This window comes from Enterobacter sp. Cy-643 (assembly GCF_011752815.1).
Classification (GTDB): Bacteria; Pseudomonadota; Gammaproteobacteria; order Enterobacterales; family Enterobacteriaceae; genus Cedecea.
Map to the genome: position 1 here is coordinate 173,015 of NZ_VWWV01000003.1, position 452,768 is coordinate 625,782.

428 protein-coding genes, 8 tRNA genes, 1 rRNA gene, 1 other RNA gene, 6 pseudogenes, 1 riboswitch and 1 other annotated feature (1 of these 446 cut by a window edge) are annotated in these 452,768 nt (G+C 55.5%); of the genes and pseudogenes, 211 read left to right on the forward strand and 233 right to left on the reverse strand.

What is annotated here, in order from left to right:
• On the reverse strand, nt 1–1,204 hold the 5' portion of the coding sequence (gene dnaK, locus F3J29_RS13830) for a molecular chaperone DnaK (RefSeq protein ID WP_166866907.1). 719 nt of this gene lie to the left of the window's left edge; 1,204 of the gene's 1,923 nt are visible here — the first part of the coding sequence; its start codon is at nt 1,202–1,204; its stop codon lies beyond the left edge, outside the window.
• Nucleotides 1,205–1,501: 297 nt separating this feature from the next.
• On the opposite strand from dnaK, the gene satP reads away from it, so the two are divergent.
• Nucleotides 1,502–2,068, forward strand: coding sequence for an acetate uptake transporter (gene satP / locus F3J29_RS13835; protein WP_045781297.1), 567 nt, complete (start codon nt 1,502–1,504; stop codon nt 2,066–2,068).
• Nucleotides 2,069–2,119: 51 nt separating this feature from the next.
• Here satP and F3J29_RS13840 read toward each other — a convergent pair whose 3' ends face one another.
• The 3 genes from F3J29_RS13840 to tal form a co-directional block, all read right to left on the reverse strand.
• The gene (locus F3J29_RS13840; protein WP_166866910.1) at nt 2,120–3,430 is read right to left on the reverse strand and encodes an MFS transporter; all 1,311 of its coding nucleotides are present in this window, start codon (nt 3,428–3,430) and stop codon (nt 2,120–2,122) included.
• A 125-nt stretch (nt 3,431–3,555) separates the two neighbouring features.
• The gene (mog, locus tag F3J29_RS13845) at nt 3,556–4,143 is read right to left on the reverse strand and encodes a molybdopterin adenylyltransferase (protein ID WP_166866912.1); all 588 of its coding nucleotides are present in this window, start codon (nt 4,141–4,143) and stop codon (nt 3,556–3,558) included.
• A 109-nt stretch (nt 4,144–4,252) separates the two neighbouring features.
• Nucleotides 4,253–5,206, reverse strand: a complete 954-nt coding sequence (gene tal / locus F3J29_RS13850; protein ID WP_039290154.1) for a transaldolase — start codon at nt 5,204–5,206, stop codon at nt 4,253–4,255.
• A gap of 217 nt (nt 5,207–5,423) precedes the next feature.
• Here tal and F3J29_RS13855 point away from each other — a divergent pair, with 217 nt between their 5' ends.
• Both F3J29_RS13855 and yaaA read left to right on the forward strand, forming a co-directional pair.
• On the forward strand, nt 5,424–6,863 hold the full coding sequence (locus tag F3J29_RS13855; RefSeq protein ID WP_166866914.1) for an alanine/glycine:cation symporter family protein: 1,440 nt from the start codon (nt 5,424–5,426) through the stop codon (nt 6,861–6,863).
• A gap of 72 nt (nt 6,864–6,935) precedes the next feature.
• Nucleotides 6,936–7,709 carry a peroxide stress protein YaaA gene (yaaA, locus tag F3J29_RS13860; protein ID WP_166866916.1) on the forward strand — a complete coding sequence of 258 codons (774 nt, stop codon included), beginning with the start codon at nt 6,936–6,938 and terminating at the stop codon, nt 7,707–7,709.
• Nucleotides 7,710–7,755: 46 nt separating this feature from the next.
• On the opposite strand, the gene F3J29_RS13865 is transcribed toward yaaA, so the two are convergent.
• The 7 genes from F3J29_RS13865 to yjjY all read right to left on the reverse strand — a co-directional run bounded on the left by F3J29_RS13865 (nt 7,756) and on the right by yjjY (nt 14,488).
• The gene (locus F3J29_RS13865) at nt 7,756–8,016 is read right to left on the reverse strand and encodes a DUF2502 domain-containing protein (RefSeq protein ID WP_166866917.1); all 261 of its coding nucleotides are present in this window, start codon (nt 8,014–8,016) and stop codon (nt 7,756–7,758) included.
• A gap of 212 nt (nt 8,017–8,228) precedes the next feature.
• A complete protein-coding gene (gene thrC / locus F3J29_RS13870; RefSeq protein ID WP_008461670.1) occupies nt 8,229–9,515 on the reverse strand; it encodes a threonine synthase in 1,287 nt (428 codons plus the stop codon).
• Between the two features lie 3 nt (nt 9,516–9,518).
• Nucleotides 9,519–10,448, reverse strand: a complete 930-nt coding sequence (thrB, locus tag F3J29_RS13875; RefSeq protein ID WP_045781290.1) for a homoserine kinase — start codon at nt 10,446–10,448, stop codon at nt 9,519–9,521.
• Nucleotide 10,449: 1 nt separating this feature from the next.
• Nucleotides 10,450–12,912, reverse strand: coding sequence for a bifunctional aspartate kinase/homoserine dehydrogenase I (thrA, locus tag F3J29_RS13880; RefSeq protein ID WP_166866919.1), 2,463 nt, complete (start codon nt 12,910–12,912; stop codon nt 10,450–10,452).
• A 25-nt stretch (nt 12,913–12,937) separates the two neighbouring features.
• Nucleotides 12,938–13,055, reverse strand: a sequence feature (Thr leader region).
• Nucleotides 12,994–13,062 (reverse strand): thr operon leader peptide, encoded by a 69-nt coding sequence (thrL, locus tag F3J29_RS13885; RefSeq protein ID WP_071530522.1) that lies wholly within the window; start codon nt 13,060–13,062, stop codon nt 12,994–12,996. Its footprint overlaps the feature before it by 62 nt.
• A 196-nt stretch (nt 13,063–13,258) precedes the next feature.
• On the reverse strand, nt 13,259–13,945 hold the full coding sequence (locus F3J29_RS13890) for a tRNA/rRNA methyltransferase (RefSeq protein ID WP_166866920.1): 687 nt from the start codon (nt 13,943–13,945) through the stop codon (nt 13,259–13,261).
• 402 nt (nt 13,946–14,347) lie between these two features.
• The gene (gene yjjY / locus F3J29_RS13895) at nt 14,348–14,488 is read right to left on the reverse strand and encodes a YjjY family protein (protein WP_085938930.1); all 141 of its coding nucleotides are present in this window, start codon (nt 14,486–14,488) and stop codon (nt 14,348–14,350) included.
• A 96-nt stretch (nt 14,489–14,584) separates the two neighbouring features.
• On the opposite strand from yjjY, the gene arcA reads away from it, so the two are divergent.
• Nucleotides 14,585–15,301 (forward strand): two-component system response regulator ArcA, encoded by a 717-nt coding sequence (arcA, locus tag F3J29_RS13900; protein WP_008461663.1) that lies wholly within the window; start codon nt 14,585–14,587, stop codon nt 15,299–15,301.
• 57 nt (nt 15,302–15,358) lie between these two features.
• On the opposite strand, the gene F3J29_RS13905 is transcribed toward arcA, so the two are convergent.
• Genes F3J29_RS13905 through F3J29_RS13925 form a run of 5 tightly spaced genes read right to left on the reverse strand, consistent with a single transcriptional unit; the run spans nt 15,359 to nt 22,366 of the window.
• Nucleotides 15,359–17,380 (reverse strand): CocE/NonD family hydrolase, encoded by a 2,022-nt coding sequence (locus F3J29_RS13905; protein ID WP_166866923.1) that lies wholly within the window; start codon nt 17,378–17,380, stop codon nt 15,359–15,361.
• Nucleotides 17,377–18,999 (reverse strand): ABC transporter ATP-binding protein, encoded by a 1,623-nt coding sequence (locus F3J29_RS13910; protein ID WP_166866924.1) that lies wholly within the window; start codon nt 18,997–18,999, stop codon nt 17,377–17,379. Before F3J29_RS13910 ends, F3J29_RS13905 begins: the two co-directional genes overlap by 4 nt.
• Nucleotides 18,996–19,826 carry an ABC transporter permease gene (locus F3J29_RS13915; RefSeq protein ID WP_008460123.1) on the reverse strand — a complete coding sequence of 277 codons (831 nt, stop codon included), beginning with the start codon at nt 19,824–19,826 and terminating at the stop codon, nt 18,996–18,998. Before F3J29_RS13915 ends, F3J29_RS13910 begins: the two co-directional genes overlap by 4 nt.
• A gap of 3 nt (nt 19,827–19,829) precedes the next feature.
• Nucleotides 19,830–20,777 carry an ABC transporter permease gene (locus F3J29_RS13920; RefSeq protein ID WP_039290121.1) on the reverse strand — a complete coding sequence of 316 codons (948 nt, stop codon included), beginning with the start codon at nt 20,775–20,777 and terminating at the stop codon, nt 19,830–19,832.
• Nucleotides 20,777–22,366, reverse strand: a complete 1,590-nt coding sequence (locus F3J29_RS13925) for an ABC transporter substrate-binding protein (RefSeq protein ID WP_166866927.1) — start codon at nt 22,364–22,366, stop codon at nt 20,777–20,779. Before F3J29_RS13925 ends, F3J29_RS13920 begins: the two co-directional genes overlap by 1 nt.
• A 192-nt stretch (nt 22,367–22,558) precedes the next feature.
• Between F3J29_RS13925 and F3J29_RS13930 the strand changes: the two genes are divergently transcribed.
• Complete coding sequence (locus F3J29_RS13930) at nt 22,559–22,858, forward strand: CBU_0592 family membrane protein (RefSeq protein ID WP_166866929.1); 300 nt, start codon at nt 22,559–22,561, stop codon at nt 22,856–22,858.
• Nucleotides 22,859–22,987: 129 nt separating this feature from the next.
• On the opposite strand, the gene F3J29_RS13935 is transcribed toward F3J29_RS13930, so the two are convergent.
• Nucleotides 22,988–23,890, reverse strand: coding sequence for a LysR substrate-binding domain-containing protein (locus F3J29_RS13935; protein WP_166866931.1), 903 nt, complete (start codon nt 23,888–23,890; stop codon nt 22,988–22,990).
• Between the two features lie 141 nt (nt 23,891–24,031).
• Nucleotides 24,032–24,505 (reverse strand): protein CreA, encoded by a 474-nt coding sequence (gene creA / locus F3J29_RS13940; protein WP_166866932.1) that lies wholly within the window; start codon nt 24,503–24,505, stop codon nt 24,032–24,034.
• Between the two features lie 211 nt (nt 24,506–24,716).
• Between creA and robA the strand changes: the two genes are divergently transcribed.
• Nucleotides 24,717–25,586 (forward strand): MDR efflux pump AcrAB transcriptional activator RobA, encoded by an 870-nt coding sequence (robA, locus tag F3J29_RS13945; protein ID WP_008460114.1) that lies wholly within the window; start codon nt 24,717–24,719, stop codon nt 25,584–25,586.
• Here robA and gpmB read toward each other — a convergent pair.
• A complete protein-coding gene (gpmB, locus tag F3J29_RS13950) occupies nt 25,583–26,230 on the reverse strand; it encodes a 2,3-diphosphoglycerate-dependent phosphoglycerate mutase GpmB (RefSeq protein WP_039290109.1) in 648 nt (215 codons plus the stop codon). The genes robA and gpmB overlap by 4 nt on opposite strands.
• Nucleotides 26,231–26,282: 52 nt before the next feature.
• On the opposite strand from gpmB, the gene yjjX reads away from it, so the two are divergent.
• Complete coding sequence (yjjX, locus tag F3J29_RS13955) at nt 26,283–26,810, forward strand: inosine/xanthosine triphosphatase (protein WP_166866934.1); 528 nt, start codon at nt 26,283–26,285, stop codon at nt 26,808–26,810.
• Here yjjX and trpR read toward each other — a convergent pair.
• Both trpR and sltY read right to left on the reverse strand, forming a co-directional pair.
• Nucleotides 26,807–27,145 carry a trp operon repressor gene (gene trpR / locus F3J29_RS13960; RefSeq protein ID WP_166866937.1) on the reverse strand — a complete coding sequence of 113 codons (339 nt, stop codon included), beginning with the start codon at nt 27,143–27,145 and terminating at the stop codon, nt 26,807–26,809. The genes yjjX and trpR overlap by 4 nt on opposite strands.
• Nucleotides 27,146–27,200: 55 nt before the next feature.
• A complete protein-coding gene (gene sltY / locus F3J29_RS13965) occupies nt 27,201–29,135 on the reverse strand; it encodes a murein transglycosylase (protein ID WP_166866939.1) in 1,935 nt (644 codons plus the stop codon).
• A gap of 242 nt (nt 29,136–29,377) precedes the next feature.
• Between sltY and ettA the strand changes: the two genes are divergently transcribed.
• A complete protein-coding gene (gene ettA / locus F3J29_RS13970; protein WP_166866941.1) occupies nt 29,378–31,045 on the forward strand; it encodes an energy-dependent translational throttle protein EttA in 1,668 nt (555 codons plus the stop codon).
• Nucleotides 31,046–31,574: 529 nt separating this feature from the next.
• On the opposite strand, the gene nadR is transcribed toward ettA, so the two are convergent.
• Genes nadR through serB form a run of 3 tightly spaced genes read right to left on the reverse strand, consistent with a single transcriptional unit; the run spans nt 31,575 to nt 35,228 of the window.
• Nucleotides 31,575–32,807, reverse strand: coding sequence for a multifunctional transcriptional regulator/nicotinamide-nucleotide adenylyltransferase/ribosylnicotinamide kinase NadR (nadR, locus tag F3J29_RS13975; RefSeq protein WP_008460108.1), 1,233 nt, complete (start codon nt 32,805–32,807; stop codon nt 31,575–31,577).
• A 46-nt stretch (nt 32,808–32,853) separates the two neighbouring features.
• The gene (gene radA / locus F3J29_RS13980; RefSeq protein ID WP_008460107.1) at nt 32,854–34,236 is read right to left on the reverse strand and encodes a DNA repair protein RadA; all 1,383 of its coding nucleotides are present in this window, start codon (nt 34,234–34,236) and stop codon (nt 32,854–32,856) included.
• Nucleotides 34,237–34,250: 14 nt separating this feature from the next.
• Nucleotides 34,251–35,228, reverse strand: coding sequence for a phosphoserine phosphatase (serB, locus tag F3J29_RS13985; protein ID WP_166866942.1), 978 nt, complete (start codon nt 35,226–35,228; stop codon nt 34,251–34,253).
• Nucleotides 35,229–35,432: 204 nt separating this feature from the next.
• Between serB and F3J29_RS13990 the strand changes: the two genes are divergently transcribed.
• On the forward strand, nt 35,433–36,068 hold the full coding sequence (locus F3J29_RS13990) for a YtjB family periplasmic protein (protein ID WP_166866944.1): 636 nt from the start codon (nt 35,433–35,435) through the stop codon (nt 36,066–36,068).
• Between the two features lie 74 nt (nt 36,069–36,142).
• Nucleotides 36,143–37,159 carry a lipoate--protein ligase gene (gene lplA / locus F3J29_RS13995; protein WP_166866946.1) on the forward strand — a complete coding sequence of 339 codons (1,017 nt, stop codon included), beginning with the start codon at nt 36,143–36,145 and terminating at the stop codon, nt 37,157–37,159.
• Here the strand turns inward: lplA and yjjJ are convergent.
• From yjjJ to F3J29_RS14065, 14 genes are all read right to left on the reverse strand, one after another.
• Nucleotides 37,156–38,484: a type II toxin-antitoxin system HipA family toxin YjjJ gene (gene yjjJ / locus F3J29_RS14000; RefSeq protein WP_166866948.1), complete on the reverse strand. Its 1,329-nt coding sequence runs from the start codon at nt 38,482–38,484 to the stop codon at nt 37,156–37,158. The genes lplA and yjjJ overlap by 4 nt on opposite strands.
• 149 nt (nt 38,485–38,633) lie before the next feature.
• A complete protein-coding gene (deoD, locus tag F3J29_RS14005; protein ID WP_008460099.1) occupies nt 38,634–39,353 on the reverse strand; it encodes a purine-nucleoside phosphorylase in 720 nt (239 codons plus the stop codon).
• A gap of 59 nt (nt 39,354–39,412) precedes the next feature.
• Complete coding sequence (deoB, locus tag F3J29_RS14010; protein WP_166866950.1) at nt 39,413–40,636, reverse strand: phosphopentomutase; 1,224 nt, start codon at nt 40,634–40,636, stop codon at nt 39,413–39,415.
• A gap of 52 nt (nt 40,637–40,688) precedes the next feature.
• A complete protein-coding gene (gene deoA / locus F3J29_RS14015) occupies nt 40,689–42,011 on the reverse strand; it encodes a thymidine phosphorylase (RefSeq protein ID WP_166866952.1) in 1,323 nt (440 codons plus the stop codon).
• Between the two features lie 182 nt (nt 42,012–42,193).
• Nucleotides 42,194–42,973 carry a deoxyribose-phosphate aldolase gene (deoC, locus tag F3J29_RS14020; protein WP_166866954.1) on the reverse strand — a complete coding sequence of 260 codons (780 nt, stop codon included), beginning with the start codon at nt 42,971–42,973 and terminating at the stop codon, nt 42,194–42,196.
• Nucleotides 42,974–43,318: 345 nt separating this feature from the next.
• Nucleotides 43,319–44,596 (reverse strand): NupC/NupG family nucleoside CNT transporter, encoded by a 1,278-nt coding sequence (locus F3J29_RS14025; protein ID WP_166866957.1) that lies wholly within the window; start codon nt 44,594–44,596, stop codon nt 43,319–43,321.
• Nucleotides 44,597–44,767: 171 nt separating this feature from the next.
• Entirely contained in the window at nt 44,768–45,544 is a 777-nt protein-coding gene (locus F3J29_RS14030; protein ID WP_166866958.1) for a TatD family hydrolase, read from the reverse strand.
• A complete protein-coding gene (locus F3J29_RS14035) occupies nt 45,541–46,614 on the reverse strand; it encodes a patatin-like phospholipase family protein (protein WP_166866960.1) in 1,074 nt (357 codons plus the stop codon). The genes F3J29_RS14030 and F3J29_RS14035 overlap by 4 nt, the downstream gene beginning before the upstream one ends.
• Before the next feature lie 291 nt (nt 46,615–46,905).
• On the reverse strand, nt 46,906–47,067 hold the full coding sequence (locus F3J29_RS14040) for a DUF1328 domain-containing protein (RefSeq protein WP_007373037.1): 162 nt from the start codon (nt 47,065–47,067) through the stop codon (nt 46,906–46,908).
• A 133-nt stretch (nt 47,068–47,200) separates the two neighbouring features.
• Entirely contained in the window at nt 47,201–47,812 is a 612-nt protein-coding gene (gene osmY, locus F3J29_RS14045; protein ID WP_166866962.1) for a molecular chaperone OsmY, read from the reverse strand.
• 315 nt (nt 47,813–48,127) lie between these two features.
• Nucleotides 48,128–49,717 carry a peptide chain release factor 3 gene (gene prfC, locus F3J29_RS14050; RefSeq protein WP_166866964.1) on the reverse strand — a complete coding sequence of 530 codons (1,590 nt, stop codon included), beginning with the start codon at nt 49,715–49,717 and terminating at the stop codon, nt 48,128–48,130.
• 100 nt (nt 49,718–49,817) lie between these two features.
• The gene (gene yjjG / locus F3J29_RS14055; protein WP_166866966.1) at nt 49,818–50,495 is read right to left on the reverse strand and encodes a pyrimidine 5'-nucleotidase; all 678 of its coding nucleotides are present in this window, start codon (nt 50,493–50,495) and stop codon (nt 49,818–49,820) included.
• An 18-nt stretch (nt 50,496–50,513) separates the two neighbouring features.
• On the reverse strand, nt 50,514–50,957 hold the full coding sequence (gene rimI, locus F3J29_RS14060; RefSeq protein ID WP_166866968.1) for a ribosomal protein S18-alanine N-acetyltransferase: 444 nt from the start codon (nt 50,955–50,957) through the stop codon (nt 50,514–50,516).
• Nucleotides 50,926–51,345 carry a DNA polymerase III subunit psi gene (locus F3J29_RS14065; protein ID WP_166866970.1) on the reverse strand — a complete coding sequence of 140 codons (420 nt, stop codon included), beginning with the start codon at nt 51,343–51,345 and terminating at the stop codon, nt 50,926–50,928. The genes rimI and F3J29_RS14065 overlap by 32 nt, the downstream gene beginning before the upstream one ends.
• Before the next feature lie 107 nt (nt 51,346–51,452).
• On the opposite strand from F3J29_RS14065, the gene rsmC reads away from it, so the two are divergent.
• The 4 genes from rsmC (at nt 51,453) to F3J29_RS14085 (ending at nt 52,944) form a co-directional block, all read left to right on the forward strand.
• The gene (rsmC, locus tag F3J29_RS14070; protein WP_166866971.1) at nt 51,453–52,484 is read left to right on the forward strand and encodes a 16S rRNA (guanine(1207)-N(2))-methyltransferase RsmC; all 1,032 of its coding nucleotides are present in this window, start codon (nt 51,453–51,455) and stop codon (nt 52,482–52,484) included.
• Nucleotides 52,485–52,605: 121 nt separating this feature from the next.
• Nucleotides 52,606–52,692 (forward strand) — tRNA-Leu (locus F3J29_RS14075).
• 31 nt (nt 52,693–52,723) lie between these two features.
• Nucleotides 52,724–52,810: transfer RNA gene (locus F3J29_RS14080), tRNA-Leu, on the forward strand.
• 47 nt (nt 52,811–52,857) lie between these two features.
• Nucleotides 52,858–52,944: transfer RNA gene (locus F3J29_RS14085), tRNA-Leu, on the forward strand.
• Nucleotides 52,945–52,983: 39 nt separating this feature from the next.
• Here the strand turns inward: F3J29_RS14085 and F3J29_RS14090 are convergent.
• The gene (locus F3J29_RS14090) at nt 52,984–53,223 is read right to left on the reverse strand and encodes a DUF1435 domain-containing protein (RefSeq protein WP_166866973.1); all 240 of its coding nucleotides are present in this window, start codon (nt 53,221–53,223) and stop codon (nt 52,984–52,986) included.
• Nucleotides 53,224–53,488: 265 nt separating this feature from the next.
• Here F3J29_RS14090 and F3J29_RS14095 point away from each other — a divergent pair, with 265 nt between their 5' ends.
• A complete protein-coding gene (locus tag F3J29_RS14095) occupies nt 53,489–54,553 on the forward strand; it encodes a GGDEF domain-containing protein (protein WP_166866974.1) in 1,065 nt (354 codons plus the stop codon).
• A gap of 131 nt (nt 54,554–54,684) precedes the next feature.
• Nucleotides 54,685–55,476, forward strand: coding sequence for a siderophore-iron reductase FhuF (gene fhuF / locus F3J29_RS14100; protein ID WP_166866976.1), 792 nt, complete (start codon nt 54,685–54,687; stop codon nt 55,474–55,476).
• Between the two features lie 42 nt (nt 55,477–55,518).
• On the opposite strand, the gene F3J29_RS14105 is transcribed toward fhuF, so the two are convergent.
• Nucleotides 55,519–56,865 (reverse strand): PTS cellobiose transporter subunit IIC, encoded by a 1,347-nt coding sequence (locus F3J29_RS14105; RefSeq protein WP_008460071.1) that lies wholly within the window; start codon nt 56,863–56,865, stop codon nt 55,519–55,521.
• A gap of 13 nt (nt 56,866–56,878) precedes the next feature.
• Complete coding sequence (locus F3J29_RS14110; protein WP_039290026.1) at nt 56,879–57,184, reverse strand: PTS sugar transporter subunit IIB; 306 nt, start codon at nt 57,182–57,184, stop codon at nt 56,879–56,881.
• 209 nt (nt 57,185–57,393) lie between these two features.
• Here F3J29_RS14110 and F3J29_RS14115 point away from each other — a divergent pair, with 209 nt between their 5' ends.
• Nucleotides 57,394–57,852, forward strand: coding sequence for a YbaK/EbsC family protein (locus F3J29_RS14115; RefSeq protein WP_166866978.1), 459 nt, complete (start codon nt 57,394–57,396; stop codon nt 57,850–57,852).
• 37 nt (nt 57,853–57,889) lie between these two features.
• Here the strand turns inward: F3J29_RS14115 and F3J29_RS14120 are convergent, their stop codons facing one another.
• Entirely contained in the window at nt 57,890–58,690 is an 801-nt protein-coding gene (locus F3J29_RS14120) for an AraC family transcriptional regulator (RefSeq protein ID WP_205246785.1), read from the reverse strand.
• A gap of 119 nt (nt 58,691–58,809) precedes the next feature.
• Between F3J29_RS14120 and F3J29_RS14125 the strand changes: the two genes are divergently transcribed.
• The 6 genes from F3J29_RS14125 to F3J29_RS14150 all read left to right on the forward strand — a co-directional run bounded on the left by F3J29_RS14125 (nt 58,810) and on the right by F3J29_RS14150 (nt 62,754).
• The gene (locus F3J29_RS14125) at nt 58,810–59,724 is read left to right on the forward strand and encodes a DMT family transporter (protein ID WP_166866980.1); all 915 of its coding nucleotides are present in this window, start codon (nt 58,810–58,812) and stop codon (nt 59,722–59,724) included.
• 98 nt (nt 59,725–59,822) lie between these two features.
• Nucleotides 59,823–60,599 (forward strand): threonine/serine exporter family protein, encoded by a 777-nt coding sequence (locus F3J29_RS14130; protein WP_166866982.1) that lies wholly within the window; start codon nt 59,823–59,825, stop codon nt 60,597–60,599.
• Nucleotides 60,590–61,063 carry a threonine/serine exporter gene (locus tag F3J29_RS14135; protein ID WP_166866984.1) on the forward strand — a complete coding sequence of 158 codons (474 nt, stop codon included), beginning with the start codon at nt 60,590–60,592 and terminating at the stop codon, nt 61,061–61,063. The genes F3J29_RS14130 and F3J29_RS14135 overlap by 10 nt, the downstream gene beginning before the upstream one ends.
• Before the next feature lie 68 nt (nt 61,064–61,131).
• On the forward strand, nt 61,132–61,578 hold the full coding sequence (locus tag F3J29_RS14140) for a MarR family winged helix-turn-helix transcriptional regulator (RefSeq protein WP_166866986.1): 447 nt from the start codon (nt 61,132–61,134) through the stop codon (nt 61,576–61,578).
• A gap of 95 nt (nt 61,579–61,673) precedes the next feature.
• On the forward strand, nt 61,674–62,102 hold the full coding sequence (locus F3J29_RS14145; protein ID WP_166866988.1) for an organic hydroperoxide resistance protein: 429 nt from the start codon (nt 61,674–61,676) through the stop codon (nt 62,100–62,102).
• A 139-nt stretch (nt 62,103–62,241) separates the two neighbouring features.
• Nucleotides 62,242–62,754, forward strand: a complete 513-nt coding sequence (locus tag F3J29_RS14150) for a YjjA family protein (protein ID WP_166866990.1) — start codon at nt 62,242–62,244, stop codon at nt 62,752–62,754.
• 37 nt (nt 62,755–62,791) lie between these two features.
• Here the strand turns inward: F3J29_RS14150 and F3J29_RS14155 are convergent, their stop codons facing one another.
• Nucleotides 62,792–63,532, reverse strand: a complete 741-nt coding sequence (locus tag F3J29_RS14155) for a CDP-diacylglycerol diphosphatase (RefSeq protein WP_166866992.1) — start codon at nt 63,530–63,532, stop codon at nt 62,792–62,794.
• A 20-nt stretch (nt 63,533–63,552) separates the two neighbouring features.
• The gene (locus F3J29_RS14160; RefSeq protein ID WP_166866994.1) at nt 63,553–64,479 is read right to left on the reverse strand and encodes a LysR family transcriptional regulator; all 927 of its coding nucleotides are present in this window, start codon (nt 64,477–64,479) and stop codon (nt 63,553–63,555) included.
• Between the two features lie 134 nt (nt 64,480–64,613).
• Between F3J29_RS14160 and F3J29_RS14165 the strand changes: the two genes are divergently transcribed.
• Both F3J29_RS14165 and F3J29_RS14170 read left to right on the forward strand, forming a co-directional pair.
• Nucleotides 64,614–66,401: an adenine deaminase gene (locus tag F3J29_RS14165; protein WP_166866996.1), complete on the forward strand. Its 1,788-nt coding sequence runs from the start codon at nt 64,614–64,616 to the stop codon at nt 66,399–66,401.
• Between the two features lie 16 nt (nt 66,402–66,417).
• Nucleotides 66,418–67,761 carry an NCS2 family permease gene (locus F3J29_RS14170; protein ID WP_166866998.1) on the forward strand — a complete coding sequence of 448 codons (1,344 nt, stop codon included), beginning with the start codon at nt 66,418–66,420 and terminating at the stop codon, nt 67,759–67,761.
• A gap of 47 nt (nt 67,762–67,808) precedes the next feature.
• Here the strand turns inward: F3J29_RS14170 and hldE are convergent, their stop codons facing one another.
• From hldE to F3J29_RS14185, 3 genes are read right to left on the reverse strand one after another with little or no spacing between them, the layout of a single operon-like run.
• Complete coding sequence (hldE, locus tag F3J29_RS14175; RefSeq protein WP_166867000.1) at nt 67,809–69,236, reverse strand: bifunctional D-glycero-beta-D-manno-heptose-7-phosphate kinase/D-glycero-beta-D-manno-heptose 1-phosphate adenylyltransferase HldE; 1,428 nt, start codon at nt 69,234–69,236, stop codon at nt 67,809–67,811.
• A gap of 49 nt (nt 69,237–69,285) precedes the next feature.
• Nucleotides 69,286–72,144: a bifunctional [glutamate--ammonia ligase]-adenylyl-L-tyrosine phosphorylase/[glutamate--ammonia-ligase] adenylyltransferase gene (gene glnE, locus F3J29_RS14180; RefSeq protein ID WP_166867002.1), complete on the reverse strand. Its 2,859-nt coding sequence runs from the start codon at nt 72,142–72,144 to the stop codon at nt 69,286–69,288.
• Nucleotides 72,145–72,167: 23 nt separating this feature from the next.
• Nucleotides 72,168–73,466 carry a CYTH domain-containing protein gene (locus F3J29_RS14185; RefSeq protein WP_166867004.1) on the reverse strand — a complete coding sequence of 433 codons (1,299 nt, stop codon included), beginning with the start codon at nt 73,464–73,466 and terminating at the stop codon, nt 72,168–72,170.
• A gap of 235 nt (nt 73,467–73,701) precedes the next feature.
• On the opposite strand from F3J29_RS14185, the gene F3J29_RS14190 reads away from it, so the two are divergent.
• Both F3J29_RS14190 and F3J29_RS14195 read left to right on the forward strand, forming a co-directional pair.
• Complete coding sequence (locus F3J29_RS14190; RefSeq protein ID WP_008460042.1) at nt 73,702–74,322, forward strand: TIGR04211 family SH3 domain-containing protein; 621 nt, start codon at nt 73,702–73,704, stop codon at nt 74,320–74,322.
• Nucleotides 74,323–74,403: 81 nt separating this feature from the next.
• Nucleotides 74,404–75,645 carry a multifunctional CCA addition/repair protein gene (locus tag F3J29_RS14195; protein ID WP_166867006.1) on the forward strand — a complete coding sequence of 414 codons (1,242 nt, stop codon included), beginning with the start codon at nt 74,404–74,406 and terminating at the stop codon, nt 75,643–75,645.
• Nucleotides 75,646–75,657: 12 nt separating this feature from the next.
• On the opposite strand, the gene bacA is transcribed toward F3J29_RS14195, so the two are convergent.
• On the reverse strand, nt 75,658–76,479 hold the full coding sequence (bacA, locus tag F3J29_RS14200; protein ID WP_166867008.1) for an undecaprenyl-diphosphate phosphatase: 822 nt from the start codon (nt 76,477–76,479) through the stop codon (nt 75,658–75,660).
• Between the two features lie 115 nt (nt 76,480–76,594).
• Nucleotides 76,595–76,963 carry a bifunctional dihydroneopterin aldolase/7,8-dihydroneopterin epimerase gene (gene folB / locus F3J29_RS14205; protein WP_166867010.1) on the reverse strand — a complete coding sequence of 123 codons (369 nt, stop codon included), beginning with the start codon at nt 76,961–76,963 and terminating at the stop codon, nt 76,595–76,597.
• A 107-nt stretch (nt 76,964–77,070) separates the two neighbouring features.
• Between folB and plsY the strand changes: the two genes are divergently transcribed.
• Nucleotides 77,071–77,691, forward strand: coding sequence for a glycerol-3-phosphate 1-O-acyltransferase PlsY (plsY, locus tag F3J29_RS14210; RefSeq protein ID WP_166867012.1), 621 nt, complete (start codon nt 77,071–77,073; stop codon nt 77,689–77,691).
• A 78-nt stretch (nt 77,692–77,769) separates the two neighbouring features.
• Here the strand turns inward: plsY and F3J29_RS14215 are convergent, their stop codons facing one another.
• Both F3J29_RS14215 and trpC read right to left on the reverse strand, forming a co-directional pair.
• Complete coding sequence (locus F3J29_RS14215; RefSeq protein ID WP_166867014.1) at nt 77,770–78,000, reverse strand: hexameric tyrosine-coordinated heme protein; 231 nt, start codon at nt 77,998–78,000, stop codon at nt 77,770–77,772.
• Nucleotides 78,001–78,149: 149 nt separating this feature from the next.
• Nucleotides 78,150–78,944 carry an indole-3-glycerol phosphate synthase TrpC gene (gene trpC / locus F3J29_RS14220; RefSeq protein ID WP_166867015.1) on the reverse strand — a complete coding sequence of 265 codons (795 nt, stop codon included), beginning with the start codon at nt 78,942–78,944 and terminating at the stop codon, nt 78,150–78,152.
• 190 nt (nt 78,945–79,134) lie between these two features.
• Between trpC and F3J29_RS14225 the strand changes: the two genes are divergently transcribed.
• Nucleotides 79,135–79,581, forward strand: coding sequence for a cupin domain-containing protein (locus F3J29_RS14225; RefSeq protein ID WP_166867017.1), 447 nt, complete (start codon nt 79,135–79,137; stop codon nt 79,579–79,581).
• 44 nt (nt 79,582–79,625) lie between these two features.
• On the opposite strand, the gene tsaD is transcribed toward F3J29_RS14225, so the two are convergent.
• On the reverse strand, nt 79,626–80,639 hold the full coding sequence (gene tsaD, locus F3J29_RS14230; protein ID WP_166867019.1) for a tRNA (adenosine(37)-N6)-threonylcarbamoyltransferase complex transferase subunit TsaD: 1,014 nt from the start codon (nt 80,637–80,639) through the stop codon (nt 79,626–79,628).
• Nucleotides 80,640–81,014: 375 nt separating this feature from the next.
• Here tsaD and rpsU point away from each other — a divergent pair, with 375 nt between their 5' ends.
• The 3 genes from rpsU to rpoD all read left to right on the forward strand — a co-directional run bounded on the left by rpsU (nt 81,015) and on the right by rpoD (nt 85,124).
• Nucleotides 81,015–81,230 carry a 30S ribosomal protein S21 gene (gene rpsU / locus F3J29_RS14235; protein WP_001144069.1) on the forward strand — a complete coding sequence of 72 codons (216 nt, stop codon included), beginning with the start codon at nt 81,015–81,017 and terminating at the stop codon, nt 81,228–81,230.
• Between the two features lie 153 nt (nt 81,231–81,383).
• Nucleotides 81,384–83,129: a DNA primase gene (gene dnaG, locus F3J29_RS14240; RefSeq protein WP_166867021.1), complete on the forward strand. Its 1,746-nt coding sequence runs from the start codon at nt 81,384–81,386 to the stop codon at nt 83,127–83,129.
• Nucleotides 83,130–83,279: 150 nt separating this feature from the next.
• Nucleotides 83,280–85,124, forward strand: coding sequence for an RNA polymerase sigma factor RpoD (rpoD, locus tag F3J29_RS14245; RefSeq protein ID WP_166867023.1), 1,845 nt, complete (start codon nt 83,280–83,282; stop codon nt 85,122–85,124).
• A gap of 182 nt (nt 85,125–85,306) precedes the next feature.
• On the opposite strand, the pseudogene mug reads toward rpoD, so the two are convergent.
• Nucleotides 85,307–85,807, reverse strand: a pseudogene (gene mug, locus F3J29_RS14250) (G/U mismatch-specific DNA glycosylase); the annotation flags it as partial.
• A 126-nt stretch (nt 85,808–85,933) separates the two neighbouring features.
• On the opposite strand from mug, the gene F3J29_RS14255 reads away from it, so the two are divergent.
• Nucleotides 85,934–86,009, forward strand: a tRNA-Ile gene (locus F3J29_RS14255).
• Nucleotides 86,010–86,072: 63 nt separating this feature from the next.
• Here F3J29_RS14255 and F3J29_RS14260 read toward each other — a convergent pair.
• The 3 genes and pseudogenes from F3J29_RS14260 to F3J29_RS14270 form a co-directional block, all read right to left on the reverse strand.
• Nucleotides 86,073–86,395 (reverse strand): annotated as a pseudogene (locus F3J29_RS14260) (DUF1889 family protein).
• Between the two features lie 145 nt (nt 86,396–86,540).
• Nucleotides 86,541–88,232, reverse strand: a complete 1,692-nt coding sequence (locus tag F3J29_RS14265; RefSeq protein ID WP_166867027.1) for a methyl-accepting chemotaxis protein — start codon at nt 88,230–88,232, stop codon at nt 86,541–86,543.
• A 294-nt stretch (nt 88,233–88,526) separates the two neighbouring features.
• On the reverse strand, nt 88,527–88,976 hold the full coding sequence (locus F3J29_RS14270; protein WP_166867029.1) for a cupin domain-containing protein: 450 nt from the start codon (nt 88,974–88,976) through the stop codon (nt 88,527–88,529).
• A gap of 429 nt (nt 88,977–89,405) precedes the next feature.
• Here F3J29_RS14270 and F3J29_RS14275 point away from each other — a divergent pair, with 429 nt between their 5' ends.
• Nucleotides 89,406–90,224, forward strand: coding sequence for a creatininase family protein (locus F3J29_RS14275; protein ID WP_166867031.1), 819 nt, complete (start codon nt 89,406–89,408; stop codon nt 90,222–90,224).
• Between the two features lie 27 nt (nt 90,225–90,251).
• On the opposite strand, the gene F3J29_RS14280 is transcribed toward F3J29_RS14275, so the two are convergent.
• Complete coding sequence (locus F3J29_RS14280; RefSeq protein ID WP_166867033.1) at nt 90,252–91,151, reverse strand: LysR family transcriptional regulator; 900 nt, start codon at nt 91,149–91,151, stop codon at nt 90,252–90,254.
• A gap of 124 nt (nt 91,152–91,275) precedes the next feature.
• Here F3J29_RS14280 and F3J29_RS14285 point away from each other — a divergent pair, with 124 nt between their 5' ends.
• The 6 genes from F3J29_RS14285 to F3J29_RS14310 are packed head-to-tail and all read left to right on the forward strand — an operon-like array spanning nt 91,276 to nt 97,084.
• The gene (locus F3J29_RS14285) at nt 91,276–92,283 is read left to right on the forward strand and encodes a BMP family protein (RefSeq protein WP_286175390.1); all 1,008 of its coding nucleotides are present in this window, start codon (nt 91,276–91,278) and stop codon (nt 92,281–92,283) included.
• Between the two features lie 14 nt (nt 92,284–92,297).
• The gene (locus F3J29_RS14290; protein WP_166867035.1) at nt 92,298–93,854 is read left to right on the forward strand and encodes an ABC transporter ATP-binding protein; all 1,557 of its coding nucleotides are present in this window, start codon (nt 92,298–92,300) and stop codon (nt 93,852–93,854) included.
• The gene (locus tag F3J29_RS14295; RefSeq protein ID WP_166867037.1) at nt 93,838–94,953 is read left to right on the forward strand and encodes an ABC transporter permease; all 1,116 of its coding nucleotides are present in this window, start codon (nt 93,838–93,840) and stop codon (nt 94,951–94,953) included. Before F3J29_RS14290 ends, F3J29_RS14295 begins: the two co-directional genes overlap by 17 nt.
• Nucleotides 94,950–95,891 carry an ABC transporter permease gene (locus F3J29_RS14300; protein ID WP_166867039.1) on the forward strand — a complete coding sequence of 314 codons (942 nt, stop codon included), beginning with the start codon at nt 94,950–94,952 and terminating at the stop codon, nt 95,889–95,891. Before F3J29_RS14295 ends, F3J29_RS14300 begins: the two co-directional genes overlap by 4 nt.
• A 3-nt stretch (nt 95,892–95,894) precedes the next feature.
• The gene (locus F3J29_RS14305) at nt 95,895–96,326 is read left to right on the forward strand and encodes a cupin domain-containing protein (RefSeq protein ID WP_166867041.1); all 432 of its coding nucleotides are present in this window, start codon (nt 95,895–95,897) and stop codon (nt 96,324–96,326) included.
• Entirely contained in the window at nt 96,323–97,084 is a 762-nt protein-coding gene (locus F3J29_RS14310; protein ID WP_166867043.1) for a cysteine hydrolase family protein, read from the forward strand. Before F3J29_RS14305 ends, F3J29_RS14310 begins: the two co-directional genes overlap by 4 nt.
• Nucleotides 97,085–97,137: 53 nt before the next feature.
• Here F3J29_RS14310 and F3J29_RS14315 read toward each other — a convergent pair whose 3' ends face one another.
• From F3J29_RS14315 to F3J29_RS14325, 3 genes are all read right to left on the reverse strand, one after another.
• A complete protein-coding gene (locus tag F3J29_RS14315; protein ID WP_008460019.1) occupies nt 97,138–98,568 on the reverse strand; it encodes a 6-phospho-beta-glucosidase in 1,431 nt (476 codons plus the stop codon).
• A 10-nt stretch (nt 98,569–98,578) separates the two neighbouring features.
• Nucleotides 98,579–99,472 carry a beta-glucoside kinase BglK gene (gene bglK / locus F3J29_RS14320; protein WP_166867045.1) on the reverse strand — a complete coding sequence of 298 codons (894 nt, stop codon included), beginning with the start codon at nt 99,470–99,472 and terminating at the stop codon, nt 98,579–98,581.
• A gap of 358 nt (nt 99,473–99,830) precedes the next feature.
• The gene (locus F3J29_RS14325; protein WP_166867047.1) at nt 99,831–100,538 is read right to left on the reverse strand and encodes a GntR family transcriptional regulator; all 708 of its coding nucleotides are present in this window, start codon (nt 100,536–100,538) and stop codon (nt 99,831–99,833) included.
• 195 nt (nt 100,539–100,733) lie between these two features.
• Between F3J29_RS14325 and F3J29_RS14330 the strand changes: the two genes are divergently transcribed.
• The 3 genes from F3J29_RS14330 to F3J29_RS14340 all read left to right on the forward strand — a co-directional run bounded on the left by F3J29_RS14330 (nt 100,734) and on the right by F3J29_RS14340 (nt 104,266).
• On the forward strand, nt 100,734–101,048 hold the full coding sequence (locus F3J29_RS14330) for a PTS sugar transporter subunit IIB (RefSeq protein WP_166867529.1): 315 nt from the start codon (nt 100,734–100,736) through the stop codon (nt 101,046–101,048).
• Between the two features lie 132 nt (nt 101,049–101,180).
• Nucleotides 101,181–102,503 carry a PTS sugar transporter subunit IIC gene (locus F3J29_RS14335; protein ID WP_061277337.1) on the forward strand — a complete coding sequence of 441 codons (1,323 nt, stop codon included), beginning with the start codon at nt 101,181–101,183 and terminating at the stop codon, nt 102,501–102,503.
• Nucleotides 102,504–102,592: 89 nt separating this feature from the next.
• Nucleotides 102,593–104,266: a carbohydrate porin gene (locus F3J29_RS14340; RefSeq protein ID WP_166867049.1), complete on the forward strand. Its 1,674-nt coding sequence runs from the start codon at nt 102,593–102,595 to the stop codon at nt 104,264–104,266.
• A 57-nt stretch (nt 104,267–104,323) separates the two neighbouring features.
• Here the strand turns inward: F3J29_RS14340 and F3J29_RS14345 are convergent, their stop codons facing one another.
• The gene (locus F3J29_RS14345; RefSeq protein WP_166867051.1) at nt 104,324–104,908 is read right to left on the reverse strand and encodes a histidine phosphatase family protein; all 585 of its coding nucleotides are present in this window, start codon (nt 104,906–104,908) and stop codon (nt 104,324–104,326) included.
• Nucleotides 104,909–105,703: 795 nt separating this feature from the next.
• On the opposite strand from F3J29_RS14345, the pseudogene F3J29_RS22765 reads away from it, so the two are divergent.
• The 7 genes and pseudogenes from F3J29_RS22765 to F3J29_RS14375 all read left to right on the forward strand — a co-directional run.
• Nucleotides 105,704–105,805: pseudogene (locus F3J29_RS22765) on the forward strand (AbrB/MazE/SpoVT family DNA-binding domain-containing protein); the annotation flags it as partial.
• A 151-nt stretch (nt 105,806–105,956) separates the two neighbouring features.
• Nucleotides 105,957–107,009, forward strand: a complete 1,053-nt coding sequence (locus F3J29_RS14350; protein ID WP_166867053.1) for a hypothetical protein — start codon at nt 105,957–105,959, stop codon at nt 107,007–107,009.
• Nucleotides 107,010–107,576: 567 nt separating this feature from the next.
• Nucleotides 107,577–108,671, forward strand: a complete 1,095-nt coding sequence (locus F3J29_RS14355; protein ID WP_166867531.1) for an adenosylhomocysteinase — start codon at nt 107,577–107,579, stop codon at nt 108,669–108,671.
• A gap of 121 nt (nt 108,672–108,792) precedes the next feature.
• Nucleotides 108,793–109,383: a cytochrome b gene (locus F3J29_RS14360; RefSeq protein ID WP_205246786.1), complete on the forward strand. Its 591-nt coding sequence runs from the start codon at nt 108,793–108,795 to the stop codon at nt 109,381–109,383.
• A gap of 16 nt (nt 109,384–109,399) precedes the next feature.
• The gene (locus F3J29_RS14365; protein ID WP_166867055.1) at nt 109,400–109,936 is read left to right on the forward strand and encodes a tetratricopeptide repeat protein; all 537 of its coding nucleotides are present in this window, start codon (nt 109,400–109,402) and stop codon (nt 109,934–109,936) included.
• On the forward strand, nt 109,914–110,462 hold the full coding sequence (locus tag F3J29_RS14370) for a sigma-70 family RNA polymerase sigma factor (RefSeq protein WP_166867057.1): 549 nt from the start codon (nt 109,914–109,916) through the stop codon (nt 110,460–110,462). The genes F3J29_RS14365 and F3J29_RS14370 overlap by 23 nt, the downstream gene beginning before the upstream one ends.
• Nucleotides 110,459–111,256, forward strand: a complete 798-nt coding sequence (locus F3J29_RS14375) for an anti-sigma factor family protein (RefSeq protein WP_166867059.1) — start codon at nt 110,459–110,461, stop codon at nt 111,254–111,256. The genes F3J29_RS14370 and F3J29_RS14375 overlap by 4 nt, the downstream gene beginning before the upstream one ends.
• A 38-nt stretch (nt 111,257–111,294) precedes the next feature.
• Here F3J29_RS14375 and tssD read toward each other — a convergent pair.
• The 14 genes and pseudogenes from tssD to F3J29_RS14440 all read right to left on the reverse strand — a co-directional run bounded on the left by tssD (nt 111,295) and on the right by F3J29_RS14440 (nt 123,739).
• Nucleotides 111,295–111,679: pseudogene (gene tssD / locus F3J29_RS14380) on the reverse strand (type VI secretion system tube protein TssD).
• Nucleotides 111,680–111,928: 249 nt separating this feature from the next.
• A pseudogene (locus F3J29_RS22950) lies at nt 111,929–112,048 on the reverse strand (DUF2778 domain-containing protein); the annotation flags it as partial.
• Nucleotides 112,049–112,349: 301 nt separating this feature from the next.
• Nucleotides 112,350–113,132, reverse strand: a complete 783-nt coding sequence (gene uxuR, locus F3J29_RS14385; protein WP_166867061.1) for a Uxu operon transcriptional regulator — start codon at nt 113,130–113,132, stop codon at nt 112,350–112,352.
• Between the two features lie 74 nt (nt 113,133–113,206).
• Nucleotides 113,207–114,391: a mannonate dehydratase gene (gene uxuA / locus F3J29_RS14390; protein WP_166867063.1), complete on the reverse strand. Its 1,185-nt coding sequence runs from the start codon at nt 114,389–114,391 to the stop codon at nt 113,207–113,209.
• Nucleotides 114,392–114,647: 256 nt separating this feature from the next.
• Nucleotides 114,648–114,860 carry a transcription antiterminator/RNA stability regulator CspE gene (gene cspE / locus F3J29_RS14395; RefSeq protein ID WP_008459989.1) on the reverse strand — a complete coding sequence of 71 codons (213 nt, stop codon included), beginning with the start codon at nt 114,858–114,860 and terminating at the stop codon, nt 114,648–114,650.
• 363 nt (nt 114,861–115,223) lie between these two features.
• Entirely contained in the window at nt 115,224–116,255 is a 1,032-nt protein-coding gene (curA, locus tag F3J29_RS14400) for an NADPH-dependent curcumin/dihydrocurcumin reductase (protein ID WP_166867065.1), read from the reverse strand.
• An 86-nt stretch (nt 116,256–116,341) separates the two neighbouring features.
• The gene (gene citG, locus F3J29_RS14405) at nt 116,342–117,187 is read right to left on the reverse strand and encodes a triphosphoribosyl-dephospho-CoA synthase CitG (RefSeq protein WP_166867067.1); all 846 of its coding nucleotides are present in this window, start codon (nt 117,185–117,187) and stop codon (nt 116,342–116,344) included.
• The gene (citX, locus tag F3J29_RS14410; RefSeq protein ID WP_166867069.1) at nt 117,165–117,704 is read right to left on the reverse strand and encodes a citrate lyase holo-[acyl-carrier protein] synthase; all 540 of its coding nucleotides are present in this window, start codon (nt 117,702–117,704) and stop codon (nt 117,165–117,167) included. The genes citG and citX overlap by 23 nt, the downstream gene beginning before the upstream one ends.
• Nucleotides 117,701–119,233, reverse strand: coding sequence for a citrate lyase subunit alpha (gene citF, locus F3J29_RS14415; RefSeq protein WP_166867071.1), 1,533 nt, complete (start codon nt 119,231–119,233; stop codon nt 117,701–117,703). Before citF ends, citX begins: the two co-directional genes overlap by 4 nt.
• A gap of 10 nt (nt 119,234–119,243) precedes the next feature.
• Complete coding sequence (citE, locus tag F3J29_RS14420; protein ID WP_008460523.1) at nt 119,244–120,119, reverse strand: citrate (pro-3S)-lyase subunit beta; 876 nt, start codon at nt 120,117–120,119, stop codon at nt 119,244–119,246.
• A complete protein-coding gene (gene citD, locus F3J29_RS14425; RefSeq protein ID WP_166867073.1) occupies nt 120,116–120,409 on the reverse strand; it encodes a citrate lyase acyl carrier protein in 294 nt (97 codons plus the stop codon). The genes citE and citD overlap by 4 nt, the downstream gene beginning before the upstream one ends.
• A gap of 24 nt (nt 120,410–120,433) precedes the next feature.
• Nucleotides 120,434–121,477, reverse strand: a complete 1,044-nt coding sequence (citC, locus tag F3J29_RS14430; protein WP_166867075.1) for a [citrate (pro-3S)-lyase] ligase — start codon at nt 121,475–121,477, stop codon at nt 120,434–120,436.
• Nucleotides 121,478–121,481: 4 nt separating this feature from the next.
• A complete protein-coding gene (locus tag F3J29_RS14435) occupies nt 121,482–122,351 on the reverse strand; it encodes a fumarylacetoacetate hydrolase family protein (protein WP_085542423.1) in 870 nt (289 codons plus the stop codon).
• A gap of 23 nt (nt 122,352–122,374) precedes the next feature.
• Nucleotides 122,375–123,739: a 2-hydroxycarboxylate transporter family protein gene (locus tag F3J29_RS14440; protein WP_166867077.1), complete on the reverse strand. Its 1,365-nt coding sequence runs from the start codon at nt 123,737–123,739 to the stop codon at nt 122,375–122,377.
• Between the two features lie 305 nt (nt 123,740–124,044).
• On the opposite strand from F3J29_RS14440, the gene F3J29_RS14445 reads away from it, so the two are divergent.
• Nucleotides 124,045–125,661: an ATP-binding protein gene (locus F3J29_RS14445; RefSeq protein WP_166867078.1), complete on the forward strand. Its 1,617-nt coding sequence runs from the start codon at nt 124,045–124,047 to the stop codon at nt 125,659–125,661.
• Between the two features lie 11 nt (nt 125,662–125,672).
• Nucleotides 125,673–126,362, forward strand: a complete 690-nt coding sequence (locus F3J29_RS14450) for a response regulator (protein ID WP_166867080.1) — start codon at nt 125,673–125,675, stop codon at nt 126,360–126,362.
• A gap of 119 nt (nt 126,363–126,481) precedes the next feature.
• Here F3J29_RS14450 and F3J29_RS14455 read toward each other — a convergent pair whose 3' ends face one another.
• From F3J29_RS14455 to F3J29_RS14475, 5 genes are all read right to left on the reverse strand, one after another.
• Nucleotides 126,482–126,976, reverse strand: coding sequence for a hypothetical protein (locus F3J29_RS14455; protein WP_166867082.1), 495 nt, complete (start codon nt 126,974–126,976; stop codon nt 126,482–126,484).
• Between the two features lie 72 nt (nt 126,977–127,048).
• Entirely contained in the window at nt 127,049–127,387 is a 339-nt protein-coding gene (locus F3J29_RS14460; RefSeq protein WP_286175393.1) for a hypothetical protein, read from the reverse strand.
• Between the two features lie 170 nt (nt 127,388–127,557).
• A complete protein-coding gene (locus tag F3J29_RS14465) occupies nt 127,558–127,707 on the reverse strand; it encodes a hypothetical protein (RefSeq protein WP_166867083.1) in 150 nt (49 codons plus the stop codon).
• An 82-nt stretch (nt 127,708–127,789) separates the two neighbouring features.
• A complete protein-coding gene (locus tag F3J29_RS14470; RefSeq protein ID WP_166867085.1) occupies nt 127,790–129,721 on the reverse strand; it encodes a PatA/PatG family cyanobactin maturation protease in 1,932 nt (643 codons plus the stop codon).
• A 225-nt stretch (nt 129,722–129,946) separates the two neighbouring features.
• A complete protein-coding gene (locus F3J29_RS14475; protein WP_166867086.1) occupies nt 129,947–131,467 on the reverse strand; it encodes a methyl-accepting chemotaxis protein in 1,521 nt (506 codons plus the stop codon).
• A gap of 304 nt (nt 131,468–131,771) precedes the next feature.
• Between F3J29_RS14475 and proP the strand changes: the two genes are divergently transcribed.
• From proP to F3J29_RS14505, 6 genes are all read left to right on the forward strand, one after another.
• Entirely contained in the window at nt 131,772–133,277 is a 1,506-nt protein-coding gene (gene proP / locus F3J29_RS14480; protein WP_008460508.1) for a glycine betaine/L-proline transporter ProP, read from the forward strand.
• A gap of 834 nt (nt 133,278–134,111) precedes the next feature.
• Nucleotides 134,112–135,680 carry an ABC transporter substrate-binding protein gene (locus F3J29_RS14485; RefSeq protein WP_166867088.1) on the forward strand — a complete coding sequence of 523 codons (1,569 nt, stop codon included), beginning with the start codon at nt 134,112–134,114 and terminating at the stop codon, nt 135,678–135,680.
• An 85-nt stretch (nt 135,681–135,765) separates the two neighbouring features.
• On the forward strand, nt 135,766–136,809 hold the full coding sequence (locus tag F3J29_RS14490; RefSeq protein WP_166867090.1) for an ABC transporter permease: 1,044 nt from the start codon (nt 135,766–135,768) through the stop codon (nt 136,807–136,809).
• Nucleotides 136,809–137,642: an ABC transporter permease gene (locus tag F3J29_RS14495; protein ID WP_039299943.1), complete on the forward strand. Its 834-nt coding sequence runs from the start codon at nt 136,809–136,811 to the stop codon at nt 137,640–137,642. Before F3J29_RS14490 ends, F3J29_RS14495 begins: the two co-directional genes overlap by 1 nt.
• Nucleotides 137,635–138,468: an ABC transporter ATP-binding protein gene (locus tag F3J29_RS14500; protein WP_166867092.1), complete on the forward strand. Its 834-nt coding sequence runs from the start codon at nt 137,635–137,637 to the stop codon at nt 138,466–138,468. Before F3J29_RS14495 ends, F3J29_RS14500 begins: the two co-directional genes overlap by 8 nt.
• On the forward strand, nt 138,455–139,177 hold the full coding sequence (locus F3J29_RS14505) for an ABC transporter ATP-binding protein (RefSeq protein WP_166867094.1): 723 nt from the start codon (nt 138,455–138,457) through the stop codon (nt 139,175–139,177). Before F3J29_RS14500 ends, F3J29_RS14505 begins: the two co-directional genes overlap by 14 nt.
• 4 nt (nt 139,178–139,181) lie before the next feature.
• Here F3J29_RS14505 and F3J29_RS14510 read toward each other — a convergent pair whose 3' ends face one another.
• Nucleotides 139,182–140,081, reverse strand: a complete 900-nt coding sequence (locus F3J29_RS14510) for a diguanylate cyclase (protein WP_166867095.1) — start codon at nt 140,079–140,081, stop codon at nt 139,182–139,184.
• Nucleotides 140,082–140,553: 472 nt separating this feature from the next.
• Between F3J29_RS14510 and ygjG the strand changes: the two genes are divergently transcribed.
• Nucleotides 140,554–141,951, forward strand: a complete 1,398-nt coding sequence (gene ygjG / locus F3J29_RS14515; RefSeq protein WP_205246787.1) for a putrescine aminotransferase — start codon at nt 140,554–140,556, stop codon at nt 141,949–141,951.
• Between the two features lie 112 nt (nt 141,952–142,063).
• Here the strand turns inward: ygjG and lsrG are convergent, their stop codons facing one another.
• Both lsrG and lsrF read right to left on the reverse strand, forming a co-directional pair.
• On the reverse strand, nt 142,064–142,354 hold the full coding sequence (gene lsrG, locus F3J29_RS14520; protein WP_008460496.1) for a (4S)-4-hydroxy-5-phosphonooxypentane-2,3-dione isomerase: 291 nt from the start codon (nt 142,352–142,354) through the stop codon (nt 142,064–142,066).
• Nucleotides 142,351–143,241, reverse strand: a complete 891-nt coding sequence (lsrF, locus tag F3J29_RS14525; protein WP_166867097.1) for a 3-hydroxy-5-phosphonooxypentane-2,4-dione thiolase — start codon at nt 143,239–143,241, stop codon at nt 142,351–142,353. The genes lsrG and lsrF overlap by 4 nt, the downstream gene beginning before the upstream one ends.
• 169 nt (nt 143,242–143,410) lie before the next feature.
• Between lsrF and lsrK the strand changes: the two genes are divergently transcribed.
• From lsrK to F3J29_RS14555, 6 genes are all read left to right on the forward strand, one after another.
• Nucleotides 143,411–144,991: an autoinducer-2 kinase gene (gene lsrK, locus F3J29_RS14530; RefSeq protein ID WP_166867099.1), complete on the forward strand. Its 1,581-nt coding sequence runs from the start codon at nt 143,411–143,413 to the stop codon at nt 144,989–144,991.
• Between the two features lie 354 nt (nt 144,992–145,345).
• Nucleotides 145,346–146,329, forward strand: a complete 984-nt coding sequence (locus F3J29_RS14535) for an alpha/beta fold hydrolase (protein ID WP_008460493.1) — start codon at nt 145,346–145,348, stop codon at nt 146,327–146,329.
• A gap of 81 nt (nt 146,330–146,410) precedes the next feature.
• Nucleotides 146,411–147,151, forward strand: a complete 741-nt coding sequence (locus tag F3J29_RS14540; protein ID WP_008460492.1) for a response regulator — start codon at nt 146,411–146,413, stop codon at nt 147,149–147,151.
• The gene (locus F3J29_RS14545; RefSeq protein ID WP_166867101.1) at nt 147,148–148,449 is read left to right on the forward strand and encodes a sensor histidine kinase; all 1,302 of its coding nucleotides are present in this window, start codon (nt 147,148–147,150) and stop codon (nt 148,447–148,449) included. The genes F3J29_RS14540 and F3J29_RS14545 overlap by 4 nt, the downstream gene beginning before the upstream one ends.
• Nucleotides 148,450–148,577: 128 nt before the next feature.
• Nucleotides 148,578–149,768: a cytochrome c biogenesis protein DipZ gene (locus F3J29_RS14550; RefSeq protein WP_166867103.1), complete on the forward strand. Its 1,191-nt coding sequence runs from the start codon at nt 148,578–148,580 to the stop codon at nt 149,766–149,768.
• A 132-nt stretch (nt 149,769–149,900) separates the two neighbouring features.
• Nucleotides 149,901–151,919, forward strand: a complete 2,019-nt coding sequence (locus F3J29_RS14555; protein ID WP_166867105.1) for an NADPH-dependent 2,4-dienoyl-CoA reductase — start codon at nt 149,901–149,903, stop codon at nt 151,917–151,919.
• On the opposite strand, the gene rlmG is transcribed toward F3J29_RS14555, so the two are convergent.
• A complete protein-coding gene (gene rlmG / locus F3J29_RS14560; RefSeq protein ID WP_166867106.1) occupies nt 151,916–153,052 on the reverse strand; it encodes a 23S rRNA (guanine(1835)-N(2))-methyltransferase RlmG in 1,137 nt (378 codons plus the stop codon). The two genes, F3J29_RS14555 and rlmG, sit on opposite strands and share 4 nt — an antisense overlap.
• 84 nt (nt 153,053–153,136) lie before the next feature.
• Between rlmG and F3J29_RS14565 the strand changes: the two genes are divergently transcribed.
• From F3J29_RS14565 to sstT, 4 genes are all read left to right on the forward strand, one after another.
• Nucleotides 153,137–153,637: a M48 metallopeptidase family protein gene (locus F3J29_RS14565; RefSeq protein ID WP_166867108.1), complete on the forward strand. Its 501-nt coding sequence runs from the start codon at nt 153,137–153,139 to the stop codon at nt 153,635–153,637.
• Between the two features lie 48 nt (nt 153,638–153,685).
• Entirely contained in the window at nt 153,686–154,684 is a 999-nt protein-coding gene (locus tag F3J29_RS14570) for a Gfo/Idh/MocA family protein (RefSeq protein ID WP_166867110.1), read from the forward strand.
• A gap of 243 nt (nt 154,685–154,927) precedes the next feature.
• Nucleotides 154,928–155,896, forward strand: a complete 969-nt coding sequence (locus F3J29_RS14575) for a TerC family protein (RefSeq protein WP_166867112.1) — start codon at nt 154,928–154,930, stop codon at nt 155,894–155,896.
• 266 nt (nt 155,897–156,162) lie between these two features.
• Complete coding sequence (sstT, locus tag F3J29_RS14580) at nt 156,163–157,407, forward strand: serine/threonine transporter SstT (RefSeq protein WP_166867113.1); 1,245 nt, start codon at nt 156,163–156,165, stop codon at nt 157,405–157,407.
• Between the two features lie 119 nt (nt 157,408–157,526).
• On the opposite strand, the gene F3J29_RS14585 is transcribed toward sstT, so the two are convergent.
• Nucleotides 157,527–159,014, reverse strand: coding sequence for a UxaA family hydrolase (locus F3J29_RS14585; RefSeq protein WP_166867115.1), 1,488 nt, complete (start codon nt 159,012–159,014; stop codon nt 157,527–157,529).
• A 7-nt stretch (nt 159,015–159,021) separates the two neighbouring features.
• On the reverse strand, nt 159,022–160,434 hold the full coding sequence (gene uxaC, locus F3J29_RS14590; RefSeq protein ID WP_166867117.1) for a glucuronate isomerase: 1,413 nt from the start codon (nt 160,432–160,434) through the stop codon (nt 159,022–159,024).
• Between the two features lie 376 nt (nt 160,435–160,810).
• Here uxaC and F3J29_RS14595 point away from each other — a divergent pair, with 376 nt between their 5' ends.
• The 11 genes from F3J29_RS14595 (at nt 160,811) to F3J29_RS14645 (ending at nt 168,137) form a co-directional block, all read left to right on the forward strand.
• Entirely contained in the window at nt 160,811–162,112 is a 1,302-nt protein-coding gene (locus tag F3J29_RS14595) for an MFS transporter (RefSeq protein ID WP_166867119.1), read from the forward strand.
• Between the two features lie 110 nt (nt 162,113–162,222).
• Nucleotides 162,223–162,999, forward strand: coding sequence for a transcriptional regulator ExuR (gene exuR / locus F3J29_RS14600; protein WP_166867120.1), 777 nt, complete (start codon nt 162,223–162,225; stop codon nt 162,997–162,999).
• A 320-nt stretch (nt 163,000–163,319) separates the two neighbouring features.
• On the forward strand, nt 163,320–163,982 hold the full coding sequence (yqjA, locus tag F3J29_RS14605) for a DedA family general envelope maintenance protein YqjA (protein WP_166867122.1): 663 nt from the start codon (nt 163,320–163,322) through the stop codon (nt 163,980–163,982).
• Between the two features lie 9 nt (nt 163,983–163,991).
• Nucleotides 163,992–164,369 carry an EnvZ/OmpR regulon moderator MzrA gene (mzrA, locus tag F3J29_RS14610; RefSeq protein ID WP_166867124.1) on the forward strand — a complete coding sequence of 126 codons (378 nt, stop codon included), beginning with the start codon at nt 163,992–163,994 and terminating at the stop codon, nt 164,367–164,369.
• 174 nt (nt 164,370–164,543) lie between these two features.
• Nucleotides 164,544–164,912, forward strand: a complete 369-nt coding sequence (locus F3J29_RS14615; protein WP_166867126.1) for a DUF1090 domain-containing protein — start codon at nt 164,544–164,546, stop codon at nt 164,910–164,912.
• Between the two features lie 50 nt (nt 164,913–164,962).
• Nucleotides 164,963–165,268, forward strand: a complete 306-nt coding sequence (locus F3J29_RS14620) for an ElaB/YgaM/YqjD family protein (protein WP_166867128.1) — start codon at nt 164,963–164,965, stop codon at nt 165,266–165,268.
• Nucleotide 165,269: 1 nt separating this feature from the next.
• Nucleotides 165,270–165,668, forward strand: a complete 399-nt coding sequence (locus F3J29_RS14625) for a phage holin family protein (protein WP_085541454.1) — start codon at nt 165,270–165,272, stop codon at nt 165,666–165,668.
• On the forward strand, nt 165,665–165,955 hold the full coding sequence (locus F3J29_RS14630) for a YqjK-like family protein (RefSeq protein WP_166867130.1): 291 nt from the start codon (nt 165,665–165,667) through the stop codon (nt 165,953–165,955). The genes F3J29_RS14625 and F3J29_RS14630 overlap by 4 nt, the downstream gene beginning before the upstream one ends.
• A 247-nt stretch (nt 165,956–166,202) precedes the next feature.
• Nucleotides 166,203–166,595 carry a DoxX family protein gene (locus tag F3J29_RS14635; RefSeq protein ID WP_038476076.1) on the forward strand — a complete coding sequence of 131 codons (393 nt, stop codon included), beginning with the start codon at nt 166,203–166,205 and terminating at the stop codon, nt 166,593–166,595.
• 73 nt (nt 166,596–166,668) lie between these two features.
• Nucleotides 166,669–167,661 carry a glutathione S-transferase family protein gene (locus F3J29_RS14640; protein ID WP_166867132.1) on the forward strand — a complete coding sequence of 331 codons (993 nt, stop codon included), beginning with the start codon at nt 166,669–166,671 and terminating at the stop codon, nt 167,659–167,661.
• A 104-nt stretch (nt 167,662–167,765) separates the two neighbouring features.
• Nucleotides 167,766–168,137, forward strand: coding sequence for a DUF805 domain-containing protein (locus F3J29_RS14645; RefSeq protein ID WP_166867135.1), 372 nt, complete (start codon nt 167,766–167,768; stop codon nt 168,135–168,137).
• A gap of 51 nt (nt 168,138–168,188) precedes the next feature.
• On the opposite strand, the gene mpl is transcribed toward F3J29_RS14645, so the two are convergent.
• The gene (mpl, locus tag F3J29_RS14650) at nt 168,189–169,574 is read right to left on the reverse strand and encodes a UDP-N-acetylmuramate:L-alanyl-gamma-D-glutamyl-meso-diaminopimelate ligase (RefSeq protein ID WP_166867137.1); all 1,386 of its coding nucleotides are present in this window, start codon (nt 169,572–169,574) and stop codon (nt 168,189–168,191) included.
• 175 nt (nt 169,575–169,749) lie between these two features.
• On the opposite strand from mpl, the gene fbp reads away from it, so the two are divergent.
• Nucleotides 169,750–170,748, forward strand: a complete 999-nt coding sequence (fbp, locus tag F3J29_RS14655) for a class 1 fructose-bisphosphatase (protein ID WP_008460446.1) — start codon at nt 169,750–169,752, stop codon at nt 170,746–170,748.
• A gap of 47 nt (nt 170,749–170,795) precedes the next feature.
• On the opposite strand, the gene F3J29_RS14660 is transcribed toward fbp, so the two are convergent.
• Nucleotides 170,796–172,349 carry a methyl-accepting chemotaxis protein gene (locus F3J29_RS14660; protein ID WP_166867138.1) on the reverse strand — a complete coding sequence of 518 codons (1,554 nt, stop codon included), beginning with the start codon at nt 172,347–172,349 and terminating at the stop codon, nt 170,796–170,798.
• A 283-nt stretch (nt 172,350–172,632) separates the two neighbouring features.
• On the opposite strand from F3J29_RS14660, the gene ppa reads away from it, so the two are divergent.
• Nucleotides 172,633–173,163, forward strand: coding sequence for an inorganic diphosphatase (gene ppa / locus F3J29_RS14665; RefSeq protein ID WP_008460444.1), 531 nt, complete (start codon nt 172,633–172,635; stop codon nt 173,161–173,163).
• Between the two features lie 118 nt (nt 173,164–173,281).
• Here the strand turns inward: ppa and F3J29_RS14670 are convergent, their stop codons facing one another.
• From F3J29_RS14670 to tamA, 3 genes are read right to left on the reverse strand one after another with little or no spacing between them, the layout of a single operon-like run.
• Nucleotides 173,282–173,626, reverse strand: coding sequence for a gamma-glutamylcyclotransferase family protein (locus F3J29_RS14670; protein ID WP_008460443.1), 345 nt, complete (start codon nt 173,624–173,626; stop codon nt 173,282–173,284).
• A 2-nt stretch (nt 173,627–173,628) separates the two neighbouring features.
• Complete coding sequence (gene tamB / locus F3J29_RS14675) at nt 173,629–177,405, reverse strand: autotransporter assembly complex protein TamB (RefSeq protein ID WP_166867140.1); 3,777 nt, start codon at nt 177,403–177,405, stop codon at nt 173,629–173,631.
• A complete protein-coding gene (tamA, locus tag F3J29_RS14680) occupies nt 177,402–179,138 on the reverse strand; it encodes an autotransporter assembly complex protein TamA (protein ID WP_166867142.1) in 1,737 nt (578 codons plus the stop codon). The genes tamB and tamA overlap by 4 nt, the downstream gene beginning before the upstream one ends.
• A 214-nt stretch (nt 179,139–179,352) precedes the next feature.
• Here tamA and msrA point away from each other — a divergent pair, with 214 nt between their 5' ends.
• A complete protein-coding gene (gene msrA / locus F3J29_RS14685; protein WP_166867144.1) occupies nt 179,353–179,988 on the forward strand; it encodes a peptide-methionine (S)-S-oxide reductase MsrA in 636 nt (211 codons plus the stop codon).
• A 46-nt stretch (nt 179,989–180,034) separates the two neighbouring features.
• Here msrA and F3J29_RS14690 read toward each other — a convergent pair whose 3' ends face one another.
• Nucleotides 180,035–180,883, reverse strand: coding sequence for a leucine-rich repeat domain-containing protein (locus F3J29_RS14690; protein WP_205246788.1), 849 nt, complete (start codon nt 180,881–180,883; stop codon nt 180,035–180,037).
• A 57-nt stretch (nt 180,884–180,940) separates the two neighbouring features.
• Nucleotides 180,941–182,275: a hypothetical protein gene (locus tag F3J29_RS14695; protein WP_166867146.1), complete on the reverse strand. Its 1,335-nt coding sequence runs from the start codon at nt 182,273–182,275 to the stop codon at nt 180,941–180,943.
• A 317-nt stretch (nt 182,276–182,592) separates the two neighbouring features.
• Here F3J29_RS14695 and paeA point away from each other — a divergent pair, with 317 nt between their 5' ends.
• Entirely contained in the window at nt 182,593–183,930 is a 1,338-nt protein-coding gene (gene paeA, locus F3J29_RS14700) for a polyamine export protein PaeA (RefSeq protein ID WP_166867148.1), read from the forward strand.
• A 221-nt stretch (nt 183,931–184,151) separates the two neighbouring features.
• Here the strand turns inward: paeA and F3J29_RS14705 are convergent, their stop codons facing one another.
• A complete protein-coding gene (locus F3J29_RS14705) occupies nt 184,152–184,358 on the reverse strand; it encodes a DUF1107 domain-containing protein (RefSeq protein WP_008460430.1) in 207 nt (68 codons plus the stop codon).
• A 325-nt stretch (nt 184,359–184,683) separates the two neighbouring features.
• On the opposite strand from F3J29_RS14705, the gene F3J29_RS14710 reads away from it, so the two are divergent.
• Nucleotides 184,684–185,241: a YtfJ family protein gene (locus tag F3J29_RS14710; protein ID WP_166867149.1), complete on the forward strand. Its 558-nt coding sequence runs from the start codon at nt 184,684–184,686 to the stop codon at nt 185,239–185,241.
• Here the strand turns inward: F3J29_RS14710 and cysQ are convergent.
• The gene (gene cysQ / locus F3J29_RS14715) at nt 185,231–185,977 is read right to left on the reverse strand and encodes a 3'(2'),5'-bisphosphate nucleotidase CysQ (protein WP_166867151.1); all 747 of its coding nucleotides are present in this window, start codon (nt 185,975–185,977) and stop codon (nt 185,231–185,233) included. The two genes, F3J29_RS14710 and cysQ, sit on opposite strands and share 11 nt — an antisense overlap.
• Before the next feature lie 201 nt (nt 185,978–186,178).
• Here cysQ and F3J29_RS14720 point away from each other — a divergent pair, with 201 nt between their 5' ends.
• Complete coding sequence (locus F3J29_RS14720; protein WP_166867153.1) at nt 186,179–188,110, forward strand: bifunctional 2',3'-cyclic-nucleotide 2'-phosphodiesterase/3'-nucleotidase; 1,932 nt, start codon at nt 186,179–186,181, stop codon at nt 188,108–188,110.
• Nucleotides 188,111–188,115: 5 nt separating this feature from the next.
• Here the strand turns inward: F3J29_RS14720 and F3J29_RS14725 are convergent, their stop codons facing one another.
• A complete protein-coding gene (locus F3J29_RS14725; RefSeq protein ID WP_166867155.1) occupies nt 188,116–188,511 on the reverse strand; it encodes a winged helix-turn-helix transcriptional regulator in 396 nt (131 codons plus the stop codon).
• Between the two features lie 92 nt (nt 188,512–188,603).
• Here F3J29_RS14725 and F3J29_RS14730 point away from each other — a divergent pair, with 92 nt between their 5' ends.
• The 3 genes from F3J29_RS14730 to F3J29_RS14740 all read left to right on the forward strand — a co-directional run bounded on the left by F3J29_RS14730 (nt 188,604) and on the right by F3J29_RS14740 (nt 191,391).
• Entirely contained in the window at nt 188,604–189,452 is an 849-nt protein-coding gene (locus F3J29_RS14730; protein ID WP_166867157.1) for an SDR family oxidoreductase, read from the forward strand.
• Between the two features lie 78 nt (nt 189,453–189,530).
• Entirely contained in the window at nt 189,531–190,352 is an 822-nt protein-coding gene (locus F3J29_RS14735) for an AraC family transcriptional regulator (protein ID WP_166867159.1), read from the forward strand.
• Nucleotides 190,353–190,431: 79 nt separating this feature from the next.
• The gene (locus F3J29_RS14740; RefSeq protein WP_166867161.1) at nt 190,432–191,391 is read left to right on the forward strand and encodes a DMT family transporter; all 960 of its coding nucleotides are present in this window, start codon (nt 190,432–190,434) and stop codon (nt 191,389–191,391) included.
• A gap of 67 nt (nt 191,392–191,458) precedes the next feature.
• On the opposite strand, the gene F3J29_RS14745 is transcribed toward F3J29_RS14740, so the two are convergent.
• A complete protein-coding gene (locus F3J29_RS14745; RefSeq protein ID WP_166867163.1) occupies nt 191,459–193,114 on the reverse strand; it encodes a methyl-accepting chemotaxis protein in 1,656 nt (551 codons plus the stop codon).
• Between the two features lie 245 nt (nt 193,115–193,359).
• On the opposite strand from F3J29_RS14745, the gene ytfE reads away from it, so the two are divergent.
• Nucleotides 193,360–194,025 carry an iron-sulfur cluster repair protein YtfE gene (gene ytfE / locus F3J29_RS14750; RefSeq protein ID WP_166867165.1) on the forward strand — a complete coding sequence of 222 codons (666 nt, stop codon included), beginning with the start codon at nt 193,360–193,362 and terminating at the stop codon, nt 194,023–194,025.
• A gap of 69 nt (nt 194,026–194,094) precedes the next feature.
• Here the strand turns inward: ytfE and cycA are convergent, their stop codons facing one another.
• Both cycA and bamJ read right to left on the reverse strand, forming a co-directional pair.
• Entirely contained in the window at nt 194,095–195,507 is a 1,413-nt protein-coding gene (gene cycA / locus F3J29_RS14755) for a D-serine/D-alanine/glycine transporter (RefSeq protein WP_166867167.1), read from the reverse strand.
• A 278-nt stretch (nt 195,508–195,785) separates the two neighbouring features.
• A complete protein-coding gene (bamJ, locus tag F3J29_RS14760; protein ID WP_008460415.1) occupies nt 195,786–196,406 on the reverse strand; it encodes a BamJ family beta-barrel-assembly machinery protein in 621 nt (206 codons plus the stop codon).
• Nucleotides 196,407–196,677: 271 nt separating this feature from the next.
• On the opposite strand from bamJ, the gene F3J29_RS14765 reads away from it, so the two are divergent.
• Nucleotides 196,678–197,271, forward strand: a complete 594-nt coding sequence (locus tag F3J29_RS14765; protein WP_166867168.1) for an OapA family protein — start codon at nt 196,678–196,680, stop codon at nt 197,269–197,271.
• 68 nt (nt 197,272–197,339) lie between these two features.
• On the opposite strand, the gene rplI is transcribed toward F3J29_RS14765, so the two are convergent.
• The 4 genes from rplI to rpsF are packed head-to-tail and all read right to left on the reverse strand — an operon-like array spanning nt 197,340 to nt 198,781.
• Complete coding sequence (gene rplI, locus F3J29_RS14770) at nt 197,340–197,789, reverse strand: 50S ribosomal protein L9 (RefSeq protein ID WP_008460412.1); 450 nt, start codon at nt 197,787–197,789, stop codon at nt 197,340–197,342.
• A gap of 41 nt (nt 197,790–197,830) precedes the next feature.
• Nucleotides 197,831–198,058 (reverse strand): 30S ribosomal protein S18, encoded by a 228-nt coding sequence (gene rpsR / locus F3J29_RS14775; RefSeq protein ID WP_000135199.1) that lies wholly within the window; start codon nt 198,056–198,058, stop codon nt 197,831–197,833.
• 4 nt (nt 198,059–198,062) lie between these two features.
• A complete protein-coding gene (priB, locus tag F3J29_RS14780; RefSeq protein WP_008460409.1) occupies nt 198,063–198,377 on the reverse strand; it encodes a primosomal replication protein N in 315 nt (104 codons plus the stop codon).
• 8 nt (nt 198,378–198,385) lie between these two features.
• A complete protein-coding gene (gene rpsF / locus F3J29_RS14785) occupies nt 198,386–198,781 on the reverse strand; it encodes a 30S ribosomal protein S6 (RefSeq protein ID WP_008460407.1) in 396 nt (131 codons plus the stop codon).
• A gap of 347 nt (nt 198,782–199,128) precedes the next feature.
• Between rpsF and yjfY the strand changes: the two genes are divergently transcribed.
• A complete protein-coding gene (yjfY, locus tag F3J29_RS14790) occupies nt 199,129–199,404 on the forward strand; it encodes a DUF1471 family protein YjfY (protein WP_008460405.1) in 276 nt (91 codons plus the stop codon).
• A 140-nt stretch (nt 199,405–199,544) separates the two neighbouring features.
• On the opposite strand, the gene F3J29_RS14795 is transcribed toward yjfY, so the two are convergent.
• Genes F3J29_RS14795 through ulaA form a run of 6 tightly spaced genes read right to left on the reverse strand, consistent with a single transcriptional unit; the run spans nt 199,545 to nt 203,952 of the window.
• Entirely contained in the window at nt 199,545–200,231 is a 687-nt protein-coding gene (locus F3J29_RS14795; RefSeq protein WP_166867170.1) for an L-ribulose-5-phosphate 4-epimerase, read from the reverse strand.
• Nucleotides 200,231–201,085, reverse strand: coding sequence for an L-ribulose-5-phosphate 3-epimerase (locus F3J29_RS14800; RefSeq protein ID WP_166867172.1), 855 nt, complete (start codon nt 201,083–201,085; stop codon nt 200,231–200,233). Before F3J29_RS14800 ends, F3J29_RS14795 begins: the two co-directional genes overlap by 1 nt.
• A 9-nt stretch (nt 201,086–201,094) precedes the next feature.
• Entirely contained in the window at nt 201,095–201,745 is a 651-nt protein-coding gene (locus F3J29_RS14805) for a 3-keto-L-gulonate-6-phosphate decarboxylase UlaD (protein ID WP_166867174.1), read from the reverse strand.
• 12 nt (nt 201,746–201,757) lie between these two features.
• On the reverse strand, nt 201,758–202,225 hold the full coding sequence (gene ulaC / locus F3J29_RS14810) for a PTS ascorbate transporter subunit IIA (protein WP_166867176.1): 468 nt from the start codon (nt 202,223–202,225) through the stop codon (nt 201,758–201,760).
• Complete coding sequence (gene ulaB / locus F3J29_RS14815) at nt 202,225–202,539, reverse strand: PTS ascorbate transporter subunit IIB (RefSeq protein WP_166867178.1); 315 nt, start codon at nt 202,537–202,539, stop codon at nt 202,225–202,227. Before ulaB ends, ulaC begins: the two co-directional genes overlap by 1 nt.
• Nucleotides 202,540–202,551: 12 nt before the next feature.
• Complete coding sequence (ulaA, locus tag F3J29_RS14820) at nt 202,552–203,952, reverse strand: PTS ascorbate transporter subunit IIC (RefSeq protein WP_008460399.1); 1,401 nt, start codon at nt 203,950–203,952, stop codon at nt 202,552–202,554.
• A 358-nt stretch (nt 203,953–204,310) separates the two neighbouring features.
• On the opposite strand from ulaA, the gene ulaG reads away from it, so the two are divergent.
• A complete protein-coding gene (gene ulaG / locus F3J29_RS14825; RefSeq protein ID WP_166867180.1) occupies nt 204,311–205,375 on the forward strand; it encodes an L-ascorbate 6-phosphate lactonase in 1,065 nt (354 codons plus the stop codon).
• A 118-nt stretch (nt 205,376–205,493) separates the two neighbouring features.
• Entirely contained in the window at nt 205,494–206,249 is a 756-nt protein-coding gene (gene ulaR / locus F3J29_RS14830) for an HTH-type transcriptional regulator UlaR (protein ID WP_166867181.1), read from the forward strand.
• Between the two features lie 3 nt (nt 206,250–206,252).
• Here ulaR and yjfP read toward each other — a convergent pair whose 3' ends face one another.
• On the reverse strand, nt 206,253–206,981 hold the full coding sequence (gene yjfP / locus F3J29_RS14835) for an esterase (protein WP_166867183.1): 729 nt from the start codon (nt 206,979–206,981) through the stop codon (nt 206,253–206,255).
• A gap of 166 nt (nt 206,982–207,147) precedes the next feature.
• Here yjfP and bsmA point away from each other — a divergent pair, with 166 nt between their 5' ends.
• Together bsmA and yjfN are read left to right on the forward strand one after the other, a co-directional pair.
• Nucleotides 207,148–207,477, forward strand: a complete 330-nt coding sequence (bsmA, locus tag F3J29_RS14840) for a biofilm peroxide resistance protein BsmA (RefSeq protein WP_039299815.1) — start codon at nt 207,148–207,150, stop codon at nt 207,475–207,477.
• Nucleotides 207,478–207,634: 157 nt separating this feature from the next.
• Nucleotides 207,635–207,910, forward strand: coding sequence for a DUF1471 family protease activator YjfN (gene yjfN / locus F3J29_RS14845; protein WP_039289719.1), 276 nt, complete (start codon nt 207,635–207,637; stop codon nt 207,908–207,910).
• Between the two features lie 15 nt (nt 207,911–207,925).
• On the opposite strand, the gene F3J29_RS14850 is transcribed toward yjfN, so the two are convergent.
• From F3J29_RS14850 to nnr, 15 genes are all read right to left on the reverse strand, one after another.
• The gene (locus tag F3J29_RS14850) at nt 207,926–209,560 is read right to left on the reverse strand and encodes an isovaleryl-CoA dehydrogenase (RefSeq protein WP_166867185.1); all 1,635 of its coding nucleotides are present in this window, start codon (nt 209,558–209,560) and stop codon (nt 207,926–207,928) included.
• A gap of 108 nt (nt 209,561–209,668) precedes the next feature.
• Nucleotides 209,669–210,400: a 23S rRNA (guanosine(2251)-2'-O)-methyltransferase RlmB gene (rlmB, locus tag F3J29_RS14855; RefSeq protein WP_166867187.1), complete on the reverse strand. Its 732-nt coding sequence runs from the start codon at nt 210,398–210,400 to the stop codon at nt 209,669–209,671.
• 114 nt (nt 210,401–210,514) lie between these two features.
• The gene (gene rnr / locus F3J29_RS14860) at nt 210,515–212,962 is read right to left on the reverse strand and encodes a ribonuclease R (protein WP_166867188.1); all 2,448 of its coding nucleotides are present in this window, start codon (nt 212,960–212,962) and stop codon (nt 210,515–210,517) included.
• 38 nt (nt 212,963–213,000) lie between these two features.
• A complete protein-coding gene (gene nsrR, locus F3J29_RS14865) occupies nt 213,001–213,426 on the reverse strand; it encodes a nitric oxide-sensing transcriptional repressor NsrR (protein ID WP_166867190.1) in 426 nt (141 codons plus the stop codon).
• A gap of 177 nt (nt 213,427–213,603) precedes the next feature.
• Nucleotides 213,604–214,902, reverse strand: coding sequence for an adenylosuccinate synthase (locus F3J29_RS14870; protein WP_008453598.1), 1,299 nt, complete (start codon nt 214,900–214,902; stop codon nt 213,604–213,606).
• A 102-nt stretch (nt 214,903–215,004) separates the two neighbouring features.
• On the reverse strand, nt 215,005–215,202 hold the full coding sequence (locus F3J29_RS14875) for a DUF2065 domain-containing protein (RefSeq protein ID WP_008453600.1): 198 nt from the start codon (nt 215,200–215,202) through the stop codon (nt 215,005–215,007).
• A 62-nt stretch (nt 215,203–215,264) separates the two neighbouring features.
• Nucleotides 215,265–216,269: a protease modulator HflC gene (gene hflC / locus F3J29_RS14880; protein ID WP_008453602.1), complete on the reverse strand. Its 1,005-nt coding sequence runs from the start codon at nt 216,267–216,269 to the stop codon at nt 215,265–215,267.
• Nucleotides 216,270–216,271: 2 nt separating this feature from the next.
• Nucleotides 216,272–217,531: an FtsH protease activity modulator HflK gene (hflK, locus tag F3J29_RS14885; RefSeq protein WP_166867192.1), complete on the reverse strand. Its 1,260-nt coding sequence runs from the start codon at nt 217,529–217,531 to the stop codon at nt 216,272–216,274.
• Between the two features lie 210 nt (nt 217,532–217,741).
• The gene (gene hflX, locus F3J29_RS14890; RefSeq protein ID WP_166867194.1) at nt 217,742–219,022 is read right to left on the reverse strand and encodes a ribosome rescue GTPase HflX; all 1,281 of its coding nucleotides are present in this window, start codon (nt 219,020–219,022) and stop codon (nt 217,742–217,744) included.
• Nucleotides 219,023–219,097: 75 nt separating this feature from the next.
• Entirely contained in the window at nt 219,098–219,409 is a 312-nt protein-coding gene (hfq, locus tag F3J29_RS14895; RefSeq protein WP_008453608.1) for an RNA chaperone Hfq, read from the reverse strand.
• A gap of 101 nt (nt 219,410–219,510) precedes the next feature.
• The gene (miaA, locus tag F3J29_RS14900) at nt 219,511–220,455 is read right to left on the reverse strand and encodes a tRNA (adenosine(37)-N6)-dimethylallyltransferase MiaA (protein WP_166867196.1); all 945 of its coding nucleotides are present in this window, start codon (nt 220,453–220,455) and stop codon (nt 219,511–219,513) included.
• Nucleotides 220,448–222,319: a DNA mismatch repair endonuclease MutL gene (gene mutL, locus F3J29_RS14905; protein WP_166867198.1), complete on the reverse strand. Its 1,872-nt coding sequence runs from the start codon at nt 222,317–222,319 to the stop codon at nt 220,448–220,450. Before mutL ends, miaA begins: the two co-directional genes overlap by 8 nt.
• A 9-nt stretch (nt 222,320–222,328) precedes the next feature.
• Nucleotides 222,329–223,660 (reverse strand): N-acetylmuramoyl-L-alanine amidase AmiB, encoded by a 1,332-nt coding sequence (amiB, locus tag F3J29_RS14910; protein WP_166867200.1) that lies wholly within the window; start codon nt 223,658–223,660, stop codon nt 222,329–222,331.
• Nucleotides 223,661–223,673: 13 nt separating this feature from the next.
• A complete protein-coding gene (gene tsaE / locus F3J29_RS14915; RefSeq protein ID WP_008453617.1) occupies nt 223,674–224,135 on the reverse strand; it encodes a tRNA (adenosine(37)-N6)-threonylcarbamoyltransferase complex ATPase subunit type 1 TsaE in 462 nt (153 codons plus the stop codon).
• 4 nt (nt 224,136–224,139) lie between these two features.
• The gene (gene nnr, locus F3J29_RS14920) at nt 224,140–225,651 is read right to left on the reverse strand and encodes a bifunctional ADP-dependent NAD(P)H-hydrate dehydratase/NAD(P)H-hydrate epimerase (protein WP_166867202.1); all 1,512 of its coding nucleotides are present in this window, start codon (nt 225,649–225,651) and stop codon (nt 224,140–224,142) included.
• Here nnr and queG point away from each other — a divergent pair.
• Complete coding sequence (queG, locus tag F3J29_RS14925) at nt 225,650–226,789, forward strand: tRNA epoxyqueuosine(34) reductase QueG (RefSeq protein WP_166867204.1); 1,140 nt, start codon at nt 225,650–225,652, stop codon at nt 226,787–226,789. The genes nnr and queG overlap by 2 nt on opposite strands.
• A 272-nt stretch (nt 226,790–227,061) precedes the next feature.
• Here the strand turns inward: queG and F3J29_RS14930 are convergent.
• From F3J29_RS14930 to orn, 4 genes are all read right to left on the reverse strand, one after another.
• Nucleotides 227,062–227,137: transfer RNA gene (locus tag F3J29_RS14930), tRNA-Gly, on the reverse strand.
• Nucleotides 227,138–227,173: 36 nt separating this feature from the next.
• Nucleotides 227,174–227,249, reverse strand: a tRNA-Gly gene (locus F3J29_RS14935).
• Nucleotides 227,250–227,286: 37 nt separating this feature from the next.
• Nucleotides 227,287–227,362 (reverse strand) — tRNA-Gly (locus F3J29_RS14940).
• Between the two features lie 185 nt (nt 227,363–227,547).
• Nucleotides 227,548–228,093, reverse strand: a complete 546-nt coding sequence (gene orn / locus F3J29_RS14945; RefSeq protein ID WP_166867206.1) for an oligoribonuclease — start codon at nt 228,091–228,093, stop codon at nt 227,548–227,550.
• A 113-nt stretch (nt 228,094–228,206) separates the two neighbouring features.
• Here orn and rsgA point away from each other — a divergent pair, with 113 nt between their 5' ends.
• The 3 genes from rsgA to mscM all read left to right on the forward strand — a co-directional run bounded on the left by rsgA (nt 228,207) and on the right by mscM (nt 233,783).
• Nucleotides 228,207–229,262: a small ribosomal subunit biogenesis GTPase RsgA gene (gene rsgA, locus F3J29_RS14950; protein ID WP_008453624.1), complete on the forward strand. Its 1,056-nt coding sequence runs from the start codon at nt 228,207–228,209 to the stop codon at nt 229,260–229,262.
• Between the two features lie 77 nt (nt 229,263–229,339).
• Entirely contained in the window at nt 229,340–230,299 is a 960-nt protein-coding gene (gene asd, locus F3J29_RS14955) for an archaetidylserine decarboxylase (protein WP_166867208.1), read from the forward strand.
• A gap of 145 nt (nt 230,300–230,444) precedes the next feature.
• On the forward strand, nt 230,445–233,783 hold the full coding sequence (mscM, locus tag F3J29_RS14960; protein ID WP_166867210.1) for a miniconductance mechanosensitive channel MscM: 3,339 nt from the start codon (nt 230,445–230,447) through the stop codon (nt 233,781–233,783).
• A gap of 46 nt (nt 233,784–233,829) precedes the next feature.
• On the opposite strand, the gene F3J29_RS14965 is transcribed toward mscM, so the two are convergent.
• Nucleotides 233,830–234,720, reverse strand: a complete 891-nt coding sequence (locus tag F3J29_RS14965; protein ID WP_008453630.1) for a LysR family transcriptional regulator — start codon at nt 234,718–234,720, stop codon at nt 233,830–233,832.
• Between the two features lie 105 nt (nt 234,721–234,825).
• On the opposite strand from F3J29_RS14965, the gene F3J29_RS14970 reads away from it, so the two are divergent.
• From F3J29_RS14970 to F3J29_RS14995, 6 genes are all read left to right on the forward strand, one after another.
• Nucleotides 234,826–235,527 carry a pirin family protein gene (locus F3J29_RS14970; RefSeq protein WP_166867211.1) on the forward strand — a complete coding sequence of 234 codons (702 nt, stop codon included), beginning with the start codon at nt 234,826–234,828 and terminating at the stop codon, nt 235,525–235,527.
• Nucleotides 235,528–236,714: 1,187 nt separating this feature from the next.
• Entirely contained in the window at nt 236,715–239,381 is a 2,667-nt protein-coding gene (locus F3J29_RS22775) for a glycosyltransferase (RefSeq protein WP_166867213.1), read from the forward strand.
• Nucleotides 239,381–240,829: a radical SAM protein gene (locus F3J29_RS14980; protein WP_166867215.1), complete on the forward strand. Its 1,449-nt coding sequence runs from the start codon at nt 239,381–239,383 to the stop codon at nt 240,827–240,829. Before F3J29_RS22775 ends, F3J29_RS14980 begins: the two co-directional genes overlap by 1 nt.
• Before the next feature lie 3 nt (nt 240,830–240,832).
• Nucleotides 240,833–241,624 (forward strand): hypothetical protein, encoded by a 792-nt coding sequence (locus F3J29_RS14985; RefSeq protein WP_166867217.1) that lies wholly within the window; start codon nt 240,833–240,835, stop codon nt 241,622–241,624.
• Nucleotides 241,625–241,705: 81 nt separating this feature from the next.
• Nucleotides 241,706–242,869 (forward strand): MFS transporter, encoded by a 1,164-nt coding sequence (locus F3J29_RS14990; RefSeq protein WP_166867219.1) that lies wholly within the window; start codon nt 241,706–241,708, stop codon nt 242,867–242,869.
• 16 nt (nt 242,870–242,885) lie between these two features.
• Nucleotides 242,886–243,680 carry a hypothetical protein gene (locus F3J29_RS14995; RefSeq protein ID WP_166867221.1) on the forward strand — a complete coding sequence of 265 codons (795 nt, stop codon included), beginning with the start codon at nt 242,886–242,888 and terminating at the stop codon, nt 243,678–243,680.
• A gap of 41 nt (nt 243,681–243,721) precedes the next feature.
• On the opposite strand, the gene F3J29_RS15000 is transcribed toward F3J29_RS14995, so the two are convergent.
• Nucleotides 243,722–244,819 (reverse strand): AAA family ATPase, encoded by a 1,098-nt coding sequence (locus tag F3J29_RS15000; RefSeq protein ID WP_166867222.1) that lies wholly within the window; start codon nt 244,817–244,819, stop codon nt 243,722–243,724.
• Between the two features lie 280 nt (nt 244,820–245,099).
• On the opposite strand from F3J29_RS15000, the gene F3J29_RS15005 reads away from it, so the two are divergent.
• Nucleotides 245,100–246,026, forward strand: coding sequence for a bifunctional helix-turn-helix transcriptional regulator/GNAT family N-acetyltransferase (locus F3J29_RS15005; protein WP_166867224.1), 927 nt, complete (start codon nt 245,100–245,102; stop codon nt 246,024–246,026).
• Nucleotides 246,027–246,325: 299 nt separating this feature from the next.
• On the opposite strand, the gene rnpB is transcribed toward F3J29_RS15005, so the two are convergent.
• Nucleotides 246,326–246,702, reverse strand: an RNA gene (gene rnpB / locus F3J29_RS15010) — RNase P RNA component class A.
• A gap of 58 nt (nt 246,703–246,760) precedes the next feature.
• Nucleotides 246,761–247,570: a DeoR family transcriptional regulator gene (locus F3J29_RS15015; protein WP_166867226.1), complete on the reverse strand. Its 810-nt coding sequence runs from the start codon at nt 247,568–247,570 to the stop codon at nt 246,761–246,763.
• A gap of 251 nt (nt 247,571–247,821) precedes the next feature.
• Between F3J29_RS15015 and kbaZ the strand changes: the two genes are divergently transcribed.
• From kbaZ to F3J29_RS15055, 8 genes are all read left to right on the forward strand, one after another.
• The gene (gene kbaZ / locus F3J29_RS15020; RefSeq protein ID WP_166867228.1) at nt 247,822–249,114 is read left to right on the forward strand and encodes a tagatose-bisphosphate aldolase subunit KbaZ; all 1,293 of its coding nucleotides are present in this window, start codon (nt 247,822–247,824) and stop codon (nt 249,112–249,114) included.
• 24 nt (nt 249,115–249,138) lie between these two features.
• Nucleotides 249,139–249,612 carry a PTS N-acetylgalactosamine transporter subunit IIB gene (gene agaV / locus F3J29_RS15025; RefSeq protein WP_166867229.1) on the forward strand — a complete coding sequence of 158 codons (474 nt, stop codon included), beginning with the start codon at nt 249,139–249,141 and terminating at the stop codon, nt 249,610–249,612.
• Between the two features lie 10 nt (nt 249,613–249,622).
• Complete coding sequence (gene agaW / locus F3J29_RS15030; protein WP_166867231.1) at nt 249,623–250,405, forward strand: PTS N-acetylgalactosamine transporter subunit IIC; 783 nt, start codon at nt 249,623–249,625, stop codon at nt 250,403–250,405.
• On the forward strand, nt 250,395–251,264 hold the full coding sequence (gene agaE / locus F3J29_RS15035; protein ID WP_166867234.1) for a PTS N-acetylgalactosamine transporter subunit IID: 870 nt from the start codon (nt 250,395–250,397) through the stop codon (nt 251,262–251,264). The genes agaW and agaE overlap by 11 nt, the downstream gene beginning before the upstream one ends.
• A gap of 12 nt (nt 251,265–251,276) precedes the next feature.
• Nucleotides 251,277–251,711 carry a PTS galactosamine/N-acetylgalactosamine transporter subunit IIA gene (gene agaF, locus F3J29_RS15040; protein WP_166867236.1) on the forward strand — a complete coding sequence of 145 codons (435 nt, stop codon included), beginning with the start codon at nt 251,277–251,279 and terminating at the stop codon, nt 251,709–251,711.
• 347 nt (nt 251,712–252,058) lie between these two features.
• Complete coding sequence (locus tag F3J29_RS15045) at nt 252,059–253,216, forward strand: SIS domain-containing protein (RefSeq protein ID WP_166867237.1); 1,158 nt, start codon at nt 252,059–252,061, stop codon at nt 253,214–253,216.
• A gap of 10 nt (nt 253,217–253,226) precedes the next feature.
• Nucleotides 253,227–254,105: a tagatose-bisphosphate aldolase subunit KbaY gene (gene kbaY, locus F3J29_RS15050; RefSeq protein WP_166867239.1), complete on the forward strand. Its 879-nt coding sequence runs from the start codon at nt 253,227–253,229 to the stop codon at nt 254,103–254,105.
• A 22-nt stretch (nt 254,106–254,127) separates the two neighbouring features.
• Complete coding sequence (locus F3J29_RS15055; RefSeq protein WP_166867241.1) at nt 254,128–256,017, forward strand: alpha-galactosidase; 1,890 nt, start codon at nt 254,128–254,130, stop codon at nt 256,015–256,017.
• A gap of 258 nt (nt 256,018–256,275) precedes the next feature.
• Here F3J29_RS15055 and F3J29_RS15060 read toward each other — a convergent pair whose 3' ends face one another.
• Together F3J29_RS15060 and rsmI are read right to left on the reverse strand one after the other, a co-directional pair.
• Nucleotides 256,276–256,662 carry a hypothetical protein gene (locus tag F3J29_RS15060; RefSeq protein ID WP_166867243.1) on the reverse strand — a complete coding sequence of 129 codons (387 nt, stop codon included), beginning with the start codon at nt 256,660–256,662 and terminating at the stop codon, nt 256,276–256,278.
• A 142-nt stretch (nt 256,663–256,804) separates the two neighbouring features.
• Nucleotides 256,805–257,671, reverse strand: coding sequence for a 16S rRNA (cytidine(1402)-2'-O)-methyltransferase (gene rsmI / locus F3J29_RS15065; RefSeq protein WP_166867245.1), 867 nt, complete (start codon nt 257,669–257,671; stop codon nt 256,805–256,807).
• A 61-nt stretch (nt 257,672–257,732) separates the two neighbouring features.
• On the opposite strand from rsmI, the gene F3J29_RS15070 reads away from it, so the two are divergent.
• From F3J29_RS15070 to dolP, 4 genes are read left to right on the forward strand one after another with little or no spacing between them, the layout of a single operon-like run.
• Nucleotides 257,733–259,835: a penicillin-binding protein activator gene (locus F3J29_RS15070; RefSeq protein ID WP_166867247.1), complete on the forward strand. Its 2,103-nt coding sequence runs from the start codon at nt 257,733–257,735 to the stop codon at nt 259,833–259,835.
• Nucleotides 259,793–260,188: a YraN family protein gene (locus F3J29_RS15075; RefSeq protein ID WP_166867248.1), complete on the forward strand. Its 396-nt coding sequence runs from the start codon at nt 259,793–259,795 to the stop codon at nt 260,186–260,188. The genes F3J29_RS15070 and F3J29_RS15075 overlap by 43 nt, the downstream gene beginning before the upstream one ends.
• A gap of 21 nt (nt 260,189–260,209) precedes the next feature.
• A complete protein-coding gene (diaA, locus tag F3J29_RS15080) occupies nt 260,210–260,800 on the forward strand; it encodes a DnaA initiator-associating protein DiaA (RefSeq protein WP_008453676.1) in 591 nt (196 codons plus the stop codon).
• A 32-nt stretch (nt 260,801–260,832) separates the two neighbouring features.
• On the forward strand, nt 260,833–261,408 hold the full coding sequence (gene dolP, locus F3J29_RS15085) for a division/outer membrane stress-associated lipid-binding lipoprotein (RefSeq protein WP_008453679.1): 576 nt from the start codon (nt 260,833–260,835) through the stop codon (nt 261,406–261,408).
• A 144-nt stretch (nt 261,409–261,552) separates the two neighbouring features.
• On the opposite strand, the gene F3J29_RS15090 is transcribed toward dolP, so the two are convergent.
• The 10 genes from F3J29_RS15090 to F3J29_RS15135 all read right to left on the reverse strand — a co-directional run bounded on the left by F3J29_RS15090 (nt 261,553) and on the right by F3J29_RS15135 (nt 270,563).
• Nucleotides 261,553–263,463 (reverse strand): BglG family transcription antiterminator, encoded by a 1,911-nt coding sequence (locus F3J29_RS15090; RefSeq protein WP_166867250.1) that lies wholly within the window; start codon nt 263,461–263,463, stop codon nt 261,553–261,555.
• Nucleotides 263,464–263,508: 45 nt separating this feature from the next.
• Nucleotides 263,509–264,660, reverse strand: coding sequence for a lactonase family protein (locus F3J29_RS15095; protein ID WP_166867252.1), 1,152 nt, complete (start codon nt 264,658–264,660; stop codon nt 263,509–263,511).
• A 314-nt stretch (nt 264,661–264,974) separates the two neighbouring features.
• Nucleotides 264,975–265,715: a 2-dehydro-3-deoxy-phosphogluconate aldolase gene (dagF, locus tag F3J29_RS15100; protein ID WP_166867254.1), complete on the reverse strand. Its 741-nt coding sequence runs from the start codon at nt 265,713–265,715 to the stop codon at nt 264,975–264,977.
• The gene (locus F3J29_RS15105) at nt 265,712–266,830 is read right to left on the reverse strand and encodes a DgaE family pyridoxal phosphate-dependent ammonia lyase (RefSeq protein ID WP_166867255.1); all 1,119 of its coding nucleotides are present in this window, start codon (nt 266,828–266,830) and stop codon (nt 265,712–265,714) included. The genes dagF and F3J29_RS15105 overlap by 4 nt, the downstream gene beginning before the upstream one ends.
• Nucleotides 266,814–267,947: an amidohydrolase/deacetylase family metallohydrolase gene (locus F3J29_RS15110; RefSeq protein ID WP_166867257.1), complete on the reverse strand. Its 1,134-nt coding sequence runs from the start codon at nt 267,945–267,947 to the stop codon at nt 266,814–266,816. Before F3J29_RS15110 ends, F3J29_RS15105 begins: the two co-directional genes overlap by 17 nt.
• 55 nt (nt 267,948–268,002) lie before the next feature.
• On the reverse strand, nt 268,003–268,644 hold the full coding sequence (locus F3J29_RS15115; RefSeq protein ID WP_008453690.1) for a DUF4310 family protein: 642 nt from the start codon (nt 268,642–268,644) through the stop codon (nt 268,003–268,005).
• An 11-nt stretch (nt 268,645–268,655) separates the two neighbouring features.
• The gene (locus F3J29_RS15120) at nt 268,656–269,432 is read right to left on the reverse strand and encodes a DUF4311 domain-containing protein (RefSeq protein ID WP_085541496.1); all 777 of its coding nucleotides are present in this window, start codon (nt 269,430–269,432) and stop codon (nt 268,656–268,658) included.
• A 149-nt stretch (nt 269,433–269,581) separates the two neighbouring features.
• Nucleotides 269,582–269,878 carry a DUF4312 family protein gene (locus F3J29_RS15125; protein ID WP_039289594.1) on the reverse strand — a complete coding sequence of 99 codons (297 nt, stop codon included), beginning with the start codon at nt 269,876–269,878 and terminating at the stop codon, nt 269,582–269,584.
• A 2-nt stretch (nt 269,879–269,880) separates the two neighbouring features.
• Nucleotides 269,881–270,243, reverse strand: coding sequence for an SFCGS family glycine-rich protein (locus tag F3J29_RS15130; RefSeq protein WP_008453696.1), 363 nt, complete (start codon nt 270,241–270,243; stop codon nt 269,881–269,883).
• A 17-nt stretch (nt 270,244–270,260) separates the two neighbouring features.
• Nucleotides 270,261–270,563 (reverse strand): glycine dehydrogenase, encoded by a 303-nt coding sequence (locus F3J29_RS15135; RefSeq protein WP_166867259.1) that lies wholly within the window; start codon nt 270,561–270,563, stop codon nt 270,261–270,263.
• 402 nt (nt 270,564–270,965) lie between these two features.
• Between F3J29_RS15135 and F3J29_RS15140 the strand changes: the two genes are divergently transcribed.
• Nucleotides 270,966–271,904: a LysR family transcriptional regulator gene (locus F3J29_RS15140; RefSeq protein ID WP_166867261.1), complete on the forward strand. Its 939-nt coding sequence runs from the start codon at nt 270,966–270,968 to the stop codon at nt 271,902–271,904.
• Here the strand turns inward: F3J29_RS15140 and mdcH are convergent.
• The 8 genes from mdcH to mdcA all read right to left on the reverse strand — a co-directional run bounded on the left by mdcH (nt 271,888) and on the right by mdcA (nt 278,961).
• The gene (gene mdcH / locus F3J29_RS15145) at nt 271,888–272,796 is read right to left on the reverse strand and encodes a malonate decarboxylase subunit epsilon (RefSeq protein ID WP_166867263.1); all 909 of its coding nucleotides are present in this window, start codon (nt 272,794–272,796) and stop codon (nt 271,888–271,890) included. The two genes, F3J29_RS15140 and mdcH, sit on opposite strands and share 17 nt — an antisense overlap.
• On the reverse strand, nt 272,793–273,413 hold the full coding sequence (locus F3J29_RS15150) for a malonate decarboxylase holo-ACP synthase (RefSeq protein WP_166867265.1): 621 nt from the start codon (nt 273,411–273,413) through the stop codon (nt 272,793–272,795). Before F3J29_RS15150 ends, mdcH begins: the two co-directional genes overlap by 4 nt.
• 3 nt (nt 273,414–273,416) lie before the next feature.
• Complete coding sequence (locus tag F3J29_RS15155) at nt 273,417–274,376, reverse strand: AEC family transporter (RefSeq protein ID WP_166867267.1); 960 nt, start codon at nt 274,374–274,376, stop codon at nt 273,417–273,419.
• A 127-nt stretch (nt 274,377–274,503) separates the two neighbouring features.
• Entirely contained in the window at nt 274,504–275,304 is an 801-nt protein-coding gene (gene mdcE, locus F3J29_RS15160; RefSeq protein WP_166867269.1) for a biotin-independent malonate decarboxylase subunit gamma, read from the reverse strand.
• Nucleotides 275,301–276,134 carry a biotin-independent malonate decarboxylase subunit beta gene (locus tag F3J29_RS15165; RefSeq protein WP_166867270.1) on the reverse strand — a complete coding sequence of 278 codons (834 nt, stop codon included), beginning with the start codon at nt 276,132–276,134 and terminating at the stop codon, nt 275,301–275,303. The genes mdcE and F3J29_RS15165 overlap by 4 nt, the downstream gene beginning before the upstream one ends.
• Nucleotides 276,127–276,426: a malonate decarboxylase acyl carrier protein gene (mdcC, locus tag F3J29_RS15170; protein WP_166867272.1), complete on the reverse strand. Its 300-nt coding sequence runs from the start codon at nt 276,424–276,426 to the stop codon at nt 276,127–276,129. Before mdcC ends, F3J29_RS15165 begins: the two co-directional genes overlap by 8 nt.
• A gap of 10 nt (nt 276,427–276,436) precedes the next feature.
• Nucleotides 276,437–277,306 (reverse strand): triphosphoribosyl-dephospho-CoA synthase, encoded by an 870-nt coding sequence (locus tag F3J29_RS15175; RefSeq protein ID WP_166867274.1) that lies wholly within the window; start codon nt 277,304–277,306, stop codon nt 276,437–276,439.
• Complete coding sequence (gene mdcA / locus F3J29_RS15180) at nt 277,306–278,961, reverse strand: malonate decarboxylase subunit alpha (protein WP_166867276.1); 1,656 nt, start codon at nt 278,959–278,961, stop codon at nt 277,306–277,308. Before mdcA ends, F3J29_RS15175 begins: the two co-directional genes overlap by 1 nt.
• A 384-nt stretch (nt 278,962–279,345) precedes the next feature.
• Between mdcA and F3J29_RS15185 the strand changes: the two genes are divergently transcribed.
• A complete protein-coding gene (locus F3J29_RS15185; RefSeq protein WP_166867277.1) occupies nt 279,346–279,978 on the forward strand; it encodes a CatB-related O-acetyltransferase in 633 nt (210 codons plus the stop codon).
• Between the two features lie 37 nt (nt 279,979–280,015).
• Here the strand turns inward: F3J29_RS15185 and cybC are convergent, their stop codons facing one another.
• Both cybC and pmbA read right to left on the reverse strand, forming a co-directional pair.
• Complete coding sequence (gene cybC / locus F3J29_RS15190; RefSeq protein WP_166867279.1) at nt 280,016–280,402, reverse strand: cytochrome b562; 387 nt, start codon at nt 280,400–280,402, stop codon at nt 280,016–280,018.
• 58 nt (nt 280,403–280,460) lie between these two features.
• Nucleotides 280,461–281,813, reverse strand: coding sequence for a metalloprotease PmbA (pmbA, locus tag F3J29_RS15195; RefSeq protein WP_166867540.1), 1,353 nt, complete (start codon nt 281,811–281,813; stop codon nt 280,461–280,463).
• A gap of 99 nt (nt 281,814–281,912) precedes the next feature.
• Here pmbA and yjgA point away from each other — a divergent pair, with 99 nt between their 5' ends.
• Nucleotides 281,913–282,467, forward strand: a complete 555-nt coding sequence (gene yjgA / locus F3J29_RS15200) for a ribosome biogenesis factor YjgA (RefSeq protein ID WP_126357818.1) — start codon at nt 281,913–281,915, stop codon at nt 282,465–282,467.
• A gap of 57 nt (nt 282,468–282,524) precedes the next feature.
• Here yjgA and F3J29_RS15205 read toward each other — a convergent pair whose 3' ends face one another.
• Together F3J29_RS15205 and F3J29_RS15210 are read right to left on the reverse strand one after the other, a co-directional pair.
• Nucleotides 282,525–283,154 (reverse strand): LysE family translocator, encoded by a 630-nt coding sequence (locus F3J29_RS15205; RefSeq protein WP_166867281.1) that lies wholly within the window; start codon nt 283,152–283,154, stop codon nt 282,525–282,527.
• Nucleotides 283,155–283,228: 74 nt separating this feature from the next.
• The gene (locus F3J29_RS15210) at nt 283,229–283,759 is read right to left on the reverse strand and encodes a GNAT family N-acetyltransferase (protein ID WP_166867283.1); all 531 of its coding nucleotides are present in this window, start codon (nt 283,757–283,759) and stop codon (nt 283,229–283,231) included.
• Nucleotides 283,760–283,880: 121 nt separating this feature from the next.
• Between F3J29_RS15210 and F3J29_RS15215 the strand changes: the two genes are divergently transcribed.
• Complete coding sequence (locus F3J29_RS15215) at nt 283,881–284,981, forward strand: threonine aldolase family protein (protein ID WP_286175403.1); 1,101 nt, start codon at nt 283,881–283,883, stop codon at nt 284,979–284,981.
• A gap of 56 nt (nt 284,982–285,037) precedes the next feature.
• On the opposite strand, the gene epmA is transcribed toward F3J29_RS15215, so the two are convergent.
• The 3 genes from epmA to F3J29_RS15230 all read right to left on the reverse strand — a co-directional run bounded on the left by epmA (nt 285,038) and on the right by F3J29_RS15230 (nt 287,926).
• Nucleotides 285,038–286,015 (reverse strand): elongation factor P--(R)-beta-lysine ligase, encoded by a 978-nt coding sequence (gene epmA / locus F3J29_RS15220; RefSeq protein WP_166867285.1) that lies wholly within the window; start codon nt 286,013–286,015, stop codon nt 285,038–285,040.
• Nucleotides 286,016–286,119: 104 nt separating this feature from the next.
• The gene (locus F3J29_RS15225) at nt 286,120–287,166 is read right to left on the reverse strand and encodes a bifunctional transcriptional activator/DNA repair enzyme AdaA (protein ID WP_166867287.1); all 1,047 of its coding nucleotides are present in this window, start codon (nt 287,164–287,166) and stop codon (nt 286,120–286,122) included.
• Complete coding sequence (locus tag F3J29_RS15230; protein ID WP_166867289.1) at nt 287,153–287,926, reverse strand: isocitrate lyase/PEP mutase family protein; 774 nt, start codon at nt 287,924–287,926, stop codon at nt 287,153–287,155. The genes F3J29_RS15225 and F3J29_RS15230 overlap by 14 nt, the downstream gene beginning before the upstream one ends.
• Nucleotides 287,927–288,258: 332 nt before the next feature.
• Between F3J29_RS15230 and frdA the strand changes: the two genes are divergently transcribed.
• The 4 genes from frdA to frdD are packed head-to-tail and all read left to right on the forward strand — an operon-like array spanning nt 288,259 to nt 291,555.
• The gene (gene frdA, locus F3J29_RS15235; protein ID WP_166867291.1) at nt 288,259–290,052 is read left to right on the forward strand and encodes a fumarate reductase (quinol) flavoprotein subunit; all 1,794 of its coding nucleotides are present in this window, start codon (nt 288,259–288,261) and stop codon (nt 290,050–290,052) included.
• Nucleotides 290,045–290,779, forward strand: a complete 735-nt coding sequence (locus F3J29_RS15240; protein WP_166867292.1) for a succinate dehydrogenase/fumarate reductase iron-sulfur subunit — start codon at nt 290,045–290,047, stop codon at nt 290,777–290,779. The genes frdA and F3J29_RS15240 overlap by 8 nt, the downstream gene beginning before the upstream one ends.
• A 10-nt stretch (nt 290,780–290,789) precedes the next feature.
• On the forward strand, nt 290,790–291,185 hold the full coding sequence (gene frdC, locus F3J29_RS15245) for a fumarate reductase subunit FrdC (RefSeq protein ID WP_008453742.1): 396 nt from the start codon (nt 290,790–290,792) through the stop codon (nt 291,183–291,185).
• 10 nt (nt 291,186–291,195) lie between these two features.
• Nucleotides 291,196–291,555 carry a fumarate reductase subunit FrdD gene (gene frdD, locus F3J29_RS15250; protein WP_166867294.1) on the forward strand — a complete coding sequence of 120 codons (360 nt, stop codon included), beginning with the start codon at nt 291,196–291,198 and terminating at the stop codon, nt 291,553–291,555.
• A 42-nt stretch (nt 291,556–291,597) separates the two neighbouring features.
• Here frdD and rclR read toward each other — a convergent pair whose 3' ends face one another.
• Nucleotides 291,598–292,455, reverse strand: a complete 858-nt coding sequence (gene rclR, locus F3J29_RS15255) for a reactive chlorine-specific transcriptional regulator RclR (protein WP_166867296.1) — start codon at nt 292,453–292,455, stop codon at nt 291,598–291,600.
• A 124-nt stretch (nt 292,456–292,579) separates the two neighbouring features.
• Here rclR and rclA point away from each other — a divergent pair, with 124 nt between their 5' ends.
• On the forward strand, nt 292,580–293,905 hold the full coding sequence (gene rclA, locus F3J29_RS15260) for a reactive chlorine resistance oxidoreductase RclA (protein ID WP_166867298.1): 1,326 nt from the start codon (nt 292,580–292,582) through the stop codon (nt 293,903–293,905).
• Here rclA and ampR read toward each other — a convergent pair.
• The gene (ampR, locus tag F3J29_RS15265) at nt 293,898–294,791 is read right to left on the reverse strand and encodes a LysR family transcriptional regulator AmpR (RefSeq protein WP_166867300.1); all 894 of its coding nucleotides are present in this window, start codon (nt 294,789–294,791) and stop codon (nt 293,898–293,900) included. The genes rclA and ampR overlap by 8 nt on opposite strands.
• 128 nt (nt 294,792–294,919) lie before the next feature.
• On the opposite strand from ampR, the gene ampC reads away from it, so the two are divergent.
• A complete protein-coding gene (gene ampC / locus F3J29_RS15270) occupies nt 294,920–296,071 on the forward strand; it encodes a CMY2/MIR/ACT/EC family class C beta-lactamase (protein WP_166867543.1) in 1,152 nt (383 codons plus the stop codon).
• A gap of 108 nt (nt 296,072–296,179) precedes the next feature.
• Complete coding sequence (locus F3J29_RS15275) at nt 296,180–296,713, forward strand: lipocalin family protein (RefSeq protein ID WP_166867302.1); 534 nt, start codon at nt 296,180–296,182, stop codon at nt 296,711–296,713.
• Here F3J29_RS15275 and sugE read toward each other — a convergent pair.
• Nucleotides 296,710–297,027, reverse strand: coding sequence for a quaternary ammonium compound efflux SMR transporter SugE (sugE, locus tag F3J29_RS15280; protein WP_008453755.1), 318 nt, complete (start codon nt 297,025–297,027; stop codon nt 296,710–296,712). The two genes, F3J29_RS15275 and sugE, sit on opposite strands and share 4 nt — an antisense overlap.
• A 288-nt stretch (nt 297,028–297,315) precedes the next feature.
• On the opposite strand from sugE, the gene F3J29_RS15285 reads away from it, so the two are divergent.
• A complete protein-coding gene (locus F3J29_RS15285) occupies nt 297,316–297,924 on the forward strand; it encodes a LuxR C-terminal-related transcriptional regulator (RefSeq protein ID WP_166867304.1) in 609 nt (202 codons plus the stop codon).
• Between the two features lie 31 nt (nt 297,925–297,955).
• Here F3J29_RS15285 and ecnB read toward each other — a convergent pair whose 3' ends face one another.
• From ecnB to efp, 3 genes are all read right to left on the reverse strand, one after another.
• On the reverse strand, nt 297,956–298,102 hold the full coding sequence (ecnB, locus tag F3J29_RS15290) for a lipoprotein toxin entericidin B (protein ID WP_166867306.1): 147 nt from the start codon (nt 298,100–298,102) through the stop codon (nt 297,956–297,958).
• A gap of 104 nt (nt 298,103–298,206) precedes the next feature.
• Entirely contained in the window at nt 298,207–298,341 is a 135-nt protein-coding gene (locus F3J29_RS15295) for an entericidin A/B family lipoprotein (protein WP_039289517.1), read from the reverse strand.
• A gap of 64 nt (nt 298,342–298,405) precedes the next feature.
• Nucleotides 298,406–298,972, reverse strand: coding sequence for an elongation factor P (gene efp / locus F3J29_RS15300; protein WP_008453764.1), 567 nt, complete (start codon nt 298,970–298,972; stop codon nt 298,406–298,408).
• 41 nt (nt 298,973–299,013) lie between these two features.
• On the opposite strand from efp, the gene epmB reads away from it, so the two are divergent.
• The gene (gene epmB / locus F3J29_RS15305) at nt 299,014–300,042 is read left to right on the forward strand and encodes an EF-P beta-lysylation protein EpmB (RefSeq protein ID WP_166867307.1); all 1,029 of its coding nucleotides are present in this window, start codon (nt 299,014–299,016) and stop codon (nt 300,040–300,042) included.
• A gap of 203 nt (nt 300,043–300,245) precedes the next feature.
• Here the strand turns inward: epmB and F3J29_RS15310 are convergent, their stop codons facing one another.
• The 4 genes from F3J29_RS15310 to F3J29_RS15325 all read right to left on the reverse strand — a co-directional run bounded on the left by F3J29_RS15310 (nt 300,246) and on the right by F3J29_RS15325 (nt 303,320).
• Nucleotides 300,246–300,599, reverse strand: a complete 354-nt coding sequence (locus tag F3J29_RS15310; RefSeq protein WP_166867309.1) for a DUF4156 domain-containing protein — start codon at nt 300,597–300,599, stop codon at nt 300,246–300,248.
• Nucleotides 300,600–300,728: 129 nt separating this feature from the next.
• Nucleotides 300,729–302,375 carry a chaperonin GroEL gene (gene groL / locus F3J29_RS15315; RefSeq protein WP_166867311.1) on the reverse strand — a complete coding sequence of 549 codons (1,647 nt, stop codon included), beginning with the start codon at nt 302,373–302,375 and terminating at the stop codon, nt 300,729–300,731.
• 40 nt (nt 302,376–302,415) lie between these two features.
• The gene (locus tag F3J29_RS15320; RefSeq protein WP_008453772.1) at nt 302,416–302,709 is read right to left on the reverse strand and encodes a co-chaperone GroES; all 294 of its coding nucleotides are present in this window, start codon (nt 302,707–302,709) and stop codon (nt 302,416–302,418) included.
• A 134-nt stretch (nt 302,710–302,843) separates the two neighbouring features.
• Nucleotides 302,844–303,320 carry an FxsA family protein gene (locus F3J29_RS15325; protein ID WP_008453773.1) on the reverse strand — a complete coding sequence of 159 codons (477 nt, stop codon included), beginning with the start codon at nt 303,318–303,320 and terminating at the stop codon, nt 302,844–302,846.
• Nucleotides 303,321–303,664: 344 nt separating this feature from the next.
• Here F3J29_RS15325 and aspA point away from each other — a divergent pair, with 344 nt between their 5' ends.
• From aspA to F3J29_RS15355, 7 genes and pseudogenes are all read left to right on the forward strand, one after another.
• Complete coding sequence (gene aspA, locus F3J29_RS15330) at nt 303,665–305,101, forward strand: aspartate ammonia-lyase (RefSeq protein ID WP_166867313.1); 1,437 nt, start codon at nt 303,665–303,667, stop codon at nt 305,099–305,101.
• A 115-nt stretch (nt 305,102–305,216) separates the two neighbouring features.
• On the forward strand, nt 305,217–306,518 hold the full coding sequence (locus F3J29_RS15335) for an anaerobic C4-dicarboxylate transporter (protein ID WP_166867315.1): 1,302 nt from the start codon (nt 305,217–305,219) through the stop codon (nt 306,516–306,518).
• Between the two features lie 87 nt (nt 306,519–306,605).
• Complete coding sequence (gene cutA / locus F3J29_RS15340; protein WP_008453776.1) at nt 306,606–306,929, forward strand: divalent cation tolerance protein CutA; 324 nt, start codon at nt 306,606–306,608, stop codon at nt 306,927–306,929.
• A pseudogene (locus tag F3J29_RS22955) lies at nt 306,905–307,352 on the forward strand (protein-disulfide reductase DsbD domain-containing protein); the annotation flags it as partial. The gene cutA and the pseudogene F3J29_RS22955, both read left to right, overlap by 25 nt.
• Complete coding sequence (locus tag F3J29_RS15345; protein ID WP_502706565.1) at nt 307,325–308,713, forward strand: protein-disulfide reductase DsbD; 1,389 nt, start codon at nt 307,325–307,327, stop codon at nt 308,711–308,713. The pseudogene F3J29_RS22955 and the gene F3J29_RS15345, both read left to right, overlap by 28 nt.
• A 38-nt stretch (nt 308,714–308,751) precedes the next feature.
• Nucleotides 308,752–309,327 (forward strand): transcriptional regulator, encoded by a 576-nt coding sequence (locus tag F3J29_RS15350; RefSeq protein ID WP_008453778.1) that lies wholly within the window; start codon nt 308,752–308,754, stop codon nt 309,325–309,327.
• 114 nt (nt 309,328–309,441) lie between these two features.
• A tRNA-Phe gene (locus F3J29_RS15355) sits at nt 309,442–309,517 on the forward strand.
• Nucleotides 309,518–309,916: 399 nt separating this feature from the next.
• Here F3J29_RS15355 and ydgU read toward each other — a convergent pair.
• On the reverse strand, nt 309,917–310,000 hold the full coding sequence (gene ydgU, locus F3J29_RS22960; RefSeq protein ID WP_502706566.1) for a small membrane protein YdgU: 84 nt from the start codon (nt 309,998–310,000) through the stop codon (nt 309,917–309,919).
• Nucleotides 310,001–310,080: 80 nt separating this feature from the next.
• A complete protein-coding gene (gene asr, locus F3J29_RS15360) occupies nt 310,081–310,560 on the reverse strand; it encodes an acid resistance repetitive basic protein Asr (RefSeq protein WP_166867317.1) in 480 nt (159 codons plus the stop codon).
• 232 nt (nt 310,561–310,792) lie between these two features.
• On the opposite strand from asr, the gene F3J29_RS15365 reads away from it, so the two are divergent.
• From F3J29_RS15365 to gstA, 4 genes are all read left to right on the forward strand, one after another.
• A complete protein-coding gene (locus tag F3J29_RS15365) occupies nt 310,793–311,086 on the forward strand; it encodes a DUF1330 domain-containing protein (protein ID WP_166867320.1) in 294 nt (97 codons plus the stop codon).
• 120 nt (nt 311,087–311,206) lie between these two features.
• Complete coding sequence (locus F3J29_RS15370; protein ID WP_166867322.1) at nt 311,207–312,112, forward strand: LysR family transcriptional regulator; 906 nt, start codon at nt 311,207–311,209, stop codon at nt 312,110–312,112.
• Between the two features lie 126 nt (nt 312,113–312,238).
• Nucleotides 312,239–313,678: an NAD-dependent succinate-semialdehyde dehydrogenase gene (locus tag F3J29_RS15375; RefSeq protein ID WP_166867324.1), complete on the forward strand. Its 1,440-nt coding sequence runs from the start codon at nt 312,239–312,241 to the stop codon at nt 313,676–313,678.
• A 52-nt stretch (nt 313,679–313,730) separates the two neighbouring features.
• The gene (gstA, locus tag F3J29_RS15380) at nt 313,731–314,333 is read left to right on the forward strand and encodes a glutathione transferase GstA (RefSeq protein WP_166867326.1); all 603 of its coding nucleotides are present in this window, start codon (nt 313,731–313,733) and stop codon (nt 314,331–314,333) included.
• Here gstA and F3J29_RS15385 read toward each other — a convergent pair.
• Nucleotides 314,328–314,915, reverse strand: coding sequence for a TetR/AcrR family transcriptional regulator (locus F3J29_RS15385; RefSeq protein WP_166867328.1), 588 nt, complete (start codon nt 314,913–314,915; stop codon nt 314,328–314,330). The genes gstA and F3J29_RS15385 overlap by 6 nt on opposite strands.
• 142 nt (nt 314,916–315,057) lie before the next feature.
• On the opposite strand from F3J29_RS15385, the gene F3J29_RS15390 reads away from it, so the two are divergent.
• The 10 genes from F3J29_RS15390 to F3J29_RS15435 all read left to right on the forward strand — a co-directional run bounded on the left by F3J29_RS15390 (nt 315,058) and on the right by F3J29_RS15435 (nt 325,140).
• On the forward strand, nt 315,058–316,293 hold the full coding sequence (locus tag F3J29_RS15390) for an epoxide hydrolase family protein (protein ID WP_166867330.1): 1,236 nt from the start codon (nt 315,058–315,060) through the stop codon (nt 316,291–316,293).
• Between the two features lie 258 nt (nt 316,294–316,551).
• Nucleotides 316,552–317,892, forward strand: coding sequence for a heme anaerobic degradation radical SAM methyltransferase ChuW/HutW (gene hutW, locus F3J29_RS15395; protein ID WP_166867331.1), 1,341 nt, complete (start codon nt 316,552–316,554; stop codon nt 317,890–317,892).
• Nucleotides 317,889–318,386, forward strand: coding sequence for a heme utilization cystosolic carrier protein HutX (hutX, locus tag F3J29_RS15400; RefSeq protein WP_166867333.1), 498 nt, complete (start codon nt 317,889–317,891; stop codon nt 318,384–318,386). Before hutW ends, hutX begins: the two co-directional genes overlap by 4 nt.
• Nucleotides 318,383–319,006, forward strand: a complete 624-nt coding sequence (locus F3J29_RS15405; RefSeq protein ID WP_166867335.1) for an SDR family oxidoreductase — start codon at nt 318,383–318,385, stop codon at nt 319,004–319,006. The genes hutX and F3J29_RS15405 overlap by 4 nt, the downstream gene beginning before the upstream one ends.
• Nucleotides 319,007–319,120: 114 nt before the next feature.
• On the forward strand, nt 319,121–319,966 hold the full coding sequence (yghU, locus tag F3J29_RS15410) for a glutathione-dependent disulfide-bond oxidoreductase (protein ID WP_166867337.1): 846 nt from the start codon (nt 319,121–319,123) through the stop codon (nt 319,964–319,966).
• Nucleotides 319,967–320,823: 857 nt separating this feature from the next.
• Nucleotides 320,824–321,681 (forward strand): metal ABC transporter substrate-binding protein, encoded by an 858-nt coding sequence (locus F3J29_RS15415; RefSeq protein ID WP_286175416.1) that lies wholly within the window; start codon nt 320,824–320,826, stop codon nt 321,679–321,681.
• Nucleotides 321,678–322,496: a manganese/iron ABC transporter ATP-binding protein gene (locus F3J29_RS15420; protein WP_166867341.1), complete on the forward strand. Its 819-nt coding sequence runs from the start codon at nt 321,678–321,680 to the stop codon at nt 322,494–322,496. Before F3J29_RS15415 ends, F3J29_RS15420 begins: the two co-directional genes overlap by 4 nt.
• Complete coding sequence (gene sitC, locus F3J29_RS15425; protein ID WP_166867343.1) at nt 322,496–323,353, forward strand: iron/manganese ABC transporter permease subunit SitC; 858 nt, start codon at nt 322,496–322,498, stop codon at nt 323,351–323,353. The genes F3J29_RS15420 and sitC overlap by 1 nt, the downstream gene beginning before the upstream one ends.
• The gene (locus F3J29_RS15430; RefSeq protein ID WP_166867345.1) at nt 323,350–324,198 is read left to right on the forward strand and encodes a metal ABC transporter permease; all 849 of its coding nucleotides are present in this window, start codon (nt 323,350–323,352) and stop codon (nt 324,196–324,198) included. The genes sitC and F3J29_RS15430 overlap by 4 nt, the downstream gene beginning before the upstream one ends.
• A 78-nt stretch (nt 324,199–324,276) precedes the next feature.
• Complete coding sequence (locus F3J29_RS15435; protein WP_008453334.1) at nt 324,277–325,140, forward strand: MurR/RpiR family transcriptional regulator; 864 nt, start codon at nt 324,277–324,279, stop codon at nt 325,138–325,140.
• Here the strand turns inward: F3J29_RS15435 and F3J29_RS15440 are convergent.
• Together F3J29_RS15440 and F3J29_RS15445 are read right to left on the reverse strand one after the other, a co-directional pair.
• Nucleotides 325,137–325,529 (reverse strand): RidA family protein, encoded by a 393-nt coding sequence (locus F3J29_RS15440; RefSeq protein ID WP_166867347.1) that lies wholly within the window; start codon nt 325,527–325,529, stop codon nt 325,137–325,139. The two genes, F3J29_RS15435 and F3J29_RS15440, sit on opposite strands and share 4 nt — an antisense overlap.
• A 202-nt stretch (nt 325,530–325,731) precedes the next feature.
• Nucleotides 325,732–327,168 (reverse strand): N-acyl-D-amino-acid deacylase family protein, encoded by a 1,437-nt coding sequence (locus F3J29_RS15445; protein ID WP_166867545.1) that lies wholly within the window; start codon nt 327,166–327,168, stop codon nt 325,732–325,734.
• Nucleotides 327,169–327,370: 202 nt separating this feature from the next.
• Here F3J29_RS15445 and F3J29_RS15450 point away from each other — a divergent pair, with 202 nt between their 5' ends.
• Entirely contained in the window at nt 327,371–328,591 is a 1,221-nt protein-coding gene (locus F3J29_RS15450) for an amino acid deaminase (protein ID WP_166867349.1), read from the forward strand.
• Nucleotides 328,592–328,716: 125 nt separating this feature from the next.
• Here F3J29_RS15450 and F3J29_RS15455 read toward each other — a convergent pair whose 3' ends face one another.
• From F3J29_RS15455 to F3J29_RS15465, 3 genes are read right to left on the reverse strand one after another with little or no spacing between them, the layout of a single operon-like run.
• On the reverse strand, nt 328,717–330,045 hold the full coding sequence (locus tag F3J29_RS15455; protein WP_166867351.1) for a PTS sugar transporter subunit IIC: 1,329 nt from the start codon (nt 330,043–330,045) through the stop codon (nt 328,717–328,719).
• Nucleotides 330,029–331,435 (reverse strand): glycoside hydrolase family 1 protein, encoded by a 1,407-nt coding sequence (locus F3J29_RS15460; RefSeq protein WP_166867353.1) that lies wholly within the window; start codon nt 331,433–331,435, stop codon nt 330,029–330,031. The genes F3J29_RS15455 and F3J29_RS15460 overlap by 17 nt, the downstream gene beginning before the upstream one ends.
• Nucleotides 331,432–331,758 carry a PTS sugar transporter subunit IIB gene (locus F3J29_RS15465; RefSeq protein ID WP_166867355.1) on the reverse strand — a complete coding sequence of 109 codons (327 nt, stop codon included), beginning with the start codon at nt 331,756–331,758 and terminating at the stop codon, nt 331,432–331,434. The genes F3J29_RS15460 and F3J29_RS15465 overlap by 4 nt, the downstream gene beginning before the upstream one ends.
• Nucleotides 331,759–332,074: 316 nt before the next feature.
• Here F3J29_RS15465 and F3J29_RS15470 point away from each other — a divergent pair, with 316 nt between their 5' ends.
• Complete coding sequence (locus F3J29_RS15470; RefSeq protein ID WP_166867357.1) at nt 332,075–332,443, forward strand: hypothetical protein; 369 nt, start codon at nt 332,075–332,077, stop codon at nt 332,441–332,443.
• 15 nt (nt 332,444–332,458) lie between these two features.
• Here F3J29_RS15470 and F3J29_RS15475 read toward each other — a convergent pair whose 3' ends face one another.
• A complete protein-coding gene (locus F3J29_RS15475; RefSeq protein ID WP_166867359.1) occupies nt 332,459–333,202 on the reverse strand; it encodes an SDR family oxidoreductase in 744 nt (247 codons plus the stop codon).
• Between the two features lie 122 nt (nt 333,203–333,324).
• On the opposite strand from F3J29_RS15475, the gene F3J29_RS15480 reads away from it, so the two are divergent.
• A complete protein-coding gene (locus tag F3J29_RS15480) occupies nt 333,325–333,684 on the forward strand; it encodes a winged helix-turn-helix transcriptional regulator (RefSeq protein ID WP_166867361.1) in 360 nt (119 codons plus the stop codon).
• Between the two features lie 14 nt (nt 333,685–333,698).
• On the opposite strand, the gene F3J29_RS15485 is transcribed toward F3J29_RS15480, so the two are convergent.
• The 3 genes from F3J29_RS15485 to F3J29_RS15495 form a co-directional block, all read right to left on the reverse strand.
• Nucleotides 333,699–334,574, reverse strand: coding sequence for a diguanylate cyclase regulator RdcB family protein (locus F3J29_RS15485; protein ID WP_286175404.1), 876 nt, complete (start codon nt 334,572–334,574; stop codon nt 333,699–333,701).
• Nucleotides 334,574–336,937, reverse strand: coding sequence for a clamp-binding protein CrfC (crfC, locus tag F3J29_RS15490; protein WP_166867363.1), 2,364 nt, complete (start codon nt 336,935–336,937; stop codon nt 334,574–334,576). The genes F3J29_RS15485 and crfC overlap by 1 nt, the downstream gene beginning before the upstream one ends.
• A gap of 104 nt (nt 336,938–337,041) precedes the next feature.
• Nucleotides 337,042–337,710: a WYL domain-containing protein gene (locus F3J29_RS15495; protein WP_038476507.1), complete on the reverse strand. Its 669-nt coding sequence runs from the start codon at nt 337,708–337,710 to the stop codon at nt 337,042–337,044.
• A gap of 409 nt (nt 337,711–338,119) precedes the next feature.
• Between F3J29_RS15495 and F3J29_RS15500 the strand changes: the two genes are divergently transcribed.
• The 13 genes from F3J29_RS15500 (at nt 338,120) to phnP (ending at nt 347,632) form a co-directional block, all read left to right on the forward strand.
• A complete protein-coding gene (locus tag F3J29_RS15500; RefSeq protein ID WP_008455710.1) occupies nt 338,120–338,455 on the forward strand; it encodes a zinc ribbon domain-containing protein YjdM in 336 nt (111 codons plus the stop codon).
• Nucleotides 338,456–338,552: 97 nt separating this feature from the next.
• Complete coding sequence (gene yjdN, locus F3J29_RS15505; RefSeq protein ID WP_166867365.1) at nt 338,553–338,981, forward strand: VOC family metalloprotein YjdN; 429 nt, start codon at nt 338,553–338,555, stop codon at nt 338,979–338,981.
• A 608-nt stretch (nt 338,982–339,589) separates the two neighbouring features.
• A complete protein-coding gene (gene phnF / locus F3J29_RS15510) occupies nt 339,590–340,315 on the forward strand; it encodes a phosphonate metabolism transcriptional regulator PhnF (protein ID WP_166867367.1) in 726 nt (241 codons plus the stop codon).
• On the forward strand, nt 340,316–340,777 hold the full coding sequence (phnG, locus tag F3J29_RS15515; RefSeq protein WP_166867369.1) for a phosphonate C-P lyase system protein PhnG: 462 nt from the start codon (nt 340,316–340,318) through the stop codon (nt 340,775–340,777).
• Nucleotides 340,774–341,358, forward strand: a complete 585-nt coding sequence (phnH, locus tag F3J29_RS15520; RefSeq protein WP_166867370.1) for a phosphonate C-P lyase system protein PhnH — start codon at nt 340,774–340,776, stop codon at nt 341,356–341,358. The genes phnG and phnH overlap by 4 nt, the downstream gene beginning before the upstream one ends.
• On the forward strand, nt 341,358–342,422 hold the full coding sequence (locus F3J29_RS15525) for a carbon-phosphorus lyase complex subunit (RefSeq protein WP_166867371.1): 1,065 nt from the start codon (nt 341,358–341,360) through the stop codon (nt 342,420–342,422). Before phnH ends, F3J29_RS15525 begins: the two co-directional genes overlap by 1 nt.
• A complete protein-coding gene (locus F3J29_RS15530) occupies nt 342,415–343,260 on the forward strand; it encodes an alpha-D-ribose 1-methylphosphonate 5-phosphate C-P-lyase PhnJ (protein ID WP_166867373.1) in 846 nt (281 codons plus the stop codon). The genes F3J29_RS15525 and F3J29_RS15530 overlap by 8 nt, the downstream gene beginning before the upstream one ends.
• Entirely contained in the window at nt 343,257–344,015 is a 759-nt protein-coding gene (gene phnK, locus F3J29_RS15535) for a phosphonate C-P lyase system protein PhnK (protein WP_166867374.1), read from the forward strand. Before F3J29_RS15530 ends, phnK begins: the two co-directional genes overlap by 4 nt.
• Before the next feature lie 9 nt (nt 344,016–344,024).
• Nucleotides 344,025–344,729: a phosphonate C-P lyase system protein PhnL gene (phnL, locus tag F3J29_RS15540; RefSeq protein WP_166867376.1), complete on the forward strand. Its 705-nt coding sequence runs from the start codon at nt 344,025–344,027 to the stop codon at nt 344,727–344,729.
• Nucleotides 344,716–345,852 (forward strand): alpha-D-ribose 1-methylphosphonate 5-triphosphate diphosphatase, encoded by a 1,137-nt coding sequence (gene phnM / locus F3J29_RS15545; RefSeq protein ID WP_008455728.1) that lies wholly within the window; start codon nt 344,716–344,718, stop codon nt 345,850–345,852. Before phnL ends, phnM begins: the two co-directional genes overlap by 14 nt.
• Nucleotides 345,849–346,436 (forward strand): ribose 1,5-bisphosphokinase, encoded by a 588-nt coding sequence (phnN, locus tag F3J29_RS15550; RefSeq protein WP_286175417.1) that lies wholly within the window; start codon nt 345,849–345,851, stop codon nt 346,434–346,436. The genes phnM and phnN overlap by 4 nt, the downstream gene beginning before the upstream one ends.
• Entirely contained in the window at nt 346,429–346,896 is a 468-nt protein-coding gene (gene phnO, locus F3J29_RS15555; RefSeq protein WP_166867379.1) for an aminoalkylphosphonate N-acetyltransferase, read from the forward strand. Before phnN ends, phnO begins: the two co-directional genes overlap by 8 nt.
• Nucleotides 346,874–347,632: a phosphonate metabolism protein PhnP gene (gene phnP / locus F3J29_RS15560; protein WP_166867381.1), complete on the forward strand. Its 759-nt coding sequence runs from the start codon at nt 346,874–346,876 to the stop codon at nt 347,630–347,632. Before phnO ends, phnP begins: the two co-directional genes overlap by 23 nt.
• Here the strand turns inward: phnP and yjdP are convergent.
• Nucleotides 347,629–347,949, reverse strand: coding sequence for a DDRRRQL repeat protein YjdP (yjdP, locus tag F3J29_RS15565; protein ID WP_166867382.1), 321 nt, complete (start codon nt 347,947–347,949; stop codon nt 347,629–347,631). The genes phnP and yjdP overlap by 4 nt on opposite strands.
• A gap of 68 nt (nt 347,950–348,017) precedes the next feature.
• Nucleotides 348,018–348,467 carry a bifunctional allose-6-phosphate isomerase/ribose-5-phosphate isomerase RpiB gene (gene rpiB, locus F3J29_RS15570; RefSeq protein WP_166867384.1) on the reverse strand — a complete coding sequence of 150 codons (450 nt, stop codon included), beginning with the start codon at nt 348,465–348,467 and terminating at the stop codon, nt 348,018–348,020.
• A 354-nt stretch (nt 348,468–348,821) separates the two neighbouring features.
• Between rpiB and F3J29_RS15575 the strand changes: the two genes are divergently transcribed.
• The 6 genes from F3J29_RS15575 to alsK all read left to right on the forward strand — a co-directional run bounded on the left by F3J29_RS15575 (nt 348,822) and on the right by alsK (nt 355,201).
• The gene (locus F3J29_RS15575) at nt 348,822–349,712 is read left to right on the forward strand and encodes a MurR/RpiR family transcriptional regulator (RefSeq protein ID WP_166867385.1); all 891 of its coding nucleotides are present in this window, start codon (nt 348,822–348,824) and stop codon (nt 349,710–349,712) included.
• A 55-nt stretch (nt 349,713–349,767) separates the two neighbouring features.
• Nucleotides 349,768–350,703 (forward strand): D-allose transporter substrate-binding protein, encoded by a 936-nt coding sequence (gene alsB / locus F3J29_RS15580; RefSeq protein ID WP_166867387.1) that lies wholly within the window; start codon nt 349,768–349,770, stop codon nt 350,701–350,703.
• A 321-nt stretch (nt 350,704–351,024) separates the two neighbouring features.
• Nucleotides 351,025–352,557, forward strand: a complete 1,533-nt coding sequence (alsA, locus tag F3J29_RS15585; RefSeq protein WP_008455742.1) for a D-allose ABC transporter ATP-binding protein AlsA — start codon at nt 351,025–351,027, stop codon at nt 352,555–352,557.
• Nucleotides 352,536–353,516: a D-allose ABC transporter permease gene (alsC, locus tag F3J29_RS15590; RefSeq protein WP_038476559.1), complete on the forward strand. Its 981-nt coding sequence runs from the start codon at nt 352,536–352,538 to the stop codon at nt 353,514–353,516. Before alsA ends, alsC begins: the two co-directional genes overlap by 22 nt.
• A 61-nt stretch (nt 353,517–353,577) precedes the next feature.
• Nucleotides 353,578–354,273, forward strand: coding sequence for a D-allulose 6-phosphate 3-epimerase (gene alsE / locus F3J29_RS15595; RefSeq protein WP_008455746.1), 696 nt, complete (start codon nt 353,578–353,580; stop codon nt 354,271–354,273).
• Entirely contained in the window at nt 354,257–355,201 is a 945-nt protein-coding gene (gene alsK / locus F3J29_RS15600) for an allose kinase (protein ID WP_166867389.1), read from the forward strand. The genes alsE and alsK overlap by 17 nt, the downstream gene beginning before the upstream one ends.
• On the opposite strand, the gene F3J29_RS15605 is transcribed toward alsK, so the two are convergent.
• Entirely contained in the window at nt 355,134–357,716 is a 2,583-nt protein-coding gene (locus F3J29_RS15605) for an ATP-binding protein (RefSeq protein ID WP_166867391.1), read from the reverse strand. The two genes, alsK and F3J29_RS15605, sit on opposite strands and share 68 nt — an antisense overlap.
• A gap of 399 nt (nt 357,717–358,115) precedes the next feature.
• On the opposite strand from F3J29_RS15605, the gene F3J29_RS15610 reads away from it, so the two are divergent.
• The 4 genes from F3J29_RS15610 (at nt 358,116) to F3J29_RS15625 (ending at nt 362,463) form a co-directional block, all read left to right on the forward strand.
• Nucleotides 358,116–359,639: a sugar ABC transporter ATP-binding protein gene (locus tag F3J29_RS15610; protein WP_166867392.1), complete on the forward strand. Its 1,524-nt coding sequence runs from the start codon at nt 358,116–358,118 to the stop codon at nt 359,637–359,639.
• Nucleotides 359,632–360,624, forward strand: coding sequence for an ABC transporter permease subunit (locus F3J29_RS15615; RefSeq protein ID WP_008455753.1), 993 nt, complete (start codon nt 359,632–359,634; stop codon nt 360,622–360,624). Before F3J29_RS15610 ends, F3J29_RS15615 begins: the two co-directional genes overlap by 8 nt.
• 35 nt (nt 360,625–360,659) lie before the next feature.
• The gene (locus tag F3J29_RS15620) at nt 360,660–361,604 is read left to right on the forward strand and encodes an ABC transporter substrate-binding protein (protein ID WP_085541306.1); all 945 of its coding nucleotides are present in this window, start codon (nt 360,660–360,662) and stop codon (nt 361,602–361,604) included.
• 175 nt (nt 361,605–361,779) lie between these two features.
• Nucleotides 361,780–362,463 carry a D-lyxose/D-mannose isomerase gene (locus F3J29_RS15625; RefSeq protein ID WP_166867394.1) on the forward strand — a complete coding sequence of 228 codons (684 nt, stop codon included), beginning with the start codon at nt 361,780–361,782 and terminating at the stop codon, nt 362,461–362,463.
• Here the strand turns inward: F3J29_RS15625 and F3J29_RS15630 are convergent.
• On the reverse strand, nt 362,460–363,569 hold the full coding sequence (locus tag F3J29_RS15630; RefSeq protein WP_166867549.1) for an FAD-dependent oxidoreductase: 1,110 nt from the start codon (nt 363,567–363,569) through the stop codon (nt 362,460–362,462). The two genes, F3J29_RS15625 and F3J29_RS15630, sit on opposite strands and share 4 nt — an antisense overlap.
• A gap of 99 nt (nt 363,570–363,668) precedes the next feature.
• On the opposite strand from F3J29_RS15630, the gene F3J29_RS15635 reads away from it, so the two are divergent.
• Complete coding sequence (locus F3J29_RS15635; RefSeq protein ID WP_166867395.1) at nt 363,669–364,481, forward strand: AraC family transcriptional regulator; 813 nt, start codon at nt 363,669–363,671, stop codon at nt 364,479–364,481.
• A gap of 3 nt (nt 364,482–364,484) precedes the next feature.
• On the opposite strand, the gene F3J29_RS15640 is transcribed toward F3J29_RS15635, so the two are convergent.
• Entirely contained in the window at nt 364,485–365,219 is a 735-nt protein-coding gene (locus tag F3J29_RS15640) for a response regulator (protein WP_166867397.1), read from the reverse strand.
• A gap of 294 nt (nt 365,220–365,513) precedes the next feature.
• On the opposite strand from F3J29_RS15640, the gene fdhF reads away from it, so the two are divergent.
• The 3 genes from fdhF (at nt 365,514) to F3J29_RS15655 (ending at nt 368,431) form a co-directional block, all read left to right on the forward strand.
• Nucleotides 365,514–367,661 (forward strand): formate dehydrogenase subunit alpha, encoded by a 2,148-nt coding sequence (fdhF, locus tag F3J29_RS15645; protein WP_166867551.1) that lies wholly within the window; start codon nt 365,514–365,516, stop codon nt 367,659–367,661.
• A 150-nt stretch (nt 367,662–367,811) separates the two neighbouring features.
• Nucleotides 367,812–368,111, forward strand: a complete 300-nt coding sequence (locus F3J29_RS15650; protein ID WP_166867399.1) for an STM2901 family protein — start codon at nt 367,812–367,814, stop codon at nt 368,109–368,111.
• A complete protein-coding gene (locus F3J29_RS15655; RefSeq protein WP_166867400.1) occupies nt 368,105–368,431 on the forward strand; it encodes a DUF1493 family protein in 327 nt (108 codons plus the stop codon). The genes F3J29_RS15650 and F3J29_RS15655 overlap by 7 nt, the downstream gene beginning before the upstream one ends.
• 408 nt (nt 368,432–368,839) lie before the next feature.
• On the opposite strand, the gene gltP is transcribed toward F3J29_RS15655, so the two are convergent.
• Nucleotides 368,840–370,153, reverse strand: a complete 1,314-nt coding sequence (gltP, locus tag F3J29_RS15660) for a glutamate/aspartate:proton symporter GltP (RefSeq protein ID WP_166867402.1) — start codon at nt 370,151–370,153, stop codon at nt 368,840–368,842.
• A gap of 426 nt (nt 370,154–370,579) precedes the next feature.
• On the opposite strand from gltP, the gene acs reads away from it, so the two are divergent.
• The 3 genes from acs to actP all read left to right on the forward strand — a co-directional run bounded on the left by acs (nt 370,580) and on the right by actP (nt 374,623).
• Nucleotides 370,580–372,538 carry an acetate--CoA ligase gene (gene acs / locus F3J29_RS15665; RefSeq protein ID WP_166867404.1) on the forward strand — a complete coding sequence of 653 codons (1,959 nt, stop codon included), beginning with the start codon at nt 370,580–370,582 and terminating at the stop codon, nt 372,536–372,538.
• 124 nt (nt 372,539–372,662) lie between these two features.
• Entirely contained in the window at nt 372,663–372,977 is a 315-nt protein-coding gene (locus F3J29_RS15670) for a DUF485 domain-containing protein (RefSeq protein WP_039289387.1), read from the forward strand.
• Entirely contained in the window at nt 372,974–374,623 is a 1,650-nt protein-coding gene (gene actP / locus F3J29_RS15675) for a cation/acetate symporter ActP (RefSeq protein WP_166867406.1), read from the forward strand. Before F3J29_RS15670 ends, actP begins: the two co-directional genes overlap by 4 nt.
• A 39-nt stretch (nt 374,624–374,662) precedes the next feature.
• Here the strand turns inward: actP and F3J29_RS15680 are convergent, their stop codons facing one another.
• Both F3J29_RS15680 and F3J29_RS15685 read right to left on the reverse strand, forming a co-directional pair.
• Nucleotides 374,663–375,352 carry an LrgB family protein gene (locus tag F3J29_RS15680; protein ID WP_166867409.1) on the reverse strand — a complete coding sequence of 230 codons (690 nt, stop codon included), beginning with the start codon at nt 375,350–375,352 and terminating at the stop codon, nt 374,663–374,665.
• Entirely contained in the window at nt 375,345–375,770 is a 426-nt protein-coding gene (locus tag F3J29_RS15685; RefSeq protein WP_166867411.1) for a CidA/LrgA family protein, read from the reverse strand. The genes F3J29_RS15680 and F3J29_RS15685 overlap by 8 nt, the downstream gene beginning before the upstream one ends.
• A gap of 101 nt (nt 375,771–375,871) precedes the next feature.
• Between F3J29_RS15685 and F3J29_RS15690 the strand changes: the two genes are divergently transcribed.
• On the forward strand, nt 375,872–376,771 hold the full coding sequence (locus F3J29_RS15690; protein ID WP_166867413.1) for a LysR family transcriptional regulator: 900 nt from the start codon (nt 375,872–375,874) through the stop codon (nt 376,769–376,771).
• 5 nt (nt 376,772–376,776) lie between these two features.
• Here the strand turns inward: F3J29_RS15690 and F3J29_RS15695 are convergent, their stop codons facing one another.
• From F3J29_RS15695 to soxR, 4 genes are all read right to left on the reverse strand, one after another.
• Entirely contained in the window at nt 376,777–378,423 is a 1,647-nt protein-coding gene (locus F3J29_RS15695) for a Na+/H+ antiporter (protein ID WP_166867414.1), read from the reverse strand.
• 149 nt (nt 378,424–378,572) lie between these two features.
• Nucleotides 378,573–379,922, reverse strand: a complete 1,350-nt coding sequence (gene ghxP / locus F3J29_RS15700) for a guanine/hypoxanthine transporter GhxP (RefSeq protein ID WP_166867416.1) — start codon at nt 379,920–379,922, stop codon at nt 378,573–378,575.
• Between the two features lie 345 nt (nt 379,923–380,267).
• Nucleotides 380,268–380,936, reverse strand: coding sequence for a glutathione S-transferase family protein (locus F3J29_RS15705; RefSeq protein WP_166867418.1), 669 nt, complete (start codon nt 380,934–380,936; stop codon nt 380,268–380,270).
• Between the two features lie 478 nt (nt 380,937–381,414).
• On the reverse strand, nt 381,415–381,870 hold the full coding sequence (soxR, locus tag F3J29_RS15710; protein WP_008455786.1) for a redox-sensitive transcriptional activator SoxR: 456 nt from the start codon (nt 381,868–381,870) through the stop codon (nt 381,415–381,417).
• Between the two features lie 80 nt (nt 381,871–381,950).
• Here soxR and soxS point away from each other — a divergent pair, with 80 nt between their 5' ends.
• Both soxS and F3J29_RS15720 read left to right on the forward strand, forming a co-directional pair.
• Nucleotides 381,951–382,274 carry a superoxide response transcriptional regulator SoxS gene (gene soxS / locus F3J29_RS15715; RefSeq protein ID WP_008455787.1) on the forward strand — a complete coding sequence of 108 codons (324 nt, stop codon included), beginning with the start codon at nt 381,951–381,953 and terminating at the stop codon, nt 382,272–382,274.
• Nucleotides 382,275–382,294: 20 nt separating this feature from the next.
• Nucleotides 382,295–382,960, forward strand: coding sequence for an alpha/beta hydrolase (locus tag F3J29_RS15720; RefSeq protein ID WP_166867420.1), 666 nt, complete (start codon nt 382,295–382,297; stop codon nt 382,958–382,960).
• Here the strand turns inward: F3J29_RS15720 and pdeC are convergent.
• The gene (gene pdeC, locus F3J29_RS15725; protein ID WP_166867421.1) at nt 382,934–384,541 is read right to left on the reverse strand and encodes a cyclic di-3',5'-guanosine monophosphate phosphodiesterase PdeC; all 1,608 of its coding nucleotides are present in this window, start codon (nt 384,539–384,541) and stop codon (nt 382,934–382,936) included. The two genes, F3J29_RS15720 and pdeC, sit on opposite strands and share 27 nt — an antisense overlap.
• Before the next feature lie 439 nt (nt 384,542–384,980).
• Between pdeC and F3J29_RS15730 the strand changes: the two genes are divergently transcribed.
• Nucleotides 384,981–385,262 carry a YjcB family protein gene (locus F3J29_RS15730; protein ID WP_166867423.1) on the forward strand — a complete coding sequence of 94 codons (282 nt, stop codon included), beginning with the start codon at nt 384,981–384,983 and terminating at the stop codon, nt 385,260–385,262.
• 50 nt (nt 385,263–385,312) lie between these two features.
• Here F3J29_RS15730 and modA read toward each other — a convergent pair whose 3' ends face one another.
• From modA to F3J29_RS15750, 4 genes are all read right to left on the reverse strand, one after another.
• Nucleotides 385,313–386,017 (reverse strand): molybdate ABC transporter substrate-binding protein, encoded by a 705-nt coding sequence (gene modA / locus F3J29_RS15735; protein ID WP_166867425.1) that lies wholly within the window; start codon nt 386,015–386,017, stop codon nt 385,313–385,315.
• On the reverse strand, nt 386,017–387,069 hold the full coding sequence (locus tag F3J29_RS15740; RefSeq protein ID WP_166867427.1) for an ABC transporter substrate-binding protein: 1,053 nt from the start codon (nt 387,067–387,069) through the stop codon (nt 386,017–386,019). Before F3J29_RS15740 ends, modA begins: the two co-directional genes overlap by 1 nt.
• Nucleotides 387,070–387,149: 80 nt before the next feature.
• On the reverse strand, nt 387,150–387,536 hold the full coding sequence (locus F3J29_RS15745; RefSeq protein WP_166867429.1) for a tautomerase family protein: 387 nt from the start codon (nt 387,534–387,536) through the stop codon (nt 387,150–387,152).
• Nucleotides 387,537–387,869 (reverse strand): carboxymuconolactone decarboxylase family protein, encoded by a 333-nt coding sequence (locus tag F3J29_RS15750; RefSeq protein WP_166867431.1) that lies wholly within the window; start codon nt 387,867–387,869, stop codon nt 387,537–387,539.
• Nucleotides 387,870–387,972: 103 nt separating this feature from the next.
• Here F3J29_RS15750 and F3J29_RS15755 point away from each other — a divergent pair, with 103 nt between their 5' ends.
• The 3 genes from F3J29_RS15755 to F3J29_RS15765 all read left to right on the forward strand — a co-directional run bounded on the left by F3J29_RS15755 (nt 387,973) and on the right by F3J29_RS15765 (nt 392,120).
• Nucleotides 387,973–388,833: a LysR substrate-binding domain-containing protein gene (locus F3J29_RS15755; RefSeq protein WP_166867433.1), complete on the forward strand. Its 861-nt coding sequence runs from the start codon at nt 387,973–387,975 to the stop codon at nt 388,831–388,833.
• Nucleotides 388,834–389,247: 414 nt separating this feature from the next.
• A complete protein-coding gene (locus F3J29_RS15760) occupies nt 389,248–390,633 on the forward strand; it encodes a diaminobutyrate--2-oxoglutarate transaminase (protein WP_008455804.1) in 1,386 nt (461 codons plus the stop codon).
• 14 nt (nt 390,634–390,647) lie between these two features.
• Nucleotides 390,648–392,120: a pyridoxal phosphate-dependent decarboxylase family protein gene (locus F3J29_RS15765; protein ID WP_166867435.1), complete on the forward strand. Its 1,473-nt coding sequence runs from the start codon at nt 390,648–390,650 to the stop codon at nt 392,118–392,120.
• A 59-nt stretch (nt 392,121–392,179) separates the two neighbouring features.
• Here the strand turns inward: F3J29_RS15765 and F3J29_RS15770 are convergent, their stop codons facing one another.
• From F3J29_RS15770 to ssb1, 3 genes are all read right to left on the reverse strand, one after another.
• The gene (locus tag F3J29_RS15770; protein ID WP_166867437.1) at nt 392,180–393,175 is read right to left on the reverse strand and encodes an alpha/beta hydrolase; all 996 of its coding nucleotides are present in this window, start codon (nt 393,173–393,175) and stop codon (nt 392,180–392,182) included.
• Nucleotides 393,159–393,791: a hypothetical protein gene (locus tag F3J29_RS15775; protein ID WP_166867439.1), complete on the reverse strand. Its 633-nt coding sequence runs from the start codon at nt 393,789–393,791 to the stop codon at nt 393,159–393,161. The genes F3J29_RS15770 and F3J29_RS15775 overlap by 17 nt, the downstream gene beginning before the upstream one ends.
• Before the next feature lie 121 nt (nt 393,792–393,912).
• The gene (ssb1, locus tag F3J29_RS15780) at nt 393,913–394,443 is read right to left on the reverse strand and encodes a single-stranded DNA-binding protein SSB1 (protein ID WP_008455813.1); all 531 of its coding nucleotides are present in this window, start codon (nt 394,441–394,443) and stop codon (nt 393,913–393,915) included.
• Nucleotides 394,444–394,678: 235 nt separating this feature from the next.
• Between ssb1 and uvrA the strand changes: the two genes are divergently transcribed.
• Nucleotides 394,679–397,510: an excinuclease ABC subunit UvrA gene (gene uvrA / locus F3J29_RS15785; protein WP_166867441.1), complete on the forward strand. Its 2,832-nt coding sequence runs from the start codon at nt 394,679–394,681 to the stop codon at nt 397,508–397,510.
• Here uvrA and F3J29_RS15790 read toward each other — a convergent pair whose 3' ends face one another.
• The 5 genes from F3J29_RS15790 to dnaB form a co-directional block, all read right to left on the reverse strand.
• Nucleotides 397,511–397,864 carry an MmcQ/YjbR family DNA-binding protein gene (locus F3J29_RS15790; RefSeq protein WP_166867442.1) on the reverse strand — a complete coding sequence of 118 codons (354 nt, stop codon included), beginning with the start codon at nt 397,862–397,864 and terminating at the stop codon, nt 397,511–397,513.
• 138 nt (nt 397,865–398,002) lie between these two features.
• Entirely contained in the window at nt 398,003–398,716 is a 714-nt protein-coding gene (gene aphA, locus F3J29_RS15795) for an acid phosphatase AphA (RefSeq protein WP_039289349.1), read from the reverse strand.
• 205 nt (nt 398,717–398,921) lie between these two features.
• On the reverse strand, nt 398,922–400,115 hold the full coding sequence (locus F3J29_RS15800) for an amino acid aminotransferase (RefSeq protein ID WP_166867444.1): 1,194 nt from the start codon (nt 400,113–400,115) through the stop codon (nt 398,922–398,924).
• Between the two features lie 58 nt (nt 400,116–400,173).
• Nucleotides 400,174–401,253 (reverse strand): alanine racemase, encoded by a 1,080-nt coding sequence (gene alr, locus F3J29_RS15805; RefSeq protein ID WP_166867446.1) that lies wholly within the window; start codon nt 401,251–401,253, stop codon nt 400,174–400,176.
• A 165-nt stretch (nt 401,254–401,418) separates the two neighbouring features.
• On the reverse strand, nt 401,419–402,825 hold the full coding sequence (dnaB, locus tag F3J29_RS15810) for a replicative DNA helicase (RefSeq protein WP_166867447.1): 1,407 nt from the start codon (nt 402,823–402,825) through the stop codon (nt 401,419–401,421).
• 79 nt (nt 402,826–402,904) lie between these two features.
• Here dnaB and F3J29_RS15815 point away from each other — a divergent pair, with 79 nt between their 5' ends.
• Nucleotides 402,905–403,888 carry a quinone oxidoreductase gene (locus tag F3J29_RS15815; protein WP_166867449.1) on the forward strand — a complete coding sequence of 328 codons (984 nt, stop codon included), beginning with the start codon at nt 402,905–402,907 and terminating at the stop codon, nt 403,886–403,888.
• Nucleotides 403,889–404,096: 208 nt separating this feature from the next.
• Here the strand turns inward: F3J29_RS15815 and dusA are convergent, their stop codons facing one another.
• The 3 genes from dusA to F3J29_RS15830 form a co-directional block, all read right to left on the reverse strand.
• Nucleotides 404,097–405,101, reverse strand: coding sequence for a tRNA dihydrouridine(20/20a) synthase DusA (gene dusA, locus F3J29_RS15820; protein ID WP_166867451.1), 1,005 nt, complete (start codon nt 405,099–405,101; stop codon nt 404,097–404,099).
• Between the two features lie 85 nt (nt 405,102–405,186).
• A complete protein-coding gene (locus tag F3J29_RS15825) occupies nt 405,187–406,494 on the reverse strand; it encodes a conjugal transfer protein TraF (protein ID WP_166867453.1) in 1,308 nt (435 codons plus the stop codon).
• Between the two features lie 171 nt (nt 406,495–406,665).
• Complete coding sequence (locus F3J29_RS15830; protein ID WP_166867455.1) at nt 406,666–407,169, reverse strand: cupin domain-containing protein; 504 nt, start codon at nt 407,167–407,169, stop codon at nt 406,666–406,668.
• Nucleotides 407,170–407,264: 95 nt separating this feature from the next.
• Here F3J29_RS15830 and zur point away from each other — a divergent pair, with 95 nt between their 5' ends.
• Entirely contained in the window at nt 407,265–407,777 is a 513-nt protein-coding gene (gene zur, locus F3J29_RS15835; RefSeq protein WP_166867457.1) for a zinc uptake transcriptional repressor Zur, read from the forward strand.
• 71 nt (nt 407,778–407,848) lie between these two features.
• Here zur and F3J29_RS15840 read toward each other — a convergent pair whose 3' ends face one another.
• From F3J29_RS15840 to F3J29_RS15855, 4 genes are all read right to left on the reverse strand, one after another.
• The gene (locus tag F3J29_RS15840) at nt 407,849–408,058 is read right to left on the reverse strand and encodes a CsbD family protein (RefSeq protein ID WP_045780979.1); all 210 of its coding nucleotides are present in this window, start codon (nt 408,056–408,058) and stop codon (nt 407,849–407,851) included.
• Nucleotides 408,059–408,293: 235 nt separating this feature from the next.
• Nucleotides 408,294–409,628, reverse strand: coding sequence for an MATE family efflux transporter DinF (dinF, locus tag F3J29_RS15845; RefSeq protein ID WP_166867459.1), 1,335 nt, complete (start codon nt 409,626–409,628; stop codon nt 408,294–408,296).
• Between the two features lie 85 nt (nt 409,629–409,713).
• Nucleotides 409,714–410,322 (reverse strand): transcriptional repressor LexA, encoded by a 609-nt coding sequence (gene lexA, locus F3J29_RS15850; protein WP_166867461.1) that lies wholly within the window; start codon nt 410,320–410,322, stop codon nt 409,714–409,716.
• A gap of 109 nt (nt 410,323–410,431) precedes the next feature.
• Nucleotides 410,432–410,800 (reverse strand): diacylglycerol kinase, encoded by a 369-nt coding sequence (locus F3J29_RS15855; protein ID WP_008455840.1) that lies wholly within the window; start codon nt 410,798–410,800, stop codon nt 410,432–410,434.
• A gap of 131 nt (nt 410,801–410,931) precedes the next feature.
• Here F3J29_RS15855 and plsB point away from each other — a divergent pair, with 131 nt between their 5' ends.
• Nucleotides 410,932–413,361, forward strand: a complete 2,430-nt coding sequence (gene plsB / locus F3J29_RS15860) for a glycerol-3-phosphate 1-O-acyltransferase PlsB (protein ID WP_166867463.1) — start codon at nt 410,932–410,934, stop codon at nt 413,359–413,361.
• A 59-nt stretch (nt 413,362–413,420) separates the two neighbouring features.
• Here plsB and ubiA read toward each other — a convergent pair whose 3' ends face one another.
• From ubiA to malK, 5 genes are all read right to left on the reverse strand, one after another.
• Nucleotides 413,421–414,293 carry a 4-hydroxybenzoate octaprenyltransferase gene (gene ubiA / locus F3J29_RS15865; RefSeq protein WP_166867465.1) on the reverse strand — a complete coding sequence of 291 codons (873 nt, stop codon included), beginning with the start codon at nt 414,291–414,293 and terminating at the stop codon, nt 413,421–413,423.
• The gene (gene ubiC, locus F3J29_RS15870) at nt 414,293–414,802 is read right to left on the reverse strand and encodes a chorismate lyase (protein ID WP_166867467.1); all 510 of its coding nucleotides are present in this window, start codon (nt 414,800–414,802) and stop codon (nt 414,293–414,295) included. The genes ubiA and ubiC overlap by 1 nt, the downstream gene beginning before the upstream one ends.
• Before the next feature lie 190 nt (nt 414,803–414,992).
• Nucleotides 414,993–415,949 carry a maltose operon protein MalM gene (gene malM, locus F3J29_RS15875; RefSeq protein ID WP_166867469.1) on the reverse strand — a complete coding sequence of 319 codons (957 nt, stop codon included), beginning with the start codon at nt 415,947–415,949 and terminating at the stop codon, nt 414,993–414,995.
• Nucleotides 415,950–416,048: 99 nt separating this feature from the next.
• Nucleotides 416,049–417,371, reverse strand: coding sequence for a maltoporin (locus tag F3J29_RS15880; RefSeq protein ID WP_166867470.1), 1,323 nt, complete (start codon nt 417,369–417,371; stop codon nt 416,049–416,051).
• Nucleotides 417,372–417,413: 42 nt separating this feature from the next.
• On the reverse strand, nt 417,414–418,523 hold the full coding sequence (malK, locus tag F3J29_RS15885; RefSeq protein WP_166867472.1) for a maltose/maltodextrin ABC transporter ATP-binding protein MalK: 1,110 nt from the start codon (nt 418,521–418,523) through the stop codon (nt 417,414–417,416).
• 374 nt (nt 418,524–418,897) lie between these two features.
• On the opposite strand from malK, the gene malE reads away from it, so the two are divergent.
• From malE to malG, 3 genes are all read left to right on the forward strand, one after another.
• A complete protein-coding gene (malE, locus tag F3J29_RS15890; RefSeq protein ID WP_166867474.1) occupies nt 418,898–420,088 on the forward strand; it encodes a maltose/maltodextrin ABC transporter substrate-binding protein MalE in 1,191 nt (396 codons plus the stop codon).
• Between the two features lie 401 nt (nt 420,089–420,489).
• Nucleotides 420,490–422,034, forward strand: a complete 1,545-nt coding sequence (malF, locus tag F3J29_RS15895) for a maltose ABC transporter permease MalF (protein WP_166867476.1) — start codon at nt 420,490–420,492, stop codon at nt 422,032–422,034.
• A 10-nt stretch (nt 422,035–422,044) separates the two neighbouring features.
• Nucleotides 422,045–422,935 carry a maltose ABC transporter permease MalG gene (malG, locus tag F3J29_RS15900; RefSeq protein ID WP_166867478.1) on the forward strand — a complete coding sequence of 297 codons (891 nt, stop codon included), beginning with the start codon at nt 422,045–422,047 and terminating at the stop codon, nt 422,933–422,935.
• A gap of 102 nt (nt 422,936–423,037) precedes the next feature.
• Here malG and psiE read toward each other — a convergent pair whose 3' ends face one another.
• From psiE to pgi, 6 genes are all read right to left on the reverse strand, one after another.
• On the reverse strand, nt 423,038–423,445 hold the full coding sequence (gene psiE / locus F3J29_RS15905) for a phosphate-starvation-inducible protein PsiE (protein WP_008455857.1): 408 nt from the start codon (nt 423,443–423,445) through the stop codon (nt 423,038–423,040).
• An 85-nt stretch (nt 423,446–423,530) separates the two neighbouring features.
• Entirely contained in the window at nt 423,531–425,627 is a 2,097-nt protein-coding gene (locus F3J29_RS15910) for a YjbH domain-containing protein (RefSeq protein ID WP_166867480.1), read from the reverse strand.
• Entirely contained in the window at nt 425,627–426,364 is a 738-nt protein-coding gene (locus F3J29_RS15915) for a capsule biosynthesis GfcC D2 domain-containing protein (protein WP_166867482.1), read from the reverse strand. Before F3J29_RS15915 ends, F3J29_RS15910 begins: the two co-directional genes overlap by 1 nt.
• Nucleotides 426,361–426,999 carry a YjbF family lipoprotein gene (locus F3J29_RS15920; RefSeq protein ID WP_166867483.1) on the reverse strand — a complete coding sequence of 213 codons (639 nt, stop codon included), beginning with the start codon at nt 426,997–426,999 and terminating at the stop codon, nt 426,361–426,363. Before F3J29_RS15920 ends, F3J29_RS15915 begins: the two co-directional genes overlap by 4 nt.
• A 62-nt stretch (nt 427,000–427,061) precedes the next feature.
• Nucleotides 427,062–427,313 (reverse strand): exopolysaccharide production protein YjbE, encoded by a 252-nt coding sequence (gene yjbE, locus F3J29_RS15925; RefSeq protein ID WP_008455862.1) that lies wholly within the window; start codon nt 427,311–427,313, stop codon nt 427,062–427,064.
• A gap of 367 nt (nt 427,314–427,680) precedes the next feature.
• The gene (gene pgi, locus F3J29_RS15930) at nt 427,681–429,330 is read right to left on the reverse strand and encodes a glucose-6-phosphate isomerase (RefSeq protein WP_166867485.1); all 1,650 of its coding nucleotides are present in this window, start codon (nt 429,328–429,330) and stop codon (nt 427,681–427,683) included.
• Between the two features lie 239 nt (nt 429,331–429,569).
• A riboswitch (Lysine riboswitch) is annotated at nt 429,570–429,790 on the forward strand.
• A 103-nt stretch (nt 429,791–429,893) separates the two neighbouring features.
• Between pgi and lysC the strand changes: the two genes are divergently transcribed.
• From lysC to F3J29_RS15945, 3 genes are all read left to right on the forward strand, one after another.
• Nucleotides 429,894–431,243 (forward strand): lysine-sensitive aspartokinase 3, encoded by a 1,350-nt coding sequence (gene lysC, locus F3J29_RS15935; RefSeq protein ID WP_166867487.1) that lies wholly within the window; start codon nt 429,894–429,896, stop codon nt 431,241–431,243.
• A gap of 92 nt (nt 431,244–431,335) precedes the next feature.
• Complete coding sequence (gene panS, locus F3J29_RS15940) at nt 431,336–432,268, forward strand: ketopantoate/pantoate/pantothenate transporter PanS (RefSeq protein ID WP_166867489.1); 933 nt, start codon at nt 431,336–431,338, stop codon at nt 432,266–432,268.
• Between the two features lie 91 nt (nt 432,269–432,359).
• Nucleotides 432,360–432,632 carry a YjbD family protein gene (locus F3J29_RS15945; RefSeq protein WP_008455871.1) on the forward strand — a complete coding sequence of 91 codons (273 nt, stop codon included), beginning with the start codon at nt 432,360–432,362 and terminating at the stop codon, nt 432,630–432,632.
• Between the two features lies 1 nt (nt 432,633).
• Here F3J29_RS15945 and rluF read toward each other — a convergent pair whose 3' ends face one another.
• A complete protein-coding gene (gene rluF / locus F3J29_RS15950) occupies nt 432,634–433,515 on the reverse strand; it encodes a 23S rRNA pseudouridine(2604) synthase RluF (protein WP_166867490.1) in 882 nt (293 codons plus the stop codon).
• Nucleotides 433,516–433,864: 349 nt separating this feature from the next.
• Between rluF and F3J29_RS15955 the strand changes: the two genes are divergently transcribed.
• The 7 genes from F3J29_RS15955 to sorE all read left to right on the forward strand — a co-directional run bounded on the left by F3J29_RS15955 (nt 433,865) and on the right by sorE (nt 439,579).
• Complete coding sequence (locus F3J29_RS15955) at nt 433,865–434,812, forward strand: sugar-binding transcriptional regulator (RefSeq protein ID WP_353620558.1); 948 nt, start codon at nt 433,865–433,867, stop codon at nt 434,810–434,812.
• A 72-nt stretch (nt 434,813–434,884) separates the two neighbouring features.
• Nucleotides 434,885–435,688 carry an SDR family oxidoreductase gene (locus F3J29_RS15960; RefSeq protein WP_166867492.1) on the forward strand — a complete coding sequence of 268 codons (804 nt, stop codon included), beginning with the start codon at nt 434,885–434,887 and terminating at the stop codon, nt 435,686–435,688.
• Nucleotides 435,689–435,697: 9 nt separating this feature from the next.
• Complete coding sequence (locus tag F3J29_RS15965) at nt 435,698–436,105, forward strand: mannose/fructose/sorbose PTS transporter subunit IIA (RefSeq protein ID WP_166867493.1); 408 nt, start codon at nt 435,698–435,700, stop codon at nt 436,103–436,105.
• Nucleotides 436,105–436,599, forward strand: a complete 495-nt coding sequence (locus F3J29_RS15970; RefSeq protein ID WP_166867494.1) for a PTS sugar transporter subunit IIB — start codon at nt 436,105–436,107, stop codon at nt 436,597–436,599. Before F3J29_RS15965 ends, F3J29_RS15970 begins: the two co-directional genes overlap by 1 nt.
• 65 nt (nt 436,600–436,664) lie before the next feature.
• Nucleotides 436,665–437,462, forward strand: a complete 798-nt coding sequence (locus tag F3J29_RS15975; protein WP_166867495.1) for a PTS mannose/fructose/sorbose transporter subunit IIC — start codon at nt 436,665–436,667, stop codon at nt 437,460–437,462.
• Between the two features lie 11 nt (nt 437,463–437,473).
• Complete coding sequence (locus F3J29_RS15980) at nt 437,474–438,298, forward strand: PTS system mannose/fructose/sorbose family transporter subunit IID (protein ID WP_166867497.1); 825 nt, start codon at nt 437,474–437,476, stop codon at nt 438,296–438,298.
• Nucleotides 438,299–438,349: 51 nt separating this feature from the next.
• Entirely contained in the window at nt 438,350–439,579 is a 1,230-nt protein-coding gene (sorE, locus tag F3J29_RS15985; protein WP_166867499.1) for an L-sorbose 1-phosphate reductase, read from the forward strand.
• Nucleotides 439,580–439,707: 128 nt separating this feature from the next.
• On the opposite strand, the gene F3J29_RS15990 is transcribed toward sorE, so the two are convergent.
• Together F3J29_RS15990 and metH are read right to left on the reverse strand one after the other, a co-directional pair.
• Entirely contained in the window at nt 439,708–441,339 is a 1,632-nt protein-coding gene (locus F3J29_RS15990) for a Na/Pi cotransporter family protein (RefSeq protein WP_166867502.1), read from the reverse strand.
• A gap of 269 nt (nt 441,340–441,608) precedes the next feature.
• A complete protein-coding gene (metH, locus tag F3J29_RS15995) occupies nt 441,609–445,292 on the reverse strand; it encodes a methionine synthase (RefSeq protein WP_166867503.1) in 3,684 nt (1,227 codons plus the stop codon).
• A gap of 191 nt (nt 445,293–445,483) precedes the next feature.
• On the opposite strand from metH, the gene iclR reads away from it, so the two are divergent.
• Entirely contained in the window at nt 445,484–446,317 is an 834-nt protein-coding gene (gene iclR, locus F3J29_RS16000; protein WP_166867505.1) for a glyoxylate bypass operon transcriptional repressor IclR, read from the forward strand.
• Here iclR and aceK read toward each other — a convergent pair.
• From aceK to rrf, 5 genes are all read right to left on the reverse strand, one after another.
• On the reverse strand, nt 446,314–448,056 hold the full coding sequence (gene aceK / locus F3J29_RS16005) for a bifunctional isocitrate dehydrogenase kinase/phosphatase (RefSeq protein WP_166867507.1): 1,743 nt from the start codon (nt 448,054–448,056) through the stop codon (nt 446,314–446,316). The two genes, iclR and aceK, sit on opposite strands and share 4 nt — an antisense overlap.
• 57 nt (nt 448,057–448,113) lie before the next feature.
• Nucleotides 448,114–449,421, reverse strand: coding sequence for an isocitrate lyase (gene aceA, locus F3J29_RS16010; RefSeq protein WP_166867508.1), 1,308 nt, complete (start codon nt 449,419–449,421; stop codon nt 448,114–448,116).
• Nucleotides 449,422–449,451: 30 nt separating this feature from the next.
• On the reverse strand, nt 449,452–451,050 hold the full coding sequence (gene aceB / locus F3J29_RS16015; protein WP_166867510.1) for a malate synthase A: 1,599 nt from the start codon (nt 451,048–451,050) through the stop codon (nt 449,452–449,454).
• Nucleotides 451,051–451,295: 245 nt separating this feature from the next.
• On the reverse strand, nt 451,296–452,225 hold the full coding sequence (gene metA, locus F3J29_RS16020) for a homoserine O-acetyltransferase MetA (protein ID WP_166867512.1): 930 nt from the start codon (nt 452,223–452,225) through the stop codon (nt 451,296–451,298).
• Nucleotides 452,226–452,648: 423 nt separating this feature from the next.
• Nucleotides 452,649–452,764: ribosomal RNA gene (gene rrf / locus F3J29_RS16025) — 5S ribosomal RNA — on the reverse strand.
• Nucleotides 452,765–452,768 lie beyond the last annotated feature (4 nt).

Consider the following 452,768-nt stretch of genomic DNA (forward strand, 5'->3'; position numbering starts at 1 on the left):
CGATACCCAGAGACAGCGGGGTAACGTCCAGCAGCAGTACGTCTTTAACTTCACCCGTCAGAACACCACCCTGAACCGCTGCACCGATAGCAACAGCTTCATCCGGGTTAACGTCTTTACGCGGCTCTTTACCGAAGAACTCAGCAACTTTTTTCTGCACCATTGGCATACGGGTCTGACCGCCAACCAGGATAACGTCCTGGATATCGGATACGGACAGGCCAGCATCCTGCAGGGCAACTTTCAGCGGCTCGATAGAACGGTTGACCAGGTCTTCGACCAGGGATTCCAGTTTCGCACGAGTCACTTTGATGTTCATATGCTTTGGACCGGTCGCGTCTGCAGTGATGTACGGCAGGTTCACGTCAGTCTGCTGTGCAGAAGAAAGCTCGATTTTTGCTTTTTCTGCCGCTTCTTTCAGGCGCTGCATTGCCAGCGGATCGTTACGCAGGTCAATGCCCTGATCTTTCTTAAACTCGTCAACGAGGTAGTTGATCATGCGGCTGTCGAAGTCTTCACCACCCAGGTGGGTATCACCGTTGGTTGCCAGAACTTCGAAGGTTTTCTCGCCGTCAACTTCGTCGATTTCGATAATAGAGATATCGAAAGTACCACCACCAAGGTCGTAAACCGCGATAGTACGGTTGCCAACTTCTTTATCCAGGCCGTAAGCCAGAGCGGCAGCGGTTGGTTCGTTGATGATACGTTTCACTTCCAGACCCGCGATACGGCCGGCGTCTTTGGTTGCCTGACGCTGAGCATCGTTAAAGTATGCAGGTACGGTAATAACAGCTTCGGTTACCGGCTCACCCAGGTAATCTTCAGCGGTTTTCTTCATTTTCTTCAGCACTTCTGCAGAGATCTGCGGCGGTGCCATTTTCTGACCTTTTACGTCAATCCATGCGTCGCCGTTGTCTGCGCCGATGATTTTGTACGGCATGATGGCTTCATCACGCTGCACTTCTTCGTCCTGGAAGCGACGGCCAATCAGGCGTTTAATCGCAAACAGAGTGTTTTGCGGGTTAGTCACTGCCTGACGTTTAGCCGGCTGACCTACCAGGATTTCGCCGTCCTGCGTGTAAGCAATGATAGAAGGCGTGGTGCGGTCGCCCTCGGCGTTCTCCAGCACACGAGCAGTTGTACCATCCATAATCGCGACACAAGAGTTGGTTGTCCCCAGGTCGATACCAATAATTTTACCCATCTAAACGTCTCCACTAAAAATTCGTCATCATGTGGTTGTGAACCTGTTATGCGGGCAAAAGCGTCTGTTTCAACTGCCCGAAGCGTTTTTTTTCAGGTCCGCCAACTGCGGTTGCATACAAGATGGGGTCGCAACGCTTGCCATCAAGGGGCAGGTGAAAAAAAATTTTCTGCTTTCCCCCCGCTCAGATCATAGACGCCGACGTGCTGCCTGATTATTATGCCGCGCCCGCAACCGGACTCCCGGCTGCCGGGCATTAATTAACACTACATTTCAGATGAATTTTTCAGAGGAACTATGGGCAACACTAAGTTGGCTAATCCAGCTCCCCTGGGCTTAATGGGCTTCGGCATGACCACCATTTTGCTCAACCTGCATAACGCAGGTATTTTTGGTTTTGACGTTACTATCCTCGCGATGGGGATTTTCTACGGCGGTATCGCGCAAATCTTCGCGGGCCTGCTGGAGTTTAAAAAAGGGAACACTTTCGGTTTAACCGCCTTCACTTCTTACGGCTCTTTCTGGCTGACGCTGGTGGCGATTCTGCTGATGCCTAAAATGGGCCTCAGCGATGCGGCCAACGGCCACTTCCTTGGCGCGTACCTGGGTCTGTGGGGTGTCTTCACCCTGTTCATGTTCTTCGGCACCCTGAAAGCCCCCCGTATGCTGCAGTTCGTGTTTGCCAGCCTGACCGTGCTGTTTGCCCTGCTGGCAATTGGCCACCTGGCAGATAACGAAGGTATCGTGAAAGTCGCAGGCTGGATTGGCCTCGTGTGTGGCGCCAGCGCCATCTACCTGGCGATGGGTGAAGTGCTGAACGAGCAGTTTGGCCGCACCGTGCTGCCGATCGGCGAAAAGCACTAATCTTCCTTTAGCGGAAAGTAAAACGCGGAGCCCTGCTCCGCGTTTTTTTATTCAGGACTGTGTCAGCGCTCCTTCCTCTATCTCATCCTGATGATGAATATCCTTTCTTAGCCAAATTCCCATCACTAAACCCACGATGGCAAGCGACAGTACGTACCAGGCCGGCGCCATCGGCGACACGCCCATTAGCATGGTGACCGCAATCGGCGTCAGGCCGCCAAAAATGGCATAAGACAGATTGTAAGAAAACGAAATTCCGGTGAATCGCACCTGCGCCGGGAACGCCCGCACCATAACAAATGGCACCGCGCCAACCACGCCCACGCTCAGCCCGACCAGGCCATACAGCAAGAAGAGGTGCTCTGGATGTGTCCCACTCAGGTGATAAAACATCCAGCTGCAGATGGCGAGCAAAACGCTGCCGACGGTAAAGGTTTTCCCTGAGCCAAAGCGGTCAGCCGCCAGGCCTGCCAGCAGGCAGCCCACGCACAGCATAATCGTGGCAATACTGTTTGCCTGCAGCGTTAAGGCTGGAGCAATTCCATGCTGTTTTTGTAGCCAAATTGGTGACATCAAAATCACCACCACGATACAGGCGGAGAGCAGCCAGGTCAGCAGCATAGAAACAACCACCGCTTTTTTATGCCCAACTACCACCGACTTAAGCGGCAGCTCCTCGGCCAGCGCTTTGCGCTGCTGCATTTCGAGGAAGATCGGCGTTTCACGCAGCCAGCGGCGAAGGTACATCGCCACCAGGCCAAAAATCCCGCCCAGGAAGAAAGGAATGCGCCAGCCGCCGTCATGGATCGCCTGCTGGGTCATGGAAGTATTAATAATGGTTGCTACCACGGAACCCAACAAAATGCCGACGGTCAGCCCCATCGTCAAAATGCCGCAGGCAATACCAATCCGCTTATCCGGCACATGCTCTGAGACAAAAACCCAGGCGCCCGGCACTTCGCCACCGATGGCCGCCCCTTGCAGAATACGCATCAGCAGCAGTAACAGCGGAGCCGCAATGCCCAGCGACGCATACGTAGGCAACAAGCCAATAGCCAGCGTCGGTACCGCCATCAGCAGAATACTGAGGGTAAACATCTTTTTGCGGCCCACCAGATCGCCAAAATGCGCCATCACAACCCCGCCCAGCGGACGCACAAGATAACCCGCCGCGAAAATAGCGAATGTCTGCACCTGGCGCAGCCACTCCGGGATATCTGCCGGGAAAAAGAGCTCTCCCAACACCGCCGCAAAGAAGACGAAGATAATGAAGTCGTAGAATTCGAGGGCACCACCGAGGGCGGCGAGCGTCAGGGTTTTGTAATCCTGCCGGTTAAGAGGTCTGGCGTGCTGTTTTGACATAGAGGACCGCTTGTAAAGAGGAGTGTTAATTATTTTTTCCGTTTAGCTGTAAAGCCAGAGTTACTATAACGGTAAAATGTTCACACTCCATACCAATTCGATCTTATGTCACAAAAGTCGATTATTCAGGGTTTTGTTTCGCGACGAGCGCTTTTAGGCCGGAAAGCTGCTACCACATGGTCATGCGTTTCCACATAAGGCCCATCCAGCAACTGTATACAATACGGTACACTCGCAAAAATCCCCGGTACCACAACCTTACCGCTTTCATCTTTCACGCCTTCCAGCGTTTCCTGAATAGATTTTGGCTGCCCCGGAAGGTTGAGGATCAAGGCCTGTTTACGAATGACGCCCACCTGGCGAGAGAGGATCGCCGTCGGGACAAAATGCAGGCTAATCTGGCGCATCTGCTCGCCAAAGCCGGGCATTAAACGATCGGCAACGGCGAGCGTAGCGTCCGGCGTTACGTCGCGACGCGCTGGCCCGGTCCCACCGGTAGTCAGCACCAAATGGCAGGCCATTTCGTCCACCAGCTCGCAAAGCGCTTGTTCAATGATGGATTGTTCGTCAGGGATCAGGCGGGTTTCTATCTTAAAGGGCGTGGTCAGCGTCTGCTCGAGCCACGCTTGCAGCGCAGGGATGCCTTTATCCTGATAAACGCCGCTAGAAGCGCGGTCTGAAATGGACACGAGTCCAATGCGTAAGGTATTCATATCAATCCCGGAAATCAGCAAGTCTGAGTGGGATGATACACGGGGAAAGGCGTTGCAGACAGGGAAAGCGGTGAAAAGCGTGACCGGCAAAAGCCGGCCACGAGAATGATTACAGCAGGTCGCCGATCATTTTTTCCAGTTTTTCCTGGTCGATAGCAAACTTACGGATACCGTCCGCCAGTTTATCAACGGCCATTGGGTCCTGGTTGTGCTGCCACAGGAACTGGGACTCGGTGATGCGCTCAGGGCGCGCCTTAACTTCACCGGTGTAGCTCAGCTTACGCTCGATTGTGCCTTCGCTTTCTGCCAGCTCTTTCAGCAGAGCAGGTGCGATGGTCAGGCGATCGCAGCCAGCCAGTTCAATGATTTCACCGACGTTACGGAAGCTTGCGCCCATCACCACGGTTTCATACCCGTGCTGCTTGTAGTACTGGTAGATTTCGGTCACGGAAACCACGCCTGGATCTTCCTGCGGCGCGTACTCTTTCTTGTCGGTGTTAGCTTTGTACCAGTCAAGGATACGACCAACAAACGGAGAAATAAGGAATACGCCCGCTTCGGCACAGGCACGCGCCTGAGCGAAGGAGAACAGCAGGGTCAGGTTACAGTTGATGCCTTCTTTTTCCAGCTGCTCCGCAGCGCGGATGCCCTGCCAGGTAGAAGCCAGTTTAATCAGGATGCGATCGTTGCTGATGCCCGCGTCGTTGTACAGTTTGATCAGGTGCTTGGCTTTCGCGATGCTGGCTTCGGTGTCATAGGACAGGCGAGCATCCACTTCGGTAGAGATACGGCCAGGGATCAGCTTCAGAATTTCCAGGCCGATGTTGACAGCCAGCTTGTCGGAAGCGTCAACCACCTGCTGAGCGCGATCGTTGCTCTGGCTACGAGCCCAGGTAATCGCTTCGTCGATCAGTTTACGGTACTCAGGGATCTGCGCCGCGTTAAGGATCAGAGAAGGGTTGGTAGTAGCATCTTGCGGCTGGTACAGCTTCATCGCCGCGATATCTCCGGTGTCAGCAACCACGGTGGTCAGTTGACGCAAAGAAGTCAATTTATCCGTCATAATGAGTGTTTCTCTTCAGGTGTAGCTTGTTAGGGAGATGTAACCGGTCTGGCTTGATGATATCACGCCGCCCATCAGGTGCAACCGCGACAAGTGCTGTCCGTCCAGTGCGCGAGAATATGCTAAACTCGACCGCCATTTTATCTGTAACGTAATGGATTGCATGGCCCGGGCCCGTCAACCTCGCCGCCATCACGCATTAACAAGAGGGACGTTAATGACAGATTTTTTATTGTTTATCAATGAGGTGCTTTGGGGCTCGGTCCTACTTTGGCTGCTGATTGGCGCGGGCATCTGGTTCACCTTCCGCAGCGGCTTCGTCCAGTTCCGTTACTTTACCCGGCTGCGCCTTTTCCTGCGCAACAGCGACTCGCCGGATCCTTCCGGAATATCCTCATTCCAGGCGCTCTGTACCAGCCTTGCCGCGCGCGTAGGCAGCGGGAACCTTGCGGGCATTGCGCTGGCCATCTCAGCAGGTGGCCCCGGTTCGGTGTTCTGGATGTGGGTTGCCGCCGTGCTCAGCATGGCCACCGCCTTCGCAGAGTGCTCCCTCGCCCAACTCTATAAAACCCGCGACAAAGAAGGAAACTACCGCGGCGGCCCGGCCTGGTATATGGAGCGTGGGCTTGGCATGCGCTGGATGGGGGTGCTGTTTTCCGTCTTTTTGATCGTTGCCTTCGGCATGGTGTTCAACGCCGTACAGGCCAACTCCATCGCGATTGCCACTCACTACGCATTTGACGTGCCAAAAATCTGGGTGGGCCTTTTCCTGGTAGCCGTTACCGCGCTGGTCATCTGGCGAGGGATGAGGACCATCGCCCGACTCTCCCAATGGCTGGTGCCGCTGATGGCCTTACTTTGGGTATGCATGAGCCTGTATGTTGTCGGGCTGCATATTGAACGTTTCCCCGAAGTCATCAGGCTAATTTTCAGCCACGCCTTTGGCTGGCATGAAGCCGCTTCTGGGGCGCTGGGTTATACCGTCAGCCAGGCCATCACCAATGGTTTTCAGCGCGGGATGTTCTCTAACGAAGCGGGCATGGGCTCCACGCCGAATGCAGCCGCAGCCGCAGCCGCCTGGCCCCCACACCCGGCAACCCAGGGCGTGGTGCAAATGTTTGGGGTATTAATTGATACTGTGATCATTTGCACCGCAACCGCAGCCATTGTGCTGATGTCCGGCATGATAGACGGCATTGAAACGTCACGCAGCGGCATTATTCTGGTTCAGCAGGCGCTCAGCTCGGCCGTAGGCGGATGGGGCAGCGGTTTTATCGTGGTTATCGTTTTCCTGTTCGCCTTCACGTCTATCATGGCGAATTACACCTACGCCGAGAACAATTTGCTGTTCCTGAACCAAGACAGCCGGGCGCTGAAATTTTTACTGCGTTTTATGGTGCTCACCATGGTGCTGTTCGGGACGCAGGCCGCGCTGCCGCTGGTCTGGCAGCTGGCAGACGTGGCGATGGCTATTATGGCGATTACCAATATTACGGCAATTCTGCTGCTTTCTCCGGTGGTGAAAACGATAGCGGCAGATTATCTGCGCCAGCAAAAACTGGGGATCTCACCTATTTTCAATCCCAACCGTTTCCCGGAGATTAAAAACCAGCTTGCGCCGGGCGTTTGGGACAGAAACATAGAAAATAAACCTTAGCTGATTGCAGCCATAGGCCGCGACAGGCGGGAAATTTGCTAAAGTAACGGCCAAACTATGCAAGGAGTGGACATGCTAATTCTTATCTCACCTGCCAAGACGCTGGATTACCAAAGCGAGCTGCCGACGGACCGCTATACACAGCCGGAGCTGCTGGAATACTCACAGCAGTTAATTAGCGTTGCCCGCAAGCTTAGCGCCCCGCAAATTGCTTCCCTGATGAGCATCAGCGATAAGCTGGCTTCTCTGAACGAAACTCGTTTCCATGAGTGGCACCCGGCATTTACGCCACAAAACGCGCGTCCGGCTATTCTCGCCTTTAAAGGTGACGTTTATACCGGCCTGCAGGCCGAAGAGTTTAGTGAAGCAGACTTTGATTTCGCCCAGCAGCACCTGCGGATGCTTTCCGGGCTGTACGGTGTGCTGCGTCCGCTGGACTTAATGCAGCCTTACCGGCTGGAAATGGGCATCCGCCTGGAAAACCCGAAAGGCAAAGATCTGTATCACTTCTGGGGCGACACAATTACCGAGAAGCTGAACCAGGTGCTGGCCACCCAGGGCGACAATATCGTCGTCAACCTGGCGTCTGATGAATACTTTAAAGCGGTGAAGCCGAAGAAGCTGAATGCGGAGATCATCAAGCCCGTTTTTCTGGATGAAAAGAACGGCAAATTTAAAGTCATCAGCTTCTACGCGAAAAAAGCACGCGGACTGATGAGCCGCTACATCATTGAGAATCGCCTGACGAAACCAGAACAGCTGAAAGCGTTTAATACCGACGGCTATTTCTTTGATGAAGAAGCTTCACGGAAAAACGAGCTGGTGTTTAAGCGCCACGAGCAATAAAAAAACGCCAGCGTTAAGCTGGCGTTTTACTTTGAACTAGTGCTGGTTATCTATCCCAGCGATTATCATGATGGTCCCGTGGCGGGCCATCAAACCTTGCGTGGCGCTGCCAGCGGTGTTCACGCCACTCATAGTGCCTTGCCCACCAGTCATGATCTCGCCAGTAATGGCCGTCCCAGTAGCGCCCGTGGTTGTCCCGATCGCCGAAGTGCAGCGTCACGGCAGGCACCAGCGTGATTTCTCCCGCCTGTACCGCCAGCGGCATCACCACCAGCAGGGACAACGCCAGAAAAATAGATTTCAACATAGCTTGCTCCTTACTTCTTAAGCCGGCCCACCGGGCCCGTTAAGATGAGCTTATGTCGGAAATCACGCCCGCGTTATTCTCCGCAATCCTAATCTCTAAGCATCCGCATTTTATGGGAATTTCTCCTTTTTTCCTGCTAAATGCCTGCTTATTTTCTCCCTGATTCACGGGAAAAAAAGCCCCAGTTTGACAATCAAAATGGGGCTTCGGGATTACGCTTTAACCATCATGAATTTACGTAGTTCGGCAAAATCAGCCGGGAGGTTGTGGGACAACAGCGGCAGGTCGGCGCGGGAGGCCAGCTCCTCCGGCAGCGGCAGCGCTTCGCCCAGAATCTCTTCCACGCTCTCTTTAAACTTCGCCGGATGCGCGGTGCCCAGGAACAGCCCAAACTCGCCCGGCTGCAGCTGGTCGCGCAGAGCACGATAAGCAATCGCCGCATGCGGTTCGGAAACGTAGCCAATCGCCTTCAGCTCGCGCATCGTGTCTTTGGTGGTTTCATCGGTAACGGCGGCGTAGCCAAGATCGGTCAGACGCCAGATTTTGCGGCGGAAAAGCTCTTCCACGCGCGGCCAGTTGTTCGGCTGGCTAACATCCATTGCGTTGGACAGCGTGGCAACGGTCGCTTTAGGCGCCCACTGGCCTTCCGCGAGGAAGCGTGGAACGGTGTCGTTGGCATTCGTGGCGGCAATAAAGCGCTTAATCGGCAGGCCGAGGGATTTTGCCAGCAGGCCAGCCGTCAGATCGCCAAAGTTACCGCTCGGCACGGAGACCACAAGCTGATTACGGGCTTCCTGCGGCAGCTGGGCTACCGCTTCGAAGTAATAGCAGATCTGCGCCAGCAGGCGGCTGATGTTAATAGAGTTAGCCGAGTTTAACCCCAGCGCCACCTTCAGTTCTTCATCATCAAATGCCTGTTTGACCAGCGCCTGGCAGGCATCAAAATCACCGTCAATTGCCACGGTTTCGATATTCCCCCCGAGGGTACAGAACAGTTTTTCCTGCAGCGGGCTGATTTTTCCACGTGGATAAAGAATAACGACGCGTACATTCTTGAGGCCGTAGAACGCATGAGCCACCGCCGCACCGGTATCGCCGGATGTTGCAGTCAGAATGGTCACAGGCTTGTCGCCGCTGATGTGGGTCAGCATCTGCGCCATAAAGCGCCCGCCAAAATCTTTAAACGCCAGCGTCGGGCCGTGGAACAGTTCCAGGCAGCCCACGTCCGGCTCAACCATATTCACCGGTGCAGGAAACGCGAAGGCCGCACGCACGCGCTCTTCCAGAATCTCCTGCGGGATCTCATCCCCGATAAACGCGGACAAAATTTTGCTGCTGCGGCTGACAAAATCCATCTCCAGCATGGCGTCGATTTCAGTCAGTTCAAACTCAGGCAGGTCGTGCGGGAAGAACAGGCCCTGCTGTTTGCCCAGGCCCTGGGTAACCGCCTGTGCAAAGGAGACCTGCTCGTTGTGATCTTTAAGGTTGTACAGTTTCATGTCTTATCCCAAAACTCGTGCGCCAGCCGTATCCAGACGGCAAATATGTACAAAACCTTCCTGGTTCTGCAAATAATGTTGGCTGAGCCAGTCAGCCACGCGCTGCGCGGTATCGGTGTTATCGCACAGTGCAAATAAGGTCGGGCCAGAACCCGAAATCCCGCTCGCCAGGGCGCCGATATCCGCCACGGCTTTACGGGACTCATCAAACTTCGGCAGCAGTTTGGCGCGGTAAGGTTCAGCAATCACATCCTGCATCAGCTTCGCCGCGAGTGCAGGCTGGCGGGTATGACAGGCATGAATAAAACCGGCCAGATGTCGACCGTGGCTGATGCAGTCCTGACGGCGATACTGGGCGGGTAAAATCGCACGCGCTTCGGCGGTTGAAACCTTAATCCCCGGATAGGCCAGCACCCACAGCCACTCATCAAAGCCTGGCACCTGCTGGCTAATGATGCCGTTTTCTTCGATCATCAGCTGCATGCCGCCGAGGAAACATGGCGCGACGTTATCGTAGTGAATGCTGCCGGAAATACGCCCTTCCAGCTCGCCCATTAGCGCCAGCAGGCGCGTGTCGCTCAAAGGTTTGCCGCAAAATTCATTCATCGCCATCAGGCCAGCCACCACCGAACAGGCGCTGGACCCCAACCCGGAGCCGATGGGCATGTTTTTCTCGAGCGTCATCGCCACGGGAATCGTCTTGCCAATTTCCTGGCAGAAACGCTCCCAGCACTGATAAACAATGTTCTCACGCGGTTCATCCGGCAGCTTACTGGCGAACCGTCCAAGGTTGGTCAGGCTGAAGCTGTCTGCCGCTTCAACCGTGACGTAATCACCCAAATGTGAGCCATCAACCGGCGACACTGCCGCACCCAGCACATCAAAACCGACGCTCATATTGGCGCTGGAAGCCGGGGCATATACTTTAACCATCTTAAACTCCTAACTTCCATGACAGGGTGCGAAGCAGATCCGCGAACACGCCGGCGGCGGTAACGTCGTTACCCGCCCCGTAGCCACGCAGCACCAGCGGCAGCGGTTGATAATAGTGGCTGTAGAAGGCCAGGGCATTTTCGCCGTTCTTCACCTTATACAGCGGATCGTTGCCATCTACGGCGTCGATCTTCACTTTGCAGCTGCCGTCTTCTTCAATAATGCCGACGTAACGTAGCACTTTCCCATCGTCACGCGCCTTCCTCACACGAGCCGTAAACTCATCATCCAACTGAGGAAGGCGTGCCATAAAAGACTCGACGTCTCCGCTCGCATCAAAATTTTCCGGAAGTACGGATTCGATCTCGATATCCGAAAGTTCCAAATCGCTCCCGGTCTCACGCGCCAGGATCAACAGCTTACGCGCCACGTCCATACCGGAAAGATCGTCACGCGGATCCGGTTCGGTATAGCCCATTTCACGCGCAGTGCTGGTCGCCAGCGAGAAGCTCATGCCTTCATCCAGCTTCCCGAAGATGTAAGAAAGCGATCCGGAAAGAATGCCGGAGAAACGCTGCAGCTCATCGCCCGCATTCAGCAAGTTTTGCAGGTTTTCGATCACCGGCAAGCCCGCCCCCACGTTGGTATCGTAGAGGAACTTCCGGCGAGAACGCTCTGCGGCATTACGCAACTGGTGGTAATAATTCATGCTCGAGGTGTTGGCCTTTTTGTTTGGCGTCACCACGTGGAAGCCTTCGCTCAGGAAATCAGCGTACTGATCCGCCACGGCCTGGCTGGAAGTGCAGTCCACAATCACCGGGTTCAGCAGATGATACTCTTTCACCAGACGAATCAGGCGGCCAAGGTTGAACGGCTCTTTGGCCTGCTCCAGCGCCTGTTGCCAGTTCTCGAGATCCAGGCCATGCACGTTAGTCAGCAGGGCTTTAGAATTCGCCACGCCGCAAACGCGCAAATCAATATGCTTCTCCTTCAGCCACGCCTGTTGGCGTTTAACCTGCTCCAGCAGAGCCGCGCCCACGCCGCCAACGCCTACCAGGAACAACTCAATAACCTGGTCGGTGTTAAACAGCATCTGGTGAGTCACACGCACGCCGGTCACGGCATCGTCGTTATTGACCACAACGGAGATAGAGCGCTCTGAGGAGCCCTGCGCGATAGCGATAATGTTGATATTCGCGCGGGCCAGGGCGGCAAAGAACTTGGCGGAGATACCGCGCAGCGTTTTCATGCCGTCGCCCACAACGGAGATGACCGCCAGGCGCTCAGTCACCGCCAGCGGCTCCAGCAGCTCTTCTTTCAGTTCGAGATAGAACTCGTCTTCCATCGCCTTGCGGGCGCGGCCGCAATCAGCCTGCGGAACGCAGAAGCTGATGCTGTACTCGGAGGAGGATTGAGTGATCAGCACCACGGAAATGCCGGCACGGGACATGGCGGCAAACACGCGTGCGGCCATGCCGACCATGCCTTTCATACCCGGGCCTGAAACGCTAAACATCGCCATGTTATTCAGGTTAGTAATGCCTTTCACCGGCAGCCCTTCGTCATCGCTCTTGTCGCCAATGAGCGTACCTGGCGCCTGCGGGTTTCCGGTATTTTTAATCAGGCAAGGGATCTGGAACTGAGCTATCGGGGTGATGGTGCGAGGGTGAAGTACTTTGGCGCCGAAGTAGGAAAGCTCCATCGCTTCCTGGTAAGACATCGACTTCAGCAGTCGGGCATCAGGGACCTGGCGTGGGTCGCAGGTATAAACACCGTCGACGTCAGTCCAGATCTCACAACAGTCGGCTCGCAGACAGGCAGCCAGCACGGCGGCAGAATAGTCGGAACCGTTACGGCCCAGAACAACCAGCTCGCCTTTGTCGTTCCCGGCGGTAAACCCGGCCATCAGGATCATGTGATCGTCAGGAATGCGGCTGGCGGCGATACGGCGGGTTGACTCTGCGATATCCACGCTGGAATCCAGATAGTGCCCCACAGCCAGCAGCTTCTCGACGGGATCGATCACGGTAACCTGGTGGCCGCGGGCCTGCAGCACGCCCGACATAATCGCGATGGACAGCTTCTCGCCCCGGCAGATGATCGCCGCATTGATGCTGTCCGGGCACTGGCCCAGCAGGCTGATCCCGTGCAGAACATGTTTAAGCTGAGCAAACTCTTGATTCACCAACTCTTTCAGTTCAGCCAGCGGAAAGCCAGGCTGCGCTTCTGCCAGGCCATTCAGCAGTTCAGCAAAGATACGCTCTGCGTCGCTGATATTCGGCACAGCGTCCTGGCCCCCGATGGTTTTCTCAATCATCGCCACAAGGTGGTTAGTAATTTTTGCCGGAGCAGACAGCACGGTCGCCACCTGCCCCTGTTTGGCATTACTTTCCAGGATATCGGCAACGCGAAGGAAACGCTCCGCATTTGCCACCGAAGTACCGCCGAATTTCAACACTCGCATTGTTGTGACCCCTTGATTTTTTCCCGAAAAAAAAGCCCGCACTGTTTAGGTGCGGGCTTTTTTCATTTTTACCTGTATGCGTCAGCCCGCACCGTTACCTGTGGTAATGGTGGTTGTGATAATTGTGGTAATCAGGCTGAAGCGAAACATGGATGTTGTGTGCTCTAAATTTGTAATAGCTCTATTGGTTAAAGCAATCCCTTTACCAAGTCAATTTTTTTTAGTTCTGTCACAAAAAATTGACTTGCCCGGTCGAGCTGAAAAACCCACCAAAAATGGGCGTAAAAGCGCGTAAATAGCGCAATAAGTTAGATGAACGTCTCAAAAAGGGTCATTCAAAAACATTTCATTCTGACAATTTTTTTTCGATGTCATGCAGCAAACGGTGAAGCATTGCCGTGTCTCTCTGTTCCAGTAGCCCCAAACGCTGCTGGACCCAATCGACCATTTTTTGGTCGTCCGCGACCTCAAGACGATGCAAAAGCGCTTCCATTCGCAAACGCAGGGCATTCAATTGCTGTCCGTCACCCGTCACGCTTTCTACAGGCGGTTGCTGTATTAAAGCGGAAAGCTGGTAGCAATAAACCATCACAGCCTGCCCCAGGTTAAGCGATGGGTAATCCGCAACCATCGGCACGCCGGTTAGCACATCCGCCAGCGCCAGCTCTTCGTTGGTCAGTCCGGAATCTTCACGGCCAAAAATCAGCGCCGCACATCCTACCCACTGGCGTTTCTCTTCGAGCATTGGCACCAGCTGCTGCGGCGTCGCATAGTAATGAAACTTCGCCCGACTGCGGGCCGTTGTGGCGATGGAAAAATCCACGTCACTCAGGGCATCTGCGAGCGTGTCAAAGTGGCGAATCCCATCAAGGATATCGCCCGCGCCATGCGCCACCCAACGCGCGGCGGGCTGGAGATGCGCGTCACTGGCAACGATTCTCATCTCCGTAAACCCCATGGTCTTCATCGCCCGGGCAGCGGCCCCGACGTTCTCTGCTCTGGCCGGTGAAACCAGGATAATTGGCAAACGCATTGGAACTCTCTTCTAAAATTCGTTAAAACGTGCGAAGTGATGCACAAATTTGGATAATACGCATCGCAAATTTACTTTGTTGCAACATATATTGTAGCTATGACTTCTGATGGACCTATAACTTAAGCTTATGCTTTTACGTGATTATATACCATGAAAATGGGGGAAATACGGGTTATATCCACTTGTTTAGCATGGTTTATTTTCCCACAAGAGAAACACAGCTGCTGGCCAGATTCAGCGTACTTTATTTAACGCTTTACGATCTTGATTATTAAAAAGTTGTGACAAAAGCTAGCATTGAGCTACGATGATTTATTGAAACTGTTAACGTGCTACAATTGAAATTGATATATGTCAACGAAGCGTAGTTTTATCAGGTGTCTAAAGCGCGTCAGCCTGTTATGTTGCTGTTAAAATGGTTAGGATAACAGCCGTTTTTGACACCGTCGGGTCCAAAGGGAACGCACCCACGACCAAGCTAATGATGTTGTTGACGTTGATGGAAAGTGCATCAAGAACGCAATTACGTACTTTAGTCATGTTAAGCCCGGCATGTTAATTTATGGCATGTAACAGGCAGGTCAGGGACTTTTGTACTTCCTGTTTCGATTTAGTTGGCAATTTTAGGTAGCAAACATGCAGACCCCGCACATTCTTATCGTCGAAGACGAATTAGTAACACGCAACACGCTTAAAAGCATTTTTGAAGCGGAAGGCTATGATGTTTTTGAAGCGACCGATGGCGCAGAGATGCATCAAATCCTTGCCGATAATGACATTAACCTCGTCATTATGGACATCAACCTGCCGGGTAAAAACGGCCTGCTGCTGGCGCGTGAATTGCGCGAGCAGGCTAACGTGGCGCTGATGTTCCTGACGGGTCGTGACAACGAAGTGGACAAAATCCTCGGTCTTGAAATTGGCGCGGATGACTACATCACCAAACCTTTCAACCCGCGTGAGCTCACTATTCGCGCACGTAACCTGCTGTCCCGCACCATGAATTTAGGGGCCATCAGCGAAGAACGTCGTTCCGTTGAAAGCTACAAATTCAACGGCTGGGAGCTGGACATCAACAGCCGCTCTCTGGTTAGCCCGAACGGTGAACAGTATAAGCTGCCGCGCAGTGAATTCCGTGCGATGCTGCACTTCTGTGAAAACCCGGGCAAAATTCAGTCTCGTGCTGAGCTGTTGAAGAAAATGACCGGTCGCGAGCTGAAGCCGCATGACCGTACCGTCGATGTGACCATCCGCCGCATTCGTAAACATTTCGAATCCACGCCGGATACGCCAGAAATCATCGCCACCATCCACGGCGAAGGCTACCGTTTCTGCGGTGACCTGCAGGAATAAGCGCTTAGAAATAACGAAAAGGGCTGACACACGTCAGCCCTTTTTTATGCCTGTCTTTCAGCGGGAAATACGTTCATTCCAGTCCCGGGTAAAGACCACTTCCCCATTATGTTGAACCGTCATCTTTCCACTGACGATAAAATGCGTCAGGTCACTGCGCATCTCCAGCACAATATCTGTGTCCGTCCACCAGCCTTCCCGGCCAATTTTCATATTCTGAGTCAACAGATAATGCGCCGAGAGAGGATCGCTGTTTTGTACAGTCAACTGACGCCTAAGGCTATGATCGACGGTCGTATTGATATCATCAAACCGATACACGCCCTCACCAAAAACACCGCCCACGCCCTGAGTGATGCTCTGCCAGCTGTCTTTCACCACGTCATAGCGCAACTCGCGATCGACTCGCCCCGGAGAGAGGATCGTCAGCGGCGTATTGGCTGCCGTTTCAGGATAAGGGTTCGGACCCGCGATCGGCTTCACTTCCCGGCAAACCGGCAATTGCAGCTGGGCGCTAGCCAGGTCAACGCTAAGCGTCGCATTTTCAGCCATCGGCCAGATCATCGGCCAGAAGGTGGTCGCGAGAGAAACCCGTAGCCGGTGCCCGGCAGCAAAGCGCCAGGCGATGCCATCCAGTTGCACACTCACCTTGACCTTCTCGCCCGGCACCAGCGCGGCGTTCTGCTCCTGCCCCTGCAAATGACTGAGATTCACCCAGCCGTGACTGACGCGGGTAGACGCGCCATCGGGTGCAACGTCTGACAGTCTTACATACAGCATGGCCGCAGGCTTATCGCTGGAAAGCGTGACGTCAAACTGCGGGAAACCATAAATCGTAAGGCATTCGCTCAGCGGCAGGCTGTCGAAACTTTCTGCCAGCCCGTCGTCCATTCGCTGATCGCTCGGGCTTTCCCCCAGCACGCCAGCGCCCATCCACTCTCCGGCAAATAAGCCGTGATTCTGCACGCTATGGATGTCCTGCCGGTATTCATCAGCTAAAGGCGATACCGCCAGTCGGCCAGGCTGCAGATGCCAGCGCTGAGGGAAGGTTTCAGCGTCAGTATCGTTCTCAATGGCAATCCACTCCCCAAAGGCCTGCGGCCGCTGCGAATCAGGTCGCTGGCTGTCGTTGAGCCAGGCCTGAACGCGTGGGCCATCCAGTACGTCATTATCTATTTGCTTCAGCCAGCGGTCCCACCAGCTTACTGCCTCCTGCAGAAAACCGATGGCCGGGGTGGGTGAGCCATCCTGGGGATAAATATGCGCCCACGGGCCGAGGATCGCCTTACGCGGGACGTTAAGATTATCCATCAGGCGGAAAATCGCGTTGCTGTAGGAATCCGCCCAGCCGCCCACCGCCATCACCGGGCAGGTAATGGCCTGCCAGTCCTCTCCCACCGAGCCGTGCTTCCAGTAATCATCTTTCAGCGGATGTTCCATCCACAGCGCCGGGAAGAAAGGCATATTTTCAAGGCGATGCAGCCAGGCCTGATACCAGCCCTCCCCGACCAGCTCCGGATCCTGCGGGCGGCTTTGATAGGCCAGCATAATGCCGCCCCACCACAAATTGTCATTCAGCAGGCAGCCGCCTTTATAGTGGATATCATCGTTGTAACGATCGTCCGTCGAGCAGACCGTGATAATGGCTTTCAGCGCGGGAGGGCGGCGAGCCGCCAGCTGCAGGCAGTTAAACCCACCCCAGGATTTTCCCATCATGCCTACGGCGCCGTTGCACCAGGTCTGACGACTGATCCAGTCGATCACTTCCAGCGCATCTTCCTGCTCTTGAAGAAGATATTCATCGGCCATCAACCCGTCAGAATCACCGCTACCTCGCATGTCTACCCGCAGCACCGCATAGCCATTTCCGGCAAAATAGCCGTGCATCGGCTCATCCCGGGTACGCGTTCCGTCGCGCTTGCGGTAGGGAATGTATTCCAGAATAGCGGGCACCGGCTGCTGTGAAGCCGACAAAGGCAGCCACATACGCGCGGCCAGTCGGGTTCCGTCTTTCAAAACAATCCACAAATGTTCCGTCACGCTCACGCTGTGGGGGAATTGCGTAATAAGAGTTTTCATGAAGCTCCTGCCATTGCGTTTGACTGACGCTGACCCAGCACCTCATCCAGCCAGGAGGGGCGCATTTCCGGCACGGAAGTCAGCAGTTTTTCGGTGTAGCTGTGCATTGGCGCGCTGAAGACCTGCGCCGTCGGGCCCTGCGCGACAACGTTGCCCTGATACATCACGGCAACCTGCTGGGCAATGCGTTTCACCGTGCTCAGGTCATGGGTAATAAACAGATAAGACAGCCCCAGCTGTTCCTGCAGATTTCTCAGCAATTTCAGCACTTCTTCCGCCACCAGCGGGTCAAGCGCGGAAGTTGCTTCATCGCAGATAATCAGATCGGGCTTCGCGGCCAGCGCTCGCGCAATACACACGCGCTGCTTCTGGCCCCCGGAAAGCGAGCCAGGATAGCGATCAATCAGATAATCAGGCAGTTCAGTCAGTTTCAGGAGTTCCAGAACCCGCGCGCGAACCTGCTGTTTATCAAGGCCAAAATAGAACGCTACCGGGCGGCCAATCGCCTCCAACACGGTTTGCCTCGGGTTAAGCGCCACATCGGGCAACTGATAGATCATCTGAATACGGCGCAGCGTCTCTTTATCACGCTGCGGGTAACGGTTGGCCAGCGCCCTGCCAGCAAAGGTGACGCTGCCTTTCGTGTCAGTCAGCAGGCCGCAGAGTGCCCGGGCCAGCGTACTTTTCCCGCTCCCGGACTCGCCGATAACGGCCATCGTTTCCCCTTTGGCAATGCTAAGGGAGACGTTGTGGACGACAGCCTTTCCGTTATAACCCGTCGAGAGATTATTCAGCGCCAGAAGCTGCCCTTCGGGTTTACTTTCGGCATGCACCGGCGTTAAAGCGTGGGCGCGTTCGGACACCAGCCGCTGCGTGTAGCTTTCTGTTGGATTCTGCAGAATATCGGCGGTGCTGCCGCATTCCACTTCGCTCCCCTGACGCAGTACCATAATGCGGTCGGCAATCTGTGCGACCACCGCCAGATCGTGGGTGATATATAGCGCGGCGGTATTGAACTCTCTGACCAGTTTGCGCAGCATCACCAGCACTTCGATTTGCGTTGTCACATCCAGCGCGGTGGTCGGTTCATCCAGGACCAGAACATCCGGCCTGCAGGACATCGCCATCGCCGCCATCGCCCGCTGCAGCTGCCCGCCCGAGAGCTGATGTGGATAGCGCTGGCCGATAGTTTCAGGCTCCGGGAGATCAAGCGCTTTAAACAGCGTCACGGCCCAGGCCTCGGCTTCCTCCGCGCTCATCAGGCCATGGCGGAGCGGCCCTTCACAAACCTGCTTGCCGATGGTCAGCGCCGGGTTGAACGCGGCGGCGGCGCTCTGCGCCACATAGGCCACGCGCTTACCGCGAAACTCACGCTTCTCTTTGCTGGACAAGGCCACAATATTTTCTCCGGCCACCAGCACTTCACCGCCCGCAATACGACAGCCCGGTCGGGCATAGCCCAGGGCCGCAAGACCGATAGTTGATTTCCCCGCGCCGGACTCGCCAATCAAGCCAAGCACTTCACCGGGCATCAGGCTGAGAGAGACGCCTTTCACCAGCGGCAGCCCCTGCTCGGTTTCAATGCGTAAATCACGCATCTGTAAAATCGGTTGTGTCATCCCTCTTCTCCCAGCGAAAGGTTGTTACGCACCAGCAGCCAGTCGACCACCAGGTTGACGCCGATTGTCAGCAGGGCAATCGCCGCAGCGGGGTACAGCGGAGCAAACTGGCCAAAGTTGATGGCCTGCGCGTTGTCGCGCACCATGCTGCCCCAGTCCGCCCACGGCGGCTGAATGCCCAGCCCAAGGAAGCTAAGCCCGGCAATAAACAGGAAGGTAAAGCAGAAGCGCATGCCGAATTCCGCCAGCAGCGGCGGCATCGCGTTAGGCAGAAACTCTTTGCGAACGATCCACCACAGCCCCTCCCCACGCAGGCGCGCCGCCTCAACGTATTCAAGGCAAACTATCCCCTGCGCCACCAGACGAGCCAGACGGAAAACGCGAGTCGCGTCTAACAACGCAATGGTGCCGACCAGCACCGGAATAGAGGTCCCCAGCACGGACAGGACGATCAGCGCCAGGATCAGCACCGGGATCGACATCAGCGTATCCACAATGCGGGTCAGCACGACGTCCACCCAACGCCCGTAAATCGCGGCGGTAAAACCGGTAATAATGCCCACCACAAATGAAATAGCGGTGATCGCCAGCGCAATCGCAATGGTGGTTCGGGCACCAAACAGAATGCGCGACAGCATGTCACGCCCCAGACTGTCGGTACCGAACGGCATCGAACTGGACGGCAGCATCCAGATGTCACCCACCTGAGCCGTTTCGCTGTGCGGCGCCAGCCAGGGCGCAAAAAGCGCAGCAATCAAATTGACGGCAATGATGGTCAATCCCAATATTGCCGACAGCGGCACCGTGCGAATTTTGATATTTTTCATGGCCTACCTCGCATGCCGCAGTCGTGGATTACACCAGATGGCCAGCAAATCTGCCGCCGTATTCAGCAGGATATAAGTCCCGCCAAACAACAGCCCACAGGCCTGCACGACCGGCAAATCTCGTTTTGTCACCGCATCCACCATCAGTTGCCCGATGCCCGGATAGACAAAGACCACCTCAACCAGAATGACGCCCACCACCAGATACGCCAGGTTAAAAGCAATGACGTTGATGATTGGCGCGAGCGCGTTGGGCAAGGCGTGGCTCAGCACAATCCGCCAGCGGGAAAGCCCTTTTAGCAGCGCCGTTTCGATGTAGCTACTGGACATCACCGCGCCGACTGAGGCGCGCGTCATGCGCAGCATGTGCGCCAGCACCACCAGCACCAGCGTCAGCATCGGTAGCGTACAGGCATAGAGCCTGTCGAGAAGGCTGGCATCCGGGTCGACCAGTGCGAGGCTGGGGAACCAGGCCAGGCGAATGGCAAAGAAGATAACCAGCACATAACCGACAAAAAACTCCGGCACTGAAATACTCATCAACGTCAGCGTATTCGCCAGGCGATCAAACCAGGATCCGCGCCATACCGCTGAGGCAATCCCCAACACAACCGCCAGAGGGATCGCAATCAGCGCGGCATATACCGCGAGAAACAGCGTGTTCGCCAGGCGAGGCAGCAGCTCGGCCCCAATAGGCTGGTTATTGGCAAGCGAAGTGCCTAAGTCACCGTGCAATACGCCGGACAGCCAGTGCAGATAGCGATAAACCGCCGGCTGATCCAGACCCAGCTGCAGGCGCAGCGCGGCGATGGTTTCCGGCGTACCGTTTTGGCCCAGGATGGCGCTCGCCACGTCGCCGGGCAGCAGTTCGGTGCCGACGAAGATCAGCACCGAAACCAGCCACAGCGTCAGCACGCCAAGCAATAAGCGATGAAGGATCTGTTTTTTCATTACGACTCCAGCCAGACGCGTTCAGCCAGACGGCCACCCATAAAGTTGAAGAGCGGATGAGGTTTCACGCCGCCAACTTTTTTGCTGGTGGCATCCAGATAGTCGCCAAACAGTGGGATCATCGCGCCGCCGTCATCCCGGGCAATGCTTTGCAGCTCGCCATAGATCTCTGCCCGCTTTTGATCATCAAGCAGCGACCGGGCCTGGATCAGCAGGCTGTCGAACTGGTCGTTCTTCCAGTGGGTATCGTTCCATTTGGCGGTGGACTGCCAGGCGGTGGAGAACATCTGATCTGCGGTTGGGCGGCCGCCCCAGTAGCCCATGCTAAACGGCGCTTTCATCCAGACGTCATCCCAGTAGCTGTCCGCCGGCTGGCGTTTGATGCTGACCTGAATTCCCGCCGCAGCGGCTTCGCCCTGGAATAATGCGGCGGCATCCAGCGCCCCGGCAAAGGCAGCATCAGAGGACGACAGCTCGAGCGGCAGCGCGCTTAGTCCGGCTTTTTTCAGGAAGAACTTAGCCTTGTCAGGATCGTAGGCGCGCTGTTCCAGGCTTTTATTGAAGAAGCGATCGGTTTTTGGGATCGGATGATCGTTGCCCAGCGTGCCGTACCCGCGCAGCACGGTAGCCAGTAATTTTTCGCGATCGATGCCGTATTTAATCGCCGTCCGAACGTCATTATTGTTGAACGGCGCTACGCGGCAGTCCATCAGGAAGGTGAAATGCTGCCCGCCGGCCGCGCGCACAATGTTCAGCGCCGGGCTGCGCTTGAGGAAATCGACGGTTTTAAAGTCAACCCGGTTGATGGCGTGTACCTGCCCTGAGATGAGGGCATTGGTGCGCGCCGTTGCATCGTTGATGACCAGCACTTCAACAGCGTCCACAAACGCGCGATTTGGCTTCCAGTAATTAGGATTACGTTTGAAGTAGGAACGCACGCCCGGCTGGTACTGGTCAAAGACGAAGCCGCCGGTGCCAATCGGATGTTTCCAGTCGGTAAAGCCGTCCGGCACCACAACGAGATGGTAGTCGGCCAGCAGGAACGGCAAGTCGGCATTGCCGCTGTCCAGCGTCAGGGTAATTTCGTTCTCACCGCTCTTCTTCAGATCTTTGATGGCCGCCAGCTGCGTTTTAATCGCGCTGCGCGACTGGTCACCGCGATGGAGATTAATCGAGTAAAGAATGTCTTCCACGGTAAGCGCCTTGCCATTGTGGAAGGTCACGCCCTGGCGCACTTTAAAGGTCCACTCCTGCGCGCCCGGCTTCGCTTCCCAGCTTTCCAGCAGTTCCGGTGTGGCCTGGTTATTCTCATCAATTTCCACCAGGCCATTCATCAGCATGTACGCCTGGTTAAGCGGCACCCAGTCACTAAAGAGCGTGGGATCCAGAGAATCACTGGTATTGCCGCCCGACATGCCTAGCTTCAGTACGCCCCCTTTTTTAGGCGTCGCTTCGGCAGCAAAACCCGCCAGCGGCGACAGCGATAACGCACTGCCCATACCAATCAGCGCCGCCGTATTGATAAATGAACGGCGGCTCATGCTCACGCCTTGCAGGTATTTTTTTTCGTCTGAACGATCGTCTTTCATTTATTTTTCTCCGTTATTATTTGTTTGTCTGACCACCGGCCAGATGCCATAGCACATCTATTTATGATTTATATCAAAACAGCTAAACACTGAGGCATGAGTTTTTCGTATCAGACTATGAAAAAAATGCACGGCAGAGCCACGGCAAAAAAGATAATTTCCCGTTCACGGAGTCACATCAGGAAAGAAAAAGTGGAACTGCATACCCTTGTAGGTTTAATTGGCGTGTTTTGTTACCTGCTGGCATACGCCCTGGTTCAGATGCGAAGGCTATCAATAGATTCAAATGGTTATGCAGGACTCAACATCGCAGGCTGCGTGGGCGGGCTGTATTCCCTCAGCCATGATTTTAATTTGGCGTCGGTAATATCACAGTCGATGTGGCTGGTTTTCACGCTTATAGGTATGCATACTTCTTATCGCCGTCGCGGTGCGATGAAAAATAAAATGCCGCCTTTGGATTTAGAGACAATAAATAAACCAAAGGATTAAATGTGATTTATCACTTATTTCCCGCCACGTTATATAAGAAAACGTTATGGCTGATGAAATAAGCAAATAATTTATTGATGACCAAAATAATAAAATAATCTTCTTTTGTGATTTACATCTATTTTCTGCTTATTCCGCCAGGGGCTGTCGCTGTAGCCAGCTCATCACATGGCGAACAACCGGCTTCATGTAGCGATCCTGAGGGATAAGCAGGAAACATTTACTGGCGGCGGCCAGCTTTCCAGAGTGCGCCGCGACAAGCTCTCCCCGGTTAAGATAATCCTGCACCAGCCCCTCCCAGCCGAGTAATATCCCGTCGCCGCGGACCGCCGTCTCGACTAAAAACGGATAATTATTCGCTCGCCAGGTTTGCCGTGGCACAAAGCTCAAAATATTTTGCGAAGCAAACCAGTCACTCCACCCGGTCCACTCCCGCTGCGGATCGTCCTGAATCAGCAGCGTGTGCTGCAGCAGCGCTTCCGCCGGTGCGTCTGAACCAATGCGGGACAGAAAAGCCGGGGAACACATGGGGTAGCAGACTTCATCGAAGAGCGGCGTGGCGTGAAAGCCGACAGGCACGCTTCGCAGGTAAAAAATAGCCAGATCAAATTCCGATGAGCGCAATTCGGAGAAGTTGTCGGTAATTTTCATGCGAATCTGCAAATCTGGCAGCTCACGATGTAAGGCGGACAGCCGGGATGACAGCCACAGCGAACTCATGGCGCTGGTGCAAGCGATCGTGACCTGCGGCAGCCCGGTCCAGCCCATCACTTCCGCCGTGGCATGCGACAGCGCCGCAAGCTGCTGCCTGACCCGCTCGGCATAAGCTTCACCGCGTGGCGTAAGCAGCACTCGCCGCTGGGTTCGGGTAAAGAGCTTGCAGCCGAGCATCTCTTCCAGCTGCAGAATTTGCCGGCTGGTAGCGCTTTGCGTCAGGTTTAACTCCTCCGCCGCACGAGAAATGTTGCCATAGCGGGCCACGCATTCGAAGGCAATAAGGGTATTCAGGGGCGGTAGAGGCTCGATCTGCATCAAAGAAGCCTTAGAAGGCAACGGCACGGTCATAACACACTAATAAGGAAGGTAAGAACTGACAAGCCTGATGCATTAGAAATATATCAGGCTTCTCATGCGGCCATGCGTGGATGCATCCGCTCATCGCCAGTGCGCAGATTATTTACTCCACGGAATAATCGGCACCGCGCTGATGGCGTTCTTAGGAGAGCCTTCTACGACCCGATCAGAGTAGGCAAGGTACGCCAGGGCATTACGCTTCGCATCATAGAAACGCACCACTTGCAGCTTTTTAAACACCAGAGAAGTTCGCTTCTGGAACACCACATCGCCCTGTGCTTTACCCACTTTGATCTTGTCGCTGAGCTCAACCGGGCCAACCTGCTGGCAGGAAATTGCCGCATCAGACGTGTCTTCAGCTAATCCGAGACCGCCCTTAATCCCCCCGGTTTTTGCACGGCTGATATAACAGGTCACATTCTTCACATCGGGATCGTCAAACGCCTCGACGACAATCTTGTGGTCGGGGCCAAAGACTTTAAACACGGTGTCCACCGATCCGATCTGCTCCGCGCTCGCACCGTAGCTTACGGCCAGAAGCGCACTGCAAAGTGCTAAAGCTTTATATTTCATATTGTTACCATTGTATAAAAATTACCCTACGGGACTATTCAACAATTGGACAAAAAACCGTTGAATATCACATTATTAGCAAAACCTGCCTCCATAATCGGCAAATTTGGCACAACTTGTTAAATAAAAACGCTGAATGCATAAACTACAAAAATGCTATTATCCGCTACCTTAGTAAACAGGCATTCGCTTGTATGGATGAGGATATTTTATGGATCAGGCTGGGATCATTCGCGATCTTCTTAGCTGGCTGGAGGGCCACCTCGACCAGCCTCTCGCCCTTGATAATGTGGCGGCAAAAGCAGGTTATTCCAAGTGGCATTTACAACGGATGTTTAAAGAGGTTACCGGGCACGCTATTGGTGCCTATATTCGCGCCCGCCGACTCTCCAAATCCGCCGTTGCTCTGCGCCTGACTGCGCGCCCTATTCTCGATATTGCGCTTCAGTACCGCTTTGACTCGCAGCAGACGTTTACTCGTGCGTTTAAAAAGCAGTTTGCTCAAACGCCGGCACTCTACCGTCGTTCTCCTGACTGGAGCGCCTTCGGTATGCGCCCGCCGCTGCGTCTCGGCGAGTTTACGCCGCCGCAGGCCCACTTCATCACGATGCCGGAAACACATCTTGTTGGGGTGACGCAAAGCTACAGCTGCACGCTGGAGCAAATCTCCGACTTCCGTAATGAGATGCGCATCCAGTTCTGGACACAGTTCCTCGGCAACTCACCGACGATCCCGCGGGTGTTATACGGCCTGCATGAGCCTCGCCCAAGCTCGGAAAAAGACGACGAGCAGGAAGTCTTCTACACCACGGCGCTCACGCCTGAGCTGGCGAATGGTTTCCTGCCGGACTCGCATCCGGTAGTGCTGGAAGGGGGGGATTATGTTCAATTTAACTACGAAGGGCTGGGCACCGGGCTGCAGGACTTTATCCTGACGGTTTATGGCACCTGCATGCCATCACTCAACCTGACGCGCCGTAAAGGTCAGGACATCGAACGTTTCTACCCTCAGGATGAAACGCGGGATCAGGATGTGCCGATGCATATCCGCTGTGAATACCTGATCCCGGTTCGCCGTTAACGCTGGATTTCATCCAGAGCAGGGGCATCAAGGTGCGAGATGTCTCCTGCTGTTTCAACCACCCATCCAGACGCCAGCCACGGGCTGTGCTGATAATCCACGCGGGAAATCGAGCAGTTGCGCAGACGCAGGCGACGTTCAGCCCACGCCGGTAAGCCAAGAATCGTACTCACCAGCCCACCCAACGCCATACCGTGACTTACCAGCAGCGGTCGGCTTCCGGCCGGCAGCTCCCGGCAGGCATTCAGGGCTTCGTGCATGCGGTTACTCAGCTCCAGCATGCTTTCGCCTTCAGGAATACGCCCGTCCGGCGTGCCGTCAACTAAGCGCCGGCGCCAGCCCTCTTCCTCTTCGGTTAGCGAGTCCATTTTGCGGCGTTCAAGCACGCCCATATTGAGCTCACGCAGGCGAGCATCCAGGATAATCTCGCAGCCGCAGGCTTCGGCGATGATCTCTGCGGTGCGGCGAGTACGGCCTAAATCGCTGCTGATAATGTGGGTGATGCCAAGGGCTCTGGCTCGTTCGGCCACTTGCCAGGCCTGACGCTCTCCGTTTTCAGTCAGCGCGCTGTCTGACTGCCCCTGAATGCGGCGCTCAGCATTCCACTGCGTTTCGCCATGACGAACAAGGTATACCTGTAACATGCGTTTTTTCCGTTATACTCCGGTCACGAAATATCGAGAGTTCTGACTTATTATGAACCATGTCGTCGCTGCAACAACCAATCCCGCCAAAATTCAGGCGATTCTGCAGGCGTTTAACGAGATTTATGGCGAAGGATCCTGCCATATTGAGCCCGTGGTCGTCGATAGTGGCGTGCCGGAGCAGCCCTTTGGTAGTCAGGAAACGCGAACTGGCGCACGATGCAGAGTAGCAAATGCCCGGGAGATCAGACCAGATGCCGACTTTTGGGTCGCTATTGAGGCCGGTATCGACGAAGGGAGTACCTTCAGTTGGGTGGTGATCGAGAATCGGCAGCAGCGCGGCGAAGCCCGTTCGGCGACCCTGCCGCTGCCAGAAATCATTCTGCAAAAAGTCAGCGCAGGCAACGCTCTGGGACCGGTGATGTCCGACTATACGGGTATCAATGAGATTGGGCGTAAAGAGGGAGCCATTGGGGTGTTCACCGCCGGAAAGCTCACGCGTAGCAGCGTTTACCATCAGGCGGTGATTCTGGCGCTAAGTCCATTTCATAACGAGATTTACTGCCGGGAAAATATTTAGCGGTTTGAGCTGCCGCCCTGCAGCAGCTCTTTTTCCAGCCACGCCCGGAGATCGGCCGGCGCAGCTTTCAGGCTGTTAGAGCCGCGGGTAATGGTTGCAATCCCCGCGCCCAGTTCATTCTTCAGCTCACGCTGGCTAAGCTCACCGCGCAATAACTCTTCGATGATGCGTACTCGCGTGCCTAATGCCGTACGCTCATCCGGCGTCAGCAGCAGCGTCAGCAGGGGCATGTGAAGCTCCTGCCCAAAAGCTTGCTGCAACAGCCCCACAAAGCGGAGCCACTCTTTATTACTTTGCTCGGCCTGTTCCGCCGAATACTGAGAGAGCTGAGTCATGTCAGGCCACCATACTCTTAAACTAGTACGGCAGCATAACATACTCTCCGCGCAATCAGTAACGCCGCTGCCACTCGCTGTCAGACAGAATCTTGTCCGGCTGCCCCATGAAATGGCGGTAATAGGCATCGTAGGCCAGCACGTTTTTCACATAGCCACGCGTCTCTGAGAACGGAATACTTTCCACAAATGCGATGGCGTCAATCCGCCCCGCGCTGTTACCCAGCCAGGTTCGCACGCGCCCCGGCCCTGCGTTATAGGCGGCGGAAGCAAAGATACGGTTGTTCTCAAACTGCTGGAACACATACTGCAGGTAACTGGTGCCAATATTGATGTTGGTGTCAGGATCCAGAAGCTGCACCGGACTGCTGTAGCCAGGAATACTGAACATCTTCACCGTATGGGTGGCCGTGCCCGGCATGATCTGCATCAGGCCACTTGCCCCCACCGGAGAACGCACTTTCGGGTTCCAGGCACTTTCCTGGCGGGCAATCGCCATCGCATAGCTTTGCGGCACGGTTTTGCCGCTAACGTAGCGGGCAAAGGTGCCTTTATAAGCCAGCGGGAAGCGCTCTTCGAGGTTATCCCACAGCTTGCCGGCAATGGTTGCCTGCACGCTGAGATCCCACCAGTCCTGCTCAAAAGCATAGCGCGCCAGCCCGGCCTGCTCCTGCTTGCTTCGGCTGGTGACCAGGTTTGCCCATTCGCTCCGCGCGGTATTGTCCATATTCCAGTACATCAGCTCGCGGACGCGGGCCATTTCAGGCCCCTGCACCAGCGCAGGATTAACAGGTTCGGCTTTATCCACGCGCAGGGGGTATTCTTCCCCAAGCCGCTGGGCGGCAACCATTGGGTAGAAACCACGCTGCTGCATCAGGGCACGAAGAATACCTTTCGCATCGTCTTCACGCCCCCGCTCCAGCAGTAAATCAGCCTGCCAGTAGCGCCATTCGTCTTTCTCTTTGGCTTCCATCGGCAAACGTGCCAGCCAGGTATTCAGCCCAGTTCGGTCACCCGCGCCCAGCGCCATGCGTACACGTCGCTCAATCAGCGAGGTGGACTGGGAGCGCATAATGGCGTCATCCCGCCAGCGAGCTTGTTCATCCGTCACGTCACTGCCCATCAACCGCCAGGCCACAACGTCACGCAATTCCTGTACTTGCTCATCGGTCAGCTTCTGCGCCTGGGCCAGAGACGGGATCATCAGACGAGCATTTTCTACATCCTGGCGAGCAACGCTTGCGAAGGCGATAGCGGCCGCCTGACGAGTGAAATCCGTCGCCCCTACCGTATTGGCGAAGGTCAGCACAGTGCTGGGATTATTTTGCAGGCTGACCAGGGCGCTGGAGATGGTCTGATATTCCGCTGGCATCTGGTTCGCAAGCGCGTTCACCAGCGAGGTATTACCCTCTTTCATCGCCAGGCGGATTCGTTCAAGGTAAGCCAGCGGATCCTGCGTGCCGGAAGTTCGCCACGCCGAAAACAGCGCATCACAGCTCGACGGCTGGCTCTTTCCCGTCAGCCAAAGTTCCTTCGCACCGGCCCAGGCGGCATCCGCTTGCCCGGTATTCCATTTGGCAAAGTAGTAATTACATTTTGCTTCGTTAGTGGCAGGTGGCTCTGGGCTAAAGGCCAGCAAACCCTGCCAGTCCTGCCGCCTTGCCAGCTCGTTAACAAAGCGTGAGCTTAAGGTTCGCGCCGGAGGCAGGGTTGGGTTCGCCTGGATAAATTGGGCCACCGCCACGGTCGGCTCGTTCATCAGGTCGTCGGTGAGCTGACGGTATTCAAGATAAGGATAAAGTGGATAGGTTTGCAGCGTGGGCATGAGCTGCTGCACCACGTCCATTTGCTTGTTATCCCAGGCCTGTTTAATTTGCGCGTAGCGGTTGCGCTGCTCATCGAGAGAATCTGCACGTACCGCGCCGTTTAACATCACCAGGCTAACGCCCGCGGCAAGCAACTGCCATACGACTTGTTTGGCTTTTACCACACCTTCTCCTCATTATTTTCCTGACGGCATCATGCCTGCGCTGCAATAAGCGAATGCATTCATGCTAACCAGGGGAGACGCAATACGCCACGTCCGGAAGGGATATTTTGGTCATGAAACGTATAAAGGCGCCCTGCGCGGCAGAAGCACGATACCCCGCTGGGATTAGACCGTGAAAACCGCTACACTTCGCCTTTGTTATGTACCATCTTACATCACGATAAAAGAGGCAAAGTCGCACTGTGGCTCAATTCGTTTATACCATGCATCGTGTCGGCAAAGTTGTCCCGCCGAAACGACATATTCTGAAAAATATTTCGCTCAGCTTCTTCCCTGGCGCCAAAATCGGCGTCCTGGGTCTGAACGGTGCCGGTAAATCCACCCTGCTGCGCATCATGGCCGGCATCGATACCGATATCGAAGGCGAAGCCCGTCCACAGCCAGGCATCAAGATCGGCTACCTGCCGCAGGAACCTAAGCTGAACCCGGAACACACCGTACGTGAGTCCGTAGAAGAAGCGGTTTCCGAAGTGGTTAACGCGCTGAAAGGCCTGGACGAAGTCTACGCCAAATACGCCGAGCCGGACGCGGACTTCGATAAGCTGGCCGCGCAGCAAGGCAAGTATGAAGAAATCATCCAGGCGCACGACGGTCATAACCTGAACGTGCAGCTGGAGCGCGCCGCTGATGCCCTGCGCCTGCCGGACTGGGATGCAAAAATCGACAAGCTGTCCGGGGGTGAGCGTCGCCGCGTTGCGCTGTGCCGCCTGCTGCTGGAAAAACCAGACATGCTGCTGCTCGACGAACCAACCAACCACCTGGATGCAGAATCCGTGGCATGGCTGGAACGCTTCCTGCACGACTTCGAGGGCACCGTGGTGGCGATCACCCACGACCGTTACTTCCTCGACAACGTCGCCGGTTGGATCCTCGAGCTTGACCGTGGGGAAGGTATTCCATGGGAAGGTAACTACTCCTCCTGGCTGGAGCAGAAAGATCAACGCCTGGCGCAGGAAGCCTCAACGGAAGCGGCTCGCCGTAAATCTATTGAGAAAGAGCTGGAGTGGGTTCGTCAGGGCGCTAAAGGCCGTCAGTCTAAGGGTAAAGCCCGCCTGGCGCGCTTCGAAGAGCTGAACAACACCGAATACCAGAAACGTAACGAAACCAACGAACTGTTTATTCCACCTGGCGCACGCCTGGGGGATAAAGTGGTAGAAGTTAACAACCTGCGTAAATCTTACGGCGACCGCCTGCTGATTGACGATCTGAGCTTCTCCGTCCCGAAAGGTGCCATCGTCGGCATCATCGGTCCGAACGGCGCGGGTAAATCCACCCTGTTCCGCATGATGTCCGGTCAGGAACAGCCTGACAGCGGCTCTATCACCCTCGGTGAGACCGTGAAACTGGCCTCCGTTGACCAGTTCCGTGACGCCATGGATAACAGCAAAACCGTGTGGGAAGAAGTCTCCGGCGGCCAGGATATTATGCGTATCGGCAACACCGAGATGCCAAGCCGTGCCTACGTGGGCCGCTTTAACTTCAAAGGCGTCGATCAGGGCAAACGCGTGGGCGAGCTGTCCGGCGGTGAGCGCGGTCGTCTGCATCTGGCGAAGCTGCTGCAGGTTGGCGGTAACGTTCTGCTGCTCGATGAACCAACCAACGACCTGGATATCGAAACCCTGCGCGCGCTGGAAAACGCCCTGCTGGAGTTCCCGGGCTGCGCGATGGTTATCTCGCACGACCGCTGGTTCCTGGACCGTATCGCTACCCACATTCTGGATTACCAGGATGAAGGTAAAGTCGAATTCTTCGAAGGTAACTTCACCGAATACGAAGAGTACAAGAAGCGTACCCTCGGCTCAGATGCTCTGGAGCCAAAACGCATCAAGTACAAGCGCGTAACCAAGTAAATGCAAAAGGCACCTTCACGGTGCCTTTTTTATGGTGAGTTCACCCGTAGTACTTTTCCCCTCACCCCGGCCCTCTCCCCACAAGGGCGAGGGAGAAAACAAGTCACAGAGAACACGGTTTATTCCCTCTCCCTGTCAGGGCGATGGTAAAAAAACAGAGGCAACGTTGTGGCTGAGTGAAACACCGGACGAACAGCGAGGCTCGGTTCCGGCTTAAATCGCCTGCGTTTTCTCTCCGACTGGCCAGGGTCCGGACGTTGGGAACGGCCGGAGGCTGAGAGCGTCGGGAACGCATCTCAGCCGACCCAGGACTGGGAGATAAAACGGAGGTCTGCCGCTTTAGCGGTCGATTTATTTCGCCGGGAGTCCGGGGTCTCGGGGGAGTGACGGTGACTCCCCCGAGTCGTTCATCGATGCTGGTGCATCATATGAAACGGGTCTGGCAGTGAACGGAACGATAGCCGTTGCTTCATAACGTGGATTTGTGACCAGGCCCGGAATGAGAGCATTAAGCCCCATAGCCCATTCTTTACCGCTGCTCGCCCATCATTTCTTTCACCAGATCCACACAGCGCAGGAAGCGCGAGTCATAGTCTGACTCTTCGACGTGAATAAACTCGATGTTGTTCTCTTTGAGCATCTCCACCAGCAGGTTCTGGAACGATTTTCTGTCCACATCGCTGCCAAGACTACGTAGACCGTCGGCCACCCACGGCGTATTGTTTTCCAGCAGGATAACCAGATCAAAGCGGTACTCGTCGATCAGCGCCTGTACAAACGGGTGCTCGCGGCCTTCATACTTCTTGCAGAAGGCCTGAGTGGTCACAAAGTCGGTATCAATAAACGCCACTTTATTGGCGTACTTCACCGCAAAATCGACGTACTGCGCATGGCCGATGGCAATTTTGTCGTAGTCGGAATATTGCAGCGCCATTTCGTCACCGCCAAGGTGCGAGAAAACATAATCCCGCCCGTATTCCCAGGCGCTGGTGGTATTGAAGATGTTGGCGAGCTTGTTCACCATCCACGACTTCCCGCTCGACTCGCCGCCAAGTATCGCCACCGTGCGCACAAAGAACGGTTTAACCTCGGTAGGAATGTATTCCCAGTAGCGGAACGGGTTTTCACGGATTTGCGTGCCGCTGATGTTCATAAAGGTTCGCTTCGGATCGACCACCACCGTTTCGATCCCGAGGTGTTCGGTAAACTTCGCGGCGTCCCCTTCTTCCGAGGTGTAGATCCGGTCAGGGGAAATACCTTTGCTGTCCATAAACGCTTTGATCCCGCGGCTCCAGACGTCCCAGCCGTGGGGATAAGGTTCCATCCCCTCCTCGTTAAAGGAGTGAATGCGGATATTCTTCTGATATTTAAACGTTTGCAGCAGCCAGCGCAGGCGGTCACCGGTTGTTGGCTGCTGGGACATCGCGCTATCGTCAAACAGCGCGCGGTCGCGGGGCTCATCATAGCCCATGATGATATGCAGCTCGTCCACCTGGCTACAGGCACGCTGGATCAAGTAGATATGCCCGGTGTGCAACGGATAAAACTTACCGAACACCACGCCGACTTTCTTTTCGCGACGCGGGAATTCCAGCCCAAGGAAGCGGTGAAGAGCCTCCAGTTTTTGCGCGCTGGGGCTTTTGATTTTCGCGTTCAGTAACTGGCTCAGGTAGCCTTTAGTCATGCCGCTGGCGTCCGCCACCTGCTGTAAGGTACAGCCCTGTTGGCGAATAGCCGTTTTAATATAGTCGAATGACGACACGCGCTGCCTCCTGCCGGAGCGGGAACGGTTCCCGCAAGTTACTCAATTATAAGTCGTCGAATACAGAAAGCGCATCAGCAAGTTTTTTCACGCCGAAGACCTGCATCCCTTCAGGAATTTTTTTCGGTACGTTGGCCTGCGGCACAATCGCGCGCTTAAAGCCGTGTTTCGCCGCTTCGGAAATACGCTCCTGGCCGCTGGGTACCGGACGGATTTCACCCGCCAGCCCGACTTCACCAAATACCACCAAATCCTGCGGCAAGGCTCTGTCACGCAGGCTGGAAACCATCGCCAGCAGCAGCGCAAGGTCGGCGCTGGTTTCAGTAACTTTTACGCCGCCCACCACGTTTACGAACACATCCTGATCGGCCATTTGCAGGCCACCGTGCCGGTGCAGCACGGCCAGCAAAATCGCCAGCCGGTTTTGCTCCAGACCAACGGCCACGCGGCGAGGATTGGACATCATCGACTGATCCACCAGCGCCTGAATCTCAACCAGCAGCGGGCGTGTCCCTTCCCAAACCACCATCACCGAACTGCCCGGCGTCACTTCATCGCCCCGGCTAAGGAAAATGGCCGACGGGTTGCTGACCTCACGCAGTCCCTGCTCGGTCATCGCGAACACACCCAGCTCGTTCACCGCCCCAAAGCGGTTTTTATGGCTGCGCAGGGTACGGAAGCGGGAATCGGCGTCGCCATCTAGCATGACGGAACAGTCGATACAGTGTTCGAGGACTTTTGGCCCCGCAAGAGAACCGTCTTTCGTGACGTGCCCAACCATCACGATCGCCACGCCTTTCGTCTTCGCAAAACGCGTCAGGTAGGCTGCGGTTTCACGCACCTGGGCCACGCTGCCTGGCGAAGACTGCACGTCCGCCATGTGCATGACCTGGATCGAGTCGATCACCATCAGCTTCGGCTGCTCTTCTTCGGCGATCATACAGATCTGTTCGATGCTGGTTTCCGACAGCATATTGAGGTTTTGCGTCGGCAGGCCCAAACGGTGCGCGCGCATCGCCACCTGCTGAAGCGACTCTTCGCCGGTAACGTACAGGGTTTTCATCTGCTCGCTCAGCTTGCAAAGCGTTTGCAGCAGCAGCGTTGATTTCCCGGCGCCTGGGTTACCCCCAATCAGAATAGCGCTGCCCGGCACGACGCCGCCGCCCAGCACCCGGTCAAACTCTTTAAAACCGGTGGAGAAACGCGGCAGCTCTTCCAGGCTGATGTCCGAAAGCTTTTGTACCCGGCTGACGCCTGCGCTCCCGGCATAGCCGGAAAGGCGCTCATTGCGGGCAACCTGTGGAGAAGCGGCGATGCGCACTTCGGTAATGGTATTCCACGCGTGACAGGCGCTGCACTGCCCCTGCCAGCGCGGGTAATCCGCACCACACTCGTTACAAACAAATGCGCGTTTTGGAGCTTTCGCCACCTTTATACCTCTTGTTAACGTTCTTCCTGAATCAGGCTGCCGGAAAGGATGCAGAACACGCCCATCAAATCCGCATGACGGATGCTGACTTCACTCTTCTCAATCACCTTCGGCTTGGCGTGATAGGCAATCCCCAGCCCTGCGGCGTGGATCATCGGTAAATCATTGGCCCCGTCGCCAATCGCAACGGTTTGCGCGGCGGGGATTTCATATTTTTCGGCCAGGCGCTTCAAAGTGACCGCTTTGAACTTCGCGTCCACAATCTGCCCCAGCACTTCGCCGGTCAGCTTGCCGTCGCAAATTTCAAGTTCGTTGGCGACCACCGCCGTCAGGTTTAATGTATCGCGCAGGTATTCGGCGAAGAAGGTAAACCCGCCAGAGGCAATCGCCACTTTCCAACCCAGCGTATCGAGATTGTGTACCAGAGATTTTAGCCCCGGCATCAGCGGTAGCTCGTCGCGAACCTGGCGTAAAATATTCGCGTCCGCGCCCTTTAGGGTCGCCACACGCTGGCGAAGGCTGGCGGTAAAATCCAGCTCGCCGCGCATTGCGCGTTCGGTGACTTCGGCCACCATTTCACCCGTTCCCGCCAGTTTGGCGATCTCGTCGATACACTCGATCTGAATGGCGGTGGAGTCCATGTCCATGACCAGCAGGCCAGGCGTTTTCAAATGCGGGATTTTGCCCAGCGGCGCCACGTCCAGCCCGGCATCATGTGCAAGCTTGGTCGCGCGCGGCGTTAAAGAGCCGGCCAGGCGAATGACCTGATAATCTTCCACGCACCAGGCGGTCACAATCACCATCGCCGCCCCCAGCTTGCGCTGGTATTTGGTCAGGCACGGCTTATCCAGATTACGCCCGTACAGGAGCCAGCCACTGCGGCCGGCGCGGTAGTCCAGCGGCATCACTTCGTCGCCGCTCAGGGAAAGCGGCAACCCAGGCCAAAGTGAAACATCGTTAGGCAAATCGCACCAGGTCAAACTGTTTGGCATTGCGGCTCCAGAATCAAGTAAACATACCCTTTTGCAGTCGAATTGTGGGCTGATGGCAAGGAATTTCTCTCCTCGCGCTGGCGTAAAGCCCGAGCTTTTGCCCTTTGAGAGATGCAGGGTATCCGGGTAAAAACAACGCATGAGGCTACCTTGTCCGCCTTGCTTCTGGCAACATTAAAGTAAGCAATTTTCCAAAGGTGCATCATGGTTCGGGTAAAATTTAAATTTCGGCTCCACCGCGCAGTGATTGTGCTGTTCTGCCTCGCACTTTTGGTGGCACTAATGCAGGGCGCGTCCTGGTTCAGCCGGGGCAGCCAGCAAGCGCGAAACGTTCAGTTAGAGGAGCTGGCCCGCACCCTCTCCCGTCAGGTTGCGTTTAATCTGGTTCCCGTCATGAAAACTGAGAATCCGGATGAAAAACGCATCTCCACCGTGCTTAACCTTTTGACTAAGGATAGCCGTATTCTGGATGCCGCCGTGTACGACAGCGAAGGTGACCAAATTGCGCGTTCGGGGGAAAACATAGCGGTTCGCGATCGCCTGGCGCTGGACGGCCAAAAAGCCGGCAGCTACTTCAACCAGCAAATTGTCGAGCCTATCACCGATAAAAGCGGGCCTATCGGCTACCTGCGCATCACCCTGGACACCCACACGCTTGCCACCGAAGCTAAGCAAGTGGATAACACCACCAATATTTTGCGCCTGATGCTGCTGCTCGCCGTCGCGATCGGTATTGTGCTGACCCGCACTCTGCTGCACGGCAAGCGCACCCGCTGGCAACAATCACCGTTCCTGCTTACCGCCAATACGAAAGTAAAAGAGGAAGACGAGCCTAAGTAAAGCTCCCTCAGTAAATTCGCCGAGATGGCGTCATGCTAATATGACGCCATTCTTCTGGGAAAAGGATCTTTGTTATGTCTACTTTGCGTTTGCTTATCTCTGACTCTTACGACCCTTGGTTTAACCTGGCCGTTGAAGAGACTATTTTTCGGCAGATGCCCGCCACTCAGCGGGTTCTGTTTCTATGGCGTAATGCAGATACGGTGGTGATTGGCCGCGCCCAGAACCCGTGGAAAGAGTGCAATACCGGGCGCATGGAGCAAGATAACGTTCGGCTGGCAAGGCGCAGCAGCGGCGGTGGCGCGGTGTTCCACGACCTGGGCAACACCTGCTTCACTTTTATGGCCGGCAAACCCGAATACGACAAGAGTATTTCCACGGCTATCGTACTGAACGCCCTGGCGAGCCTTGGGCTGGAAGCCACCGCATCCGGGCGCAACGACCTTGAGGTCGAAACAGCTGAAGGTACTCGCAAGATTTCCGGCTCCGCCTACCGGGAAACCCTGGATCGTGGGTTTCATCACGGTACTTTGCTGCTGAATGCCGATCTGAGTCGCCTGGCAAACTACCTCAATCCCGATCCGAAAAAGCTCCAGGCCAAAGGCATTACCTCCGTAAGAAGTCGGGTCGCCAACCTCAGCGACATCAAGCCTGGCCTGACCCACGAGCAGATAGCCGACGCGATTACAGAAGCGTTTTTCGCTCACTACGGCGAGCGTGTGGAAGCCGAGCATATCTCCCCGGAAGCGCTCCCCGATCTGCCAGGGTTTGCCGACACCTTTGCCCGCCAAAGCAGCTGGGAGTGGAATTTTGGCCAGGCTCCGGCCTTTTCGCATCTGCTGGATAACCGCTTTAGCTGGGGTGGCGTTGAGCTACATTTTGACGTCGAGAAAGGCCATATCACCCGGGCGCAGGTCTTCACTGATAGCCTGAACCCCGCGCCGCTTGAAGCGTTGGCCAGCCGATTAAAAGGCTGCCTGTACCGCAGCATTTTGCTGCAGCAGGAGTGTGAAACGCTGATTTACAGCTTCCCGGAACAGGAAGCCGAACTCCGAGAACTTTCCGCCTGGATTGCTCAGGCCGTTCGTTAGGCCAGTCGCCGAAGCCGCTCGCTTAACTGCCCGACTTGCTCAGCCATTCCCGCCGCAATTTGCCGGAATGGCTCGCTCAGCATCGCGTTCAGGCTAAGCTCCTGCCAGTAGCGCTGCGCCCAGGGCTGCATCTCGAGCCACACTTCGCCGGGGACGTCGGCATCAATATTAATCTCAATGCAGCCTGTTCGCATATTGCCTGAACTGCCAGGAGCCCAGGCCATAGGCAGCATATCGTAGACCGGTGTGAGCTCAAGCGGACGGTCAGAGAGAAAGAAAGAGAGGTTCCCGGCATGCATATCGCTGTTACCAATCAGTCGGCCAAACGCCCAAATGCGCTGCACCTGCCGAAGCGTGGCGGCCTCAACCATCCCCTCTTCTTTTAGACGCGTCACGGCTTTAGGCCAGCTAAGCACGCCCGCCGCATATTCACTTTGCACGCTTTCAAGAGAGACAATACTGCGCCGCCCGAAAACGCCCACGCAGTCAAAGCGCTCAACGTCGAGAAAGACCTGCCCGCTAACCGTCGAAAGTAGATCACACCGGGCAGCAGCAATCCCTACATCATTTAGCAGCGTTAAAGCGCTGGCCTCAGCGGCCAGTAGATCCGCCCATCGACGCTGGTTATCGTTCTGCATAGCCGGAGTGAACTTCACAAGAGCATGTCGTGGCCCGCGAACTGTTGCACTGTAGCAGGCGAATTTAGGCTGCTCGCCTCCGGCAGATGAGCCGACAATTTCACCGTCTATCGCCCTGTGAGCAAGCTCAGCGTAAACCTTCAGGCGATCATTATGAGGAATGGCTTCGGGAACATCTTTCTCTGTCCACAGGCGATAACTCTCTTCGCCCACCAGCCAGCCGCCCAGATTTTCCTGCCGCTGCACAGAGAGGGCCAGGAGCACATCCTCTTCTCGCCACAGCCGAATATCTTCCGGCAAATCGCTGTCTTTAGCTAACTCACGCCCCCAGGCTCGCCCCAAAAATCCCTGCGGCCGGAGATCGGTCAGGTACCAGGGTAGCCCGTCAAACCAGCGGCTGTCGCCGTTGTGATGCACCACGAGGCAACTGCCTTTTGGCCACACGGGATAAAGCACACCAAACACCCATGCCTTACCGGTGTCGTCAATCTGCCAGAGCTGAAACTCGCGGTGCTGCCTTACCGGGTGTTTTAATCCGTACAGCGTCGCACGCGCTGAACCGAATTTGATAACGTCAGGCTCAAGCGCTACCCGACGAGAGAAAGTCGCCTGACTGATACCCAGCCGTTGGGCCAGCGTTCTGGCTGGAAGAGGCCCGGTAAGAAGAAGGTCGGTTAGTTCGCTCATGTGAATAGATTAATGAATAGATACTTGAATTGATTTATAGTCTTGAATGACAGGCAGGTAAAGGGAATTAACCCAAAATAAAAAATAAAATGAATAGATAAATGGCATAAAAAAGGCGCCCTAAGGCGCCCTTTAAACGAGAAAAAAACTTACTCTTTGTCGCCCAGCAGGACGGATTCCAGAGCAATTTTGATCATGTCGTTGAAGGTAGTCTGACGCTCAGCGGCGGTAGTTTGCTCGTGAGTACGGATGTGGTCAGACACCGTGCAGATGGTCAGCGCTTTTGCACCGAACTCAGCCGCTACGCCGTAGATCCCGGCCGCTTCCATTTCCACACCCAGAATGCCGTATTTTTCCATCACGTCGAACATGGACGGATCTGGCGTGTAGAACAGGTCTGCGGAGAAGATGTTGCCCACGCGAGCGTCAACGCCCAGCGCTTTTGCCGCATCAACCGCGTTGCGAACCATATCGAAGTCCGCGATAGCCGCGAAGTCGTGATCCTTGAAGCGCAGGCGGTTAACTTTAGAGTCAGTACACGCGCCCATACCGATAACCACGTCGCGCAGCTTAACGTCTGCACGAACCGCGCCGCAGGAACCCACGCGAATGATTTTCTTCACGCCGAAGTCGGTGATCAGCTCTTTAGCGTATATGGAGCAGGATGGGATACCCATGCCGTGGCCCATAACGGAGATCTTACGGCCTTTGTAAGTCCCGGTGAAACCAAGCATGCCGCGCACGTTGTTCACTTCGCGCACGTCTTCCAGGAAAGTTTCCGCGATGTGCTTGGCGCGCAGCGGGTCACCCGGCATCAGTACTACGTCAGCGAAATCGCCCATTTCTGCGTTAATGTGTGGCGTAGCCATTGTGTATTCCTTTATTTAAAAAGTTAGCAATCAGGCGGGCAACCGCCCGCCCAAAGGGATCACAGCATGTTTTTGCCGTAGTCCATGTCGGAAAGACCGAAGTACTTCGCTACCGTCTGGCCGATATCCGCGAAGGTTTCGCGGTGACCGAGAGAACCGGCTTTCACTTTCGGGCCGTAGATCAGCACCGGAATGTGTTCGCGAGTATGGTCTGTACCCTGCCAGGTCGGATCACAGCCGTGGTCCGCAGTGAGGATCAGAATGTCGTCCTCTTTCAGCAGCGCCATCAGCTCCGGCAGGCGGCGGTCGAACAGCTCAAGGCCGCCCGCGTAGCCAGCTACGTCGCGGCGATGACCCCAGGAGGAGTCAAAGTCCACGAAGTTGGTGAACACGATGGTGTCGTCGCCGGCTTCTTTCATCTCTTTGATGGTCGCGTCGAACAGCGCATCCAGACCGGTTGCCTTCACTTTTTTAGTGATACCGCAGTTGGCGTAGATATCCGCAATTTTACCCACGGAAACAACCTGGCCATGCTTCTCATCAACCAGCTTCTGCAGCACGGTGGCGGCAGGTGGCTCGACCGCTAAGTCGTGGCGGTTACCGGTACGCTGGAAGTTACCTGCTTTATCACCAATGAACGGGCGAGCGATAACGCGGCCAATGTTGTAGCCGCCTTCGGTCAGCTCTTCACGCGCGATTTCGCACAGCTCATAAAGCTTATCCAGACCGTAGGTTTCTTCGTGGCAGGCAATCTGGAACACAGAGTCAGCGGAGGTGTAGAAAATCGGTTTCCCGGTTTTCATGTGCTCTTCACCCAGCTCATCCAGGATCACGGTTCCGGAAGAGTGGCAGTTGCCGAGGTAGCCCGGCAGGTTGGCACGCTTGACCAGTTTGTCCAGCAGCTCCTGCGGGAAGCTGTTGTCGTGGTCGCTAAAATAGCCCCAGTCAAACAGAACCGGCACGCCGGCGATTTCCCAGTGGCCAGACGGAGTGTCTTTGCCGGAAGAAAGCTCGTGTGCCCAGCCGTAAGCGCCGATAACTTCTGCTTTGCCGTCCATGCCTGCGGCCACTTTACCGGTGGAGCCTTCATGAGCTTTTACCAGCCCAAGACGAGTCAGGTTAGGCAGGTTCAGGGGGCCTTTACGGCCTTTGTCAGCTTCGCCTTTGGCGCAAGCCTCCGCGATGTGACCGAGGGTATCAGAGCCGACATCTCCGAAGCGCTCTGCGTCTTCGGTAGCACCGATGCCGAACGAGTCCAGCACCATAATAAACGCACGTTTCATATTATTCTCCGTACCTTGTGCTCTATAAAATAGGGATCAGATCAGTATACCGTTATTCGGTGATTCGGCGATAGACCGTTGGTGTTTCCTGCGGTGCTTTTTCGTCAATGCTGATTGCCGCTTTCACCGCCTTCGCGGCTTCCTGCCAGCTGGCTTCGTCTTTCGCGTGGATCACCGCCAGCGGACGTTCGCCGTCGATAGCGTCCCCCAGACGCGCCATATCGGTAAAGCCGACGCTGTAATCAATGGGGTCGGAAGCCTGACGACGACCGCCGCCCATCGACACCACCGCCATACCCAGCGCGCGAGTATCCATTGCCGAGACAAACCCGGACGCGTCGGCATATACCGCTTTGCTCAGCATTGCCGTTGGCAGGTACTTCGCATAATTCTCAACAAAGTCGCTCGGGCCTTTCTGGGCGGCAACCATTCGGCCAAATACTTCCGCCGCTTTGCCGTTGTCCAGCACTGCCTGAAGCTTCGCGCGGGCTTCAATCTCGTCTTTGGCAAGCTTGCCGGAAATCAGCATTTCCACGCACAGCGCCATCGTCACATCAAACAGACGCGGGTTACGGTATTCACCCGTGAGGAACTGTACCGCTTCACGAACTTCCACGGCGTTACCCGCGCTGGAAGCCAGCACCTGGTTCATGTCCGTCAGCAGCGCGGTGGTCTTCACGCCTGCGCCGTTGGAAACGCCAACGATAGCCTCTGCCAGCTGGGCCGACAGCTCGTAAGTCGGCATAAATGCGCCGCTGCCTACTTTCACGTCCATCACCAGCGCATCCAGCCCTTCGGCCAGTTTTTTCGCCAGAATAGAAGCGGTGATCAGTGGGATGGAATCCACCGTCGCGGTAATGTCGCGGGTGGCATAAAAACGTTTGTCCGCCGGTGCCAGCGAGCTGGTCTGGCCGATGATGGCCACGCCGACGTCCTTAATAATGTCGCGGAAGCGGTTATCGTCCGGGAAGATATCGAAGCCCGGAATCGCCTCCAGCTTGTCCAGCGTCCCGCCGGTATGCCCCAGACCACGGCCTGAAATCATCGGCACATAGCCTCCGCAGGCCGCTACCATTGGGCCAAGCATCAGCGAAGTGACATCCCCGACGCCGCCGGTGGAATGTTTATCCACAATCGGGCCGTTGAGGTTAAGGCTTTTCCAGTCCAGCACGGTGCCGGAATCCCGCATCGCCATTGTCAGCGACACCCTTTCCGGCATTGTCATGTCGTGGAAGAAAATGGTCATCGCCAGAGCAGCAATTTGCCCTTCAGAGACGGTGTTGTCGCGAATACCGTTGATAAAGAAGCGAATCTCTTCGTCGCTCAGTACCAGGCCATCACGTTTTTTACGAATAATTTCTTGTGTGAGAAACACGGCAACCCCCTGGGAAATGCGGGTAAAGAGCGGCGGAAAACCCGCCGCAATTAAAGATTACTCTGGATAATTCGAGTCGCAGGCCGAAGGCAAAAGAGCTCATCCTCAGTCACTTACTGAAGTAAGTCACTGGGGTAAGGGAGTGCAGCTAACGCACCTGCGGCTTGAAGCATGACGAGTAATTAGTAGCTGCTGGCGCTTTTGCCGTCCCCATGGCCCAGCGCTTTCAGCAGGCTGGCTAACAGGCTGGATGCCCCGAAACGGTAATGGCGAGAGTCGGCCCAGTCGGCACCGAACAGGTCATCAGCGATAGCAAGGAACTGCGCGGCATCTTCAGCGGAGCGAACGCCACCGGCTGGTTTGAAGCCTACGGTTTTCTCCACGCCCATATCGCGGATCACTTCCATCATGATGCGAGCGCTTTCCGGCGTGGCGTTAACCGGCACTTTACCGGTCGAGGTTTTGATAAAGTCGGCACCGGCTTTAATCGCGATAGTAGACGCTTTGCGAATCAGCTCTTCGGTCTTCAACTCGCCGGTTTCGATGATCACTTTCAGCAGTACGTTAGCGCTGGCGCAGGCGTCTTTACACGCTTTCACCAGATCAAAGCCAACCTGCTCGTTACCGGCAATCAGCGCCCGGTATGGGAAGACCACGTCCACTTCGTCTGCACCGTAAGCGATAGCGGCGCGAGTTTCTGCCAGCGCGATGTCGATATCGTCATTACCGTGCGGGAAGTTGGTCACGGTCGCAATGCGGATGTCCGGGGTGCCCTGCTCTTTGAGGGTTTTACGGGCAACAGGGATAAAGCGCGGGTAGATACAAATCGCAGCGGTGTTGCCGACTGGGGTTTTCGCCTGATGGCACAGAGCGATGACTTTCTCGTTAGTGTCATCGTCGTTCAGGGTAGTCAGATCCATCAGTTTCAGCGCACGCAGGCTGCTTTGGGTTAAATCGGTCATAACGCTCTCCAACAAAAGGGAAATAAGTCTCCGGCCTGGAAACTCAACACGTTGGAGCGGACTTGGTTCCTTGAAGAAGAGTGGTCACCTGGGTCACCCTCACGTTGAGATCCTTCTCACCGCACATTGCCGGTTGCAATGTTAGAATTCTAACACTCACCACCGATGCAATTTTGTGTCTCGCCTCACAAAAGCCAAAGCATGAATTGCAAGCTTTCATAGAGTATATGTGATTAAAGGAACAAAATAACGCGCTAAATTGCGCCGGGATGCAAGAAAATGGCTGGCAGGGCGCCAGCCATCGGTTACCGCTTAATGTTATAATTATAACATTTCTATTGCAGTTTACAGCGCCAGGAAAAGCCCGGCGATGGTGGCGCTCATCAGGTTAGACAGCGTCCCCGCCGCCACGGCCTTCATGCCCAGCTGAGCCACATCGTGCCGGCGGTTTGGCGCCATGCTGCCCAGCCCGCCAATCAGAATGGCGATAGAGGAAAGGTTAGCAAATCCACACAGCGCGAAGGAGATAATTGCTTTGGTATGGCCGGACAGCACCTGCAGACCCGCCGCGGCCACTTCGGCATCATCCTTCAGGTAAGCGCCGAAGTTCAGATAAGCTACGAACTCGTTGATGATAAGCTTCTGGCCGATAAACGATCCTGCCACCATCGCCTCGCTCCACGGCACGCCAATCAGCCAGGCAACCGGAGAGAACACCCAGCCCAATATCAGCTCCAGCGAGAGCTGCGGATAGTTGAACCAGCCACCGATGCCGGACAACATGCCGTTCAGCAGGGCAATCAGCGCGACAAACGCCAGCAGCATTGCCCCGACATTCAGCGCCAGCTGCATCCCGGAGGCCGCGCCCGAGGCCGCCGCATCCAGCACGTTAGCCGGGCGATCGGGATCGTTTTTCATCGACTCCAGTTCCGGGGCGTCATTCGGGGTTTCCGTTTCAGGCAACATTATCTTGGCAAACAGCAGCCCGCCTGGCGCGGCCATAAAGGACGCGGCAATCAGGTATTCCAGCGGCACGCCCATCTGCGCGTAGCCCGCCAGCACGGAGCCCGCCACGGAGGCAAGGCCACCGCACATCACGGCAAACAGCTCAGAGCGCGTCATGGTCGAGATGTAAGGGCGAACCACAAGCGGCGCTTCGGTTTGGCCAACGAAAATATTCGCCGTCGCCGACAAGGATTCAGTGCGCGAGGTTTTCAATACCTTACGCAGGCCGCCGCCGAGGATACGGATCACTAACTGCATCACACCAAGGTAGTAAAGCACGGCGATAAGCGAGGAGAAGAAGACAATAATCGGCAGGACGCGCAGCGCAAAGATAAAGCCGCCGCCGCCAAAAACTTCGAACATTTTGTCAGAAACCAGCCCGCCAAACAGGAAGGAGATCCCTGAGTTGCCGTAGGCGATGACGTTAGCCACCCCTTCAGACATCGCGAGCAGGACTTTACGCCCGACCGGGACATAAAGGATCAGCGCCCCGATACCAATCTGGATAAGCCACGCGCCAATGACGGTACGCAGGTTGATCGCCTTGCGGTTGCTGGAAAGTAAAACGGCGATCAGCAGCAGTGCCACCATGCCGATCAATCCCATGAGTATTTGCATACAGTATCCCTGTGTATCAACTGGAAAGATTCGGGCTTTAGCAGCCCCTTTTAAGCGCGCGGATTATAACCACAGGGGCGAGAAAAGTGCCGGAGTAATCACGTGTAGGACGAAATGTATAGAAACATTTACATAGTAAGGTGAGAGGCATCACACTTTGAGCGTGACTCATTAGAAAGCAAATAATTCGTCTGCGTTGTTTTTCAAGGCATTAGCAATGATTTCTGCGGGCTCCGGGCGCAATTCACACAGCGCGTCGAAGACTTTTGCAGCACGCTCCGGGCGGTTGGGCTGCCCCTGCCAGCCGTTCAGCGGCATATCCGGCGCATCGGTTTCCAGCAACAGCGATGAAAGCGGTAGCCGGGCCATCACATCCCGGGTTTTGCTGGCCCGGGGATAGGTGATGGTGCCACCGACGCCAATGCGATAGCCCATCGCAATAAAACGCTCCGCCTGCTGCAAACTCCCGGCATAACCATGCACCACGCCGGTCCTGGATAAATTGTGGCGCTTCAGGTGCAGCGCCAGCTTGTCGTGGGTTCGACGGGAATGAAGCAGCACCGGCAGATCGTAACGCTTCGCCAGCTTCAGCTGCTCGGTGAGGATAAACTCCTGCCTGTCGAACTGCGGATCTTCGCGATAAAGATCCAGCCCAATCTCACCGATGGCGATCAGTTTTTCAGGCTTTTGCCGCAAAAGATCTTCCAGCTCGGCCAGGCCCGTTTCATCATGCTTTTCAATCACAATCGGGTGCATACCCAGGGCGGCATAAAGTGCCGGGTACTTCTGCGCGAGCGCGAGTACGCGACTGAAACGTCCCGCTTCTATTGCAGGCACAATGATTTTACGAACTCCGGCCTCAGCGGCCAGGGCGAGGCTGTGCTCTTCATCCCCGGTGAAGGGGGGAAAATCAAAGTGGCAATGGGTGTCGTAGAACGTAAAACTCACGCAAGATCCTCATTATCAAACGCAGCATCATTCGCCTGCAGGGCAGGGCTAATCGGCTTAACCAGCGATTCGTTTGCCGCCGCCGCAGGAGGAATCACCAACGGGCCGGGCGTATTAATGCGCGGCAAATGGCGCCTTAACGGCGGCTTAGCCACCAACAGCTTGCCAATGGTCGCCAGGAAATAGCGTCCGCACAAGCGCCCTGTTTGATAATCCGCCGTCAATGAAGGCAGGCGGCTGCCGAGCGCGCTGCTTAACAGCGCTTTCGGGGGATAAATCTCGAAGATTCTCAGTTTACCCGGCGGCTTCTCAATGAAGCTTTGGATCTCCCGATAGCTTTCCTCGTGATGCTGCACCAGATTCAACAGCGGCTGCAGACTGCTGTCGCCCAGCCAGCGTTCCATATGTTTGAACCATTGCGGCGTGTAGTACATCTGTGAAGGTACGGTGCGAATAACCACCAGCGTATCCGCTCCGCGATTAACCGCTTCCCGCACCGGCACCGCATCGCTGATGCCGCCGTCCTGATAGCTGACGCCGTCAATATCCACGCCCGAACGGTAAAAACCGGGAATGGCACTGGAAGCTTTCAGCAAATTTAGCCAGGTATCCGCGGTCGGCGAAAAGTAATTCGCCGCATAGTCATCACTGCGGCAGGCACACATAAAGAACTCTTTTCCCTGCTCAAACAACGGGTCGGCGCTGGACATCGACAGCGGTAATCTGGCTGCGGTCGATTCAATCAGCCAGTCAAGGTCGATCAGGTGCCCTCCGCGCGCGAAGCGGAGCGGATTGAAGAAATCCCTCGTCGTCGTAAAGCGCGTGATAACGCGGCGCGCGTATCCCGGCTGGTTACAAACGTAAGCGGAGAGATTCTGTGCCCCGGCGGAGGTGCCAAGGAACAAATCAAAGGGGTTGAATTCCGCGCGCATAAATTCGTCCAGAACCCCGGCCGTAAAGATCCCGCGCTGCCCGCCCCCTTCACAAATCAGAGCGAGTTTTCCAGGACGAAAAGGTTTAGTCGCCAGCGGCGCAATATTACCGAGCGTAACGGGTATACGATTTCCCACCCTGCTTTCCTGAATTCTGTTGTTGTGAGTTTCTACCCTATACCCATAGCGCGCTAAGTAAAACGGCGAAAGCCAGTCACGAGGACTGGCTTGAGGTTGCTGACAAGAGGGGAACACGCGTGGTTTTCCCTCTTTGTGGTGAGCAGCCGAAAATCAATAAATTGATTTTCCTGTTTTTTTTAACGAGCCGTCTGGTATTTCTTTTCTGTCGACAGCGGTTTGTCGACAGTATAAAGCCAGTCACGAGGGCTGGCTTTTCTTTTGTATCGGCATGTTACCCAATGAGTGTTGCTAAGGACGTCTGCGCCCCATAAACAGGCTGACCAGGAACAGAATGATCCCGACGATAAAGACAATTTTTGCAGCACCTGCTGCGGTACCCGCCAGACCACCGAAGCCCAGGGCCGCAGCAATCAACGCTATTACCAGAAAAATAATGCCCCAACGAAACATAGACTCTCCTTAACCATAGTTAACCTTATCGCTTCTTCACGGGCTCCGAATGACTAACCCGCAGGCGATAATGTGTAAGGGTGGTGCTTATCGCTTCCCGGCACGCGTCCAGAAAGCCATTTTGGGTGCTGCTTTACTTCACTTTCAGATCGTTTTTAACGCTTTTTACGCCTTCGACAGCCTTGGCAATGCTTTCAGCCTTCTCAGACTGGGCGGTGGACTTCACCTCACCGGACAGCTGAACCACACCGTCAGTGGTTTCTACTTTTATATGGCGCGACGGCACAATGCTGTCTGCCAACAATTTCGCTTTGATCTCGCTGGTCGTGGCCGCATCACCGGCATAGCCTTTAACCGACTGTGTTTTCACGTCGCGAACGTGAAGTTTGTCGCTCACCGAGGTGACGCCTTCCACTTTTTTCGCCGTGGCGACGGCCTGCTCGGCCTGAGCCTGGCTCTCAACAAAACCGCTCAGGGTGACCACTTTATTGTCGGTTTTGACCGAGATATCGGTACTTTTGATGTTTTTATCGTCAACCAGGGCTGCTTTAACTTTTGCTGTGATGCCGCTGTCGTCCATGAAATTACCGACTTTCGTCATGGAGCTATCGATTTTTTTCCCTGCACTATCGGCGGTAGATTCCGTTTTATTAAGCAGAGTGTCTTCCGCAAAGGCGCTGGTGCTCGCCAGTACAGAACCCAACACAACCGCCAGCAGAGTTTTTGAAATCTTAGTCGTAGTCATCGATTAATTCCTGTAGGTTTGCTCATCATTTGAGCTTTCTCGTTTCCCGTAAGCTGAAAAAAATCAGCTATTAATATTGAGATGACCTGAGAAACGCTAACAAGACACCAGAAATTGATTAGTTTCCGGAGCTTTCATCCAATAAAAATGTCATCACTTTGTTAAATATAGATCACAATCATAAAAGTGCATGACGTGTTGATGGAAAAAGCAGCAATGGCGCAGGATTAGCGGGAAATTAAGAGGATTCTGCAAGAGATTCAAAAGATAGGGAAAGTGAGAAGAGCGCGACGAACGCCGCGCTCTGACTGGCAATTAGTGCTCGCGAGTTTTACGGAAAGTCACGTCAGGGTAACGTTCCTGAGTAATGTTCAGGTTTACCATTGTCGGGGCGATATAAGTCAGGTTGTCGCCGCCATCCAGCGCCAGCTGAACTTCGTTTTTACGTTTGAATTCTTCAAACTTCTTAACGTCGTTCCCCTCAACCCAGCGCGCCGTCGCCACGTTGACCGATTCGTAAATCGCTTCCACGTTGTATTCGCTTTTCAGACGAGCAACGACCACGTCGAACTGCAGAACCCCCACCGCGCCCACGATCAGATCGTTGTTGGCAATCGGACGGAACACCTGCACCGCGCCTTCTTCGGAAAGCTGAACCAAGCCTTTGAGCAACTGCTTCTGCTTGAGCGGATCGCGCAGACGAATGCGGCGGAACAGCTCCGGGGCAAAGTTCGGAATACCGGTGAACTTCATCATTTCGCCCTGGGTAAAGGTGTCGCCTATCTGAATCGTGCCGTGGTTGTGCAGGCCGATAATATCGCCCGGATAGGCTTCTTCCACGTGAGAACGATCCCCGGCCATAAAGGTCAGCGCGTCAGAAATAATGACGTCTTTACCAATACGTACCTGGCGCAGCTTCATGCCTTTTTCATACTTACCGGACACCACGCGCATAAAGGCGACGCGGTCACGGTGTTTCGGGTCCATGTTGGCCTGGATCTTAAAGACAAAACCGGTGAACTTCTCGTCCGCCGCATCCACCAGACGCGTGTCGGTTTTACGCGGCATCGGAGCCGGCGCCCACTCAACCAGACCATCCAGCATGTGGTCGACGCCGAAGTTGCCCAGCGCGGTGCCGAAGAATACCGGGGTAATTTCACCGGCCAGGAACAGTTCATGGTCGAATTCGTTGGAAGCCCCCTGCACCAGCTCCAGCTCCTCACGCAGCTGCAGAGCAAGATCTTCCCCCACCGCAGCGTCGAGTTCAGGGTTATTCAACCCTTTCACGATGCGTACTTCCTGGATCGTGTGGCCTTTACCGGTCTGGTAGAGGTAGGTTTCATCTTTATAAAGATGGTAAACCCCTTTGAACAGCTTGCCGCAGCCGATTGGCCAGGTGATCGGCGCGCAGCCAATCTTCAGCTCGCGCTCAACTTCATCCAGCACTTCCATAGGATCGCGGATGTCGCGGTCCAGCTTGTTCATGAAGGTGATGATCGGCGTGTCGCGCAGACGGGTAACTTCCATCAGCTTACGGGTACGATCTTCTACGCCTTTTGCGGCATCGATAACCATCAGGCAGCAGTCAACGGCGGTCAGGGTACGGTAAGTATCTTCGGAGAAGTCTTCGTGCCCCGGGGTATCCAGCAGGTTAACCAGGCTGTCGCGATACGGGAACTGCATTACCGAGGTGGTGATCGAGATCCCACGCTGTTTTTCCATCTCCATCCAGTCGGATTTAGCGTGCTGGCTTGAGCCACGGCCTTTTACCGTCCCGGCGGTCTGGATAGCCTGTCCGAACAGCAGCACCTTTTCGGTGATGGTCGTTTTACCGGCATCCGGGTGAGAAATAATGGCAAAAGTGCGGCGTTTAGCCACCTCTTGCAAATAAGGAGACAAAGTCATAATTACATCTTCTGTAAGTGCGCACGGCCTTGAGCCACGCGGCGAGTGAACGTTATTTGGCGGCTATTTTACCCATCATTGCGGGTTTAACAATCAACAATCATGGCTTACACAGCAGTTGCTCCAGTTCACTTAGCGAGGTGACCTGCCAGGTCGGTTCAATCCCTTCCGGCGCGGTGCGCCCGTGGGCGTTAAGCCAGCAGGTTGCTATCCCGGCGTTAATGCCGCCCAGAATGTCGGATTCTGCCGTGTCGCCAACCATCAAAACGCGGTCGCGCGGCGGCTGTGCCATCTGCTCGAAGGTATAGTCGAAAATGCGGCGATCGGGTTTGGCTACCCCTACCTGTTCGGAAATCACCAACAGGTCGAAATAGTCGCGCAGGCCGGTGCGCTCAAGGCGAGTCTGCTGCAGCGCGGTAAAGCCGTTAGTAATAATGCCCAATTTAACCTTGCCCTTCAGCGCATTCAGGAGAGAAACCGCGCCAGGCAGCGGGGCGCAAATTTCAGCCATGGCGGATAAAAAGGCATCGTTCAGCTCTGCTGACGGCACATTCAGCCGCCCGGCCCAGTCCTCAAAGCGCCTGAGCTGCAGCTGCAGCGCGGTAATGGCTCCGTTCTGATAGTCAACCCACAGCGGCTTGTTTACCGCCTGGTACTCCTGGAAATCATCTGCGGTAAAGGTCACGCTGTAATCGAGAAACATGCGCTGCAAGCCGCCGAACGCGTCAAAGGTAAACAGCGTTTCGTCCGCATCAAATAAAATCCAGTCCCAGTTCATCCACACACCTTTTAAAAATTAACCGAGGGGGAGCGCCATCACGATCGCGTCTTCCCGACCTTCTTTTGCAGGATAATAATTGCGACGCACCGTCGCTTCGTTAAAGCCCAGGCTTTCGTACAAGGTTCTCGCCGCAACGTTAGAGGCGCGCACCTCCAGCCACAGCGTAAACACATCCCGCTTCTCAAGCTCGGCAATAAGATGCTCAAGCAGCGCTTTTCCAAGCCCTTGCCGCTGATATGCCGGATCAACCGCAATGTTAAACAGCGTGGCTTCGTCGAGAATGACCTGCGTCACCGCAAAAGCGGCAAGTTTGCCGTCAACGTCCAGTCGTAAATTGAAGTAGCGTTCGCCCTGATTGCTGGCAAACGTTTTTTCACTCCAGGGAAAAGCGTGGCTGCGCAGCTCAATGGCATACGCCGCCGCTAAGTCATTCGGCGTCAGGGAAGATATCGTGTTCATTTTCGCAAATTTGTTGCCACAGCGCCTGTCGCGCGTTGCCATTGTGATAAAGCTCATCCAGCACAGGAGAAGCCAGCTGCGCGCCGCTGAGCGTCAGCGGCTGCTCAACGCCAAGCCGCCAGCTAAGGCAGCGGCTATCGGGCGGCATCATCGCAACGCGCTCTGGGGTCAGCTGCATCACTTGCTCAGGGCTTAACGCCATACTGCGTAAAATGTCCTTCACCAGCGGATCGCTCAAGGCTGGTAGCGTCTCAGCCACCATCACTAAACGCACGCCCGCGGGCAAAGAAACCGCAATTTCGCCCTGTAACGCCGTCGGACGGCGCAGCACCCACTGGGTAATACCCAGTTGCTGTAACTGCCAGTCTCGTCGGGAAGGGGAAGTCATAGCGAAACCTGTTGAGAGCGTAATTCGGGCGGCAAATATAGCAAATTCATCGAATCCACGCCATTAAAGCTCTATAATCCACGCTCTGATTTTCCAGGAGCAATTTGATGAGTGCGTTTACCCCGGCGAGTGAAGTACTGCTGCGCCACAGCGATGATTTTACCGAGAGCCGTGTGTTGTTTGCCGGTGACATGCAAGACGACCTGCCGGCGCGTTTCGACACCGCCGCCAGCCGCGCCCACACCCAGCAATTCCACCACTGGCAGGTATTAAGCGCGCAGATGGGTGAGAACGCACAATATGGCCTGGTGGCCGGTGCGGATGACGTTGCCGACAGCAATACGCTTATCTACTACTGGCCGAAAAACAAGCCGGAAGCCCAGTTCCAGTTGATGAACATTCTGTCGCTGATGCCGGTTGGCACCGACGTTTTTGTGGTCGGCGAAAACCGCTCTGGCGTGCGTAGCGCAGAGCAAATGCTGGCTGATGTTTGCCCGCTGACCAAAATCGACAGCGCGCGCCGCTGCGGTCTGTATCACGGTCGTCTTGAGCAACAGCCTGCATTTGATGAAAACAGCTGGTGGGATGAATACCCTCACGAAGGGATGACGGTGAAAACGCTGCCGGGCGTCTTTAGCCGCGACGGTCTGGACACCGGCAGCAAACTGCTGCTCTCCACGCTGACGCCGCACACTAAAGGCAAAGTGCTGGATGTCGGCTGCGGTGCGGGCGTACTGGCGATTACTCTCGCCAACCATTCGCCAAAAGTGCGCCTTACGCTGAGCGATGTTAGCGCTCCTGCGGTTGCCGCCAGCCGCGCAACGCTTGCGGCGAACGGTATTGAAGGGGAAGTGATCGCCAGTAACGTCTACTCGGAAATCAACGGCCGTTTCGACATGATCATCTCCAACCCGCCATTCCACGACGGGATGCAAACCAGCCTCGACGCAGCACACCAGCTTATTCGCGGCGCGGCCCGACACCTGAATATGGGTGGCGAGTTACGCATCGTGGCGAACGCCTTCCTTGCGTACCCGAATGTGCTGGACGAAGTGTTTGGCAGTCATGAAGTTATTGCTCAAACCGGCCGCTTCAAAGTTTACCGCGCCGTGCTGACTCGAGCGGGTAAAAAGCGCTAGAAGCGCTCAGGTGCCGCTTTTTGCATCAGTCAGGAAAGCGGCACCAAATTAAGTGTTGACGAAGCTCAGAAAACATCTAGAATGCGCCTCCGTGGTTGTGATACTTCGGTATTACAGGTATGCGAAGGTGGCGGAATTGGTAGACGCGCTAGCTTCAGGTGTTAGTGTTCTTACGGACGTGAGGGTTCAAGTCCCTCTCTTCGCACCAACACAACCACGAAAGATATCGTTCGCACTGCGCGAAGGTGGCGGAATTGGTAGACGCGCTAGCTTCAGGTGTTAGTGTTCTTACGGACGTGAGGGTTCAAGTCCCTCTCTTCGCACCAATGCGAAGGCGATATCAAAACTCTTCGGATGCAAATCTGAAAACTGTGCGAAGGTGGCGGAATTGGTAGACGCGCTAGCTTCAGGTGTTAGTGTCCTTACGGACGTGAGGGTTCAAGTCCCTCTCTTCGCACCACTTCTTATGAAGTGACTCTCTTTACCTCCCTCAGCTTATTTATCTCATCGATCCCAAATTCATCACAATTAACAGCAATCCGCTGGCAAACGCTACGCACGACGGCAGTAAAACAAAGTGTCTTAACGTTTTATGGTAGAGCATCAATGCCGTTGCTAGCAGCCCGATAACCACCAGCACGCGCCACTGAGTGAAACTGAGATCCAGACACGCCAGCAGCGCCACGGCTAACCCCGCCACCATTACACTCCAGCCACCTTCGAGTTGTCGTTGCAGCATTTCTACGTCCCATCATGATAATGATAACCAATATCATATGATAAATTTTCTCAACTGTCAGCGTAAAAACGTGCGCGGCCTATGGCTGAAATAGCCAGGGTTGACGTGTCATTTAATGACAGATTTTCAGTAAGGTGATAGATTGAGCACCGGCTTTAGTTTGCCTTATAAAAATTCCAATAGTTGCCAGAAAAGCCGGTCGCTCGCTTTTCATTTATACGACACACACAACACCTGACGCGCTTACCCAAGACACAATCGTTCTATGACAGCCCAAACCTGGCGAACCTTACTCAAAGCAAAGCAGCAGCTTTCTTTACGTTTATTTTTGCTGCTCAATGCCCTGGCAGCCGTTTTTTCCATGCTACTTCCGTTCCATTCCGCCATGCGCATAACGCCGCCCGTGGTGACCATTCTGCTGATTAGCCTGGCGCTGCTTGCCTCGCAGATGATGAATAAGAAGCAATTGATTAACCTGAATATTGTCTCTTTATTTCTGGGGCTATTGTGGGCGCTGCATATTTTCATTAAAAACGCGGCTATTGAGGATCCGGACACTTCATTTCTGGTCATTAGCCTGATGTCAGTGCTTTTTATTGGCGCCATTTCATTTATAAATAACATCGTGGCTTTCCTGCTGCACAGCATCCCCGTGGCGCTGATCGTGCTTTGGCTGGGCAACGTTGACCAAGGGTTACAGGCGATTTATTGCTTTGCGCTGCCCGCTGTTGGCATCGCTATTCAGCATATTATTCAGAAACGTGATGACCGTTTCACCCAGCGGCTGATGAATAAACTGCTGGAAGAAAAAGAGACGCTGACCGACCTCAGCATGCTCGATCCTTTAACCGGCCTGTACAACCGCCGCGGTTTTCAAAACCGCCTCGAACATATTCAGGCCTCCGGCAACGGCAGCCACTACGTTTTACTGCTGGATATCGACTACTTCAAATCCTACAACGACCACTACGGCCATGCGATGGGCGATCAGGCGCTGATCCGCGTCTCGGCGGCTATCCGCGATGCCGTGCGTTCAAGGGATATTGTCACGCGCTACGGCGGCGAAGAGTTCATGATTATGCTCACCAACATCGACGCTGAACGTGCCATGCAGTCGGCGGAAAGGATCCGCCAGCGCGTTTTCGACCTGGATATTCCGCATATGTTTAATAACCAGGTCGCAACCAACGTGACCGTCAGCATCGGGCTTGCCCCGTTCACCGAAGGCAGCATAGATGATGCCCTGAGTCTGGCGGATAAAGCGCTTTACCAGGCCAAAAACCGCGGAAGAAACAGTATCCTGACGAACGAAATGCTCGCCGTGGGTTAACCCGACGAAAGACGCCCTGGATCGCAAAAACCGCCCTCACTCAGCCGTGGCGGTGAATTCACCTTGCCAGAGATATCGCCCAAAGTTAGTATTGCTAATCATTATCATTTAGATTACTTCCTGACGAGAGTATGGCGCTTCAATCCCTCCAGCTCAGCGATGACAGCGGTTGCCTGGTACTTCCCTGGTCTCCGGCGGCAAGTCCGCTGGCAGATTCGCTGCGGGAGCATTTTGCCGCACACCGCCCATACTTCAACGACATCATAAAATTAAACGAACAGGCGCCCGCCACAGCCATGACGCTCAGAGAGTGGCAGCGTCCCGCCGCATTAACCTCCCTGATGGCGGCCTACGGCGACCATATCTATCGCCATCAGCCTCAGCTTGCGCGCGAGAACAAACCGCTGAAGTCTCTGTGGGCGCAATGGTACATCGGCCTGCTGGTGCCCCCGACGATGATGGCGCTGCTGACTCAGCCCAAAGCGCTGAACATTGCCCCCGGCCATGTGCGGGCAGAGTTCCACGAAACGGGCCGGGCTAAATGCTTCTGGATTGACGTGGCTGAAGATTGCCTGGCAAGCGAGCTGCCGCTCCATCTGCGATTGGAGAAGTTCATCGTCGAGGGTTTGATGCCGGTCGTGGCGGCGCTGGAAGCCAGCGAAGAGATCAACGCCCGGCTTATCTGGAGCAACACCGGCTACCTGGTGAACTGGTTCTTCGGCGAGCTGAAACCGCTGCTGGATGAGCAAACCCTGGCGGCGCTGGTGAATACCTGTTTCTTTGAAAAACAGCTTTCATGCGGCCAGGAAAATCCGCTTTATCGCACAGTTATCTCGCGTGAAGGTATCCTGGCCAGACGCACCTGCTGCCAGCGCTATAAGCTGCCTGATGTGCAGCGCTGCGGGGACTGCACCCTGAAATAGCAAACGGCGGGTTTCCCCGCCGTTCTTCATTCCGCTAAACCATTAAGCCAGCTGTTGGCTCCCTTCTTCGCTCGCTCTCTGAGCTTCTTCTTTCTCCTGCTCCAGCAGCTGCTTCTCGTACACTTTGAAGAACGGGAAGTAAATGATGGACGACACGCAGGCCAGCAGAATGACCAGGATAGCCGCACGGAAGTCCCAACCCAGCGCCCAGGCGGCGCCAATTGGGGCAGGAGCCGTCCACGGCACAACGGAAATCACGCGGCCAATCAGATCCAGTTTCATCGCGCCCCAGGCCAGCACGGCGTTAACCATTGGCGCCAGCAGGAACGGAATGAAGAACACCGGGTTCATCACAATCGGCGTCCCGAAGATCACCGGTTCGTTGATGTTAAAGCAGGTTGGGACGATGCTCAGGCGGCCAATGGAACGCAGGTGGGCAGATTTACTGCGCAGGTAGCAGATAACCAGCCCCATCGTTGCCCCGGAACCGCCGACCACGATAAAGAAGGTCCAGAACGCTTCCATAAAGATATGCGGCAGAGGTGCACCGGCAGCCAGCGCGCCCTGGTTAAGACCCAGGTTGGTCAGCCAGAACATCTGCAGCATCCCGGAGACAATCGCCGCCCCGTGAATACCCGCAAACCACAGCAGGTGGGCAATCAACACGGCCAGCAGAATCGCCGGCAGAGAATCCGCCGCGGACACCAGCGGTTTGAACAGCGCCATGATTGCCTGTGGGATCAGCATATCGAACTGGGACTGAATAAACAGGCTCAGCGGATACAGCGTCAGCACCACAACCAGCACCGGGATCAGCAGATCAAAAGAGTTTTTGATCATCGGCGGCACCTGGTCCGGCAGCTTGATGCCGATGTTATGCGCCTTCAGGAAACGCATCATCTCTACGCAGTAAATCGCCACCAAAATTGCGGTGAAGATCCCGGTCCCGCCAAGACTGTCCACCGGCAGCGTGCCTTTGGTTTTCGGGGCCGCAACCACCAGGAAAGCCATCAGCGACAGCATGGCGCACATGAACGGATCGAGCCCGTGCGATTTAACGTAGTGTTTACCCAGGTTATAGGCGATCGCCGCACAAATGTAGATAGACATGATGCCCATCGTCATATCAAACGGCGTTAAAATCTGCCCTTCAAACTGCTTCGCCAGGTCGAGCCAGGCGCGGGCAAAGCCCCAGGTCGTGGTGGGCGAAAACGGGGGATAAGCAAATACCAGCAGGAACGAGCCAACAATCATAAACGGCATCGCAGAAATAAAGCCGTCACGAATAGCCATCACGTGACGCTGGGAAGAAATGCGGCCCGCTATCGGGCTAACGTAGTTCTCAACAAACCGAAAAATTAAATTAAAAGCAGCATGGTTGGAAGACATAGTGGCTCTCCTGTCAGGCTATCAACGCGAGTGCATCGGCGAGAATTCTGTCGCCGCGCATCATTCCGTAATCCATAGAGTTAATGACCGTGACCGGGATCCGTTTGGGTGCGGCCTGAGCCTTAAAATCTTCCAGACGGTATTTGATCTGCGGACCGAGTAAACAGCAATCAAATTCAGGCATAACATCCGTGAACTCTTCGATACCCACCGCCTTGATCTCAACCTCAATCTGTTGATCCTGGGCGGCCTGTTTCATCCTGTTCACGACCATACTGGTAGACATACCAGCGGCACAGCATAAAAGGATACGTTTCATAGACGACTCTTATTATTAGGTACAGGGGGGTTACAGGGTTCAGTATTCCTCGCGGAATTTATTACTGCAACCGGTTACTGCAACCGGTTTCATTGATTGTGAAGGAGATCCAGAAATTTCTGACAAGGCGGGTATGAGATAAGTATAAGCGGTTTACAGAAAGCACAAGCTTATGCGAAATTATTTGCCACCTGGATCAGGAGAAAATCATGAGTTTGCAGTCCGTGCGGCAATTCTTCGCCGACCATGCCCCCGATATAGATATCATCGAGCTAAACCAAAGCACCGCTACCGTCGCGCTTGCCGCAGCCGCCCATCATGTGGCTCCCGGACAAATAGCCAAAACGCTCTCATTAAAGGTCAAAAATGACATTATTCTGATTGTCGCGAAGGGCGATGCGCGTCTTGATAATAAGAAACTTAAAGAAGCATTTGGCGCAAAAGCGCGTATGCTCAGCAGCGATGAGGTAGTGAACTGGACCGGGCACCCGGTCGGCGGCGTCTGCCCGTTCGGGCTGGAAAACCCGCTGGCGGTATTCTGCGACATCTCACTCCGCCAGTACGATGAAGTGCTGCCCGCCGCAGGGGCCATCCACAGCGCCGTCCGCATTTCACCTGAACGTATGGCCGAACTCACCCACGCCAAATGGGTAGATGTTTGTCAGTAAGTTTGCCGTAGCCGGAGGCAAAAGACTTTCGGCTCAGTTAGCGCTCCAGCCCGGTGACACGCTTGCGATACTCATCCGGCGTTTCCTGGGTTAAGCGACGGAACATCGTAATAAACGCCGATGAACTGCCGTAACCCAGCTCAAAAGCGATATTCTCGACGGTCCATCCCTCGGCCAACAAAGGCATCGCTTTCACAATTCTTAGCCTCTGCCGCCACTCCGCCAGCGTCATACCCAACTCCCGCTGGCAACGTCTCATCAACGTTCGCTCACTGGTATTGGCCAACGCCGCCAACGCCGCCACGGAGCGGCTATCCCCAGGGTTTTGTTCCAGGATATTAAGCACCCGTTGAACCACAGGATCGTCCGATCCAGGTAGATAGTTCCCCACCCTTTCGGCCTTAATCAGCCTGTCAACCAACACGCGCAGGAATCGCGACTCCTCTTCAGAAGGAGGGATACCCGGCGGGTTAAGGTGTAAATGCTCGAGCATCGCCCGGACGAGGGGCGTGATAGCCATCACGGTCACCTGCTGCGGAAACGCTGCGCACTCCGCGAGGCTGACGTATACGGAGCTGTGCCACGCCTCCATCCGATTTTGCGCAAGATGCTGGGTGCCCGGCGGCAGCCAGATACCGTACTGGGACGGCACCACAAAGTGTCCTCCGGCATATTGCACCTCCACGACGCCGCTTACCGCCGAAACAAATTCTCCCCAGGGATGACTGTGTTCCAGGTACAAACCTTGCGCAGGCATCGGCGCGCTACGAAAGTACAGCGTGGCCGGAAGCTCGCCGGTAAAAGGCGCGATAAGGATGCTGGGCGTTTTCTTTGGCACGGATATCCACCTTCAAAGTCGTCGAGAAAACATTGACCGAAACGCACGATGGCATGGCGGTTTCTCACTATATCAAGCATATCACCCCAGTTGATAATGCGTTTTTCGGGAGAAAACGCATGTCCAGATACAAGACCATAGACCGCCTGGCCGTCGCCGGGATGACCACCCTCTGCCTGATATGGAGCCTGCAGCAGCCCGGCCTGAAAGCCACGGCTGATGACGCCAGCCCCATCCTACAGATCGCCTTACGTTCTGGTATAGGCGCGGGGCTGGTCGCACTTTATATGCTGTTGAGAAAAGAGAAAATTCAGTACGCCTCCCTGCCCTGGCTTGCTGGCGCGGGAGCTGGAGTTCTGTTTGCACTCGAGTATTTGTTTCTTGGCATCGGCCTGCGTTATACCAGCGCCGCGCACGGCGTAGTTTTTCTGTATACCGCACCGCTGTTTGCCGCAGTAGGCCTGCACTTTACCCTGCTCTCTGAGCGCCTGACGCCGGTACAGTGGATCGGGATCGTATTGGCATTTATTGGCGTCATCGTCACATTTTCAGCGCCAGATGGTGGGCACTCATCGCTTTTCGGGGATCTCTTTTGCCTGCTTTCCGGCGCCTCATGGGGCGCGACCACCGTGCTGGTTCGCACCTCCCGCCTGGCCCAGGTTTCCGCCGCCCAAACGACGCTGTTTCAGCTTGCGGGGGCTTTTATTGTGCTGCTTGCAGCGTCGTTCCTCCTGGGGCAAACCCGCTTTAACCCCACACCACTGTTGCTGGCCAATATGGTCTTTCAGTCTGTGATTGTTTCCTTCCTGAGCTTGCTTATCTGGTTTGCTTTACTGCGCCGCTACCAGGCTTCTGCGCTCGGCGCCTTTTCTTTTATCACGCCGCTGCTCGGGGTCGTGTTTGGCGCCTGGTTACTGAATGAAAAGATAAACGCTGGTTTTCTGCTGGGATCGGTTTTCGTCATCGGCGGCATTGTCTGCGTGAGCTGCAACCAATGGCTGGAAAAAATAATCACGTTTCATCGCCGGAGATAGTGACGCAAAGCTTGATCTAACGCCGCTAATGAAGCGATGCGCTCATGTTAAATGGATAAACGTTAAGCGCATTTCCTTCTCTTTGGTCAGGATCAAACATGCAGCCAGAAGTTGCTTCCCAGCGGGACGTCACTCGTTTATGTATTCAATGCGCGCTCTTTTTGCTGCAGCACGGGGCAGAAAGCGCGCTGGTCGAGGAGCTTTCAACCCGCCTTGGTAAAGCGCTGGGGATGGACAGCGTGGAAAGCTCAATCTCCGCTAACGCCATTGTACTTAGCACCATTAAAGACAATCAGTGCCTGACAACCACCCGCAAAAATAACGATCGCGGGATCAACATGCACGTCGTCACCGAAGTACAACACATCGTGATCCTCACCGAACACAAGCTGCTGGATGCAAAGGACGTCCTGAAGCGCTTCGAACACATCAAACCGCTGCGCTACCCACGCTGGCTGGTCGTCCTGATGGTGGGCCTTTCCTGCGGCTGCTTCTGTAAACTGAACAACGGCGGTTGGGACGGGGCGTTTGTCGCCTTTATCGCCAGCTCTCTGGCGATGTATGTGCGCCAGCTTCTTACCCACCGCCAGCTTCATCCGCAGATCAACTTCTGCATCACCGCGTTTGTCGCCACTACCGTATCGGGCCTGCTTATCGCCAGAGGCCCGTTTGCCGACACGTCCAATATTGCGATGGCCGCGAGCGTATTATTGCTTGTACCCGGTTTCCCGTTGATTAACGCCGTGGCCGACATGTTTAAAGGCCACGTTAACACCGGGCTTGCTCGCTGGGCGATGGCCAGCCTGCTCACGCTGGCGACCTGCATTGGCGTCGTAATGGCAATGGCGGTATGGGGGCTAAGAGGATGGGCATAATCGAATTTCTTCTGGCCCTGTTTCAGGATATGGCGCTGTCTGCCGTGCCGGCGGTAGGCTTTGCATTAGTCTTTAACGTACCCCAGCGCGCCCTTCTCTGGTGTGGCCTGCTCGGCGCCATCGGACACGGCTCGCGTATGGCGATGATGACGTCGGGTTTAAACATCGAGTGGAGCACTTTTCTGGCGTCGATTCTGGTCGGCATCATTGGTATTCAGTGGTCACGCTGGTATCTTGCTCATCCGAAGGTCTTTACCGTTGCGGCCGTCATTCCTATGTTTCCAGGGATCTACGCCTACACCGCGATGATCTCCGCGGTAAAATTGACGCACTTTGGCTACAGCGATCCGCTGATGATCCAACTGGTGACCAACTTCTTAAAAGCGTCATTTATCGTGGGGGCGCTGTCCATCGGGCTCTCACTTCCGGGACTGTGGCTTTATCGCAAAAAACCACGGGTTTGATCGTACAGACCAGGACGTCGCAAAAATAAAATTTGCTATTTAATCGCGCACTATCTATATTGAGAAACATGAAGAAGACATCTCCCGAAACGAACGCCCTGCTGCTGGACAACCAGCTTTGCTTCGCGCTCTACTCCGCCAATCTGGCGGTGAACAAGCTCTACCGCCAGCTGCTTGCGCCGCTGCAGCTCACCTATCCGCAATACCTGGTGATGCTGGTGCTGTGGGAGCAGGATGATGTCACGGTGTCGCAAATCGGCGAGCGTCTGTTTTTAGACTCAGCCACCTTAACGCCACTGCTAAAACGTCTTGAAAGCGCGGGGCTGCTGCTACGTCAGCGCTCCCGCGAAGATGAACGTCAGGTGGCAGTCACGCTGACCCAGGAAGGGAAAGCCCTGCAGGAAAAAGCGCTGGGTATTCCAGACTCCGTGCGCTGTGCTTCTGCCTGTAGCGTAGACAGCATGCTGGCGCTGAAAGCGCAGCTGGAAACCTTGCGCAGTAATTTAAATACGTAATAATTAATCGTCGATACTGTCGGCGATTTTTAAAACACCATATAAATCGCACGCTATTTTATAGCACATACTAAATGTAAGATGAGGAACCTGCCATGTCTTTAGAAAAAGTCGTTTACACCGCAAAAGCCAAAGCTACCGGTGGTCGTGAAGGCCGCGCCACCTCCTCCGACGGCGTACTGGACGTCAAGCTCGGCCTGCCAAAAGAGATGGGCGGCGCAGGCGGCGAAGTGACCAACCCTGAGCAGCTGTTCGCTGCGGGCTACTCCGCATGCTTCCTTGGCGCGATGAAGTTTGTCTCCGGCCGCGACAAAATCTCCATGCCGGCTGACGCTTTCATTGAAGGTGAAGTCGGTATCGGGCCGCTGCCGACCGGATTCGGTATCGAAGCTAAACTGAACATCCATCTGCCGGGGATGGACGCTGCTGACGCGAAAAAACTGGTCGATGCGGCACACATTGTTTGCCCATACTCCAACGCAACCCGCGGCAACATTGATGTGACTCTGAACATCATCAACTGATGCGACAAGCCGGGGAAACCCGGCTTAATTCCACCCTTCCCGGTTTAAGACAACTCTCAATCCCCCTGCTTCCCCTCTAAGCGTTATACTCACGCCTGAAATCCCCTGCACCACAGGCAAACAAAGCGAGTATCACAAGATGAAAGCAAGGAATAAAACGCTCTGCGCAATGGCGCTGGCAGCAGCCTTTTTTGCCGGCCAGGCTTCTGCAGCCAACTGGCAGGAACAACTTTCCAGCGCCGCCAATGAACTGACTAAAAACGGCAACGCGACCACCACCAGCGGCAGCGCTCAGACCGGCGGTCTGTCTCTCTCTTCACTGACCAGCCTGCTGAATGGCAACAGCAAATCTCTCAGCTCAAGTACGATGACCAATGCCGCTGGCGTGATGGAATACTGCGCGAAGAACAAACTGGCTTCCGTCACCAATACCGACAACATCAAAAACCAGCTGATGACCAAACTGGGGCTGGAAAGCAGCACCAAGCCAGCCGACAAGCAGGACTACAATCAGGGCCTGATGGGATTACTGAACACGGCGAATGGCCAGAAACTCGATCTGAACAGCATCGGCAACTCGCCGCTGGCAGAAAAGGTGAAAACCAAAGCCTGCGATCTGGTGCTCAAACAGGGCATGAATTACCTGTCGTAAGGACAAAAAAAATGGCCTCTTAAGAGGCCATTTTGTTTTAGTTTGCCAGCGAGCAGCTGTAGTCCAGCATCTCTTCCGCCGATCCCTGGTTCCCGCCCAGCAGCTGGCGAGGATTGGCTAACAGCACCACATCCCCCTTCGCCGTCACCACCCGCGCCAGGCCAAAGTTTTCCATCTCATCGCCCTGAGCCTTTACGTATTCCGCCAGCACGGTAAACGGGTTAGCCTCTGCCGGAACTTTTCGAGCCAGATATTTATGGCCAAGGATCTCCGCACCAAATGGCTGCCACTGGTCACCGACCTTATCGGCAAGCTGGTTGATAGATTGATACACCTCAGGACGCAGGCAGGACAGGTGAATGTGCAGCTGGTTCTGAGAACGCCCGTAGCGGGAGTTAATGGCCAGCACCAAATCATCATCCCGAACCGCTTTTTTAGTCTCATCCAGCAGATAGTGACGATTCTCCCACGCGTCCTGGAAGTAGTTTGGCGCGCCGTTTTCGAGGATCTTCGGGCTTTCAATACCGGTAATTTTGTCCGTCGGCATCAGCAAATTATGCAGCGGACCTTTGGCATCTTTAAACACCAGGTAACGCCCGGCCAGATCGACTTTCAGGCAAGGTGCAGGTGAGTTGTTCTGTTGCTGATTGGGAATGCACTGCTGGCTGATGATATTCCACAGAGCGTCACTGTGACGATGCAGCAGCCACAGGCGGATTGCGACGGCGGCCACCAGCAAAATCAGCAGCACACCCACCACGCGCAGGATCTTTTTCATGTCAGGTTTTCCTTGTAAAGTCAGAGTACTTTTCGTTGTTGTAATAGGCGGACAATAAGCTGGAAGCAGGCTTCTATTTGCGGCGCGAACGGCTCAGTGCTGCGCATCAATGCTACGGTGCGGCTCAGCGAAGGCTGCTGCAAATGAATCACTTTCAGCTCGGGATCCTGCAAAAAGGTGGTGTAAAGCTGCGGTAAAATCGCCACCGCCAGCTGCGAGCGCACCAGTCCGTAAAGGGTTTCAATAAAATCAACCTGATAACGCGCATTGAGCGTCAGGCGCTGGCTTTCCGCCATCGCCGCAACCAAACGGCTGATATTCCCTTTCGAAAACACCGCGATGTCCCGCTTCACCAGGCTTCGCCACGGCACGTGGCTGGATTCTGCCAGAGGATCGTGACAGTTGACTACCGCCACGAAGGGATCTTCCTGCAGCGGATGGATCTCCAGCGTTTTGGGAACAGAGCTGTCCAGCGCCCCCAGGCCAAAGTCCAGCTGACCGCTTTCAAGCTGGGCAATCAGCGCATCATTGGTGCGGTCGTGAAACTCCACGCGCAGGCGAGGAAAAGCTTCTGCAATGCGTTGAGGTATATCGGGAAATAAAAGGCTGCCGACCGAGGGCACCAGGCCTATGCGAAGCGTGCCATCACCGCCGTCCTGCACAATGCGCTGCATGTCGTCAAAAGCGCGCTGCGCAACGTTGAGTACGCGTTCGGCATGGGGCAGCAGCGCTGCGCCCAGGTCCGTCAGCGTCACAGCCGCTGCGGTTCTGTTAACCAGCTTTCCACCCAGCACGGACTCAATCTGCCGTAACGCGCTGCTTAGCGCGGGCTGGCTAATGGCCAGCCGGTTGGCGGTATCGGTGAAATGACGCAGTTTGGCCAGCGTCACAAAATACTGAATCTGTTTTAACGAGAGTGCGGGAAGGCGCTGCCAGGGTTCAGCCATTGGAGTATCAGGGTTGCCAGGTAAACGTTTGCCACAGGATAAACGTTTCTTATCGGCTGATAAATTAAATCATCTGGGCAAAGCGTATTCCCCTCCCTAGAGTAGCCGTCAGAGCCCCTTTTTTGGAACCCGTCATGACCCCTGCTGATTTACGTCGCCGCGCGGTAAAAGCCGCCCTGGGAGAAACGCCTTTCGACCTGCTGCTCATCAATGGCCGGATCGTGGATATGGCAACCGGTGAAATCCGTGAGGCAGATGTTGGCCTTGTCGGCACGCTCATCGCCAGCGTACATCCACGCGGCAGCCGGGGAGATGCCGCACAGATTCACGATCTCGCCGGAAACTATCTCAGCCCAGGGCTGATTGATACCCACGTCCACGTTGAAAGCTCCCACCTGCCACCCGCGCGCTATGCGGAAATCGTCGTCGCCCAGGGCACCACAACAATTTTTTGGGATCCGCACGAGCTGGCGAACGTGCTCGGTATTGAGGGCGTGCGTTACGCCGTTGACGCCAGCCGCAACCTGCCGCTGCGCGTAATCTGCGCGGCCCCGTCCAGCGTGCCTTCCACGCCGGGCCTGGAAATGTCCGGCGCTGATTTTGCCGGGGAAGAGATGGAAACGCTGCTTTCATGGCCGGAAGTCGCGGGCGTAGCCGAAGTGATGGATATGCACGGCGTGCTCAACGGCAGCGAAAGAATGCTGGAAATTCTTAATGCTGGCCTGGAAAGCGGCAAACTGATTGAAGGACATGCCCGTGGCCTGAACGGCGCAGGATTGCAGGCCTATCTTGCCGCTGGCGTGACCTCAGACCATGAACTGACCTCCGCAGCCGACGCGCTGGAAAAACTGCGTGCCGGGCTGACCCTGGAGATACGCGGCTCACATCCGTATTTGCTGCCGGAGATTGTCGCCGCCCTGAACGGCCTGCCGCATCTGTCATCGCAGGTCACCGTCTGCACCGACGACGTGCCGCCAGACATGCTGCTGGCAAAAGGCGGCATCGTTGCCCTGCTGAACTTACTCATTGAGCACGGCATGAAGGCCGAGGATGCTTTGCGCCTGGCCACGCTTAACGCTTCGCTGCGTCTGCAACGCCCAGACCTCGGCCTGATTGCCGCAGGCCGCACCGCCGATCTGGTGGTCTTCGATTCGCTGGAAAAACTGAGCGCCCGAACCGTTTATGTCGCCGGTAAGCTCGTTGCAGAGCAGGGAAAAATGCTGGAGCCCGTCGCGGCACCGTCTATTGTTCCCCCGCGAGATACCGTTCGGCTGCAGCCGCTGAGTCCGAACGATTTTGTTCTCAAGGTGCCGGTTAACAATGGCCGCGCGCGCCTGCGCCACATCAAGGGCGCTCGCTTCACCCAGTGGAGTGAAGTCGAGGTGGAAGTCCGGCACGGCGAAGTTCAGATCCCGGACGGCTTCAGTCTGATTTGGGTTCAGCACCGCCACGGTCGCCATGAGGCAAAACCACAGTTGGCGCTGCTCGAAGGCTGGGGCGAACTGCGCGGCGCGATTGCCACCACTTATTCGCACGACTCGCACAACCTGGTTGTCCTCGGCAGAGATCCGCAGGACATGGCGCTCGCTGCTAACGAACTGATCGCCTGCGGAGGCGGAATGGCGCTTAGCCAGAACGAGCAGATGCTGGCTAAGGTAGAAATGCCGATTGCCGGGATGCTCTCCGACCTTCCCGCCGCCGATCTGGCGCAGCAGTTTGCTCAACTCCGTGACTTGAGCAATAAAGTCGCCGACTGGGAGCCGCCGTACCGCGTGTTCAAGGCCATCGAAGGCACCTGCCTGGCCTGTAACGCCGGGCCACATTTGACCGACCTGGGACTGACGGACGGCAGCACTCGCCAGATCGTCGACCCGCTTATTGAATGCCACGCACACCCGGCAGACGCACACACAACACATTAATCCGGAGAGCCAAATAATGGCCGAAAATTCAGTGTCTCAGGCCGCCAGCGAAAGCTGGCTGGAGCGGCGATTCCAGCTTCGTAGCCGCCAAAGCAAAGTGAAAACCGAATGCCTCGCGGGCATCACTGGCTTTCTCGCCGCCGCCTATTTGCTGGTTGTTATCCCCGGCCTGCTGGCCGTGGGCGGGATGGATAAAGGCGCGGCAACCACCGGGACGATCGTTGTTTTTGTCCTCGGCACGCTGCTGATGGCGTTTTACGGCAACCTGCCGTTTATTGTCGGGCCGGGCATCGGCGGTTCGGTTCTGGTCGGCGTGACGCTTGCCGGGAGCGAGCATATTGGCTGGCAGATTGGCCTCGGCATCGCCTGCTGGTCAGGCATTCTGTTCTTTGCGTTGACCCGCCTTGGCCTGCGTGAAGTGGTCACGCGCTCGGTACCGCAGTCGATCAAGCTTGGGCTGACGGCCTCCATCGGCCTGTTTGTTGCGGTGCTGGGCTTCCGCAACGCCGGGCTGGTGCTCGCCAACGCCAAAACCAACGCGCTGGCGCTCGGTGACTTCACTTCTGCTGGCGCTGTCGTGGCGTTGTGCGGCCTGTTCCTGGCGATTGCGCTTCAGGCTCGCCGCGTGCCGGGAGCCATTTTATGGGCGATTCTGTTTGCCACTCTGGTCGGTATTCCTCTGGGCGTCACTCACCTGCCGCAGAGCTTTATCGCCATGCCGCACTCGCTGACGCCGGTGCTGGGGCACGTGGATATGCTCGGCGCGCTGAATATCGCCTTCCTGCCGTTCCTGTTTGTCTTCTTTGCCTCAGAGTTTTTCTCCACCATGGGCACGACGCTGGCGGTGGGTGGCGAAGCTGGCCTGCTGGACGAACATGGCAACATGCCGCACATCAACCGCCCGTTTATGGTGGATTCTATTGCCGCCGCGCTTGGCCCGTGGGTTGGCATTCCGGCGGCTACGGCGCTGATTGAGTCTTCGGCGGCGGCAGAAGCGGGGGGCAAAACCGGCCTGACCGCGCTGGCGGCAGCGGTAATGTTTCTGCTGATGCTGCTGTTTACCCCGGTGGCACTGATGATCCCGAAAGAGGCAACCGCGCCCGCGCTGATCCTTATCGGCCTGAACATGTTCAGCGGCCTGCGCAAAGTGGATCTGGGCAACTTCACCGAAGGTCTGCCGGTGCTGATGATGGTGATGATCACGCTTATCGCCAACAGCTTCGGGACCGGGATCGCTGGCGGCCTGCTGTTCTATATCATCATTAAGGTGATTGCCGGTAAATGGCGTGAAATCCCGGTGGGGCTTTACCTGCTGGCCGTTCCGCTGGCGTACTACTTCGCCACGTTAGTGAAGCACTAGAAACAGAAAAGCCTCTCAAACGAGAGGCTTTTTTCTTAACGGCCAATTTAGCCGTTATTTTGAATCTTCTTGATGATATTGGTGGTAGAGCAGCCATCTTCGAAGTTCAGTACCATCACTTCCCCGCCGTTGGCCCAAACCTCTTTGCTCCCGGCAATTTGTTCCGGTTTGTAGTCGCCGCCTTTCACCAGACGATCCGGCAGGACTTCACCAATCAGGCGCTGAGGCGTGTCTTCTTCAAACAGCACCACCCAGTCCACCGCTTCCAGCGCAGCCAGCACGATCATACGCTGATCCTGCGGGTTAACTGGCCGGGTTTCCCCTTTCAGCCGTTTGGTTGAAGCGTCGCTGTTGACCGCGACAATCAGGCGGTCGCCCAGCTTGCGCGCGTTGGCCAGGTAGGAAACATGGCCCGCATGCAGGATATCGAACACGCCGTTGGTCATCACCACGCGCTCACCGCGCTTGCGAGCAGCGGCAACCGCAACTTTCAGCTCGGCTTCGGTCATCACGCCAAAGCCCGTTTCCGCGCGACCGCGCACCGCGTTTTCCAGCTCGACCGGAGAAACGGTTGACGTCCCCAGCTTGCCAACCACCACGCCAGCCGCGGCATTCGCGAAGTAACAGGCTTCTTCCAGCGAGTTCCCCGCCGCAAGCGTTGCCGCCAGCACGCCGATCACCGTGTCACCGGCCCCGGTTACGTCATAAACTTCCTGCGCCTGAGTCGGCAGATGGAAGGGCTCAATGCCCGGCTGCAGAAGCGTCATACCCTGCTCGGAGCGCGTCACCAGCAGCGCCGACAGCTCATAGTCGGCGATCAGTTTCATGCCACGTTCCACCAACTCGGCTTCGGTTTTGCACTTGCCAACCACGGCTTCAAATTCTGACAGGTTCGGGGTCAGCAGCGTTGCGCCACGGTAGCGCTCAAAGTCGGTACCTTTCGGGTCGATGAGCACCGGGACGTTGGCAACACGTGCCAGGTGAATCATCTGCTGCACGGTCGCCAGGGCGCCTTTTGCGTAGTCGGAAAGCACCAGCGCGCCAATCTGCGGCAGCGCCTGGCTGATACGCTCGTGCAGCGGCTCAGGATCGACGCCCTCAAACCCTTCTTCGAAGTCGAGGCGAATCAGCTGCTGGTTGCGGGACAGCACGCGCAGCTTGGTAATTGTCGGGTGAGTCGGAACAGAAACAAAGTCGCACTTCACGTTGACCCCGGCCAGGCTCTGGCTGAGCGCGCGCGCCGCATCGTCAATACCGGTCAGACCAACCAGGCGAGAATTCGCGCCCAGCGAGGCAATGTTCATCGCCACGTTAGCCGCGCCGCCAGGGCGTTCTTCGATGGTATCGACTTTCACCACCGGCACCGGGGCTTCCGGCGAAATACGGCTGGTTGGGCCGTACCAGTAGCGATCCAGCATCACATCACCAACCACCATGACGCCTGCACGGCTATATTCGGGCAGCGTTACTTTCATTCCTGACTCTCCAGCGAGGGATAAAATTTTGCGCGGGATGATAACATAATTACTCTCCCGCGTGCGTTTGCGGCTCGCCAAGCCAGGTTTGCCAGCTCCGGCGCACCTGCTCACGCTCTTTAACAAAGGCGTCCAGCGCGACGTGGCCCGGCAATTCCTGCAGCGCCAGATGGTGCAATTCATCCCGCAGCGTGACATAGGCGTGAGTCAGCGCGTTGGCCTCCGCTTCATCCATAATGTCGTTCTGCGCCATCAGTTCCAGGATGCGCACGTTATCGGACCAGCGGGTTAGCTTCGGCGCTTCGCTGGCGTAGCGCAGCACCAGATATTGCGTAATAAATTCGATGTCGGTGATCCCGCCCTCATCGGCTTTAATATCAAAGCGATCGCGGTGCTTATTGCCTAAATGCGCGCGCATTTTTTCACGCATCTCGCGCACTTCTACCTGCAAGGCTTCTCCTTCACGCGGCGTGCAAAGGATTTCGCGGCGAATAGCGTCAAACTGGCGGTTAAGCGCCGGATCGCCGTACACCACGCGGGCGCGGACCAGCGCCTGATGCTCCCAGGTCCAGGCTTCGTTCTTCTGATAATCAGCAAAAGATTCTGCGGTGGTGACCAGCATACCTGCGGCACCGGAAGGCCTGAGGCGAGCGTCAACTTCGTACAAAATCCCGGTCGAGGTACGCGTGCTAAACAGATGCATGATGCGCTGCGCCAGGCGCAGATAAAACTGACGGCCATCGATTTCACGTTCGCCGTCCGTCATGACTTCCATCGGGCAATCATGCAGGAAAACCAGGTCCAGGTCGGAACTGTAGCCCAGCTCCCAGCCGCCCAGTTTGCCATAGCCCAGTACGGCAAAGCCGCGTCCTTCTCTGTCCTGCAAATGACGAGGCTGGCCGTAGCGCGCCACCATTTGCGCCCAGGCGCGCTGCACAACCGCGTCGAGGATCGCTTCCGCAAGCCAGGTCAGATGGTCGCTGACCTTCATCACCGGCAAAGTGCCAGCGATATCGGCGGCCGCTACGCGCAGCATCTGCGCCTGTTTGAACTGACGTAGCGCTTCGAGCTGCTGCTCTTCGTCTTCGTCCGGCACGCGCAGCAGATACTGACGCAGTTCGTCGCGGTAGGCGTCCATTGCCGTGGGCTGATACAGCGTATTGGGGTCGAGCAGTTCATCCAGCAGCAGCGGATAGCTGGCAAGCTGCGCGGCAATCATCGGCGAGGCCGCACAGAGCGTAATCAGGTGCTTAAGCGCGCCGGGGAACTCACTGAGCAGCTCCAGATAAGTTGTTCGGGTGAGGATCCCAAACAGCAGCGGCGTCAGGCGGGAAAACGTCAGCGGCGCCTCGGCCCGGGAGCAGACTTCGCTCAGCAAGTTAGGCAGAAGTTGATCCAGCACCTGGCGGCCACGCGGCCCAATGGTACGCCTGTCGATCTCCTGCCGGAAATGGCTAACTTGCTTAAGTAATTCCGCCCGCGCCTCAGCAGTTAAATGACTCAGCACCGCCGTGTTTTCATCGGCATCCAGAGCGTCGATCCATAGCTCGCGCCAGCCTTCAGAAACTTTATCTTCACCGGCTTCCGGCTCGTCGTCGCCAATCAAATCGTTAAAGACCTGACGCACGTCGTTCATATGCAGCTGCAGCGTTTGCTGCAGTGCCTCCCAGTCTGCCGACTGCATCGCCCAGGCCAGTCGGGCACGGTTAAGATCGTCGCCGGGCAAGGTTTGGGTCTGCTCGTCGTTGATGCTTTGCAGTAAGTTTTCCAGACGACGCAGGTAGAGGTAAGCCGCCCGCAGTTTCTGCGCATCGTCTTCCGGCAGCAGATGCAGCTGTTGAATGGCCTCCAGGGTGGGCAGTAGCGAGCGGGACTGCAGCGAAGGCTCCCGGCCACCGCGGATGAGCTGGAAGACCTGCACGATAAACTCGGTTTCGCGAATGCCGCCGGCGCCGAGCTTAATATTGTCCGTTAGCCCACGGCGACGGACTTCGCGGGCAATCATGCCCTTCATGTTCCGCAGGGACTGAATTACGCTGAAGTCGATGTAGCGACGGAACACAAATGGCCGCAGCATGTTACGCAGCTCCTGGCTCCAGGCATCGTCGTTATCGCCCATAATCCGCGCTTTTACCATCGCGTAGCGTTCCCAGTCGCGCCCCTGCTCCTGGTAGTAATCCTCCAGCGCGGCAAAGCTCAGCACCAGCGGACCGCTGTCGCCAAACGGACGGAGGCGCATATCCACGCGATACACAAAACCGTCCTGCGTTGGCTGGTCGAGAACTTTAATCAGGCGCTGCCCCATGCGGGTGAAGAATTGGGCGTTATCCAGTTCACGCCGCCCGCCCTGGGTTGAGCCGTTTTCCGGCCAGGCAAAAATCAGGTCGATATCGGAAGAGAAATTCAGTTCACCGCCGCCCAGTTTTCCCATGCCAAGGATCAACAGCGGCTGCGGCTCTCCGGCAGCGTTGCAGGGTGTGCCCCATTCGCGGCAGCAGGCGGCATAAAGCCAGTCGCGGGCGGCAACAATCAGCGTTTCCGCCAGCACGCTCAGCTGCTGCAGCGTACTTTGCGTATCCACCTGCTCAAGCGCCTGCGCCCAGGCGATTCGCACCATAATGCGGCGGCGGAAAAAACGCAGCGCTTTCATCAATGCCGCTTCGTCGTGCACATCCTGCAGATCCTGCTGAAGCCAGGCGGCATAATGCTGCCATTCGTCAGCCGTAGGGGCATCCTGCTGCAGGGTTTGCAGCCAGGCGGGATACGCCACCACGCTGTCACCAACAAAATCACTTATCGCCAGCACCGCGCGAGCTTCTTCGCTCAGTGTCAGGGAGTCAATCTCTTGCGGCAGACGCGGTAAAAACGCCTGCAGGTGCTGCTGTAATAAAGGGGTCAGCGCCATCATGGTGGGTATCCGTTACCAGTCTATTATTTCCCGCTGTGCAGCCAGAAAGGCGCCTGCGAGATCGCTTCGTTTCGGTAATGCTCAATTTCTACACGCTGGCGGGTAACGATGGCGTGACGCAGCCCCTGCCAGTTTTCCAGCCACGGCTGGGTTTGCGCATCGCTGTACACTCCGGCCAGCAGGCGGATCGCATCCGTTTCACGCGCCAGGCGCGGCAGCTGGTCCGCGTATGCATCCCCCAGCGGGCGCTGGAACGCATCTTTTAGCTCAGCCGCATGGCGGGAAAGATGCGTATCCGCGAAACGTTTAAAGGAGCTATCCAGCTTCGTGCGGCCTTTCTCATCAATGAACGGCTGCCACTGGCGCTCCACCAGCCAGCGGGTCAGCGCCAGCTTAGCGCTGCTTGCCTGGGCGCTATAGACAATCGCTTCGGCTTTTTCGTCACCGGCAAAGCGTGCTTCGAGCGCAATCAGCTGCTCACGTAAGTGGGTGCTCGCTTTTCTTGGAATGATGCCGCCAAAAAGCGCGAGGGCATGGCGCACCAGACCCACGCTATCAATCACCTGCTGCTTAGCCGCTTTCACGCCGCTAAGCCATAATTCTTCATGGTACAGCCAGTGGGCGAGCGCCAGCTCCAGAGAACCTTCCAGACCTTGCTCAACGCTGGCTTTGGCCGGCGGATAGAGCACGCCCAGCGGTTTCACTTCGCGCACCGCATCGCCCTGGGCCAGGTGATAGCCCCGGGCCGCCTTGCTCAGGCTGCCCTGGCGCAGGCCAGGTTCGGTGACCAGGTTTTCCGCCAGAGCCAGTAAATCAGCCGTCTCACCGCTCAGCAGCTCGAGTTCAAGCTCGCAGATGGGCGTCTGGTGCTCACCGGCTTTCACTTCACCCAGATCCAACGCCAGTTCAATGCGGCTTTCACCGTGAGTAACTACCCACTTTTCGCGCGCAAAATCCGTACTGAACAGCGGCCTCACCTCGGCCTGTAAAGTCGCCACATCCAGCCCTTCCGGCCAAACTTCTGCTGGCAGTAAAGCAAGATCCAGCTCTGGCTTGCTTAGCGCCACGTTGTATTCAGGGCGCTGATGCAGCCCGCCGGTCACACGACCCGCGATTTTCATCGTCATTTCGTATTGCCCGGCATCACCGCGAATACGCAGCCCCATGTCGTGGCGACGCAGCAGGTTATCCGCCGTTTCATAATAAATATTGAGCAACTGACGCGGGTCGCTGTGCTCGCCCTGCAGGGCATTTAGTTTGTCACGCAGCGCGTCAAGCGCTGCAGGATTAACGATGAATTTAAGTTCGATTTCCTGGGCCATGTCTTCTTTACTTATGTTTACGTCACACCAGGCGATCGCCCGGCGAACTAAATAGCGTCGATTAGGTCTGTAATAGTACGACAAAATACCCTGTCGGGTAGCGAATTTGCGGTAGTGCGGGAACACCGGATGGTCAAATTGACATCAGGATGATTCTCATTCAGGTTTACGGATTGCGCCGTCAGACTGTTGCCACTACTATCGTTCCACACTTTATGAAAATAACGACGAAATAATGCAGAAATTACGCCTGATTTGCCTCACTTTGCTCTCCCTTAGCGTTTCCGTCGTGGCTCATGCCGAAGAAAAACGTTATGTCTCTGATGAATTAAACACCTGGGTCCGCAGCGGCCCGGGCGATAACTACCGCCTGGTTGGCACCGTCAACGCAGGGGAACAAGTCACGCTGCTGCAAAGCAACGAAGAAACCAAATACGGGCAGGTACGTGACAGCAACGGACGTACCTCCTGGATCCCCCTCGCACAGCTAAGCACCACCCCAAGCCTGCGTACTCGCGTGCCCGATTTGGAAAACCAGGTCAAAACGCTGACCGACAAGCTGAACAATATCGACACAACCTGGAACCAGCGTACCGCTGAAATGCAGCAGAAAGTGGCCCAGAGCGACACCGTGATTAACGGCCTGAAGGACGAGAATCAGCAGCTCAAAAACCAGCTTATCGTCGCCAAGAAAAAGGTGGATGCCGCCAACGTCCAGCTTGACGACAAACAGCGTGCCATCATCATGCAGTGGTTTATGTATGGCGGCGGCGTGGCAGGCTTTGGCCTGCTGATTGGCCTGCTGCTTCCGCACATGATCCCAAGCCGCAAGAAGAAAGACCGCTGGATGAACTAACGGCGGCACATTAGCCGTTGATTCCCCCTCGCATCTACACTTACCATTCGTGGTTCAATAACGGTGCCTGGGGTGTAAAGCGTGAAGATTTATCTTGTCGGTGGTGCGGTTCGTGACGGGTTATTAAAACTGCCGGTTAAGGATAAAGACTGGGTTGTGGTTGGGGCAACGCCTCAGCAAATGCTGGATGAAGGCTACGAACAGGTCGGGAAAGACTTCCCGGTGTTCCTGCATCCGCAATCCCACGAAGAGTATGCGCTGGCCCGCACCGAAAGGAAATCGGGTCCGGGTTATACCGGCTTTACCTGCTATTCCGCGCCGGACGTCACGCTTGAACAGGATCTCCTGCGTCGCGACCTGACGATCAACGCTATTGCTCAGGATGAGAACGGCGAGCTTATTGACCCGTATAACGGCCTGGCCGATATCGAGCGTCGCCTGCTTCGCCATGTTTCACCGGCTTTCAATGAAGACCCGCTGCGCGTGCTGCGCGTGGCGCGTTTTGCTGCACGTTATGCCCATCTTAATTTCCAGATAGCGCCGGAAACGCTCGCCCTGATGCGAGCCATGACGGACAACGGCGAAATTGCGCATCTCACCGCCGAACGCGTGTGGAAAGAGACGGAAAATGCGCTGACCAGCCGCAATCCGCAGGTCTTTTTTGCCGTGCTGCGCGAATGCGGCGCCCTGAAAGTCCTGTTCCCGGAAATCGACGCGCTTTACGGCGTTCCTGCTCCGGCAAAGTGGCACCCGGAGATCGACACCGGTATTCATACGCTGATGACGCTGTCTATTGCCGCCCAGCTTAGCCCTGCGGTGGACGTCCGCTTCGCCACGCTATGTCACGATTTAGGGAAAGGGCTGACGCCAAAGGAAAAATGGCCCAGCCACCACGGCCACGGCTCGGCAGGCGTTAAGCTTGTGGAAAAACTTTGTGCCCGCCTCCGCGTGCCAAACGAAATTCGTGACCTGGCAAAACTGGTCGCCGAATTCCACGACCTGATCCATACCTTCCCGATTTTGCAGCCCAAAACGGTGATCAAGCTGTTCGACGCTATTGATGCCTGGCGCAAGCCGCAGCGCGTGGAGCAAATTGCCTTAACCAGCGAAGCAGATGCTCGCGGGCGCACCGGTTTTGAGGCCAGCGACTATCCCCAAGGTAGAATGCTACGCGCGGCCTGGATTGCGGCGCAGAGCGTGACGAATAAGGAAGTGATTGAAGCTGGATATACAGGCCCGGCGATTCGCGAAGAGCTGACCAGACGGAGAATTAAGGCCGTTGCGGCCTGGAAGGAAGCGCATTGCCCCCAGCCGCAAGGCTGAGGGCAGTCATCACTAGGTGAAGATAAAGAAAACCACGGCGGCAATTACAAAGCGGTAAATCGCAAACGGAATAAACGAAATACGCTTGATCAGCTGCAGGAAGGTTTTGATGGCGACCAGCGCCACGATGAACGCCGTGACAAAGCCCACGGCAAACATCGGCAGGTCACCCATTGTCAGGAAGCCGATGCTCTTATAGAGATCGAGCGCCGTCGCCCCCATCATCATCGGCACCGCCAGCAGGAATGAAAACTCAGAAGCCGCATAGCGGCTAACGCCCATCAGCATCCCACCGGAAATCGTCGCTCCGGAACGAGAGAACCCCGGCCAAAGCGCCAGACACTGGAAACAGCCAATCATAAACGCCTGGCGGTAGGTGATGTCGTCCACGCCTACGGCACGCGGTACCTTTGGCTTAAAGCACTCGGCGACAATCAGCAGCACGCCGCCAACCACCAGGGCATACATCACGTTGACCGGGTTAAACAGCGATTTAATGGCATCGTGCAGGACAAGGCCGAGCACTACCGCCGGGATCATAGCAAGCAAAATATGAATCAGAGAAAGACGGCCGGTACCTACCCCTTCATGCTCAGGAGGACGACCAAAGTGGATGCCAATCAAACCAAACAGACGACGCCAGAACATCACGACCACGGCGAGAATAGAACCCAGTTGAATAACCACCTCAAAAGTTTCCGCCGTCTGACCCTCGAAGCCTAAAAGATGCCCTACGATGATCATGTGCCCGGTAGACGATACCGGTAAAAACTCCGTTAATCCTTCCACAACGCCAAGAATGGCGGCTATCGCCAACGTTGGTAAATCGCTCATCACTTACCCCTCATCCCAAAAACGAACACAAAAAAACGGCACACGTTCGACGCCTGCCGCAAAAAGATACATCGTTAAGACCAGCCTTTCGCCGTTTGGTTTAACGTTCAGCCCATTATTTGCTTTGTTTCAGATTACCGCCACGCTCGATGATAACGCCCACGTTAGCGGCCTGTGCAACAGCGCCGGGCTTGCTCACCTTCAGCCGAATCCACGGTGAATTAAAGCGGGTTAGCAGCAGTTCCGCAACCTCTTCAGCAACGCGTTCTACCAGCGCAAAACGCCCCCCGCTCACGTGCTTTATAACCGCTTCGCTGACATCCGCATAGCTGAGGCAGTCGTTGACATCATCACTGCCTGCGGCTTTGCGGTTATCCCAGGCCATTTCGATATCGAACACCAGCTTCTGTTCAATGGTTTGTTCCCAGTCGTAAACACCAATAGTGGTGATTACCGAAAGTTGCTCTATAAATACAATGTCCATCACGCCCTGCCCGGTTTTTAGTCATGCCGGATACCACTTCCGGCGAAATATGCGTATTATCCACAGATGCAAAGAAGACTTCGACACTTTCAACATGGAACAGCGTTATGAGTGCAATCGCGCCTGGTATGATTATCTTCGCGTATCTTTGCGGCTCGATTTCTAGCGCCATTCTGGTGTGCCGCATTGCCGGTCTCCCCGATCCACGCGAGAGCGGCTCCGGTAATCCAGGTGCAACCAATGTGTTACGCATTGGCGGTAAAGGTGCAGCCGTAGCGGTACTAATTTTTGATGTGCTGAAAGGCATGCTGCCGGTCTGGGCGGCCTGGGCCCTGGGTGTGGCGCCCTTCTGGCTTGGCCTGATTGCTATTGCCGCCTGCATGGGCCATATCTGGCCGGTGTTCTTTAAGTTTCGCGGCGGTAAAGGTGTCGCCACGGCGTTTGGCGCTATTGCGCCCATCGGCTGGGATTTAACCGGCGTGATGGCTGGCACCTGGCTGCTGAGCGTACTTCTGAGCGGCTATTCTTCCCTCGGTGCCATTATCAGCGCGCTGATTGCCCCGTTTTATGTCTGGTGGTTCAAGCCGCAGTTTACCTTCCCGGTAGCAATGCTCTCCTGCCTGATCCTGATGCGTCATCACGACAATATTCAGCGCCTGTGGCGGGGCCAGGAAACGAAAATCTGGGCGCGATTTAAAAAGAAAAAGAAAAAAGACGAGTCTGAATAACGTTGTCTTGTTTTAGCCTCGCAGAAACAACAAAGGAGTGATTTATCACTCCTTTTTCTTAGGCAAATCCGCTAACCGCTAAGCCTTCCAGTAATTATTCGCCGCAGCAATCGTCTGGAAATGAATCGCTATCACCTGCGATGAGGCAATCAGCGCATCAGCATCATTCGCGTAGACCGGACGCAGCTTTTTCAACACTTCCGGGTCTGGCTGGACGGTTTTGACTCCCCGACGGCTAAGCGTCACCGCCAGTTCATACCCTGTCTGCGGATCGCTCGTTATCAGCGTTGTTAACCATTTATCGCTCATATTGTCCCACTCATTATCGTTATTGTATAAATTGCATTTACTATGCACCTTAAGTGCACGACATTTATCAACATAATCCTGGCAAAAATCAATAAAAAAGCCCGCTATCTCAGCGGGCTTTAGCTCTGGTTTAACATGTATTCTGCCGTTTACCGAGCGGGGAAAAACATCGCAGCTAGCTCCTGGCCCGGCTCATCTGCCCGCATAAAAGCTTCCCCCACGAGGAAGTTGTTCACGTTAGCTTCACGCAGGCGAACCACATGTTCGCGCGTGGCAATCCCGGACTCAGTAACAACCATGCGATCCGCCGGCAGCTGAGCCAGCAGGCTGATGGTCGTTTCGATCGTGGTCTCGAAGGTGCGCAAATTACGGTTGTTCACGCCGATAAGCGGCGTAGTCAAACGAAGCGAACGTTCCAGCTCATCGGCGTCATGCACCTCTACCAGCACCGCCATGCCCAGTTCATGAGCCTGCACTTCCAGCTCTTGCATCTGGCTGTCTTCAAGGGCAGAGACAATAAGCAGGATGCAGTCCGCCCCCATCGCCCGGGCTTCCATAACCTGCCACGGATCGATCATAAAATCTTTGCGTAAAACCGGCAGCTCACAGGCGGCACGCGCCTGCTGCAAATAAGCGGCGCTTCCCTGGAAAAACTGCACGTCAGTCAGCACTGACAGGCAGGCAGCACCGCCCTGCTGGTAAGAGGCTGCAATCTCTGCGGGATTGAAATTTTCGCGAATTAACCCTTTTGACGGACTGGCCTTTTTAACTTCGGCAATCACCCCCGCCAGGCCGGCATCACGCTTGTGGCGAAGCGCAGCAACAAAATCACGGTGGTTCTGAGCAGCGGCCTGTTCGGCAAGCTGGCTCAGGGAAATCATTTTTTTGGCAGCGATAATTTCTTCATGCTTAACGGCGATAATTTTGCTGAGAATATCGGACACAGGGTTCTCCAGGTTCAGTCGGGTATCACCTTAGAGTGCCGGATCCTGAGCTGAAAGTACCGGGCTAACGCCGCTTTCGTTTGTTGCATATTATTACACTCCAGAGATGCAGCGCGGGATGTGGGGAGCCTAAAGTGGAGAGGAAAAAAAACAGTTTCACCTGCAAAACACTTTTACTGAGGCCAACATCTTGAATACAACATCGCACTCAACGGCGCTGGAAGCATCGGCACAGTGGCTGCAAACACGGCCGGGCGAAGCTTGCCTGATTCGCGTCTCTGCGGAGCAGACCGGTGGTCTTTACTCGGTGGTGGAGATCGTTTCACAGCCGGGCGACGGAACGCCGCTTCACGTTCATACCAACGAAGATGAGTATGCCCTTGTCCTCGAGGGCACAGCCCGGATTGCCTACGGGGAAAAGGTTATTGATGCCAGCGCCGGCGAATCGCTGCTGTTAAAAAGAGGTATTCCACACGCATGGGCCAACAGAACCGATAAGCCCATGCGGCTGCTAATGACCTGTACACCCGGAGGCGTTGAGCAGGCGCTGCGGCTGATTGCTGCTCAGGATATGGACCAGTTGATGGCCATTGCCGAACAACTCGCAGTAACCGTGCTGGGCCCAACGCCTTTCTAACCCAAATAAAAAAGGAGTGGTTCCACTCCTTTTTTTCTCGTTTATCAGGCGGCGGGTAGCTCTGCCAGCGGCCAGCGCGGGCGAACGCTAACGCTCAGATCGCCAGAAGTGCCTGCATTCAGGCGAATCATCCCGGCATAGGCGATCATGGCGCCATTATCGGTGCAAAACTCCGGGCGCGCGTAAAACACTTCGCCGCGACGTTTAGTCATCATCTCGGCCAGCTTCGCGCGCAGAGTTCGGTTGGCGCTCACGCCGCCCGCCATTACCAGGCGTTTAAAACCGGTATGTTCGAGCGCACGTTTACATTTAATCGCCAGCGTATCCACCACCGCATCTTCAAAGGCGCGGGCGATATCCGCGCGAGTTTGTTCGTCAGCGTCGTTATCACGAATGGTGTTTGCCGCGAAGGTTTTCAGGCCAGAGAAGCTAAAATCCATACCCGGACGGTCTGTCATCGGACGTGGGAAGGTGAAGCGCCCCGGCGTACCCTGAGCCGCCATTTTGGAAAGCAGCGGCCCGCCCGGGTAGTCAAGCCCCAGCAGCTTAGCGGTTTTATCGAAGGCTTCGCCTGCCGCATCGTCGATAGACTCACCCAACAGTTCATATTGACCAATGCCGGTGACGCTGATCAACTGGGTATGGCCGCCGGAAACCAGCAGCGCGACAAACGGAAACTCGGGCGGATTGTCTTCCAGCATCGGGGCCAGCAGGTGGCCTTCCATGTGGTGGACCGGCACGGCAGGCACATCCCAGGCAAACGCCAGCGAGCGGCCAATGGTTGCGCCAACCAGCAGCGCGCCCACCAGACCCGGCCCTGCTGTGTACGCCACGCCGTCGATATCTTTGGCGGTTAATCCGGCTTCTTTCAGCGCGGCCTGGATAAGCGGCACGGTCTTGCGGACGTGATCGCGAGAGGCCAGCTCTGGCACCACGCCGCCGTAGTCAGCGTGAAGTTTCACCTGACTATACAATTGATTGGCTAATAACCCTTTCTCATCGTCATAAATGGCGATGCCGGTTTCATCACAGGATGTTTCGATTCCCAGTACACGCATGGCTTGTTTTACCTCTTTGGCCCGGCGCGAAGTTTAATCCCGGTGGCTTCCTTTGTATACCCTATAGCATTTGAGTTGCCGCCAGACGGCAAGGGCGTGAATCCCCAGGAGCTTACTTAGGTAAGTGACTGGGGTAAGCGAGTGCAGACGGTGCAGCTGCGGCTCAAAGGATGACGGGGAGTAAAACTTTGCTGCCCCTGGGTGCACCTTATGGTGTATAATCTGCGGCCCTGGAAGATACCGGCCCTAAAAGCCAGGTTTCTGGTCGTTCGGTGCTTTACAAAGCAGCAAGAGTTGCAGTAAAATTCCGCACCATTTTGAATTAAGCTGGCCTGTATGCCAGCGGCAAACCGAATTATTAAAGGTGAGAGTTACATGCCGGTAATTAAAGTACGTGAAAACGAGCCGTTCGACGTAGCACTGCGTCGCTTCAAGCGTTCCTGCGAGAAAGCAGGCGTTCTGGCGGAAGTCCGTCGTCGTGAGTTCTATGAAAAACCAACGACCGAACGTAAGCGCGCTAAAGCTTCTGCTGTGAAACGCCACGCGAAGAAACTGGCTCGCGAAAACGCACGCCGCACTCGTCTGTACTAATCTTCTGAGGATTCACTCCTCAACTTCAGACTGAGTAGTAGTTATAAGGCCGTGCTTCCGAAAGGAATGCGCGGCTTATTCTCGTTTATAAACTGACATATCCCTGAGCTTTTAGGCCACCGCCTGAGAGATGACGGATATAGCATGGGGCCTATGGCTGGACGAATCCCGCGTGTTTTTATCAATGACCTGATCGCTCGCACCGACATCGTCGACCTGATCGACGCTCGCGTGAAGCTGAAAAAGCAGGGCAAGAATTACCACGCATGTTGTCCATTCCATAACGAGAAAACCCCCTCTTTCACCGTGAACGGTGATAAACAGTTTTACCACTGCTTCGGCTGTGGCGCGCACGGCAATGCCCTCGACTTCCTGATGAACTACGACAAGCTCGAGTTTGTCGAAAGCGTTGAAGAGCTGGCGACCATGCACAACCTTGAAGTGCCGTACGAAGCCGGCAACGGCCCAAGCCAGATCGAACGACACCAGCGCCAAAGCCTGTATCAACTGATGGACGGCCTGAACGCCTTTTATCAGCAGTCCCTGAAGCAGCCCGCCGCAGAACCGGCGCGTCAGTATCTGGGCAAGCGCGGCCTGAGCGATGAAGTCATTAGCCATTTCGCCATCGGCTATGCGCCGCCCGGCTGGGATAATGCGCTTAAACGCTTTGGCGGCAACGGTGAAAACCGCCAGGCGCTGACCGACGCGGGCATGCTGGTCACTAACGACCAGGGCCGCAGCTATGACCGCTTCCGCGAGCGGGTCATGTTCCCGATTCGCGATAAACGCGGCCGGGTCATTGGGTTTGGTGGACGCGTGCTGGGCGATGCCCTGCCGAAATACCTGAACTCCCCGGAAACCGACATTTTTCACAAGGGCCGCCAGCTGTATGGCCTGTATGAAGCCCAGCAGAGCCAGCCGGAACCGGCGCGCCTTCTGGTAGTCGAAGGATATATGGATGTGGTGGCGCTGGCGCAGTACGGCATTTCGTACGCCGTTGCTTCTCTTGGCACCTCCACAACCGCCGACCATATTCAGCTGCTGTTCCGGGTTACGGATAACGTTGTTTGCTGTTATGACGGCGATCGCGCTGGACGAGACGCGGCATGGCGAGCGCTGGAAACTGCGCTACCTTATATGACGGACGGTCGCCAACTGCGGTTTATGTTCCTGCCCGACGGCGAAGACCCGGATACGCTGGTGCGCAAAGAGGGAAAGGACGCGTTTGAAGCGCGGATGGAGCAGGCTCAGCCGCTCTCCACGTTCCTGTTTAACAGCCTGCTGCCGCAGGTTGACTTAAGTACGCCAGACGGAAGAGCACGGCTGAGTACGCTGGCTCTGCCGCTGATTAGCCAGGTACCCGGCGAAACGCTGCGTATCTATCTGCGCCAGGAGCTGGGTAATAAACTCGGCATTCTGGACGACAGCCAGCTTGAAAAGCTGATGCCCAAACAGGTCGAAGGGGCAACACCTCGCCCGGCGCCTCAGCTAAAACGCACAACCATGCGTATACTGATAGGGTTATTGGTACAGAATCCGGAACTGGCTCCGCTGGTCCCGCCACTAAGCGGGCTGAATGCCGAAAAGCTGCCGGGCTTAACGCTGTTTAGCGGCTTGGTTGACGCCTGCCTGGCGCATCCAGGACTCACTACCGGGCAGCTGCTGGAACAATATCGTGGCACAAATGAGGCCGCGACCCTTGAAAAACTCTCGGCGTGGGACGATATAGCAGATAAGGACATTGCTGAAAAAACGTTCACCGACTCGCTGGATCATCTTTTTGAGTCGGCGCTGGAGCTGAGGTTTGAAGAATTAATGGCACGTTCCAGAACGACGGGGCTTACCCCGGCGGAGCGTGAAGAAGTTCGCGTGATCACGCAATCGCGCGCCAAAAAATAGATTCGCGGCTTAACTGCCGAACATTGATCGGGTCACCCCCGAACGCCGCACGGACGGGCTGCGGCATAAAAATAAATCAGCCCTCGTACGTTATTGTTGGCGGCAACGCCTACCGACACAACCCTAATACTGAAGTGTGGATACCGTCTTATGGAGCAAAACCCGCAGTCACAGCTCAAGCTTCTTGTCCAACGTGGTAAGGAGCAAGGCTATCTGACCTATGCCGAGGTCAATGACCATCTGCCGGAAGATATCGTCGACTCCGATCAGATCGAAGACATCATCCAAATGATCAACGACATGGGTATTCAGGTGATGGAAGAAGCCCCTGATGCCGATGATCTTTTGCTTGCTGAAAACTCTAACAGCACCGATGAAGACGCGGAAGAAGCGGCTGCCCAGGTGCTGTCCAGCGTGGAGTCCGAAATTGGACGTACCACCGACCCCGTGCGTATGTACATGCGCGAAATGGGGACCGTTGAACTGTTAACCCGTGAGGGTGAGATCGATATCGCGAAGCGTATCGAAGACGGTATCAACCAGGTACAGTGCTCGGTTGCCGAGTACCCGGAAGCGATCACCTATCTGCTGGAGCAGTACGATCGCGTCGAAGCTGAAGAAGCGCGCCTGTCCGACCTTATCACCGGCTTTGTTGATCCGAACGCGGAAGAAGATCTTGCGCCAACCGCAACCCACGTCGGTTCAGAACTCTCTCAGGAAGAGATGGACGACGACGAGGATGAAGACGAAGAGTCTGATGACGACAGCTCCGACGATGACAACAGCATCGACCCGGAACTGGCGCGCGAAAAATTTGGTGAGCTGCGCAAGCAGTACGAACTGACTCGCGACACCATCAAAGCGAAGGGCCGCAGCCACGCTGACGCCGCCGCGGAGATCCTGCAGCTGTCTGAAGTGTTCAAACAGTTCCGCCTGGTGCCGAAACAGTTCGACTACCTGGTCAACAGCATGCGCGTCATGATGGATCGCGTTCGTACCCAAGAACGTATCATCATGAAACTGTGCGTTGAGCAGTGCAAAATGCCGAAGAAAAACTTCATCACGCTGTTTACCGGCAACGAAACCAGCGAAACCTGGTTCAACGCGGCCATCGCGATGAATAAGCCGTGGTCTGAGAAGCTGCACGACGTGTCCGATGACGTTCACCGCAGCCTGCAGAAACTGCAGCAGATCGAAGAAGAAACCGGCCTGACTATCGAGCAGGTAAAAGACATCAACCGCCGCATGTCCATTGGTGAAGCGAAAGCGCGCCGCGCGAAGAAAGAGATGGTTGAAGCCAACCTGCGTCTGGTTATTTCTATCGCCAAGAAATACACCAACCGTGGTCTGCAGTTCCTCGATCTGATTCAGGAAGGCAACATCGGCCTGATGAAAGCCGTTGATAAGTTTGAATATCGCCGTGGCTATAAGTTCTCGACTTATGCAACCTGGTGGATCCGTCAGGCTATCACTCGCTCCATCGCCGACCAGGCGCGTACCATCCGTATTCCGGTGCATATGATTGAGACCATCAACAAGCTCAACCGTATTTCGCGCCAGATGCTGCAGGAGATGGGCCGTGAGCCAACGCCGGAAGAGTTAGCCGAGCGTATGCTGATGCCGGAAGACAAAATCCGTAAAGTGCTGAAAATTGCCAAAGAGCCTATCTCCATGGAAACGCCAATCGGCGACGATGAAGATTCGCATCTGGGTGATTTCATCGAGGACACGACCCTCGAGCTGCCGCTGGATTCTGCCACTTCCGAAAGCCTGCGTTCCGCAACGCACGACGTTCTGGCTGGCCTGACCGCGCGTGAAGCGAAAGTCCTGCGTATGCGCTTCGGTATCGACATGAATACCGACCACACGCTGGAAGAAGTGGGTAAACAGTTCGATGTTACCCGCGAACGTATCCGCCAGATCGAAGCGAAGGCGCTGCGCAAACTGCGCCACCCAAGCCGCTCTGAAGTGCTGCGTAGCTTCCTGGACGATTAATCAGTTCTCAAAATTGAAAAGCTCCCGCCTGGGAGCTTTTTTTTGCCTTGAATTTCTGTCTGCTGCCGTTTTTCAGGCGCCTCTTTTAATTCCCCTTCTCCCTCCGTACACAGCTTTTAATTCCCCCTCTCCCTCTGGGAGAGGGCCGGGGTGAGGGCTCCAGCAACACCAGACCCTACCCGCCCGCGCGCCGCCAGCGACTCATTCAGCTCTTTATAGGCTTCCGTCAGCTTATCCACCGTGATGCGGCTCAAGCCACTCGGATTGGGCAAAATCCACACCTCGGTATCACCGAGGGTAATCTCCTGCCTGCCCCATTTCGCGCCACGCTGGCTGAAAGCCTGCTCAAACGCCTGCTTGCCCAGAATCGCCAGCACGCCCGGCTGGTACTCCTGCATCTTTGCGATAAGCTCGCGCCCGCCGGCACGCAGCTCCTGCAGCGCCACTTCGTTGGCCTGCACGGTTGGCCGCTCCACCAGTTTCGTCACGCCGCAGCCGTAGGAAAGCAACAGCTGCGCCTCCTCAGGCTTGAGCTGCCGGTCGGTAAAGCCCGCCAGGTGAAGCACTTTCCAGAAGCGATTGGCAGGGTGCGCAAAAGGCAGCCCAAGATGAGCGGATGATTTTCCCGGATTAATGCCGCAGAACACGACCCGAAGGTCCGGCTGAAGGATATCGCTAACCATTGTATTTCTCAGCTGAATGAATCGAATGGGCAGTATAAGGGATTGATTAGCCATTGTTTATAAAATAAGCACATACCATTTAAGCGCTGGATCGTCATCGACAGTTACATTATAATTCAGCGCCACGGCCCCTTAGCTCAGTGGTTAGAGCAGGCGACTCATAATCGCTTGGTCGCTGGTTCAAGTCCAGCAGGGGCCACCAAACAAAAAAGGCTGACGAGAAATCGTCAGCCTTTTTGCTTCTTAGAGCGACGAAGTATTCAGCTCACACCAGCGCCCGGAGCTCTTCCTTCATATAGGCAGAAAAATATTCAGGGTTTTTAATCACCAGGCGGTTACCGGACTCCACCTTGTGCGCCCAACCGGCGACTTTTTTCGTGAAGTCGGCGTTCCATCCCTCTTGGGCGCCTCGGGCCGTGACGTCTTCAGCGCTAACCGGAACGCCCAGCTGTTTGAGATATCTCAACATTCCCTTCGCGGTGCTCTCATCCATAGGGTGCGGCACGGAGGCCGAGGTATTCATACCACCAATGAAGTCTAATGCTTTATCAATCGCTGTTGGCATAATTTATCCTTTAAATTAACCACTTAATCAATAAGTCTGTGACAAGCGAGATCAAATGTACCATTAATCAAACTTCATTTTTTCCGGGTCAGTCACGTTTAAGGCCTCTGCTCACCTCACCCATATTCGGATTTGGCTACTCTGCGCCCGGCAGGCAGCCACTGAGGATTAGAACTGCTCCCAGTTATCTGAGCCGCCACCGTTCGTGGCAAGCTCAGGTTTGCGGGCGGCAGAAGCAGGTGCCGGCTTAGCCTGGCGGGCGGTAGCCGCGGTAATTACCTGCCCGGTATTGAAGATACTCATCAACTGTACCAGGCGAGTGGCCTGATCGCTGAGGCTTTCAGCGGCGCTGGCAGACTCTTCCACCAGCGCAGCATTCTGCTGCGTGACCTGATCCAACTGAGTGATAGCCACGTTTATCTGTGCGATGCCCTGGCCCTGCTCTTCCGTCGTCACGCCAATTTCAGAGATCAGCCCGGCCACGCGGTGGGACTGCTGGACAAGGTCATCGATCGTCGTTCCCGCCGAACTCACCATATCCGATCCTTTTGTGACCGTACGCATGCTGTCCTCAATCAGAGCTTTGATCTCACTGGCCGCCGAAGCGGAGCGCTGCGCCAGCGAGCGGACCTCTCCGGCAACGACCGCAAATCCGCGTCCGGATTCCCCTGCCCGAGCGGCCTCGACGGCGGCATTCAGCGCCAGAATGTTTGTCTGGAAGGCAATGCCGTCGATAACGCTAATAATGTCGCCAATTTTCTGCGAGCTTTCGCTAATTTCGCGCATCGTCAGCACCAGATTATTGACGGCATTCCCGCTTTCCGTGGCCGTTTCGCTGGCAGAGTTGGCCAGGCGAGTCGCGGTGCGCACCGTCTCGGCATTCTGCTGAATGGTCTGGCTCATTTGTTCCATAGAAGCGGCCGTTTCCTGCAGGCTGGCCGCTTGCTCTTCGGTACGTTGGCTGAGATCGGTGCTGCCAGCCGCAATTTCACTGGCCCCCACGGAGATCGAATGGCTACTGTCCCGGACGTCACGTACTACCCCGAGCAGGCGGCTACGCATCTCATCCATAGCCGCGAGCAGACTTCTGGTGTCCCCTTGCTTCAGCTCAACGGCGGTATTGAGCTGGCCCTCAGAAACTTGTTTAGCAACGGAGACAGCATAAACGGGCTCACCGCCAAGCTGGCCTTTCACCGCTCGTCCAATGCCCCAGGCAATCAAAGAGCCGATCACGGCGCTGATAATCGTAATAACCAACAACAGGTTACCGGCAAAATGAGCGTCCTCCACATAGCCACGAGCCATGCCCACTGTGCTACCGGAATGATCGTTAATCATCTCGCTGAGCGCATCGAGCACTCTGGCCTGCGGAGCCACAACTTCACTGATGACTAGCGCACGGGCGGCATCATACTGCCCGGCCGCACTGACGCTCATCACCTTGCGGAGCGCCTGGGAATAAGCCGGGCGGACAGCGTTCAGGTTGTCGAACAGCTCGCGGGAACGCTTGAGCTTCAGCGCCTTATCCAGCTGCTTCAAGAGGACATTGTTGTCCTGGATACGCTTTTCGAGTGCCTGGTTGGTTTTTGTAATGTAGGCCCGACTCTCGGCTTCAGTATGCGGCAGCGTGGTAAACAACGCCATATCACGAATTTCGTGGGCGTTATCGGTAATATTATCCTTGATTTTTACGATCAGCAGCAAATTCACCAGTCGGACATTGGCTGCATAATTAAGGTTATTTCCAACAGACACTAACTGCATTCTGGCAAATAATGCGACAAAGAACCCAATGGCGATAACCAGCGCAAAGCCAGCCCCCAGCATGGTACTAAGGCGCATATTCTTCAGTTTGTTCATAAATCCCTCTGAGCTTTAATGGTTATATCGCAGGCAATAAGAGAAGGCAATTGACAGAAATCACATCAACGGTTGCGGCGGTGTTTTTTGAATTATCGTTTTTTATCGGCAGCCTGAAAGACTTCTTTAGCCATTGTTTGCAACGATCTGACCACATAAAAAATGACAATAAAATGACAAGCAATAAATGAATTTATATTTTACAGAAGAATTAAAACTACTATTTTTAGGCGTAGCAGCCCCGTCCATTCTATGGTTAACGGGGCTGAAATTAACGCTTTATCTGTACCGGAATTATTTATCTGCGATGAAGCGATCGTCGTCACCCACCGGGATATAAACCCGTACCCACTCCTTGCCGTCCACGATATCCCAGCTGTGCCCTTCGCCGGCGGTATCGGCCGCAAGCAGCACGGTTCCTGGCTCGATGATGAATGTGGAGCCGTCACTAACCTTGAACTTCAGCTTGCCTTTCAGGGTAACTACGTACTGTTTTTTCGGTGCCGGATGCACACCTTTCTGCCACTCTTCAAAGGTATTACTGAAATAGAGGTTTTCAGAAGAAAGTTTCGCCAGAGAGGGAATAGAACCTTTTACAAACACAGAGTGATTATCAGCCGTGTTAATCAATTTTACCGCTGGAATACGGTGCTCACTGGTATCTGCCCTTGTGGCTTCGGCATGTCCAAACATTGAAATAAGCAAACCTGCAGTGGCCAACATAAGCCGTGTTCTTCTTTTCATAATTGCGTCCAGAGTTAATTTCAGCCATCACTTTTTCGGCGAATAAATCGTCGCGGTAAAAAACAAAATTCCAGGTTAGTACATCAGAGGCTGTCAATTTCGTCAATATCGCGCTCAGCAAGTTTATTTAGTTAATAAATTAAATATACATAAAGAAAATAATCACGCGTAAACACCGCAGTGAGCCGTAATTATTTATTTCATTCGAATATAAACTAAATTTGTCTTTATGCTAAAAAGAACAATTAAGCAATAAATAAGCTAAATACAGCCAGTGATAGCCACAATTTGACTTACGGCCAGGGGAAAATAACCTCCATCGTCTTCATGCAGCAAAAAACCGTTCTCAAAAAGGCAACACAATGCGCCATTTTTGCTGCTTTAACGATGCCGCAGGGTATGGCAGTTTGAAGGAAAAGGAGACGCCCTATGCAACTGCCCTCTTCCCCCTGGTGGTGGGATCTTTCCAGCCGCGAATTCAGCGAGCTGGAGATGCACAATATTGTCGCGGTGCTGCCCATTGGCGCCGTGGAGCAGCATGGCCCCCACCTACCGGTGCGGGTCGATGCCGCTATAAATGCCGGTATTATCCAGCGAGCGGTAGAACATCGCCCCGCTGACCTGCCCGTGCTGTTTATGCCCGCGCTGCCCATCGGCAAGTCTGACGAACACCTGGCCTATCCCGGGACGCTCACGCTGTCTTATGAAGTACTGGGCCTGGTGTGGTTTGAAGTGGCCAAAAGCGCATGGCGCGCGGGCGTCCGCAAGCTCATTTTCTGGAATTCCCACGGCGGGCAGCCACAGCTGATGGAAATCGTCTGTCGCAGGCTACGCGTGGAGCTGGGAATGCTGGCCGTGGGCGCCAGCTGGTTTCGCACCATTGATACTTCCGATCTTTATAGCGAAGCTGAGCGCCAGCACGGCATTCACGGCGGGGAATCCGAAACCAGCGTGATGCTGCATCTTCACCCCGATTTAGTACACATGAATCATGCCGCTAACTTTGTCTCGGCTTCGGTAGCGATGGCAGCCACAGGCGGCATCCTCACGCCGGAAGGCGGCGTCAGCTTCGGCTGGATGGCTCAGGATCTTCACCCTTCTGGCACCACGGGGAACGCCGCCGCCGCCGATGCCGAAAGAGGTGGCATTGAAGTAGACCGCGCCGCCCGCGCTCTACTGCAGCTAATCGACGAGGTCAGTCGGGCCGATCTCAGCCTGCTGACCTCACACACCGCTTTTAGCCGCTGAATATTCCGCCCGACTTCCCGCCGGGCGCTACTCCATCTGCAGCATCATGCCTTTTAGCGTCTCGGCCAGCACGCTGCCGATGGCGCTGGTGCCCCGGTCGTGACCAATGAGCATCAGCGTTTGCGTTTGCTGCCCCAGCTCACGCACCGGGATATACAGCAGCCGCCCGCTTCGTAAATCGGTTTCGATATCAAACGGCGTCAGGAACGTCAGCGCCTGATCCATCATCGCCGACTGCCGCATCACCTCAATAGAATTGGTTTCAATCACCGGCTGCAGCGCCACCATCGCCCGGGCAAAAACGTCGTTCAGATAAGGGCGGATCACCGTTGAGTCATCGGCGATGACCATCGGATGAGGCATACAGTCACTTAACCGCAGGCTGCTTCTGTCGGCCAGCGGATGCCCCGGCGCAACAACGGCCCCGAGCCGTCCCGTCACGCTGGCAATACTTCGCAGCGCCGAACGCATTTCAAAATCAAAGCCAATTCCCAAATCTGCGTCGCCCGAGGCTACTGCGCCGGTGATATCCTCCCCGCGAGTCATCTGCTGCAGATGGAGTTTTACCCGTGGATTAGCGCGACGGAAATCAGCTGCCGCTCTCGGGATCAGGTTAGCTGCAAGCCCGCTCATCATCGCCACCGTCACTTCCCCACGCCGCAGCCCCTTTAGCTCCTCAATTTTTATCTGCGCCCATTCCAGTTCTTTAAAGCTCTGGCGCACGTGGTGAATCAGCGTTTCGCCCGCGGCAGTGAGGATCATTTTCCGCGGCAGACGCTGGAACAAAGGCGTCCCCAGCTCTTCCTCCAGCGCCAGCAGCTGACGGTTGATCGCCGAAGCGGAAATATGCAGACGCTCTGCGGCCTTACGAATCGAGCCGCTGCGCGCCACCTCATCAAGATAAACCAGTAAACGATATTTCAGCATCAGGATTCCTGCGTTGCCTAAAAGGCATCAGTGAGTACGAAAATACGTGCTTTTAAGATATCGCTAAGCGCGGCATAACTGAAGCCATCGGCACTTCTCCATCAACCCTTTTGGGAGAGAAAAAATGGCAGGCATCACCCGCAGAAACTTCGCAAAAATGCTGGCAGGCGCAGTGGTACTACCGGCCCTTGCCCCCATCATGTCACGCTCTGCCCTGGCGGCGGAGAAAGAGTTCAAGGTAGCGCTGCTGCTACCGGGCACCATTTCCGATGGAGGCTGGAATTCTCTGGCCTATCAGGGTCTGCAAAGCCTGAAAAAATCCGGCATTAAAGTGGCCTGGAGCGAAAGCGTACCGCAGGCACAAATGGAACAATCTATTCGCGGCTACGCGGATGATGGCTACAACCTGATAATTGGCCACAGTTTCGAGTATGGCGCGGCGTTCACAGAAATTGCGCCGGACTACCCTGATACCGACTTTTTTGCCTCCACTTTTAAACCCGCAGAGGCGGCACCGAAGAACGTCGAGTACATCAATCTGGCCTACATTCAGGCCGCCTATGCGGCCGGCGCCCTGGCGGCACTGATTTCTGACAAAGGCAAAGCCGTTGGCTTTGTGGGCGGCGGCGATAACCCAACCCAGCAGGGCATGATGCGTGCCTTCATTCTCGGGGCGGAAAAAACACGTCCTGGCATCAAGGGGCTTGGCGTCGTCACCGGCGACTACGGCAACGCGGCAAAAGGGCGTGAGGCTGCCACGGCAATGATCACCAACGGCGCAGACGTTATCTGGCATGCTGCAGACGTCACCGGCCTCGGCGCGCTTCAGGGTGCGATTGCCGCGAACGTCAAAGCCATTGGCTGCTACACCGATCAAAAAGCGGTCTCCCCGGCCCACATCGCCTGCAGCTTCAAGCAAAACGTGGACTGGGTTGTAGAGCAGGTCGGCAGCGCAGCGGCAGGCCACGCCTTTAAGGGCGGCGAAGAGTGGGCCCCCAGCGTCGCCAAAGCCTGGTCGGTTATTTACGGCGACGCCTCCCACAACGCAAGCTTAGTGAGCGACAGCGCCTGGCAAGCCTTCCAGAAAATCTGGCAGCAGCTTGATACCGGCGCGTTATCCGCCACCGCCTGACCCGGAGCCAACAGATGAACATAGCTGCGCCAGAGGTGCGGGTCGCGTTAAATCGCATCACCAAAAGATTTGCCCGCGTCACCGCCAACGACAGCGTCTCGATGACCATCGAAGCCGGTGAGATCCACGCTCTGCTGGGCGAAAACGGCGCAGGAAAAAGCACCCTGATGCAAATTCTCTACGGCCTTTATCAGGCCGATGAGGGCGAAATTATCGTCGCGGGCCAAAGCGTAGCATTTCGCAATCCGAGCGACGCCATTGCCTGCGGCATCGGCATGGTTCACCAGGAATTTATGCTGGTGCAGCCGATGACGGTCGTCGAAAACGTGGTACTCGGCCTGAAAGAAAACGCCAGCGGCGTGCTCAATCTGAAGGCCGCCGCTGCCAGGCTGCAGACGCTGTCGGATAAGCACGGCCTGGCCGTCGATCCCTGGGCGCAGGTGCAGCACCTTTCCGTTGGCGTTCAGCAGCGGGTTGAGATCCTCAAACTGCTCTACCGCAACGCGCAGGTTCTGATCCTCGATGAACCCACGGCGGTGCTTACGCCCAAAGAAAAAGAAGGGTTGTTTGCGACGTTGAAATCGCTCTGCGCCGAAGGGCGATCGGTGGTCATTGTTACCCACAAACTCTATGAAATCATGGCGATTGCTCATCGTGTCTCCGTGATGCGCGCGGGGAAAATGGTTGATACCGTGGCAGTATCCGACACTTCCGAAACCGACCTGGCCCGGCGCATGGTTGGCCGTGATGTTGTGCTGCGCGTCGAGAAAACACCCTGCAAGCCAGGCCACAACGTACTGCATGTGGACAGCATCGCCCTGCGCGACGAAACCGGGCAGCAAAAAATCTGGCGCGCGTCGCTTAAAGTCGCGGCGGGAGAAATTTTGGGCATTGCCGGCGTGGAAGGTAACGGTCAGTCAGAGCTGGCCAGCGCGCTGCTCAACCTGATGCCGATAGAGGCCGGGCGCATTCTGTTGGCAGGAGAAGACATTTCCGACGCCACGCCCGCCCAGCGCCGCCAAAAAGGCATCGGGTTTATTCCCGCCGATCGCCGGGAAGTCGGTTCATTCGTCACCCTCTCGCTGGAAGAAAACGCGATGCTCGGCTCGCAGCGCAGCTTTACCAAAGCCAAAGGCTGGCTGCTGGATCGCCTGAAGATCGCTCGCCACGCCAAAGAGATCATGGCCCGCTTTGACGTTCGCGCGCCAGATGCTCAGTTCGAAGCAGGCAAGCTGTCAGGCGGTAACCTGCAAAAGCTGATTCTCGGCCGGGAAGTCGCCATGAACCCAAAACTGCTGATCGTTGAGCAACCTACCCGCGGGCTGGACGTCGGCGCAGTTGAAGCCGTTTGGGCAGGTTTATTGGCGGCAAGGGACAGCGGCTGCGCGATTGTGCTGATCTCTGCCGAACTCGAAGAAATTCTCAACCTCTCGGACCGCATTGCCGTGATGTACAACGGCCAGATCGCGGGCGAGCTGGAGACGGCACACGCCACGCCGGCTCTCCTTTCTGAACTGATGGCCGGTGGCAGCCCGACTCACGCGGATCCGCAGCATGACAAAGTGGCTTGAAAAAAGACTTTCCCCGATGCAGTCCTCCCCGGCGCTGGCATTGACCAGCTTCGGCGGCATTCTCGCCGCGTTTGTCGTCGGTGGACTGCTGTTTTTACCCTTCGGCGCGAATCCCCTCAACGCTTATGGCGTCCTGTTCAGCGAGGCCTTTGGCTCCGCGCGCGGGCTGGGCCTGAGCCTGGTCCAGGCCACGCCGCTGATGCTAATCGCGCTGGCAACGCTGGTCATCTGGCGGGCGGGGCTGGGCTACATCGGCTTTGAAGGCTGCTTTTTGGTCGGCGCCGCGGCGGCAAGCTGGGTCGCGCTTTCCGGCACGCCACAGGGCCTGCCCTGGAAACTACCGGTTGAGCTGTACTGGCCGGTTGTGCTGCTGGTGACGTTTATCGCTGGGGCGCTCTGGGCTGGCTGGGTGGGCGCCCTGCGCGTTCGCTTTGGCGGCAACGATGTCCTGATTTCGCTGATGGCGAATTATGTCGCCGTCTTTTTGGTGCAATACCTGGTGTCCGGCCCAATGCGTGCCCCGGGCGACCTGCCGCAAACGCCCCGCCTGCCGCAGGACACCTGGCTACCGTTTGTTTTCAGCGGGATGAAAACCCACTGGGGCATCGCCATCGCCGTTATCGCCACGCTGTTTACCTGCTGGCTGATGCGCAGCACGCCCGCGGGCTACGAAATCAGCCTGGCCGGGCTGAATCCAAAAGCGGCTCGCTACGGCGGCGTGGACGTTGCCCGTCGCCAAATGAGTGCTGTTTACCTGGGAGGTGGTTTTGCGGCACTCGCCGGGCTGTGCGCGGTACTTGGCGTACAGCACCGCCTGATGGACGGCATTTCCGGCGGCGTCGGCTTTATCGGTGTCGTGGTCGCTCTGCTGGCGAGGCTGAACCCGCTGCTGGTGATCCCCACCGCCATTTTATACGGCGGGTTACAGGTGGGCGGCGGCGCTATGCAGCGGGAAACCGGTTTGCCCACTTCGGTGGTGCTAATCCTGCAAAGCCTGGTGGTGCTGATGATCCTGGCGGGCGATGTCCTGCGCTATTACCGCCTTCGCCTGCCAGCTCGCGCCCTAACGCAGGATGCTTTAGTGGAGAAAAAATCATGAGCGCCATGACGCACCTCGATACCGCCTTTTTCATCGGCTGGCTGGCCGCGGCTATTCGCCTTGCAGGCCCGGTCTTACTGGCGGCTCTCGGCGAGATCTACGCCGAACGCGCAGGCGTCCTCAACATCGGGCTGGAAGGTACGATTTTGCTGGGTGCGCTCAGCAGCTATCTGGCGGCCGCGTATACCGGCTCAACGCTGCTCGGCTTTTTTGCGGGCGGCATAGGCGGCCTGCTGGTCGGCATCTTGCTGGCCGCCCTGTATTTACGCGCCCACGCCAGCCAGATTGTGGTGGGGATTGTCTTTAATATCCTGGCGGCGGGTCTGGCATCGTGGCTTTATTCCCTGACCATCGGGACCAGCGGGACGGCAGCGATCCCGATGTTTGCCGCCTGGCCCATGCCGCTGCTGTCATCCCTGCCGTTTATCGGTCCGGTACTTTTTACTCAGCCCTGGCCGCTCTACCTCACCCTTGTTCTGGCACTTATCGCTCATTTTGGCCTGTTCCATACGCGCTTTGGCCTGGCGCTGCGCGCCGTGGGCGAAAACCCCAAAGCGGCCCATGCCGCCGGGCTTAACGTACTGAAATTACGCACCTGGGGCGTGCTTTTCTCCTGCCTCGGGGCCGGGCTGGCCGGTAGCTACCTGGTTACTGCGCAAATCGGCCTGTTCCGCGACAACGTGGTCAGCGGCCAGGGCTTTATCGCCTTAGCTATCGTGATTTTTGGCCGCTGGAGTCCGCTGAAAGCCCTGCTGGCCGCCTTTATTTTTGGCGCTGCCGATGCGCTGCAGCTCTCTTTGCAGATCTTTGAAAACTCGCTGCCGCCGCAGGTTCTGCTGGCGCTCCCGTACCTGCTTACTATTTTGGCGATGTCCGGCGTGGTGGGGCGAACCATCCAGCCTCGCGCCCTGACGCAGCCTTACCGCAAGGAGTCATAACCGATGCAACATTTCCGCCTTACCAACGTGTCCAGCGCCCACGCTTTTCGCATCAGCCCGACGGACACCAACTACTTTGCCGTGCTGTTCGACAAGCATCAGGACGGCATCGAAAACGTGTTTGTGGTTGAAATTTTTACCCCCGGCGGCGCTACGCCACCCAACGTGCACGCCGCGGCGCACGAGTTTTTTTACGTGCTTTCCGGGGAAGGCATTGCCCGTTGCAACGATGAAGAAACGGCTATTCGCAAAGGTGATGCACTCCTGCTGCATCCGGGCAATGAACACGCTATCCGCAACACCGGCGCAGGCAAACTATATACATTAACGGTGATGACGCCCAACGAAGGCTTCGCCGAACTGATTCGTCGCGGCGTCCCCGTTGAGCTGGATGAGGAAGACATCCTCGTGCTGCAAGGGGAAGCGAAGCCATGACTGGCCACTCCCTCGGCAGCACCCCGCGCAATCAGTGGCGGGTGACAAAAAAGAGCGTGAATATGGTGCGCGCTGGCCGCCCCTCGCGCCCCGTTATCCTTGAGAGTCGCGGGCGTGAGATCGCGCTCGATCTGGCGCACAGCGCGCTGATCGTCATTGATATGCAAAACGATTTTTGCCACCCTGGGGGCTGGCTGGCGCACATTGGCGTGGATGTTACTCCCGCTCGAGCGCCGATTATCCCTCTGAGCAAACTGCTGCCACCGCTGCGTATAGCCGATGTACCCGTGATTTGGCTCAACTGGGGTAACCGTCCGGACAGGCTTAATCTCAGCCCTGCGCTGCTGCACGTTTATAACCCGAATGGCACCCAAACGGGCCTGGGCGATCCGCTGCCGGAGTCCGGCGCGCAGGTGCTTCAGGCGGGCAGCTGGTCTGCGGAAGTCGTGGAGGAACTCACCCCTGCCGCCGCCGACATTCGCATTGATAAATACCGGATGTCAGGCTTTCAGGAGACGGTGCTGGACAGCGTGCTGAGGAATCTCGATATCACGACCCTGCTGTTTGCCGGCGTTAACCTTGACCAGTGCGTGCTATGTACGCTGCAGGACGCCAACTTCCACGGTTACGACTGCCTGCTGCTGGAGGATTGCAGCGCCACAACGTCGCCGAAATACTGCGTGGAAGCCAGCCTGTATAACGTGCAGCAATGCTTCGGGTTTGTCGTTAACTCCGGCGAGTTGCTGGGTAAGCTGTAATAAAAAAACGCTGGTGTTTAAACCAGCGTTCATTCAGTCAGCCACAGGCGTTATCAGAGCTTTTCGCCGTTGCTCTCAATCACGTCTTTGTACCACTGGAAAGACTTCTTACGGCTGCGGCTCAGGCTGCCGTGGCCTTCGTTGTCTTTATCGACGTAGATAAAGCCGTAGCGTTTTTTCATTTCACCCGTCCCGGCGGAGACCAGGTCGATACAGCCCCACGGGGTGTAGCCCATCAGGTCAACGCCGTCTTCCACCACCGCTTTTTTCATTTCTGCGACGTGCGCCGAAAGGTAATCGATGCGGTACTGGTCGTCCACGAAGCCGTCGGCCTGCGCCACGTCAATCGCCCCGAAGCCGTTTTCCACGATAAACAACGGCAGCTGATAGTGATCCCAGAACCAGTTCAGGGAGTAGCGCAGGCCCACCGGGTCAATCTGCCAGCCCCAGTCGGATTTTTGCACGTACGGGTTAGAGACCAGGCTTTTTGATTCGTCGTAGTCAAACTGCGGGTTGTCGGCGCTGGCTTTGGTGGCAAACGACATGTAGTAGCTGAAGCCAATGTAATCGACGCAGCCTTCGGCCAGCGCCGCGAGATCTTCGTCGGTAATATCCAGCTCAAAACCACGGCGCTCGAAGTAGTTCAGCAGATGCTGCGGGTACTTGCCGCGCACGTGCACATCGGTGAACCAGTAGCGGCGGTGCATCGCGTTCATCGCCATCATCATGTCGCCTGGCGCACAGGTCAGCGGGTAAATTGGGCACATGGCAATCATGCAGCCAACCTGCAGCGCAGGGTTGATTTCACGGGCCGCACGCACCGCCAGGGCGCTGGCAACCAGCTCATAGTGCGACGCCTGATACATTACCGGCTCGCGATCTTCGCCCGGCTGATACTTCAGGCCTGAGTTGGTGAACGGCGCGAAGTCTTCGTGGTAGTTGGCCTGGTTGTTGATCTCGTTGAAGGTCATCCAGTACTTCACTTTGTGCTGATAGCGAGTGAAGACCACTTTCGAGAAACGCAGGAAGAAATCAATCAGCTTACGGTTGCGCCAGCCGCCGTATTCGGTGACCAGATGGTAAGGCATTTCGAAGTGCGACAGCGTAATCACTGGCTCAATGCCGTGCTTCAGGCACTCGTCAAACAGATCGTCATAGAATTGCAGCCCGGCTTCGTTCGGCTCCAGCTCGTCGCCCAGCGGGAAAATACGCGTCCAGGCGATGGAGGTACGGAAGCATTTGAAGCCCATCTCGGCAAACAGCTGGATGTCTTCTTTGTAGCGGTGGTAGAAGTCGATCGCTTCATGGTTAGGGTAGTTTTTTCCCTGCAGCACGCCATCGGTAATTTCACGCGGGACGCCGTGGGCGCCGGCCGTCATCACATCCGCAACGCTAACGCCTTTGCCACCCTCTTTCCAGCCACCTTCCAGCTGGTGCGCCGCCACCGCGCCGCCCCACAGAAAACCTTCTTTGAATCCAGACATATTCTCTCCCTTAATTAGAGATCGCATGCTGCGACCGACAGTGCTGATTAAAATGGTAGACCGCGCCAATGAGTCCGGCATCGTTGCCGTGGCTGACGGTGTCAAGATAGTCATCAATCGTGAACCAGGCTAAGTGCTCGCGTAGCAGCGCAAGGAAGCCCGGACGTTCCACAATGCCGCCGCCGAGCAGGATTTTTTCCGGGTCGAACAGATTGACGAGGTTATAAAGGCCGGTGCCGAGATCGTTGAAGAACGCGTTCACCATGCGCTGGCAGGCCACGTCGCCGGCGTCAAAGCGATCGAAAACCTCTTCCCCGCTGACATCCTCCAGCGGTTTGCCGACATACTCCGCGTAGTCTTTACGCAGGGTTCTCAGGGTGCAGGTATCGTTCATGGTGTAGCGGCGAACGTCGCGTGGGCCAGGGCGTTCGGTCAGCATGTAGCCAAATTCTCCCGCCCGGAAGCGCGCGCCGTGTACCAGTTGGTCATTGCAGAAAATCGCCCCGCCGATGCCGGTGCCGATGGTCAGCACCAGAAAGTTGCTCATCCCCGCCGCTTTCCCCTGCCAGCGTTCAGCCAGCAGGACGCAGTTGGCGTCATTTTCAATGGCAACGGGCAGCTGCGTGCGTTCTTCCAGCCATTCTTTGATGGCAAAGTTGTCAAAGCGGCGGATGGCCCCACCCATTTCGATAAAACCGGTATGCGGATTAACATAGCCAGGGGCGCTGATCGCCACGCCTTCACAGCCGGGGTGCGCGGCGATCCAGGCTAAAATGGCCTGTAAAATTTGCTCGCCATCGCTGTCGCCGATCGTCTCTTTACCTTTGGCAAGGATCTCGCCCTGCGAACTGACGATCCCCATTTTTAATGCAGTACCCCCGATATCAAATGCGGCGATATTCATACGGTTAATTCCTCCTGCATATTTCCGGCACACTATTTATTTCTTATGCAATATAGAAATTATTTCGCACCGGCCATATTCATGCCTGGTAAAAGGAAAAATAAAATTGATGGGTTTCAATTTTTAATTATCAGTTTTGATGACGAAGAAAATATTAATCAATGGGAAGCCTACCAGGCAATAGAAGCAGAATAATCAAATGAACAACTTTTGAACCTGTTAAAAGATAGGCTATACAGTAAGTTAACGTTGTTATTCGCCTTTGAGCACCTACAGGTTCACTTTTAGAACCATTAGTGAACCTCTTTTTAAACCAGAACTGTGACAGACATTGCGAATGCGCGGCCTGCCTCAGCGGCTAGTCTCCCTTACGGGGCAAAAAGTACTTCACCTGGAACTCGAACACGTTGGTGTAGAGGATCGAGTAATCAATCGGGCTATGGCTGGCGTCAACGGACTGAGTTTCCATGCGAATAATCGGATCCCGGATGCTGATATGCAGCATTTTGGCAATCTCGGTTGACGGCAAAACAGGCTGAAACGCCTCATAACAGCCGTGAATTTTGACCCCGCATTCATCTTCGATATAGGAAAATTTCGAACGCTTCATATGGTTGACCGTCAGGTCGGGGAAACGGTTCACGGACAGCCAGGTCTCTTCCAGCTGCATGGGCACATTATCGATATGGCGCAACCTTTTGGCGTAATAGACCGGCTCGCCAATGGCCAGCAACAGGCGGCTGGCAATCTCTTCCGACGCCTGCTGTAGTTCAAATCTCAGTACCTGGCTGGACGGTTTTTTTCCTTCACTTCTGGCTATCTCGGTGAAGCTGTCCAGATGCGTAACCGAAGCCTGAAAATGTTTATTTCGCACATAGGTGCCGGAGCCGTGCCGGCGTTCAATCAGCGCGTCATCCTCCAGGACTTTCAATGCCTTACGCAAAGTATTGCGTGACACATTATAAAACTCTGCCAGCTCTTTTTCCGAAGGGAGGGCGTCGCCGATATGGTAGGTCGGGCTGCTGATCCTGCTTTTTAGTAAGTTAACAACATCTTTGTACACCACTTTTGAACCTCCTGAACTTATTTAAAAACAGTCAATTACCATTCGAGTCATAATAAAAGCACAACACAGGTTCATTTTCACTTTGCTTTCTGCACCACTCGGGCATGACTAACTGTGATCGAAATGGCAGATGAACGCATTGATATTCATTAAGTTAGCCGCTGGTTGATTATCTACGAAGCGTTAAGGGGAAAAATGAAGAATATATTATTGGTTTGTGCGGCCGGGATGTCTACCAGCATGCTGGTTAAAAGAATGCAGGATCACGCCAGCGCGGGAAATATCTCAGTTAATATTAACGCCCTGGCGATTGCCGAAGCGAAAGAGAGAATAAAAAGAAATGAAGCGGATGTTGTCCTGCTCGGGCCTCAGGTTCGTTTCCAAAAAAGTGAAATAGAGGAAATCACCCAGGGAAAAATTCCGGTGGCGGTGATCGACATGAAATATTACGGGCAAATGGACGGAAAATCAGTTCTTGATTCAGCACTGAATTTACTCGGTGAACGCTAAGCTTTCCAGCCAAAATAACAACCCAATGGGTAATTGATTAAGTTTATCGTTACGCGACCTGCTATTAAGCAGAGGCTTCGCCAATAAACTTATATCATCAGTCAATATCTATCTAATGATAAAGGGCGCATCATGAGTATTATGAATGCCTTTGAGCGCGGTATGGAAAAGCTGCTTGTTCCTATTGCGATTAAATTAAACTCTCAGATACACGTCTCGGCCATTCGCGATGCATTTATTTTGTCGTTCCCCATCGTCATGGCCAGTTCACTTATTGTCCTGATCAACTTTGCTATTCTGTCGCCGGATGGTTTTATCGCTTCCCTGCTACATCTTGGGGTGTTATTCCCTAATTTAGCCGAAGCCCAAAACATATTCTCCCCGGTGATGAACGGGTCGGTGAATATAATGTCGATCATGATAGCTTTCCTGGTCGCACGTAATATCGCCATTAGCTATCAGCAGGACGACTTGCTGTGCGGCCTGACCGCTATCGGCGCGTTCTTTGTGGTCTATACCCCTTACCAAATGATGGGCGGGCAGTCGTATCTGACGACGCAATATCTTGGGCCGCAGGGGCTCTTTGTCGCGGTAATTGTCGCGCTGATTACCGGGGAGATCTTCTGCCGCCTGGCGCGTAATCCGAAGATCACCATCACCATGCCAGACGCCGTGCCGCCAGCGGTCGCACGCTCATTTAAGGTATTAATTCCTATCTTCTTCGTGATGATTTTCTTCTCGGTACTGAACTATTGCCTGACGAAAATCTCCCCGAACGGCCTGAACGAGCTGATTTACACCTTAATTCAGGCGCCGCTGAAAAATATGGGCACCAACATCGTCGCCGTGCTGGTGCTTGGCGTGGTGACAAACTTCCTCTGGGTGTTAGGGATCCATGGGCCGAACACCACGGCGGCCATCCGCGAGACGATCTTCTCCGAAGCTAACCTCGAGAACCTGTCCTTCGCGGCGTCCAACGGCACCACGTGGGGCGCGCCATACCCGATCACCTGGGGAAGCATCAACGACGCCTTTGCCAACTACGGCGGGTCGGGGATGACGCTCGGCCTGCTGCTGGCTATCTTTATTGCTTCCCGCCGCGCCGACTACCGCGATCTGGCAAAAATGGCCTTCGTGCCGGGGCTGTTTAACATCAACGAACCGGTAATTTTTGGCCTGCCCATCGTGCTCAACCCGATTCTGATTATTCCATTTATTATGGTGCCTTTCGTGAACTCTCTGGTGGGCTACACCTTCGTAACGCTGGAGATCATTCCACCCATTGCCTATGCCGTACCGTGGACAACGCCGGGGCCGCTTATCGCCTTCTTCGGTACCGGGGGGAACTGGATGGCGCTTATCGTCGGGCTGCTCTGTCTGGCCATCTCCACGTTAATTTATTTACCGTTCGTTATTGCCGCCAATAAGGTAAATGCAGCGCAGGCGGCGCAGTAAAGACTCAACTGATGATAGAAATTTAATTTTCACTCGCCTCCGGTTGTTCAAACCGGAGGAAAATAATAATTATACTTCTGGGACATTCTATGAATTCAAATTTATTGAAGGTTAGCCTATTGTCTTCATCCATCCTTCTGGCGTTATCCTCAACCAGCGCAATGGCAGCAAAATTAACGGTTGAGCAGCGTCTGGAGTTGCTCGAAAGACAATTATCGGAGAACAAATCAGAATTAAATAAAACGCAAAAAGAGTTAGCCGTATATAAAGATAAGGTAGCTCAATTGCAAACAACAAGTAATAACGGCCAGCCTAATTCGCCGCAAATAAACCAAACCCTGTATTCGCCAGTGGCGGATAACATCGAGAATGAAAATAATCATCTCGGCACAAAACCGGCCCCGACGCCGGTGAAAGGCACGCAAAAAGTGGCCGTGGTCAATAATGAAGGCGGCAAAACCAGCGTAGAAAGCGTCACCCTGAAAGACATCAGCAAATACATCAAAGATGATATTGGCTTTAGCTACGAGGGTTATTTCCGCTCCGGCTGGGCAGCGGCCAATCGCGGATCGGCCCAAACCTACGCCGCCGGATCGCTGGGGCGTTTCGGGAACGAGATGAGCGGCTGGTTCGACTTAACGCTGAACCAGCGCGTCTACAACCAGGACGGCAAAACCGCCAACGCCATCGTGACCTACGATGGCAACGTCGGGGAGCAGTATAACGACGCCTGGTTTGGCGATAACAACGGCAACGAAAACATCATGCAGTTCAGCGATATTTTCCTGACCACAAGAGGCTTCCTGCCGTTTGCGCCGGAAGCAGACTTCTGGGTCGGGAAGCACAAGCTGCCTGAGTACGAAATCCAGATGCTCGACTGGAAATCATTAACCACCCAGGTTGCTGCCGCCGTCGGGATCCAAAACTGGAATTTGGGCGTGGGCCAGCTTGATGCCTCTCTCAGCCGCAACGACGTCGACGTTTACTCCCGCGATTTCAGCCACACCACGCAGATGAACACCAACTCGGTTGACCTGCGCTACCGCAACATTCCGCTGTGGGAAGATGGCTCTCTGTCGCTGATGGGCAAATATGCCTTTGCCAATAAAACCGACGACCAGAAGGACAACGAAAATAACGGCTCCTTCTTTAAGCTGAAGGATACCTGGATGGCGACGGCCATTGTTCGCCAGGATCTGCCGCGCGACGCCTTTAACGAATTCACCCTGCAGGTGGCCAATAACTCATATGCCAGCAGCTTCGCGAACTTCTCGGGAGCGAGTAACTCCATGGCACCGGGCCGTTATTACTACGGCGATCAGACTGACGGCGTGGCCTGGCGTCTGATTTCGCAGGGAGAGATGTACCTCGCGGACAGAATCATCATGGCCAACGCGCTGGTTTATTCCCAGGGTAGCGATGTCTATAGCTATGAGAGCGGTGCCCACAGCGACTTCAGCAGCATTCGGGCCGTTATCCGCCCGGCGTGGATTTGGGATACTTGGAACCAGACGGGCCTGGAGCTGAGCTGGTTTACCCAGAAAAACAAAACCGAACAGGGCGTAAACCTGAAAGAGTCGGGCTACAAAACCACGCTCTATCATGCTCTGAAGGTTGGCCCAAGCCTGCTCGGCTCGCGGCCTGAGATTCGTTTCTACGGCACGTATCTGAATATTCTGGATAACGAGCTGTCAAACTTCCGCTTTAACGAAAACAGTAAGAACGAGTTTATGGCCGGCGTTCAGGCTGAAGTGTGGTGGTAATTATCTTCAACTAAGCGCATAAAAAACCCGTCTTCCGGACGGGTTTTTCTTTTTCTGTCAGCTCGCTCCCGCGCAGCTATCAGGCAAGTTATTCAACCCTTCAGCGCCGTGAGTGAAGGATTTAAAGCGCTTTTGATCGTCCAGTTTGATGATGTACAGCGAATCAAAATCGCTGCCCGGCCATTTCGGCACCACGGTCGGATCGCCGCCGGTTTCCTTCACCAGCTTTTGCGCCGCGATCACCAGGTTTTTATGCTCCCAGGAGACAAAAGTCAGGCGGCCGCTGCTTTGGGTTTTCAGTAAATCATCCGCCAGCTCGTCCGTCTGCTCCGCGTGGTAATGGAGGTCGATAGCCTGAGAAAGGCGGATAGCCGTCGGCGTGATGGTCGTTAACGGGCGCAGGGAACTGCCCGTTTTGTCCTCTTTCGGCGCGGCGGCGTAGATGGCGTCCGGTTTACCGTACTGACTCAACAAAACAGACGGCAATTGCAGCGCGCGATTCAGCCCTTTGCAGGTGAGCTGCCCGCTGTTATTCGCCGGTTTCTCTCCGTGCCGCAGGAACACTATCGTGCTGTCGGCCTTCGCGATCATCGGGGTCAACAAGGCACTGCTCAGCAACACAACAAGCGCTTTCTTGATCATGTTTTTCTCGTTTTTATCAGGGGAAGAAGCTTTTACTATAGAGAAGAAACCGGGGAAAAAAACAAAACATTGGTAAGCAGACGTCACGCCTGCCGCGAGGTGAAATTTGCGCTGGCGAGGAAAAGTAAAAGAGCGTGTCATTTGCCACCATTGACCGCAGAGAATATCCGTATACTCAATAAAGTAGATGCTTATTACATTTCAGATAAAATAATTAATCAGCTAATTATTGTTATGTTGCTGCGATTTTTCGCCCTGTTTTTGAGAACAGATCAAGGCCATTCACTGAACTGACTCCGCCCCAATAAACGAGCCTGCCCTGCTATAAATCTTCAATTCTCATTTTAATGCCCTTTTTAGAATCGCATTCAAAAATCATTCGCCCTGTCACCGCCGGAGGATTGATTCCCCTTATATTTCGTATCGGCAAAATCATATTACTTATCATTAACCGCCATATAGCTATGCAAATAAATTACCTGAAGGCCGTTTCCTGCTTTCTGCGTATTCGCGACTTTTCGGAAACCTGGCGCGGGGAGAGCAGAAGCCAATCTGCCATTTCTGGTAACGGGCGACGGATCACGGTCGAAGGCAAAAACGGTGTATCTGAAGTCAGTAGCAACTGAATCAGGCACTACGTATGGGATTGCCGGGCCGGGAAACGCGGAGGTGATTTTTCGAGATTCGAACCTGTGATTTTTATAATATTCTGAAAATACCACATAAGACAACATATGGTCTTGAGTATTTATGTTATGTAATGCATATTTCGGCCATCAAGCCCAGAAGATAAACATGAGGACCTTATCCATTTTTAAAAATGGCAACAACCGCGCCATCCGTCTGCCCCGCAATCTGAATTTTGAGGGCGACAGCGAGTTGGAGATTGCCAGCGACGAAGGACGCTTTAAGCTATGAAACAGCCCCGGCCCAGGACAGACGGGCTCGACACCAATATTTGCTCATTCATTATGCACGAACAGCCGGAAAAGTGTTGAAACGCCCGGTTTTCGAAATTATAAATCAACCATCATTGAGGGTGTAAGTGATGTTTTTTTCAAAAAAAATAGATCCAAAAAAGAATAGTATCTACGACGCTATTTTATTAAAAGTAGGAAAGAATAATGATGCATCCGATAAAACCTTAAATAAAGTACTTGGCATCATTTATGCTGATTTAAGCAGGATTCATAGCTTTGCGTTTTCTAGAAAAATTAGAAATGAATTTAATTGGGATCGCTCAATATCAGTCAGTTCCAATACGATTGAAATTAATAATAAGATCCGTAAAAAATTTATTTCACTTATTTCCTCCCATTTTTCTCGAAATATAGGGCATTCGGTATCATTTACGGATCTTTTTTCTTGGTCTTATTATTCTGCACTTGATCGTGTTATATCTAGTACATTATTTCTTCATCATTTGGAAAAAAGTATTGCGGCTTTAGAACAATACCTAACCGAGCCAGTTGGTCGAAATTGGATAGAAATAAAAACGATTATTTCACAAGCAAGAAAAAAGGCATTGGAAAATAAAGAGTTCAGTATTAATAGATTTCTCCAGGTTGTGAAAAGAGATCTTTCCGGATATCACCTCACCTGGCACGAGTCGATTAACCTTTTGAGGCATTTAAATAACACAAGCACATCAAGGAATTTGTCTTCACTAAAAATCATATTTGATAAAATTATAATTGATGAATGGGAAAAGGCTGGGTACTTTTCCAGGAAACAAGGAACTTATGATCCGAAATTAAAAGTTAATGATCTGAAGAGGATGATCGATAATATATGTAATCCTCCGCGAGAAAGAACAAAGGAGGATATCAAGAAAGAAATGGCTCTGGCGTTTAAAGTCAGTAGTATTGCAACTGAACGCGATCTCAAGCCCGGAGAAAAAATCACTTTGTACTTCACCGGAGACGGGCATAACGATGATGGTTCCTGGGACTACTATACTGAGGATGAATGCAAGGAAGAAAGATTTATATGTAGAAATCCTACAGAGGAAATTGTTTTAAATGAGGGGGAGTATCTGGCAAGGAGTAATGCTCTTCGGGATGAGTATGATAAGTTAGACCGCGGGGTTTCAGTGGTTTGATTTACTTTCTGACACTGTGTATAGAGATATAAAGCAGTGTCAGAATATTTTGTGCGTTTACAACCTGTCATGATATTAATTTATATGATGCAAGAGCCAAATTTTCTGCTTTTTTACTTAAAATAATTCCATAAGATCAAATTCTTCCCATCTCCAATATAAAGTGGAATGCGATGTTTTAGGTTTTAATACGGATGGCAGAGCAATACATCATCATCAAACGGTAGGAAGGAATTGTAAGGCAGGATTGGCAGTCGTTCCTGAAATCACACGATCTGGAAGGCAGCATAAGTCGTCGCGGTAACTGTCGGCATGGTTCGAGCGAGCAGATGCCACCGGATGAATATGAAAACCTGTATTATCAACGACTCAGAAGTCATCTGGATTATCCGTGGCGATCCATCACCCGGCACTAGCATCTACCTGTTCGAAGAGCCATTTACTGAGAAATGTTTGTTAAAAACCTCATATATTTTTGGTAATCTCACCCACGAACAAGTGAAAATATATTCTACAAAATCAAGCAAAAACAATTAATAAGGAAAAGACGTGAGCACCGAGAGCGAGATGTTTAACAAAGAGATTGCGTGGTCTACCCGCCACATGGTTCGCACCCTCAAACAGGTTCAGGCGCTGCCCGATTTAAGCCACGTGCGTATCGCCTGCAATATGCATCTCGACCTGAAAATGATCCCGCTGGTTGAAGGCCTGCTGAAGAAAAATGCCAAAGTCTTCCTCACCACCTGCAACCCAACCACGGTGCAGGATGACGTTGTCGCTTACCTGGTCGCCGCCGGAGCGGAAGCCTCTGCATGGCGCAATATGAATGACGCCGACTGGCGCGACTCGTGGGAAAAAGCGATCGCCTGGCGCCCAACCCATCTGTGCGAAATGGGCGCGGACATCACCACGCTGCTGCATCAGCGCGGCGAATTTGGCGATGTAGTCGCCTGTCTGGAAGCCACCGGTTCCGGCGTCAACCGCCTGGCGGATCTGCGCCCCGGCTATCCAATTTTTAACTGGGACGACCTGCCGGTAAAAGAGGGCCTGCATAACCGCCACATGGTTGGCCTCACCGCCTGGCAGACTTTCTTCCAGACCACTCACCTCACCCTGCATGAAAAGAAAGTGCTGGTGATTGGCTATGGCCTGGTGGGCCAGGGCGTTGCCGCCGCCGCCAAAGCCTACGGAGGCCAGGTGATGGTTGCCGAGTTAGATCCGGCCCGCCGCCTGCAGGCCGCCTACGATGGCTGGCATGTGGTTGATATTAAAGACGTAATTCCCACCACCGACGTTGTTGCCACCGCCACCGGGGCGAAAAAAGTCGTCAGCGCAGCGGTACTGGATCAAGCCAAAGACGGCGTATTCGTGCTTAACGTCGGCCACGTCGCGGAAGAGATCGACTGCGGCTACCTGCAGCAATACCCGACCGAAGAGGTGATGCCGTTTATCAACGCGTACCAGCTTAACGGCAAAACGCTTTATCTGATGGCGAACGGTTCAATGCTGAACCTGACCGCCGGCTTCGGCGACAGCCTGAACGCTTTCGACGTGACGCTGGCCGTGATGGCGAGCGGTATCAAACATATCGTGACCGACGGCCAGCATGCCGAAAAAGCGGTTTATTTGCTGCCGCAGTCCGTGTGGGAAAAAGCCCTGTAAGCCGCCAGTTCCCCTTCTAAGGTCAGGCTTCTTTGGGAGCCTGACTTTTTTTTTATTTTCGCCGAATAATTTCCCCTCCCCGATTGTTTACTCCTTACAAGAACCTGAGGAAGAAACAATCATGAGTTACCTGCCCACTGAAGCTGCACCACCCCGTAAGCGCTACGACGCCTTCAGCATGGCCCTCCACTGGGTCACCGCCTTCTGCGTGATATTCCTGTTCGCCAGCGCGCACGTCTGGGAAGTCCTTGAACGCGGCACGCCCCTGCGCAAGGGCCTGCAATCTCTGCACATCTCGTTCGGCATTTTGCTTGGCGCGGTGATTGTCGTCCGGCTGTTCTGGCGCATTAGCGCCGCTTTTTCTCCGTCGAGAAAGCTGGAGAAAGTGCCGATGCCGGGCGCATTCCGCCTTGCCGCCCATGCCACGCACGGCGTGCTTTACATCCTGTTGCTGACTCAGATCACGCTTGGCTTCCTGTTCCGCTGGGCTCAGGGCGAGCCGTTCTGGTTCTTCAACCTCTTTGAAGTTCCGGATGTGTTTAACCTCGATCCGACGCTGCGCCACAGCCTGGCGATGCTGCACAACAACGTGGCCTGGGCGCTGATCCTGCTGGCTGGCGCGCATGCCGTCGCCGCCCTGCTTCACCATTATGTTCTGCGTGACGGCACGCTACGCCGCATGCTTCCCGCCTGCAAAGGCAACTCCCGTTAATCTACAGGACGACTCCATGAACACGTACTCAACCCGTAAACTGCTGTCTTTGCTGTGCCTGGTTGCCGGCGCGCTTTTTTACTCCGCCGCCGCCAGCGCCATGGGCGACGATGATTCCAAAACGCCGGACTGCCCGAAAGGCCAGGTGTACGACAGCAAAACCAAAACCTGTACCGTGGAAAAAAGCAGCATGTTAAGCGACAGCGATAAGACGCAATATGCTTACCATCTGGCAAAATCTGGTCGCTATCAGGAAGCGTTGAACCTGCTGGATACCCTGCAGCAGCCCAACACGCGTGAAGCCTGGAACTATCGGGGCTACGCCACAAGAAAATTAGGGCGTACCGACGAGGGAATCGGCTATTATCAGCGCTCCATCGCCCTGGATCCGCACTATGCCAAAGTGCGCGAGTACCTTGGCGAAGCGTGGATGATCAAGGGCCGCCCCGATCTGGCGCAGGCCCAACTGGCTACCATTAAAACGCTCTGCGGAACAGGCTGCGAGGAGTATCGCGATTTAAAAGCCGCCATTGACGGGCACCCGGAGTCCTAAGGCTGAGGGCATAAAAATCACCGTCAACGAAGTTCGGTTACAGCTGGCCCAGCACCTTGCCCGCCTCTGGCGCTACGGCATGGTGCTGTCCCGCAATCGCGATGTGGCTGAAGATTTGGTTCAGTCCACCTGCGTGCGCGCTTTAGAGCGCTGCAGTCAGTTTCAGTCCGGGACGCGGATAGACCGCTGGCTGTTTGCGATTTTGTACTCTATCTGGATCAACGAAATTCGCGCCCTGCGCGTTCGCCAGGGCCAGGGCTTTGTCGACAGCGACGAACTGAGTCAGCTGGCAGACAGCGAAAATACCGAAGACAAGCACCAGTATCACGCGCTGCTGCAGCAGGTTAGCGAGCTGCCTGAAGCCCAGCGCAATACCGTGTTTTTAGTGTATGTCGAAGGCTTTACCTATCAGGAAGCGGCCGACACGCTGGCCATTCCCATCGGCACCGTGATGAGCCGCCTGGCCGCCGCGCGTCTGGCGCTGGCCAGGCACCTGATGCCGACGATGAAGAAGGAGCTCAAATGACGCGTCAATCCTTCTCCGCTCCGTGGAGCGATGAGGCTATCGTGGCCTGGCTGGACGGCGAAATGCGCGAGGATGAACGCCACGCCTTTGAGCAGCAGTTAAATAACGACGCCGCTCTGACCGCCCGCGTTGAGCCGCTCATGCAAAGCCATCTGCCGCTGGAACAGGCTTTTGCCCCACTTTTGGAAGAAGCGCCAGTCGATAGAATGCAGGCTAAACTCAACGTGCTGCTGCATCAGCCGGTGAACATGAAGCCGCAAACACAAGGCGTTAGCCGCCGCAGCCTGATCGCCGCCTCCCTCAGCTTCCTCGCCGTCGGCGTACTGGCCGGGCGCTTTATTCGCCCCGGCGAGCAAAAACTTAGCGGCGAGCCAGAAATTCGCGACCTGATTGCGCAGTACATGTCGCTCTACAGCGCCGAAACGCTGGCGGATATCAACGTCACGCCTCAGGCGCTGCAAAACGGCCTGAACCGTATGCAGCAGGATATCGGCCTCAGGCTTCAGCAAGGTGAAGTTGAGCTGCCGGAAGCCGAGCTAAAAAGCGTGAGGATGCTGCGCTACGACAGCACCTCTATCGCGCAAATGGCTTATCTGCACGCCAGCTATGGGCCAATGGCGCTGTGTATCTCCCGCAGCAAAGCCGACGACAGCCTCACGCTGAAGCCCGAAGTCCGCCGCGGTCTTAACCTCGTCTGGTGGCGCAGTAAGGGGTATGAATATGTGCTGATAGGCCGCAACCCGACGCAGGATTTACAGCAAAGCGGTGAGCTGCTGCAGCGGCAGTTCGCGTGAAATAAGGGCCGCATCCGCGGCCATTTACAGTGAAGCGTTTAAGCGCCAGGACGTTCGTTCCAGGCGTCCGTATACTGAATATTTCCATCAACAATACGACAGGTAATTTTTTCATAGTGCAGGCTGACGCTTTCGTTATGCTTCATTTTATCGTTTCCAGCCAATTTCACATTTGGAACACCACAGTTAACGCCCGTGATTTTTGCATTCTCCATATATACCGTGTAGTAGCAAACCTCCTGCCCCGCATCGTTTATCCGGTAAAACCAGACCTCAGCATTTCTCAGTGTCTGCCCTGCGGCTGCGGCTTTATAAAGGTAAGGTGTTGAGCTATCAACTACCTTCGCCATCTTCAATGTCTACAGAACCTTTTATATCTGCACCACCATCATCTTTAAGCCACATATTGGGATAAATTGGCATTAGCACTCACTCCTGATAGCTCTGAATAACTTCACAGTTATAAAATAAATCAATATTGTTACAGATAAATCAGTAATGATAGAGATATAAAAATAGAGATCATAAAAATTATCAGCACCAATCTCTCCGGGACCATACAGTATGTTGCCTAGCTGAGTGGCCAGGTCATGATCGAACCATATTTCAGGATTGCCAATTGTACGACCTATAATCAGTGATAAGATTAAAAAATAGAGTATTTTTCCAACATTACGGACACGTGTTGTTATCGCCATAGACCACGACCTCAATCCAACCACGCGCCATCAAGAACTTCATACAAGGCACACGAATAGGTGTTGTGCTCAGCAACGCATTTCTTATTATTGCATTATTCAGCAGCATCTTTCCATGTAAAGCCATAAGTCATCCATTTTTTAGTACAATAAGATTCATGGATAATGATTATATTTTATAAAACAAACCAGACTGACCTCTCAAAGAGATTATTATTTATGACACTCTTCTCATTTAAAATAAAAAGAACATCACAAGCTATTCATTCAATAAATCACCCACACCAGATCATTCATTAAATGAATATAAATACAATCCAGCTAAACTACCGTTCTAAAAAAGAAAGGATATACAGAGCAAAAAAAGCCAGCGAAATAGCTGGCCTTATCGAGAATTAACGCCCGGGCTCGTTCAGCGGCCAGGACTCAAACAAATAACCGTCGAAGTTAATATCATCGACGTCGGACAGCTCAAGCAGCCTGTTTTTAACGTTTTCGAGGTGCTGCCACATCGCGTGTTTGGCCGCTTTGGCGTCTTTCTTAATCAGCGCCGCAAAGATTTGTTTATGGTCGGCGAGCCACTCTTGCCGATAGTGGTTGTTTTCAAGATGGCTGTGCAGCTGGATCCACATCGGGTTGTTTTCACGCCACTGCCAGGATTGTTTAAACAATTCCACCAGCATGCTGTTGTGGGTGGCCTCGGCCACGGCAAGATGGAACTGCCTGTCGCCGCTTTCGTTATCCCCGGCAGCCAGTTCCTGTTCTTCTATCTGCAAGGCCTGGCGCATTTTCAGAATATCTTCCCGTGTGGCCTGCTGGGCGGCAAACTCCGCGATATTGCTTTCCAGCAGCTGGCGCGCCTGCAATAGCTCAAACGGCCCGGCGTCGTTGCACTGGCTCGTGCTAACTGGAGGGTTAGCGAGTTTATCCGGCATGGCAACCACAAAAATACCCGCCCCACGTCGGACTTCCACCAGCCCTTCAATCTCCAGCATGATCAGCGCTTCGCGCACCACGGTGCGGCTCACCGACAGCAGCGCCGCGATTTCACGCTCGGGCGGAAGACGATCCCCCAGGGCATATTGCTGCCGCGCAATCATGTCGCGCAGCATCACGCCAACTTCCTGATAAGGCCGCTGCGGCTGCGCGGCAGGTTTGTCCTGGATTTGCGGTTTCATATTTACTCACAGCGGGTAGGGAATGAGCCGGACTATAGCATAACGGGTTGACCCATTCCCTGGCCCGGCGAGGGCTATTGACCAAAGAGCGCGCGCTGGATGGCCATCTCAACGCCGCGCACTTCAGCCAGCCCTTTCAGGCGGCCAATCGCTGAATAGCCGGGATTCACCTTTTTCTTCAGGTCATCCAACATTTGATGACCGTGATCCGGGCGCATCGGAATCAGCTCTGGCTGCCCCGCTTCTTTGCGGCGCTGCTCTTCTTCCACAATGGCTTTCACCACTTCATACATGTCCACGTCGCCATAAAGGTGTGCGGCCTCGTGGAACGTTTTAGGATTGTCTTCCCGCAGCGTTGAGCGCAGATGCGTGAAGTAGATGCGCGACCCAAAGCGTTTAATCATGCCGACCAGATCGTTGTCGGCCCGTACGCCATAAGAGCCGGTACACATCGTGAAGCCATTCGCCGGGCTGTTCACCGTGTCCACCATCCACTGCATATCCTCCACGGTCGAAACAATGCGCGGCAGGCCAAGAATTGGGCGCGGAGGATCGTCCGGATGAACGGCCATTTTGATGCCAACCTGCTCAGCAACCGGGATAATGGCCTCAAGGAAGTAGGCAAAGTTTTCGCGAAGTTTCGCTTTATCGATATCCTGGTAGGTGTCCAGCTGGGCGCGGAACTGGTCGAGCGTGTAGCCTTCTTCTGCGCCAGGAAGGCCAGCGATAATGTTGCGGGTCAGCCGCGCTTTTTCATCCTCGCGCATTTCCGCGAAGCGTCGGTTTGCCTGTTCAATTTCTTCCGCGCTGTAGTCGGCCTCTGCTCCCTTGCGCTTCAGAATATGCAGCTCAAACGCGGCGAATTCGATTTGGTCAAAGCGCAGCGCTTTGGAACCGTCCGGCAGCAGGTATTCGAGATCGGTGCGCGTCCAGTCCAGTACAGGCATGAAGTTGTAGCACACTGTATAGACGCCGCATTCCGCCAGGTTACGCAGGCTTTGGCAGTAATTTTCGATCCACAAATCGTACTGCCCGCGGCGGGTTTTGATCTCTTCATGGATAGGCACGCTTTCCACCACCGACCAGACCAGCCCGGCGGCCTCCACCACGGCTTTGCGTTTCAGAATTTCTTCGACTGGCCAGATTTCACCGTTCGGAATGTGGTGCAGCGCGGTGACGATCCCTGTCGCCCCCGCCTGCCGGGCGTCGGCCAGACTGACCGGATCGTTTGGACCATACCAGCGCCAGGTTTGCTTCATAATGTCCCCTCACAGCTCAAATTGGTTGACCAATAGACAATGATGATTAGGCACCAATTCTGGTGCATAAGATAACGTCTACGTTCGGCCAATTCGGCTGATGTGTCAATCCTGAATGGATAATTGGTTAACCAAAATCACAATTTAACACACAACATTGGGCAGGAAAGCGCAAAAGCTATAGGACATCTATAAACTGCAGGCACAAAAAAACCCGCCGTAGCGGGTTTTTTCACTTCTGAAACGTCAGGCTGGATTACAGCGCAACAACGTTAGCAGCAGCTGGGCCTTTAGCGCCGTTCTCGATAGAGAACTCAACTTTCTGGCCTTCGTCGAGGGTTTTGAAGCTGTCGCTCTGGATTGCAGAGAAGTGTACGAATACATCTTTGCTGCCATCGGTAGGAGAGATGAAGCCGAAACCTTTCTCAGCGTTGAACCATTTTACCAAACCAGTCATTTTGTTAGACATAGATATTACCTTTTCAGTTTCTTGAGCCACTAAACGCGGCGAACATGGTCTGTTCAGCAGAGTTGGACTTATTCGGGCACTTAGGAGGAGACTCGAGAAGAAGGGATATCTAAGATAGCGCTTGAACTGAGGACTGCTTTACTAAAACTGCTTTCATAAGGTCTGTGTTCCAAACCGGGCGCTAATCTCTCACGTTCGCCGTCATTTAGCAAGTGCAGCGGGGAAATAAAAAAAATTCTCATTTAAGGGAGCGAGGCTTCCCCTCACCCTAACCCTCTCCCCACGGGGGAGAGGGAATTCATACAAAGAACGTTTGATTCCCCTCTCTCCCTTCCAGGGAGAGAGCCGGGGTGAGGGTCAATCTTACTCCGCCACCTTCACAATCAGCTTGCCGAAGTTCTTCCCGGACAGCAGCCCCTGGAACGCCTCCAGGGTGTTTTCCAGCCCGTCCACGATATCTTCCCGGAACTCAATCTCTCCGGCGGCAATCCACTCGCTCATCTGCTTGTAAAATTCGGGGTAACGGTGGCCGTAATCCTGGCTGATGATAAACCCTTCCACACGCATTCGTTTTTTCAGGATGGTCGCCATCAGCTCCGGCAAGCGGTCATGCTCAAAAGCGCTGTTGTTGCCGTTGTACTGGCTGATCATGCCGCAAACCGGGATACGCGCTTTGGTATTCAGCAGCGGGAAAACCGCGTCAAACACCGCCCCGCCGACGTTTTCAAAATAGACGTCGATGCCGTTCGGGCAGACTTTGGCGAGCTGTTCAGCAAAATCGCTGGCGCGGTGATCGAGGCACTCGTCAAATTTCAGCGTCTCTTTTACATAGCGGCACTTATCTTCCCCGCCGGCAATGCCGATGACTTTCGCCCCGCGCAGGCGAGCGGTTTGCCCCACCACCGAACCCACCGCGCCGCTGGCTGCCGCAACCACCACGGTTTCTCCCGGCTGCGGGTTACCGATATCCGTCAGCCCCATGTAACCGGTAAAGCCCGGCATGCCGAGCAGCCCCAGCGCCCAGGAAGGGTGAGACATGTTTTTCTCCAGCTTCTGCAGACCTTCCCCGTTAGAAAGCGAATAGTCCTGCCAGCCAGAGTCGGCCACCACCAGATCGCCCGGCTGATAATCAGGATGCTGCGAGCTTTCCACGCGGCTGACGGTTCCCCCCACAATAACTTCACCGATGGCAATCGGCGCCGAGTAAGATTTAGCGTCACTCATGCGCCCGCGCATATACGGATCGAGGGACAGGAAAAGCGTGCGCAGCAGCACTTCACCTTTGCCCGGCGCTGGGACAGCGACTTCTTCCAGAGAGATATCTTCGCGGGTTGGCATGCCCTGCGGGCGCTTCGCCAGCACAAAACGACGGTTTTTATCTGCGGTCTGAGCCATGAGGTACTCCTTTTATTCTCAAGAGTGAAAAACTCAGCCTAGACAAAAACCGGTGCAATTAGCATGAAATTCGTGCTGCATAGCTATTACCCCGCAATTTCCGCTAAAACAGCGCTGACGGCCAGCAGATCCGCGCTCCCGCCGGGGCTGAGATTACGGGCGATAAGGTCGGCGTCCATCTGCCGGAGATCGTCCTCGTGCCAGCCCTGCAGCAGCAGGCGTGTGGCGTAACGCTGCACATAGCGCAGCCCGTTTAACCCGCCACGCGAAACAAGATTGGTGTCCGGGTTAGCGGCCATCAGGCGCAGCATCGCCGCCAGCAGCCGGCGCTTCGGGCAGCTTTCCGCCTGCCAGTAAGGCAGCACATACTGGCGCACAGTAAGGAATCCGCTTTCCGCCTCGCCGCGCGCGCCGGTCAGGCCAAACTGCTGATAAAGCCTTTCGCCAACCGTAGAAACCTTCCGGGACGCAACCAGTTCCCTTTCTACAATCCCGCTGCAGATCTCGCTCACGGTGGCGCATATCGCGGATACAGTTAGCGCTTTGCCCTGGCCCTGCAGGCGGCCAGCGGCGGCAGAAAGCAGCCCCAGCGAAAACACGCCACCCTTGTGCGTATTCACGCCCTGAGTGGCCTGATACATCGCCTGTTCGCAGGCGATGCCCGCCGGGCGGATGAGCCGCAGCATTTCGCTGGTACCTCGCCCTGCATGCTCATGCCCCAGAGCGTGGAACGTGCTGAACCAGGGGGCAATGGCCGCAATACTGCCGAGAAACATCGGCAGATCCATATCCCGGTGCGAGCCGTTGTTGGCGGCGTCCACCAGCCCGGGCTTCGGCGTTAGCCACACCTCGTCCAGCAGCGCCTGCCGCGCCAGGTCTGGCACATCCGGCGCGCCGACAGAACTCAACTTAATCCCTGGCAAACCAGCCATCTATCAGCCTCTCGACGCGCGCGGTCACTTCATCCATGGGGTGGCGACGGGAGCGTGCACAGGCGTGCGCGGGTTCGTTACACACCAGGCAGCGCCGGCCCGCCAAATCCAGCGAAGTCCGCCCGACCGGGCCATTGTCGGGGCAAATCACATCCGCATCCCACAGCCTGCCGAGCGGATGGGTTTGCTCCAGCCCGACCGTGGCCGCCTTAAGTTCGCTGGCCGAATGCGCCACGCTCCACATCGCTTCGGCCCCGGTCGGCAGCCACAGTACCTGCCGCTCGAGCACCGGCCAGCGGTTGCCCCACAGCAGCTGGTCGCAAGCCTGTAGCGCCACCGCCATGCAGTTACGGTAGCGAATGCCGTCTTTTATCGGGCCGGGCGTCACCAGCGTCAGGGAAAGCACCGGCTGCCGGTGCTTAACCAGCCACTCTTGCTGCCGGTGCGCCCGCCGCTCTTTCGCCTCAAGCAGGGCCACAAGGCTAACGTCCTCCGCTTTCACAAGCGTTTCACTCATTGGGCTGACTCCTCTTTGACCTGGCGCACCACGTCGATCACGCTGCCGTCGCGGTAGCGGATCACGCCGACGATGCGCGACGTAAATTCGATCGGCTTTGGCTCGCCGGTCAGGGAAATAGCGCGCTGGTAAAGGTCTTCTATGCTTACGATCTTCATCCCCGCGCCCTCAAGCCGTTCACGGATCTCCGGCCGAGCGGGATTAACCGCCACGCCGTGATCCGTCACCAGCACATCAATGCTTTCACCGGGCGTAACGCGCGTGGTCACCCGTTTAACAACGGTAGGAATGCGCGTGCGCAGCAGCGGAGCAACCACGATAGTCAGGTTTGCCGCGCTCGCCACGTCGCAGTGTCCGCCGGATGCGCCGCGCATCACGCCGTCGGATCCGGTGATCACGTTGACGTTAAAATCGATGTCGATCTCCAGCGCGCTGAGGATCACCACATCAAGCTGGTCACAGCTCGTGGCCTTCGCACCGGGGTTGGCGTAGACGTTGGTGGAGATCTCAACGTGGTTCGGGTTGCGCGCCAGCGAAGCGGCGGCCTCGCCGTCAAAGCACTGGGTATCGAGCAGTTTTTCGATAAGCCCTTTTTCATGAAGATCTACCAGGCTGCCGGTGATCCCCCCGAGGGCAAAGCGAGCGACGACGCCATTACGCTCCATTTTTTCTTCCATAAAGCGCGTGCAGGCGGTGGCCGCCGCGCCGGAGCCGGTCTGCATGGAGAAGCCGGTGTGGAAGTAGCCCGAATGTTCAATCACTTCCGCTGCGGTGCGGGCAATCATCAGCTCGCGGGGGTTGCTGGTGACGCGTGCCGCGCCGACGCTGATTTTCGCCGGGTCGCCAACGGTATCGACCTTGACGATGTAATCCACCTCATCCTGCATCAGGCTGGCAGGCATGTTGGGAAACGGCACCAGCTCTTCGGTTAACAGCACCACTTTGCGGGCAAAATGGGCGTCTACTTTGGCGTAGCCCAGCGAACCGCAGCAGGATTTACCGTGGGTGCCGTTGGCATTGCCGTATTCGTCGCTGCACGGTACGCCGAGAAACGCCACGTCGATATTTAGCTCGCCGTCCTGCAGCAGCTTCACGCGCCCGCCGTGGGAGTGGATTTGTACCGGCTCGGCCATCAGGCCATGAGAGATCGCTTCCGCCAGCTTGCCGCGCATTCCGGAGGTGTAAATACGGGTAATAACCCCGTTGCGAATGGGCTCAATCAGCGCCTCGTTGCAGGTCATCAGCGAACTTGAGGCCAGCGTCAGATCTTTAAATCCAAGGCGAGCCAGCGTGGCAACCACGTGATTAATCACCCGATCGCCTTCCCGGAAAGCATGATGGAAGGAGATGGTCATGCCGTCCTTCAGCCCGCTTTGGGCAATCGCCTGCTCCAGCGTGTCGCAAAGCTTGCGGGTTTTCTTCGCCTCGGCATCCGCCAGCCACGGCGTGGTTTGATGCGCCCCGTCAAAGCTTCGCAGGTGGGAAAGATGCGGGTACTCAAGGTGTAAAAGTTCGGTCATATTGCTCATTGTTTTGTCCTTAACGGCGCACGCCGGAAGCTGCGGCGCGCTCAAGCACCACCTGCGCATGGTTAATGATTGGCGCGTCGATCATCTTGCCGTTGAGCGACACCACGCCCAGGCCGTTGCGCTCCCCCTCGTCGGCGGCGGCAATCACCCGGCGGGCATAATCGACTTCGTCCTGGGTTGGTGCATAGGCGTTATGCAGCAGCTCAATCTGCCGGGGGTTGATCAGCGATTTACCGTTGAAGCCCATCTTGCGGATAAGCTCGACTTCCCGCAGGAACCCGGCTTCGTTATTCACGTCAGACCAAACCACGTCGAACGCGTCAATCCCGGCGGCGCGCGCGGCATGCAGCACCGCGCAGCGGGCATAGAACAGCTCAGTGCCGTCGCCGCGCTCGGTTTGCATATCCATCACGTAATCAAACGCCGCCAGCGCAATACCAATCAGACGCGGGGAAGAACGCGCGATGGCGACGGCGTTGATCACGCCGACGGCGGATTCGATCGCCGCCATCAGTTTGGTGGAGCCCGGCTCCCGGCCACACTCACGCTCAATGCGCTCGAGGTGAGATTCCAGCAGGAAGATATCTTCCGGCGTGTCGGTTTTTGGCAGGCGCACCACGTCCACCCCGGCGCGAACGACAGCTTCGAGGTCGGCCAGGCCAAACGGCGTGTTCAGCGGGTTAATGCGCACTACGGTTTCTATGTCGCGGTACATCGGGTGCTGCAGAGCGTGAAACACCAGCACGCGGGCGGTGTCTTTCTCGCGGAGTGCCACAGCGTCTTCCAGATCGAACATGATCGAATCCGGGCGGTAGATAAAGGCGGTGGAAAGCATGGCGGCGTTCGCGCCGGGGAGGAACAACATGCTGCGACGGAGTTTTTTCATTGTAGTTTTCCCCAGTCAATCTGTTCGGCATCGGCGGCACGCAGCACCGCGCTTTGCAGACGGGCGCGGATCACGCAGTCCAGCGCCCCTTTGTCTTCCAGAATAAAAATGCCCGCTTTCACGCCGAGCTTAGCGAGCGTGTGCTCCGCCACGCGGCGAATTTGTTCCCCGAACTGCTTTTGTACTTCGCTGTGTATCATCAGGCTGAACTCACCTTCGGCGGGGGCGACTCTGACCAGCAGATCGCTGGACTCCAGCGTCCCGGCTAAGGCTTGCTTTACGATTCTCATAAGGCTTTGTCCTGGTTAAAGAAATCAGGCCACATCCTGCGCGTAGTGCCGCTGGAGATGGCTAAAGGTACTGTCCGGGACAATGTCCCGGATGCGGGCCATTTGCTGGCTCTTGAGTAAGGCCCGGACTTCAGAGGCGGAAATCTCTCGTCCGGCGGCATGGCATTTACGCGGCAGTTCGACCACCTGGATCGACGCCGCGCTGTGGTGACGGTGCACTTCCAGCCAGTAGCGCATGGCCTGGTTGTATTCCCGGGTCACCGCGCAGAACGGTTCATTGCCGACAAAGCGGTGCGTCACGCCCAGCGCCGGCGCTACGTAGTCGCGGAAAATCATCAGGTCCATTGCGCTCCAGGTTTTGTCGATAAGCCCGCTCTCTTTCAGGAAATAGCCCGGAAAGGTGGCGCGGGAGATCAGGTAGTCTGATCCCGGATGCACAATCACATTAGGCAAGTGGGCCACTCCCTGGCGAACCATCTCCCACCGTTCCTCGAACGGAAAAAACGAAGCATCCTCACGCACGACAAACAGATGCAGCCAGTCGCAGCGCTGTGCCGCCTGCTCGGCCAGATAGCGGTGGCCGAGAGTGAACGGGTTAGCGTTCATCACAATGGCGCCGATCCGGTTGCCCGGTTTCCGCAGTTTTTCCAGCCCGGCGCAGTAGCGGCTGATGCCGACGGGCGTGTTTTCCATTAGCACCGCCGCCTCATCCACCTGCACCAGCGGCCAGAAGCCGCTCTGGCGAAACCGGTCGAGGTTGTAGGGGCGGGTGAACAGGAACAAATGCGCCTGCCCACGCTCCATCGCGATATGCTGGATTTCCCCCAGCAAACGTACGCTGAGGTTGTCCCCACGCCAGGCTTCATCCACCGCCACGCACTTAATGGTGCGCCACGCCAGCCCGGCACAGCCGACGATTTTTGCCCCTGAAAGGGCGACAACGAACAGCTGAATGTCGCCGTCCAGCCCGAGCTGGTTCCGCCCCAGCAGATCCCGGATGGCGGCCAGCGCCTGCGGCTGGCGCAGCGGATCGACGGTACTGAACTCGATGGGGTTGGCCTGGAACATAGCGTTAGTGCGCTACCGCCCCGGAAGCCTGAGGCTCGCGGGCCGCAACGATCACGTTGCTGAGATGGCCAATGCGCTCAATTTCAACTTCGATGCGGTCTCCCGGCTGCATGAACAGCGGCGGCGTGCGCTTTTTGCCGACTCCACCGGGAGAACCGGTGATGATCACGTCCCCCGCGCTGAGCGAGGTAAAGGTCGAGATATATTCGATAAGCTCGGCGACCTTGTGGATCATGCTGCTGGTGTTGTCTTCCTGCACCATGCGCCCGTTCAGCCAGGTGCGGATCGCCAGATCGTGCGGATCGCGTATTTCATCCGAGGTGGTCATCCACGGGCCAAAAGCCCCGGTCTGCGGCCAGTTTTTTCCGGCGGTAAACCAGGTGTGCTGCCAGTCGCGCGCCGACCCGTCCATATAGCAGCTGTAGCCCGCAACGTGGTTCAGGGCATCCGCCGCAGAAATGTTCACTCCGCCTTTGCCGATGATCACCGCCAGCTCGCCTTCATAGTCGAACTCGCTGGAGTGATGCGGTTTCACCACCGGGGAATCATGCCCGGTCTGGGAGTCGGCAAAGCGCACAAATAGGGTTGGGGCCGGGTTGTGCTGGTCGAACTCTTTGCGCTTGTCAGCGTAGTTCATGCCGACGCAGAGAATTTTCTCCGGGCGTTCGATGACCGGCAGCCAGCGAACGTCTGACGCCGCCACATCGGCTTTCAGCCCGGCAAACGCCAGCGCTTCATGCACCGCGTCTGCCGCCAGCAAAGCCTTTAAATCCGCAAAACGCGAGCCTAAACGGCGGCCCAGGTCAACGATGCCTTCCGGCGTTACCACGCCGTAGCTCCGCTGGCCCTGAAGTACATAACTTGCGAGTTTCATAACAGTTCCTGGTTATTCAAAAATCAGACAAGAAAGTTGCCAAGCACCAGCAGCGCCACCGAGACGTTGATCGCCCCGCCAATGCGGGTTGCAATCTGGGCGAACGGCATCAGCGACATGCGGTTACCGGCGGTCAGAATGGCGACGTCGCCGGTCCCGCCCTGCCCGCTCTGGCAACAGGACACAATGGCCACGTCGATAGGATGCATACCGATTTTTTTACCGACGAAGAAACCGGTCGCCACCAGCGCGCTGACGGTACTGACGATGACCAACAGATTAGTCATCGTGAAAGCGTCAACCAGCTCATTCCACGGCGTAATGGCGACGCCCACGGCAAACAGAATTGGATAGGTCACGGCGGTCTGGAAGAATTTATAAACCACCTGCGAGCCCGCCAGCATGCGTGGGGAAACGCCGTGGCAAAGCTTGATCAGCACCGCGACAAACAGCATCCCGACCGGAGCCGGCAGGCCAATCAGTTTGTGCAGCAGCATACCCACCATGTAGAGCAGCACCGCCAGCAGCGCGCCGGAAGCGATAGTGGTCACGTCTGCTTTGCCGTTGAACAGGGCGGCGGTTTGCTCTTTCTCGCCGGGGCTGGTTTTGCCCGGCATCAGTTCGCCTTCGCCGGTCAGGTGCGGGAAGCGTTTCCCCAGCTGATTCAGGCAGCCGGAGATAACGATCGCCGTCAGGCTACCCAGCATCACAATAGGCAGAATGCGGCCCAGCGCCACGCCCTGATCCATATGCAGCAGCGTGGCGTAGCCGATGGAAAGCGGGATCGCCCCTTCCCCAACGCCCCCAGCCATGATCGGCAGGATCAGGAAGAAGAAGATCTGGAACGGCTCAAGGCCCAGCGCCAGGCCAACGCCCATGCCAACAATCATGCCCACCACTTCGCCACACAGCATCGGGAAGAAAATACGCAGGAAGCCCTGAATCAACGTGGTGCGGTTCATGCTCATGATGCTGCCGACGATGATGCAGCAAATGTAGAGGTAAAGGATGTTGGTGGATTTATAGAATTTGGTGGTGGACTCCACCACCGCGTCCGGCAGCAGGCCGTAGTACACCAGCGCGGAAGGGATGAAGGTGGCGCAGATGGCGGCGGCGCCCATTTTGCCGATCACCGGCAGGCGTTTACCAAACTCGCCGCAGGCAAAGCCGAAGAAGGCCAGCGTCGCCACCATCACCACGATATCGCTCGGCAGTTTGCCGCCGAGGCAGTCGATGGCGATCAGCGCCCCTGCCAGCACAAACAGCGGCAGCGGGATGATCCCCACTTTCCAGCTGTCGAGAATATGCCACCAGCGCTCTTTAAGCGTTGGCTTATTAATATCAATGGATTCAGGAATGATGTTGTAGGAATCATCGGTCGTGCTCATACTCAAGCCCCTTATTTTAATTTGTCGGGGCAGACTAAAAGATTAAATACCCCTGTAATGTGAGGGGTAGCAGATTAAAACCGTTAATTTAAAGGCATCTATGACGTTAATGGTTTTTATTCTGTCGTGGTTTTTATGGTTTTTATTCGAGGCTTAGATAAACCTTAAGGGCGAACGAAAAACTCGCGGATATTAGCGAAAAGTGCCGTTGCGTGAGGTTGTTCAAACTTTCTGTCAAAGCCGCGCAGCCAGCGGGTTATCGGTGTTAAGCTGCCATTTTGCCTCACTGAATACACGCCTGGCCTATGAAAGTGTCCTTTCAGATACGCTTATTTATCTACCTGGTTGCCTTTTTTTCCGTGCTCTTTGCCATGCTCGGAACCTATTACTATTTCGATGTAGGTCGCCAGCTTTATCAGGAAATGAGCACCCGAGCGAGAATTCAGGCGGAAGAAATTGCCTTAATTCCTACCCTGCAGGAGTCGGTGGAAAAAAAGGATATTCCGGCAATACACAACTTTATGCAAAAGCTGGTCGTGCATAGCGACGCCAGCTTTATCGTCATCGGCGATGAGCACGGCATTCATCTCTATCATTCCGTGCATGCCGACCGCGTGGGCAAAACGCTGGTCGGCGGCGATAACGAGGAAGTGCTGCAGGGCAAAAGCATCACCACGCTGCGCAAAGGCGGCCTCGGCCTGTCGCTGCGCAGTAAAGCCCCAATTTTCGACCAGCACGGCAAGGTGATTGGCATCGTGTCGGTGGGCTACCTGAAGAGCTACCTCGATGACGTCACGTCCGGCAAGGTGATCAACATCCTGCTGGCGGCGATCATTTTGCTGCTGGCGCTGTTTATTTTTTCCTGGTATTTCACCCGCAGTATCAAAAGGCAGATGTTCTCGCTGGAGCCGCGGCAGATAAGCCTGCTGGTGCGCCAGCAAAAAGCGATGATGGAGTCGATCTACGAAGGTGTGATCGCCATCGACAGTCATTCGCAGATCGAGGTGATCAACAAGGCGGCGAAGAAACTGCTGGGCCTGGAGCAGCCTTCGCGCGAGATCCGCGGCAAGCAGATTGCCGAGGTGATCCAGCCGGTGACCTTCTTTGATCCGCAGGTAATGCTGGCGCGAGATACTCACGATGAAATCTGCGCCTTTAACGACCTCAGCGTGCTCGCCAGCCGGGTTCGCATCGAACTTGAGGGCGTTTTACAGGGCTGGGTGATTACCTTCCGCGACCGCAAAGATATTGATAGCCTGAGCTTCCAGCTCAGCCAGGTAAAACGCTATGTGGACAACCTGCGCATCATGCGGCATGAGCAGCTTAACCGTATGGCAACGCTGGCCGGGCTGCTGCATATGGCCCGCTACGATGACGCCAAGCGCTATATCAAGGCGCAGTCCGAGCACGCTCAGGAAGTGCTGGATTTTGTCTCAGCGCGTTTCTGCTCCGCCACGCTGTGCGGCCTGCTGCTGGGCAAATACGCCAGAGCGCGCGAGAAAGGCGTGTCTCTGGCGTTCGATCCGGCCTGCAGCATGCCGAGGATGCCGACCAACGTGCCGGAGTCCGAGCTGATTTCGATTATTGGTAACCTGCTGGATAACGCCATCGAAGCCACCCAGCGCGCCGAAGGCGAGCACCAGCCGGTGGAAGTCTATATCGTGATAAACGACCGGGAGCTGGTTATCGAAGTGGCCGATCACGGCGTCGGCATTGCGCCTGAGCTGCGTGATCACATTTTCACGCCGGGCGTCACCACCAAAACCCACGGCGACCACGGGCTCGGCCTGCACCTTATCGCCAGCTACGTCGCGCTGGCGAAGGGCACCGTGGAGGTTTCCGATAACCTGCCGAGCGGCACCGTGTTCTCAGTATTTATTCCAGATGTTGTCGTTCCGGGGAGCGACCTCAGCCCAACGTAAGGCTTTTGAGTATGCAAAATGAAATGATTAACGTGCTTATCGTGGAGGATGAGAGCGAGCTGGCCGAGCTTCATGCGGAGCTGATTGATAAGCACCCCCACCTGCACCTGGTGGGGATAGCCAACAGTCTGGCGGCCGCCAGGCGCCTGATGCTGGAAAAGCAGCCGCAGCTTATCCTGCTGGACAACTATCTGCCCGACGGGAAAGGCATCACGCTGTTTGGCAGCGACCTTTTAAAACAGCACGCCTGCTCGGTGATCTTCATCACCGCCGCCAGCGACATGGACACCTGCAGCCAGGCGATTCGCAGCGGCGCGTTTGACTACATCCTCAAGCCGGTATCCTGGAAGCGCCTGAGCCACTCGCTGGAGCGCTTCGTCCAGTTCAGCCAGCAGCAGCGCGAGTGGAAGGTGGTGGATCAGCAGAACGTCGATAAGCTTTACGAGCTGCAGGCGCGCAACGCCCCGCTGGATGCGGGCAGTAAAGGTATCGAGGAGAATACGCTGGAGCTGGTCCAGCGCCTGTTTCGCGAAGCAGAGGCTCAGCGCTGTTTCTCGGTAGACGACGTGGTCAGCGAAACAAAACTGAGCAAAACCACCGCCCGCCGCTACCTGGAACACTGCGTTGAGAAAGGCTTTCTCAGCGTCGAAATGCTGTACGGCAAGATTGGTCACCCTCGCCGTCTGTATAAGCGGAGCTAAATCCATCGCCAAAATAAAAAAAGCCTGCATCGGGAAAATGCAGGCATAACTGGGCGCTAACAATAGCGTTGGCGATCGTCACTGCTGTCCCCTTTGGCTATATACTGAATAAGAATTAACTATTTAATGATCTTAATAAAATTGCAGGCCTGTTTAATTAACACTATTTCTTCATTAGTAATAACATGGCTTTTCATTTCCAGGAACGCTGTCACTTCACCGTGTTGACTGGTATTAATGTAATAACCAAAAGTAACACCATTTCCGAGCAGCTCAGCGTTGCCTGGGTCGATAGCATAAACTGTAAATTTCGTTTTTTTAACACCCTGACCAAAATGGCTAAGCTCGCGTGGCGTATCAATAATGGTTCCCTTTTCTGAATCATGATAATACAGTGATGTAATATCACCCGGTTGCTGATGATTGTCGATATTCCATTGCCCGGCATGATTATTACCTACTGGCGTGGCGGGATAGATTAACTGACACATCGGACGACCCGCTCGGTTAGATAATTTAAAGTCCATACCAAACTGGTAATCTCCCTCATGATGTTCGTGCCGGGTAATAAGTTTGTATTCTATTTCAAATGTACCAATAGTTTCTGTTGGCATAACCTTTCCTCTTTGATGGTGTAAGTAAAAATCAGTGAATCTGCTGGGTTTCTCATCATCTCATGAGAAATATTATTTCCCCTGATGCGAAAAAATCTTACAGAGCATCTCATCGCTTTTCAGCTTCAATAAGGATTCATGGAGTTCACTGCAAATATAGTTCAAATATTCATGTTCCTGGGTGGCGGGCAACGTCCTCAGTAAATCCCAGTTAATCACAATGGGTTGCAACATCGGCGTAAAATCTAAAGCTGCTTTGCAGCCAGGCAATCCATCTGCCTCCAGCAGCGCTTCTGGTTCAATGTCGAAGAAAGTGAGCAACTTGTTCAATGTTCTTCGGGAAACGGGTTTACCGAGTTCAGCACGCTTGAGCGTTGCAATTGAAATATAACACTTGCTATTCAAACTCAACTCTGAAAGTTTTTCCTGACTTAATTTTTTTTTAGTCTTAATCGCCTTAGCACTAACGCATTAATTTTGACCCCATTTTGTGACATTTATTTATCCTCATCATTATTATTGTGTGCAGTAAAAAAACAAAAAAAGAAGGGCGTGCATTACAAATATGCACGCCCTTTTTATTAGCTCAGTACGCCCTGAAGAGCGCCCTGGCCTGCTTTTTTCAGCACGCTCAGTACCGAGTCCCAAAAGGCTGGATTAACGCCAGACATTTTAGCTTCAGCAATACGATTAGAACGATCAACGCTTTGTGCTTGAGTTGGAAGTTTCATTTTAATATCCTTTATATATTTACAGAGTAGTGGTTTATCCACCTGGTTTATTGCCATCGGCTGATGGCAAACTTTAAATTAATTAATAGGCATACCAGCTACGTAATGTGCCAATGGTGACTGGCATAAGATCGCTGACATCAATAGTGTAACGATATAGCTTACGTGCCTTTGTCAAACGTTCTTTAGGGTTAAAGAACTCAAGAACGACATCCCAGCAATCAGATTCTGGCCTGCTAACCGGGCTGACCACCGCGCTAATTTGATTCAGGAAGAGATCTTCATTAAAGGCATCATCAAAAATCTCACGCATTTGATAGGCATTCGTTGCCGCGTAGTTAATTGCACGTTCGTGCGAGGAATAACCCCGATTACGCAGCTCGTAATAAATACGGTTAATGAAGTTCAACAACTCATCTGCCCTCGGCGTGCCTACGGCATCATCACCCATAATCAGCTTTGTCAGATCGCGTGATTTCCAGTTGAACATACCCCGCAGAACCGGGGTTACGGTAGGAACATGCTGCCCGTTAAACAGCCTGGTTTCGCCGGAGACAATCCCTGCGACGGACACTCGCTCCACGCCCTTGGTTTCCTGATCGTGAAGAAACTCAACAATGCGCGCATATTCCAGCACCGAGAACTGAGAATCGGGCTTAATCGCATAGACCGGAATACCGTCAACTTTTAGCGTCCAAATCAGCGCATCCGACTGCTCAATATTGTCATTTTCAGTTAAATGGGTCGCCATTTGGGTGGGATCAAAAGGATGCCCCTTTTGGTTACCCATCACCTGCGTGAAGTAGTCGAGCCGGGCCTCGGTGCCAAAGTCATAGCCAAGCGTGCCAATCAGGAAAACTTTTTCCTGGTGCCGAACGCTGCGAGCATCTGCACTGGACTGAGGAACGACACTCTTGACCGGGGCATGAACATAATTATGTGCCGCTGAATCAGTAATCTGAGGTAAAGATAAGCTGACGTTCTGCGGTGCATCCGCCAGCCCAGCGCTAACAATCTCTGCTGACTCAATAAATGGCAGTGCAATTTCGGTTTGAAGGCTGCTGACAATGTCGGCCGCCGGAGTGATATTATTTTCTTCGGTTGACATAATAGGTATCCTGTTGTGTTTAGGTGAAATTAATTCACGCGCGAGATGCTGTAATAAAGATGCAATATTCAGGCGGTGTAATTTAAAGAACGGTTTTTCGGATGCGGCAGGCTGAAGCGTTGTTGCCGAATCAAAAAGCATATTCTTAATTATCTCCGCCGCTTGTTGCTTTCCATGCAGTGAAAGTGCATTGAAAAGTAACGCTGCTATTCCCGTTATCACTGGTGCGGCAAAACTACTCCCGGAAACAAAAGAAAAGTGGTTATTTGAAATAGCAGCAGGAATATCTACACCCGATGCCAGTATCATTTTTTTACGCAATAACCAGCCGTAATTATTGAATGCTGAAGGCATACCGTTGCTATCGCACGCACCGACGGCTAACACCGACTCAAGCGCTGCCGGTAGGGACTCTTGTTCAACGCCTTCATTCCCCACCGCAGCCACAATCAAAATACCTTCTTGCTGGCAGGCTTCTACAGCCTGGCGGAGCTGATCGCTACCGCGACCGTTTACGGACAATGACGCCCCGCTGATGTTAACGATCTGGCATCCCTGCCGCTTCGCTTCATTTATCGCTTTGGCAAGGGTGAGTTCGGAGCAACCCTTTAAATTTCCCTGATGGTCTTCATGAAAAACCGGAATATTGATGATGTGGCACTTTTCCGCAAAACCTACACCACGCCCTGAAATAATGCTGCAAACGGCCGTTCCGTGCCCCATATTATCTGCTTTATAATTTTCATCGCTATCAATTATTAAATGACTAAGCAATTCATGGCGGGTATCGATAACGCTGTCAATCACCGCAACTTTTATCTTTTCACCCTGCAAGCCGAGCTGTTTTAGATAATCAAGATGATTAATTGCAGAGCGGTTATTTTTATTATCGAAAGATAGCTTCATATTAATACCTCAAATAAATCCCCGGCGTCTTGAAATGAATATAAACGCATTAAATTTATTTGTTGGTATCAGTTTGGTATCAGTTTAAAACGGTCTTTTGATGTGAAATATATTATGTATTAATAAAGAGAAGGGAGAATATATTAAATAACGCCAGCAATATATATATAAAAAAACCCGCTGTTTAACAAGCGGGTTTATCTGGTTAATATTTGCTGAAAAGCCCTACCCCAGCACCGTGACCGCATCCTGCAGGCGGGTGGCGCGGTGCTTCACCATCGCCGAGACCTGCGCGCTCTCTTCTACCAGCGCAGCGTTTTTCTGCGTGATGGCGTTCAGCTCGGCCACCGCGCGAGTGATGTCCGCCAGACCATCGGCCTGCTCTGACGTGGCGTGACTTATCTGCCCCAGAAGCTGAGTCACGTTCTGCACCTGAGCCACAATATCCTGCATGGTGCGCCCCGCCTCATGCACCTGCACCGTGCCGGACTGTACCTTGCTGGCGCTGGCGTCAATCAGCTTACGGATATCGTTGGCCGCGCTGGCGCTGCGCTGTGCCAGATTACGTACTTCCCCGGCCACCACGGCAAACCCTTTGCCCTGCTCACCGGCCCGAGCCGCCTCTACCGCCGCGTTAAGTGCCAGAATATTGGTCTGGAAAGCGATGTCGTTAATCAGGCTGGTGATAGAGCCGATGCGCTGGGTGCTGTCGGCAATGTCGTCCATGGTGGTGACCACGGTTTCCATCGCCTGACCGCCCTGTGCCGCCGCGTCGCTGGCGGAGCTGGAAAGTTTGTCTGCCGCCGAGGCGGTTTCCGAATTGGTCTGCACCGACGCCGCCATCTGGTTCATGGTCGCCACCGTTTGCTGCACGTTAACCACCGTCTGGCGAGTACGTTCATTCAGATCGTCATTCCCTTTGGCCATTGCCTCGCTGCCGCTGCGCACGTTCGCCACCTGGCTACTGACGTCGTTGATAAGCCAGCGGCACATCAGCCCAAGCTGGCCGATGGAGCGCAGGATCACCCCGATTTCATCGCTGCGCTGAAGGTGCTTCACGCGGTGGCTGTTGCCGGTGGCCACTTCCAGCGCCTGGCGAGCCACGTTTTCCAGCGGACGAGCAATTTGCCACTCCAGTAATACACAAGCTAAGGCGGTAAACGCCGCGATAGCTAACATTTGCAGCGGGCTTTGCCCGAGGGCAAACGCCGAGGCCAACAGCAGAACGAACAAACCGCTCATTAACCCGCGAATACGCCAGCGCAACGACAGGGTTGGCAGCTTGCCGAATACCCCTTTACGCAGCACCAGCCCTTTATAAACGGTCTTGTTGCTGCGGCCTTCATTCAGCGCCTTGTAGAGCGGCTCAGCGGCGGCAACCTCTTCCGCCGTAGCTTTGGTACGGATAGACATGTAGCCCGTGGTTTTACCGTGACGCACCACCGGCACCGCGTTGGCGCGAACCCAGTAATGATCGCCGTTTTTACGGCGGTTCTTCACGATGCCGGTCCACGGCTCGCCCTGCTGTAGGGTAAACCACATATCAGCAAAGGCCGCTTTGGGCATGTCGGGGTGCCGCACGAGGTTGTGCGCGGCGCCGCTTAGCTCATGGAGCGAATAGCCACTGACCTGCACGAAGGTGTCGTTCGCGTGCGTAATGTAACTTTTCAGATCGGTGGTGGACATCAGGGTCGTATCGTCATCAAGCGCGTACTCACGCTGGGTGACCGGCACATGGGCGGACATAGCAACTCCCTTTGAGAGGTTATCCAGATGTTAATTCTTTGGTGGTATGCATGTTATTTCGGCGTAGCGAAATTTTACTTTAGTTAAAAAATTTGATATTGATCACAGTTCTAAGTATTAGCCACATAATTTATGAGACTAGTTTAAGCGTTGCATTTCACATAGTTTCAATAGGTTATTACTTTTCACTTCGCTTTATTGCCGCCTCATCTGAGTGCTGCAGTTTTCGCCAGCGCTTATTGCGCGGCGCACTACACTTACAGAGGGAATTTTTACCCCCGCAAGGAAAACACGAGGATAAAGAATGCTAAAAAGGAAAAAGAAAGTCAGACCGATCAAGGTCAGTGACGTCACCATCATTGACGATGCGCGTCTGAAAAAAGCCATCACTGCCGCTTCACTGGGCAACGCGATGGAATGGTTTGATTTCGGTGTTTACGGTTTTGTTGCTTACGCTCTGGGTAAAGTCTTCTTCCCGGACGCCAGCCCTAGCGTGCAGATGATTGCCGCCCTGGGGACCTTCTCTGTTCCTTTCCTGATTCGCCCGCTAGGTGGACTGTTCTTCGGGATGCTAGGGGATAAATACGGTCGTCAGAAAATCCTGGCTATCACCATTGTCATCATGTCGCTCAGTACGTTTGCCATCGGGCTTATCCCGTCCTACGCCACTATCGGCATCTGGGCACCTATCCTGCTGCTGTTGGCAAAAATGGCCCAGGGCTTCTCGGTCGGCGGGGAATATACCGGCGCGTCTATTTTCGTGGCCGAGTACTCTCCCGACCGTAAACGCGGCTTTATGGGCAGCTGGCTGGACTTCGGTTCGATTGCCGGGTTCGTCTGCGGCGCGGGCGTGGTTGTGCTGATTACCGCTATCGTTGGCGAAGAAAACTTCCTCGACTGGGGCTGGCGTATTCCGTTCTTCCTCGCGCTGCCGTTAGGTATTATCGGGCTTTATCTGCGCCATGCGCTGGAAGAGACCCCGGCATTCCAGCAGCACGTTGAGAAAATGGAGCAAGGCGATCGCGAAGGCCTGGCCGAAGGGCCGAAAGTCTCGTTCAAAGAGATTGCCACTAAGCACTGGCGCAGTCTGCTGGTCTGTATTGGTCTGGTGATTTCAACCAACGTGACCTATTACATGCTGCTGACCTACATGCCGAGCTATCTGTCCCACAACCTGCATTACTCGGAAGAGCACGGGGTGCTGATCATCATCGCCATTATGGTGGGGATGCTGTTCGTGCAGCCTATGATCGGCCTGCTGAGCGACCGTTTTGGTCGTCGCCCGTTTGTCTTCCTCGGCAGTATTGGCCTGTTCGCGTTCGCTATCCCGGCCTTTATGCTGATTAACAGCGGCGCCATTGGGCTGATTTTTGCCGGATTGCTGGTGCTGGCGGTGGTGCTGAACTTCTTTATTGGGGTGATGGCCTCGACCTTACCGGCGATGTTCCCGACCCACATCCGCTACAGCGCCCTGGCGAGCGCCTTTAACATTTCGGTGCTGATTGCCGGCCTGACACCAACGCTTGCCGCATGGCTGGTCGAAAGTACGCAAAATCTGATGATGCCGGCTTACTACCTGATGGTGGTGGCGATTATCGGCTTGATTACCGCGATCACCATGAAAGAGACCGCCAATAAGCCGCTGAAAGGCGCGACGCCTGCGGCGTCTGATATTGCCGAAGCGCGTGAAATCGTGCAGGAGCATCACGACAATATCGAGCAGAAAATTGAGGACCTGGATAAGGAAATCGAAACGCTGCAGGCGAAACGTGCTCTGCTGGTGGATCAGCATCCGAGGATTAACGAGTAGTTTTTCCCCTCACCCTGCCCCTCTCCCCGTGCGGGAGAGGGGATGAATAGAGAAGCCCTCACCAGCGCGTGGGGGCTTTTTTTGCTCTTATTCCAGTTCTGCCTCTTCGTGGAAAATATCCACGATAATGCAGCGGCAGATGAGATTTCGTTCACTTCCAGTTCTGTTTTATCTGCCGCTACCGAGCATGTGAACGTCTCGGCTGGTATTACGCTATGCCCCTCACCCCGGCCCTCTCCCCAGAGGGGCGAGGGAGAAAACAAGTTACGGGGAACGTGGTTTATCCGCTCTCCCTTTTAGGGTTAGGGTGAGGGTAAAAACCAGAAGCGACGCTGCGGTTAGAGTCAGTGCTGAACATAAAGCGAGGCACGGTTCCGGCTTAAATCGCCTGCGTTTTCTCTCCGACTGGCCAGGGTCCGGCCGTCGGGAACGGCCGGAGGCTGAGAGCGTCGGGAACGCATCTCAGCCGACCCAGGACTGGGAGATAAAACGGAGGTCTGCCGCTTCAGCGGTCGATTTATTTGGCCGGGAGTCCGGGGTCTCGGGGGAGTGACGGTGACTCCCCTAAGACGTTCACCGGTACAGTAGCCACAGATAAAACAGAACTGGAAGTGAACGGAAACTTAGCTACCTCTACATAATCGAGAGCATTTCTAGAAACGGAGTAATCCTTCCAGAAGGCGAATCCGCTCCCAGTTTTTCATCACTTTATCGCATTTGATATATCGTATATTTATATGCAAAGCGCAATTTTGACTTTGTGAATTGAGATAACTCACCTAACGTAAATACACAGAGAAAAGTCGATAAAAAACACAATTACAGGGTACACACATGCAAAAAAAAGTTCTGCCATTACTGCTACTGGCTGCGCTGTCTGCGGCTTCCCACGCTGCAACGCCACCGGATACCCTGGTGGTTGCTCAAGGGCTGGATGACATCGTCAGCCTTGATCCGGCTGAAGCCAACGAACTCTCAAGTATTCAGACCGTACCAAGCCTTTATCAGCGTCTGGTGCAGGCAGACCGCACGGACCCGGCCAAAGTCGTGCCGATTCTGGCGGCAAGCTGGCAGGGCGATGCGGCCAATAAGAAGCTGACCATCAAGCTGCGCCCGGATGCTAAATTTGCCTCCGGCAACCCGCTGCGCCCGGAGGACGTGATCTTCTCCTACACCCGCGCGGTCACCCTGAACAAATCCCCGGCCTTTATCCTGAACGTACTGGGCTGGCAGCCGGACAACATCGCCAGCCAGCTGAAGAAAGTAGATGACCACACGCTGGAAGTGCACTGGACCGCGGACGTCAGCCCGGCGGTTGCGCTGAATATTCTTTCCACGCCTATCGCCTCTATCGTGGATGAAAAAGCGGTTGAACCGAACGTGAAATCAGGCGACTTCGGCAACGAATGGCTGAAAATGCACTCTGCCGGCAGCGGTCCGTTCAAAATGCGCGTTTATCAGCCGCATCAGGCTATCGTGCTGGATGCCAACCCGACTTCTCCGGGCGACGCGCCAAAAGTGAAGAACATCATCATTAAAAACGTGCCCGATCCGGCCGCTCGCCGCCTGCTGATTCAGCAGGGTGACGCCGATATCGCCCGCGATTTAGGGTCTGACCAGACCAGCGCGCTGGAAGGCAAGCCTGGCGTGAAGGTGCTGAGCATTCCTTCAGCCGAGCAGAACTATCTGGTGTTTAACGTCGGCAACAACGCCAACCCGCTGCTGAAAAACCCGGCGCTGTGGGAAGCTGCCCGCTACCTGGTGGATTACCAGGGCATCACCAAAGATTTGCTGAAGGGTCAGTACTTCGTTCACCAGAGCTTCCTGCCGGTCGGCTTCGCGGGCGCGCTGGAAAACACTCCGTTCAAATTTGACCCGGCGAAAGCGAAAGAAATTCTGGCGAAAGCGGGTATCAAAGACGCGCATTTCTCGCTGGATGTGGAAAACAAACCGCCGTTTATCACCATCGCTCAGTCAATGCAGGCAAGCTTTGCCCAGGGCGGCGTGAAGGTTGATCTGCTGCCAGCCGCCGGAAGCCAGGTATATGCCCGCGTGCGCGCGAAACAGCATCAGGCTGCGATTCGCCTGTGGATCCCGGATTACTTCGACGCCCACTCCAACGCCAGTGCTTTCGCCTTTAACGACGGTAAAGCGAGCACCGTGGCCGGGCTGAACGGTTGGCAGATCCCGGAGCTGAACAAACAAACGCTGGCTGCCGTGGCGGAGGCCGACCCGGCCAAGCGCAAAGATCTCTATACCAAACTGCAGGAAGAGCTGCAGCGCAGTTCCCCGTATGTGTTTATTGACCAGGGTAAAACTCAGGTTGTGGTGCGCGATAACATCAAAGGCTACCAGCAGGGCCTGAATGCGGATATGGTGTATTACGATAACGTCACGAAATAACTGAACGGCCCCTCGCCCCGCCCTTTCCGTCGTGAAAGAGGCCGGTCGAGGGGTCCATCACCATTAGCGCATAAAAGAGTTACCCATGTCCGAAGTCTCGCCTTCGTCGCATCGTCTGCGGCGTCCGCTGTTCACCCTGCTTCAGGGAATATTTACGCTTGCTCTGACCCTTATTGGCCTGCTGCTGATTACCTTTGCTTTATCCGCGCTTTCCCCGGTGGACAGAGTGCTGCAAATCGTCGGCGACCACGCCAGCCAGTCAACGTACGATCAGGTGCGTCACCAGCTCGGGCTGGATCAGTCGCTGCCCGTGCAGTTCTGGCATTATCTGGTCAATCTCGCCCACGGCGATTTAGGTATAGCCAGCTCAACCGGCCAGCCGGTGCTGCATGACTTGCTTTCGACTTTCCCCGCCACCCTGGAACTCGCCACCCTGGCGCTGATCGTCGGCAGCGTACTTGGGGTACTTTTTGGGGTACTTTGCGCCCGGTTCGCCGGTTCGCCGCTGGATCTCGTGGTGCGCACTTTTACCCTGCTTGGCAATTCGGTGCCTATTTTCTGGCTGGGTCTGCTGATGCTGGCGCTCTTTTATGCACGCCTGCAGTGGAGCGCCGGGCCTGGGAGGCTGGACGATATTTACCAGTACAGCGTCGAGGCCAAAACGGGCTTCGTGCTGATCGACACCTGGCTTTCCGGCGATAAAGGCGCGTTTCTCAACGCCATTAACCATCTGATTTTGCCGGTATTGCTGTTGGCCTATTATTCTCTCGCCAGCATCACCCGACTGACCCGCACGGCCTGCCTGAGCGAAATGAACAAAGAGTACATCACGCTCGCCCGCGCGAAGGGCGCAGGCGACATGGCGATTCTGCTGCGCCATGTGTTGCCCAACATTCGCGGCACGCTGTTCACCGTGATCGCTCTGGCTTACACCAGCATGCTTGAAGGTGCGGTGCTGACGGAAACCGTCTTCTCCTGGCCGGGTATTGGCCGCTATCTCACCACCGCGCTTTTTGCCGGGGATACCACCGCCATCATGGGCGGGACGCTGCTGATTGGCGTGTCGTTTGTGCTGATCAATAACCTGACCGACATTCTGGTGCGCGCCACCGACCCGAGGATCCGCTGATGCCGTCTTCTCTTTTTCTGCGACGCATGCTGCGCTCCCCGGCGGCCCTTAGCGGCCTGATTATCATAGCCGGGCTGGTGCTTATCGCGCTGTTTGCACCGTGGCTGGCTCCGTTCGATCCCAACTGGCAGGATGCCGCCGCGCGCCTGCAGGCCCCCAACGCCCAACATCTGTTGGGCACCGACAGCTATGGCCGCGATCTGCTTTCTCGTCTGCTTTACGGCACTCGCCCGGCGCTGGGCCTGGTGCTGCTGGTGACCGTCATTACCCTGCCGGTTGGGCTGCTAATTGGCATTCTGTCCGGCTATTACGGCGGCTGGCTGGAGCGTATCCTGATGCGCTTTACCGATGTAGTCATGTCGATGCCGCGCCTGATCCTCGCCTTTGCCTTTGTGGCGATGCTCGGCCCTGGGCTGGTTAACGGTGCCCTGGCGCTGGCGTTGACCACCTGGCCCGCCTATGCCCGCCAGGCAAGAAGTGAAATACAGCGCCTGCGCCATAGCGATTATCTTGCCGCGGCAGAAATGATGGGCATCAAAGGCTTGCGGCTGCTGGTCGGCCATATTCTGCCGCTGTGCCTGCCTTCCGCCATCGTGCGCCTGGCGCTGGATCTGGCCGGGATTATTCTTGCCGCCGCCGGTTTGGGTTTCCTCGGCTTAGGCGCCCGCCCGCCGATGTCCGAATGGGGCGCGATGATTGCCGACGGGATGCAGGTCATTTTCGACCAATGGTGGATTGCCGCCATTCCGGGCACCGCCATTCTGCTGAGCAGCCTGGCGTTTAACCTGCTGGGCGATGGCCTGCGAGACGTGCTGGAGCCGCAACATGACTAACAGAATTACCGTTTCCGGACTGAATATCGACTACCCCGGCAGCCGGGTGGTCAGCAATCTCTCCTTCGCGCTGGGTAATGAACGCCTGGCGCTGGTCGGGGAATCCGGTTCAGGAAAATCCATGACGGCCCGCGCGCTGATGGGCCTGGTGCGTAAACCGGGCAAAGTGAGCGCGGAGCAGCTCAGCGTGATGGGGCACAACCTGCTCGACATGAATGCCCGGAACTGGAACCAGCTGCGCGGCAGTGACATCGCCATGGTGCTGCAGGACCCGCGCTATGCGCTGAACCCGGTCAAAAGCGTGCAGCAGCAAATTGACGAAGCGCTACGCTTGCACCAGAAGCTGTCCACGGCCGAACGCCGCGATCGCTGCCGCGAACTGATGCAATCCGTTGGCTTACCGGATGCGGTTCTGATGCGTTACCCCGGCGAACTGTCCGGCGGCATGGGCCAGCGCGTGATGATCGCCATTGCGCTCGCCAATAATCCCAAAGTGCTGATCGCTGACGAACCTACGTCGGCGCTCGACGCCCGCCTGCGCAACCAAATCCTTGAGCTGCTGGTGGCGCAGTGCGAACAGCGGCAAATGGCGCTGCTGCTGATAAGCCACGATCTGCCGCTGGTGGCTGAACACTGCCACCGCGTACTGGTGATGTACCAGGGCCAAAAAGTTGATGAAATGGCCGCAGCCGAGCTGTCACAGGCCACGCATCCTTACACGCGAACGCTCTGGACCTGCCGTCCAAATGCCGATACCTACGGGCAAATGCTGCCGACGCTGAACCGCAGCGAATTCCAGCCAGGAGAAACCTATGGCGATCGTTAAGGTTGATAATCTAAGCGTGCAGTTTGCCGCCAAAGGTGGGATCAAAACCGCCGTCGCCGGGGCCAGTTTCGCCCTTGAACAGGGCGAAACATTTAGCCTGATTGGCGCTTCTGGCTGCGGGAAATCCACCATCCTGCGCGTGCTGGCCGGGCTACAGCGTGACTGGAAGGGAGATGTGGAGCTGATGGGCAACCGCATTACGGCAGGGAAACGCTTCCAGGGCGCGCTGCGTCGCGAAGTGCAGATGGTGTTTCAGGATCCGTATGCCTCGCTGCACCCCAACCACACGATTTGGCGCACGCTGGCCGAGCCGCTGAAAATCCACGGTGAAAGCGAGATTGAGGCCCGAGTGGCGGAAGCATTAGAGCAGGTCGGCCTGCCGTCCGAGGCGGCAAAACGCTACCCGCACCAGCTTTCCGGCGGCCAGCGCCAGCGGGTGGCAATTGCCCGTGCGCTGCTGCTGCGTCCCAAAATTCTGCTGCTCGACGAGCCCACTTCCGCGCTGGATATGTCGGTTCAGGCGGAGATCCTCAACCTGCTCAACCGCCTGAAGCAGCTGCACGGCATGACCTATCTGCTGGTCAGCCACGATGCCGACGTGATTGCGCATATGTCCGACCGGGCGGCGTTTATGGCCAACGGGGTGATTGAGCGCAGCTTCGATCGCGCTGCGCTGGTCAACGGGGAACACCGAATGGCACACGCGTAAGGCATTACTCCAGCGTCACCATTTCTTCGTCAGACAAGGCCAGAATACAGCGATTGCGGCCGGTGTTTTTGCCGTAATACATGGCTTTGTCTGCCCGACCAATGGCGCTGTGCAGGGAGTCATCCGCGCTGACGAGAGTAAGACCCCCGGTCGCCGTCACGCGGATAGTCTGGTCATCTACGCTGACCGGGTGGCTGGCTAAGTGTTGACAAATACGCTGCCCGGCCTGCGCCGCCTGTTCCCGGCTGGTCGCTTCCAGCAGCATAATAAACTCCTCGCCGCCAAAGCGATAAATACGCTCTTCGTTCCGTGTCGCCTCTTTCAGAATAGCGGCAACGTTGCGCAACACATCATCTCCGGCGTTATGCCCCCAGGTGTCATTGATCGTTTTAAACCGGTCAATATCCATGATCAGCAAATAAAGGTTGCGCTCCGCACGCGCGCAGCGAGCACGAATCAGCGGAAATTCCTGATACATTAAATGCCGCAGCGGCAGGCCGGTTAAAGCATCGTACAAATTACGGTAGGAAAAGAGATACTCTTTATATTGGTCAATGCTGGCAATAAATTTCTGTTGCGCTTCATTGTAATGATTCAGTGATTCTTCGCTAACCTGCCTGGCGAGAATAGATAACATTAATGCCCGGGCGGCATCATGCATCGCAGTATGGTGCTTATCAATCAGCAGAATCAGCTCCTGATCCAGGCTTACGCCCTGCAAACGCTGGCCAAGCCAGCGGCTGAAACGGCAGTGCTGGTGGGAATGGGGATCGTTAATTTCTTTATCTGGCTCACCGCCCAGCAGGTTGAGGCGCAGGCATTTATTTGCCCAGTTATAATGATCGCGGATGGCAATATTCAGCTCTGATAAAGAGCTGTCAATATCCTTTATATTGATAGTCACGCTATGTTCGCCTTGTATTTATCGGGTCAATGAATATCCACCACCTGAAGATAACGAATATCTCTGATTAATTTTCACGACGAACTATAACTTAAACAAATCATAAATAGATAACGGATATTGAAAACTTTACGATTAGAGAAATTTATTTCCGCAGGTATTTCGCAATAAATAAGCATCCATTAACAATTAAGAAAAATTAAACAATAACATACGAAGCTTTTATTTCCTTTCTGCGCCATCGGGAAACATATCGCCCCAAAACGGTGCGTATCTCTTCTCTGGAAGGTAATGTTCACTTGTTCGGCCTTCAGCATTAAAACACGCAAAATGTCATCTATTGTGATTAATTATTGCACAGATGCAGTCCTGCGGGCGTTTATCCCGATTTCACTTACGGGGCGCTACCTGGCGCAATCCCTGCAATACTTATTTCGTGTATCGCGTGATACGCCACACCCAGGAGCACATTTTGAACAGGTTACCTTCCAGCGCCTCGGCCCTTGCCTGTACGGCGCACGCACTGAACATTATCGAAAAGAAGTCACTTAGCCATGAGGAGATGAAGGCGCTAAACCGGGAGGTTATTGATAGCTTCCAGCAGCATGTTAATCCGGGTTTTCTTGAGTACCGCAAGTCCGTTACCGCCGGCGGGGATTACGGAGCCGTAGAGTGGCAAGCGAGTAGCCTGAATACGCTTGTCGACACCCAGGGCAAAGAGTACATCGATTGCCTGGGTGGGTTCGGCATCTTTAACGTGGGGCACCGTAATCCAGTCGTTGTTTCCGCCGTTCAGCATCAGCTTGAAAAGCAGCCCCTGCACAGCCAGGAACTGCTTGACCCTCTAAGGGCGATGCTTGCCAAAACGCTTGCCACACTGACGCCGGGTAAACTCAAATACAGCTTCTTTAGCAACAGCGGTACCGAATCCGTGGAAGCCGCGATAAAACTGGCTAAAGCGTACCAGTCGCCGCGAGGAAAATTTACCTTTATCGCCACCAGCGGCGCATTCCACGGCAAATCTCTGGGTGCGCTTTCCGCCACGGCGAAATCCACGTTCCGCAAACCATTTATGCCGCTGCTGCCGGGCTTCCGCCACGTACCCTTTGGCAATATTGAGGCATTACGTACGCAGTTCAGCGAATGTCGCAAAACGGGTGATGACGTAGCCGCCCTGATCCTGGAACCTATTCAGGGCGAAGGCGGGGTGATCCTGCCGCCGCCTGGCTACCTGCCTGCGGTGCGCCAGCTTTGTGACGAATTCGGCGTGCTGCTGATTCTGGATGAAGTGCAAACCGGGATGGGCCGCACCGGCAAGATGTTTGCCTGCGAACACGAAAACGTGCAGCCGGATATTCTCTGCCTTGCCAAAGCGCTGGGCGGCGGCGTGATGCCGATTGGCGCCACGGTTGCGACGGAAGAGGTGTTTTCCGTGCTGTTTGCTAACCCGTTCCTGCACACCACCACGTTCGGCGGCAACCCGCTAGCCTGCGCTGCTGCGCTGGCGACTATTCACTACCTGCTGGAAGAGAATCTGCCTGCTCAGGCGGCCCAGAAGGGGCAACTGTTGCTGGATGGCTTCCGGGCGCTGGCCCGTGAGTTCCCGGACCTGGTTGTTGAGGCGCGTGGCCTGGGTCTGTTAATGGCGATTGAGTTCCGCGATAACGACATCGGCTACGAGTTTGCCAGCCAGATGTTCCGCCAGCAGGTGCTGGTGGCCGGGACGCTGAATAATGCCAAAACCATTCGGGTCGAACCGCCGCTGACGCTGACCATTGAGCAGTGCGAGCATGTGCTTGAGTGCGCGAAACGCGCGCTTTACAGGCTAAGGGTAACGCAGGATGAGGCGGCAGAGGCGCAGGAAAGCTGATTGACCCTCACCCCAACCCTCTCCCTAAAAGGGAGAGGGTGTTTTCGGTGTCTGCAGCCCCTTGTTTTGTCCCCTCGCCCCTTTGGGAAGAGGGCCAGGGTGAGGGGCAAGCCTACGGCAACAGCCCAATAAAGCTCTGCTTCTTACGCGGCTCAGACATCATCTCATCCAGCTTCTCAACGCAGGCGAGATAGTGCGGGGTCTTCTTGTGCGCCAGCACCGCGGCTTCATCCTGATAAGCCTCGTAGATATAAAATCGCGTTGAAACCTCCGGGTCCTGCAGCACATCAAAGCGTAAGTTGCCGGGCTCTTTGATGGCGCCTTCGTGATTCGCCCGAAACACGTCCAGAAACTCGTCGACGCGTTCAGGCTTAATGTTGATCTCCACCAGCGTGACGTTCATGCCTTACCTCCCTGGTGTTTGGCTTCCAGCCAGAACTGATAAGCCTCGCGGGCTGACACATTCTCGTGCACCACCTTCTTCACCGCCTGCAGCATCGCCAGTGGCGCTTCAGACTGGAAGATGTTGCGCCCCATATCCACACCGGATGCGCCCTGGTCTATCGCCTTAAAGCACATCTCCAGCGCCTCCTGCTCGGGCAGTTTTTTTCCTCCGGCGATAACGATCGGCACCGGGCAGCTGGCGGCGACTTTCTCAAAACCTTCCTCAACGAAGTAGGTTTTTACAAACTGTGCCCCAAGCTCAGCGGCAATGCGGCTAGACAGCGAGAAGTAGCGCGCGTCACGGGCCATCTCTTTGCCCACGCCGGTAACCGCCAGCGTAGGAATGCCGTAGCGCGTTCCCTCGTCCACCAGCTTGATGATGTTGTTGATCGACTGGTGTTCATACTCGCTGCCGATATAAATCTGCGCGGCCACCGCACAGGCGTTGAGGCGCAAAGCATCCTCCATCGTCACGGCGACGCTTTCACGTGAGAGTTCGCTGAGGATCGAATTACCGCCGGAGGCGCGCAGTACCACGGGCTTGTTGGTCGCCGGCGGGACGACGCTGCGCAGAATGCCACGAGTGCACATCAGCACGTCAGTTTCAGGGAACAGCGGCGCGATAGAAAGGTCAATGCGTTCCAGCCCGGTAGTCGGCCCCTGAAAATAACCGTGGTCGAAAGCCAACATCACGGTGCGCCCGGTGCCGGGGTTAAAAATCCTCGCCAGCCGCGACTGCATGCCCCAGTCCAGCGCCCCGCTTCCTTTCAGGTAAAACGCCCGGTTTTCCTGCGGCTGGCCAATACCGAAGTCTTTTCCATCTTTAATATCATCCAGATCTGCCATCAAGTTCTCTCCCGGATCCATCAGTGAATAAGAGATAGTGTTCAAAAACTTAGTCAGGGATCGCCCATCGCAACCGTGCAGCGATCACAAAACATCCAAATAGATCGCCCAGATCTTCCGCGATGGATAAGAGTTTATTTATTGAACGAGCGACGGAAGAGGTCTGTGAATGAGTTATCTACTTGCACTGGACGCCGGAACGGGCAGTATCCGCGCCGTGATCTTCGATACTTCTGGCCAGCAAATAGCCGTTGGCCAGGCAGAATGGAAGCATCTAAGCGTAGCCGACGTGCCGGGATCGATGGAGTTCGATCTCACCGTTAACTGGCAGCTCGCCTGTCGCTGCATCCGCGAGGCCCTGCACAAGGCTAACCTCTCCTCTTCGGCGATTAGCGCCGTTGCCTGCTGTTCTATGCGGGAAGGGATTGTGCTGTACGATCGCCACGGCGAGCCTATCTGGGCCTGCGCAAACGTGGATGCTCGCGCCAGCCGCGAAGTCAGCGAGCTGAAAGAGATCCACGACTTCCAGTTTGAGTCCGAAGTGTACCAGGTTTCAGGCCAGACGCTGGCGCTGAGCGCCATGCCGCGCCTGCTTTGGCTGGCGCACCATCGCCCGGATATCTACCGCAAAGCCGCCACCATCACCATGATCAGCGACTGGCTGGCGGCCAAACTCTCCGGTGAACTGGCAGTTGACCCGTCTAACGCCGGTACGACCGGGATGTTGGATCTATCGACCCGCGACTGGCGGCCTGCTCTGCTGGATATGGCGGGATTACGTGCCGACATTCTTTCTCCCGTCAAAGAAACCGGCAGCGTGCTGGGCGGCATAACTTCGCAGGCAGCCGAAGAAAGCGGGTTGCTAAAAGGCACGCCGGTGGTAATGGGCGGCGGCGACGTCCAGCTTGGCTGCCTGGGACTGGGTATCGTCAGGGCCGGGCAGACGGCGGTGCTGGGCGGCACATTCTGGCAGCAGGTGGTAAATCTGCCGGCCATCAAAACCGACCCCGACATGAACATCCGCATTAACCCACACGTCATCCACAATATGGTGCAGGCGGAGTCCATTAGCTTCTTCACCGGCCTGACGATGCGCTGGTTCCGGGACGCCTTCTGCGCGGAAGAAAAGCTGCTGGCCGACCGCCTCGGCGTGGATACCTATGCGCTGATGGAAGAGATGGCGGGCCGCGTGCCCGCGGGATCCTACGGAGTGATGCCCATTTTTTCTGATGCCATGCATTTCAAGCAGTGGTATCACGCCGCGCCGTCGTTCATTAACCTTTCCATTGACCCCGAGAAGTGCAACAAAGCGACGTTGTTCCGCGCCTTAGAGGAGAACGCGGCGATTGTCTCCGCCTGTAACCTGGAGCAAATTTCCGGCTTTTCTGGCGTGAAGTTCGACTCGCTCGTCTTCGCCGGGGGAGGTTCAAAAGGCGCGCTGTGGAGCCAAATCCTGAGCGATGTCACCGGCCTGCCGGTGCGCGTGCCGGTGGTCAAAGAGGCCACAGCGCTGGGCTGCGCCATCGCCGCTGGCGTAGGCGCCGGGCTTTTCGATTCGCTGGCCAATACCGGCGAGCGTCTGGTGCAGTGGCAGCGGGAGTTCACGCCAAACCCGGCGCACCGCGAGCTTTACGACGAGATGAAGCGCAAGTGGCAAAAAGTGTATGCCGACCAGTTAACGCTGGTGGACCACGGCCTGACGACGTCGATGTGGCAGGCGCCAGGGCTTGCGCCGAGGGTGGCAGGGTAACTTCCCCCCTCTCCCCCGGCCCTCTCCCCAGAGGGGCGAGGGGGAAAACAAACAACGCAGAATAATTTCATCCCCCTCACCCCAGAGGGACGAGGGGGAAACAAACAACGCAGAATAATTTCATCCCCTCACCCCAGAGGGACGAGGGGGAAACAAACAGCGTAGGATATTTTTATCCCCTCTCCCTTCCAGGGAGAGGGTTAGGGTGAGGGTAAAAAAGCCACTTTGTATCACACTGTATCTGCAACACCGGCAGATACGCCGCCATGCAAAAAAGGCGGTTTGAAAAACACACCGCCTACAATCTCGTGATGTGATAACCGAACATTTTCTAATGGCTTTGGAGAAAACATCATGTTCAACAAACTGACCCTGTCTGCGCTGATTGCCCCTCTTTCTCTCTCGGTCGTCTTCGCCTGCCAGGCGGAAGCCGCGGGCTTTGATGCCGGACAAATAAAACAGATTAACGCGGGCGTGCTGAACGTCGGCTATGTCGATCTCGGCCCAAAAGACGGGCAGCCGGTAATTCTGCTGCACGGCTGGCCCTACGACATCAACAGCTTTGATACGGTAGCGCCTGAGCTGGCAAAACAGGGTTACCGGGTTATCGTGCCAAATCTACGCGGCTTTGGCAGCACCCGGTTCCTTTCCCCTTCCACGCCCCGCAACGGTGAACCTGCGGCGCTGGCTCAGGATACCGTTGCGCTAATGGATGCGTTGCATATCAAACAGGCCATTTTCGCTGGCTACGACTGGGGCGCACGTACGGCGGATATCGTGGCGGCGCTGCACCCTGAACGGGTGAAAGCGCTGGTGTCGGTCAGCGGCTATCTGATTAGCAGCCAGGAAGCAGGGAAAAAACCGCTGCCGCCGCAGGCCGAGCTGCAGTGGTGGTATCAATTTTATTTCGCCACTCCACGCGGCGCGGCAGGCTATGAGAAAAACACCCATGACTTCGCCAGACTGATCTGGCAGCAGGCTTCGCCGGGCTGGAAGTTCAGCGATGAAACCTTTAACACCAGCGCCAAATCGCTGGATAACCCGGACCATGTCGCTATTACGCTCAGCAATTATCGCTGGCGCCAGGGGCTGGAAAACGGCGAGCAGAAGTACGCGGCTGATGAGAAAAAGCTGGCTGCGCTGCCGAATATCACCGTGCCAACCATCACCATTGAAGGCGACAACAATGGCGCACCACATCCTGCACCGGCGGCCTATGCGGCGAAATTTACCGGCAAATATGAACACCGAACCTTCAGTGGAAACATCGGCCATAACCCACCGCAAGAAGCGCCAGAGGCGTTTGTGAAGGCAGTGGTAGATGCCGGTAAGTTGTAGTAAAAAAAAGAAAAACATAGCCGTTCACTATCGGGCGGCTATGCTAGTTTTAGCCTTCACTTTTAGCGCCGGGAGCCCCAAGTGGAACATATCGATCATATTCTCGTGGTGGACGACGACCGCGACATTCGCGAGCTCATCGTCAGCTATCTGGAAAAATCCGGCTACCGGGCCAGCGGCGCGGCCAACGGCAAAGAGATGCGTTCCGTTCTGGATAAGCAGCACGTCGATTTAGTCGTGCTGGACGTGATGATGCCCGGCGACGACGGGCTGACGCTCTGCCGCCAGCTGCGCAGCGATAAGCACAAAGATCTGCCTATTTTAATGCTGACCGCCAGAAATGAAGACAGTGACCGGATCCTCGGCCTCGAAATGGGCGCGGACGACTACGTGGTAAAACCTTTTGTCGCCCGCGAACTGCTGGCGCGGATCAAGGCGATCCTTCGTCGCTTCCGCGCGCTCCCGCCCAATCTGCAGGTGACCGAAGCGGGCAGGATCATCGCTTTTGGCGAGTGGCAGCTTGATACTTCGGCCCGGCATCTGATTGATTTACAAGGTACGATCGTCGCCCTGAGCGGGGCGGAATATCGCCTGCTGCGCGTGTTTTTGGATCATCCACAGCGGGTGCTGACGCGCGATCAGCTGCTGAACCTGACGCAGGGCCGCGACGCCGAGCTGTTTGAGCGCTCGATCGATTTACTGGTCAGCCGCGTTCGCCAGCGGCTGAACGAAGATGCCCGCACACCGGCCTATATCAAAACCGTACGTAGCGAAGGCTATGTGCTTTCCGTTCCCGTGACGATCGTCGAGGCGCGAGAATGAGGCTTTGGCCGAGAACTCTGCTGTCCCGGCTGTTTCTTATCGTTCTTGTCGGCCTGCTGCTGGCTAACGGCCTGACTCTGGCGCTAACCACACTCGAGAGAATGAACAGCGCCCGCAGCGTGATGCTGGATAACCTGCAAAACAACGTTGCCACCAGCGTCGCGATCCTCGACAAGCTACCGGCCAATGAGCGCCCGGCCTGGCTGGACCGGCTCGCCCGGGAAAATTACCACTACATTCTTGGGCCCGGTACGCCGGGTAAACCGCCTGCCGACGACCGTTCAAAAGATGCCATTGCTTCCCTGAAAGAGGCGCTGGGCGAGCATTACCAGCTCGATTTCACCGCCATTCCCGGTATGCGCTCCCATATTCAGGCGCATTTGACGCTGGCCGACGGCTCGCCGCTGACCATCGACCTTACGCCGCGTATGCCGCCGATTGAAACCTGGCTGCCGGTGGTGATTGCCATTCAGCTTGTCCTGCTGGCGCTTTGCGCGTGGTTGGCCGTACGCCAGGTGGTGCTGCCGTTTACCCGTTTTACCCGCGCCGTTGAAGCGCTGGAACCCGCCAGCCCGACGCCCGTGGATATGCAGGAAAGCGGCCCGGTTGAGGTAGAGCACGCGGCCAAAGCGTTTAACGCGATGCAGGCCAGAATTCAGGGGCACCTGAAAGAGCGCACGCAAATTCTGGCCTCCATTTCACATGACTTACAGACGCCGATTACCCGCATGAAGCTGCGCCTGGAAATGAGCGACGAGCCGGAGCTGCGCGACAAACTAATGCAGGATCTGGACAACATGACGCATCTCGTCCGCGAGGGTATCGCCTATGCAAGGTCGTCGGAAAGCCTGGAAGAGGCTCCCCAGCGGATTGAATTGAGGGCGTTTGTGGACAGTATCACCTGCGATTATCAGGACGTCGGCAAAGCGGTGACGTTTGCCGCGCCGGAAGTGTCACTCCCGCTTTCGACCCGCCCCCAGGCGCTGCGCCGTATTCTGACCAACCTGCTGGATAATGCGCTGAAGTTCGGCACCGCCGCTGAAGTCAGCCTGACGGCGGGAGCCAGCCAGGTCGCGCTGGCAGTGTGCGATAACGGGCCGGGGATCCCCGAGGAGGAGCTGGACGCCGTGTTGCAGCCTTTTTACCGCGTGGAAAGTTCCAGAAATCGCGACACCGGCGGCACCGGGCTTGGGCTGGCGATAGCCGCCCAGCTTGTCGGCCAGTTAGGGGGGAAATTAACGCTCTCCAATCGGCCACAGGGCGGTTTGCAGGCCAGCATCACGCTGCCTGTAGCCTGATTGTATCGCTCTGTATGCCGCCGAGTCGCCGACAAACAAACTGACAATCAGGACGGTTTCCCCACACATCACGAACACATCAGGCGGGTTAAATACCCCGAAATCATCCTGTAACCGTGAGGTGTGTTATGCCCGTTCTGATTGCCTTTCTTGGCGGTATGCTCAGTTTATTAAGCCCCTGTACGTTGCCCGTTATTCCTCTGCTTTTCGCTGCATTTCGCGGCAAAAAAAACCAAATCATCGCCCTGCTTGCCGGCATGGTGGCCATGTTCACCGCCGTGGCTTTGCTGGTCGGCGCCGCCGGGGAGTGGATCGTGCGCGCCACGCTGGCTGGCCGCTGGGTAGCGCTGGCGATGCTGGCGCTTGCCGCGCTCACGCTCATCTTCCCCGCGCTTGCCGAACGACTGATGCGCCCGGCGGTGCAGATGGGGAATGCCATCAACAACCAAAGCTACCGCGCACGCGGCACGCTGTCGGCTTTTCTGGCCGGACTGGCGGTGGGGCTGCTTTGGTCACCCTGCGCGGGGCCAATTCTGGGGGCTATTCTCGGCATTGGGTTGTCCGGCTCTTCGGCAGTCACCACCGGTCTGCTGCTGGCGGCCTATGGCAGCGGCTGCGCGCTGATGCTGGCGCTGCTGTGGTTCTGCGGTCACCGCCTGCTGGCTCGCCTGCGTGAGAAAATGGCGCTGATGGCGCAGCTGCGTCGAGCGGCTGGCGTGGCTATGCTTGCCACGGTGGCGTTTATCGCCTCTGGCACCACGGCGGTGCTGCAAAACGCCAACGGTTTCGGCGCGAAGCTGGAGCAGCGCCTGCTGGCCTTCTCCCCCACCACCGCGCCGGCACCGAAGCTGCAGCCGGTAGTGGATACAGCGCCGACCAGCGCGATGCCGCCGCTTTCCGGGGGAACCGCATGGATCAATAGCCCGCCGCTGACGCCAGAGGCGCTGAAGGGCAAAGTCGTGCTGATTGATTTTTGGACCTTCGATTGCATTAACTGCCAGCATGCGCTGCCGCACGTCCGGGAATGGGCCAACAAGTATAAAGATCAGGGCCTGGTGGTGATTGGCGTACATACGCCCGAGTATCCGTGGGAGAAAGATCTCGCGTCGGTGAAAAAGGCGGTAGGCAAGTGGCAGCTGCCGTACCCGGTCGTCACCGACAATAACTACCAGATCTGGAACGCCTTCGGAAACCAGTACTGGCCCGCGCATTACTACTTCGACGCTCGCGGGCAGCTGCGCAATGTCTCTTTCGGCGAGGGGAATTACGCGCAGCAGGAGCAGGTTATTCAGAAGCTGCTGAAGGAGGCTCGCGCCTGATTTTGCTTTCGGGGAGGCGGGAATATGACTCTCATCACATTCACCGCACTCCCCTTTTCCCTTTTGCCCCGCGACGGCTAAATTAGAACTCATCCGACCACATAACAATAATGTTACAAATTGGGATTTATTATGAGCTACTCGTCGCTGCTTGCCCCGCTGGATCTTGGCTTCACCACTTTGAAAAACCGCGTGCTGATGGGCTCGATGCACACCGGGCTGGAGGAGCTGCCGGACGGCGCTGAACGCCTTGCCGCTTTCTATGCCGAGCGCGCCCGGCACGGCGTGGCGCTGATTGTCACCGGCGGGATCGCCCCTTCGGCCTCCGGCGTGACCGTTGCCCACGGCGCGGTGCTGAACGACAAAAGCCAGCTGGCGCATCACCAGATTGTGACCGGGGCGGTGCACCGCGAAGGCGGCAAGATTGCCCTGCAGATCCTGCACACCGGGCGCTACAGCTACCAGCCTAAGCTGGTCGCTCCGTCGGCCATTCAGGCGCCGATCAACCCGTTTAAACCCCACGAGCTGAGCCACGAAGAAGTGTTAGCGCTGATTGAGGACTTTGCCCACTGCGCCAGCCTGGCGCGTGAAGCCGGGTATGACGGCGTGGAGATCATGGGCTCGGAAGGCTACCTGATTAACCAGTTTTTGGCCGCCCGCACCAACCAGCGCGACGACGAATGGGGCGGGGACTACGAGCGCAGAATGCGTTTTGCCGTTGAAGTTGTGCGTACCGTAAGAGAACGCGTTGGCAAAGAATTTATTATTATTTACCGCCTGTCGCTGCTCGACCTCGTCGAAGGCGGCGGCAACTTTGAGCAGGCCGTCACCCTTGCCAAAGCGATAGAAAAAGCGGGTGCGACGCTGATTAATACCGGCATCGGCTGGCACGAAGCCCGTATTCCTACCATCGCGACCTCCGTGCCGCGCGGCGCGTTTAGCTGGGTCACCAAAAAACTGAAAGGCCACGTCGCGCTGCCGCTGGTGACCACCAACCGAATCAACACCCCGGAAACCGCCGAGCAGATCCTGGCCGACGGCGATGCGGATATGGTGTCGATGGCGCGCCCTTTCCTGGCTGACGCCGAGTTTGTTTCTAAGGCCGCTGCGAATCGCGCCGATGAAATCAATACCTGCATCGGCTGTAACCAGGCCTGTCTGGATCAGATCTTCGTGGGTAAAGTCACCTCTTGCCTCGTCAACCCGCGCGCCTGCCATGAAACCAAAATGCCGGTTGTACCCGCTGAGCAGCCAAAGCGCCTTGCGGTGGTAGGCGCTGGCCCCGCCGGACTGGCCTTTGCGGTCAACGCCGCCGGGCGCGGCCATTGCGTCACGCTGTTTGACGCTGCGGCGGAGATCGGCGGGCAGTTTAATATCGCCAAACAGATCCCTGGCAAAGAGGAGTTTTTCGAAACGCTGCGCTACTACCGCCGAAAACTGGCCCTCACCGGCGTGGACGTTCGCCTGAATCAGTACGTTACCTCTGAGATGCTGCACGACTACGACGAGGTTATTCTGGCCTGCGGGATTGCGCCGCGCCTGCCGGAGATTGACGGCATCGGGCATCCGAAGGTGCTGAGCTATGTCGATGTGCTGCGCGACAAAGCCCCTGTGGGCAAACGCGTGGCGGTGATTGGCGCGGGCGGCATTGGGTTTGATACTTCGATGTACCTGAGCCAGGAAGGGGCATCCACCAGCCAGAGCATCGCCGAGTTCTGCGTGGAATGGGGGATTGATACCAGCCTGCAAACGTCAGGCGGCCTGCGCCCGGAAGGGCCACATCTGCACAAAAGCCCGCGCAGTATCTTCCTGCTGCAGCGTAAAACCAGCAAACCGGGGGAAGGCCTGGGCAAAACGACGGGTTGGATCCACCGCACTACGCTTGCCGCGCGAGGCGTGAAAATGATGGCTGGCGTGAGCTACGAGCGTATTGACGATGCCGGGCTGCACATTACCGTGGGCGGGGAGCCGCAGCTGCTGGAAGTGGATAACGTGATTATTTGTGCCGGGCAGAACCCACGCCGCGAACTGGCCGAACCATTACAGACTATGGGTAAAACCGTGCATTTAATTGGCGGGGCCGATGTGGCAATGGAGCTGGATGCCCGGCGCGCAATTGCGCAGGGCACCCGTTTAGCGCTGGAGATTTAGCGGCGACGGCCTAACTTCACCGCTTTCAGCACCACGAACTTGTTGTTCGTTGCCACCGTGGTGCAGTTGCCGAAGATCTTCTTCAGCTTGCGGAAGTAGTCGAGGTGGCGGTTGGCCACAATGTACAGCTCGCCGTTGATTTTCAGGCAGCGGCGAGCGTGGTGGAACATTTCCCACGCGATCTGATCCGTCAGGGCATGCTGCTGGTGGAACGGCGGGTTGCACAATACGGCGTTAAAGCGGAAAGGCTCCACGCCGGACAGCGCGTTGTTAATCATAAATTCGCAGCGGTCGATATCGCCCGGCAGGTTGGTTTCAACGTTAAGGCGCGCGGAGGCCACCGCCATCGGCGATTCATCCACAAACACCACCTGCGCCAGCGGATTTTTCTCCAGCAGGGTCAGGCCAATCACGCCGTTACCGCAGCCGAGATCGACAATCTCGCCTTCCAGATCCGACGGCAAACTTTCAAGGAAGAAACGCGCGCCGATGTCCAGCCCGGTGCGGGAGAAGACGTTGGCGTGGTTGTGAATCGTCCAGTCGGTACCTTCCAGCTTCCAGCTCAGCGTTTCCGGCACATCTGCCAGCTCCGGCTGAGTGAAAGTCGGGTTAATCAGACGCGCTTTTTTCCACGCCAGCGTGGTGGTGGTTGGCCCTAAAATCTTTTCAAACAGCTCCAGCGTCGAGTTGTGAATATCCCGCGCTTTTGCACCCGCAATGATGCGGGTTTCCGGCGTCACGACTTTACGCAGCGCACGCAGCTGCTGCTCAAGCAGGGCCAGCGTTTTAGGAATTTTAATCAGCACCAGTCCCGGCGCCTGCGGGTAAGCCGCGGTGCTGTCGAGGAAGGTGACGCTGTTTTCCGGGATGTCGTTCTCGCGCAGGTTTTCCCGCGTGGCCAGCTCGCTTAAGTACGAGTCGCCAATGCTGTATGGCTTATGCTCGGCCAGCACGCAGGCCAGCGCACCGAAGGTATCGTTAAAAACAAGAACGGGGCCGACTGGCTCAAGTTCGTCTACCTGCTGCAACAGGTAGTCATCTGCCGCTTCCCACGCCTGCAGCGGGTTTACGTCGTCCGTTTCCGGAAAACGCTTCAGCGTCAGTGAACGAAAACCGTTGTCTAATTGGCTCATCGGCCCTCCTGGATGGTAAAGTTTGGTGATATCCCCATAGCGGGGGCGAGAGTATACCTTTTTTTCCTTCAACCTGAGACAAGCATGAGCGAACTGATTTATTTAAGCGGCTATCCGGAGCATTTGCTCTCGCAGGTGCGCACCCTGATTCGCGAGCAGCGCCTGGGCGCGGTGCTGGAAAAGCGCTACCCGCAGGGGCACAACATCGCGACGGATAAAGCGCTTTATGCTTACACTCAGGAGCTGAAAAACCAGTTTCTGCGCAATGCGCCCCCGATAAATAAAGTCGCTTATGACAATAAGATCCACGTGCTGAACAACGCGCTGGGGCTGCATACCGCAATTTCCCGCGTGCAGGGCAACAAATTAAAAGCTAAGGCGGAAATTCGCGTGGCGACAGTGTTTCGCACCGCCCCTGAAGCTTTTTTACGCATGATTGTGGTTCACGAGCTGGCGCATCTTAAGGAGAAGGATCACAACAAAGCGTTTTACTCCTTGTGCTGTCATATGGAACCGCAGTATCACCAGTTAGAATTCGATACACGACTTTGGCTCACCCAGCTGGCGCTTAGCGGCACGGCTTGATAAAGCCCCGATTTATTGACTATCGACTTCCGGAGAACGCACCCGTTTATGATACGTTTCGCTGTGATTGGAACCAACTGGATCACCCGCCAGTTCGTGGATGCCGCCCATGAGAGCGGCAAATATAAGCTGACTGCGGTGTACTCCCGCAGCCTCGAACAGGCGCAAAGCTTCGCCAACGATTACCCGGTCGAACATCTGTTTACTTCGCTGGATGAGCTGGCGAAGAGTGATGTTATCGACGCGGTGTATATCGCCAGCCCGAACTCGCTGCACGGCCCGCAGAGCCTGCTGTTCCTGAGCCACAAAAAACACGTCATTTGCGAGAAGCCGCTGGCGTCTAATCTGGCCGAAGCTGAAGCGGCTATCGCCTGTGCCCGCGAAAATCAGGTGGTGCTGTTCGAGGCGTTTAAAACCGCCAGCCTGCCGAACTTTATTGCCCTGCAGCAGGCGCTGCCGAAGGTGGGAAAAATCCGCAAGGTGCTGCTCAACTACTGCCAGTACTCTTCCCGCTATCAGCGCTACCTGGACGGCGAAAACCCGAATACCTTTAACCCGGCGTTTTCTAACGGCTCGATTATGGACATCGGTTTCTACGTGCTGGCCTCGGCGGCGGCATTGTGGGGCGAGCCGCACTCCGTTCACGCCACGGCTTCCCTGTTGGACAGCGGCGTAGACGCGCACGGCACCGTTCAGCTGAACTACGGTGATTTTGACGTTACCCTGCTGCATTCCAAAGTGAGCGACTCGACGATCCCAAGCGAAATTCAGGGCGAAGCCGGATCGCTGGTTGTCGAAAAAATCTCTGAATGCCAGCGGGTGACGTTTATCCCACGCGGCGGCAAACCGCAGGATCTGAGCCTGCCGCAGCATATCAACACCATGCTGTACGAAGCGGAGACGTTCGCGCGTCTGGTGGAAGAGAATGAGGTCGATCACGCCGGGCTGGTGACATCGCGCATCACCTCCGCGCTGGCGACCGAGATTCGCCGCCAGACCGGGGTAAAATTCCCGGCGGACGATGTGGGCCAGCAGGCTACGACGTAAAGTATTTCATATAAAAGTGGGTATCAAATATTGACCAAAGCCATGGCTTGTCATATTTTGTTACCTGCAAAGGGGAGTAACTTCATTGCCGGTTAATCGTCATTACGATGCGCAAGCATCCGGTTGCCGGGCGACGTGAAAACGTCGTAAGTGAGACCTTGCCGGAAGGCGAGATCCCTGTTGCAAGCGAAAGCGGCTGGCGTCTTCTGATGTTGGCCGTTTTTGTTTTCAAGGAATCTTATTATGCATACTGTCGGTACTCCGCTGCTCTGGGGCAGCTTCGCCGTCGTGGTCGCCATCATGCTGGCGATCGATCTGCTGGTTCAGGGCCGCCGTGGCTCGCAAACCATGTCAATGAAACAGGCGGCCATCTGGTCGCTGGTTTGGGTTTCACTTTCCCTGCTGTTTAACCTCGCTTTCTGGTGGTACCTCAGCGGCACCGCTGGCCGCGAAGTCGCCGATGCTCAGGCGCTGGCTTTCCTCACCGGCTACCTGATTGAAAAAGCGCTGGCGGTGGATAACGTCTTCGTCTGGCTGATGCTGTTCAGCTACTTTGCCGTGCCTGCTGCGCTGCAGCGGCGTGTGCTGGTCTACGGCGTACTGGGCGCAATCATTCTCAGGACCATCATGATCTTCGGCGGCAGCTGGCTGATTACCCAGTTCGAGTGGCTGCTTTACGTGTTCGGCGCTTTCCTGCTCTTCACCGGTGTGAAAATGGCGCTGGCAAAAGAGGACGATACCGGCATCGGCGATAAGCCGCTGGTTCGCTGGCTGCGCGGCCATCTGCGCATGACGGACAAGATTGAGAACGAGCACTTCTTCGTGCGTCAGAACGGCCTGCTGTATGCAACGCCGCTGCTGCTGGTGCTGATCCTGGTCGAGCTGAGCGACGTGATTTTCGCGGTCGACAGTATTCCGGCGATCTTCGCGGTCACCACCGACCCGTTTATCGTGCTGACCTCTAACCTGTTCGCGATTCTCGGCCTGCGCGCCATGTACTTCCTGTTGGCGGGCGTGGCAGAGCGCTTCTCGATGCTTAAGTATGGCCTGTCGGTGATCCTGGTGTTTATCGGTATCAAGATGCTGATCGTTGATTTCTACCATATCCCTGTCGCCGTTTCGCTGGGCGTGGTGGGCGGGATTCTGGCGGGAACGCTGATTATTAACGCCTGGGTGAACCACCGTAACGACCAAAAGACGTCGGTCAAATAGACCAGCTTCTCATCACAATTTAAGGGGCGTAATGCCCCTTTTTCATTCTGGCAATCCGCTATCGCGTCAAACTGCCGAATATGTGACGCGCATGTTAATAATTAGTTGCAAAATCTAACACTGAGCGCAATTCCAGCTTGAAATGCTTTTTCCCTCCACGCGTTGGCATATACTCACCCGGCAAACACATTTTCTTACAACCGCACAGACGTAGCGCACTACGCACGCGGCACAGCACGACATCACTGAAACACAGGAAGGTATTCATGAGTTCGCAAGCTTCTGGACTACTGCAGCGCTTTGCCCGCGGCAGCCTTGTAAAACAAATTCTTGTTGGTCTGGTACTGGGCATTCTGCTCGCGCTGGTCTCAAAACCTGCCGCTATCGCAACCGGCCTGCTCGGCACGCTGTTCGTTGGCGCGCTGAAAGCCGTGGCGCCGGTACTGGTGCTCACGCTGGTGATGGCCTCCATTGCTAACCACCAGCACGGCCAAAAAACCAATATTCGCCCTATCCTGGTGCTTTATTTACTGGGAACTTTTTCCGCCGCGCTGACTGCGGTCGTCGTTAGCTTTATGTTCCCTTCCACGCTGCACCTGACCAGCAGCGCTACGGACATTACGCCGCCATCCGGGATCGTCGAGGTGGTTCACGGTTTACTGATGAGCGTGATTGCCAACCCGATACACGCCCTGCTGAACGCTAACTACATCGGTATTCTGGTGTGGGCGGTAGGCCTCGGCTTTGCGCTGCGCCACGGAAACGAAACGACCAAAAACCTGGTGAACGACCTGTCTGACGCGGTGACGTTTATCGTGAAGGTGGTGATCCGCTTCGCCCCTATCGGTATCTTTGGTCTGGTGGCTTCTACGCTCGCCACCACCGGTTTTTCCACGCTCTGGAGTTACGCCCAGCTCCTGCTGGTACTGCTGGGCTGTATGTTCGGCGTGGCGCTGATCATCAACCCGCTGCTGGTGTTTATAACCACTCGCCGTAACCCGTATCCGCTGGTGCTGGCCTGCCTGCGCGAAAGCGGGGTGACCGCGTTCTTTACCCGTAGCTCTGCGGCGAATATTCCGGTCAACATGAGCATGTGCCAGAAGATGAACCTGGATCGCGATACTTATTCGGTGTCGATTCCGCTGGGGGCAACGATCAACATGGCCGGGGCAGCTATCACCATTACGGTGCTGACGCTGGCGGCCGTTCATACCCTGGGTGTACCTGTGGATCTACCGACCGCACTGCTGCTGAGCGTGGTGGCTTCACTTTGCGCCTGCGGGGCTTCCGGCGTGGCGGGCGGTTCGCTGCTGCTGATCCCGCTGGCCTGCGGCATGTTCGGCATACCGAACGAGATTGCCATGCAGGTGGTGGCGGTCGGTTTTATCATCGGCGTATTGCAGGATTCCTGCGAAACCGCGTTGAACTCGTCTACCGACGTTATCTTTACTGCCGCCGTTTGCCAGGCAGAAGATGCTCGTCTGGCGAAGACCGATTTGTTACGCGGCTAATCCCGACACTTCCAGCTTTTTACCCTCTCCCTAACCCTCTCCCTAAAAGGGAGAGGGAATAAATCCTGTCTCCCACAGCTTGTTTTCTCCCTCGCCCCTTTGGAGAGAGGGCCGGGAAGTCATAGCGTGACGCCACTTTTAAACAGCGCCAGTTCGCGAAAATCATTTTTCTCGTTGCAGGTTGGCGCGCCGTTCACTTTCTCCACTATCGTCTCAATAAACTGCGCCAGCAGCTCGGGCATCGTGCTGCCATGCAGCAGCCTTCCCGCGTCAAAGTCTATCCAGTGCGGTTTTTTCGCGGCCAGTTCGCTGTTAGTGGCGATTTTTAGCGTCGGCACAAAACCGCCATAGGGCGTCCCTCGCCCGGTGCTGAACAGCACCATATGACACCCCGCCCCCGCCAGCGCGCTGGTGGCCACCGCATCGTTGCCAGGCGCACTCAGCAGATTCAGGCCGGCCTGTTTTAGCCTTTCGCCATAGCGAAGGACATCGACCACCTGGCTTTCACCGGCTTTTTGCGTACAGCCGAGGGATTTCTCCTCAAGCGTGGTGATCCCGCCCGCTTTATTCCCCGGCGACGGATTCTCGTAGATGGGCTGCTGGTGTGCAATGAAGTAGCGTTTGAAGTCGTTAACCATCGCCACGGTTTTCTCAAACGTGGCTTCGTCCCGGCAATGGCTCATCAACAGCCGTTCCGCGCCGAACATTTCCGGGACTTCCGTCAGTACCGTGGTGCCGCCGTTTGCCACTATATAGTCCGAGAACCTGCCCAGCATCGGGTTCGCAGTAATGCCGGACAGGCCGTCAGAACCGCCGCATTCCAGCCCGAATTTCAGCTCGCTCAGTTTGCCCGGTTCGCGCCTGTCGTGGCGCATGGCCTCATACAAAGCACGCAGGTGCTGCAGCCCGGCTTCAACCTCATCGTCCTGCTGCTGAAGTGCCATGAAATGGACACGTTCTGGGTCGTATTCACCCAGAGTTTCGCGGAACGCGCTGATCTGGTTGTTCTCGCAGCCCAGCCCGACCACCAGCACCGCGCCCGCGTTTGGGTGATGCACCATGTTTTGCAGCATGGTGCGGGTGTTGAGATGGTCGTCTCCCAGCTGGGAGCAGCCAAACGGGTGGCTGAACAGCCAGGCACCGTCGATATCCGGAGCGTTATTGGTTTCCTGCAGGAATCGGCTCAGCATCTGCCGGGCAATGCCGTTCACGCAGCCGACGGTCGGCAGGATCCATAGCTCATTGCGCACGCCGACCGCACCGTTGCTGCGGCGATAGATGTTTACTTCCCGGTCGCCAAAAGGCTTCGCTACCGGCACGGCTTCCGGCTGATAGCGGTATTCATCGACGTCATTAAGGTTGGTGCGCAGGTTATGGGAATGAAGATGTTCCCCGGCGGCAACGTTGCAAAGCGCATGGCCAATAGGCAAGCCATACTTCACCACGTTTGCCCCTTCGGCAATCGGCTGGAGCGCAAACTTGTGGCCGCGCGCGATCGGCTGGCGTAGCCTGAAAGTGCCCAGCTGAGTACCGACCTCTTCGCCTTCCGGCAGGTCCACCAGCGCGACAGCTACATTATCCAGCGTATGGATCCTGATATATTGCATCCCGGCCTCAGTTCAGCTCAATGGCGAAATAGTCGCGGGCGTTGTTGAAGCAGATGTTTTTCACCATTTCCCCCAGCAGCGGCAGATCTTCAGGCACTTCCCCCGCCTGAACCCAGTGCCCAAGCATGCGGCACAGAATACGGCGGAAGTATTCGTGGCGGGTGTAGGAGAGGAAGCTGCGGCTGTCGGTTAGCATACCGACGAAGCGGCTCAGCAGCCCAAGCTGGGCAAGCTGGGTCATCTGCCGCTCCATGCCGTCTTTCTGATCGTTAAACCACCAGCCGGATCCAAACTGCATTTTGCCTGGCATCCCTTCGCCCTGGAAGTTGCCGACCATCGTGCCAATCACCTCGTTATCCCGAGGATTGAGGCAGTAGAGAATGGTTTTCGGCAGCAGATTGTCTTCATTTTGCTTGCTCAGTAACTTCGACAACGGCTCGGCCAGCGGGCGATCGTTTATCGAATCAAAGCCTACATCCGGGCCCAGCAGGCGGAACTGCCGCTGGTTGTTGTTGCGCAGCGCGCCGATGTGGTACTGCTGCACCCAGCCGCGACGGGCGTATTCCGTGCCAAGCCAGGCCAGCACCGCCGTTTTAAACTGCGCAACTTCGGTGTCGTTAACCGCGCCGCCGGCCAGGCGACGGGCAAGAATGGCATCCAGCGTGGTTTCATCCGCTTCGGCAAAGACCACCACATCCAGCGCGTGATCGGCCACCTTGCAGCCGTGGGCAGCAAAATGGTCAAGTCTTTTGCTTAGCGCCGCCTGGAGGTCGCTAAAGCGGCGAATATCGGTATCGGACACGGCGGCCAGCGTCGATATGTAGTCTGTAAAGGTCGCCTGCTCGATATTAAAGGCTTTGTCGGGCCGCCAGCTCGGCAGAACTTTGATATCGAAACTGCCGTCTTTAGCCACGGCGGCGTGGTGCGTCAGAGAATCCACCGGATCGTCAGTGGTGCCGACCATTTTCACGTTCATCTGCTGCATGATGCCGCGGGCAGTGAACGCATCTTCCTCCAGCAGGGCATTACACTGCTGCCAGATGTCTTCCGCCGTTACCGGCGAAAGTAACTTGCCGGTGATACCAAACGGGCGGCGCAGTTCCAGGTGCGTCCAGTGGTAAAGCGGATTGCCGAGGGTATGCGGCACGGTGGCAGCCCAGGCATCAAACTTTTCGCGGTCGCTGGCGTCGCCGGTACACAGTCGCTCGGCCACGCCGTTAGTCCGCATCGCCCGCCACTTGTAGTGATCGCCTTTCAGCCAGATGTCATACAGATTTTTAAAGCGATAGTTGTCGGCTATTTGCTGCGGCGGCAGATGGCAGTGATAGTCAAAAATGGGCTGTGATTTCGCGTAGTCATGGTACAGACGGCGGGAAAATTCAGTATCAAGAAGAAAGTCGTCAGTCATAAAGGGTGCCATAGGAGATTTCCTCTGCAGATAACGGGGCTAATTATTCGCATCGTGATGGCACAAAGTTATCACACCAATTTTTAAGCAACGACCACATTTTTGCGTCAATGGTCACAAAACAGACACATAAACTCCGTCCTCATGTGCATAAAACGGACCAAATCCCGCGTCGATACTGACCTGAGAGCAAGGTATAGCCCCACATTACGCGAAAATGCTTTTGTGATATCACTCAACTTATAAAGATGTATGACAAGTTATCGTTCGAACCGTCGCAGTACCTCTTGCCGGGCAACGCTTGCCGCGGATCATGGGTGACAAAAGCAGGAGCGGAAGCCGATTTATCGGGAACAACGTTCACAATAAAGACGGGATGGAGTTAGAAATGCGAAAAATAAAAGGTTTACGCTGGTACATGATAGCGCTGGTGACGCTGGGCACCGTGCTGGGCTATCTGACCCGTAACACAGTGGCCGTTGCGGCGCCCACGCTGATGAGCGAACTGAATATCACCACGCAGCAATACTCGTGGATCATCGCCGCCTATTCGGCCTGTTATACCGTTATGCAGCCTGTCGCGGGCTACCTGCTTGACGTGCTGGGCACCAAAGTCGGCTACGCCGTGTTCGCCGTCGCCTGGGCTATTTTCTGTGGAGCAACCGCGCTGGCGGGCAGCTGGGGCGGCCTCGCACTTGCCCGTGGCGCAGTCGGTGCCGCCGAAGCAGCGATGATTCCAGCAGGATTAAAAGCCAGCAGCGAATGGTTTCCCGCCAAAGAACGTTCTATTGCGGTGGGCTATTTCAACGTGGGGTCGTCCATCGGGGCAATGATCGCGCCGCCGCTGGTGGTCTGGGCCATTGTGATGCACAGCTGGCAGATGGCGTTTATGATAACCGGCGCACTGAGCTTTATCTGGGCCATGATCTGGCTGTGGTTCTACAAAAACCCGCGCGACCAGAAAAAACTCACCAGCGAAGAGCGTGAGTACATCATCAGCGGCCAGGAAGCCCAGCACCAGACAGATAACGCCCAAAAGATGTCGGCGTGGAAAATCCTGCGCAACCGCCAGTTCTGGGGCATCGCCCTGCCGCGATTCCTGGCTGAGCCCGCGTGGGGCACCTTCAATGCCTGGATCCCGCTGTTCATGTTTAAAGCCTACGGCTTCAACCTGAAAGAAATCGCGATGTTCGCGTGGATGCCAATGCTGTTTGCCGACTTTGGCTGCATTCTTGGGGGCTATTTACCGCCGCTGTTCCAGCGCTGGTTTGGCGTTAACCTGATTGTTTCACGCAAACTGGTGGTCACAATGGGGGCCATACTGATGATTGGGCCAGGCACGATAGGCCTGTTTACCAGCCCTTACGTGGCCATTGCTTTGCTCTGCGTGGGTGGATTTGCTCATCAGGCGCTGTCCGGGGCGTTGATCACCCTGTCGTCCGACGTTTTCGGCCGAAACGAAGTCGCCACGGCGAACGGCCTGACGGGCATGGCAGCCTGGACCGCCAGCACCTTGTTTGCCCTGGTCGTCGGTGCCCTGGCCGATACAATGGGCTTCAGTCCGCTTTTCGCGGCGCTTGCCGTGTTCGATCTTCTCGGCGCGATTGTTATCTGGACGGTGCTGAAAAACCAGTCTGCCAGCGAACTCGCGGTCGTTGCTCCTGCTCCGAATGCCGTGACACAGTCTTGATTTAAAAACCGCCGCCTTCGGGCGGTAATTCTCACGTTGGTTGCTAGAGCGTCACCGGGAAAAGTGGTATAACAAATTTATTCACATACCGCCTTCTCCCGGAGCAACTTATGGATGCCGTAGAACCCCGCCGCCTTTATCAGCAGCTTGCCGCCGAATTAAAACAACGCATTGAAACCGGTGTTTATCAGGTTGGGGAAAAACTGCCTGCGGAACGGTTTATCGCCGAAGAGAAAAACGTCAGCCGTACCGTCGTTCGCGAAGCAATCATCATGCTGGAAGTGGAAGGCTACGTTGAGGTTCGCAAGGGCTCAGGTATTCACGTCATGTCTAACCAGGCCAAATACATGACGGTGCCGGATGAGCGTTTTGAGTTTGCCAATTATGGGCCTTTCGAGTTGCTGCAGGCGAGGCAGCTTATTGAAAGTAATATCGCGGAGTTCGCCGCCACCCAGGTCACCAAGCAAGATATTGTGAAACTGATGGAGATCCAGGAAAAAGCGCGAAAAGAGCAAACTTACCGTGATTCTGAGTGGGATCTGCAGTTTCACGTTCAGGTCGCACTGGCTACGCAAAACGGCGCGCTGGCGACCATCGTCGAAAAAATGTGGAGTCACCGCATCTACAACCCGTACTGGAAGAAACTGCACGAACACATCGATATGCGCCCGGTAGATAACTGGTGTGATGATCACGATCGGATTCTTAAAGCCCTGATTCGTAAAGATCCACATGCTGCAAAACTGGCGATGTGGCAGCATCTGGAAAACACCCGTCAAATGCTGTTTAACGCCACCAGCGATGATTTTGAATTCAATGCCGACCGCTATTTCTTTGCAGAAAACCCGGTCATTCACCTTGATACAGCCGCAAACGGTCAAAAATAGTCATTTTTCTACCCGAGGGTAAGCAAACCATAAATAGTGTCAGCGTTTGTAAATACCCTCGCCAGCCTCTCCCCCAGTAAGCAAAATCATTGCTCAACGAACTGCAAATACTGTGACGTATAACGCGCAGTTTTGTTACAATTAGATGCAATTTCACCGCCTGTGTGGGTTAAGCCCCTTCCCGCAGTCGTTTCACGTGATGTTAGTCCGTTCCGGCTGCACGAGCGGTGGGTTGTAGCCAGCAAATAAATATAAAAACCATGCTGCATTCTGCTCATCCGTTTACACCGGCGGCCTAAACGAAGTGCCAGGAACCCTGAATGGAACTACTGACTCAACTGCTTTCCGCTCTCTGGAGCCAGGATTTTGAAACGCTAGCCAATCCGTCGATGATTGGCATGCTCTATTTTGTGCTGTTCATGATTATTTTTCTTGAGAACGGCATACTTCCGGCTGCGTTCTTACCCGGCGACAGCTTACTGGTATTGGTTGGGGTTCTGATCGCCAAAGGGGCGATGGGTTTCCCGGAAACGCTGGCGCTGTTGACCATTGCCGCGAGCCTTGGCAGCTGGCTGGGCTATTTCCAGGGGCGCTGGCTGGGTAATACCCGCATCGTCCAAAACTGGCTGTCGCACCTGCCGGCCCATTATCACCAGCGCTCACATCAGCTTTTCCATAAGCACGGGCTCTCTGCGCTGCTCATTGGCCGCTTTATTGCTTTTGTTCGTACCCTCCTGCCAACTATTGCCGGATTATCAGGTCTTAGTAGCGCACGTTTTCAGTTCTTCAACTGGATGAGTGGCCTGCTGTGGATATTGATTCTGACCACCCTGGGTTATCTGCTGGGCAAAACCCCTGTCTTCCTGAAGTACGAAGACGCCTTGATGTCATGCCTGATGCTGATCCCGGTGGTGCTTCTGGTCATCGGTCTGGTCGGTTCGTTAATCGTGCTTTGGCGTAAAAAACGTGGCCAAAGCAGTTAGAGGGATTCGATGAAATTAGCGTTCACACGCCGCCTGAAGGCGGCGCTGCTTGTTGGAGCCCTGGCGATTGCGTCGCTGATGGTGTGGTCCGGCATGCAGAATAAAGATTCTACCCTCGAAATTCGTGCCTCGCGGCAGGGCGGGAGTATTCCCGACGGCTTCTATGTCTGGCACCACCTGGATGCTAACGGTATCCGCTTTAAAAGCATTACGCCGCTCAATAACACACTACTGGTCACGTTTGATTCCAGCGCGCAGAGCGAGGCGGCAAAAGAAGTGCTCAACCGCACGCTGCCCCAGGGGTATGTCATTGCCCAGCAGGACGGTGATAAAGACGCGCTTGCCTGGCTCTCTATTCTGCGTCCTGACCACAACCACCTCGGCTGATCCCCTTCTCTCAGTCTGAATTTGCTATCATCTTCTGGGTTTTTAGCAGATTCATGACTATGCTTTAGCTGTTTTTACCACTCTTTATCTGCGCTTTTTCGGCACTCTGGAACGACGCATGGAGTATGATCGTCTGATACTTTTATGATTCGTCTTACAATGGAAGGTTTAACCATGAATTACCGCACCGTACTGGCTCTTGCTTTACTCACGCTAACCTCTGCCGCACAGGCAAATACCTTGTGCAGCGAGAAAGAGCAGGATATTCAACGCGAGATTGGCTATGCGGAAAAACATAATAATCAGCACCGTATTGATGGTCTGAAAAAGGCCCTGAGTGAAGTGCGCGCCAACTGCAGCGACAGCAGCCTGCGTGCGGAGCACCAAAAGAAGATAGCCAAACAAAAAGCGGAAATCGAAGAGCGCAAAGCCGATCTCATCGAAGCCCGCCAGAAGGGTGACCCGGACAAAATTACCAAACGCGAGAAGAAACTTGCGGAAGCAGAAGATAGCCTCAAAGCTTTAGAGAAGCGTGATTACTGATTGTGTAGTCGCAGACTTTAAGGATCCATCTCAAACACTCGGAGAGAATTATGTCAAAAGATACTACGTCAGAACATTTACGCGCTGAGTTGAAATCCCTGGCAGACACGCTTGAAGAAGTCCTGAGTGCGTCCACGGACAAGTCAAAAACTGAACTGGACAAACTGCGAGCCAAAGCGGAAAAAACGCTAAAAGAGAGCCGGGATCGCCTGGGCGAAACCAGCGAAGCCATCGCCAAACAAACCCGTGAGGCGGCCACCAAAGCGGATGATTATGTTCGCGAGAACCCGTGGACCGGCGTAGGCATTGGTGCGGCAGTCGGCGTCGTGCTGGGTGTGCTGCTGGCTCGTCGCTAAGATGGCGGATTCTCACCAAAGCCAGGGGCCGGGCAAAAGCGTGCTCGGCGTTGGCCAGCGGCTGGTGACGATTCTGGTCGGCATGGTCGAAACGCGCGTGCGTCTTGCCGTCGTCGAGCTGGAAGAGGAAAAAGCACACATCGTCCAGCTGCTGCTGATGCTGGGTCTGACCATGCTGTTCGCCGCCTTTGGCCTAATGAGCCTGATGGTGCTGGTTATCTGGGCCGTTGATCCGCAGTATCGTCTTAACGCCATGATTGCTACCACCGTCGTCCTGCTATCGCTGGCGTTGATCGGCGGTATCTGGACGCTGCGGAAGTCCCGTCAATCAACCCTGCTGCGCCACACCCGGCGAGAGCTGGAAAACGACAGGGCCCTGCTGGAAGAGGATAAGCGATGAGCGATGCAGACCGTGATAAACGTAAAGCTTATCTGCTCAGCCAGGTTCAGCAGCAGCGGCTCGATCTCAGCGCCGCAAAACGCGACTGGCTGCAGGTCACCGGCCCCTACGATCGCGGCTGGCACACCTTAGTCAGCCTGCGGAGCTACGCGATGATCGCCAGCAGCGTGCTGGCAATCTGGACGGTGAAGCACCCCGGTAAGTTCATGCGCTGGGCCAAACGAGGATTTGGCGCCTGGAGCACCTGGCGGCTGATTCGTAACACGCTTAACACGCCTTCGCGCTAAACTTAAAACACCGCTTCTGGCGGTGTTTTTATTTCTGCCCCTTGCTCTTCAATACCGCGTATTTTTACTTTCCTGACTTAGTTTCCTCAGGATATTTGAAGAACTTAGACAGTTTTCCTTGCTAACAATCCTTTTTCACCCCGTCTATTATCCTCCCCATCGACAGCAAACATCGGTAACCACTGGAGTTTGCGCACCTTTTAAGCCCTGGCCGAAAACGCCGGAAAAAGAACCGCTGGAGAGAAAAATGAAAAAATTAGAAGATGTTGGCGTACTGGTTGCTCGTATTCTGATGCCAATCCTGTTTATTACCGCTGGCTGGGGCAAAATTACCGGTTATGCAGGCACACAGCAGTACATGGAAGCCATGGGCGTGCCGGGTGCGCTGCTGCCGCTGACCATTCTGCTTGAGTTCGGCGGCGGTCTGGCCATTCTGTTCGGCTTCCTGACCCGTACAACCGCGCTGATCACTGCGCTGTTTACCGTGCTGACCGCGTTCCTGTTCCACAGCAACTTTGCTGAAGGCGTGAACTCTATTATGTTCATGAAAAACTTCACCATCGCAGGTGGCTACCTGTTGCTGGCAGTCTTCGGCCCGGGCGCAATCAGCCTTGACCGCGTCCTGAATAAAAAATGGTAAGCGTTCTATACTGATGAACACCGAGAAAGCGAAGACACCGTCTTCGCTTTTTTGCTATTGAGGAGGAGAAAAAATGGGACAACTCATCGACGGCGTCTGGCATGACGTCTGGTACGACACCAAATCGACCGGCGGCCGCTTTAAACGCTCTGAATCCGCCTTCCGCAACTGGCTGACTGCTGACGGCGCAGCGGGCCCCTCCGGCGAAGCCGGGTTCGCCGCAGAGAAAGATCGCTATCATCTGTATGTGTCTCTCGCCTGCCCCTGGGCGCACCGGACGCTCATCGTGCGTAAACTAAAAGGCCTCGAGCCCTTCATCTCCGTTTCCGTCGTTAACCCGCTGATGCTGCAAAACGGCTGGACGTTCGCGGAGGATTTTCCGGAGGCAACCGGCGACACGCTTTACCACCATGAGTTCCTCTACCAGCTTTACCTGCAGGCCGATCCTCATTACACGGGCCGCGTGACGGTGCCCGTACTTTGGGATAAGAAAAACCAGACGATCGTCAGTAACGAATCCGCAGAAATCATTCGGATGTTTAACACGGCCTTTGATGCTCTCGGGGCACGAGCTGGAAACTACTATCCCGACGAGCTAAAAGGTGCGATTGATGAGCTAAACGGCTGGATTTATGACACGGTGAACAATGGCGTGTACAAAGCGGGCTTTGCCACTTCTCAGGAAGCCTACGATGAAGCCGTTGAAAAAGTCTTTGTCTCTCTGGCGCGTCTGGAGCAAATTCTGGGTCAGCATCGCTACTTAACCGGCCCGCAGCTAACCGAGGCAGACATTCGCCTGTGGACGACGCTGGTTCGTTTTGATCCGGTGTATGTCACCCACTTTAAGTGCGATAAATACCGCATCAGCGACTACCCAAATCTTTACGGCTTCCTGCGCGATATCTATCAGTTACCCGGCGTCCGCGAAACGGTGAGTTTTCCGCATATCCGCACCCACTATTATTGCAGCCACAAAACTATCAACCCAACCGGCATTATTTCCATCGGCCCTGCACAGGATTTAGACGAACCGCACGGGCGAGATAAGCGGTTTAGGAAGAGTTAAGAATATTCAGCACAACAATGATTTACGGCCTATGCATTCACGACTATTCTTGAATCGATCGCTTACCGTTCAGGTGATTGTCGGATAATCAAGGCAGGCCTTAAATGGATTGGTATTTCAAAGTATTAAGAAATTATATTGGGTTTGGCGGGCGTGCTCGCCGCAAAGAGTACTGGCTGTTTCATCTGGTGAACTTCATCCTGGCGGGCGTGTTGAGCGTGCTGGATAAAATGCTTGGGCTGCATATCGCCAAGGATGAAGGGGCACTCACCACGATTTATACCGTTCTGGTTTTCCTGCCGCTTTGGGCAGTCCAGTTTCGTCGCCTGCACGACACCGACCGCTCAGCCTGGTGGCTGTTGCTGCTGTTAATCCCGATTGTCGGCTGGCTGATTATTCTGGCATTCAACTGCCAGGACGGTACGCCGGCAACCAACCGCTTCGGGCCAGATCCTAAAGCCCCTGAGCTCTACTAAACAAAAAGGGCGTACCGTAAGGCACGCCCTTTTTCTCATCAGGCTCTGCGCTTAAAACGCTTGTTCGCTCTGCTGTTCAGCTTTCTTCGCCAGACCATCCAACAGTTTTTGATGAATACCGCCGAAACCGCCATTGCTCATGACCAGAATATGGTCTCCCGGCTGGGCCGTTTTCACGACCATCTCTGCGAGCGTATCCACGTCTGCACTCCAGTGGGCCGGCTGCACGCAGGCTTCGGCCACTTCTGCCACCTGCCACGGAATATGCTGCGGCTGAAGCAGGAACACTTCGTCCGCGCGCCCCAGAGAAGGTGCCAGATCGTCTTTGCATACGCCCATTTTCATGGTGTTAGAGCGAGGCTCCAGCACGGCCAGAATGCGAGCTGTGCCGCCCACTTTCCCGCGTAAAGCAGCAAGCGTGGCCAGAATCGCCGTCGGATGATGCGCGAAGTCATCATAAACCGTGACGCCATGTGCCTCACCGCGCAGTTCAAGACGGCGACGGGCGTTCACAAAGCTCCCCAGCGCCTGGGCTGCGTCAGCCGGAGTAACACCAACGTGGCGGGCGGCGGCAATTGCCATCAGTCCGTTATGCATGTTGTGTTCGCCGACCAGCTGCCAGTTCACGGTGCCCACGCATTCGCCGTCCAGGTAAACGTCCCACTGTGAAGCATCGGTCGTCAGCTTCTTCGCCTGCCAGTGGCCCTGATCGCCCACCAGCTCCTGCTCGCTCCAGCAGCCCATCGCCAGGGTTTGCTTCAGATTGATATCGTTTTCCGGCCAGATAATTTTTCCCTGGCCCGGAACGATGCGAACCAGGTGATGGAACTGCTTCTGGATTGCTTTCAGATCGTCAAAGATATCCGCGTGATCGAACTCGAGGTTATTGAGGATCAGCGTCCGCGGGCAGTAATGGACAAATTTGGAGCGTTTGTCGAAGAAGGCGCAGTCGTATTCATCGGCTTCAATGACGAAGAAGGCGCTATCGCCCAGGCGCGCAGACACGTCAAAGTTGCCCGGTACGCCGCCGATGACAAAGCCAGGCTTATAGCCACAGGCTTCAAGGATCCAGGTCGCCATACCGGCGGTGGTAGTTTTCCCGTGCGTACCCGCCACAGCAATTACCCAGCGATCACGCAGCACAAAGTCATGCAGCCATTGCGGGCCTGACATATACGGAATGCCCTGCTCCAGAACGGCTTCCACGCACGGGTTTCCGCGCGTCATCGCGTTACCGATGATCACCAGATCCGGATGTGGGTCGAGCTGGCTGGCGTCATAACCTTCGATTAACGAGATCCCCTGCTCTTCGAGCAACGTACTCATCGGCGGGTAAACATTGGCGTCCGAGCCCGTCACTTCATGCCCTAAAGAGCGAGCCAGCATCGCCAGGCCGCCCATAAAGGTGCCACAGATCCCTAGAATATGAATGCGCATACGAAACTATCCTTTCTTTGTTTGGCGCACATTCTAACCGCATGACTGCGGAGGCGAAACGCATTTCAGGATATTCCTTATCTTGCTGGCGCGATTCACCTGTGCGCGACAATTTGAAAATTTGTTAAGATTGTTGCGATCGCTTTATCCAACATAATGATGCAGGGAAAGTGTTATGAAAACGTTAGGTGAATTTATTGTCGAAAAGCAGCATGAGTTTTCCCATGCTACCGGTGAGCTCACGGCTTTACTGTCGGCAATAAAGCTGGGCGCTAAAATCATCCACCGCGATATCAATAAGGCCGGTCTGGTCGATATCCTGGGGGCGAGCGGTGCCGAGAACGTGCAGGGCGAGGAGCAGCAAAAACTCGACCTGTTCGCGAATGAAAAACTGAAGGCAGCGTTAAAAGCACGCGGCATTGTGGCCGGTATCGCCTCCGAAGAAGAAGACGAGATCGTGGTCTTTGAAGGCGCCGAGCAGGCAAAATATGTCGTGCTGATGGACCCGCTTGACGGATCTTCTAACATTGATGTCAACGTCTCCGTTGGCACCATTTTCTCTATTTATCGCCGCATTACGCCAGTCGGCACGCCGGTCACCGAGGAGGACTTTCTCCAGCCGGGTAATCAGCAGGTTGCCGCCGGTTACGTGGTTTATGGCTCATCAACGATGCTGGTTTACACCACCGGCTGCGGCGTACACGCCTTCACCTACGATCCTTCTCTCGGCGTATTCTGCCTGAGCCAGGAACGTATGCGCTTCCCGGAGAGAGGCAACACTTACTCCATCAACGAAGGCAACTACATTAAATTCCCGACCGGCGTGAAGAAGTACATCAAGTTCTGCCAGGAAGAAGATGCCGCCAGCAAGCGCCCGTACACCTCGCGCTACATCGGTTCACTGGTGGCGGACTTCCACCGCAACCTGCTGAAAGGCGGGATTTATCTTTACCCAAGCACCGCCAGCCACCCGGAAGGGAAACTGCGTTTACTGTATGAGGGCAACCCGATGGCGTTCCTCGCGGAACAGGCCGGCGGGAAAGCCAGCGACGGGAAAGAGAGAATTCTGGATATCATCCCAACCACGCTGCACCAGCGCCGCCCGTTCTTCGTCGGCACGAAACACATGGTCGATGACGTAGAGCGCTTTATTCGCGAATACCCGGACGCCTGATTTCCCGACGTGATACGCCTCTCCTTTATGGGAGAGGCGTGACGAGATTAATAGCGGAAGGAAGCCATCGCCGCGACAAGCTGCTGCGACTGCTCTTCAAGCGAATGCGTTGCCGCAGTGGACTGCTCAACTAAAGCCGCGTTCTGCTGTGCCGCCTCATCCATCTGGCTTACCGCAATATTCACCTGCTCAATACCGTGGCTCTGCTCGTTGGACGCGTTGGCAATCTCACGCACCAGTTTGGTCATGCGCATAATTTCTTCGGCGATTTCGTCCATGGTTTCCCCGGCCTGCTGCGCCAGATCGCTACCCTCACCCACGTGCGTTTGCGAATCGGAAATCAAGGTACGGATCTCTTTTGCCGCCTCAGCGCTGCGGCTTGCCAGGGTACGAACTTCACCGGCTACCACGGCGAAACCACGGCCTTGCTCACCCGCGCGGGCGGCTTCCACCGAAGCGTTGAGCGCCAGAATATTGGTCTGGAAAGCGATACCGTCGATGACGCTCAGAATGTCAGCGATACGCCCTGCGCTGCCGGAAATATCACGCATTTTTTCAATCACGTAGCAAACCATTTCGCTGCCGCGGTCGGCCGTATCGGAGACGACTTTCGCCAGCTTGTGCGCCTGCTCGGCGTTATCGGCGTTTTGCTTCACCGTCGCGGTAATTTGTTCCATGCTGGCCGCCGTTTCCTCCAGCGAGGTCGCCGTGGACTCCGTACGCTGGGAAAGATTGAGGTTGCCGGCCGCCAGTTCACGGCTGCCGGTATCAATCTGGGAAGAGGCATCCCGCACGCGGCTGACCGACTCCACTAGCGAGGTTCTCATCGCCACAATCGCGCTGGCAAGGCGGCCAAATTCGTTATTGCCCGTTTGCGGGAGCGGTTGAGTCAGGTCGCCATCCGCCACAAACTCCAGCTGATGAATGGCTTCATCCAACGGTTTCAGCAGCAGGTGACGCAGCGCCAGCCAGACCAGCACAATGATCGCAGCGGTCAGCAGTGCAGCAAGAATAATAAAGCCCAGAACGATTGTCTTGTGCAGCTGAACGGCAGCCACTTCACTGTTTCCGCGCGTTTCCCCCCAGCGCTGGAAAGCCTGCACGTCAGTATCAAACTTCAGCCCCAGCGGGATCAGGCTTTTTTCCAACAGGTCGTAATAGTCGTCCGGGCTTTGCTTTTGCAGCGCAGCTAACATCGGCGTTATGCCCTGCGTCTGATAGGTGCCAAAGCTTTGCGCCAGGCCTGCAAGCAGAGCGTTGCCCTGGTCGTCATTCACGCCGCTGTCGATGACGGACTTCAGGTTTTTCTGCGCCAGCCCAACTTCACCCACGATCTTCTGCGTGGCTTTTGTCGCGTCGTCCAGCATGCCAATTTCCATCTGGCGTACCGCCTGGCTTGCCTCGTTTCTGGCGCGAAGCAGCAGAATATAGCCATCGCTAATACGCACCATTTGCTCACCCTGCAGGCGGTTGATGCGCTCAAGAGAAGTGGAACTTTGCTGCAGGGCATAAATGCCGATGCCGCTTACAACCAACAGCAAGAACGTCATAACCGCTAACAGCGTCAGCAGCCCCGTGCGAATCGACAAATTTCTCAACATGCTTAATTCCCGGTTTAACGATGGCTCATGAATAAAGTAGTGAGCGTGTTATCGGCAATTTTCGGAAAATGTTTAATCAATTTGCGTTATTTACGTTCGTTAAGTGCTTGTTGCCATGATGTTTAGCTCAATTATGACAATGAAATGACTCAAGATTTGAGTAGCCTGAAGCGGGGCATTTGACCCGCCGGGAGATTCGCGGTCAAAAAACAGCAAAAGACATTTAACCGCAGTTGGCTATAATATCGGGCACTTGAAATACACCAGGTTAAAGGAAACAGACATGAGCTTACTCAACGTCCCTGCGGGTAAAGATCTGCCGGAAGACATCTACGTTGTTATCGAAATCCCTGCTAACGCCGATCCAATCAAATACGAAGTAGACAAAGAGAGCGGCGCGCTGTTTGTTGACCGTTTCATGTCTACCGCGATGTTCTACCCGTGCAACTACGGCTACATCAACCACACTCTGTCTCTGGACGGTGACCCGGTTGACGTGCTGGTCCCAACGCCATACCCGCTGGAGCCAGGTAGCGTGATTCGCTGCCGTCCAGTTGGCGTGCTGAAAATGACCGACGAGTCTGGCGAAGATGCAAAACTGGTTGCGGTCCCGCACACCAAGCTGAGCAAAGAGTACGATCACATCAAAGATGTGAACGATCTGCCAGAACTGCTGAAAGCGCAGATCACTCACTTCTTCGAGCACTACAAAGATCTCGAGAAAGGCAAATGGGTGAAAGTTGACGGCTGGGATAACGCCGAAGCCGCTAAAGCTGAAATCATCGCTTCTTTCGAACGCGCTGCTAAGAAGTAAGTTAGCCCGCCTGAAAGAAAAAACACCGCCCAAGGGCGGTGTTTTTGTTTCTGCCGCCCACCTCATCAGGCAGACAGGCAAAAAACGGCCACGTGTTGGCGAGGCCGCTTAGGTGTGATTAATACTTTTCTCGATCCAGCCAGTTCCCGCTGTCGATACGGGTTAACCCCTCGACAGGACGCTGATAAACATACATCCACGCACCGCCGTAAGGGGTCTGAATCAGCTGACGGCTGTACTCTCCCCCTTTGGTGCGAAGCGCGTCCAGCTCAGAAAGCGTAGAGGCGTCTATCCGGTAAACTTCGCCGGAAACCACGCCATCACCCGGCACGGCGCCTGGATAATGCCCAAGGCTATACAACACGTAGTTTTCCTGCGTGTGGTCGCCCAGCCACTGGGCGTTGGTCATCCAGTGGCTGTTGCCTTGTTTGCGTCGTAAACTGCCGTAAACAAATATTCGCATTGCTAAAACTCAAACTGATAGAGCAAATCTAGTGCCTGATCTACGCCAGACACCGCTTCCAGATACAGCTTAGGCATCAGACGATAACGTAACGTTAACGTCGCCAGAGAGTCAAAAATACCTACGCCATATTTAACCTGTAGACCCGGCAGTACATAGCCGCTAACCACCACCTGAGAAGAATCACCCACTCCCGCAGTGTCGAGCGCCAGATTGCTTACGCCAAACGTCTCGCCGATTTTACCCACAACCTGACCACTTTGTGCAACCCCCAGACCTACAAGCATTGACGTCATCGCGTCGCCGTCGTTGCCGGAAGTATCTAAACCCTGGCCGCGAAGCAGGTAGGATAAGGCTTCCTGCTGGGACATCGCCGGGTCAGAGAATATTTCAGCTTTTGGCTCATCTGCCGGACCCGTCACACGCACACCGGCCGTGACGCTGTTTTCGGTCGAGTCCGGGTTACGAATGGCTTCGATATTCAGGTACGGGTTGTCCGGCGGGCCGGAGAACAGCAGCTCGCCTTTGCGGACGATAAGATCCTGGCCGTAAGCGTGGAAGCGGCCCTGAGGAATGTTTATCTGACCGTTGAGGCCGAGTCCCTGCTTGTCCTGCACCATTTTCAGATCGCCGGTCAGGCGCGCTTTCAGGCCGAAAGCGTCCAGCCGCACGTTGTTGCCGACGTGAATCGTCAGATTGCTGTTGATCGGGATCCCGGCGGATTTAGGATTAACCGGCTTCAGATCTTTATCCAGCATCACTTCATCGCTGGAGACGCCCACGGCGCTGTCCGGCACGTCATGCACCACGATACGCGCCCACGGCACATCAACGTTACCGTTGAGAGTAAACAGGCTTGGCGTGGCCACAAATTCAATATCCGGGGAAACGTCCAGGCGCACCATCGGCGGCACGGTAATGCGCACTTTGCTGCCCTTCGCGGCTATGCGCGCCCGCCAGTTGTCGATTTGCGTCCAGTCGGCATCACCGCTTAACACAATCTGCCCCTGCTTCGTGCGTACCACGCCCTGCAGCGTGGAGTTCATCCCGTTGAAGTTCATGGCAATCTGGCTCGGCTGCATATCGAACGGCATAAAGTTGCCTTCGACATCCACACCATTAAGCTGCATTTGCCCGAACATCTGCGGCCGTTCAAGGTTGCCGCCGAGGCGTAAGTTCGCGTTCAGCGTACCGTCCGCCTTTTCACCTTTCGAGAAGATAGCGTTGGCAATCGCCAGGGAGAAGTTGCGAATATTGACGTTGCCGCCAAGGTTACGCCGCCCCTGTGGATCGGTGATTTGAACCTGGCCGTCAAATTGCCCGTTATTCGCCACCTTCACCAGCCAGCCAAGCTGGGCGCGGTTATTCTTTAGTTCCGCATTGAGGTTCAGCGTATCAAAGGCGACCGGCAACGTATTGCCGTTCACCACCTGCGCCACTTTCACGCCGCGCCCGCTGAGCGTCACCTGGCCCTGCGGCAGGCCACCAGCTTCGCTGTCCCAGCTCACGTCGGCCTTGCCGGTAAATACGCCGCTGGCCTGGGTATCCGCCGGCATTACCGGTTTCAGCATGGCAAGATCGAAGCGGTTGAGGTTCACCAGCGCCCGGCCTTTCGCCCCGGCGTCGATAGTTTGCGGCACGCAAAGCTCGGCGTTCGGGTTTACCCAGCAATGCGGGCCAATGGCGATTTTCTGTTCTTTATTGCGGAAGTCCAGCGTTAGCTCGCGGTTGAGCGCCCACGGTCCTACCGGCGTATCAAAGCGGGTATCACTTAGCTTGCCGCGCCAGCGCTCTTCGTTGCGGTCGAAGCTGCCGCTCAAGTTAAGGCGCCCGGAAACGGGGTCACCCTGAATACGCAGTTGCAGCTGATGCTGCTTCTCATCGCCTTTCGCGTCCAGCGTGACGAGATCTACTTTCACGCCCGGCTGAGCAACACGTTCTACGCGCAGGTTGAGGTTCCCCGCAATTTGGTCGCTCGATTTCACATCGCCTTTCAGCAGAACACGGGCAATCGTCAACTCCTGCCAGCGCAGGCCGTTTGCCGTCAGGTCAGCCAGCAATTGCGGCGCTTTCACGTCGCCACGAACCTTCACGATCCCTTTCGCCGTGCCGCCTAAACCAGGCAAGGCGTTGTCCAGGTTCGGGGCATTAATGTTGGCGTCGAGGTTTAGCGCTTTCTCACCCAGCTCCCCTTTGACATCCACGGTATTGCGACCCAATTCAAGATGCAGACCCGGCACCTTCCACTGCATATAGCTGTTGCCCTGCAGCATGCCCTCCACATTGACCTTGTTCTGTTTCACGTTGCCGGCAAGCTTCAGCGCGGGAATATCCAACTGCCAGCTGCCGCCATACAGGCTTCCCCGGGTTTTGATCTTACCGTCCAGCTTCGCGGGCCAGTCCGGGAACTGCTTCGCGGTGTTGATTCCGGCCAGCGTTAGTTCACCCTGCCAGCTGATGGCTTTGCTCCAGTCCACCAGCGCTTTCAGATCCGTATTCCCCTGCAGCGCGGCCACGCGCAGCTTATCGAGGCTAAACTGCTGTTCGTTGCCTTTGCCGTCCAGCGTGATGGTGGCAGGTGGAACCTGATCCCCCTTCACCGCGGTGCTAAAGGTCAGCTTGTAGTCGGTCATTTTACCGGTCAGACGCAGTTTAAGATCGTCGGCCTGGTACTGCTTCTCGCCGGTCAGCGGCCAGGCAAGCTGCTTGCTGTCCAATTCAACGCTGAGCGGCAGCCCGGCTTCGGCCAGGCGGGTTTTGGCCTTCAACTGCATCCCCACCGGCCCCGAAAGGTTGACGCCCACGTTCAGTTCGTCGCGCAGGGCGCCGCCCACGGTCATCTTCACCTTTTCGCCTTTCAGCGGATCGATGTTCAGCGTGCTATTGAGCGTTAAGTCAACCGGCCAGTTGTCGCGTAGCTGCGCGCTGCCGGTGGCGTTCACCAGCCCCTGAGAGGAGTCCACATCCAGCGCATCCAGTTTGAGATTGCCGTCAATGCTGCTCACTTTCAGCAACAGCGAGTTGACCATCAAATCCGTATCGCCGGTCAGACGCAGACGCGCGCCGCGAAATTCCTGAATATTCAGATTTACCGGCAAATTAACGTCGGTCATTTCAGGCAACAGCGGCTTCTCAAACAATTGCTTCAGCGTTTCGCCGAGCGGCGCTTCTTCCGGCTGAGGATGTTGAATTTTCGGCTCGACAATCTCTTCTTTTGCCACCTGCGCGGCTTTTGGCAACGCAATCAGCAAACCTTCCAGCGATGTCGGGGTCAGCGTCAGGTTGCGCTGCTCCCAGGTCAGGCCACTGGAGAAATCCATCACCGAAACGGTGGTGTCGTCGATTTTTACATTGACGTTGTTCAACGCCACGCGGCTCAGGGTAATCGGGTACGGCGTGGAGAGATTTAGCGGGCCGCTGTCCTCTTCCTGTACCGGGGCAGACGGCGGCATTTTTTTCGTGTCGACCGCAACATCCACATCTTTCAGCGAGAAGTCATTCACGCACAGGCTGCTGTGCCACAGGCAGTTAAGCTTCACGGCAAGGTGAACTTCGCCCGCACGCACCGCGACGCCGGGCTGCTCATAACGCAGGTTCTTTAACGTCAGATTACGCCAGCCGCCGTCAACCTGAGCAATATTCAGCCCCGGCACCCAGCGATTAGCGCCTTTAAACAGCAAATGCAGGCCCGGCGTTGTCCCGACCAGGAAACCGACTGCGGCGATCAGCAGCACAATCACAGCCAGCACCGCGAGGCTTATTTTTTTCCAGCGACTCATAGTTCAGGCCCCAAACCGATGTAAAACTGTAAACCGTGCTCTTCCTTGTCACCCACCGGAACCGCGAAGTCGAGCTTGATAGGCCCAACCGGGGACTGCCAGCGCACGCCAACGCCCGCGCCGGTCTTGAAGTTGCTGCGTTTGATGTCGTTCACCGCTTCACCGGAGTCAACGAACGCCGCCCCCCACCATTTGCCGGTCACGTTGTACTGGTACTCCAGCGAGCCCGTCGCCAGTTTGGAGGCCCCCGTTAACTTGCCGTTGCTGTCCTCCGGCGAGATTGACTTGTATTTATAGCCGCGAATACTGCGGTCACCCCCGGCGAAGAAACGCAGATCCGGCGGCACTTTTTTAAAGTCGTTGGTTTCGATCCACCCTACATTGCCGCGTACCACAAAACGGTGCTTTTCATACAGCGAACGGATCCAAACGTTTTGTGCCTGGAACACGCCGAAATCGACGCCAGAACCCCAGGCTGTATTAGAGACATCTATCGAGTAGCGCTGCGAATCGCCCCACGTGGGCATCAGGCCGCCGCGTGAGCGAGTGCGGTTCAGGCTGACGCCAGGGTAAAGCAGCATGGTCGTGTTGGTGACATCTGCCTGGGTAAAGTGGTCGAGGCTCCAGCGCAGGTTAACGGCACGCTGCCAGCCGCTCGACATATCCCAATAGCGCGACAGCGCCACGGTAGTAGAGTCCGATTTAGTGTCGTTGAGGTCGGTTCGCTTAAAACCGCCCTGCACCAGGTAATACTGCTCCAGCGGGCTTTTTAACAGCGGCACTTTGTAGCTGAAGTCGAGCGTTTGCTCGGGGCCGGAAAGGCTGGTGCTGGTTGTCAGGCTATGCCCGTAGGAGTTCATCCACGGTTTTTTCCAGCTGGCCTTCACGCGCGGCCCTACGTCCGTGGAGTAGCCCACCCCGGTTTCAATGGTGTTTTCGGTGCGTGGTGTCACTACGCCCTGCAGCGGCAGCACTTTGGTCTGGCGTGATTTTTCAAACTCGGGTGCCACCACAACGGAGTTAAACCAGCCGGTGGCCGACAGGCGGCGGTTCAGCTCTGCCAGATCGCTTGACTGGTAATAATCCCCCTGCTTAAAGGGCACAAGGTTTTGCAAATACTCTTCGCGAATCTGTGAGCCCTGAAAGGTCACCGCGCCAAAGCGGTAGCGCTCGCCGCTGTCATAGTCGATATCCCAGAACGCCTGATGTCTGTCCAGAGAAACGCCCAGTTGGCTTTTGCGGAAATCACTGTCGAAGTAGCCCTTACGCAGCGCAATACTGGAGAGGCTTTTTTTGAAATTATCGTAGTCAGCGTGATCGAGCACGGTGCCAATTTTTGGCCGCTTGGGCAGCAATGCCAGATAGTCTTTATCCGTTCGTGCACCGCCGCGCAAAATCACATCAGTGCCGCCGATTAACACGGGCTGCCCGGCGTCAACTTGTGCCAGCAAAACCTGACGCCCCCCGTTCTGCGGAGGTGGTTTAAGCGTGAAATTGATGGTGGGCTCGTAGTAGCCCAACGCCTTTAGCCCTGCGCGAATGGCGTCGTCGACGCGTGCCTGGAAGCGACGATCCGGCGTCACTTCATCGCTTTGGATGGTTGAAAGCTGAGCGCGGACGTTTTTTTGCAGTTCGCCGCTGAGTCCCTCAACCTGCAAACGCACGCTCGCGGCGTTAGCCCATGCGCTCGCCACACACAGGCTTGTAATACATAAAGTACGGATTACTGGCACGTTTTCTCCTGAATATCCTTGTTCCCACCCCTGGAAGGAAACGTCATTCCCGCTCCGCGGATTAACAAAACCCTAACATCGAGGGTTGAAAATAACTCACTAGCCTAAATCTTTCTTATATGTAATGTAGTCTGTAACTCGGATGTATTGTCTGCAATTGCAGGTCTGATGACAACCGCTCGCTTTTTTGCCGATTTTCGGGAGATCCAACACCATGTCATTCTTCGACAAAACTCACAATGTGACGCAGGCCGATGCTCTGCCAGGCCGCAACACGCCGATGCCGGTCGCCACGCTTCACGCGGTTAACGAACACTCGATGACAAATGTACCAGACGGGATGGAAATCGCGCTGTTTGCGATGGGATGTTTTTGGGGCGTAGAGCGCCTGTATTGGGAGATCCCTGGCGTTTACAGTACGGCAGCCGGCTACAGCGGCGGCTACACGCCAAACCCAACCTATCGCGAAGTCTGCAGTGGCCAGACCGGCCATGCTGAAGCGGTGCGCGTGGTTTATGATCCGAAAGTCGTGAGCTACGAGCAGCTTTTACAGGTGTTTTGGGAAAACCACGACCCGGCTCAGGGAATGCGTCAGGGTGGCGACGTCGGCACTCAGTACCGCTCCGCCATTTACCCGCTCACGCCGGAACAGGACAAAGCTGCCCGCGCCAGCCTTGAACGTTTCCAGGCCGCGATGAATGCCGCAGGCGATAAACGTCAGGTCACCACTGAAATCGCCAACGCCGGTCCGTTCTATTATGCGGAAGACGACCACCAGCAGTATCTGTACAAGAATCCGTACGGCTACTGCGGCATTGGCGGCATCGGCGTTTGTTTGCCGCCTCAGTAAACGTCCCCTGAAAGCCAGTCATCGACTGGCTTTTTCTTTAGCATAGTTAACCAAAGCCAACCCACGCTTTCTGATTATTCACATCCAGCGTCGCGGAAGTATGTCCATTTCCGAGGCTTGCCATGCTGATGTTATTCGCCACCCCATGCTTGTTCAGCGCCGTCAGCATCGCCCGCACGTTACCCGCCGATCCCTGATCGTTAGCCCCGACCAAGAACACCTCCGTTTTACGCGCTGACGGATGCAAATGCCGGGACAACATATCTTCCAGAGGGATCCCTCCTGAGCCACTGCGCTGTGGGTTATCCATATGCAGCGCCAGGCTTTTCCCATCCTGAACAATCATCGCCGCCAGACAAGGTGCCAGGTCGGTGGTGAATAAGGCCGTTTTCTGCCGGGGAGGCTGATGAATCACCTGCGCGCGGTTATTGCCCTGGGCAAAAAACTGCAGTTTGTACCCTTCATCCGCAAAACGTTCATGCGAGCGACGAAACGGTACGCCCTGGTTGTGCTGATTCATCGCCAGTTGCAGCGTTTGCAGGGAGCCCAACTGTAAAAGCGCTTTGGCCGGAAAGGTCTGCAGCGGGTTGCCGGACAAATTCAAATGTTTAAGGTGCGTCAGCGCGCCCAGGGAGTCAGGTAGCGCCGTCAGACCTCGCTCGCTCAGATCTAATGTTTCCCCACGGCACTGAAAGTTATTCATTATTTCGCTACACGCCGCCGCTCTGGCTTTGCCTTCTTCCGCTGTAGGAGCCGCAGCGGTCCAATTCTTGAGATCGCCGTGTAAATCACTCGCGTGCAGGCCAGAGGAAGCGGCCTTCACCGCTGCCGTTGAGGATGTGGTGGAGAATGGTGGCAGACCTGAAGGTCGCGCTGCCGTAGAATTAATATGCATAATCAGGCTCCGAAAATAGACTGCCTGTGTGTGGACGTAACTCCCCCATCGGTTCCTTTACACCTGCTGCTCTGCGGCATTAAGGGAAGTTGCTGGCTGGCGATTTAAGGCCGCCTGCAGCTGATGCCCGATCCAGCCTGCCGCCGAGTTCACGGCAGCCGGGACCTTTTCCTGCAGCGTTTGTGTCATTTTGTCCGCCACGGCGTCAGCGAGGATCTCAGCCGCAGGTACGGCGAAGAACACCGGGGCAGAGGCCACGACGTTGGTTGCATGGCTGATGGCGCTCAACGAAGCGGCATTCACTCTGGGGAAGGCGTGGGCGACAGCTGCGCCAATGGCGCTACGCAGGCTAATCACACCGGCAAAGCCCCCGGCCAGCATCGCCGTTTTCCCAAGGCTCGGCGCAGAGAAAACGCTTGCCGTCGCTTTCAGGCTGTCCGTTGCAATATCCAGCGGAAGCTTCGCCACGCGTTGAGCGGCGTTTTTAAGTGTATCGCTCACCACAGACGTATTTTTCAATTCAGTAAATTTCTGCTGCCAGTCGTTGCGCCCCAGCAAATACTCCGGCCCGGTTCGACCCTTGCTTTCGTCCACCGCATGTAAAATGGCGCTCATCGCACCGCCGGCCGCCAGGCCACCCGCTGCGGATAGCCAGGTATCGGCTTCGCCGGCCACTTTCGCCCCGGTAAAATGCGTCAACGTTGCCGCCGTCGCCAGGCGCGCCAGGTTACGTGCCGAATAGGTCTGAATGGCTAATCCAGTTTCTGCCGCCGTCGTGAGCAAGCTCGCTTTTGCCTCTTTTACTGCTTCGCGCATGACCGGATGCAGATCGCTGTCTTTGGCGGACAGCCAGGGATTCGTTGCCGTGGCGCGGTTAAGCAGCGTGGTGCCAATGGTGTCGGCAATGCTGGACTGCAGGCCAGCATGCAGGCCAATTTCCGCCGCAGTGTGGGCAAAAGCGCTCAGCAGCGGAACTTTGTCGTAGGCAACAGACGCGGCGGCAAATGGAATAGCTCGCACAGCACCTCGCGCAACTTGCCCCAGCCTGTCCAGCTGATGGCCTTTCGTCAGCACAGCCTCAATAGACGCTGGCGTTTCCCCCATTCTGTGTAATTCACGGGTTCTCGACTCAATCAGGGCATGCATTTCAGCATGGTTATCGCCGTTAATATGCTTACCAAACAGCGTGCCAAGCTGGTGATGGATAGCGGCTTCATTGGCCGAGCCATAAACGCAGTCGCCCACGAAATGCAGGCTTTCATGCGCGCTTACGGCTGCAGAAGTGGCTACAGATGATTCCGAAGCGATCGACGCCGGTCGCTGACCGCCGTGTTCCGGTAAGGGAGGAAGTTCTGCCGCATGCCTGTGCGCGGAAGTAACGGAATTGACCATGTGAACGCTCTCCTGATAGTGGGCTAACCGGTCAGGTGAGTGGCAAAAAGAGAAGAAAAGTTCCGGGGATAGAAAGAAGAAAAGCAGCGAATACAATGCGCCAAACGCTAAGCGCATTCATCAAAAAACACATCAACAAAAACGCGGATTACCGTCGGTTAAATTACGGCCTCTGGTAGCACATCCCATCCTTACGCTATACTACTCCTTGAATTTGCTGGCTCGTTCACAAAAGCGGCCAGCATTTCTTGTGTTTGACCCCTGAGATTTATCCACTTTTCCCTTCCGAGGACCTGGCCACAACAGCCAGATAAATTATGTTAAACAGTATTTTGATAATACTTATCCTTATTGCTATTAGTGCCTTTTTCTCAATCTCTGAGATCTCGCTTGCCGCCTCTCGTAAAATCAAACTTAAGCTGCTGGCTGATGAAGGCAACATCAATGCCCAGCGCGTGCTGAAGATGCAGGAAACGCCGGGCACCTTCTTTACCGTGGTGCAAATTGGCCTTAACGCCGTGGCGATTCTCGGCGGTATCGTCGGAGATGCGGCCTTCTCCCCGGCGTTTAAAACGCTGCTGGAGCGCTTCCTGTCGCCGGAACTGGCCGATCAGCTTAGCTTTATCCTGTCGTTCACCCTTGTGACCAGTCTGTTTATTCTGTTTGCTGACCTTACGCCGAAACGCATCGGTATGATTGCGCCTGAAACGGTCGCTCTGCGTATTATCAACCCGATGCGCTTCTGTCTGTTTGTTTTCAAACCGTTGGTGTGGTTCTTCAACGGCCTGGCTAACATTATTTTCCGCATCTTCAAGCTGCCGATGGTGCGTAAAGACGACATTACTTCCGATGACGTTTACGCAGTATTTGAAGCCGGTGCGCTGGCGGGTGTGCTGCGTAAGCAGGAACACGAACTGATTGAAAACGTCTTTGAGCTGGAATCGCGTACCGTGCCGTCTTCTATGACCTCGCGCGAAAACGTGATTTGGTTCGATCTGCATGCCGACGAGCAAAGCCTGAAGTCCACCATCGCCGAACATCCGCATTCTAAGTTCCTGGTGTGTAACGGCGATATCGACCACGTCGTTGGCTATGTGGATTCCAAGGAGCTGCTGAACCGCGTGCTGGGTAACCAAAGCATGGCGCTGAACAGCGGTGTGCATCTGCGTAACGCCCTGATTGTGCCGGATACCCTGACGCTCTCCGAAGCGCTGGAAAGCTTTAAAACCGCCGGGGAAGACTTCGCGGTTATCATGAACGAATACGCGCTGGTGGTGGGTATTATTACCCTGAACGACGTAATGACGACGCTGATGGGCGACCTGGTCGGCCAGGGGATGGAAGAGCAAATCGTTGCCCGCGATGAAAACTCATGGCTGGTGGAAGGCGGCACGCCGATTGACGACGTGATGCGCGTGCTGGATATCGACGAGTTCCCGCAGTCCGGTAACTACGAAACCATCGGCGGGTTCATGATGTTTATGCTGCGCAAGATCCCGAAACGCACCGACTCGGTGAAATTCTCCGGCTACAAGTTCGAGGTGGTGGATATCGATAACTACCGCATCGACCAGCTGCTGGTGACGCGTATCGACAATAAGCCTGTGGCGCTGTCGCCAAAGCTGCCTGATGGCGAAGAGCCTCAGGAGCAGTAAGCAGGCTCTACAAACACTAACGGCCCCTTCGGGGCCGCTTCAGGCAACGAGCAGCAGAACCAGAAAGAAGCATTCTCAGCCGCAGTTTCTACATAAACCAGGAAAACCAATGCATTGGTTTTCGGCTGATAGCCACAAAGAGGGAAAAACCACGCTTTTTCCCTCTTTGTCTATAAACACTAACGGCCCCTTCGGGGCCGTTTTTTTTACAACTTTTGGGCCTAGCCCATATCCGCCTGTAAGCGCATCACCTGGCGGTTAACCTCGGACATGACCGAGTAGTGCTGCTTATCCTTAACTTTCGGGACAAGGATTTTGCCCTTATCAAATTCGAAAGCGCCAACGTCCTTGATATACAACCGTCCACGGAACAGGATCTTCACGTACTTCGCCACCTGAAGGGGGTTGTAACGTTGGAAAATTTTCATTGTTCTTTACTCCTGCATGTTAACGCCTCTGCGAGCTACATTTGGCCCGACAAAATGAGGCGAAAAAGTTTGGTGCTCGAAAACTATAGTCCAGATATCGAAGGTCACCTAGTGTGTAGAAGTTTTTTTACTAAAAGATTACAAAGTTGCAGAACAATATTTTTAAATGTAAAAAACGGCAGCGTAAGCCTTCAAATTTCAGGGTTATGTGCGTCAGCCCGCAAACTGGCACTTTGCTTGCGGGACAGATGCTTATTCAACACATATGCTTAAAACATCTGCCCAAGTGGTCGGATCACCTGCTAACAACAATAAGGAGTCACCGATGACCCTGCGCAAAACGCTGGCGCTGTCTCTTCTGCTGCTGCCGCTCGTGGCCTCAGCCCATAACTTTGAAAATAATCAGCGCGTTTCCCCTATTGGCATTACCGATAAGGGCGAGCTGGTGCTGGATAACAATAAGTTTAGTTATAAAAACTGGAATAGCGCGCAGCTGCCTGGCAAAGTGAGAGTCCTGCAGCATATTGCCGGCCGTTCGAGCGCCAAAGAAGAAAATGCAGCCATGGTCGAAGCCATCAAGGCCGCAAAATTCCCGCATGATAAGTACCAGACCACCACCATTGTGAACACCGACGACGCCATTGTGGGCACCAGCATGTTCGTGCGCAGCAGCATCGAAAGTAATAAGAAAGAGTTTCCGTGGTCGCAGTTTATCGTCGACAGTAATGGCGTAGCGGCGAAAGCGTGGCAGCTGCAACAGGGCGGCTCAGCAATCGTGGTGCTGGATAAAGAAGGCAGGATCCAGTTCGCCAAAGATGGTCCGTTAACCCAGCAGGAAGTGCAGCAGGTAATTAGCCTGCTGCAAGGGTTACTCAGTAAATAGACACGCGGAAGCCGGGGTTCAGGAACGACTCGCGCGGGGTATAGTCCAGCGGCTTGCCCTGCCAGTCATGAACGTGCGCCCCGGCGGCGGCCGCCACGGCGTGCCCTGCTGCGGTGTCCCAGATATTGGTTGGCCCAAAGCGAGGATAGAGCTGGGCCTGACCGTCTGCCACCAGGCAGAACTTCAGGGACGATCCTATCGCCGTGGTCTGGTGTTCGCCCATCTGCTGGAGATACTCTTTCAGCTCGCTATCGTTGGCAGCATGAGACCGGCTGACCACTACGCGCGGTGGACGGGCATCCCGCACATGAATCTGGTTGCGGACGCCACACTCTTCTTTCCAGGCCTTCCCTTCTGCGGCGCTGTACATAATCTTCAGGACCGGCGCGTAGACAACGCCCATCACCGCTTTCCCGTCTTCAATAAGCGCAACATTCACGGTGAACTCGCCGTTGCGCTTCAGGAATTCTTTTGTGCCGTCCAGCGGATCGACCAGCCAGTAGCGCAGCCAGCTTTGGCGGGTATCCCATGACTGGGGATCTTCTTCTGACAGCACAGGGATATCCGGCGTCAACGCTTTCAGCCCTTTCAGAATAATGTCGTGGGCGGCAAGATCCGCCGCCGTTACCGGAGAGTCATCAAGCTTATGCGTCGCCTGAAGCGGTTTCTCTCCCTCATAAACCTGCATGATAGCGGCCCCGGCCTCGCGGGCCAGCTGGCAAATTTGTTCTAACATTCTCCACCTCGTGTTGTGTCTCTGTGCTACATCGAGCGAATAACTTATTGTTTTACTTATATCTCATTGCACCACGATGCGCTATCTGTGAAGCATTTCTGGTTTACCGGACTTAAATTCTGGCAGACTTCACAAAATTGTAAGCAACAGTGTGTATATACATTGCCCTTTGTGGCGTACCTCTAAAAAGGACATTTAAACATGATTAAGTTTAGCGCAACGCTTCTGGCGACGCTGATAGCCGCCAGCGTCAATGCGGCCACCGTTGACCTGCGGATCATGGAAACGACCGATCTGCACAGCAACATGATGGACTTCGATTACTACAAAGATACGCCGACAGAGAAGTTCGGTCTGGTACGCACCGCAAGTTTGATCAATGCCGCGCGCGGTGAAGTCACCAACAGCGTGCTGGTGGATAACGGCGATATTATTCAGGGCAGCCCGCTGGGCGATTACGCGGCCGCAAAAGGGCTTAAAGCCGGGGAAATTCATCCGGTTTATAAAGCGCTGAATACGCTCGACTATACGGTCGGCAACCTGGGCAACCACGAATTCAACTACGGCCTCGACTTCCTGCACAAAGCCCTCGCTGGCGCGAAATTCCCGTACGTGAACGCCAATATCATCGACGTGAAAACCCAGAAGCCCATGTTCACGCCGTACCTGATTAAAGAAACCGAAGTTAAAGATAAAGACGGCAAAACCCAAACGCTGCGCATTGGCTACATCGGCTTTGTCCCCCCGCAAATCATGACCTGGGATAAAGCCAACCTGAGCGGCAAAGTGACGGTGAACGACATTACCGAAACCGCCAAAAAATACGTGCCGGAAATGCGCCAACAGGGCGCTGATGTCGTCGTCGTGATTGCCCACTCGGGGCTGTCCAGCGAGCCTTATCAGGCAATGGCCGAAAACTCCGTTTATTACCTCAGCCAGGTGCCAGGCGTGGACGCCATTATGTTCGGCCATGCCCACGCCGTATTCCCTGGGAAAGATTTTGCCAATATTAAAGGGGCTGATATCGAAAAAGGCACCCTGAACGGTGTGCCTGCCGTGATGCCGGGCATGTGGGGCGACCACCTCGGCGTGGTGGATCTGGTGCTGAACAACGATTCCGGCAGCTGGAAGGTCACCAGCAGCAAGGCGGAAGCGCGGCCAATTTATGACAGCGTAGCCAAAAAATCGCTGGCGGCAGAAGATCAGAACCTGAAGAAAGTGCTTGAGCACGATCACAGCGCAACCCGCGAGTTTGTCAGCAAGCCGGTGGGTAAATCGGCGGACAACATGTACAGCTATCTGGCGCTGGTGCAGGACGATCCTACCGTTCAGGTGGTGAATAACGCGCAGAAGGCCTACGTCGAGAAATACATTCAGGGCGATCCAGACCTTGCGAATCTGCCGGTGCTTTCCGCCGCCGCGCCGTTCAAAGTGGGCGGGCGTAAAAACGATCCGGCCAGCTTTGTTGAAGTTGAAAAAGGCCAGCTGACCTTCCGCAACGCCGCCGATCTCTACCTTTACCCGAACACGCTGGTGGTGGTGAAAGCGACCGGGAAAGAAGTTAAAGAGTGGCTGGAGTGTTCCGCCGGGCAGTTCAACCAGATCGACGTGAACAGCACTAAGCCTCAGGAACTGATCAACTGGGACGGCTTCCGTACCTACAACTTCGACGTCATCGACGGCGTGAACTACCAGATAGACGTCAGCCAGCCGGCTCGCTACGACGGTGAATGCCAGATGGTGAACCCGAAGGCCGAGCGCATCAAAGACCTCACCTTCAAAGGCAAACCTATCGACCCGAATGCCGTCTTCCTAGTGGCGACCAATAACTATCGCGCTTACGGCGGCAAGTTTGCCGGCACCGGCGACAGCCACATCGCGTTTGCTTCCCCGGATGAGAACCGCTCGGTGCTGGCAAACTGGATCGGTGCTCAGGGTGAGATTCATCCTGCGGCAGACAACAACTGGCGTCTGGCGCCAATAGCCAGCAAGCAGCCGCTGGACATCCGCTTTGAAACCTCGCCGACCGACAAAGCCGCCGCCTTTATCAAAGAAAAAGGCCAATACCCAATGAAAAAAGTCGCTAACGACGATATTGGTTTTGCCGTCTATCAGCTTGATTTAAGCAAGTAAGTCTTTCAGGCGTCCCGTTTCTCGCGGGACGCCATCACCTGCGGTAAATTCTCTTCAATCCAGTCCGCCAGCGCGGCGACTTTATCGGCGATTTCGTGGCCCATCGGCGTCAGCGTGTACTCCACATGCGGTGGCACAACGGGGTAAGATTTGCGATCCACAAAGCCGTCCGCCTCCAGCCACTGCAGCGTCTGCGCCAGCATTTTTTCGCTCACGCCGCCCATCTTGCGCCTTAAATCGCTAAAACGATGAGTGCCGTCCTGTAATGCCACTAAAATTAAGACACCCCAGCGGCTGGTCACGTGTTTCAGCACATCCCGCGAGGGGCACTTGTCGCTAAACAGATTGCCGTTGCGCAGCTGCTCGCTCAGCGTCATGGGCGTTTCGATGATTTCACTCATTTGACACTTACCTTTTTGTACGTACTTACTAAAAGTTAGTTAGGGTGCTAGTGTGGCACAACTTGCTCGAAACATCACTCAGGAGATTGATCATGATTGCGATTACCGGCGCATCCGGCCAGTTGGGCCGCCTTGTTATTGAAGATTTATTGAAAACGGTGAAAGCCGAAGAGATCGTGGCCGTTGTGCGTAACCCGGCCAAAGTTGACGATTTTGCCAGCCGTGGCGTGCAGGTTCGCGAGGCGGATTACGGCGATGTCTCTGCGCTGGCAAAAGCATTCTCCGGCGTGGAAAAAGTGCTGCTGATTTCCTCCAGCGAGGTTGGCCAGCGTGCAGTCCAGCACAGCAATATTATTGCCGCAGCTAAACAGGCAGGCGTGAAACTCATCGCCTATACCAGCCTGCTGCATGCCGACAAATCGCCGCTGGCCCTCGCCGAAGAGCACATTGTCACGGAGCAACAGCTCAAAGCCTCCGGCGTTCCGTTCGTGCTGCTGCGTAACGGCTGGTATACCGAAAACTACCTGGCCAGCGTGCCGCCTGCGATTCAGCACGGCGTGTTTATCGGCAGCGCCGGGGAAGGCAAAATCGCCTCTGCAACGCGGGCTGATTACGCGGCAGCGGCTGCTAAAGTGCTGACGCTGGATAACCAGTCAGGCAAAGTTTATGAGCTGGCGGGAGATCGCGGCTGGACGCTGACCGAACTGGCGGCGGAAGTGAGCCAGCAAAGCGGCAAACCCGTGGTTTATCAAAACCTGAACGAGGCCGATTTTAAAGCTGCACTTCAGGGAGCTGGCCTGCCGGAAGGCTTTGCCGCGCTGCTGGCAAACTCCGATGCTGGAGCGGAAAAAGGTGGTCTTTTTGACGACAGCCACCAGCTCAGCAAACTGATCGGTCGCCCAACCACATCGCTTCGCGACAGCGTGAAAAGCGCCCTTTAATTGTTAAAAGCTGGTTAACAACTAGCCCTGCACGCGGACATCTCTATAATAACGGGAGAGTCCGCGTGGAGAGAAAGCGTGCAGGGAGTTCCCGAGCAGTTCAGCGATGAGAAAGACAGCGCCCAGTTCCGGCATTTGCCGCAATTGCCGGGCGTTGAGCTTTATCACGCCCATATTGCGAAGTACGCCTTTGAGCCACACACCCACGAAGCCTTCGGTATCGGGGCCATCACCTGGGGCGCAGAGCGCTTTCGTTACCGGGGCGAACAGCTGGTTGCCCCCACGGACTCGCTGGTGCTAATGAACCCGGAAGAGCTGCATACTGGCGAAGCCGCCAGCGAAGACGGCTGGCAGTACCGCATGATTTACCTGGATCCTAACCTGCTGGAGTCGCTGACCGGGGAGAGAAGCTGGTGGTTTAACGCCGCCGTGAATCACGATCCCGTTCGTGCCCGCCAGGTTTCGCAGTTTATCGCTGGCCTTTGGCAGGCCGAGGATACGCTCACTCAACAGGGACTGCTGCTGAACCTCGTCGAGGCGTTTCGCCCCTATGCTCGCCATCTTCCTGGGATCCACGAGGCGGCAAACCGCTTCGCCCTCGTTCGCGAATACCTTTACGATAACTATATGCACACCATCACCCTTGAAGATTTAGCGGGGCTGGTGTCCCTTAGCCCTTACCATTTCCAGCGGCAGTTCAAAGCCTGCTACCACGTCACCCCACACCAGATGCTAATGGCGATTCGCCTGTGGCACGCCAAACAGTTTCTCACTCACGGCATGCCTGCTGCCCAGGTTGCTGCCGCCAGCGGCCTGACGGACCAGGCCCACCTGACCCGCGCCTTTGCCCAGCGCTATGGCATTACTCCCGTACGTTACCAAAAGCAGGTCAGCCGCTAACAAGACAGCAACCTGGTACAATACGCCTCAGCACGATCCCCCTACACTGCGCTAAATTGTGTTGTTGCAGGAAATAAAGATGTTAAGTGGTGTGATGTACGCCCTGCTGGCGGGGCTGATGTGGGGATTAATTTTTGTGGGGCCAATTATCGTCCCGGACTATCCGGCTGCCCTGCAGTCGACCGGGCGCTATCTCGCCCTTGGGCTGATTGCGATGCCCATTGCCTGGCTTGGGCGCAAGCGCCTGCGCGAGCTGAGCCGCCGGGACTGGTTTACCGCCCTGAAGCTCTCGAGCGTCGGAAACCTGATTTATTACGTCTGCCTGGCGAGCGCCATTCAGCGTACCGGGGCGCCTATCGCGACGATGATCATCGGCACGTTGCCGGTGGTGATCCCCATTTTTGCTAACCTGCTATACAGCAAAAGAGACGGCAAGCTGCCGTGGCGACGCCTTGCCCCGGCGCTGGTGGTGATTGCCGCCGGATTAATTATGGTGAATACCGCCGAGATCCGCGGCGAGCAGGGCGATTTCAGCTGGTGGCGCTACATCAGCGGTATTCTGCTGGCGTTTGTTTCGGTGGCCTGCTGGGCCTGGTATGCCCTGCGCAATGCCCGCTGGCTTCGGGAGAACCCGGATAAGAACCCGATGATGTGGGCCACGGTTCAGGGGCTTTCCACGCTGCCCTTCTCGCTTATCGGCTATACCGCCGTGTGCATTTGGATGGGCAGTCATAATGCTGGCTTTACCCTGCCCTTCGGCCCGCGCCCCGAAGTGTTTATTACATTGATGCTGGCGATCGCCATTCTTTGCTCGTGGCTGGGAAATCTGTGCTGGAACATCGCCTGCCAGCGTCTGCCGACGGTGATTGTCGGCCCGTTGATTGTCTTTGAGATTTTAGCCGGTCTGGCGTACAACTTCATGATTCGGCAAAGCTGGCCGCCGCTGCTGACGCTCTGTGGGGTCCTATGCCTTACGATTGGCGTAGTGCTGTCGGTGCGATCCAAACCGGAGAAAGCAACGGTGGTTCAGGTTTCCTAGGCATAAAAAAGCCGGGATTTACCCCGGCCTTAAGAAGAAGATCCCGGCTAAATATCGCCGGGATTTTTTAGAAGGTTTCCCAGTTCGCATCCGAAACCGGCATCACCTGTTTGGTTTTTAATTGCGGCGTTTTTACATGTGCAGCTTTTACGAGACTCGGCGCACGACGGCTGATTTTAAACACCGCTACCGCTTCATTAAGGCGCGAGGCCTGCTCTTCAAGCGCAGCCGCTGCGGCCGCGGACTCTTCGACCAGCGAGGCATTCTGCTGGGTTACGCGGTCCATCTCCGCCACAGCCTGCCCAACCTGGTCGATCCCCCGGCTTTGCTCGTCCGACGCGGACGCAATTTCACCCATAATATCGGTAACCCGGGTTACGGCGCTGACGATTTCCGCCATCGTTTTACCGGCTTCATTCACCAGATCTGAGCCTGCGTTAACGCGCTCGCCGGAATCATCGATCAGCGCTTTAATCTCTTTTGCTGCCTGGGCGCTGCGCTGGGCAAGCGTACGCACTTCACCCGCTACCACGGCAAACCCGCGACCTTGCTCACCCGCTCTTGCCGCTTCTACCGCTGCGTTAAGCGCCAGGATATTGGTCTGGAAGGCAATGCCGTCAATCACGCTGGTAATTTGGGCGATTTTGCTTGAGCTGGTGGCAATTTCATCCATTGTCCGCACCACGCCTTCCACCACGTTGCCGCCTTTTTTCGCGGTCGTGGAAGCGTCCAGAGCAAGACGAGAAGCCTGCCGTGCGTTGTCGGCGTTTTGCTTCACCGTCGCCGTCAGCTGTTCCATGCTGGCCGCCGTTTCTTCCAGCGAAGCCGCCTGCTGTTCGGTACGGGAAGAGAGATCGTTGCTGCCGGCAGAGATTTCACCGGCGCCGGTATAAATGGTGTCGGCCCCATCGCGCACTACGCTGACGGTATTTGCCAGGGCGGTTTGCATCTCTTTCACGCTATTCGCCAGCAGGGCCATTTCGTTTTTGCCTTCGGCCTCAATAGGCCGGGTCAGGTCACCTGCGGCAATGGCACGAATATGATCCATCACTTCACGCAGCGGCATCAGCAGGACGCGACGCATCGCGACCCAGCTCACCACAATCACGCCGATGACGCCAAGCATGACGATGCTAAGGATCCATAAAATCCGCTGGTAGTCGGCCTGATTATCGCGCACGCCCTGGCTGGACAGCTCGGCCTGTTCATCGCGCCATTCGCGGTAGACCTTCTGCATCGCCACCTGCTTTTGTTCCGCATTTTGCTTGAACATTTGCTCGAGGTTGCCTTCGGCCAGGAAGGTGTTCATTTTGGCAAGCGTAGAAGCATAGTTATGGTATTGCGCTTCCAGCTCATCGCTCAGATGAGGCCGCAGCCCAGGGGTATCGGGTAATGCCTGGTACTTTTCGAAATGGCTTTGCGCTTCCGCCAGCAGTGAATTAGCCGTGGCGACTAACTCCTGGAGCTGCCCGCCGTTGATCTGATTTGCCATGCTGCCCTGAATACGCAGCATGCCGCGGTTCAGCGTGACGCGAGCCTGGTTGAGGCCGATCCAGGCATCGGTAAATTCAGCCACGTTCTGGCTGGAGAGTTGGGAGACGGTGAAGTTGTTCTTATCGTTATTGAGGGCATTGATGAAAACCGTGGCTGACAGCAGCTGCATGAGCCCCAGCACAATCAACACGGTAACCAGTAAGGTGATAACTTTCATTCTTTTAAACATGTATAGCCTTTTCTTATGCAGATATTGTCCGACGTCTAACTATCGGCAGTACCTCCTGGTTATTTATGCTTCGTCCCTCAATAAACCACCATTTTTGGGGATTTTTTGTAATCATTCAGTATGTTAAGTGGAAAACATTTTTTGTGATCCACATCTCGCTATGATCGCTGCCCCGAAAGGGTTATAGTGCCCACATAAAGATGCATTTAAAATACATCTTATATTTCATGATGAGGAATCAAGCTATGGCCTACCGCGATCAACCTTTAGGTGAACTGGCGCTGACTATTCCACGCGCTTCCGCGCTGTTTCGTAAACTGGATTTGGATTTTTGCTGCGGCGGGAAACAGACGCTGCTGCGGGCGGCAACGCGCAAGGAGCTGGATCTCGAAAAGATTGAAGCTCAGTTGGCCGCATTAGCTGAACAACCCATAGAGAAAGACTGGCGCGCTGCGCCGCTGGCAGAAATCATCGACCACATTATTGTGCGCTTCCACGACCGCCACCGTGAGCAGCTGCCGGAGCTGATTCTGCAGGCAACCAAAGTCGAGCGCGTCCATGCCGATAAGCCCAACGTGCCGAAAGGGCTGGCGAAATACCTCACCATGCTGCATCAGGAACTGAGCAGCCACATGATGAAAGAGGAACAAATCCTGTTCCCGATGATTAAACAAGGCATAGGCACTCAGGCCGGCGGCCCGATTAGCGTGATGGAAAGCGAGCATGTTGATGCGGGCGAACTGCTGGAAGTGATTAAGCACACCACCAATAACGTCACGCCTCCGCCGGAAGCCTGCACGACGTGGAAAGCGATGTATAACGGGATTAATGAACTGATTGAAGACTTGATGAACCACATCAGTCTGGAGAATAACGTCCTGTTTCCACGCGCGTTGAGCGGGGAAAAATAAGCACTTCACCTAACAAAAAGCCCTCTCCCGGAAAAGGAGAGGGCTTTTTTAGCGCTTATCCAAAACCGACTACTTGCCGATATTTGCCAGGCGTTTTTTGCCCACGAACAGCCAGCCAGCCCCCAGCACAATGAACCACAGCGGCGTCACGATCAGCGCCTGACGGGTATCATCTTCCAGCGTCAGCAGGACAATCACAAAGACGAAGAACGCCATGCACACCCAGCACATCAGCTTGCCCAGCGGCATCTTATAGATGGACTTCTCGTGCAGATGAGGACGCTGTTTGCGGTACACCAGGTACGAACAAAGAATGATGGTCCAGACGAACATGAACAGAATCGCAGAAACCGTGGTGATCATAGTAAAAGCCGCAATCACGTTCGGATTTACGTAAAGCATCACCACACCGCCCAGCAGACAGATACAGGAGAAGGTTAGCCCTTTCGCCGGTACCGCACGTTTGGAAAGCTTAGCGAATGCTTTAGGCGCCACGCCGTCCTGCGCTAGGCCGAACAGCATACGGCTGGTAGAGAACACGCCGCTGTTCGCGGAGGAAGCCGCAGAAGTCAGCACCACAAAGTTGATGATACTCGCCGCAGCCGGCAGGCCGACCAGCATGAAGAGCTCAACGAACGGGCTCTTGTTCGGCACCACGGAGCTCCACGGCGTCACCGACATGATGATGATCAGCGAGAAGACGTAGAACATAATGATGCGCACAGGGATCGAGTTAATCGCCCGCGGCAGTGATTTTTCAGGATCTTTGGTTTCCGCGGCCGTGGTGCCCACCAGCTCAATACCTACGAAAGCAAAGACCGCTATCTGGAACCCGGCAAAGAAGCCGCTGATGCCTTTCGGGAACCAGCCGCCGTCGTTCCAGAGGTTGTTGAAGGAGGCTTCAACGCCGGACGGAGAATGGAAGCTGGTTAACACCATCACCAGCCCGATGACGATCAGCGCGACGATGGCGACGATTTTGATCATCGCGAACCAGAACTCCATCTCACCGAACATTTTCACGGTGGCCAGGTTCAGGCTCAGCAGCACCAGCACAACGGCCAGCGAGGCGACCCAGTCGGAAAGCCCGGGGAACCAGAACTGGGCGTAGGCGGTTATCGCCACGACGTCCGCCATCCCGGTCACCACCCAGCAGAACCAGTATGTCCAACCGGTGAAATATCCCGCCCACGGCCCCAGCAAATCTGCGGCAAAATCGCTGAACGATTTATATTCCAGATTCGATAGCAGCAGCTCGCCCATCGCACGCATCACGAAGAACAGCATAAAGCCGATGATCATGTAGACGAAGATGATGGACGGCCCCGCAAGGCTGATGGTTTTCCCTGACCCCATAAACAAGCCGGTGCCGATGGCCCCCCCAATGGCAATAAGCTGAATATGGCGGTTTGTTAAATTACGCCGCAGCGACTGCTCGGTCGGCGCCTGAGCGTCGTCCGCGACTTTGACCTGATCTACCATGTTTGTATTTTCCTGTACCTGTCTGTTTTTTCAGGCTCTACTGGCCCGTGAACTGTTTTTACGTGATGTTGTTTTGTGTGATACGAGGTAAGAATCGGTGGGATAAATAATAAGCACAAGGGCAATGTTAATTTTTTGTTTAATTTGAGTGTGAAATCGCATTCACTGCGCGATATAGCTCACAAAAATACCCGTAAAACAGGTTAATGCAAGATAAAATCACGCTAATTTATTATTAGTCGATTAAAAACCCCGCACCAGGCGGGGTTCTGAGCGCTTTACAGAATTTCCAGCAGCTCGACTTCAAACACCAGGGTGCTGAATGGTGGGATAGACGCACCGGCACCGCGCTCGCCGTAGGCGAGGTTGTGTGGAATAGTCAGTTCCCATTTGGAACCTACCGGCATCAGGGTCAGCGCTTCGATCCAGCCAGCAATAACGCCGCTTACCGGGAACTCTGCCGGCTCGCCACGCTGGACTGAGCTGTCGAAAACAGTGCCGTCGATCAGCTTACCGGTGTAATGCACGCGAACGTGATCTTTACGGGCTGGGATTGGGCCAGTGCCCTGAGTGATAACGCGGAACTGCAGGCCAGATTCGGTGCTGCTCACGCCTTCTTTCTCTGCGTTCTCAGCCAGGTATTTTTGGCCTTCTACCGCCAGCTCTTTCTGACGCTCACGACGTACTTCGTCCGCACGTTCATGAACCTCACGCAGAGCGCGGTGTACAACGTCAACAGGAACTGCCGGGGCATTCCCTTCCAGCGCGTCACGAAGACCTGCGACCAGCGCTTCTGGCAGTAAACCTTGCAGGCCTGATTCACTCAGCTGCTGGCCTACCTGTAAACCAATACCGTAACTTGCTTGCGCTTCGACGCTGTCAAAAGAAGGGGTTGTCATGGATTTTCCTTACATGATGTTTAAAAGCAAGCCCGAAGCATAACAGCGTCAATCCGCAGGGTAAATGACAATGGAGGAAAGGTGACAAATGCAAACGAAACGGGAACAATAGCTTAAGCGGACGCAAAACTGCGGTTCACCGTCACGGAAACCGGGATTGCCACAGGCATCAAACAGTTAGCGTTTACACGCTAAATAATTCGAGTTGCAGCCAATACCGGCAGCTTGAAGCAGGACGAGTCTATACTGGAAAGTATTCTTTTGAGGAGGGTTGCCCATGCAATTCGCTGTTAAACCATGGCTTACGCGGATTTGGCATGCACCTGAGCATATCCGCCTGTTGGATCCGTTACCTCCCCTGCACCGCCGAGGCATTATTCTTGGCTTCGCGTGCGTGATTCTCGGCTTTCTCCTGCCAGGGGCAGATAACGATAGTCGCCCGGTCTCACGCGATGCGCAGCTCTCCGTACAATCGCAGTCACCGATGCAGGCAGAGCTGACCCCTTCAACCAATAGCAATGTCCCTGCGACGCCGGTTGAGCCTCCACGCGTGGAGGAGCAAACCCAGGCTCCCGTTTCCCACGACAACAATGATATTGAACAGCAGTGGCGCTCCTATCGCGTAGCGGCCGGCCAGACGATGGCCCAGCTGTTCCGCGATCATAATTTACCGCCAGCGGACGTTTACGCCATGGCGCAGGTAGAAGGTGACAGCAAGCCGCTGAGCAACCTGCAAACCGGGCAAATGGTGCAGATTCGGCAAAACGCCAACGGCGTGGTAACGGGCTTAACCATTGATATCGGCAACGATCAGCAGGTGCTGTTTACCCGCCAGCCGAACGGCAGCTTTATTCGCGCGCAGTAAATATTGCGGCCGCAGAAAAGCAAAACGCCAGCACGAGGCTGGCGTTTTTACGAGCAGTGAATAAAAACTTATTCAGCTACAACGTTTACAGTCAGTTTAGCGAATACTTCGCTGTGAACCTGGAAGTCCACTTCGTGCTCACCGGTGGTGCGCAGAACGCCGTTCGGCAGGCGAACTTCGCTCTTAGCAACAGCAACGCCAGCTGCAGTTACAGCGTCAGCGATGTCGCGAGTACCGATGGAACCGAACAGTTTACCTTCGTCGCCAGCTTTGGACGCGATGGTTACGGTTTCCAGTGCGTTGATTTTCTCAGCGCGAGCTGCAGCAGCAGCCAGAACGTCAGCCAGTTTAGCTTCCAGTTCTGCACGGCGTGCTTCGAAGAACTCAACGTTTTTCTTGGTAGCAGGAACAGCTTTACCCTGTGGTACCAGGAAGTTACGAGCGTAGCCCGCTTTAACGTTAACCTGATCACCCAGGCTACCCAGGTTTGCTACTTTATCAAGCAGAATAACTTGCATTACCTTATCCTCTCAAAGTCGTATTAATGGACCGTGACCGATTACTGATGACGATCAGTGTACGGCAGCAGAGACAGGTAGCGAGCGCGTTTGATAGCGCGAGCCAGCTGACGCTGGTATTTTGCACGGGTACCGGTGATACGGCTTGGGACAATCTTACCGCTTTCGGTGATGTAGTTTTTCAGCGTAGCGATATCTTTATAGTCGATCTCTTGAACGCCTTCCGCGGTGAAACGGCAGAACTTGCGACGACGGAAATAACGTGCCATATGGCTAGTCTCCAGAATCTATCAATTCAATCTGCTCGGCATGCAAGACCACTTTGTTCAGGCCATTTTTCATCTGATGACAAGTAATGAACCCATGAACCGTGATTTGCGTACCGACCGTTATACTGTGAGTAATGGCCTGGTTCGCGTGCCCGCTAACAATCACTGGCATTCGGCACCACGCCTGCCGGTTAAGACCGGCTTCCTCTTGCACAGAACGGTGCTCAAGCACGAACTGGCAGTGAGGAATTCCTGAGGGGCTGACCTTGCGAAGGGGCGTCTTGCACACTGTGCCAGACAACGCCAGGCGGTTGGCCATCATCAGAATTACTCTTCAGAATCCCCAGCATCTGCATCATCAGCGGTTTCGTTAGCGAAATCATCGCGACGCTCACGGCGCTCGTCTTTCGCTTTAACCATTGGAGATGCTTCGGTAACCGCGTGCTTAACGCGCATAACCATGCTGCGGATAACGGCGTCGTTGAAGCGGAAGTTAGTTTCCAGCTCATCGATCGCTTCCTGCGGAGCTTCAACGTTCAGCAGAACGTAGTGAGCTTTGTGCAGTTTGTTGATCGGGTAAGCCAGCTGACGGCGGCCCCAGTCTTCCAGACGGTGGATCGTACCTGCTGCTGCAGTGATTGCACCAGTGTAACGTTCGATCATGCCCGGAACCTGTTCGCTCTGGTCAGGATGGACCATAAAAACGATTTCGTAATGACGCATCGAATTGCTCCTTACGGATTATTCAGCCTCCTGTCAGGGTCAGCCGCGGCCCATGGAAGCAAGGAACGTGTTTGAATTGCGGCTGAAAAATTGACGCGTAATCATACTTACCCAGGCCGCTAAACTCAAGGCCGTAGGCAAATAAATTCTCTTTATGACAGGGGGAATGGCTAAGCCTGTGAATTTCAAAACAAAGCCGCAGATCGTCAAAATATTTTGAAAGAGACCATCAGAAATGGTCACTTTTTATTCAGCCATCAGGAATTACACTTATTGATAACAGGCCGCCACAGCCATTAACAGGAGCGACGACCACGGATTTCAGGTTTGTTGTAGTGGAGCGCATCATGAAAAATATCGTTATTGCCCTTGCCGCTGTACTGCTCTTTAGCGCAAATGCGGCTGCAGCTATAAAAATCGACGCCCGCCAGGCCAGAAATATGGACGACGTTCAGAGCCTGGGCGTTATTTACATCAATCATAACTTCGCCACCGTTTCTGAAGCGGAATCGGCCATTCAACAGGATGCTGACCAGCACAACGCGAAGTTTTATCACACGATAATCATGAGAGAACCGGGCAGCAACGGCAATATGCACGTCAGCGCTGACATCTACCGGTAGCTTGAGAGTACGCGTAAACACCAGAGAAGACACCACGACCTAAAAATCCATGTTTGACTTGCCCCCGCTTGCGGGGGCTTTTTTTTGGATAACGCCCCAATACCGCTGGTGACAGCGGCTTTAACATCCAACACACGCGTTCACTTTTGCCCGTAATAGGCATTCGGACCATGCTTACGCATGAAATGCTTGTTTATCAGGTAATCATCCATGCGGCCAAGGAAGGGGTTAATGCCGCGAGAAATCCACGCCATTCTGGCGACTTCTTCCATAACGACCGCGTTATGCACCGCATCATGAGCATCTTTGCCCCAGGCAAAAGGCCCGTGTTGAAACACCACAATTCCGGGCGTATGCAGTGGCTCCATTGCACCCAGCGTTTCAATGATCACCCGCCCGGTGTTCAGCTCGTAATCCTCTTCAACTTCACTGGCGCTTAACGCTCTGGTACACGGGATGTCGCCAAAGAAGTAGTCCGCATGAGTCGTGCCCAGCGCAGGAATGGCAAGACCGGCCTGCGCCCAGGCCGTAGCATGCGTCGAATGGGTATGCACCACGCCGCCAAGACGTGGATAGTGGCGATACAACGCCAGATGCGTAGCCGTATCGGAAGAAGGACGGAACTTACCTTCCACCACATTGCCCTCCAGATCCACCACCACCATATCGTCCACACTCATGATCTCGTAGGCTATGCCGCTGGGTTTAATGACCACCAGCCCACGCTCGCGGTCAATGGCACTCACGTTGCCCCAGGTGAAGGTCACCAGACCATAGCGCGGTAAATCCATGTTAGCGTCAAAAACCTGCTGTTTGAGCTTTTGCATTATGATGTCTCCACCAGTCCAGCCCGCATCATCCGCGCTCTCACCCAATCGCGCGCGCGCGCCACTTCTGCTGCCGGGTCATCGGCCGTTTCACTCCACATTTCAATCAGGTAGGGGCCACAATAGCCACTCTCTTGAAGAGTCTCAAAACAACCTTCGAAATCAACCACCCCTTCACCAAACGGCACGCTTTTAAACACACCTGGCCTTGCATCTTTCACATGCACTGCGACGATATGCCCCATCCCGGCCTGTAGCTCCATCTGCACATCGTTATCCCACGCAGACAAGTTGCCAATATCAGGATAGAGCTGGAACCACGGATTATTCAGGTAATGGACATAGCCCAATGCCTTACTGACTGAATTCATCAGCGGGTAATCCATGATTTCCATCGCCAGCATCACCTGCGCGCGGCTTGCCATTTCAACGCACTCTTTAAGGCTCTCGCGAAAACGACGGCGCGTCTCGTCATTGGCCTCCTGATAATAAACGTCGTAACCCGCCAGTTGGATAACTCGAATGCCCACATCCTGTGCCAGTTGAATCGCCTTGCGCATGATCTCCAGGCCGTGGTTCCGTACCGCATCGTCTTCGCTACCGAGCGGAAAACGTCGATGAGCACTGAGGCACATAGAAGGGACACGCACACCGGTTTCGGCAATTGCGTTGACCAAAGCGAGGCGCTGTTCTTTGCACCAGTCCAGGCGAGCCAATCGGGCATCGGTTTCATCAACCGACATCTCGACGAAGTCAAAAAGGAGTGTTTTCGCCAGCCGCAGGCGTTCCAGCCAGCACTCCCCGGTGGGAAGTGCTTTTTCATAGATGCCAAGCGGAATATGTTTCGACAGCATAGCCGCTCCTTAGCCCCACAGCTGGGCAATAGAACGTTTAAACTGCCGTGCCGCTTCCGCAGGTGCAGCCGCATCGCGAATGCTGCGACCGGCAATAAAGACGTGAATCGGAATCCCCTGGAAAAGCGGCAAATCTTCCACCGTCAGGCCGCCGGTTACGGTGACCTTAAAGCCCATATCAGACAGACGTTTAATGGCATTGATATCTGCTTCGCCCCACGCCACACCAGCCGCCTGTGCATCACGGCTACGGTGATAAACCACCTGCGCGATGCCCGCATCACGCCACGCCTGTGCCTGCGACCACGTCCAGTAGCCTGTCAGTTCAATCTGTATGTCACCGTCAAACTCTTTCGCCACATCCAGTGCGCCCTTGGCGGTGTTAAGATCCGCACAGCAAATAACGGTTACCCAGTCGGCATTCGCTTCAAAACACATGCGGGAAAGAATTTTACCGGCATCGGCAATTTTGGCATCAGCCAGCACAATTTTTTGCGGATAGAGCGACTTCAGATCGCGAACGGCACGTACACCTTCAGCCACACAAAGAATGGTACCAACTTCAATGATGTCCACTTCATCGGCAATCAGGCGGGTTGTTTCATATGCGGAAGACATTGATTGATTATCCAGCGCAACCTGCAACATTGGTAATGACATTTGATGCTCCTTTTAAACAGCCGCCGCAGTGGCATTATCAATTAAATCGAGAACTTCCTGCGTGGTGCGGCAGGCACGTAAACGGTCAAAATTAGCCTCATTTTCAAACAGATTGACGATCTGCATGATGCCCACTTCCTGATGGGTGCTGGCGTCAATGGCCGCCATGGTGATAAGAATATCGACCGGGTCGTTATCTTCATGGTTGAACACCAGAGGCGTTTTTAGCGTCACCAGCGCGAAGCCGGTTTTCTTGACCCCCTCTTCCGGGCGGCCATGTGGCATCGCCAGCCCTGGTGCAATCACAAAGTAAGGACCATGCTGCGCAACACCATCAAGAATGGCCTGGTAATAACGCGGCTCAACAATGTCAGCCTTAACCAACAGATCAACTCCCAGCTTTACCGCTTCCTGCCAGGTACGGGCCTCAGCCTGTAAAAGGATGGTGTTATTGTCTGCCAGCGAATCACGTAGTTGCATTAGCTGCCCTCCTTCACATCCTGTGGAAAATGCGCATTGATCACCTCCAGCAGCTTTGGTCCAAAATCAGCAGGCGAGAGCATATTGCGCACCCCCACAACATATTTATTGCCTGTTACGGTGATTTCTCCCGCGATATGCGTGGATGCGATGATGATGTCCGCGCCGCTGAGTTCACTTTTGTATTCCCCCACCGCGCAACTGTTTACCGTATGGTCAATATTTGACTGAGTTAAAAACTGGTCCACTTTCATCTTCATGATCATGGAACTCCCTTGCCCATTGCCACACACAGCCAGAATACGTACGGTCATAATCGAGACTCCTTAGCGAGCAGAAACTTCTGCTGTTTGTTTTTCCGCATCTTCTTCCGCTCGCAAACAACGGCCAGCGAAGAACATATAGGCCAGAGCAATCAGAATGATGACGGCCATAAAGACCAGTCCGACAGAGGCGAAGCCCTGCATCATTGGTGGTGCCAGAATTGACCAGTCGGCCATCCCCATCCAGGCGCTCATGCCGGTGAGTTTTACCGCCCAGACACAGCCAAAGATTTCAATCATCCCCATCACCAGACAAATCTTCAGCGCAGCACGCCAACCGCCAAAGTGATTAGCAAAGACGCCGATGGTGGCGTTCGAGAAGAACATCGGGATAAAACCCGGAATAATCAGAATGGAAGAACCGAGGCCCACCAGAATACCGACGGCGATCAACTGGCCGATGGTGCCCCACAAAAAGCCCCAAACTACGGCGTTTGGCGCAAAGCTATAGATAGCGGCACAATCAATTGCCAGCACTGCGCCAGGAATCAAACGCTGAGAAATACCGTTGAACGCTTCGGACAGCTCGGCGACGAACATACGCACGCCCTGAGTGATGATGAAAATAGCCACGGCGAACGAGAAACCGGTTTGCAGGATATAGACCGTCCAGTGGGTGCTGCCCGCCATCGCCTGGACAACGTCGATACCAAAGGAGAGCAAAATGGCACCGAAGAAGAGGGTCATCACAATCGCCGTAGAGACGATGTTGTCATGGAAAATATTCAGCCAGCCCGGTAGCTTGAGGTCTTCAACGCTCTCCTCTTTTTTACCCAGATACGGCGCGACTTTATAAGCAACCCAGGAGGCAAACTGCTGTTGATGGCCAATGGAGAAACCGCAGCCGTCAGTCACTTCCTGCGTCGGCTTAAACATCATATTGGCGGTAATGCCCCAGTAGAGCGACACCAGCACTGCAGTGCAGATAATCGTCGTCAACATTGGGTAGCCGAAGATGTAGAAAGCAACGGCAATCAACCCCGCCTGCTGGAACATGATGTGGCCGGTCAACATGATGGTGCGAATGCCTGTTATCCGACGCAGCAGAACGTAAATGATGTTCAGCGCCAGCGCGAGTAGTACGGCATATCCCACCCAACTATAGGCATCACCCATACGCTCAATAGTTGCCATCATTGACGCATAGGTGTCAGAGATCGCGCCGTTGATACCATACACTTCCGACATTTTTGCCACCACGGGCTTAAAAGTGCTCGTCAGAATGCCGGAACCCGCCTGCAGCAACATGAAACCAATAATGGTTTTGATGGTGCCTTTAATGATGACGCTGACGCTTTTGCGTAGAAGGATGTAGCCCAGACACGTCACGATACCCAACAACAGCGGGGCGTTAGTCATGACCTGATTAAAGAACACGGTAAAGACGTTGTAGAGGATCTCCATAACTCTCTCCAGAAATAAGAACGCGAGGGGCAATCCCTTCGTGGTGGGTGCCATCACTCTAGCAATCACAAATAATCATAAAAAGATCAAATTTGATTATTTGTGATGTATCACGCAAATTATTTCCATAGGATGAAAATGGATTATCACTGCTGTCCAGAACCAAGAAAATAAACTATTAAATTCAATGCCATAATTACAAACCCATGATATCAAACCAACATAAAGATAGATTTCCCCTGCCGTTTTCAAGTCGAAATATCACTATCAGGTTATTGCAAACCGAATCAAATAGTGCCAATTTAAATCAAATGAACTCACATTGTGATTTATTTTGAATTAAAAAGGAGTGAAAACGATGAATAAAGTGAACACGATCACCCGTGAATCATGGGTTCTGAGTACCTTTCCGGAATGGGGTAGCTGGCTGAATGAAGAAATTGAACAAGAGCAGGTTGCGCCGGGCACCTTTGCCATGTGGTGGCTGGGCTGTACAGGCATCTGGCTGAAATCAGAAGGCGGGGCCAATATTTGCACCGATTTCTGGTGCGGAACAGGTAAGCAAAGTCACGGCAACCCGCTGATGAAAACAGGCCATCAGATGCAACGCATGGCCGGCGTGAAGAAACTCCAACCCAACCTACGTACTACACCGTTTGTTCTGGATCCATTCGCCATTCGCCAGATCGATGCCGTACTGTCCACGCACGATCATAATGATCACATTGATGTGAACGTTGCCGCCGCAGTCATGCAGAACTGTGCTGATGACGTACCGTTTATCGGCCCGCAAACCTGCGTTAATCTGTGGATTGGCTGGGGTGTACCGAAAGAACGCTGCATCGTGGTAAAACCTGGCGACGTTATAAAAATAAAAGATATTGAAATCCATGCGCTCGATGCGTTTGACCGTACCGCGCTGATCACGTTACCGGTCGATCAAAAAGCTGCGGGGGTGCTGCCGGACGGGATGGACCAGCGCGCAGTGAACTACTTATTCAAAACGCCGGGTGGCACGCTGTACCACAGCGGTGATTCTCACTACTCCAACTACTACGCAAAACACGGTAACGAGCACCAAATCGACGTGGCTCTGGGCTCCTATGGCGAGAACCCACGCGGTATTACCGACAAAATGACCAGCGCGGATATCCTGCGTATGGCCGAATCACTGAATGCCAACGTGGTCATCCCGTTCCATCACGATATCTGGTCAAATTTCCAGGCCGACCCACAGGAAATCCGCGTGCTATGGGAAATGAAGAAAGATCGGCTGAAATATCACTTTAAGCCCTTCATTTGGCAGGTTGGAGGGAAATTCACCTGGCCGTTGGACAAAGACAACTACGAATACCACTATCCACGCGGGTTCGATGACTGCTTCACCCTGGAACCCGATCTGCCCTTTAAGTCCTTCCTGTAAGATGTCTCCGGCGGGCGGTCAATACAAGCCGCTCGTCGGAAATTCTTTCCGTCCACATTAGTATTTTCATCTGATTTTAAATATTATCTTTGCTTATCACTTTTAATCGGATTTGCTCATGACGGAAGCGCAAAGACATCAAATTTTACTGGATTTGCTTGCACAAACGGGGTTTGTCACCGTGGAGCAAGTGATATCCCGGCTGAAAATCTCTCCCGCAACGGCTCGGCGTGATATCAATAAACTCGACGAGAGCGGCAAACTGAAAAAAGTCCGCAATGGTGCGGAAGCCGTTAGTGAGCAGCGCCCGCGCTGGTCGCCGATGAACATTCACCAGGCTCAAAACCATGATGAAAAAGTACGGATTGCCCGCGCGGCTTCTCAGCTGGTCAGCCCAGGTGAAAGCATTGTTATCAACTGCGGCTCCACCGCCTTTCTGCTCGGCCAACAGATTTGTAGTAAACCGGTACAAATCATTACCAACTACTTGCCGCTGGCAAATTATCTTATCGAACAGGAGCATGACAGCGTGGTCATCATGGGGGGGCAGTACAATAAAAGCCACTCTATCACCCTCGGGCCACAGGAGAATGAAACGTCGCTGTATGCCGGACACTGGATGTTTACCAGCGGCAAGGGACTGACCGCCGAAGGTTTGTATAAAACCGATATGCTAACCGCAATGGCGGAGCAGAAGATGCTGGGAGTGGTAGGCAAACTGGTGGTGTTGGTTGACAGCAGCAAAGTCGGGCAACGGGCTGGAATGCTATTCAGCCGCACAGATCAAATAGATTTGGTCATTACCGGCAAGCAGGCCGATCCTGAAGTCGTGCTAAAACTTCAGGAACGCGGCGTCAAAGTCATCCTGGTTTAGTGCTTACAGGTACCGGGCAAAAAACTGGCTTGTAGCGTCTAATGCTTCGGGCGTGATGCGATGTTTGACGCCTGCTTCCCATACACAAGTCAGGTTTTGGTTCAGCTTCTTTTCCACCAGCGCCTGCTGCAATCTGAACGTCTCGACGGCGGGCACAACGTCATCTTCTTCACCGTGCCAGAGCAGCAGCGGCCTGTTGCTTAGCGCTTCAAGCTGTTCGCCAACATCGTAATCCTTCAGGCTGACAATAACATTTTCACGCACTTCCACCGAAGGTGGGAACAGCGTCTGGGCGAGCGTCGTAAAATAGCCCGACCCCATCAGGCAGGCAACGCAGCGGACTTCAGGCTGCCGCGCCATAATCCCCAGCGCCGTCATGCCTCCCATAGAAGCTCCACCCACGGCAAGCCTCCCCTCGGCAACGCCGCCGGAGTTGATTAATGCCTGATAGAGAGCCGGGAATTCATCAATACTGTTTTTTAAAATCGGCCAGAACTGCTGCAGGCGGGTTTGAGCATCGCCGCCATATCGAGCGCCATGGTCGAGAGCATCCGGCATTACAACGCGAAATCCCTGCAGCGCCAGCGCCACGGCGAAATAGCTATAAACCAGCTTTGAAGAGGTAAACCCGTGATAGAAGATAACCGTCGGCAACGGGGCCTGCTTCATTCCGGCAGGTACCGCGTGCAACACTTCAACATCGGCGAACCGCTCATTATAAATTTCGATCATCTTCTCTTCTCCTCCGGCGAAATATCAGGGAAAGTAACGCAGATTAGGGATTATTGTAACGGTGAGATCTAGCTAGCGATTTTCATTCGAAAGTCAGCTAAAAGCGCGCCTGAGATAACAAATCGGAAACATTCCCCCTTTGCACGGCCAAACCCGGAACTACACTATGATCGTCAAGAAACGAGAAACCATCATGCCACGGCTATCCGTACTATTTCTGGCGGCCTTACTCAGCGCCTGCAGCGTGCTTCAGGGTACACCGCAGCCAGCACCATCGCCGACAAATTATCCGCAGGAAGTACAGCGCTCTCAGACTGCGGAATTGACAAAAATAGGCACCGTGACCGCCGTGGTACGTGGCTCTCCGATGGACTCAGAAGCCATTATTAAGAAGAAAGCCGCAGCAGCAAAAGCCGATTATTATCTCATCATTATGAATGATGAGACGGTTATCCCAGGCCAATGGTATTCGCAGGCTATTTTGTATCGAAAATAGCCCGGGCAGGTAGCCGTTATTTATTGATATTTACACAGCTTTTCGCCGCTTGATCGTTTCTTATGCACAATGGACCTCGCCCTCAGGAAGCGGGGTCAGCTTTGAGTAAGCGAAGGATTGCCCTGTCACTTCGGGGTAAAATGATAAGGAACTGACAATGAAACGATCTCTAGCCTTAACGACACTGCTGTTATCTGTTGGCCTCATTCCGACTCTGGCGCAGTCCGCCGAGTTTGCCAGCGCGGACTGCGTAACGGGCCTTAATGAAATCGGATTAATTTCGGTCAATGATATTGCCGGCAGCCCTCAGGACGTCGAACGTATGATCGCACTGAAAGCTGACGAGCAGGGTGCTTCCTGGTACCGCATTATTCAGATGCAGGAAAACTCTCTGGCCGATAGCTGGCGAGCGCAGGCCATTCTTTACGCATAAAGACCCGCGATTATATTAAGCCACGCCTCCCGTTGCCCGCAGCAGCACATCATTGATGACCTGCTCGGGCAAAAGCGATTCTCCCCGCTCATCCAGCATCATGCGACACCAGGCTTCCGCCATCGGGGGTGAGAGTGATTTAAGCAATTGTGCCCCACAGGCGAGATTAGCCAGCTGCTGTATAATTTCTCTGCCCCGCTCTTCCTGAGGCTTCCGCAATCGTTGCTGTAGCTGCCGCCAGCTGCGATCGAAATGCCGGCTTTGCCCCTTAACCTCGTCAAACTCGTGGGACAGCATTTCTATCACCGCAGGCTGTTTGGCAAGCACGCGCAGCACATCAAGGCTCATAATATTGCCCGATCCTTCCCAGATGCTGTTCACAGGCATTTCGCGATATAACCGAGGAAGCTCGCTCTCTTCACAGTAGCCCACTCCGCCCAGCACCTCCATCGCTTCGGCCACAAAAGGGATCCCTGCTTTGCAGATGCTGAATTTCGCAACCGGGGTAAACAAACGGCTGTAAGCCAGCTGTAAAGCGTCGTCCGGCAACTCCCACGCTCGCGCCAGACGGAAAAGAAAGGCCGTCTGGCCTTCAAGCCGCAGCGCCATTTTTCCCAGTAGCTGGCGCATCATCGGCTGTTCAATAAGCGTTTTGCCAAAGGCCTGCCGCTGAAGAGCGTGACACAAGGCCACTGAGAGTGCTCGCCGCATCAGACCGTGACTACCCAGCGCACAGTCGAAGCGGGTAAATCCGCCCATCTTCAAAATATGGCGAACGCCTTCACCTTCCTCACCAATAAGCCAGGCGGTAGCATCACAGAACTCCACTTCACTGCTGGCGTTTGAACGGTTGCCCAACTTGTCCTTGAGGCGCTCAAGGCGAACGGCGTTGCGCTGGCCATCCGGCAGAATACGCGGTAAGAAGAAGCACGAAAGGCCCCCCTTTGCCTGAGCAAGTACCAGATGCGCATCGCTTTGCGGTACGGAGAAAAACCATTTGTGCCCCACCAGCCGGTAAGCCTCTCCGGCCCCTCTGCTCGCCAGCGGTTCAGCGCGGGTGGTGTTACTCAACACATCAGACCCGCCCTGCTTCTCTGTCATCCCCATGCCAATCAGCAAGCCCCTTTTTTGGGCACCCGGCAGCAGATGTACGTCGTAGCGATCGCTCAGCAAAGGCTTACGCCACGCTTCAAATTCTTTGGGTAAGTGCTGTAACAGCAACGGCGTTGCTCCAAACGTCATAGTGATCGGGCAAAGCGTACCCGCTTCAACCTGAGCGTGTTGGATAAACCGCGCCGCACGAGCGACAAAAGCGCCCTGACGCGCGTCCTCTTGCCAGACGAGATTATGAACCCGGTTAGCAAACAGGCCCTGCATCAGCAAATGCCAGGCGGGGTGAAAGCGAACGTCATCCAGCCGCTCTCCGCAAGCATCAAACCGCAGCAGCTCCGGTGTATTGATATTTGCCAGCCGCCCCAGTTCCAAAGATTCGGCGGAACCCAGCTGTTGGCCGATGCTGGCCAGAAGTTCGGCGTCCCAGCCTGCACCTTCACGGACGACGGCTTCTCGCAGAGGAATGTCAGAAAGAAAAAGATTACTGTTACTGAGGGGTTTGGGTTGATTAAAAACGGTGTGAGTTTGCCAGCGCATGCTGTTCCCTCCATCTGTGGCAATGCCAGTAAGTATGGACGGAGATGCGGGTTCTGCGCGGAGGGGGATCACAAACGGGGTGTTTCCACCCCATTCAGATAAAACGTCTTAACCGCGCTGGCGCACGATTTCGAACAGGCAAACACCGGTGGCAACGGACACATTCAGAGAAGAAACGGTTCCGGCCATTGGGATACTGACCAGCTCGTCACAGTGCTCGCGAGTCAGACGGCGCATGCCTTCACCTTCTGCCCCCATCACCAGTGCCATCGGGCCAGTGAATTTACTCTGGAACAGAGTATGGTCCGCTTCACCGGCGGTGCCGACAATCCAGACGTTCTCTTCCTGCAGCATACGCATGGTACGAGCCAGGTTGGTGACGCGGATCAGCGGCACGTTCTCCGCTGCGCCACAGGCAACTTTTTTTGCCGTCGCATTCAGCTGCGCGGAACGATCCTTCGGGACGATAACCGCATGCACACCGGCCGCGTCTGCGCTACGCAGGCAGGCACCAAGGTTGTGCGGATCGGTGACGCCATCTAAGATCAGCAGGAACGGACGTTCGTGCTCGGCGATCAGGTCAGGCAGATCGTTTTCCTGATACTGGCGACCCGGCTTCACGCGGGCAATGATGCCCTGGTGTACCGCACCTTCGGCTTTCTCGTCGAGCCACTGGCGATTTGCCACCTGCACCGGGATCCCTTGCGCTTCAATAGCGTGGATCAGCGGCAGCAGGCGCTTGTCTTCGCGACCTTTCAGGATAAAGACTTCCTGAAAACGCTGCGGAGCACGTTCAAGCAGGGCCTGGACGGCGTGAATGCCGTAAATAATTTCACTCATCGATATCACTCATTGCGGACGAGGGCTCGCCCGTGTTGGTTTGTTCATAATCTGGATGTTGCCCCTCATCCCGGCCCTCTCCCCTTAAGAGAGAGGGTTAGGATAAAGGTAATATCAGCTCGCCTGTTTCTTCGCGGCGCGCTTCGCCTTCGTTGCTGCGGCTATTTTACGGGTTTTGTCCGACGGCGCTTTGGCTTTCTTCGGTTTCTTTCCAGCCTTCTCTTTCTTTGCTTTCGCTCCGTCTTTCTCTTTACGGAAAGCATTGTCCGGCTCGAAGTTTACGCGCTTGCCTGCCTGACGGCGCTTAGATGGCGCCCCACCCTTTCCGCCTCGCTTCGCTTTGTCTTTTGCCGTTTTACCTTCGCCACGCGGCGCACGCGAGCTTGAGATCAGCGCGAAGTCGATTTTACGTTCGTCCATGTGTACAGCTTCCACCCGAACCTCAACGCGGTCGCCCAGACGGTAAGTCTGCCCGCCGGATTCGCCAATCAGGCGTTGGCCGATCTGGTCAAAGCGATAGTAGTCGTTGTCCAGCGTGGAGACGTGAACCAGCCCGTCGATAAACAAATCATCCAGGCGCACGAAGAAGCCGAAGCCGGTTACGCTGGCAATAATGCCGTTGAATACCTGGCCGACCTGATCCTGCATGAAGTCGCACTTCAGCCAGTCCGCGACGTCGCGAGTCGCTTCATCGGCGCGGCGTTCGGTCATCGAGCAGTGCTGACCCAGCTGCAGCATCTCTTCCATGCTGTAGTGCCAGCCGCCGGATTCGGTGCTGTTCCCGGTATGTCCCTGCTCTTTTGCCAGTAAATATTTAATGGCGCGATGCAGCGACAAGTCAGGATATCGGCGGATTGGCGAAGTAAAGTGCGCGTAGGACTGCAGCGCCAGGCCGAAGTGCCCGCGGTTTTCCGGATCGTAAATCGCCTGTTTCATCGAGCGCAGCAGCATGGTTTGCAGCATTTCGTGGTCAGGACGATCGGCGATAGATTCCAGCAGATCGGCGTAATCACGCGGCTCTGGTTTTTGCCCGCCGGGTAATTCCAGGCCAAGCTCCGCCAGCACCGAACGGAACGCGGTGATCGCATCGTTGCTTGGACGATCGTGATCGCGGAACAGGGCTGGCTCGTTGTTCTTCTCAACAAAGCGCGCCGCTGAGATGTTAGCGAGGATCATGCACTCTTCGATAAGTTTGTGCGCATCGTTACGCACGGTCTGCTCAACGCGTTCAATGCGGCGCTCAGCGTTAAAGATAAACTTCGCTTCTTCGCTTTCAAACGAGATCCCGCCGCGCTGGGCACGAGAAACTTCCAGCACTTTGTAGAGGTTATGCAGCTCTTCGATGTGCTTAACCAGCGGTGCGTATTGCTCGCGCAGTTCCTGATCGCCCTGCAGCATATGCCAGACCTTGGTGTAGGTCAGACGCGCATGAGAGCTCATCACCGCTTCATAGAATTTATAGCCCGTCAGGCGCCCTGCGGCGGAGATGGTCATCTCACACACCATGCACAGGCGATCGACCTGCGGGTTCAGGGAGCACAGGCCGTTTGAAAGCACTTCAGGCAGCATCGGAACCACCTGCGACGGGAAGTAAACCGATGTCCCGCGGTTGCGGGCTTCGTTATCCAGCGCCGTTGGCGGGCGAACGTAATAGCTTACGTCGGCAATCGCGACCCACAGGCGCCAGCCACCGCCGCGTTTTTTCTCACAGAATACGGCGTCATCAAAGTCACGTGCGTCTTCGCCGTCGATGGTCACCAGCGGCAGTGAGCGCAGGTCAACGCGGCCAATTTTGGCCTCTTCCGGCACTTCTTCTTTCAGATTTGCGACCTGGGCTTCAACCTCTTTCGGCCAGACGTGCGGGATTTCATGGGTACGTAGCGCCATATCAACGGCCATGCCGGTATCCATGTTGTCGCCAAGCACTTCAACAATCTTACCTATCGCTTTGGTACGACGGGTCGGACGCTGGGTCAGCTCGACCACCACCACAAAGCCCATGCGGGCGCCCATTAGCGCTTCCGGCGGGATCAGGATATCGAAGCTCAGACGGCTGTCGTCTGGTACCACAAAACCTACGCCTGCGTCGGTAAAGTAGCGGCCAACAATCAGCCCGGTTCTTGGTTCCAGCACGCGCACAATACGCGCTTCGCGGCGACCTTTACGGTCCGCGCCGAGCGGCTGCGCCAGCACCAGATCGCCATGCATGCACATTTTCATCTGCTCGGATGAAAGATAGAGATCGTCTTTACTTCCTTCAACGCGCAGGAAACCGAATCCGTCGCGGTGGCCGATCACTTTACCTTTCAGTAGATCCAGGCGTTCCGGCAGTGCGTAACACTGGCGGCGGGTGAAGACCAGTTGGCCATCACGCTCCATCGCACGGAGGCGACGGCGCAGGGCTTCAAGCTGTTCTTCGCCGGAGATTTTTAGTTCTTCCGCCAGCTCTTCGCGGCTGGCCGGTTTTTCACGTTTTGAGAGATGGTCGAGAATAAACTCCCGGCTTGGGATCGGGTTTTCGTATTTTTCGGCTTCTCGTTCCTGGAAAGGATCTTTTGACATTTCGGGTCCTCCGTTGTCATCCGCAGATGGAATCGTGATTATTCCACCAGCAGTAATTTGTAGAGCGGTTGGTTTTGGTCCACCAGGTCGGCCAGCGTGTGCTTGTCCAGTTCCTGTAGGAAACTCTGCACCGCCTCAGCCAAAGCCTGTTTGAGTCGGCAGGCGGGGGGGATATGACAAAACTCACTGCTACAGTTCACCAATGAGAGCGGCTCCAGCTCGCGCACCACGTCGCCAATGCGGATCGTTTCCGCTGGCTTACCAAGGCGAATGCCGCCATTTTTTCCTCGCACGGCCATGACATAGCCCGCGCGGCTGAGTTGATTGATGATTTTCACCATGTGATTACGGGACACGCCGTACACCTCTGTGACTTCAGAGATATTGGTCATTCTCCCTTCGGGAAGAGAAGCCATATAAATCAAAGCACGTAAACCGTAATCAGTAAAACTCGTTAACTGCACATCAACCTCATGGGTGGGAGGGGAAACGCTTTGCGTAAGACAAGTTGTACCTTAAAGCAGATACATATTGATGATAAACCAGCCATATGGTTGCCAGCTAATTTATTTGATTGGAATGATGTATAAAGCGGCGGGAAGAAAGCAATACGGGGTGTGAAACCACACCCCGCGACATCATTATGCGTCGAACGGATCGCGCAGAATCATGGTTTCAGTACGGTCCGGGCCGGTTGAGATAATATCAATCGGTACGCCGGTGACTTCTTCAATGCGTTTGATGTAGTTCAGCGCTGCCTGCGGCAGACCGCTGCGCTCTTTCACGCCGAAAGTGGTTTCAGACCAGCCAGGCATCACTTCGTAAATCGGTTCGATACCTTCCCAGTCGTCCGCTGCCATTGGGGTGGTGGTCACTTCGCGGCCATCAGGCATACGGTAGCCCACGCAGATTTTCACTTCTTTCAGGCCGTCCAGGACGTCAAGCTTGGTCAGGCAGAAGCCGGACAAGGAGTTGATCTGCACGGCACGACGCACGGCAACCGCATCCAGCCAGCCGGTACGACGGCGACGCCCGGTAGTAGCCCCGAATTCGTTACCCTGTTTGCACAGGAATTCGCCGATGTCATCAAACAGCTCAGTTGGGAATGGACCTGCACCCACGCGAGTGGAGTAAGCTTTGATAATACCCAGAACGTAATCCACATAGCGCGGACCGATGCCGGAGCCGGTCGCAACGCCACCTGCGGTGGTGTTAGAGGAGGTTACGTACGGATAGGTACCGTGGTCGATGTCCAGCAGCGTACCCTGAGCACCTTCGAACATGATGAAGTCGCCGCGTTGACGCGCCTGATCCAGCAGGTCAGAGACATCCACAACCATGCTGGTCAGAATGTCGGCAACCGCCATCGCATCATCCAGCACTTTCTGGTAGTCAACAGCTTCAACTTTGTAGAAGTTCACCAGCTGGAAGTTATGATATTCCATCACTTCTTTCAGCTTGTCTGCAAAAGTGGCTTTGTCGAACAGGTCGCCAACGCGCAGGCCACGACGGGCCACTTTGTCTTCGTAAGCCGGCCCGATGCCGCGACCGGTAGTGCCGATAGCTTTCGCACCGCGAGCTTTTTCACGCGCAACGTCCAGCGCAACGTGGTAGTCAAGGATCAGCGGGCAAGCTTCTGACAGCAGCAGACGCTCACGTACTGGAATACCGCGGTCTTCCAGACCTTTCATCTCTTTCATCAGCGCAGCTGGAGACAGCACAACGCCGTTACCGATGATGCTGGTGACGTTTTCGCGAAGAATGCCTGATGGAATAAGATGAAGAACGGTTTTTTCACCGTTGATTACGAGAGTGTGACCTGCGTTGTGACCGCCCTGGTAGCGCACAACATATTTAGCCCGTTCAGTCAGAAGATCGACGATCTTTCCTTTACCTTCGTCACCCCATTGGGTGCCCAGTACGACGACGTTGTTACCCATTTTTCAAAATCACCGTTTGCTTAAAAATGGATTCTACCATCGGTTTCTCAGATGAACAGCCCTTTTAGTATACAAAATCAGTTTCTGCCGGATAAATTTCACTCAGCTACTGGCGCGACTCAACATGTAGTATATAACGATGCCAGCAACCACAAGACCACCGCCAAAACGGCGCAATAGCGTGTCCGGTAATTGCGCCATAGCCAGAATCATTCGCCGCCAGATGCGCGGATAAAGCATCGGTCCCAGGCCTTCGAGTACCAAAACCAGCGCTAGCGCCAGCCAGATTGTTGAATTCATAATCATCCTTTACCGGCATAAAAAAAGAGCCGGTAAACCGGCTCTTAGACATTACTCAGCAATTAGCGTGAACTATTTGCTGGCGTTTTCATGTAGCGGAAGAAGTCGCTGTCCGGGCTCAGTACCATGATGTCCTGATTAGACTGGAAGCTGGCTTCATAAGCACGCAGGCTACGGATAAAGGCGTAGAAGTCAGGATCCTGGCTAAACGCATCAGCAAACAGCTTCGCGGCTTCAGCATCACCTTCACCACGAGAGATACGTCCTTCACGCTCGGCTTCTGCCAGCGTACGGGTCACTTCGTAGTCTGCGGTTGCACGCAGCTTCTCAGCTTCTTCCTGACCCTGTGAACGGTGACGACGGGCAACCGCTTCACGCTCTGCGCGCATACGGTTGTAAATCGCCTCGGACACTTCAGCAGGCAGGTTAATCTGCTTAATACGGACGTCCACAACTTCAATACCCAACGCCGCCATACTGTTCGGGTTAACCACCGGCACTTTACCGTTGGTCTCTTCAGTAATACGCGCCGCTGCGGAAGCAATGGCATCGTCAGCTGCAGGCGTTGCGACTTCATCATCGGTGCCCGCAGAACCGGAGTTCAGGGCGTCACGAACGTCCAAGGTCAGGCGACCACGTGAATCGGTCACGATGTCTTTCACATCCAGACGACCAATTTCAGAACGCAGACGGTCACTGAACTTACGCTTCAGCAGGACTTCTGCCTGAGAAACATCGCCGCCGCCCGTTGCCAGGTAGTAGCGGCTGAAGTCGCTGATACGCCACTTGATGTAGGAGTCAACGATCAGGTCTTTCTTCTCTTTGGTTACAAAGCGATCGGCCTGGTTGTCCATCGTCTGGATACGCGCATCCAGGGTTTTCACGGTTTCAATGAACGGGATCTTGAAGTGCAGACCTGGTTCATACACGACCGGTTTGTTTTCATCATCACGCAGGACTTTGCCGAAGCGTAATGTAATGCCGCGCTCGCCCTCATGCACCACGAAAAGCGAGGTGTAGATCACGACCAGCACGATGATAATTACTGCCACAAAAGACTTACGCATCGTTATTCACTCCCTACGCGCTGGGTATCGTTGCGCAGTGCGTTGGCACGACGCTGATCCATGATATCGCCACTCGAGGAGGACGAAGAGGTGCTGGCACTGCTGCTTGGGCTGGACGCTGGCGGCAGACGCAGCAGATTGTTTGCTGCGCTGTTATCACTCTTTGCGGCCGGCTGCTGAGCGCCGCCCTTCAACATCTGATCCAACGGTAGCACCATCAGGTTGCCACCTTTATCGTTAACCAGCACTTTACGGGTGTGGCTAAGGACTTTTTCCATGGTTTCGATATACAGACGCTCGCGAGTAATCTGCGGTGCGGCTTTATATTCTGGCAGCATCTTCGCGAAGCGAGCCACTTCACCCTGCGCTTCCAGAACAGTTTGTGCTTTATAAGCACGCGCTTCTTCCAGAATACGCTGAGCCTGGCCGTTTGCACGCGGCTGTACTTCGTTGCTGTAAGCTTCTGCCTCACGAATGTACTGCTGTTCGTTCTCACGAGCGGCAATCGCATCATCAAAGGCGGCCTTAACTTCTTCTGGCGGACGTGCCGTCTGGAAGTTTACGTCCAGCAGCGTGATACCCATGTTGTAAGGCTTGATGGTTTCTTCAAGCTCACGCTGGGTATCGCTACGAATTACGGTACGTCCCTCGGTAAGAATCTTATCCATGGTGTATTTACCGATAACGCCCCGCAGCGCGCTGTCGGTGGCCTGACGCAGGCTGTCATCCGCACTGGTCACGCTGAACAGATAGCGCTGTGGATCGGTCACGCGGTACTGCACGTTCATCTCAACGCGTACGACGTTTTCGTCAGAAGTCAGCATCACGCCGGATGCCGCAAGTTCGCGTACCGACTCAACGTTCACTGCCTGAACGCTGTCGATAAACGTCGGTTTCCAGTTCAGACCCGGCTCAACCAGATGACTGAATTTACCAAAGCGGGTAACAACACCGCGTTCGGCTTCTTTAATGGTATAGAACCCGGTTGCGGCCCAGATAATGACCGCGGCTGCAGCCACAATACCGATCACGCGACCGCCAATAGGATTGCCCGGCCCCTGCGATGCATTACCACCGCCGCTGCCGCCGCTTTTCCCACCGCCAAGGCCGCCAAGCTTTTTGCTCAGCTTGCGGAAGATATCATCCAGATCAGGTGGCCCCTGATCGCGCCCTCCTTTATTACCCCCAGAGTCGCCGCCAGGCTTGCTGCTTCCCCACGGGTCGCGGTCCTGTCCGTTATTACCGGGCTGATTCCACGCCATGTTTATGCTCCATATTTGTTGTGCGGTGATATCCCCCGAGGGGGAAATAGTCTTCAGGACATTTATAACCTTCATACTTCAAGCCGCAGGTGCGTTGGCTGCGCCCGCTCACCCCAGTCACATAGTTAGGCTACGCTCCTGGGAACTCTCGGCCTTGTCGCCTGCCTGCAACTCGAATTATTTAGGGTATATGAACCAGTCTGATGACATCTAAACGATGTAATCTGCGAGTGCCGGTTCTTGTTTACAGAGGCGACGCCAGTCCACGATAGGCAAACGGACTTCTAAGCCCACGCAGCCGTCATCCTCTGTCCACTCTTTTTCTATTGCCTGAAGCTGATAAAAACGGCTCCGCAAACGCCCTGCCTGAGGGGGTAAACGCAGCGTATGCTGCGCAATTTCACCAGACAAACGCTCCGTCAGAGCCTGGAAAAGCAGTGGGACACCGGCACCGGTCTGTGCGGACAGCCAGACGCGGATCGGCACATTCTCGTCGTTCCTGTCGATACGCGGCTCAAACGCATCCAGCGCATCGATTTTATTCATGACCAACAGCGCAGGGATTTCATTCGCCTCAATCTCTTCCAGTACGGTATCGACTGCTGCAATGTTTTCCTGCATCCGGAAGTCGGCCGCGTCAATCACGTGTAACAACAGCGTGGCCTGACGTGTCTCCTGCAAAGTGGCCTTAAACGCCGCTACCAGATCGTGAGGCAGGTGACGAATAAAACCGACAGTATCTGCCAGCACAGTTTCTCCCACATCGGCGACGTCAATACGGCGCAGTGTAGGATCGAGTGTGGCAAATAACTGATCCGCGGCATAAACATCGGCCGCGGTAATTCTATTAAATAGCGTGGATTTACCGGCGTTGGTGTAGCCCACCAATGAAATCGTCGGCACATCTGCTTTATTACGTGAACGACGTCCCTGCTCGCGCTGTTTTTCTACACGTTCTAAACGCGAAAGGATCAGCATAATACGATTGCGCAGCAGACGACGATCCGTCTCGAGCTGGGTTTCCCCTGGACCGCGTAAACCGATCCCGCCTTTCTGGCGCTCAAGGTGGGTCCAGCCTCTTACCAGGCGCGTGGCCAAATGGCGAAGCTGAGCCAGCTCAACCTGCAATTTACCCTCATGAGTACGTGCACGTTGGGCAAAGATATCTAAAATTAACCCGGTGCGGTCGATAACACGGCACTGGCACAGGGCTTCCAGGTTGCGTTCCTGGGCGGGAGATAACGCATGATCAAACAGCACAACCGACGCCCCAGTGGCCTTAACGGCCTCGGCAATCTCAACGGCTTTGCCTTCACCAACGAAATACTTTGGGTGCGGGGACTTGCGGCTACCGGTTACCACCTGCAGTGCTTCGACACCGGCTGAAGAGACCAGGGATTCAAACTCCGCCAGGTCTTCCATGTCTTTGTCTTGCGAAAAATAGATGTGAACCAGCACCGCCTGCTCACCGGCATCATAACGGTCAAACAAGCGTATAACCTCTCAAAAAGACCAGCGGGGAACGCAGCTGAACTGGTCCCCCGACCGGGAAAACAGCAAGCAACCTTATTCGGTTTCTTCGCTGTCTTGTTGCGGCGCAGAACCAGCCTGCGCGCTGCCGCCGTGATGGTAGCCGCCAGAACCGCCGGTGCCGGTGTTATTGCTATGATGAGAAACCGGACGAGACGGAACAACGGTAGAAATCGCGTGCTTATAGACCATCTGGCTGACCGTGTTTTTCAACAGGATCACGAACTGATCGAAAGACTCAATTTGCCCTTGCAGCTTAATACCATTCACCAAATAAATAGAAACTGGAACACGTTCACGACGCAGTGCGTTCAAGAACGGATCTTGTAAAGATTGCCCCTTAGCCATTCTATCTTTTCCTTATATGTTTGTTGTTTGTCACTCAAGAGCGATTAGCTCTGAAAAACTGCGTAAAAATTTGCGCACGCTGACGATTCAATTGTACACATTCACCCATGCTTCGCACTAACAACCTGTAGCACTTCGCTGTATGCCTGCTCAGGTTTTTCACTGTCTAACCAGTGAACACCTTCCCAACCACGCAGCCAGGTCATCTGGCGCTTAGCCAACTGACGCGTCGCGCAAATACCTCGATAAACCATCTCATCGTATGACGTTTCACCGGACAAATAAGACCACATCTGGCGGTAGCCAACACAACGGATGGAAGGCATCTCCGTATGCAAATCTCCGCGAGCAAAAAGCGCCCGCACTTCTGCTTCAAAACCTGAAGCCAACATCTGATGAAAACGCTGCTCAATTCGCTGATGGAGCAGTTCACGGCTCGCCGGGGCGATGGCGAACTGATGCACCTGATACGGCAGAGCTTCTCCTGACGTTTGCGTCAGTTCCGTTAAAGTTTTACCCGAAATGAAAAAAACTTCCAGTGCCCGGGAAAGCCTTTGCGGATCATTTGGATGAATCCGGGCAGCGGCAACCGGATCGATTTCCTCCAGTTGACGATGCAGCGCATTCCATCCTTGCTCTGCCGCCTGTTGCTCTATTCTTGCCCTGACATCCGGGTCCGCCGACGGTAATGGCGAAAGCCCTTCCAGCAGCGCTTTAAAATAGAGCATGGTCCCACCGACCAGCAGCGGAATACGCCCGGCGGCGGTAATTTCAGCCATCTCGGCCAGTGCATCGCGGCGAAAATCTGCCGCAGAGTACGCCTGAGCCGGATCAAGCAGGTCCAGTAACCGGTGAGGCGCCTGGGCTTGCTCTTGTTCCGTTGGCTTAGCGGTACCCACATCCATTCCACGATAGATGAGGGCCGAATCTACGCTTATCAACTCTACCGGCAAAGTTTTACGCAAATTAATAGCAAGTGCCGTCTTGCCTGAGGCCGTTGGCCCCATTAAAAAAATCGCCTGTGGCCTTTTTTTATCTTCAGTCATCTTTCAGGGCGTTCATCGCCGATTGTAAATCAACAGGTTGCAGTAAACCGCTGGGGGGTAATTTCACCAACTGCGGGCAAAGACGTTCAACGTCTGCCAGCAGGGTAATCGCCTGAGCCTGACTCCACTGTTCGTGATCGCTTGCCAAATGACGAGCAATCCACAAAGCCAGCTGGCCCGCCGAAACGTCCGCCTGTTGCGCCAGGTATCCTGGCAGTTCGTGAATCAAGATTTGTAAATTTTGTTTCCGTAAAGGTAAAGGTACCGTGCGAATTGTTATCTGTCGGGCATCGGTATCAAACTCAATGCCCATTTCTTTCAAAAGCGCCTGATATTTAACCAATACGTCATGTTCTTCGCGACTGACTTTCAGCCGCAGCGGAATCAGCAGCGGCTGAGCACGCAGACCTTCACTCCCCGGCGCCAGCTGAGCCTGTTTTAGCCACCGTTCGGCCACCACCAACGAAAGCAGCGAAAGTTTGCCCTGTCGCTCCAGTAAAGCTTTATCCGGTGGTAAGACCGTTAACACCCGGCCAAAACTTTGCGAGTGCCCCTCTAACACCGCCGGCTCTTCTGCGCGAACGGCAGCTTTTGGCTCGACGTCAGGCGTCTCAAGCAACTGATGATAAAGGGTACCCTGCTGCTTTTGATAACCTGGCGCAGCGTGTGGCCAAAGCGGCGTGCCTCCGGCGGAACGGCCACCGCTGCCAGATGCTGGCGAAGCCTGCCGTGGCGCAGCCTCACGAGGTTCACGCGCGACAGCTGGCGTGGCAAACTGATTGCGCCCGGCGGCAACACGGTTCTCCGGCTGCCAGCGCTCAACGGGCGTTTCCGCCGTTTCTTCCAGCGCCAAGGCGTTCTCACCCTGCTGCTGAAGTACGCTGATCACACCCTGGTAGATAAAGTCATGCACCAGCCGTGACTGATGGAAACGCACCTCATGCTTCGCAGGGTGAACGTTAACGTCCACCTGATGCGGGTCGATCTCCAGATACAGCACAAAGGCAGGCTGCTGATCCACGCCCAGTTTGTCTTCACAGGCCTGGCGAATCGCATGGTTAATTAAGCGGTCGCGCATCATGCGCCCGTTAACATAACAATATTGGATCTCCGCCAGGGCCGAAGTGGTTGCAGAAGGCTCAGCAACCCAGCCCCGTAGCGTCAAATCACCGTGCTGCCATTCAATGGCCAGCGCCTTCTCAAGAAATGGCGTACCGCAAATTGCTCCCAAACGGCGCTCACGCGGAGCACCATCCTGGACTGCACGATACTGACGAATCATTTTGCCGTTATGATTAAGCGTGATAGAAACGTCGAAGCGCGCCAGCGCAATGCGGCGCACCACTTCATCAATATGATTAAATTCGGTTTTTTCGGTGCGCATGAACTTACGACGCGCAGGTGTGTTGTAAAACAGATCGAGCACTTCAAGCGTCGTCCCGACGGGATGTGCGGCGGGTTTGACCGTCACGGCCTGGTCACGACCTTCGGCATAAGCCTGCCAGGCTTCGTTTTGCTCTACCGTGCGCGACGTCAAGGTCAGGCGGGAGACTGAACTGATACTTGCCAGCGCTTCGCCGCGAAACCCGAGACTTATAATGGCCTCCAAATCGTCGAGAGAAGCAATTTTACTGGTGGCATGACGAGCCAGCGCCAGTGCCAGCTCTTCCTGCTTGATACCGCAGCCGTTGTCCCGAATACGAATGAGCTTCGCGCCAGCACGCTCAATGTCGATATCTATGCGCGTGGCCCCGGCATCAAGGCTGTTCTCAACCAGCTCCTTCACTACCGACGCAGGGCGCTCTACCACCTCGCCAGCGGCGATCTGGTTCGCAAGCTGCGGCGGCAGAACCTGAATCGGCATGTTTTCTCCTTAGTTGGTCACCGCGACCTGCTGCGGCGAACCCAGTTGGCTACGGGCTGTTTGCTCATCCGACGGAGCAGACTGCAGGGGATGCTCGCGGAAATAGTTACGCAGCCCTTCATAAATGGCCTGAGCTATTTGCTGCTGGTAAGTGTCGCTGCCAAGCAAACGCTCTTCAGAGCTGTTGCTGATGAAGCCCGTTTCAACCAGAAGTGAAGGAATATCCGGTGAACGCAGCACGCCCAGGCTCGCATGTTCCGGGCGGCGCTTATGCAAAGAGCCTACGCGCTGCAGCTGAGCCAGTACTTTGGTTGCCACATCATACCCGACGCGCTGCGAATGACCGAACTGCAAATCCAGCACCGCCTGGCTTAGGTAGGGGTCGGCCTGGCTATTTGCCAGCACATCCCCCGCGCCGCCAAGCAGCTCAGATTGCTTCTCGTGCTGCTCCAGCCAGCCCGCCATTTCGCTGTTGGCACGGCGGTTAGAAAGCACCCAGACGGATGCGCCAGTGGCATCGCGATTCGGCGCGGCATCCGCATGAATGGACACCAGCAGGTTTGCATTCTGCTTACGCGCTACGTCTGAGCGCCCCATTACCGAGATAAAATAATCCCCATCGCGAGTCAGCACGCCACGGAACATCGGGTCATCGTTCAACAGAGCTTTCAGCTTCCGCGCAATAGAAATAGTGACGTTCTTTTCCTGAGTTCCACCGGGACCAATCGCACCGGGATCCTGACCGCCGTGACCGGCATCAATGGCGACTACAACGGTATCAGACGGGCCGCTGGTTTTCGCGCGAGCCGCCGGGCGAGTCACGGTATTAGAACCTATCACGCCGGTAACCTGCTGAGGCTTAAAGGGATTACGAGCCGGATCCGGAGCCTGAACGGGGGCAACAGGCTCAACGCGCTTAGCCACAACCGGAGGCGGCGGTGGCGGCGGAGGTGCATCAGCGTTAATCGTAAAGATAACGGTATAGTTGGCACCGTTTTGCTGTTTCACGGCGCGAGTTTTGCCAGGCTGGGTTAAATCGACGACCAGGCGCAAAGATTGAGCGTCTTTTGGCTGCCCGGCGCTGATACTTTTCACCAGATTACTGCCGCTAAACTGCAAAGGAAGCCCGCGAATCACGCCGGTTTGTTTGATATCCAGCGCAACGCTTCGCTTATTATCCTGTGAAAAAGTGTATTCCGGATCGCCCATAAAACTAAAAGTGATACGTGCCTGATTTTCACCGTTAGAAACCTGAATATCAGACAACGCCGCCGCCCCCGCTGGTGCAGAGCACAACAGCAGGAATCCAGCCATCAACCAACCTTTCACGCGATAGATCATCCCGTCATCCTTGCTATTTGGCTAACCGCGCCAGTAACGCTTCACCAGATGAGGAAACGGCGGCAATCCGCGCTTCGCGACCTTGCGCCTCATAGCTCAGGTGTATTTCAACATCCGGGTCGGGGAGCACACCGGTCCCCTGCTGCGGCCATTCCACCAGGCAAATTGCGTCGTTGGTGAAATAGTCACGGATCCCCATAAACTCAAGCTCTTCCGGATCGGCCAGACGGTACAAGTCAAAGTGATAAACCATCAGGTTATCAAGCTGATAAGGCTCAACTAATGTATACGTCGGGCTTTTAACGTTGCCCTTGTGTCCCAGCGCCTGTAAAAAGCCGCGGCTAAAGGTGGTTTTGCCCGCGCCGAGGTCGCCATAGAGGTAAATCACCGTCGCGCCTTCACAGGCCTGTGCCAGGCGCTCGCCCAGCGCTAAGGTTGCCGCTTCTTCAGGTAATGCAATAACTCGATTCATCATGGCTTCAGGTATTCAAATCCGGGTTAACAAACAGGTAAAGCGTTGAAAGCAGGTCGCTCGCCAGCATACCGCGCGTGCCCCGCTGGCGGGCTAAGACATCAGCCGCCGCACCGTGGGCCACGCAGCCTGCACAGGCAGCATCATACGGGGTAAGCTTCTGTGCCAGCAATGCGGCAATGATCCCCGACAGCACATCCCCCATTCCACCGCTTCCCATCCCGGCATTACCAACGTCGATAATGCCCAGCCGATCGTGGCTGGCAACCAGCGTGCCGGCACCTTTTAAGACCACGGTTCCACCATAACGTTTAACCAAACGCCTTACTGCAAGTAAGCGGTCACTCTCAATTTGTGACACAGCGCAATTAAGCAACCTTGCCGCTTCGCCGGGATGAGGGGTAATCACGCGATTCTGACGTTTATCCGGGTTGATTGCCAGAAGGTTAAGCGCGTCCGCGTCCCAAAGCATCGGTTTACGGCTGTTTTCGACTTTCTGCAGCGCTTTCTTGCCCCATTCCTGCTGCCCGAGCCCCGGGCCAATAGCCACCACATCCGCCCATTCCAGAGCGTCATCAAGCGATTGTGGCGTAAGCTCATGAACCATTAACTCAGGACAAGCGGTAAGCAGCGGAGCAACGTTTTCAGCCCGGGTGAGCACTCGAACGAGGCCAGCCCCTGCACGTAAGGCCGCTTCACCGGCCATGCGAATCGCTCCCGCCGTACCGCTGTCGCCGCCAATCAGTACCAGCCGTCCGTTATCCCCTTTATGCGACGTCGGCCGCCGCGGTTTCATCCACCCGGCAAGCTGCTGAACATCAAAACGGGAAATAGGCGCTGCCAGCCCTTCAAGCCAGGGTTCAAGCCCCAGCGCGGCATAGTGCAGTCTGCCAACTACATCTCTCGCTTTCCCTGTGAGTAAACCTGGTTTGAGTGCGATAAACGTCACCGTATCCGCCGCATAAACCACAGTGCCGGGCACAGCGCCCGTTTCTGCCAGCAGACCAGAAGGAATATCCAACGCAACAACCGGTGCAGGGTGATCGTTTATATGCTCAATCAGTTGAGCAATACCTTCGCGCGGCGCGCTACTTAAGCCAATGCCCAGCAAGGCATCAACAATCACATCAACGTCTGCGGGCCAGATTTTATCGGGATCGTGTGGAACGCCGCCCGCATTAAGCCACGCTTCACGAGCCTGACCAGCTTCTTCGGGCAGGGGCTTATTGCTTTCGACAGCCAGTACCGTTGTCTGAAAACCAGCCGCCTGCGCCAGCCGGGCAACGACATAGCCATCACCACCGTTATTCCCATGCCCACAGACAATCAGCCAGTGGCGAGCGTCAGGATAACGCGTGCGGGTAATTTGAAATGCCGCTTCACCAGCACGCTGCATCAGTTCAAAAAGCGTGATGCCCAGGCTATCGGCGGCGTCTTTTTCCGCGTTACGCAGCCAGCCCGCCGGCCAGACCGAATGTGGTATACTTTTGACGTACTTTTCCAGGTTATGGTCCGTCATGTCACAGCCCCTCGATTACAATCAGTTAGCGCAAAACATTAAACAGTGGGGCAAAGATCTTGGCTTCCAGCAGGTCGGTATTACCGATACCGATCTCACCGCCAGCGAGCCGCAGCTGCAGGAATGGCTCGACAAGCAATATCACGGTGAAATGGACTGGATGGCCCGGCACGGCATGATGCGCGCGCGTCCACACGAACTGGTGCCCGGTACGCTCAGGGTCATTAGCGTTCGCATGAACTACCTTCCAACCAACGCCGCCTTCGCCTCAACGCTGAAAAACCCGCAGCTGGGCTACGTCAGCCGTTACGCGCTGGGCCGTGATTACCATAAAGTCTTGCGTAACCGCTTAAAAAAGCTGGGGGAAATGATTCAGTCCCACTGCTCCACGCTGAATTTTAGACCTTTTGTCGACTCCGCGCCGCTTCTTGAGCGCCCACTGGCCGAAAAAGCCGGGCTGGGCTGGACAGGTAAGCACTCACTTATCCTTAATCGCGAGTCGGGTTCGTTCTTCTTCCTCGGCGAATTGCTGGTCGACATTCCGCTGCCGATTGATTCCCCCGTTGAGGAAGGCTGTGGCCGCTGCGTAGCCTGCATGACCATTTGCCCGACCAACGCCATCGTCGAACCCTACACGGTGGATGCCCGGCGCTGTATCTCTTACCTGACCATTGAACTTGAAGGCGCAATCCCGGAAGCGTTCAGGCCACTAATAGGCAATCGCATCTACGGCTGTGATGACTGCCAGCTAATCTGCCCGTGGAACCGCTACTCGCAGCTTAGCGAAGAAGATGATTTCAGCCCGCGTAAGGCACTTCATTCTCCGCCGTTGACCGAACTGTTTGCCTGGAGTGAGCAGCACTTCCTGCGCGTGACCGAAGGCTCAGCGATCCGTCGTATCGGTCACCTTCGCTGGCTGCGTAATATCGCCGTTGCGCTGGGCAATGCTCCCTGGAATGAGGCGAACCTCGCCGCGCTTGAACGGAGGCAAGGTGAGCACCCACTTCTGGATGAGCACATTGAATGGGCGATTGCGCAACAATTAGCCAGACGAAGCGAACAGGCCATCGAGGTTCAGTTACCGAAGAAACAGCGTCTGGTGAGGGTGATTGAGAAAGGGCTTCCGCGCGACGCATGATATGTCCACAGCATGTGCATAACATTCAAAAACACGTTGTCATTCAAGTGTCAAAATTTCTGCAAGCATTACATTAATATTTCGATACTAAATTAAGTTCTTAATTATCAGTTAATTAAAATATTCATGTAATAAATATTACATTTGTAGAAGGTACGAAGAAAAGCAGACCGCTGTGGATAAGTCTGTTTATAGTTGTATTGCAAGATAGCAAAATACCACCTACAGCGCTTGCTGCACGTTGTGGATAATTTATGCTTGAAAGGAAAATTTGGAGCGGGAAACGAGACTCGAACTCGCGACCCCGACCTTGGCAAGGTCGTGCTCTACCAACTGAGCTATTCCCGCTTGGGTGGTGCGTGGCTGTAAAAGCCAATCAAATTTTGGAGCGGGAAACGAGACTCGAACTCGCGACCCCGACCTTGGCAAGGTCGTGCTCTACCAACTGAGCTATTCCCGCTTGGGTGGTGCATGGCTGTAAAAGCCAAATCAAATTTTGGAGCGGGAAACGAGACTCGAACTCGCGACCCCGACCTTGGCAAGGTCGTGCTCTACCAACTGAGCTATTCCCGCTCTGTGTAACGCTGCAAATTCTGCATCGGTACGGGAGGCGCATTATACGAGAATTCGTTTTTGTCGCAAGCCCTCAAACGTTTTTTTTCGCGATTTTCGTCTGACTGCTGGTTAAATCGCCATGATGATTATTTTATCGTCTGCTTTGGTTGTTTTCCCCTCACCTTTCGGCAAGGGGGCTGTTTTTAAAGCTTAATAAAATTCTCGCGATAGTAGGCGAGCTCCGCCACGGACTCGCGAATATCGTCCATCGCCTGGTGGGTCCCCTGTTTTTTAAAGCCGGGCAAAATTTCCGGCTTCCAGCGGCGCGCCAGCTCCTTCAGCGTGCTCACGTCGAGGTAACGATAGTGGAAGTAGGCTTCCAGCTCAGGCATATACTTAAACAAGAAGCGACGATCCTGCCCGATGCTGTTCCCGCAAATTGGAGATGTATTCGCCGGCACCCACTGCTTCAGAAACGCCAGCGTCGCCAACTCCGCAGCACGGTCGTCAAGCGGACTTGCTTTCACCCGTTCAACCAGCCCGCTTGCGGTATGGGTGCGAACGTTCCAGTCATCCATTAGCGCTAGCTGTGCATCAGACTGATGAACCGCAATGGTTGGCCCTTCTGCCAGAATGTTCAGGTTGGCATCGGTCACCAGGGTAGCAATCTCAATAATGCGATCCCGCTCGGGATCCAGACCGGTCATTTCTAAATCAATCCAAATCAGATTGTTTTCGTTTCCACTCATGCTATTTTCCACCCTTCTTGTGCGTCGCCCACCCTTGACGATGGGTTAATTCGTATAAAATAGTGTGTATCATAGAGGTTTTGCCCACCAGGGGCGACCAGGAGCCAGTACGCTTGAGCAAAAATAAACTCTCCAAAGGACAGCAGCGCCGCGTCAACGCGAACCACCAGCGTCGTCTGACAAAAACCGTGGAGAAAGCCGACTATGACGATGCCCAGTTTGGTGAACCGCGCGAAGGCACGGTTATTAGCCGCTTTGGCCAGCATGCGGACGTCGAGTCGCACGAAGGCACGGTACACCGCTGCAACATTCGTCGCACCATTCGTTCGCTGGTTACCGGCGACAAGGTAGTCTGGCGCTTAGCGAAAGAGGCCGCCGAAGGCGTCTCGAAAAAAGGGATTGTGGAGGCCGTGCATGAGCGTACCTCCGTTCTGACCCGCCCAGACTTTTACGACGGCGTAAAACCGATTGCGGCAAACATAGACCAAATCATCATCGTTTCGGCCATTCTGCCGGAGCTGTCGTTGAATATCATCGACCGCTATCTCGTTGCCTGCGAAACCCTCGACGTTGAGCCACTGCTGGTGCTGAACAAAACCGATCTGCTGGACGATGAAGGCCGGGCCTTCGTTAACGAGCAGATGGATATCTACCGCAAAATTGGCTATCGCGTGCTGATGGTTTCCAGCTACAAAGCGGAAGGGCTTAAAGAGCTTGAAGCCGAACTCGTGGGCCGTATAAGTATCTTTGCGGGTCAGTCCGGCGTGGGTAAATCAAGCCTGCTGAACCACCTGTTAGGCTTCACCGACAAGCAAATTCTGGTGAACGACGTTTCCGACGTCTCCGGGCTTGGCCAGCACACCACCACGGCTTCCCGCCTGTATCACTTCCCGGGCGGCGGTGATGTCATTGACTCCCCCGGCGTGCGTGAATTTGGCCTCTGGCACCTCGAGCCTGAACAAATCACCCACGGGTTTGTCGAATTCCATGATTATTTAGGCCGTTGTAAATACCGCGACTGCCGCCACGACAACGATCCAGGCTGTGCCCTGCGAGAAGCTGTGGAACAGGGCCAGATCGCTGAAACACGTTTCGAAAACTACCACCGTATTCTGGAGAGCATGGCGCAGGTAAAAACGCGTAAAAGCTTTTCTGATACTGACAACTGACAATTAAGCTGGGCGTCGCTAGAATCGCCCCTTTTCTGTATCGGCCCACATGCAGGGCATTTAGCCAGGAGGCTATTTTGTTAGACAACATTAAACTTTCGCTGCAGTACATTCTGCCAAAACTGTGGCTGACTCGCCTGGCGGGCTGGGGCGCAAGCAAACGTGCTGGCTGGCTGACCAAACTGGTCATCGATCTGTTCGTCAAATACTACAAAGTCGATATGAAAGAGGCGCAGAAGCCGGACACCGCCGCTTACCGCACCTTCAATGACTTTTTTGTGCGTCCACTGCGCGATGACGTACGCCCGGTAAATACCGACCCTAACGTACTGGTGATGCCGGCCGACGGTGTGATAAGCCAGTTGGGCCGTATCGAAGAAGATAAAATCCTGCAGGCAAAAGGCCATAACTACAGCCTGGAAGCGCTGCTGGCAGGTAACTACCTGATGGCCGACCTGTTCCGCAACGGCAGCTTCGCCACAACTTACCTTTCACCTCGCGACTACCATCGCGTGCACATGCCGTGTAACGGCATTCTGCGTGAAATGATCTATGTTCCGGGTGACCTTTTCTCCGTCAACCACCTGACAGCGCAAAACGTCCCGAACCTGTTTGCCCGTAATGAACGCGTGATCTGCTTATTCGACACCGAGTTTGGCCCAATGGCGCAAATTCTGGTTGGTGCTACCATTGTTGGCAGCATAGAAACCGTCTGGGCTGGCACCATTACGCCGCCGCGTGAAGGCGTGATTAAACGCTGGACCTGGCCTGCAGGTGAAAGTGAAGGCGCCGTTGCGCTGCTGAAGGGCCAGGAAATGGGCCGCTTCAAGCTGGGTTCCACGGTGATTAACCTGTTTGCGCCAGGCAAAGTCAACCTGGCCGAACAGCTGAAAAGCCTGTCAGCCACGAAAATTGGTGAAGTGTTGGCTGTCTCAAGCGAACCCGTTATTGAACCGGAAGTTCCGGTGAGCGAAATCCCTGCCGAGGTACTGGACACCAAAGCAGACGAATCCGACGCGCCAAAAACCGCAGAATAACGTCTGAAATCAGGCGACGGGTAACCCCAGAGCCTGAAAAATCACAGCACTTAACCACGAAAATCAACCCAATGATTTTCTGCCAAAACATCAAGGTGGGAAACATCGCTTTCCCTCTTTTCCAGCAACGTTATAGGTAACTGACGTGCGCCTGATTATCACTTTCCTGATGGCCTGGTGCCTCAGCCTGGGGGCATACGCAGCGACAGCTCCCGATGCAAAACAAATCTCGCAGGAACTGGAGCAGGCTAAGGCCGCCAAAAACACGCCTAACCAGGCGGAAATTGTAGAAGCGCTCCAGTCGGCACTGAATGCGCTGGACGAGCGTAAAGCCTCACTCGAGCGCGCCGAACAATACCAACAAGTTATTGATAACTTTCCTAAACTGTCGCAAACCTTGCGTAAACAACTGACCAACCTGCGCGATGAACCCGAGGAAGTTTCCCCGGGCATGAGCAGCGACGCCCTGAACCAGGAGATCCTGCAGGTCAGCAGCCAGCTTCTGGACAAAAGCCGCCTTGCCCAGCAGGAACAGGAAAGAACCCGGGACATCAGCGATTCGTTAAGCCAGCTCCCTCAGCAGCAAACGGATGCTCGCCGCCAGCTCAATGACATCGAGCGCCGCGCCGGTGCCCAACAAAGCGGCAGTAATCCGCTTGCTCAGGCACAGCATTTCCTGCTGCAGGCCGAATCCGCCCGCCTCAAAGCGCAGGTTGATGAACTCGAACTGGCTCAGCTTTCCGCTAATAACCGCCAGGAGCTTTCGCGCATGCGCGCCGAACTGGCGCAAAAGCAAAGCACTCAGCTGGATGCTTATCTCCAGGCATTGAGGAACCAGCTCAATAGCCAGCGTCAGCGCGAGGCGGAACAGGCGCTGGAAAGCACGGAACTGCTGGCGGAAACCAGCGCTAACCTGCCGCCGGAAATCGTCGAGCAGTTCAAAAATAACCGCGAACTCTCTCAGGCACTCAATCAGCAAGCTCAGCGTATGGATCTGGTCGCCTCTCAGCAACGTCAGGCCAACAACCAGACGCTGGAGGTTCGCCAGGCGCTGAATACGCTCCGCGAGCAGTCCCAGTGGCTCGGCGTTTCCAACGTGCTGGGTGAGGCGCTTCGTGCCCAGGTTGCCCGGCTACCGGACATGCCTAAACCGCAGCAGTTGGATACCGAGCTGGCTCAGCTGCGCGTAGAGCGCCTGCACTATGAAGATTTACTGAATAAACATGCTCAACTGCGACAGGTGCGCCAGGCAGACGGCAGCCCGTTAACGTCGGAACAAAATAAAATTCTGCAGGCCCAGCTTCGCACCCAGCGTGAGCTACTGAATTCGCTGCTGCAGGGCGGCGATACCCTGATCCTTGAACTCACCAAGCTGAAAGTGGCCAACAGCCAGCTGGAAGATGCCCTGAAAGAGGTGAACGAAGCGACCCATCGCTACCTATTCTGGACGTCGGATGTCAGCCCGATAGGCATCAGTTGGCCGTTGGAAATCGTCCAGGATTTGCGGCGTCTGGTGTCGCTGGATACCTTTAGCCAGTTGGGGAAGGCCGCGATCATGATGGTGACCAGCAAAGAGACGTTGCTGCCGCTCTTTGGCGCGCTGATTCTGGTCGGGTTTAGCATTAGCTCTCGCCGCCACTTTACCGCCTTCCTGGAACGCTCCAGCGCCAAAGTCGGAAAAGTGACCCAGGACCACTTCCGCCTGACGCTACGCACCGTGTTCTGGTCGATTCTGGTCGCCTCTCCGCTTCCCGTGCTGTGGGCGACGCTCGGCTATGGTTTACAGGAGGCATGGCCTTACCCTATCGCAGTGGCGATTGGCGACGGTGTTACCGCCACGGTTCCCCTGCTTTGGGGAGTGATGATCTGTGCAACCTTCGCCCGCCCTACCGGGCTGTTTGTGGTGCATTTCGGCTGGCCGCGTGAGCGCGTAGGCCGGGCCATGCGCTACTACATCATGAGTATCGGCCTGATTGTGCCGCTGATCATGGCGCTTATTATGTTCGATAACCTCAACGACAGAGAGTTTTCTGCCTCGCTGGGCAGGCTTTGCTTCATCATGATTTGCGGCGCGCTGGCTATCGTGACGCTTAGCCTTAAGCGCGCCGGGCTGCCGCTCTACCTCGACAAACAGGGCGATGGCGACAACATCGTCAATACCATCCTGTGGAACCTGCTGCTCTGCGCGCCGCTGATGGCCATTCTGGCCGCTGTCGTTGGCTACCTGGCAACGGCTCAGGCGCTGCTGGCGCGCCTGGAAACCTCCGTGGCGATCTGGTTCCTGCTGCTGGTGATTTATCACATTATTCGCCGCTGGATGCTGATTCAGCGCCGCCGTCTGGCCTTTGACCGCGCCAAACACCGTCGGGCTGAAATCCTTGCCCAGCGAGCGCGTGGCGAAGAAGAGACGGCGCATGCAAACAGTACTGAAGGATCGGCCGAAACCGTGGAGGAGCCTGAAGTCGATCTGGATACCATCAGCGCCCAGTCCCTGCGCCTGGTTCGGTCTATCCTGATGCTGATCGCCCTGCTGTCAGTGATCGTTCTGTGGTCGGAAATCCACTCGGCGTTTGGCTTCCTCGGCAACATCACGCTGTGGGATGTCACCTCCACGGTTCAGGGTGTGGAAAGCATCGAGCCGATAACGCTTGGCGCGGTACTGATTGCCATTCTGGTGCTGATTATTACCACCCAACTGGTGCGTAACCTGCCCGCGCTGCTGGAGCTGGCGATTCTCCAGCACCTGAACTTAACCCCCGGCACCGGCTATGCGATCACAACCATCACGAAGTACCTGCTGCTGCTGATCGGCGGGCTGGTTGGCTTCTCGATGGTGGGGATTGAATGGTCCAAGCTGCAGTGGCTGGTGGCGGCACTCAGCGTAGGTTTAGGCTTCGGTTTACAGCAAATTTTTGCCAACTTCGTCTCCGGCCTGATTATTCTGTTCGAGAAGCCGATACGCATCGGCGACACGGTAACCATCCGCGATCTGACGGGCACCATCACGCGAATCAACACCCGCGCGACAACCATCAGCGACTGGGACCGCAAGGAAATCATCGTACCGAATCAGGCCTTTATTACCGAACAGTTCATCAACTGGTCGCTTTCGGACTCGGTTACGCGCGTGGTGCTCACCATTCCGGCTCCGTCAGAAGCGAATACGGAAGAGGTCACCCAGGTCCTCCTGGAGGCGGCACACCGCTGCACGCTGGTGCTCGATACGCCACCGCCGGAAGCCTTCCTGGTTGATCTCCAGCAGGGCATTCAGGTGTTCGAACTGCGTATTCACGCGGCAGAAATGGGCCACCGAATGCCGCTGCGCCACGAAATCCATCAGTTGATTCTGCAGGGCTTCCGCGAGCACAATATCGAGATGCCGTTCCCACCGTTCCAGATGCGTCTGGAGAGCCTCGGCGGGCAGCGCAGCAGTAAGACGATTAAATCCGCGGGCAGAGCCGCCAGAACGCCTGGCAGCCTGTAATTTCGAGGCAGGGCAAAAACGCGTTGGCAAAAACCAACGCGTTTTTTTATTTCAGCAGTTTAGGCAGTTCACGCAGGCACCAGGCTTTGGCCTCGCCCATGCTGTCCCGCCGCCACGCCATAATGATATCAATCTCGTTGGTATATTCCGGGCTAACCACCCGCAGGCGGCCTTCGGCAATGTCCTGCTCAACCAACGGGTACGGCATCGTCGCCACGCCAAGTCCGGCCAGCAGCGCCAGCCGCTTCTCTTCGATAGAGCTCACCGTCAGGCGCGGCTGTTTGTCCAACAGGCGCACCGTTAGCACCGGCCTTTCACGCGCGGTATCCGCCACTGCAACACCGCGATACTTCACGCGGGTTACCTCGGAAAGCGGCTCCGGCTCCTGATGAATCGGGTGGTCCGGCGCGGCAACATACACACTCATGACTTTATACAGCTTGCGAGAGTTAATCTCCGAGGAGCTACGGAAGTGCATATCTGGCGCGATAACGATATCCGCCCTGCCCTGCTCCAGGCGCTCCCAGGCCCCGGCCAGCACTTCGGTAAAAATAGATAATTGGGTGTCGGCTTTATCGGCCAGCTTATCCACCAGCGGGAACAGTTTTTCCGTCGGCACCAGCGCTTCGGTGACGATAGTCAGGTTTGCCTCCCAGCCCCGTGCCAGCGCTTCCGCGTCGGTGGTCAACTTGTCCGCCGCCTCGAGCAGCACGCGCCCTCGCTCCAGCAGCATCCGCCCCACGTTAGTAAACTTGGTGCGGTGGCCCGATCGGTCAAACAGCACCACATCCAGTTCTTCTTCCAGTTTTTGCATGGTGTAGCTGAGCGCGGACGGTACACGTCCCAGCTCGTCGGCCGCAGCGGCAAAGCTCCCGCGCCTGTCGATCGCATCCATGACCCTTAACGCTTCCAGCGTCAACGCCCTTTCTTTCGCCATTTCGTTCTCATTCAGGAAATTTGAACATACCGAGCAGATTAACTGGCTAACAATGCAGCGTCCAGACCCTTAACATGGGTTTAGTGTAAAGAGAGGTCAAGAATTATGATTACGACAAGAACAGCCAAACAGTGTGGTAAAGCTGACTACGGATGGCTGCAGGCTCGCTACACCTTTTCTTTTGGACACTACTTCGACCCGAAACTGCTGGGCTACGCCTCTCTGCGCGTGCTCAACCAGGAAGTTCTGGCCCCAGGAGCCTCGTTTCAACCGCGCGGCTACCCAAAAGTAGACATCCTCAATCTGATTCTGGAAGGGGAAGCGGAATACCGCGACAGCGAAGGCAATCATGTCCAGGCCAGCGCAGGCGAAGTCTTGCTGCTGTCCACTCAGCCTGGGATCAGCTATAGCGAGCACAACATCAGCAAAGAGAAATCGCTGACGCGTATGCAGCTGTGGCTGGATGCCTGCCCGGACCGTGAAAATCCACCGGTGCAAAAGATCCCACTCGCGGGAGCATCACATCAGCTGATTGCCTCGCCGGACGGCAGCAATCACAGCCTGCAGCTCCGCCAGCAGGTGTGGATCCACCATATTGAGATGCAAAAGGGCGAACGGCTAAGCTTTCAGCTTCATGGCCCACGAGCCTATCTGCAGTCGATTCACGGCACGGTGCATGCCGTGACGTCCACAGAAGAGAAGGAGGCGTTAACCTGCGGCGATGGCGCGTTTATTCGTGATGAGGCGAATATCACCCTGGTCGCCGATACGCCGCTGCGTGGCCTCCTGATCGACCTACCTGTCTAACCTGCCGGCAGCCTCTTTCGCGCTGAAAGAGGCTGTACCACTCTCATCCCTGGTATTATTCACACAACGCATTCTGTAGGAAATCGCCTCATCCTGACCACACGCTGTATACGGCGAAATATTGGCATGCCTGTGAATAATCGCCCGATATATTCTCGTTAACCCTGGCTCTTTATGGCTTTTGTGGGTGACTCACTGCGATCCGGGATTATCTACACTGAACTCGCAGCCGGTATCGTGCCCTCTCCATAACTCACCTAACTCATTCAAAAATTTCGATAAATTAACATTCGACGCTTCAATCAGCACGCGCGTAGACTATCGATGCCAAATCTGTAAAAGCCCCATATGGTAAGTAAATATTTAATCACCGCGTTGTCTTTTGCCCTCACTTTTCGTCACATCTTAAATAATATTTCAGTATTTATAATAGGTTACGAAGATCTGGTGTAAGTTTCACTCTTCCCATACCAAAGTTCAGAGTTAGGTATATCTGAGAGCGCTCTTTTATTAGGGTAAAGAGGAAAATCGCGTTACATATTTCTTAATATGTAAACTCTGTGACGCTCAAAATAACAGACTCGGAATGAGTAAATTCGCGGCACTTTGGGAACATTCCCAATCATGACTAAAGTTTCAAAACAAACATCTCAACGCTAACGCAACTCCTTATTTAAAAGGTCTAAAATGAATATTAACCTTGGACTGGTTATTAAAAACTCAGGTTTAAAAACAAAATAAGAATGTGTGATAACGCTCACCAACTGGAACGTTCCCGCTTTACGGCAAAAAAAGGAGATGTTTAAGATTGACCTCTCTTTTGAACCACTCTGGAAAGCCAACAAACATCAATAAGAAAATTAAATACTGATAATTAAAAATCAGAAAATCGCCAGAGTATTAAAACCGGAAAACGAATAAAACCGGCGAACACACTCGGCCTAAAAATAAATATAAATATTACATTGGTAAACGCCACTGCGTTTAGCTATCCCGCAAGCTAATTCTTGCAGGCTCTTTGATACATACAGCACTTGAAAGTCAGCACCGGCAAGGCTGCTGGCGATGTTTTCTGATTTTGCCGGTTCTGAATGGCTTCGTGCGTCACCGAAAGCGAAGCCATTCAGAATGTATCAATTGCTTACAACAAATAAGCGTAGCAGTTTCGCTTAAAAGGGGTAGTTGCCATGGAAGTTTATGGTCAAAGATATGCCATGTTTATCTCTTTTGATGCTGTTGCCGTCTCAGGTATTACGGTGGAAGCATTAAAAGTCTCACAAAGCCTTAAGCAAAAAGGTATCAACTCTTATCTCGATCTTGGGTATGACATTAAAGTTGACAAAGGCAATTTTAATAAACCTTACGATCATGAACCAGAAATTTATCGCGATGCTTTTACTTTAACGCGCATCAACGGGATTACCTCTGTACCCCATTATTCTCCAGAGTTTATTGAAAAAGCACATGCCGTACTTATCAGTGAAAGACTTTCCGTTTCATTTGAAGAAAAGGCCAAAATACTCCGCGCCGTGGAATATTCTGCCCAAAGTCTGGCCGAAAGAATTTTACTTCAATGGGAACAACTTCGAATTTGCACCGTGATTGTCGAAAACGGCACGTTGCCAGAAAATATTATTTACACTCGCGCGCTTTATCTCGCCATCGAACAATACGGCCATCGTCACCAGTTAGGTAATTTCGTTATCTGGCGCGATCACGACCTCATGTGGAACAGCGAGAAAAATATCATGAAGTATGGTTTACCGCCCTATAACCATGCCATCAAACCGGTCAAATCCCCTTTTATCAGCTACGTTACCCTGAATAACGATCTTAAAGAAAAGCTGGAACACTGGTGCCGGCGGGAAGTCGATATTCACGTCGTGAAAAATACCTACAGCTTTACCGGACAACAGGCTCTGAAAAATATCCGGGCATCCCTGAATATTGCCGCCGACGACATCGTCATCGCCCGAACGACACGCATCATCCCGCAGAAGCGCCTGGACCGCGATGTGTTGTTGGTGCAACGCCTTAACCACCTGTTCAGAAAGCACAATATTGATAAAACCGTCTGGCTTTTGATCGCCGGCGATACACGTGAACACGCCACGCATGCTGGCGAACTGGAACAGCTGGCGCAAGAGCTGGACATCACCCCCTACGTGAAGTTTCTTGGCCCGTTACACCATAATTTCATGCCCATGAGCCTCGGAAAAATCACCATCGAGGATCTCTACCATTCCTGTGACCTGGTGTCGTTCCTGACTTCGTGGGACTACGACAGCTACGGTAACCCGATTGGGGAGGCGATCAGCAGCCAGCGCTGCTATATCACCACCCGTTATGAATACTACCCGGAAGTCTATGGCCAGCACGGCTTTGAAGCCCCGGTGATGCCTATCTCAGACGGGCAGGACGGCCTGCCTGACGAAGCCTTCATCAACGAAGTTTTTTTACTGCTTACCAATAAACCTGAAATGGATCGTATAGCCACGAAGAACTTCGCCATCGGCAAAAACATCCTTTCTAACAACGTGATGGACATTCTGAATATCACCGCCCCAGGAGTAGATATGCTCGATAACATTTTCGTCTCGGTAGTGCTGCCTGTTTACAATGAAAGCGACCGAATTGATGAAGTTTTAGCCTCATTATTTGGCCAACAAACGCATGGCCGATTAGTAACCCATGACGCTTATGAAGTGATCATCGTGGATAACAACTCCCGCGACGATTCCGTGGCCAAGATAAACCGCTTCAAAGAAAAACATCCGGCGATGGATGTGCATATTATTCAGGAGAAGATTCAGGGCGTCTCTTCGGCTCGTAAATGCGGTATGGATTACGCCGCCCTGCGCTCAAGGGCACGTGATGCCCGGCTGGGCAAAAGCAATAAACACTATATTGTCTCTGCCGATGCCGACTGCACCGTGGATCCTTACTGGCTGCATACCCTGATTGAAAAAATGATTGCCGACGACGGCGATCTCGGCACCTGCAATTACTACTACGACCGCGACGCATTCCAGCAGCGCCCCAACCTCTTCCGTGAAATTCAAAAAACCCTGCGCTGCCGCGACGTGTCGTTCTCGCTGTTTGGCGGCTTCCCGGATGGGAAAGGCTTCGCCGTTGAGCGCGGCCTGTACGAAAAAATTGGCGGCATCGAGATCTTCTACCAGCTGGAAAAAGGCCGCTTCGTGGAACACCTTTCCGACGACTGGGATTTTGGCATCAAGATCATCGCCTGCGGCGGCAAACCGGTTTACGCCAAAGAATCCTTTGTGGAGATTAACAGCCGCCGCGTGGACACCATCATCGAAGATGTGATTAACGGCATCGCCTACGGCAGCGACGGCATCATCATCATGAAAGACGTGCGCCCGGACGTTTCAATCCAAAAAAACACGCTGGTTGACCTTACGGAGGAACAGGCCAGACAAGGCTGGGAATACTCCATTAAGGACTACATCCCGAAAAACATCGTTCTTCCGGCCCTGTTGAATCCACACATTTTGCTGGAGAACGAGCGGGTACGCGCCTTTTTCTCCCCGCAGGTTGCAGAGCGGCTCTACCAGCGCATTCACGCCATTAAGCATGAGATGAGCATCATCGACTTCAAGCCGATTCATAGCTACAAAACGCCGGCCTACCGGCTCTACTTCGAATTCCGCCACGAGATATTCACCGCGCTGCGCAACGCCGTCGGGGAGGACATTGGCTTTGCGCCACCGCTTCCGGCCTGCTTTGACAACGTCGCGGAAAAAGATTTCGAACGCTTTGTCTGGTACTTCTGTGAAGATCGCGAGTCCGGTGAAGCCCACAACTACTTTGCCAACGGAGGTGTTTTCTGATGAATACCGAAGCTATCGCGTCCTTAAAAGATCTCGACCCGGCCTACCCGGTTCCGGCAGTTTACGGCTTCCTCTCCCAGCCGGAGAACGAGGCTTTTCTGGACTACGTCCATAAAGATCCTTTTGGCTGCCATGTTTTTCCCGGTGACATTGAGCACTACCCGCTGGCGTCGTTCTTTGCCGATATGGAACACGACATTCGGGCTGCGAAACAGATTCATCTGTGGGCCTATATCCCCACCTGCCGCTACCGCTGCCACTTCTGCCAGTACCCAACGGTGATCCTCAACCCGAAATCGCCTTCGGCGGAAGGCGTCTTCCGGGATCTGGTGGACTACAACATCAAAGAAGCGAAGATGTGGCTGGAAAAAGTGCCGAGTCTGTCAAAAGCGGAAATTGGAGAATTCAATATCTTTGGCGGCACGCCTTCCCTGCTCCCGGAGCCGGAACTGCGTCGGCTGATGGACTTCTATTACACCCACTTTAATTTCTCGGCGGCGACGCTTCGCTTTGAAGGCGAGCCAGGGACATTAAACCGCGAATACATCGGCATTCTGAAAGAACTGGGCTTCAGCAAAATCAGCTTCGGCACCCAATCCTTTAACGACGCCATTATTGCCGCCTGTGGCCGCCAGCACACCGCCGACGAGTGCGAAGAAACCATCCGCAGCGCCCGGGAGCAGGGCATCGAGTGGGTCAGCGTCGATCTTATCTACGGCATGCTGGGCCAGACCGTGGATGACGTGAAGTACGACATGGAGCGCACCCTGGAGCTGGATCTCTCCCACGTCGTCTGTACCAAGCTGCACATGGAAGAGTTCATGAAAACGCGCACCGGCGTTTCCGGCGAACGAGAAAGCCTGTGGCAGAAAAAAGGGCTGATCAACATGAACAACATGACGTTCCCCGGGCTGGGCAAGCAATATCAAATGCGCGAGCTGGTCGAGAAATATCTCACCGAAGGCTACCGCGAACATCCCACGATGTATTTCCACCAGAACCACCTGGAAGCGGAAAAGTGGAAGGGGCTGATAACCGATCTGGATAAGCAGTATCCCGAAGTTGCCATCGGCCTGGGCGGCAGTTCGAAATGTACCCGCGCCGAAGCCATCAACATCACCGGCTATAAGCAATATAAGCAGTACCTTGATGAAGGCCGCCTGCCTATTGAGGAAAGCCACGGCATTTCGCCGGAACAGCGCGAAGTTAACGCCTTCAAAATGGCGCTCTCCACGCTCATCCCGGTTGATGACGCCGTGTTCGCGACGCGCTTCAACGGCAACAGCTTTTTTGAAAACCGCATCATCAAACCGACGCTGGAAAAGCTGCTGGCAAAAGAGCTTGTGGTTATTGAACAGGACGTGGTCACCCTGACGCCCATCGGCGTCACGCTGGTTGAGGCCATCATTAACACCCAATTCATCTCAGCCGACGAACAGCAGGAGTAACCTATGAGCCACTCTTTAACCACGCCGGTTTTCAGCCTGTTTTACATCGCTATCGACACCGAAGCGGGCATTACCCAGCAGGCGTTTGAAACCTTTGTGCAAAACAAAGGCGTGCATATTCCCTGCTACCCGGGCTGGCGCTGGACGCTGCTTCGCGGGCTGCGCGGCGAACGTGCCGGGCAATATTTGATGCTGTTTGAAATTGAAAATGCAGCAATGCGGGACCGCTATATGGCCGCAGACGGCAACCAGACTGAAGAGGCCAGGGAGTTCTGGCGACAGCATCCTGAAGCACAGGCGCTGCTGGCCGAATGGCGCCGCTACGGTACCTTCAGCGAACTGCCTACGCTGTTCACCGATTATCGTCTGCTGGCGGAAAATCAGAAAAGCACCGTCCAGCCAGGTCCCCGTTACCAGCAGCAGCCCCCTGTTGCCCGGGTGATTGGTATTCACAACCTCGCGCTGCGACCTGATGTCAGCGCCGAACAGTTTGAACGTTTTATCGAGGGCAACCATCACCGGATTGAAGATTACCCGGACTGGAAATTCCGGCTGTTAAAAGGGGAACGCGGTAACCGACTCGATCAGTATGTGGTGCTGATGGAAATCGCCAGCCTGGAGGCGCTGGATGTCTTTTACCCCGAGCCGGATATCGCCACCGACGAAGCGGCCAAATTCGCCCGGGCGCACCGCGATACCAAACAAATGTATGAGGAATGGAAAAAACTCGCCTCGTTTTCCGGGTCACCGCAAATCTATACCGATTACCTCTCGGTAGCAGAAAGCCTCAATTAACGCTTACCGCCGCGCGTGCCCGAAGGACCGGGCACAACGCATTCACGCGAGTGCATTCACACATTGAGTCACAAAATTACTATGACGATTAACTCAACCCCAACCCTGGCGGACTTACAGTCGCGGGAACAGCATGCCACGCGGGCCATATTTTTTATGGCCGGTTTAGCCATGTCGTCCTGGGCCCCGCTAATTCCTTTCGCTAAAGCGCGGCTGGCTATTAACGACGGCGCTTTAGGGCTGCTGCTCTTTTGCATCGCCGCAGGCTCGATGCTCGTCATGCCGTTTACCGGCCGGCTGATCGCTCGCTTTGGTTGCCGCCGCCTGATGATCCTCAGCGTGCTGGGGCTTGCCGCGGATTTACCGCTGCTGATGCTGTTTGACCAGCGCGAAGCCATGGCGCTGGCTTTGCTGCTCTTCGGCACCTTCAACGGCATGCTCGACGTCGCAATGAATGCCCACGCCGTAGTGGTCGAACAAGAAAGCGAGCAGTCAAAAATGTCCGGCTTTCACGGCTTTTACAGCATCGGCAGCATTGCCGGCGCGGGCAGCGTCAGCTTCTTTCTGTGGCTGGGGGCAACGCCGCTGCTTGCCGTGTCCGCTATTGCCATTTTTCTGGCCTTACTGCTCGCCGCCTCTGCCCGAAACATTTTGCCCAAACATAATGGCGCCACAGGCGGCAAAGGGGAAACATTACGCGTCCTGGGGCATCCGCCCGTGCTGATCATCGCGGTACTTTGCTTTTTCGTCTTCATGCTTGAAGGCGCGATGCTGGACTGGTCAGCGGTATTTATGACCTCGGAGCGAGGCATGAGCGCTTCGCTCGCGGGCTTCGGCTACACCATATATGCCATTACCGTCACCCTTGGGCGGCTCAGCGGCGATCGTCTGGTCGGCGCCCTGGGCGGCAAACTCGTGCTGCTCCTCGGCTGCGCTATTTCTGGTAGCGGGATTGTCCTGCTCGTCTTCACCCATTGGGGCACCTTGCCGGGTTTTATCCTGGTCGGAGCCGGGCTGGCGAACATTATTCCTATTCTCTTCACCTCCGCAGGTAACCAGCCAGGAATTTCAGCGGATTTCGCAATTCCTGCCGTCACGCTTTTTGGCTACAGCGGCCTGCTCGTAGGGCCTGCGCTAATTGGCTTTATCGCCCACCACATTGGGCTCAGTTTGACCTTCAGCGGCGCGCTGTTGCTGCTTTTATTTGTGGCTTCAGGTTCGCCATTTATTTCTCGCCAGCGTTAATGAAACAGGAGTTTGTATGAGTCAATCATCACCGGCAGTCTTCAGTCTTCACTATGTGGGGCTTAACCTGAAAAAGGGCGTCACCGAAGAGACGTTCGAAGCCTTTGTGCAGGCCAAAGGCGTGCAGATCCCGGCCTATCCGGGCTGGCGCTGGACCTTGCTGAAAGGCCTGCGCGGGGAGCGTCAGAACCAATATCTGATGCTGTACGAAGCAGAAAATGCCGACAGCTACGCGCGCTATATTGATAGTCAGGGGGAACAAACGGAGCAGGCGCGTGCTTTTTGGCTCGATCATCCGGCGGGCGTCGAGCTTATCAACACCTGGAAAACCTTCGCGACGTTTGGCGAGCTGCCAACCATTTTCTCCACCTACCAACAGCTCGCTGAAAACGAACATAGCTCTTTGGCGGAAGGACCAAACTACCAGCTGCGAGACGGGCAGGAGCCGATTAAACGCGTGGTCGGACTGCACAATCTCGCGCTGCGCTCGGGCGTTTCACCGCAGACTTTCGATGCGTTTATCCGCGACAACGTCCACCGCATCGACGACTATCCGGGCTGGAAATTTCATATGTTGAAAGGCACCGGCGGCAATCGAGTTGAGCAATATCTGGTGATGCTCGAGATAGAAAGCCTGGCCTCGCTAAACTCTTTCCACCCGGAGCTGGATGTCTCCACGGAGAAATCGCTGCAGTTCGTGAAGGATCATCAGGAAAGCGAAAGGATGTACGACGAATGGCGCGAACTGGCTTCGTTCTCCGGCGCCCCGCAGCTTTATACCGACTACATCACCATCGCCGGTAGCCTGTAACCTTACGTTTCCCTTCTCCTCGCGGGGAAGGGAAAACGGCGTCAGGCCCGCTGAGTCATCGTGGTTTCCCCTTTCTCAATACCCAGCTCGTACAGCGTAAACGCCGTATATTTTTCGATAAGGTTAGCCAGTTCAGGAGAATGACTGGTAAGCCAAATCTGCGTGTAACGGCTTGCCTCGGCAATCAGGCGGGCAAGCGCCGGGAGCATTTGCGGATGCAGGCTATTTTCAGGCTCATTGAGGGCGATAAACTGCGGCGGTCTCGGGCTGAGCAGCGCCACGGTCAGGCAGAGAAAACGCAGCGTGCCGTCTGAAAACTCCGCGGACTCAAGCGGGCGATTAATCCCCTGCCGGGTCATCATCATCTGGAAGCGCCCGCCGCTGTTATCACAGAAAAACGTACATTCCGGGAAAGCTTCTTCCAGCACGGTAAACATCAGCTCGCTGTCGCCAATTTCGACGATAGTCTGAAACGCGGCGGCCAGGTTCAGGCCATCGCCGGACAGCACCGGAGAGCGGTAGCCCACCTGCGGCAGCCTCAGGCCAGCGCCTTTAGAAATATCGAACTCGTGGTAGAAACGCCAGTGACGCAGCGTCTCCCTGGCGCTGGAGACTTCCGGGTACAAATGCGGCTCGCCAAGCTGGCCAAAGAGGGATTCATTTTCGTACAGCGTGGCGGCGTGAGTCACCTTTTCGCCATTGACGTTATTAAGGAAAACCGTCTGGTTGCGCCGCTGCATAACCGACGATGAAGGGCGCCGCCGGTAGCCGCTGAGCCAGATTTGCTCCTCTTTAACGATAGGATCGAGGCCAAACATCGTCGGGTATGGAAGCGGTTCGGGAAAGCCCACCTGCAGCTCATATTCAAACGTATCCGTTTCTACCGCCAGCGTCAGCCTGCGCGGGGCGCTGGCGTAGCCGCGGGCGCGATCGCCCGCCCACATCGCTTTCTGGATCCCGCCTTCATCAGAAAGCCAGTGAGACAGTTGCCCACTCCCCGCACCGTGGATCAGATGGATCGCCTTATAAATATTAGACTTACCGCACCCGTTGGGGCCAAACACCACATTCAGCCTGCCCAAATCAATGGAAAGCTTGCGCACGGAACGGTAGTTGTCGATGTAGAGGGATTTGATCATGATTTTTCGCCACAGTGAAACTTGTGGGCCATTATGGCAAATACTCGCCAAAGCGCACTTATTTGCCGCCAGAGGCTCAAAGCGATCCCACCGCAACCGCAATGTAAAAGCACAGCACGGCAACGATCGTGCCGATCACAATCCTTCTGTCCGTTGTATCCGGTTCTCTGTTTTGCATCCTGCCCTCCTGGTCACTTGCCTGCCTGCTTAATTTCGGTATGATACACAAACTAGTTAACAGTGTTAACCAAATACATTTCTCTCATTGATGTGAGTTGTTATGCAGACCAACGAAATTGAAGGGTTCCGCGCCGCGCTGCGCGAGATGGTACGCGAGCTGGGCATGCTGAACCGGAAAAGCAGCGGGACCGATCTGTCGCCGTTACAAAGTCATATTTTGATCGAACTCGATCGTGAGCCCGCCGGAGTAACGGAGCTGGCCCGCCGCCTGTGCGTGGAGAAATCCAGCATCAGCAGAACGCTTCGCGGTCTTGAAAGTGCCAGTCTCCTGGCAAGAGCGCAGGATGAAAGCGACGGGAGAGCCACGGTGTTCAACCTGAGCCACGAGGGTGTTGCCGCGCTTAAAGATCTCACTGAACACGCTAACGATTTCACGGCCCAGGCCCTTTCTCTGGCGTCAGACAGCGAAAAGCTGCAAATTTTTCAGTCGGTCAAATCGCTGACCCGGGCGCTGGCAAATGCACGTAGCCAGCGGGATCTTCATGTTCAGGTTCGGCCAATTCGCCCGGAGGACAATCACGCTATCGCCGAAGTTATCCGCCAAAGCTTCCGGGATAACCAAATCGATCATCTCGAAGGCGTAAGCCTGCACGATCCGGCGCTGAATGACCTGACCCGCGCCTACCAAAAACCCAGGGCTGGCTACTGGGTCGTTGAACGCGAAGGAAAGATTTTAGGCGGCGTTGGTATCGCCCCGCTGCAGGGGGCAGGTGAAGAATACTGTGAATTACAGAAACTTTATCTGGACAGCAACGTGACGGGCATGGGCCTGGGCAGACGCCTTATGGCGCTGGCGATAAAACAGGCCGAAGCCTTCGGTTACCGTTACTGCTACCTGGAAACGCTCGATGAGCTCAGCTCGGCGGTCTCACTCTACGAAGCATTTGGTTTCAAACACCTGGATGGCAGCCTGGGCAACACTGGCCATAGCAGCTGCGAGATCTGCATGCTTAAAACGCTGAAATAGCCTGTGCTGAATGCAAAACGCCCCGCAAACTTGCACCTGCGGGGCGTTTATTAAGAAGTTAAAGCCGACCGATAAGCCGCTTTCTTTTCATAGATAGCGTCGTGGACAGTCATTCATCTTGTTGTCCCTGAATGCAAAACGCCCCCGCAAACTTGCACCTGCGGGGCGTTTATTAAGAAGTTGAAGCTGACCGATAAGCCGCTTTCTTTTCATAGATAGCGTCGTGGACAGTCATTCATCTTGTTGTCCCTGAATGCAAAACGCCCCGACGGTTTTCACCGTGCGGGGCGTTTCTGAATGGTTGAAGCTGACCGATAAGCCGGGTTCTGTCGTGGACAGTCATTCATCTAGGCCAGCAATCGCTCACTGGCTCAAGCAGCCTACCCGGGTTCAGTACGGGCCGTACCATGTGAACCCCTATTTGGCCTTGCTCCGGGTGGAGTTTACCGTGCCACGGACTGTTGCCAGCCGCGCGGTGCGCTCTTACCGCACCCTTTCACCCTTACCTGATCCCGCTTGCGCGGGCCATCGGCGGTTTGCTCTCTGTTGCACTGGTCGTGGGTTTCCCCCCCAGGCGTTACCTGGCACCCTGCCCTATGGAGCCCGGACTTTCCTCCCCCTCGCCCGTCTCCCCCGAAGAGGACGACGACGAAGCGGCGACTGTCTGGTCAGCTTCGGCGCGCAGTATAGAGGGTTTCATCTCCCCTGTCACGCGGGCCCGCCAGAAACAAAAGCTAGTCGCCCACCAGCACAACATCAATCCCGCTCTTCCGCAGCGCGCTCAGGCTCTCTGCCGGAATGCCTTTATCGGTGATTACCCGGTGAATGCGCTGGATGTCGATGATTTTATGCAGGCTGGAGCGGTTAAATTTGCTGGAGTCGGTGACCACGATAACCCGCTCGGCGACTTCACACATTTTGCGGTTGAGGCGCGCTTCATCCTCATTATGGGTGCTCACGCCGCGTTCCGGATCGATGGCATCCACCCCGAGGAACAGCATGTCGAAATGATAATTTTGCAGCGACTGTTCCGCGCTGTCGCCATAAAACGATAGCGACTGACGGCGCAGATGCCCGCCGGTCATCAGCACTTCAACCCCTTCGGCTTCCAGCAGCGCGTTAGCCACGTTGATCCCGTTGGTCATGGCGATCACTTCTTTATGCTGGCGCATCAGCCTGGCGATTTCATACGTTGTGGTTCCTGAGTCAAGAATCACTTTGTCCCCGGGCTGGATCAAGTCCGCTGCAACCCGGGCGATGCTGCGCTTCAGTGAAGTATTCAGCGAGCTTTTATCTTCCACCGAAGGCTCTGCTACCACGCTGCCGGGCTCACAAATCAGCGCCCCGCCGTAGGCACGGACCGCAATGCCCTGTTTTTCAAGAAACGCGAGATCGTTGCGGATGGTGACGGTAGAAACACCAAAAAAAGAAGATAAATCATTAACCTGTACGCTTCCCTGCTGGCGAAGGCGCTGAATAATCTGCTCGCGCCTTTCGCTGGTACCCGGAATACGTTTGTCCGTTGCGGTATCGCTGTTGCTCATAGGGTAACCTTTCAATATATCTTTCGTTTCATTTCTATTTGCCTATTAACACCTTTCTTTTAGCAGAAAGCAAGCCCCAGGAATCTTCGTTAAAAAGGCGTCATAAGCATACCAGACACTTTCATTATGTTTCTTTTGCGAAACAGATCTCAATTCCAGTATCTTTCTTTTTATTCTCAAACGCCATTAAGGCACGATTAAATGAAATGAATCGAAAGAAAATGTTTTAACCCATCGCCGTGGAGAGGAAAGTGAAACAGCTGATCGAATTTGTCGCTAACCACAAACGGAACAACCAGCACGGGATCTTTGCAGTGTGCTCCGCACATCCGCTGGTGCTTGAGGCCGCCATGCGCCACGCTCGCGGAGCCGGTACCAGCTTGCTTATTGAAGCGACCTCTAATCAGGTAGATCAGTACGGCGGCTATACCGGAATGACGCCTGCAGATTTCTGCGGTTTCGTTTATCAGCTCGCGGAAAAGCACCGTTTTCCTTATGGCGACCTGATACTCGGCGGCGATCATCTTGGCCCAAACCGCTGGCAAACCCGGCCGGCCGAAGAGGCGATGTCCCATGCAGAAGAGCTGATCCGCAGCTATGTCGCCGCAGGTTTTAAGAAAATACACCTCGACTGCAGCATGTCTTGTGCAGACGATCCCGTGCCGCTCACGGATGACGTCGTTGCCGGGCGAGCTGCCAGGCTGGCGCTGATTGCCGAGCAAACCTGCATCGACCACTTTGGCCATGCCGATCTGGTGTACATCATCGGCACCGAAGTGCCCGTCCCTGGTGGTGCCCATGAAACCCTCGCCGAACTCGTCGTCACGACGCCGCAGGCCGCAGACGCCACGCTGGAGGCTCACCGACAAGCCTTTTCTGAACGGGGGTTAAGTGAAATCTGGCCGCGAATTATTGGCCTTGTTGTTCAACCCGGCGTCGAGTTCGACCACACCCAGGTCATTGACTATCAGCCGGAAAAAGCCCGCGCGCTAAGCAAACGCATTGAAGCTTCACCCACGATGGTTTTTGAAGCACATTCAACGGATTACCAGACCACGCAGGCGCTACATCATTTAGTGGAAGATCACTTTGCAATACTAAAAGTCGGTCCCGCCCTGACTTTTGCCCTGCGCGAAGCCCTTTTCTCCCTCTCAGCCATTGAGCAAGAACTGCTCCCGGCACACAAATGCTCCGGCCTGAGGGATGTCCTGGAAAGCGTGATGCTTGACCACCCGGAGCACTGGCAGCAGCACTATCACGGTAACGGTGATGCGCTACGCCTGGCACGCGGCTATAGCTACTCCGATCGGGTGCGCTACTACTGGCCGGATCGCGACATCGATGAGGCTTACGATGTGCTGGTCAGGAACCTTGCCCACGAACCTATTCCACTGCCGTTAATCAGCCAGTACCTGCCGCTTCAGTACGCCAGGGTGCGGGAAGCACAGCTGGCAGCCAAACCTCATGAGCTGATTATCGACCATATTCAGGATGTGCTGCGGCAGTACAACGCGGCCTGTCACGGTGAGCAGTCTCCTCATTAACACAATGATAATAAGGGAAATACCATGCCAAATATTGTCTTAAGCCGCATTGATGAGCGCCTGATCCACGGCCAGGTTGGCGTGCAGTGGGTCGGGTTTTCCGGCGCAAACCTGGTCCTGGTCGCGAATGATGAGGTCGCGGAGGATCCCATCCAGCAGAACCTGATGGAGATGGTGCTGGCAGAAGGGATTGCGGTGCGCTTCTGGCCGCTGCAAAAAGTCATCGACAACATTCACCGCGCAGCAGATCGCCAGAAGATTCTGCTGGTTTGTAAAAACCCGGGGGATTTCCTCACCCTGGTGAACGGCAACGTGCCGGTCACGCGCATCAACGTAGGCAACATGCACTACGTCGAAGGCAAAAAGCAGGTGGCTAAAACCGTGTCGGTTGATGAACAGGACATTGCCGCTTTCTCCGGCCTGCAACAGGCCGGCGTCGAATGTTTTGTCCAGGGTGTACCGACGGAATCAGCTCAGGATCTCTATAAACTTCTCTGAGGTATTTGCTATGGAAATCAGCTTACTGCAAGCGATAGCCCTGGGCCTGTTGGCCTTTATCGCCGGTCTGGATATGTTCAACGGCCTGACCCATATGCACCGCCCCGTCGTCCTTGGCCCACTGGTTGGCCTTATTCTTGGCGATTTACACACCGGTATTCTCACCGGCGGCACGCTGGAGCTGGTGTGGATGGGGCTGGCCCCGCTCGCTGGCGCGCAGCCACCTAACGTCATTATCGGCACCATCGTCGGCACGACTTTTGCCATTACCACCGGCGTGAAGCCAGAAGTGGCCGTCGGTGTCGCGGTACCTTTTGCGGTTGCGGTGCAGATGGGCATTACCTTCCTGTTCTCCGTGATGTCCGGCGTCATGGCGCGAGCCGACCGTATGGCGGCGAACGCCGATACCAGAGGCATTGAGCGCATTAACTATCTGGCGATGCTCGCACTCGGCATTTTCTATTTTCTGTGCGCCTTCTTACCCATTTATTTTGGGGCCGAACATGCCAAAACGGCCATCGATATGCTGCCCGCGAGGCTGATTGACGGGCTTGGCGTCGCCGGGGGCATCATGCCGGCTATCGGTTTTGCCGTACTGCTGAAAATAATGATGAAAAACGTTTACATCCCCTACTTCATCATCGGCTTCGTCGGCGCAGCCTGGCTGAAATTGCCGGTGCTGGCGATTGCTGCCGCCGCGCTTGCGCTGGCGCTGATGGATTTGATGCGCAAAGACCCTACTCCGCCACAGCCCGTTCGCGCTCAGAAAGAGGAATTTGAAGATGGCATCTGATACCCAAACGCTTTCTCAGGCCATTGAGCCTGAAAACATCACCGCTAATGACACTGTTTATGAGGATCAGAAAATTGGCGCGGAGCTAACCCGGAAAGACATCAACCGCGTGGCATGGCGTTCAATGTTGCTGCAGGCCTCGTTTAACTACGAGCGTATGCAGGCCTGCGGCTGGCTCTACGGCCTGCTGCCCGCCCTGAAAAAAATCCATACCAATAAACGGGATCTCGCCCGTGCGATGCAGGGGCATATGGGGTTCTTCAATACCCATCCTTTCCTGGTCACCTTTGTGATAGGCATCATTCTGGCGATGGAGCGCTCGAAGCAGGATGTAAACAGCATCCAGAGCACAAAGATTGCCGTTGGCGCACCGCTCGGCGGCATTGGGGATGCCATGTTCTGGCTGACGCTGCTACCTATCTGCGGCGGGATTGGTGCCAGCCTGGCGCTTCAGGGGTCTATACTCGGTGCCATCGTTTTTATCGTGCTGTTTAACGTGGTGCATCTGGGCCTGCGTTTCGGCCTGGCGCACTACGCTTACCGTATGGGCGTGGCGGCAATTCCGTTAATTAAAGCAAATACGCGCAAGGTCGGGCATGCCGCTTCCATCGTCGGGATGACCGTTATCGGCGCCCTCGTCGCAACCTATGTTCGCCTGTCCACTACGCTTGAAATCACCGCCGGGGATGCGGTGGTTAAGCTTCAAACTGACGTCATCGACAAGCTGATGCCTGCGTTTTTGCCTCTGGTGTATACCCTGGCAATGTACGCCCTGGTGCGCCGTGGCTGGAGCCCCTTGCGCCTGATTTGCATCACCGTAGTTTTAGCCGTTGTTGGGAAGTTCCTTCACTTCCTCTAAGGAGAAAAGCAGATGTTGAGCATCATTTTAAGCGGCCACGGGGGCTTTGCCAGCGGGATGGAACAGGCAATGAAACAGATCCTCGGCGAGCAGCCGCAGATTATTGCCATCGACTTTCCGGAAACCTCCTCCACCGCACGACTGACAGAACAGTTTCGCGAGGCCATCCGCCAGCTTGATGAGCGTGAGGGTTTGGTCTTTCTGACTGATTTGCTTGGCGGTACGCCGTTTCGAGTCGCTTCCACATTGGCACTCGAGAATCCTGGACGGGAGGTCGTTACAGGCGTCAATCTGCAGCTACTGCTAGAGATGGTACTGGAACGCGAAGGCCTAAACGGCAGCGAGTTTCGCCAGATGGCACTGGAGTGCGGGCACCGCGGCCTGACCAGCCTTGTGGACGAGATGGCGCGCCACCGGGCAACAGAAGCCAGCGAAGAAGGCATCTGAAATCAACGATCCGGTAACTTCTCCCCGGTTTTGAACCCCGTTTAATGCAGGCGGCTTCCTCCGCTGCTTTCATTATGCATCACTTTGGCCTGTGGCTGGCTCCGCCCCGGGCCTTTCTTTTTCTTTCCTCCATTCCGCAATGTCTTAATAAATACTTTAAAAACATCACATTGATTAAAATAAAGATCCACCTCATGGTTTTCGTTTTATTTCATTTTGCATGTTGATCTTATCGATTCCTTTCTATACATTTTTATAAAATACGAACAACCAACAAATGAAACAAAACGAAAGGTGATGGATTCTAAAAAGCCTGAACCTGATGCTGCAATGCTAAGGACTTAGTCATGAGTGAAACTTTCGCTGCCACAGATCGCAGCCACACGACCTGGACTGAAAAAGAGATCCGCCAGCAGCCCGTAAGCTGGATCCGCTCTCTGCAACAGATCGACCGCACACGCGATCACATTACCGACTTCCTTGCTCCCCTGCTGGCGAACGACAAGCTGCGAATCATCCTCACCGGTGCCGGCACGTCAGCATTTATCGGCGATATCATTGCTCCGTGGCTGTCTCGTCACACCGGTAAACAGTTTGTTGCCGTGCCAACCACGGATCTGGTGACCAATCCGCTGGACTACCTCTCCCCGGAACAGCCAACGCTGCTGGTTTCCTTCGCTCGCTCCGGTAACAGCCCCGAGAGCGTCGCTGCGGTGGAACTTGCCAACCAGATCGTGAAATCCTGCTATCACATGACCATCACTTGTAACGAGGGCGGCAGCCTCTACCGTAGCGCGCTGGAGGACAACCGCTCACTGCCCCTGCTGATGCCTGCGGAAACGCACGATCGCGGTTTTGCCATGACGAGCAGCATCACGACCATGATGGCAAGCTGCCTTGCGGTTTTCGCCCCGGACGTCATCAACACGCAGTCATTTCAGGATGTCGCTCACCGCTGTGCCCAAATTATTCATTCGCAGGGCGATTTCAGCGAAATTCCGTTTGGCGATCTTCCCTACGAACGCGTGGTCTACCTGGGCAGCGGTGGCTTACAGGGCGTGGCGCGAGAAGCCTCTCTGAAGGTGCTTGAACTCACGGCTGGCAAGCTGGCGGCGTTTTATGACACACCAACCGGCTTCAGGCATGGCCCAAAATCCCTGGTCAATAATAAGACGCTGGCGATCGTGCTGGTCTCCAGCGATCCGTACACTCGACTGTACGATCTGGATCTGCTGGCGGAACTGCGCCGCGACAGCCTGGCTATGCAGACGATCGCTATTTCGGCCGCCACAAGCCCTGAAATCACATCAGGTCCGCATATCCTGATGCCTACCGCAGATCGCACGTTCCTCGACGTTGAACAGGCGTTTTGTTTCCTGATGTATGCCCAGGTTTTCGCCCTCGCCTCTTCTGTTAAAGCAGGCATTACGCCGGACACACCTTCCGCGAACGGCACTGTAAACCGCGTTGTTAAAGGCGTCGTTATTCATCCCTGGAAAGGCTGAGAGGTTCATCATGAGCATTATCTCCACGAAATATCTGCTTCAGGACGCGCAGGCCAGAGGCTATGCGGTGCCGGCTTTTAATATTCACAATGCCGAAACCATCCAGGCGATTCTTGAAGTGTGCAAAGAATTGCATTCCCCGGTGATCCTTGCCGGCACACCGGGCACCTTTAAACACATCGCTTTCGAAGAGATTTACGCGCTGTGCCACGCCTATTCCGAAAGCTACGGCATACCGCTGGCGCTGCACCTCGATCATCACGAAAGCCTGGCGGACATCAGCCGCAAGGTTAACGCGGGCGTGCGCAGCGCCATGATTGACGGCAGCCACTTTCCCTTTGCTGACAACGTGAAGCTGGTGAGATCCGTGGTTGAGTTTTGTCACCGCAACGATTGCAGCGTCGAGGCCGAGCTGGGCCGCCTGGGCGGCGTGGAAGACGACATGGATGTGGATGAAGAAAGTGCTTTCCTGACCGATCCGCAGGAAGCCCGTCGCTTTGTCGAACTCACCGGCGTCGATAGCCTGGCGGTTGCCATTGGCACCGCACACGGTCTGTATACCAAACGTCCGAAAATAGACTTCAAACGGCTGGGCGAGATCCGCGACGTCGTCAGCGTCCCGTTAGTGCTGCACGGCGCGAGCGACGTGCCTGACGAGTTTGTTCGCCGTGCCATCGAGCTTGGCGTCTGCAAAGTGAATGTCGCGACGGAACTAAAAATCGCCTTCGCGGACGCGGTGAAAAAATGGTTTAGCGCTAACCCGGAAGGCAACGATCCACGCTATTACATGCGCGTCGGCATGGACGCGATGAAAGAGGTGGTGCGTAGCAAAGTCGCGGTATGCGGCTCGGCGAATAAGTTGCTGCCGGAATCAGAAGCGGCGCTTTAACCCCCTGGTGTAAGGACCTCTGATGAAGACAATAATAAAAAGCTCCCTGCTCATGATGCTCATGGGCAACGCCGCGCTGGCGGCTCAGTATCAGCTTGAAAACCCTAACCTTGCCGTCTCTTTCGACGATTCAGGCTCCGCTGTCGTCGTAAAAGACAGGCTCTCGAGCCATAAACTTGCACCTGTCGAACTGTTTTTCCTGACGCTACCTGACGAAAAAGTCATCCATACCGCCGACTTTAAAATCAAAAACGTCAGCAAAACCGCAGACGCCATTCAGATTGATTACGAGCGGGACGATTTCTCGGTCAACGTGACCCTGAAGCTGCTGAAGGGCAAGTACGCGGCGGTGGACTACACGCTCCAGGCAAAAGGCCAGCCTCGCGAAGTCGCGAAGATCACCTTTTTCCCGACCAAAGGTCAGGCTCAGGCACCTTATGTCAACGGCGCCATCAACAGCTCACCCATCGTTGCGGACAGTTTCTATATGCTGCCGCAAAAACCGATCGTGAATACCTACGCCTACGAAACCACTACCAACCTGAACGTTGAACTCAAAACGCCGATTAAAACCGACGCCCCGGTGACCTATACGGTCTACTTCGGCACGTTTGAAGCAACAGACCAGCTTCGCCGTAGCTTTAATGAATTTATCAACGTCATGCGCCCGCGCCCTTACCAGCCCTATCTGCACTACAACAGCTGGATGGACATCGGTTTCTTTACGCCCTACACCGAGAAGGACGTGCTGACCCGTATGGATGAATACGCCAGCGAACTGATAAGCAAGCGGGACGTGAAGCTCGACGGCTTCCTGTTGGATGACGGCTGGGACGATTTGACCGGAAAGTGGCTGTTTGGCCCGGCGTTTAAGCACGGCTTTGGTGCTATCAAAGAAAAAGCGGACAGTTTGCATACTTCCGTGGGGCTGTGGCTCTCACCGTGGGGTGGCTATAACAAGCCACGCGACGTGCGGGTTTCACACGCTAAAGAGAATGGCTTTGAAACCGTGGACGGTAAATTTGCGCTCTCAGGCCCCAACTACTTCCGCAATTTTAATCAGCAAATTATCGGGCTTATCAAAAACGAACATATCACCTCGTTTAAGCTCGACGGCATGGGCAACGCGAACTCGTACATCAAAGGCAGCCCTTACGCCTCTGACTTTGATGCCTCCATTGAGTTAATCAAAAACATGCGGGCCGCCAACAAAGATCTGTTTATCAACCTGACGACAGGTACCAACGCCAGCCCGTCCTGGCTGTTCTACGCCGACTCCATCTGGCGCCAGGGCGATGACATCAACGTTTATGGCAAAGGTTCGCCGGTGCAGCAGTGGATAACCTATCGCGACGCGGAAACCTATCGCTCCATCGTGCGTAAAGGCCCGCTTTTCCCGATTAATTCACTGATGTACCACGGTATCGTCAGCGCAGAACATGCCTACTTTGGGCTGGAGAAAGTCCAAACGGACCAGGATTTTGCCGATCAGGCCTGGAGCTACTTCGCCACCGGCACGCAATTGCAGGAGCTGTACATCACGCCGTCAATGCTGAACAACGCCAAATGGGACACGCTTGCCGACGCGGCGAAATGGTCACGGGCGAACAGCACCGTGCTGGTTGACAGCCACTGGGTTGGCGGCGATCCGACGCAGCTGGAGGTTTACGGCTGGGCATCGTGGAGTAAAGAGAAAGCAATATTGGGTCTGCGTAACCCGTCGGATAAATCACAAAGCTACTACCTCGACCTGAGTAAGAGCTTTGAAGTGCCGAACGGCGAGGCCACGCGCTTTACGCTGAAGCAGGTTTACGGCAAGAACGAGACCGTAACCAACGACTACAGTAAACCGCTGGTTGTGACGCTGAAACCGCTGGAAACGCTGGTGATTGAGGCAACGCCGGTAAACTAACAAAACCATAAGGCCCGAATATATCGGGCCTTATTCACGCGGTCATTCACAAGCCTTCTCAGCCACCAGCACAATGCCACGCCGGGATTCATCAGGAGACAGGCTCCAAATCTCAGATTCAGGAGTGCTTTCACCGTCATAACAAACACGCTCTCCATCATAGGGATAGAAATGCCCATTTTCGGTATTGAGCACAAATACCTTAACGTGCTTCGATGAACGGGCAATACGCCGCCAAATTCCCTGCCCCCCAGCGTATTACTCATGATCGCTCATTAAGATCAGATCCTTATCCAGGATAAGATGCTCATAAAGCGTTGTGGCTACTCGCGTATCACGTGCCGGGCTGTCGACCACCACACCTTCAATCTGAGTCACGGCTTTTGCTTCCCAGTAGCGTTTTACGGCCACAATAGATTCTTCCTGCCTGGTGCTTTTGCGAGGAATAAGATCCAGCTTAGCCACCACCAGATGGCGAAGTTCGTTGTTCTCATCAAGGGTGGGCTCGGCATAGATAATCGCCGCCGCAGTTTTATCTTTGCGGAAAATGAATAAAGCAGGTTCACCGAGAATTTCCGTGGTTCCAGAAATATCGAACGCTCTTTCTAATGCTGCGGGGCTGTAGCTGATAGGGTAAACAACCATCCTTGAATCTCCTGGTATCAATACCGGCATAAACTTTAACTCCCTTAAAGTCATTCAGTCATGCATAAATTAACACCAGGGAGTTCGTTTTTTAAACGCTAACCGCGTTGCGATATGAAAACCAGGAGCCGGCTCGAGAAAACTATTTCTCGCTGTTTTCTAACGCATATTTGTACAAGGCATTCTTTTTCACGCCGTGAATTTCTGCGGCAAGCGCTGCAGCCTTTTTCAGCGGCAACTCAGCCTGCAGCAATGCCAGCGTACGCAGCGCTTCGGCGGGGAGTTCATCATCGCTTTGGACTTTAAAGCCCTCAACAATCAGCACCATTTCGCCTTTGCGGCGGTTTTCATCTTCCTTCACCCATGCCAGTAACTCGCCTACGGGCGCGCCGTGAATCGACTCCCAGGTTTTGGTCAGCTCGCGCGCCAGCACCACGTAACGGGATTCGCCCAGCACAGTGCAGATATCATCGAGACTGTCGAGCAGGCGGTGAGTGGATTCATAGAAAATCAGCGTTCTCGGCTCCTGCTCAATCGCCTTCAGCGCGTCGCGACGGCCTTTTGATTTTGCAGGCAGAAAACCTTCATAGCAAAAACGATCGGACGGCAAGCCAGCTGCGCTGAGTGCAGCGATAGCGGCGCATGGGCCAGGCAGCGGCACGACGCGAATCCCCGCCTCGCGGCAGGTGCGCACGAGGTGGTAACCCGGATCGTTAATCAGCGGCGTACCGGCGTCGGACACCAGCGCAATGCTTTGGCCTTCCTGCAGTTTCGCCAGTAGCGTTTCAGCTTTTTGTTGCTCATTGTGATCGTGAAGTGCGAAGAGTCGCGCATTAATCGCAAAATGCTGCAGCAAAAGTCCGGTATGACGGGTATCTTCTGCGGCAATCAGATCAACGCTTTGCAACACTGAGAGGGCCCGCTGGGTGATGTCCCCGAGGTTGCCGATAGGCGTCGGGACGATGTAAAGCGTACTGGCTGAAATCGCCGCCGTTTCGTGTTGTTTCATTGTTTCATCCGTATTGCCGATTTAATATTGTACATTGGGAAATAAAACCACTGGATACAGAATGCTACCCTCAACCTTGAATCGTTCAAAAGCCGGGCGCTGCCTGCCTGTGTTGCTCGCGGCGCTGATTTTTGCCGGCTGTTCAACCCAAGCACCGGATCAGTCCGCCACGCTGCTGCAGGGCGACACCACCGCCGGGTCCGCTTACTATCTGCAGCAAATGCAGCAAAGTGCAGATGATAGCAAGACCAACTGGCAATTACTCGCCATTCGTTCCCTGCTAAAAGAAGGCAAACCTCAACAGGCCGTGGCGTTGTATAACCAACTGCCGCAGCAGCTCAACGATGTGCAAGCGCGTGAGCAACAGCTGCTGGTGCCGGAAGTGAAGATTGCACAGAAAGACTTCAGCGCCGCCTCTGCCCTGCTGGAAAAGATTGACCCGAGCGCACTCGACAAGGGCCAACAGAGCCGTTATTACCAGGCTGTGATTGACGCTTCTCAGGGACGCCCGTCTTTAGCGCTGCTGCGCGCGTACATTGCTCAGGAGCCGTTGCTCAAAGGCGATGCTCATCAAAAGAACATTGATGGCACCTGGCAGGTTCTGTCGCAGTTCTCCCCAGAGCAAATGAACAGCCTGGTGATTAACGCCGACGAAAATACCCTGCAGGGCTGGCTGGATCTGCAGCACGTCTGGAGCGATAACCGTAACGATCCTAACATGCTGAAAGCCGGGATTCAGGACTGGCAAACGCGCTACCCGAATAATCCAGGCTCAAAAACGTTGCCGACTCAGTTAGTGAATGTTCAAAACTTCAAACCAGCCTCAACCGGTAAAATCGCCCTTCTGCTGCCGCTCAACGGCCAGGCTGCGGTGTTTGGCCGCGCGATTGAGCAAGGGTTTGAAGCGGCGAAAAACAACGGCGTCGCGCCGGTTGCAGCCGTTCAGCCTGCCGCCCAGTCCGTAGATCCTAATGCGCAACAGCAGGCTGCGCCGCCTCAAGAAGAGCCTCAGCCGCAAGCGTCCCAGGCCCCCGCAGATCCTAATGCTGCAGTGAGCCCGGCAAGTGCGTCCGTCAGCGATTTAACCGACCAGAAGGCACAGGCCGCAACGCCGCAAACAGTAGCCCCAGCAACGCCGTCTGCCCAGCCAGACGCACAAACCGCGCCATCTGTTGCCGCGAACCCTTCGGCAGAAATTAAGATTTACGACACCAGCAGCCAGCCGCTCTCTCAGGTTTTGGCTCAGGCGCAGCAGGACGGTGCCACGCTGGTCGTTGGCCCGCTGCTAAAAAATAATGTGGACCAGTTGGCCAGCACCAACAGCCCGTTAAATATTCTGGCGCTGAACCAGCCTGAAAACGTGCAGAATCGCCCTAACATCTGCTATTTCGCGCTTTCTCCAGAAGATGAAGCCCGTGATGCCGCGGATCATATCTGGCAGCAAAATCACCGCAATCCGCTGATGCTGATCCCGGCTAACGCCCTGGGCGACCGAGTGGCGAAAGCCTTTGCCACCGAATGGCAGAAACTCGGCGGTGGCCTGGTACTGCAGCAGAAATTTGGTTCAGTGAGCGACCTGAAGCGCGGGATTAACAGCGGCTCCGGTATCGCACTGACCGGCACCCCGGTGAGTACGCCGTCCAATACCCCGCCAGGCGTGACCATTGGCGGGCTGACTATTCCGGCAGCCCCTACGGATGCGCAAATTACCGCAGGCAGCAGCGGCAACGTAGACGCGGTCTACATCATTGCGACCTCCGAAGAAGTGGCGCTGATCAAACCCATGATTGCGATGCGCACCGGCAGCCGCGGCAGCGCTCAGCTGTATGCCAGCTCGCGCAGCTCGCAGGGCGTGAACGGCCCGGACTACCGACTGGAAATGGAAGGCCTGCAGTTTAGCGAAATCCCGATGCTTTCCGGCGGTAATCCACAGCTGATGCAGCAGGCGTTAAGCAGCGTCAATAATGACTACTCGCTGGCGCGTCTGTATGCCATGGGCGTTGATGCCTGGACGCTGGCAAGCCACTTCTCGCAGATACGCCAGGTGCCGGGTTATCAGGTAAACGGCAACACCGGGCAGCTGACCGCCAGCCAGGACTGCGTCATTAACAGGAAGTTAAATTGGCTGCAATTCAGTCAGGGCCAGATCGTTCCGGTATCCTGAACCGCAAGCAACGCGGCGCGCGCTATGAACAGCAGGCGCGTCGCTATCTTGAGCGCGAGGGAATGCGCTTTGTGGCCGCGAACGTGCATGTTCGCGGCGGCGAAATCGACCTTATTATGCAACAGCAGCAGGTTATCGTTTTTGTGGAAGTGCGTTTCCGGCGTAACGATAAGTTCGGCGATGCCGCCGCCAGCGTGACGCGCAGCAAGCAGCTGCGCCTGCTGCATGCCGCTCAGGTTTGGCTTAGCGGCAAAGGTCAAAGTTTTGATACTGTAGATTGCCGTTTCGATGTGTTAGCTTTCACCGGCAATGAAATAGCGTGGCTGACCAACGCGTTTGCCGCCGATATCTAAAAAACTCCAGGTAGAATCAACGTGCTCGAAAGAATCAAAGTCTGCTTCACGGAAAGTATTCAAACTCAGATTGCCGCAGCGGAAGCTCTGCCGGACGCCATTTCCCGTGCCGCAATGACGCTGGTTCAGTCTTTACTGAACGGCAACAAAATCCTCTGTTGTGGCAATGGTACCTCCGCCGCCAACGCACAGCATTTTGCTGCCAGCATGATCAACCGCTTTGAAACAGAGCGCCCTAGTTTACCGGCCATTGCACTTAATGCGGATAATGTGGTCTTAACCGCGATCGCTAACGACCGTCTGCATGAAGAAGTTTATGCCAAGCAGGTTCGTGCGCTGGGCCACGCCGGGGACGTTTTGCTGGCAATTTCCACCCGAGGCAATAGCCGTGATATTGTCAAAGCGGTTGAGGCCGCCGTTACCCGCGACATGACTATCGTCGCGCTGACGGGCTATGACGGCGGCGAACTGGCAGGACTGTTGGGGCCACAGGATGTTGAAATCCGAATCCCTTCTCATCGCAGCGCCCGCATCCAGGAGATGCATATGCTGACGGTGAACTGTTTATGCGATCTGATCGACAATACGCTATTTCCTCACCAGGATGGCTAATAGCTAATTTTGTGAAAGGAGAAGGAATGAACATGAAGGCCATTACGCCAGTCGCAGTTCTTATTTCCGCGCTGTTGCTGCAGGGCTGCGTCGGTGCCGTTGTTGTGGGAAGCGCCGCCGTGGCGACAAAAACGGCGACAGATCCACGCACCGTCGGGACACAGGTTGATGACGGCACGCTTGAATTACGCGTGAACAGCGCGCTCAACAAGGATGAGCAAATCAAGAAAGAAGCGCGTATTAACGTGACGGCTTACCAGGGCAAAGTACTGCTGGCTGGTCAGTCTCCTAACCCGGATCTCGCCTCCCGCGCCAAACAAATCGCGTTGGGCGTGGACGGCGCAACCGAAGTCTATAACGAGATTCGAATTATGGCTCCGGTCGGCCTGGGCGTAGCGTCGAGCGATACGTGGATCACCACAAAAGTTCGCTCTCAGTTGCTCACCAGCGACCAGGTGAAATCATCGAACGTGAAAGTCACCACCGAGAATGGCGAGGTATTCCTGCTTGGCCTGGTAACCGAACGTGAAGGTAAAGCCGCAGCGGATATTGCCAGCCGGGTTAGCGGCGTGAAGCATGTCACCACCGCGTTCACCATCCTGAAATAACGGCCCCTCACCCTGACCCTCTCCCCACAGGGGAGAGGGAATAACCCCAAGCTGTTGACTGAATTTACGCCCGTTTTTATCCCGGCGAGGTAACAGAGCCCACTGAATGCCCCCAATCCCTTCAAGAGAGAGGGTCAATAGCAATTACAATTTACTCAGGCAGTCCATCGCTACCGTTTTAAAACTGTCAAAATCCTGACTCTCGCGAAGCCGAACCATCGCCCGCTCGCGCAGGAACGTCACAAACAGGTCGTAAATCGCCATCGCCTCTTCGTATTCGCTTTTGCTAATCGCCAGCAGGAAGATCACGTACGCCGTCTCATCCCCCCAGCTAATACCGTGCGGCGCCAGCACGGTGTAAACCACCGTTTTTTTCGCCAGCAGGCCCAGCGAGTGCGGCAGCGCAATACCTTCGCCCAGCATGGTGCTGACAATGGCCTCACGTTCCACCACCGACGGATGAAAATCGGCATCAACCACGCCTTCCCGCTCCAGCTGCTCGCAGAGCGTCAGGAACAACTGCTGCTGAGTCATAGGCTGGTCGATAATGCGGAAATGGCTGGCATCGAAGAATTTCTCCAGCATGTAAGGCCTTGTTCTGTCCACCAGCACCAGCTTGCCAAGCTGTTCGAGCTGATAATCCGTCGGGAACGGCGCCATCACCACCACCGGCTTTTCTTTCTCATTTATGCGCGCCGTGCTGATCACAAAGTCCTCATCCACGGTCTCGAGCTGCTCATAGTCGCGCAGAGAGATTATGTTGGTCACCTCCACCTGGGGATATTTCCGCAACAGCATCGCCTGCAGCATACGCACCGTCGAATTCCCGGTATCGCAAACCAGCAGCACGCGAGGATGGCGCTGGTAGCCAATGTTGTAATGACGCTCCAGACCTACGCCGATATGCAAAACCAGAAAACCAATTTCGTTTTCGCTGATGGCATAAGGGGTATATTTTCCCCAGCTTGAGACCGCCGCCAGCGTCATGTCGTAAGCCAGCGGGTAATGCTGTTTGATGTTAGCCAGCAGTGGATTCGGGATGTTTATCTGGTAGCGCACCCGGGTAATCATCGTTTTGATGTGGGTCAGCAGATCGGCGTGCAGCTGCTCGTCGCTTAGAAGATTGTAGTTATAGTGGGTATTGATATAGCGCAGGATGTAGTTAACCAGCGCCTCGTCATCATCGGCGCTGATCGCGCTCGGCGCCACTTCCTGCACCTGTCGTGAGGCAATATGCACCTGCAGCCACTGCTCTTCAGCCTCAGAAAGCGGCTTCCCCGCCAGTTGCTGAAGAAGAGCGGCAATCTGTCTGGCCGCCTCTTTCACCTGGACATCAACGCTATCCGCCGTAAATTCCGGTAGCGGATAGCCTTCGCTGATGCGACGAACCGCCACCGAACAATAGAGGCGAATAAACTGCTCGCCTTCATCGGTCAGGCGGATGTGGCAGCGGGTAAAACAATCGTGCAGCGAACCGGCGAGCAGCTCAGGGACACCCGCGTTCAGCGCTTCTTCCGTCAATAACGGATTTTCGCTGTCCTCTAAGGTTAACTGCCACAGCAGGTCAGTCAGGCAGGCGCGAATAGCCGTTTCGCTGCCGAACAGCTTCATGCCGTGGCGCGGGCGTGTCTCAATCGTCAGGTGATAGCGGTTAAACCACTCCCGCACTTCGGCCATATCGCTTTGCAGCGTAGCCCGGCTGACAAACCACTCTTCGGCCAGATCTTCCAGCTTCAGTGAAAACGCCGCCGTCAAAAAACGCACCACAAGGTAATGCACGCGTTCTGGCGAAGTACGAGGAATACGAAGCTGACGCGGACGATGCTGCACCAGCTCGCCGTAACGCTCAGTATCCTCGATATTCAGTTGATAGCCCGCACCGCGGGTAAGCGTAAACTGAGCCCCGAAGCCTGACATCAGCGCATTAAGCGCCGTGATATCGGCCCGAACCGTACGAGTAGAAACGGACAAACGCCGCGCCAGTTCATCCTGGGGCAGCGTTTCGTTTTGCAGCATCTCAAAAAGCTGAGCCAGCCGTTGATTGGAGAATCTCACTACCGCTTCCTTTGGTTATCGGGGCGTTAAACGCCCCGTCCTGCTTTACTTAAACGGGGTGAAGACCATCTGTGACGGGCTTCCCACCGCCGTATAATCCTCGATAAAAGTTAATTTACCGCTGCCCGGGGCCACGCTAAAACGAGTAATGTTGTCGCTGCGCTGGTTCAGGGCATAAAGATGTTTGCCGGTATTATCCAGCGTCAGGCCTCGTGGATAGTCGCCTCGGGTCCAGATATCGTCCTGATGCGTAAGGTCGCCGTTAACGCCCACGCTGAAATGCGCAATGCTGTTATGCAGGCGGTTGGCAACATACAGTTGCTTACCGTCATGGCTCAGCACCAGACCTGCCGCAAAGCTCGTGCCCTTATAGGCTTTTGGCAGCGAAGAGATGGTTTTGCCTTCGGCCAGCGTGCCTTTCTCCCGGTCGAGCCTGTAATGGGTAAGCGTAGAAGCTTCTTCGTTAATCAACCACAGGCTCGCGCCGTCTGCGGCAAACACAAAGTGGCGTGGCCCTGCGCCTTTTGAAGAGGCGGCAATAAACGGCGGATCGTTTGGCTCCAGCACGCCTTTGCTTTGATCGAAACGATACTGGTAGATCCGATCCAGGCCAAGATCGGTGGAGAAGACAAACTTGCCGCTCGGATCGGCGGCAATCATATGGGCATGCGGGCCATTATGATCGCTGGCGGCAAAGCTACCTTCTACCGCAGCTTCTGGTTTTGCTGCCCCCGGCTCACCGCTATCCTGATGCTTGTCGCTGGCTTCCTGCAGGCTACCGTCTGCATTCACCGGCAACACTGCGATTGAGCCGCTCATATAGTTAGCCACCAGCAGGTGCTTACCCTGCGGCGTCAGGGATAAGTAGACCGGGCCCGCGCCCCCGGAAGAAACCTGATTCAGTTCGGTCACACTCCCGTCGTCGCCCACACGCAATGCCGCTATCACGCCTTTTTCTACTTCGCTGGCCACGTAGAGCGTTTTCCCATCCGGCGACGCGGTTAACTGCGCGGCGTTTGGTAGCGAACTGACTAACGTTTTCTCGCTAAGCGCGCCGGTTTTAGCGTCAACCAGGAAGCGGTAAAGGCCTTCCCCGTTGGGGTTGTAAGTGCCAACCCAGGCATAGTGGCTTTGTGCCGCGCTGTTGCCAGCGGCGAGTAAGGCAAAGGAAGCAACAAGCAGAGTGCGTGCAGACATGCGTTTGTCCTCGAAGTGTGGTTGATGAGGATTATACCCTCACCCTAACCCTCTCCCTAAAAGGGAGAGGGGATCTTTCTTTTCACATCAGTCAGTTTTTCTCCCTCGCCCCATTGGGGAGAGGGGATCTTTCTTTTCACATCAATCAGTCTTTCTCCCTCGCCCCTTTGGGGAGAGGGGATCTTTCTTTTCACATCAGTCAGTTTTTCTCCCTCACCCCATTGGGGAGAGGGGATCTTTCTTTTCACATCAATCAGTCTTTCTCCCTCGCCCCTTTGGGGAGAGGGCCGGGGTGAGGGGAAACAGCGAGCGCTTTATCCCACCAGCTTTTTCGTCATCGCCAGCAGCGTGGCAACATCCGCCGGGCGCGTATTGCCGCTGGCCTTGTCGATAATTGAGCTGTAAATATGCGGGATCACTTTGCTGACGCCGGCATCCAGCGCAATCTTCAGGATCTCCTCGTAGTTCTCAAGATCGATGCCGCCGGTCGGCTCCAGCCAGAAGTTATGCTTCGCACAGGCTTCCGCAACTGCCTGGTACTCTTCGCGGCAGTCCAGTCCGCCCATCGGGAAATATTTGATTGAGCTGCCGCCCATATCCTTCAGCAGCGCAATGGCCGTTTCGACGGGCACAATGCCGTCCGGCGCACCGGAACTTAACGGGCCGGTGGAGATTTTTACTCTCCCGACGGTGCCGGTCGGCGAAACCAGGCCGTTGACCACGCTCTCATTTTGGCCCAGCAGCGCGCGGCTGGTGCCCACGCCGGTAAACACCTGATTGACGTGCTGAGGCTGAATCTGGCCGGAGATTTCACTCACCATGGCAGATTGATTTGGATCGCCTGCGCCAAGGCCAACGGACAGCGCGTTGTCGATGAGCGCCGCGTACTCACGCATGTCGGCGACCGCGCTTGCTACATCCGGGTAGTTTTTGGATAACACACCGACCAGCACGTGGCCTTCTGCCGCCTGGTGAATCTCTTTGGCGTTTTCTTTGGAACCAGCCAGGACGTTCAGACACACGCGGTCACGGTAAAAATTCGGGGTCAGTTTCATGCTTCTTTCTCCTTGCTTACCAGCGCCTTGATGCAGCGGTAAATAATCTCCAGCTGTGCCGCGCTTACGCTGCGCACATCCGCTTCAATAATGCCTTCGTTGGCCTTGTAGCCACGGAAGTAGATGGCGTATTCGCCCTGCTTCAGCTTGCTGACCAGCTCGCCGGTGCTGATGCCGACGGTCGCTTCATCGAACTTGATTTCGCTACGGGCGATATCGCGGCCAGCGGCGTCCCATACCACGCGCGCGGTAACGCCATTCAGCGTGTTCAGGCTGTCGATAAACGGCGTCATTTTGGCAACCATGTCGGCTCCGCTCTCTTTGGCCGCGCTCAGGTAATGTTCAATCGCGCAGGTCAGGCCGAGGATGCCTTCTTTGCCGACTTTCATCGCGCGGCCGATGCCGCCAGTTTGCAGCTTAACCCACTCGACGTACTGCTCTTTGCCGATCACCAGCCCGCTGGTTGGACCTTCAATAGCTTTCGCGCCGCTGTAAATCACCAGGTCAGCCCCGGCGCGGGAGTAGCACTGCAAGTCTTCTTCCGCCGCAGCGTCAACAATCAGCGGCAGGTTGTGCTTTCGCGCCACGACAACGGCCTGCTCAACGCTGAGCATGCTTTTCTGCACCGAATGGTGGGATTTGATGTACAGAATGGCCGCCGTGCGTGGAGAAATGGCCGCAGCCAGCTGATCCGCTGAACATTCGTTGGCGTAGCCCGCTTCAACGATTTTACCGCCGCCCAGGTTCACCATCGTGCCAACCGGCGCGCCGAAGTTAACGTTGTGGCCCTTCGGCAGCACAATCTCGTTGTTCTCCAATGGGGCCGCGTGCAGGTTCTCGATCAGCCATTGATTGTCTTTTACCAGTACCGCAGCTACGGACTGGGCTATTCCGGCGGAGGCGCAGGACACCACGGTTGCCGCTTCAACGTCGAGCAGCCCGGCAATGTAGGCACCGGTTTTGTTGACCAGATCCTTCATTTCAAAGTAGTGATTCATGCCGGTGTTGACCGCGTCCACCACTTCCGGACGAGGCGTAGATACACCAAGAGCGGTCATGCGGCCTGATGCATTAATTACCTGTTTTAAATTGTATTTTTCATAGATCGAAGACATGTTCAGCTTTCCCTTGTTCGGTAGTAAACCATTTCCCGGCGCGCACCGCGGCCAGCGCCACCAGCGCCTGGTCACCGATCAGCGTTTGCTGTTCTGCGTCGGTAAATACCGTTGGCTGACGGCGCAGCTCGAAGACGGTCAGATCGCCATCCAGCCCCACGGCCAGGCGACCTTTATTTTTCAGACGTAATCCATCCGCCGCGTGCGCGGTCACGCAGTCGATAACCTGAGGCAATGACAAGCCAATGGAGAGGAATTTCGACATCACTGCGCCGAGTGAATGCACCGGGCCGCTGATGCGGTTGCGGCAGTAGATATCCGAGCTGATGCTGTGCGGCAGAATGCCCTGCTGGATAGCGACCCGCGCCACGTCAAAACTAAAGCTGGCGGTGCCGTGCCCAACGTCCAGGCGGACTCCGCGCTGAATAGCCTGCGCCACGGAGGCTCGCAGTTGCCCGGCCGGATTGAGAATGCGGTTCGGTTTGCCGTTGTAGCAGTGGGTGATGATATCGCCACTGGTCAGCAGCCCGGCCACTTCATCGAGGTCCGGCGGGTTATTGCCGATATGCACCATCAGCGGCAAATCACCGTTTTCTTTCTGGATAGCCTTGGCGCGTACCAGCGGCGTAATGCCGTTATCGCCCACCACGCTGCTGCTCATGCGCGCTTTCAGGCCCACGATAAAGTCCGGATGGCGTTTCACCGCGCCGCGCACGGCGTCAGCATCGATATTCGCCATGTTGGACAGTTCATTCTGGGCAATCAGGCCCACGCGGGAGATATTCAGCAGCGCATAAACTTCGGTCGCGGCGCTGCGGGTGATTTGATAGAAATCGTCGACGTCATCGGCGCCGGTGCTGCCCGCGTCCACCACCGTGGTGACGCCAGTGTGAATACCCACGCTGTCGGGCTCGTCGTGGTAGATAGGGGATTTCGGGTAACAGTGAACGTGGGAGTCAATCCAGCCGGCGCTGACGTAGTATTCGCCGTTCAGCTGGCGCTCTTCCGTTGCCTCGCCGGTTATCTTGCCTAAGGCGGCAATTTTGCCGTCCTTCAGGGCGATATCGATCACGGTATCGTCCACAAGCCGCGCCTGGCGCAGGATCAGGTCAAACATATTTTTCTCCTTAACTGGCGGGCGAGCCGCAGCCCGTCCGCCCTGGAAATACGGCTTACAACGCTACCGGGAAAATAGAGCCTAAAATCATTGCGCCCAGGATAGCCCCGCCGGTGATCGGTTTGCCCCAGAGATAAAACAGCAGAGAGCCGATCAACGAGCCGATGCCGATGGGAATCGAAGCCGTCATGGCGCTGAGGATAATCAACGGCCCGAGGAAGCGGCCGGAAGCGTTACCCGCCCCCATCATGACGTCTGCCCCGTAGGTCGAGTCGCTCTGATTGATGGTGAACTTACGCGCCAGGATGATGATGTAGCCAATGGCGAGGCCAATCACCAGACCGGTCACCAGCGATGCGGCAAAGTTTGCCACCGGGAAGACAAAGCCCGCGCCCAGCAGCAGTGCCGGAACGCCGAGGCCTACGCCGGTTTGAATCGCCCCGCCGATATCCAGGATCCCAACCAGCGAGCCTTCGATGATACGAGCAAACAGGAAGCTGGCGCCAAACGCCGCCACCGCGCCGTAAACGCCGGTATCAATCCCGGACTTGAGCATCGCCACGAAGGCGACTTCGTTAAACGCGCCGATGCCGTACAGGTAGTACATGTGCGTTCCGGCAAACACGCCGGAGGAGAGCAGGCCGACAAAGATCGGGAATGACCAGTCCGCGTACCAAAAGCCTTTATTCTGTTCCATGCGTTATCCCCTTATTTGCCGCTCAGCGAGTTATGCAGCAGATCCAGCCAGTTCGGCACGGTCATGTGGAAAGACTCAATCATCTTCATGTCGAACCCGCGGAAGAAGGCGCTCAGCACAAACAGGGCCACGATAGCCGACATCATGACTTTGGTGACACGGTGCCAGCCGCTTTCTTCAACGCCTTTACCGATCAGGATACCCAGTACCAGTCCCGGCACGGCGTTGCCCATGATCAGCTGCGCTGCGCCGCCGAAAATGGTTGCCCAGAAGCCGGATTTTTTGCCCGCGTCGATAGCCGCCAGCCAGAAAATAACCGGCATCACGGTGTTCACCAGCAGGTTAGCCGCAGGCACCAGCACTTTGACTGCAGTGACCTGAAGCGCCGCTGGCACCGCAGAGGCCGTAGAGTTCAGGAACGCCACCACGATCATGCCGATGATCCCGCAGGCGATAGCCATTTTTTTCGGGTCGTGGAGGGTTTCCGCCACGTTACGGTTCTTCACCATCAATGCCGCCGCGCCCCAGTTAGGGATGATGCGGTGATCAACGTCCTGGGTGAATGCCCCCGCCGCGACGGAAGATGCCCAGGCGTTAAAGAAGAAGCCAAGCCCAAAGGAGAAGTGAGACGCCGGATCACCTTCGCAGGAGTTCAGCTCGCCGAGTGTACGAAATGCGCCCATGCCCTGAGAGGTTGGCGCATGGAACATACGCGCGGCCCCGGCACCAACGCCCACACCGACGAGGCCGCCGATAATGAGTGATTTGAATAATATGATTAAGAACATGTATCTGCCCTTTTCTACCCTGCTTATCTGTCGCTGTAGCCGCGTGAGCTGCGCTCAGTCACCCGAATCACTTACCCAAGTAAGCGCTTCGGACTGCCTTCCCTTGCTGCCTTGCTACAACACCAGCTAATTGGGTATAAATGTTTGAATTAATTAGAGACGAAATCCACCTCATCGAGGTTAAGAGCCGTCACGTTGACGGAAACATCCAGCTCCACGCTGTAGCTCCGCCTTTCCCGGCGCAGGAAGAAGAACAGAAAAGCTTCTTTGCGCACCCTGACCTGCGCCTGAACAACCTGCACGTCCTGTGGCTCAATGCGCAGAAGAATGTGGTTGGTGGATTTGAGCACCGTGCCCTGAACGTGGTTCAGGGCGTCGGAAAAGGCTTTGGCTTTGGTATCGCCGCGCCCGCTAACTCGCACCGTGGTAGCGAATTTTTCTTTCATACTTAACTGCCGTACTTCTTGTTCCACGCCTGTACCAGGCGCTCACCCAGCTCTTCTTTGTCCATAAAGCCAAAGCCAAGCACGTTGTTGCCTTCGTTAATCGCCGTCACGCCTTCATCAACGGAACGCATGCCGTACTTAGCTTTGTAGCCGTGTTTGGTTTGTGCGGTGATAGCGCCCGCGCCGCCGCTGCCGCAGAAGGAGATACCAAAGGTGGCGTTTTCTGCTTTCATCACGTCGCCCAGCTTCATGTCGGCGGCGACGCCTGGAATAACCACGGCGCGACCGCCCGCTTTTTCGATCCCTGCTGCAACTTTCTGGCCTTTGCCCAGACGGTCACCAATGACTACGGTAATTTGTTCCATTGTTTTCTCCTGATTATTCAAAGATTGTCTTTCGCCACTTCGAAATGCACTGACAGCAACCACGCTTCTTCTACCGGCAGATTTCCGAACTGATCGACCACCGCCTTCGCCATTTCCATCGACTCCGCGGAGATCTCCTCGAACAAGCTCTCTTCCACTTCTGGTAACGGCTCTCCGGTCAGAGAGCGATGAATCATCGCCTTCACGTGAGAGGCCAGCATTTGTTCCTGTACCGCGTTAGGCGTGATGTGCTTACTTTTGAACAGCGCGTAGATAAAATCCTGAATACGCGCCGTTAACTCCTCGGCTTCATTAACCATTACCGCTCCGTTATTCACCCTGGGTACCTCGTTAACTAATCTGTTTTTTAAGCTACCTGGCGGGGGGAAAGGTTTGTAGCGAGTTGTTTTCCACTTCGAAGTGGAAATCGTGGCAGCAATAGTGATCTGTTCCACATAAAGAGCCGGAATAGCGCTTTTCCGCTGGCTTACCGTGAATTGGCTCACATAACCGGGTGATAAAAGGCCGTTTTTCCAGCGGCGCTTTTTGTTTGAAAGTGTGATGAAAGGACCGTTTTAGCGCCATCATTGGCGTTGCTTATGATGCATACGTCCATGGCGCAACGGTAAACCCTGCTGCTTATTGCGGCTCATCAGTGCCGTCTGGTCTCGTTTGCTATACCTTAATGGCATAATTTTTCCGACTGGGGTTATCGCCGGGTAATGAAAATCGATGCTGAAATCACTTTCCGCAAGCTTGAGATATTCATGGAGTTTATGGAGAAAGGAAACATTGCGCGCACCGCCGAAGCGCTGGGTATTAGCGGGGTTAGCGTGCATCGCGCGTTGCATACCCTGGAGGAAGGTGTGCGCTGCCCGCTGTTTATTCATAAAGGGCGCAACCTGGTACCGCTCGAATCGGCCTTTACCCTGCTGGAGCACAGCAAAGAAGTGGTTGCGCTGATGGCGCGCGGCATCGATGAAACCCGCCAGGCGGCAGGCGTAGGCCAGGGGCGATTGCGCATCGGCACCCTCTATTCCCTGACGCTCGAAACCGTTCCGAAACTTATCATGGGCATGAAGCTCAGGCGGCCGGAGCTGGAAATGGATCTCACCATGGGCTCAAATCAGGTGCTGCTAAATATGCTGGAAGACGGCGTACTGGACGCTATTTTGATTTCCATTTCTGAAGGTGAAGTGGATCGCTCGAGGCTGGAAGTCCTGCCCATGTTTAGAGACGATATTTTCCTGGCAGCACCGGCCAGCTTCCCGCTGGACACCTCACACCCGGCAGATCTGCGCGAGTTCCACGCGGAGAAATTCGTTTCTCTGGCGGAAGGCTTTGCCACCTATGCGGGATTTCAGGAAGCCTTTAACGTCGCCGGTTTCGAGCCGGAAATCGTTACTCGGGTAAACGACATTTTCTCAATGGTTAGCATGGTACAGGCGGGTGTAGGGCTAACCTTGATGCCTGGCAGAATGAAGAAGGTGTATGAAAATTCAGTGCAGCTGCTGAGGCTGGCCGAGCAATATCAGATGAAACAAACCATCGCTATCGTCTTTGCCCGCAACCGTGAACTTGACCCGAACCTGCTGGCGCTGGCCGCCGAGGGGCGAATGTACGCCCGCACGTTCATCGATACGCCTAACGCGCCGCCCTAGTTTTTTCCGCAAGGTGGACAATGGCTGCCACGCTGTTTTGTTCGCGACAAACGGTGATCCCCTCACGAAACGCCTGCCGCGTCAGACCGGAAAGCACGCTACCCGGCGGCATTTCAATCGCCAGCCGCACGTCGCGCTCGTTGGCGGCAATCATCGCCTCTCGCCACCGCACCGTGCGGGCCATATTCAGCGCCAGATCTTCCGCAATTAGCTCTGGTTGCCAAAGTACCCGGCCCGTGCTGCCGCTGAGATAAGCGCAGTTGGGACGACTTAGCGCCACATCAGCAAATGCTTGTTTTAACTTCTGCGCAGGCGCATTCAGCAAGGCACAGTGAGAGGGCACGCTAACCGCCAGCTGCCGGGCTTTTTGAGCCCCCTGCTCAAGCGCCCGACCCGCAACCGCCGCCATAGCCTCCTCGCTACCGGCGATGACGATTTGCTGCTCGGCATTGATATTCGCGATCCAGGTGCCGCTGCCCGCCACCAGGAGTTCCACCTGTTCCAGACGCAGCCCGACGATAGCCGTTAAGCCGTAGCCTTTAGGATAAGCCTGCTCCATCAGATCGCCGCGAAGCGCCACCAGCCGCAGCGCATCTGAAAAGGAAATAACGCCGGCGACTACGGCTGCCGGAAACGCGCCAATAGACAGTCCGCTGACCATGTCTGGTTTTACGCCGCTACGCTCAAGCTCCTGCGCCCAGGCGACACCTGCGATTAGCAGGCAAAGCTGTACGGCACGAGTATGCCTCAGCGCAGCAGCACTATCTAACTGGCCTGCTTCGTCCCCTAAGACTGCCCTGACCTGCGTCAGGATGGCGTCGCGCTCGGGTAGATCCTGTAGCATGCCCACACGCTGGGTTCCCTGCCCGGGAAAAGTAAAAAGTATTTTCATCCGTTTTTCTCCGGCAACCAGGGGTCGGTCACAAGCAGCGGCCCCTGATTCGTTTTCAGCAACACGCGTTTTTCTCTTAGCCATTCTGCCAACGCAAAAGCGCCGTAGGGCGTTTCGATTTGCGTATCAACCCTGCACAGCAGTCGCCCGGTCAGGCTCTGCCACTCTGTCAGCGCCTCTTTTGCTATCGGCTGTGGGCTGCGAATAAGCACATCCAGATCGCTCGCGGCATGCATCACCGGCACTTCTGTTGCCAGCGCGTAACCTACGCTCCCGGTAATACCCCAGCACCATGCCCACGGGCGGCTCGCCAGCTGAATAGCGCCCTGCACCGGCGGCATGGAAACAAACGGGGAATTGAGCAGCAGTTCACGGCTGGATAACGCTTCAGGGCTAACAACGCGTTTAACGCTCGCCGTACTTACCCAGCCCGCTGCTCGCTGATCGCGTCGCATCCCCCGCACGCCTACCGGCACACGTCCGTCACGTTCGACATCACGCCGTACCACTACCGGCAGCGCAGGACGCCACTGGCTGGCTATCCACTCCTCGCGAACCCCCTCCAGCGCTTCGCGGTCGGTGAGCCAAAGGAGATCGTGGGGGCGCAATGTCGGCATAGGTTAAATTCCTGAAGTCAGCGTAATAAACAGCGGTAGCGACAGGATAGAGAGTACCGAGCTCAGCAACAACACAGCTTCCGCATCCGGCGATTGCACACCAAACCGGTTGCCAAAAACTACGCCAAAGAAGCCGGCGGCCAGGGCAATCATCAGAATGGAGGTAATGGCCACCGGGCCAGTCAGGCCGAGCGCCAGCACAATGCCCCAGGCGATAAACGGCTGGATAAGCAGTTTGGTAACGGTCGCGGTGATAACCATAGTGTTGATCTGCAGCTTGCGCGCAGACAGGATCACGCCGGTCAGGAACAGTGCGGCTGCGGTAGCGGCCAGGCCCAGCGGTTTAATAGAAGCCAGCAGCAAGTCAGGCATCCGGACACCGACAGCCGACAGTACAACCCCCAGCAACGGTCCCCACACGATAGGTTTTTTCACCGAACGCCACATCAGTACAGGCAACATTGCCAACGTTGAGCCAGTGTTTTCCCCTGCCGCACGTGCTTTTTCACGTTCAAGAATCAGCAGGCAGAACGGCGTCATCAGGACGGAGCCGCAGGCAATCGACACCGCGACGGAAAGCGAAGTCGAGGAGCCCTCCCCGAGCACGCTGCCTAAAATCGGCAGGCCGAGCGCAGCATAGTTAGGCAGCGCCACGGTAAGCGTCAACACGGCGGCATCCTGCGGCGACTTTTTAAATACGCTGGTCGCCAGGAAGTAAATCGCCGCATAGGTAATCCACATCGAAAGCACCAGTACCACAATTAGCGGTGACTGCTGCACAATGCCAAGCCACGGCGTTTGTACTGTCGCGCTAAACAGCGCGGCGGGTAAAGCAAAGTCCATGACAAAAATATTTAGCAGCGAGACATTTTTGTTATCGACCATTTTCGCTTTGCCGGCGAAAAATCCCAGCAGCATGATGACAAAAATAGGGGCCAGAGCATGAACGATCACGTAAGTCATAACTTCACCTTGAGTCAATAATGAGAGTTAGCACGGTCGCGATATTTATTATTTTTTTCGGACGTCTTTTTATTCAGACACGGCGCACCGTGTCTGGTTATAGCATCCGGCAGGTCTGTCTTTTTTCTTACCAGCTGGCGCGCATGCGTTCACGAACCAGCGCCGAACTGTGGCGATTTTTCGCCAACAGACGGCATTTCAGCGAAGTATCGCTCCGAGCCTCTTTCACCGCCGTACTCAGGGCAGCCTGCACTTTTGCCACATCATCACTCTTCGGCTCATCCGGATTGTGGATATCCAGCAGCGTCGAGAGCAGACCCAGGGTTTCGTAATTGCTGATGTCATAGGCCATTGGAGGAATGGTCGCGGCCAGTTTTTCCAGCGCCTCGACGGTGCGTAAGGTGATCCGCGCGGCGGACGCTTTCCCCATCGCGTGAATCATTACGCCCTGGTCGTTAAAAGCGATCAGTCGGTTAGCCTGGTAGCCGTGAGCGAGAAATGCCCCGGACATCGCCTTGCCGACAATCAGGCCCACAACAGGGTGCCCGGCCAGACGAGCGTTGGCGTAAGCGCCTGCGGCACCTGCCAGCGCCTGGTGAATACCGAATGCCTCTTCGCGGCGACCATAGGCCTGACTAGGGACATCAATAACGGCGATGATGGCTCGCTTTTCAGCTTTGTCGGCATCTTCAGCGATGGTTTCGCTGACCACTTTTGCCAGCGTCCAGCCTTCTAACAGCCCGACTTCGCCGCCAGCAGCCCGGGGGTAATGGTTATTGGCATCGGGCACCACAGCGATAAAGCGAGCAGGTTTCCCGTCAACGTTACCGTCGGCGACCTGTACGGAGGCGCACAGCCCCGCCATACGTGGTGCATCCGGGACCAGAGTGTCCAGCCAAACGGCGGCACGATTCAGTTTCTGGCTCATGAGCGTTTCTCCCCAAAAAGCTGTTTGATTTGTTCGGCATCAGCCTGTTGACTGGTGTCGAAATGGGTCAGGCGATCCAGATACCACGCGTAGTTATCGGTGCGATGCCGTGCCGGAACGCCTTTGGCGATGGCTTTGTTGACCGCCTGCTTGACTGCGTGAACGCCGTCGCCAACCAGCGCGTCCACCAGCCCGCTCTGATAGCGAACTTCGCCGCCGGTCATGCTCCAGATAAACGGCCGATCCCGGGAATCGTATTCCTCAACGCCCGCTTCTTGCTCGATAACCTGAGGACCATTGAGGCCCAGGCGCGCTTCGCGAGTTACAATCAGATAGCTGCAAAGTGCAGCGGCAATCGACATCCCCCCAAAGCAGCCCACGGTTCCAGCGACAACGCCAATTACCGGGGTATAGCGACGCAGATCGACAATCGCCGCGTGAATATCGGCAATCGCCGCCAGGCCGAGGTTAGCCTCCTGCAGGCGCACGCCGCCGGTTTCCAGGCAAAGCACCGCCTGTGTCGGAATACCGTTGCGGTTGTCTTCCGCCGCCAGCTCAAGCGCGGCGGCCATTTTCGCCCCGGAGACTTCGCCCATACTGCCGCCCTGGAATGCGCCTTCGATGGCAATCACCACCGCCGGACCACCGTTGATCGTACCTTTGGCCACGACCATACCGTCGTCGGACTGAGGCACAATGCCCTGCGGCCCCAGCCATGGCGAAATAATGCCCTCAAAAGGATCGAGCAGTTCGCGGTAGCTGCCTTCATCAAGCAGCAGACGGGCACGCTCGCGGGCTCTTAATTCAATAAAGCTGCTGTCGTCACGCATGAGCCACCTCCTCAAAAACCTGTTCAATGCGGATACGCGCCACGCCCGGCGTCGCGCCAAAATCATGAATGTGCATTTGCCCGGCAGGCAGGTGACTCAGCGCGGCCAGGCGCTCGAAAAGCGCTTTCCAGCGTTTTTCGCTGTTATCGACGGAGGTGGTGATGTCGATGGTCAGAATCTGCCCCTGTGCGGCAGTAAACAGGACTTCCATATCGCCGGAGCCCACCACGCCAGCCAGAGCTTTGCCTGTGGCCGTGCGGGTTGCCGGAAATGACAACGTAATGTGTTCCATAACGCCCTCGTTAATTAAGTGAGTGAAGCGGAGTGGCATCGTTCTCGATGCGGTCCAGCAGGAGCGTGGCGGCGAGCAAATCAGCCGCGCCGCCCGGAGAGGCATTCAGCGCCAGCATATTGCGGTCGAGCAAATCCAGCGCATCACGGCCTTCTTTGCACGAAATCCCCCCGTTCATCAGCACGCTGCGGGCACCGTTCTGCATGGTTTCCAGGCCAGGTAAACCGGCACGAGAAAGCACACAGGTATCTGAAAGCGAAGTCATAATCGCCATCAAAGCGTCAATCCTGGCCTCGCCTTCCGTTGCCCCGGACTGGCGGCTACGGCGAAGCTGGGGCAGCGCAAGGCGCATCACGTGAGGGAAACCCTGCTGAGCCTCTTCTCGTGCACCCGGCACGCGATAGCGTCTTGTGGCTCTCAACCCTTTGCTGAAGCTTTTTGGCGCGGCTTCATCAGGAAGTGCGGCAAGTCGCGCTGCCGTAGCGGCGATCTCCACGCTGCTGCCATTCATACCGTGCATAGCGGCGGCGGAAATCAGCAGGCCGAGCGCCCAGATGGCTCCCCGGTGGGTATTCACTCCCCCGGTCGCCGCCATCATCTGTTGCTCACCTTCGCGACCCAGGCGCCCTATCAACTGGCGCAGCGCGATGTCTGCCGGACGTTCCCAGCTTTGTAATGCCAGAGCATGAAATGTCGGGGTCAGGCTGAGAGCCGATCGCTCCATCAGCGCCAGGCTGAGGTCGTGATGGGCGCCATTCCCCCGGCTGTCCACCAGACCGGGTTTCGGGCTCAGGCGGGCTTCCTCGATCAGGCTTTGGGTCGCAGCCCTTGCCAGCCAGCCCGCTTCGGCCTCGACGCCTTTCTGTGGATGTAATTTCATTACCAGCTCCGGAATTTCGCTGGCGGGTTGTAAAGACCGCCGGACCATTCGACGAGATCGGCCACGCTGCTTGCCGCCAGCAGAGAACGGGTCGCCTCGCTGCGGCGGATCCCCATATCTTCCGGGTAAGCCACTTTGCCGCTCTGGCGAAGTGCGGCGACCCGTTTAGCGTCCACGCCCAGGCCGATGTCGGTGATACCGGCGACCGCCGCTACCATCGCACGGCGTTCTCCCAGACTCTCCGCACGGTAGAGATATGCAATGCCTTCCTCGGTGAGCACGTGGGTGACGTCGTCGCCGTAAATCATTACCGGGGCCAGCGGCATGCCGGAGGTTTTGGCCACCTCTACGGCATCCAGGGTTTCCACGAAGGTGGGCTTCACGCCCGCCTGGAAGGTTTCGACCATCTGCACCACCAGCTTTTTACCGCGCTGCATCGGATCGGGCTCGGTGATCATGTTCAGCCACGCCGGCGTGGCGTGGCGACGACCGTGCGGATCGTGCCCCATATTTGGCGCGCCGCCGAAGCCCGATAAGCGGCCGCGCGTCACGGTTGAAGAGTTAGCCAGGCCATCAACCTGCAGGGTGGAACCAATAAACATATCCACAGCGTATTGCCCGGCCAGTTGGCACATGGCTCGGTTGGAGCGCATAGAGCCGTCTGCACCGGTAAAGAAGATATCCGGGCGGGCGCGAATGTACTCTTCCATGCCCAGCTCGCCGCCGAAGCAGTGCACGCTCTCGACCCAGCCGCTTTCAATCGCCGGGATCAGCGTCGGGTGCGGGTTCAGGGTCCAGTGTTTGCAGATTTTACCTTTCAGACCGAGCTGTTCGCCGTAAGTCGGCAGCAGCAGCTCAATGGCGGCGGTGTTAAAGCCGATCCCGTGGTTCAGCGACTGAACCTGGTGTTCGGCGTAAATGCCTTTGATGGCCATCATCGCCATCAGGATGTGTTCCTGCTTGATCAGGCGCGGGTCACGGGTAAACAGCGGTTCGATAAAGAAGGGTTTGTCGGCAACGACCACGTAGTCAATCCAGGATCCGGGAATGTCCACGCGCGGCAAATCGCAGTCATCGTCCACCAGTTCATTAACCTGGGCGATAACAATCCCGTCATGGAAGGCGGCAGCTTCAACCAATGCAGGCGTATCTTCAGTGCTCGGCCCGGTGTACAGGTTTCCTTTGCGGTCGGCTTTATAACCGGCGATGAGCGCGACGTTAGGCGCAAGATCGACGTACAAGCGCGCATAAAGCTCGATATAGGTGTGAATCGAGCCAATTTCTAACAGCCCGTCTTCAAGCAGTTGAGAAATACGCAGGCTTTGGGTGCCAGAGAAAGAGAAGTCAAGCTTGCGGGCAATACCTTTTTCAAAAATATCAAGGTGTTCACTGCGGCCGACGCTCGGCATGATCATATGCAGATCGTGTACTTTTTGCGGGCTGACGTCTGCCAGCATGCGGGAGAGAAAATCGGCCTGTTTTTGGTTATTTCCTTCCAGCACTACCCGGTCGCCCGGTGCAATCAGCTTTTCCATCACTTCGACGAGGTCCCCGGTCGGGATCACCTTGCCCTGTACGTTACTGGACGCCATACGTCGCTGCTTCTCGGTGCGACGCGTGTTCCAGACGCGGGCAGGCGTTTGGCTAGCACTCATTATTAACCTCCTGATTCAGCGCATCATTTTGATTGGCTTTAGTCTGGTTAAAAGTGTGCGCCACGCAGGGTTGGCTATCAATTAAGCTCAGGCGTTAATCATTAGCCTTAGAGTAATAATGGGTTTATCGTTTTGTGATCGAGGTAGAAGGCGAAGATGGCCAGGGTGCGCTACACGGATGAAGGAGGAAAAAGTGTACTCTGCGGCCCCCGATGTTAAGGTTGTCGAGTCTTAAATTCAGGTTTTAACGTCATGCTGCTCGTCGCCATACTCAACAATCCTCTGCTAAAACAGCCGCGCATCGCTTAGCGCGCTCACACATTCCCGTCTGCAATTTGAAACGGAACCTTGTTCCGTGGGCACACTTTTGTTGTGAGAAAAAACATGTCAAAAACTGAAAAGCACTGGTCTCAGGTCGAGTACCTGCACGAAACGGTGACCAACCCTAATATTCATATCAAAGGCCAGCACAGTTATTACAGCGACTGCTGGGATAGCGGTTTTGAGCGAAGCGTGGTGCGCTACCTGCAGGGTGACGCGGTGAGCCAGGAATGGGAACCCATTGGCAAACTTGACCAGCTGTGGGTAGGGGATTACGTCTGTATCGCCGCCGAAGCTGTAATATTGATGGGCGGCAACCACACGCATCGCGGCGACTGGTTCTCTCTTTATCCCTTTATCGAAACCATCAAAGACGCCTACCGCGCCAAAGGCGATACCACGCTAGGAGACGGATGCTGGATAGGCATGAGGGCAATCATCATGCCCGGCGTGACCATCGGTGAAGGCGCAATTATTGCCGCTGGCAGCGTGGTGACGAAAGACGTCACGCCTTACAGCGTCGTCGGCGGTAACCCGGCTAAACCCATCGCCCCGCGTTTCGAACCCGGGGTGATTGAGCGGCTGCTGAAGCTGCACATTTACCAGCTAAGCGACGAGCATTTTCAGGCTATTCAGCCCCTGCTGAGCAATAACGATATTGATGCGCTGGAACGCGCGGTGCGGGCACTGCAGTAACGAAAGCGGGCGGGAATAACCCGCCCGTTGTTAAATCTTAGCGAAACTTCTTGTGGTAGGTATCGCGAGTGGTTTTGAAGTCAGCGGCAGCAGCCTGAGCTTCTGTCACTTTGCCTTCGTTAGCCAGCTTCAGCGCACCGTCAATCTGGCCCACGAGGATATCAAACCCGTGGCGGTACTCTTTCATGTTGGCGCTGTCGGCAGCTTCATTTTCCAGCTTTGGCGGCGTACCTTTCTGCGCATCCAGAGCCGCTTCACGCATATTGCCCAGTGAAGTTTTCAGCTCGGTGGCGTCTTTGGTGCTCAGCACGGTCTTGTAGTTTTTCGCGATAATGTCCATGTCGTCACCGACATCTTTGGCAAACGCAGCGCCGGACAGTAACACGGATGATACGGCTAACATTGCAATCAGTTGCTTACGCATTTACTCACCTTATCTTTTTTATATGAGAAACGGGCGCGGCAGGACGCGCCACATTGCTTTACTGACCGGCTATCTTCATCTCCGGAAGTAAGACTGAACCACACTGAATGTTGCTACGTGTTTCTATATCGTTGCCAATAGTAACTATCTCGCGCCACATGTCTTTCAGGTTGCCGGCGATGGTGATTTCGCTCACCGGATACTGGATCTCGCCATTTTCAACCCAGAAGCCCGCCGCCCCGCGAGAATAGTCGCCGGTAATGCCGCTCACGCCCTGCCCCATCAGCTCGGTCACCACCAGCCCGGTGCCCATCTGTTTCAGCATTTCCTCAAAGCCCAGGCCCTGGCCGGCAATGCGCCAGTTGTGGATCCCGCCCGCGTGACCGGTACTTTTCAGCCCCAGCTTACGCGCGGAATAGTTGGTCAGCAGCCACTGCTGCAGCACGCCGTCCTTGATGATATCGCGGCGTTCGGTACGCACGCCTTCGCTGTCAAACGGCGTGGAAGCCAGGCCTTTCAGCAGGTGCGGATGCTCTTCAATGGTCATCCAGTCAGGTAAAATTTGCTTGCCCAGGGAATCCAGCAGGAAAGTTGATTTGCGGTACACCGCGCCGCCCGCAATCGCGCCAACCAGGTGACCAAACAGCCCCGTCGCCACTTCATTAGCGAAAATCACCGGCGCTTTCATCGTAGAGAGTTTACGCGGAGACAGGCGAGACAGCGTACGGCGCGCGCAGTCGGCTCCTACCCACTCGGGTGATTTCAGGTCTTCCATCGCGCGACCGATGGTGTAGGCGTAATCGCGCTCCATATCACCGTTTTCTTCGGCAATGACGCAGCTCGAAAGGGAATGGCGGGTGGAGCAGTAGCTCTGCAGCATACCGTGGCTGTTGCCGAATACTTTGATGCCGTAATGGCTGTTGAAACTGCCGCCTTCGGTATTGGTGATGCGTTTATCCACGTTCAGGGACGCGTTTTCCGCTCGCGCGGCAAGCTCAATGGCGCGCTCCGGGTCAATTTCCGTTGGGTGGAAGAGATCCAGATCGGGTGCATCAAAGGCCAGCAGTTCTTTTTCCGCCACGCCAGCATAAGGGTCCGGCGAGGTATAGCGAGCGATGTCCAGCGCGGCCTGCACGGTACGGGCAATGGCGTCCGGGCTCAGATCCGTGGACGAAGCGCTGCCTTTGCGGTTTTGGTGATAAACGGTGATGCCCAGCGCACCATCGCTGTTGAATTCGACGTTCTCCACCTCACCGTAGCGGGTGCTGACGCTGATACCGGTGGTTTTGCTGACCGCCACTTCCGCGCCGTCTGACTTGCCCTTTGCCAGCTCCAGCGCCTGTGAAACCGCCTGCTCCAGAACCTGACGTTGTTGTGCTACTTGCGTGTTTACTTTCATCGCTACTGCCATAATGTAAGGTGAGTCGTTCAAGTCTAACAGGATCAGAACAATTTCGCAGTGCAGGCCCATTGCTGGTAATATCCGCGTCAACTTTTTAAGGAGCCTAATATGACCAAGCAGCCCGAAGACTGGCTCGACGACGTGCCCGATGATGAAAATGAAGACGAAGATGATGAAATTATCTGGGTCAGTAAAAGTGAGATTAAGCGCGACGCCGAAGAGCTAAAACGCCTGGGCGTTGAGCTGATGGAACTGGGCAAAAATGCCCTGGAAAAAATCCCGCTCGACGATGATTTACGTGCCGCCATTGAGCTGGCGCAGCGCATCAAGAAAGAAGGCCGCCGCCGCCAGGTGCAGCTGATTGGCAAGATGATGCGTTCCCGCGACATGGATCCGATCCGTCAGGCGCTCGACAAGTTGAAAAATCGCCACAACCAGCAGGTTTCGCTGTTCCACAAGCTGGAAGCCCTGCGTGACCGCCTGGTAGAAGAAGGCGATGAGGCGATGAGCGAAGTGCTGAGACTTTATCCGCAGGCTGACCGCCAGCAGCTGCGCGTACTGATCCGTAACGCACAAAAAGAAAAAGCGGCCAATAAGCCGCCTAAGTCCTACCGTCAAATCTTCTCTTACCTTCGCGAACTCGCCGAAGAGCAGGAAAGCTAAGACGTTAGCGCTGGCCTGTTTTCTCCCCGGCCAGCGCCCAATTTCCTCTGACCTTTCTCAGGTCAAATTACTGCGTCGATACAGCGCCACGCCCACCGCCAGCACGGCGAGCATACCCGCACAGCTGCGGTTCACCCAGCGCATCACGTTGGCGGAGAATTTACGCATCGCGTGGCGGCCACCCCAGGCGTAAATCGTCATCATGATGCAGTCGATAATCGCGCTGACCAGCGCCAGAATCATGTACTGCATCGCCACCGGCTCCTGCGGGCGGATGAACTGCGGTAAAAATGCCGAGAAGAACAGCAGCCCTTTGGGGTTGGATAAGCCAACCATCAGCGAGCGCAGAAACGCCGTTTTGCCCGTGGCCACCGCAGCCGAAGCGCTCACGCTCAACGCTTTCGCCGGCGCTCGCCACAGCACGTAAGCCAGATAGACCAGGTAAAGCGCGCCGCCCCATTTCACCACTGTAAACAGCTGTTCAGAAGCCTGTAACAACGCGCCCAGGCCGCAGCCCACCGCGCCAATCAGCAGCAGGTCCGCCAGCACCGCACCGAGAAAGCCGTAGCCCGCAATGCGCATTCCGTAGGTGGCTCCGTTATTCAGCGCTAAAAGCATCGACGGGCCTGGCGTCACCATAACCGCGCTAACGGCGATGACGTAAAGAAACAGCGTGGTGATATCCATCCATCAAGTCCTGGTAAAAAAATAGAGTCGCGCCCGGCGGCCACTGCCTGCCGGGGACTTTTAAAACGTTTAGATTAAAACGGGCGTTCCATCACGACGCGGCAAAGATCGTCAAAAAAGCGGCCATACCGGGCTTCATCGATGGGCTGCGGAAAACTCAACACAATCAGCTGATGATCGGGGATGTCCGCATGGTAAGTCGGGTGGTGATGCGCATAGTCGTTTTCGCAGAAACCGAGGCTTTGATAAAAACGCAGCCGCTTATGGGCGATCTCGGTGGTGAGCGGATCTATTTCAAGGATCGTTTGCGGGTAGAGCTGCAAAAACTGGCTTAGCATTCTCTTACCATAGCCTTGCGCACGCAGCTGTCCGTTCACAGCAAGGTGCTCAATATAGGCATAATCGCCAAAAGCCCACGCGCCGATCATGCCGACAAACTGCTCGCCGTCAAACCAGGCCTGCAGGCTGTAATTAGGGTGAGAAAGCGCGCTGACTTTTGCGGCAGGCTGGCGTTTTTCATGCCGCGGGAAGGCGCTTTCATACAGCTCGTCCACGCATTCAAAATACGGGGAGCTGCGGTCGGTAATTCGTTTTATCGTTAGCATGAGCGCAGTTTACCAAATGTATACACTTTACGATCGCCATTTCGGGTAGCTTATTCACATTGCGTTAATGCCCTACGTTCCCCTTTGACTTAACCCGTCCAGATAGAGGTTCTCTGCTTTGATGCCAGATATCGATGCCCAACGACGCGCTCTTAAGCTTGCCTGTAAAACCGAGCTGAGAGGATTTAAAGAAATGACGCCTGCGGAGCAATTCCAGGAGATGGCCGACTGGGCCAGGGAAAATGACGTCGCCCATGACAGCTACGGCGTGGGGGATTTTATCGCGGGTTTTGAGGCCAAAATCGCTCAGCTACTGGGTAAACCAGCGGCAATATTTATTCCTACCGGAGTGATGGCGCAGCTGATAGCGGTCATTATCTGGAGCGAACGTAACCGCCTGCCTCGCTTTGGCGCGCACGCGACATCGCACCTGCTGATTCATGAACAGCAAACTTTTCAGGCCCTGGTGAAGATGCATGGCGTCGTCGTCGGCCATAAACTACGGCCTATCCTCGCCAGTGATTTTACCGCCATAGCGGAGCCTTTAAGCTGCCTTGTGGTTGAACTTCCCGCGCGTGAGATTGGCGGGCAACTCCCAGAGTGGGACGAGCTGGAAGCCCTGAAAACCGCAGCCGCAGAAGCTGGCACGCCGCTGCATATGGACGGGGCTCGCCTGTGGGAGAGCCGGGCGTATTACCAGCGCTCCTGGGCTGAGATTGCTGAGGGTTTTTCTTCAGTCTACGTTTCCGTCTACAAGGGCCTCGGGGGTATTTCAGGTTCGTTACTCGCTGGCGATGAAGACTTTATCCGCCAGGCTCGCGTCTGGCTCAGACGATTAGGCGGTAACGTGGTGACGCAAAGTCCCGCGGTGGTTTCCACGGCAATGCGCTTAGAAAAACGGCTGGCCATCCTTGAGAGCTGCTATCAGCGCACCCTCAGTCTCGCCGCCAGCCTGGAGGCCGTGCCGGGCATTCGTATCCTGCCCCGCAGACCTCAGGTCAACATGCTGCATGTTTATTTCGATGCGGATAAAGAAACATTACTCAGCGCCAGGGATGACATAGCCAGGCAGGAGGGATGCTGGCTGTTCAATGCGCTGGAAGAGGCCGAAGTACCGGGCTGGTGTAAAACGGAATGGTATGTAGGCGACAATATGCTGCCGATAGACAACGAGACCGTTTTAAACTTGTTCCACCAATTGATGGCTAAAGCAAGCCGCTAACCGTTCGCCAGCAGATAAAAAAATGGCCCCGCATAGGGGCCATGATTCTTTGGGCATTAGGCCCGATCGACGGTAAAGGCCAAAACCTCGGAGAGGCTTTCAGCCCCCAGCGCCAGCATAATCAGGCGATCAACGCCCAGCGCCACACCGGAACTGTCCGGCATGCCGGCTTCCAGCGCCGCCAGCAGGTTCATGTCCACCGGCTGCTGCGGCAGGCCAAGCGCCGCGCGTTTGCGGTTATCCTGCTCGAAACGCTGCTGCTGTTCGCGGGCGTCGGTCAGCTCATGGAAGCCATTCGCCAGCTCGATACCTTTGAAGTAAACCTCAAAGCGCTCCGCCACGCGGTGATCTTCGGTGCTGATCTGCGCCAGAGAGGCCTGGCTTGCCGGGAAGTGATACACGAAGGTCGGCTTTTCTTTGCCAATCTGCGGCTCGACGCCCATCGCAAACAGCAGCTGCAGCAGCGTGTCTCTGTCTTCTTCTTTGTCGGCGATGTTGCTCAGATCCAGCTTCGCCGCCGCTTCACGCAGCTGCGCTTTGTCCGCTGACAGCGGGTCGATATCCAGATGGCGCTGGAAGGCCTGCTGATAAGACAGACTTTCTGCGGCACCGCATTCCAGCACCTGCTGCAGGAGATCGTCCACCTCATTCATCAGGCGGTACATGTCGTAGTGGGGGCGATACCACTCCAGCATGGTGAATTCCGGGTTGTGGTGGCGCCCCATCTCTTCATTACGGAAACTACGGCACAGCTGGAACACCGGGCCACAGCCCGCCGCCAGCAGGCGTTTCATGTGGTATTCCGGGCTGGTCATCAGGTATAAATTCATGCCCTGAGAGTGACCTGGACCGACGAAACGGGTTTCAAACGGCACCAGATGAATATCGGTTACCGTCGCCTGGCTCATGCAGGGTGTTTCCACCTCCAGAACGCCTCGGTCGGCGAAGAAGCGCCGAATCTCCGCCATAATGGCGGCGCGTTTTAACAAATTGGGGATGGATGCGCTCGGCTGCCAGGTGGCCGTTTCGCTCATGAGAAAGTCTCCGTATTTATGCAAGGCCGAGAAGTCTACCCGCATCACAGAAAGGAGACAAATTTTGTGCAGAGAATTTTGTTCTGAGCGTTTTATGGCCCGCGTTACGCAAACTTTTTCTCGTGCTCCAGCAGCCATTTTTTTCGTGCAATTCCACCGCCGTATCCCGTCATAGCGCCGTTTTTACCGATGATTCTGTGGCACGGAATGACGATAGCAATCCGGTTCGCGCCGTTGGCTCCCGCCACCGCACGCACGGCATCTGGATTCTCCATTTTTATCGCCAGCGCCTGATAGTGAGAGGTTGCCCCATAAGGTACGGTATCGAGCTGCTGCCAGACTTTTTGCTGGAATGCGCTGCCCGGCGTATGCAGCGAAAGGGTGAACTGCTGCCTTTTTCCAGCAAAGTATTCCCCGATCTCTTTTTCCGCCTGCCGCGTATGACCATTTTCCCCGGCGATGATACGGGCATTGAGCCGCGACTGCAGATCGTCAAATTCCCGCTCCAGCGCGCGTCGGTCAACAAACTCCAGCAGGCAGACGCCCATCTCGGTGGCGCACACAAACATCGGCCCGATGGGTGTGGTAAAACGGTGAATAACGATGATATCTGCCGCCCGGCTGGGGGCATCGCCAGTGAGTTTTTTACAGGTATAGCCAAACCCACTCAGCGAGTCGTAGCCGCTGCTAAACGCCGCATCCGTCGCGCTTTTCCCACGCCTGAGCTCCTGCAACGCCACATTCACACGCAGCATTCTCTGCCAGGCCTGAAAAGTCATCCCGTGCTGTTGCACAAACCAGCGCCGGAGACGTTCAGGGCTGATGTTGTGCTGGCGCAGCTCGCCATCGCTGACCCGGTTATCACTGCTCGCCCTGAACAGGGCAATGGCCTGCTCGACTATGGGCGGCGCAGAGAAGGCGTTTTCGGTGGGTCGGCAAATCTTGCAGGGACGAAAGCCCGCGTGAAGCGCGGATTTGAAGTCGTCATAAAACTCAACGTTACCCCGCTTAGGTTTGCGCGCGCGGCAGTTAGAAATGCAAAACACGCCGGTGGTTTTCACGCCCACGAAAAAAACGCCGACATGCTCGGAAGAACGCGCCACCAGCGCCTCATACCAGGCATCGCACTGCGCGATATCAAGGATTTTCATCGGCAAAGATCTCGTCAAATGCGCCCCGCTGGCGGAGGCTAAACAACAGATGCTGTAACTTGCGGTTCAGCGCGGCGTGCACAAAATTCCCCATCGAGACGCGTTTCACCCCAAGCGCCGCCAGTTGATTAACGTCGGGCAGACCCGGCATGCACATCACATTCAGCGGGAGATCAACTGCGCCAGCAATCGCCTGAATATCTTCAGGCAAGGTCACGCAGGGCACAAAGAAGCCGTCAGCGCCCGCCTGCTGATATAGCTTCCCACGGGCGAGAGTTTGCTTCAGCGCATCCTGCTCACCAAGCAAAAAGCCATCTGTTCTGGCATTGATAAAGAGCGGTTTTTTCGCGGTATCCAACCCTGCTTTTATCGCGCTCAGGCGGGCTGCAAAGTGTCTGACATCCAGTAAACGACGCTCTCCCCGCTCAACTTTGCTGTCTTCAAGGTTAATGCCGACAGCCCCCAGTTCTGCCAGCTGAATGGCCTGGCGCACCACCGTTTCGGTGTCATCCCCATACCCGGCTTCCATATCGACGGAAAGCGGCAAATCGACGCGCTCACGTATACGGGCCACCAGAGCCAGAAGTACCGAAAATGGCATTTCTTCACCATCTTTATAGCCCAGCATATCGGCGATTGCCGCGCTTGAGGTGCCCAGCGCCTGATAACCCGCGGCCTGTGCCGCCTGAGCACTTGTGACGTCCCAAACGTTAGCCAGCAACAATGGCGTGCTCTGACAATGCATCTGACGGAAGCTCATTTTTATCCCCTGCTTTTATAGAATGAAAAAGATTCTGTGCTCCAGCCGGGGCGGCCACAACCGAAAAACAGACGACTATTTTTCGCCGCTTTTTCTTCGCATTACACCATTTAAGCATTCATTTTTGTGACGCAATTCATTAACAGCGGTAATTAATCGACCTGTAGAACAGCAAAAAAATCGAACAAATCAAATTTCCCTAAAATCCCTCCGGTTATACTTCCTCTACCTAAAAAGGAGCAGGGATACACCTTTCGCAGCCACCGCCTTTCGGGCAGTGAATACCCTTTGGTCGTATAGCTTTGCGAATTACTAAAATCTGGAGGAATGTCGTGCAAACCTTTCAAGCCGATCTCGCCATTATAGGCGCCGGCGGAGCAGGCCTACGTGCAGCCATTGCGGCGGCACAGGCTAATCCACAGGCAAAAATCGCTCTGATTTCCAAAGTCTACCCGATGCGCAGCCACACGGTTGCTGCCGAAGGGGGTTCCGCAGCCGTCGCGCAGGATCACGACAGCTTCGACTACCATTTTCACGACACCGTTGCCGGAGGCGACTGGCTGTGTGAGCAAGATGTGGTTGACTACTTCGTTCACCATTGCCCTACCGAAATGACCCAGCTTGAGCAGTGGGGCTGCCCGTGGAGCCGCCGCCCGGACGGCAGCGTCAACGTCAGGCGCTTCGGCGGGATGAAGATCGAACGGACCTGGTTCGCCGCCGATAAAACCGGCTTCCATATGCTCCACACGCTGTTCCAGACTTCCCTTCAGTTCCCGCAAATTCAACGCTTCGACGAACATTTCGTGCTCGATATTCTGGTCGATGACGGCCAGGCCCGCGGCGTCGTCGCCATGAATATGATGGAAGGCGAGCTGGTGCAGATCCGCGCCAACGCGGTGGTAATGGCCACCGGCGGTGCCGGACGCGTCTATCGCTACAATACCAACGGCGGCATCGTCACCGGGGACGGCATGGGCATGGCGCTGAGCCACGGCGTGCCGCTGCGCGACATGGAGTTTGTGCAATACCATCCAACCGGGCTGCCGGGTTCCGGCATCCTGATGACCGAAGGCTGCCGCGGTGAAGGCGGTATTCTGGTGAATAAAAACGGCTATCGCTACCTGCAGGATTACGGCATGGGGCCGGAAACCCCGCTCGGCGAGCCGAAGAACAAATACATGGAGCTTGGCCCGCGCGACAAAGTGTCTCAGGCTTTCTGGCACGAGTGGCGCAAAGGCAACACGATCTCCACCCCGCGCGGCGACGTGGTGTACCTCGACCTGCGCCATCTCGGCGAGAAAAAGCTGCTTGAGCGCCTGCCGTTCATCTGCGAACTGGCCAAAGCCTACGTGGGCGTTGACCCGGTCAAAGAGCCGATCCCGGTTCGCCCAACGGCGCACTACACCATGGGCGGCATCGAGACCGATACCCAGTGCGAAACCCGAATCAAAGGGCTGTTCGCGGTGGGCGAATGTTCCTCCGTTGGCCTGCACGGCGCCAACCGTCTGGGCTCTAACTCGCTGGCAGAATTGGTGGTCTTTGGCCGCCTGGCGGGCGAGCAGGCAATGGAACGCGCCGCACAAGCGCAACCGGCGAACGATGCCGCACTGAACGCCCAGGCCGCCGATGTTGAAGGCCGACTCAAGCAACTGGTAAACCAGGAAGGCAGCGAAAACTGGTCGAAAATCCGCGACGAAATGGGGCTTTCTATGGAAGAAGGCTGCGGGATTTACCGTACCCCGGAACTGATGCAGAAAACCGTCGACAAGCTGGCAGAACTGCAGGAGCGCTTCAAGCGCGTGCGCATCACCGATACTTCCAGCGTCTTCAATACCGACCTGCTGTATACCATTGAGCTGGGCCACGGCCTGAACGTTGCCGAATGTATGGCGCACTCCGCCCTCGCACGTAAAGAATCCCGCGGCGCCCACCAGCGTCTGGATGAAGGCTGCACCGAGCGAGATGACGTCAACTTCCTGAAGCACACTCTGGCCTTCCGCGACGCCGACGGCACAACTCGCCTCGACTACAGCGATGTGAAGATCACCACGCTGCCGCCAGCAAAACGCGTATACGGCGCTGAAGCGGAAGATGCTGAGAAGAAAAAGGAGAAGGCAAATGGCTGAGATGCAAACCCTGAAGATTGAGATTGTGCGCTACAACCCGGAAACGGACGGCCAGCCGCATAGCGCAATCTACGAGGTGCCGTTTGACGAGCAAACCTCACTGCTGGACGCGCTGGGTTATATCAAAGATAACCTCGCGCCGGATCTCAGCTACCGTTGGTCGTGCCGCATGGCGATTTGCGGCTCCTGCGGCATGATGGTTAACAAAGTGCCGAAGCTGGCCTGTAAAACCTTCCTGCGCGAATACACCAACGGCATCAAGGTTGAAGCGCTGGCGAACTTCCCAATTGAGCGCGATTTGGTGGTCGACATGACCCACTTTATCGAAAGCCTGGAGTCGATTAAGCCTTATATCATCGGCAACCCACGCACGCCGGATCAGGGACCCAACACGCAGACGCCCGCGCAGATGGCGAAATACCATCAGTTCTCCGGCTGCATCAACTGTGGGCTGTGCTATGCCGCCTGCCCACAGTTTGGCCTGAACCCCGAGTTTATCGGCCCGGCGGCGATTACCCTCGCCCATCGTTACAACCTGGACAGCCGTGACCACGGCAAGAAACAGCGTATGCCGCAGCTCAACGGGCAAAACGGCGTGTGGAGCTGCACCTTTGTTGGCTACTGCTCCGAAGTTTGCCCAAAACACGTCGATCCGGCCGCGGCCATCCAGCAGGGCAAAGTCGAGAGCTCGAAAGACTTTTTGATTGCCACCCTGAAACCACGCTAAGGAGTGCACCATGACCACGAAACGTAAGCCTTATGTCCGTCCCATGGCGCCAACCTGGTGGCGGCAGCTGGGCTTCTACCGTTTTTATATGCTGCGTGAAGGCACTTCGGTTCCAACCGTCTGGTTCAGCATCGTACTGATTTATGGCCTTTTCTCGCTAAAACACGGCGTAGAGGGCTGGGCGGGCTTTGTCGGTTTCCTGCAAAATCCGGTGGTTGTCATCCTCAACCTCATTACGCTTGCCGCCGCCGTGCTGCACACCAAAACCTGGTTTGAGCTGGCACCAAAGGCCGCTAACGTCATTGTTAAGGGCGAGAAAATGGGGCCGGAGCCGGTCATCAAGGGATTGTGGGTTGTCACTGCACTGGTGACTGTCGTTGTGCTGCTTGTAGCACTGTTCTGGTAAGGAGGCTGAGGTGATTAACCAAAATCCAAAACGTTCCGACGAGCCGGTATTCTGGGGCCTGTTTGGCGCAGGCGGCATGTGGGGCGCAATTTTCGCGCCGGTTATCGTGCTGCTGGTTGGTATTATGCTGCCGCTCGGCCTGTTCCCCGGCGATGCGCTGAGTTTTGACCGCGTGTATGCCTTCGCCCACAGCTGGCCTGGCCGCCTGTTCCTGCTGCTGATGATTGTGCTGCCGCTGTGGTGTGGCCTGCACCGTATCCACCACGCGATGCACGACCTGAAGATCCACGTGCCGGCCGGGAAATGGGTGTTCTACGGCCTGGCCGCTATTCTGACGGTAGTGACCATTATTGGCCTGCTGACGCTCTAAGTGCTCAGCACACAAAAAGGCTCGCCATCGCGCGGGCCTTTTTTATTCCATCGCCAATGCCTTCACCCGTTTTCTGTATTCCCCAGGCGAACAGCCAAACTCCTGCATAAAAGCCTTATGGAATGACGATTCGCTGGCGTAGCCCACGGCATCAGCGACAGTGATAATCGAACTTGCTTCACGCGAGAGCTGCTGTGCGGCAATTTGCAGCCTGATTCGGGTCAGCACTGCCATAGGCGTTGTGCCGCTCACCTCGCGGAAGAGCAGCGCAAAACTGGCGCGAGACATGTGCACGTGTTCAGCCAGCGAGGCGACAGTCCATGGCGCCTGCGGTGCATTCAGCATACTTTGTACCACCGCCCCAAGTCGCGGATGCAGCAGCAGGTTCAGCTGGCTTTTGTCCTGAGACTTTGCCCGTAGCCACTGCCGCAGGCCCAGGGCAATCATCGTGGCACATTGCTGGCTACATACCGCCGCCGCGCCGGGCTGTGGCGCTTCCGCTTCCTGCTGCAGCAGCGCAACGGCCGCCAGCAGCCATGTATGCCCGGGGCTGCCTTGTTCGGGCGCCATCACCAGGGCCTCCGGCAGCGCCGTCAAAAAAGGACGGGAAGCTGAAGATAAATGCAGACTGCCGCAAATAAGGTAGGTATCTCCCAGCCCCTTTTGCCGCAGCCGGTGCGCAGAGTTTTGCGTCAACATAATCACCTGCCCGGGAAGCAGCATCAATGTTTCTCCGGCAGGTAACTCCAGCCATGCGGCACCTTGCGTCACGGTGTGCCAGCGAACGGTCGTCAGCGAGCCCGCCGTATGGGGCAGGCTCCAGCCCGCGCTTAACAGGCAGTTTTTATCGATAGAGCCCTGCGGGGCGCTGAACGCCAGCAGCTGGCTGAGAGGATCCATTGCTCACTCCAACAAATCAGACGATAAGACAGGATTTTAAGATACCGGAAGACATCACGCTTACGCCATTCATACACAATGATTGCCATTAACTTCACGGCTGGTTCACTGACGGAGAACACCCATGCAAGCATATCAGGCAATCATCATTGGCTTTGGTAAGGCAGGTAAAACCCTCGCGGCAACCCTGGCAAAACAAAACTGGAAAGTCGCTATCATCGAGCAATCTAGTGAAATGTACGGTGGCACCTGCATAAATATTGGCTGTATCCCAACGAAAGCACTGGTTCACGACGCAGAACGGCATCAGGATTTTGCGACAGCTACATCACGTAAGTCTTCCGTTGTCAGCTTCCTGCGCGACAAGAACTACCACTTGCTGGCCGACCTGGACAATGTGGACGTTATCAACGGCCACGCAGAGTTTGTCGATCGGCATACGGTTCGCGTGATGCAACGCGGTGAACCCATTGAACTGCAGGGGGAAAAAATATTTATCAATACCGGCGCGCAGTCCGTTTTGCCGCCGATTGACGGCCTGACGACTACGCCTGGCGTGTATGACAGCACAGGACTGCTTAATCTGACAGAACTCCCCGCTCACCTCGGTATTTTGGGCGGCGGCTACATCGGGGTTGAGTTTGCCTCAATGTTTGCCGGTTTCGGCAGCAAGGTCACGATATTCGAAGCCGCAGCTGATTTTTTGCCGCGGGAAGATCGTGACGTAGCCGCAGCCATCGCCAACATACTTCAGCAGCAGGGCGTGGAGCTGATCCTAAACGCAAAAGTTCAGCACGTTGAATCGCATAACAACACCGTGCATTTGCAGACGAGTGATAGCCTCCACAAAGTCGACGCGCTGCTTGTTGCCTCAGGGCGAAAACCCGCCACGGATGCTTTGAATCTGAAAAATGCCGGCGTTGATGTCGATGCTCGCGGCGCCATCGTGGTGAATAAATACCTTCGTACTTCGGCAGACAACATCTGGGCAATGGGCGATGTCACCGGTGGGCTGCAGTTTACCTATATCTCGCTCGATGACTTCCGCATCGTGCGTGACAATCTGCTGGGCGAGGGTAAACGTCATACCGGGGACAGAATAAACGTGCCTTATTCCGTGTTTATGACGCCTCCGCTGTCGCGTATTGGTATGACCGAGGAACAAGCCCTGGCCAGCGGTAAACCCGTTCAGGTCGTTACGCTTCCGGTGGCGGCAATTCCCAGAGCCAGGGTCATGGGCGACACGCGCGGCTTGCTTAAAGCCATTGTGGACACCTCAACGCAGGAAATCCTCGGCGCGTCGCTGCTCTGCCCTGACTCTCACGAGATCGTTAATCTGATTAAAACCGTTATGGATGCCGGACTGCCCTATACCACGCTGCGCGACCAGATCTTCACGCACCCTACCATGAGTGAAGCGCTTAACGACCTGTTTGGGCTGGTCAAATAACCTGACCGGAGGTTTTCTCACACTCTCCGGTTAACCAGCCGGAGAAGTCGCGCATGGCAGGCGTTTCCGGCCTGGACTGAAGCTTTGTCAGCCAGTAACTGCCCAGGCTGATTTCAGCCTCAAACGGGCGCACAATCCGCTCGCTGTTCAGCAAATGAGTAAACATATTGACCGGGGCAAGGGCAATTCCTGCCCCAGCCTGTGCGGCTTCGAGCATAGTTACCGAAGAATCAAAAACCATCACCAGATGCGTTGGCGACGGTGGCGCCTCTCCCGCAGCCTGCAGCCATGCGGTCCATTCATCACGCCGGTAGGAACGCAGAAGAGTATGGTTCAGCACGTCCGGCGGTGTGCGGATCTCAGCGGCCAGCGCCGGAGAACAAAGCGGCGATAACGCGGCGTCACACAAAAATGTCGCATCCGTTCCGTGCCAGGCTCCGCTGCCAAATCGCACCGTATAATCCAGCCCCTCAGCCGCCGGATCCACCCGATTGTTGTGTGTCGAAAGTTGAAGATCAATATGCGGATAGCGCCGACGAAACGCTTCAAGGCGCGGCAGAAGAAAGCCCGTTGCGAAAGTGCCCACCACGCCTAGCTTAAGTTTTTCTCTCGCCTGCGTGCCGGAAAACCGATCCAGTACCCCGGCAATGCGGTCAAAGGAATCGTTTAGCACAGGTAACAGGTTTTCACCTTCCGTGGTCAACATTAGTCCACGGGAAACGCGCACAAACAGCTGGCAATGGAGATGTTCTTCCAGGGCTTTCACCTGCTGGCTGATGGCGGAGTGGGTGACATTTAGCTCAATTGCGGCATGGGTAAAGCTAAGATGCCTGGCGGCGGCTTCAAAAGCGCGCAGGGAGTTTAGCGGGATATAGCTGCGGGTCATGACATTACCTGTTAGAAAATCTTAAACCTAATGCCAAATTTAATCGTTTGTCATCGGGTGTCAAATCCAACAAACTTGCCTCGTCTGACGGGCCCGGACAGCTATCATCTCTCTAAGGAAGGTTATCCATCATGAAAAAATCCCTTTGCCTGACGCTGCTGCTCGCCGCCTCATGCTCCAGCTTTGCCGCACAAAAAGAACTGACTGCACCGCAAATTGAAAAGCTTGTGAACCGCACCGTTGCCCCGCTAATGAAGGAGCAGGCGATCCCTGGCATGGCGGTGGCCGTTATCTACAAAGGCTACCCGCTGTATTTCACCTGGGGAAAAGCCGATGTGCAGCGCAACGTGCCGGTAACGCAGCAAACGTTGTTTGAACTGGGTTCGGTCAGTAAAACCTTTACCGGCGTGCTGGGCGGTGATGCTTTGGCTCGTGGCGAAGTTAGCCTTAGCGATCCGGCGCAAAAATACTGGCCTGAGCTAAACGGTAACCAGTGGAAAGGGATCACCCTGCTTCAACTTGCCACCTATACCGCCGGTGGCCTGCCGCTGCAGGTGCCGGACGAGGTGACCAACAGCGATGCCCTGCTTAAGTTCTACCAGGCCTGGCAGCCGCAGTGGGCGCCGGGCGCACAGCGCCTCTACGCCAACGCGAGTATCGGACTATTTGGGGCCTTGATGGTGAAACCGTCAGGGATGAGCTTTGAACAGGCCATGTTAAAACGCGTCTTTGAGCCGCTGAATCTTCAACACACCTGGATTAACGTTCCGGCGACAGAAGAAAGCCACTACGCATGGGGCTATCGGGACGGTAAAGCCGTGCGCGTTTCGCCAGGCATGTTGGATGCGGAAGCCTACGGAGTGAAATCCAGCATCGAAGATATGGCCCATTGGGTGCAGGCGAACATGGCTTCCGACCGCCTGGAAGACAAAACGTTAGCGCAGGGTATTCAGCTCGCACAGTCACGTTACTGGCGCGTGGGTAGTATGTATCAAGGGCTTGGCTGGGAAATGTTGAACTGGCCGGTGAAGGGGAAAACGATTATTGACGGCAGCGACAACAAGGTTGCCCTTGCGCCGCACCCTGCAACGCTTATTGCCCCTCCGGTGCCTGCGGTGAAAGCTTCATGGGTACATAAAACCGGTTCAACAGGCGGCTTTGGTAGCTACGTGGCCTTTATTCCTGAAAAACAGCTGGGCATCGTGATGCTGGCCAACAAAAGCTACCCGAATACCGAGCGAGTAAAAGCCGCTTACGCCATTCTCGAAGCGCTGCAATAAAAATGACGACGGCCTGCTGAACGCAGGCCGTATTATTTCCGGCTTCGCTCACACTTTATTTCCTGTTGCCATCTACACTTAGCTAAAAAACCCTGGAAGGAATCTGCTATGCGCATTTGGCCCGCTGTCACCGCGCTTGCGGTCGCATTATTGGTTGTCTCCTGTAGTGCCCCAACGCCTCCCCCCAGCGTCACGGTCGTGAAAAACTTCGAGGCAAAACGTTTTATCGGCACCTGGTATGAAATTGCCCGGATGGATCACAGCTTTGAAAGCGGCCTGAATCAGGTGACGGCCACCTACAGCTTGATGGATGACGGCGGCCTGCGCGTGATAAACCGGGGATTCAACCCGGACAGGCAGATGTGGCAGCAGGCCGAAGGAAAGGCTTATTTCACCGGAGACCCGAGCGTCGCCGCGCTGAAGGTCTCCTTTTTTGGCCCGTTTTACGGCAGCTATAACGTGATTGCGCTGGATAAAGACTACCGCCATGCGCTGGTGTGCGGGCCGGATCTCAGCTACCTGTGGATCCTGTCCCGCACGCCAACCATCAGTCACGATCTCAAACAGCAGCTATTGGCTGTCGCAGCCCGCCAGGGCTTTGCGGTGGATAAATTGATTTGGGTGAAACAACCGGGCAGTTAATGCGTGGAAAGTTTCAGGCCGATTATGCCGACCACAATCAGAGCCAGGCTAGCCAGACGCATCGGGTTAGCCGACTCTCCCAACAGCAGAATGCCGGTAATCGCCGCGCCGACGGCACCAATCCCAGTCCACACCGCATAGGCCGTGCCGGTGGGCAGGGTTTTCATCGCCCAGGCAAGCAAAGCCATACTGACAACCATCGCGACGATGGTGATAACGCTAGGCCACAGGCGGCTAAAGCCGTGGGTATATTTAAGTCCTACCGCCCAAACGACTTCCAGTAATCCAGCAATTAACAGAACGATCCAGGCCATAACAGCTCCAGTAGAAATGGGGCCGTCCCCGGTGTGAGATACGCTTGCGGGTCGTCCCGTAAGGCTTTGGTGAGGAGATGATTTTAGCACCCAAACGGCTGTCTGAAAATCCGTATCCAAATGCGACTCGATGAAATAATTGTTTCACTCGCAGGGCCTTGCTAAGCCTGGAATTGACAGCGAATTCGCGCGCATTTCCGTGATTCATTTTGGCAAATTTATTCATATGATAAAACGTGGTTTGCCAGCCTGCAAACGCCGCAGTAATGATTAACGTGAAGCGCGAAAATGTATAAAATATTATTGGTTGATAGGTGTTACTTCAGCCGTCAGGGACTGACGCACTTGCTCAATCAGAAAAATAATCTGGCTACGGCAATGAGTATTTCAGAGACAGACAGTTTACTTCTCGCCCGGGAAAAAATTATTAAATGGCAACCGAATATGGTGATCGCCGACTTCAACAGTTTCTCAACCGCACTGCATAATATCCAACAGCTTTCGGCCATTTATTCTGCCTGCGGCGACACAACGCGCCTGCTGTTACTGCAAAGTGGGCAACACCCCACCATTGCCGAGTACTGCGCGACGCAAGGCACTACGGATATTTGGGATAAGTCAGTATCATTGTCGGCATTAACGGCACTCATTCAGCAGACTATTGCAGCTCGCCCGCCATTCCGTGAAGTGAAACGACATATTACGCCGTTACTGACCTTACGCGAAGAGAGAATATTAAAACTATGGAAGGAAGAGGCTAATAACGAATATATTTCCAGAGTTATGGGGATAAGCGTAAAAACGGTTTATACCTATAAGCGAAATATTCGATTAAAACTGGGAGCCGACAATAGATTGTCGCTTTTTCTAAATATCCCGGAAGCCGTTTTAGAATAACGGTACGGCACAAGTACCGTACCGAAAAGCATTATTCCTGCGCTTTTGCTGCCGCACCTGAAATAGCCTTACCGCCGCTTTGAATATCCTCGCCCACGCCGCGGGTCGTGTTACAGGCGGTCAACAAGGATGAAAGAACGACGAGAGAGAAAAACGCAGCAATAGTTTTCTTAATCATGAGCTTTTCCTTATACCTATGTTGTTTGTGTATAGCTCGTTAAGCATAGCTAAAAAAATGAACAACGAAGGAAAAGCGAAGCGATTTCGGATAACTGGAGGGGATTATTTATTGGCTACGCGCTCAATGGCGCCGCCGAGATGCTGCAAGTCTTCACCAAAGCCACGCGTGGTATTACAACCCGATAGCGCAGCGGCCAGCAGCGAGATAAAAAGAATCTGTTTCAACAAACGGTTCATCTTCCCTGCCCTGATAAAGCGGCGGCGCGAGCCTGAGGCACCGCGCCGCGAACCTTCACGAGAATTACTTCACGCGAGAAACGTATTCACCAGAGCGGGTGTCAACTTTGATGACTTCGCCGATCTGGACGAACAGCGGAACTTTAACCACAGCACCGGTGCTCAGGGTTGCTGGCTTGCCGCCGGTTCCTGCAGTGTCACCTTTCAGACCCGGATCGGTTTCAACAATTTCCAGCTCAACAAAGTTCGGTGGGGTAACGGAGATTGGCTGGCCGTTCCACAGGGTCACGATGCACTCAGCCTGGTCCAGCAGCCATTTAGCGTTTTCGCCAACGGCTTTTTCGTCTGCAGCCAGCTGCTCGAAGGTTTGGTTGTTCATGAAGTGGTAGAACTCACCGTCGTTGTACAGGTAAGTCAGGTTCATATCGACAACGTCAGCGCCTTCTGCAGAGTCGGTAGACTTGAAGGTTTTCTCAACGCGGGTACCGGTCAGCAGACGACGCAGCTTAACGCGCGCGAATGCCTGGCCCTTGCCCGGTTTTACGAATTCGCTGGCTTCAACCGCGTACGGTTCGCCATCCATCATGATTTTAAGACCGGCACGGAAATCGTTGCTAGAATAAGTCGCCATAAGGCCCTCTGAATTTGTTAACTGGTAGCTTAGCCAAAAAAATGGCACACATTGTAACCCTAAATCCCCCTCACAGAGAAGATTGGTTAACGCAACTTGCCGATGTTATAACCGATCCTGATGAACTGCTGCACATTTTAAATGTAGCTGACGATGAAGAACTGCTTGCCGGGCGTGAAGCCAGGCGTCTTTTTGCCCTGCGCGTGCCTCGCGCGTTCGTCGCCCGCATGGAAAAAGGCAACCCTAACGATCCGCTACTGCGTCAGGTTTTGACGGCAAAGCAGGAGTTCGTTGCCGCGCCCGGTTTCACAACCGATCCGCTGGAAGAGCAACACAGCGTTGTCCCTGGGCTGTTGCATAAGTACCGCAACCGCGCCCTGCTGCTGGTCAAAGGTGGCTGCGCCGTAAACTGCCGCTACTGTTTCCGCCGCCACTTCCCGTACGCCGATAACCAGGGCAACAAACGCAACTGGCAAACGGCACTGGCGTATATCAGCGAACATCCTGAGCTGGACGAAATTATTTTCTCCGGCGGCGACCCGCTGATGGCGAAAGATCACGAGCTGGACTGGCTGATGAGCGAGCTGGAGGCCATTCCTCATATCAAACGCCTGCGCATTCACAGCCGCTTGCCGATTGTTATCCCGGCGCGTATTACCGATGTGCTGGCGGCAAGAATCGCCCGTTCATCGCTTCAGGTGATACTGGTTAATCATATTAATCACGCCCAGGAAATTGGCGACGATTTCCGCTCGGCGATGGCAAAGCTACGCCAGGCGGGCGTCACGCTGCTAAATCAAAGCGTGTTGCTACGCGGCGTGAACGACAGGGCGCAAACCCTGGCCGACCTAAGCAATGCGTTGTTTGATGCGGGCGTGATGCCGTATTACCTGCATGTGCTCGACCGAGTACAGGGCGCGGCGCACTTTATGGTGGAAGACGAAGAGGCTCGGGCGATTATGCGTGAGCTGCTGACGCTGGTTTCTGGCTATATGGTGCCGAAGCTGGCGAGAGAGATAGGCGGAGAGCCAAGTAAGACGCCGCTGGATTTGCAGCTACGGCAAAAGTGAGAGCATAGCGCCCTCACCCTAACCCTCTCCCCAGGAGAGGGAACCGTTTAGTGCTGCCTTTAACTGTAGAAGAAGCCCACGACGTATCCCTTACCTGTGAGAGGGAACCGCATAGCTTTCCCCAACCTATATCAGCGACAGCACTTCCGTTTTTCTCCCTCTCCCTGAGGGAGAGGGCCGGGATGAGGGTAATGCTTACAGAATCAGTTCGGGCACTTATAAACCTGCCCCGTCATTTGGCTGGCCGTTGGTGCAAAGCTCGAGAGCAGCGTCTGGGTCGGGCTACTCACGCCGTACAGCACGTTGCCGCCCATTTCGGCCGCATTGTTACGCAGAGCATTCGCCGCGCTGCGCATAGACCCGCCCTCATCACCGTGCTGGCCAGACAGCCAGTTGCTCTGTTCCCCGGTTGCGGTGCCTAATAGACGGCATTCGCTCCCTGGTTTGTCTTCAACAAAACGAACGCTCTGGCCGCCAGAGCTAAGCTGATTGCCCGTGCTACATCCTGCCAGCAGCAGCGCTGCCACAACCACTCCTGATGAGACTTTCATGCGCATGTTATTCCCCGTAATCAAGGTATTGAGCCGTTATTGCCCGGTAAGCACTTATACCAGAGTGTGAACAAAAGAAAAAACCCCCAGACATTTCTGACTGAGGGTTTCTTTAACACAAGGTGCTAAGGCGAATTACATCATGCCGCCCATGCCACCCATGCCGCCCATACCACCAGCAGCGCCTAAGTCAGGAGCGTCGCTTTTAGGCAGGTCGGTAACCATGCACTCGGTAGTGATCATCAGGCCCGCAACGGAAGCCGCGTACTGCAGAGCAGAACGGGTTACTTTGGTTGGGTCCAGAATACCGAAATCGATCATGTTGCCATATTCTTCGGTAGCGGCGTTGTAACCGTAGTTACCTTCGCCCGCTTTCACCGCGTTGGTGACAACGGATGGCTCTTCACCGGCGTTAGAAACGATCTGACGCAGAGGAGCTTCCATCGCGCGCAGCGCAACTTTGATACCCACGTTCTGGTCTTCGTTCTGAGCGGTCAGGTTCGCCAGTTTAGCAGCAACGCGAACCAGCGCTACGCCACCACCGGCAACCACGCCTTCTTCAACCGCAGCACGGGTAGCGTGCAGGGCATCGTCGACGCGAGCTTTTTTCTCTTTCATTTCAACTTCGGTAGCAGCACCGACTTTGATTACCGCTACACCACCTGCCAGTTTCGCTACGCGCTCCTGCAGTTTTTCACGGTCGTAGTCAGAAGTTGCTTCTTCGATCTGCTTACGGATCTGACCAACGCGGCCCTGAATAGCGGCTTCTTCACCCACGCCATCGATGATGGTGGTGGTGTCTTTGTTGATCACAACGCGTTTAGCCTGGCCGAGGTCTTCCAGAGTCGCTTTTTCCAGCTCCATGCCGATCTCTTCGGAGATAACGGTACCGCCGGTCAGGGTAGCGATGTCCTGCAGCATAGCTTTACGGCGGTCGCCGAAGCCAGGTGCTTTAACCGCAGCCACTTTCACGATGCCACGCATGGTGTTAACCACCAGAGTAGCCAGCGCTTCGCCTTCAACGTCTTCAGCGATGATAACCAGCGGTTTGCCTGCTTTCGCCACGGCTTCCAGCACTGGCAGCATTTCGCGGATGTTGGAGATTTTTTTGTCAGCCAGCAGGATGAACGGGCTTTCCAGCTCAACAGCGCCAGTTTCTGGCTTGTTGATGAAGTATGGGGACAGATAGCCGCGATCGAACTGCATACCTTCCACAACGTCCAGTTCGTCTTCCAGACCGGTACCGTCTTCAACGGTGATCACGCCTTCTTTACCGACTTTATCCATCGCTTCAGCGATCAGTTTACCTACGGTTTCATCGGAGTTAGCGGAGATAGTACCAACCTGAGCAATCGCTTTAGAGTCAGAGCACGGCACGGACAGCGCTTTCAGCTCTTCAACAGCGGCAACAACAGCTTTATCGATACCGCGTTTCAGGTCCATTGGGTTCATGCCCGCAGCAACGGCTTTCAGACCTTCAGTGATGATAGCCTGAGCCAGTACGGTTGCGGTGGTGGTACCGTCGCCTGCAGCGTCGTTCGCTTTAGAGGCAACTTCTTTCACCATCTGTGCGCCCATGTTTTCGAACTTGTCTTCCAGCTCGATTTCACGCGCTACGGAAACGCCATCTTTGGTGATGGTCGGTGCACCGAAAGATTTATCCAGAACCACGTTACGGCCTTTAGGACCGAGGGTAACTTTCACTGCATCTGCCAGTACGTTAACGCCGCGCAGCATTTTTACACGAGCGTCGTTGCCGAATTTTACGTCTTTAGCTGCCATTTCTTCTATTCCTCAAATTCGTTCAGGTTCGTGCGTCAAATTACGCTTCAACAATTGCCAGGATGTCGCTTTCGGACATGATCAGCACTTCTTCGTTGTCGATTTTCTCGGACTTCACGCCGTAGCCATCGTTGAAGATAACGATGTCACCCACTTTCACGTCCAGCGGCTGCACGCTACCGTTTTCCAGGATGCGGCCTTTACCGACAGCGATGATCTCGCCACGAGTTGATTTGCCCGCTGCGGAGCCAGTCAGAACGATGCCGCCCGCAGATTTGGACTCAACTTCTTTACGCTTGACGATGACACGATCATGTAATGGACGAATGCTCATTGATAGCTCTCCTTTGAGAAAGTCAGTATCAGATAGTTAGGTAACGCCGTCCCACAGGGGGAATCAGCTGGTGACCTGATTAATGGGGATGCGCTTTCCCCCCTTCAAGGGGGGAAAACAAAAAAAACTAAAATTTAACGATCGTCCCGGTGCTGGTCGTCGAGGCGCTTTGGCGCATCGTCTTTACGCTGGAACTCACCGTCGAAAGTATTGCCCCCTTCACTGCCGGCGCTAAAACCGCCGCCTGGCATACGGGAGAAGCGCAAATGTGGCATCAGCTTCAGCGTCAGGTGCTTTTGCACCGGCGGCAATAGCAGCAGCAGGCCGAGGAAGTCAGTAAAGAAGCCCGGCAACAGCAGCAAAATACCGGCCATGATCAGCGAGACGCTTTTGATCATCTCCGCCGCAGGGCTTTCGCCTGCCGCCATCTTCTGCTGCATCAGCATCAGGTTTTTAAAGCCCTGGTTACGTACCAGAGACAGGCCAATCACCGAAGTGAAAATGACCAGAATCAGGGTCATAAAGACCCCCAGAACATGTGCCACCTGTATGAACAGCGAAATTTCGATGTAAACATAGAGGAAAACGGCAATAAGCGGGATCCAGCGCACTATACGCTCCTGTCATCGGGCGAGCCCGTTAATGGCCTCGCGAAAAATAGATTAGCAATTACGCGTAGGGGGGAGATGGCGACTGCATAGACAAAGATCAATGGTTATTTCGTGAATTTTTTCTGGAAATTTTCAACTATTGACCTATATCACATATTAATAATTGTTATGCAACGTGGCTTTTAATAAGTGATCCAGGTTACTGCTTTTCGCTATCATCAGCATATCATCACGATAACGAGGTCGAATATGGACATAATCGTCGGCCTATTAAGCTCACAACCACATTTCGTGTGCGTGAATAAAACAGTGCATTTATCTGCAGCTTTACTAAGAAGGTTCACATGTTAAATAACATTCGTATCGAAGAAGATTTGTTGGGTACCAGGGAAGTGCCAGCGGATGCCTACTACGGCGTGCATACTCTGAGAGCGATTGAAAACTTCTACATTAGCAACAGTAAAATCAGCGACATACCGGAATTTGTACGCGGTATGGTGATGGTAAAAAAAGCGGCGGCAATGGCGAACAAGGAACTGCAAACCATTCCTAAGAGCATCGCTAACACCATCATTCAGGCCTGTGATGAAGTCCTGAACAACGGCAAATGCATGGATCAGTTCCCGGTAGACGTCTACCAGGGCGGCGCAGGTACTTCAGTTAACATGAACACCAACGAAGTCCTCGCCAACATCGGCCTGGAGCTGATGGGTCACCAGAAAGGTGAATACCAGTTCCTGAACCCGAACGACCACGTCAACAAATGCCAGTCCACCAACGATGCCTACCCAACCGGCTTCCGCATCGCAGTTTACGCCTCCATCGTGAAATTGATCGATGCCATTAACCAACTGGGCGAAGGCTTCCAGCGTAAAGCGGTTGAGTTTTCTGAAATCCTGAAAATGGGCCGCACCCAGCTTCAGGACGCCGTTCCTATGACGCTCGGTCAGGAATTCCACGCTTTCAACGTGCTGCTCACTGAAGAGACCAAAAATCTGCTGCGCACCGCTGAACTGCTGCTGGAAGTGAACCTTGGCGCAACCGCCATCGGTACCCGCCTCAACACGCCAGATGGCTACCAACAGCTGGCCGTACAGAAACTGGCGGAAGTCAGCGGCCTGGCCTGCGTGCCGGCAGAAGACCTGATTGAGGCGACCTCAGACTGCGGCGCATACGTGATGGTACACAGCTCCCTGAAGCGCCTGGCCGTGAAAATGTCCAAAATTTGTAACGACCTGCGCCTGCTCTCTTCCGGCCCGCGCGCTGGCCTGAACGAAATCAACCTGCCGGAGCTGCAGGCGGGTTCTTCTATCATGCCGGCCAAAGTGAATCCGGTTGTGCCGGAAGTGGTGAATCAGGTTTGCTTCAAGGTCATCGGCAACGACACCACGGTCACCATGGCGTCCGAAGCGGGTCAGCTACAGCTGAACGTGATGGAGCCAGTGATTGGCCAGGCGATGTTCGAATCTATTCATATCCTGACCAACGCCTGTTACAACCTGCTGGAAAAATGCGTTAACGGCATCACCGCGAATAAAGAAGTGTGTGAGAGCTACGTGTACAACTCCATCGGTATCGTGACCTATCTGAACCCGTTCATTGGCCACCACAACGGCGACATCGTCGGCAAGATTTGTGCAGAAACCGGCAAGAGCGTGCGCGAGGTCGTGCTGGAGCGCGGCCTGCTGACCGAAGCCGAGCTGGACGATATCTTCTCCGTCCACAACCTGATGCACCCGGTCTACAAAGCTAAGCGCTATACCGATGAAAGCGAACAATAACTCATCCGCATAAACGCCAAAAGGCACGTCCAGTCGGACGTGCCTTTTTCATTTTAACGGTATACGAAAACACAACATTTCATTTTCATCTCATTAAAACAACAAGGAAGCGACCATGATAGTCATCGAGCTCATCATCGTGTTAGCAGCGATTTTTCTGGGGGCAAGGCTGGGCGGGATAGGGATTGGCTACGCGGGAGGACTGGGGGTTTTGGTTCTCGCGGCAATAGGCGTAAAACCCGGCAGCATCCCCTTCGACGTTATTTCCATCATCATGGCGGTCATTGCAGCTATCTCAGCAATGCAAATCGCCGGGGGCCTGGATTATCTCGTCAACCAAACCGAAAAACTGTTACGTAAGAACCCTAAATACATCACTATTCTTGCGCCCATTGTGACCTGGTTTCTGACCATTTTCGCCGGCACCGGCAACATCTCGCTGGCCACACTGCCGGTAATCGCCGAAGTCGCCAAGGAGCAGGGTATCAAACCCTGTCGTCCACTCTCGACCGCGGTGGTTTCAGCTCAGATAGCCATTACCGCTTCGCCAATTTCCGCCGCCGTGGTTTACATGTCGTCGGTGATGGAAGGCCACGGCATCAGCTATATTCAGCTGCTGTCGGTCGTTATCCCCTCAACGTTGCTGGCAGTGCTGGTGATGTCGTTCCTGGTCTCTGTCCTGTTCGACTCAAAGCTGTCCAACGATCCGGTTTACCTCAAGCGTCTGGAAGAGGGGCTGATTGAGCTGCGTGGCGACAAGCAAATCGAGATTAAACCGCGCGCGAAGACTTCCGTATATCTCTTCCTGCTCGGTGTGGTTGGCGTAGTCATCTATGCCATCATCAATAGCCCGAGTCTCGGCCTCGTCGCTGCGCCGTTAATGAATACCACCAACGCGATACTGATTATCATGCTGTCAGTCGCCACCCTGACCACCGTGATTTGCGGAGTGGAAACCGAAAGTATTCTGAGTTCCAGCACTTTCAAAGCTGGCATGAGCGCCTGTATTTGTATCCTGGGCGTGGCCTGGCTGGGCGATACCTTCGTGTCTGCCAATATTGACTGGATCAAAGAAACCGCAGGGAGCGTGATTCAGGGCCATCCGTGGCTGCTGGCGGTGATTTTCTTCTTTGCCTCGGCGCTGCTTTATTCTCAGGCCGCTACGGCCAAGGCGCTGATGCCGATGGCGCTGGCGCTCAATGTCTCACCGCTAACCGCCGTGGCTTCTTTCGCCGCCGTTTCTGGCCTGTTTATTCTGCCAACCTACCCGACTTTGGTCGCCGCGGTGCAGATGGACAACACCGGCACAACGCGCATCGGCAAATTCGTCTTTAACCATCCATTCTTCATTCCCGGCACAATGGGCGTGGTCCTGGCCGTCTGCTTCGGCTTCGTGTTCGGCAGCGTGCTGCTGTAAATCTCTTCAAAAACGGGTCGTTATTCGGCCCGTCCTCTCCTCCTCATGCTATAGTCGATGCCGTTTCCTCCCACAATGAGGTTTGCGATGTCGATGACCCAGGCTGTCGTTGTACTCTGTACCGCCCCGGATGAAGCCACCGCGCAGGATCTGGCCGCGAAAGTGCTGGCGGAGAAACTTGCCGCCTGCGTGACGCTGCTGCCGGGCGCAACTTCGCTCTATTACTGGGAAGGAAAGCTGGAGCAGGAGTACGAAGTCCAAATGCTGCTCAAGAGCGACGTGGAACACCAGGAGGCACTGCTTGCCTGCCTGAAAACCCATCACCCTTATCAAACGCCAGAACTACTGGTTCTGCCAGTTGCACACGGAAACAGTGAATATCTCTCATGGCTCTACGCATCATTACGCTAGTCCTGCTGTTATGCAGTTCGCAGGCCTTCGCCGGGCTGTTTGACGCCCAGAATAAAACGCAGTTTGTCCCGGTCGACCAGGCCTTTGCCTTTGATTTTCAGCAGGCGGAGCACAAGCTGACGCTCAGCTGGCAGATAAAACCCGGCTATTACCTCTACCGCCAGCAGATAAAAATAGTGCCCGCCGGTGCGGACATTGCCTCCCTGGCTATCCCCAAAGGCACCTGGCACGAGGATGAGTTCTACGGTAAAACCGAGATCTTCACCCGGCAGCTAAACCTACCCGTTTCGGTGAATGCAGCCGGCAAAGGCTCGTCCCTCAGCGTCACCTATTAGGGCTGCGCCGAAGCCGGGTTTTGTTATCCACCGGAAACGCGCGTTGTGCCGCTGAGTGCTATTGCTGCGTCGGCTAATGATGCCAATGTGTCTTCCTCCCTCTCCTCATCAAGAGACGAGGCCAATATTTCTTCCTCCCTCACTCCTTCAAGAGATGAGGCCAGTGTTTCTTCCTCCTTCTCCCTTCCCGGGGAGAGGGCCGGGGTGAGGGGCACAGACAGCTCCGCCCCCGCATCGCTCCCCTTCTCCGCGCTGTGGGCCTTCCTGATCGGCATCGGGATCGCTTTCACGCCCTGCGTGCTGCCGATGTACCCGCTCATTTCCGGCATTGTGTTGGGCGGTAAACAACGCCTCTCTACCGCCCGGGCGCTGCTGCTGGCCTTTGTCTACGTTCAGGGTATGGCGCTGACCTACACCGCACTCGGCCTGGTGGTAGCGGCGGCCGGGCTCCAGTTCCAGGCGGCGCTCCAGCACCCGTACGTGCTGATTGGCCTGTCGGCGCTCTTTATCCTGCTCGCCGCCTCGATGTTCGGCCTGTTCACGCTGCAGCTGCCCTCGTCGCTGCAAACTCGCCTGACGCTGATGAGCAACCGCCAGCAGGGCGGCTCGGCGGGTGGCGTCTTTGCGATGGGCGCGCTAGCCGGGCTTATTTGCTCGCCGTGCACAACCGCCCCGCTTAGCGCCATCCTGCTGTACATTGCGCAGAGCGGGAATATGTGGCTCGGCGGCGGCACGCTTTACCTTTACGCGCTGGGCATGGGCCTGCCGCTAATTCTGATCACCGTCTTCGGTAATCGCCTGCTGCCGAAAAGCGGGCCGTGGATGGAAAGCATCAAAACCGCCTTTGGCTTTGTGATTCTGGCTCTACCGGTCTTCCTGCTGGAGCGTGTGCTGGGCGACATCTGGGGGCTGAGGCTGTGGAGCCTGCTGGGCGTAGCCTTCTTCGGCTGGGCCTTTATCACCAGCCTGGGGGCGAAGAAGTCCTGGCTACGCGTGCTGCAAATCCTTCTGCTGGGTGCCGCGCTGGTCGCCGCTCGTCCGCTGCAGGACTGGGCTTTTGGCTCTCCGGCATCTGCTCAGGCCGTGCCTCACCTTAGCTTTAGCAAAATAGCCACCGTTGAACAGCTCGACGCCGCGCTGGCCAGCGCGAAAGGCAAACCGGTGATGCTCGATTTGTACGCCGACTGGTGCGTGGCGTGTAAAGAGTTTGAGAAATACACCTTTAGCGATCCGCAGGTGCAAAAAGCGCTGTCTGGTACCGTTTTACTCCAGGCAGATGTCACGGCAAATAACGCCGACGACAAAGCCCTGCTGAAGCATTTACAGGTGCTTGGTCTGCCAACCATTTTATTCTTTGACGCTAACGGCGTTGAACAGCCGGCAGGCCGCGTAACGGGCTTTATGGACGCCGCCGCGTTCAGCGAGCATTTGCGCAATCGCAGCCAGTAAACAACACTTGATCCGTTGGGAAACGTAAGGAGAAAACCGTGCAACGCGAAGAAGTTTTAGAGCACGCCCTGCATGTCCTTGAACGTGAAGGCATTGCCAGCACGACGCTGGAGATGGTGGCGAAAGAAGCCGATTATCCGCTCGCTGAGATTCGCCAGTTCTGGCCCGACAGCGAAGCCCTGCTGTACGACGCCCTGCGCTACTTAAGTTCGCAGGTGGATGTCTGGCGGCGTCAGCTGATGCTGGACGAAGAGTTAACGCCGGAGCAAAAGCTGCTTAAGCGCTACCACGCCCTGACCGAATGTGTGAGCAACCAGCGCTATCCTGGCTGCCTGTTTATTGCCGCCTGCACCTTCTACCCTGATGCCGCGCACCCGATTCATCAGCTGGCGGACCAGCAGAAAAAAGCGGCCTGGGAGTACACCCACGAACTGCTGACGCAAATGGAAGTGGACGACCCAACCATGGTCGCGCACCAAATGGAATTGGTGCTGGAAGGCTGCCTGAGCAAACTATTGGTGAAGCGTAGTCAGGCTGATATCGACACGGCCAGAACCCTTGCGGAAGATATTCTGCGCTTTGCGCTGTGCCGCACCGGCGGGGCATTAACCTGAAGCACGTCTTTTTACTGCCTTTGACTGAAAAGCAGGCAATCAGCATAGTTTTAGGTAATTTTTATGACAAAGCCGTTGACGCCTGGCGGCCTTTACGGTTTAATGCCGCCCGTTGCCCGGATAGCTCAGTCGGTAGAGCAGGGGATTGAAAATCCCCGTGTCCTTGGTTCGATTCCGAGTCCGGGCACCACTATTTAGAAGAACCAGCCTACGGGCTGGTTTTTTGCTTTCAGAGATATGGACTCTCCATCGAACAAATTCGATTATTCGTCTCATCCCTGAGACTCACCCCTGCGGGGCCAGCGCAAGCGCTGTTCAAAAACGTTCCCGACGTTTTTGTCCGAGTCCGGGCACCACTATTTAGAAGAACCAGCCTACGGGCTGGTTTTTTGCTTTCAGAGATATGGACTCTCCATCGAACAAAAAATCACTGATCCAGCACGAGCTAAAAGCGCCTTCCCCCAACGCTTCTGCCGCGCCCCAATAAATATATCCCTGCATACTACGCACGATGTTCTAAACGGAGCACTGCCCTGGTTTTTGAGTGACATATAGGCGGTGGCTCTTACGAGCCCAGGAAGAACAGAGTCTACTGAAGCCAAAAATTCAGCGTGATCAGGCCGCAGGTCAGCAGCACAGTGAGGATTAATTCGAAACTGTAGCGTCGCAACATTATCTGAACTCCAGAAAGAAACACCCGGCAAGCCGGGTGTTTGTGTTAACGCTTCAAGTTAACGGGTAGCCCCGTTGAACTTATGCTGCTGGCTTAACGGCTGGTTTAGCAGCAACTTTGTGATGTTTTTTCACGTGTTTTTTAGCAGCCTGCGCTTTCTGGGCAACAGGTTTTACTGCTTTTTTGTGGTGCTTTTTAGCAGCCTGAGCCTTCTGTGCAGCTGGTTTTACTGCTTTTTTGTGGTGCTTTTTAGCAGCCTGCGCTTTCTGTGCAGCTGGTTTTACTGCTTTTTTGTGGTGCTTTTTGGCAGCCTGAGCTTTCTGCTCGGTGGCTGGCTTAGCGGCTTTTTTGTGTTTCTTTTTAGCGGCCTGTGCTTTCTGAACGGCAGCTTTTTTGTGTTTCTTATGGTGCGTTACTTTTGCAGCTGGCGCTTTAGCAGCAGGCGCAGCGGCGGTAGTTGCCGGCGCAGCAGCTGGTGCGGTAGCGGTGGTGTCAGCCGCGAAAGCGGCGGAAGACAGACCCATAGCAGCGGCAACAACCAGAGCTAATACTTTTTTCATTTCGACATCCTCGAATTTGTTTTCGTGTTTACCCCACTGCGGGGCTGTTGGAATGAACTATAGGCGTGTGAAACAAACTCTTCAGTGAGTGATTGGTATCGGCGTGTAATGAAATGTACAAAGCCAAATTGGGCGATTAGCGATCGCATCATGCCGCCTCTTTCCGGCAATACGGCCGTTCACCGCTATGCTAGATTGGCTGACAAACAGACTTCCCCTACAGGAGCAAAGCATGGCTGCATACTGGATTGCCCACGTCACCGTTCACGATCCTAAGCAGTATCAAAACTATATTGATTTATCCCCGGCGGCTTTTACGCGCTATAACGCCCGCTTCCTGGCCCGGGGCGGCAAATCGGAAGTTGTAGAAGGCGACGCGGCTTTCACCCGGCACGTAGTGATTGAGTTTGCCGATATGGAAACGGCGCTGGCCTGCTACCACTCGCCGGAATACCAGCGTGCTCGTAAAGAAAGAGCCAATGTCGCAGAAGCGATGATCACTATTGTGGAAGGCCTGCCAGGCTGAGCCTTGTAAACCTGGCCGTTAAGAAGCCGGCGGGACTCCCCTCACACGCCTGAGGAAATCGTAGTCAGGCGTCCACCATCAAGAGTAAGCTACCGGTGGTCATTCTTCCGGGGAATAGTCATGCATCTGCTTTCAGCCATGGAAACCTACGTTCAGGTCGTTGATACCGGCTCTTTTTCTGCTGCAGCCAGGCGCCTGCGCATTGGCCAGCCCGCAGTCTCAAAAACCATTGCTCAGCTCGAACAGCAGCTTGGCGTGCGGCTTTTATTGCGATCAACGCATGGGCTAACCCCGACGGAAGCAGGCAGTAATTTTTACGAGCATGCCAGGCGCACGCTCGACGCGGCCGATGTGGCCGTGACTTCCACACGCGGGCTAAGCGCAACGCTGACTGGCCGGCTCAGGGTCAGCGGGCCGGTAACATTTGTGCGGCTGCATGTCATGCCGCATCTCGCCGATTTCCTGGCCGCGCATCCGGCACTGGATGTCGATATGTTCCTTGAGGATCGCAACATCGATTTGGTCGAAGGCGGCATCGATGTCGCACTCCGTATGGGCACACAGGCCGACTCATCGCTCACCGCAAGGCGGCTGGGGCAAAATCCTCGCCTGGTGATGGGCACCCCGGAATATTTTTCCCGCAACGGCCATCCGCAAATGCCGCAGGATTTGCTTAATCATCAGGCCGTTATTTACGATCTGCGGGGAGGAGGTTCAAGCTGGGAGTTCCGCCAGGGCAAACAGCGGGCCGCCGTTACGGTTCAGGGCAGGTTACACACAACAGGTATGGAAGCCGTCCGGGAAGCGGTACTCTCCGGCATCGGGCTGTCTATCATGTCAGAGTGGATGTTCCGCCGTGAGCTTGCATCCGGTGAAATTCAGGCGGTGTTAACCGACTGGGCGCTGCCGCCGATCGATCTTTGGGCCGTCTCCCCCTCGGGCCGCGCAACCAGCGCCAAGTCCAAAGCTTTTATCTCTTTCATTGAGGAACGCGTCTTCGGCCGGCCGCCTGAAAATCGCTCATAAGCATCAGTCCTATTCCTTCGGGGAATAAGCGCTATTCCCTGCCCCTGTCTACCTGCCTCTTACCTGCGGTGCTGTAATTCTCGCCATCGGGCTAGCCGTTTAGCTCTTAAAAACGAGGAAAACCACATGCAATACCCTACCACTACCCGGTTGTTTATTCATGGCCAGTGGCGCGACGGCGCCGACGCCAAAACGCTGCCCGTGCTTAATCCGGCAAACGGCCAGCAGATAGGCCACCTGGCGCACGCCACCCGGCAGGATCTGGATGACGCGCTGGCATCAGCTCAGCAAGGCTTTGAGACCTGGCGTACTATTCCGGCCGTTGAGCGAGCCGTCATTCTGCGTCGCGCCGCTCAGCTGATTCGCGAGCGGGCCGAATCAATTGCGTTACTTATTACTCTGGAACAGGGTAAACCCCTGCCCGAGTCACGCTTTGAAGCTAACGCTGCGGCAGAGATCATCGAATGGTTTGCCGATGAGGGCGTACGCGTCTATGGCCGCATTGTTCCTTCCCGGGATGCCGCGGTTCAGCAGCTCGTCGTTAAAGATCCGGTGGGCGTTGTGGCTGCCTTTACGCCATGGAATTTCCCACTCAACCAGGTCGTTCTGAAGCTTGCGGCAGCCCTGGCCGCAGGCTGCTCGATCATCGTCAAAGCGCCGGAAGAGACCCCGGCCAGCCCGGCAGAATTGTTCCGGGCGCTTGCGGACGCAGGCTTACCTGCCGGCGTCGCCAATCTGGTTTACGGCAATCCGGCAGAAATCTCCGGCTACCTCATCCCGCATCCGGCCGTACGTAAAGTCACATTTACGGGATCGACTCCGGTAGGCAAACAGCTGGCTGGCCTTGCGGGGCAGCATATGAAACGCGTCACCATGGAGCTGGGCGGTCATGCCCCGGTGATTATCGCCGAAGATGCAGATATTGAACTGGCGATCCGGGCGCTGGGCACGGCGAAATTCCGTAATGCAGGGCAAACCTGCATCTCCCCGACCCGCTTCCTGGTTCATGAAAAAGTCCGGGCAGCTTTTACTGCCGGGCTGGTTCGCTGGGCCGAAGGTCTGCGACCGGGCAATGGCCTCGATGAAACCACCCAGATTGGCCCTCTCGCGAATGCGCGCCGCGTAACTGCCGTCGAAACTCTGATTGAAGAGGCGATTGCCAAAGGTGCAAAACTGCTAACGGGCGGCAAGCGCCTCGGCCAGCAAGGCAACTGCTATGCGCCCACGGTGCTGGACGATGTTCCCCTCGACGCGCGTATTTTTAACGAGGAGCCTTTTGGCCCAGTCGCTTTAATTCGGGGCTTTACTGACCTGGAAGAAGCTATCGGCGAAGCAAACCGTCTGGATTACGGCCTGGCCGCCTACGCCTTCTCGCGCTCGGCCAAAACCATCCACCAGCTCTCACAGCGTATCGAAACCGGCATGCTGTGGGTTAACCAGCCGATGACGCCATCCGCAGAGCTGCCGTTTGGCGGCGTAAAAGACTCGGGGTATGGCACAGAAGGCGGCCCGGAAGCCGTGGAGGCATACCTCAATATTCGCGCTATCTCCATCACCCACGCCTAGCCGTGCGGGCGCCACAGAGCGCCCGCCTTCTCCGCTATCAGGAATAACATTGATGAAGCTTTACTACAGCCCGGGAGATTGCTCGCTTTCTCCGCATATTGTGGCCCTTGAGTCAGGCCTCGCCTGCGAAATGATAAGGGTGGATCTTAAAAGCCACACGACGCAAAGCGGCGACGACTTCTACAGCATTAATCCCCTGGGATACGTGCCTTTGCTGGCGCTGGATAACGGACAGACATTGCGTGAAGGCGTGGCGATTATTCAGTATCTGGCGGATCTGGCACCTGACAAAATGCTGATGCCAGCGGCAGGCACCTTTGCGCGCTATCAGGCCCAGGCATGGCTGAATTTCATAGCGACCGAAATACACAAAGGTTTTGCGCCACTTTTTACGCCAGCCACGCCGGAGGTGTACAAACCCGTCGCCCGGCAGCTGCTGCACAGGCGCTACCAGTGGGTGGATGAGCAGCTAAAAAATAGCCTGTATGTCATGGGCGAAACATTCTCGGTCGCGGATGCCTATTTGTTTACAACGGTAGGCTGGGCGTCGCATGCCCGGCTGGATCTCAGCGAGCTTTCCCATTTGCAGGCGTGGTATTCGCGTATTGCGCGCCGCCCGCACGTGCAGGCGGCAATGAAAGCCGAAGGGCTATAAACCCAACGCCCCCAAAAAAGTGGCGATCCGTCGCTCAAAGACGGGGCGCTGATATTCAATCAGCGCCATACGCCACAGCCCCTGTAGCCAGGTCGTGATAATGGCAGCCGTTTCCTGCGGATCTACTGTCTCAGGCAGAGTTCCGGCGGCCTTATCTTCACTGAGGCGCAGATAAAGCGCGTCCTGTACCTTCTGTAGTCCGCTTTTTGCCCGCGCGGCCAGCTCAGGCTGAGACAACACCTCCTCGCTGACCATCGCCGCGACCATACAAAGCCGGGAAGACGTTTGCGGATCGTCCAGCGTGTTTAACACTTCGGTGAAGAATGCCCTAACGCCCTCAGCGGCCGTGGGGGCATGCCGCAGCGCTGCCATCCGGCGCTGCACAATCTGCGCTTCGTAGCGATCGAGGCATAACAGGTAGAGGTTCTTTTTGCTTTTGAGCGTGTTGTAAAACGACCCTTCGCCAATCTCCATCGCTTTCAGGAGATCGCGCAGGCCAGTCTCAGCGTAGCCTCGCTGCCAAAAAAGCGCCGTCGCACGGTCCAGCGCCTGCTCGTAGTCAAAGTTAATTTTTCTCGTCATAGGCCGCAGTATAGCAATTGTAGCAATTGCTACAACTTTATTGACGCCCGCAGCCAACCCAGGATATTTTGTATCAGTCGCTACAAATAGCGTTTACCTTTACCTCCCCGCCGCAAATGGCGGGTTCATTCTGGAGCTAATCATGTCCCGCATCACCCATTCTGCCGAGCCATTTACCCTGCCGGCGGCGACGGAAGCCGTCACTCCCTTTCACCTGCATATCCCGGAAAGCGCTATTGAGGATCTGCACCAGCGTCTCGCCGGCGTGCGCTGGCCGGAGCAGGAAACCGTGGAAGACTGGTCGCAAGGTGTGCCGCTTAGCGCCGCAAAATCCTTGATTTACGACTGGTTGCATCACTATGACTGGCGCAAGCTTGAAGCCCGGTTAAACAGCTACCCACAATTCCGCACAAAAATCGACGGCGTGGGGATCTACTTCATTCATGCGCGTTCCCCACACGCAAACGCCACGCCGATCCTACTCACGCACGGCTGGCCGGGTTCGGTTATTGAGTTTCTGGACGTCATCGACCGGCTTACCGACCCAACCCGCTTTGGCGGCACGGCGGAGGACGCTTTCCACGTTGTGATCCCGGCGATGCCAGGCTACGGCTTTTCAGACAAACCGACGGAAGAGGGGTGGAACCCGGCCCGCATTGCGCGAGCATGGACCACGCTGATGACCGAGCGCCTGGGGTATAAATCCTGGGTCGCACAGGGCGGAGACTGGGGGGCAGCCATCACCACTGCGCTGGCCGGTCAGGCTCCGGCAGGGCTGCTGGCGGCTCACGTGAACCTGCCGATGGTCGTACCTGCCATCCTGCCGGAACAGCCGACGGAAGAGGAGAGCCAGGCGCTGGCGGCCATTGAATTGTACGTGTCGAATAAAGCAGGCTATGCCAACCTGATGAATACCCGGCCACAAACCATCGGCTATGCGCTGAGTGATTCCCCCGTCGCGCTTGCCGTCTGGATGTACGAGAAATTCCAGGAGTGGACCGACAACCGCGGTCAGCCCGAAGATGCGCTCAGCCGGGAAAAAATGCTGGATGACATCTCCCTGTACTGGTTTACCGGCACCGGCGTGTCCAGCGCGCGGCTTTACTGGGAAGGCGTGGGCAGCACAATCCGCGGCGCGGACTTTTTCTCTGCCGCGCGTTCTGGCATAGAAAAAATCAGCATCCCGATGGGCGCCAGTCTTTTTCCGGCTGAAACTTTCACGCCGCCACGTGCCTGGGCCGAAGCGGCATGGAGCCAGTTGTTCTACTGGAATAAAGTTGAAAAGGGCGGCCATTTCGCCGCCTTCGAACAGCCGGAAATCTTTGCCCGCGAGCTGTGGCAGGCGTTCCGTCCCTTCCGGGATCGGCCCCTCAGCTAACCCAAGCCGATCCCCGCGCTAAGCCTGGTGGGCTTGCTGCCCGCCAGGTCAATCAGACGGTCTCTGCCCGGAGGCTCTTCCCCGCCAGATACTTAGCCCTGTATTTATCAGGCCGGGGAGGAAAAGCGTGCGGCTTCTGACCGGGGTTGACCTAAATCAAAAGCCGCTCGTTTTTCTCCCTCAAAGCTCACTTTGCGCTTCACTTACCTCAAACAAGATAACGATAATCACAATCATTTTCATTTATGAGTAAGCGACATGACACTGGATCTCCAGGCGCACTTTGCGCTCCCCGGCGGGCAACCCTTTAAAGACAGGCACGCCACCATGCCGTGGCGCGGCGCAATACCTATCGCCAAAGAACAGCTGGAGCACACCTGGCAGCAGGTGATTGCCGGCCCAACGCCTCCCGGTAAAAGGCTGGTTTACCTCCATATTCCCTTCTGTGCAACGCACTGTACTTTCTGCGGTTTTTACCAGAATCGCTATGAGGCTGACCACTGCGAACGCTACACCGACGCGCTGCTCAGGGAGATCGAACTGGAGGCCTGCAGCCCGCTGCACCAGTCTGCCCCCATTCACGCCATCTACTTTGGCGGCGGCACGCCTTCGGCGCTGTCAGCCAGAGATTTGGCGCGGATCATTACCGCCCTGCGCCGCAGCCTGCCGCTGGCGCCGGACTGCGAAATCACCATCGAAGGCCGGGTGCTGAATTTTGACGATGAGCGTATCGACGCCTGCCTCGACGCCGGAGCCAACCGCTTCTCCATCGGCATCCAGTCGTTTAACAGCAAAATCCGCAAAAAAATGGCGCGTACCTCCGACGGTCCCACCGCCCGACGCTTTATGGAAAACCTCTGCAAGCGCGATCGTGCCGCCGTGGTCTGCGATCTGTTGTTTGGCCTGCCCGGGCAGGATCAAAAGCTGTGGGCAGAAGATCTGGCTATCGCGCGGGACATCGGCCTGGACGGGGTCGATCTTTATGCCCTGAATCTGCTGCCGCAAACGCCGCTGGGTAAAGCCGTGGAAAACGGACGCATCACGCTGCCTTCCCCGGCCGAACGCAGGGATTTGTACCTGCAGGGCTGCGACTTCATGGACAGCGCAGGCTGGCGCTGCATCAGCAACAGCCACTGGGCGCGCACCACGCGGGAACGTAATCTTTACAATCTGCTGATCAAGCAAGGTGCAGACTGCCTGGCCTTTGGCTCCGGCGCGGGCGGCTCGGTTAACGGCTACTCCTGGATGGTTGAACGCAACCTGGAGGCATGGCACGCCGCCGTCGCCGCAGGGAAAAAACCGCTGATGATGATGGCCCGCACCACTGACCCAGGCTACCGCTGGCGGCATCGCCTCCAGGCAGGCATTGAAACCGCCCGCGTGCCTCTCGACGAGCTGACCGCCGATGCGCATCTGCTCCAGCCGCTGCTGACCCAATGGCACGAATCCGGCCTGACCAGCGATAACTCAACCTGCCTGCGCCTGACCGACGAAGGCCGCTTCTGGGCCAGCAATATCTTCCAGTCGCTGCAGACGCTGGTTGCCGCCCTCAATACCCCATTAACCACGGACAAAAAACCACAAGGAGCAACGCTATGACTTCCGTTTCCCTCGCCGATTACTTAAAAACCCAGCCGGACGGCACGCTGGAATCTATTGCCGCACAATATAATGTCACCTTGCTGGATGTTGTCTCCCAGCTCCCTGCTCAGGCGCTGGTTAGCGGCGAGCAGTTCGACACCGTCTGGGACACCGTTGTCGAATGGGGCTGCGTCACTACCCTGGTCCACACCCCTGATGTGATTATTGAATTTTCCGGGGAACTGCCCTCCGGCTTCCACCGCCACGGTTATTTCAACCTGCGCGGTAAAAAAGGCATGACGGGGCATATCAAAGCGGCTAACTGCACCCACATCGCGTTGGTGGAACGCAAGTTTATGGGGATGGACACCGCCTCGATTCTGTTCTTCAATCAGGCGGGCAGCGCGATGCTGAAAATCTTCATCGGGCGCGACGATCATCGCCAGTTACTGGCAGACCAGCTGGCGGCTTTTCGTGCGCTGGCAGAGAAACTTAAGGGAAATATTGCATGACGCCATGGTTAATTTTTGGGGCCGGAGGCAAAGGCGTGGGCGCGCTAACCGCGAAGATGGCTTTGGCAGAGAACCGCCCTGTTGTTGCGCTGGTGCGTAACGAAGAGGCCGCCGCAAAACTGCGCGAGGCAGGTGCTCAGGTTATTACCGGCGACGCCTGCGACGCAGACGCTGTTGCAGAAGCCTGCCGTCTGGCGGGCAAGGACGCCACAATCATTTCGACGATGGGCGGTTCACAGGATTACCAGGCGCACCGGACAGTTATCGACTGCGCCGAAAAAGCCGGGATCTCACGCATGGTGCTGGTCACCTCTTTAGGCTGCGGAGAAAGCTGGGCTTATTTATCCGATCGGGCAAAAGCGGCCTTTGGTCAGGCAGTGCGGGAAAAGTCCCTCGCCGAAAGCTGGCTGCAAACCAGTACGCTGGATTTTGCTATTGTACGCCCGGGCGGCCTGCTTCACGGCGAACCCACCGGCAAAGCTGTGCTGAGCCAGACCCCCGAAATTCACGGTATGGTCATGCGGGCCGATGTTGCCGCGCACGTCGCAGAACTGGCAAAATCCTCCCGCCTGAATCGCCAGGTTTACGGCCTCGTTGAACCGGGGCTGAAACCAGCCTGATGCCACGCCGGGCTTTCGCTTTTCTGGCGGTATAGCCCGGCAGGCTCTTCCCTCTTGCTACACTTCAAGATAGTTTCATCAGATAACTAACCTGATAAGAAGGCAGATCACGCGATGTCCGAACACAACTACCAGCCCCCAAAAGTCTGGACCTGGAACAAGACCGAAGCCGGTCAGTTCTCCAGCATCAACCGCCCGATTTCCGGCCCGACTCATGAAAAAACGCTGCCTGTCGGCAAACATCCGCTGCAGCTTTACTCCCTTGGCACGCCAAACGGGCAGAAAGTCACTATTCTGCTGGAAGAGCTGCTGACGCTGGGCATCAGCGGGGCAGAGTACGATGCGCACCTGATTCGCATCGGTGAAGGCGACCAGTTCTCCAGCGGGTTTGTAGAAGTAAACCCAAACTCTAAAATTCCGGCGCTGTTTGACCACTCCGTCACGCCGCCGCTGCGCGTGTTTGAGTCCGGCAACATCCTGCTTTATCTCGCGGAAAAATTCGGCCACTTCCTGCCGAAAGACATCGCCGGGCGCACCGAAGCGCTGAACTGGCTGTTCTGGCTGCAGGGTTCCGCGCCATACCTGGGCGGCGGCTTCGGCCACTTCTACCACTATGCCCCGGTCAAAATTGAGTACGCCATCAACCGCTTCGCGATGGAAACCAAGCGCCAGCTGGACGTCCTCGACAAACAGCTGGAGAAAAACCGTTTTATCGCCGGAGATGAATACACGATCGCCGATATTGCCATCTTTACCTGGTACGGCGCGCTGGCGAAAGGCGGCCTGTACGAATCCGCCGAGTTCCTCGACATAGACTCCTACAAACACTTTGGCCGCTGGGCCGATGAAGTGGCTAACCGCCCGGCAGTGAAGCGTGGCCGCATCGTAAACCGCACCTGGGGCGATGTGCAGCTGGCCGAGCGCCACGATGCTTCAGATTTTGATGCATTAGGGTTGTAAGCTTTCACGCCAATCCTCTCTCTGGAAGGGGGAGGTGCTATTTCATATCGTAGTTTTTCCGTTCACCAATAGATCGATTTCCCCTGCACGTTCCCAGCACGGTGAACGTGTCAGGGAGATAACGCCATCTCCCTGACAACCCTGGCGCCCGGCGAGCTCATCGCCGCTGAAGCGGTAAACCCACCGGCCATCACCCAAACATTCGGGGTCGTTCGCGATGCGTTCCCGACGCTCGCTCTCTTTCGCTGTTCCCGACAGCTCAACCCCGCCTGAGTTGGGTCATCACCGGGGGCGATGAGAGCCGGGAACAAGGGCATGGCTGTAGGGCTTGCAGCAACGTTAACGTTCCGTGTGGCTGCAGGTATAAAGCGAGGCACGGTTCCGGCTTAAATCGCCTGCGTTTTCTCTCCGACTGGCCAGGGTCCGGACGTCGGGAACGGCCGGAGGCTGAGAGCGTCGGGAACGCATCTCAGCCGACCCAGGACTGGGAGATAAAACGGAGGTCTGCCGCTTCAGCGGTCGATTTATTTGGCCGGGAGTCCGGGGTCTCGGGGGAGTGACGGTGGCTCCCCCGAGCCGTTCACGGATACGGTGGCTGTATATAAAACAGGGGGGAGAAGTGAACGGACCTTAGCCTGTCCGGCATAGACCGAGAGCTTTGTTATGAAGAAACAATCAGAACAAGCCCCCCACATTTAAATCACACAAATGATAATAGTTTGCATTTGATTATAGCAACAGCTATGTTTTATAGCACTTGCTATAAACGCTGAATCTATAATCACTCGTGAGGGAAGACGATGCCCGGGAAACTGAAGTTAACGCAAAGTATTGTCGCTGCAGCCGCCGCGCTGGCGATGCTGTTGGGTGCCACTCAGGCGCAGGCCAAATTTAAGGCAATCACCACCTTTACTATCATCGCGGATATGGCGCAGAACGTGGCCGGTGATGCCGCCGACGTGGAGTCCATCACCAAGCCCGGCGCGGAAATTCACGAGTACCAGCCGACGCCGGGAGACATTCGTCGGGCGCAGGGCGCTCAGCTGATCCTGACCAACGGGCTGAACCTCGAACTCTGGTTCGCGAAGTTTTATCAACACCTGAAAGGCGTGCCTGAAGTCGTCGTCACCACCGGCATTCAGCCCACGGGCATCACCGAAGGCCCTTATAACGGTAAACCGAACCCTCACGCGTGGATGTCCCCGCAGAATGCGCTGATCTACGTCGATAACATTCGGGATGCGTTCGTTAAATACGATCCGGACAACGCCGCGATCTATACCCGCAACGCCGAAGCCTACAAACAGAAAATTCAGCAAACCATTGAGCCGCTGCGTAACGAACTGGCAAAAATTCCGGCGGATAAACGCTGGCTGGTTACCAGCGAAGGCGCATTCTCCTACCTCGCCAACGACTTTGGCCTGAAAGAACTCTACCTGTGGCCGATCAATGCCGATCAGCAGGGCACCCCGCAGCAGGTGCGTAAGGTGATCGACAGCATTCGCAAATATCAGATCCCGACTATTTTCAGCGAAAGCACCATTTCCGATAAACCTGCTCGCCAGGCGGCGAGAGAATCCGGCGCACACTACGGCGGCGTGCTGTATGTCGACTCCCTGAGCGCGGCAAACGGCCCGGTGCCGACCTACCTTGATCTGCTGCGCGTCACCACCAGCACTATCGTTAACGGCATCAATGCAGGGCTGAAGAAATGAGTCGTCGCCCCGGCATCATCGTTCAGGACGCCAGCGTGACCTACCGCAATGGCCATACCGCGCTGCGGGCGGCCAGCTTTGAGATTCCGACCGGCACCATTGCGGCGCTGGTCGGCGTCAACGGTTCGGGGAAATCCACGCTGTTTAAGGCGATTATGGGCTTTGTACGCCTGGCCAGCGGCAGCATCTCGATTCTGGATATGCCCACGCGCAAGGCGCTACGCAACAACCTGGTCGCCTATGTGCCGCAGTCCGAGGACGTGGACTGGACATTCCCGGTGCTGGTGGAAGACGTGGTGATGATGGGCCGATTCGGCCACATGGGGATGCTGCGCATTCCCGGCAAGGCTGACAAACAGGCGGTAGACAACGCCCTCGCCCGCGTCGGCATGAGTGACTTTCGCAAACGGCAAATCGGTGAACTGTCCGGCGGCCAGAAAAAACGCGTGTTCCTCGCCCGGGCAATTGCCCAGGACGGCCAGGTTATTCTGCTGGACGAACCATTTACCGGCGTGGACGTGAAAACGGAAGAGCAGATCATCGCCCTGCTGCGCGAGCTGCGGGACGAAGGCCGCACGATGCTGGTCTCAACCCACAACCTGGGCGCCGTCACCGACTATTGCGACTATACCGTGCTGGTGAAAGGGACCGTGCTGGCCTGCGGCCCGACCGACGTCACCTTTACCCAGGCCAACCTGGAGCTGGCGTTCAGCGGCGTGCTGCGCCACGTTACGTTAACCGGGAAAGAAACCAGCGTCCTCACCGACGACGAAAGGCCGTTTATCCACGGCGCGGCGTTAAAAGGGGAGCCTTAATGTCCGTCCTGCTCGAACCGTTTAGCTATGGCTACATGTTTAACGCCATCTGGGTATCGGCGCTGGTCGGCGGCGTATGTGCCTTCCTCTCCTGCTACCTGATGTTGAAAGGCTGGTCGCTGATCGGCGATGCCCTTTCCCACTCCATCGTGCCGGGCGTGGCCGGCGCCTATATGCTCGGCCTGCCGTTTTCCATCGGCGCATTTTTCTCCGGTGGCCTGGCGGCAGGCACCATGCTGTTTTTAAACCAGCGCACGCGCCTGCGCGAAGACACCATCATTGGCCTTATTTTTTCGTCGTTCTTTGGCCTCGGCCTGTTTATGGTGTCGCTCAACCCGACATCGGTAAACATCCAGACCATCGTGCTCGGCAATATTCTGGCCATTGCCCCGTCGGATATCGTGCAGCTGGCGATTATCGGCTTTGTCTCGCTGGCGATTCTGTTGCTGAAGTGGAAAGACCTGATGGTGACCTTCTTCGACGAAAACCACGCGCGCTCCATTGGTCTTAACCCGCTGTGGCTCAAGGGATTATTCTTTACCCTGCTGTCGGCTACCACCGTGGCGGCGCTGCAAACCGTTGGCGCGTTCCTGGTGATTTGCATGGTGGTCACGCCGGGCGCAACGGCTTATCTGCTGACGGATCGCTTTCCCAGGTTGTTGATCATTTCCGTTACGTTAGGCACTTTTACCAGCGCATTTGGCACCTGGATAAGCTATTTCCTCGACGGTGCCACCGGCGGCATTATCGTTGTGCTGCAAACGCTTATTTTCCTGCTGACCTTCGTGTTTGCCCCCAAACACGGCCTGCTGGCTAGTCGTCGGCGCGCGCGCCTGAGCCTGGAGCAAACGCCATGAGCCTGTTAGACACGCTGCTTTCCCCCTTCCAGTTTGGCTTTATGATCAACGCCCTGGCCATGACCACGCTGGTCGCCATTCCGTGTGCGCTGCTCTCCTGCTTCCTGGTGCTAAAAGGCTGGGCGCTGATGGGGGACGCGATGAGCCACGCGGTCTTCCCCGGCGTGGTGATCGCCTGGATGGTCGGCCTGCCGCTGGGCCTCGGCGCGTTCGTGGCCGGGCTGTTTTGCGCCTTCGCCACCGGCTACCTGCAGGACAACAGCCGCATCAAGCGCGACACGGTGATGGGCATCGTTTTTTCCGGCATGTTTGGCGCCGGCCTGGTACTTTACGTCTACCTAAAACCGGATATTCATCTCGACCACATTCTGTTTGGCGATATGCTGGGCGTGAGCAGCAGCGATATCCTACAAACTGGCATTATTGTGCTGCTAACGGCGATTATTGTGACGCTAAAATGGCGGGATCTGCTGCTACATGCATTCGACCCGATTCAGGCCCAGGTTTCCGGCCTGAACGTGAAGCTGCTGAACTACGGTCTGCTCTGCCTGGTTTCGCTGACCATCGTCGCGGCGCTGAAGGCGGTGGGGATTATCCTCGCGATATCCCTGCTTATCGCGCCAGGCGCTATCGCTTCGCTGCTAACCCGCACCTTTAAAGGCATGATGCTGGTCGCTCTTGTGCAGGCCATCGTGACGTCGTTCCTTGGCGTCTACCTTTCATTCTTTATCGACAGCGCCCCCGCGCCGACCATCGTTGTGCTTTCTGCGCTGGTCTTCATCGCCGCCTTTATCCGGGCGACAATCAAACAGCGGCGCATGGAAGCGATGAGCGAACCATTCTGAATCCACGTGAAGCGACCCGGGTAACGGTTTTATGGTACAAAGTACCTTCTCTTTATGCACAAGTACCAGGGTCGCGCCATGAGCTACACCATCGATATTATCTCCTGCATCACCGATCGTTTCGTTGAGCTGACCGCCACCGAAAAGCGCATCGCGCAGTTTATTCTGGACGACGTGCAAACCGCCGCGGCGCTGCCCATTTCGGAAATGGCGCGCCAGACGCAAACCAGCCAGGCGTCAATAACCCGCTTTGCCCGCGCCATCGGCTGCAAGGACGTACGCGAACTGAAGGTCAAACTCGCCCAGTCTCTGGCGGTAGGGCAGCGCTTTATTCTCGATGTGCCGGACCTCGAAGGCGTGCAGGGGATCTACGAAACCATCATCAACGTGCTGGATATCAACCGCCGCGCGCTAAACCCGGAGTCACTCAACAAGGCCGTAACCTGGCTGAGCAATGCGCGCCAGATTCTGGCGTTGGGCATGGGCGGCGGGTCAACAATTTGCGCGCAGGAGCTACAGTTCCGCCTGTTTCGCCTCGGACTGCCGGTGGTGAGCCAGAGCGATGGCCTGCTGGCAAGAATGATGGCGGCGTCAGTGGCCTCCAACGATGTGGTGGTGGCGCTATCGTTGGGAGGCTATACGCCGGAGGTGGTGGAGAGCGCGGCTATTGCGCGCCAGTATGGCGCAAAGATCATCGCCATTACCCCGCAGGGAACCCCGCTGGCCGAACAGGCGGACATCGTGCTGCCGCTGATTATTCGTGAAAACGACTACATTTTTAAGCCGAGCACTTCGCGTTACGCCATGCTGGCGATGATTGATGTATTGGCCACCGAACTGGCGATGGCCAACAAAAGCCAGGCGAAGGACCGGCTGCGCCGCATCAAGCTGGCGCTGGACAGCCATCGCGGCGGGGCAGACAGGCAGCCGCTGGGCGATTAACCCCGGTCGGCGCGGTAGCAGGTCACATCCACCTCAACTTTACAGTCCACCACCAGATCCGCCACGCAGCAAACGCGGGCTGGCGGATGGTCACCGAAGAACTCCCGGAACACTTTATTGAAGGACTGGAAATAGCGGGCATCAGTCAGGTACACCTTCACGTGGACCACGTCAGCGAGGGTGTAGCCCGCTTCGGTCATGATATCCACACAGTTCTGAATCGCCAGCCGAGACTGGTCGACAATCCCGCCCTCAACCACTTCGCCGTCTTTCATCGGCGTCTGGCCGGACACATACAGCCACCCGGCTGCCTCAACGGCTTTGGCAAAAGGCAGGGGCTGCCCGCCGGTGCCGGTGCTGCCGCCCACGCCATAACGTTTAATGCTCATCATTGCTCCTTGTTGATCGGTTTACCCTCACCCTAACCCTCTCCCTGAAAGGGAAAGGGGACAAACTTTCAGTCCGGGAACAACTTCACCTCTCCTCATTGGGCAGAGGGCCGGAGTGAGGAAAAAGAAAAAATCTAATCCCAAATTCACGCTTGTTTTCCCCCTCTCCCCTCTGGGGAGAGGCCGGGGTGAGGGGCTAAATTCACTTCTGCCGACGCAGAAATCGCCCAGCTCGACCAATCACCTTCTGCTCGAGCCCATAGCTCATCACGCCATTCACCATTACCGCCTCAATACCCGCCGCAGGCTGCTTCGGGTTACTGAAGCTCGCGACGTCGCGTACGGTCAGCGGGTCGAACAACACCAGGTCAGCATAATAGCCACGCTTCACCAGGCCCCGTTCGGGCAACTGGAACCGCGCCGCCGACATTCCCGTCATCTTATGCACCGCCTGCGTCAGCGGGAAAAGCTTCTCGTCACGGCTATAATGACCCAGCACGCGCGGGAACGCGCCCCACAGGCGGGGATGCGGCATTGGGTCGTTCGGTAAACCGTCTGACCCGACCATCGTTGCCGGGTAGCGCAGCACGCGCCGCACGTCCTGCTCGTCCATGTTGTAGTAAATCGCCCCCGCGGGCATCAGTAATTTTCCCGCTTCGTGCAGTGTCATCGACCAGTCGTCAGCAATTTGTTTCAGCGACCGACCGGCAACCTCCGGATGCGGTTCAGACCAGGTAATTACGATCTCGAACTCGTCGGTTATCTGCTTCATGTCCAGCGTTGAAGAGCTGGCGGAATAAGGGTAACAGTCGCAGGAGACATCCTGCTGTTCGCGGACTTTGTCGAACAGCCTTAGCGTTTCAACCGTGCGGCCCCAGTTTTTCGCCCCGGCGCATTTGTGGTGCGACACCACAACCGGCACTTTCCCGTGGCGGCCAATGCGGAAAGCCTCATCCAGCGCCTCAAGAATCGGCTCAAACTCGGAGCGCAAATGGGTGGTGTAAATCCCCTTCTCCGCCGCCAGCTCCTCGGCCAGCGCCATCACCTCTTCGGTAGTGGACTGAAACGCGCTGGCATAGGCCAGGCCGGTGCTCAGCCCCAGCGCCCCCTGCTGCAGCGCCTGCTTTAGCTGGCCGCGCATGGCGAGAATCTCCGCTTCCGTCGCCGGGCGGAACAAATCATCCATCTGGTTATTGCGCAGCGCGGTATGGCCAACCAGCGTGCCCACGTTAATGGCCGGGCGAGCCTGCTCCACGGCTTGCGCGTAGGCTTCGACGGTGGGATAGATAAACTGGTGCGCTTCCCCCAGCAGATTCATCGGGTCGGGCACCTCCGAGTTGATCGTTGCCCCCGCCGCACTGATGCCGCAGTTGCCGACGATCGCCGTGGTAATACCCTGGCTAATCTTCGGCAGATATTCAGGAAAACGGATCACGTTAATGTCGTCGTGCGTGTGAACATCAATAAACCCCGGCGCTAATACCCGCCCGCAGCCGTCTATTTCATGCGCGGCCTCGCCGGAAATACCCGGCGCAATATCGGCGATTCGGTCGCCCAGCACCGCCACATCGGCCAGATATTCCGCGCCGCCGGAGCCGTCAATCACGGTGACATTCCTGAAGAGATAATCGAACTTCATCTGCGCCTCACGCCAGTCATAATCTGCGTGCAAGTTAACCATTTACAAGCCATAAAAACAGTGAAAAACTAAACAAAACCCTTGCAAATCAATGATACTTTTATTCATAAATTTTATGGAAAGACAATAATTTATATAAATAACATCAAGTTAAAATTGATACTTACTCTGAAAGAAAGAATATCCCCGGAGGAAATACGTTATGAAATACCAGGAAATTAACCTCGTACCCCATAAGTCCGCCCTCATACATTCCCCTGCCAATGTCCTCAACGAAGACGTCTGTTTGCCCGCCGCGCTGATCAAAAAATCAGCGCTGAAGAACAACATCCGGTGGATGCAGGCCTACGCCGATGCGCGCGGCGTTTCGCTGGCACCGCACGGGAAAACCACCATGACGCCGTGGATCTTCCAGCAGCAGCAAAAGGCGGGCGCGTGGGCCATCGGCGTAGGCAGCGCATGGCAGGCCAGCATCGCGATGTCCGCGGGCATCGAACGCGTGCTGATGGTTAACCAACTGGTAGGCAAAGCGAACATCACGCTGGTGTCCCAGCTGAAACATAAACACACCGCCGTCGACTACATCTGCTGCGTGGACAGCGAAGCAAACGCCCGCACCCTGTCGGCCTTCTTTAGCCAGCAGGGGCAAAGGCTCGACGTGCTGATTGAGCTTGGCGTGCCGGGTGGCCGCTGCGGCTGTCGCAGCCCGGAACAAGCGCTGGCGCTGGCGAAGTTGGTGGCAGAATTACCCGGCCTGACTTTACGCGGCCTGGAGCTGTACGAAGGCGTGCTGCACGGTGAGAATCCGCAGCCAAAAATAGAAGCGCTACTGCAAGAGGCGGCCGTATTAGCCTGCCGGATGGAACGCTATGTTGATGGCGAATTCCTGCTCACCGGCGCGGGTTCTGTCTGGTATGACGTGGTGTGCAATATCTGGCTCGCCGCAGAAAAACCGGCCAACTGTCGCATTGCGATCCGCCCCGGCTGCTACATCACTCACGACGGCGGAATTTATCAGGAAGCCCAGGATCAGCTGATGGCGCGCGATCGGATCGCCTGCGATCTTGGCGGCGATCTGGTTTCCGCCCTGGAGCTGGTAGCGATGGTGCAGTCGGTCCCGGAAAGCGATCGGGCGATTGTGAATTTTGGCAAGCGCGACAGCGCATTTGATGCCGGTCTGCCACAGCCGATAGCCCACTATCGCCAGGGCAAGCCGCTGGCTTCGCCCTCAGAAACCATCGAAACCACCGGAATTATGGATCAGCATGCCATGTTGAAATTCAAGCCGGGCGCGGATGTGCAGGTTGGGGATATTCTGGTGTTCAGCACCTCTCACCCGTGCCTGACGTTTGATAAGTGGAAGGCGCTGCTGCTGGTGGACGACGAATATAACGTGCTGGATGAGTTAGAGACGGCGTTCTAGATCTTACCCTCACCCTAACCCTCTCCCTGGAAGGGAGAGGGGATAAAAACCACTCACTTACCTAAATTCCCCCTCTCCCCTCTGGGGAGAAAGCCGGTGTGAGGGGCTGAAGGACAACAGAAAATTTACTTCGCCTCGGCCAACGCCTTAGCCCTCTCCTCTTCTTCCTTCTGCTGAAGCTCGGTTTCCAGCATCTTCTTCTCGTACACCTTAAAGAACGGGTAATAGATCGCCAGTGAAATAAAGAAGCAGATAAACACCAGGCCGCAGGCAATCAGGTTCCAGTTGGTGGTGATCAGCGCCCCCAGCGGAGCCGGAACGGTAAACGGCGGCTTCACCATCATCCGTGGGATCAGCCCGCTAATAGTGAACAGATACACCACCACGGTATTCACCATTGGCGCCAGAATAAACGGGATCGCGAGGATCGGATTCATTACGATCGGCGCGCCGAAAATCATCGGCTCATTGATGTTAAACAGCCCCGGGATAAACGACAGTTTACCCAGCTGCTTCAGGTAGATAACCCGCGAGCGGATAAACAGCACCACCAGCGCAAGCGTTGAGCCGGTGCCGCCCATCTGCGCATACCACTGGAAGAACTGCTCGGTGAAGATGTTCGGCAGCTCATAGGCGCTGACGCCGGACTGGAACAGCTCCATATTCTGCACAATCGCCTGATCCCACAGCGGGCGGATCAGCGGCCCCATCACCGCATGGCCGTGGATCCCCAGCACCCAGAACACGTCGATAAAGAACTGGGTCACAATCCCGCCAAACAGGTTGGTGCCGGTCATAAAGCCCTTCAGCGGCATAATGATGTAGCTGATGATGGCGTTGATATCAATGTTCAGGAAGTGGCGAGGGATCCAGAACACCAGCACCACGGCAAGCGTCGGGAACAGCGCCGAAAACGAGCTGGCCACCACCGGCGGCACGCCCGCCGGCATTTTGATTTCAATATTGCGAACTTTGATAAACCGGTAAATCTCAATGGCAATCAGCGAAGAGATAATCGCCCCGAACAGCCCCTGAGAACTCAGCGAAGTGATGGGAATGTAGCGCCCCGCCACCGCCTCACCCGCCACGGTTACGCCCTGCTTAATGTTCACCGGCACAATCATCAGCAGCGTCGCCAGCATCGCCAGCAGGCCGCTGGTAATGTCATTCAGCTTGTAGCTTTTGCCGAGGAACGAGCCGATGGTAAACGCGGCGTACAGCGACATCAGCCCGACGGTAAAGCGGAACGGCACGTCCAGCATATCGCGCCACGGCGCAATAAAATCCATGTAGCCCTTAATCGGGATGTTCAGCAAAATCACGAAAAAAGAGCCGACAATGGTCAGCGGCAGAATCGAAATAAGCCCGTTACGAATCGCCTGCATATGCCGCTGGTTACCGATAGCATTCGCCACCGGCATTAGCTTTTCAGCCAGCTTATCGAAGCTCGACATGTTCTGTCCCCTCAAACCCGTTGTGCTCAATCACGGCGCTGAACCAGCGCCCGGACTTTTTCAGCGAACGCTGCTGGGTCGCTAAATCCAGCCGGTAGAAGCCGTAGCGGTTTTTATAGGCGTTCTGCCACGACCAGCAGTCGATGAAGGTCCACATCTGGTAGCCCAGACACTGGCTGCCCTCCGCCATCGCTTTGTGCAGCCACGCCAAATGCTCCTGAAGAAACTCAATGCGGTAATCGTCCTGTACTTCCCCGTCCACCATGAACTGCTCTTCATCCATAATGCCGATCCCGTTCTCGGAGACGAACCACGGCAGGTTGCCGTAACGTTCTTTCACCAGCATGGCGATGTCGTACAGCGCGGGCGGGTAAATCTCGATGCCGCGCGAGGTATTCATCCGCCGCCCCGGCATCACGTACTCTTCAAAAAAGCGCTCCGGCACAAATCCGTGGGGCTCTTCAAGCAGCGTCTCACGCGCTTTCACCCGGCGTGGGCGATAGTAGTTAATCCCCAGCAAATCGACGCGGGTCGCGGCAATCAGCTCGCAATCCCCCGGCGCCGTCTTCGGCAGTACGTCATATTCTTTCAGCAACGCCACCAGCTCGGCAGGGTAGCGCCCAACCAGCATCGGCTCGTTAATGCTGCGCGTATAGAACAGGTCGGCCATCTCCGCCGCCCGCCGATCTTCCGGGCTGTCGCTGCGCGGGTACACGGGAATGACATCCATGATGATGCCAATCTGCCCTTCAAGATCCAGCTCACGCCAGGCGGCGACCGCTTTGCAGTGGGCAATAACAATGTGGTGCAGCACCTGAGCCGCACGGCGGAAATCCGTGACGTAAGGATAATGGCGAGGATGCAAATAGCCCGCTTCGGCGGGAATAAGCGGCTCGTTGAAGGTGAACCAGTAGCGTACCCGGTCGCCGAACAGGCGGTAGCAAATCCCCGCGTAGCGAGCGAAAGCGTCCACCACTTCCCGGTTCTCAAACCCGCCCTTGGCCTGCAGCACCAGCGGCATATCAAAATGGTAGAGATTGATAAAAGGCTCAATGCCCTGGCGAATCAGCTCATCAATCACATCGTTATAAAACTGCACGGCAAGAGGATTAACTTCCCCGTCGCCGTCGGGGATCAGGCGAGACCAGGAAATCGACGTACGGAAAGAATTCAGGCCAATGTTTTTCGCCAGCTGAATATCTTCCCGCCAGCGCTGATAAAACGTGGAAGTCTCGTCAGAGGTGACGCCGTCATAAAAACGGGCGTTAAACTCATGCGAGGCGAAATCCCAGATATTATCCCCCTTACCATCGCCCTCAACTCGCCCCTCTGACTGCGTGGCGCTGGTCGCCGTACCCCACCAAAATTTTTCGGGAAAGCGGTATTTCATACCCCCCCCTGCTCAGCCGTTTTCAGCAGCGACAGCGCGTGGTCCAGCACCTTGTCGCCCTGCATCGAGCCGTAATGCATCATGTCGATGGCCGCCACCGGCACGCCGTGAGGCGCCGCCGCCGCGCTCAGGTTCTGCAGCTGGAATTTCACCTGCGGCCCGAGAAGGATGACGTCGGCCTCATCGATAATCTGGTCGAAATCGGACACCGGCACGGCGGTAATTTCCACCGCCACATCACGAGCTTGCGCGGACTGCTTCATTCTTTCCACTAACATGCTGGTGGACATCCCCGCAGCACAGCATAAGAAGATTTTTTTCATCGCTTTTCCCTCAGAGAATCAATGCAGTGTCCGCGATATGCGGCCAAATATATTCTGAGTAGCGGTGAAAAAAGCCACAAGTGAGGGTGGGCACAGATTTGCTTTTAGCGGCTGGTACTTTTGGCGAATGAACGCCAGAACTTACATTAAAAGTAATAATAAACAGACGGATAAGAATGTTACTTTTCTGGTGGCGTTCGTCTTTTAGCGCGGTTTTATTCACGAGAATGGTGGGGCGGTCACAGGCAGACGTTCATCTTAGTATTGCACCATGCCCTCACCCCGGCCCTCTCCCAGAGGGAGAGGGGGAAAACAAGTGCCAGATAACAAGGTTTATTCCCTCACTCCATCATCAAATGGGAACAGCAGCTTCAGCCTGTTTTATTTATCCCCTCTCACCCCATCATCGAATGGGAACAGCAGCTTCGGCCTGTTTTATTTATCCCCTCTCACCCCATCATCGAATGGGAACAGCAGCTTCGGCCTGTTTTATTTATCCCCTCTCACCCCATCATCGAATGGGAACAGCAGCTTCGGCCTGTTTTATTTATTCCCTCACCCCATCATCAAATGGGAACAGCAGCTTCAGCCTGTCTTATTTATCCCCTCTCATCCCATCATCGAATGGGAACAGCAGCTTCGGCCTGTTTTATTTATCCCCTCTCCCTTCCAGGGAGAGGGTTAGGGTGAGGGTAAAGAGCTACAAACTCCCCACGCCACCGTCGACCAACAGGTCGGTGCCGACCACGAAGGCTGATTCGTCAGACGCCAGGAACACGGCAGCTTTTGCCAGCTCCAGTGCGGTGCCGAGACGCCCAATCGGCACAAGATCGCGGATAGTTTCCCGCAGCGTGTCGGCGGCTACACCATTCCCCAGTTTGCCCAGCGCCGGGGTTTCCGTCGGGCCCGGGCTCAGCCCGTTAACCCGAATGCCACGCGGATGCAGCTCCCCGGAAAGCGTACGAGCCAGAGAAAGTATCCCCGCTTTGCTCGCCGCGTAGGCGTTGGTCTGCGGCAGGCCGATGCGCGCGCTGACCGAGCCGCACACAATCACCGAAGACGGGTTAGCCAGCAGCGGCAGCAGCGCCTGAATCAGGAAGAACGGGCCTTTGAGATTGATGTTCATCAGCCGGTCATATGCCTGTTCGTCCCAGTCTTCCAGCGAATGGTGCGTCACATCACCCGCGTTGATGTAGAGCACATCCAGCCGCGGCCAGAGCTGCTTCAACTCCGCCGCCACCGCACGCTGCCCGGCGATATCGCCCGCATCGCTTTTAATCAGGTGCACATTGCCCAAAACCTCTTTGGCTGCCTGTAGCCCCCGCTCGCTGCGCCCGGTGATCGCCACCGTTGCACCTTCGGCAATAAACTGCCGCGCCGTTTCAAGCCCGATGCCGCTGGTGCCGCCGGTAATCAAGGCGTATTTGCCGTTAAGTCTGCCCATCGTCGTGTCCTCATTCATCACTGTTGCGGGCATTATTTCCGCTATAGTATTCTTTGGATAGTAGGCACCAAATGGATACTAAGGAACCACAAGGGGCGCATTAGCGTGTGCCGGGAGCCAGGATGACAAAAAATTTTTCAGCCCTGCCGCCCGCGGGCAGCGACTGCCCGATGGTGAATTTTGTGAATCTCATTTCGGGCAAATGGGCCATTCCAATTTTGTACCGCCTGATCCTTCTCAACGATCCGGTGCGCTTTAGTGACCTGCAGCGGGCTGTCAGTCCCATTACGCAGAAAGAGCTCACCCGCCAGCTTCGTCAATTTGAAGCTCGCGGCCTGGTGGTGAGGCAAGTTTTTGCGGAAGTCCCGCCGCGCGTGGAATATCAGATCACCGCGCTCGGTAAGTCTCTGCGACCAACGCTGGATTCACTCGCCGAATGGATGAAGGAGAATGCCGGTGAGATGGAACTGTCTCTTCCCTGAGAACGCGACGTCAGTTAGCCAAAAACTTCATCGACCAGCGCGCTGCCGAGGCGCATGGCCGAACAAATACGCGGCATGCCCAGCGCCACGCCCTGCCAGCTCTGTGTGACCGAGTAACAGATCGGCTGGCGTTCAATGTCGCAGCCATCCCCGAGCCAGGTCAGCGCGTCTTTATGCTCCAGTAACCCCGGAGACGTTGGCGTCGCCAGCCAGTCATGGAAATAATGGCGGGTGCGAGGGGAAGCGTTCACCTCCTCCGCCAGGCGGTTGATGGCGAGGCTGCGCACATGCTCAATCAACTCCTCAGCCTGCTCCGGCGTCCCCAGACGAACGGCATCGCCAAAGGTGCCCCAGCGCAGCTCTTCCAGCGCGACGTAGCAACGCGCAGCCGGAGAGAATGAAAAATAGTGCCCGCTGCGCCAGCGGGAAAAAATCTGCTCGCTGTGGACCATGCCCTGGCGGACGAGATCGCTGTGGTGAAACTCTTCTTTCAGCCGGGTCAGCCGCTGAGAAAAGTAGTCGCGCAGGGCCCGGAGCCGCTCACGCACCGCTGCCGAATGGTGCGCCGTACGGGCTGAAACCGGCTCCAGCTGGGCAATTCTCTCGCTTATCTGGCTGTTAGCTAAGTAGCTTTTTGCCAAATCTGTCGACAGCTGGCCGAGGCTTATCAACGACGCATCAAGCTCATCCTGCGGCGGTGTTCCCGCGAGTCCGGCCTGCCGCCGGGCCACAGCGACGAACAGCGCCAAAAGCTGCTCATAAAACGCCTGACTTTGCGGGCTGCTCCACGGCTGGCGGGCGACATCAATCCCCATGGCAAAGTCGACGACAAATTTTTCACTAAGACAGCTGAGGGTTCTTATTGGCCCTTCCATTAATACACTGCTCATCATTGCTCCGCTGAGAAAAGCGTCTGGATATCATCGCGCAACAGGCGGGTATCCTCGTGAATGTAACGTGCCGTTCTGACACTCTGTTCCAGCTTGTTCTGGAGAGAAAACAGCACGGTGTCGTTCTGCTGTTTCGAGGAAAGACTCTGCCGTAAATTGCTGTGAATAGCGTCCAGCGCACCGGCAAAATCGGCGAAAAACGTCGCCATCCCGGCCGTGACGGAAATATCCACCTGTGCGGTAATCGCCTGGTTTATCTGGCTCAGGAAAGTCGACACATGGTCATGCAGCTTTTGCTGTAACTTCTCGAGGTCAATCACGTAGCGGCTATGGGTGGCGGCATAATCTTCCCAGCCCCAGTCCACGCCGTTCAGCCAGCGCGCCAGCACGCCCCGCATTCCGTTTTGCGGCTGCATTGCCGACATCGCCACTTCCTGGTTTTCGATAACATTGGTGAACGCCGAGTGGGTGTTAAAATTAAGCTGGCTGGCCTGGAACGCAGGCAGGCTGATTTGAGCGCGGAATCCGGCCACTTTCAGGCCGTCACTCACCCGCTGCTCAATAGGCTTCAACGCCGACTGCAGCGTATAGGTCAGGTTCGCCTCAAGGTTACTGAGCAGTGCCCCAAGCTCCCCGCTTAGCGTTTGCTGGGCGGCAAATAAAATGCTTTCGCTGGACGCGCGAATCTTGTGTAGCAAAGTGCGGGCCGTCGCTTCATCTTCGCCCATTAGCTTCTCGCTGCCCGGCGAAAAATCCACGTTTCGCGTTAAGGTATGCGGGTATAACGGGTGCAGCTTCTCTGCGCCCGGCCGCCCCTCCCGGAAATAGGTTTGCAGGTCGCTATGCATCTGAGCTTCAAAGCGCTGCATAAAATCGCCTATGCCGGCGAGGGCATCGCTGACCTGCCGCTGAATCACCGCGCTCACCGACTGCTGAGTCTGCAGCAGCAGTTGAATATCCTGCTCCAGTTGAAGAATATTCTCCTGCAGGCTGTCGTTCGCCACCTGCAACCCCTGGCAGCGGAAACTCAGGTAACGTTCTGCGCCTTCGGCATAGTCCAGCAGCTTGTGGCACGCCGCCCGCAGCGTGTACAGAGAAGCATTCGCGTGCGCGGTATGCAGAATCGTCTCAATCGGGGACTCAAACATCGAGTCTTCCCACAGCAAGTCCGCCGCATGGCGCAGATGCTCGATATCAGCCAAATCCGCACTGCGCCAGCGCCGGCCTAATGCCGCTTCCGCAAAGTCCTGCACCCAGCGCTGCTCTTCGGGGTCGGGTAAACGACCATACGTGGCCAGTTCGTAGCGGGCACGGTTGGCAAGATAGCCCCACATACTTGACACCGGGAACACATTTTCCGGCGCAATGCTGTCCTTCATCAACGTTCCGGCGATCATTGCCTTCACCTGAGCGGCATCGTCGCCGTTGCGATCCTTCTGATCGAACTTGTTCACCAGCGCATACAGCGGCACCGATTTGCTGACGCCGAGCACCGCCTCGCGGACTTCTTCGTCGGATATGGACTTAAGCTGCGTGTAGTCCATCACCGCCAGCACGGCGGAAGCCTGCGCCAGCTGCTCTTTAAGCATCTTTTGCAGGTGTGGCTGCCCCGCTTCGTTCGGCCCAGGCGTGTCCAGCAGCGTCAGCTGACCGTGGCCATTTTTGAGGCCGGCCAGATGCACAAACTCCACCTCAATGACCGGCACATGCTCAATCGCGGCATAGGCTTTGAAGGGGAAAGCGACATCCAGAACCCGGCACAGGCGCACCAGATCGTTCAGGCTCTTCAGGCAGTGGAAAATGGGCTGCGCGCCGAGATAATGGCGTTCAAAGCCTTTACCGTTGGCGATCCTGGCGATAAGCGCCTCCATATCCCGATCCACTTCCAGCTCGCGCGCCAGCGCTTCCCGGCTGGTGAGCAGCAGCTTCTCCTGCAGTTCCCCCATCAGGTTTTCTATCGGCTGAACATAGGGGAAATGCAGCACCGGCTCGCGCTGGCCCGGGGTGTGGCGGATAAGCGTCGGCAGCGCCGTCATTGGCCGGTTGCGGTTAGGCAGAACCTCCGTGCCCACAATGGCATTAATGGTGGTCGACTTCCCCGCTTTCATGGTGCCGACAATCGCCAGGACCATTTCATGTTGGGTTATTTTACGCCTTTCATTTTGCAGCATGTCTTTCTGCAGTTCGATTCCGCGTGGGCTAAATTTCAATGGATGTACCGTAGCCACAGGGTTCGCTAAAGCGCTATTTTGTTCATTTTGTAAAGCCAGTGGAGCGACTTTTAAAGCGCTAAGGTTTTGTAACGCTAATTGCAAAAGACGCTCGGCTTCCTGACTCAGTTCAAAAATAGTTTGTGTGTGCATAAAAAATCTTTCCTTAACTCAAATTATCCGGTTTTATCACCGCCACCGTGTAGTTGTAATCATGGCAATACCGGTTTTTATAATTACGTGAGGGAAATAATTTATTAATTAACATTACACCACGCCGCGATCCTGGCTTTTAAGTCGCTCTGCCAGACCTGCGGGGAAATAATGGTGAGATGCGGTATCCAATACTGCACCAGCGGAAACAATTGTTCTGGCGAAGCAATATGACTCGCCAGAAGTAACTCTCCGTTATCAAGCTCTCTGATGGTTTTTTGAAAAGGTAATAGCTTGCGCTGTTTAAAATGTTCAGCCGCCTGCGCCGAAACCTGTAACAGCACTTCCGTCTTTACCCTTTCCCCACCAGGATCGTCCCGATCGTCAAATAATGGATAAAAAATAGCTTTACGCTGTGGGCTATTTTCATATTCATACCCTACAACCAATAAATCTGGAATAGCGCGCAGCGTAATATATTGATTATGGCTCTTTATGTCGTACCACGGATAAAACGCAGCAAGCCCTACGCGTTTAGTAATGCGTAACAGGTCGTTTACGTTAAACTGTCCTTTTAAATGCGAAGAGAGACGCTTTTTCCCCTCGCCGACGTCCTCCAGAATAGCACCAAGCCGGTTCAAATCACGATACGCAGTTCGCATATCTACATCAAAACGCTGGCGGATAATATCAGCGGAAAGGGTTTCCCCCTGATAAAGACTTAAGACGATTTCGGCCAGTCGATCTGCAACTTTTACTTTCGCGCCTTTCATTCTCATCGGTTCCTGCCTCTGTATCGGTACATCCATAGGCCCAACCATACCCCTGTCAAGTGACAGGAGGTGTCAGCGCAATACGCTTTTTTTTATTTTTTCAAACAGGTATAGCGCAGCAGCCCATGCTGGCAGACTTGCTCGAAGCGAAGTGAAACTAAGTTAAATTAGCCTTATTTAACGGCAATTAAAGCCTGAACTTTAAGTTAAATTTGGTGGTTATTTCTTTGAATGAAAGGTTTTTTGTACTTTATGGCGGCCAGAAAGCCCGCCGGGCATAGGTTTACGGCAATAATCCCTGCAAATGTAGGGATTTGATGTATAATCTCAGCACTTTTTCGCGATTCAGCATATTTTCACGGCCAAATCGCTATTTTTCATTACTTTATCTCACCTTGAGGATCAGATAATGCAACTCCCTCATTGCCCGAAGTGCAATTCCGAATACACCTACGAAGACAACGGCATGCTGATTTGCCCGGAGTGCGCTCATGAATGGAATCCGGCCGCGGCGAGCGAAGAAGACGCCGCGCTGGTAGTAAAAGATGCTAACGGCAACCTGCTGGCCGACGGCGACAGCGTCACCGTCGTGAAAGATCTCAAGGTCAAAGGGAGCTCTTCGATGCTGAAGATCGGCACAAAAGTGAAGAACATTCGCCTGGTAGAAGGCGATCACAATATCGACTGCAAAATCGACGGTTTTGGCCCGATGAAGCTGAAGTCCGAGTTTGTGAAAAAGAACTAATCTCCCCCGGCAGGTGGCCTTGCCGCCTGCCCCGCCTGGCTTACCTGCCCCGCACAACCTACACTTCTTCTGCACTCTCCTTACAGAGGATTCGGTTATGCCTTTAGGACCCTACATCTCATTAAACGGTCGCTGCGCCGAGGCCATCGCCTTTTACCAGCAGGCTTTGGGCGCCGAACTGACGTTCAAAATTACCTTCGGTGAAATGCCCAAAGAAGCAACCAATGCCGAGGACTGTAGCGGCGCGGGCGTCTATTCTGACGACAGCGTTATGCACGCAAATTTGCGGGTGGCCGGTAACGATTTGATGATGACCGACGCCAGCATGAGCGGGGAAAAACCACAGCACAGCGGCTTTTCACTCTGCCTTGCCAGCCAGGATCCGGCAGAGGGTAAACGCTGGTTTGACGCCCTCTCCGCTGGCGGCACCGTCACCATGCCCTGGAGCGAAACTTTTTGGGCAAAAGGCTATGGCTCACTGACGGATAAGTTCGGCATTCCGTGGATGGTCAACGTCGAAAGATAAAGCGGCATATTCTTTTATTCTTTTAGGGTCCGCTAATCCGGGCCCTTTATTTTTACCAATGGTTAAAAATTCAAGAAAATCAAAGCAGCTTATATATTCATTTTTTTGATGCCATTTCATTATTCCTTTTTAAAGAATTTATTCCTGACAAAAGGAGCCAACATGCCAGCGCGCAATCGGTATAACCGATAAATTAATTATTCCGAGTCAAAGCATATTATTTCAGGAATAAGACAATATATTTAAAGAGAACCATCATCAGGATATAGAATATATTCAAAAATCAATTACAGGCGCGCGTAAACCTTGTTTGCTGACGATCGCTTTGACTTAACCTTTCCCCGCCATCTAACGGTTTTTTTCGCTTTGACAAGGCAACGCCCTGATTCCACGAAAAACAGGGCAGCCAGCCAACCGCAAACTTCAACTCTTCATCGTACAGAAACCAATCATTAACAAAACCGTCACTTTCCCCCGGCACCATGAGGCAACTTTTGAAGGAGGCCCGTGATGCAAACGACTCTTCACCTCATCAAGCAAACCCCATGCACAGCCCAGCAGCCGCGCGTGCGCATTCGCTTTATCTGATTTGAGAGGCTTTGACTGCTATGCACTTGTCCAGACATCCGACCAGTTACCCAACTCGCTATCAGGAGATAGCCGCCCGGCTCGAGCAGGAGCTGCGCAACAACTACCGCTGCGGCGACTATCTGCCCGCCGAAACCCAGCTGGCCGCCTACTACGAGGTCAACCGCCACACGCTGCGCCGCGCCATTGACGAGCTGGTCAATAAAGGCTGGGTACAGCGCCGCCAGGGCGTGGGCGTGCTGGTGCTGATGCGCCCGTTTGACTACCCGCTGAATGCCCAGGCGCGCTTTAGCCAGAACCTACTGGATCAGGGCAGCCATCCTACCAGCGAACGCCTGCTGGCGGTGATTCGCCCGGCCTCTCAGGACGTGGCAGATGCGCTGGGGCTGGCCGAGGGTGACAACGTTATTCACCTGCGCACCCTGCGCCGGGTGAACGGCATTGCGGTGTGCATCATCGACCATTACTTCGCCGAGCAGGCCTGGTGGCCGGCGCTGCAAACCTTCAGTAACGGATCGCTGCACGATTTCCTCCAGGCCGAGTTAGGCATTGCCCTGACCCGCGCCCAAACCCGCATCAGCGCTCGTCGTTCCCAGGCCAAAGAGAGCCGCCTGCTGGAAATCCCCAACATGGCGCCGCTGCTCTGTGTTCGCACTCTTAACCACCGTGAAGGCGAGGCTAATCCGACGGAGTACTCCGTCAGCCTGACCCGCGCCGACATGATTGAATTCACCATGGAGCACTAAATGGATACCAGCCATTTCAACCCCGAACAGCGCCGCGAGTGGATGGCGGTGCTGTCACACAGCCAGCCGCAGGAGCTTCTCGACCGCTGGAACAGCCTGAACATCAACGCGGATTACACGCTCATTCGCGCGCCGGAAATTGGCCTGGTTCAGGTGCAGGCCCGCATGGGCGGCACCGGCCAACGCTTTTTCACCGGCGACGCCACGCTGACCCGCTCGGTGGTCAAGCTGGCGAGCGGCACCTACGGCTACAGCTACCTGCTTGGCCGCGACAAACAGCACGCTGAATACTGCGCGGTGATCGACGCCCTGATGCAGGAAGCAACGCATTTTCACACGCTACAAGAAACCCTAATTGCACCGCTGGCGGCCAACCGTGAACAACGCCTTGCCGCTCGCCGTGCGGAAGTTAACAGCAGCCGCGTGGACTTCTTCACGCTGGTACGCGGAGACAACGCATGACTTTGATGACCGCTTTTACCCTTCCGGTGCAGGATGCCCAGCAGAGTTTTCGTCGCCTGCTCAAAGCGATGAGCGAGCCGGGCGTCATTGTCGCGCTCACCTCGCTCCAGCAGGGCTGGCTGCCGCTGAACGTGGCGACCACCAGCGTGCTGCTGACGCTGGCTGATAATGACACGCCGGTGTGGATCGACGGCACGCTGGGCAACGATATTGCCGCGCAGAACATTCGTTTTCACACCAATGCGCCGCTGTGCGAACAGCCTGAGCACGCGCAGTTCGCCGTCGCCAGCGACGCTATCTCTTCCGAACAGTTGAACCTGCTGGCTCAGGGCTGCGACATCGCCCCCGATACCAGCGCGACGCTGATTCTGCAGGTGTCCAGCCTGAGCGGCGGACGCATGCTTCGCCTGACCGGCGCGGGCATTAACGAAGAGCGCATGATCGCCCCACAGCTGCCGGAGTGCGTCCTGCATGAACTGACCGAGCGCCCGCACCCGTTCCCGCTGGGCATTGACCTGATTTTGACCTGTGGCGATCGCCTGCTGGCTATCCCACGAACCACTCACGTGGAGGTGTGCTGATGTACGTTGCCGTCAAAGGGGGCGAGAAGGCAATCTCCGCCGCCCATGCCCTGCAGGAGCGCAACAGACGCGGCGATGAAACGCTGAAAGAGCTTAGCGTCGCGCAGATCGAGCAGCAGCTTGGCCTGGCCGTTGACCGCGTGATGACGGAAGGCGGCATCGCCGACCGTGAACTCGCCGCGCTGGCCATCAAGCAGGCCAGCGGCGATATGATTGAGGCGATTTTCCTGCTGCGTGCTTACCGCACCACGCTGCCTCGTCTTGCCGTGAGCGAGCCGCTGAACACCGCGGAGATGCGCCTCGAGCGCCGCATCTCCGCCGTTTATAAAGACGTCCCTGGCGGGCAGCTGCTGGGCCCAACCTACGACTACACGCACCGCCTGCTCGACTTCACGCTGCTGGCTAACGGCGAAGTCCCTGACGCTGAACCAGCCGACGAGCAAAGCGCGCCCGCCCCGCATGTGTTCAGCATGCTGGCGAAACAGGGCCTGGCCAAAGTCGAAGAAGACGACGGCGCACAGCCGGACGACATCACCCGCAACCCGCCGGTTTACCCGTGCTCGCGCTCTTCTCGCTTACAGCAACTGGTGCGCGGCGACGAAGGCTACCTGCTGGCGCTCGCCTATTCCACCCAGCGCGGTTACGGGCGTAACCACCCGTTTGCCGCCGAGATCCGCAGCGGCTACGTGGACATCGAAATTGTGCCGGAAGAGCTGGGTTTTGCTGTGAACATCGGCGAATTGCTGATGACCGAATGCGAAATGGTGAACGGTTTTGTGGCCCCGGCAGACGAACCGCCGCACTTCACGCGCGGCTATGGTCTGGCGTTTGGCATGAGCGAGCGAAAAACCATGGCGATGGCGCTGGTTGACCGTGCGCTTCAGGCCCCGGATTACGACGAAAACATCGCCGGTCCGGCGCAGGACGAAGAGTTCGTGTTATCCCACGCGGATAACGTGGAAGCGGCAGGCTTTGTGTCCCACCTCAAGCTGCCTCATTACGTAGATTTCCAGGCCGAACTGGAGCTGCTTAACCGCCTGATAAAGGAGCGAGCCAATGGCTAACCTGAGCGGCTATAACTTTGCCTATCTGGACGAGCAAACCAAACGCATGATCCGCCGCGCAATGCTGAAAGCGGTGGCGATCCCTGGTTACCAGGTGCCGTTTGGCGGCCGCGAAATGCCAATGCCTTACGGCTGGGGCACCGGCGGCATTCAGTTGACCGCCAGCCTGATCGGCGAGTCTGACGTGCTGAAAGTGATTGACCAGGGCGCTGACGACACCACCAACGCCGTGTCGATTCGCAACTTCTTCAAGCGGGTGACCGGCGTGAACACCACCGAACGCACCGAAGACGCGACGCTGGTGCAGACCCGCCACCGCATCCCGGAAATGCCGCTGGTGGAAGATCAGATCCTGATTTATCAGGTGCCGATCCCTGAACCACTGCGCTTTATCGAACCGCGCGAAACGGAAACCCGCACCATGCACGCGCTGGAAGAGTACGGCGTGATGCAGGTGAAACTGTACGAAGATATCGCCCGCTTCGGCCATATTTCCACCACCTACGCCTACCCGGTGAAGGTGAACGACCGCTACGTGATGGACCCGTCGCCGATCCCGAAATTCGATAACCCTAAAATGCACATGTCCCCTGCGCTGCAGCTGTTCGGCGCCGGACGCGAAAAACGCATTTACGCCGTGCCGCCGTTTACCCGCGTAGAGAGTCTCGACTTCGACGATCATCCCTTCCAGGTTCAGGAATGGGAAGAGCCGTGCGCAATTTGTGGGTCACGCCACAGCTACCTTGATGAAGTGGTGCTCGACGACGCGGGCAACCGCATGTTCGTCTGCTCCGATACCGACTACTGCCGCCAGAACAGTGAGGCCTCTCAGTCATGACCAGCCCGTTACTTTCGGTGAATAACCTCACCCACCTCTATGCGCCCGACAAAGGCTTTATGGACGTGTCGTTTGACCTCTGGCCCGGAGAAGTGCTGGGCATTGTGGGCGAGTCCGGCTCCGGCAAAACGACGCTGCTGAAAGCCATTTCCGCCCGCCTTGCGCCGCAGGAAGGGGAAGTGATTTATCTCGACCGCTCGCTGTACGACATGTCGGAAGGCGAACGTCGCCGCCTGCTGCGCACCGAATGGGGCGTGGTTCACCAGCATCCGATGGACGGCCTGCGCCGCCACGTTTCTGCCGGGGGCAACATCGGCGAGCGCCTGATGGCCACCGGGGCGCGCCACTACGGTGACATTCGCGCCACCGCCCAGCGCTGGCTGGAAGAAGTTGAGATCCCGGCAGCCCGCATCGACGACCTGCCGACCACGTTTTCCGGCGGGATGCAGCAGCGCCTGCAAATCGCCCGCAACCTGGTCACCCATCCGAAGCTGGTGTTTATGGATGAGCCGACCGGCGGGCTGGATGTGTCCGTGCAGGCGCGCCTGCTCGATCTGCTGCGCGGCCTGGTGGTAGAGCTGAATCTGGCCGTGGTGATAGTCACCCACGATCTGGGCGTGGCTCGCCTGCTGGCCGATCGCCTGCTGGTGATGAAACAGGGCAAAGTGGTGGAAAGTGGGCTGACCGACCGCGTGCTGGACGACCCGCATCACCCGTATACCCAGCTTTTGGTGTCTTCCGTCCTTCAGAATTAGGTACTCGCTATGACCAGAATACGGGTTGAAAACCTGAGCAAAACCTTTGTCCTGCACCATCAGCACGGCATTCGCCTGCCGGTGCTGGCCAACGCCTCGCTGGAAGTCAAAAGCGGTGAATGCGTGGTGCTGCACGGCCACTCCGGCAGCGGGAAATCCACCCTGCTGCGCTCGCTCTACGCCAACTATTTGCCGGATGAAGGACACATCTGGGTTAAGCACAACGACGAATGGATCGACATCGTGCAGGCCCCGGCGCGCGAAGTGCTGGCGGTACGCCGCCAGACCATCGGCTGGGTGAGCCAGTTCCTGCGCGTTATTCCGCGTATTTCCGCGCTTGAAGTCGTCATGCAGCCGCTGCTGGATTTAGGCGTACCGCGTGAAGAGTGCGAGAAAAAAGCCGCCAGCCTGCTGACCCGGCTCAACGTGCCGGAGCGCCTGTGGCACCTGGCGCCGTCGACCTTCTCCGGCGGCGAGCAGCAGCGCGTGAACATCGCCCGCGGCTTTATTGTTGATTACCCCATTTTACTGCTGGATGAGCCTACCGCCTCGCTGGACGCCAAAAACAGCGCCGCCGTGGTGGCTTTGATTCAGGAAGCAAAAGCGCGTGGAGCGGCCATTGTCGGCATCTTCCACGATGAAGCTGTACGTGAACAGGTGGCCGACCGCCTGCATACGATGTCCGCGATGGAGCCCCAACATGATTATCAATAATGTTCGCCTGGTGCTGGAAGAAGAAGTGGTCAGTGGCTCACTGGAAGTGGCCGACGGTGTTATTCGCAACTTTGCCGAGACCCAAAGCCAGCTGCCTGGCGCACACGACGGCGGCGGCGGCTGGCTGCTGCCGGGGCTGATTGAGCTGCACACCGACAACCTGGATAAATTCTTTACCCCACGGCCAAAGGTTGACTGGCCGGCGCACTCCGCCATGAGCAGCCACGACGCGCTGATGGTAGCGAGCGGCATCACCACCGTGCTGGACGCCGTTGCCATCGGCGACGTGCGCGACGGCGGCGACCGCCTGGAAAATCTCGAAAAAATGATCAACGCCGTGGAGGATACGCAAAAGCGTGGCCTTAACCGCGCCGAACATCGCCTGCATCTGCGCTGCGAGCTGCCGCACCACACCACGCTGCCGCTGTTCGACAAGCTGGTTGACCGAGAACTGGTCTCCCTCGTGTCGCTGATGGATCACTCGCCGGGCCAGCGTCAGTACGCGGAGCTGTCCAAATACCGCGACTACTATCAGGGCAAATACCATCTCACCAACGAGCAGATGGATCGCTTTGAAGAAGAACAGCTGACGCTGGCGGCCCGCTGGTCACAGCCAAACCGCCAGGCCATTGCCGCCCGCTGCCGCGACCGCAATATCGCCCTCGCCAGCCATGACGATGCGACGACCGCCCACGTTGTGGAGTCCCATGAAATCGGCAGCGTGATCGCCGAATTCCCGACCACGGAAGAAGCCGCCGAAGCCTCTCGTCGCCACGGCATGAGCGTGCTGATGGGCGCGCCAAACATCGTGCGCGGCGGCTCTCACTCCGGCAACGTGGCGGCCAGCCATCTTGCTCAGGCCGGGCTGCTGGATATCCTTTCCTCGGATTACTACCCGGCAAGCCTGCTGGATGCGGCCTTCCGCGTGGCGCACGACGACAGCAACAGCTTCACGCTGGCGCAGGCGATTCACCTGGTGACACGCAACCCTGCGCGGGCGCTGAACCTGGCCGACCGGGGAACGCTGGCGGAAGGGAAACGAGCGGATTTGGTGCTGGCGCACATGCACGGCGACCATATCCATGTCGATCACGTCTGGCGCCAGGGAATTCGGGTGTTCTGATGAGTAAACTAATCTGGCTGATGGGCCCGTCCGGCTCCGGCAAAGACAGCCTGCTGAGCGCCCTGCGCCAGCAGGAGCACGCCAGGCTGCTGGTGGCGCACCGGTATATTACCCGCGCCGCCGATGCAGGCTGCGAGAACCACATTGCGCTGAGCGCAAAAGAGTTTGAGCAGCGCCAGCAGCTAGGGCTGTTTGCCCTGAGCTGGCAGGCGCACGAGCACTCCTACGGCGTCGGTGTGGAAATGGATATATGGCTCGAAGCCGGATTTGACGTGGTGGTGAACGGCTCGCGCCAGCACCTGAAACAGGCGCGGGAACGCTATGGCGATGGGCTGGTGCCCATCTGCCTGCAGGTTTCCCCGGACGTACTGCGCCAGCGGCTGGAACAGCGCGGGCGGGAAAACGCAGAGCAAATCGAGCAGCGGCTGCAGCGGGCCGCGCTTTACTCGCCAGAGGGAGGCGATTGCCTGATACTCAACAACGACGGGAGTCTGCTACAGTCTGCTGCATTATTTATGCAGCTGTTAGCCCAGCACCGCTCGAACGTTATCCCGCTTCACCGCAAGGAGCCCCGCCATGTCTGATGTTGTTAAGTTAAAGGCCGCCGCTATCGAAGACAGCGACACCGTCTACCGCATGATCTGCGAGCTAAAGCAGGCCCAGGCCGATCGCCCCGGCTTTAACGCCTGCTTTGCCGAGAACCTGCGCGACCCGAATATCTTTTATCATTTAGCGTGGCTGGGGAACAAAGCGGTCGGGATGATAAGCCTGCACCTGCAATACCACCTGCATCACGGCCGCCGCATCGGTGAAATACAGGAGCTGGTGGTGCTGGAAGAAGCGCGCGGCCACGGCGTCGGTAAACAGCTGCTCGCCTGGGCTGAAGAAAAAGCACGCAAAGCCGATGCGGAGCTGACGGAGCTTTCGACCAGCACCAGCCGCAAAGATGCCCATCGTTTTTACGAGCGTGAAGGCTACCGCGCCACCCATATCCGCTTTACCAAACCGGTGGAGACACCTGATGACGCTCACGCTAACGCTTAGCGGTACCGGCGGGGCGCAGCTTGTCCCGGCCTGGGGCTGCCGCTGCACCGCCTGTTCACGAGCCCGAACCAATCCGGCCCACCGCCGCCGCCCGTGCAGCGCGGTACTCAAGTATAACGATGCGATTACGCTGATAGACGCGGGGCTGCCTGACCTGATGGACAGCTGGCAGCCGGGGGATTTTCAACAGTTTTTGCTCACCCATTACCATATGGATCATGTCCAGGGGCTGTTCCCGCTGCGCTGGGGCGTAGGCGAAAAAATCCCGGTTTACGGTCCGCCGGATGAACAGGGCTGCGACGATCTGTTTAAGCACCCCGGCCTGCTGGACTTTAGCTATACCGTCGAGCCGTTTGTCGCCTTTACTTTGCAGGCGCTGCGCGTCACGCCGCTGCCGCTCCTGCACTCAAAGCTGACGTTTGGCTATCTGTTTGAAACAGCCTACAGCCGACTGGCCTGGCTGAGCGATACGGCGGGGCTGCCGGACAAAACCCTGAAGTTTCTGGCCGCCAACCGCCCGGAAGTGGTGGTGATAGATTGCAGCCGCGAACCCCGGTCTGACACCCCCAAAAATCACTGTGACTTAACCACGGTTATCGCGCTGAATGAGCAGATTGGCAGCCCCCGCGTCGTGCTGACCCACATCAGCCACCAGTTTGATGAATGGCTGATGCACCACGCGCTGCCTGCAGGGTTTGAGGCAGGTTTTGACGGCATGGAGATCGTGCTGGACTAGCGATCGTCGTCGTCCTGCAAACGGCTCTCTTCGTCATCCAGCTGCTGGCGCTCGCGGTCAAGCTGGTTCTGGCGTTCATCAAGGCTGCGGCGCCGATCCTCCAGTTGCCGAAAGCGGACTTCATCCTGACGGCTGAGCCGGCGCTGATTCGCCGGATCATCATTGTCATCGTGATAAACGCGGTCGCCGCCCGGCTTGTAAGCATCGCTAAATGCCTGCTGGATATTGCCAATCGCGTCATCAATCACGTCGGCCTGCGCGAACGGCGAGGCCAGGTAAAGCGTGCCGAGCAGCAGCGCGGCGGCATAAGATTTCATCGGTCAGTCTCCGGGATGGACTGGCCTCAGCGTAGTCAGCCGGCCTCACGCACAGTAGCGGAGGAATCTCAAATTCTCGGCGACTCCAGCGCGCCGATGGCTTCGATCCGAGCCTGATGTCGCCCGCCTTCAAACTGCCCGTTTAACCACGCATCGACGATCATTTTGGCCAAATCCAGCCCCACCACCCGAGAGCCGAAGGCCAGCACGTTGGTGTTGTTGTGCTGGCGGGAAAGCAGCGCGGAATAAGGTTCACTGCAGACCACTGCCCGGATACCGGGAAACTTATTGGCGGTGATCGAGATCCCCACGCCGGTGCCGCAAATTAAAATGCCGCCTTCGGCTTCGCCGTTCACCACGGCTTCCGCGACCGCGCTGGCGTAGAGCGGATAATCGGTGCGCTCACCGGACCAGGTGCCCTTGTCCAGCACCTCAATCCCTCTTTCCTGAAGATGCGCCACAATCTCCGTCTTCAGCAGAAAGCCTACGTGGTCACAGCCAAATGCAATTTTTTTCATTTTATCCTCACCGTTGCCGTTACTTTACGAACCCGACAATTTTCGTGATTTAAGACCGGTTCACTGCCCAATTAATCGGCAAAATTGCCGGGTTCGTGGCCATTTCTACACCGATTATCTTCACAACACAATGCATGAACTTGTCATCCATGTGTCATAAAACGACTTCCATTAACGCTGAGAATTAAATTAATTCATTATATTTCATACAAATAAGTAAAATTAAGCGTTTACCTTACTTCACAAAAAGTAAAACTTTATGAATTAATTATTTTTGTGAAGTATGCAGCATATTTTCTGCACATGCTGTGGTGTTATAGTGGCGTCTTCACTCTACGGACACGAGAGAACAGGATGAGTCAGTCAGATATTGATTCACAGCCGCCGTTCGGCATCGGCCTTGCCCCCTGGCTGCGCATGAAGCAGGAGGGGATGACGGACAACGAAAGCCGCATCGTCGACTGGTTGTTGAAGCCCGGCAATCTGAGCGATGCCCCGGCCATTAAAGACGTTGCCGAATCCCTTGCGGTGTCGGAAGCGATGATCGTTAAAGTCTCGAAGCTGCTGGGGTTCAGCGGCTTCCGTAACCTGCGCAGCGCGCTGGTCACCTACTTTTCCGAGTCAGAGCAGGTATTGCCCACCGAGCTTGCCTTCGACGAAGCGCCGCAGGATGTGGTCAATAAGGTGTTTAACATTACCCTGCGCACCATCATGGAAGGGCAGTCGATCGTCAACGTGGACGAAATCCACCGCGCGGCGCGCTACTTCGCGAAGGCAAAACAGCGGGATTTGTACGGCGTTGGCGGCTCAAACGCCATTTGTAACGACATCCAGCACAAGTTTTTGCGCATCGGCGTGCGCTGCCAGGCTTACCAGGATGCCCACATCATGATGATGTCGGCCTCGCTGCTAAAAGAAGGCGATGTGGTACTGGTGGTGTCCCATTCGGGGCGCACCGGTGATTTAAAAGCAGCGGTTGAGCTGGCGAAAAAGAACGGCGCAAAAATAATTTGTATTACTCATAGCTATCATTCACCGATTGCCCGGCTGGCTGACTTTATTATTTGTTCACCGGCGCCCGAGACACCTTTATTGGGCCGAAACGCCTCGGCACGTATATTACAATTAACGTTACTCGATGCATTTTTTGTTTCAGTCGCACAGCAAAATATTGAACAGGCAACATTAAACATGCAAAAAACCGGCGCAATTGTGGATTTCTTTTCCCCAGGCGCGTTGAAATAAAAAAGAGATCCCGCCTCAGCGGGATCTGACTGTACCCTACACTGAGAATATTATTATGAATAAATATCTGAAAATATTCAGCGGCGCTGCTATGGGCCTGATGTTATCCACCAGCGCTTTTGCGGCTGCCGATTATGCGGTGGTATTAAAAACATTATCCAATCCTTATTGGGTGGATATGAAAAAAGGTATTGAAGATGAAGCCAAAACCCTGGGCGTTAGCGTAGATATTTTTGCTTCACCTTCGGAGGGGGATTTCCAGTCGCAATTACAGCTTTTTGAAGATTTAACCAATAAGAAATACAAAGGCATCGCTTTTGCGCCGCTCTCTTCGGTAAACCTCGTGGTGCCGGTCGCGAATGCCTGGAAAAAAGGCATTTACCTGGTCAACCTCGATGAAAAAATCGATATGGATAACCTGAAAAAAGCCGGCGGCAACGTCGAAGCCTTTGTCACTACCGATAACGTGGCGGTCGGCGCGAAGGGTGCAGGCTTCATCATTGATAAGCTCGGTGCCGCAGGCGGCGACGTGGCCATCATCGAAGGCAAAGCCGGGAACGCCTCCGGCGAAGCCCGCCGCGTGGGTGCCAGCGATGCGTTTAAGAAAGCCAGCCAGATCAAACTGGTTGCCAGCCAGCCCGCCGACTGGGATCGCATCAAGGCGCTCGATGTAGCCACCAACGTGCTGCAGCGTAACCCTAACCTGAAAGCCTTCTACTGCGCGAACGACACCATGGCAATGGGCGCCGCTCAGGCGGTGGCCAACGCCGGGAAGACCGGGAAAATACTGGTTGTCGGCACCGACGGCATCCCGGAGGCCCGTAAGATGGTAGCTGACGGACAGATGACCGCCACCGTGGCACAGAATCCGGCAGATATCGGCGCAACGGGCCTGAAGCTGCTGGTCGATGCGGCGAAAACCGGCAAGGTGATTGCGCTGGACAAGTCCCCGCAGTTTAGCCTGGTGGATTCGGTGCTGGTGACGAAATAATTAAGGTTTGAGTGGCTTTATCCCCTCACCCCAGCCCTCTCCCCAAAGGGGAGAGGGAGAAAGAAGGCGTGCCCCTCTCCCTCAGTGAGAAGGAAAAAAAGGGGTGGCTCTCTCCCGCAGGGAGTAAGTGAAAAAACGGAGCCTTCGCCCACGGGCAAAGGTGCAAAAAGAGTACTAAAAGAAAAGCAGTGGCAGCAGTTATGCCCTCTCCCTTCCGGGGCGAGAGAGAAAACCAACACCCGCTCGGTACCGTCCCCTCTCCCCCGTGGGGAGAGGGTTAGGGTGAGGGGAAACCTTCGCTAAAAATGATTGAGGCTCGTCATGGTCACGCCATATATTGCAATGGCGGGGATCGGCAAATCCTTTGGTCCGGTTCACGCATTAAAATCGGTTGATTTAACAATATTTCCCGGCGAAATTCATGCGCTGCTCGGGGAAAACGGTGCAGGTAAATCAACCCTGATGAAAGTCCTGTCGGGTATTCACGAACCGACCAAAGGCACCATTACGATTAATGACGTTAATTATGAAAAACTTGATCATAAATTAGCGGCACAGCTCGGCATTGGGATTATTTATCAAGAACTCAGCGTTATTGATGAATTAACAGTTTTAGAAAATCTTTATATTGGCCGTCATACCACTAAAAAAGTCTTCGGGATTAATATTGTTGACTGGAAAGAGATGCGTATTCGCGCCGCGATGATGCTTTTACGTGTCGGCTTAAAAGTGGATCTCGATGAAAAGGTGGGTAATTTATCCATCAGTCACAAGCAAATGTTAGAAATTGCCAAAACATTAATGCTGGACGCCAAAGTCATTATTATGGATGAACCCACCTCTTCGTTAACCAATAAAGAAGTGGATTATCTTTTTCTCATCATGAACCAGCTGCGGAAAGAAGGCACGGCGATGGTGTACATCTCCCATAAGCTCGCCGAAATCCGCCGCATCTGCGACCGCTACACGGTAATGAAAGACGGCAGCAGCGTCTGCAGCGGCCTGGTCAGCGACGTCTCCAACGATGACATTGTGCGCCTGATGGTTGGCCGCGAGCTGCAAAACCGCTTTAGCGCGATGAAAGAGAGCGCCGGGAACGTGGAGCCTGACGTGGTGTTTGAAGTGAAGAACGTCAGCAGCCGCGACCGCAAAAAAGTGAAAGATATTTCGTTCAGCGTGAACCGGGGCGAGATCCTGGGCTTCTCCGGCCTCGTCGGCTCCGGGCGTACCGAGCTGATGGACTGCCTGTTCGGCGTGGACAAACGTTCCTCCGGGGAAATTCTGCTTAACGGTAAAAATATCTCCCCCAGCTCGCCGATGGATGCGCTGAAAAAAGGCATGGGCTACATCACCGAAAGCCGCCGCGATAACGGCTTTTTCGCCAACTTCTCCATCGCGCAGAACATGGCCGTCAGCCAGAGTCTCAAGCGCGGCGGTTATAAAGGCGCGATGGGCCTGTTTAACGAAGCCGAGGAGCGCCAGACTGCCGAAGCCCAGCGCCAGCTGCTGGCGCTGAAGTGCCACAGCGTTGACCAGAACATCACCGAGCTTTCGGGCGGCAATCAGCAGAAGGTGCTGATTTCTAAATGGCTGTGCTGCAACCCGGAAGTGATCATTTTCGATGAGCCTACCCGCGGCATCGACGTCGGCGCGAAGGCCGAAATTTACAAAGTGATGCGCCAGCTGGCGGATGACGGAAAAGTCATCCTGATGGTGTCGTCTGAGCTTCCCGAAATTATCGCCGTCTGCGACCGCATTGCCGTGTTCTGCGAAGGGCGACTGACGCAAATCCTGACCAATCGCGACGATATCAGCGAAGAGGAGATTATGGCATGGGCATTACCACAAGAATGAAACGCGAAGAAAGCGAAAAAAAACCGTTCAATTTCGCCCAGTTTTGGGACAAATACGGCACCTTCTTCATCCTCGCGATTATCGTCGCCATCTTCGGCACGCTCTCCGCTGAGTACTTCCTGACGGCCAGCAACATCAGCGCCATCTTTGTGCAAAGCTCGGTGACGGTGCTTATCGGCATGGGGGAGTTCTTCGCCATTCTGGTGGCGGGGATCGACCTGTCGGTGGGTGCGATTCTGGCACTTTCCGGCATGGTCACCGCCAAACTGATGCTGGCGGGCGTCGATCCGTTCCTTGCGGCGCTGATTGGCGGCGTGATTGTCGGCGGGCTGCTGGGGGCGATTAACGGCTGCCTGGTGAACTGGACGGGGCTGCATCCGTTCATCATCACCCTCGGTACCAACGCCATTTTCCGCGGCATCACGCTGGTTATCTCTGATGCCAACTCGGTGTACGGCTTCTCATTCGACTTCGTGAACTTCTTCGCTGCCACGCCACTCGGCATTCCGGTGCCGGTGATCTTCTCGCTGATTGTCGCCGGGATACTGTGGTTCCTGACCACCCGCACGCGGCTGGGCCGCAATATTTACGCCCTCGGCGGTAATAAAAACTCGGCGTTCTACTCCGGCATCGACGTCAAGTTCCACATGCTGGTGGTGTTCATCATTTCCGGTATCTGCGCCGGGCTGGCGGGCGTGGTCTCAACCGCCCGCCTGGGTGCCGCAGAGCCGCTGGCAGGCATGGGGTTTGAAACCTACGCCATCGCCAGCGCCATTATCGGTGGCACCAGTTTCTTCGGCGGCAAGGGCCGGATTTTCTCGGTGGTGATTGGCGGCCTGATCATCGGCACCATCAACAACGGGCTCAATATTCTCCAGGTACAAACCTATTACCAGTTGGTGGTAATGGGCGGGCTGATCATCGCCGCGGTGGCCCTGGATCGGTTAATCAGTAAATAAGAACGGCAGATGCGTTGGCTGCACCCGCTGTCAGAAATCCATAGAATTACAGGAGCTTGTAATGAAAATTTCCCCCTCGTTGATGTGCATGGATCTGGCAAAATTCCAGGAACAGATTGCGTTTATCGACCTGCACGCGGACTACTTCCATATCGACATCATGGACGGTCACTTTGTGCCGAACCTGACGCTGTCCCCGTTCTTCGTCGGCCAGGTCAGGAAGCTTGCCAGCAAGCCGCTGGATTGCCATTTGATGGTCACCCGCCCGCAGGATTACATCGTCCCGCTGGCGGAGGCCGGGGCGGACATTATCACCCTGCACCCGGAAACCATTAACGGCCAGGCCTTTCGCCTCATCGAAGAAATTCGCCGCCACGGCATGAAAGTTGGCCTGATTTTGAACCCGGAAACGCCGGTCGAGGCAATGAAGTACTACATTCATAAGGCGGACAAGGTGACGGTAATGACCGTTGACCCGGGGTTTGCCGGCCAGCCGTTTATCCCGGAAATGCTGGACAAAGTGGCCGAGCTGAAAGCCTGGCGCGAGCGCGAAGGGCTGAGCTACGAGATTGAAATTGACGGTTCCTGCAACGCGGCAACCTATGAACGACTCATGGCCGCCGGGGCAGATGTGTTTATCGTCGGCACTTCCGGGCTGTTTAACCACGCCCGGGACATCGACGAGGCCTGGCAGGTGATGAGCGAGCAGATCCTGGCGGCCAAAGACGAGGTTATGCCCCATGCCAAAACCGCTTAACGTGGTGGCCGGAGTGGATATGGGCGCCACCCATATCCGCCTGTGTTTACAGGACGAATCCGGCACGGTGCTGCACTGTGAAAAACAGCGCACGGCAGACATTATCGCAGGGGGCGTGGTCTGCGGGATCGCCCATCTGTTAAACGACCGGTTAGAACGCCTTAACGCCCGCTGCCGCGGCATGGTGATGGGGTTCCCGGCGCTGGTAGGCAAAGACAAGCGCACGATAATTTCCACGCCGAATTTGCCGCTTTCCGCGCTGGAACTGAACGAGCTGGCAGGTAAGCTGGAGGATGCTCTCGGCTGCCCGGTCGAGTTTTCCCGGGATGTAAACCTGCAGCTCTCTTTCGACGTCGCGCAAAACGGCCTGCAGCATCAACAGGTGCTTGGCGCTTACCTTGGCACCGGTATGGGCTTTGCCGTCTGGCTGAACGGCGCCCCCTGGATCGGTGCCCACGGCGTTGCCGGGGAACTGGGCCATATTCCTCAGGGCGATATGCACCTGACCTGCGGCTGCGGTAATGCAGGCTGCCTGGAGACGGTGTGCTCGGGGATTGCCCTGAAACGCTGGTACGACGCCAGCCCGAAAACGTATGAAATTGGCGAGCTGTTTACCTTTGCCGCGCGGGAGCCGTTTGTCGCCGCCCTCCTCGACCACGCGGCGCGCGCCATCGCTACCAGCATCAACCTTTTCGACCCGGATGCAGTGATCCTCGGCGGCGGCGTGATGGACATGGTCGATTTTCCGCGTGAGGCGCTGGTGGCACAGACAAAACGCTATCTGCGCCGCCCGTTGCCGCATGATGCCGTGCGCTTTATCGACGCATCTTCCTCGGCCTTCAATGGCGCTCAGGGTGCGGCTACGCTTGCCCGCGCCTGTTTCCTGCCCGCGCTTTACGTAGCGCCTCAGCAAGCTGCGCTCGGGTAAAGGGCTTACGCAGCAGCTCCACATCGGGCAGGTGCTGTTCGCTGCGGCGAAGGTCCTGCCCGCTGATCAGCAGCAAATCCAGGTGAGGATGATGGCGGCGAGCCTGCTGCAGCACATCCGCGCCGCTTAGCTCGCCGGGCAGCATCAGGTCGCTGATCGCGAGGCCGATGTCCGGTACCTCAGCCATTAACTCCAGCGCCTGCTGGCTGTCGCTGGCTTCCAGCGTCAGGTAACCCAGCTCGTGCAGCTGTTCGCACAGCGTCTGACGCACGTCCGGCTCGTCTTCGAGCACCAGCACCAGCTGGTCGGCGATATCAGCCTGTTCACCGGCCAGCGGCAAGGCTTCCGGCTGCACCTCCGCAGAAGCACGAGGCAGCTGCAGTCGGACCCGAGTCCCTTTGCCGGGCTCGCTTTCAATCTGCACGCGTCCGCCGGACTGGCGCACAAAGCCATACACCATCGACAGCCCCAGCCCGCTGCCGCTCCCGGTCTGTTTGGTGGTAAAGAACGGCTCAAACACCTGCGCTTTTACGTCGTCCGTCATGCCGTGGCCAGTGTCGGCCACTTCAATCACCACCATATCCTGTTTGCGCCCTTCGCCACGCACCACGCGCTGGTTCCAGGTACGGATCTTAATTTCCCCGCTGCGGCCTTCCATCGCGTCCCTGGCGTTCATCACCAGGTTGATGATCGCGTTCTCCAGCTGGTTGACGTCTATCCACGCGGGCCAGGCGGGCTGCTGGGCTTCTACGGTAAGCGTGAGGTGGGCGGGCAAAGAGTGGCGCATCAGCGGGTCGAGGTTTTCCAGCAGGCTTTTCATCGCCACCGCCCGAGGATGCAGCGATTGCTTACGGGAAAAGGCAAGCAGCCGCTGGGTAAGCTGCGCCCCGCGCTCGGCGGCCTTAAGCGCGCGCTGAATGCGCACGGCGTCCGGTGAGTCTGTCGCGGTCAGCTCCAGGCTGCCGATGATCACCGCCAGCAGGTTATTAAAGTCGTGCGCCAGGCCACCGGTGAGCTGCCCCACCGCCTTCATTTTCTGGCTGTGCACCAGCGCCTCTTCCAGCGCCTTGCGCTCGCTGCGCTCCAGCACCACGTTCACCATGCCCCGCCCCGGCACCGGACTAAAGCGCAGTTCGATGGTGCGTCCGTCCGCCAGCCTCAGTTCCTGCGGCTTCGGCAGAGGCCGGGAGAGATTCCCCAGCATATGCTCCTGCAGCGGCGTGACCTGCTTGAGCAGCCCAAGATAGTGCTGGCCACGCTGCAAGCGCTGCGGATCCAGCCCCAGCAGCAGCGGGTACTGTTGGTTCCAGACCACCAGGAAACCGTCGCTGTCGAACAGCGCAAAGCCATCACGCATGGCGTGGAAGGTGGTTTCCAGCAGGGTGCTTTTCTCCTTCAGCAGGCGGGAGGTGTGCTCCAGCGACGCCGTATTGCGGGCAAAGACGTTAAACGCCCTGGCCAGTTCACCCAGCTCATCGCGCCGCTGCTGGGCGGGCACGCTGACCTCTTTTTCACCCTTCGCCAGCCGCGTCATCGCCTGGGAAATGGCCGTTAAGTTAGAGCCCAGGTTGCGGTAGATATACAGCCCGGCAAAGCCGGTGATCACCAGCGCCAGCAGGGCGAACAGGCCGATAAAGGCGATAATGGACTGTAAATCCCGGTGGCTTTGCTGGCTGCGCTGTCGGGATTCTTCCCCGACTTTTTGCACGTACAGGTTGATGTCCTGATTCAGAAAAGCCACCAGCGCTTTGATATGATACATGTGCCAGGCGATGCCCAGGTCACTCTCCTCAAGCTGGGCGGAGAGCGGTGGCAGCTGCTGCAGGCCGCTTCTGAACTGCTGCAAAATACTGTCCGCCAGCGGCGACGGCGCTCGTTCGGGCAAAAGCCGCATCACTTCGCTCAGCTGGCGTACCGCTGGCCTCGGCGAGGAAGACTGAATCGCCACCAGCATCAGGCGATCCATTTCTTTGAGCAGCGCGGCATCCGGCACGTTCAGCCCTTCGCGCGCGTTGACCTCCTGTAAGTGCTCAAGATAGCTCTGGTTCTGGTACAGGGCGCTTAGCAGCAGGTTGCGCTGCAAGTGGCGGCGGTGCCCCATCACCAGCATGTTGGTAACGCTGCTTTCCAGCTCGTTGCTGCGGTCAATTATCCGGCTGACCAGCTGCGGTTCACGCCGGGCCAGCGGCGCGGTGGCCAGATGAGAAAGCGAGTTTTGCAGCGAAAGCTGGGTCTGTTTCAGGCTTGCCGCTTCGCTCTGGTATTCCAGCGCGCCGACGACCTGAGAAAGCCTGACCGCCGCCGTCGCCACGTTGGAGGTGTCACGCGCCAGCTCCATGCTGCCGGACATGTCGAGCAGCGTTTGCCCCTGCACCTGTTCCTGGAGGCGGCTGGCGTGTTGAAAGCCGAGCACCGCCACGCCGCAGACCATCAGCGTGACCGCCACTACCAGCAGGTTGAAAAACAGCAGGCGGCCACGGGCGCTGGCGAAGAAGGACGGACGAGGCTGGGTCATAGGGGCTCCGTGGTTGTTTTTTTCCCCTCACCCTGACCCTCTCCCCAGAGGGGAGAGGGAAAAAAGGGGGTAACCTCTCCCTAAGTGGCACAGGGAAAAAGGGGATAGCCTCTCCCCGAATGGCATTGGGAAAAAGAGGGCAATCTCTCCTCAATATGGGCGGGGACAAAGAATAGCGCGCCGCCTTTCCCCCTCTCCCTTTCAGGGAGAGGGCCGGGGTGAGGGTCACACATTCACTCCAGTTAAGCATTGCACGGATTTTGATAAATATTTCCACACCGGGAATGTGATCCAGGTTAACTATTCAACTCTATGACAAATATGAACGGCGGCTGACATTTTGCATTTACCGGCGCGTGGTTGACTGGCCTTATAAATAACCATCACAGGCGCCGCACCATGAGCAGAGTCCCCATTCTGGAAATGCGCAATATTGCCAAGTCTTTTGGCAAATTTTATGCGCTAAAAGGCGTTGATTTAACGGTCTTTCCCAGTGAAATTCATGCGTTAATGGGCGAGAACGGCGCGGGCAAAAGTACCCTGATGAAGATCCTCGCCGGGGCTTACATCGCCACCAGCGGCGAAGTGCTGATTGACGGTGAACCCTACGCCATCAAAGGCCCTAAAGATGCCCTCAATGCGGGCATCACGCTGATTTATCAGGAAATGCAGCTCGCGCCAAACCTTACCGTCGCAGAGAATATTTTCCTCGGCAGCGAACTGGCGCGCGGCGGCCTCGTGCAACGTAAAGAGATGGCGCAGCAGGCGCAGGCGGTGATTGACCGCCTCGGGGCGCAGTTTAAAGCCACCGACCTCGTGATGAAGCTCACCATTGCCGAGCAGCAGCAGGTTGAGATTGCCCGCGCGCTCCAGCGCAACAGCCGCATTCTGGTGATGGATGAACCCACCGCCGCCCTCTCCTCTCGCGAAACGCATCGCCTGTTTGAGCTGATTTTCCGCCTGCGCGATGAAGGCATGGCGATTATCTACATCAGCCACCGCATGGCGGAGATTTATGAGCTTTCTGACCGGGTCAGCGTCCTGCGCGACGGCCAGTATGTCGGCAGCCTGACGCGCGAAAACCTGAACGCCAGCGAGCTGGTGAAAATGATGGTGGGCCGGCCCCTTAGCGACCTGTTTAACAAAGAGCGCGATATCCCGCTGGGCAGCCCTCGCCTGAACGTTCATCACCTGACGGACAGCGGCAAAGTGCAGCCGGTGAGCCTGCACGTGCGTTCCGGGGAAATAGTCGGCCTGGCGGGGCTGGTTGGCGCGGGACGTTCGGAACTGGCGCAGCTGATCTTCGGCGTGCGCAAACCTACGGGCGGATCGATTGAGATCGACGGCGAGCCGGTGACGCTTCACTCACCACGCGAGGCGATTCAGCACGGCATTGGCTTCCTGACCGAAAACCGCAAAGAGCAGGGGCTGTTCCTTGAGCTGGCCGCGCAGGACAACATCACCATGGCCACGCTGGAGCGTGACGCCCACTTCGGCATGCTCGACCGCAAAAAAGCCCAGACCATTTCCGACGACGCCATCAGCCTGCTGAATATTCGCGTCCCACACGCGCAGGTTCGCGCCGGGGGTCTGTCCGGCGGCAACCAGCAAAAACTGCTGATTTCCCGCTGGGTTGCCATTGGCCCGCGCATCCTGATCCTCGACGAGCCTACGCGCGGCGTGGACGTAGGGGCTAAAAGCGAGATTTACCGCATCATGAACCAGCTGGCCCGCCAGGGCGTGGCCATTTTAATGATTTCCAGCGAGCTGCCCGAAGTAGTGGGCATGAGCGACCGGGTGTATGTCATGCGCGAAGGCAGCATTGCCGGCGAGCTGCTGCGCCACGACATTACGCAAGAAAATATTATGACCCTGGCTACCGGCGTGACCGAGGCCCATAAGAAAGAGGTTTCCCATGACTAACTCAGGCACGCAACCGGTGGCGAAATCCGCCTCACTCAAAAAAGCCCTGTTCGGCGATTTGATGCAAACCGTCGGCATTTTGCCGATTCTGGTGCTGATCATCGCCGTCTTTGGCTTTGTGGCACCTAACTTCTTTACCGAGTCTAATCTGCTCAACATCGCCCGGCAGTCATCCATTAACATCGTGCTGGCGGCGGGGATGACCTTCATCATTCTGACCGGCGGCATCGACCTGTCCGTCGGCTCCATCCTCGGCACCACCGCAGTCACGGCGATGGTCGTGTCGCTGATGCCCGGCTGGGAAGGCCTGTCGATTCCGGCGGCGCTGCTGATGGGCACCGGGCTGGGGTTGTTTAACGGCATGCTGGTCGCCTGGGCGGGGCTACCGCCGTTTATTGTCACGCTTGGGACCTATACCGCGCTGCGCGGCGCGGCGTATCTGCTGGCCGACGGCACAACGGTGATTAACTCCAACATCAATTTCGAGTGGATTGGTAACGCCTATCTCGGCCCGGTGCCGTGGCTGGTGGTTATCGCCCTGCTGGTGATTGCGGTGTGCTGGTTCATTTTGCGCCGCACCACGTTGGGCGTTCATATCTACGCGGTGGGTGGCAACATGCAGGCGGCACGCCTGACCGGTATCAAAGTGTGGATGGTGCTGCTGTTTGTGTACGGCATGAGCGGGCTGCTTTCCGGCCTGGGCGGCATCATGAGTGCGTCGCGTCTTTACAGCGCCAACGGTAACCTCGGCGTGGGCTATGAGCTGGACGCTATCGCCGCCGTTATCCTCGGCGGAACCAGTTTCGTGGGCGGGATTGGCACCATCACCGGCACGCTGGTGGGGGCGCTGATTATCGCCACGCTCAACAACGGCATGACGCTGATGGGCGTCTCCTATTTCTGGCAATTGGTGATCAAAGGGGCGGTGATCATCATAGCGGTGCTGATCGACAAATACCGTACCCGTCACAATCAAAGTGCATAACAACAAAACCCTACCCTACGAGTGAGGAAAACAGCATGCGTTTGAAACCTATAGTTACTGCGTTACTGGCTGGTGCAATGATCGCAGGCGCGCCGTTTGCCCAGGCGAAAGAGTTAAAGTCGATCGGCGTGACGGTGGGCGACCTCGCCAACCCGTTCTTCGTGCAGATCACCAAAGGTGCCGAGCTGGAAGCCCGTAAGCTCGCCGGCGACAACGTGAAGGTGACGCTGGTCTCCAGCGGCTACGATCTTGGCCAGCAGGTGGCGCAGATCGACAACTTCATCGCCGCGAAGGTGGATATGATCATCCTTAACGCCGCGGATTCCAAAGGGATCGGCCCGGCGGTAAAACGCGCGAAAGACGCCGGGATCGTCGTTGTGGCGGTGGACGTTGCGGCGGACGGGGCCGATGCCACGATCACCTCCGATAACACCCAGGCCGGGCAAATGGCTTGTAAGTACATTTCGGATCGCCTGAAAGACAAAGGCAACGTGGTGATCATCAACGGGCCGCCAGTTTCCGCCGTGCAGAACCGCGTTGAGGGCTGCGAAACCGAATTCAAAAAACACCCGGACATTAAGATCCTTTCGTCTAACCAGAATGCTAAGGGCAGCCGCGAAGGTGGCCTGGAAGTGATGACCTCGCTGCTGGCGGCGAATCCGAAGATCGACGGCGTGTTTGCGATCAACGATCCGACGGCGATCGGGGCCGATCTGGCGGCCAAACAGGCTCAACGTAGCGAGTTCTTTATTGTCGGTGTGGACGGCAGCCCGGACGGCGAAGAAGCCCTGAAGCGCGGCGGCAGCTCGCTGTTTGTGGCGACCCCGGCCCAGGATCCGCAGGTGATGGCGGCGAAAGCGGTCGAGATCGGCTATGACATTTTGCAGGGCAAACCCGCGCCGAAAGGCCCGGTGCTGATCCCGGTGACAATGATCGATAAGAGCAATATCGGCAGCTACAAAGGGTGGACGGTGAAATAATTTGCCCCTCACCCCGGCCCTCTCCCCAAAGGGGAGAGGGAGAAAATCGTTAGTCCTCTCTCCCTTCCGGGGTTAGGGCGAGGGTTTATCCTCTCCGGTTGAATCAGAACACCGCCAGTCCCCTCTCCCTCCAGGGAGAGGGTTAGGGTGAGGGTCCACATCAAAGGAAGGCCAGATGAAACGCTCCGAGGTCAATCAGTACCTGAATGAAACCCGGCAGTTTTTTGCCCGCCACGGGGTACAACTGCCCCCATTCGCCAGCTTCTCGCCGCAAAAATGGATGCAGGTTAACCCCCGCAGCTGGCAGGAAGTCTTTGATCTGAAGCTAGGGTGGGACATCACCGACTTCGGCAGCAGCGACTTCCTGACCATGGGTCTGACGCTATTTACTCTACGCAATGGTTCCCCGGAAGGCGCGCCCTACGCCAAATCCTACGCCGAGAAAGTCATGCACGTGCGTGATAACCAGATGACGCCGATGCATTTTCACTGGAGCAAGCAGGAAGACATCATCAACCGCGGTGGCGGTAACTTGATTGTCGAACTGTGGCAGTCAGATCCCTTTGAACAACCTGACGAAACGGACATTACGGTGGTGATTGACGGCTGCCGCCAGACGCACGCGGCGGGCAGCCAGCTGCGCTTATCGCCCGGAGAAAGCATCAGCCTGGTGCCCGAGATGTACCACAGCTTTTGGGGTGAACCGGGCTATGGCGACGTACTGGTCGGCGAAGTATCGATGGTCAACGATGACGACCACGACAATCGCTTTTTAAAACCACTTGAGCGCTTCAGCACCCTCACTGAAGATGCCGCCCCGACGCTGCTTTTATGCCATGAATACCGGCAGTTTATTTAGCCGGAAAGCTTCGCGGCCGCCGCCGCAGAATCTGCCACGGCCGCTTTGCCTCTGGCAAGCATCAGGCGTTCATAATCAACTATACCGGACAGACCTTTGCCGTGAAGCATGGCAGCCAGATCGGCGGCATCTCTCAGCGCAGTATTCGCGCCAATTCCGCCTGCGGGGCTCATGGCGTGGACGGCATCGCCCAGCAGCGTAACGTTTCCGGGCTGCCAGGCGATGTCCGGATTGCCGTAGCGAACCGACAAGGTCGCAATATGTTCTGGCCAAGTCCGTTGTATAAGCTTTTGCAGCATCGGAGGAAGAGACAAGCTATCTAAGGGAACAGCTAACCGCGAGCCAGGGCCTATCAGCGCCCAGTAAAGATAATCTTCGGTCTGCGTGAGACTGCCGTTAAAACCCGCCTTTGCCGCGAGCGCCGTAAAATCCTGCCGAAAGCGCATTTCATCAATAATGGCGCTGAACCCGTCGCAAAACACTACGCTGGTGCCTTCATATTCGGCCTTTTCTGCCGTTAAAGCGCTTTTACCATACAGGCAGAGATAAACGGAATCCGCCGGTCCGGCATCAGGGGCAAGCTGTGCCCTGACCCGGGAATTTACGCCGTCCGCGCCAACCAGAAGCTTGCAGCTTGCGTCAGCCATATGAGCAAACCGTAGCCCTACCCGGCCTTCACTTGCCTGATGGTAACCTTCAAAGGTGTGGCCGCAGCGCAGAGTCCCTTCGAGGCCGCACAGCAGGATTTCCCGCAGCGTCTGGCGATGAATGCTTAAATCTGGCGCGAGATCGGCGTTTTGCCCGGCCTGATGCCAGCCTTCAGGCTGACGGCCATTGGCCTCATGCCCGGCGCGATCCAGAAAATACCCTTCCGTGCTGGCTACCGAGGCCGTTTGCCGGAAAAGCTGATAAAGCGCAGGAGGCAACACCCTGGCAAGTGCCTGCTGCCCTTGGGCGTCGATTCTAATCCGGTAGCCCTGGATACGGCTGTCGGGCGCCGGATCCGCCTCGTAAATGGTGGCGCTAATTCCGTGATTTTTCAGACCCTGAGCAAGCGCCAGCCCGCCCAGCCCCGCACCAATAATTGCAACGTCTGAAGTACTCATGAGGCTTCCCCTGTGGTTTGTTCTGGTTCCACAAAAGAGTTGCACGGCTCACCGGCGCAAGGATAACGTTATACGGACGAAAAATAGTGAAAACCGGCCATGATAAAAAATCCTCCTCAGCCACCAGCCCCCGATTACAGCGAATGGCTTAGCGGCCCGCCGCTGATTGCTCTTGAAGGCAGCGTCGCCCCTGAAAGTGAATATCTGCTCGGCACGCGGGAGGTGGCCTGGCACCAGCACCTGCGCGGCCAGGTTTTTTACGTGGAGTCTGGTTTACTGCACGTTCACACCGCTGAAGGAGCCTGGTTTTTGCCGCCCCATCGCGCCAGCTGGCTGCCGCCTGGCGTCACCCACAGGGTCAGCATCAGCGGAGCCGTGAAAGGCTGGACGCTGCTGATTGCGCCTGAAAGCTGCCCGGGGTTGCCGGAAAAGCCCTGCGTGATTGCCGTTTCGGAGGTGCTTCACGCGCTCGCCCGTCGCGCCTGCGAATGGGATAAGCAGGCAAAACCCGAGCCGGAACATCAGCGTATGGCCGCCGTTATTTACGATGAGATTTGCCGGGCCCCGCACGAAGCGCTGCACTTGCCGATGCCGACGGACAACCGGCTGAAAAAAGTGGCTTCTGCACTACTCGCCAACCCCGGCGATGAGCGGACATTTGAAGCGTGGGCGACATTCGGGGCGCTTTCACCCCGCACTCTGCGTCGCCTTTTTGTGGCGGAAACGGGCCTGAATTTTGCCCAGTGGCGCAGGCAGGTTCGGCTGACCCACGGGCTGGATAAACTGGCACAGGGGATGTCGGTGGCGGAGGTTTCAGACTGGCTGGGCTATGCGTCGCCGGGCAATTTTATTCATATGTTCAAAAATGCCTTTGGCACTTCACCCGCCCGCTATTTTTCAGCAGGGAAATAACCGCTAAACCACATTGTTTTCGCCGTGGGTGATGTCGGCGGCAAAAACGTAGCCCACGCCGCGGATGGTGCGAATTAGCGTGGGCTGGTGCGGGTTAACTTCAATTTTACGCCGCAGGCGCATGATTAATACGTCGATGGTGCGGTCGAACACTTCGAGGCTTTCGCTGTGGGTGAGCTCAAGCAGCTTCTCCCTGGACAACACTTTCCTCGCGTTCTGTACCAGGGAAAGCAGCAGACCATATTCTCCCTGAGTGAGATCAACCTGCTGTTGCTGAGCATTCATCAACTGGCAGCGGTCGGTGTCCAGCCGCCAGCCGTTAAACTGCAGCCCGCTGGTTTTGGTCGGGCTACTTTCTACGGCTAGCGCCCCGCTGCGCCTCAGCACCGCTTTGACTCGCGCCACCACTACGCGGCCATTAAACGGTTTGGCGATGTAGTCATCGGCGCCCATTTCCAGGCCCACCACCACGTCGGACTCGCTGCCCATGCCGGTCAGCATCACCACCGGCAGGGAGGGACGCAGTTTCTGCACCTGCTGGAGCACCAGCAGGCCGTTGGTATCCGGCAGCATCATGTCCAGCAAAATAAGCGCAACGGAAGGCTCTGCCGCCACAATATGCAGCGCTTCATTGCCGCTATGGCATACCAGCACATCAAAAACGTGTTCACTGAGCACATCGCGCAGCACGTCGCAAATGGCCTTGTCGTCGTCCACCACCAGGATTGCAGGTTTCATTATTTTCTCCGGAGGGGAGGAGGTTCTTTTAGTGTGAGCGATTGTTGATTGCGCGCCGCAGAAAGAACACAAATCCGTGCAGAATTTTCTATCACTGTCACAAATGGCCGTCAGTTCGACACGTCATTTATGACGAAATCCCCCGGCCTTTCGTCAGCCCGCTCGCCAGATACCCGCCAGCCCCGCACCAATACCCACTCACTCTATATGGCATAGATAATGCATTGAGTGGCGCAGCAAGGCGGTTTGCATTTATCGCCGTACTTAAATGACAGCATTGACTGGAGCAACATGATGAAAAAAGTCGTCACGGTTTGCCCCTATTGCGCCTCGGGTTGCAAGATAAACCTGGTGGTGGATAACGGCAAAATCGTCAAGGCGGAAGGCGCACAGGGTAAAACCAACCAGGGCGACCTGTGCCTGAAGGGATATTACGGTTGGGATTTTATCACCGACACCAAAATCCTCACTCCGCGCCTGAAAACCCCGATGATTCGCCGCGAGCGCGGCGGCAAGCTGGAAGCCGTTTCCTGGGATGAAGCCCTGGATTACGTCAGCTCACGCCTGAGCGAGATCAAGGCTAAATATGGCCCGAACGCCATTCAAACCACCGGCTCCTCACGCGGAACCGGTAACGAAACCAACTATGTGATGCAAAAATTTGCGCGCGCCGTTATTGGAACCAATAACGTCGATTGCTGCGCACGTGTCTGACACGGCCCATCGGTTGCAGGTCTGCACCAGTCGGTCGGGAATGGCGCGATGAGTAACTCCATCGTTGAGATTGAGGATACGGATTTAGTCTTTGTGTTCGGGTACAACCCGGCAGATTCGCACCCTATTGTGGCGAATCGCGTGATTAAAGCGAAGCAGAAAGGGGCTCAGATTATCGTTGTCGATCCGCGCAAAATTGAAACCGCGCGCATTGCCGACATGCATTTAAGGTTACGTAACGGCTCAAACATCACGCTGCTGAATGCGATTGGCCACGTCATTATTGAAGAGAATCTTTACGACCACGCTTTCGTCGCTTCTCGTACCGAGGGCTTCGAGGAGTATCGCAAAATTGTTGAAGGCTACACGCCGGAATCCGTTGAGGAAATCACTGGCGTCAGCGCCGGGGAAATCCGTGCGGCGGCGCGCATGTACGCCAAAGCCAAGACGGCCACCATCCTGTGGGGCATGGGCGTAACCCAGTTCTACCAGGGCGTGGAAACCGTGCGCTCGCTCACCAGCCTGGCGCTGATGACCGGCAACCTCGGCAAGCCTAACGTGGGCGTGAACCCGGTTCGCGGCCAGAACAACGTGCAGGGTGCCTGCGATATGGGCGCGCTGCCGGATATGTTCCCCGGCAACCAGTACGTTCGTGACGCGGCAACACGCAGCAAATTTGCTGCAGCCTGGGGCGTTGACGCGCTGCCGGAAGCTAACGGTTACCGCATCAGCGAACTGCCGCACAGGGTCGAGCACGGTGAAGTGCGCGCGGCCTATATTATGGGGGAGGATCCGCTCCAGACCGACGCCGAGCTTTCCGCCGTGCGCAAAGCGTTTGCCGGGCTTGAGCTGGTCATTGTGCAGGACATCTTCATGACCAAAACCGCCGCCGAGGCCGACGTTATTTTACCGTCCACCTCGTGGGGCGAGCATGAAGGCGTCTTCACCGCCGCCGACCGCGGCTTCCAGCGCTTCTTTAAAGCGGTTGAGCCGAAGTGGGATCTTAAAACGGACTGGCAGATTATCAGCGAAATCGCCACCCGCATGGGCTACCCAATGCACTATCGCAATACCCAGGAAATCTGGGACGAGCTGCGCCATCTGTGCCCGGACTTCTATGGGGCAACCTACGAGAAGATGGGCGAGCTGGGCTATATCCAGTGGCCTTGCCGGGACACTTCCGACGCGGATCGGGGCACCTCTTATCTGTATGAGAGCAAGTTCGAGCGCCCCGGCGGGCTGGGGCAGTTCTTCACCTGCGACTGGGCACCACCTATCGATCGCGTCACCGACGAGTATCCGATGGTACTTTCCACGGTGCGCGAAGTGGGCCACTACTCTTGCCGTTCCATGACCGGCAACTGTGCGGCGCTGGCAGCGCTGGCCGATGAACCGGGTTATGCACAAATCCACGTCGAAGATGCCGCCCGGCTGGGCATTGAGGATGAAGCGTTGATTTGGGTGAGTTCGCGCAAAGGCCGGGTCATTACCCGGGCAGCGGTCAGCGAGCGTCCGAATAAAGGCGCGGTGTACATGACCTATCAGTGGTGGATTGGCGCCTGTAATGAGCTGGTGACGGAGAACCTGAGCCCGATAACAAAAACGCCGGAGTACAAGTACTGCGCCGTGCGCGTCGAGCCGATCGTCGACCAGCAGGCCGCCGAGCAGTATGTGATTGATGAGTACAATAAGCTGAAGGCCCGGCTGCGCGAAAGCGCGATGGGGTAAACGGGGAGCACGAGTCCCAGCGTAAAGCCCGCGCACATAGCGGGCTTTATTTTTGCCTAAACCGTGAAATATCTGAATCATTTCGCCCAACATTAAACCATATTAAAAATGTGGTTTAATGTTGAAATTCATCAAAGGGAGAAAGCTGATATGGATACGGTTGAAGAACGCAATGGCACATATTTTTATAAAGGCGTAAGCAACATTTCTGCTGGGGAATTGTTCTTCTGGATCTTACTTGATGTTGAATTACCTTTTCGGTTGCCGACCTTTACCAATGCAAGTCTTCGGTATTTAAAACCAATGTGGGTGAATAATTTGGGTAAATTTGTTGGGCGGGCGGTTCCCGTTCTTGGCTGGGTTCTTTTGGCTAGTGACGTGGCCACTATCGTCTATAAAGCCACATCACATTACAACAGAATAGCCCGGGGCAACGATAAAATATGGTGACTGATGACGAGGTATTGGCGTTTTTCCGGGGAGAACTCTCGCTAATGACCACGTTAGCTATGAAGCCAATCCCTATAGAAATGGACACACCACTACAGGGCTATGCCCCTGATGACGAGTTGGGTGACGCGATAGAAAAATATGATGAAGTTTTTGGGATTGATGTGTCCGGGATGGATATGACGCATTACTATCCGTGGAAACTTGAATGGTTTTTTCGTAAGTGGTTTACCCGCACGCCCATTAAGCAAACCAAACGGCCTTTAACTGTCCGAATGTTCGCGGAATCAGCAAAAGCAGGCCGCTGGCTTTATGATTAGGGGCTTAATCCCCTACATTACCTGGATACCGCTCGTTCGCTCCAGGCATCGATAAAGATGGCGTTCCCATCGCAATACTTCCAGGTAATTTTTGCATAGCGGAGCTGGGGGCTTCCGATATGCCCGAAGCCTGGAACGCCATTGATATCGTGCGTAACCGGTGTTTATGAAATATTCAATTCCCTGTGCTCAAGGTACAAAAGCTTCAAGGCCACATTCAAAGTCATCGAGCCAGGTCTTTCTGAGGCAATAGCCGCCGCCATATTCTTTTATAAAAAATCGGCAAGGATTCCGTTGACCTGTTTGAAATCTTCAGAGCAAAAAGCGCAACAAGTTAAGGGCAATATTGCGAAATAACATATACCTCCCCCACAACAGGCTTTTAGCTGTTCTGAGAGAGGTATTTACTTAACTATTCGCCTTACTGTCAAACTTCCCAAAAAGCTCGCGCTCATAGGCCTGAGCTTTTTTATGGTCGAATTTATGCTCCCACTTGGCGATAACCAGCACCGCCAGCGCGTTGCCGACCACGTTCAGCGCGGTTCGCGCCATATCCAGAATACGGTCGACCCCGGCAATAAACGCCAGGCCTTCCAGCGGAATTCCGACGCTGCCAAGCGTGGCCAGCAGCACCACGAAGGAGACACCCGGCACGCCGGCAATCCCCTTAGAGGTCACCATCAGCGTCAGCACCAGAATGATTTCCTGCCACAGCGACAGCTCAATACCGTACAGCTGAGCGATAAAGATCGCCGCGATGCTCTGATAAAGCGTGGAACCATCCAGGTTAAACGAGTAGCCGGTCGGCACCACGAAGCTGGTGATCGACGCCGGAGCACCATAGGCTTCCATCTTCTCGATGATGCGCGGCAGCACGCTCTCGGAGCTGGCGGTAGAAAACGCCAGAATCAGTTCATCTTTCAGGATGCGCATCAGAATAGTGATTTTCAGCCCGCACAGGCGTGCCACGGCGCCCAGCACCACCAGCGCAAAGAAGGCAATCGCCACGTACACCAGCAGCACCAGCTTCAGCAGCGGCCAGAGCGACGCAAACCCAAAGTTAGCCACGGTCACAGAGATCAGCGCGAAAACGCCCACCGGCGCATAGCGCATCACCATATGCGTCACTTTGAACATGGTTTCAGAGATGGAGCGGAAAACGGTCACCAGCGGCTCGCGGTGAGTCGCGGGCAGCGACGACAGCCCCAGGCCAAACAGCACCGAGAAGAAGATGATCGGCAGCATCTCACCTTTCGCCATTGACGCCACGATGTTGGTTGGCACGAGCGACAAAATAGTGCCCATCAGGCCGTGAGAATGGCTTTGTACATCCTGCGCCGTATGCTGGTATTTCGAAATATCCACGGTAGCAAGCTGCGACATATCTATGCCGTGGCCCGGCTGGAATACATTCGCGAGCGTAATGCCCAGAATGATGGCAACCGTCGTGATCACTTCGAAATAAATGATGGTTTTAGCGCCGATGCGGCCAAGCTGTTTGGCGTCGCCAACGCCCGCAATGCCGACCACCAGGGTGGAGATCACAATCGGCACGACGATCATTTTGATCAGGTGGATAAAGATATCACCCGCCGGTGACAGCAGGTTAGCGACCAGCCACTCACGGCTATCACTTTGATAATGCAGAAAACTTCCCAGGATAATGCCCAGCACCAGCGCCAGCAAGATTTGCCAGGCCAGGCTCATTTTAAAGTTTTTCATAACGACGACAGTTCCTCAAAAAAACGCCATTCCCATGCTGTTGACTCAGGAGAAGGTCACAAACTGAAAGGGGGTATGACAAACATCAGGTGTTAAGCGGGGTTTTTTAAAGCGCCGTATCAGTACCATCCCGATAGCCTGCTGCGCAACCCTTCATTTCCAGGGTTATGCACTTACATTGCATAGATAAACAGGATTTTGCAGCTGAATATGAATATAACTTATTGTTATGGAAAAAATTTCATTATTTGTTTTTGGAAATAAGTACCAAAGGTAATTATTTCTTATGATTCATCTGTTTGAACAATTTTTGTGCAATTATTTTAATGCGTGATCTGCCGCCCAAAAAGTAAACAAAGCTGTCAATACCCCTACTATTAACGTTTGTGTGACATATTATTAACATCCTAAAGGAGAAAAAAAGCCATGAGCCAAGTACACAAACACGCTATTCCCGCAAACATTGCGGACCATTGCCTGATAAACCCGGAGCAGTACCAGGCCATGTATCAACAGTCGATACAGGACCCGGATGCGTTTTGGGGCGAACAAGGGAAAATTCTCGACTGGATCAAACCGTACAAAAAGGTGAAAAACACCTCGTTTGCGCCGGGAAACATCTCTATCAAGTGGTATGAGGACGGCACGCTTAATTTAGCCGCAAACTGCCTCGACCGGCACCTGAAAGAACGGGGCGATCAAACCGCCATTATCTGGGAAGGGGATGACGCAACCCAGAGCAAAAACATCACTTATCGCGAGCTGCATCGCGATGTCTGCCGTTTTGCCAACACTTTGGTCGAACTGGGCATTAAGAAAGGCGATGTTGTCGCGATTTATATGCCAATGGTGCCGGAAGCTGCCGTTGCCATGCTGGCCTGCGCGCGCATTGGCGCCGTGCACTCAGTCATCTTTGGCGGCTTCTCACCGGAAGCCGTAGCCGGGCGCATCATCGACTCCAGCTCTCGCCTGGTGATCACCGCCGATGAGGGCGTGCGGGCCGGGCGCTCAATTCCGCTGAAAAAGAACGTGGACGACGCGCTTAAAAACCCAAATGTGAAAACCGTTGAGCACGTTATCGTCCTGAAGCGCACCGGCGGCAAAATCGACTGGCACCAGAACCGCGACCTGTGGTGGCACGAGCTGACGGAGAAAGCCAGCGACCAGCACCAGCCGGTGGAAATGAACGCCGAAGATCCGCTGTTCATCCTCTATACCTCCGGCTCTACCGGCAAGCCAAAAGGCGTGCTGCACACCACCGGCGGCTATCTGGTGTATGCCGCGACCACCTTTAAATATGTCTTCGATTACCATCCGGGCGACGTCTACTGGTGTACCGCCGACGTGGGCTGGGTGACCGGGCACAGCTATCTGCTTTACGGCCCGCTGGCCTGCGGCGCGATCACGCTGATGTTTGAGGGCGTGCCTAACTGGCCGAAGCCAAACCGCATGGCGCAGGTGGTCGACAAACATAAAGTGAATATCCTCTACACCGCCCCGACCGCCATTCGCGCGCTGATGGCCGAAGGGGACAAAGCCACCGAAGGCACCGATCGCTCTTCGCTGCGCATACTTGGCTCCGTGGGCGAGCCTATCAACCCGGAAGCCTGGGAGTGGTACTGGAAGCACATCGGCAATGAGAAATGCCCGGTGATGGACACCTGGTGGCAGACGGAAACCGGCGGCTTTATGATCACCCCGCTGCCCGGCGCGACCGAGCTGAAAGCGGGCTCCGCGACTCAACCGTTCTTTGGCGTTCAGCCTGCATTGGTGGATAACGAAGGCAATCCGCAGCTGGGTGCCACCGAAGGCAATCTGACCATTACCGACTCCTGGCCAGGCCAGGCGCGCACGCTGTTCGGGGACCACGAGCGCTTCGAGCAGACTTATTTCTCCACCTTCAAAAATATGTACTTCAGCGGCGACGGCGCCCGCCGTGACGAAGACGGCTATTACTGGATCACGGGCCGCGTGGATGACGTGCTGAACGTATCCGGCCACCGCCTGGGCACCGCCGAGATTGAATCGGCGCTGGTGTCTCATCCGAAGATTGCCGAAGCCGCGGTGGTAGGTATTCCGCACAATATTAAAGGCCAGGCGATTTACGCCTACGTGACGCTGAACCACGGCGAAGAGCCGACGCCGGAGCTGTACGCCGAGGTGCGCAACTGGGTGCGGAAGGAGATTGGCCCGCTTGCCACGCCGGACGTGCTGCACTGGACCGATTCGCTGCCGAAAACCCGTTCCGGCAAGATCATGCGCCGTATTTTGCGCAAGATTGCCTCCGGCGACACCAGCAACCTGGGCGATACCTCCACCCTTGCCGATCCGGGCGTAGTGGAAAAACTGCTGGAAGAAAAACAGGCCTTAACCATACCTTCGTAACCTTGTTTTACCCCTCTCCCGCACAGGGAGAGGGTCGGGGTACTGTACCTTTCCCCTCACCCTAACCCTCTCCCCACAGGGGAGAGGGGATAAAAAACCTACAAAAACCTCTGGAGATTCTGTGATGAATGACACCATTTATCAGCGGATAGAAAGCAGTGCGCATTTCAGGGAGTTGGTTTCCAAAAGGCAACGGTTTGCCGCCCTTCTGTCACTGATTATGTTAGTGATTTACGTTGGTTTTATTTTGCTGATTGCCTTCGCTCCCGCATGGCTTGGCACCCCGCTGCATGACGGCACCAGCGTCACGCGGGGCATTCCTATCGGTATCGGCGTGATCGTTATTTCCTTCCTGCTCACCGGGGTTTATGTCTGGCGTGCTAACGGCGAATTTGACCGCCTGAACAACGAAGTGCTGCGTGAAGTGGGGGTTAAATGAAACGTTTTCTTGCGGCCTTTGTCGCTCTGCTGCCTGCCGGTGCCTTTGCCGCCGATGCCATAACCGGCGACGTGCAGCGCCAGCCAACTAACTGGCAGGCGATCATCATGTTCCTGATTTTCGTCGCGCTGACGCTGTATATCACTTACTGGGCGTCCAAGCGCGTTCGCTCCCGCAGCGACTATTACACCGCGGGCGGCAACATTACCGGTTTCCAGAATGGCCTGGCGATTGCCGGTGACTTTATGTCGGCGGCCTCGTTCCTCGGGATTTCCGCGCTGGTGTACACTTCCGGCTACGATGGCCTGATTTACTCCCTGGGCTTCCTGGTCGGCTGGCCGATTATCCTGTTCCTGATTGCCGAGCGCCTGCGTAACCTGGGCCGCTATACCTTCGCCGATGTAGCCTCTTACCGACTCAAGCAGGGGCCAATCCGCACGCTGTCGGCCTGTGGCTCGCTGGTTGTCGTTGCCCTTTATCTCATCGCCCAGATGGTTGGCGCCGGGAAACTTATCGAGCTGCTGTTCGGCCTCAACTACCACGTCGCCGTGGTATTGGTGGGCGTGCTGATGGTGATGTACGTGCTGTTTGGCGGCATGCTGGCGACGACATGGGTGCAAATTATCAAAGCCGTGCTGCTGCTCTTCGGCGCAAGTTTCATGGCGTTTATGGTGATGAAGCACGTCGGCTTCAGCTTCAACAACCTGTTCAACGAGGCAATGGCGGTTCACCCGAAAGGCGCGGCGATCATGAGCCCTGGTGGGCTGGTGAAAGACCCAATTTCTGCGCTATCTCTGGGCCTCGGCCTGATGTTCGGCACCGCTGGCCTGCCGCACATTTTGATGCGTTTCTTCACCGTCAGCGACGCCCGCGAAGCGCGTAAAAGCGTGTTTTACGCCACCGGGTTTATGGGTTACTTCTACATTCTGACCTTTATCATCGGTTTTGGCGCCATCATGTTAGTAGGTGCTAACCCAGCGTTTAAAGACGCGGCGGGCGCGCTGATTGGCGGCAACAATATGGCGGCGGTTCACCTTGCCGACGCGGTGGGCGGGAACCTGTTCCTCGGCTTTATCTCTGCGGTTGCCTTCGCCACCATCCTCGCGGTTGTGGCCGGGTTAACGCTGGCGGGCGCTTCGGCGGTGTCCCACGACCTTTACGCCAACGTCTTCCGCAAAGGGGCTTCTGAACGCGATGAGCTGAAAGTGTCGAAAATCACCGTTCTGGTGCTGGGCGTGGTGGCTATCCTGCTGGGTATTCTGTTTGAGAAACAGAATATTGCCTTTATGGTGGGACTGGCATTCTCCATTGCTGCGAGCTGTAACTTCCCGATTATCCTGCTGTCGATGTACTGGTCGAAGCTGACCACGCGCGGCGCCATGATCGGCGGCTGGCTCGGCCTGCTGACTGCGGTGGTGCTGATGATTCTGGGCCCGACTATCTGGGTGCAGATCCTCGGCCACGAAAAAGCGGTCTTCCCGTATGAATACCCGGCGCTGTTCTCTATTCTAATTGCGTTTGTCGGCATCTGGCTGTTCTCGATTACCGATAATACGCCGGAAGGTAAGCTGGAGCGGGAGAAGTTCCGCGCGCAGTTTATTCGCTCTCAAACCGGTATCGGCATCGATCAGGGGCGGGCTCACTAGTTAGTAAGCACTTACCGGGACTATCTCTGCCCCGGTAAGTTAAAACATCAGCCAGCTAACCAGCGGCGCGACAAGTACCGTCACTACGCCGGACAGCATCATCACCAGGCTGGCAATCACCCCTTCCTGCGGCCCCAGCTCATAAGAGCGAGCGGTACCCGCGCCGTGAGAAGCCGCGCCGAAACCGGCGCCTTTAGCTATCCCTTCCCTGATCGACAGGCGCAGAAACAGGACGTCGCCTACCGCCATCCCGAACACGCCGGTGATCACCACAAACAGCGCCACCAGCTCTGGCTCGCCGCCGATGGGCTTAGCGGCCGCCAGGGCAAAAGGCGTGGTAATGGAGCGCACCGCAAGGCTGCGCTGAATGCCGTCCGGCAGGGTAAATAAGCGGGCCAGCCAAATCGAGCTGGTCACCGCGACTATCATGGCCGTCAGCACGCCCGCAGAAAGCGACATCCAGTGGCGTTTTATCACTCTCAGGTTGTCATAAACCGGCACCGCAAAGGCAATGGTGGCAGGCCCAAGTAACCACAGCAGCCAGTGCGCCTCTCCCATGTAGTTGCTGTAGGAGATATGGCCGAAGACGAGCATCCCCACCAGCAGCACCGGCGTAAAAACCAGCGGCATCAGCGGCAGTTTGCGAAAACGGCGATACAGGCGTTTATTGGCAAAGTAGAACACCAGCGTGACCACCAGGCACAGCACGCTGAGCTCAAAGTTAGTCATTGCGGCACTGCCTGCGGGCTTCGCGCGCCAGCTCAAAGCGGTAGACTTTTTCCACCACAAAGGCCGTACTGCCGAGTACCAACACGGTGCTGACCGCAATCACGGCAAAAATGCGCCAGCCTTCCACCATCAGCAGCTGCGAGTAGTTCACCACGGCCACGACCGCCGGGACGAAGAACAGCAGCATCTCGGCCAGCAGCCATTTCGACCCTTCCCTGACCCATTTTAGCGGCACGATGCGGCACACAATTAGCGCCAGCAGCAGCAACATCCCCACCAGGTTCGCGGGCAGCGGCAGATGCCCCCACGTGACCAACTGTTCGGCAAAAACAAAAAGTCCGGCGTACAGCGCAACCTGCACGGGGACACGCAGGCTATGCATTACAGCAGGCGTAAAACGGCCTAACGCCAATGCCATGATCGGTGCTCCAGAAAAAATACCAGCCCCGATTATAGAGAGCGGTTCATCGCTACTGAAATGAATTAAAATCATTGCAGGTATAGTTAACGGGAATAGTTATGGACATCAGAACGCTGCGTTATTTCGTTGAAGTCGTCCGCCAGCAGAGCTTCACCCGGGCGGCGGAGAAGATGTTCGTCACGCAGCCCACCATCAGCAAAATGCTGCGTAATCTCGAGGATGAGCTGAACTGTACTTTGCTGATCCGCGACGGCCGCCGTCTGCTGCTGACCGACACCGGCCAGGTGGTGTTCCAGCGCGGGCTGGCTATCCTCGCAGAGTTTCGCCAGCTCGAAGCCGAGCTGGGCGATATCAAGCAGCTCACCAACGGCGTGCTGCGCCTCGGCATTCCGCCAATGGTCGGCACGCTGATGACCGGCCCGATAGGCGTGTATCAGCACCGTTACCCCGGCGTGGAGTTCAAGATTTCCGAGTTCGGCGGGCTGACGGTGCAGCAGGCGGTGCTTAACGGCGACCTCGATCTCGCGATAACGGCCATCCCTGTGGAAGACGAAGGTGCGCTGACCGTAATGCCGCTGTTCCGCCATCCGCTTTGCGTGCTGGTGCCTCGCTCCGGCCCCTGGCCTGGCCGCACCAGCGTTGACCCGGCTGAGCTGGCGGAGCACCCGCTGCTTATCTACAACGAAGATTTCTCCCTTAGCCGCCAGCTGATGCAGCTGTTTGCGGACAGCGGCTTTACCCCACGCATTGCGGTGCGCAGCGGGCAGTGGGATTTCCTGGCGGCGATGGTTCAGGGCGGTGTGGGAATTGCCGTGCTGCCGGAGCCGATTTGCCGCAAGCTCGACCAGACCACGCTAATGTGGCTGCCGTTGAACAGTAATCTAAGCTGGCAGTTAGGGATGATTTGGCGTGAAGGGGTCTATATTTCGCAAAGCGCGCAGGCGTGGATTGATTGCTGCAGAGAGTTCTGGCCGGAGGTTGAAACCGGCCAGAACTAGCGGGATTACTCTTTCTCGATCAGCAGCGCTTCCAGCAGGTCGAGATCGTGCAGGAGTTTTTGCAGAGTCTCGTTGCTGATTTGCTGGGTGGCGCGCAGGTGGTAAAGCTCGGCGCGCTCTGAACGCAGCGCCGTCAGGCGGAAGCGGCGCTCAAGGTTCTCTTCAAGCTCGCTGCTTTCGACGTCATTACGCCCGTCTACGCGGCGGCGCAAATTCCCGATAACTCGCGAACTCACCTCTTTCAACAGCTGGTCGTCAATGTTCTCTTTGCTGTCCGCGGCCAGGCGCTCTTCCATTTTCTGGATAGCGACAATCGCCACTTCTGCCGTCGCGGAACGGGCCAGCCGCTCTTCTTTACGCGCCAGAGATTTATCCCCCACTTCAACGTTTCGCAGCAGAATCGGCAGCATGATGACCCCGGCAAACAGCGAGAACAGGATCACGCCTGCGGAGAGGAAAATCAGCTCATAGCGCGCCGGGAAAGGCGTGCCGTCATTCAGCAGCAGCGGAATAGAAAGCACACCGGCCAGGGTGATGGCCCCGCGCACGCCGGCAAAAGAGGCAATGCACAGTTCGCGCGTGGTAAAGGCGCCAAACTCCAGCGGGCGTTTTTTCATAAAACGCAGGCTCAGGCGCTTCATCGACCACAGCCACAGGAAACGCACCGCAATCAGGGCAAAATAGATCATCGCGACGTCGAGGAACAGCATCCATAGCTCAACGTTTGGATCGGCATTAGCCGCCGCAACGGACGTTTCGAGAATGCCCGGCAGCTGCAGGCCCAACAGCAGGAAGACCATGCCGTTGAACACAAACTCCAGCATCGCCCAGACGCTGTTCGCCCGCAGTCGCATGGTCAGCGGGGCGCTACGCAGCACGCCGGAACGGGTAATGGTCATCCCCGCGGCCACCGCCGCCAGAATACCGGAAACCCCGATATGTTCAGCAATCAAATAAGAGGCGAACGGCAGCAGAAGCAGCAGCAGGATTTGGGTGGCGGGTTCGTCGCCGCTCCAGCGGCTCATCAGACGCAGTGATTTGCCGTACAGCCAGCTGACCGCAATCCCCGCCAGCAGGCCGCCAATGGCAACTTTGAAGAACTCCAGCGAGGCTCCGCCAACGCTAAAGGCCATCGCTCCCACGGCGACCGCCACCGCAAGCTTCAGGGAAACCAGGCCGGAGGCGTCGTTCATCAACGCTTCGCCCTGCAATATCCCCATGATCTTCTTCGGAATCCGCCCTTCGCCGACAATCCCGGACAGCGCCACGGCGTCCGTCGGTGACAGCACGGCAGCCAGCGCAAAAGCAGGCACCAGCGGAATACCCGGTACCAGGAAGTAAATCAGGAAGCCGATCCCGACCACGGTGACCAGCACCAGCACCAGCGCCAGGCCAATAATTTCGCGGCCATGATGGAGAAATTCGTGGGTGGGCGTTTTCCAGCCGTCGGCAAACAGCAATGGCGGAATGAACAGCACCAGGAACAGCTCAGGGTCGAATTCAACGTGTAAGCCAAAGTGAGGCCAGGCAAGCAGCGCCCCGATGGCGATTTGCATTAACGGCAGTGGGATCTGAAACGGCAACATACGTGTTACCACCCCAGAGAGGGAGACCACGAGGGTCATAATTAAGATTGTGAAGAAAATTTCCATGTTTTCCCTGAACGTGATGTGTGATTTGAAGCGTCACTCTTAGCGGTTGTTTTAATAATAAAACAACTTTTTGCATCACATTGGAACCGGAAATGCCCGAACCGGGCGAAAGCGGCGGGTTACAGAGCGCAACCCGCACGAATTGAAAATCAGATAGCCCAGCCGCCGGCGTAGAACGCCACCAGCGCAACGGCAATAACGACGGTGCCGATGTTCAGCTTGCGCCATTCACCGGACACTACGCGGCCAATCACCAGAGAAGCAAAGCCGATCATGATCCCGGTCACGATGTTACAGGTCAGCACGATGAACACCGCGGTGATCAGCCCCGCCATCGCATCCACGAAGTCCGCAAAGTCGATTTTAGCGACGTTGCTCAGCATCAACAGGCCAACATACATCAGCGCAGGTGCCGTGGCGTATGCCGGTACCAGGTAAGAGAGCGGAGACAGGAACAGGATCAGCAGGAACAGCACGCCAACGGTGATTGCCGTCAGGCCGGTTTTGCCGCCTGCGGCGGTACCCGCGGCAGATTCGATATAAACCGCTGCCGGGGCTGCGCCCACCAGGCCGGAGAACACGCTGCTCAGGGAGTCGGTGGTCAGCGCTTTGCCGCCGTCGATGATCTGGCCGTCTTTGTCCAGCAGGTTTGCCTGACCGGCTACCGCGCGGATAGTCCCGGTAGCGTCAAACACGGCGGTCATCACCAGCGCCAGCACGCTTGGCAGAATGATCGGGTTCAGCGCGCCCATGATATCCAGGCTGCCAATCAGCGAGTTGCCTTTGTCATCGCTCAGCGACGGCATAGCGAAAATGCCGGAGAAATGCACGTTCGGGTCGAAGATCAGGCCAACGATGGATACGCCGATAATGGTCAGCAGAATGCCGCCCGGGACCTTCAGTTTTTCCAGACCAATGATCACCGCGAGGCCAATCAGCGACATGATCACCGGGAAGCTGGCGAAATGGCCCAGCGCAACCGGCAGCCCGTCCAGCGGGTTTTTAATCACCAGGCCGACGCCGTTCGCGGCAATCAGCAGCAGGAACAGGCCGATACCAATCCCGGTGCCGTGCGCCACGCCCATCGGCAGATTGCGCAAAATCCAGCTACGAATGCCGGTAGCAGAAATAAGGGTGAACAGAACGCCCATCAGGAACACCGCACCCAGCGCAACCGGCACGCTGATGTGCTGGCCGAGTACCAGGCTAAAGGCGGTGAAGGCGGTCAGCGAGATAGCGCAGCCAATGGCCAGCGGCAGGTTCGCCCACAGGCCCATCACGATGGAGCCCACGCCCGCCACCAGGCAGGTGGCCACAAAGACCGCCGCCGGTGGGAACCCGGCTTTGCCGAGCATCCCCGGCACAACGATCACCGAGTAAACCATAGCGAGGAAGGTTGTCAGACCGGCGACAACTTCCTGACGCACGGTGCTGCCACGTGCAGAAATTTTGAACCAGGCGTCGAGCGAACCGCCGGCGCGAGGAGAAGGTGTAGACATAGTGAAAAATCCCCTGAGATTTTTAGAATGACGTTTGTCCGGGTGGTGGACAACCCGCTGCCAGTTAAACGTTGTCTCCCTGCGCTACGATTGTGACAAAAGGGGTGTCACAAAAAAGCAATCGTTTAACTCCACACGGACAAATCGGTGTATCAAATTTAAGGCAAACGATTATCCAGCCATCCTGACGGGATTTTCAACTTAACTTTTGCGATTTTCGCGGAAAATATGCTCAGCTGATGAATTATTCGCCTTAGGGTGCGCAAACGTTATCGTCAATGCGCAATTTCGCAACAAAAACGCAAAAAAGTTAGGCTGGTTTTCCTCGCTTTGCTTTTGCGGCGATCATGCCCCGGGGATTTCAAACGGGCCGCCTTGATTTAATGCTCGCTGCCAGGCGGGTCGCGTCTGCACGTTTTTCATCCACGCCTGGGTGTGCGGCATGTCGTTGACTTCCCCTCTCGCCAGCAGCGCGGCCACCGGGAAACTCATCTGAATATCTGCCGCGCTAAACTGCTGCCCGGCGAACCACGGGTGCTGGCTCAGGCGATCTTCAATAAAGCGGGCATGGGTACTGAGCTGCTTATTCAACCAGGCTTTCTGCACGCCCTGCCCCAGCGCTTTGCCCACCGGGCGCAGCGGCCAGGGCACCGGGGCTTTGCCGAGACGGCCAAACACCAGCTTCATTAACAGCAGCGGCATCAGCGACCCTTCGGCGTAATGCAGCCAAAAGCGGTACTGGATTTTGTCATTCATATCCTGCGGCTTCAGGTGGTTTTCGCTGTCGTAGGTTTCCTGCAGGTATTCAAGAATAGCGCCTGATTCCGCCAGGATATGGCCGTTATCTTCCACGACGGGAGATTTGCCCAGCGGATGGATTTTTTTTAGCGCTTCCGGGGCAAACATGTTGGGTTCCCGCTGGTAACGCACGATCTGATAGGGCTGCGCCAGTTCTTCCAGCATCCAGAGTACGCGCTGGGAACGGGAGTTATTGAGGTGATGGACCGTGAGCATGAGATAACCCTCTGTTTAGCCAGATGGAATAACTATAGGAAAGCCGTACACGAATCACATGTCAAAAAAATGAACAAAAAAAGAACAATTGACCTTGCAAAGTGAAGGGACAGGCCTACACTTAAATTGTCGGTGCAGACCGGAACCTCCAAAGTCAGTGAAGTGTGTACGTAGATATGTGTAAGCGTTATCGAGGGGTGCCGACGTCGGGGGAAACCCTCCTGTCAGAACGGGATAGAGCGAAAGACAAAGACCGGAAAACAACTAAAGCGCCCTTGTGGCGCTTTAGTTTTATATGGCAACGGATGATCTCTGTTAAGCAATGCAGCTACTGAAGACGCCATTAATAAACCGGGAAAATCAATTCATTGATTTTCGGCTAATAACAACAAAGAGGGAAAAACCACGCTTTTTCCCTCTTTGTTAGCCGTCTTTAGCACCCTTGTGGCGCTTTAGTTTTATGTTTGAAAGATAATTTTCAATCTTCCAGCAGCCTGGCGCCGGTACCCTGCTCGCCCAGCTTGTCTCCAGGGTTACGCAGCGGGCATTGCGCCCCCGATAAACAGCCGCAGCCAATACAGCCATTCAGTTCGTCACGCAGCGCGGTCAGCGTGGCAATGCGGTGGTTCAGCTCCTCGCGCCATTGCGATGACAGCTTCTTCCAGTCGTTTTTGTTGATTGAATGCCCGTCGGGCAGGACACCAAACGCATCTCCAACGGTGCTCAGCGGAATGCCAATGCGCTGCGCAATTTTAATTATCGCCACCGTTCGCAGCACATCACGCTGATAACGCCGCTGATTGCCTGCATTTCTCGTACTTTTGATCAGACCTTTGCTTTCGTAAAAGTGAAGCGCAGAGACGGCCACGCCGCTGCGCTTCGCCACTTCTCCGGGGGTTAACAGCGTTTTTATTCGGGGTAATTTCTTTTCCATAATGCTCTTTACCTCAAGTTAACTTGAGGAATTATACTCCCTGGCAATGAAACTAGCTAACCCGGAAATGAGGACGACTCATGGCTCACCAGGACATCATTTATACGCTGACTGAATGGATTGATGAACATATTGACCAGCCGCTGAACATCGACGTGGTGGCGAAAAAATCAGGTTATTCAAAGTGGTACTTGCAGCGAATGTTCCGCACCGTTATGCACCAGACGCTGGGTGAATACATCCGTCAGCGCCGCCTGTTGATGGCCGCCACGGCGCTACGCACCACCCAACGCCCCATTTTTGATATCGCGATGGACTACGGTTATGTTTCGCAGCAAACTTTCTCCCGCGTGTTCCGCCGTGAGTTTGACCGCACCCCAACGGATTACCGCCATCAGGCATAAGAAAACCAACAGGAGTGGGAGTGAAAAAGTTAAGTTTCGCCATTTTGGCCATCGGGTTTGTTTCAATGGCCGCGCAGGCTGCGACCGTTTATACCGAATTCCCGGACAACGTTAACCCGAAACAAAAATACGTTTTTTATACGCATGGCAAGGTGTTAGAGGGGAACACTGACCGGCCAAGTAATCCGAACAAACCGCAGTGGGGCGTTTACGATTTTCCGGCGGTAAAAGAGAAGCTCAGCGATGATGGCTACAACCTGATTGCTTATCACAGGGCCAAAGACACTCAGCCAGATCGCTACGCCGACAAGCTAAAGCATGATGTGAATACGCTGATTGCCAGCGGCGTCCCGGCTAAGAATATTACGCTTGTCGGCTTCTCGCGCGGCGGTGAAATTACCATTCTGGCGGCAAGCAAATTGCAGAATAAGACGCTCAACGTCGCCATTCTGGCGGGATGTACACATTCCATTCAGGATGACGCCCACAATCGCCTGTACGGTAATGTGCTTTCCATTTATGAAGCCTCGGATGAAGTCGGTTCTTGCCAGACGATTGTTAACCACAGTCCGGGGATCGTTCATTTTAAAGAGATAAAGATCTCTACCGGCCAGCAGCACGGGGCATTTTTCCGCCCTAATCCTGAATGGGTCGTTCCTTTAAAGCAGTGGATCGCGAGCAACTGAAGCCTTGCGAACAGGGATCCCGCCTGGCGTATATAGCCAGGCGATAAACTCTTGCGGAGGCAGCGCCTTCGCAAAATACCAGCCCTGGCAATACTCCACGCCGTGATCCACCAGCCATGCCACCTGCGCTTCGGTTTCAACCCCTTCTGCAATTGTCGTTAAATTCAGGCTGTGGGCAATTTCAATGATGTGTTCCACCAGTAAATGGCTGGCCCGCTCGCTGGCGAGAGAATCAATAAAGCTTTTGTCGATTTTTAAAATATCGACGTTCAGGTACTGCAGGTTATGCAGATTCGAATACCCGGTGCCAAAGTCGTCAATGGCAACTTTAAAGCCTGCATTGCGGAACTCCTGAATAAACGGTCTGGTTTTTTCAACGTCAATAAACCCCCGCTCGGTCACTTCAATTTTTATCTGTCCCGGACGAATATTGTAGGTTTTAATCCGTTCTGAAAGTACGGTTATTAAGCGTGAAGAGTGAAAGTCAGACGCCGAAAGATTAATCGAAATATAAAGCCCTGGATGGTCGGCAAGAAATTCACCAAAATCTTTAAATACCGCATCAACCACATAGTCCGATATTTTGTGAATCAACCCTTCGGACTCTGCCAGCGGAATAAACGTCCCGGGGCTGATGGTTTGTCCGTTAAAATTCACCCACCGCAGTAATGCTTCCGCCCCCACGCAATAGCCGTTCTGAATATCAATGATCGGCTGGTAGTGAAGTTTGAGCTGTTTTTTAGCCAGCGCTCTTAAAAGCAACCGGCGCGGGGAATTTAACTGCTGACGGGTTCGGGACCACATAATTAATATCAACAGGCTGCAAATAACGCCCAATGGAAGCGTCAGCGTCAGCTGGTGATACCACTGGCGGTTAAACAAGGTTTCTGACGTGGAAACAATCACCGCAATCGGTCTTTTAGCCGACTGGTCGACGGTGTAAAAACGATTATCCTCGGTAAACGCTTTCTCTTTACGCAGAATAAAACTGTGCAGCAGGTCGCTGTCGGCCCCCGGGCTTAAAGAGAAAAAGCTGCGGGTGACGGTGTCGTACACGCCATAAATCAGCGAGCCATCTTCGGATAATACTTCTGACCAGGTCAGCGGGTTAATGACCGCCATATAATGCCCACGCTGCATGTAGGTCATTTTATGTCCGGCATAAAACGGCGTATCCAGATAATAATAAATGGCAACATCCGGTTTACGGGTATAAGAAGGAAGCGGCGCTGGCAGCGGTTTTATCGGCTTGTAGCTGGTCGAGCACAGCAGCTTATCGCCGCTGACGTAAATTAAATCGGCGACAAAAAGTTTACCGCGAACAACATCCAGCATATTTGCCATATGCCGGGGGCTGCATATTTCCCCTGAAAAACGTTCCGCCTCGCTGCGCGCCTCATTAACATGGCTAATGACAATTTCCGTTTTTTCCATCACCAGTTTGCCAAAAGAGTGCAGATGCTGCTGGGTGTCGCTGGTGGCGCGAACATGGGCAAAATAGATCGCCAGCATTATCGGCAGGCAAACGATCAGGACAAACCCTGAGGTACGCAACGCCTTGAGATAAATTCGTTTCACCATGATGCCCACACGTCTCTGCTTTTATGCGCCTGTTTTATGCTTTATTAGAACAACCTGATGACCGCCGATTACGTTGCATCATAAAGTCCGCTTTAGCAATAGTCTTCAGCCGTTAACTCTGCGGAAATTAATTTGCGCAACAATGAGATAAGAGGAACCCGGATGCTGTTTAGCTTAAGATTTAACCCACCGCGTTAATATGAGTTTTTCTGGAGTTAAAGCAGCAGGGAATGATTATTTAAACGAAATTGTGGTAAACGTCAGATAAACAAAATGTTCACGCTATCGGCGCCATGATTTTCCTAAAAAACCCCCCTCCCCGATCTCAAAACCGCGCAAAAAACCACCACGGCACTGGTGATTAAACACACAAAAGTGATACACTTCACATTATCAGTGCAACAGAAAATTAAATTGCAGTTTTTGAGGAACAAGCTCCATGGCAACAATCACCACCGGCGTAATGCTCATGCGCTGGCCACTGTTCAGTGCGGTTTTGATGTTTTTGGCAAGCAGCCTGAATATTCAGTTTCGCCGCTCGGATTATCGGGCCTTAGCCGTGGTAAGCAGCGGGCTGGGGATTGCCGCATCCTGCTGGTTTGCCATGGGTTTATTGGGTCTCACGCTCGGCGACTTCCCGGTTATCTGGGCGTCGTTTAAAACGGGGCTGGTCGAGATCATCGCCAGAATGCCACCCGAGTGGCCGACGATGATGCCTTAACAGGCTGAGAAGCATTAAAAAAACCGCCTTCATCGGCGGTTTTTTTACTTTCAGGCGACAAACCCGTAATTACACAGTGTTTGCCGCGCTGCGTCCGAAACCAGGAACGCCCGCAGCGGTTCCGCCCTTTCGTCGCGCACCGCCAGCCCATAATCGGCCTGAATATTGTAGGACTCTGGGATCTCAAATACCCGTAGTTCACGGTGAGCCTGCAGCGCAGCGGCATAGCTTCGGTAACCAATCATCAGATCGGCCAGCCCGCTGGCAATAATCCACTGCGCCGCAAGCCTGCCGTCGGGCACGGCCTGCGAGTCCGCCGCGCCGACCAGCGCTAAGGCTCGCGACTGCAGGGCGATGCCAAATTCGGCTTCAAATCTGGCAAAGAACTGCCAGGTATAATCCCCGGACGGATCGCTGCCCGGGGTGGACGTACCAATACGTAGCCCCGGATCGCTCAATAGCGTAAGCCAGGTACTTTGCTCAGCCACGCAGTGCGCCGCCGCCGTCAGGCAAAGGGCATTCCCGGCAAACCGCTGAACCGCCCGCGCTTTGCCCTGCTCCAGCAGCGCTTGCGGGTGCGCCATGTTTGCCGACGCAAACAGCGAACAGTTTTCACCGGCTTCTATACGCGCCCTTAGCAGGCCCGCAGGCCCAAACTGCGTCTCTGTCTGCAGGCCTGTTTCCTGCTCAAACTGCGCCATAAGCGGCTGCCAGACCCGCCGCAGGCTTCCCGCCGCCAAAATCTGTAAGGCCATTACTCCACGCCTTCATAGTGGGTTCGGTAAAAACGCTGATACCAGCTGTCGGCCACTTTCTTCATGTCGATGTCTTTAAATCTGGCGGGATACAGTTTTTTCGCCATCCACAGTTCGCCAATCGCCATCGCTTCCGGCATCGGATAGCCCCAGGCTTTGGCGTATTCCGGCATCAGCCAGACCTGACGGTTTTTCACCGCGTCGATCGGCTGCCACTCGGGTTTACTGACGATCTCATCCACCACTTTGGGGTAACGATCCTGCACGAAGATCACCTGCGGATCCCAGGCGATCACCTGCTCCATCGACACCTGCTTGAAGCCTTTTACGGTCGACGCCGCCACGTTCAACGCGCCCGCGTGAGCCATCATCAGGCCGGTATATTTCCCGGAGCCGTAGGTAGTCAGGTCGGGGTTGGCCATGTAAGCACGCACCCGCTGGCTGGTCGGAATATCTTTCAGGCGATCGCTGACCAGCTTGCGCTCGGCAAAAGTGGCGTCGATCAGCGCTTTGGCCTGCTTCTCTTTATTAACCACTTCGCCAATCAGCACGATGCCTTCTTTCAGGCCGAGGTTGTAGGCTTGTTCTTCGTCCCCCATCGACGGGTTCAGCTTGCCCTGTTCGCCCGGCACGTCGTGACGCAGCGAGATCGCAATAACCGGGATACCGAGTTTGCTAATGCCGTCGATCATCTCCTGCGGCGCATAGTTGGTGACAAACACGACCTGCGGGTGCAGCGCCACCAGCTTTTCGGTGTCCACGCTGGTTAAATCCCCTAGCTGAGCTTTGTGCTCAAGCTCCGGGGCCAGGCGAGCGTAGCCGCTGCCGAGCTGCTGCTTCCAGTTCGCCAGAATGCCAACCACTTTATCGGTGGCGTTCATTTGCACCAGCAGGTTGAGCGTTTGGTGCTGGAGCACCACAACGCGGTTAACCTCGTCGGGGATCGTGACCTGGCGGCCAAGCTGGTCGGTGAGCGTGCGGTTCGCCAGCGCGGCGAGCGGGAAAAGTACTAATAATGCGCCCAGCGTCAGGCGGCGGGTAAATCGGTTCACGGCGGGAGTCCTTATGATCGTTGTGTATGGAAATATACAGCGATGACTCCCCCGCGCCCAGCGCTTTTAAGGAGTAGATCTTACTCCGCGAGCAAACTCGCCTTGCCTCCACCAAACGACCAGTCCTCAGCATTGTTATGGCGAATGACGACCATAACGTCGTTGGGATGAATGCCCGGTGACGCGGCAAGTTGTTCGGTAATAACCCGGTAAAAACGTTGCTTCGTCTCAATACTCCGAGGCTTACCGGCCGTTATCTCAATCAGAAGCCAGCTATCGCTGCGTGGCCCCGCCATATAATGGCGATCAAACCGCAACGCTGATTTATCTTGCTCGTGAAAAACCTGAAACAGATCCGCCTCCGGCACATCAAATGCCGCCACCAGCGCCCGCTGTATGCTGGATGAAACCGCCGCCAGCCAGGCCTCCGTTTTTCCTTTTAATAAGGTGACATGAAGTACCGGCATTTATTGCTCCTCCCTACTGCATCCGACGATCAGCTTATCCAGCACCTTTAGCGCGCTGTGGGCAGCAGGCCAGCCCGCATAAAAAGCCAGATGGGTAATCAGCTCAGTTAATTCCTCATCGCTGACGCCATTTTTGCGCGCTAAATCGAGATGAACCGGCAGCTGTTCCAGCCGGTACAGCGCCAGCAGCGCCGCCACGGTGATCAGGCTGCGATCGCGTTTATTCAGCTCTGGTCTTTCCCAGATATCCTGGAATAACAAGTCATTGCTTATGCTGGCGAGTTTTGGCGCCCGGCTCAAAACCCGCTGAATGTCGTGTGATGTTTCACCCATGGGACCTCCCGGCTGTTGTTGACAACCTGAGCATACTCATCGAGTATCATTCTAAAAATCAGATATTTTTTAACCAACAATCCTGATTTTCAGGACAATAATCATGACGAATTTAGATCTCGACGTTCTACGCACCTTTGTTACCGGCATGGCACTCGGCAGCTTTGCCCAGGCGGCGGACCGGCTGGGGCGTTCAACCTCAGCGGTCAGCGCCCAGCTGAAGAAACTGGAGGAGCAGGTCGGCAGGCCGGTCGTCAAAAAATCAGGCCGGGGCCTGGCGCTGACGCCGACGGGTGAAATTGTGTTGAGTTATGCAAAACGCCTTTTGGAGCTGAACGATGCCGCAATGGCCGCGGTGGCCGACACGCAGCTGAGCGGGCTTCTGCGGGTAGGGTTTCAGGAGGACTTTGGTGAAGGTCTGTTAACCGAGGTTCTTGGTTCATTTAGCCGCGCCCACCCCGCCGTCATCCTTGAAGCACGTATCGCACGAAATGCAGAGCTGGAATCCGCCCTCAACCATTCACAGCTGGATTTAGCCTTACTCTGGCAAACGCCATCGGCTTCCGTAAAAAATGAGACAGGTAAAATCCCGCTGCACTGGATGGGCATCCCCGAGCAGATAGAGAAGTGCCTTGCCAATGGGCAGCCGCTGCCTTTAGTGGTTTTTGATGCCCCCTGTATTTTACGTCGCCACGCCATTGAGGCACTGGATTGTGCGGGGATCCCCTGGCGGATAGCCTTTACCAGCAGCAGTCTGAACGGCCTGTGGGCAGCGGCACGAGCCGGATTAGGCGTGACGCCCAGAACGCAGGTAGGAAAACCTGCCGATCTTCCGGTGATCCAGAACCTTCCCACCCTCCCTTCGTTAGGCATCTGCCTACCGCGGGCATCATCTGAACCTAACCCGATTCGGGATTGCCTGGCAGACATTATCGAAAAACAGGTGGGCGTTTTTTGCCGCTGAAACTGAACAGGCCCCAGGTTTACGGGTAAAAAGTGCAACCCCCGTTGCCAATCAATGTCCCAGGGTAATTTTTTGTTGTTAATTATTTCTATCCAGCAAAACCTGGTCTTTCCAGACCGTTTTAATACGCCAAATTAGGCCTTTCAGAGGGCTTTTTTTCCTGCCATTGCCAATAGTTGAGAGATCGGATGTCTGGATACCCGTCAAAAGAGTCTTCAATCCATTGATTTTAAATTAAAAAAATCGGAAAAAATTAATGATTGAGCGGGGGGGTAAAAAGCCATATATTGGCGGCGTTTTATGCACCCTAACCGATACCTATACTCTGGATAATTCGAGTTTCAACTTGAAGCATGACGAGTATTGTTTACTTAATTCAGCCGCTGCGCTCATGCCGACGGTTGTAGGAGAGATATGATGACGGATAAAGTCCGTATTGATACTTTAGATGCAAAATCTGCAAACGCTACCAACGAAACCTATTTGGCACGACAGGCTGAATTCGAATCGAATGTCAGAAGTTACCCGCGCAAATTACCGTTCGCTATAGCCAAAGCCCAGGGCGCCTGGATCATCGACGTGGAAGGTAACCGTTACCTTGACTGTCTGGCCGGTGCGGGCACGTTGGCGCTTGGCCATAACCACCCTGACATCCTGCAAAGCATCCAAAACGTCATTACCAGCGGCTTGCCGTTACATACTTTGGATCTGACTACGCCGTTAAAAGACGAGTTCTCAGAATACCTGCTCTCTTTACTGCCGAGCCAGGGTAAAGAGTACTGCCTGCAGTTCTGTGGCCCATCCGGCGCGGACGCAGTAGAAGCCGCTATCAAGCTGGCTAAGAAACATACCGGCCGCAGCGGCGTAATCAGCTTCTCCGGCGGCTACCACGGGATGACCCACGGCGCGCTGTCCGTGACCGGCAACCTGTCTCCGAAAGCGGCCATCAACGGCCTGATGCCGGAAGTGCAGTTCCTGCCATACCCGCACGAATACCGCTGCCCGCTGGGCATTGGCGGCGACGCGGGCGTGAAAGCGCTGACCTATTACTTCGACAACCTGATCAACGACGTTGAAAGCGGCGTGCGCAAACCTGCGGCCGTGATCCTCGAAGCGGTTCAGGGCGAAGGCGGCGTGAACCCGGCGCCTGCAGAGTGGCTGCAGCGCATCCGCAAAGTGACCAAAGAGCACGGCATCGTGCTGATCATCGATGAAGTTCAGGCTGGCTTTGCCCGTACCGGCAAGCTGTTCGCCTACGAACACGCTGGCATTGAGCCAGACATCATCGTGATGTCCAAAGCCGTTGGTGGCGGTCTGCCGCTGGCCGTACTGGGCCTGAGAAAAGAGATAGATGCCTGGGAACCTGGTCACCACACCGGCACCTTCCGCGGCAACCAGCTGGCAATGGCCACCGGCCTGACCACCCTGAAGTACCTGAAAGACAACAAAGTCGCAGACAAAGTTGCCGCTCAGGGCGAATGGCTGAAAGGCAAACTGTACGATCTGCAGAAACGCTACCCGGCTATCGGCCACGTTCGCGGCCTGGGCCTGATGCTCGGCATTGAGATCGTGAAGCCAGAAGAAGCACAGGATCACATGGGTTGCTACCCGGCTGACGGCGCGCTGTCTGCTCTGATTCAGAAAAAATGCTTCGAAGCGGGCCTGATTCTGGAGCGCGGTGGCCGTAACGGCTGCGTGCTGCGCCTGCTGCCGTCCCTGCTGATCAGCGACGACGAGCTGGAAATCTTCCTGAGTAAATTTGAAAAAGCCTTGTTAGCCGCTGGCGCAAAAGCTGTCTGACTGGAGTAATAAATATGTCCCGATCTAACCCGATTCTGGCCTCCTCTGCCCAGAGCATTGAGGAATACCAGCAGGCGATCGCCCAGACCAGCCAGGCCGTAGTGGAATGGCTGCAGCAGCCCCAGATGTACCAGGGCAAAACCGTCGCCGAGCTGAAAGAACGCATTCAGCTCGACTTCAATCCTCAGGGCCTGGGCAACCAGGTCGCGATTGAACGCGCGATTGAGTATTTCTTAAAAGACAGCCTGCTGGTGCATCACCCGCAGTGCGTGGCGCACCTGCACTGCCCAAGCCTGGTGGTTAGCCAGGCCGCAGAAGTGCTGATCAACGCCACCAACCAGAGCATGGACTCCTGGGACCAAAGCCCGTCGGCGACCATCATTGAGATGAAGCTGATCGAATGGCTGCGCGCGCAGGTCGGTTATCAGCCTGGCGATGCGGGCGTGTTCACCAGCGGTGGGACCCAGAGCAACCTGATGGGCCTGATGCTGGCGCGTGACGCTTACTTTGCGCGTCAGGGCCACTCTGTGCAGCAGGATGGTCTGACCGGTGATATCCGTAAAATCAGAGTGTTGTGCTCTGAAAATGCCCACTTCTCCGTGCAGAAAAACATGGCGCTGATGGGCATGGGCTACCAGTCGGTCACGCTGGTGAAAACCGATGAGTTTGCCCGCATGGACGTTACCGACCTGGCGGCTAAAATCGCCCAGGCGCAAGCGAAAGGCGAGCAGATCATGGCTATCGTCGCCACTGCCGGTACGACCGATGCAGGCGCTATTGATCCGCTGCGTGACATCGCGAAGCTGGCCGCAGAGCACCAGATTTGGGTACACGTTGATGCAGCCTGGGGCGGCGCGCTGCTGCTGTCCGAGAAGTATCGTGATTACCTGAACGGCCTGGAACTGGTGGATTCCGTTACCCTGGACTTCCACAAGCAGTTCTTCCAGACCATCAGCTGCGGCGCGTTCCTGCTGAAAGATGCTCGCCACTACGAGCTGATGCGTTACCAGGCGGCCTACCTGAACTCCGAGTTTGACGAAGAGCAAGGCGTACCGAACCTGGTGTCCAAGTCGCTGCAGACCACCCGTCGCTTTGACGCTCTGAAGCTGTGGATGGGCCTGGAAGCGCTGGGGCAGAAGCAGTACGCCGAAATCATCGATCACGGCGTGACCATGGCGAAGAATGTGGCGGCCTACGTGGCTGACCACGCTTCTCTGGAGCTGGTAATGCAGCCTCAGCTGGCGAGCGTGCTGTTCCGCTTCCGCCCGGCAAGCCTGGCTGGCCGCAGCGATGCGGAAATCGCGCTGCTGAACCAGAAAATAGGCGATGCGCTGCTGGAGTCTGGCCGCGCGAACGTTGGCGTGACCGAGCATAACGGCGTGACCTGCCTGAAGCTGACCCTGCTGAACCCAACCGTCACCCTGGAGGACGTCAAAGTCCTGCTGGCGCTGGTGGAGAAAACTGCAGAGCCGCTGCTGAACGCGTAATTTTTACGAATGAATAAAAGCCGGAAGCGAGCAATCGCCTCCGGCTTTTTTTATTGCTTTTAGTTCTCCAGCCTGAGCTGGCGGCGAATAAATTTCGCCACTTCGTCCACCAGCTCTCTGTCTTCAGGCGTTCCCATAAATCCACCGTGCGGCATCGCCTCAAAGACGTGCAGCTCGGCTTCAACGTTCGCTTTTCTCAACACCCGGTGCAGCCTCACCGCATTCGACAGGAATAGATCCCGCGTGCCGCTTTGAATCATTGTAGCCGGGAAACCACGGGTAAAGTCGCCAAACAGCGGCGAAAGATAAGGATGCGTTAACTCAGCGCCCGCGGCATAAAGCAGGTTGTTTTCCCTCAACGATCCCGGCAGTACCACATCCACAAGTTGGTTCACCTGGAAGCTGTCGCCGGACTCGGTCAGATCTGCCTCCGGGGACAGCAGCACTAAGGCACCTGGCAACGGCAAGCCTTCATCACGCGCCCGCAGTACCATCGCAGCGGCCAGATTACCGCCAGCCGAACGCCCGGCAATCACGATATTTTCCGGGGCATAGCGCTCCAGCAGGTAACGGTATGTGGCCAGGCAATCATCCAGTGCAGCCGGATAAGGATGCTCGGGCGGCATGCGGTAATCGACGCTGTAGCAACGGAGCCCATACTGCACAGCCTGGGTGCTGGCACTGGCCTTGCAGGCTTCACTCCCGCCAAAGGTAAACGCCCCGCCGTGGAGATCCACCAGAACGTGATACTCCGATGACAGCGCGCCGGGCGTAGCAATATGCACCGTAGCCTGCTCAATCTGCAGTGTTTGTGGTTCTGGCTCATCGCTCGCTGGCCTGGATTTCATGGTTTCGGCATACCAGGCCGCCGAAGTGGCCTGAATCTGCTTCCAGGCTTCACCATCGGTGTGGGATGGCATCGCAAATTGCACGTTGTGGGGCACACCGTTCTCGTCAACCTGGCGACGCAGAGCAGCCTGTGCCTCCTCACTGATGGAATCAGGGAACGGGATAATGTGCTCGGGGCGCAGAACGCCATCAATTTTGTCTGTCATTGCCTGACCTGTGATTAGTGTCTGCCGCCAGCTTTCGCTGGATAGAGAGTAGCGTGCGCCGCCTGATCCAGCCACTGGCCGGACGAATGAGCATCCAATAGAGAGCGAACAGGGCTTTCACGCGGGGCGTTGGGCAATAGACAAAGGTTTCGGTACGTAATACCGCCGAGCCGTTGTTCTCAGGCGTGACATCAAAGCGCAAGACCAGCTTAGCCGCGCGTGAGTCGGCAAAATGCTTGAAGGCTTCGGCATCTTTCAGAGACTCGACGTCAAGCAACGGTCGCCAGAAACGCCCGGCCAAACCAAAAGAGACTTCCTGGCTGCTTTGATGCAGCAGAGTGAAAGAGCCAAACCCGAAGGTATCGGCTGGTTCCGTGCTCTCTGACTTAAACAACGCCCGGCGCAGGCGGCGAGGGAGCTGGCGCAAACGGAGTAGCCGACGGATAACCGGATCGTCTTCCATATTCAGCGCCAGAACGGCCTGAATAATGGCTTCAGGCGTACCTTCAATAGGCGGGGAGTGATGCTTTTCATAAAAGCTAAATGAAGGCAGCCATGGCGTGGCGTCCGCCTGACGCCGACACGCTCTCTCACTGACAAAACCTAAAAATGCCACGGCATCTTCCTTATCCGAGGGTCGCCTGTCCGGCAGATTTCATACCGCCTTATAATAGAAAAAAACCCTGCCAGGCAGGGTTTTATTTGTTCGTCACGTACAGGTTTACACCCTGAGGGGATCAGAATGGGATATCGTCGTCGAAATCCATTGGTGGTTCGTTAGATGGCGCTGGCGCGCTCTGCTGCTGCGGGCGAGACTGCGCGCCGCCGCTGAACTGGTTGCCGCCCTGAGGCTGCTGAGGCTGACCCCAACCGCCCTGCTGCTGGCCGCCGTTGCCGCCTGCCGGTGCACCGCCGCCCTGACGGCCGCCGAGCATCTGCATGGTGCCACCCACGTTTACCACGACTTCGGTGGTGTATTTTTCTACACCAGCCTGGTCGGTCCATTTACGGGTTTGCAGTGCGCCTTCGATGTAAACCTGAGAACCTTTACGCAAGTATTCACCGGCCACTTCGGCCAGTTTGCCGAACAGCACCACGCGGTGCCACTCGGTTTTTTCTTTGGTTTCGCCGGTTTGCTTATCACGCCAGGACTCTGACGTGGCCAGTGTAATGTTGGCGACAGCGCCCCCATTTGGCATATAGCGTACTTCCGGGTCCTGACCCAGATTCCCAACGAGAATCACCTTGTTTACGCCTCTGCTGGCCATGTTCGTGTCTCCTGAAACGTTTTTAAATAGTCTAAACCGGGGATTCTACACTATGCCACCCACAATGTTTATAGCTGCGAGGGACATTCAAGAATGTCGGCTAAGTATAGCTCGTTTCATTAAAACACTGGATATTCATTCAGGTTTTATTGTGTCATAATTAGCCGTTTCTGGCCGTCGGTTGTCTCTCTACATACATACCAGGCGCATGCAGTCATTATTCCGGGAAAGGTGAATGGATAAGATCGAAGTTCGGGGCGCCCGCACCCACAATCTCAAAAATATCAATCTCGTCATCCCGCGCGACAAACTGATTGTTGTCACCGGGCTTTCGGGTTCAGGCAAATCCTCACTGGCATTCGACACCCTGTACGCAGAAGGGCAGCGCCGCTACGTTGAGTCCCTTTCGGCCTACGCGCGTCAGTTCCTGTCGCTGATGGAGAAGCCGGACGTCGATCATATCGAAGGGTTGTCCCCTGCGATTTCTATTGAACAGAAATCCACGTCCCATAACCCACGTTCCACCGTCGGCACCATCACGGAAATTCATGACTACCTGCGTCTGCTTTACGCCCGCGTAGGCGAACCGCGCTGCCCGGATCACGACATCCCGCTCGCGGCTCAAACCGTCAGTCAGATGGTGGATAACGTGCTCGCGCAGCCGGAAGGCAAGCGCCTGATGCTGCTCGCGCCGATCATTAAAGATCGCAAAGGCGAACACGCCAAAACGCTGGAAAACCTGGCCAGCCAGGGCTATATCCGCGCGCGTATCGACGGGGAAGTCTGCGACCTGTCCGATCCGCCAAAATTAGAGCTGCAGAAGAAGCACACCATTGAAGTGGTCGTCGACCGCTTTAAGGTGCGTGAAGACATCGCCCAGCGCCTGGCCGAGTCGTTTGAGACCGCGCTGGAGTTGTCCGGCGGGTCTGCGGTTGTCGCCGACATGGACGATGAAAAAGCGGAAGAGCTGCTGTTCTCCGCCAACTTTGCCTGCCCGGTCTGCGGCTACAGCATGCGCGAACTGGAACCGCGCCTGTTCTCCTTTAACAACCCGGCCGGCGCCTGCCCAACCTGCGACGGTCTGGGCGTACAGCAATATTTCGATCCCGATCGCGTGGTGCAAAACGGCGAGCTGTCGCTGGCCGGTGGCGCTATCCGTGGCTGGGATCGCCGTAACTTCTATTACTTCACCATGCTGCGCTCGCTGGCCGATCACTATAAGTTCGACGTGGAAGCCCCGTGGAACGCGCTGACCGACGCGGTGAAGAAAGTCGTCCTGCACGGCTCGGGCAAAGAAACTATCGAATTCAAGTACATGAACGATCGTGGGGACACCTCCGTGCGCCGCCATCCGTTCGAAGGCGTGCTGCACAACATGGAGCGCCGCTATAAAGAAACCGAATCTTCCGCCGTGCGCGAAGAGCTGGCGAAATTCATCAGCAACCGCCCCTGCACCAGCTGCGAAGGGACGCGCCTGCGCCGTGAAGCGCGCCATGTGTTTGTGGAAAACACCGCGCTGCCGACGATTTCCGACATGAGCATCGGCCATGCGATGGAATTCTTCCAGAACATGAAGCTCAGCGGCCAGCGGGCGCAAATCGCGGAAAAAGTACTGAAAGAGATCGGCGATCGCCTGAAGTTCCTGGTGAACGTCGGCCTGAACTACCTTTCCCTCTCCCGTTCGGCGGAAACGCTGTCCGGCGGTGAAGCCCAGCGTATTCGTCTGGCAAGCCAGATTGGCGCCGGGCTGGTTGGCGTGATGTACGTGCTGGATGAGCCGTCCATCGGCCTGCACCAGCGCGATAACGAGCGCCTGCTGGAAACGCTGATTCACCTGCGTAACCTCGGCAACACCGTGATTGTGGTTGAGCACGACGAAGACGCCATTCGCGCCGCCGACCATATTATCGACATTGGCCCTGGCGCGGGCGTGCACGGCGGCCAGGTGGTCGCGGAAGGCACCATGAAAGACATTATTGCGGTGCCGGAATCCCTGACCGGGCAGTTCCTGAGCGGCAAACGCGAAATTGCGGTGCCGAAAAAGCGCGTTGCCGCCGATCCGTCGAAAGTGCTCAAGCTCTCCGGTGCGAAGGGGAACAACCTGAAGGACGCCACGCTGACGCTGCCGGTGGGGCTGTTTACCTGTATTACCGGGGTGTCAGGCTCCGGCAAGTCGACGTTGATTAACGACACGCTGTTCCCGATTGCCCAGCGCCAGCTGAACGGGGCGACAATCGCCGAACCGGCACCGTACCGTGAGGTCCAGGGGCTGGAGCATTTCGATAAGGTCATCGACATCGACCAAAGCCCGATTGGCCGCACACCTCGTTCCAACCCGGCGACCTACACCGGCGTGTTCACCCCCGTGCGCGAGCTGTTTGCTGGCGTACCAGAAGCGCGTTCACGCGGCTATACGCCGGGACGCTTTAGCTTCAACGTGCGCGGCGGGCGCTGCGAAGCCTGCCAGGGCGACGGCGTGATCAAAGTGGAAATGCACTTCCTGCCGGATATCTACGTGCCGTGCGACCAGTGCAAAGGCAAACGCTATAACCGTGAAACGCTGGAGATTAAGTACAAAGGCAAAAGCATTCACGAAGTGCTGGATATGACCATTGAAGATGCCCGAGAGTTCTTCGATGCCGTTCCGGCGCTGGCGCGTAAGCTACAAACGCTTATCGACGTGGGTCTGTCCTACATTCGGCTTGGCCAGTCGGCAACCACGCTGTCAGGCGGTGAAGCACAGCGCGTTAAGCTGGCGCGTGAGCTGTCTAAGCGCGGCACCGGCCAGACGCTGTATATCCTCGATGAGCCGACTACCGGCCTGCACTTTGCGGATATCCAACAGCTGCTGGAAGTGCTGCATCAGCTCAGGGATCAGGGCAATACCATTGTGGTGATTGAACACAACCTCGACGTGATTAAAACCGCAGACTGGATTGTGGACCTGGGGCCGGAAGGCGGCAGCGGCGGCGGCGAGATCCTGGTATCCGGCACGCCGGAAACCGTCGCCACCTGCGAAGCATCTCATACCGCGCGGTTCCTCAAACCCTTGCTGAAGCTGAAATAGTCAAACCGACAATTGCTGCCTGAGTTGTTCAGGCAGCAATGCCACCGCCTGCTGATACGAAGCATCCACCAGATAGTAAATTTGCGAACCGGGCAGCGCGCCGTCCAGATAGAGCGTGCTCCAGTGTGCCTTATTCAGATGGGCGCTGGGGAAAACGTCCTGATGCTGCTGACGCAGAAGCTCTGCCAGATCGGGCGTGGCTTTGAGGGAGACGGCCGGGCGCTGGTTCTCTGCATGCACCATGGCAAACAGCACATCGCCGACTTTGATCTGCGTGGCTTTCCAGTCGCTGTGCACGCTCTGCTCTGCGCCGGGTTTTTTCATGCAGTATTCTAAAAGATCCGAATGGGTCATCTTAATTTCCTCGTCCAGGATATTTACCGGAAGCATTCGCGGCAGCATTAAGTGTGCGCCAAAAGCGGATAACAGACGAGATAATTGATTAAAAAAACGGCAGCCAGTTTACATTAGCTGCCGTTCTTCTCAGTGGGATCAGTACTCAGAGTTGACGATAACTTCTTCGCCAAACGAGCCTGCTTTCGGCAGCGGCTGGTAGCTGGAGTTCGAGGCACGCAGGATGCGAATGCCGCGTGCGCCAACGTCCTGGGCTGCGGTGATGTCGTTATCTGAATCGCCGTAGAAGATTTTGATCTTCTTCTCTTTCAGCCACTGCGTTTTGGTGTTCTGGCCTTCTTTATCGCCGGCAAAAATCACCGGATTGACGCTCGGCTCCGGGATCAGGAAGTCGCTTTGCAGGGTTTTGGTGACGGTTTCGGTTTTGGTCTGGCTGCGCCCGGTGACGAAGTACACGCTGTCACCGCGCTTGAGGTGCATGGTGATCAGGCTTTTTGCCACCTCTTTGGGCATGCTGAAGTCATCCCAGCCGTTGTTCATCTTTTCCCAGAAGGCCGGATTTTTCAGGTAGTCCTGCTTACCCGGAGAAAACTCTTTTTGCCCGCGATAAAAGCCTGGGCTTGAAAACAGCACGGTATCGTCGATATCAAACCCGACGGCGATAGGCGCGCGGCCCAGCAGGCTATTTTCAATTTGCGCCACGGAAACCCAGTGGATTGGCACCTGCTGCGCCAGCTGCGCCACGGTGACGCCAGGATTTAGCGGAGCGGGTGCAGATTCGGTTGCCAAAGCGGCGTGATTGAAGCCTGCCAGCAGGCAGACGGCACTGAGTGCCAGGGCGATCTTACGCATTGTTTTCCCTTTAATTTTCTGTTTTTAATCGTTGTTAAAATGAGCAGCCTTGCCATAAAGCCTTCCGACCATACCCGCCGGGGACCGATCGACAAAGATTTTTTTCAGTTTAATGTCGCAGAAAACAGGAAAGGTCACAGAACGAGAGAGCAATTTCCTCTCCCGGACGGGAGAGGAAAAGGAGACAAATTAAGTTGGCGAGCACTTACATTACTGCAGCGAACGCCTGCGCCACGCGCTGAACGTTGCTGTGATTAAGCCCAGCAACGCAGATACGACCGCTGGTGAGCAGGTAAATGCCAAACTCTTCGCGCAGGCGGTCGGCCTGAGCCGCGCTTAACCCGGTGTAGCTAAACATACCGCGCTGTTTCACCAGGTAGTCAAAGTTGCGTCCCGGCACGGCTTTAGTCAGGACTTCCACCAGCACCTGGCGCATTTCCAGAATACGCACGCGCATGGTTTCCACTTCGGCAATCCAGCTGGCTTTCAGCTTCTCGTCATTCAAAACTGTCGCCACGACCTGCGCCCCAAAGTTCGGCGGGCTGGAGTAGTTGCGGCGCACGGTGGCTTTGAGCTGGCCCAGCACACGCCCTGCAGCATCGCTGTCTTCGCAAACCACGGAAAGCCCGCCCACGCGTTCGCCATAGAGAGAGAAGATTTTAGAGAAGGAGTTGCTCACCAGCATCGGCTGCCCGGAGGAAGCTATCGCGCGAATGGCATAGGCATCCTGCTCCATGCCAGCGCCAAAGCCCTGATAGGCGATGTCGAGGAACGGGATCAGATTGCGTGATTTAAGAATTTCCGTGACGGCATCCCACTGGCTGTCGGTAAGGTCGGAGCCGGTTGGATTATGGCAGCAAGGGTGGAGCAGCACGATGCTGAGTTCAGGCAGCGTATTCAGTTTTTCCAGCAGTGCTTCAAAGCGCACACCGTTGGTTTCGCTGTCGAACCACGGGTACGTATTCACGGCGAAACCCGCGCCTTCGAAGATCGCGACGTGGTTTTCCCAGGTAGGATCGCTGACCCACACCTGCGAATCAGGGAAATAGGTTTTCAGGAAGTCAGCGCCGATTTTTAAGGCACCGGAACCCCCGAGCGTTTGCACGGTGGCAATGCGGCCTTCCACCAGCGCCGGATGGTTTGCGCCAAACAACAGCGGCGCAATGGCGCTGCGATAGCTGTTCAGGCCTTCCATCGGTAAATAGAGAGAGGCGCCGTGAGCCTGCGCGTTCAGGCGAGCTTCTGCTTCTGCCACGGCCTGTAACTGCGGGATCACCCCGTCTTCATTGTAATAGAGGCCGATGCTGAGGTTGACCTTGTCGCTGCGCGGATCGACTTTAAAGCGTTCCATGAGGGAAAGGATGGGGTCGCCAGCATAGGCGTCAACTTTTTGAAACACGGTGAGGTTCTCCTGGTTTACAGTTCGCGGATTTCCACTGTAAACCAGGCGAGGACACTCAGTCCAGATACTTCATTGTAACCCTTGACGTCAGGCGAGTGATAAGTTCGTAAGCACTTACATTTGAATATTCGGCGATGCGTTCGACCGGCAAACCTTTACCCCAAAGTACCGCGCTATCGCCCGGTTTATCCGTGGCATTCGGGCCTAAATCGACACAAATCATGTCCATGGCAACGCGCCCCACGATAGGCACTTCGCGGCCATTGACCAGCACGGGGGTGCCGGACGGTGCGCTACGCGGATAACCATCGCCGTAGCCCATGGCCACCACGCCAAGGCAGGTGTCACGCTCAGCGGTCCAGGTCCCGCCATAGCCTACCGGTTCCCCGGCTTTATGGTCGCGAACTGCGATCAGGCTCGAGGTTAAAGACATCACTGGCTGGAAGCCAAAGTCTTCACCCCACGGCTTTTGTTCCAGCGGCGAGACGCCGTAGAGGATGATGCCGGGACGAACCCAGTCCATATGCGAGTCTGGCCACAGCAGAATACCGCCCGATGCGGCGATAGAACGCTGCCCTGACTTGCCCGCGGTGAAAGAATTAAAGATATCGAGCTGGCGCGGCGTGGCATCGGATTCAGGCTCATCGGCGCGGGCAAAATGGCTCACCACGTTCACCGGCTGGCTAACGTTTTTGCAGGCGACCAGCCGCTGATAGAAAGCTTCTGCCTCTTCCGGGCGCACGCCGAGACGGTGCATCCCGGTGTCCAGCTTCATCCAGACGGTGATGGGCTGGCTGAGATCGGCCTGCTCCAGCGCTTCAAGCTGTTGAATGCTGTGGATAGCCGTTTGGAAGTTTTGGGCGGCAATCGCCGGCAGGTCTTCAGCATTGAAGAATCCTTCCAGCAGCAGAACGGGTTTAGTGATGCCACCTTCCCGCAGGCGCAGGGCTTCTTCCAGGCGGGCCACGCCGAAAGCATCGGCATTTTCTAAAGTGCGGGCGGTCTCCAGCAGACCATGCCCATAGGCGTTTGCTTTCACGACTGCCACCATGCGACTGTTCGGAGCCAGTTCGCGCAGGCGTTGCAGGTTGTGTCGCAGAGCGCGGCGGTTAATGACAACGGTTGCCGCTTGCATGTTCGTTCCTTGCTCAGTGTTTGAATTAAAGGTTATCCATTTTCTTCATCATTCAGGTCACAGCGAGGCGGCAAGAGAACTCAGCCCGATGAGCTTACTTAAGCAAGTGATTCGGGCGAGTAAGTGCAGCCCACGCCGCTGCGGCTTGAAGGATGGCGAGGATTTTTATTCTTCGTCGTACTGCGGTCCGGCGTAGTTATCGAAACGCGACCACTGACCGTTAAAGGTCAGACGTACGGTACCGATGGGGCCGTTACGCTGCTTACCGAGAATGATTTCAGCGATGCCTTTCAGGTCGCTGTTCTCGTGATAAACCTCGTCGCGGTAGATAAACATGATCAAGTCGGCATCCTGCTCGATGGAGCCGGATTCACGCAGATCGGAGTTGACCGGACGTTTGTCGGCGCGCTGCTCCAGGGAACGGTTAAGCTGCGACAGCGCCACCACCGGCACCTGAAGCTCTTTTGCCAGCGCCTTGAGCGAGCGGGAAATCTCGGCGATTTCCAGCGTACGGTTGTCGGACAGCGACGGGACGCGCATCAGCTGCAGGTAGTCGATCATGATCAGGCTAAGCCCGTCATGCTCACGGTAAATACGGCGGGCACGGGAACGGACTTCGGTCGGCGTCAAGCCGGAGGAGTCGTCGATATACATGTTACGCTTCTCCAGCAGAATACCCATGGTGCTGGAGATGCGTGCCCAGTCCTCGTCGTCCAGCTGGCCGGTACGGATTCGGGTCTGGTCCACGCGCGACAGCGACGCCAGCATACGCATCATGATCTGCTCGCCGGGCATCTCAAGGCTGAAAATCAGCACCGGTTTGTCCTGCAGCATGGCGGCGTTTTCGCACAGGTTCATCGCGAAGGTGGTTTTACCCATCGACGGACGGGCCGCCACGATAATCAGGTCAGAACGCTGGAGGCCAGCAGTCTTCTTGTTCAGATCCTGGTAGCCGGTATCCACGCCCGTGACGCCGTCGTGCGGCGTCTGGTACAGGGACTCGATACGCGACACCGTGGCTTCCAGAATCTGATCGATGCTCTTCGGGCCTTCGTCTTTGTTAGCGCGACTTTCAGCAATCTGGAAGACGCGAGATTCCGCCAGATCCAGCAGGTCTTCACTGGTACGCCCCTGCGGGTCGTAGCCGGCATCGGCAATTTCATTGGCGACCGCAATCATTTCGCGGACAACGGCACGTTCACGCACAATATCCGCATAGGCGCTGATGTTTGCCGCACTTGGCGTGTTTTTAGAAAGCTCAGCGAGATAAGCAAAACCGCCGACGCTCTCAAGCTGGCCCTGGAGTTCCAGAGATTCAGAAAGCGTAATCAGGTCGATGGGTTTGCTCATTTCGAGCAGACGCTGCATTTCGGTGAAGATCATGCGGTGCGGACGGCTGAAGAAGTCGTTGGCGACCACGCGCTCGGCGACGTTGTCCCAGCGTTCGTTATCCAGCATTAAACCGCCCAACACCGACTGCTCCGCCTCAAGCGAGTGCGGCGGCATCTTCAGCCCTTCTACCTGACGGTCGCGGGGTTCGTTCGGTTTGTTGAAGGGTTTATTTCCTGCCATAGTGAGGGAGCTACCAAATTCATAGTGAGAGACCGGGAAGTATAACCATTCTTGTCACTCTTCGACACCAGGAGTTTCCATGGCAACGCGCATCGAATTTAGCCAACACGGCGGACCCGAAGTATTAAAAGCCGTTGAGTTTACGCCGCAAGATCCGGCGGAGAACGAAGTTCAGGTTGAGAATAAAGCGATAGGTATCAACTATATTGATACCTATATCCGCAGCGGGCTTTATCCGCCACCGGCACTCCCGAGCGGTCTGGGAACCGAAGCGGCTGGCGTTGTCAGCAAGGTTGGCAGCAAAGTCACTCACCTGAAGGCTGGCGACCGGGTGGTTTACGCACAGTCTGGCCTCGGGGCCTACAGCAGCGTCCACAATGCGCCGGCCGATAAGGTCGCTAAAATCCCGGATGTTATCTCTTTCGAACAGGCAGCAGCTTCTTTCCTGAAGGGCCTGACTGTGTTTTATCTGCTGCGGAAAACTTACGAAATTAAAGCCAATGAAACCTTCCTGTTCCATGCGGCGGCGGGTGGCGTGGGCCTGATCGCCTGCCAGTGGGCAAAGGCGCTGGGCGCAAAACTGATTGGTACCGTCGGTTCAGCACAAAAGGCCGACCGGGCGTTGCAGGCAGGTGCATGGCAAACCATCAACTATCAGCACGAAAATATCTCTGAGCGCGTCAAAGAGCTAACCGGCGGCAAGAAAGTGGCGGTGGTGTATGACTCCGTCGGGAAAGAGACCTGGGAAGCCTCGCTGGATTGCCTGCAGCGCCGAGGGCTGATGGTGAGCTTTGGTAACTCTTCCGGGCCGGTAACCGGCGTGAACCTTGGCATTCTAAACCAGAAAGGATCGCTGTACGTGACTCGCCCTTCTCTGAACGGCTATCTCACCACTCGCGCCGAGTTCGATGAAGCCTGCCACGAGCTGTTTTCGCTGATCGCCAGCGGCGCGATTAAGGTGGATGTCGCGGAAAACCAGAAATTTGCGCTGAAGGACGCGGTGCTTGCTCATCAAACGCTGGAAAGCCGTGCCACGCAGGGTTCGAGCCTGTTGATCCCGTAACCCGTTCAAAATTCAGAAAGAATTAGGGCTTCCCGAAGGAAGCCCTTTCTTTTTTGTTCGTGCTGTATGTAGGGTACAGCGCGATGAATTCTTGATACTGCGGAAGGATAGTCGCAGATTTAATAAGTAAAAGAAATGACGCCGCCGGGATTAAATTCAGGCTTGTGATCGGCTCCGCAATACCAGAATTATCCCGGCAAGCTTATGACTAAAGCTGGCGCTTATCGGCCACCAAAGACAGCGCGTGTTCAACCACTTCAATGCCAGCCCCGGCTTTATGGGCGTTCTCGCTTAAGTAACGGCGCCACTGACGCGCGCCCGGTATTCCCTGGAATAAACCGAGCATATGGCGAGTTACATGACCCAGGTAAGTGCCGTTTGCCAGTTCGCGTTCAATGTACGGGTACATTGAACGCACCACGGCAACGGGATCGCTGTCCGCAATCTCTGCCCCGAAAATTTCCCGGTCGACCGTCGTCAGCAAGCCTGGGTTCTGGTAAGCCTCACGCCCGACCATCACGCCATCCAGATGCTCGAGGTGCGTTTTAGCTTCTTCCAGCGTCTTAATGCCGCCGTTAATCGCCATGGTCAGCTGGGGGAAATCACGCTTGAGCTGGTAAACACGCGGGTAATCCAGCGGTGGAATTTCACGGTTTTCTTTTGGACTCAGGCCAGAAAGCCAGGCTTTACGCGCGTGGATGATAAACATCTCGCATTCACCCTTGCCTGCCACCGTACCTACGAAATCACAGAGAAACTCGTAGCTGTCCTGATCATCAATCCCGATGCGGGTTTTTACCGTCACCGGGATAGAAACCACATCGCGCATCGCTTTAATACAATCGGCAACCAGCTGCGCCTCGCCCATCAGGCAGGCACCAAAGCGCCCGTTCTGCACCCGGTCAGACGGGCAGCCTACGTTCAGGTTAATTTCGTCGTAGCCGCGCGCTTCGGCGAGTTTCGCGCAGTGCGCCAGCGCCTGCGGATCGCTGCCGCCAAGCTGCAGCGCAATCGGATGTTCTTCTTCGCTATAGGCCAGATAGTCCCCTTTACCGTGAATGATCGCCCCGGTGGTTACCATTTCGGTGTACAGCAGCGTGTGGCGGGACAGCTGACGCAGGAAATAACGGCAGTGGCGATCGGTCCAGTCTAGCATCGGCGCAATGGAGAAACGGTGCGGCTGGAAAGGAGTCTGGTTGCTTTGTGAGGACATACGTTTACGCAGGCTACGATTTAAAAAGGGTCGCTACTATAGCATAAAGCAGCGCCGGGGCATCAGGCTGCCCCGGCATTCAGCATCAGAAGGCCACGCTCAACTGCGCCCCCGCTCCCCAGGTTTGGTCTTCGCCGTACAGGCCCATCAAATCGATATTGACGTGTTTGCCTGCCGCGAACCCTACCCCGCCGGTAAAAACGTTGCTGTCATTGCTTTTCACATCCGCACGATAGCCGGCACGCAGCGCCAGCCAGGAAAGCGGCCTCACCTCAGCGCCAACACCCACATACTGAGAGTTGGCTTCGCTTTTAAAGCCTTTGGTTTCGGTCAAATCGCCGTCCGCGCTCAGGGTCACCAGCTCGTTATGCCAGGCTACCCCGGCGGTCACCAGCGGGCTGATTTGCCAGGTATCTTTGTAGTTCCGTACTTCGCCGGTACGCCCGTTAGTGATGCGAATATCTTTCGTGTCGATATCGCGGGACACCAGGTTCTGGCCGCTCAGGCCGACTGTCCAGTTCTCGCCAAAATCGGCCGCCACGCCTGCGTCAAGGTTGAATCCAGTGTCATCGTTGCGGTACTGGCTGTTCTTCCAGTCGCCGCTGCGATAGTCGTAAATGGACGTGGTGTAGTTATACAGCCAGGTCTTCTGCAGCTTAGGCGTGACGCCGACTGACACCGGCACACCGCCAACGTCAAACTTGTGGGCAAGAGCAATCCCATAATCAGAAACAATGGCCGCGCGGCCGGAAGCGGTTGAATTCAGGTTACGGGTAATCTGGCCGGAGCCATTTTGCAGCGCATCAAACGCCACGCCTCCCGCTACCGCACTGGAGTTCTGGATACTGCGCAGGTAATTGATGTCGTTCTGATCGATATCAGAGCTGACTTTCGCTCGGGCGTAAGCTTTGGTGACGAAAGCCACGGAGAGTGTGTCATTTGGGATGCTAACCGCAATCCCCGCGGCGGCTTTGGCCTTTGCCGTATCGCCCCGCAAATCTTCGAGTTCCCCTGCTAAATCCCCTGCTGCGCTGCGAAACTGATTTAACGTTCCGTTCGGATTAAAAAGTATATCCCGCAGCGTTAACGATCCAATAGATTGTTTATAGTTATCAACTTTGTCGCTGATATCGTCGATGCGATCCTGAAGGTTGTCCTTATCCGTTATTTGCGCCCCGACAGACGGTAAAATAACGGTAATATTGTCATCTGGTTTGGACCGGGCTAATAGCGCCGGGTTGATTAATACGCCGCTGCCATAATTAGCAGAAGCCACGCCCGTGCCCCCCATCGCATCGTTTCGCGCTTCGGACCAGGTCCCTGCCGCCCCGGCCTGATGGGCAATAAAGAAAGTTGCGGCGAGTGTCGCCACCGAAGATTTTATTTTATTCATTCACAGCACGCCCGTCTGATTGTCAGATGAAGTAATTCGCCCCCGACAGTTATGACTGAACAGAGGCAGACTATTGCTGTGAATAGCGCGATAAAAAGATGGATATTTGAACCATCAGGATCCCAGATATATCCTTAGGGTTAACGTCTTATTGTTTCCATGCTAATTAATTTATAGTTTACCCTTTGTCTTTCGTGAAGGAAGACCGTTGTGCGGGCCAAAGAATTGAGGAGGATGATCTATCCAGCGATCCTTACGCTGCATGGCATAAGACTGATTTAGCGGGTAATAAATTTTATTTTCGGCTTTATTCGCTTCGCCAACGACCAATAGCCGCACATCCTGTTCGGTATTATTAATAAAGGTATGGCAAATACCGGTTCCAGCAGGAAATCCCACGCTATCGCCAGGTTCAAGCGCCCAGAGATGGCCATTGATCCACACTTCCGGGTGCCCTTCGAGCACATACGCGAACTCTTCTTCGCTGCTCTCCGCATGGGGATAAGAGGTTCTGCGGCCTGGGGGAATGCGCTCATGGTGAATACCCAGGCGGGTTAAACCTAAATTACGGGCCAGAGGAGCGCCAATAGAAAAAAGCTCCACGCTGTCCGGGTAAGTTGCGTCATCCTCGCCTTCCAGCTCACGCCAGTGACGAATACAATCGGGTTTTTGCATCACTTCCTCCTGGGTAGATAGGGTCAGTATGCACCAGGATTCGGCGTTTTATCCGCATTATGGTAAAGTATTGCGTCAATGACCGGGAGAGGCTGATGGATACCACAACTTCGCAAAACGTGTTAGCTCAGGCGGAAAAGCTCTGTCTGCAACGCAATGTACGCCTGACGCCACAGCGCCTCGAGGTTTTGCGCCTTATGGCCGAGCAAACCGGCGCCATCAGCGCCTACGACCTACTGGATCTCCTGCGCGTTAGCGAGCCACAGGCTAAACCTCCTACGGTTTATCGCGCACTGGATTTTCTGCTGGAGCAGGGGTTTGTGCACCGCGTGGAATCCAACAACAGCTACGTGCTGTGTAATTTTATCGATCATCCAACCCATTCTTCCGCCATGTTTATCTGCGACAGATGTGGCGCAGTGAAAGAGCAGGCGGCTCAGGGTGTGGAAGATATTATGCAGAAACTGGCGTCCCAAATGGGGTTTACCCTGCGCCATAACGTGATTGAAGCCCACGGATTGTGTGCTGATTGCTCGGAAGTCGAGGCTTGTAGCCACCACGGCGCCTGCGATCACGATCATTCAGTACAGCCGAAGAAAAAGCGTTGAGAGGGAGTGGTACGTCCTTGTACCCGGGCAGGATAGGTCTTACTGATTAGCACATTTGAGGGGCCGCCAGGTTACCAGCGGTATTTATTTCCGGACTCCCAGTCCTTCACCTCTTTTTCTGCCTGGTCTCTGGCGTAACCGTAACGCTCCTGGATTTTACCTACCAGCTGGTCACGCTTCCCTTCGATGACGGTCATATCGTCATCGGTCAGCTTACCCCATTTCTCTTTGATCGTACCTTTGAACTGCTTCCAGTTACCGCCGATTTCGTCCTTATTCATCGTCATCTCCTCATCGTTCGGTTTAGATTTTTGCATCCGGACTGCCGGATGCTGACTTTCTGGAAAACATCCACTGTCTGCTGGATGTAGAGATAATTGTAGACAAGGATTCTGAGTTAAAATTAAAACTCAGAATCTTTAACCATTTCCAGAAAAAATCGCATGCTGACTCCTGTCCGTAAAAACGAGAAATCAGCATGATAGAAGATGGGTTAACGAAGGGCAGGAAACACACTCAATGGCTGCCATGCGCGGCAAACCAGGTGTTATTACGCCAGTGGCGTCGCCAGATGACGCCCAGCGACAGACCGCGCAAGGCTAAAAACACCGCCAGCGACAGCCACAGGGCGTGGTTACCCCACAAAGGCAGCGTAAGCATCGTCACGCCAAAGCCCAACGCCGCCACCGCCATGCTGTTTCGCATTTCGGCACCCCGCGTCGCACCAATGAACATACCGTCCAGCAGGTAGCACCAAACGCCCACGACCGGCAAGATCACCTGCCAGGCAAGGTAATGATTTGCCAGAACGCGAAGCTCCGGCAGGGAAGTAAGCAGCGCGACGATTTGCTCCCCGGCAAAGGCATAAATTGCGGCAAACGCGATCGCAACCAGCCCAGCCTGCCTGCACGCGGCCCCCCAAACCTCGAGCAATTGCCCACGGTTACGCGCCCCGTAAGCCTGCCCTGAATGGGCCTCCACGGCGTAAGCAAAGCCGTCCAGCGCGTAGGCGGTAAAGGTTAGCAGCGTCATCAGCACGGCGTTAACGGCAACAATTTCACTGCCGAGACGCGCGCCAAAGATGGTGATAGAAGCAAAACAGATTTGCAGCAGCAGCGAACGCAGCATGATGTCGCGGTTAAGCGCCAGCAGCTTGCGTAAATTTCCCTGCCACGCCGTTTTAAGGCGAGCCCAGCTAATGCCCCGCAGCTTCAGTACCTTCCGCACCATCACCAGGCCGATGATAAACGTGGCATATTCGGACACCGCCGTGGCCAGCGCCGCCCCCTGCACGTTCATGTGCAGCCCCATCACCAGCCAGAGATCGAGCACGATATTAATCAGGTTGCCGACGACCAGCAGAATGACCGGTGCCCGCGCGTACTGCACGCCCAGCAACCAGCCTAACAGCACGAGGTTAGCCAGCGATGCGGGGGCGCTGAGCCAGCGAATCTCCAGGAACCGCCTTGCCTGATACAGCACCTCGTCATTGCCACCCACAACGTGCAGAGCCAGGTTGATCAACGGGTAACGCAGCACCACGATAGCAAGCCCGGCTATCAGCGCCAGCATCAGGGGCTGAACAAGCGCGCGCGCCAGCCGCTGCGGATCGTTCGCACCAAATGCCTGCGCCGTTAACCCGGTGGTGCTCATGCGCAGAAACAGCAGCAGCATAAAGAGGAAGCTGGTCGCCGTGGCACCAATAGCCACCCCGCCGAGGTAGGTCGGGCTATCGAGATGGCCAATGACCGCGGTATCGACCAGGCCCAGCAGCGGCACGGTGATGTTGGAAAAAATCATCGGCAGCGCAAGCCGCCACAGCGCACCATCCGTTGACGAAAAAAATCGCATGGAAATGATCCAGAGGACAGAGGAAGATAAAGGGGAAATTTAAAGCAGGTGGCACGGCATATTTACCGCACCACCGGAAGAGGCGTTACAGCCATTCACCGTTGCGGATAACCCCGACGGCCAGGCCTTCAATGCTAAAATTCTGCTCGCGAAGATCGACCACAATCGGCTGGAACTCGCTGTTTTCTGGCAGCAGATGCACGGTGTTGCCCTGCTTTTTCAAGCGTTTGACCGTCACTTCATCGTCGATACGCGCGACAACGACCTGGCCGTTGCGTACCTCCTGGGTTTTGTGCACCGCTAACAAATCACCGTCCATGATGCCGATATCTTTCATCGACATGCCGCTGACGCGCAGCAGGAAATCGGCATTCGGCTTGAACAGAGAAGGGTCAACCTGGTAATGGCCTTCAATGTGCTGTTGCGCCAGCAGCGGCTCACCGGCCGCAACGCGACCCACCAGCGGTAGGCCATTTTCTTCTTCAACCAGCAGGCGAATGCCACGTGATGCGCCTGAAACAATCTCAATGACACCTTTACGCGCCAGCGCTTTGAGATGCTCTTCCGCTGCGTTTGGAGAACGGAACCCCAGACGTTGTGCAATCTCGGCGCGCGTAGGTGGCATGCCGGTTTGGTTAATATGATCCCGAATGAGATCAAACACCTCTTGCTGCCTGGTAGTTAGTGCTTTCATTCCGCCCCCTGGGTGTTTATACAGTTATGCTGTGAGTATATACAGCCCCGGGCGATTTTGAAACCACAAATTAAGCAAAAAACCAGCGACTTAAACTATTCTGGAAGGGCTATCGCAAATGTGACCAGAGCAAGGTGGCCCAGGTTGCAACCGCAAGGATAATCGCTATCAATACGGCGGCGGAACCCATATCTTTGGCTCGCCCTGAAAGCTCGTGGTACTCGGTGCCGACGCGGTCAACCAGCGCCTCAATGGCGCTGTTGAGGATTTCGACAATCATCACCAAAACAACCGAGCCAATCAGTAAAATACGCGTGATGGGGTCCACATCCAGCCAGCAGGCGATGATGATAGCGATAACTGCCGCTACGCCCTCCTGACGAAAGGCGGCTTCGTTGATCCAGGCCGCACGGAGCCCTTTCCACGAGTAGCCTGCAGCCTTAATAATTCGGGTGATGCCGGTGGTATTATTCGCCATTCAAGGAAACCTTTTTAAAGATTGAGCGTCAATGCTCACTAAGTCTAAATCGCAGCGCCACAGAAATTCCCCAGAGTTTCTGATATCCTTGCGGCGCATTTGCATTATTAACCTGAGGCTTTACATCATTTATGTCAGGCTGGCCAAGAATTTACTACAAATTACTGAATTTACCATTAAGCGTTCTGGTAAAGAGCAAGTCTATCCCGGCGGATCCGCAAACCGAACTCGGTCTGGATCCTTCACGCCCCATTATGTACGTCCTGCCCTACAATTCTAAGGCAGACTTACTGACGCTGCGTGCCCAATGTCTGGATCACGACCTGCCCGACCCGCTGGAACCTCTGGAAATTGACGGCGCATTGCTGCCGCGCTACGTGTTTATCCACGGCGGGCCGCGCGTCTTTACCTATTACACGCCAAAAGAAGAGTCGGTAAAACTGTTCCACGATTATCTGGATTTGCACCGCAGCAATCCCGATCTCGATGTACAGATGGTGCCGGTTTCCGTGATGTTTGGCCGCTCGCCAGGGCGCGAAAAAGGGGAAATCAACCCGCCTTTACGTACGCTGAATGGTGTCCAGAAATTCTTTGCGGTTTCGTGGCTGGGTCGCGATAGCTTCGTGCGTTTTTCTCCGCCGGTTTCGCTTCGCCGCATGGCAACCGAACACGGTACGGACAAAATTATCGCCCAAAAACTGGCTCGTGTGGCGCGCACTCACTTTGCCCGCCAGCGCCTGGCCGCCGTTGGTCCGCGCCTGCCGGTTCGTCAGGATCTCTTCAACAAGCTACTGGCGTCAAAAGCGATTGCCAGAGCGGTAGAAGATGAAGCCCGCAGCAAGAAAATATCCCACGAGAAGGCGCAGCAAAATGCCGTCGCGCTGATGGAAGAGATTGCCGCCAACTTCTCCTACGAAGCCGTCCGTCTGACGGACCGCGTTTTAGGGCTAACCTGGAACCGCCTCTATCAGGGCATTAACGTGCATAACGCCGAACGCGTGCGTCAGCTCGCCCATGAGGGGCACGAAATTGTCTATGTGCCCTGCCACCGTAGCCACATGGATTACCTGCTGCTCTCTTACGTGCTTTATCACCAGGGGCTGGTTCCGCCACACATCGCCGCCGGGATTAACCTGAACTTCTGGCCGGCAGGCCCAATTTTCCGCCGTCTGGGCGCGTTCTTTATTCGCCGTACCTTCAAGGGCAACAAGCTTTACTCCACGGTGTTCCGCGAATACCTTGGCGAGCTGTTCAGTCGCGGCTATTCCGTTGAGTACTTTGTCGAGGGTGGTCGCTCTCGTACCGGCCGCCTGCTGGATCCGAAAACCGGCACGCTGTCGATGACGATTCAGGCAATGCTGCGCGGCGGTACCCGCCCGATTACTCTGGTGCCGATTTACATCGGCTACGAGCACGTTATGGAAGTGGGAACCTACGCCAAAGAGCTGCGCGGTGCGACCAAAGAAAAAGAGGGCTTCATGCAGATGGTTCGCGGCCTGAGTAAGCTGCGCAACCTGGGTCAGGGTTACGTCAACTTCGGCGAACCGCTGCCGCTGATAACCTACCTCAACCAGCACGTGCCTGAATGGAAAGAGTCGATCGATCCTATCGAGGCGATTCGCCCAGCCTGGCTGACGCCAACGGTGAATGATATTGCCGCCGACCTGATGGTACGCATCAACAACGCAGGGGCAGCTAATGCCATGAACCTGTGCTGTACCGCGCTGCTTGCGTCACGCCAGCGTTCGCTGACCCGTGAACAGCTCACCGAACAGCTAGACTGCTACCTGAACCTGCTGCGTAACGTGCCGTATTCTCCGGATGCCACCGCACCAACGGTGTCCGCCGCTGCGCTGATCGACCACGCGCTGCAGATGAACAAGTTCGAGGTCGAGAAAGACACCATCGGTGACATCATCATTCTGCCGCGCGAGCAGGCCGTGTTGATGACCTATTACCGCAACAACATCATGCATATGCTGGTGTTGCCGTCGCTGATGGCGTCCATCATCACTCAGCATCGCCATATCTCACGCGCGGAGCTGCTGCGTCAGATAGAAGTCATTTATCCGATGCTGAAAGCCGAGCTGTTCCTGCGTTGGGAAAAAAGCGAGCTGGGCAGAGAAATTGATGCGCTGATCGCCGAGATGGAGCGTCAGGGTCTGGTCATGGTTGTCGGTGACGAAGTGCAGATCAATCCTAACCGCTCACGGACTTTGCAGCTTCTGGCGGCGGGCGTGCGCGAGACAATCCAGCGGTATGCCATCACCTTCTGGCAGTTGAGCGCCAACCCGTCGATCAACCGCGGAACGCTGGAACGCGAAAGCCGCACGGTGGCGCAGCGCCTCTCCGTTCTGCACGGCATTAACGCCCCGGAATTCTTTGATAAAGCAGTCTTTACCTCGCTGGTCCTTACCCTGCGCGATGAAGGCTATATCAGCGACACCGGTGATGCAGACGCGACCGAGACCATCAAGGTTTACCAGATGCTGGCGGATCTTGTGACCTCGGATGTACGTCTGACGATTGAGAGCTCAGCGTCCCAGGACGCGGTTTCTTAATTTTGTAGAAACAAAAAAGGCGGGTCATTACCCGCCTTTTTTAATGCCTGCAGACTGACTCAGAAATGCAGGTAGCTCAGCGCCAGGCCAAGGAACAGCACCAGCCCGACATAGTTATTGTTCATAAACGCTTTAAAGCAGCCTTCACGCTCGCGTTTGGCAATCAGCTTCTGCTGGTGCACAAACAGCCCGCCCGCCAGCAAAATTGACCAGTAAAACGTGCCGCCCAGCCCATTGAGCCAGCCCACAATACCCATTAACAGCATAGTGGCGATTTGCAGCAGGCCGATGATCAGCTTATCGTTGCGGCCAAACAGAATCGCCGTGGACTTAATGCCTATCTTCAGGTCGTCGTCACGGTCGACCATCGCATACTGCGTGTCGTACGCCACGGTCCAGCAAATGTTCGCGAGGAACATCAGCCAGCAGCTTAACGGCACCGACTCACTGGCGGCAGCAAATGCCATCGGGATAGACCAGCCAAAAGCCGCGCCAAGCACCACCTGAGGCAAATGGGTATAGCGCTTCATAAACGGATACACCCACGCCAGCGCCAGGCCGGCCACGGACAGCAATATCGTCATGGTGTTGAGCGTCAGCACCAGCAGGAAGGCCAGGCCAACCAGCACCACAAACAGAATTTTCGCTTCTTTCTCAGAAACTGCGCCGCTGGGCAGCGGGCGCTGTGCCGTACGCTTAACGTGGCCGTCAAATTTGCGGTCGGCATAATCGTTTACCACGCAGCCCGCCGCACGCATCAGCCAGACGCCGGCGATAAAAACAACCAAATTCAGCAGCGAGGGCAAGCCCGGGGTAGCCACCCACAGGGCCCACAGCGTTGGCCATAGCAGCAACAAAGCGCCAATCGGCTTATCGGTACGCATCAACCGGTGATAAGCCAGAAGTTTTCCCTGCTTAAGACTCCACTCCATTATTTTTCCTCTTCATACAGCGGAGATGCCGGCAGGAACAGTTCGGTCAGCAACAAAGGCTTACCGGAAAGTCTCAGCCGGGAACGGCGTCCCCACAGTTCGGCGCTGCGGCCAATCTCAATATAGTCACGCGTCAGGGTCGATGAACTGAAAAGGTAGCGCCCGAGCGGCGTGTCGCCAAGCTTTTGCAACGCCAGTTCAGGGCCATCAAGCGTGCTTTCAGGCACCACGGTACGCCCCAGCAGCCAGGGTTCATCATCTCCGCAGAGAATAATTTCCCGCAGCCAGTAACGCTCAGTGGCAGGTAATAAATCGGCTTCGGGCAAATCATGGCCTGCAGTAACAAAACCTTCGCGCACAATGCGGACGGTGACTTTTCGGCAGTGCTGTTCGAAGCGTTTAGTCATCGAGTCTTCCAGCAACAGCCAGTCGAGATAAGCGGAGCTAAGCCCTTGCGGGACCTCCGTGTAGAAATTCAGGGCGCGCAACGGCGACAGCGCGTCGGACATGGGGATGCTCTCCGATACATAACCTGATGGCATTGTAACGCAGAACATCTCTGTGCGGGCAGACAATGGCAACACACTCGGCAAATACCGCAACAATTGAGCAACAGCAACTTAAAGCTTTTAGGCTACGGAAAAAAAAGGTGCGCCTGAGCGCACCAATACTTCAAGCATCAGCAACGTGGGGAAGTCGTTACCCCTTGCCTTTTACACTGCTGATAAAAGTTTTACGGGCGGAGGTGGAACCCAGACGCTCGGCTTCATTCAGCAGTTTCAGGGCCTTGTCGATGTCGCCTTTATCCACCGCCTGTTTAATGGCGCGGTTAAAATAGCTTTCCGTATCATTGAGCATTGGTTCACTCTTCGTGGCCGATGCCGGAGCAGGCGCAGCCGCTGGTGCTGGTGCTGGTGCGGCGACAGGGGCAGAATAAGCCGTCGGCGGCGCTACGTTACCGACCACAACAGGTTTGGTATCTGACCCACCAAAGATCTTACCGATCATGATGTTGCCACTGTTTTGTTCGGTTTTCAGCTTCACCGTCAGGTTACCTTGCCCACTGTGGCTGGCGATCGGGTCAGCCACATCAGGAATGGCGTTACTCGCCCCTTCGGCATAGAGTTTCGCCGGGTTAATCATGCGGGTGGTTTCTGTCAGATCGCGTTTCGTGGTGTACACCAGCATATAAATCTGTTTCTGCCCCATCATTGGAGTCAGCTTCATAACATTTTCCAGACGGTTACCGGAGGTCATACCCGGTTTCTGGTACTGGAAGTAGCTGCTCGGGAAGAAAGCAGAAGGCTGCATCTGCCCGTCGAGAATAAGGACATTTGGCGCATACACGCTCAGGTCTTTCACCAGGCTTGTCAGCGTGATTTCCAGTGAGCCCTGATCCGCTGGCAACACGAAGGCGGCCACACTTCCGGTGAGTTCCCCTACGTTAAGGCTGGCCGAAGAAGCAGTCAGCACCACGTCCTGGCTAACGGGCGGCATCAGCGGGATCCACGGCAGGCTCTGTAATTTTTCCGCAGGAATAGACGGTGCGGTTGAGATGTTTTGCGGGTTAATCGCCGAATTAGCGGCAAAAGAGGCCGGCACGGACGATAAGCCCAGAACGGGAAGCAGGCAAAGCGCGAGAAGATGTTTTTTCATTGTTTTATCCTCGAAGCGAACCCGTCTCCTTCAGGCAAAAAAGAGACGGGTCAGGCATGTGAAACTGGCGGGCGCTAAGCACCCGCGCAGCGGGTTAACTTACCACCAGACTTCCATCTGAGCACCGAAGGTGACTTCACTGTCATTGCCGCGGCTGAAAGTACGGGCGCTGGTATCGCTGAAAGCAATGCCGGATGGCGTGCCAGCTACGTAGTTAGCGTCGTTGGAATCACTGGAGGAATAGCCCCATTTCTCATCCCACTTGGCGTAGGTTGCAAAGACGCGGATAGCCGGACGAGACCAGATGCTATTACCCGCCTGCCACTGCTGTGCCAGGGTAATTTTGTACTGGTTGTTGGATTTGTCTGTCAGCTGAGACTTCACGTTGTCGTAGCCGACTTCCAGCAGGGTGCTCATGATTGGCGTCCATTTGTACATAGGACGAACGCCCACGGTCCACCACTGGGTACCGTTCTTATCATCACGGTTGATATCCTGGTACATACCCACGTACATCAGGCCCCAGGTATCGTTGAAGTCGATCGCCCCGTGGTCGATCACGCGCAGCATTTTACCGTCGTTGTTTTGGAAGGTATTTGGGCGTCCGGTACCGTTGGTTTGCGCCATCGCGTTAGTGCCGTACTGCACCACAAATTTGTTCAGGCTGGTGCCGAGGAAGGTCTGGGTATGTTCCACGGTACCCAACCAACCATTTTTGGTCGGATCCACGACGCCAAAATCGTAGTGCTTGCTGGTATTGGCGCGGCCGTAATCAAAGCCAACTTCCAGAGAACCGCCTGGGTTCACTTCCATTTGGCCTAAACGGATATCAAAGATATCGTTCGCCAGATCTTGTTTTTTGGTCGTGCCGTTGATGAAGGCTTCTGAACCGCCCGCTTCACCATTACGGGTTGCGGCCAGAGAGAGTTTACCGAAGCCCAGGTTAATATCTTCCAGGCCAGCACCCGGGCCAGAAACGTCCCAGTAGTAGAAGTCGATCATGTGGACGTCATGACGTTTGTAGTAACGCTTACCTGCCCAAATATTCGCGCCTGGCAGCGCGTCAATCAGGTTTTTACCCACCACGTTCATCTGGCGCACGCGCGGGCCACCGTTGGTGTCCTCGTCATCGTTCAGCTGGTTGGTGGCGTAACCAATCATAGTGTCAACATAGAAGCTTTTATCGGCTTCCTGCCAAACTTGCTGACCTAATTCAATTTCAGCATAAGTTTCACATTCGTTACCCAGACGGTATTTAGAACCGGCACCTGTCGCTTTAAAACACTGCTGCTGGCCGCCGCTGCCTGTCCAGCCAATACCAGAACGTGCATAACCCTTGAAGTCAACGGCGCCGGCCTGTGCAGACACGATGCCTGCAATCACGGCGACCGCCAGTGGGAGTTTGCGCAGAGTAATCATCATTCTATCTCCTGAGATCATTGCTTTTCTTTTTTATGGGAATGCTTAAACGCCGGGCTCTTGATGCAACCGACGACATGCGGTGCCATCTTCTCGGAACAGATGGCAGCGCTCTGGCGGCAGGCCAATAGCGAATGTGGCACCCTCTTTTACCAACACCACGTCGTTCTGGCGGTAAACCAGGTTTTGACGAATGGCGGGGATTTGGATGTGAATCTGAGTCTCATGTCCCAGCTGCTCAACGACCTGCACTTCCCCTTCAAGGGTGACGTCAGCAATGTCGCTCGGCAGCAGGTGTTCCGGGCGAATGCCAAGTGACATATTGGCCCCCACCTGAACGTTGCGGCTTTCCACCGGCAGCCAGACGTGCTGACGGTTTGGCAATTCCACCTGCACCTGGTCAATGGCCGTCGCGGTCACTTTTACCGGCAGGAAGTTCATTTTTGGCGACCCGATAAAACCCGCCACAAAGCGGTCTGCCGGGTAGTGATACAGCTCTAGCGGTTTCCCGACCTGCGCAACGCGGCCGGCATCCAGCACGACGATTTTGTCGGCCAGAGTCATCGCCTCAATCTGGTCATGGGTGACGTAAATCATCGTGCGGCCCAGACGCTTATGCAGACGAGAAATCTCAATCCGCATCTGTACGCGCAGCGCGGCATCAAGGTTTGAAAGCGGCTCATCCAGCAGGAAGACTCGCGGTTCCGCGACCAGCGTACGGCCAATTGCTACGCGCTGGCGTTGCCCACCTGACAGCGCCTTCGGTCGGCGGTCCAGCAGATGCGCGAGCTGCAGCGTTTCAGAAACCTGGTTCACGCGCTGGTTGATATCGTCTTTTTTTGCCCCGGCAAGCTTCAGGCCAAAGGACATATTTTCCGCGACAGAAAGATGGGGATAGAGGGCGTAAGACTGAAAGACCATACCCACGCCACGCTCTGCGGGTGGGATGTCATTCATCCGTTTTTCACCAATCATCAACTCACCGCTGGTGATGGTTTCAAGCCCCGCAATCATTCTCAGCAGGGTTGACTTACCGCAGCCGGATGGCCCGACAAAAACCACGAATTCTCCTTCATCGATGTCGAGATTGATGTCTTTCGACACCACCACGTCACCCCAGGCTTTTGTTACGTTCCGTAGCTGCACGCTCGCCATTACCACTCCCTCATTACTGCCGCCTGCCGTCGGGCAGGTGCTTCAAGATGTGTCCGACTATGAGGGATGGATACATTTGGTAAATCCTCCACCCTAAGGCTTTTTTATGGGGGAGGAGGCGGGAGGATGAGAGCGAGGTATCTGCAACCGGTTGCAGGTGGCACAAGGGATTTTCGTGATCGCGGCTTCAGTTTTCGCTGCATTTTTATGTGCGCCAGGACACATAACGGCCAGTTATGCAAAGCAGATCACAGATAACTGACCTGGGGCGTAGAGCAAAGGAGGATGAGAAGCGCTTGTCATCTCCGCAGACTTAACCCCGTGAATCTGCACTACCCTATGAAGCGCACACCACCACTCAAAAGGATGGGAACATGAAAATGAAAACCGGCGCCCGCGTTCTCGCTTTGTCAGCCCTGGCAACGATGATGCTTTCCGCCTCTGCACTGGCAAAAATCGAAGAAGGCAAACTGGTCATCTGGATTAACGGCGATAAGGGCTACAACGGCCTGGCCGAAGTCGGTAAGAAGTTTGAGAAAGATACCGGTATTAAAGTCACCATTGAACATCCTGATAAACTTGAAGAAAAATTCCCTCAGGTGGCGGCAACTGGCGATGGTCCGGACATTATTTTCTGGGCTCACGACCGCTTCGGTGGCTATGCGCAATCTGGCCTGTTGGCCGAAATCACCCCAGACAAAGCCTTCCAGGACAAACTCTATCCGTTTACCTGGGACGCCGTACGTTACAACGGCAAATTCATCGCGTACCCGATCGCGGTAGAAGCCCTGTCGCTGATTTATAACAAAGACCTGGTGCCAAACCCGCCGAAAACCTGGGAGGAGATCCCAGCCCTGGATAAAGCGCTGAAGGCGAAAGGTAAGAGCGCGCTGATGTTCAACCTGCAGGAACCGTACTTCACCTGGCCACTGATTGCGGCAGACGGCGGGTATGCCTTCAAGTTCGAAAACGGCAAATATGATGTGAAAGATGTGGGCGTAGACAGTCCGGGGGCAAAAGCTGGCCTCGGCTTCCTGGTCGATATGATCAAGAACAAGCAGATGAACGCCGACACCGACTACTCCATCGCCGAAGCCGCCTTCAACAAGGGCGAAACGGCAATGACAATCAACGGTCCGTGGGCCTGGTCTAACATCGATAAGAGCAAAATCAACTACGGCGTAACGCTGCTGCCAACCTTTAAAGGCAAGCCGTCTAAACCGTTTGTCGGCGTCCTGAGCGCCGGCATTAACGCCGCCAGCCCGAATAAAGAGCTGGCGAAAGAGTTCCTCGAAAACTACCTGCTGACCGATCAGGGCCTGGCCGATGTGAACAAGGACAAACCGCTTGGTGCCGTGGCGCTGAAATCGTTCCAGGAGCAGTTGGCGAAGGATCCACGCATTGCCGCCACCATGAATAACGCCCAGAAGGGCGAGATCATGCCGAACATTCCTCAGATGTCTGCCTTCTGGTATGCCGTGCGTACAGCGGTCATCAACGCCGTTAGCGGTCGCCAGACCGTTGATGCTGCGCTGAAGGATGCTCAGGGGCGTATCACTAAGTAAACCTTGCCCCTCACCCCGGCCCTCTCCCCATAGGGGAGAGGGGGAATTCAGATTGAGTCCGGTCCTCTCCCTCAAGGGAAAGGGAATTCGGATTGAGTCCGGTTCTCTCCCTCAAGGGAAAGGGAATTCGGATTGAGTCCGGTTCTCTCCCTCAAGGGAAAGGGAATTCGGATTGAGTCCGGTTCTCTCCCTCAAGGGAAAGGGAATTCGGATTGAGTCCGGTCCTCTCCCTCAAGGGAGAGGGAATTCGGATTGAGTCCGGTCCTCTCCCTCAAGGGAGAGGGAATTCGGATTGAATCAACTCCCCCGCTGGAGTGAGAAAACTGGCCCTTTCTGTCCCCTCTCCCCCTTGGGGAGAGGGTTAGGGTGAGGGGAAATAACACGCTGTAGAGGAACACCCCATGGATGCAGTTAAAAAAAGCCGCTGGTGGCAAAACGAGGGACTGAAATGGTCAGTCATCGGGGCATTGGGCCTGCTGGTTGGCTATCTCGTGGTTTTAATGTACGCCCAGGGGGAGTACCTGTTCGCCATCATGACGCTGATTTTAAGCTCACTTGGCCTCTATATTTTTGCTAACCGCAGGGCATACGCCTGGCGCTACGTTTATCCCGGCATGGCCGGTATGGGGCTGTTCGTCCTCTTCCCGCTGATCTGTACCATCGCTATCGCTTTTACCAACTACAGCAGCACCAACCAGCTGACGTTTGAACGCGCGCAGCAGGTGCTGATGGACCGCCAGTACCAGGCGGGCAAAACGTTCAACTTTGGCCTTTATCCCGACGGCAATGCATGGACGTTAGCGCTCACCGACGGGGAAAGCGGGAAAAATTATGTCTCTGACAAGTTTTCCTTTGGCGGTGAACAAAAAATCCAGCTGAAAGAAGCAGACGCCCTGCCCGCGGGCGACCGCGGCAATCTACGAGTCATCACTCAAAACCGCCAGGCGCTGAGCCAGATAACCGCCGTGCTGCCGGATGAGAGCAAGGTCGTTATGAGCTCGCTGCGCCAGTTCTCCGGTACTCGCCCGCTCTACACCCTGACGGAAAACGGCGAGCTGACCAATAACCAAACCAGCGTGAAATACGCCCCGAACGACCATATCGGTTATTACGAGTCGGTGAACGCCGACGGCAGCTGGGCCGGTGAGCAGCTAAGCCCGGGCTATACGGTCACCATCGGCTGGAAAAACTTCCTGCGCGTTTTTCACGATGACGGGATCCAAAAACCCTTCCTGGCTATCTTCGTCTGGACGGTCATTTTCTCCGTATTAACGGTCGTGCTTACCGTCGCGGTGGGGATGGTGCTGGCCTGCGTGGTGCAGTGGGAAGCACTCAAAGGCAAGGCGGCTTATCGCCTGTTGTTAATTCTGCCCTATGCCGTCCCTTCGTTTATTTCAATATTGATTTTCAAAGGCTTATTCAACCAAAGCTTCGGCGAAATTAACATGATGCTGAGCGCGCTGTTCGGCATTAAGCCCGCCTGGTTCAGCGACCCTACCACGGCTCGCGCAATGATCATCATCGTCAATACCTGGCTGGGTTATCCCTACATGATGATTCTGTGCATGGGGCTGTTGAAAGCCATTCCTGACGATCTGTATGAAGCGTCGGCCATGGATGGTGCGGGTCCGTTCCAGAACTTCTTTAAAATCACGCTGCCGCTGCTGATTAAGCCGCTCACGCCGCTGATGATTGCCAGCTTCGCCTTTAACTTTAACAACTTCGTCCTGATTCAGCTGCTGACCAACGGCGGCCCGGACAGACTCGGAACGACCACGCCAGCCGGTTATACCGATCTGCTGGTGAGCTACACCTACCGCATCGCCTTTGAAGGCGGCGGCGGCCAGGACTTTGGCCTGGCGGCGGCTATCGCAACGCTTATCTTCCTGCTGGTGGGCGCCCTTGCGATCGTGAATCTGAAAGCCACCCGTATGAAGTTCGATTAAGGAGACGACGATGGCCATGGTGCAACCCAAATCTCAAAAGCTGCGTCTGTTTCTCACGCATTTTCTGCTGCTGCTATTTATCGCGGCAATCATGTTCCCGCTGCTGATGGTCATCGCCATCTCGCTGCGTCCGGGTAACTTTGCCACCGGGAGCCTGATCCCGGACCAGATTTCATGGGAGCACTGGAAGCTGGCGCTGGGCTTTAGCGTTGAACACGCAGACGATCGCGTCACGCCGCCGCCGTTCCCGGTCCTGCTCTGGCTGTGGAACTCGATAAAAATTGCCGGGATCACGGCGATAGGTATCGTTACCCTTTCTACAACCTGCGCCTACGCCTTTGCCCGTATGCGCTTCCCCGGCAAAGCCACGCTGCTGAAAGGGATGCTGATTTTCCAGATGTTCCCGGCGGTGCTGTCTCTGGTGGCGCTGTATGCCCTGTTTGATCGCCTGGGCCAGTACATTCCGTTTATTGGCCTGAATACGCATGGCGGGGTGATCTTTGCTTATTTAGGCGGAATTGCGCTGCATGTCTGGACGATTAAGGGCTACTTCGAAACGATTGATGGCTCGCTGGAAGAGGCCGCCGCGCTGGATGGCGCGACGCCGTGGCAGGCATTCCGTCTGGTGCTGCTGCCGCTGTCGGTACCGATTCTGGCCGTGGTCTTTATTCTGTCGTTTATTGCCGCGATTACCGAGGTGCCGGTGGCTTCGCTGCTGCTGCGCGACGTGGACAGCTACACGTTGGCCGTGGGGATGCAGCAATACCTTAACCCGCAGAACTACCTGTGGGGCGATTTTGCCGCCGCGGCGGTGCTCTCCGCGATACCGATTACCGTTGTGTTCCTGCTGGCCCAGCGCTGGCTGGTGAGCGGCCTGACCGCTGGCGGGGTGAAAGGTTAACGTTTATCCCTGAAAGTCATTAGCTTCATCTTTATGCCATACCACTGCAACCCTCACTTTGACCTTAGCAGTTTATTCCGGCGGCCCCAGGGCCGCCCTTTTTTATTCCCGCTTCAGGCGCTGGCTGTTACACAACCAAAGCGTAATCACCAGCACCAGAATCGCGGCCGAGTAGATCAGCACGTCCAGCGGCGAACTGTGGTCAATGATAATCAGGCGAACAACTGCGGTAATACCGATGTAAATAAAGTAGCGCAGCGGGAAGTGATAGCCCGACTGAAAATACTTCACAATCAGCGCGATAAACTCAAAATAGAGGAAGTAAACCACCAGCCCCTCGATAAACAGATACGAGCTGGCGTCATCTCCCGGCGCAAACAATACGGTCGCCAGGTGAATGGTCTCTTTGCCGAGGAAAATAATCAAAATCAGCCCAAGGGCCAGCAGCCCCAGATTAAGCACCGTCTGCATGACGGTAGAAATCCAGGAAAAACGCGGTGTCGCAGGCATAACGGCCTCTCATTTTTATTGTGGTCTTGAGAGGCTGTTATACGTCTAAAATGTGATCTTGATCTAGTTTATTTACTTACCTTCGTTAGCGGAAATTTTCGCTGCGATCGCTGGTCACCCCATACAGGTCAAACTTACGGCCCAGCATCTGCCCGCCGTCACGCGTCAGCGGCGTCCAGGTCACCTGCGCCCGGCTGCGGGTTGGGTAAGCCGAGAAGATATCCAACGGCACATTGATGTAGAAACCTTTGGTGAAGTCGCCCTCGCCGTACTCTTTCTTCGACACGTTAGTGATGGTGGCGTAGGTGCCCACCACGATCCCGCTGTCAAAGTGTTTGGAGATCTCCAGCGTGCCGCCTTTATCCTGAGCCAGATACTGGCCGATGCTGAGCTTCACCAGCACATCCTGAGCAAACGGCGGCGTCCAGTAGCCGGTGATATGCCCGGTCTTCGCGCTGTAGTCGGTAAATTTCATCATATCCTGCGAACTGCGCCAGTCACGCTGTTTGACGTAATTGCCGTTGACGCCGATCGCCCAGTTGCTGTCCACCGGACGGTAAAGCAGCTCAGCCCCCGCGCCGCCGTACATGGTTTCCAGGTAGCCCGCATAAACCTGGCCGTAGATTCCATGCCCAAAGTACTGGAAGTAGTTGGCCTGCAGGTTGTTGATGTAAACATCGTTTTCTACATATTCGCGAACGTGGGTACGCACGCGCGGCAGCGTAGAATCCATTGGCGGATTGGTGTAGTTAAATTTGTCGTAGTTATTGGCGACGTTGGCAAACAGGCTGCCGCTGGTTAACAGGTGATCCGTCAGCCAGTAATCGACGTTCCCCATCACCCCGACCTGGTACATATAGAAGCTTTCCGGGCCGCCGATAGACTGGTTGAGAATCGGATCAATTGAATAATTAAAGCGCGACTTCTCGATGTAGTATCCCTGTTCGGTGCTTTCTGGCACTACCGGCTCAACGCGTTTTTGTACCAGCGTTGTTTCCTGCCCCAGCGGTTCCCCCTCAAGGTGCCGACGCAGGCTGGCCACGTCCGTTTCAGTGGTAACCTGCGGCATATTAATCCGGCTTTCGGTAATGCGGATGGTGCGAATATTATCCGGCAGGTCATTCATCACGATGCGGTTGGCGCGTTCGATGCCTTCGCGGGAGTTGCGGTATTTCACCTGCTCGCCCGTGACGTAGAGCGTATCCCCTTTGACCTGAATGTTCGGGTTGATCAGCCCGGCGTTGTATTTCAGGTCGGTCAGCTGATTGGCCACCACGTTGTGCTGCAGAATTTCATCCTGCGGGTGCGGCTGGTATTCAGGGCGACGCGAGTCGCTATACCCTGATTTAAGGTCGTTGAAATTGGTGCGGAGCGTCACGCCAAACATAAAAGTGTTGCCGCGCTCGTAGCTCATGTTCACGTCGGCCCAGTCGGTTACCCGGTAGATTGCGCCGACATTAACGCTGCTGCGCTGGTCTATTTTCCCCGCAAACTCATGGCTGTAGTTGTTGCCCTCATACTCAACTTTCAGCCTGAGTGGCTGCCACGGCGTCTGGTACTCGACGCCGCCAAACAGCGACGTCGGGCCGTGGAACATGCCGCTAAAGTTGAAGGAACCCGCCATTTGGTAGCTGTTATCCCGATGGCAGTACTTGTCGCTGTATTCGCAGAGTGGGTTTTTGATGTTGCCGCTGGTGCCTAAATACCCCCAGCCCATGCCAAGGCTGAAGTCGAATGGCCCCCAGGCTTTGCTCGCCACCACATATTCACCGTCAAACAGCCCGGTGCCGCCCAGGTCACGAATACCGGCAGAGACCTGAGGCAGCCAGTAGCCCTCTTCCCACAGGCGGAATTTCACGTCAAACGCTTTGTCTTTATAGGTCTGGTCACCCGAGAAAGCCTTCACGCTACTGTAGTGACGTGTGCGCACGTCGGTGTAGCGCAGCGTGGCTTCCATCCACGGGAAAAGCTGCATGGAGGCGGAGTAGAAGCGGTACTGATCGTTGTCGCGGTAGTTGAGGTTAAATTCGCCCTCAGGCGCCATACGCGCCGTCGGCGTTTGCAGCAGACCCGCGCCGCCAAAGTCTGCCTGCGAAGGGCCAACGGGTGCCGGATACGTTTCGGCGCGGCAGGCGGAAGTCACCGCCAGCGCAATCAGGCTATACAGGTAACGTTTTTTCATTAATCCGGTATCCGATGGGTCAGGGTATTAAGAATCTGCTGGTTCAGCTCGTCAAAGGTGGCGCTGAAAAGGCGGTTAGAGAATCCCACAAAGATGAGGCTACCTGGCGACGGTTCTCTATGGCGTTTATTCCAGTAAGCAACTGGCGCTTTTTCGATTCTGCCGTCCGGGTAAATCACCCAGGCATAACTTCTTTCGGCTCCGCTCAACAGGCTGACGTCGTCCAGATAGGCATCCACGCTGCGTCCGGGGGTAAAAGGTTTCACGCCGGGCGAACTGACTAATCCCACCAGGGTGATGGTTGTGGGCTGCGGGCCGGCCCAAAGGCTGTATTCCCCCTGAAGCGGCACGTTTGACTGCGGGCGAAGGCGAACCCAGTCGGGATCCAGATTGACAAACTGCCGCCCGGTCACCTGCATAGCGCTGAGCTGCTGACGCAGCCCGTTGATGGCGGCACCGTCATTTCCGCCTTCGTCTGCAGCCACCTCAGCCAGCCGGGCCAGCAGCTGCTGATGTTTTTGCTCTTCTGCGGCGCTTGCCTGCCGGGTGCTAATCACCGCCGCCGGCCACCAGGTGCGGCTTAACGCAGGGTTAGCCACCAAATCCGCCAGCCGGGCGGCATCTTTAATCACCCGCGGCTGCGTTTGCGGCTGGGTATAGACCGTTACGGTACTTTCTGCGTGGGTAAAGGCGCTGGCAAAAAGCAGAGCCATAAACGTAAAGGGGAGTTTTTTCATTGTTTTGCCGCCTTCACAAGAAGCGTGGTAATGGGCCAGTAGCCGGGGCCAAGATACTGTTTTGATTTGCGGATTTGGCCTTCATCGTCCACCCAATAGCGGTTCGTCCAGCTTTTCCCGAGCGCGGTCACCTCTTCTTCCAGGACGCGTACTTTGGTCACGCTACTGCCAAGCTTCACCGTGTCGGTGCCGTCAAATTCAAAGGTGGACGTTGCGGTGGCGTAGCGAACCTGCTGGTGCTCAGTCCAGGCCATTTGCCGGGTCCAGCTCGCGCCATCCTTAATCTGTTTCACGTTCGTAAGCGGGTCGCTGGCCAGGTTGGTCACTTCCGTCAAGTTGTCGCCCAGCCCGGAGGTTTTCACAATGCGGCCGTTTTGCGTGACGATGACCGACCTGTCCTGCGTCACCCACTTCTGCTGGCCATTTTCGTTATAAGCGAGCACCACAAACAGCTGCGGGCCGTTGTTGATGCTCATGTACTGGCTCGCGTAGCGCATCTCGGCAATTTCATCGTCGGTAAGCTGCACACCCCCGCCCCCGGCGATACTGTTCCAAAGCGAGGTGCCAAGCCCTCTGGTGGTCGCTGAGCACGCCTGGAGTAACAGACAAACAAAGAGTATTGCGAGTCGCTGCACGGTGGTTCCCCGATTTAAAATAACCACACCGAAGTGTGGTTATGGTTAAAAACACCCAAACGTTAACGGGTGGTGGTGCTGGTCGTCGTGGTTGTGGTGGTCCCGGTGTTTGAACCGTCGCCGCCACCGGTTGCGGCTAATGCCACACCGACCGCAGACCCAACAGTGCTGGCGCTGGTTGCAGCAGAACTGCCTGCAGACACAGACGTCGCCTGCGCGCCGGCCGCATCACCCACTGCAACAGGGTCAGCATTCGCCGCGCCGGCGGCAGCCAGCGTAAATATGGCTAAAGCGCCATAAAGGGTTTTTCTCATTACAATTTCCCTTCATTGAATGAATGGAGATTTACCTGAAAAGGTTTCAGGCGCGATCGAGTATACACAACACAATGTGATGAATTAGCCTGTGGGAAATAAGGATGGGATTTTAAGAAAAAGAGTAAAAATTAAGGCGATAACTATATTTAAAAGAAAATAAAATCATTTAAACCAATGCATTACAGAATAAAAATGATGGTAACAATTAAATAAAACCTTAAATTAAAGACCCGACAAAGAGGCAGGAAAATCATTTTTCGGATTAACCTCAGGGTGGCAATATCGAGAATTATGACGGCAAGGGGATAACTCTTATAAAAAATATGCCAGCACGAGGCTGGCATATTTACATCACGCGGTTTAATTAATCACGCCATGCTTTATAGCGGTTAATCAGGCCGTTGGTTGAGCTGTCGTGGCTGGCGATTTGTTTGTCGTCGCCCAGCTCTGGCAGGATGCGGTTAGCCAGCTGTTTGCCCAGCTCCACGCCCCACTGGTCGAAGGTGAAGATGTTCAGGATTGCGCCCTGGGTAAAGATTTTGTGCTCGTAGAGTGCAATCAGCGCGCCCAGGCTGAACGGAGTAATTTCACGCAGCAGGATGGAGTTGGTTGGGCGGTTGCCCTCGAACACTTTGAACGGCACAACGTGGTCCAGCGTGGCCGGGTCTTTACCCTGGTCACGGTATTCCTGCTCAACCACTTCACGGGATTTCCCGAACGCCAGCGCTTCGGTCTGTGCGAAGAAGTTAGACAGCAGTTTTGGATGATGATCCGACAGCGCGTTATGGCTGATGGCCGGCGCGATGAAGTCGCAAGGCACCATTTTGGTCCCCTGGTGGATCAGCTGGTAGAACGCGTGCTGCCCGTTGGTGCCCGGTTCGCCCCAGATAATTGGGCCAGTCTGGTAGTCCACGGCGTTGCCGTTGCGGTCAACGTACTTACCGTTGGACTCCATGTTGCCCTGCTGGAAGTAGGCGGCAAAGCGATGCATGTACTGGTCGTATGGCAGAATCGCTTCAGTTTCAGCACCGAAGAAATTGTTATACCAGATGCCGATCAGCGCCAGCAGAACCGGCAGGTTTTGCTCGGCAGGCGTGGTGGAGAAGTGTTTGTCCATCGCGTGCGCGCCGGACAGTAGTTCAACAAAGTTGTCGAAGCCCACGGACAGAATGATGGACAGGCCAATTGCGGACCACAGAGAGTAACGGCCGCCAACCCAGTCCCAGAATTCGAACATGTTTGCGGTGTCGATACCAAATTCACCGACGGCTTTACCGTTGGTGGACAGCGCAGCGAAGTGTTTTGCCACGTGCTTTTCATCGCCAGCGGCACGCAGGAACCAGTCACGTGCGCTGTGGGCGTTGGTCATCGTTTCCTGAGTGGTGAAGGTTTTTGAGGCAACCAGGAACAGCGTGGTTTCCGGGTTAACTTTCTTCAGCACTTCGGCAATGTGGGTACCGTCAACGTTGGACACAAAGTGCATGTTGAGGTGGTTTTTGTATGGACGCAGCGCTTCGGTGACCATGAATGGGCCGAGGTCAGAGCCGCCGATACCGATGTTAACCACGTCGGTGATCGCTTTACCGGTGTAACCCTTCCAGCTCCCGCTGATGATGCTTTCGGAGAAGGCTTTCATCTTCTCAAGCACCGCGTTCACTTCCGGCATCACGTCTTTGCCATCGACCAGGATAGGCGTATTGCTGCGGTTACGCAGCGCAACGTGCAGCACGGCGCGGTCTTCGGTGCGGTTGATTTTCTCGCCGGCGAACATGGATTTGATCGCGCTCTGCAGATCGGTCTCTTTCGCCAGAGCCTGCAGTTTTTCGAGGGTTTCGGTGGTGATGCGGTTTTTGGAGAAGTCCACCAGCATCAGGTCATCGAAGGTTGCGGAGAACTTGCTGAAGCGGTCGTTATCTTTCGCGAACAGGTCGGAAAGCGTAACGTCTTTCATCTCATCGTAATGTTTCTGGAGTGCCTGCCAGGCAGAGGTCTGCTTCGGGTTGATGTTTTTCATAGCAATACTCTTCTGATTTGAGAATTGTGACTTCGGTCGATTGTAGCGCCTGCAGGCAAAAATTGTGATTGATTTTATGCCATTAACCGAGGGTTTCCCGTAACCCCCTAAAAAGCGGCAAAAATACCCTCTTATAAGTTAAATTCCTGATTACAGATTTAACATGAAAAATCCGCATAACCCCGCAGTTGACATGCCTTCGCTGAAGCTTTATTTATTAGGCGCTACCTGCGCATGCGCAGGCCAGAAGAGGCGCGTTGCCCAGAAAATCGTATCCGAGGAACCAGTAACAAGGACGATACGTGAGGGGGTGCAACGCCGAGATGATGAAGCGGCTGGTCACGCTTATTGTCGGCTACAGGGGCTGAATCCTCTGGGTTGTCACCAGAAACGTTCGCAGTCGAGCGTTTCATATCCGGCGCCAAAAGCCGGATAGACAAGGTGGAGCACTTCTGGGTGATATCGTAGTTCTCCTGCTCTGCGCCCACCCGTTTACCGCTCTTCCCTTGTGCCAAGGCTGAATACTTTTTTGCCAGTTGAATGGCCCCTGACACGAGGTAGTTATGTCTCAAACCGTAGTCGCCAAATTTGGTGGGACCAGCGTCGCCGATTTCGACGCGATGAACCGCAGCGCCGATGTGGTGCTGGCCGATAGCCACGTTCGCGTGGTGGTGCTTTCCGCCTCCGCTGGCGTGACTAACCTGCTGGTTGCTCTGGCTGAAGGCCTCGAAGCGACCGAGCGCTTCGTCAAGCTCGATGCCATCCGCAAAATCCAGTACAACATCGTTGAGCGTCTGGCGAATCCGGACGTTATTCGTGAAGAGATCGACCGCCTGCTTGAAAACATCACCACCCTTGCGGAAGCCGCCTCTCTGGCAACCTCCACCGCGCTGACCGATGAACTGGTCAGCCACGGCGAACTGATGTCCACCCTGCTGTTCGTGGAAATTCTGCGTGAACGCCAGGTGGAAGCGCAGTGGTTCGATATTCGTAAAGTCATGCGCACCAACGACCGCTTTGGCCGTGCAGAACCGGATATCGCCGCGCTGGCGGAACTGGCAAGCCAGCAGATGATGCCGCGCCTCGCGGAATCTCTGGTGATCACTCAAGGCTTTATCGGCAGCGAAGAAAAAGGCAGAACGACCACGCTTGGCCGCGGCGGCAGCGACTATACCGCTGCGCTGCTCGGCGAAGCGTTGAATGCCGCTCGCGTGGATATCTGGACCGACGTGCCGGGCATCTACACCACCGACCCGCGCATGGTGCCTGCGGCAAAACGCATTGATCGCATCGCCTTTGAAGAAGCCGCCGAAATGGCGACCTTTGGCGCAAAAGTGCTGCACCCAGCCACGCTGCTGCCCGCCGTGCGCTGCGACATTCCGGTCTTTGTCGGTTCCAGTAAAGATCCTGCGGCTGGCGGCACCCTGGTGTGCAAAAAAACGGAGAATCCGCCGCTGTTCCGTGCCCTTGCGGTGCGTCGTAAGCAAACGCTGCTGACGCTGCACAGCCTGCACATGCTTCATTCCCGTGGTTTCCTGGCGGAAGTGTTTAGCATTCTGGCTCGCCACAATATTTCCGTGGATCTGATCACCACCTCCGAAGTGAGCGTGGCGCTGACCATGGACACCACCGGCTCAACCTCCACCGGCGACAGCCTGCTGACCACCGCGCTGCTCACCGAGCTTTCGTCGCTGTGCCGCGTGGAAGTCGAAGAAAACCTGGCGCTGGTGGCGATCATCGGCAATAAGCTGTCCCAGGCCTGTGGCGTAGGCAAAGAGGTGTTCGGCGTGCTCGACCCGTTCAACATCCGCATGATTTGCTACGGCGCTTCCAGCTACAACCTGTGCTTCCTGGTGCCTGGCGACGATGCCGAACAGGTTGTCCAGAAGCTGCACCGTAACTTGTTTGAATAACAGATAAATTCATGCCATGAATACAGAAAGCCGGGCTCGCACCCGGCTTTTTTATAACCATAAAACAACACACTCTCTGCAAGGACACCGCTATGATCGCCACCCTAACCCGGCTGTTCCCGCTCTGGGCGCTGCTGCTCTCCGTCGCAGCGTATTATACGCCCTCAACCTTTACCCCGATTGGCCCGTGGGTCAGCACGCTGCTGATGCTCATTATGTTTGGCATGGGCGTCCACCTGCGGCTTGAAGACTTTAAACGCGTGCTGTCGCGCCCGGCACCGGTAGCTGCAGGCATTTTTCTACATTACCTGGTGATGCCGCTGGCCGCATGGCTGCTGGCGATGTTGTTCCATATGCCGCCCGACCTGTCAGCCGGGATGGTGCTGGTCGGCAGCGTAGCCAGCGGTACGGCGTCCAATGTCATGATTTATCTGGCCAAAGGCGACGTTGCGCTCTCCGTAACGATCTCTTCAGTCTCCACGCTGGTCGGCGTTTTTGCCACGCCGCTGCTCACCCGTCTCTATGTTGACGCCGACATTAAAGTCGATGTGATGGGCATGCTGGTTAGCATTCTGCAAATCGTCATCATCCCGATTGGCCTTGGCCTGATTGTGCATCACCTGTTCCCACGCCTGGTGAAGCGCGTGGAACCGTGGCTGCCCGCGTTTTCCATGCTTTGTATTCTCGCCATCATTAGCGCGGTTGTGGCTGGCTCGGCGTCACACATCGCCTCCGTTGGCCTGGTGGTGATTGTCGCGGTGATTCTGCATAACACCATTGGCCTGCTCGGCGGCTACTGGGGCGGACGCCTGTTTGGGTTTGACGAGTCGACCTGTCGGACGCTGGCCATCGAAGTGGGGATGCAGAACTCCGGTCTTGCGGCCACGTTGGGTAAAATTTACTTCTCGCCGCTCGCCGCGCTGCCCGGCGCGTTGTTCTCCGTCTGGCACAATCTGTCCGGCTCTCTGCTGGCCGGGTATTGGTCCGGCAAAGCGATAACGCCGAAGTCAGACGACAAAAAATAATCGCTAAAAGCCTGCTGATGCAGGCTTTTTTGTCTCGTCGGCGCGGTGGGTTTGTTTTACACTGAGAGTCCTTTCCTGGGAGATTGCAACGATGGCCACAGCCAGACTGACACAGCAAGACATGACGGAAAGCGAACAGCGTGAGCTAAAAACGCTGCTGGATCGCGCCCGCATTGCCCACGGTCGTACGTTGACCAACTCAGAGACTAATCAGGTAAAAAAAGAGTACATCGATAAGCTGATGGCGGAACGTGCGCTGGCGGCTAAGAAAGCTCGCCAGCTGAAGAAACAAAATGCTTTAAAACCGGATACCACGACGACGTATTCATGGTCAGCCAATAATCACACCCGAGGCAAACGCTAGCCTAACGGCCCTTTTTCTTGCGGCCAGGGGAAGCAAAGCGTTTACGCGAGGCAAGCTCAGCGGGCGTTTTAGCTGAGCTTTTCGGGCCGCTCACCAACGGTTTTTTCACCGCCGGGCTGGCCGTTTTGGGCTTCGCTTTTTTGGTGGCCGGTTTAGCCTCTGAGGACGAATCCTCAATCAGCTTAAACAGCGCAATCAGTTCATCATCCGTCAGGTCGCGCCACTCCCCCAGCGGAATACCGGTGAGATTGACGTTCATGATGCGCGTACGCTCCAGCTTCGTCACTTCGTAGCCAAAATGCTCACACATGCGGCGGATCTGGCGGTTTAACCCCTGAACCAGGGTGATACGAAACGCAAACGGCGCTTCTTTTTTGACTTTGCATTTCTTGGTGACGGTGCCCAGAATCGGCACGCCTGCCCCCATACCGCGAATAAACTCGTCGGTAACCGGCTTGTTCACCGTGACCACATACTCTTTCTCATGGTCGTTCCCGGCACGCAGGATTTTATTCACCAGGTCGCCGTGGTTGGTCAGGAAAATCAGCCCCTGAGAATCTTTGTCCAGGCGACCAATGGGGAACACGCGCTTGCTGTGGTTCACATAGTCAACGATGTTGTCTTTCTCGCCGTCTTCCGTGGTGCTTACAATCCCCACCGGCTTATTCAGCGCAATCAGCACCAGGTCTTCTTCGTTGCGGGGTTCGATGAGCTGACCATTCACCTTCACGCTGTCGCCGGTAAAAACCTGATCGCCAATTTTGGCGCGCTTGCCGTTAATAAAAACGTTGCCCTGTTCGATGTAGCGATCGGCGTCGCGGCGTGAGCAGATCCCGCTCTCGCTGATGTATTTGTTAAGACGGGTTGATGACTCTGGCAGCATAAATTCTCCTGTAAAAGCGAAATATTACCTCACCTCAACAGCGATAAAAATCATCTCGCTTTGTTCCCTGAGCACTGAGTGTGATCTGACGCGCCTTTCAGGACAAAAGTGCACGCCACCAACGAAAGCAACTTTGCCTGATGAAATAAAGCAGAATCAACCCATTACAAGCAAATGCACAAAAGTGCCATCAACAGGCTTTCTGTTCATCAAATGTGCAACATAAGCCACCGTAGAACCACAACGAAAACGAAGATAATTTCTTTAAATAGCGGCAAAGCTGAGGTTATATCAGATTGTGTTCGGAAGAACAGGATTTGCACAAATGTGCAGGAGTCGGCAGATGACGATGGAAAGTAGCGATGATATCCGCCTGATAGTCAAAGTCGCTCAACTCTATTATGAGCAAGAGATGACCCAGGCGCAGATTGCGCGCGAGCTGGGAATTTACCGGACGACCATTAGCCGGTTGCTAAAGCGCGGCCGTGAACAGGGTATTGTTACTATCGCTATCAACTACGACTACAACGAAAATCTGTGGCTCGAGCAGCAGCTTAAGCAAAGGTTTGGCCTCAGGGAAGCGGTTGTCGCCACCAGCGACTCCTTGCAGGAAGACGATCAGCTCAACCTTATGGGCCAGCACGGGGCCCAGCTGGTCGACAGACTGCTTGAGCCCGGTGATATTGTAGGTTTCTCCTGGGGCCGCGCGGTACGTGCGCTGGTAGAGAATCTGCCGCAGGCCAGCCAGTCTCGTCAGGCTATCTGCGTCCCAATCATCGGTGGTCCGTCAGGAAAACTGGAAAGCCGTTACCACGTCAATACGCTGACCTACGGCGCGGCGGCGAAGCTGAAAGCGGAATCGCATCTTGCCGACTTTCCTGCACTGCTCGATAACAAGTTAATTCGAAACGGTATTATGCAGTCCCGACACTTTAAAACCATCGCCTCTTACTGGGATAACCTGGACATCGCGCTGGTGGGAATAGGTTCCCCGGCCATCCGGAACGGCGCGAACTGGCATGCTTTTTACGGCAGCGAAGAGAGCGATGACCTCAACGCCCGCCACGTGGCCGGTGATATTTGCTCCCGTTTTTACAATATTGATGGCGCAATGGTTGAAACTGCCATGAGCGAGAAAACACTCTCTATTGAGATAGCGAAACTCAAGAAAGCGCGTTATTCAGTAGGTATTGCAATGGGCGAGGAAAAATACTCCGGTATTCTTGGCGCATTAAACGGAAATTACATTAATTGCCTGGTGACAAACAGAGAAACCGCCGAGTCGTTACTGAAATAAATTGAAAGAAGATGATTTCACGCAGCGCTACCGCGGGGAGATCCCTTTATCTAAAGAAAACAGGAGTCGATAATGGATACGTGGTTAAATTTAAAAGACAAAATTATGATTATTACCGGTGGTGCGTCGGGAATTGGCCTGGCCATCGTAGATGAGCTATTACTCCAGGGCGCCAGAGTGCAGATGATAGATATTCACGGCGGCGATAAACACCAGGATCTCGAAAGTTATACTTTCTGGCCAACTGATATTTCCAGCGCAAGCGAGGTAAATAAAACTGTCGACAGTATTATTCAACGCTTTGGTCGTATTGATGGGCTGGTGAATAACGCGGGTGTTAATTTCCCGCGTTTATTAGTCGACGAGAAATTACCCACCGGTTGCTATGAGTTAAATGAAGCGGCATTTGAAAAAATGGTCAATATCAACCAGAAAGGTGTCTTTCTGATGTCGCAGGCGGTGGCCCGCCAGATGGTTAAACAACGCGGCGGCGTGATTCTTAACGTTTCGTCGGAAAGCGGCCTGGAAGGCTCTGAGGGCCAGAGCTGCTATGCCGCGACCAAAGCCGCGCTGAATAGCTTTACCCGCTCCTGGTCGAAAGAGCTGGGCAAATACGGCATCCGCGTAGTAGGCGTTGCGCCAGGTATTCTGGAAAAAACCGGACTCCGTACGCCGGAATACGAAGAGGCGCTGGCCTGGACCCGTAGCATCACCGTCGACCAATTGCGCGAAGGCTATACAAAGAATTCGATTCCAATTGGGCGCTCAGGTCGTCTTTCTGAAATCGCTGATTTTGTTTGTTACCTACTCTCAGAACGCGCCAGCTATATCACTGGCGTAACCACTAACATCGCGGGCGGAAAAACGCGCGGCTAAGGGGGAAAAATGGTTAACGTCATCTTCTGTGCCCACGGCCAGCTTGCTTGCGCCATGCTCGACTCGGTGCGTATGGTCTACGGCGATGTCAACGTCAGCACCGTGGAGTTTGTACCCGGTGAAAACGCTGGCGATATCGCCATCAAGCTTGAAAAGCATGTAGAAACTCGCAAAGAAGAGCAGTGGCTTGTCGCCGTTGATTTACAGTGCGGCAGTCCGTGGAATGCCGCTGCGGGGCTAGCGATGAGCAACCCACAGCTGCGGGTTATCAGCGGCCTGTCGCTGCCGCTGGCTCTGGAGCTGGTGGATAATCAACAAACGATGAACGCTGACGAACTCTGCAATCACCTGGAGACTATTGCCAGCCAGTGCTGCGTCACCTGGCGGCAGCCGGAGACCGTTGAGGAGGACTTTTGATGAACATTACGCTCGCTCGTATCGATGACCGTTTGATTCACGGTCAGGTCACTACTGTCTGGTCGAAAGTGGCTAACGCCCGGCGAATTATTATCTGTAATGACGATGTTTATAACGACGACGTTCGCCGCACGCTACTTCGTCAGGCTGCGCCTCCGGGCATGAAAGTCAATGTGGTGAATATAGAGAAAGCCGTCGCCGTATATCACAATCCTCAATATAAAGACGAAACTGTTTTTTATTTATTTACCAACCCGCAGGATGTTTTAACTATGGTTCAGAAGGGTGTGAAAATAGTGCACCTAAATATCGGTGGCATGGCCTGGCGACCGGGTAAAAAACAACTCACCAAGGCTATCTCATTAGATGAAATGGATATTAATTCATTTCAACAATTAGATAAGCTGGGTGTAAAACTCGATTTACGCGTAGTGGCCTCCGACCCGTCGATAAATATTCTCGATAAAATAGCAGAACTGTCCATTACAGAATAATAAAGTGCGCCTGTAGTTATATGCCGTAACAGGCAGGGATCCTTATACCTCCAAGGTGACAGATTATGGAAATCAGTACCCTACAAATAATAGCCATATTTATTTTTTCCTGTATTGCCGGGATGGGCAGCGTGCTGGATGAATTCCAGACTCACCGCCCGTTAATCGCCTGTACCGTGATTGGCTTAATTCTTGGCGATTTAAAAACCGGAATTATGCTCGGCGGTACTCTGGAACTGATCGCGCTGGGCTGGATGAACGTCGGCGCGGCGCAGTCTCCAGACTCGGCGCTGGCCAGCATTATCTCGGCTATCCTGGTGATCGTTGGTCATCAAAGCATTGCAACCGGGATAGCAATCGCGCTCCCGGTCGCCGCCGCGGGCCAGGTGCTCACCGTATTCGCCCGCACTATTACCGTAGTGTTCCAGCACGCCGCAGATAAAGCCGCTGAAGAGGCGCGCTTTGGGACAATCGATCTTCTGCACGTCTCAGCGCTGGGCATCCAGGCACTGCGCGTCGCCGTCCCCGCGCTGGTGGTTTCGCTGTTTGTCAGCGCCGACATGGTCAGCAATATGCTGGATGCCATTCCGGAATATGTCACCCACGGTTTACAAATCGCTGGCGGTTTTATCGTGGTGGTCGGCTACGCCATGGTGCTTCGCATGATGGGCGTGAAATATCTGATGCCTTTCTTTTTCCTTGGCTTCCTCGCGGGCGGCTATCTCGATTTCAGCCTGCTGGCCTTCGGCGGCGTAGGAGTCATCATCGCGCTGATTTATATCCAGCTGAACCCGCAGTGGCGCAAGCCTGAACCCCAGGCCACAGCCACCACTTCCACCGCCCTTGACCAGCTTGACGACTGATGGAGCCCAACATGGAACAGAGAAAAATTACCCAAGGGGACTTGGTGAGCATGTTTCTGCGATCCAACCTGCAGCAGGCGTCATTCAACTTCGAACGTATCCACGGGCTAGGTTTTTGCTACGACATGATCCCGGCCATTAAACGCCTCTATCCACTAAAAGAGGATCAGGTTGCCGCGCTAAAGCGTCATCTGGTGTTCTTCAACACCACACCAGCGGTCTGCGGCCCAGTTATTGGCGTGACGGTAGCGATGGAAGAAGCGCGAGCTAACGGTGCGGCTATAGATGATGGCGCAATTAATGGCATCAAAGTGGGCCTGATGGGGCCGCTGGCAGGGGTTGGCGACCCGCTAGTGTGGGGCACATTGCGGCCAATCACCGCCGCCCTGGGCGCATCGCTGGCGCTCTCCGGCAATATTCTCGGCCCACTTTTGTTCTTCTTTATTTTCAATGCGGTACGCCTTGCCATGAAGTGGTATGGGCTACAGCTGGGCTTCCGTAAAGGGGTCAATATCGTCAGTGATATGGGCGGAAACCTGCTGCAAAAACTGACCGAAGGTGCCTCCATTCTTGGCCTGTTTGTCATGGGCGTGCTGGTGACCAAGTGGACCACCATCAACGTGCCGCTGGTGGTCTCGCAAACACCGGGTGCCGATGGTTCCACCGTCACCATGACCGTACAGAACATCCTCGATCAACTCTGTCCCGGCCTGCTGGCACTGGGCCTGACGATGCTGATGGTGCGCCTGCTCAATAAGAAAGTGAATCCGGTGTGGCTGATTTTCGCCCTTTTCGGCCTGGGGATTATCGGTAACGCGCTGGGCTTCCTGTCCTGATTATTCCGCCCCGGCGATACCGGGGCTACCGTGCTAAATAAGAGGTGGTTTATGCAAACAACAGCCCTGCGCCTATACGGCAAACGCGATCTGCGTCTGGAAACCTTTGAACTCCCGCCGATGCAGGAAGATGAAATCCTCGCCCGCGTAGTTACCGACAGCCTGTGCCTCTCGTCGTGGAAAGAGGCGAATCAGGGTGAGGATCACAAAAAGGTTCCTGACGATGTGGCGACTAACCCGATCATCATCGGCCATGAGTTCTGTGGGGAAATTATCGCCGTCGGCAAGAAGTGGCAGCACAAGTTTCACGCCGGACAGCGCTATGTGATTCAGGCCAATCTACAGTTGCCGGATCGCCCGGACTGTCCCGGCTATTCATTCCCGTGGATCGGTGGAGAAGCGACCCATGTGGTGATCCCTAACGAAGTGATGGAACAAGATTGCCTGCTCTCCTGGGAAGGTGATACCTGGTTTGAAGGCTCGCTGGTGGAGCCCCTTTCCTGCGTGATTGGCGCTTTCAACGCCAACTATCATCTGGAGAAAGGCAGCTATAACCCTGTAATGGGCATTCGCCCTCAGGGACGCACGCTGATTCTCGGCGGCACCGGTCCAATGGGCTTGCTGGCTATCGACTACGCGTTGCATGGCCCGATTAACCCAGCGCTGCTGGTGGTGACCGACACCAATAAGCCTAAGCTCAGCTATGCACGTCAGCACTATCCGTCCGAGCCGCAAACATTGATTCACTATATTGATGGCCATGATGCCTGCCGCGAAACGCTGATGGCGCTCTCCTGCGGCCACGGTTTTGACGATATCTTTGTCTTCGTCCCCAACGAGCAGCTTATCACTATGGCTTCATCGCTGCTGGCACCCGATGGCTGCCTCAATTTCTTTGCTGGCCCGCAGGATAAGGGGTTCAGCGCCCCCATTAACTTTTACGACGTTCATTACTCCTTCACCCATTACGTAGGCACCTCAGGCGGCAATACTGACGATATGCGTGCCGCAGTTGAGCTGATGCAGACGAAAAAAGTCCAGACAGCAAAAGTTGTGACTCATATTCTGGGGCTTAATGCGGCGGGCGATACCACGCTGGACTTACCGGCGGTTGGCGGCGGTAAAAAGCTGGTTTATACCGGGAAAAAAATGCCACTAACGCCGCTGGGGAAAATTAGCGACCCAGCGCTGGCAGCAATTATGGAGCGTCACCGCGGCATCTGGTCAAAGGAAGCGGAGGAGTATCTGCTGGCCCACGCGGAGGATATTGTTTCCGATTAATCGATACCCGCTAATGGTGAAAAGAAAGGCAGCCTGATGGCTGCCTTTCAAGTACATCATCGCCCTTCTTGCACAAGAAGGCGATTTCGTAGCCCCGGCTCCTGAAATTAACGGTGCCATACGGGCGATCAATATTCATCCCGTTCGTCGTCATCGTCCGGCTGGTCCAGCACGCTGTAGGCGACGGAACAGAACAACGAGTTCAGGCGCTTCATATCCCCCAGCAGCCCGAGGTGCAGCGAGCTGGTCTCGATGCTCTGCACGTTCTGCTGGTGCAGACGATCGACGTGAGCATGAGAGTAGCGGCGGTTCATGATACGGAAGCGGTGTTTGTTCCGGCGCAGCCGGCGGGCGCTGCCCAGATCGCTTGAGAAGAACACCGACAGGCTCAGCTGCAGGTTGCTGATCAGCTGCTGGAGCAGATTATCCAGCTCGGTCAGGCCATCCGGCGAGAAGGCCCGGCGCGCGGCGAGGGACTTATCTGCGACTTCGCTGCCCATACGTTCGATGATGTCCGCCGACTGCTCCAGGTTGAGCGACATTTCAATGATTTCCGCCCAGCGGCGCGATTCCATTTCCGCCAGATCTTCCTTCGGCATCTGCGCAAGGTAAAGCTTAATGGCGGTATACAGCACGTCCACATCGTCGGCCAGCTTGCGCAGCTCTTTTTCCTGGCGCGGCTCGCCGTGCATCACCTTGCTCCAGGTTTCCAGCATCTGCTCAAGTACGTCGCCCATTCTCAGGGTTTCACGCGCAGCGTTGGACAACCCTAGCGCGGGAGTATCCAGCGCCGTAGGATCGAGGTGTTTAGGCTTCATCCGGGCGTCAACTTCCGGCGCTTCACTGATCACCCGGCGGCAGAAGCGCGCCATCGGTTCGGCAAAGGGCACCATCACCAGACAGCGAATCAGGTTGTAGAACACGTGGAAGTAGATAACCAGTTCAGATTCCGGCAGCGGCAGGTGGTGCATCAGCCGGGCCAGGATATGCACGAACGGCAGCACCAGCAGGCTGCCCACCAGTTTGAACAGTAAGCTGCCCAGCGCCACACGACGGGCGGCAGCATTCGCAGCGCTGTTGTTGATCATTGCCAGCAGGCCGGAACCGAGGTTAGCCCCGATGACCAGACACAGCGCTACATCAAACGAGATCACGCCGGTAGAGGTCAGCGTGGCCGTCAACAGGACGGCAGCCAGGCTGGAGTAGCTAATGATGGCGAACATCGCGCCAATCAGCGCGTCGAGCATGATGTCGCCGGTCAGGGAGGCGAAGATCACCTGGACGCCGTTCGCCTGGGTAATCGGCGTAACGGCTCCCACAATCAGCTCGAGCGCCAGCAGAATAAGACCCAGGCCAATCCCCACGCGGCCAAGCTGCCCGGCGCGAGTCTGCTTGCGGCTGAGGAAGAAGATTACGCCGATGAAAATCAGCAGCGGCGAAAGCCACGAAAGATCGAAGGTCAGGATACGCGCCATTAGCGCTGTACCCACATCAGCCCCCAGCACAATCACCAGCGCAGGGGCGAGCGCCACCAAATCCTGGGCAACGAACGAGGTCACCAGCATGGTGGTGGCATTACTGCTCTGCACCAGCGCGGTAACGCCGATCCCAGCGCAGAAGGCGAGCGGTTTCTTTTCTACGCTGTGGCTAAGCACACTGCGCAGGTTGGCACCGTAAACGCGCATGATACCGGTGCGCACAATGTGCGTGCCCCAGACCAGCAGCGAAACGGCGGACAGCAGGTGTAACAACGTCAGCACGGATTCTTGTTCTCCTTATATACCCGTCATACTTCAAACCGCAGGTGCGTTGACTGCACCCGCCCACCCCAGTCACATAGTTAGCTATGCTCCCTGGGATTGTCGGTCTTGTCGCCTTCCTGCAATTCGAATTATTTAAGGTGTAGTTTTTAGGGTTCCTGAAGCAAAAATAGCCACCACCCTTCAGTATAAGGGTTTAACTTCAATAAAGAGACAAGGCGCCCCCAGAGCGCCTTGTAAGTTGTAAGGAAAGATAACAGGTTTGTGAGTCAGTCCGCGTCATACCCGAGGTTCGGCGCAAGCCAGCGTTCAACCTCGCTGACCGGCATGCCTTTGCGTCGGGCGTAATCTTCGACCTGGTCGCGCTGAATTTGCGCGACGGCGAAGTACTTGCTGTCCGGGTGGCTGAAGTACCATCCAGAAACAGACGCACCGGGCCACATGGCGTAAGACTCGGTGAGCTTCATGCCGATCACGTTTTCGACGTCCAGCAGCGCCCAGATGGCCGCTTTTTCCGTGTGCTCGGGGCAGGCCGGGTAGCCCGGTGCCGGGCGAATGCCTTGGTAATTCTCACGAATCAGTTCCTCGTTGCTGAGGTTTTCCGTGGCCGCATAGCCCCAGTAAACTTTACGCACGCGTTCGTGCAAATACTCAGCAAAGGCTTCGGCCAGGCGATCCGCGACGGCTTTCACCATGATTTTGTTGTAATCATCGTGCTGTGCATCGTAGGCGCCCGCCAGCGCGTCCTCTTCAATACCGCCGGTGACCGCAAAAGCACCGATGTAGTCGGCTTTACCGCTGTGTTTAGGCGCCACAAAATCGGCAATGCAGTAGTTCGGGAAGCCGTTCTTTTCCGTTTGCTGGCGCAGATGGCGGCTGAAGCCTTTAACCTGAGAGCGTGTTTCATCGGCATAAATCTCCACGTCGTCCCCCACGCGATTCGCCGGGAACAGCCCGACCACGCCGCGCGGCGCCATTGTTTTCGTCCGGTGGAGCATATCCAGCATGTCGTTAGCGTCTTTGAACAGCCGTTTTGCCTCCTCACCCACAACCTCATCTTCCAGAATGCGCGGATATTTCCCGGCCAGCGACCAGGTCATGAAGAACGGCGTCCAGTCGATGTAGTTCCTCAGCGTTTCAATACTGGCGGTCACTTCCTGCACGCCCAGCCGGTGCGGAACCGGAGGCGTGTAGCTTTCCCAGTCAAAAGGCAGATCGTTATCCCGTGCAACTTCCAGCGTAACCGGCGGCGTGCGCGGTTTTTTACGCGCGTGCTGCGTACGAACAACTTCGTATTCTTTGCGGGTGCGGGCGACAAATTCACCGCGCTGGGTTTCTGAAAGCAGAGCAGAAACCACGCCGACGGTGCGCGAGGCGTTCTGCACGTAGACGGTTGGCCCGCTGTAGTTCTGCTCTATTTTCACCGCCGTGTGGGCTTTTGACGTGGTTGCCCCGCCGATCAACAGCGGCAGCGTAAAGCCCTGCCGCTCCATCTCTTTGGCCACGTTGACCATTTCGTCCAACGATGGGGTGATAAGCCCGGACAGGCCAATGATATCGGCCCCCACTTCACGGGCGGTTTTCAAAATTTTCTCGCCGGGCACCATCACGCCAAGATCGATAATCTCGTAGTTGTTACATTGCAGCACTACGCCGACGATGTTCTTGCCGATGTCATGCACGTCGCCTTTAACTGTCGCCAGCACGATTTTACCGTTGCTGCTGCCCTGCTCTTTGCTGGCTTCGATGTACGGCTCAAGGTAAGCCACCGCCTGCTTCATCACGCGGGCCGATTTCACCACCTGCGGCAGGAACATTTTCCCTTCGCCGAACAAATCCCCCACCACGTTCATTCCCGCCATCAGCGGGCCTTCAATCACTTCAATGGGGCGAGCCGACTGCTGACGGGCTTCTTCTGTGTCCGCTTCGATGAACTCGGTGATACCTTTCACCAGCGAGTATTCGAGACGTTTCACCACGTCCCAGCTACGCCATTCCGCCTGTTGAGCATTGGCGCCGTCATCGCTTTTGCTGCCGCGATATTTTTCAGCCAGATCCAGAAGGCGTTCAGTGCTGTCGTCGCGGCGGTTAAGAATGACGTCTTCAACGGCATCCCGCAGCTCGGCGGGAAGATCGTCGTAAATAGCCAGTTGCCCGGCGTTCACAATCCCCATGTCCATGCCGTTGCGAATTGCGTAGTAAAGGAACACCGCGTGAATGGCTTCACGCACCGGCTCGTTGCCGCGGAAGGAGAAGGAGACGTTAGACACGCCGCCGGAGATCAGCGCATAGGGCAGCTCGCGCTTAATGTCTTCGCAGGCGCCGATAAAATCCTGGGCATAGTTGTTGTGCTCTTCGATGCCGGTCGCTACCGCGAAGATGTTCGGATCAAAGATGATGTCTTCCGGCGGGAAGCCCACCTCTTCGGTAAGAATTTTATAAGCCCGGCGGCAAATCTCTATTTTACGTTCGCGCGTATCGGCCTGGCCTGTCTCATCGAACGCCATCACCACCATCGCCGCACCGTAGCGGCGTACCAGCTTCGCATGATGGATAAATGGCTCAATGCCTTCTTTCATGGAAATAGAGTTAACGATGCCTTTGCCCTGAATGCACTTCAGCCCTTGTTCGATCACCTCCCATTTCGAAGAGTCGATCATGATAGGCACCCGGGCGATATCCGGCTCACCGGCAATCAGGTTCAGGAAACGCACCATCGCCGCTTCGGCATCCAGCATTCCCTCATCCATGTTGATGTCGATGATCTGTGCGCCGCTGGCGACCTGCTGCAGCGCCACGTCCAGCGCTTCGCTGTATTTTTCTTCTTTGATCAGCCGTTTAAACTTTGCCGAGCCGGTAACGTTGGTGCGTTCCCCGACGTTAACGAACAGGCTGTCTGCGCCGATATTCAGCGGCTCAAGCCCGGCCAGGCGACAGGCCACCGGCAGTTCGGGAAGTTGACGAGGCGCAACGCCTGCCACCGCTGCGCTCATCGCGGCGATATGCGCAGGCGTCGTCCCGCAGCAACCGCCGACAATATTCAGGAATCCGGCCTGCGCCCATTCCCCTATCTGCTGCGCCATCACTTCCGCGTCGAGATCGTACTCACCGAAAGCGTTCGGCAGACCCGCATTGGGGTGAGCCGTCACGTAGCACTCGGCAATGCGCGACAGTTCAGCCACGTACTGCCGCAGCTCATCAGGCCCCAGCGCACAGTTAAGCCCGAAGGAGAGCGCATCGGCGTGGCGCAGGGAATTATAGAAAGCTTCCGTCGTCTGGCCGGAAAGCGTGCGGCCTGATGCATCGGTAATGGTGCCGGAAATCATGATCGGCAGGTCAACACCGAGCGCGTCAAACTCCGCCTTTACGGCGAAGATGGCGGCTTTGGCGTTCAGGGTGTCGAACACTGTTTCGATCATGATCAGGTCGGCCCCGCCCTCCACCAGCGCCCTGGTCGATTCACGGTAAGCAACGACCAGTTGATCAAAGGTGATGTTGCGGAAGGCCGGGTCGTTCACGTCCGGGGAAATCGATGCCGTGCGGTTGGTCGGGCCAAGAACACCGGCGACATAACGCGGTTTTTCCGGCGTGCGAGCCGTCCATTCATCGGCACAGGCACGCGCCAGCTTCGCGGCTTCGTAGTTAATTTCCGCCGACAGCGACTCCATTTGGTAATCCGCCATCGCAATGGTCGTGGAGTTAAAGGTGTTGGTTTCGACGATGTCGGCACCCGCTTCAAAGTAGGCATAGTGAATCGCGGCGATAATTTCCGGTTTGCTGAGCACCAGCAGGTCATTGTTGCCCTTGAGGTCACACGGCCAGTCGGCAAAACGCTCGCCTCGGAAATCACTCTCATCAAGACGGTAGCTTTGGATCATGGTTCCCATGCCGCCGTCCAGCACCAGAATACGCTCACTCAGTTGTTGCTTCAGCTTCTCTACGTTGTTGCTCACGCTCACTCCCACCTGTTTCCCTGCCTGCCGGATATGCCATCCCATACTTGCACAATCTATAGGGTCGTAAAAGCCGCTCGTCGGGAACATGAGAGATGTTCAGCATCACTCCTCCGATCAGTCTGAGTAGCGGTTGCAAATTCGCCAAATAAAACGAAAATGATTTCCACGATACGAAAAAGGAGTCCGGTATGGTTGCTACAGTCCCCGCTAAACGAGGTAAGAAACCCCGCGCCGCAGCCGCTGCGGCGCCGGCTGCTACCGGGCAAGTGCAGTCCCTGACCCGCGGCCTTAAGCTGCTGGAGTGGATTGCCGAATCTCACGGTAGCGTGGCGCTCACAGAGCTTGCCCAGCAGGCTGGCTTACCCAATTCCACCACCCATCGCCTGCTGACCACGATGCAACAGTTAGGCTTTGTGCATCAGGTGGGCGATCTGGGACACTGGACGATCGGCGCGCACGCATTTGTCGTCGGCAGTAGTTTCCTGCAAAGTCGTAACCTGCTGGCCATTGTGCACCCTATTCTGCGCAAACTGATGGAAGCCTCCGGTGAAACCGTCAACCTCGCGGTGCTCGACAAGAGCGATCATCAGGCGATTATTATCGATCAGGTTCAGTGCACCCAGCTGATGCGGATGTCAGCGCCTATTGGCGGCAAGCTGCCGATGCACGCGTCCGGCGCGGGCAAGGCGTTTCTGGCTCAGCTGAACGACGAAGAGCTGGTGGGCCTGCTGCACCGCAAAGGTCTGCACAGCTACACACCGGCAACGCTGACTTCGCCACTGCATTTAAAAGAAGATTTAGCGCAAACCCGCAAGCGCGGTTACTCGTTTGACGATGAAGAACATGCTCTGGGGCTGCGCTGCGTGGCTTCGTGCATCTACGATGAACATCATGAGGCATTCGCGGCGATCTCTATTTCTGGCCCGATTTCACGCATCACCGATGACCGCGTGACGGAGCTGGGAGCGCTGGTGATCAAAGCCGCGAAGGACATTACTCTGGCTTATGGCGGCGGGCGCTAGCCCGCTCGCTTTACTTCCCCAAACCGCTGGCTGAAGCGCTGGCGGCGGCGATAAGCATAAACATCTTCGACATAGCCATCGCGGATGCGGGTTTGCAAAGCGCGCCAAAAGTCGGCGCGGAACAGGTCGGCGTGCATTTCATCGAATAGCGGGCGAATGCGTTTGTCCGCACAAAGATAGTGCCGGAACTCTTCCGGGAAAACATCTCCCGGCGAGATGCTGTACCACGGCTCTGAAGAGAGTTCATCTTCAGGATAACGCGCCGGCGGAATATCCCGGAAATTCACCTCGGTCATGTAGCAAATTTCATCGTAATCGTAGAACACAACTCGCCCGTGGCGCGTCACGCCAAAGTTTTTAAATAGCATATCGCCAGGGAAGATGTTGGCTGCCGCCAGTTGACGAATGGCGTTGCCGTACTCTTCCACCGCATCCCTGAGCTGCTGGCCTTCTACCTGCTCCAGCCACAGGTTAAGCGGCACCATTCGCCGCTCAATGTAGAGATGGCTGATGGCAATGCGGTCGCCAAGATCGGTCAGTTTTTCAGGCACTTCTTCCTGCAGCAGCGCCATAAGATCGGCACTTATCTGCCGCTTATCCAGCACGAAGTTTTCAAACTCCTGGGTATCCGCCATGCGCCCCACGCGGTCGTGCTCTTTTACCAGCTGGTAGCAGGCGCGAACCCTTTCGGCGGTGACTTCTTTCTGCGGCGCGAACTTGTCTTTTATCACTTTAAACACGCGATCAAAGCCCGGCAGCGTGAACACCAGCATCACCATGCCGCGAATACCCGGTGCCTCAATAAACTGCTCGGCCGTGCTGTGAATGTAGGTCAGATATTCGCGATAGCTTTCGGTTTTGCCGTGCTTCTGGCAGCCAATCGCCATATACAGTTCGGCGGTTGTTTTACCCGGTAAAATCTCGCGCAGCCACTCGACAAGCGCGGCGGGGAAAGGGGCATAAACCATGAAATAGGAACGCGCAAAGCCAAAGACGATGCTGGCTTCGGGGGAACTGGTCAGGCAGGTATCCACCATTAATCGGCCATCATCGGTGCGATGGATTGGCAACAAAAAGGGGATTGTTCCTGCAGGTAAAACCAGTTTGCCAACCAGCCAGGCCGCTTTATTGCGATAAAACAGTTCATTAGCCACTTCCAGCGTGGCCGTCCGCAATGTTTCTGCGCCGAAGGTTTCATATAGATGGGCGAGGATAAAACCCACATCCCGCGCAATATCCTGCCAGGGCAGGCGCAGCGGGAGATCGGAGAGCAAGGTGGTGAGCAACGTCGTCCAACCTTGCTCAGGAAAAAATGTTTTCGCCAGTGGACGAGGCAGCGGCCGAAGCTGCTTGCCTGCCTGTGAGCTGAAGATAAAAAGCCGCTCGGGAGTAAGCGAGCGGTGGTCGAAGAGCCGACAATAGACAGAATTAAAAAAACTTTCGGCAATTTCAAAACGCGGGTAATCCGGCAGTAGCCGGGTGTATTGCTCTTTCACGCGCAGTAAAAAGGCCGCGTCGGTGTTCTGCCCGCCGGTAATGCAGCGAAGCTGTTCTACGACGAGACCGACGTGGTGATCGTACAGGTTGATGCGGCTTTTCATCGCCTGTTGAACGGCGTGCCAGTCGGCCTGTTCAAAGCGCTGCTGGGCACCCGCGGTGACCTCCAGAAATCGACCGTATTGCGCGTCGAACCCCTGCAGGATGGTGTGGGCAATTAACAGCTCCAGCCTGTGTGACATTTATTTCTCCCCTCACCCCGGCCCTCTCCCAAAGGAGAGGGGGAAAATAAAGTTTGTTCAGAACTGCTCTTCTTCCGTCGAACCTGTCAGCGCCGTGACGGAAGATGCGCCGCCCTGGATGATGGTGGTTACGCGATCAAAGTAGCCGGTGCCCACTTCCTGCTGGTGAGAAACGAAGGTGTAGCCTTCAGAAGCGGCGGCAAATTCAGGCTGCTGTACCTTCTCAACGTAGTGGCGCATTCCCTCCCCCTGCGCATAAGAGTGCGCCAGATCGAACATGTTGAACCACATGCTGTGGATCCCCGCCAGGGTGATGAACTGGTATTTGTAGCCCATGTCCGACAGCGCTTGCTGGAAGGACGCGATGGTTTTGTCATCGAGATTTTTCTTCCAGTTGAACGACGGCGAACAGTTGTAGGCCAGCAGTTTGCCAGGGAAGCGCGCGTGGATGGCTTCCGCGAAACGGCGAGCCTGGTCCAGGTCAGGTTTGGAGGTTTCACACCAGACCAGGTCGGCATAAGGCGCGTAGGCCAGGCCACGGCTGATGGCCTGCTCAATGCCAGCGCGTGTACGGTAGAAACCTTCCTGCGTGCGCTCACCGGTGATGAATTCGCGGTCGTATTCGTCGCAGTCGGAGGTGATCAGATCTGCCGCGTCAGCATCGGTACGAGCGATCAGTAACGTTGGAACCCCCATCACGTCAGCCGCCAGACGAGCGGCAGTCAGCTTCTGGATAGCTTCCTGAGTTGGGACCAGGACTTTGCCGCCCATGTGGCCGCATTTTTTCACGGAAGCCAGCTGGTCTTCAAAGTGCACCGCAGCGGCACCCGCCTGAATCATCGACTTCATCAGTTCGAAGGCGTTCAGCACGCCGCCAAAACCGGCTTCTGCATCGGCAACGATAGGCAGGAAGTAGTCAATGTGGCGTGGATCGCCCGGTTCAATATTGGATGCCCACTGGATCTGATCCGCACGCTGGAAGCTGTTGTTGATCCGATCGACAACCGCAGGGACAGAGTTCGCCGGGTAGAGCGACTGATCAGGGTACATGCTGGACGCCAGGTTAGCGTCCGCCGCAACCTGCCAGCCGGAGAGGTAGATGGCTTCGATACCCGCTTTCGCCTGCTGTAAAGCCTGCCCGCCGGTTAACGCCCCCAGACTGTTTACGTAGCCTTTTTTCGACTCGCCGTGCAGCAGGCGCCAGAGTTTAGCCGCCCCGTGCTGCGCCAGAGTACATTCCGGGGTTAGCGAACCGCGCAGTTTCACGACGTCTTCTGCGCTATAGGTACGCTTAATGCCTTCCCAACGCGGCTGTGTCCATTCTTGCTGTACTTGTTGAATCTGTTGGCTACGAGAGGTTTTCATTTCAGATGCTCCATTTTTATAGGGTTAGGTTCAGGCAAGCAGGCGGTAGCCCGGCAGCGTCAGGAAGTCGATTAACTCTTCTGAGGTGGTAATTTGTTCCATCAGCCGCGCAGCTTCATCGAAGCGTCCCTGGCTAAAACGCTGGTCGCCCAGCTCGTCCTGAATCACCAACATCTCTTCGGCAAGCATCTGGCGGAACAGCGCTTTCGTCACGGTCTGGCCGTTGCTGAGCGTCTTTTGGTGATGGATCCATTGCCAGATGGAAGTACGGGAAATTTCAGCGGTGGCGGCATCCTCCATCAGCCCGTAAATTGGTACGCAGCCGTTGCCGGAGATCCACGCCTCAATGTACTGCACCGCCACGCGGATGTTGGCGCGCATGCCTTCTTCGGTGCGCTCGCCAGGACAAGGCTCAAGCAGCTGCGCCGCAGTAATGGGCGCATCTTCGCTGCGGCTGATGTCCAGCTGGTTCTGGCGTTCACCCAGCGCTTTGCCAAACACCTCAACAACCGTGTCCGCAAGGCCCGGATGCGCAATCCAGGTACCATCATGGCCGTTATTGGCCTCCATCTCTTTGTCCGCTTTGACTTTGTTCAGTACCCATTCATTGCGCGCGCTGTCTTTGCTAGGGATAAAGGCCGCCATGCCGCCCATCGCAAAGGCACCGCGACGATGACAGGTCTTGATCAGCAGGCGCGAGTAAGCGTTCAGGAAAGGCTTATCCATCGTCACGGATTGTCTGTCCGGCAGAACGCGATCCGGATGATTTTTCAGGGTTTTGATGTAGCTGAAGATGTAGTCCCAGCGACCACAGTTCAGGCCCACGATGTGATCTTTCAGGGCATGCAGGATCTCATCCATCTGGAATACCGCAGGCAGCGTTTCGATCAGTAAAGTCGCTTTAATGGTGCCGCGTGGCAGATCGAAGCGATCTTCCGTGAAACTGAATACTTCGCTCCACCAGGCCGCTTCCTGCCATGACTGGGTTTTGGGCAGATAGAAATAAGGGCCGCTGCCTTTAGCCAGAAGGGCATCCACGTTGTGGAAGAAATAGAGCCCGAAGTCGAACAGGCTGCCAGGGATCGCTTCCCCGCGCCAGGTCACGTGTTTTTCAGGCAGATGCAGGCCACGCACGCGGCAAACCAGTACCGCCGGGTCTGGCTTCAGCTGATAGATTTTTCCCGCTTCGTTTGTCCAGCTGATGGTGCCGTTTATCGCGTCGCGCAGGTTGATCTGCCCGTCAATGACTTTGCTCCAGCTCGGCGCCAGGGAATCTTCGAAGTCGGCCATAAAGACTTTTACGTTAGCATTCAGCGCGTTGATCACCATTTTTCGCTCAACCGGCCCGGTAATTTCTACCCTGCGGTCGAGCAGATCCTGCGGAATACCGCGAATCTGCCAGTCACTTTTACGAATGGAATCTGTTTCCGAATTGAAATCAGGAAGCTTCCCGCCGTCGATGGCCTGCTGTTCAGCAATGCGAGATGCCAGCAGCCTGTTGCGCTGTGGAGTAAAGCGGCTCACCAGCTCGCCGAGGAATTCTACGGCTTCCGGGGTGAGGATCTGCTTCTCTTGCTCACCAAACGGCTGGCTAAAGGCCAGCGCTTCGCTAACTGTCTGTTGTGTCATTCGGTTACTCCTTCGTCTTATCCCGTCGAGACGGCCAAAAGTGAATCGCGCACGGCTGTGCAGTTTTCATGCAACAGAATTAAGACTACTTGATGAATTTTTAAAATCAAAAACAATTTCCATTTTTGATTTTAAATTGATTTATCCAATTGATATTTATGAGATTAAAGTTTGATCAAGGAGGGAAGTGGTTTTCAGAATAAAAAAAAGGCGCCAAAGGCGCCTGGGGTGGGAAGCTGAAACGCTTAATCGAGCGTCGGGTTCATGTGACGCAGGTCGAACGGCGTAATTTGGTAGACGTAGTAGTTCAGCCAGTTAGTGAATAGCAAATTGCCATGACTGCGCCAGGTCGCGTGAGGTTTCTTCGCCGGATCGTCGCCCGGGAAGTAGTTATACGGTACTTCAGGCTGAAGCCCCGCATCGACATCGCGGAAGTATTCGCCGGACAGCGTTAACGCATCATATTCCGGGTGGCCAGTCACGAACGCAATACGCTTATCCCTGCTGCCAAACAGATAGGCATCGCCCTGTTCTGTCTCGGCAAAGATCTCCAGATCGGTGTAGTCGCGGATCAACTGCGCAGGGAAGTCGGCATAGCGAGAGTGAGGCGCCAGGAATGAGTCATCAAAGCCGCGCGTCAGCAAAGCATGGGGCTGGGTAACATTGTGCTCGTAGACGCCAGAAAGTTTTTCATCCCGGGTTTGCTTTGGAATGCCGTATAAAATATTTAGCGCAGCCTGAACGGCCCAGCAGATAAACAGCGTCGAGGTAACATGATCTTTGGCCCATTCCAGCACCTGCTGGATCTGCGGCCAGTAAGCCACATCATTAAATTCAACCAGCCCGAGCGGTGCCCCGGTGACGATCAATCCGTCATAGTTGTCGTGTTTAATGTCGTCAAAATTACAGTAAAAGTTATTGAGATGCTCGCCAGGCGTATGGCGAGATTCACGACTGTCGATGCGCAGCAGCTGGATATCCACCTGCAGTGGAGAGTTGGAGAGCAGCCGCAGGAATTGGTTTTCCGTCTCAATTTTCTTCGGCATCAGATTCAGGATCAGTACCTTTAACGGACGTATTTCCTGATTGCTGGCGCGCGATGTCGTCATCACAAAGACGTTTTCTTCACGCAGGAAATTGACGGCTGGTAGCTCGTCCTGCACCCGAATCGGCATAACCTTATATCCTCAAAGCATACGTTTAAACGTTTAGACATCCAGACACCTGACGATACCGAGTTTATGGATCAATGTCGAGTCAGAAGCGAAAAGGTGAAAATGTTTCATTTAAGAGCGATGATGAAGAGTAGATATTTACGCTGGATTTAAGGCAGGAACGCAGTGAATAAATCTGTCGTAGAAAGATAAAAATATGAAGAATACAAAAAGCAAAAAACCCCGGCCTTTCGGTCGGGGTTAATGCTAATTTGATGCCTGGCAGTTGTATGCCGGGCTGTCCTGCCCGTCACCCTTCGGGCAGCCTCCGGCTGTGCAAATCCGTTCCCGACGGATTTGTCCTGCTCAGGAGAGCGTTCACCGACAAACAGCAGATAAAACAAAAAGGCCACCCGTTAAGGTGGCCTTGATGTTTTATTTGATGCCTGGCAGTTCCCTACTCTCGCATGGGGAGACCCCACACTACCATCGGCGCTACGGCGTTTCACTTCTGAGTTCGGCATGGGGTCAGGTGGGACCACCGCGCTACGGCCGCCAGGCAAA

Excerpts from the sequence above, each read along its gene's own strand:
- ulaB (WP_166867178.1), bottom strand. The coding sequence starts at position 202,539 with ATGACCGTACGTATTCTGGCTGTGTGTGGCAATGGGCAAGGGAGTTCC.
- mzrA (WP_166867124.1), top strand. The coding sequence starts at position 163,992 with ATGAAATTAGCGTTCACACGCCGCCTGAAGGCGGCGCTGCTTGTTGGA.
- F3J29_RS15405 (WP_166867335.1), top strand. The coding sequence starts at position 318,383 with ATGACGCCATGGTTAATTTTTGGGGCCGGAGGCAAAGGCGTGGGCGCG.
- yjgA (WP_126357818.1), top strand. The coding sequence starts at position 281,913 with ATGACCAAGCAGCCCGAAGACTGGCTCGACGACGTGCCCGATGATGAA.
- F3J29_RS15310 (WP_166867309.1), bottom strand. The coding sequence starts at position 300,599 with ATGCGCATGAAAGTCTCATCAGGAGTGGTTGTGGCAGCGCTGCTGCTG.
- F3J29_RS14265 (WP_166867027.1), bottom strand. The coding sequence starts at position 88,232 with ATGAACAAACTGAAGAATATGCGCCTTAGTACCATGCTGGGGGCTGGC.
- fhuF (WP_166866976.1), top strand. The coding sequence starts at position 54,685 with ATGGCGCTTCAATCCCTCCAGCTCAGCGATGACAGCGGTTGCCTGGTA.
- rclR (WP_166867296.1), bottom strand. The coding sequence starts at position 292,455 with ATGGATCCTCTCAGCCAGCTGCTGGCGTTCAGCGCCCCGCAGGGCTCT.
- F3J29_RS14965 (WP_008453630.1), bottom strand. The coding sequence starts at position 234,720 with ATGGCGAAAGAAAGGGCGTTGACGCTGGAAGCGTTAAGGGTCATGGAT.
- F3J29_RS15840 (WP_045780979.1), bottom strand. The coding sequence starts at position 408,058 with ATGAATAAGGACGAAATCGGCGGTAACTGGAAGCAGTTCAAAGGTACG.
- F3J29_RS15445 (WP_166867545.1), bottom strand. The coding sequence starts at position 327,168 with ATGAAGTTCGATTATCTCTTCAGGAATGTCACCGTGATTGACGGCTCC.
- F3J29_RS14575 (WP_166867112.1), top strand. The coding sequence starts at position 154,928 with ATGCATACTGTCGGTACTCCGCTGCTCTGGGGCAGCTTCGCCGTCGTG.
- phnF (WP_166867367.1), top strand. The coding sequence starts at position 339,590 with ATGCACTTGTCCAGACATCCGACCAGTTACCCAACTCGCTATCAGGAG.
- bacA (WP_166867008.1), bottom strand. The coding sequence starts at position 76,479 with ATGAGCGATTTACCAACGTTGGCGATAGCCGCCATTCTTGGCGTTGTG.
- F3J29_RS13920 (WP_039290121.1), bottom strand. The coding sequence starts at position 20,777 with ATGAAAAAACAGATCCTTCATCGCTTATTGCTTGGCGTGCTGACGCTG.
- citE (WP_008460523.1), bottom strand. The coding sequence starts at position 120,119 with ATGAAAAAACTCCGTCGCAGCATGTTGTTCCTCCCCGGCGCGAACGCC.
- F3J29_RS15500 (WP_008455710.1), top strand. The coding sequence starts at position 338,120 with ATGCAACTCCCTCATTGCCCGAAGTGCAATTCCGAATACACCTACGAA.
- zur (WP_166867457.1), top strand. The coding sequence starts at position 407,265 with ATGGATACCACAACTTCGCAAAACGTGTTAGCTCAGGCGGAAAAGCTC.
- ghxP (WP_166867416.1), bottom strand. The coding sequence starts at position 379,922 with ATGTCTACACCTTCTCCTCGCGCCGGCGGTTCGCTCGACGCCTGGTTC.
- F3J29_RS15130 (WP_008453696.1), bottom strand. The coding sequence starts at position 270,243 with ATGGAACAAATTACCGTAGTCATTGGTGACCGTCTGGGCAAAGGCCAG.
- citD (WP_166867073.1), bottom strand. The coding sequence starts at position 120,409 with ATGAGAATCGTAAAGCAAGCCTTAGCCGGGACGCTGGAGTCCAGCGAT.
- F3J29_RS14745 (WP_166867163.1), bottom strand. The coding sequence starts at position 193,114 with ATGTTTAAAAGAATGAAAGTTATCACCTTACTGGTTACCGTGTTGATT.
- ubiC (WP_166867467.1), bottom strand. The coding sequence starts at position 414,802 with ATGTCCGACGCGCTGTCGCCGTTGCGCGCCCTGAATTTCTACACGGAG.
- F3J29_RS15390 (WP_166867330.1), top strand. The coding sequence starts at position 315,058 with ATGTCCCGCATCACCCATTCTGCCGAGCCATTTACCCTGCCGGCGGCG.
- F3J29_RS13990 (WP_166866944.1), top strand. The coding sequence starts at position 35,433 with ATGGTTCGGGTAAAATTTAAATTTCGGCTCCACCGCGCAGTGATTGTG.
- epmB (WP_166867307.1), top strand. The coding sequence starts at position 299,014 with ATGGCACACATTGTAACCCTAAATCCCCCTCACAGAGAAGATTGGTTA.
- F3J29_RS15480 (WP_166867361.1), top strand. The coding sequence starts at position 333,325 with ATGACAAAAAATTTTTCAGCCCTGCCGCCCGCGGGCAGCGACTGCCCG.
- F3J29_RS14985 (WP_166867217.1), top strand. The coding sequence starts at position 240,833 with ATGAGCCACTCTTTAACCACGCCGGTTTTCAGCCTGTTTTACATCGCT.
- deoD (WP_008460099.1), bottom strand. The coding sequence starts at position 39,353 with ATGGCTACGCCACACATTAACGCAGAAATGGGCGATTTCGCTGACGTA.
- F3J29_RS14455 (WP_166867082.1), bottom strand. The coding sequence starts at position 126,976 with ATGCCAACAGAAACTATTGGTACATTTGAAATAGAATACAAACTTATT.
- F3J29_RS15465 (WP_166867355.1), bottom strand. The coding sequence starts at position 331,758 with ATGAAAAAAATCTTCTTATGCTGTGCTGCGGGGATGTCCACCAGCATG.
- citX (WP_166867069.1), bottom strand. The coding sequence starts at position 117,704 with ATGAGTGAAACGCTTGTGAAAGCGGAGGACGTTAGCCTTGTGGCCCTG.
- F3J29_RS15650 (WP_166867399.1), top strand. The coding sequence starts at position 367,812 with ATGGATACGGTTGAAGAACGCAATGGCACATATTTTTATAAAGGCGTA.
- F3J29_RS15670 (WP_039289387.1), top strand. The coding sequence starts at position 372,663 with ATGAATGACACCATTTATCAGCGGATAGAAAGCAGTGCGCATTTCAGG.
- yghU (WP_166867337.1), top strand. The coding sequence starts at position 319,121 with ATGTCCGAACACAACTACCAGCCCCCAAAAGTCTGGACCTGGAACAAG.
- F3J29_RS14565 (WP_166867108.1), top strand. The coding sequence starts at position 153,137 with ATGAGCGAACTGATTTATTTAAGCGGCTATCCGGAGCATTTGCTCTCG.
- robA (WP_008460114.1), top strand. The coding sequence starts at position 24,717 with ATGGATCAGGCTGGGATCATTCGCGATCTTCTTAGCTGGCTGGAGGGC.
- rpiB (WP_166867384.1), bottom strand. The coding sequence starts at position 348,467 with ATGAAAAAAATTGCATTTGGCTGTGACCACGTAGGCTTTCTGCTGAAG.
- F3J29_RS15765 (WP_166867435.1), top strand. The coding sequence starts at position 390,648 with ATGTCCCGATCTAACCCGATTCTGGCCTCCTCTGCCCAGAGCATTGAG.
- uxaC (WP_166867117.1), bottom strand. The coding sequence starts at position 160,434 with ATGGCACCCTTTATGACTGACGACTTTCTTCTTGATACTGAATTTTCC.
- pdeC (WP_166867421.1), bottom strand. The coding sequence starts at position 384,541 with ATGGTGAAACGAATTTATCTCAAGGCGTTGCGTACCTCAGGGTTTGTC.
- yjjY (WP_085938930.1), bottom strand. The coding sequence starts at position 14,488 with ATGACTAAAGTACGTAATTGCGTTCTTGATGCACTTTCCATCAACGTC.
- plsB (WP_166867463.1), top strand. The coding sequence starts at position 410,932 with ATGTCAGGCTGGCCAAGAATTTACTACAAATTACTGAATTTACCATTA.
- F3J29_RS13855 (WP_166866914.1), top strand. The coding sequence starts at position 5,424 with ATGACAGATTTTTTATTGTTTATCAATGAGGTGCTTTGGGGCTCGGTC.
- F3J29_RS14635 (WP_038476076.1), top strand. The coding sequence starts at position 166,203 with ATGAAAAAATTAGAAGATGTTGGCGTACTGGTTGCTCGTATTCTGATG.
- F3J29_RS14620 (WP_166867128.1), top strand. The coding sequence starts at position 164,963 with ATGTCAAAAGATACTACGTCAGAACATTTACGCGCTGAGTTGAAATCC.
- rluF (WP_166867490.1), bottom strand. The coding sequence starts at position 433,515 with ATGCTGCCAGAGTCATCAACCCGTCTTAACAAATACATCAGCGAGAGC.
- iclR (WP_166867505.1), top strand. The coding sequence starts at position 445,484 with ATGGTTGCTACAGTCCCCGCTAAACGAGGTAAGAAACCCCGCGCCGCA.
- F3J29_RS15215 (WP_286175403.1), top strand. The coding sequence starts at position 283,881 with ATGCCAGATATCGATGCCCAACGACGCGCTCTTAAGCTTGCCTGTAAA.
- rimI (WP_166866968.1), bottom strand. The coding sequence starts at position 50,957 with ATGAACACGATATCTTCCCTGACGCCGAATGACTTAGCGGCGGCGTAT.
- F3J29_RS15450 (WP_166867349.1), top strand. The coding sequence starts at position 327,371 with ATGAAATACCAGGAAATTAACCTCGTACCCCATAAGTCCGCCCTCATA.
- alsE (WP_008455746.1), top strand. The coding sequence starts at position 353,578 with ATGAAAATTTCCCCCTCGTTGATGTGCATGGATCTGGCAAAATTCCAG.
- F3J29_RS14670 (WP_008460443.1), bottom strand. The coding sequence starts at position 173,626 with ATGCGAATATTTGTTTACGGCAGTTTACGACGCAAACAAGGCAACAGC.
- F3J29_RS14440 (WP_166867077.1), bottom strand. The coding sequence starts at position 123,739 with ATGAGCACGACCGATGATTCCTACAACATCATTCCTGAATCCATTGAT.
- F3J29_RS15605 (WP_166867391.1), bottom strand. The coding sequence starts at position 357,716 with ATGACCCAGCCTCGTCCGTCCTTCTTCGCCAGCGCCCGTGGCCGCCTG.
- F3J29_RS14630 (WP_166867130.1), top strand. The coding sequence starts at position 165,665 with ATGAGCGATGCAGACCGTGATAAACGTAAAGCTTATCTGCTCAGCCAG.
- gltP (WP_166867402.1), bottom strand. The coding sequence starts at position 370,153 with ATGAAAAACTTTAAAATGAGCCTGGCCTGGCAAATCTTGCTGGCGCTG.
- malE (WP_166867474.1), top strand. The coding sequence starts at position 418,898 with ATGAAAATGAAAACCGGCGCCCGCGTTCTCGCTTTGTCAGCCCTGGCA.
- yjjX (WP_166866934.1), top strand. The coding sequence starts at position 26,283 with ATGAACCATGTCGTCGCTGCAACAACCAATCCCGCCAAAATTCAGGCG.
- F3J29_RS15420 (WP_166867341.1), top strand. The coding sequence starts at position 321,678 with ATGAGTCGTCGCCCCGGCATCATCGTTCAGGACGCCAGCGTGACCTAC.
- F3J29_RS15830 (WP_166867455.1), bottom strand. The coding sequence starts at position 407,169 with ATGCAAAAACCCGATTGTATTCGTCACTGGCGTGAGCTGGAAGGCGAG.
- hfq (WP_008453608.1), bottom strand. The coding sequence starts at position 219,409 with ATGGCTAAGGGGCAATCTTTACAAGATCCGTTCTTGAACGCACTGCGT.
- F3J29_RS15045 (WP_166867237.1), top strand. The coding sequence starts at position 252,059 with ATGAGTGAAACTTTCGCTGCCACAGATCGCAGCCACACGACCTGGACT.
- mdcE (WP_166867269.1), bottom strand. The coding sequence starts at position 275,304 with ATGAGCCAGAAACTGAATCGTGCCGCCGTTTGGCTGGACACTCTGGTC.
- mpl (WP_166867137.1), bottom strand. The coding sequence starts at position 169,574 with ATGCGCATTCATATTCTAGGGATCTGTGGCACCTTTATGGGCGGCCTG.
- nnr (WP_166867202.1), bottom strand. The coding sequence starts at position 225,651 with ATGACGGACCATAACCTGGAAAAGTACGTCAAAAGTATACCACATTCG.
- F3J29_RS15880 (WP_166867470.1), bottom strand. The coding sequence starts at position 417,371 with ATGATGATTACTCTGCGCAAACTCCCACTGGCGGTCGCCGTGATTGCA.
- F3J29_RS15965 (WP_166867493.1), top strand. The coding sequence starts at position 435,698 with ATGGTTAACGTCATCTTCTGTGCCCACGGCCAGCTTGCTTGCGCCATG.
- F3J29_RS14295 (WP_166867037.1), top strand. The coding sequence starts at position 93,838 with ATGACAAAGTGGCTTGAAAAAAGACTTTCCCCGATGCAGTCCTCCCCG.
- F3J29_RS15460 (WP_166867353.1), bottom strand. The coding sequence starts at position 331,435 with ATGAAATACCGCTTTCCCGAAAAATTTTGGTGGGGTACGGCGACCAGC.
- mdcC (WP_166867272.1), bottom strand. The coding sequence starts at position 276,426 with ATGGAACACATTACGTTGTCATTTCCGGCAACCCGCACGGCCACAGGC.
- F3J29_RS15615 (WP_008455753.1), top strand. The coding sequence starts at position 359,632 with ATGACTAACTCAGGCACGCAACCGGTGGCGAAATCCGCCTCACTCAAA.
- hutW (WP_166867331.1), top strand. The coding sequence starts at position 316,552 with ATGACACTGGATCTCCAGGCGCACTTTGCGCTCCCCGGCGGGCAACCC.
- uxuA (WP_166867063.1), bottom strand. The coding sequence starts at position 114,391 with ATGAAGCAAACCTGGCGCTGGTATGGTCCAAACGATCCGGTCAGTCTG.
- ulaC (WP_166867176.1), bottom strand. The coding sequence starts at position 202,225 with ATGCAACTACGTGATTCGCTGGCAGACAATAACACCATCCTTTTACAG.
- ulaR (WP_166867181.1), top strand. The coding sequence starts at position 205,494 with ATGACGGAAGCGCAAAGACATCAAATTTTACTGGATTTGCTTGCACAA.
- F3J29_RS15205 (WP_166867281.1), bottom strand. The coding sequence starts at position 283,154 with ATGGATATCACCACGCTGTTTCTTTACGTCATCGCCGTTAGCGCGGTT.
- yjfY (WP_008460405.1), top strand. The coding sequence starts at position 199,129 with ATGAAAAATATCGTTATTGCCCTTGCCGCTGTACTGCTCTTTAGCGCA.
- F3J29_RS14140 (WP_166866986.1), top strand. The coding sequence starts at position 61,132 with ATGAAGAAGACATCTCCCGAAACGAACGCCCTGCTGCTGGACAACCAG.
- F3J29_RS13840 (WP_166866910.1), bottom strand. The coding sequence starts at position 3,430 with ATGTCAAAACAGCACGCCAGACCTCTTAACCGGCAGGATTACAAAACC.
- thrA (WP_166866919.1), bottom strand. The coding sequence starts at position 12,912 with ATGCGAGTGTTGAAATTCGGCGGTACTTCGGTGGCAAATGCGGAGCGT.
- agaV (WP_166867229.1), top strand. The coding sequence starts at position 249,139 with ATGCCAAATATTGTCTTAAGCCGCATTGATGAGCGCCTGATCCACGGC.
- F3J29_RS14450 (WP_166867080.1), top strand. The coding sequence starts at position 125,673 with ATGCAAAATGAAATGATTAACGTGCTTATCGTGGAGGATGAGAGCGAG.
- hldE (WP_166867000.1), bottom strand. The coding sequence starts at position 69,236 with ATGAAAGTAACGCTGCCCGAATATAGCCGTGCAGGCGTCATGGTGGTT.
- F3J29_RS15745 (WP_166867429.1), bottom strand. The coding sequence starts at position 387,536 with ATGCCGGTACTTCATGTCACCTTATTAAAAGGAAAAACGGAGGCCTGG.
- soxS (WP_008455787.1), top strand. The coding sequence starts at position 381,951 with ATGGCTCACCAGGACATCATTTATACGCTGACTGAATGGATTGATGAA.
- F3J29_RS14545 (WP_166867101.1), top strand. The coding sequence starts at position 147,148 with ATGAGGCTTTGGCCGAGAACTCTGCTGTCCCGGCTGTTTCTTATCGTT.
- F3J29_RS13905 (WP_166866923.1), bottom strand. The coding sequence starts at position 17,380 with ATGAAAACTCTTATTACGCAATTCCCCCACAGCGTGAGCGTGACGGAA.
- F3J29_RS14305 (WP_166867041.1), top strand. The coding sequence starts at position 95,895 with ATGCAACATTTCCGCCTTACCAACGTGTCCAGCGCCCACGCTTTTCGC.
- trpR (WP_166866937.1), bottom strand. The coding sequence starts at position 27,145 with ATGACTCAGCTCTCTCAGTATTCGGCGGAACAGGCCGAGCAAAGTAAT.
- aceB (WP_166867510.1), bottom strand. The coding sequence starts at position 451,050 with ATGACACAACAGACAGTTAGCGAAGCGCTGGCCTTTAGCCAGCCGTTT.
- F3J29_RS15640 (WP_166867397.1), bottom strand. The coding sequence starts at position 365,219 with ATGAAACCTGCAATCCTGGTGGTGGACGACGACAAGGCCATTTGCGAC.
- queG (WP_166867204.1), top strand. The coding sequence starts at position 225,650 with ATGTCACAGCCCCTCGATTACAATCAGTTAGCGCAAAACATTAAACAG.
- F3J29_RS14495 (WP_039299943.1), top strand. The coding sequence starts at position 136,809 with ATGCCGTCTTCTCTTTTTCTGCGACGCATGCTGCGCTCCCCGGCGGCC.
- F3J29_RS14720 (WP_166867153.1), top strand. The coding sequence starts at position 186,179 with ATGATTAAGTTTAGCGCAACGCTTCTGGCGACGCTGATAGCCGCCAGC.
- F3J29_RS15455 (WP_166867351.1), bottom strand. The coding sequence starts at position 330,045 with ATGTCGAGCTTCGATAAGCTGGCTGAAAAGCTAATGCCGGTGGCGAAT.
- plsY (WP_166867012.1), top strand. The coding sequence starts at position 77,071 with ATGAGTGCAATCGCGCCTGGTATGATTATCTTCGCGTATCTTTGCGGC.
- aphA (WP_039289349.1), bottom strand. The coding sequence starts at position 398,716 with ATGCGTAAGATCGCCCTGGCACTCAGTGCCGTCTGCCTGCTGGCAGGC.
- F3J29_RS15815 (WP_166867449.1), top strand. The coding sequence starts at position 402,905 with ATGGCAACGCGCATCGAATTTAGCCAACACGGCGGACCCGAAGTATTA.
- malM (WP_166867469.1), bottom strand. The coding sequence starts at position 415,949 with ATGAAAAAACATCTTCTCGCGCTTTGCCTGCTTCCCGTTCTGGGCTTA.
- dinF (WP_166867459.1), bottom strand. The coding sequence starts at position 409,628 with ATGCGATTTTTTTCGTCAACGGATGGTGCGCTGTGGCGGCTTGCGCTG.
- ulaA (WP_008460399.1), bottom strand. The coding sequence starts at position 203,952 with ATGGAGATCCTCTACAACGTCTTTACCGTGTTCTTTAATCAGGTCATG.
- F3J29_RS14640 (WP_166867132.1), top strand. The coding sequence starts at position 166,669 with ATGGGACAACTCATCGACGGCGTCTGGCATGACGTCTGGTACGACACC.
- F3J29_RS15105 (WP_166867255.1), bottom strand. The coding sequence starts at position 266,830 with ATGTCTTCGATCTATGAAAAATACAATTTAAAACAGGTAATTAATGCA.
- sitC (WP_166867343.1), top strand. The coding sequence starts at position 322,496 with ATGTCCGTCCTGCTCGAACCGTTTAGCTATGGCTACATGTTTAACGCC.
- rlmB (WP_166867187.1), bottom strand. The coding sequence starts at position 210,400 with ATGAGTGAAATTATTTACGGCATTCACGCCGTCCAGGCCCTGCTTGAA.
- F3J29_RS15435 (WP_008453334.1), top strand. The coding sequence starts at position 324,277 with ATGAGCTACACCATCGATATTATCTCCTGCATCACCGATCGTTTCGTT.
- F3J29_RS15285 (WP_166867304.1), top strand. The coding sequence starts at position 297,316 with ATGTATAAAATATTATTGGTTGATAGGTGTTACTTCAGCCGTCAGGGA.
- bamJ (WP_008460415.1), bottom strand. The coding sequence starts at position 196,406 with ATGACAACCCCTTCTTTTGACAGCGTCGAAGCGCAAGCAAGTTACGGT.
- F3J29_RS14585 (WP_166867115.1), bottom strand. The coding sequence starts at position 159,014 with ATGCAATATATCAGGATCCATACGCTGGATAATGTAGCTGTCGCGCTG.
- F3J29_RS14980 (WP_166867215.1), top strand. The coding sequence starts at position 239,381 with ATGAATACCGAAGCTATCGCGTCCTTAAAAGATCTCGACCCGGCCTAC.
- crfC (WP_166867363.1), bottom strand. The coding sequence starts at position 336,937 with ATGCACACACAAACTATTTTTGAACTGAGTCAGGAAGCCGAGCGTCTT.
- F3J29_RS15620 (WP_085541306.1), top strand. The coding sequence starts at position 360,660 with ATGCGTTTGAAACCTATAGTTACTGCGTTACTGGCTGGTGCAATGATC.
- F3J29_RS15055 (WP_166867241.1), top strand. The coding sequence starts at position 254,128 with ATGAAGACAATAATAAAAAGCTCCCTGCTCATGATGCTCATGGGCAAC.
- F3J29_RS15695 (WP_166867414.1), bottom strand. The coding sequence starts at position 378,423 with ATGGAAATTTTCTTCACAATCTTAATTATGACCCTCGTGGTCTCCCTC.
- F3J29_RS15370 (WP_166867322.1), top strand. The coding sequence starts at position 311,207 with ATGCATCTGCTTTCAGCCATGGAAACCTACGTTCAGGTCGTTGATACC.
- F3J29_RS15610 (WP_166867392.1), top strand. The coding sequence starts at position 358,116 with ATGAGCAGAGTCCCCATTCTGGAAATGCGCAATATTGCCAAGTCTTTT.
- F3J29_RS14705 (WP_008460430.1), bottom strand. The coding sequence starts at position 184,358 with ATGAAAATTTTCCAACGTTACAACCCCCTTCAGGTGGCGAAGTACGTG.
- citF (WP_166867071.1), bottom strand. The coding sequence starts at position 119,233 with ATGAGCAATATGACCGAACTTTTACACCTTGAGTACCCGCATCTTTCC.
- cutA (WP_008453776.1), top strand. The coding sequence starts at position 306,606 with ATGTCGATGACCCAGGCTGTCGTTGTACTCTGTACCGCCCCGGATGAA.
- panS (WP_166867489.1), top strand. The coding sequence starts at position 431,336 with ATGATCGCCACCCTAACCCGGCTGTTCCCGCTCTGGGCGCTGCTGCTC.
- aceA (WP_166867508.1), bottom strand. The coding sequence starts at position 449,421 with ATGAAAACCTCTCGTAGCCAACAGATTCAACAAGTACAGCAAGAATGG.
- ydgU (WP_502706566.1), bottom strand. The coding sequence starts at position 310,000 with ATGTTGCGACGCTACAGTTTCGAATTAATCCTCACTGTGCTGCTGACC.
- groL (WP_166867311.1), bottom strand. The coding sequence starts at position 302,375 with ATGGCAGCTAAAGACGTAAAATTCGGCAACGACGCTCGTGTAAAAATG.
- dusA (WP_166867451.1), bottom strand. The coding sequence starts at position 405,101 with ATGTCCTCACAAAGCAACCAGACTCCTTTCCAGCCGCACCGTTTCTCC.
- hflC (WP_008453602.1), bottom strand. The coding sequence starts at position 216,269 with ATGCGTAAGTCTTTTGTGGCAGTAATTATCATCGTGCTGGTCGTGATC.
- F3J29_RS15430 (WP_166867345.1), top strand. The coding sequence starts at position 323,350 with ATGAGCCTGTTAGACACGCTGCTTTCCCCCTTCCAGTTTGGCTTTATG.
- proP (WP_008460508.1), top strand. The coding sequence starts at position 131,772 with ATGCTAAAAAGGAAAAAGAAAGTCAGACCGATCAAGGTCAGTGACGTC.
- F3J29_RS13865 (WP_166866917.1), bottom strand. The coding sequence starts at position 8,016 with ATGTTGAAATCTATTTTTCTGGCGTTGTCCCTGCTGGTGGTGATGCCG.
- phnK (WP_166867374.1), top strand. The coding sequence starts at position 343,257 with ATGACCAGCCCGTTACTTTCGGTGAATAACCTCACCCACCTCTATGCG.
- phnO (WP_166867379.1), top strand. The coding sequence starts at position 346,429 with ATGTCTGATGTTGTTAAGTTAAAGGCCGCCGCTATCGAAGACAGCGAC.
- F3J29_RS14115 (WP_166866978.1), top strand. The coding sequence starts at position 57,394 with ATGAGTTTGCAGTCCGTGCGGCAATTCTTCGCCGACCATGCCCCCGAT.
- F3J29_RS15825 (WP_166867453.1), bottom strand. The coding sequence starts at position 406,494 with ATGAATAAAATAAAATCTTCGGTGGCGACACTCGCCGCAACTTTCTTT.
- F3J29_RS15000 (WP_166867222.1), bottom strand. The coding sequence starts at position 244,819 with ATGATCAAATCCCTCTACATCGACAACTACCGTTCCGTGCGCAAGCTT.
- F3J29_RS15525 (WP_166867371.1), top strand. The coding sequence starts at position 341,358 with ATGTACGTTGCCGTCAAAGGGGGCGAGAAGGCAATCTCCGCCGCCCAT.
- sugE (WP_008453755.1), bottom strand. The coding sequence starts at position 297,027 with ATGGCCTGGATCGTTCTGTTAATTGCTGGATTACTGGAAGTCGTTTGG.
- mdcA (WP_166867276.1), bottom strand. The coding sequence starts at position 278,961 with ATGAGTGCTAGCCAAACGCCTGCCCGCGTCTGGAACACGCGTCGCACC.
- F3J29_RS14190 (WP_008460042.1), top strand. The coding sequence starts at position 73,702 with ATGCAGAAATTACGCCTGATTTGCCTCACTTTGCTCTCCCTTAGCGTT.
- F3J29_RS14155 (WP_166866992.1), bottom strand. The coding sequence starts at position 63,532 with ATGAAAAAGATCCTGCGCGTGGTGGGTGTGCTGCTGATTTTGCTGGTG.
- yaaA (WP_166866916.1), top strand. The coding sequence starts at position 6,936 with ATGCTAATTCTTATCTCACCTGCCAAGACGCTGGATTACCAAAGCGAG.
- F3J29_RS14025 (WP_166866957.1), bottom strand. The coding sequence starts at position 44,596 with ATGCAAATACTCATGGGATTGATCGGCATGGTGGCACTGCTGCTGATC.
- F3J29_RS15975 (WP_166867495.1), top strand. The coding sequence starts at position 436,665 with ATGGAAATCAGTACCCTACAAATAATAGCCATATTTATTTTTTCCTGT.
- F3J29_RS15320 (WP_008453772.1), bottom strand. The coding sequence starts at position 302,709 with ATGAGCATTCGTCCATTACATGATCGTGTCATCGTCAAGCGTAAAGAA.
- yjbE (WP_008455862.1), bottom strand. The coding sequence starts at position 427,313 with ATGAGAAAAACCCTTTATGGCGCTTTAGCCATATTTACGCTGGCTGCC.
- lsrF (WP_166867097.1), bottom strand. The coding sequence starts at position 143,241 with ATGGCAGATCTGGATGATATTAAAGATGGAAAAGACTTCGGTATTGGC.
- F3J29_RS14595 (WP_166867119.1), top strand. The coding sequence starts at position 160,811 with ATGCGAAAAATAAAAGGTTTACGCTGGTACATGATAGCGCTGGTGACG.
- lexA (WP_166867461.1), bottom strand. The coding sequence starts at position 410,322 with ATGAAAGCACTAACTACCAGGCAGCAAGAGGTGTTTGATCTCATTCGG.
- F3J29_RS14875 (WP_008453600.1), bottom strand. The coding sequence starts at position 215,202 with ATGAATTCAACAATCTGGCTGGCGCTAGCGCTGGTTTTGGTACTCGAA.
- F3J29_RS15970 (WP_166867494.1), top strand. The coding sequence starts at position 436,105 with ATGAACATTACGCTCGCTCGTATCGATGACCGTTTGATTCACGGTCAG.
- F3J29_RS14315 (WP_008460019.1), bottom strand. The coding sequence starts at position 98,568 with ATGTCTGGATTCAAAGAAGGTTTTCTGTGGGGCGGCGCGGTGGCGGCG.
- dagF (WP_166867254.1), bottom strand. The coding sequence starts at position 265,715 with ATGAAACTGACCCCGAATTTTTACCGTGACCGCGTGTGTCTGAACGTC.
- F3J29_RS14365 (WP_166867055.1), top strand. The coding sequence starts at position 109,400 with ATGAACACGTACTCAACCCGTAAACTGCTGTCTTTGCTGTGCCTGGTT.
- ppa (WP_008460444.1), top strand. The coding sequence starts at position 172,633 with ATGAGCTTACTCAACGTCCCTGCGGGTAAAGATCTGCCGGAAGACATC.
- F3J29_RS15955 (WP_353620558.1), top strand. The coding sequence starts at position 433,865 with ATGGAAAGTAGCGATGATATCCGCCTGATAGTCAAAGTCGCTCAACTC.
- acs (WP_166867404.1), top strand. The coding sequence starts at position 370,580 with ATGAGCCAAGTACACAAACACGCTATTCCCGCAAACATTGCGGACCAT.
- F3J29_RS15630 (WP_166867549.1), bottom strand. The coding sequence starts at position 363,569 with ATGAGTACTTCAGACGTTGCAATTATTGGTGCGGGGCTGGGCGGGCTG.
- F3J29_RS15275 (WP_166867302.1), top strand. The coding sequence starts at position 296,180 with ATGCGCATTTGGCCCGCTGTCACCGCGCTTGCGGTCGCATTATTGGTT.
- F3J29_RS22775 (WP_166867213.1), top strand. The coding sequence starts at position 236,715 with ATGGAAGTTTATGGTCAAAGATATGCCATGTTTATCTCTTTTGATGCT.
- tsaD (WP_166867019.1), bottom strand. The coding sequence starts at position 80,639 with ATGCGTGTACTGGGAATCGAAACATCCTGTGATGAAACCGGCATCGCC.
- ssb1 (WP_008455813.1), bottom strand. The coding sequence starts at position 394,443 with ATGGCCAGCAGAGGCGTAAACAAGGTGATTCTCGTTGGGAATCTGGGT.
- curA (WP_166867065.1), bottom strand. The coding sequence starts at position 116,255 with ATGGCTCAGACCGCAGATAAAAACCGTCGTTTTGTGCTGGCGAAGCGC.
- F3J29_RS14360 (WP_205246786.1), top strand. The coding sequence starts at position 108,793 with ATGAGTTACCTGCCCACTGAAGCTGCACCACCCCGTAAGCGCTACGAC.
- yjjG (WP_166866966.1), bottom strand. The coding sequence starts at position 50,495 with ATGAACTGGGACTGGATTTTATTTGATGCGGACGAAACGCTGTTTACC.
- yjfN (WP_039289719.1), top strand. The coding sequence starts at position 207,635 with ATGAAACGATCTCTAGCCTTAACGACACTGCTGTTATCTGTTGGCCTC.
- F3J29_RS15690 (WP_166867413.1), top strand. The coding sequence starts at position 375,872 with ATGGACATCAGAACGCTGCGTTATTTCGTTGAAGTCGTCCGCCAGCAG.
- F3J29_RS14730 (WP_166867157.1), top strand. The coding sequence starts at position 188,604 with ATGATTGCGATTACCGGCGCATCCGGCCAGTTGGGCCGCCTTGTTATT.
- hflK (WP_166867192.1), bottom strand. The coding sequence starts at position 217,531 with ATGGCGTGGAATCAGCCCGGTAATAACGGACAGGACCGCGACCCGTGG.
- F3J29_RS15060 (WP_166867243.1), bottom strand. The coding sequence starts at position 256,662 with ATGGTTGTTTACCCTATCAGCTACAGCCCCGCAGCATTAGAAAGAGCG.
- F3J29_RS14485 (WP_166867088.1), top strand. The coding sequence starts at position 134,112 with ATGCAAAAAAAAGTTCTGCCATTACTGCTACTGGCTGCGCTGTCTGCG.
- ecnB (WP_166867306.1), bottom strand. The coding sequence starts at position 298,102 with ATGATTAAGAAAACTATTGCTGCGTTTTTCTCTCTCGTCGTTCTTTCA.
- F3J29_RS14990 (WP_166867219.1), top strand. The coding sequence starts at position 241,706 with ATGACGATTAACTCAACCCCAACCCTGGCGGACTTACAGTCGCGGGAA.
- F3J29_RS15750 (WP_166867431.1), bottom strand. The coding sequence starts at position 387,869 with ATGGGTGAAACATCACACGACATTCAGCGGGTTTTGAGCCGGGCGCCA.
- tal (WP_039290154.1), bottom strand. The coding sequence starts at position 5,206 with ATGACGGATAAATTGACTTCTTTGCGTCAACTGACCACCGTGGTTGCT.
- aceK (WP_166867507.1), bottom strand. The coding sequence starts at position 448,056 with ATGTCACACAGGCTGGAGCTGTTAATTGCCCACACCATCCTGCAGGGG.
- F3J29_RS15945 (WP_008455871.1), top strand. The coding sequence starts at position 432,360 with ATGGCCACAGCCAGACTGACACAGCAAGACATGACGGAAAGCGAACAG.
- agaF (WP_166867236.1), top strand. The coding sequence starts at position 251,277 with ATGTTGAGCATCATTTTAAGCGGCCACGGGGGCTTTGCCAGCGGGATG.
- ubiA (WP_166867465.1), bottom strand. The coding sequence starts at position 414,293 with ATGGAGTGGAGTCTTAAGCAGGGAAAACTTCTGGCTTATCACCGGTTG.
- F3J29_RS14270 (WP_166867029.1), bottom strand. The coding sequence starts at position 88,976 with ATGAAAAGAAGAACACGGCTTATGTTGGCCACTGCAGGTTTGCTTATT.
- F3J29_RS14660 (WP_166867138.1), bottom strand. The coding sequence starts at position 172,349 with ATGTTGAGAAATTTGTCGATTCGCACGGGGCTGCTGACGCTGTTAGCG.
- rsmI (WP_166867245.1), bottom strand. The coding sequence starts at position 257,671 with ATGAAACAACACGAAACGGCGGCGATTTCAGCCAGTACGCTTTACATC.
- F3J29_RS14285 (WP_286175390.1), top strand. The coding sequence starts at position 91,276 with ATGGCAGGCATCACCCGCAGAAACTTCGCAAAAATGCTGGCAGGCGCA.
- F3J29_RS13925 (WP_166866927.1), bottom strand. The coding sequence starts at position 22,366 with ATGAAAGACGATCGTTCAGACGAAAAAAAATACCTGCAAGGCGTGAGC.
- prfC (WP_166866964.1), bottom strand. The coding sequence starts at position 49,717 with ATGACTTTGTCTCCTTATTTGCAAGAGGTGGCTAAACGCCGCACTTTT.
- folB (WP_166867010.1), bottom strand. The coding sequence starts at position 76,963 with ATGGACATTGTATTTATAGAGCAACTTTCGGTAATCACCACTATTGGT.
- dnaG (WP_166867021.1), top strand. The coding sequence starts at position 81,384 with ATGGCTGGACGAATCCCGCGTGTTTTTATCAATGACCTGATCGCTCGC.
- F3J29_RS13935 (WP_166866931.1), bottom strand. The coding sequence starts at position 23,890 with ATGCAGATCGAGCCTCTACCGCCCCTGAATACCCTTATTGCCTTCGAA.
- thrB (WP_045781290.1), bottom strand. The coding sequence starts at position 10,448 with ATGGTTAAAGTATATGCCCCGGCTTCCAGCGCCAATATGAGCGTCGGT.
- F3J29_RS15140 (WP_166867261.1), top strand. The coding sequence starts at position 270,966 with ATGAAAATCGATGCTGAAATCACTTTCCGCAAGCTTGAGATATTCATG.
- F3J29_RS14105 (WP_008460071.1), bottom strand. The coding sequence starts at position 56,865 with ATGTCTTCCAACCATGCTGCTTTTAATTTAATTTTTCGGTTTGTTGAG.
- F3J29_RS14165 (WP_166866996.1), top strand. The coding sequence starts at position 64,614 with ATGACCCCTGCTGATTTACGTCGCCGCGCGGTAAAAGCCGCCCTGGGA.
- serB (WP_166866942.1), bottom strand. The coding sequence starts at position 35,228 with ATGCCAAACAGTTTGACCTGGTGCGATTTGCCTAACGATGTTTCACTT.
- rpsF (WP_008460407.1), bottom strand. The coding sequence starts at position 198,781 with ATGCGTCATTACGAAATCGTTTTTATGGTCCATCCTGACCAGAGCGAA.
- F3J29_RS15705 (WP_166867418.1), bottom strand. The coding sequence starts at position 380,936 with ATGCTCACGGTCCATCACCTCAATAACTCCCGTTCCCAGCGCGTACTC.
- F3J29_RS15175 (WP_166867274.1), bottom strand. The coding sequence starts at position 277,306 with ATGAAATTACATCCACAGAAAGGCGTCGAGGCCGAAGCGGGCTGGCTG.
- F3J29_RS15115 (WP_008453690.1), bottom strand. The coding sequence starts at position 268,644 with ATGGAACAGAATAAAGGCTTTTGGTACGCGGACTGGTCATTCCCGATC.
- thrC (WP_008461670.1), bottom strand. The coding sequence starts at position 9,515 with ATGAAACTGTACAACCTTAAAGATCACAACGAGCAGGTCTCCTTTGCA.
- soxR (WP_008455786.1), bottom strand. The coding sequence starts at position 381,870 with ATGGAAAAGAAATTACCCCGAATAAAAACGCTGTTAACCCCCGGAGAA.
- F3J29_RS14805 (WP_166867174.1), bottom strand. The coding sequence starts at position 201,745 with ATGTCATTACCAATGTTGCAGGTTGCGCTGGATAATCAATCAATGTCT.
- rpoD (WP_166867023.1), top strand. The coding sequence starts at position 83,280 with ATGGAGCAAAACCCGCAGTCACAGCTCAAGCTTCTTGTCCAACGTGGT.
- F3J29_RS15240 (WP_166867292.1), top strand. The coding sequence starts at position 290,045 with ATGGCTGAGATGCAAACCCTGAAGATTGAGATTGTGCGCTACAACCCG.
- F3J29_RS14535 (WP_008460493.1), top strand. The coding sequence starts at position 145,346 with ATGTTCAACAAACTGACCCTGTCTGCGCTGATTGCCCCTCTTTCTCTC.
- F3J29_RS14125 (WP_166866980.1), top strand. The coding sequence starts at position 58,810 with ATGTCCAGATACAAGACCATAGACCGCCTGGCCGTCGCCGGGATGACC.
- malG (WP_166867478.1), top strand. The coding sequence starts at position 422,045 with ATGGCCATGGTGCAACCCAAATCTCAAAAGCTGCGTCTGTTTCTCACG.
- alr (WP_166867446.1), bottom strand. The coding sequence starts at position 401,253 with ATGCAAGCGGCAACCGTTGTCATTAACCGCCGCGCTCTGCGACACAAC.
- F3J29_RS14375 (WP_166867059.1), top strand. The coding sequence starts at position 110,459 with ATGACGCGTCAATCCTTCTCCGCTCCGTGGAGCGATGAGGCTATCGTG.
- F3J29_RS15155 (WP_166867267.1), bottom strand. The coding sequence starts at position 274,376 with ATGACTTACGTGATCGTTCATGCTCTGGCCCCTATTTTTGTCATCATG.
- F3J29_RS14355 (WP_166867531.1), top strand. The coding sequence starts at position 107,577 with ATGTTTAACAAAGAGATTGCGTGGTCTACCCGCCACATGGTTCGCACC.
- F3J29_RS15225 (WP_166867287.1), bottom strand. The coding sequence starts at position 287,166 with ATGAAAATCCTTGATATCGCGCAGTGCGATGCCTGGTATGAGGCGCTG.
- F3J29_RS14625 (WP_085541454.1), top strand. The coding sequence starts at position 165,270 with ATGGCGGATTCTCACCAAAGCCAGGGGCCGGGCAAAAGCGTGCTCGGC.
- dolP (WP_008453679.1), top strand. The coding sequence starts at position 260,833 with ATGAAGGCCATTACGCCAGTCGCAGTTCTTATTTCCGCGCTGTTGCTG.
- F3J29_RS15915 (WP_166867482.1), bottom strand. The coding sequence starts at position 426,364 with ATGAAAAAACTCCCCTTTACGTTTATGGCTCTGCTTTTTGCCAGCGCC.
- F3J29_RS14135 (WP_166866984.1), top strand. The coding sequence starts at position 60,590 with ATGGGCATAATCGAATTTCTTCTGGCCCTGTTTCAGGATATGGCGCTG.
- F3J29_RS15095 (WP_166867252.1), bottom strand. The coding sequence starts at position 264,660 with ATGTCTGCACGCACTCTGCTTGTTGCTTCCTTTGCCTTACTCGCCGCT.
- malK (WP_166867472.1), bottom strand. The coding sequence starts at position 418,523 with ATGGCGAGCGTGCAGCTACGGAACGTAACAAAAGCCTGGGGTGACGTG.
- fbp (WP_008460446.1), top strand. The coding sequence starts at position 169,750 with ATGAAAACGTTAGGTGAATTTATTGTCGAAAAGCAGCATGAGTTTTCC.
- pgi (WP_166867485.1), bottom strand. The coding sequence starts at position 429,330 with ATGAAAAACATCAACCCGAAGCAGACCTCTGCCTGGCAGGCACTCCAG.
- yjdP (WP_166867382.1), bottom strand. The coding sequence starts at position 347,949 with ATGAAATCTTATGCCGCCGCGCTGCTGCTCGGCACGCTTTACCTGGCC.
- F3J29_RS15375 (WP_166867324.1), top strand. The coding sequence starts at position 312,239 with ATGCAATACCCTACCACTACCCGGTTGTTTATTCATGGCCAGTGGCGC.
- F3J29_RS14340 (WP_166867049.1), top strand. The coding sequence starts at position 102,593 with ATGAATTCAAATTTATTGAAGGTTAGCCTATTGTCTTCATCCATCCTT.
- F3J29_RS15185 (WP_166867277.1), top strand. The coding sequence starts at position 279,346 with ATGTCAAAAACTGAAAAGCACTGGTCTCAGGTCGAGTACCTGCACGAA.
- F3J29_RS14280 (WP_166867033.1), bottom strand. The coding sequence starts at position 91,151 with ATGCTGAAATATCGTTTACTGGTTTATCTTGATGAGGTGGCGCGCAGC.
- F3J29_RS15655 (WP_166867400.1), top strand. The coding sequence starts at position 368,105 with ATGGTGACTGATGACGAGGTATTGGCGTTTTTCCGGGGAGAACTCTCG.
- F3J29_RS14555 (WP_166867105.1), top strand. The coding sequence starts at position 149,901 with ATGAGCTACTCGTCGCTGCTTGCCCCGCTGGATCTTGGCTTCACCACT.
- F3J29_RS13915 (WP_008460123.1), bottom strand. The coding sequence starts at position 19,826 with ATGAAAAATATCAAAATTCGCACGGTGCCGCTGTCGGCAATATTGGGA.
- F3J29_RS15440 (WP_166867347.1), bottom strand. The coding sequence starts at position 325,529 with ATGAGCATTAAACGTTATGGCGTGGGCGGCAGCACCGGCACCGGCGGG.
- aspA (WP_166867313.1), top strand. The coding sequence starts at position 303,665 with ATGTTAAATAACATTCGTATCGAAGAAGATTTGTTGGGTACCAGGGAA.
- pmbA (WP_166867540.1), bottom strand. The coding sequence starts at position 281,813 with ATGGCAGTAGCGATGAAAGTAAACACGCAAGTAGCACAACAACGTCAG.
- F3J29_RS14695 (WP_166867146.1), bottom strand. The coding sequence starts at position 182,275 with ATGGTCAATTCCGTTACTTCCGCGCACAGGCATGCGGCAGAACTTCCT.
- citG (WP_166867067.1), bottom strand. The coding sequence starts at position 117,187 with ATGGCTGGTTTGCCAGGGATTAAGTTGAGTTCTGTCGGCGCGCCGGAT.
- F3J29_RS15150 (WP_166867265.1), bottom strand. The coding sequence starts at position 273,413 with ATGCCGACATTGCGCCCCCACGATCTCCTTTGGCTCACCGACCGCGAA.
- F3J29_RS14490 (WP_166867090.1), top strand. The coding sequence starts at position 135,766 with ATGTCCGAAGTCTCGCCTTCGTCGCATCGTCTGCGGCGTCCGCTGTTC.
- arcA (WP_008461663.1), top strand. The coding sequence starts at position 14,585 with ATGCAGACCCCGCACATTCTTATCGTCGAAGACGAATTAGTAACACGC.
- frdC (WP_008453742.1), top strand. The coding sequence starts at position 290,790 with ATGACCACGAAACGTAAGCCTTATGTCCGTCCCATGGCGCCAACCTGG.
- F3J29_RS15365 (WP_166867320.1), top strand. The coding sequence starts at position 310,793 with ATGGCTGCATACTGGATTGCCCACGTCACCGTTCACGATCCTAAGCAG.
- alsK (WP_166867389.1), top strand. The coding sequence starts at position 354,257 with ATGCCAAAACCGCTTAACGTGGTGGCCGGAGTGGATATGGGCGCCACC.
- F3J29_RS15385 (WP_166867328.1), bottom strand. The coding sequence starts at position 314,915 with ATGACGAGAAAAATTAACTTTGACTACGAGCAGGCGCTGGACCGTGCG.
- F3J29_RS15960 (WP_166867492.1), top strand. The coding sequence starts at position 434,885 with ATGGATACGTGGTTAAATTTAAAAGACAAAATTATGATTATTACCGGT.
- F3J29_RS15680 (WP_166867409.1), bottom strand. The coding sequence starts at position 375,352 with ATGACTAACTTTGAGCTCAGCGTGCTGTGCCTGGTGGTCACGCTGGTG.
- metA (WP_166867512.1), bottom strand. The coding sequence starts at position 452,225 with ATGCCGATTCGGGTGCAGGACGAGCTACCAGCCGTCAATTTCCTGCGT.
- mdcH (WP_166867263.1), bottom strand. The coding sequence starts at position 272,796 with ATGAAAATACTTTTTACTTTTCCCGGGCAGGGAACCCAGCGTGTGGGC.
- msrA (WP_166867144.1), top strand. The coding sequence starts at position 179,353 with ATGTCATTCTTCGACAAAACTCACAATGTGACGCAGGCCGATGCTCTG.
- uxuR (WP_166867061.1), bottom strand. The coding sequence starts at position 113,132 with ATGAAACCGCAAATCCAGGACAAACCTGCCGCGCAGCCGCAGCGGCCT.
- F3J29_RS14725 (WP_166867155.1), bottom strand. The coding sequence starts at position 188,511 with ATGAGTGAAATCATCGAAACGCCCATGACGCTGAGCGAGCAGCTGCGC.
- deoC (WP_166866954.1), bottom strand. The coding sequence starts at position 42,973 with ATGACCGATTTAACCCAAAGCAGCCTGCGTGCGCTGAAACTGATGGAT.
- ytfE (WP_166867165.1), top strand. The coding sequence starts at position 193,360 with ATGGCCTACCGCGATCAACCTTTAGGTGAACTGGCGCTGACTATTCCA.
- rclA (WP_166867298.1), top strand. The coding sequence starts at position 292,580 with ATGCAAGCATATCAGGCAATCATCATTGGCTTTGGTAAGGCAGGTAAA.
- F3J29_RS14795 (WP_166867170.1), bottom strand. The coding sequence starts at position 200,231 with ATGCAAAAGCTCAAACAGCAGGTTTTTGACGCTAACATGGATTTACCG.
- F3J29_RS15070 (WP_166867247.1), top strand. The coding sequence starts at position 257,733 with ATGCTACCCTCAACCTTGAATCGTTCAAAAGCCGGGCGCTGCCTGCCT.
- F3J29_RS15530 (WP_166867373.1), top strand. The coding sequence starts at position 342,415 with ATGGCTAACCTGAGCGGCTATAACTTTGCCTATCTGGACGAGCAAACC.
- F3J29_RS14170 (WP_166866998.1), top strand. The coding sequence starts at position 66,418 with ATGGCCGAAAATTCAGTGTCTCAGGCCGCCAGCGAAAGCTGGCTGGAG.
- ampR (WP_166867300.1), bottom strand. The coding sequence starts at position 294,791 with ATGACCCGCAGCTATATCCCGCTAAACTCCCTGCGCGCTTTTGAAGCC.
- F3J29_RS15790 (WP_166867442.1), bottom strand. The coding sequence starts at position 397,864 with ATGACCCATTCGGATCTTTTAGAATACTGCATGAAAAAACCCGGCGCA.
- F3J29_RS15230 (WP_166867289.1), bottom strand. The coding sequence starts at position 287,926 with ATGAGCTTCCGTCAGATGCATTGTCAGAGCACGCCATTGTTGCTGGCT.
- agaE (WP_166867234.1), top strand. The coding sequence starts at position 250,395 with ATGGCATCTGATACCCAAACGCTTTCTCAGGCCATTGAGCCTGAAAAC.
- rpsU (WP_001144069.1), top strand. The coding sequence starts at position 81,015 with ATGCCGGTAATTAAAGTACGTGAAAACGAGCCGTTCGACGTAGCACTG.
- F3J29_RS14145 (WP_166866988.1), top strand. The coding sequence starts at position 61,674 with ATGTCTTTAGAAAAAGTCGTTTACACCGCAAAAGCCAAAGCTACCGGT.
- lsrG (WP_008460496.1), bottom strand. The coding sequence starts at position 142,354 with ATGAACGTCACGCTGGTGGAGATCAACATTAAGCCTGAACGCGTCGAC.
- rsmC (WP_166866971.1), top strand. The coding sequence starts at position 51,453 with ATGAGTGCGTTTACCCCGGCGAGTGAAGTACTGCTGCGCCACAGCGAT.
- alsB (WP_166867387.1), top strand. The coding sequence starts at position 349,768 with ATGAATAAATATCTGAAAATATTCAGCGGCGCTGCTATGGGCCTGATG.
- F3J29_RS14345 (WP_166867051.1), bottom strand. The coding sequence starts at position 104,908 with ATGATCAAGAAAGCGCTTGTTGTGTTGCTGAGCAGTGCCTTGTTGACC.
- F3J29_RS15125 (WP_039289594.1), bottom strand. The coding sequence starts at position 269,878 with ATGAAAGAAAAATTCGCTACCACGGTGCGAGTTAGCGGGCGCGGCGAT.
- deoB (WP_166866950.1), bottom strand. The coding sequence starts at position 40,636 with ATGAAACGTGCGTTTATTATGGTGCTGGACTCGTTCGGCATCGGTGCT.
- rpsR (WP_000135199.1), bottom strand. The coding sequence starts at position 198,058 with ATGGCACGTTATTTCCGTCGTCGCAAGTTCTGCCGTTTCACCGCGGAA.
- F3J29_RS13910 (WP_166866924.1), bottom strand. The coding sequence starts at position 18,999 with ATGACACAACCGATTTTACAGATGCGTGATTTACGCATTGAAACCGAG.
- F3J29_RS14800 (WP_166867172.1), bottom strand. The coding sequence starts at position 201,085 with ATGCTGTCGAAACATATTCCGCTTGGCATCTATGAAAAAGCACTTCCC.
- F3J29_RS14150 (WP_166866990.1), top strand. The coding sequence starts at position 62,242 with ATGAAAGCAAGGAATAAAACGCTCTGCGCAATGGCGCTGGCAGCAGCC.
- tsaE (WP_008453617.1), bottom strand. The coding sequence starts at position 224,135 with ATGATGAATCGAGTTATTGCATTACCTGAAGAAGCGGCAACCTTAGCG.
- actP (WP_166867406.1), top strand. The coding sequence starts at position 372,974 with ATGAAACGTTTTCTTGCGGCCTTTGTCGCTCTGCTGCCTGCCGGTGCC.
- F3J29_RS14090 (WP_166866973.1), bottom strand. The coding sequence starts at position 53,223 with ATGCTGCAACGACAACTCGAAGGTGGCTGGAGTGTAATGGTGGCGGGG.
- gstA (WP_166867326.1), top strand. The coding sequence starts at position 313,731 with ATGAAGCTTTACTACAGCCCGGGAGATTGCTCGCTTTCTCCGCATATT.
- kbaY (WP_166867239.1), top strand. The coding sequence starts at position 253,227 with ATGAGCATTATCTCCACGAAATATCTGCTTCAGGACGCGCAGGCCAGA.
- F3J29_RS15495 (WP_038476507.1), bottom strand. The coding sequence starts at position 337,710 with ATGAAAGGCGCGAAAGTAAAAGTTGCAGATCGACTGGCCGAAATCGTC.
- rnr (WP_166867188.1), bottom strand. The coding sequence starts at position 212,962 with ATGTCAAAAGATCCTTTCCAGGAACGAGAAGCCGAAAAATACGAAAAC.
- tamB (WP_166867140.1), bottom strand. The coding sequence starts at position 177,405 with ATGAGTCGCTGGAAAAAAATAAGCCTCGCGGTGCTGGCTGTGATTGTG.
- F3J29_RS14435 (WP_085542423.1), bottom strand. The coding sequence starts at position 122,351 with ATGAAACTCGCAAGTTATGTACTTCAGGGCCAGCGGAGCTACGGCGTG.
- gpmB (WP_039290109.1), bottom strand. The coding sequence starts at position 26,230 with ATGTTACAGGTATACCTTGTTCGTCATGGCGAAACGCAGTGGAATGCT.
- agaW (WP_166867231.1), top strand. The coding sequence starts at position 249,623 with ATGGAAATCAGCTTACTGCAAGCGATAGCCCTGGGCCTGTTGGCCTTT.
- orn (WP_166867206.1), bottom strand. The coding sequence starts at position 228,093 with ATGAGTGGAAACGAAAACAATCTGATTTGGATTGATTTAGAAATGACC.
- F3J29_RS15135 (WP_166867259.1), bottom strand. The coding sequence starts at position 270,563 with ATGGTTAATGAAGCCGAGGAGTTAACGGCGCGTATTCAGGATTTTATC.
- F3J29_RS15685 (WP_166867411.1), bottom strand. The coding sequence starts at position 375,770 with ATGGCATTGGCGTTAGGCCGTTTTACGCCTGCTGTAATGCATAGCCTG.
- mutL (WP_166867198.1), bottom strand. The coding sequence starts at position 222,319 with ATGCCGATTCAGGTTCTGCCGCCGCAGCTTGCGAACCAGATCGCCGCT.
- F3J29_RS15210 (WP_166867283.1), bottom strand. The coding sequence starts at position 283,759 with ATGCTAACGATAAAACGAATTACCGACCGCAGCTCCCCGTATTTTGAA.
- osmY (WP_166866962.1), bottom strand. The coding sequence starts at position 47,812 with ATGACTACGACTAAGATTTCAAAAACTCTGCTGGCGGTTGTGTTGGGT.
- lplA (WP_166866946.1), top strand. The coding sequence starts at position 36,143 with ATGTCTACTTTGCGTTTGCTTATCTCTGACTCTTACGACCCTTGGTTT.
- F3J29_RS15015 (WP_166867226.1), bottom strand. The coding sequence starts at position 247,570 with ATGAGCAACAGCGATACCGCAACGGACAAACGTATTCCGGGTACCAGC.
- hutX (WP_166867333.1), top strand. The coding sequence starts at position 317,889 with ATGACTTCCGTTTCCCTCGCCGATTACTTAAAAACCCAGCCGGACGGC.
- F3J29_RS15335 (WP_166867315.1), top strand. The coding sequence starts at position 305,217 with ATGATAGTCATCGAGCTCATCATCGTGTTAGCAGCGATTTTTCTGGGG.
- F3J29_RS15755 (WP_166867433.1), top strand. The coding sequence starts at position 387,973 with ATGACGAATTTAGATCTCGACGTTCTACGCACCTTTGTTACCGGCATG.
- F3J29_RS15295 (WP_039289517.1), bottom strand. The coding sequence starts at position 298,341 with ATGAACCGTTTGTTGAAACAGATTCTTTTTATCTCGCTGCTGGCCGCT.
- sorE (WP_166867499.1), top strand. The coding sequence starts at position 438,350 with ATGCAAACAACAGCCCTGCGCCTATACGGCAAACGCGATCTGCGTCTG.
- yjdN (WP_166867365.1), top strand. The coding sequence starts at position 338,553 with ATGCCTTTAGGACCCTACATCTCATTAAACGGTCGCTGCGCCGAGGCC.
- alsA (WP_008455742.1), top strand. The coding sequence starts at position 351,025 with ATGGTCACGCCATATATTGCAATGGCGGGGATCGGCAAATCCTTTGGT.
- amiB (WP_166867200.1), bottom strand. The coding sequence starts at position 223,660 with ATGATCTATCGCGTGAAAGGTTGGTTGATGGCTGGATTCCTGCTGTTG.
- F3J29_RS14475 (WP_166867086.1), bottom strand. The coding sequence starts at position 131,467 with ATGTCCGCCCATGTGCCGGTCACCCAGCGTGAGTACGCGCTTGATGAC.
- cysQ (WP_166867151.1), bottom strand. The coding sequence starts at position 185,977 with ATGTTAGAACAAATTTGCCAGCTGGCCCGCGAGGCCGGGGCCGCTATC.
- F3J29_RS14550 (WP_166867103.1), top strand. The coding sequence starts at position 148,578 with ATGCCCGTTCTGATTGCCTTTCTTGGCGGTATGCTCAGTTTATTAAGC.
- cycA (WP_166867167.1), bottom strand. The coding sequence starts at position 195,507 with ATGGTAGATCAGGTCAAAGTCGCGGACGACGCTCAGGCGCCGACCGAG.
- miaA (WP_166867196.1), bottom strand. The coding sequence starts at position 220,455 with ATGACTGAAGATAAAAAAAGGCCACAGGCGATTTTTTTAATGGGGCCA.
- F3J29_RS15165 (WP_166867270.1), bottom strand. The coding sequence starts at position 276,134 with ATGCGTGACGACAGCAGCTTTATTGAATTAAGAGCCCGCGAGCGTGCC.
- F3J29_RS14275 (WP_166867031.1), top strand. The coding sequence starts at position 89,406 with ATGCAACTGCCCTCTTCCCCCTGGTGGTGGGATCTTTCCAGCCGCGAA.
- F3J29_RS14095 (WP_166866974.1), top strand. The coding sequence starts at position 53,489 with ATGACAGCCCAAACCTGGCGAACCTTACTCAAAGCAAAGCAGCAGCTT.
- phnL (WP_166867376.1), top strand. The coding sequence starts at position 344,025 with ATGACCAGAATACGGGTTGAAAACCTGAGCAAAACCTTTGTCCTGCAC.
- F3J29_RS14215 (WP_166867014.1), bottom strand. The coding sequence starts at position 78,000 with ATGAGCGATAAATGGTTAACAACGCTGATAACGAGCGATCCGCAGACA.
- satP (WP_045781297.1), top strand. The coding sequence starts at position 1,502 with ATGGGCAACACTAAGTTGGCTAATCCAGCTCCCCTGGGCTTAATGGGC.
- cybC (WP_166867279.1), bottom strand. The coding sequence starts at position 280,402 with ATGCGTAAGCAACTGATTGCAATGTTAGCCGTATCATCCGTGTTACTG.
- F3J29_RS14110 (WP_039290026.1), bottom strand. The coding sequence starts at position 57,184 with ATGAAACGTATCCTTTTATGCTGTGCCGCTGGTATGTCTACCAGTATG.
- F3J29_RS15575 (WP_166867385.1), top strand. The coding sequence starts at position 348,822 with ATGAGTCAGTCAGATATTGATTCACAGCCGCCGTTCGGCATCGGCCTT.
- F3J29_RS14570 (WP_166867110.1), top strand. The coding sequence starts at position 153,686 with ATGATACGTTTCGCTGTGATTGGAACCAACTGGATCACCCGCCAGTTC.
- creA (WP_166866932.1), bottom strand. The coding sequence starts at position 24,505 with ATGAAATATAAAGCTTTAGCACTTTGCAGTGCGCTTCTGGCCGTAAGC.
- F3J29_RS14065 (WP_166866970.1), bottom strand. The coding sequence starts at position 51,345 with ATGACTTCCCCTTCCCGACGAGACTGGCAGTTACAGCAACTGGGTATT.
- F3J29_RS15485 (WP_286175404.1), bottom strand. The coding sequence starts at position 334,574 with ATGAGCAGTGTATTAATGGAAGGGCCAATAAGAACCCTCAGCTGTCTT.
- yjfP (WP_166867183.1), bottom strand. The coding sequence starts at position 206,981 with ATGATCGAAATTTATAATGAGCGGTTCGCCGATGTTGAAGTGTTGCAC.
- rplI (WP_008460412.1), bottom strand. The coding sequence starts at position 197,789 with ATGCAAGTTATTCTGCTTGATAAAGTAGCAAACCTGGGTAGCCTGGGT.
- mog (WP_166866912.1), bottom strand. The coding sequence starts at position 4,143 with ATGAATACCTTACGCATTGGACTCGTGTCCATTTCAGACCGCGCTTCT.
- phnP (WP_166867381.1), top strand. The coding sequence starts at position 346,874 with ATGACGCTCACGCTAACGCTTAGCGGTACCGGCGGGGCGCAGCTTGTC.
- yjjJ (WP_166866948.1), bottom strand. The coding sequence starts at position 38,484 with ATGAGCGAACTAACCGACCTTCTTCTTACCGGGCCTCTTCCAGCCAGA.
- priB (WP_008460409.1), bottom strand. The coding sequence starts at position 198,377 with ATGGCCAACCGCCTGGCGTTGTCTGGCACAGTGTGCAAGACGCCCCTT.
- epmA (WP_166867285.1), bottom strand. The coding sequence starts at position 286,015 with ATGAGCGAAACGGCCACCTGGCAGCCGAGCGCATCCATCCCCAATTTG.
- F3J29_RS14290 (WP_166867035.1), top strand. The coding sequence starts at position 92,298 with ATGAACATAGCTGCGCCAGAGGTGCGGGTCGCGTTAAATCGCATCACC.
- F3J29_RS14350 (WP_166867053.1), top strand. The coding sequence starts at position 105,957 with ATGTTTTTTTCAAAAAAAATAGATCCAAAAAAGAATAGTATCTACGAC.
- F3J29_RS14445 (WP_166867078.1), top strand. The coding sequence starts at position 124,045 with ATGAAAGTGTCCTTTCAGATACGCTTATTTATCTACCTGGTTGCCTTT.
- sstT (WP_166867113.1), top strand. The coding sequence starts at position 156,163 with ATGAGTTCGCAAGCTTCTGGACTACTGCAGCGCTTTGCCCGCGGCAGC.
- ulaG (WP_166867180.1), top strand. The coding sequence starts at position 204,311 with ATGAATAAAGTGAACACGATCACCCGTGAATCATGGGTTCTGAGTACC.
- efp (WP_008453764.1), bottom strand. The coding sequence starts at position 298,972 with ATGGCGACTTATTCTAGCAACGATTTCCGTGCCGGTCTTAAAATCATG.
- exuR (WP_166867120.1), top strand. The coding sequence starts at position 162,223 with ATGGATGCCGTAGAACCCCGCCGCCTTTATCAGCAGCTTGCCGCCGAA.
- F3J29_RS14185 (WP_166867004.1), bottom strand. The coding sequence starts at position 73,466 with ATGGCCCAGGAAATCGAACTTAAATTCATCGTTAATCCTGCAGCGCTT.
- dnaB (WP_166867447.1), bottom strand. The coding sequence starts at position 402,825 with ATGGCAGGAAATAAACCCTTCAACAAACCGAACGAACCCCGCGACCGT.
- F3J29_RS15980 (WP_166867497.1), top strand. The coding sequence starts at position 437,474 with ATGGAACAGAGAAAAATTACCCAAGGGGACTTGGTGAGCATGTTTCTG.
- F3J29_RS14850 (WP_166867185.1), bottom strand. The coding sequence starts at position 209,560 with ATGCGCTGGCAAACTCACACCGTTTTTAATCAACCCAAACCCCTCAGT.
- bsmA (WP_039299815.1), top strand. The coding sequence starts at position 207,148 with ATGATCGTCAAGAAACGAGAAACCATCATGCCACGGCTATCCGTACTA.
- malF (WP_166867476.1), top strand. The coding sequence starts at position 420,490 with ATGGATGCAGTTAAAAAAAGCCGCTGGTGGCAAAACGAGGGACTGAAA.
- citC (WP_166867075.1), bottom strand. The coding sequence starts at position 121,477 with ATGTTCCAGGCCAACCCCATCGAGTTCAGTACCGTCGATCCGCTGCGC.
- F3J29_RS15475 (WP_166867359.1), bottom strand. The coding sequence starts at position 333,202 with ATGGGCAGACTTAACGGCAAATACGCCTTGATTACCGGCGGCACCAGC.
- F3J29_RS15110 (WP_166867257.1), bottom strand. The coding sequence starts at position 267,947 with ATGTTTGACCTGATCCTGCGCCAGGCGCGGCTTGTGGACGATACCGTG.
- F3J29_RS14870 (WP_008453598.1), bottom strand. The coding sequence starts at position 214,902 with ATGGGTAACAACGTCGTCGTACTGGGCACCCAATGGGGTGACGAAGGT.
- F3J29_RS15770 (WP_166867437.1), bottom strand. The coding sequence starts at position 393,175 with ATGACAGACAAAATTGATGGCGTTCTGCGCCCCGAGCACATTATCCCG.
- F3J29_RS15625 (WP_166867394.1), top strand. The coding sequence starts at position 361,780 with ATGAAACGCTCCGAGGTCAATCAGTACCTGAATGAAACCCGGCAGTTT.
- F3J29_RS15005 (WP_166867224.1), top strand. The coding sequence starts at position 245,100 with ATGCAGACCAACGAAATTGAAGGGTTCCGCGCCGCGCTGCGCGAGATG.
- F3J29_RS14310 (WP_166867043.1), top strand. The coding sequence starts at position 96,323 with ATGACTGGCCACTCCCTCGGCAGCACCCCGCGCAATCAGTGGCGGGTG.
- F3J29_RS15910 (WP_166867480.1), bottom strand. The coding sequence starts at position 425,627 with ATGAAAAAACGTTACCTGTATAGCCTGATTGCGCTGGCGGTGACTTCC.
- lysC (WP_166867487.1), top strand. The coding sequence starts at position 429,894 with ATGTCTCAAACCGTAGTCGCCAAATTTGGTGGGACCAGCGTCGCCGAT.
- F3J29_RS14330 (WP_166867529.1), top strand. The coding sequence starts at position 100,734 with ATGAAGAATATATTATTGGTTTGTGCGGCCGGGATGTCTACCAGCATG.
- bglK (WP_166867045.1), bottom strand. The coding sequence starts at position 99,472 with ATGAATATCGCCGCATTTGATATCGGGGGTACTGCATTAAAAATGGGG.
- F3J29_RS15760 (WP_008455804.1), top strand. The coding sequence starts at position 389,248 with ATGATGACGGATAAAGTCCGTATTGATACTTTAGATGCAAAATCTGCA.
- rlmG (WP_166867106.1), bottom strand. The coding sequence starts at position 153,052 with ATGAGCCAATTAGACAACGGTTTTCGTTCACTGACGCTGAAGCGTTTT.
- F3J29_RS14970 (WP_166867211.1), top strand. The coding sequence starts at position 234,826 with ATGATTACGACAAGAACAGCCAAACAGTGTGGTAAAGCTGACTACGGA.
- F3J29_RS15730 (WP_166867423.1), top strand. The coding sequence starts at position 384,981 with ATGGCAACAATCACCACCGGCGTAATGCTCATGCGCTGGCCACTGTTC.
- F3J29_RS14335 (WP_061277337.1), top strand. The coding sequence starts at position 101,181 with ATGAGTATTATGAATGCCTTTGAGCGCGGTATGGAAAAGCTGCTTGTT.
- F3J29_RS15635 (WP_166867395.1), top strand. The coding sequence starts at position 363,669 with ATGATAAAAAATCCTCCTCAGCCACCAGCCCCCGATTACAGCGAATGG.
- F3J29_RS14740 (WP_166867161.1), top strand. The coding sequence starts at position 190,432 with ATGTTAAGTGGTGTGATGTACGCCCTGCTGGCGGGGCTGATGTGGGGA.
- F3J29_RS14470 (WP_166867085.1), bottom strand. The coding sequence starts at position 129,721 with ATGAAGCTATCTTTCGATAATAAAAATAACCGCTCTGCAATTAATCAT.
- yqjA (WP_166867122.1), top strand. The coding sequence starts at position 163,320 with ATGGAACTACTGACTCAACTGCTTTCCGCTCTCTGGAGCCAGGATTTT.
- F3J29_RS14505 (WP_166867094.1), top strand. The coding sequence starts at position 138,455 with ATGGCGATCGTTAAGGTTGATAATCTAAGCGTGCAGTTTGCCGCCAAA.
- F3J29_RS14500 (WP_166867092.1), top strand. The coding sequence starts at position 137,635 with ATGACTAACAGAATTACCGTTTCCGGACTGAATATCGACTACCCCGGC.
- lsrK (WP_166867099.1), top strand. The coding sequence starts at position 143,411 with ATGAGTTATCTACTTGCACTGGACGCCGGAACGGGCAGTATCCGCGCC.
- phnM (WP_008455728.1), top strand. The coding sequence starts at position 344,716 with ATGATTATCAATAATGTTCGCCTGGTGCTGGAAGAAGAAGTGGTCAGT.
- F3J29_RS14300 (WP_166867039.1), top strand. The coding sequence starts at position 94,950 with ATGAGCGCCATGACGCACCTCGATACCGCCTTTTTCATCGGCTGGCTG.
- phnH (WP_166867370.1), top strand. The coding sequence starts at position 340,774 with ATGACTTTGATGACCGCTTTTACCCTTCCGGTGCAGGATGCCCAGCAG.
- F3J29_RS14465 (WP_166867083.1), bottom strand. The coding sequence starts at position 127,707 with ATGAAACTTCCAACTCAAGCACAAAGCGTTGATCGTTCTAATCGTATT.
- F3J29_RS14645 (WP_166867135.1), top strand. The coding sequence starts at position 167,766 with ATGGATTGGTATTTCAAAGTATTAAGAAATTATATTGGGTTTGGCGGG.
- glnE (WP_166867002.1), bottom strand. The coding sequence starts at position 72,144 with ATGATGGCGCTGACCCCTTTATTACAGCAGCACCTGCAGGCGTTTTTA.
- F3J29_RS15120 (WP_085541496.1), bottom strand. The coding sequence starts at position 269,432 with ATGTTCTTAATCATATTATTCAAATCACTCATTATCGGCGGCCTCGTC.
- F3J29_RS13890 (WP_166866920.1), bottom strand. The coding sequence starts at position 13,945 with ATGCGTTTGCCAATTATCCTGGTTTCACCGGCCAGAGCAGAGAACGTC.
- F3J29_RS15855 (WP_008455840.1), bottom strand. The coding sequence starts at position 410,800 with ATGGCGAATAATACCACCGGCATCACCCGAATTATTAAGGCTGCAGGC.
- cspE (WP_008459989.1), bottom strand. The coding sequence starts at position 114,860 with ATGTCTAACAAAATGACTGGTTTGGTAAAATGGTTCAACGCTGAGAAA.
- F3J29_RS14160 (WP_166866994.1), bottom strand. The coding sequence starts at position 64,479 with ATGGCTGAACCCTGGCAGCGCCTTCCCGCACTCTCGTTAAAACAGATT.
- asr (WP_166867317.1), bottom strand. The coding sequence starts at position 310,560 with ATGAAAAAAGTATTAGCTCTGGTTGTTGCCGCTGCTATGGGTCTGTCT.
- F3J29_RS14040 (WP_007373037.1), bottom strand. The coding sequence starts at position 47,067 with ATGTTTCGTTGGGGCATTATTTTTCTGGTAATAGCGTTGATTGCTGCG.
- phnG (WP_166867369.1), top strand. The coding sequence starts at position 340,316 with ATGGATACCAGCCATTTCAACCCCGAACAGCGCCGCGAGTGGATGGCG.
- psiE (WP_008455857.1), bottom strand. The coding sequence starts at position 423,445 with ATGCCTGCGACACCGCGTTTTTCCTGGATTTCTACCGTCATGCAGACG.
- F3J29_RS14615 (WP_166867126.1), top strand. The coding sequence starts at position 164,544 with ATGAATTACCGCACCGTACTGGCTCTTGCTTTACTCACGCTAACCTCT.
- paeA (WP_166867148.1), top strand. The coding sequence starts at position 182,593 with ATGTTAAACAGTATTTTGATAATACTTATCCTTATTGCTATTAGTGCC.
- F3J29_RS14995 (WP_166867221.1), top strand. The coding sequence starts at position 242,886 with ATGAGTCAATCATCACCGGCAGTCTTCAGTCTTCACTATGTGGGGCTT.
- modA (WP_166867425.1), bottom strand. The coding sequence starts at position 386,017 with ATGGCCTTACAGATTTTGGCGGCGGGAAGCCTGCGGCGGGTCTGGCAG.
- F3J29_RS14690 (WP_205246788.1), bottom strand. The coding sequence starts at position 180,883 with ATGCATATTAATTCTACGGCAGCGCGACCTTCAGGTCTGCCACCATTC.
- uvrA (WP_166867441.1), top strand. The coding sequence starts at position 394,679 with ATGGATAAGATCGAAGTTCGGGGCGCCCGCACCCACAATCTCAAAAAT.
- F3J29_RS14710 (WP_166867149.1), top strand. The coding sequence starts at position 184,684 with ATGACCCTGCGCAAAACGCTGGCGCTGTCTCTTCTGCTGCTGCCGCTC.
- alsC (WP_038476559.1), top strand. The coding sequence starts at position 352,536 with ATGGGCATTACCACAAGAATGAAACGCGAAGAAAGCGAAAAAAAACCG.
- F3J29_RS15415 (WP_286175416.1), top strand. The coding sequence starts at position 320,824 with ATGCTGTTGGGTGCCACTCAGGCGCAGGCCAAATTTAAGGCAATCACC.
- F3J29_RS14130 (WP_166866982.1), top strand. The coding sequence starts at position 59,823 with ATGCAGCCAGAAGTTGCTTCCCAGCGGGACGTCACTCGTTTATGTATT.